General features: G+C 69.2%; 390 protein-coding genes, 1 tRNA gene, 7 pseudogenes and 3 riboswitches. Of the genes and pseudogenes, 207 read left to right on the forward strand and 191 right to left on the reverse strand.

What is annotated here, in order from left to right:
- Positions 1-578: 578 nt before the first annotated feature.
- The gene (locus tag ACFLIM_RS05405) at positions 579-2,492 is read left to right on the forward strand and encodes an LVIVD repeat-containing protein (protein ID WP_393162533.1); all 1,914 of its coding nucleotides are present in this window, start codon (positions 579-581) and stop codon (positions 2,490-2,492) included.
- Positions 2,493-3,266: 774 nt separating this feature from the next.
- Positions 3,267-3,764: a hypothetical protein gene (locus ACFLIM_RS05410; protein WP_393162535.1), complete on the forward strand. Its 498-nt coding sequence runs from the start codon at positions 3,267-3,269 to the stop codon at positions 3,762-3,764.
- Positions 3,765-3,881: 117 nt separating this feature from the next.
- Here ACFLIM_RS05410 and ACFLIM_RS05415 read toward each other — a convergent pair whose 3' ends face one another.
- The 3 genes from ACFLIM_RS05415 to ACFLIM_RS05425 all read right to left on the reverse strand — a co-directional run bounded on the left by ACFLIM_RS05415 (position 3,882) and on the right by ACFLIM_RS05425 (position 5,808).
- A complete protein-coding gene (locus ACFLIM_RS05415) occupies positions 3,882-4,832 on the reverse strand; it encodes a M56 family metallopeptidase (protein WP_393162537.1) in 951 nt (316 codons plus the stop codon).
- Positions 4,829-5,203, reverse strand: coding sequence for a BlaI/MecI/CopY family transcriptional regulator (locus ACFLIM_RS05420; RefSeq protein WP_393162539.1), 375 nt, complete (start codon positions 5,201-5,203; stop codon positions 4,829-4,831). Before ACFLIM_RS05420 ends, ACFLIM_RS05415 begins: the two co-directional genes overlap by 4 nt.
- Before the next feature lie 71 nt (positions 5,204-5,274).
- Positions 5,275-5,808, reverse strand: a complete 534-nt coding sequence (locus ACFLIM_RS05425; RefSeq protein ID WP_393162540.1) for an FAD-dependent oxidoreductase — start codon at positions 5,806-5,808, stop codon at positions 5,275-5,277.
- A 151-nt stretch (positions 5,809-5,959) separates the two neighbouring features.
- Here ACFLIM_RS05425 and ACFLIM_RS05430 point away from each other — a divergent pair, with 151 nt between their 5' ends.
- The 3 genes from ACFLIM_RS05430 to ACFLIM_RS05440 all read left to right on the forward strand — a co-directional run bounded on the left by ACFLIM_RS05430 (position 5,960) and on the right by ACFLIM_RS05440 (position 7,495).
- Positions 5,960-6,169, forward strand: a complete 210-nt coding sequence (locus tag ACFLIM_RS05430; RefSeq protein WP_393162542.1) for a heavy-metal-associated domain-containing protein — start codon at positions 5,960-5,962, stop codon at positions 6,167-6,169.
- Between the two features lie 228 nt (positions 6,170-6,397).
- Positions 6,398-6,808: a hypothetical protein gene (locus tag ACFLIM_RS05435; RefSeq protein ID WP_393162544.1), complete on the forward strand. Its 411-nt coding sequence runs from the start codon at positions 6,398-6,400 to the stop codon at positions 6,806-6,808.
- 99 nt (positions 6,809-6,907) lie between these two features.
- On the forward strand, positions 6,908-7,495 hold the full coding sequence (locus ACFLIM_RS05440) for a DUF305 domain-containing protein (RefSeq protein WP_393162546.1): 588 nt from the start codon (positions 6,908-6,910) through the stop codon (positions 7,493-7,495).
- A gap of 90 nt (positions 7,496-7,585) precedes the next feature.
- Here ACFLIM_RS05440 and ACFLIM_RS05445 read toward each other — a convergent pair whose 3' ends face one another.
- The 5 genes from ACFLIM_RS05445 to ACFLIM_RS05465 form a co-directional block, all read right to left on the reverse strand.
- Positions 7,586-8,338, reverse strand: coding sequence for a (2Fe-2S)-binding protein (locus ACFLIM_RS05445; RefSeq protein WP_393162548.1), 753 nt, complete (start codon positions 8,336-8,338; stop codon positions 7,586-7,588).
- Positions 8,339-8,411: 73 nt separating this feature from the next.
- Complete coding sequence (locus tag ACFLIM_RS05450; RefSeq protein ID WP_393162550.1) at positions 8,412-8,843, reverse strand: alpha/beta fold hydrolase; 432 nt, start codon at positions 8,841-8,843, stop codon at positions 8,412-8,414.
- A gap of 81 nt (positions 8,844-8,924) precedes the next feature.
- On the reverse strand, positions 8,925-10,622 hold the full coding sequence (locus ACFLIM_RS05455; protein ID WP_393162552.1) for an ABC transporter ATP-binding protein: 1,698 nt from the start codon (positions 10,620-10,622) through the stop codon (positions 8,925-8,927).
- Positions 10,619-11,470 carry an ABC transporter permease gene (locus tag ACFLIM_RS05460; RefSeq protein WP_393162554.1) on the reverse strand — a complete coding sequence of 284 codons (852 nt, stop codon included), beginning with the start codon at positions 11,468-11,470 and terminating at the stop codon, positions 10,619-10,621. The genes ACFLIM_RS05455 and ACFLIM_RS05460 overlap by 4 nt, the downstream gene beginning before the upstream one ends.
- Complete coding sequence (locus tag ACFLIM_RS05465; protein WP_393162556.1) at positions 11,467-12,384, reverse strand: ABC transporter permease; 918 nt, start codon at positions 12,382-12,384, stop codon at positions 11,467-11,469. Before ACFLIM_RS05465 ends, ACFLIM_RS05460 begins: the two co-directional genes overlap by 4 nt.
- Positions 12,385-12,464: 80 nt before the next feature.
- Between ACFLIM_RS05465 and ACFLIM_RS05470 the strand changes: the two genes are divergently transcribed.
- On the forward strand, positions 12,465-12,995 hold the full coding sequence (locus ACFLIM_RS05470; protein ID WP_393162558.1) for an FAD-dependent monooxygenase: 531 nt from the start codon (positions 12,465-12,467) through the stop codon (positions 12,993-12,995).
- Between the two features lie 245 nt (positions 12,996-13,240).
- On the opposite strand, the gene ACFLIM_RS05475 is transcribed toward ACFLIM_RS05470, so the two are convergent.
- Entirely contained in the window at positions 13,241-14,605 is a 1,365-nt protein-coding gene (locus ACFLIM_RS05475; protein ID WP_393162560.1) for an LVIVD repeat-containing protein, read from the reverse strand.
- 131 nt (positions 14,606-14,736) lie between these two features.
- Here ACFLIM_RS05475 and ACFLIM_RS05480 point away from each other — a divergent pair, with 131 nt between their 5' ends.
- The 5 genes from ACFLIM_RS05480 to ACFLIM_RS05500 all read left to right on the forward strand — a co-directional run bounded on the left by ACFLIM_RS05480 (position 14,737) and on the right by ACFLIM_RS05500 (position 18,213).
- Entirely contained in the window at positions 14,737-15,630 is an 894-nt protein-coding gene (locus tag ACFLIM_RS05480) for a M48 family metalloprotease (protein WP_393162562.1), read from the forward strand.
- Between the two features lie 200 nt (positions 15,631-15,830).
- A complete protein-coding gene (locus tag ACFLIM_RS05485; protein ID WP_393162564.1) occupies positions 15,831-16,748 on the forward strand; it encodes a hypothetical protein in 918 nt (305 codons plus the stop codon).
- 7 nt (positions 16,749-16,755) lie between these two features.
- Positions 16,756-17,193: a hypothetical protein gene (locus ACFLIM_RS05490; RefSeq protein WP_393162566.1), complete on the forward strand. Its 438-nt coding sequence runs from the start codon at positions 16,756-16,758 to the stop codon at positions 17,191-17,193.
- Positions 17,194-17,503: 310 nt separating this feature from the next.
- The gene (locus ACFLIM_RS05495; protein WP_393162568.1) at positions 17,504-17,926 is read left to right on the forward strand and encodes a hypothetical protein; all 423 of its coding nucleotides are present in this window, start codon (positions 17,504-17,506) and stop codon (positions 17,924-17,926) included.
- Positions 17,927-17,946: 20 nt separating this feature from the next.
- On the forward strand, positions 17,947-18,213 hold the full coding sequence (locus ACFLIM_RS05500; RefSeq protein ID WP_393162570.1) for a hypothetical protein: 267 nt from the start codon (positions 17,947-17,949) through the stop codon (positions 18,211-18,213).
- Positions 18,214-18,265: 52 nt separating this feature from the next.
- On the opposite strand, the gene ACFLIM_RS05505 is transcribed toward ACFLIM_RS05500, so the two are convergent.
- On the reverse strand, positions 18,266-18,793 hold the full coding sequence (locus tag ACFLIM_RS05505) for a carboxymuconolactone decarboxylase family protein (RefSeq protein WP_393162572.1): 528 nt from the start codon (positions 18,791-18,793) through the stop codon (positions 18,266-18,268).
- A gap of 273 nt (positions 18,794-19,066) precedes the next feature.
- Here ACFLIM_RS05505 and ACFLIM_RS05510 point away from each other — a divergent pair, with 273 nt between their 5' ends.
- Together ACFLIM_RS05510 and ACFLIM_RS05515 are read left to right on the forward strand one after the other, a co-directional pair.
- Positions 19,067-19,645 (forward strand): Clp protease N-terminal domain-containing protein, encoded by a 579-nt coding sequence (locus ACFLIM_RS05510; RefSeq protein WP_393163284.1) that lies wholly within the window; start codon positions 19,067-19,069, stop codon positions 19,643-19,645.
- An 80-nt stretch (positions 19,646-19,725) separates the two neighbouring features.
- Positions 19,726-20,457, forward strand: coding sequence for an ankyrin repeat domain-containing protein (locus ACFLIM_RS05515; RefSeq protein WP_393162573.1), 732 nt, complete (start codon positions 19,726-19,728; stop codon positions 20,455-20,457).
- Between the two features lie 129 nt (positions 20,458-20,586).
- Here the strand turns inward: ACFLIM_RS05515 and ACFLIM_RS05520 are convergent, their stop codons facing one another.
- The 3 genes from ACFLIM_RS05520 to ACFLIM_RS05530 all read right to left on the reverse strand — a co-directional run bounded on the left by ACFLIM_RS05520 (position 20,587) and on the right by ACFLIM_RS05530 (position 22,733).
- Positions 20,587-20,898 (reverse strand): carboxylesterase family protein, encoded by a 312-nt coding sequence (locus ACFLIM_RS05520; protein ID WP_393162575.1) that lies wholly within the window; start codon positions 20,896-20,898, stop codon positions 20,587-20,589.
- 173 nt (positions 20,899-21,071) lie between these two features.
- Entirely contained in the window at positions 21,072-21,635 is a 564-nt protein-coding gene (locus ACFLIM_RS05525) for a cysteine hydrolase family protein (RefSeq protein WP_393162577.1), read from the reverse strand.
- Positions 21,636-21,785: 150 nt separating this feature from the next.
- On the reverse strand, positions 21,786-22,733 hold the full coding sequence (locus ACFLIM_RS05530) for a LacI family DNA-binding transcriptional regulator (protein ID WP_393162579.1): 948 nt from the start codon (positions 22,731-22,733) through the stop codon (positions 21,786-21,788).
- Positions 22,734-22,830: 97 nt separating this feature from the next.
- Between ACFLIM_RS05530 and ACFLIM_RS05535 the strand changes: the two genes are divergently transcribed.
- The 8 genes from ACFLIM_RS05535 to ACFLIM_RS05570 all read left to right on the forward strand — a co-directional run bounded on the left by ACFLIM_RS05535 (position 22,831) and on the right by ACFLIM_RS05570 (position 33,895).
- Positions 22,831-23,844, forward strand: a complete 1,014-nt coding sequence (locus ACFLIM_RS05535; protein ID WP_393162581.1) for a zinc-dependent alcohol dehydrogenase — start codon at positions 22,831-22,833, stop codon at positions 23,842-23,844.
- A gap of 193 nt (positions 23,845-24,037) precedes the next feature.
- A complete protein-coding gene (locus tag ACFLIM_RS05540) occupies positions 24,038-25,036 on the forward strand; it encodes a LacI family DNA-binding transcriptional regulator (RefSeq protein ID WP_393162583.1) in 999 nt (332 codons plus the stop codon).
- A gap of 246 nt (positions 25,037-25,282) precedes the next feature.
- Positions 25,283-27,373 carry an alpha-galactosidase gene (locus ACFLIM_RS05545; RefSeq protein WP_393162585.1) on the forward strand — a complete coding sequence of 697 codons (2,091 nt, stop codon included), beginning with the start codon at positions 25,283-25,285 and terminating at the stop codon, positions 27,371-27,373.
- A 59-nt stretch (positions 27,374-27,432) separates the two neighbouring features.
- Complete coding sequence (locus ACFLIM_RS05550; protein WP_393162587.1) at positions 27,433-28,761, forward strand: ABC transporter substrate-binding protein; 1,329 nt, start codon at positions 27,433-27,435, stop codon at positions 28,759-28,761.
- A 65-nt stretch (positions 28,762-28,826) separates the two neighbouring features.
- The gene (locus ACFLIM_RS05555) at positions 28,827-29,774 is read left to right on the forward strand and encodes a carbohydrate ABC transporter permease (protein ID WP_393162589.1); all 948 of its coding nucleotides are present in this window, start codon (positions 28,827-28,829) and stop codon (positions 29,772-29,774) included.
- Entirely contained in the window at positions 29,771-30,646 is an 876-nt protein-coding gene (locus ACFLIM_RS05560; protein WP_393162591.1) for a carbohydrate ABC transporter permease, read from the forward strand. Before ACFLIM_RS05555 ends, ACFLIM_RS05560 begins: the two co-directional genes overlap by 4 nt.
- Positions 30,647-30,717: 71 nt before the next feature.
- Positions 30,718-33,324, forward strand: coding sequence for a CBM35 domain-containing protein (locus tag ACFLIM_RS05565; protein WP_393162593.1), 2,607 nt, complete (start codon positions 30,718-30,720; stop codon positions 33,322-33,324).
- 97 nt (positions 33,325-33,421) lie between these two features.
- The gene (locus ACFLIM_RS05570; RefSeq protein ID WP_393162595.1) at positions 33,422-33,895 is read left to right on the forward strand and encodes a hypothetical protein; all 474 of its coding nucleotides are present in this window, start codon (positions 33,422-33,424) and stop codon (positions 33,893-33,895) included.
- A gap of 193 nt (positions 33,896-34,088) precedes the next feature.
- Here ACFLIM_RS05570 and ACFLIM_RS05575 read toward each other — a convergent pair whose 3' ends face one another.
- The gene (locus ACFLIM_RS05575) at positions 34,089-34,670 is read right to left on the reverse strand and encodes a carboxymuconolactone decarboxylase family protein (RefSeq protein ID WP_393162597.1); all 582 of its coding nucleotides are present in this window, start codon (positions 34,668-34,670) and stop codon (positions 34,089-34,091) included.
- The gene (locus ACFLIM_RS05580; protein ID WP_393162599.1) at positions 34,660-34,995 is read right to left on the reverse strand and encodes a hypothetical protein; all 336 of its coding nucleotides are present in this window, start codon (positions 34,993-34,995) and stop codon (positions 34,660-34,662) included. Before ACFLIM_RS05580 ends, ACFLIM_RS05575 begins: the two co-directional genes overlap by 11 nt.
- 159 nt (positions 34,996-35,154) lie before the next feature.
- Here ACFLIM_RS05580 and ACFLIM_RS05585 point away from each other — a divergent pair, with 159 nt between their 5' ends.
- Positions 35,155-35,619: an RNA polymerase sigma factor gene (locus ACFLIM_RS05585; protein ID WP_393162601.1), complete on the forward strand. Its 465-nt coding sequence runs from the start codon at positions 35,155-35,157 to the stop codon at positions 35,617-35,619.
- A gap of 2 nt (positions 35,620-35,621) precedes the next feature.
- Positions 35,622-36,236, forward strand: a complete 615-nt coding sequence (locus ACFLIM_RS05590; protein WP_393162603.1) for a hypothetical protein — start codon at positions 35,622-35,624, stop codon at positions 36,234-36,236.
- A gap of 734 nt (positions 36,237-36,970) precedes the next feature.
- On the opposite strand, the gene ACFLIM_RS05595 is transcribed toward ACFLIM_RS05590, so the two are convergent.
- Positions 36,971-37,918, reverse strand: coding sequence for an oxidoreductase (locus tag ACFLIM_RS05595; protein WP_393162605.1), 948 nt, complete (start codon positions 37,916-37,918; stop codon positions 36,971-36,973).
- Between the two features lie 465 nt (positions 37,919-38,383).
- A complete protein-coding gene (locus ACFLIM_RS05600) occupies positions 38,384-38,557 on the reverse strand; it encodes a hypothetical protein (protein WP_393162607.1) in 174 nt (57 codons plus the stop codon).
- A gap of 589 nt (positions 38,558-39,146) precedes the next feature.
- On the opposite strand from ACFLIM_RS05600, the gene ltaE reads away from it, so the two are divergent.
- Positions 39,147-40,151, forward strand: coding sequence for a low-specificity L-threonine aldolase (ltaE, locus tag ACFLIM_RS05605; protein ID WP_393162609.1), 1,005 nt, complete (start codon positions 39,147-39,149; stop codon positions 40,149-40,151).
- A gap of 330 nt (positions 40,152-40,481) precedes the next feature.
- Here ltaE and ACFLIM_RS05610 read toward each other — a convergent pair whose 3' ends face one another.
- The 4 genes from ACFLIM_RS05610 to ACFLIM_RS05625 all read right to left on the reverse strand — a co-directional run bounded on the left by ACFLIM_RS05610 (position 40,482) and on the right by ACFLIM_RS05625 (position 44,938).
- Positions 40,482-41,765 carry a serine hydrolase domain-containing protein gene (locus ACFLIM_RS05610; RefSeq protein WP_393162611.1) on the reverse strand — a complete coding sequence of 428 codons (1,284 nt, stop codon included), beginning with the start codon at positions 41,763-41,765 and terminating at the stop codon, positions 40,482-40,484.
- Positions 41,766-41,979: 214 nt separating this feature from the next.
- The gene (locus tag ACFLIM_RS05615) at positions 41,980-42,945 is read right to left on the reverse strand and encodes a CPBP family intramembrane glutamic endopeptidase (protein WP_393162613.1); all 966 of its coding nucleotides are present in this window, start codon (positions 42,943-42,945) and stop codon (positions 41,980-41,982) included.
- Positions 42,946-43,076: 131 nt separating this feature from the next.
- Positions 43,077-43,736 (reverse strand): response regulator transcription factor, encoded by a 660-nt coding sequence (locus ACFLIM_RS05620; RefSeq protein ID WP_393162615.1) that lies wholly within the window; start codon positions 43,734-43,736, stop codon positions 43,077-43,079.
- Positions 43,724-44,938 (reverse strand): sensor histidine kinase, encoded by a 1,215-nt coding sequence (locus ACFLIM_RS05625; RefSeq protein ID WP_393162617.1) that lies wholly within the window; start codon positions 44,936-44,938, stop codon positions 43,724-43,726. The genes ACFLIM_RS05620 and ACFLIM_RS05625 overlap by 13 nt, the downstream gene beginning before the upstream one ends.
- 252 nt (positions 44,939-45,190) lie before the next feature.
- Between ACFLIM_RS05625 and ACFLIM_RS05630 the strand changes: the two genes are divergently transcribed.
- Complete coding sequence (locus ACFLIM_RS05630; protein WP_393162619.1) at positions 45,191-45,418, forward strand: hypothetical protein; 228 nt, start codon at positions 45,191-45,193, stop codon at positions 45,416-45,418.
- Positions 45,419-45,424: 6 nt separating this feature from the next.
- Here ACFLIM_RS05630 and ACFLIM_RS05635 read toward each other — a convergent pair whose 3' ends face one another.
- The 9 genes from ACFLIM_RS05635 to ACFLIM_RS05675 form a co-directional block, all read right to left on the reverse strand.
- Positions 45,425-46,150 carry an amidohydrolase family protein gene (locus ACFLIM_RS05635; RefSeq protein ID WP_393163286.1) on the reverse strand — a complete coding sequence of 242 codons (726 nt, stop codon included), beginning with the start codon at positions 46,148-46,150 and terminating at the stop codon, positions 45,425-45,427.
- A gap of 912 nt (positions 46,151-47,062) precedes the next feature.
- Positions 47,063-47,512, reverse strand: coding sequence for a VOC family protein (locus ACFLIM_RS05640; protein WP_393162621.1), 450 nt, complete (start codon positions 47,510-47,512; stop codon positions 47,063-47,065).
- Between the two features lie 23 nt (positions 47,513-47,535).
- On the reverse strand, positions 47,536-48,597 hold the full coding sequence (locus tag ACFLIM_RS05645; RefSeq protein WP_393162623.1) for an isocitrate/isopropylmalate family dehydrogenase: 1,062 nt from the start codon (positions 48,595-48,597) through the stop codon (positions 47,536-47,538).
- Entirely contained in the window at positions 48,594-49,451 is an 858-nt protein-coding gene (locus ACFLIM_RS05650) for a DUF6282 family protein (RefSeq protein ID WP_393162625.1), read from the reverse strand. The genes ACFLIM_RS05645 and ACFLIM_RS05650 overlap by 4 nt, the downstream gene beginning before the upstream one ends.
- The gene (locus ACFLIM_RS05655; protein ID WP_393162627.1) at positions 49,448-50,866 is read right to left on the reverse strand and encodes a class I adenylate-forming enzyme family protein; all 1,419 of its coding nucleotides are present in this window, start codon (positions 50,864-50,866) and stop codon (positions 49,448-49,450) included. The genes ACFLIM_RS05650 and ACFLIM_RS05655 overlap by 4 nt, the downstream gene beginning before the upstream one ends.
- Positions 50,863-52,011, reverse strand: a complete 1,149-nt coding sequence (locus tag ACFLIM_RS05660) for an acyl-CoA dehydrogenase family protein (protein ID WP_393162629.1) — start codon at positions 52,009-52,011, stop codon at positions 50,863-50,865. The genes ACFLIM_RS05655 and ACFLIM_RS05660 overlap by 4 nt, the downstream gene beginning before the upstream one ends.
- A complete protein-coding gene (locus tag ACFLIM_RS05665) occupies positions 52,011-52,190 on the reverse strand; it encodes a hypothetical protein (RefSeq protein WP_393162631.1) in 180 nt (59 codons plus the stop codon). Before ACFLIM_RS05665 ends, ACFLIM_RS05660 begins: the two co-directional genes overlap by 1 nt.
- Positions 52,190-53,347 (reverse strand): NAD(P)/FAD-dependent oxidoreductase, encoded by a 1,158-nt coding sequence (locus ACFLIM_RS05670; RefSeq protein ID WP_393162633.1) that lies wholly within the window; start codon positions 53,345-53,347, stop codon positions 52,190-52,192. Before ACFLIM_RS05670 ends, ACFLIM_RS05665 begins: the two co-directional genes overlap by 1 nt.
- A gap of 130 nt (positions 53,348-53,477) precedes the next feature.
- Complete coding sequence (locus tag ACFLIM_RS05675; RefSeq protein WP_393162635.1) at positions 53,478-54,500, reverse strand: PucR family transcriptional regulator; 1,023 nt, start codon at positions 54,498-54,500, stop codon at positions 53,478-53,480.
- A gap of 157 nt (positions 54,501-54,657) precedes the next feature.
- On the opposite strand from ACFLIM_RS05675, the gene pruA reads away from it, so the two are divergent.
- Positions 54,658-56,286, forward strand: a complete 1,629-nt coding sequence (pruA, locus tag ACFLIM_RS05680; protein WP_393162637.1) for an L-glutamate gamma-semialdehyde dehydrogenase — start codon at positions 54,658-54,660, stop codon at positions 56,284-56,286.
- A gap of 593 nt (positions 56,287-56,879) precedes the next feature.
- On the opposite strand, the gene ACFLIM_RS05685 is transcribed toward pruA, so the two are convergent.
- Complete coding sequence (locus tag ACFLIM_RS05685) at positions 56,880-57,422, reverse strand: tyrosine-type recombinase/integrase (protein ID WP_393162639.1); 543 nt, start codon at positions 57,420-57,422, stop codon at positions 56,880-56,882.
- A gap of 333 nt (positions 57,423-57,755) precedes the next feature.
- On the opposite strand from ACFLIM_RS05685, the gene ACFLIM_RS05690 reads away from it, so the two are divergent.
- A complete protein-coding gene (locus ACFLIM_RS05690; RefSeq protein ID WP_393162641.1) occupies positions 57,756-57,980 on the forward strand; it encodes a hypothetical protein in 225 nt (74 codons plus the stop codon).
- 217 nt (positions 57,981-58,197) lie between these two features.
- Here ACFLIM_RS05690 and ACFLIM_RS05695 read toward each other — a convergent pair whose 3' ends face one another.
- From ACFLIM_RS05695 to ACFLIM_RS05705, 3 genes are all read right to left on the reverse strand, one after another.
- Entirely contained in the window at positions 58,198-59,238 is a 1,041-nt protein-coding gene (locus ACFLIM_RS05695) for a cellulose binding domain-containing protein (RefSeq protein ID WP_393162643.1), read from the reverse strand.
- 493 nt (positions 59,239-59,731) lie between these two features.
- The gene (locus ACFLIM_RS05700) at positions 59,732-61,159 is read right to left on the reverse strand and encodes an arabinofuranosidase catalytic domain-containing protein (protein ID WP_393162645.1); all 1,428 of its coding nucleotides are present in this window, start codon (positions 61,157-61,159) and stop codon (positions 59,732-59,734) included.
- 72 nt (positions 61,160-61,231) lie between these two features.
- A complete protein-coding gene (locus ACFLIM_RS05705) occupies positions 61,232-62,740 on the reverse strand; it encodes a glucuronyl esterase domain-containing protein (protein ID WP_393162647.1) in 1,509 nt (502 codons plus the stop codon).
- Positions 62,741-63,334: 594 nt separating this feature from the next.
- On the opposite strand from ACFLIM_RS05705, the pseudogene ACFLIM_RS05710 reads away from it, so the two are divergent.
- Both ACFLIM_RS05710 and ACFLIM_RS05715 read left to right on the forward strand, forming a co-directional pair.
- A pseudogene (locus tag ACFLIM_RS05710) lies at positions 63,335-64,043 on the forward strand (IS5 family transposase); the annotation flags it as partial.
- Positions 63,977-64,677: pseudogene (locus ACFLIM_RS05715) on the forward strand (transposase). The pseudogenes ACFLIM_RS05710 and ACFLIM_RS05715, both read left to right, overlap by 67 nt.
- 38 nt (positions 64,678-64,715) lie before the next feature.
- Here the strand turns inward: ACFLIM_RS05715 and ACFLIM_RS05720 are convergent.
- The 7 genes and pseudogenes from ACFLIM_RS05720 to ACFLIM_RS05750 form a co-directional block, all read right to left on the reverse strand.
- Positions 64,716-65,528 carry an MFS transporter gene (locus ACFLIM_RS05720; RefSeq protein ID WP_393162649.1) on the reverse strand — a complete coding sequence of 271 codons (813 nt, stop codon included), beginning with the start codon at positions 65,526-65,528 and terminating at the stop codon, positions 64,716-64,718.
- An 88-nt stretch (positions 65,529-65,616) separates the two neighbouring features.
- Positions 65,617-66,414 (reverse strand): annotated as a pseudogene (locus ACFLIM_RS05725) (MFS transporter); the annotation flags it as partial.
- Positions 66,411-66,701, reverse strand: coding sequence for a ferredoxin (locus ACFLIM_RS05730; protein WP_393162651.1), 291 nt, complete (start codon positions 66,699-66,701; stop codon positions 66,411-66,413). The pseudogene ACFLIM_RS05725 and the gene ACFLIM_RS05730, both read right to left, overlap by 4 nt.
- Positions 66,702-66,717: 16 nt before the next feature.
- On the reverse strand, positions 66,718-67,938 hold the full coding sequence (locus ACFLIM_RS05735) for a cytochrome P450 (protein ID WP_393162653.1): 1,221 nt from the start codon (positions 67,936-67,938) through the stop codon (positions 66,718-66,720).
- Positions 67,939-67,970: 32 nt separating this feature from the next.
- Positions 67,971-68,756: an SDR family NAD(P)-dependent oxidoreductase gene (locus tag ACFLIM_RS05740; protein WP_393162655.1), complete on the reverse strand. Its 786-nt coding sequence runs from the start codon at positions 68,754-68,756 to the stop codon at positions 67,971-67,973.
- Complete coding sequence (locus ACFLIM_RS05745) at positions 68,753-69,490, reverse strand: alpha/beta fold hydrolase (protein WP_393162657.1); 738 nt, start codon at positions 69,488-69,490, stop codon at positions 68,753-68,755. The genes ACFLIM_RS05740 and ACFLIM_RS05745 overlap by 4 nt, the downstream gene beginning before the upstream one ends.
- 35 nt (positions 69,491-69,525) lie before the next feature.
- Positions 69,526-70,905: an MFS transporter gene (locus ACFLIM_RS05750; protein ID WP_393163288.1), complete on the reverse strand. Its 1,380-nt coding sequence runs from the start codon at positions 70,903-70,905 to the stop codon at positions 69,526-69,528.
- A 205-nt stretch (positions 70,906-71,110) separates the two neighbouring features.
- Here ACFLIM_RS05750 and ACFLIM_RS05755 point away from each other — a divergent pair, with 205 nt between their 5' ends.
- Complete coding sequence (locus ACFLIM_RS05755; protein WP_393162659.1) at positions 71,111-71,761, forward strand: TetR/AcrR family transcriptional regulator; 651 nt, start codon at positions 71,111-71,113, stop codon at positions 71,759-71,761.
- A 310-nt stretch (positions 71,762-72,071) separates the two neighbouring features.
- Here ACFLIM_RS05755 and ACFLIM_RS05760 read toward each other — a convergent pair whose 3' ends face one another.
- Positions 72,072-72,338 (reverse strand): hypothetical protein, encoded by a 267-nt coding sequence (locus ACFLIM_RS05760; protein WP_393162661.1) that lies wholly within the window; start codon positions 72,336-72,338, stop codon positions 72,072-72,074.
- A 136-nt stretch (positions 72,339-72,474) separates the two neighbouring features.
- Between ACFLIM_RS05760 and ACFLIM_RS05765 the strand changes: the two genes are divergently transcribed.
- From ACFLIM_RS05765 to ACFLIM_RS05775, 3 genes are all read left to right on the forward strand, one after another.
- Complete coding sequence (locus ACFLIM_RS05765; protein WP_393162663.1) at positions 72,475-73,131, forward strand: TetR/AcrR family transcriptional regulator; 657 nt, start codon at positions 72,475-72,477, stop codon at positions 73,129-73,131.
- A 66-nt stretch (positions 73,132-73,197) separates the two neighbouring features.
- A complete protein-coding gene (locus tag ACFLIM_RS05770; RefSeq protein ID WP_393162665.1) occupies positions 73,198-74,427 on the forward strand; it encodes a cytochrome P450 in 1,230 nt (409 codons plus the stop codon).
- 25 nt (positions 74,428-74,452) lie between these two features.
- Positions 74,453-74,647 (forward strand): ferredoxin, encoded by a 195-nt coding sequence (locus ACFLIM_RS05775; protein WP_393162667.1) that lies wholly within the window; start codon positions 74,453-74,455, stop codon positions 74,645-74,647.
- Positions 74,648-74,786: 139 nt separating this feature from the next.
- Here ACFLIM_RS05775 and ACFLIM_RS05780 read toward each other — a convergent pair whose 3' ends face one another.
- Both ACFLIM_RS05780 and ACFLIM_RS05785 read right to left on the reverse strand, forming a co-directional pair.
- Positions 74,787-78,374 carry a LamG-like jellyroll fold domain-containing protein gene (locus ACFLIM_RS05780; protein WP_393162669.1) on the reverse strand — a complete coding sequence of 1,196 codons (3,588 nt, stop codon included), beginning with the start codon at positions 78,372-78,374 and terminating at the stop codon, positions 74,787-74,789.
- A 237-nt stretch (positions 78,375-78,611) separates the two neighbouring features.
- Entirely contained in the window at positions 78,612-79,628 is a 1,017-nt protein-coding gene (locus tag ACFLIM_RS05785; RefSeq protein WP_393162671.1) for a LacI family DNA-binding transcriptional regulator, read from the reverse strand.
- 251 nt (positions 79,629-79,879) lie between these two features.
- Between ACFLIM_RS05785 and ACFLIM_RS05790 the strand changes: the two genes are divergently transcribed.
- From ACFLIM_RS05790 to ACFLIM_RS05810, 5 genes are all read left to right on the forward strand, one after another.
- Entirely contained in the window at positions 79,880-81,160 is a 1,281-nt protein-coding gene (locus ACFLIM_RS05790; RefSeq protein ID WP_393162673.1) for a sugar ABC transporter substrate-binding protein, read from the forward strand.
- A 4-nt stretch (positions 81,161-81,164) separates the two neighbouring features.
- Positions 81,165-82,115, forward strand: a complete 951-nt coding sequence (locus tag ACFLIM_RS05795) for a carbohydrate ABC transporter permease (RefSeq protein ID WP_393162675.1) — start codon at positions 81,165-81,167, stop codon at positions 82,113-82,115.
- Complete coding sequence (locus tag ACFLIM_RS05800; protein ID WP_393162677.1) at positions 82,112-82,918, forward strand: carbohydrate ABC transporter permease; 807 nt, start codon at positions 82,112-82,114, stop codon at positions 82,916-82,918. The genes ACFLIM_RS05795 and ACFLIM_RS05800 overlap by 4 nt, the downstream gene beginning before the upstream one ends.
- Before the next feature lie 17 nt (positions 82,919-82,935).
- Positions 82,936-84,603, forward strand: a complete 1,668-nt coding sequence (locus tag ACFLIM_RS05805; RefSeq protein ID WP_393162679.1) for an amylo-alpha-1,6-glucosidase — start codon at positions 82,936-82,938, stop codon at positions 84,601-84,603.
- Between the two features lie 69 nt (positions 84,604-84,672).
- Positions 84,673-85,686, forward strand: a complete 1,014-nt coding sequence (locus ACFLIM_RS05810; RefSeq protein WP_393162681.1) for a LacI family DNA-binding transcriptional regulator — start codon at positions 84,673-84,675, stop codon at positions 85,684-85,686.
- A 96-nt stretch (positions 85,687-85,782) separates the two neighbouring features.
- Here ACFLIM_RS05810 and ACFLIM_RS05815 read toward each other — a convergent pair whose 3' ends face one another.
- From ACFLIM_RS05815 to ACFLIM_RS05825, 3 genes are all read right to left on the reverse strand, one after another.
- A complete protein-coding gene (locus tag ACFLIM_RS05815; RefSeq protein WP_393162683.1) occupies positions 85,783-87,621 on the reverse strand; it encodes an RICIN domain-containing protein in 1,839 nt (612 codons plus the stop codon).
- 290 nt (positions 87,622-87,911) lie between these two features.
- A complete protein-coding gene (locus ACFLIM_RS05820) occupies positions 87,912-88,181 on the reverse strand; it encodes a hypothetical protein (protein WP_393162685.1) in 270 nt (89 codons plus the stop codon).
- A gap of 198 nt (positions 88,182-88,379) precedes the next feature.
- Positions 88,380-89,840, reverse strand: a complete 1,461-nt coding sequence (locus ACFLIM_RS05825) for a GMC family oxidoreductase (protein WP_393162686.1) — start codon at positions 89,838-89,840, stop codon at positions 88,380-88,382.
- Positions 89,841-90,003: 163 nt separating this feature from the next.
- Between ACFLIM_RS05825 and ACFLIM_RS05830 the strand changes: the two genes are divergently transcribed.
- Positions 90,004-90,213: an SDR family oxidoreductase gene (locus ACFLIM_RS05830; RefSeq protein ID WP_393163290.1), complete on the forward strand. Its 210-nt coding sequence runs from the start codon at positions 90,004-90,006 to the stop codon at positions 90,211-90,213.
- Between the two features lie 229 nt (positions 90,214-90,442).
- Here ACFLIM_RS05830 and ACFLIM_RS05835 read toward each other — a convergent pair whose 3' ends face one another.
- Positions 90,443-92,065, reverse strand: a complete 1,623-nt coding sequence (locus tag ACFLIM_RS05835) for a CocE/NonD family hydrolase (RefSeq protein ID WP_393162688.1) — start codon at positions 92,063-92,065, stop codon at positions 90,443-90,445.
- The gene (locus ACFLIM_RS05840; RefSeq protein WP_393162690.1) at positions 92,062-92,655 is read right to left on the reverse strand and encodes a TetR/AcrR family transcriptional regulator; all 594 of its coding nucleotides are present in this window, start codon (positions 92,653-92,655) and stop codon (positions 92,062-92,064) included. The genes ACFLIM_RS05835 and ACFLIM_RS05840 overlap by 4 nt, the downstream gene beginning before the upstream one ends.
- 79 nt (positions 92,656-92,734) lie before the next feature.
- Here ACFLIM_RS05840 and ACFLIM_RS05845 point away from each other — a divergent pair, with 79 nt between their 5' ends.
- Positions 92,735-94,267, forward strand: coding sequence for a carboxylesterase/lipase family protein (locus ACFLIM_RS05845; protein WP_393162692.1), 1,533 nt, complete (start codon positions 92,735-92,737; stop codon positions 94,265-94,267).
- 104 nt (positions 94,268-94,371) lie between these two features.
- Here ACFLIM_RS05845 and ACFLIM_RS05850 read toward each other — a convergent pair.
- Positions 94,372-94,560: pseudogene (locus ACFLIM_RS05850) on the reverse strand (tyrosine-type recombinase/integrase); the annotation flags it as partial.
- Between the two features lie 124 nt (positions 94,561-94,684).
- Between ACFLIM_RS05850 and ACFLIM_RS05855 the strand changes: the two are divergent.
- From ACFLIM_RS05855 to ACFLIM_RS05935, 17 genes are all read left to right on the forward strand, one after another.
- Positions 94,685-95,233 (forward strand): NADPH-dependent F420 reductase, encoded by a 549-nt coding sequence (locus tag ACFLIM_RS05855; protein WP_393162694.1) that lies wholly within the window; start codon positions 94,685-94,687, stop codon positions 95,231-95,233.
- 495 nt (positions 95,234-95,728) lie between these two features.
- Positions 95,729-96,433, forward strand: a complete 705-nt coding sequence (locus ACFLIM_RS05860) for a TetR/AcrR family transcriptional regulator (protein WP_393162696.1) — start codon at positions 95,729-95,731, stop codon at positions 96,431-96,433.
- Positions 96,434-96,523: 90 nt separating this feature from the next.
- Entirely contained in the window at positions 96,524-97,774 is a 1,251-nt protein-coding gene (locus tag ACFLIM_RS05865) for a cytochrome P450 (protein WP_393162698.1), read from the forward strand.
- A 34-nt stretch (positions 97,775-97,808) separates the two neighbouring features.
- Positions 97,809-98,003, forward strand: a complete 195-nt coding sequence (locus tag ACFLIM_RS05870) for a ferredoxin (protein ID WP_393162700.1) — start codon at positions 97,809-97,811, stop codon at positions 98,001-98,003.
- Between the two features lie 6 nt (positions 98,004-98,009).
- Positions 98,010-99,215, forward strand: coding sequence for an NAD(P)/FAD-dependent oxidoreductase (locus ACFLIM_RS05875; protein WP_393162702.1), 1,206 nt, complete (start codon positions 98,010-98,012; stop codon positions 99,213-99,215).
- The gene (locus ACFLIM_RS05880; RefSeq protein ID WP_393162704.1) at positions 99,212-100,684 is read left to right on the forward strand and encodes an aldehyde dehydrogenase; all 1,473 of its coding nucleotides are present in this window, start codon (positions 99,212-99,214) and stop codon (positions 100,682-100,684) included. Before ACFLIM_RS05875 ends, ACFLIM_RS05880 begins: the two co-directional genes overlap by 4 nt.
- The gene (locus ACFLIM_RS05885) at positions 100,681-101,754 is read left to right on the forward strand and encodes a Zn-dependent alcohol dehydrogenase (protein WP_393162706.1); all 1,074 of its coding nucleotides are present in this window, start codon (positions 100,681-100,683) and stop codon (positions 101,752-101,754) included. The genes ACFLIM_RS05880 and ACFLIM_RS05885 overlap by 4 nt, the downstream gene beginning before the upstream one ends.
- On the forward strand, positions 101,755-103,281 hold the full coding sequence (locus ACFLIM_RS05890) for an MFS transporter (protein WP_393162708.1): 1,527 nt from the start codon (positions 101,755-101,757) through the stop codon (positions 103,279-103,281).
- Between the two features lie 442 nt (positions 103,282-103,723).
- On the forward strand, positions 103,724-104,764 hold the full coding sequence (locus tag ACFLIM_RS05895) for a LacI family DNA-binding transcriptional regulator (protein WP_393162710.1): 1,041 nt from the start codon (positions 103,724-103,726) through the stop codon (positions 104,762-104,764).
- 161 nt (positions 104,765-104,925) lie between these two features.
- The gene (locus ACFLIM_RS05900) at positions 104,926-105,861 is read left to right on the forward strand and encodes a carbohydrate ABC transporter permease (RefSeq protein WP_393162711.1); all 936 of its coding nucleotides are present in this window, start codon (positions 104,926-104,928) and stop codon (positions 105,859-105,861) included.
- Complete coding sequence (locus tag ACFLIM_RS05905; protein WP_393162713.1) at positions 105,858-106,766, forward strand: carbohydrate ABC transporter permease; 909 nt, start codon at positions 105,858-105,860, stop codon at positions 106,764-106,766. The genes ACFLIM_RS05900 and ACFLIM_RS05905 overlap by 4 nt, the downstream gene beginning before the upstream one ends.
- Positions 106,763-107,404 carry a hypothetical protein gene (locus ACFLIM_RS05910; protein ID WP_393162715.1) on the forward strand — a complete coding sequence of 214 codons (642 nt, stop codon included), beginning with the start codon at positions 106,763-106,765 and terminating at the stop codon, positions 107,402-107,404. The genes ACFLIM_RS05905 and ACFLIM_RS05910 overlap by 4 nt, the downstream gene beginning before the upstream one ends.
- Before the next feature lie 13 nt (positions 107,405-107,417).
- Positions 107,418-108,779 carry an ABC transporter substrate-binding protein gene (locus ACFLIM_RS05915; RefSeq protein ID WP_393162717.1) on the forward strand — a complete coding sequence of 454 codons (1,362 nt, stop codon included), beginning with the start codon at positions 107,418-107,420 and terminating at the stop codon, positions 108,777-108,779.
- Entirely contained in the window at positions 108,776-110,146 is a 1,371-nt protein-coding gene (locus ACFLIM_RS05920; RefSeq protein WP_393162719.1) for a sulfatase-like hydrolase/transferase, read from the forward strand. The genes ACFLIM_RS05915 and ACFLIM_RS05920 overlap by 4 nt, the downstream gene beginning before the upstream one ends.
- Positions 110,147-110,187: 41 nt before the next feature.
- Complete coding sequence (locus ACFLIM_RS05925; protein ID WP_393162721.1) at positions 110,188-111,669, forward strand: sulfatase family protein; 1,482 nt, start codon at positions 110,188-110,190, stop codon at positions 111,667-111,669.
- A 208-nt stretch (positions 111,670-111,877) separates the two neighbouring features.
- Complete coding sequence (gene sigJ, locus ACFLIM_RS05930; RefSeq protein WP_393162723.1) at positions 111,878-112,900, forward strand: RNA polymerase sigma factor SigJ; 1,023 nt, start codon at positions 111,878-111,880, stop codon at positions 112,898-112,900.
- A 94-nt stretch (positions 112,901-112,994) separates the two neighbouring features.
- Positions 112,995-114,218 carry an NAD(P)/FAD-dependent oxidoreductase gene (locus tag ACFLIM_RS05935; RefSeq protein WP_393162725.1) on the forward strand — a complete coding sequence of 408 codons (1,224 nt, stop codon included), beginning with the start codon at positions 112,995-112,997 and terminating at the stop codon, positions 114,216-114,218.
- Positions 114,219-114,569: 351 nt separating this feature from the next.
- On the opposite strand, the gene ACFLIM_RS05940 is transcribed toward ACFLIM_RS05935, so the two are convergent.
- Positions 114,570-115,103 carry a hypothetical protein gene (locus ACFLIM_RS05940; RefSeq protein ID WP_393162727.1) on the reverse strand — a complete coding sequence of 178 codons (534 nt, stop codon included), beginning with the start codon at positions 115,101-115,103 and terminating at the stop codon, positions 114,570-114,572.
- 408 nt (positions 115,104-115,511) lie between these two features.
- On the opposite strand from ACFLIM_RS05940, the gene ACFLIM_RS05945 reads away from it, so the two are divergent.
- The 3 genes from ACFLIM_RS05945 (at position 115,512) to ACFLIM_RS05955 (ending at position 118,333) form a co-directional block, all read left to right on the forward strand.
- Positions 115,512-117,005, forward strand: a complete 1,494-nt coding sequence (locus ACFLIM_RS05945; protein WP_393162729.1) for an MFS transporter — start codon at positions 115,512-115,514, stop codon at positions 117,003-117,005.
- Between the two features lie 66 nt (positions 117,006-117,071).
- The gene (locus ACFLIM_RS05950; protein ID WP_393162731.1) at positions 117,072-117,737 is read left to right on the forward strand and encodes an AIM24 family protein; all 666 of its coding nucleotides are present in this window, start codon (positions 117,072-117,074) and stop codon (positions 117,735-117,737) included.
- Positions 117,738-117,838: 101 nt separating this feature from the next.
- Positions 117,839-118,333 (forward strand): YbaK/prolyl-tRNA synthetase associated domain-containing protein, encoded by a 495-nt coding sequence (locus tag ACFLIM_RS05955; RefSeq protein WP_393162733.1) that lies wholly within the window; start codon positions 117,839-117,841, stop codon positions 118,331-118,333.
- Here the strand turns inward: ACFLIM_RS05955 and ACFLIM_RS05960 are convergent.
- The 4 genes from ACFLIM_RS05960 to ACFLIM_RS05975 form a co-directional block, all read right to left on the reverse strand.
- Positions 118,330-119,361, reverse strand: coding sequence for a cellulose binding domain-containing protein (locus ACFLIM_RS05960; protein ID WP_393162735.1), 1,032 nt, complete (start codon positions 119,359-119,361; stop codon positions 118,330-118,332). The genes ACFLIM_RS05955 and ACFLIM_RS05960 overlap by 4 nt on opposite strands.
- Before the next feature lie 140 nt (positions 119,362-119,501).
- Positions 119,502-120,350 (reverse strand): universal stress protein, encoded by an 849-nt coding sequence (locus ACFLIM_RS05965; protein ID WP_393162737.1) that lies wholly within the window; start codon positions 120,348-120,350, stop codon positions 119,502-119,504.
- A gap of 12 nt (positions 120,351-120,362) precedes the next feature.
- Positions 120,363-120,710, reverse strand: a complete 348-nt coding sequence (locus ACFLIM_RS05970; RefSeq protein WP_393162739.1) for a hypothetical protein — start codon at positions 120,708-120,710, stop codon at positions 120,363-120,365.
- A gap of 113 nt (positions 120,711-120,823) precedes the next feature.
- The gene (locus ACFLIM_RS05975) at positions 120,824-120,985 is read right to left on the reverse strand and encodes a hypothetical protein (RefSeq protein ID WP_393162741.1); all 162 of its coding nucleotides are present in this window, start codon (positions 120,983-120,985) and stop codon (positions 120,824-120,826) included.
- A 51-nt stretch (positions 120,986-121,036) separates the two neighbouring features.
- Positions 121,037-121,149, forward strand: a riboswitch (TPP riboswitch).
- Between ACFLIM_RS05975 and thiC the strand changes: the two genes are divergently transcribed.
- Positions 121,142-122,746 (forward strand): phosphomethylpyrimidine synthase ThiC, encoded by a 1,605-nt coding sequence (thiC, locus tag ACFLIM_RS05980; protein ID WP_393162743.1) that lies wholly within the window; start codon positions 121,142-121,144, stop codon positions 122,744-122,746. (Overlaps the previous riboswitch by 8 nt.)
- 8 nt (positions 122,747-122,754) lie before the next feature.
- The gene (locus ACFLIM_RS05985) at positions 122,755-123,165 is read left to right on the forward strand and encodes a RidA family protein (protein WP_393162745.1); all 411 of its coding nucleotides are present in this window, start codon (positions 122,755-122,757) and stop codon (positions 123,163-123,165) included.
- Here ACFLIM_RS05985 and ACFLIM_RS05990 read toward each other — a convergent pair.
- Positions 123,162-123,998 carry an SCO6745 family protein gene (locus tag ACFLIM_RS05990; RefSeq protein ID WP_393162747.1) on the reverse strand — a complete coding sequence of 279 codons (837 nt, stop codon included), beginning with the start codon at positions 123,996-123,998 and terminating at the stop codon, positions 123,162-123,164. The genes ACFLIM_RS05985 and ACFLIM_RS05990 overlap by 4 nt on opposite strands.
- A gap of 62 nt (positions 123,999-124,060) precedes the next feature.
- Entirely contained in the window at positions 124,061-124,846 is a 786-nt protein-coding gene (locus tag ACFLIM_RS05995; RefSeq protein ID WP_393162749.1) for an SDR family oxidoreductase, read from the reverse strand.
- A gap of 119 nt (positions 124,847-124,965) precedes the next feature.
- Between ACFLIM_RS05995 and ACFLIM_RS06000 the strand changes: the two genes are divergently transcribed.
- From ACFLIM_RS06000 to ACFLIM_RS06025, 6 genes are all read left to right on the forward strand, one after another.
- Positions 124,966-125,313: a hypothetical protein gene (locus ACFLIM_RS06000; RefSeq protein WP_393162751.1), complete on the forward strand. Its 348-nt coding sequence runs from the start codon at positions 124,966-124,968 to the stop codon at positions 125,311-125,313.
- Positions 125,314-125,325: 12 nt separating this feature from the next.
- Positions 125,326-126,735: a sensor histidine kinase gene (locus ACFLIM_RS06005; RefSeq protein WP_393162753.1), complete on the forward strand. Its 1,410-nt coding sequence runs from the start codon at positions 125,326-125,328 to the stop codon at positions 126,733-126,735.
- A complete protein-coding gene (locus ACFLIM_RS06010; RefSeq protein ID WP_393162755.1) occupies positions 126,732-127,394 on the forward strand; it encodes a response regulator transcription factor in 663 nt (220 codons plus the stop codon). Before ACFLIM_RS06005 ends, ACFLIM_RS06010 begins: the two co-directional genes overlap by 4 nt.
- Positions 127,395-127,464: 70 nt before the next feature.
- Positions 127,465-128,022: a DUF4956 domain-containing protein gene (locus tag ACFLIM_RS06015; protein WP_393162757.1), complete on the forward strand. Its 558-nt coding sequence runs from the start codon at positions 127,465-127,467 to the stop codon at positions 128,020-128,022.
- Positions 128,023-128,070: 48 nt separating this feature from the next.
- Positions 128,071-128,901: a polyphosphate polymerase domain-containing protein gene (locus ACFLIM_RS06020; protein ID WP_393162758.1), complete on the forward strand. Its 831-nt coding sequence runs from the start codon at positions 128,071-128,073 to the stop codon at positions 128,899-128,901.
- Between the two features lie 230 nt (positions 128,902-129,131).
- The gene (locus ACFLIM_RS06025; RefSeq protein WP_393162760.1) at positions 129,132-129,722 is read left to right on the forward strand and encodes a DUF6879 family protein; all 591 of its coding nucleotides are present in this window, start codon (positions 129,132-129,134) and stop codon (positions 129,720-129,722) included.
- Positions 129,723-129,745: 23 nt separating this feature from the next.
- Here the strand turns inward: ACFLIM_RS06025 and ACFLIM_RS06030 are convergent, their stop codons facing one another.
- The 6 genes from ACFLIM_RS06030 to ACFLIM_RS06055 are packed head-to-tail and all read right to left on the reverse strand — an operon-like array spanning position 129,746 to position 136,862.
- Entirely contained in the window at positions 129,746-130,159 is a 414-nt protein-coding gene (locus ACFLIM_RS06030; protein WP_393162762.1) for a DNA-binding protein, read from the reverse strand.
- Between the two features lie 19 nt (positions 130,160-130,178).
- Complete coding sequence (locus ACFLIM_RS06035) at positions 130,179-131,402, reverse strand: acyl-CoA dehydrogenase family protein (protein ID WP_393162764.1); 1,224 nt, start codon at positions 131,400-131,402, stop codon at positions 130,179-130,181.
- Positions 131,403-131,413: 11 nt separating this feature from the next.
- Entirely contained in the window at positions 131,414-132,391 is a 978-nt protein-coding gene (locus ACFLIM_RS06040) for an ABC transporter ATP-binding protein (RefSeq protein ID WP_393162766.1), read from the reverse strand.
- Positions 132,381-134,312: a dipeptide/oligopeptide/nickel ABC transporter permease/ATP-binding protein gene (locus ACFLIM_RS06045; RefSeq protein ID WP_393162768.1), complete on the reverse strand. Its 1,932-nt coding sequence runs from the start codon at positions 134,310-134,312 to the stop codon at positions 132,381-132,383. The genes ACFLIM_RS06040 and ACFLIM_RS06045 overlap by 11 nt, the downstream gene beginning before the upstream one ends.
- Complete coding sequence (locus ACFLIM_RS06050; protein ID WP_393162770.1) at positions 134,305-135,243, reverse strand: ABC transporter permease; 939 nt, start codon at positions 135,241-135,243, stop codon at positions 134,305-134,307. Before ACFLIM_RS06050 ends, ACFLIM_RS06045 begins: the two co-directional genes overlap by 8 nt.
- Positions 135,240-136,862 carry an ABC transporter substrate-binding protein gene (locus ACFLIM_RS06055; RefSeq protein ID WP_393162772.1) on the reverse strand — a complete coding sequence of 541 codons (1,623 nt, stop codon included), beginning with the start codon at positions 136,860-136,862 and terminating at the stop codon, positions 135,240-135,242. The genes ACFLIM_RS06050 and ACFLIM_RS06055 overlap by 4 nt, the downstream gene beginning before the upstream one ends.
- A 90-nt stretch (positions 136,863-136,952) precedes the next feature.
- On the opposite strand from ACFLIM_RS06055, the pseudogene ACFLIM_RS06060 reads away from it, so the two are divergent.
- Positions 136,953-137,126 (forward strand): annotated as a pseudogene (locus tag ACFLIM_RS06060) (TetR family transcriptional regulator); the annotation flags it as partial.
- 447 nt (positions 137,127-137,573) lie between these two features.
- Here ACFLIM_RS06060 and ACFLIM_RS06065 read toward each other — a convergent pair.
- Genes ACFLIM_RS06065 through ACFLIM_RS06080 form a run of 4 tightly spaced genes read right to left on the reverse strand, consistent with a single transcriptional unit; the run spans position 137,574 to position 142,478 of the window.
- Positions 137,574-138,569 (reverse strand): acyltransferase family protein, encoded by a 996-nt coding sequence (locus tag ACFLIM_RS06065; protein ID WP_393162774.1) that lies wholly within the window; start codon positions 138,567-138,569, stop codon positions 137,574-137,576.
- Between the two features lie 56 nt (positions 138,570-138,625).
- Positions 138,626-140,536, reverse strand: a complete 1,911-nt coding sequence (locus ACFLIM_RS06070) for a DUF6807 family protein (protein WP_393162776.1) — start codon at positions 140,534-140,536, stop codon at positions 138,626-138,628.
- Positions 140,536-141,588, reverse strand: coding sequence for a mandelate racemase/muconate lactonizing enzyme family protein (locus tag ACFLIM_RS06075; RefSeq protein WP_393162778.1), 1,053 nt, complete (start codon positions 141,586-141,588; stop codon positions 140,536-140,538). The genes ACFLIM_RS06070 and ACFLIM_RS06075 overlap by 1 nt, the downstream gene beginning before the upstream one ends.
- 2 nt (positions 141,589-141,590) lie before the next feature.
- Positions 141,591-142,478 (reverse strand): NAD-dependent epimerase/dehydratase family protein, encoded by an 888-nt coding sequence (locus tag ACFLIM_RS06080; protein WP_393162780.1) that lies wholly within the window; start codon positions 142,476-142,478, stop codon positions 141,591-141,593.
- A gap of 192 nt (positions 142,479-142,670) precedes the next feature.
- Between ACFLIM_RS06080 and ACFLIM_RS06085 the strand changes: the two genes are divergently transcribed.
- The 5 genes from ACFLIM_RS06085 to ACFLIM_RS06105 all read left to right on the forward strand — a co-directional run bounded on the left by ACFLIM_RS06085 (position 142,671) and on the right by ACFLIM_RS06105 (position 148,258).
- The gene (locus ACFLIM_RS06085) at positions 142,671-143,624 is read left to right on the forward strand and encodes a LacI family DNA-binding transcriptional regulator (protein ID WP_393162782.1); all 954 of its coding nucleotides are present in this window, start codon (positions 142,671-142,673) and stop codon (positions 143,622-143,624) included.
- A gap of 194 nt (positions 143,625-143,818) precedes the next feature.
- Positions 143,819-144,781 (forward strand): carbohydrate ABC transporter permease, encoded by a 963-nt coding sequence (locus ACFLIM_RS06090; protein WP_393162784.1) that lies wholly within the window; start codon positions 143,819-143,821, stop codon positions 144,779-144,781.
- Positions 144,765-145,631, forward strand: a complete 867-nt coding sequence (locus ACFLIM_RS06095; RefSeq protein WP_393162786.1) for a carbohydrate ABC transporter permease — start codon at positions 144,765-144,767, stop codon at positions 145,629-145,631. The genes ACFLIM_RS06090 and ACFLIM_RS06095 overlap by 17 nt, the downstream gene beginning before the upstream one ends.
- A 43-nt stretch (positions 145,632-145,674) precedes the next feature.
- Positions 145,675-146,958, forward strand: a complete 1,284-nt coding sequence (locus ACFLIM_RS06100) for an ABC transporter substrate-binding protein (protein WP_393162788.1) — start codon at positions 145,675-145,677, stop codon at positions 146,956-146,958.
- A gap of 10 nt (positions 146,959-146,968) precedes the next feature.
- Positions 146,969-148,258: a Gfo/Idh/MocA family protein gene (locus ACFLIM_RS06105; RefSeq protein WP_393162790.1), complete on the forward strand. Its 1,290-nt coding sequence runs from the start codon at positions 146,969-146,971 to the stop codon at positions 148,256-148,258.
- A gap of 14 nt (positions 148,259-148,272) precedes the next feature.
- On the opposite strand, the gene ACFLIM_RS06110 is transcribed toward ACFLIM_RS06105, so the two are convergent.
- The 7 genes from ACFLIM_RS06110 to ACFLIM_RS06140 all read right to left on the reverse strand — a co-directional run bounded on the left by ACFLIM_RS06110 (position 148,273) and on the right by ACFLIM_RS06140 (position 154,947).
- Positions 148,273-150,036, reverse strand: a complete 1,764-nt coding sequence (locus ACFLIM_RS06110; protein WP_393162792.1) for an ABC transporter substrate-binding protein — start codon at positions 150,034-150,036, stop codon at positions 148,273-148,275.
- 18 nt (positions 150,037-150,054) lie between these two features.
- Entirely contained in the window at positions 150,055-150,330 is a 276-nt protein-coding gene (locus tag ACFLIM_RS06115; RefSeq protein ID WP_393162794.1) for a DUF2160 domain-containing protein, read from the reverse strand.
- A 2-nt stretch (positions 150,331-150,332) separates the two neighbouring features.
- On the reverse strand, positions 150,333-151,097 hold the full coding sequence (locus tag ACFLIM_RS06120; protein ID WP_449291465.1) for a carbohydrate ABC transporter permease: 765 nt from the start codon (positions 151,095-151,097) through the stop codon (positions 150,333-150,335).
- Between the two features lie 76 nt (positions 151,098-151,173).
- A complete protein-coding gene (locus ACFLIM_RS06125; protein ID WP_393162796.1) occupies positions 151,174-152,121 on the reverse strand; it encodes a carbohydrate ABC transporter permease in 948 nt (315 codons plus the stop codon).
- A complete protein-coding gene (locus ACFLIM_RS06130; protein ID WP_393162798.1) occupies positions 152,118-153,212 on the reverse strand; it encodes an ABC transporter ATP-binding protein in 1,095 nt (364 codons plus the stop codon). The genes ACFLIM_RS06125 and ACFLIM_RS06130 overlap by 4 nt, the downstream gene beginning before the upstream one ends.
- A complete protein-coding gene (locus tag ACFLIM_RS06135) occupies positions 153,205-154,305 on the reverse strand; it encodes an ABC transporter ATP-binding protein (protein ID WP_393162800.1) in 1,101 nt (366 codons plus the stop codon). The genes ACFLIM_RS06130 and ACFLIM_RS06135 overlap by 8 nt, the downstream gene beginning before the upstream one ends.
- A gap of 90 nt (positions 154,306-154,395) precedes the next feature.
- The gene (locus ACFLIM_RS06140) at positions 154,396-154,947 is read right to left on the reverse strand and encodes a TetR/AcrR family transcriptional regulator (RefSeq protein ID WP_393162802.1); all 552 of its coding nucleotides are present in this window, start codon (positions 154,945-154,947) and stop codon (positions 154,396-154,398) included.
- Positions 154,948-155,042: 95 nt separating this feature from the next.
- Between ACFLIM_RS06140 and ACFLIM_RS06145 the strand changes: the two genes are divergently transcribed.
- Positions 155,043-156,182 carry an FAD-dependent oxidoreductase gene (locus ACFLIM_RS06145; protein WP_393162804.1) on the forward strand — a complete coding sequence of 380 codons (1,140 nt, stop codon included), beginning with the start codon at positions 155,043-155,045 and terminating at the stop codon, positions 156,180-156,182.
- A 2-nt stretch (positions 156,183-156,184) separates the two neighbouring features.
- Here ACFLIM_RS06145 and ACFLIM_RS06150 read toward each other — a convergent pair whose 3' ends face one another.
- On the reverse strand, positions 156,185-156,994 hold the full coding sequence (locus ACFLIM_RS06150) for an SDR family NAD(P)-dependent oxidoreductase (RefSeq protein ID WP_393162806.1): 810 nt from the start codon (positions 156,992-156,994) through the stop codon (positions 156,185-156,187).
- A gap of 94 nt (positions 156,995-157,088) precedes the next feature.
- Between ACFLIM_RS06150 and ACFLIM_RS06155 the strand changes: the two genes are divergently transcribed.
- Complete coding sequence (locus tag ACFLIM_RS06155; RefSeq protein WP_393162808.1) at positions 157,089-158,645, forward strand: DUF4434 domain-containing protein; 1,557 nt, start codon at positions 157,089-157,091, stop codon at positions 158,643-158,645.
- On the opposite strand, the gene ACFLIM_RS06160 is transcribed toward ACFLIM_RS06155, so the two are convergent.
- Positions 158,646-159,518, reverse strand: a complete 873-nt coding sequence (locus ACFLIM_RS06160) for an NAD(P)-dependent oxidoreductase (protein WP_393162810.1) — start codon at positions 159,516-159,518, stop codon at positions 158,646-158,648.
- A gap of 98 nt (positions 159,519-159,616) precedes the next feature.
- Here ACFLIM_RS06160 and ACFLIM_RS06165 point away from each other — a divergent pair, with 98 nt between their 5' ends.
- Positions 159,617-159,958, forward strand: coding sequence for a winged helix-turn-helix transcriptional regulator (locus ACFLIM_RS06165; protein WP_393162812.1), 342 nt, complete (start codon positions 159,617-159,619; stop codon positions 159,956-159,958).
- Here the strand turns inward: ACFLIM_RS06165 and ACFLIM_RS06170 are convergent.
- Positions 159,905-160,222, reverse strand: a complete 318-nt coding sequence (locus ACFLIM_RS06170) for an arginase family protein (protein ID WP_393162814.1) — start codon at positions 160,220-160,222, stop codon at positions 159,905-159,907. The two genes, ACFLIM_RS06165 and ACFLIM_RS06170, sit on opposite strands and share 54 nt — an antisense overlap.
- Between ACFLIM_RS06170 and ACFLIM_RS06175 the strand changes: the two genes are divergently transcribed.
- Positions 160,221-160,322, forward strand: coding sequence for a CGNR zinc finger domain-containing protein (locus ACFLIM_RS06175; protein WP_393163294.1), 102 nt, complete (start codon positions 160,221-160,223; stop codon positions 160,320-160,322). The two genes, ACFLIM_RS06170 and ACFLIM_RS06175, sit on opposite strands and share 2 nt — an antisense overlap.
- 82 nt (positions 160,323-160,404) lie before the next feature.
- Entirely contained in the window at positions 160,405-160,716 is a 312-nt protein-coding gene (locus tag ACFLIM_RS06180; protein WP_393162816.1) for a hypothetical protein, read from the forward strand.
- A 204-nt stretch (positions 160,717-160,920) separates the two neighbouring features.
- Here the strand turns inward: ACFLIM_RS06180 and ACFLIM_RS06185 are convergent, their stop codons facing one another.
- The gene (locus ACFLIM_RS06185) at positions 160,921-161,466 is read right to left on the reverse strand and encodes an NUDIX domain-containing protein (protein ID WP_393162818.1); all 546 of its coding nucleotides are present in this window, start codon (positions 161,464-161,466) and stop codon (positions 160,921-160,923) included.
- Between the two features lie 164 nt (positions 161,467-161,630).
- Positions 161,631-162,083, reverse strand: coding sequence for an ATP-binding protein (locus tag ACFLIM_RS06190; protein ID WP_393162820.1), 453 nt, complete (start codon positions 162,081-162,083; stop codon positions 161,631-161,633).
- 389 nt (positions 162,084-162,472) lie between these two features.
- Between ACFLIM_RS06190 and ACFLIM_RS06195 the strand changes: the two genes are divergently transcribed.
- The 3 genes from ACFLIM_RS06195 (at position 162,473) to ACFLIM_RS06205 (ending at position 164,083) form a co-directional block, all read left to right on the forward strand.
- A complete protein-coding gene (locus tag ACFLIM_RS06195; protein ID WP_393162822.1) occupies positions 162,473-163,300 on the forward strand; it encodes a helix-turn-helix domain-containing protein in 828 nt (275 codons plus the stop codon).
- Positions 163,284-163,508, forward strand: a complete 225-nt coding sequence (locus ACFLIM_RS06200; protein ID WP_393162824.1) for a DUF397 domain-containing protein — start codon at positions 163,284-163,286, stop codon at positions 163,506-163,508. The genes ACFLIM_RS06195 and ACFLIM_RS06200 overlap by 17 nt, the downstream gene beginning before the upstream one ends.
- 239 nt (positions 163,509-163,747) lie before the next feature.
- Positions 163,748-164,083 (forward strand): hypothetical protein, encoded by a 336-nt coding sequence (locus ACFLIM_RS06205; RefSeq protein WP_393162826.1) that lies wholly within the window; start codon positions 163,748-163,750, stop codon positions 164,081-164,083.
- 143 nt (positions 164,084-164,226) lie between these two features.
- On the opposite strand, the gene ACFLIM_RS06210 is transcribed toward ACFLIM_RS06205, so the two are convergent.
- The gene (locus ACFLIM_RS06210; RefSeq protein WP_393162828.1) at positions 164,227-164,550 is read right to left on the reverse strand and encodes a hypothetical protein; all 324 of its coding nucleotides are present in this window, start codon (positions 164,548-164,550) and stop codon (positions 164,227-164,229) included.
- A gap of 84 nt (positions 164,551-164,634) precedes the next feature.
- Between ACFLIM_RS06210 and ACFLIM_RS06215 the strand changes: the two genes are divergently transcribed.
- A complete protein-coding gene (locus ACFLIM_RS06215) occupies positions 164,635-164,943 on the forward strand; it encodes an SRPBCC family protein (protein WP_393162830.1) in 309 nt (102 codons plus the stop codon).
- On the opposite strand, the gene efeB is transcribed toward ACFLIM_RS06215, so the two are convergent.
- The 9 genes from efeB to ACFLIM_RS06260 form a co-directional block, all read right to left on the reverse strand.
- Positions 164,916-166,169 (reverse strand): iron uptake transporter deferrochelatase/peroxidase subunit, encoded by a 1,254-nt coding sequence (gene efeB / locus ACFLIM_RS06220; protein ID WP_393162832.1) that lies wholly within the window; start codon positions 166,167-166,169, stop codon positions 164,916-164,918. The two genes, ACFLIM_RS06215 and efeB, sit on opposite strands and share 28 nt — an antisense overlap.
- Positions 166,170-166,182: 13 nt before the next feature.
- Entirely contained in the window at positions 166,183-167,307 is a 1,125-nt protein-coding gene (gene efeO / locus ACFLIM_RS06225; RefSeq protein WP_393162834.1) for an iron uptake system protein EfeO, read from the reverse strand.
- Between the two features lie 11 nt (positions 167,308-167,318).
- Positions 167,319-168,152, reverse strand: a complete 834-nt coding sequence (gene efeU, locus ACFLIM_RS06230; RefSeq protein WP_393163296.1) for an iron uptake transporter permease EfeU — start codon at positions 168,150-168,152, stop codon at positions 167,319-167,321.
- Positions 168,153-168,305: 153 nt separating this feature from the next.
- The gene (locus tag ACFLIM_RS06235; protein ID WP_393162836.1) at positions 168,306-168,713 is read right to left on the reverse strand and encodes a PIN domain-containing protein; all 408 of its coding nucleotides are present in this window, start codon (positions 168,711-168,713) and stop codon (positions 168,306-168,308) included.
- Positions 168,698-168,949 (reverse strand): type II toxin-antitoxin system Phd/YefM family antitoxin, encoded by a 252-nt coding sequence (locus tag ACFLIM_RS06240; RefSeq protein ID WP_393162838.1) that lies wholly within the window; start codon positions 168,947-168,949, stop codon positions 168,698-168,700. Before ACFLIM_RS06240 ends, ACFLIM_RS06235 begins: the two co-directional genes overlap by 16 nt.
- An 18-nt stretch (positions 168,950-168,967) precedes the next feature.
- The gene (locus ACFLIM_RS06245) at positions 168,968-170,368 is read right to left on the reverse strand and encodes a glycoside hydrolase family 5 protein (protein WP_393162840.1); all 1,401 of its coding nucleotides are present in this window, start codon (positions 170,366-170,368) and stop codon (positions 168,968-168,970) included.
- Positions 170,369-170,370: 2 nt separating this feature from the next.
- Entirely contained in the window at positions 170,371-171,213 is an 843-nt protein-coding gene (locus tag ACFLIM_RS06250) for a carbohydrate ABC transporter permease (protein WP_393162842.1), read from the reverse strand.
- Positions 171,210-172,169, reverse strand: a complete 960-nt coding sequence (locus ACFLIM_RS06255; protein ID WP_393162844.1) for a carbohydrate ABC transporter permease — start codon at positions 172,167-172,169, stop codon at positions 171,210-171,212. Before ACFLIM_RS06255 ends, ACFLIM_RS06250 begins: the two co-directional genes overlap by 4 nt.
- Complete coding sequence (locus ACFLIM_RS06260) at positions 172,166-173,446, reverse strand: extracellular solute-binding protein (RefSeq protein ID WP_393162846.1); 1,281 nt, start codon at positions 173,444-173,446, stop codon at positions 172,166-172,168. The genes ACFLIM_RS06255 and ACFLIM_RS06260 overlap by 4 nt, the downstream gene beginning before the upstream one ends.
- Before the next feature lie 146 nt (positions 173,447-173,592).
- Here ACFLIM_RS06260 and ACFLIM_RS06265 point away from each other — a divergent pair, with 146 nt between their 5' ends.
- Positions 173,593-174,603 (forward strand): LacI family DNA-binding transcriptional regulator, encoded by a 1,011-nt coding sequence (locus tag ACFLIM_RS06265; protein WP_393162848.1) that lies wholly within the window; start codon positions 173,593-173,595, stop codon positions 174,601-174,603.
- Positions 174,604-174,638: 35 nt separating this feature from the next.
- Here ACFLIM_RS06265 and ACFLIM_RS06270 read toward each other — a convergent pair whose 3' ends face one another.
- The 3 genes from ACFLIM_RS06270 to ACFLIM_RS06280 form a co-directional block, all read right to left on the reverse strand.
- Positions 174,639-174,968, reverse strand: a complete 330-nt coding sequence (locus tag ACFLIM_RS06270) for a type II toxin-antitoxin system PemK/MazF family toxin (RefSeq protein WP_393162850.1) — start codon at positions 174,966-174,968, stop codon at positions 174,639-174,641.
- Complete coding sequence (locus tag ACFLIM_RS06275; protein ID WP_393162852.1) at positions 174,968-175,264, reverse strand: hypothetical protein; 297 nt, start codon at positions 175,262-175,264, stop codon at positions 174,968-174,970. The genes ACFLIM_RS06270 and ACFLIM_RS06275 overlap by 1 nt, the downstream gene beginning before the upstream one ends.
- A gap of 67 nt (positions 175,265-175,331) precedes the next feature.
- Positions 175,332-176,318, reverse strand: coding sequence for an NAD(P)-dependent alcohol dehydrogenase (locus tag ACFLIM_RS06280; protein ID WP_393162854.1), 987 nt, complete (start codon positions 176,316-176,318; stop codon positions 175,332-175,334).
- A gap of 180 nt (positions 176,319-176,498) precedes the next feature.
- Here ACFLIM_RS06280 and ACFLIM_RS06285 point away from each other — a divergent pair.
- Positions 176,499-177,092: pseudogene (locus ACFLIM_RS06285) on the forward strand (DUF2306 domain-containing protein); the annotation flags it as partial.
- Positions 177,093-177,110: 18 nt separating this feature from the next.
- Here ACFLIM_RS06285 and ACFLIM_RS06290 read toward each other — a convergent pair.
- Together ACFLIM_RS06290 and ACFLIM_RS06295 are read right to left on the reverse strand one after the other, a co-directional pair.
- Entirely contained in the window at positions 177,111-177,767 is a 657-nt protein-coding gene (locus tag ACFLIM_RS06290) for a response regulator (protein WP_393162856.1), read from the reverse strand.
- Positions 177,764-178,903: a sensor histidine kinase gene (locus tag ACFLIM_RS06295; RefSeq protein ID WP_393162858.1), complete on the reverse strand. Its 1,140-nt coding sequence runs from the start codon at positions 178,901-178,903 to the stop codon at positions 177,764-177,766. Before ACFLIM_RS06295 ends, ACFLIM_RS06290 begins: the two co-directional genes overlap by 4 nt.
- Before the next feature lie 166 nt (positions 178,904-179,069).
- On the opposite strand from ACFLIM_RS06295, the gene ACFLIM_RS06300 reads away from it, so the two are divergent.
- Together ACFLIM_RS06300 and ACFLIM_RS06305 are read left to right on the forward strand one after the other, a co-directional pair.
- Positions 179,070-179,423 carry a nucleotide pyrophosphohydrolase gene (locus tag ACFLIM_RS06300; protein WP_393162860.1) on the forward strand — a complete coding sequence of 118 codons (354 nt, stop codon included), beginning with the start codon at positions 179,070-179,072 and terminating at the stop codon, positions 179,421-179,423.
- 27 nt (positions 179,424-179,450) lie between these two features.
- On the forward strand, positions 179,451-182,777 hold the full coding sequence (locus ACFLIM_RS06305; protein WP_393162862.1) for a BTAD domain-containing putative transcriptional regulator: 3,327 nt from the start codon (positions 179,451-179,453) through the stop codon (positions 182,775-182,777).
- A 5-nt stretch (positions 182,778-182,782) separates the two neighbouring features.
- Here ACFLIM_RS06305 and ACFLIM_RS06310 read toward each other — a convergent pair whose 3' ends face one another.
- Positions 182,783-183,190: an SRPBCC family protein gene (locus ACFLIM_RS06310; RefSeq protein ID WP_393162864.1), complete on the reverse strand. Its 408-nt coding sequence runs from the start codon at positions 183,188-183,190 to the stop codon at positions 182,783-182,785.
- A gap of 70 nt (positions 183,191-183,260) precedes the next feature.
- Here ACFLIM_RS06310 and ACFLIM_RS06315 point away from each other — a divergent pair, with 70 nt between their 5' ends.
- Genes ACFLIM_RS06315 through ACFLIM_RS06325 form a run of 3 tightly spaced genes read left to right on the forward strand, consistent with a single transcriptional unit; the run spans position 183,261 to position 186,225 of the window.
- The gene (locus tag ACFLIM_RS06315) at positions 183,261-184,475 is read left to right on the forward strand and encodes an amidohydrolase family protein (RefSeq protein ID WP_393162866.1); all 1,215 of its coding nucleotides are present in this window, start codon (positions 183,261-183,263) and stop codon (positions 184,473-184,475) included.
- Positions 184,476-184,494: 19 nt separating this feature from the next.
- Entirely contained in the window at positions 184,495-185,526 is a 1,032-nt protein-coding gene (locus ACFLIM_RS06320; RefSeq protein ID WP_393162868.1) for an alpha/beta hydrolase, read from the forward strand.
- A 9-nt stretch (positions 185,527-185,535) separates the two neighbouring features.
- Positions 185,536-186,225 carry a helix-turn-helix domain-containing protein gene (locus tag ACFLIM_RS06325; protein ID WP_393162870.1) on the forward strand — a complete coding sequence of 230 codons (690 nt, stop codon included), beginning with the start codon at positions 185,536-185,538 and terminating at the stop codon, positions 186,223-186,225.
- 48 nt (positions 186,226-186,273) lie between these two features.
- Here ACFLIM_RS06325 and ACFLIM_RS06330 read toward each other — a convergent pair whose 3' ends face one another.
- Positions 186,274-187,005: a 2OG-Fe(II) oxygenase gene (locus tag ACFLIM_RS06330; RefSeq protein WP_393162872.1), complete on the reverse strand. Its 732-nt coding sequence runs from the start codon at positions 187,003-187,005 to the stop codon at positions 186,274-186,276.
- Positions 187,002-187,487: a methylated-DNA--[protein]-cysteine S-methyltransferase gene (locus ACFLIM_RS06335; RefSeq protein ID WP_393162874.1), complete on the reverse strand. Its 486-nt coding sequence runs from the start codon at positions 187,485-187,487 to the stop codon at positions 187,002-187,004. Before ACFLIM_RS06335 ends, ACFLIM_RS06330 begins: the two co-directional genes overlap by 4 nt.
- A gap of 133 nt (positions 187,488-187,620) precedes the next feature.
- Here ACFLIM_RS06335 and ACFLIM_RS06340 point away from each other — a divergent pair, with 133 nt between their 5' ends.
- Positions 187,621-188,430, forward strand: coding sequence for an alpha/beta hydrolase (locus tag ACFLIM_RS06340; protein WP_393162876.1), 810 nt, complete (start codon positions 187,621-187,623; stop codon positions 188,428-188,430).
- On the opposite strand, the gene ACFLIM_RS06345 is transcribed toward ACFLIM_RS06340, so the two are convergent.
- Positions 188,427-188,735 carry a hypothetical protein gene (locus tag ACFLIM_RS06345; protein WP_393162878.1) on the reverse strand — a complete coding sequence of 103 codons (309 nt, stop codon included), beginning with the start codon at positions 188,733-188,735 and terminating at the stop codon, positions 188,427-188,429. The two genes, ACFLIM_RS06340 and ACFLIM_RS06345, sit on opposite strands and share 4 nt — an antisense overlap.
- A 476-nt stretch (positions 188,736-189,211) precedes the next feature.
- Between ACFLIM_RS06345 and ACFLIM_RS06350 the strand changes: the two genes are divergently transcribed.
- Positions 189,212-189,847, forward strand: coding sequence for a maleylpyruvate isomerase family mycothiol-dependent enzyme (locus ACFLIM_RS06350; RefSeq protein ID WP_393162880.1), 636 nt, complete (start codon positions 189,212-189,214; stop codon positions 189,845-189,847).
- 491 nt (positions 189,848-190,338) lie between these two features.
- Here ACFLIM_RS06350 and recQ read toward each other — a convergent pair whose 3' ends face one another.
- Entirely contained in the window at positions 190,339-192,150 is a 1,812-nt protein-coding gene (gene recQ / locus ACFLIM_RS06355) for a DNA helicase RecQ (protein WP_393162882.1), read from the reverse strand.
- A gap of 130 nt (positions 192,151-192,280) precedes the next feature.
- Positions 192,281-193,474, reverse strand: a complete 1,194-nt coding sequence (locus ACFLIM_RS06360; protein WP_393162884.1) for an MFS transporter — start codon at positions 193,472-193,474, stop codon at positions 192,281-192,283.
- 89 nt (positions 193,475-193,563) lie between these two features.
- Here ACFLIM_RS06360 and ACFLIM_RS06365 point away from each other — a divergent pair, with 89 nt between their 5' ends.
- The 3 genes from ACFLIM_RS06365 (at position 193,564) to ACFLIM_RS06375 (ending at position 195,057) form a co-directional block, all read left to right on the forward strand.
- Positions 193,564-194,325: an SDR family NAD(P)-dependent oxidoreductase gene (locus ACFLIM_RS06365; protein WP_393162886.1), complete on the forward strand. Its 762-nt coding sequence runs from the start codon at positions 193,564-193,566 to the stop codon at positions 194,323-194,325.
- Positions 194,326-194,353: 28 nt separating this feature from the next.
- Complete coding sequence (locus ACFLIM_RS06370) at positions 194,354-194,599, forward strand: type B 50S ribosomal protein L31 (RefSeq protein WP_393162888.1); 246 nt, start codon at positions 194,354-194,356, stop codon at positions 194,597-194,599.
- Between the two features lie 218 nt (positions 194,600-194,817).
- The gene (locus ACFLIM_RS06375) at positions 194,818-195,057 is read left to right on the forward strand and encodes a DUF3040 domain-containing protein (protein WP_393162890.1); all 240 of its coding nucleotides are present in this window, start codon (positions 194,818-194,820) and stop codon (positions 195,055-195,057) included.
- A 21-nt stretch (positions 195,058-195,078) separates the two neighbouring features.
- On the opposite strand, the gene ACFLIM_RS06380 is transcribed toward ACFLIM_RS06375, so the two are convergent.
- The 4 genes from ACFLIM_RS06380 to ACFLIM_RS06395 form a co-directional block, all read right to left on the reverse strand.
- Positions 195,079-195,309, reverse strand: coding sequence for a DUF6343 family protein (locus ACFLIM_RS06380; protein ID WP_393162892.1), 231 nt, complete (start codon positions 195,307-195,309; stop codon positions 195,079-195,081).
- Between the two features lie 11 nt (positions 195,310-195,320).
- Positions 195,321-196,025 (reverse strand): maleylpyruvate isomerase family mycothiol-dependent enzyme, encoded by a 705-nt coding sequence (locus ACFLIM_RS06385; RefSeq protein WP_393162894.1) that lies wholly within the window; start codon positions 196,023-196,025, stop codon positions 195,321-195,323.
- A 16-nt stretch (positions 196,026-196,041) separates the two neighbouring features.
- Positions 196,042-196,749, reverse strand: coding sequence for a DUF4344 domain-containing metallopeptidase (locus ACFLIM_RS06390; protein ID WP_393162896.1), 708 nt, complete (start codon positions 196,747-196,749; stop codon positions 196,042-196,044).
- Positions 196,750-196,912: 163 nt separating this feature from the next.
- Positions 196,913-197,647 (reverse strand): hypothetical protein, encoded by a 735-nt coding sequence (locus ACFLIM_RS06395; RefSeq protein ID WP_393162898.1) that lies wholly within the window; start codon positions 197,645-197,647, stop codon positions 196,913-196,915.
- Positions 197,648-197,837: 190 nt separating this feature from the next.
- On the opposite strand from ACFLIM_RS06395, the gene ACFLIM_RS06400 reads away from it, so the two are divergent.
- Positions 197,838-198,710 (forward strand): sugar kinase, encoded by an 873-nt coding sequence (locus tag ACFLIM_RS06400; protein WP_393162900.1) that lies wholly within the window; start codon positions 197,838-197,840, stop codon positions 198,708-198,710.
- Here the strand turns inward: ACFLIM_RS06400 and ACFLIM_RS06405 are convergent.
- The gene (locus ACFLIM_RS06405; RefSeq protein ID WP_393162902.1) at positions 198,707-201,973 is read right to left on the reverse strand and encodes a discoidin domain-containing protein; all 3,267 of its coding nucleotides are present in this window, start codon (positions 201,971-201,973) and stop codon (positions 198,707-198,709) included. The genes ACFLIM_RS06400 and ACFLIM_RS06405 overlap by 4 nt on opposite strands.
- A 238-nt stretch (positions 201,974-202,211) precedes the next feature.
- Here ACFLIM_RS06405 and ACFLIM_RS06410 point away from each other — a divergent pair, with 238 nt between their 5' ends.
- The 5 genes from ACFLIM_RS06410 (at position 202,212) to ACFLIM_RS06430 (ending at position 208,060) form a co-directional block, all read left to right on the forward strand.
- On the forward strand, positions 202,212-203,210 hold the full coding sequence (locus tag ACFLIM_RS06410; RefSeq protein ID WP_393162904.1) for a LacI family DNA-binding transcriptional regulator: 999 nt from the start codon (positions 202,212-202,214) through the stop codon (positions 203,208-203,210).
- 142 nt (positions 203,211-203,352) lie between these two features.
- Complete coding sequence (locus ACFLIM_RS06415) at positions 203,353-204,702, forward strand: ABC transporter substrate-binding protein (protein ID WP_393162906.1); 1,350 nt, start codon at positions 203,353-203,355, stop codon at positions 204,700-204,702.
- 5 nt (positions 204,703-204,707) lie between these two features.
- Positions 204,708-205,574 (forward strand): carbohydrate ABC transporter permease, encoded by an 867-nt coding sequence (locus tag ACFLIM_RS06420; RefSeq protein ID WP_393162908.1) that lies wholly within the window; start codon positions 204,708-204,710, stop codon positions 205,572-205,574.
- On the forward strand, positions 205,571-206,542 hold the full coding sequence (locus tag ACFLIM_RS06425; RefSeq protein ID WP_393162910.1) for a carbohydrate ABC transporter permease: 972 nt from the start codon (positions 205,571-205,573) through the stop codon (positions 206,540-206,542). The genes ACFLIM_RS06420 and ACFLIM_RS06425 overlap by 4 nt, the downstream gene beginning before the upstream one ends.
- A gap of 3 nt (positions 206,543-206,545) precedes the next feature.
- Positions 206,546-208,060, forward strand: a complete 1,515-nt coding sequence (locus tag ACFLIM_RS06430; RefSeq protein ID WP_393162911.1) for a glycoside hydrolase family 13 protein — start codon at positions 206,546-206,548, stop codon at positions 208,058-208,060.
- On the opposite strand, the gene ACFLIM_RS06435 is transcribed toward ACFLIM_RS06430, so the two are convergent.
- Positions 208,057-208,980 (reverse strand): LysR family transcriptional regulator, encoded by a 924-nt coding sequence (locus ACFLIM_RS06435; protein WP_393162913.1) that lies wholly within the window; start codon positions 208,978-208,980, stop codon positions 208,057-208,059. The two genes, ACFLIM_RS06430 and ACFLIM_RS06435, sit on opposite strands and share 4 nt — an antisense overlap.
- A 61-nt stretch (positions 208,981-209,041) precedes the next feature.
- On the opposite strand from ACFLIM_RS06435, the gene ACFLIM_RS06440 reads away from it, so the two are divergent.
- Both ACFLIM_RS06440 and ACFLIM_RS06445 read left to right on the forward strand, forming a co-directional pair.
- Positions 209,042-209,797, forward strand: coding sequence for an SDR family NAD(P)-dependent oxidoreductase (locus ACFLIM_RS06440; RefSeq protein ID WP_393162915.1), 756 nt, complete (start codon positions 209,042-209,044; stop codon positions 209,795-209,797).
- Positions 209,798-209,812: 15 nt separating this feature from the next.
- The gene (locus tag ACFLIM_RS06445; protein ID WP_393162917.1) at positions 209,813-210,340 is read left to right on the forward strand and encodes a carboxymuconolactone decarboxylase family protein; all 528 of its coding nucleotides are present in this window, start codon (positions 209,813-209,815) and stop codon (positions 210,338-210,340) included.
- A 1-nt stretch (position 210,341) separates the two neighbouring features.
- Here the strand turns inward: ACFLIM_RS06445 and ACFLIM_RS06450 are convergent, their stop codons facing one another.
- From ACFLIM_RS06450 to ACFLIM_RS06490, 9 genes are all read right to left on the reverse strand, one after another.
- Positions 210,342-211,208, reverse strand: coding sequence for a phosphotransferase (locus tag ACFLIM_RS06450; RefSeq protein WP_393162919.1), 867 nt, complete (start codon positions 211,206-211,208; stop codon positions 210,342-210,344).
- A gap of 5 nt (positions 211,209-211,213) precedes the next feature.
- Complete coding sequence (locus ACFLIM_RS06455) at positions 211,214-211,624, reverse strand: phospholipase D-like domain-containing protein (protein ID WP_393162921.1); 411 nt, start codon at positions 211,622-211,624, stop codon at positions 211,214-211,216.
- Between the two features lie 225 nt (positions 211,625-211,849).
- Positions 211,850-212,845 carry a LacI family DNA-binding transcriptional regulator gene (locus ACFLIM_RS06460; protein ID WP_393162923.1) on the reverse strand — a complete coding sequence of 332 codons (996 nt, stop codon included), beginning with the start codon at positions 212,843-212,845 and terminating at the stop codon, positions 211,850-211,852.
- 32 nt (positions 212,846-212,877) lie between these two features.
- Entirely contained in the window at positions 212,878-214,248 is a 1,371-nt protein-coding gene (locus ACFLIM_RS06465; RefSeq protein ID WP_393162925.1) for a GH1 family beta-glucosidase, read from the reverse strand.
- Positions 214,245-215,048 (reverse strand): carbohydrate ABC transporter permease, encoded by an 804-nt coding sequence (locus tag ACFLIM_RS06470; protein ID WP_393162927.1) that lies wholly within the window; start codon positions 215,046-215,048, stop codon positions 214,245-214,247. The genes ACFLIM_RS06465 and ACFLIM_RS06470 overlap by 4 nt, the downstream gene beginning before the upstream one ends.
- Complete coding sequence (locus ACFLIM_RS06475; RefSeq protein ID WP_393162929.1) at positions 215,045-216,007, reverse strand: carbohydrate ABC transporter permease; 963 nt, start codon at positions 216,005-216,007, stop codon at positions 215,045-215,047. The genes ACFLIM_RS06470 and ACFLIM_RS06475 overlap by 4 nt, the downstream gene beginning before the upstream one ends.
- On the reverse strand, positions 216,004-217,302 hold the full coding sequence (locus ACFLIM_RS06480) for an ABC transporter substrate-binding protein (protein ID WP_393162931.1): 1,299 nt from the start codon (positions 217,300-217,302) through the stop codon (positions 216,004-216,006). The genes ACFLIM_RS06475 and ACFLIM_RS06480 overlap by 4 nt, the downstream gene beginning before the upstream one ends.
- 143 nt (positions 217,303-217,445) lie before the next feature.
- Positions 217,446-218,336 (reverse strand): serine/threonine-protein kinase, encoded by an 891-nt coding sequence (locus ACFLIM_RS06485; protein ID WP_393162933.1) that lies wholly within the window; start codon positions 218,334-218,336, stop codon positions 217,446-217,448.
- 39 nt (positions 218,337-218,375) lie between these two features.
- Positions 218,376-220,382, reverse strand: a complete 2,007-nt coding sequence (locus ACFLIM_RS06490) for an HsdM family class I SAM-dependent methyltransferase (RefSeq protein WP_393162935.1) — start codon at positions 220,380-220,382, stop codon at positions 218,376-218,378.
- A 76-nt stretch (positions 220,383-220,458) separates the two neighbouring features.
- On the opposite strand from ACFLIM_RS06490, the gene ACFLIM_RS06495 reads away from it, so the two are divergent.
- Both ACFLIM_RS06495 and ACFLIM_RS06500 read left to right on the forward strand, forming a co-directional pair.
- Positions 220,459-221,229 carry a PP2C family protein-serine/threonine phosphatase gene (locus ACFLIM_RS06495; RefSeq protein WP_393162937.1) on the forward strand — a complete coding sequence of 257 codons (771 nt, stop codon included), beginning with the start codon at positions 220,459-220,461 and terminating at the stop codon, positions 221,227-221,229.
- A 181-nt stretch (positions 221,230-221,410) separates the two neighbouring features.
- The gene (locus ACFLIM_RS06500) at positions 221,411-222,220 is read left to right on the forward strand and encodes a CHAP domain-containing protein (RefSeq protein ID WP_393162939.1); all 810 of its coding nucleotides are present in this window, start codon (positions 221,411-221,413) and stop codon (positions 222,218-222,220) included.
- 11 nt (positions 222,221-222,231) lie between these two features.
- Here the strand turns inward: ACFLIM_RS06500 and ACFLIM_RS06505 are convergent, their stop codons facing one another.
- Positions 222,232-223,284 carry a glucose 1-dehydrogenase gene (locus ACFLIM_RS06505; protein WP_393162941.1) on the reverse strand — a complete coding sequence of 351 codons (1,053 nt, stop codon included), beginning with the start codon at positions 223,282-223,284 and terminating at the stop codon, positions 222,232-222,234.
- Between the two features lie 105 nt (positions 223,285-223,389).
- Between ACFLIM_RS06505 and icmF the strand changes: the two genes are divergently transcribed.
- Positions 223,390-226,587, forward strand: a complete 3,198-nt coding sequence (gene icmF, locus ACFLIM_RS06510; protein WP_393162943.1) for a fused isobutyryl-CoA mutase/GTPase IcmF — start codon at positions 223,390-223,392, stop codon at positions 226,585-226,587.
- Positions 226,588-226,663: 76 nt separating this feature from the next.
- The gene (gene tpx / locus ACFLIM_RS06515; RefSeq protein ID WP_393162945.1) at positions 226,664-227,164 is read left to right on the forward strand and encodes a thiol peroxidase; all 501 of its coding nucleotides are present in this window, start codon (positions 226,664-226,666) and stop codon (positions 227,162-227,164) included.
- On the opposite strand, the gene ACFLIM_RS06520 is transcribed toward tpx, so the two are convergent.
- Both ACFLIM_RS06520 and ACFLIM_RS06525 read right to left on the reverse strand, forming a co-directional pair.
- Entirely contained in the window at positions 227,134-228,045 is a 912-nt protein-coding gene (locus tag ACFLIM_RS06520) for a TIGR03619 family F420-dependent LLM class oxidoreductase (protein ID WP_393162947.1), read from the reverse strand. The genes tpx and ACFLIM_RS06520 overlap by 31 nt on opposite strands.
- A 3-nt stretch (positions 228,046-228,048) precedes the next feature.
- Entirely contained in the window at positions 228,049-228,840 is a 792-nt protein-coding gene (locus ACFLIM_RS06525; protein WP_393162949.1) for an SAM-dependent methyltransferase, read from the reverse strand.
- A 99-nt stretch (positions 228,841-228,939) separates the two neighbouring features.
- Here ACFLIM_RS06525 and ACFLIM_RS06530 point away from each other — a divergent pair, with 99 nt between their 5' ends.
- Positions 228,940-229,686 (forward strand): helical backbone metal receptor, encoded by a 747-nt coding sequence (locus ACFLIM_RS06530; protein ID WP_393162951.1) that lies wholly within the window; start codon positions 228,940-228,942, stop codon positions 229,684-229,686.
- 6 nt (positions 229,687-229,692) lie between these two features.
- Here the strand turns inward: ACFLIM_RS06530 and ACFLIM_RS06535 are convergent, their stop codons facing one another.
- The 4 genes from ACFLIM_RS06535 to ACFLIM_RS06550 all read right to left on the reverse strand — a co-directional run bounded on the left by ACFLIM_RS06535 (position 229,693) and on the right by ACFLIM_RS06550 (position 234,081).
- On the reverse strand, positions 229,693-230,841 hold the full coding sequence (locus tag ACFLIM_RS06535; RefSeq protein WP_393162953.1) for an ROK family transcriptional regulator: 1,149 nt from the start codon (positions 230,839-230,841) through the stop codon (positions 229,693-229,695).
- Between the two features lie 3 nt (positions 230,842-230,844).
- On the reverse strand, positions 230,845-231,690 hold the full coding sequence (locus ACFLIM_RS06540; RefSeq protein ID WP_393162955.1) for a carbohydrate ABC transporter permease: 846 nt from the start codon (positions 231,688-231,690) through the stop codon (positions 230,845-230,847).
- Positions 231,687-232,595 (reverse strand): carbohydrate ABC transporter permease, encoded by a 909-nt coding sequence (locus ACFLIM_RS06545; RefSeq protein WP_393162957.1) that lies wholly within the window; start codon positions 232,593-232,595, stop codon positions 231,687-231,689. Before ACFLIM_RS06545 ends, ACFLIM_RS06540 begins: the two co-directional genes overlap by 4 nt.
- A 112-nt stretch (positions 232,596-232,707) precedes the next feature.
- Positions 232,708-234,081: an ABC transporter substrate-binding protein gene (locus ACFLIM_RS06550; RefSeq protein ID WP_393162959.1), complete on the reverse strand. Its 1,374-nt coding sequence runs from the start codon at positions 234,079-234,081 to the stop codon at positions 232,708-232,710.
- Between the two features lie 389 nt (positions 234,082-234,470).
- Between ACFLIM_RS06550 and ACFLIM_RS06555 the strand changes: the two genes are divergently transcribed.
- From ACFLIM_RS06555 to ACFLIM_RS06565, 3 genes and pseudogenes are all read left to right on the forward strand, one after another.
- A complete protein-coding gene (locus tag ACFLIM_RS06555; RefSeq protein WP_393162961.1) occupies positions 234,471-235,499 on the forward strand; it encodes a zinc-dependent alcohol dehydrogenase in 1,029 nt (342 codons plus the stop codon).
- Between the two features lie 2 nt (positions 235,500-235,501).
- Positions 235,502-236,287 carry a sugar phosphate isomerase/epimerase family protein gene (locus ACFLIM_RS06560; RefSeq protein ID WP_393162963.1) on the forward strand — a complete coding sequence of 262 codons (786 nt, stop codon included), beginning with the start codon at positions 235,502-235,504 and terminating at the stop codon, positions 236,285-236,287.
- Positions 236,284-237,462, forward strand: a pseudogene (locus ACFLIM_RS06565) (MGH1-like glycoside hydrolase domain-containing protein); the annotation flags it as partial. The gene ACFLIM_RS06560 and the pseudogene ACFLIM_RS06565, both read left to right, overlap by 4 nt.
- Positions 237,463-237,471: 9 nt before the next feature.
- Here the strand turns inward: ACFLIM_RS06565 and ACFLIM_RS06570 are convergent.
- Together ACFLIM_RS06570 and ACFLIM_RS06575 are read right to left on the reverse strand one after the other, a co-directional pair.
- Positions 237,472-238,578 carry a zinc-binding dehydrogenase gene (locus ACFLIM_RS06570; RefSeq protein ID WP_393162965.1) on the reverse strand — a complete coding sequence of 369 codons (1,107 nt, stop codon included), beginning with the start codon at positions 238,576-238,578 and terminating at the stop codon, positions 237,472-237,474.
- The gene (locus tag ACFLIM_RS06575) at positions 238,575-239,711 is read right to left on the reverse strand and encodes a Gfo/Idh/MocA family protein (protein WP_393162967.1); all 1,137 of its coding nucleotides are present in this window, start codon (positions 239,709-239,711) and stop codon (positions 238,575-238,577) included. The genes ACFLIM_RS06570 and ACFLIM_RS06575 overlap by 4 nt, the downstream gene beginning before the upstream one ends.
- An 18-nt stretch (positions 239,712-239,729) precedes the next feature.
- On the opposite strand from ACFLIM_RS06575, the gene ACFLIM_RS06580 reads away from it, so the two are divergent.
- The gene (locus ACFLIM_RS06580; RefSeq protein ID WP_393162969.1) at positions 239,730-240,701 is read left to right on the forward strand and encodes a glucosyl-3-phosphoglycerate synthase; all 972 of its coding nucleotides are present in this window, start codon (positions 239,730-239,732) and stop codon (positions 240,699-240,701) included.
- Positions 240,698-241,819, forward strand: coding sequence for a glycosyltransferase (locus ACFLIM_RS06585; RefSeq protein ID WP_393162971.1), 1,122 nt, complete (start codon positions 240,698-240,700; stop codon positions 241,817-241,819). The genes ACFLIM_RS06580 and ACFLIM_RS06585 overlap by 4 nt, the downstream gene beginning before the upstream one ends.
- Before the next feature lie 19 nt (positions 241,820-241,838).
- On the opposite strand, the gene ACFLIM_RS06590 is transcribed toward ACFLIM_RS06585, so the two are convergent.
- Positions 241,839-242,633 (reverse strand): universal stress protein, encoded by a 795-nt coding sequence (locus ACFLIM_RS06590; RefSeq protein WP_393162973.1) that lies wholly within the window; start codon positions 242,631-242,633, stop codon positions 241,839-241,841.
- A 79-nt stretch (positions 242,634-242,712) separates the two neighbouring features.
- Between ACFLIM_RS06590 and ACFLIM_RS06595 the strand changes: the two genes are divergently transcribed.
- Positions 242,713-243,015, forward strand: a complete 303-nt coding sequence (locus ACFLIM_RS06595; protein WP_393162975.1) for a hypothetical protein — start codon at positions 242,713-242,715, stop codon at positions 243,013-243,015.
- A 60-nt stretch (positions 243,016-243,075) separates the two neighbouring features.
- On the opposite strand, the gene pip is transcribed toward ACFLIM_RS06595, so the two are convergent.
- Positions 243,076-244,047, reverse strand: a complete 972-nt coding sequence (gene pip / locus ACFLIM_RS06600; RefSeq protein WP_393162977.1) for a prolyl aminopeptidase — start codon at positions 244,045-244,047, stop codon at positions 243,076-243,078.
- Positions 244,048-244,077: 30 nt separating this feature from the next.
- Positions 244,078-244,650 carry a hypothetical protein gene (locus tag ACFLIM_RS06605; protein ID WP_393162979.1) on the reverse strand — a complete coding sequence of 191 codons (573 nt, stop codon included), beginning with the start codon at positions 244,648-244,650 and terminating at the stop codon, positions 244,078-244,080.
- A 274-nt stretch (positions 244,651-244,924) separates the two neighbouring features.
- On the opposite strand from ACFLIM_RS06605, the gene glgX reads away from it, so the two are divergent.
- The 5 genes from glgX (at position 244,925) to ACFLIM_RS06630 (ending at position 252,689) form a co-directional block, all read left to right on the forward strand.
- Positions 244,925-247,018, forward strand: coding sequence for a glycogen debranching protein GlgX (gene glgX / locus ACFLIM_RS06610; RefSeq protein ID WP_393162980.1), 2,094 nt, complete (start codon positions 244,925-244,927; stop codon positions 247,016-247,018).
- The gene (gene treY, locus ACFLIM_RS06615; RefSeq protein ID WP_393162982.1) at positions 247,011-249,152 is read left to right on the forward strand and encodes a malto-oligosyltrehalose synthase; all 2,142 of its coding nucleotides are present in this window, start codon (positions 247,011-247,013) and stop codon (positions 249,150-249,152) included. Before glgX ends, treY begins: the two co-directional genes overlap by 8 nt.
- Positions 249,142-250,857 carry a malto-oligosyltrehalose trehalohydrolase gene (gene treZ / locus ACFLIM_RS06620; RefSeq protein ID WP_393162989.1) on the forward strand — a complete coding sequence of 572 codons (1,716 nt, stop codon included), beginning with the start codon at positions 249,142-249,144 and terminating at the stop codon, positions 250,855-250,857. Before treY ends, treZ begins: the two co-directional genes overlap by 11 nt.
- A 189-nt stretch (positions 250,858-251,046) precedes the next feature.
- Positions 251,047-252,027, forward strand: coding sequence for a hypothetical protein (locus tag ACFLIM_RS06625; protein WP_393162991.1), 981 nt, complete (start codon positions 251,047-251,049; stop codon positions 252,025-252,027).
- Between the two features lie 71 nt (positions 252,028-252,098).
- Positions 252,099-252,689 (forward strand): hypothetical protein, encoded by a 591-nt coding sequence (locus ACFLIM_RS06630; RefSeq protein ID WP_393162993.1) that lies wholly within the window; start codon positions 252,099-252,101, stop codon positions 252,687-252,689.
- Between the two features lie 13 nt (positions 252,690-252,702).
- Here the strand turns inward: ACFLIM_RS06630 and ACFLIM_RS06635 are convergent, their stop codons facing one another.
- The 8 genes from ACFLIM_RS06635 to ACFLIM_RS06670 form a co-directional block, all read right to left on the reverse strand.
- Positions 252,703-252,993, reverse strand: coding sequence for an MTH1187 family thiamine-binding protein (locus tag ACFLIM_RS06635; RefSeq protein WP_393162995.1), 291 nt, complete (start codon positions 252,991-252,993; stop codon positions 252,703-252,705).
- 123 nt (positions 252,994-253,116) lie between these two features.
- A complete protein-coding gene (locus ACFLIM_RS06640; RefSeq protein WP_393162997.1) occupies positions 253,117-253,437 on the reverse strand; it encodes a hypothetical protein in 321 nt (106 codons plus the stop codon).
- Between the two features lie 10 nt (positions 253,438-253,447).
- A complete protein-coding gene (locus ACFLIM_RS06645; protein ID WP_393162999.1) occupies positions 253,448-254,125 on the reverse strand; it encodes a uracil-DNA glycosylase in 678 nt (225 codons plus the stop codon).
- A gap of 69 nt (positions 254,126-254,194) precedes the next feature.
- Positions 254,195-255,568, reverse strand: a complete 1,374-nt coding sequence (locus ACFLIM_RS06650) for a M1 family metallopeptidase (protein WP_393163001.1) — start codon at positions 255,566-255,568, stop codon at positions 254,195-254,197.
- 63 nt (positions 255,569-255,631) lie between these two features.
- Positions 255,632-256,531, reverse strand: coding sequence for a carbohydrate ABC transporter permease (locus ACFLIM_RS06655; protein WP_393163003.1), 900 nt, complete (start codon positions 256,529-256,531; stop codon positions 255,632-255,634).
- On the reverse strand, positions 256,528-257,904 hold the full coding sequence (locus ACFLIM_RS06660; RefSeq protein ID WP_393163005.1) for an ABC transporter permease: 1,377 nt from the start codon (positions 257,902-257,904) through the stop codon (positions 256,528-256,530). The genes ACFLIM_RS06655 and ACFLIM_RS06660 overlap by 4 nt, the downstream gene beginning before the upstream one ends.
- Before the next feature lie 12 nt (positions 257,905-257,916).
- Complete coding sequence (locus tag ACFLIM_RS06665) at positions 257,917-259,236, reverse strand: ABC transporter substrate-binding protein (protein WP_393163007.1); 1,320 nt, start codon at positions 259,234-259,236, stop codon at positions 257,917-257,919.
- 7 nt (positions 259,237-259,243) lie between these two features.
- The gene (locus ACFLIM_RS06670; RefSeq protein ID WP_393163009.1) at positions 259,244-260,491 is read right to left on the reverse strand and encodes an ABC transporter substrate-binding protein; all 1,248 of its coding nucleotides are present in this window, start codon (positions 260,489-260,491) and stop codon (positions 259,244-259,246) included.
- Between the two features lie 128 nt (positions 260,492-260,619).
- Between ACFLIM_RS06670 and ACFLIM_RS06675 the strand changes: the two genes are divergently transcribed.
- The 3 genes from ACFLIM_RS06675 to ACFLIM_RS06685 are packed head-to-tail and all read left to right on the forward strand — an operon-like array spanning position 260,620 to position 264,115.
- Positions 260,620-261,126 (forward strand): PadR family transcriptional regulator, encoded by a 507-nt coding sequence (locus ACFLIM_RS06675; protein ID WP_393163011.1) that lies wholly within the window; start codon positions 260,620-260,622, stop codon positions 261,124-261,126.
- Positions 261,123-261,851, forward strand: coding sequence for an ABC transporter ATP-binding protein (locus ACFLIM_RS06680; RefSeq protein WP_393163013.1), 729 nt, complete (start codon positions 261,123-261,125; stop codon positions 261,849-261,851). Before ACFLIM_RS06675 ends, ACFLIM_RS06680 begins: the two co-directional genes overlap by 4 nt.
- Positions 261,848-264,115, forward strand: a complete 2,268-nt coding sequence (locus ACFLIM_RS06685; RefSeq protein ID WP_393163015.1) for an ABC transporter permease — start codon at positions 261,848-261,850, stop codon at positions 264,113-264,115. Before ACFLIM_RS06680 ends, ACFLIM_RS06685 begins: the two co-directional genes overlap by 4 nt.
- On the opposite strand, the gene treS is transcribed toward ACFLIM_RS06685, so the two are convergent.
- Both treS and ACFLIM_RS06695 read right to left on the reverse strand, forming a co-directional pair.
- On the reverse strand, positions 264,102-265,808 hold the full coding sequence (treS, locus tag ACFLIM_RS06690; protein WP_393163017.1) for a maltose alpha-D-glucosyltransferase: 1,707 nt from the start codon (positions 265,806-265,808) through the stop codon (positions 264,102-264,104). The two genes, ACFLIM_RS06685 and treS, sit on opposite strands and share 14 nt — an antisense overlap.
- A gap of 263 nt (positions 265,809-266,071) precedes the next feature.
- Positions 266,072-267,706: an asparagine synthetase B family protein gene (locus ACFLIM_RS06695; protein WP_393163019.1), complete on the reverse strand. Its 1,635-nt coding sequence runs from the start codon at positions 267,704-267,706 to the stop codon at positions 266,072-266,074.
- Between the two features lie 72 nt (positions 267,707-267,778).
- On the opposite strand from ACFLIM_RS06695, the gene ACFLIM_RS06700 reads away from it, so the two are divergent.
- From ACFLIM_RS06700 to ACFLIM_RS06715, 4 genes are all read left to right on the forward strand, one after another.
- Positions 267,779-269,620, forward strand: a complete 1,842-nt coding sequence (locus tag ACFLIM_RS06700; protein WP_393163021.1) for a hypothetical protein — start codon at positions 267,779-267,781, stop codon at positions 269,618-269,620.
- A 10-nt stretch (positions 269,621-269,630) separates the two neighbouring features.
- Entirely contained in the window at positions 269,631-270,254 is a 624-nt protein-coding gene (locus ACFLIM_RS06705; protein WP_393163023.1) for an anticodon-binding protein, read from the forward strand.
- Between the two features lie 124 nt (positions 270,255-270,378).
- The gene (lysA, locus tag ACFLIM_RS06710) at positions 270,379-271,761 is read left to right on the forward strand and encodes a diaminopimelate decarboxylase (protein WP_393163025.1); all 1,383 of its coding nucleotides are present in this window, start codon (positions 270,379-270,381) and stop codon (positions 271,759-271,761) included.
- Positions 271,758-273,050: a homoserine dehydrogenase gene (locus ACFLIM_RS06715; protein ID WP_393163027.1), complete on the forward strand. Its 1,293-nt coding sequence runs from the start codon at positions 271,758-271,760 to the stop codon at positions 273,048-273,050. The genes lysA and ACFLIM_RS06715 overlap by 4 nt, the downstream gene beginning before the upstream one ends.
- A gap of 225 nt (positions 273,051-273,275) precedes the next feature.
- Here the strand turns inward: ACFLIM_RS06715 and ACFLIM_RS06720 are convergent, their stop codons facing one another.
- The 4 genes from ACFLIM_RS06720 to ACFLIM_RS06735 are packed head-to-tail and all read right to left on the reverse strand — an operon-like array spanning position 273,276 to position 278,879.
- Positions 273,276-274,949 carry a glycosyltransferase gene (locus ACFLIM_RS06720; protein ID WP_393163029.1) on the reverse strand — a complete coding sequence of 558 codons (1,674 nt, stop codon included), beginning with the start codon at positions 274,947-274,949 and terminating at the stop codon, positions 273,276-273,278.
- A complete protein-coding gene (locus ACFLIM_RS06725; protein ID WP_393163031.1) occupies positions 274,946-276,958 on the reverse strand; it encodes a glycosyltransferase in 2,013 nt (670 codons plus the stop codon). Before ACFLIM_RS06725 ends, ACFLIM_RS06720 begins: the two co-directional genes overlap by 4 nt.
- Entirely contained in the window at positions 276,955-278,445 is a 1,491-nt protein-coding gene (locus ACFLIM_RS06730; protein ID WP_393163033.1) for a glycosyltransferase, read from the reverse strand. Before ACFLIM_RS06730 ends, ACFLIM_RS06725 begins: the two co-directional genes overlap by 4 nt.
- Positions 278,442-278,879 (reverse strand): hypothetical protein, encoded by a 438-nt coding sequence (locus tag ACFLIM_RS06735; RefSeq protein WP_393163035.1) that lies wholly within the window; start codon positions 278,877-278,879, stop codon positions 278,442-278,444. The genes ACFLIM_RS06730 and ACFLIM_RS06735 overlap by 4 nt, the downstream gene beginning before the upstream one ends.
- 257 nt (positions 278,880-279,136) lie before the next feature.
- Between ACFLIM_RS06735 and ACFLIM_RS06740 the strand changes: the two genes are divergently transcribed.
- Positions 279,137-280,219 carry a glycosyltransferase family 2 protein gene (locus ACFLIM_RS06740; protein WP_393163037.1) on the forward strand — a complete coding sequence of 361 codons (1,083 nt, stop codon included), beginning with the start codon at positions 279,137-279,139 and terminating at the stop codon, positions 280,217-280,219.
- Positions 280,220-280,311: 92 nt separating this feature from the next.
- Positions 280,312-281,931 carry a glycosyltransferase family 2 protein gene (locus tag ACFLIM_RS06745; protein WP_393163039.1) on the forward strand — a complete coding sequence of 540 codons (1,620 nt, stop codon included), beginning with the start codon at positions 280,312-280,314 and terminating at the stop codon, positions 281,929-281,931.
- Between the two features lie 18 nt (positions 281,932-281,949).
- On the opposite strand, the gene ACFLIM_RS06750 is transcribed toward ACFLIM_RS06745, so the two are convergent.
- The gene (locus ACFLIM_RS06750) at positions 281,950-283,347 is read right to left on the reverse strand and encodes a glycosyltransferase (protein WP_393163041.1); all 1,398 of its coding nucleotides are present in this window, start codon (positions 283,345-283,347) and stop codon (positions 281,950-281,952) included.
- Between the two features lie 242 nt (positions 283,348-283,589).
- On the opposite strand from ACFLIM_RS06750, the gene thrC reads away from it, so the two are divergent.
- The 24 genes from thrC to ACFLIM_RS06870 all read left to right on the forward strand — a co-directional run bounded on the left by thrC (position 283,590) and on the right by ACFLIM_RS06870 (position 306,838).
- On the forward strand, positions 283,590-284,648 hold the full coding sequence (thrC, locus tag ACFLIM_RS06755) for a threonine synthase (protein WP_393163043.1): 1,059 nt from the start codon (positions 283,590-283,592) through the stop codon (positions 284,646-284,648).
- 26 nt (positions 284,649-284,674) lie between these two features.
- Positions 284,675-285,580: a homoserine kinase gene (gene thrB / locus ACFLIM_RS06760; RefSeq protein ID WP_393163045.1), complete on the forward strand. Its 906-nt coding sequence runs from the start codon at positions 284,675-284,677 to the stop codon at positions 285,578-285,580.
- Positions 285,581-286,037: 457 nt separating this feature from the next.
- The gene (gene rho / locus ACFLIM_RS06765; RefSeq protein ID WP_393163047.1) at positions 286,038-288,149 is read left to right on the forward strand and encodes a transcription termination factor Rho; all 2,112 of its coding nucleotides are present in this window, start codon (positions 286,038-286,040) and stop codon (positions 288,147-288,149) included.
- Positions 288,150-288,403: 254 nt separating this feature from the next.
- Positions 288,404-289,669, forward strand: coding sequence for a sensor histidine kinase (locus ACFLIM_RS06770; protein WP_393163049.1), 1,266 nt, complete (start codon positions 288,404-288,406; stop codon positions 289,667-289,669).
- A gap of 10 nt (positions 289,670-289,679) precedes the next feature.
- Entirely contained in the window at positions 289,680-290,315 is a 636-nt protein-coding gene (locus ACFLIM_RS06775) for a response regulator (RefSeq protein WP_393163051.1), read from the forward strand.
- A gap of 190 nt (positions 290,316-290,505) precedes the next feature.
- Positions 290,506-290,724: a 50S ribosomal protein L31 gene (gene rpmE, locus ACFLIM_RS06780; protein WP_393163053.1), complete on the forward strand. Its 219-nt coding sequence runs from the start codon at positions 290,506-290,508 to the stop codon at positions 290,722-290,724.
- A gap of 86 nt (positions 290,725-290,810) precedes the next feature.
- Positions 290,811-291,863, forward strand: coding sequence for a peptide chain release factor 1 (gene prfA, locus ACFLIM_RS06785; protein WP_393163055.1), 1,053 nt, complete (start codon positions 290,811-290,813; stop codon positions 291,861-291,863).
- Positions 291,860-292,714: a peptide chain release factor N(5)-glutamine methyltransferase gene (gene prmC, locus ACFLIM_RS06790; protein WP_393163057.1), complete on the forward strand. Its 855-nt coding sequence runs from the start codon at positions 291,860-291,862 to the stop codon at positions 292,712-292,714. The genes prfA and prmC overlap by 4 nt, the downstream gene beginning before the upstream one ends.
- 10 nt (positions 292,715-292,724) lie before the next feature.
- The gene (locus ACFLIM_RS06795; protein ID WP_393163059.1) at positions 292,725-293,372 is read left to right on the forward strand and encodes an L-threonylcarbamoyladenylate synthase; all 648 of its coding nucleotides are present in this window, start codon (positions 292,725-292,727) and stop codon (positions 293,370-293,372) included.
- Positions 293,373-293,460: 88 nt separating this feature from the next.
- Positions 293,461-295,446, forward strand: a complete 1,986-nt coding sequence (locus tag ACFLIM_RS06800) for a hypothetical protein (protein ID WP_393163061.1) — start codon at positions 293,461-293,463, stop codon at positions 295,444-295,446.
- On the forward strand, positions 295,446-295,820 hold the full coding sequence (locus ACFLIM_RS06805) for a hypothetical protein (protein ID WP_393163063.1): 375 nt from the start codon (positions 295,446-295,448) through the stop codon (positions 295,818-295,820). The genes ACFLIM_RS06800 and ACFLIM_RS06805 overlap by 1 nt, the downstream gene beginning before the upstream one ends.
- 63 nt (positions 295,821-295,883) lie before the next feature.
- A complete protein-coding gene (locus tag ACFLIM_RS06810; protein ID WP_393163065.1) occupies positions 295,884-297,146 on the forward strand; it encodes a serine hydroxymethyltransferase in 1,263 nt (420 codons plus the stop codon).
- A 60-nt stretch (positions 297,147-297,206) separates the two neighbouring features.
- Positions 297,207-298,493, forward strand: a complete 1,287-nt coding sequence (locus ACFLIM_RS06815; protein ID WP_393163067.1) for a glycosyltransferase family 4 protein — start codon at positions 297,207-297,209, stop codon at positions 298,491-298,493.
- Between the two features lie 130 nt (positions 298,494-298,623).
- On the forward strand, positions 298,624-299,046 hold the full coding sequence (locus tag ACFLIM_RS06820; protein WP_393163069.1) for a hypothetical protein: 423 nt from the start codon (positions 298,624-298,626) through the stop codon (positions 299,044-299,046).
- A gap of 65 nt (positions 299,047-299,111) precedes the next feature.
- The gene (locus tag ACFLIM_RS06825; protein ID WP_393163071.1) at positions 299,112-299,327 is read left to right on the forward strand and encodes an AtpZ/AtpI family protein; all 216 of its coding nucleotides are present in this window, start codon (positions 299,112-299,114) and stop codon (positions 299,325-299,327) included.
- A gap of 67 nt (positions 299,328-299,394) precedes the next feature.
- Complete coding sequence (gene atpB / locus ACFLIM_RS06830; RefSeq protein WP_393163073.1) at positions 299,395-300,192, forward strand: F0F1 ATP synthase subunit A; 798 nt, start codon at positions 299,395-299,397, stop codon at positions 300,190-300,192.
- Positions 300,193-300,263: 71 nt separating this feature from the next.
- Positions 300,264-300,494, forward strand: a complete 231-nt coding sequence (gene atpE / locus ACFLIM_RS06835; RefSeq protein WP_393163075.1) for an ATP synthase F0 subunit C — start codon at positions 300,264-300,266, stop codon at positions 300,492-300,494.
- 34 nt (positions 300,495-300,528) lie between these two features.
- Positions 300,529-301,086: a F0F1 ATP synthase subunit B gene (locus ACFLIM_RS06840; protein WP_393163077.1), complete on the forward strand. Its 558-nt coding sequence runs from the start codon at positions 300,529-300,531 to the stop codon at positions 301,084-301,086.
- A 34-nt stretch (positions 301,087-301,120) separates the two neighbouring features.
- Positions 301,121-301,930: a F0F1 ATP synthase subunit delta gene (locus ACFLIM_RS06845; protein WP_393163079.1), complete on the forward strand. Its 810-nt coding sequence runs from the start codon at positions 301,121-301,123 to the stop codon at positions 301,928-301,930.
- A 24-nt stretch (positions 301,931-301,954) separates the two neighbouring features.
- Positions 301,955-303,604, forward strand: a complete 1,650-nt coding sequence (atpA, locus tag ACFLIM_RS06850) for a F0F1 ATP synthase subunit alpha (RefSeq protein WP_393163081.1) — start codon at positions 301,955-301,957, stop codon at positions 303,602-303,604.
- A 2-nt stretch (positions 303,605-303,606) separates the two neighbouring features.
- A complete protein-coding gene (locus tag ACFLIM_RS06855; protein WP_393163083.1) occupies positions 303,607-304,509 on the forward strand; it encodes a F0F1 ATP synthase subunit gamma in 903 nt (300 codons plus the stop codon).
- Between the two features lies 1 nt (position 304,510).
- Entirely contained in the window at positions 304,511-305,959 is a 1,449-nt protein-coding gene (gene atpD / locus ACFLIM_RS06860) for a F0F1 ATP synthase subunit beta (protein WP_393163085.1), read from the forward strand.
- A gap of 68 nt (positions 305,960-306,027) precedes the next feature.
- Positions 306,028-306,429 (forward strand): F0F1 ATP synthase subunit epsilon, encoded by a 402-nt coding sequence (locus ACFLIM_RS06865; RefSeq protein ID WP_393163087.1) that lies wholly within the window; start codon positions 306,028-306,030, stop codon positions 306,427-306,429.
- 28 nt (positions 306,430-306,457) lie between these two features.
- A complete protein-coding gene (locus ACFLIM_RS06870; protein WP_393163089.1) occupies positions 306,458-306,838 on the forward strand; it encodes a DUF2550 domain-containing protein in 381 nt (126 codons plus the stop codon).
- On the opposite strand, the gene ACFLIM_RS06875 is transcribed toward ACFLIM_RS06870, so the two are convergent.
- Positions 306,835-307,425: a cob(I)yrinic acid a,c-diamide adenosyltransferase gene (locus ACFLIM_RS06875; protein WP_393163091.1), complete on the reverse strand. Its 591-nt coding sequence runs from the start codon at positions 307,423-307,425 to the stop codon at positions 306,835-306,837. The genes ACFLIM_RS06870 and ACFLIM_RS06875 overlap by 4 nt on opposite strands.
- 134 nt (positions 307,426-307,559) lie before the next feature.
- On the opposite strand from ACFLIM_RS06875, the gene ACFLIM_RS06880 reads away from it, so the two are divergent.
- The 4 genes from ACFLIM_RS06880 (at position 307,560) to ACFLIM_RS06895 (ending at position 310,783) form a co-directional block, all read left to right on the forward strand.
- Positions 307,560-308,456 (forward strand): ABC transporter ATP-binding protein, encoded by an 897-nt coding sequence (locus ACFLIM_RS06880; protein ID WP_393163093.1) that lies wholly within the window; start codon positions 307,560-307,562, stop codon positions 308,454-308,456.
- Entirely contained in the window at positions 308,453-309,562 is a 1,110-nt protein-coding gene (locus tag ACFLIM_RS06885) for an ABC transporter permease (RefSeq protein WP_393163095.1), read from the forward strand. Before ACFLIM_RS06880 ends, ACFLIM_RS06885 begins: the two co-directional genes overlap by 4 nt.
- Positions 309,563-310,396, forward strand: a complete 834-nt coding sequence (locus ACFLIM_RS06890; protein WP_393163097.1) for a sensor histidine kinase — start codon at positions 309,563-309,565, stop codon at positions 310,394-310,396.
- 69 nt (positions 310,397-310,465) lie between these two features.
- A complete protein-coding gene (locus ACFLIM_RS06895; protein ID WP_138666574.1) occupies positions 310,466-310,783 on the forward strand; it encodes an STAS domain-containing protein in 318 nt (105 codons plus the stop codon).
- Positions 310,784-310,906: 123 nt separating this feature from the next.
- Here the strand turns inward: ACFLIM_RS06895 and ACFLIM_RS06900 are convergent, their stop codons facing one another.
- The 3 genes from ACFLIM_RS06900 to nucS form a co-directional block, all read right to left on the reverse strand.
- Positions 310,907-311,449, reverse strand: coding sequence for a TetR/AcrR family transcriptional regulator (locus ACFLIM_RS06900; RefSeq protein WP_393163099.1), 543 nt, complete (start codon positions 311,447-311,449; stop codon positions 310,907-310,909).
- A gap of 144 nt (positions 311,450-311,593) precedes the next feature.
- Positions 311,594-313,066: an aldehyde dehydrogenase family protein gene (locus tag ACFLIM_RS06905; RefSeq protein ID WP_393163101.1), complete on the reverse strand. Its 1,473-nt coding sequence runs from the start codon at positions 313,064-313,066 to the stop codon at positions 311,594-311,596.
- A gap of 169 nt (positions 313,067-313,235) precedes the next feature.
- The gene (nucS, locus tag ACFLIM_RS06910; RefSeq protein WP_393163103.1) at positions 313,236-313,898 is read right to left on the reverse strand and encodes an endonuclease NucS; all 663 of its coding nucleotides are present in this window, start codon (positions 313,896-313,898) and stop codon (positions 313,236-313,238) included.
- Positions 313,899-313,972: 74 nt separating this feature from the next.
- Between nucS and ACFLIM_RS06915 the strand changes: the two genes are divergently transcribed.
- From ACFLIM_RS06915 to ACFLIM_RS06935, 5 genes are all read left to right on the forward strand, one after another.
- Positions 313,973-314,263 carry an ATP/GTP-binding protein gene (locus ACFLIM_RS06915; RefSeq protein WP_393163105.1) on the forward strand — a complete coding sequence of 97 codons (291 nt, stop codon included), beginning with the start codon at positions 313,973-313,975 and terminating at the stop codon, positions 314,261-314,263.
- An 11-nt stretch (positions 314,264-314,274) separates the two neighbouring features.
- Positions 314,275-314,979: an alpha/beta hydrolase gene (locus tag ACFLIM_RS06920; RefSeq protein ID WP_393163298.1), complete on the forward strand. Its 705-nt coding sequence runs from the start codon at positions 314,275-314,277 to the stop codon at positions 314,977-314,979.
- A gap of 196 nt (positions 314,980-315,175) precedes the next feature.
- A complete protein-coding gene (locus ACFLIM_RS06925) occupies positions 315,176-318,460 on the forward strand; it encodes a LamG-like jellyroll fold domain-containing protein (RefSeq protein WP_393163107.1) in 3,285 nt (1,094 codons plus the stop codon).
- 219 nt (positions 318,461-318,679) lie between these two features.
- Positions 318,680-324,775, forward strand: a complete 6,096-nt coding sequence (locus ACFLIM_RS06930; RefSeq protein ID WP_393163109.1) for an RHS repeat domain-containing protein — start codon at positions 318,680-318,682, stop codon at positions 324,773-324,775.
- 110 nt (positions 324,776-324,885) lie between these two features.
- Positions 324,886-325,644: an SDR family NAD(P)-dependent oxidoreductase gene (locus ACFLIM_RS06935; protein WP_393163111.1), complete on the forward strand. Its 759-nt coding sequence runs from the start codon at positions 324,886-324,888 to the stop codon at positions 325,642-325,644.
- Here ACFLIM_RS06935 and ACFLIM_RS06940 read toward each other — a convergent pair whose 3' ends face one another.
- Positions 325,645-326,121 (reverse strand): CAP domain-containing protein, encoded by a 477-nt coding sequence (locus tag ACFLIM_RS06940; RefSeq protein WP_393163113.1) that lies wholly within the window; start codon positions 326,119-326,121, stop codon positions 325,645-325,647.
- A 210-nt stretch (positions 326,122-326,331) separates the two neighbouring features.
- Between ACFLIM_RS06940 and ACFLIM_RS06945 the strand changes: the two genes are divergently transcribed.
- Positions 326,332-327,120 (forward strand): alpha/beta fold hydrolase, encoded by a 789-nt coding sequence (locus ACFLIM_RS06945; RefSeq protein WP_393163115.1) that lies wholly within the window; start codon positions 326,332-326,334, stop codon positions 327,118-327,120.
- 2 nt (positions 327,121-327,122) lie between these two features.
- Here the strand turns inward: ACFLIM_RS06945 and ACFLIM_RS06950 are convergent, their stop codons facing one another.
- The 3 genes from ACFLIM_RS06950 to mce all read right to left on the reverse strand — a co-directional run bounded on the left by ACFLIM_RS06950 (position 327,123) and on the right by mce (position 330,363).
- Positions 327,123-328,316: an AI-2E family transporter gene (locus tag ACFLIM_RS06950; RefSeq protein WP_393163117.1), complete on the reverse strand. Its 1,194-nt coding sequence runs from the start codon at positions 328,314-328,316 to the stop codon at positions 327,123-327,125.
- A gap of 134 nt (positions 328,317-328,450) precedes the next feature.
- Positions 328,451-329,746, reverse strand: coding sequence for a DivIVA domain-containing protein (locus ACFLIM_RS06955; protein ID WP_393163119.1), 1,296 nt, complete (start codon positions 329,744-329,746; stop codon positions 328,451-328,453).
- 194 nt (positions 329,747-329,940) lie between these two features.
- On the reverse strand, positions 329,941-330,363 hold the full coding sequence (gene mce, locus ACFLIM_RS06960; protein ID WP_393163300.1) for a methylmalonyl-CoA epimerase: 423 nt from the start codon (positions 330,361-330,363) through the stop codon (positions 329,941-329,943).
- Between the two features lie 85 nt (positions 330,364-330,448).
- On the opposite strand from mce, the gene ACFLIM_RS06965 reads away from it, so the two are divergent.
- The gene (locus ACFLIM_RS06965; protein WP_393163121.1) at positions 330,449-331,636 is read left to right on the forward strand and encodes an acetyl-CoA C-acetyltransferase; all 1,188 of its coding nucleotides are present in this window, start codon (positions 330,449-330,451) and stop codon (positions 331,634-331,636) included.
- A gap of 298 nt (positions 331,637-331,934) precedes the next feature.
- Here ACFLIM_RS06965 and ACFLIM_RS06970 read toward each other — a convergent pair whose 3' ends face one another.
- The 3 genes from ACFLIM_RS06970 to ACFLIM_RS06980 all read right to left on the reverse strand — a co-directional run bounded on the left by ACFLIM_RS06970 (position 331,935) and on the right by ACFLIM_RS06980 (position 334,649).
- Positions 331,935-332,087 (reverse strand): hypothetical protein, encoded by a 153-nt coding sequence (locus tag ACFLIM_RS06970; RefSeq protein ID WP_393163123.1) that lies wholly within the window; start codon positions 332,085-332,087, stop codon positions 331,935-331,937.
- A 161-nt stretch (positions 332,088-332,248) separates the two neighbouring features.
- Positions 332,249-332,920, reverse strand: coding sequence for a DUF4230 domain-containing protein (locus ACFLIM_RS06975; RefSeq protein ID WP_393163125.1), 672 nt, complete (start codon positions 332,918-332,920; stop codon positions 332,249-332,251).
- A 28-nt stretch (positions 332,921-332,948) separates the two neighbouring features.
- Positions 332,949-334,649, reverse strand: a complete 1,701-nt coding sequence (locus ACFLIM_RS06980) for a hypothetical protein (protein ID WP_393163127.1) — start codon at positions 334,647-334,649, stop codon at positions 332,949-332,951.
- Positions 334,650-334,885: 236 nt separating this feature from the next.
- Between ACFLIM_RS06980 and ACFLIM_RS06985 the strand changes: the two genes are divergently transcribed.
- The 4 genes from ACFLIM_RS06985 to ACFLIM_RS07000 are packed head-to-tail and all read left to right on the forward strand — an operon-like array spanning position 334,886 to position 338,454.
- Positions 334,886-335,431 carry a MarR family winged helix-turn-helix transcriptional regulator gene (locus tag ACFLIM_RS06985; protein ID WP_393163302.1) on the forward strand — a complete coding sequence of 182 codons (546 nt, stop codon included), beginning with the start codon at positions 334,886-334,888 and terminating at the stop codon, positions 335,429-335,431.
- A complete protein-coding gene (locus ACFLIM_RS06990) occupies positions 335,415-336,350 on the forward strand; it encodes a tetratricopeptide repeat protein (RefSeq protein WP_393163129.1) in 936 nt (311 codons plus the stop codon). Before ACFLIM_RS06985 ends, ACFLIM_RS06990 begins: the two co-directional genes overlap by 17 nt.
- A 9-nt stretch (positions 336,351-336,359) precedes the next feature.
- Complete coding sequence (locus tag ACFLIM_RS06995) at positions 336,360-336,989, forward strand: cytidylate kinase-like family protein (RefSeq protein ID WP_393163131.1); 630 nt, start codon at positions 336,360-336,362, stop codon at positions 336,987-336,989.
- A 55-nt stretch (positions 336,990-337,044) separates the two neighbouring features.
- Positions 337,045-338,454 (forward strand): NAD-dependent malic enzyme, encoded by a 1,410-nt coding sequence (locus ACFLIM_RS07000; RefSeq protein WP_393163133.1) that lies wholly within the window; start codon positions 337,045-337,047, stop codon positions 338,452-338,454.
- 143 nt (positions 338,455-338,597) lie between these two features.
- Here ACFLIM_RS07000 and ACFLIM_RS07005 read toward each other — a convergent pair whose 3' ends face one another.
- From ACFLIM_RS07005 to ACFLIM_RS07020, 4 genes are read right to left on the reverse strand one after another with little or no spacing between them, the layout of a single operon-like run.
- On the reverse strand, positions 338,598-339,101 hold the full coding sequence (locus ACFLIM_RS07005) for a hypothetical protein (protein WP_393163135.1): 504 nt from the start codon (positions 339,099-339,101) through the stop codon (positions 338,598-338,600).
- Positions 339,102-339,149: 48 nt separating this feature from the next.
- The gene (locus ACFLIM_RS07010; protein WP_393163137.1) at positions 339,150-340,700 is read right to left on the reverse strand and encodes a glycerol-3-phosphate dehydrogenase/oxidase; all 1,551 of its coding nucleotides are present in this window, start codon (positions 340,698-340,700) and stop codon (positions 339,150-339,152) included.
- Positions 340,701-340,714: 14 nt separating this feature from the next.
- Positions 340,715-342,178, reverse strand: coding sequence for a glycerol kinase GlpK (gene glpK, locus ACFLIM_RS07015; protein ID WP_393163139.1), 1,464 nt, complete (start codon positions 342,176-342,178; stop codon positions 340,715-340,717).
- 54 nt (positions 342,179-342,232) lie between these two features.
- Positions 342,233-342,985, reverse strand: a complete 753-nt coding sequence (locus tag ACFLIM_RS07020; RefSeq protein WP_393163141.1) for an IclR family transcriptional regulator — start codon at positions 342,983-342,985, stop codon at positions 342,233-342,235.
- A gap of 162 nt (positions 342,986-343,147) precedes the next feature.
- Here ACFLIM_RS07020 and ACFLIM_RS07025 point away from each other — a divergent pair, with 162 nt between their 5' ends.
- Positions 343,148-343,774 carry a TetR/AcrR family transcriptional regulator gene (locus tag ACFLIM_RS07025; RefSeq protein WP_393163143.1) on the forward strand — a complete coding sequence of 209 codons (627 nt, stop codon included), beginning with the start codon at positions 343,148-343,150 and terminating at the stop codon, positions 343,772-343,774.
- Here the strand turns inward: ACFLIM_RS07025 and ACFLIM_RS07030 are convergent.
- Positions 343,763-344,275: a hypothetical protein gene (locus ACFLIM_RS07030; RefSeq protein ID WP_393163145.1), complete on the reverse strand. Its 513-nt coding sequence runs from the start codon at positions 344,273-344,275 to the stop codon at positions 343,763-343,765. The genes ACFLIM_RS07025 and ACFLIM_RS07030 overlap by 12 nt on opposite strands.
- A gap of 112 nt (positions 344,276-344,387) precedes the next feature.
- Here ACFLIM_RS07030 and ACFLIM_RS07035 point away from each other — a divergent pair, with 112 nt between their 5' ends.
- Entirely contained in the window at positions 344,388-344,966 is a 579-nt protein-coding gene (locus ACFLIM_RS07035; protein WP_393163147.1) for a YqgE/AlgH family protein, read from the forward strand.
- A 3-nt stretch (positions 344,967-344,969) separates the two neighbouring features.
- On the opposite strand, the gene ACFLIM_RS07040 is transcribed toward ACFLIM_RS07035, so the two are convergent.
- Positions 344,970-345,587, reverse strand: coding sequence for a TetR/AcrR family transcriptional regulator (locus ACFLIM_RS07040; RefSeq protein WP_393163149.1), 618 nt, complete (start codon positions 345,585-345,587; stop codon positions 344,970-344,972).
- A 151-nt stretch (positions 345,588-345,738) separates the two neighbouring features.
- Between ACFLIM_RS07040 and ACFLIM_RS07045 the strand changes: the two genes are divergently transcribed.
- From ACFLIM_RS07045 to ACFLIM_RS07075, 7 genes are all read left to right on the forward strand, one after another.
- Complete coding sequence (locus ACFLIM_RS07045) at positions 345,739-347,334, forward strand: DHA2 family efflux MFS transporter permease subunit (RefSeq protein WP_393163151.1); 1,596 nt, start codon at positions 345,739-345,741, stop codon at positions 347,332-347,334.
- 97 nt (positions 347,335-347,431) lie between these two features.
- Positions 347,432-347,695, forward strand: a complete 264-nt coding sequence (locus ACFLIM_RS07050; RefSeq protein ID WP_393163153.1) for a DUF3039 domain-containing protein — start codon at positions 347,432-347,434, stop codon at positions 347,693-347,695.
- Positions 347,696-347,772: 77 nt separating this feature from the next.
- Complete coding sequence (locus ACFLIM_RS07055; RefSeq protein WP_393163155.1) at positions 347,773-348,678, forward strand: zinc metalloprotease; 906 nt, start codon at positions 347,773-347,775, stop codon at positions 348,676-348,678.
- Positions 348,675-349,898, forward strand: coding sequence for an MFS transporter (locus ACFLIM_RS07060; RefSeq protein ID WP_393163157.1), 1,224 nt, complete (start codon positions 348,675-348,677; stop codon positions 349,896-349,898). Before ACFLIM_RS07055 ends, ACFLIM_RS07060 begins: the two co-directional genes overlap by 4 nt.
- Positions 349,895-350,059 carry a hypothetical protein gene (locus tag ACFLIM_RS07065; RefSeq protein ID WP_393163159.1) on the forward strand — a complete coding sequence of 55 codons (165 nt, stop codon included), beginning with the start codon at positions 349,895-349,897 and terminating at the stop codon, positions 350,057-350,059. The genes ACFLIM_RS07060 and ACFLIM_RS07065 overlap by 4 nt, the downstream gene beginning before the upstream one ends.
- An 84-nt stretch (positions 350,060-350,143) precedes the next feature.
- Positions 350,144-351,058: a hypothetical protein gene (locus tag ACFLIM_RS07070; protein WP_393163161.1), complete on the forward strand. Its 915-nt coding sequence runs from the start codon at positions 350,144-350,146 to the stop codon at positions 351,056-351,058.
- Positions 351,059-351,182: 124 nt separating this feature from the next.
- Complete coding sequence (locus ACFLIM_RS07075; RefSeq protein ID WP_393163163.1) at positions 351,183-352,934, forward strand: DEAD/DEAH box helicase; 1,752 nt, start codon at positions 351,183-351,185, stop codon at positions 352,932-352,934.
- Here the strand turns inward: ACFLIM_RS07075 and ACFLIM_RS07080 are convergent.
- From ACFLIM_RS07080 to ACFLIM_RS07090, 3 genes are read right to left on the reverse strand one after another with little or no spacing between them, the layout of a single operon-like run.
- Positions 352,931-353,452 (reverse strand): GNAT family N-acetyltransferase, encoded by a 522-nt coding sequence (locus tag ACFLIM_RS07080; RefSeq protein WP_393163165.1) that lies wholly within the window; start codon positions 353,450-353,452, stop codon positions 352,931-352,933. The two genes, ACFLIM_RS07075 and ACFLIM_RS07080, sit on opposite strands and share 4 nt — an antisense overlap.
- A gap of 33 nt (positions 353,453-353,485) precedes the next feature.
- The gene (locus ACFLIM_RS07085) at positions 353,486-354,649 is read right to left on the reverse strand and encodes a hypothetical protein (protein WP_393163167.1); all 1,164 of its coding nucleotides are present in this window, start codon (positions 354,647-354,649) and stop codon (positions 353,486-353,488) included.
- A complete protein-coding gene (locus ACFLIM_RS07090) occupies positions 354,639-355,745 on the reverse strand; it encodes a hypothetical protein (protein WP_393163169.1) in 1,107 nt (368 codons plus the stop codon). The genes ACFLIM_RS07085 and ACFLIM_RS07090 overlap by 11 nt, the downstream gene beginning before the upstream one ends.
- 404 nt (positions 355,746-356,149) lie before the next feature.
- On the opposite strand from ACFLIM_RS07090, the gene ACFLIM_RS07095 reads away from it, so the two are divergent.
- A complete protein-coding gene (locus tag ACFLIM_RS07095; RefSeq protein ID WP_393163171.1) occupies positions 356,150-356,374 on the forward strand; it encodes a hypothetical protein in 225 nt (74 codons plus the stop codon).
- 183 nt (positions 356,375-356,557) lie between these two features.
- Complete coding sequence (locus ACFLIM_RS07100; protein ID WP_393163173.1) at positions 356,558-356,935, forward strand: STAS domain-containing protein; 378 nt, start codon at positions 356,558-356,560, stop codon at positions 356,933-356,935.
- Here the strand turns inward: ACFLIM_RS07100 and ACFLIM_RS07105 are convergent.
- Positions 356,867-357,133 (reverse strand): hypothetical protein, encoded by a 267-nt coding sequence (locus ACFLIM_RS07105; protein WP_393163175.1) that lies wholly within the window; start codon positions 357,131-357,133, stop codon positions 356,867-356,869. The two genes, ACFLIM_RS07100 and ACFLIM_RS07105, sit on opposite strands and share 69 nt — an antisense overlap.
- A gap of 39 nt (positions 357,134-357,172) precedes the next feature.
- Positions 357,173-357,727: a hypothetical protein gene (locus ACFLIM_RS07110; protein ID WP_393163177.1), complete on the reverse strand. Its 555-nt coding sequence runs from the start codon at positions 357,725-357,727 to the stop codon at positions 357,173-357,175.
- A gap of 157 nt (positions 357,728-357,884) precedes the next feature.
- On the opposite strand from ACFLIM_RS07110, the gene ACFLIM_RS07115 reads away from it, so the two are divergent.
- Positions 357,885-358,127, forward strand: a complete 243-nt coding sequence (locus tag ACFLIM_RS07115) for a hypothetical protein (RefSeq protein WP_393163179.1) — start codon at positions 357,885-357,887, stop codon at positions 358,125-358,127.
- Positions 358,127-358,549: a VapC toxin family PIN domain ribonuclease gene (locus ACFLIM_RS07120; protein ID WP_393163181.1), complete on the forward strand. Its 423-nt coding sequence runs from the start codon at positions 358,127-358,129 to the stop codon at positions 358,547-358,549. The genes ACFLIM_RS07115 and ACFLIM_RS07120 overlap by 1 nt, the downstream gene beginning before the upstream one ends.
- Here the strand turns inward: ACFLIM_RS07120 and ACFLIM_RS07125 are convergent, their stop codons facing one another.
- Together ACFLIM_RS07125 and ACFLIM_RS07130 are read right to left on the reverse strand one after the other, a co-directional pair.
- Complete coding sequence (locus ACFLIM_RS07125) at positions 358,550-359,119, reverse strand: nicotinamidase (RefSeq protein WP_393163183.1); 570 nt, start codon at positions 359,117-359,119, stop codon at positions 358,550-358,552.
- Between the two features lie 15 nt (positions 359,120-359,134).
- Complete coding sequence (locus ACFLIM_RS07130) at positions 359,135-360,418, reverse strand: nicotinate phosphoribosyltransferase (RefSeq protein WP_393163185.1); 1,284 nt, start codon at positions 360,416-360,418, stop codon at positions 359,135-359,137.
- Positions 360,419-360,464: 46 nt separating this feature from the next.
- Here ACFLIM_RS07130 and clpS point away from each other — a divergent pair, with 46 nt between their 5' ends.
- The 5 genes from clpS to ACFLIM_RS07155 all read left to right on the forward strand — a co-directional run bounded on the left by clpS (position 360,465) and on the right by ACFLIM_RS07155 (position 363,143).
- Positions 360,465-360,758: an ATP-dependent Clp protease adapter ClpS gene (gene clpS / locus ACFLIM_RS07135; protein WP_393163187.1), complete on the forward strand. Its 294-nt coding sequence runs from the start codon at positions 360,465-360,467 to the stop codon at positions 360,756-360,758.
- A 37-nt stretch (positions 360,759-360,795) separates the two neighbouring features.
- Positions 360,796-361,320 carry a DUF2017 domain-containing protein gene (locus ACFLIM_RS07140; RefSeq protein ID WP_393163189.1) on the forward strand — a complete coding sequence of 175 codons (525 nt, stop codon included), beginning with the start codon at positions 360,796-360,798 and terminating at the stop codon, positions 361,318-361,320.
- Between the two features lie 9 nt (positions 361,321-361,329).
- On the forward strand, positions 361,330-361,731 hold the full coding sequence (locus ACFLIM_RS07145) for a Mov34/MPN/PAD-1 family protein (protein WP_393163191.1): 402 nt from the start codon (positions 361,330-361,332) through the stop codon (positions 361,729-361,731).
- A gap of 190 nt (positions 361,732-361,921) precedes the next feature.
- Positions 361,922-362,194: a MoaD/ThiS family protein gene (locus ACFLIM_RS07150; RefSeq protein WP_125631561.1), complete on the forward strand. Its 273-nt coding sequence runs from the start codon at positions 361,922-361,924 to the stop codon at positions 362,192-362,194.
- 1 nt (position 362,195) lies between these two features.
- On the forward strand, positions 362,196-363,143 hold the full coding sequence (locus ACFLIM_RS07155) for a PLP-dependent cysteine synthase family protein (protein WP_393163194.1): 948 nt from the start codon (positions 362,196-362,198) through the stop codon (positions 363,141-363,143).
- 40 nt (positions 363,144-363,183) lie between these two features.
- Here ACFLIM_RS07155 and ACFLIM_RS07160 read toward each other — a convergent pair whose 3' ends face one another.
- The gene (locus ACFLIM_RS07160; RefSeq protein ID WP_393163196.1) at positions 363,184-364,962 is read right to left on the reverse strand and encodes a DUF3352 domain-containing protein; all 1,779 of its coding nucleotides are present in this window, start codon (positions 364,960-364,962) and stop codon (positions 363,184-363,186) included.
- A gap of 178 nt (positions 364,963-365,140) precedes the next feature.
- Entirely contained in the window at positions 365,141-365,467 is a 327-nt protein-coding gene (locus tag ACFLIM_RS07165) for a hypothetical protein (protein WP_393163198.1), read from the reverse strand.
- 110 nt (positions 365,468-365,577) lie between these two features.
- On the opposite strand from ACFLIM_RS07165, the gene ACFLIM_RS07170 reads away from it, so the two are divergent.
- From ACFLIM_RS07170 to ACFLIM_RS07180, 3 genes are all read left to right on the forward strand, one after another.
- Positions 365,578-366,369, forward strand: a complete 792-nt coding sequence (locus tag ACFLIM_RS07170) for a thioesterase family protein (RefSeq protein ID WP_393163200.1) — start codon at positions 365,578-365,580, stop codon at positions 366,367-366,369.
- A 103-nt stretch (positions 366,370-366,472) separates the two neighbouring features.
- The gene (gene murI, locus ACFLIM_RS07175; RefSeq protein ID WP_393163202.1) at positions 366,473-367,384 is read left to right on the forward strand and encodes a glutamate racemase; all 912 of its coding nucleotides are present in this window, start codon (positions 366,473-366,475) and stop codon (positions 367,382-367,384) included.
- Positions 367,381-368,133, forward strand: a complete 753-nt coding sequence (locus tag ACFLIM_RS07180; protein WP_393163204.1) for an MBL fold metallo-hydrolase — start codon at positions 367,381-367,383, stop codon at positions 368,131-368,133. The genes murI and ACFLIM_RS07180 overlap by 4 nt, the downstream gene beginning before the upstream one ends.
- Here the strand turns inward: ACFLIM_RS07180 and ACFLIM_RS07185 are convergent.
- Positions 368,118-369,344, reverse strand: a complete 1,227-nt coding sequence (locus ACFLIM_RS07185; RefSeq protein ID WP_393163206.1) for an MFS transporter — start codon at positions 369,342-369,344, stop codon at positions 368,118-368,120. The two genes, ACFLIM_RS07180 and ACFLIM_RS07185, sit on opposite strands and share 16 nt — an antisense overlap.
- A gap of 80 nt (positions 369,345-369,424) precedes the next feature.
- Here ACFLIM_RS07185 and rph point away from each other — a divergent pair, with 80 nt between their 5' ends.
- The 5 genes from rph (at position 369,425) to ACFLIM_RS07210 (ending at position 373,647) form a co-directional block, all read left to right on the forward strand.
- A complete protein-coding gene (gene rph, locus ACFLIM_RS07190) occupies positions 369,425-370,144 on the forward strand; it encodes a ribonuclease PH (RefSeq protein ID WP_393163208.1) in 720 nt (239 codons plus the stop codon).
- On the forward strand, positions 370,141-370,731 hold the full coding sequence (gene rdgB / locus ACFLIM_RS07195) for an RdgB/HAM1 family non-canonical purine NTP pyrophosphatase (RefSeq protein ID WP_393163210.1): 591 nt from the start codon (positions 370,141-370,143) through the stop codon (positions 370,729-370,731). Before rph ends, rdgB begins: the two co-directional genes overlap by 4 nt.
- Before the next feature lie 46 nt (positions 370,732-370,777).
- A complete protein-coding gene (locus ACFLIM_RS07200; RefSeq protein ID WP_393163212.1) occupies positions 370,778-372,412 on the forward strand; it encodes a molybdopterin-dependent oxidoreductase in 1,635 nt (544 codons plus the stop codon).
- 69 nt (positions 372,413-372,481) lie between these two features.
- The gene (locus ACFLIM_RS07205) at positions 372,482-373,381 is read left to right on the forward strand and encodes a toxin glutamine deamidase domain-containing protein (RefSeq protein WP_393163214.1); all 900 of its coding nucleotides are present in this window, start codon (positions 372,482-372,484) and stop codon (positions 373,379-373,381) included.
- On the forward strand, positions 373,378-373,647 hold the full coding sequence (locus tag ACFLIM_RS07210; RefSeq protein WP_393163216.1) for a hypothetical protein: 270 nt from the start codon (positions 373,378-373,380) through the stop codon (positions 373,645-373,647). Before ACFLIM_RS07205 ends, ACFLIM_RS07210 begins: the two co-directional genes overlap by 4 nt.
- 114 nt (positions 373,648-373,761) lie before the next feature.
- Here the strand turns inward: ACFLIM_RS07210 and ACFLIM_RS07215 are convergent, their stop codons facing one another.
- The 4 genes from ACFLIM_RS07215 to ACFLIM_RS07230 form a co-directional block, all read right to left on the reverse strand.
- A complete protein-coding gene (locus ACFLIM_RS07215; RefSeq protein ID WP_393163218.1) occupies positions 373,762-376,242 on the reverse strand; it encodes an ABC transporter permease in 2,481 nt (826 codons plus the stop codon).
- A gap of 1 nt (position 376,243) precedes the next feature.
- Positions 376,244-376,996 (reverse strand): ABC transporter ATP-binding protein, encoded by a 753-nt coding sequence (locus tag ACFLIM_RS07220; RefSeq protein ID WP_393163220.1) that lies wholly within the window; start codon positions 376,994-376,996, stop codon positions 376,244-376,246.
- Positions 376,997-377,103: 107 nt separating this feature from the next.
- On the reverse strand, positions 377,104-377,754 hold the full coding sequence (locus ACFLIM_RS07225) for a response regulator (protein WP_393163222.1): 651 nt from the start codon (positions 377,752-377,754) through the stop codon (positions 377,104-377,106).
- Between the two features lie 18 nt (positions 377,755-377,772).
- Entirely contained in the window at positions 377,773-378,927 is a 1,155-nt protein-coding gene (locus tag ACFLIM_RS07230) for a sensor histidine kinase (protein WP_393163224.1), read from the reverse strand.
- A 162-nt stretch (positions 378,928-379,089) separates the two neighbouring features.
- Between ACFLIM_RS07230 and ACFLIM_RS07235 the strand changes: the two genes are divergently transcribed.
- Positions 379,090-379,611, forward strand: a complete 522-nt coding sequence (locus ACFLIM_RS07235; protein ID WP_393163226.1) for a hypothetical protein — start codon at positions 379,090-379,092, stop codon at positions 379,609-379,611.
- A gap of 141 nt (positions 379,612-379,752) precedes the next feature.
- On the opposite strand, the gene ACFLIM_RS07240 is transcribed toward ACFLIM_RS07235, so the two are convergent.
- Both ACFLIM_RS07240 and bcp read right to left on the reverse strand, forming a co-directional pair.
- Positions 379,753-379,835: transfer RNA gene (locus ACFLIM_RS07240), tRNA-Leu, on the reverse strand.
- A gap of 121 nt (positions 379,836-379,956) precedes the next feature.
- Complete coding sequence (gene bcp, locus ACFLIM_RS07245) at positions 379,957-380,430, reverse strand: thioredoxin-dependent thiol peroxidase (RefSeq protein WP_393163228.1); 474 nt, start codon at positions 380,428-380,430, stop codon at positions 379,957-379,959.
- Positions 380,431-380,576: 146 nt separating this feature from the next.
- Between bcp and ACFLIM_RS07250 the strand changes: the two genes are divergently transcribed.
- Positions 380,577-380,903: a DUF3618 domain-containing protein gene (locus ACFLIM_RS07250; RefSeq protein ID WP_393163230.1), complete on the forward strand. Its 327-nt coding sequence runs from the start codon at positions 380,577-380,579 to the stop codon at positions 380,901-380,903.
- An 8-nt stretch (positions 380,904-380,911) separates the two neighbouring features.
- Here the strand turns inward: ACFLIM_RS07250 and ACFLIM_RS07255 are convergent, their stop codons facing one another.
- Positions 380,912-382,105: an amino acid deaminase/aldolase gene (locus ACFLIM_RS07255; RefSeq protein WP_393163232.1), complete on the reverse strand. Its 1,194-nt coding sequence runs from the start codon at positions 382,103-382,105 to the stop codon at positions 380,912-380,914.
- Between the two features lie 137 nt (positions 382,106-382,242).
- Between ACFLIM_RS07255 and ACFLIM_RS07260 the strand changes: the two genes are divergently transcribed.
- Positions 382,243-382,842, forward strand: coding sequence for a DUF6286 domain-containing protein (locus ACFLIM_RS07260; protein ID WP_393163304.1), 600 nt, complete (start codon positions 382,243-382,245; stop codon positions 382,840-382,842).
- A gap of 46 nt (positions 382,843-382,888) precedes the next feature.
- Complete coding sequence (locus ACFLIM_RS07265) at positions 382,889-383,383, forward strand: hypothetical protein (protein ID WP_393163234.1); 495 nt, start codon at positions 382,889-382,891, stop codon at positions 383,381-383,383.
- On the opposite strand, the gene ACFLIM_RS07270 is transcribed toward ACFLIM_RS07265, so the two are convergent.
- Genes ACFLIM_RS07270 through gcvT form a run of 4 tightly spaced genes read right to left on the reverse strand, consistent with a single transcriptional unit; the run spans position 383,380 to position 386,599 of the window.
- Positions 383,380-383,676, reverse strand: coding sequence for a type II toxin-antitoxin system Phd/YefM family antitoxin (locus tag ACFLIM_RS07270; RefSeq protein ID WP_393163236.1), 297 nt, complete (start codon positions 383,674-383,676; stop codon positions 383,380-383,382). The two genes, ACFLIM_RS07265 and ACFLIM_RS07270, sit on opposite strands and share 4 nt — an antisense overlap.
- Positions 383,677-383,696: 20 nt before the next feature.
- A complete protein-coding gene (locus ACFLIM_RS07275) occupies positions 383,697-385,073 on the reverse strand; it encodes an L-serine ammonia-lyase (protein WP_393163238.1) in 1,377 nt (458 codons plus the stop codon).
- Between the two features lie 54 nt (positions 385,074-385,127).
- Positions 385,128-385,517, reverse strand: coding sequence for a glycine cleavage system protein GcvH (gene gcvH, locus ACFLIM_RS07280; protein WP_393163240.1), 390 nt, complete (start codon positions 385,515-385,517; stop codon positions 385,128-385,130).
- A complete protein-coding gene (gene gcvT, locus ACFLIM_RS07285) occupies positions 385,514-386,599 on the reverse strand; it encodes a glycine cleavage system aminomethyltransferase GcvT (RefSeq protein ID WP_393163242.1) in 1,086 nt (361 codons plus the stop codon). The genes gcvH and gcvT overlap by 4 nt, the downstream gene beginning before the upstream one ends.
- A gap of 34 nt (positions 386,600-386,633) precedes the next feature.
- Positions 386,634-386,730, reverse strand: a riboswitch (glycine riboswitch).
- A riboswitch (glycine riboswitch) is annotated at positions 386,731-386,828 on the reverse strand.
- A gap of 94 nt (positions 386,829-386,922) precedes the next feature.
- Between gcvT and ACFLIM_RS07290 the strand changes: the two genes are divergently transcribed.
- Entirely contained in the window at positions 386,923-387,750 is an 828-nt protein-coding gene (locus ACFLIM_RS07290; RefSeq protein WP_393163244.1) for a hypothetical protein, read from the forward strand.
- A 94-nt stretch (positions 387,751-387,844) separates the two neighbouring features.
- Here the strand turns inward: ACFLIM_RS07290 and ACFLIM_RS07295 are convergent, their stop codons facing one another.
- The 4 genes from ACFLIM_RS07295 to ACFLIM_RS07310 are packed head-to-tail and all read right to left on the reverse strand — an operon-like array spanning position 387,845 to position 392,027.
- Complete coding sequence (locus ACFLIM_RS07295; protein WP_393163246.1) at positions 387,845-388,534, reverse strand: gamma-glutamyl-gamma-aminobutyrate hydrolase family protein; 690 nt, start codon at positions 388,532-388,534, stop codon at positions 387,845-387,847.
- Between the two features lie 13 nt (positions 388,535-388,547).
- Complete coding sequence (locus ACFLIM_RS07300; RefSeq protein WP_393163248.1) at positions 388,548-389,312, reverse strand: 3-oxoacyl-ACP reductase; 765 nt, start codon at positions 389,310-389,312, stop codon at positions 388,548-388,550.
- A gap of 4 nt (positions 389,313-389,316) precedes the next feature.
- On the reverse strand, positions 389,317-390,660 hold the full coding sequence (locus ACFLIM_RS07305) for an aldehyde dehydrogenase family protein (RefSeq protein ID WP_393163250.1): 1,344 nt from the start codon (positions 390,658-390,660) through the stop codon (positions 389,317-389,319).
- A 2-nt stretch (positions 390,661-390,662) separates the two neighbouring features.
- Positions 390,663-392,027 carry a glutamine synthetase family protein gene (locus ACFLIM_RS07310; RefSeq protein ID WP_393163252.1) on the reverse strand — a complete coding sequence of 455 codons (1,365 nt, stop codon included), beginning with the start codon at positions 392,025-392,027 and terminating at the stop codon, positions 390,663-390,665.
- 125 nt (positions 392,028-392,152) lie between these two features.
- Here ACFLIM_RS07310 and ACFLIM_RS07315 point away from each other — a divergent pair, with 125 nt between their 5' ends.
- Positions 392,153-392,857 carry a FadR/GntR family transcriptional regulator gene (locus ACFLIM_RS07315; protein WP_393163306.1) on the forward strand — a complete coding sequence of 235 codons (705 nt, stop codon included), beginning with the start codon at positions 392,153-392,155 and terminating at the stop codon, positions 392,855-392,857.
- Between the two features lie 118 nt (positions 392,858-392,975).
- A complete protein-coding gene (locus ACFLIM_RS07320) occupies positions 392,976-393,728 on the forward strand; it encodes a hypothetical protein (protein ID WP_393163254.1) in 753 nt (250 codons plus the stop codon).
- Between the two features lie 58 nt (positions 393,729-393,786).
- Here ACFLIM_RS07320 and ACFLIM_RS07325 read toward each other — a convergent pair whose 3' ends face one another.
- A complete protein-coding gene (locus ACFLIM_RS07325; protein ID WP_393163256.1) occupies positions 393,787-394,581 on the reverse strand; it encodes an SGNH/GDSL hydrolase family protein in 795 nt (264 codons plus the stop codon).
- A 189-nt stretch (positions 394,582-394,770) separates the two neighbouring features.
- Between ACFLIM_RS07325 and ACFLIM_RS07330 the strand changes: the two genes are divergently transcribed.
- Positions 394,771-395,088 carry an antitoxin VbhA family protein gene (locus ACFLIM_RS07330; RefSeq protein ID WP_393163258.1) on the forward strand — a complete coding sequence of 106 codons (318 nt, stop codon included), beginning with the start codon at positions 394,771-394,773 and terminating at the stop codon, positions 395,086-395,088.
- 32 nt (positions 395,089-395,120) lie between these two features.
- Complete coding sequence (locus tag ACFLIM_RS07335; protein ID WP_393163260.1) at positions 395,121-395,672, forward strand: Fic/DOC family protein; 552 nt, start codon at positions 395,121-395,123, stop codon at positions 395,670-395,672.
- A gap of 26 nt (positions 395,673-395,698) precedes the next feature.
- On the opposite strand, the gene ACFLIM_RS07340 is transcribed toward ACFLIM_RS07335, so the two are convergent.
- From ACFLIM_RS07340 to ACFLIM_RS07350, 3 genes are all read right to left on the reverse strand, one after another.
- Positions 395,699-397,171, reverse strand: coding sequence for a nickel/cobalt transporter (locus tag ACFLIM_RS07340; protein WP_393163262.1), 1,473 nt, complete (start codon positions 397,169-397,171; stop codon positions 395,699-395,701).
- A complete protein-coding gene (locus ACFLIM_RS07345; RefSeq protein ID WP_393163264.1) occupies positions 397,168-398,367 on the reverse strand; it encodes a tetratricopeptide repeat protein in 1,200 nt (399 codons plus the stop codon). The genes ACFLIM_RS07340 and ACFLIM_RS07345 overlap by 4 nt, the downstream gene beginning before the upstream one ends.
- Before the next feature lie 153 nt (positions 398,368-398,520).
- The gene (locus tag ACFLIM_RS07350; RefSeq protein ID WP_393163266.1) at positions 398,521-399,897 is read right to left on the reverse strand and encodes a DUF4331 domain-containing protein; all 1,377 of its coding nucleotides are present in this window, start codon (positions 399,895-399,897) and stop codon (positions 398,521-398,523) included.
- A 330-nt stretch (positions 399,898-400,227) separates the two neighbouring features.
- On the opposite strand from ACFLIM_RS07350, the gene ACFLIM_RS07355 reads away from it, so the two are divergent.
- Genes ACFLIM_RS07355 through ACFLIM_RS07365 form a run of 3 tightly spaced genes read left to right on the forward strand, consistent with a single transcriptional unit; the run spans position 400,228 to position 404,528 of the window.
- Positions 400,228-401,934: an ABC transporter ATP-binding protein gene (locus tag ACFLIM_RS07355; protein WP_393163268.1), complete on the forward strand. Its 1,707-nt coding sequence runs from the start codon at positions 400,228-400,230 to the stop codon at positions 401,932-401,934.
- 53 nt (positions 401,935-401,987) lie between these two features.
- Entirely contained in the window at positions 401,988-403,637 is a 1,650-nt protein-coding gene (gene hutU, locus ACFLIM_RS07360; RefSeq protein ID WP_393163270.1) for a urocanate hydratase, read from the forward strand.
- Between the two features lie 57 nt (positions 403,638-403,694).
- Positions 403,695-404,528 (forward strand): MurR/RpiR family transcriptional regulator, encoded by an 834-nt coding sequence (locus ACFLIM_RS07365; RefSeq protein WP_393163272.1) that lies wholly within the window; start codon positions 403,695-403,697, stop codon positions 404,526-404,528.
- Here the strand turns inward: ACFLIM_RS07365 and ACFLIM_RS07370 are convergent.
- Genes ACFLIM_RS07370 through ACFLIM_RS07380 form a run of 3 tightly spaced genes read right to left on the reverse strand, consistent with a single transcriptional unit; the run spans position 404,508 to position 406,756 of the window.
- A complete protein-coding gene (locus ACFLIM_RS07370) occupies positions 404,508-405,257 on the reverse strand; it encodes an ABC transporter permease (RefSeq protein WP_393163274.1) in 750 nt (249 codons plus the stop codon). The genes ACFLIM_RS07365 and ACFLIM_RS07370 overlap by 21 nt on opposite strands.
- Entirely contained in the window at positions 405,254-406,207 is a 954-nt protein-coding gene (locus ACFLIM_RS07375; RefSeq protein WP_393163276.1) for an ATP-binding cassette domain-containing protein, read from the reverse strand. The genes ACFLIM_RS07370 and ACFLIM_RS07375 overlap by 4 nt, the downstream gene beginning before the upstream one ends.
- An 18-nt stretch (positions 406,208-406,225) precedes the next feature.
- Complete coding sequence (locus tag ACFLIM_RS07380; protein WP_393163278.1) at positions 406,226-406,756, reverse strand: PadR family transcriptional regulator; 531 nt, start codon at positions 406,754-406,756, stop codon at positions 406,226-406,228.
- Positions 406,757-406,811: 55 nt separating this feature from the next.
- Here ACFLIM_RS07380 and ACFLIM_RS07385 point away from each other — a divergent pair, with 55 nt between their 5' ends.
- Positions 406,812-407,498 carry an SDR family oxidoreductase gene (locus ACFLIM_RS07385; protein WP_393163280.1) on the forward strand — a complete coding sequence of 229 codons (687 nt, stop codon included), beginning with the start codon at positions 406,812-406,814 and terminating at the stop codon, positions 407,496-407,498.
- A 31-nt stretch (positions 407,499-407,529) separates the two neighbouring features.
- Complete coding sequence (locus ACFLIM_RS07390) at positions 407,530-408,732, forward strand: allantoate amidohydrolase (protein WP_393163282.1); 1,203 nt, start codon at positions 407,530-407,532, stop codon at positions 408,730-408,732.
- Positions 408,733-408,884 lie beyond the last annotated feature (152 nt).

Here is a 408,884-nt window from a genome sequence, read left to right on the forward strand (position 1 = left end):
GCGCCTACCACCACGCCATCGACGACCTCAGCCGCCGCGCTGGAACCGCTGCCTGACCAGCGATCCCAGCTCAACATCCACAAACTTGACTCGATCTTCCCGGCTTCGCCGAATCAAGCCGGGCTAGCGATAGTAGGCATGGTTCGGTGCTGAGCACATCGGGGGTCGACGGCGGTGATTCGCGATGGGGAGAGCTGAAACCGGCATCGGCAGACCAAGTCGATGGCAGGCGCGTCCAGAGCACCACGAGGGCAGTGCCGAAGGCCCTGCAACCAGGCCAGCACCTCATTGGAGGGCTGCTCTGCTGGCCGCGGCGCTGCTGCTGACATGGCTGACGCTGCGCTTCTCCTCGGTCATCGGCAGGTTGCTCAAGGACAACGGGCTCAACCTCGTGACCCGGGGTCATGGGCCTGCTGGCCGCCGCCATGGCGGTCCAGCTCGTCGCCGGTGCCGTTCAGTACTGGATGCGCTGGGGCGTCGCATAATCGGCGAAATTGGCCCTTCCTCCTACGCCATGTAGGACGTAAAGTCCGATCGTCGTGCGCGTGCATCCTTTCGAGCAGACAAAGAGGTCCGGCATGCGAAGAGGCTTACTCGCGTTACCTGCCGCCGCGATCCTGGCGCTGGCCATGAGCGGCATCGGGAACGCGGACCCCGTACCCCCTACCCCGAGCGCCAAGAGCGCGCAGCAGCAGCAGTTCTCCGACCCCGAGAAGGCGGGCGACCACCAGCACGGTGGCACCGACGGGCACATCCCGGGCACCCAGAAGAACGTCCAGCTCGTCGGCAAGCTCGACGTCAGCGGGGCCGTCGGGACCGACCGGCCAGGTCATATCGCTGACCTGGCCGTATCTGGAAATTTCGCCTATCTGGCGGCTCGCAGGTTGAACACCGACCCGTGCGGCACCGGTGGCTTCTACACGGTCGATATCTCCGATCCGAAGCACCCGAAGGAGCTCTCCTTCACCGCCTTCCCTGCCGGGTCTTATCCCGGTGAGGGCATGCAGGTCATCAAGCTGAAGACGGCCACGTTCAAGGGCGACGTCCTGGTCACCAACAACGAGATCTGCGCCGACACGCCCGAAGCCGTCGGCGGGATGTCGATCTACAACGTCACCAATCCGAAGCACATCGTCCCGCTGGCCATCGGGAAGGGCGACTTCAACGACGGCACTCAGACGGTTGCCAACAACGAGCACAGCGTCTTCGCCTGGCAGGCCGGGGCCAGGGCCTTCGCCATGATGTCGGACGATGACGAGCAGTCGATCGGCGACGTGGACATCATGGAGATCACCGACCCGGCGAATCCGGTGCTGATCGCCGAGACCAGCATCGCCGACTGGCCGAACGCCGAGGTCGGAGGCAACGGCCAGACCGTGTTCAACCACGACTTCCAGATCAAGAAGATCCGTGGCCACTGGCTCGGCCTGCTCTCCTACTGGGACGCCGGCTGGGTGATCCTCAACCTGGACGATCCGGCCAACCCCGTCTATGTCACCGACTCCCGCTACCCCGACCCGGAGAAGCTGCTCGGCTTCACACCGCCCGAGGGCAACGGTCACCAGGCCGAGTGGACCAACGACAACAGGTTCATCGTCGGTACGGACGAGGACTTCAGCCCCAGCCGGACCTCCTTCCAGATCACCTCCGGCGCCAACGCCGGGACGTACGCCGCGGGGGAGTTCGACTGGACCGTGCCCATCAGCGGCCTTCCCAGCAAGACGTTCGAGGGAGGCAAGACCGTCTGGGGCGGCACTGGCTGCGAGGAGGACGTCGACGGCAACGGCACCAGCGACAGGGCCGAGGTGCCGACCAAGGCCAGCACGGGAGCGGACGTCGTGGTCTTCACCCGCGGTACCTGCTTCTTCTCCGTCAAGGTCGAATCCGGCCAGCTGGCGGGCTATGACAAGGTGATCGTCATCCAGAGCCATGTCGCCAGCGGCGCCGGACGGTTCGCCGACGCATTCCTCTGTGGCAGCCAAGGCCACCCGTTCACGGTGACCGCCTCGGCTGTCTGCGTCGGCCACCGGGCCGGGCACCTGCTCTTCGGCGACCCGCCGGAGTACACCTCCGCGCCCGAAGGGTCGGACATGCCGGCACTGGGCACGATCGGTGCGGGCGTTAAGGCGAGCACCACGTTCGACGGGTGGGGGACCGTGCACCTGTTGGACGCCGGCTCACTGAAGGAGATCGACAACTACGCGATCAAGGAAGGCACCGATCCGACGTTCGCCACCGGTTTCGGCGACCTGACCGTGCACGAAGTCGCGACCGACCCGGAGCGGACCGACCTGGCGTACCTGTCCTACTACGCGGGTGGCCTCCGCGTGATCAAGGTGGGCCCCAGGGGCATCCAGGAGGTGGGCCGGTACGTCGACGCCGGCGGCAACAACTTCTGGGGTGTCGAGGCCGCCGAGCTCAACGGCAAGACGTACATCTTCGGCAGCGACCGCGACAGCGGGCTCTGGATATTCCGCTACACCGGTAGCTGATCCGATGGATGAGCCGATGCGGGTTCCAGTCCCGCATCGGCTCATTCCGTTCGGCGGAGCGCGGCCTCGACGGGCACGAACTGCATCTGTGGACGCCGGGCGTGAATGTCGCCGGGTCAGCCGGTGCTCTTGTGGCGCTGGTCGAACGGCCCACTTTGGCCCGGATTTCCGCATCCCTCCATGGAGCACCATCTACGGCCACATCCAATCCAGGCGCCGCCGAGCAGCAGTTGGGTGAGGTTGGCGGCGGCCAGGTTCGGGCTGCGGAATATGGACAGGCGCATCAGCGGCTCGCGGCGGCCGGTATCAGCGGGCCAGTGCCCAGCAGCGCGACAATCGCCGGGGCCGCCGCGCCGTACAGGGCGAGGGGCCTTGGTGAGCTTCCAGGTCGGCCCATTCCCTTTTATGCGCGCTACGCACCCCTCCACATACGACGTTCGTCGAAGTTCTGCAGAAGGTAGGTTTTTTGGGCATAACGTCACGTTCAGGTCACGGTATCTACTACAGTGCATCGTACTGGCCGGGTGATCTGCCTTCTCCCGAAGGCGACCGGTCAGCCGCTGAGTCCCGCTGTGGCGGGAGCCGGGGATCCAACCAAGTTCGGCGACTGGTACTACGCCAACGTGGACCAGAGCGATCTTTACTTCAAGACCGCTCCCTGGTGTGACATGTTCATCACGTGGGCCGCCAACCAAGCGGGTGTGGAGAAGTACGTCGGCGAGTTCGCCTACACCGTCGACCACGCGAAATGGTTTCAGGCCCAGGGAGCATGGAGTGACGAGCCTGAGCGTGTTCTACGACTGGGGCGGCTCGAGAGACGTGGGGCAGATCGACCACGCGGGCATCCTGGAGAAGGTCGACGGCGAGAGGATCTTCACGATCGAGGCCAACGTCGACAAGGTATGGCTCAAGCGCAAGGAACGCGATCAGAGCAAGGTCGTGGGATACGGATTGCCGGGAAAGGTCCAAGAGAAGGCCCCAGGCGAGGATAGGGACGTCGTACTCCTCGAAGGCGAACTGGGGGATCCTCCGGCGCAACCGGCTGCGTACCAGAGAGCCGTGAAGCCGAAAGCCGTAGTGGCACTTGCGCCGGCACCGGCGGAGGCCATGCCGTTTGTCGACACGATGGCCGTACCGGCGGGTGTCATGGCCGCGCTGCTCGGTGCCGTGCTGATCATCAGGCGGGCGAGAGCGCGGCAGTCAGTCCAGCGGTCCGCGACGGGCGGGCGGCACCGCCGGGGCGGCGGCAGGCACAGGACCGCGGCGGCGTAGCGGGGATCAGCCTGCCGCGCCGTTGTAGGCGGTGGTGAAGGGCTTTCCGCCCTTCTCGGATTCCAGTACGGTGCCGTCCTCCATGGCGGCCGGCAGCCGTCGGTGGTCCACGGCCAATTAGAGGCCGAGGAAGGAATGGCAGTGGTGGGCGAGGAACACGCTCACGCCCGGGACCAGGGCCAGGGTGGCGGGGCCCGCGAGTAGCACCGTCACGGCGAGGAGTCCGGCCAGGCGTTCCCGCCGGCCGAGCGGTGCCTGGGGGTTCAGCATGCGGCGAACGCGCATCAGCGCGGTCTCGCCGCCGGCGCCCAGCGCGAAGGCGGGCACGCGTCCGGTGGCCAGCCGGACGAGGGCGGCGGCGATGTGGATGCGCGGGTGGCGGCTTGCCGCCACGTCGTCGGCCAGCAGCTCGACCAGGCGGGCGACCTCGGCTCGGGCCTGCTCGAACAGCGGGACGCGCGGGAACGCCCGCGTCACGGTCTCGGCGGCGGCCAGCAGCAGGTGGTGGCGGCCGCGCAGGTGTGCCTGTTCGTGCGCGAGCACCGCGGCGACGTGCTCGGGAGCCAGCGACCGCAACGCGGCGGTGGTGATGACCGCGTGCCCCTTCCGGCCTGGCAGGCAGTAGGCCATGCGCTCGTCGTAGTCGACCACGACCGCGTCGAGGTCGAGATCGTGCCGGCCGAGCAGGGTGAGTGCATCGGCGTGGTGCCGTCGTTCGCGCCGGGCGCCCAGCAGGACGGCGCCGCCCGTGTAGGCGAGCCGGGCCAGGACCAGCCCGGCGGCGATGAGGCCGACGCGGGTGCTCGTCGTGCTCAGTGTCGCTTCGTCGCCCAGGAGGGCGGCGCACGCCTCGAACAGCCCGGCCAGACCGTGGCCCACCACGGAGGCGGGTACGGCCACGGCGAAGGCCGACAGTAGCGCCGAGATGACGACCGAAGCGCTCGCCGCCTGCCACATGGCGATCGCCAGCCTGGGCGCCCGATCGGTCCATGCCGCTCGCCGCAGGAACCTGGGCAGCACCAGGGCGGCGAAGGCGCTGTACAGGGCGAGGATGACCGCCACGGTCATGAGCTGCGTCCCTTGGGCGGGTACACCTGGAGCGCCGATTCGAGGGCGGTTGCCTCGTCGGGGGTGAGGCGTTCGAGGAAGTGCACCAGGGTGGCCGCCTGGTTGCCGCTGTTTGCCAGCGACTCGCGCATCACGTCGGCGGTGTAGGCCTCCTTGGACGAGACCGCCTCGTAGACGTAGGCCCGGCCGACCGGCTTGCGTCTGAGCAGGCCCTTGGTGTGGAGCTTGTCCATCACGGTCATCACGGTCGTGTAGGCGAGGTGCCGATCCTTCAACAGATGTTCCAGGACGTCCCGGACTGAGGCGGGCTGTTTGATCGCCCACATGCGATCCATGATCGTAGACTCGAGCTCTCCCAGGCCACGCACCATCTGACAGCCACCTCCACCTGCGGTTCCGCCTCATGCTACCGGCGATCGTAGATGCGCGGTCTAGTCGCAGGTCATGCCAGGGCGTCCAGGCGGTCGCCGGCCACGATGGCGCGCTTGATCTGGATCAGGTCCTTGGATGCGTTCACCGCGACCGCGCCGGCGAGCACCCCGTCCTTGGCGAAGGCGACGGCGAAACGACCCTCGTCGATCGACCCGGCGACGACCTGGCCGCTGTCGGCCAGGTGCGGCAGGCCGCCTTCGGGGTGTGCGGGCAGGCGTCGTGCTCGGGCTCCGGTGGCGATGACGAGCCCGTCGTAGCGGATCTGTGTGCCGTCGTCCAGGGTGAGCGAGCGATCGGCGGCGTTCAGCCGTACTGCGTGACGGCCCTTCAGCCACTGGTCGCCGAGTTCTTCGGCGCCGGGAAGCGTGATCTCGTCGTCGCCCTTCAGCATGCTCTTGGACAGCGGCGGGCGGTTGTAGGGCAGGTGCCGCTCCGCGCCGATCAGGATGACGGTGCCGTCGAAACCCTCTTGCCGCAGTGCCTGGACGGCACGAAGGCCTGCCAGGGAGGCCCCGACGACGGCGATGGTGTTCAGCTCTCTCATGAGTGAGATAATACCCCTACGGGGTATAAGCATCAGAGTGACTTACATCTCAAATACCTGTAGGGGGTTAGGGTTGTAAGGACGTCATTCCTGACGTATGTTCCGAACGACTCATACCCGTCAAGGGTATTGATTTTCGAGGGGAGTCGATATGAGCAGTGCGACCTACAGCGTGAGCGGAATGACCTGTGGACATTGCGTGGGCAGCGTGAAGTCCGAGGTTGGCAAGATCGCCGGTGTCACGGCGGTCGACGTGGACCTGGCCACCGGCAAGGTGACCGTGACCGGAAACGAGCCCGTCGAAGAGGCTCTTGTGCGCGATGCCGTTGAAGAGGCGGGCTACGAGCTGGTCACCGCCTGACCAGGGCGCCCGGAGGCAGTGGGCCACGACTGCCTCCGGGCTTGTCTAGCGACTCACCGCAACTCGGCCAAACGTACTGCGACGGCGCCGGGTGCGGTGTTTTGGCTTCTTGGTGAACGACCGTATGCCGTGGGCCGTACCTCTATACGGCGGCGCCCTGGACAGGTATTACGACGTCCCTTAGTAAACTGATGGGCTCCGGAGGTGCCGAACACCAAGGGAGCGCCGGTGGGAGTCGTGCGGCGACGCCTCGCGTTGCGAGTCGTGCGCGGCTTCCTGCTCGTCGTCCTCTCCTTGGGCGTGTACGGCATGCACACGCTCGGGCATCTCGACGCCCGCCATGGTAGCCCCCCGGCTGATGCCCACGGCATGAACGTGGCCCAAGAGGCCGCCCCCGCGACACCTGCGGGCCTGCTGGCCTTCGTTCCCGACCCCGGCGTGCCCGGGTTCGACCCGACGAGCGTCTGCCTGGCCGTATTGACCGCGCTCATGGTCGTGCTGGCGATCGCCGCCTGGATCACAACGCGCCGGCGAACCGGCGGCCAAGGCCGGTCGCCCTCGGCTGTCTGTCAGGTAGCCAGGCCTCCGCCGAAGCCCACGTCCTTGCGCCTGGCACGTCTCTCGATGTTGCGCGTATAGGCCGATGATCACGCGGACTGGCTCCCCAGCCTGTCCGCGAACAGGCCGGAAATTCCACCAACACCGAGAGACCAGGCAACCATGCGTATCAACCGCACGATGTCGTTCACGCTTGCCGCGGGCGCACTCGCCCTCCTGACCGCCTGTGGCGGCAACGGCGGCTCCATGGCCGGACACGAGGGGATGAGCAGCAGTGCCCCTGCCGCCACCACCGCCAGTGCCCGGCCGTCGGCCACCTTCAACGACGCGGATGTGATGTTCGCGCAGATGATGATCCCGCATCACGAGCAGGCGGTCGACATGGCAGATATGGCGCCGACCCGGGCGAGCGACCCGGAAATCAAGGATCTCGCGGCCGAGATCAAAGCGGCGCAGGATCCGGAGAGCTGGACCATGCGGGGCTTGCTGGCCGAGTGGGGCAAGTCCGCGTCAGAAGGGCACATGGGGCACGGCATGACGGGCGTCCTGTCCGAGAAGGAGATGCAGAAGCTGGAGGCGGCCAAGGGCAAGGAGTTCGACAAGCTGTTCGCCGAGCGGATGATCGCCCATCACAAGGGTGCGATCGAGATGGCCCGCACCGAGCAGACCGGCGGCTCCAACCCGCAGGCCAAGGACCTGGCCAAGACCATCGAGACCACCCAGCAGGCCGAGGTGACCCAGCTGCGGGGAATCCTCGACCGGCTCTGATTTCATGAGCCGCCCGGGCGCGACGAGCGCTCGGGCGGCTCATGACTCACGGCGAGCAGGGGTTCCTACGGCTCGCCGTACCCTCTCTCGTCAGTGTGGGACGACGCCGTCGGCCAGCACCCGCCGGTAGTTCGCGACGCGGTCTTCGACGCTGTCCAGGCAGCAGCTGGAGCATTTCACCTGCTCGGCCGAGGTGTAGTAGAGGCAGCAGGTGTTGCGCAGATAGAAGAGTCCTTCCCGATCGTCCTCCTCGAGCCGGATGACCGTGCCCAGGCGGTCCAGTCCGCCGGCCGCGGTCAGGAAGGTCTCGTAGGCGCTTTCCAGTTGGTCGACGTCTCCGCCGCGCCGGCTGGCGATGCAGAAGGCTGCCGCGCACCCGTGGGCCACCCCGCCGTGGAGCTGGCGCAGGCCGGCTCGTGTGCGTACGCGCATGGCCTGCGCGAGAGGAAGGAGGTGCTCGTCCAGGACCCATTCCACCAGGGTTGTCACGGGCGCGTCGGTGACCTTGGGGTCGCGCAGCCCGACGGCCTCGAAGCCGTGGTGCGGGGAGAGCCGGATGGCCGTGTTCTGCGGGCGCATGTCGACCACCACGCCCTCGACGGCCCACGCCAGCACGGCGGAGGCGGTCACGGTGCCCGCGTACACGGCCATCACGGTCAGCGCGGTCGCGTGGTCGGAGACCTGGCCGCTTGCCCGGCGCTCGGCGTCGAGCACCTGGCCCAGCTCGTCGGACCGCGGGTCCAGCAGCCGGTCGCAGGCGATCCAGTCCTCTCCCGCCGCGAGCCCGCGCTGGAGCCGGAAGCGGTCGCCGAAGGATTCCAGCCGCGTGAAGACGTCGATCACTCTTGCCGTCCCTGTTCGTCAGTACGCCGAGCTCCGTCGGGGGAGGTGTTCGGCTCGGAGGTCATCGGTGTCGTCATACTAGGTGTGATAGTAGGGTCCGCGCACTGGTGATGCTTGCGGCGTCCGTGCCGGTGCGTCCTAAGGCGCGTACCGGTCGGCCGGCAGGAAGGGGATCAACCAGTGGTACGTCTGATCTGGGCAGTCGTCGTGTAGCGAGCAGCGCCAGGCGGCTCACCCTGTGCGGATGGAGCTGTGCGAAGCGCAGGGCGAACCCGCCGCCCCACGAGTGACCGATGATGGCGACCTCTGGCAGGCCGACGGCGTCCAGGAAGGCTCCGATGGCGTGGGCTATCGCGTCGACGTCGTGGCCGAATGCGGGGTCGGTGACCGCCGTCTTTCCCTGGCCGGGAGGATCGAGGGCGTACACGGTGTGCTGCTCGGCCAGCACGCCGACCATGGCATGAAAGGTCAGGCGCCAGCCTCCGCTACCCGGGAGCAGGAGCACGGGAGGGCCGGTTCCTGCTTTGTGGTAGCGGAAGCGGGCAACGGGCGTATCTATGTAGAGGTCTTTCGTATGATCACCGGACTAGGTTCGGGCTGCTTCGAGCAGCTGGACCGTATACGGGTGGGACGGAGCGCGGGCGATGTCCGCGCACAGCCCGTGCTCGACCACGGTGCCGTTGCGCAGCACCACGATCCGGTCGCATGACTGCACCGCTTCGCCCAGGTCGTGGGTGACGAACAGGACGGCGAGCCCACGGTCCCCGGCCAGCGTGCGCAGCGTGGTGGCGATGCCGGCCCGGGTGGAGACGTCCAGCATCGAGGTGGCCTCGTCGGCCACCAGCAGGAGGGGATCGGCCGCGAGCGCGCGGGCTATCGACACGCGTTGCCGCTGCCCGCCTGACAGCTGGCCGGGGAAGCGCCGCAGGAATTCGGGTGTGCCGGGCAGGCCGGCCGCCGCCACCGCTTCGCGCACCCGGGCGTCCCGCTGTTCGCGGGGCGTTCCCGCTACCGCCAGCGGTTCGGCGACCAGGGCGGCGACCCGCATGCTCGGGTGGAGGGCGTCGTAGGGGTCCTGGTGGATGAATCCGATCCGGCGCTGGAGGCGGCGCAGGTCGCGGCCGCGTAGCGTGGTCAGCGGCTCGCCGGAGACCTCGACGCGGCCGCCGGCCGGGCGGAGCAGGCCGAGGATGATCCTGGCCAGGGTGCTCTTGCCGGAGCCGCTCTCGCCAACGAGCCCGACGATCTCCCCGGCGTGCAGGTCGAGGTCCACGTCCCGCAGCGCTTCCACGGTCCTGGAACGAGCACGGTAGACGTGCCGGACGCCCGACACGCGGACGACCGGTGCTCCTTGGCGGTGGTCGCCCCGTGGCACCACCGGGTACGTCGGCTTGTCCTGGTGGTGGCAGGCCACCTGCGCCGTGCCGTACGTGCGGAGTTGTGGTGCCTCCTCAGTGCACAGGTTGGTGGCCAGCGGGCAGCGCGGAGCGAACCTGCAGCCGTTCGGCAGCAGGTCGAGCGGGGGAGCGGAGCCGGGGATGCTGCCCCACGGCACCTGCCGGTCCGCGACGGGTGTGGCGGTGAGCAGGCCGGCGGTGTAGGGATGGGCGTGCTCGGCGGCCAGGGTGCGGGCGGGACGGACCTCGGCGAGGCGTCCTGCGTACATGACCGCGACCCGGTCCGCGTACGGGATCAGCCCGGCGAGGTCGTGGGAGACGATGAGCATGCTGGTGCCGAGATCGGCCAGCAGCGCCAGGATCTGCCGCTGGGTGATCGCGTCCAGGCCGGTGGTGGGTTCGTCGGCGACCAGCAGCCGGGGTTCGCCCGCCAGGGCCAGGGCGATCGCGACTCGCTGGTGTTGTCCTCCCGACAGCTCGTGCGGGTAGCAGCGCAGCATGGCCTGCTGGAGTCCGACGCGTTCGAGCAGGTCGGCGGGGTCGGCTTGGCCGCCGTGCAGGGTGAGCATCTCGGTGAGCTGCGCGCCGATCCGGTGCACGGGGCTGAGGCCGGTCATCGCGCCCTGCGGCACGATGGCGATGCGGCTGCCCCGTATGTTCTTCCAGTCGGTACGGCCGGCCAGCTCGTCCTCGTCGAGCAGTGCGGAGCCGGTCACGGTCGCGGCCCGGGGGAGGAGACCGAGCAGGGCGCGGGCGAGCGAGGTCTTGCCGCAGCCGCTCTCACCGACGAGCGCCACGATCTCGCCCTCGGCGACGTCCAGGGTGATCCCGTCCACCGCGGTCAGCCCGGCATAGCTGACGGTGAGGTCGCGCAGTGACAGCGTCATCGGGTGGCCTCTCTGAGCGCGGGGTTGAGGCGTTCCTCGACGGCGATGCCGATGAGGGCGAGGGCGAGCACGGTGAGCGTGATCGCGGCTCCCGGCGGAAGGGCCCACCACAGCCACGCGTCGGAGAGGAACACGCCGTTGGTCTGCACCCAGAACAGCGTGGTGCCCCAGCTGGGCGCGGTCGGGTCGCCCAGGCCGAGGAAGGACAGGGTGGCATCGTAGATGACGGCGCGCATCGCCGTACGGACGAAGACCGGGATGAGCAGCGGGCCGATCAAGTAGGAGCCGTGCCGCAGGAGCAACCACCAGCGCGGCGCCCCCATCGCGCGGGCCACCTCCAGGTGGCCGCGAGACCACGCGGTCAGTACGGCGGCGCGCAGCACCCGAGCCGGGACCGGCCAGAGGATCAGCGACAGGATCGCCACCCGCACGCCGAAGGACTGTCCCAGGAACGCCGCCGCGAGGATGTAGAGGATCAGCTCGGGCAACACCAGCATGACGTCGGTGCCGCGCATCAGCGTGGCCGACATCCAGCGCGGCCCGATCCCCGCGGCGCCACCGACCAGGGCGGCGAGCAGGGTGGTGCTGGCGGCGACGATGAAGGCCAGGCTCAGCGAGGTACCGGCTCCGACGATGAGCTGGTCGAGCAGGTTCCGGCCGAGGTCGTCCGCCCCGAGGGGCAGCCCCTGGCCTGGCGGGGCGTAGGGATCCGCGACCCTGGCCCGGCCTGCGTCGTCGGGGAGCGCCGTGCCGTACAGGGCGACCCCGATGACAATGGCGAGGAGCCCGGCGCCGATCAGGCCCTGGGCACCGAGGAGGTCGTGGCGAGGCGCCCGCAGGAACATCATCGGCGGCCTCCGGTCCTGGCGCGGGGATCGAGCAGGGGATAGGTGGCGTCGGCCAGGGCGTTCATCAGCACGACCATCAGCGTCAGCACCAAGAACGCGCCCTGCATCAGCGGATAGTCACGGGCCGCGATGGCGGCGAAGGTCAGGCGGCCGAGCCCGGGGTAGGCGAAGACGGTCTCGACCACGATCGAGCCCGCGGCCAGGAAGCCGATCTCCATCATGAGGATCGTGTGCACGGGCAGCAGCGCGGGCCGCAGCGCGTGCCGCCGGACGAGCCGCCCGTACGGGATGCCCCTGGCGTGCGCGTGCTGGATGGGCTCGCTGGTCAGTACGGTCAGCAGCGACGATCGGGTGTAGAGGAACAGGTAGCCCATCCCGGTCAGCGTCATGGTGCTCACCGGCAGGATCAGGTGCAGCAGCACCCCGGAGACCGTGACACCCTCGACACCCGACACCCCGAAGGTCGGCAACCACTGGAGCTGGACCCCGAACAGCACGATCAGCAACATCCCCAGCCAGAACTGCGGGAACGAGTCGAACACGATGGCCCCACCCAGCAGGCCCGAGCCCTTGCCCCGCCGCCTGCGCAGCGCTCCCACCACGCCCAGCGTGACTCCCACCAGGGCGGTGGCCACGATGCTGGTGCCGACGAGCAGCAACGTCCAGGGGAGCGCCTCGCCGAGCGCCTGCGTGACCGGGCGCCCGTCGGACAGGGAAGTGCCGAGATCGAGAGTGAAGACGCCGCCGAGGTAGTCGAGGAACTGCTCGGGCAGGGGTTTGCCGAAGCCGTACTGGGTGGCCAGTTGCGCCCGCTCGTCGGCGGTGAGCCTGGCGAGCGCTTCCGGGCTGCCGAACAACTTCAGCGGGCCCCCGGGCAGGGCCCGGGGGAGCGCGAAGTTCAGCGTGAGCGCCACCGCCAGCACGGCGGCGTACTCGGCCAGCCGGGGCCCGCGAACGCGCCTTCACCACCGTCAGCCGCGTCGGCGGGATCTTCATGATCGCCAACCTGGGTCCGGGCCGGACCGCGGCCTTCTTCACCTACGGCACCCCGGACCCGGCCGCCGAACTGTCTAAGGGGCCGCGGCGGGCGCTGCAGGAGGCCTACCGCGACATCGCCTGGGCCGTACCGGATCTGATCATGGACATGCCCGCCGACGGCTGCTATTTCGACAGCGTCAGCCAGATCGTGGCCGACCGCTGGAGCGCCGGGCGGGTGGTGCTCCTTGGCGACGCCGCCTGGTGCGTCACCCTCTTCGCCGGCTACGGCTCCTCGCTGGCCGTCGGAGGCGCCGAGTCGCTGGGGACGGTGCTGCGGCGCCATCCCGATGACATCCCCGCCGCCCTTCATGAGTGGGAGGCCGAACTGCGTCCCGAGGTGGCGGAACGCCAGGCCATGGGCCGCCGCAACACCGGATCCCACGCGCCGGCGAACCGGCTGGACCTGTTGAAACGGGATCTGCCCCTCCGCCTGGCCACCTTCCCACCCGTCACCCGCTTGCTACGCAGGCACCTCCGCCTTCACTAGCTCTAGCCGCGTGGCGTCGTGAAGATCGTGCCCTTGCACACGCGAAACCTTGCCGATGTCAGGGCGGCGGCCGTATCTGAGACCTCGTGAGGCGCACTATGCTCCATAGTAGATGTGGCGGCGTAGGCAAATGATCTAGCACAGCCCACGTCGCCACATCTCCTCTTTCGGCGGTCTTGAGGTCGTCAGCGGGAGCGTCGCGCCGGCCATACCAGGTCCCTAGCGGCTAGGCCGGCGCGGCGCGGTCAACGGAGGGTGGTCTCCTGGGTCTGCGGGTTGAGGTGGTGTTGCGGGCGCCCGATCGCGCGTAGGCCGGACAGCTTCCAGACCAGGAGGCCTCGGGTGATGTCGGATTCGTAGATCAGGCCGTTGTACCAGTACGTGGACCAGTCACCGCGGAGTTGTGTCGGCACCAGCGGAGCCGGGTCGGCGTAGGCGATTTCCCGGGCTTTGGCCGGGTTCGTGAAGTCAACGACGCTGATCCCCGACTGGTAGTTGCCGCTGACCAGGACATATCGCCGGTCCAGCGGGATCACGTTGTAGTTGTGCAGCGTGCAGTTCTCCTCCACCGTCTGGGCGCGTGGCAGCACCCACTGGCCGAGCTTGGCGCCGTTGGCCGCGTTGTAGAAGAACAGCGACTTGTGCGTGTCGGTCTGGACGACGCCGCCGGGCAGGACCGTACCCGTGGCCGTGCATCTCGGGCCGCCACCGCCGGCCGGTTCCCAGCCGAGCACGATCACTTTGCCGTCCCAGGTGAACGCGGCGGAGTGCCAGCGCCCGGAGCCCTGGGTGAGGTCGCCGACTCCTGGCTCCCTGATCGTGTAGAGGAAGTTCGGGTCCTCCAGGCTGCCGCCGGGCCAGGCGTTGTCGCCGATGTCGAACACGTTGGCCCCGTCCGCGCTGGCGCACGCCGCGAGGTTGGCCGAGCCCTGGATGACGCCCATGTCATGACAACCGGTCGCGACTCCCGGCGTGAACGGGCCGTCCAGCGGCTCCCTCCGCAGCAGGCGGGCGCCGGCCGGGTTGGCCAGTGGCACCTCGATGACGTCGATCGCGTCGCAGCCGCTGGAGACGTTGCTGTAGACGATCAGGCGGCGATGGCGGAGGTCTGGAGCGACGGTGGCGGTGTGCGAGCCGCACTCCGTCTCGACCGAGCCGACGAGCGCCGGGTCCTTCTCGTTGCTGAGGTCGAAGATGTGGACGCCTTCGAATCCTTCGGGAACCGGCTGGCCGTCGCAGGTCGCCCCGGCGGGGGCGGGGGAGTTCCACGAGCGGATGAGGATCTTGTCCCAGACGACGACGTCACCCTGGTCGCCGAGACACTCCTGGAAGGCGATCTCTTTGGGGTTGTTCCGGTTGCTGATGTCGAGGATGCGGAAGCCGTTGTAGTGGCCCTGGTACGCGCGGTTCCGCCAGAAGGCCAGGTCGGAGTTGGCGGTGAACGGAGTGATCGTGTTCGCCTTGGGGGAGAAGCCGATGGCGTGCATGTTCTTGCTGGTGGTGAACGTGCTCGCGGCCTCGACGTGATCGGCCAAGGCGGTCTGCGGAAGCAGGAGGATCAGGCCTGCCGCTGCGGCGAGGAGGAGGTGTACTCGGGACGCAAGTCGCATGGGCACGCTCCTGTGGGAGTCAACGCCTGATGTCACCCTTTATGGGTGAAACCTGCAAAGTGTCCGACGGCGTGTAGGAGATGTCAACATTCGGGTTTGCCGTCGCGGCAGGGGTGATCTCTAATGAGGTGGTGGCATGGACGATCTCGGCTCTGGCGCTGTTCGTCTACCTGGTCGGCACCCGTTCAGGAGTGCTGCTCGCAGGCGTTGCGTGGACCCGGCGACGGCCGGCGCTGGCGGTGGCCTCATGGGCGGCGCTCGTCACGGCGTTCCTCTTCGTGCTGTCCCTGCTCACTCTCATGCTTCTCGCGTGGCCGTCCGGCCCGGTGCATGCTTGGATCGAGCACTTCCACGACTGCGTCCCGGGGCATACCCACACCGGCGAGATAGTCGCCATCGCCGTGGTCGTCCTCGTCAGCGCTCTGCTGTTACGGGTGTCGTACCGTGGGCTGGCCCGTGCCGGTAAGACCTACGCGGGTCGCCGGCGGCATCACCTGTCCGTCATGCTCGTCGCCACGTACCCGGAGCAGCCGCGAGACGTCTGCCTCATCGACCACCCGGCCCCGGTCGTGTACTGCCTTCCGCGCCGCCGGCGCCCGATAGTGATGACCACGGGAGCGCTCGCCGAGCTGAGCCCCGCGCAGGCTGAAGCCGTGCTGGCGCACGAGCGCACGCATCTACGTCATCACCATCACGGCCTCCTCGCCGTGGTCGACGCCCTGCGAGTCGCCTTCCCCTGGGCCACGACGATTGCGCAGGCACAATCGGAACTCTCCGAGCTGATCGAACTCGCCGCGGATGACGCCGCCGCGCTCCGGTGCGGCCCGGCTCCCGTCATCGACGCGCTCCGGCAACTGACACCATCGCCTTTAGGTCCTGAGCCGGGAACCGGGCTCGAGCAACGGATCGCTCGCCTGGAAGGTCGAGCGGCCAGCCGAAACTCCCCACCGCGGGCCGCGCTGGCGCTACTGGGTACGGCATGCGGCGTCCTGGTGACCGCCGTGGCCGTACAGCTGTCCTGCTAGAGGCCTCGGGCTCCTGTTTGTCCAGCCCTATCCGCCGGACACGACGACATCGCCATCGCCCCGGCCAGTGCGGCTGGCGCAATCGCAGGCGCACGAGGGGTCGCTGGGTTTCCGCGCAGGGCTTGAATTAGGTAGGGGGATACTCATTCCCTTCGGGCTGGCTCTCCTTAGCCTTCGGGTAGGCACGAAGGAGGATGAAAATGGCCACCTTGCCCAACCTGGTGATCGAAGCCATGGCGGACCGAGCAGTGCGCTTGCACCACATGCTCTGGCACGCGTCCCGCGATAGGTGGGAAAGGCTCACCGAAGCCGAGCGGAAGGTGTTCCGCGATCACGGCTGGGAGCCGCCCCGTCCGTCGCTGACGGCGGACAGCCAGGTCGAGTTCGGCAACGGCTCCGGCGAGGACTTTCTGTTCATGCACCGCGAGATGATCCGCACCGTGAACGAGATCCTGGCCGAGCTGGCGGATCCACTGCACCCTCGGGTGGTGGGATGGCCGGCCATACCGGCCGCGGAAGACGAACAGTTCCCCGTCCCGCCGCCGTTCACCGTGCCCGGTAGCGTCGCGACGACCGATGCCATACAGCGAGCCAAGAGCGCGGAAACGCTCGAGCGGTTACGTGAAAGGGAAGCCCAGGTCACCGATCCAGTGGTGCTGCGGGGAATGACGCTCGGCCGCCTCGGTGCGTTCATCGAGTTCCGCATCCACAACACCCTGCACATGCGCTGGGCGGCGGAGATGCCCGGATACCGGCCAGGCGGCTCGTCGTTCGACGTCGATCCCCGATGGGACGTGCCAAGCTACGACTGGCTGGCCGACACCTACTCGAGTCACGTCAATCCGATCTTCTGGAGGCTGCACGGCTGGGTCGACGCCCGGATCGACGACTGGATGAGGGCCAACGAGGTGACCGGGCCGGTTCCCTGGTCCTTCGACCCTCCATGGACAGGGCCAGGAGACCATCATCACCCCGTGGTCGAGCTGGCACTTCGCGCCCGTCCAGGCAACGCCGAGGCCGTCAGCCTCGAGTCGCACGTCCGCGCCTTGGAAGACACCGTCAGGGCGTTGCGGGACAACGGCATCCCCGAGCCCGTCCCCTTCCTCCCGCAGGACTGATCGCACGATGGACGCCGCAGACCTGACCGGGGCCTACACGTACCGGAGCTTCCTCGACCTGCCCGACCCGGTGGACGACTTCAACAGGCTCCGGTTCGGGCAGCTGGAGCTGAGACTGTCAGCCGAGCCGGACGGAACCCTCAGCGGGCTCCTGCTCTTTCCCGCGCCACCCGGAGCCGAACCCCAGCGCATGGACATCACCGGAAAGGTGTCCGCCGAGGCTCCGCTGCAATTCCACTTCACCGGCAAGGGCCGCCCGGGCACCGCCATCGCAGACTTCCACTACGAGTACGACGGAACCGTCCTACGAGGCTGGGAGGCGGGCATCGGCCAGCGAATGACGCTCGCGGGAACCGTCCTTCGAGCAGCGGACCACGGATCTCGCGCCGGCCTGGCCAGGGCAGGCCAGACGGCCAGCTTCCTCGCGGTCAGACGAGGACCCTGACCCTGCGAGGCGGATCGGTGACACGGCCGGCCACCAATACGCCGGCCGGCGCGAACCATCGTTCCCGGAGCCTCCCGCTGGTGTGGGCCAACGACATGCTCATTCACGGTTGCTCTTCAGCGGAGTTCTCAGCATGAGGTGGCTCTGTGCGTGGACGCCGCAGGGAGCGACCTAGTGATGTCCCTAGCCTTGATAGACGTCCACAGGCGCGGGACGGGCAAAACGGCGGTGCCCCGAAGGGCACCGGAGTTGATCACACCTCGGCTGGCTCGGCGCGGTCGCCGCGTACCTGGCACTCGATGTCGCGGCCGTGACCAGTGAGGATGTGGCGACCGTACGCGGCGGCTATCTGGCCATGGAGCTGACGGTCTCGTACGTCATCGTCCCGTTGGCCTTTGCGGCGCTGGTCACCGGTGTCGTACAAGCCCTGGGAACCCCATGGGGCTTGCTCCGGCATTACTGGGTGCTGGTGAAGCTCCTGCTGACGGTCGTCGCCACCGTCGTCTTGCTGGCGGAGACGAAGACCATCAGCGCCATGGCGGAGTACGCTTCCTCCGATGCCGATCCCCGCGCCCTGCCGGGCTCACTGCCCCACTCTGTCGGCGGCCTCGTCGTACTGCTGACGATCACGATGCTTTCCGTGGTCAAACCGCAGGGTCTGACCCCGTACGGGTGGCGTAAGCAGCAGCAGCGTCGCAAGAAGAGCGACAAACGCATGGTGGCCACGGGATAGATGAAGCAGCCAGGCCGTCGGTGGCGATGCCGTTCCGTCTACGCCTCGAGCACGCGCCGGGCGGCGCCTCCGCCGTGAACATCTCGGCCTTCACCCGGGGCAGCGCAATCGGCATCTACCTCGGTGGCACGCCCATCGACGGCGGGCTCGGACTTGCCTTGGTCAACTGGGTCGGCGGTCTGCTCACCAGCGCCGGGCTCATAACCGCCCTGGTCGCCTGGGCCGTCCTGGACCGGCGGCGGCCAGTCCAGGTCCATCCTGTGCTTGTCGTACACCATCACCACTGAACAGCGGTGATCTCCCCGCGCGAGATGCGAGGGAAGATCAGCCATGTACGACCTACGCAGTCTCCTCGGCCGGCTCCAACCCGCCCAGCAGGTTGAAGGCGCCGGTCAGCAGGTTCAGGGTGACGAGGCCGACGAGCTCTGCGATGATCCGGTCGCTCCAGCCGTGCGCCCGCAGCTCCTTGACGTCCTCATCGGTGATCGAGGACGGCTCCGCCAGCACGCGTACAGCCACGCCGATGAGGGCGGCCTCCCTGGCGTCGGTGGAGGTTCCCTGCCGGGCCAGGGCGATGTCGGTCTCGCTCAGTCCGGCCGCGCGGCCTCCCTCGGCGTGCGCGTTGAGGCAGTAGGCGCAGCCAATCCACTCCTGTACGGCGAGCGAGACCTTCTCGCTGAGCGCGCGGGGAAGCTTGATCCGCTTCATGGCCCGCGAGAAGTCCAGATAGCCCTGGAGCAGCGCGGGTGAGTGGGCCATGGTGGCGACCATGTCGCCCACGCTGCCCCTCCTGCCGATGATGTCGTTCAGGAGTTCGCGGGACTTGTCCGGCGCATCAACGGGGTTCAGAGCTGTCAGACGTCGCATGTGTCCTCCTCGGCACTTATGTCCAGATACCGTACCCCTCCATGGTATAGATTGCGAGGGAGCGATGACACCTTTGAACCCGACGAACGTGGCGGGGGAGAAACTCTCGATTTCCCAGCCCTTGGTAAAGGCGCGCGTGTGGAAGCCGTAGTCGCGGTAGTCGGGCAAGGTCTTCGGTGCCGGAAAGGACGACCAGGGCGGGCCGCCAGGTGACCACGATGAGCCAGTCCAAGACGTGCGCCCTTCGGCCGCTACCCGTGGACCTACTCCTACATCGGTGATGAGCATGTGCTGCTCGGCATCTTGCGCCACGGCGACAACCCCGCGGCCCGCCTGCTGCGCACGCATGGCCTGGAGCTGGCTGATGCGCGGGAGCGGCTGCGCGAGATCGGGCCCGCGCTGCGGCCGCACGTCGATGGCTGCCAGGCGTTGCGCGCGTTCGGGGTGGATCCCGATGAGCTGCGCCAGCGTCTGCAGGCGGCCTTCGGCAGCGACGCCGTGGCAGCCGCCGAGCGGCGGGTGCGGTGCCGCCCGTGGTGGCGCGGCGGCCGGACGGGCTGGGCCCGCCCGTGCACCTTCCTGCTGGCCAAGCGGGCCTTCGGCTTCGCCGCCCGCATCGCCGACCGGCAGAAGGCGCCGGGTGTCGGGCCGGAGCATCTGCTGTACGGGGTGCTGCACGACGCGCTCGACCCGGTCGGCACCCAGCTGAGCAGGAAAGGCCGCCGGCAGCTCGCCGAATACGCCTGGCAGCCCGGCCGCCCCAACCCGCTGCGACTCCTGCTCGAATCGCGCGACCTGGACCCGGTACGACTGCGCGCCCAGCTGTGCGCCGAACAGGGCTGGCCGACGTGAAACCCGCCGATGTGCACGAGGGGTCGGGCCATGTAGGGCCTGCCCTAGCAAAGAGCGGGCGGGGCCGCGACAATGAGCCGGTGCGCTACCTGGACACCGACGACCCGCTGGCGGTCGCGGTGGTGAACGCCATCCACCGCGGCGACACCAGCCAGGTGCGGCATCTGCTGGGTGAGCATCCCGCTCTGGCGCGGGTGCGGCTGGGTGATGAGGGCGGCATGTCGCGCACTCTGCTGCACGTGCTCACTGACTGGCCCGGGCATTACCCGAACGGTCCGGCCATGGTGCGCCAGCTGGTGGCGGCCGGGGCCGAGGTGGAGGGCCGCTTCGCCGGCCCGCACACCGAGACACCGTTGATGTGGGCGGCCAGCAGCGATGACGTGCCGGTGCTGGAGGCACTGCTGGAGGCCGGCGCCGACATCGACGCGACCGGCGCAGTGATCGGCGGCGGCACCGCGCTGTCGGACGCGTGCGCGTTCGGGCAGTGGAAGGCCGCCCGCCGCCTGGTCGAGCGCGGCGCTGCCACGTTGTTGTGGGAGGCGGCCACGCTCGGGCTGATGGATCGCATCACCGCCGCGTTCGCCGCCGAGCCGCCTCCTGATGCGCAGGAGGTGACGCACGGGTTGTGGGCGGCCTGCCATGGCGGGCAGCAGCAGGCCGCCGCGTTCTTCCTGCATCGCGGCGCCGAGGTCAACTGGGTCGGCTATGACGAGCTGACCCCGCTGGATGCCGCGCGCCGCTCCGGCGCCGATGAGCTGGCCGCCTGGCTCGTCACCACACACGGGGCCCGATCCGCGGCCCAGCCCGGCTGAGCCCCGCACCCCCGGTCGCCGTGGTACCCGCGCCGCAACCCGGGGCTCCGCAGCACCTGATCCGGCGGGCGTCGTAGCCAGGGCTGCCGGAGAAGCCGAGCTTGTAGGCCCCACCGTAGAACCACACCATCAACGGCCGGCGGCCGGATCCGGGTCGGGCGTCCAGACGTTGACCGTCAGCCAGTCGTCGCCCGTCGGCGCGTCCACCACCCCACTCCTCCCGGCGAACCCCGCCTCCTGCGGGGGTGGCGGACCGAAGGAGAACGCCTCCCGTACCCCCTCCCACGCGCGCACAGGGCGCGGCGCCGCGAACCGCGCATCACCGACCGGCGGCTGGGCGAACGGGATGCCGCGGAAGACGGCCAGGCCGTCTTCCGCGCGGCCGCGCACCGCGCCGGCGGTGGTAGGGACCTCGGCCTCGAAGAACTCAACTGTCGCCATCGACAACTCCTCACTGGTGGAACTACTCATATCGGTTAAATCCCGGGGACCGAAGAGAACCCGGACGGAAGTCTGCGGACGCGCCGGCCGCCAGGGCCGGCAACGCGTTCACGGCGTTCACGGCGCCGGCCACACCAGCAGGTCCGGCCCGCAGGTGTTCGGCGTCACCACCGTCACTGTCTCGCGCGCGCCGCCGCTGTCCAGTCAGCCACGGTGGTGACGTCCGCCTGCTGGGGGAACACCTTGTCCACGAGTACCCGGTGCACCTCCGGGTCGGAGTCGAGACAGCCGTCGGCCAGGATGGTGAGACGGAAATCCAGGTCGGCCGCTTGGCGCAGAGTGGACAGCACGACACCGCTGGTGGCGATGCCGGTGAGGACAAGGTGTTCGATGTCGCCCGCTCGCAGGACCATGTCCAGGTCGCTGCCCGCGAAGGCGCTGATGCGTCGCTTCGTGACGACGATGTCGCCGGATTCCGGTGCCACGTCCGGATGGATCTGGGTGGCCTGGCCGTTGTCGGCCACTGCGCCGGCGCGAGCGAGCGGGCCGAATGTCTTGTTGCGAGTGCTGATTTCCGGGTAGCCGGGGCGGAACCCGATGACCACATAGATCACCGGGATGCCGACCGCCCTGGCGGCGTCCGTCGCGTCGCGCAGGCGCGGCAGGTAGGCAGGATCCGGGTAACGGTCTACGACGACCCGTTGGACATCCATCACGAGGAGAGCGCTCTTCGGCACTGTCGTCCTTCCGTAGGTTTGGTGGATCGAGTGTTCTGCTGCCGGCCCACAGCGCGGTGGTGGGTGCGCCATGGACGTGGACTGACCCGTCGCTGGGCGACAGTCCCTCATGTGCATCCTCGGCCCTATGCGCCTGCGGCCGACCGTCGTTCACCCGGATCCTCGTGCGACGACGCGTGCCGGTGCCGGGGTGAGGCCGCCGATGTCCATCCCGAGCGCCTGCCGGGCCGCGCGTCGCCCGAACGTCTCGGCGTCGATGCGCACGCTCGTCAGCGGTGGCACCGACATCTCCGCGTACGGGCTGTCGCCGAGGCCGATGACGGCGAGCCGTTCGGGCACGGGCAGGCCGAGGTCGTGCGCCGCCGCGAGCACGCGCAGCGCTGGCAAGTCGCCGAGAGAGGCGATCGCGGTGATGTCAGGGTGCGCGCTGAGGAACGCCTCGACGGCGGCGACGGCCTTCCCTCTCGCGGCGGGCACGATCAGGGTGTACGGCGGCGACATCCCGAGCATCCCGGCCGCCTCGGTCGCGTACCTGTGGTGCAGCTCGATCAGACGGCGGTCGTCATCGTCCGGGAACGCCAGCGCGATATGGCGGTGACCGCGCTCGGCGAGGTGCCGGATCTGCACCGCGGTGTGCGCGGCCAGTCCGTCCACCCAGCCGCCGTCGGCGGGTTCCCGGCCGTCGGCGTAGATCTCGCCGAGGCGCACGATCGCGCACGGCCGCACCGCCTCCAGCAGCGGCTGCACCGGATCGATACGGCTGGGCCGCACGAGCAGCACGTGATCGGTGTCGGCGAGCTCGCCCTCCAGGCCGCGGATGAAGTCCTGCAGGTTGGTGCCGTCGCCGATGGCCGCGACGTCCAGCAGCACGATCCGCGACGTGCCCTCGCGCAGGGCCCGGGCGATGCCGTGTGGCACGTAGCCGAGCTCGCGCGCCGCGCGTCGCACCCGCTCCTTGGTCTCGGCCGAGATGGTCTGGTTCGGCGCGTTGTTCAAGACGAAGCTCACCGTCGCCGGTGACACACCGCTGGCCCTGGCCACGTCGCCCATCGTCACCCGCGTTGACGCCATGCCCTGCCCCTGAATATCGACACTCACCGCTATGCGCTACCGGCTGCTAGTGTACGACTAAATCGAATTAGTGATGGTGGCGCAGGTGAGTCGGAGCCGGCGGGCCACCCCAAGGAGGCAAGCGATGCGCACCGTGATGGTGACCGGGCCAGGACAGACCGCCGTCGTGGAGGAGCCAGAGCCGTCCTGCGGCCCCAAGGACATCGTGGTGAAAGTGAAGGCGTGCGGCATCTGCGGCTCGGACGCCCACTACACCACCATCGGTGGCATCCCGCCGCGCCAGGGCGCGACCCCGCTCGGCCACGAGCCCGCGGGCATGGTGATCGAGGTCGGCGCCGAGGTGAGCGGCCTGAGCACCGGCGACCACGTCGTAATCAACCCGATGAGCGACCCCCGAGGTGTCATCGGCAACGGCGGCCCCACAGGGGCGCTCACCGACGCCCTGCTGATCAAGGACGCAGAGGTCGGGCGGAGCGTCGCCATCATCCCCAAAGACCTGCCCTTCGAGGTGGCCGCGCTCAACGAGCCGATGGCCGTCGCCTACCACGGCGTCAACCGCACCAACCCCAAACCGGGCGACAAGGTCGTCATCTTCGGCGCCGGCCCCATCGGCCTGGGCGCCGCGATCGCCTACCAGGACAAGGGCGCCGGCCACGTGATCGTGGTGGACATCATCGGCTCCCGGCTGGACAAGGCCCTCGCCATCGGCGCGGACGCGGTAATCAACTCCGCCGAGGAGGACGTGGCGGCACGCATCCGCGCACTGCACGGCACCGGCACCGACGGCATCGGCGCGCCTCGGCTCGGCACCGACATCTACTACGACGCCGCCGGTGTCCCCCAGGTGATCGACACGGTCATGGCCTCGGCCAAGCACCGCGCGACGCTCGTGATCGTCGCCGTGCACAAGAAGCCGGTGCCGCTCGACTTCGGGCAGATCCTCACCAGCGAGCTCACGCTCGTGATGTCGATGGGCTACCCCACCGAGATCTTCGAGGTAACCCAATCCATCATCGCCAACCGCGACAAGTACACCCGCCTCATCAGCCACCGCTTCCCCTTCGTCGACGCGCTCGAGGCGCTCAAGGTGGCCTCGACGCCCGGCGCCGCCGACAAGGTGGTCGTCACCTTCGACTGACCGGCCTGGCAGCCCGCCGGCGCTCTGATCGCGCCCCCGCCGAGCTGTTCGCACACTGGGCCTGGATGCGCACGGTGTCTCAAGTGCCGCCGCTGCGGTGGGTGCTCGCCTCGACCCGGATCGCCCGACCTACCATGTGACCGTGACCTCGACTCCCCGACGTGTGTCCCGCTCCGCCGCCCATGATGTGGCCGTGCCAAGCATCCGGGATGTCGCCGCCGCGGCAGGGGTGTCCCACCAGACCGTCTCGCGGGTGCTGAACCAGTCGCCGCGGGTGCGGCCGGAGACACGTGCGACCGTGCTGGCGGCCATTGAGCGGCTCGGGTTCCGGCCCAGCCGGGCCGCCCGCGCGCTCAGCCTCGGCCGCGCCCGTGGCATCACTGTGGTCACGTCCAACACCGTGCTGTACGGCTACGCCGCCACGCTGCAGGGGATCGAGGAGGCCGCTCGCGCCGAGGGCATGGCCGTGGGCGTCAGGGTGATGGAGTCGGCCGAGCCCGCCGAGGTGAAGCAGACTGTGGACTACGTCAGCGACGCCAGCGCGGGCGGCGTCGTGGTGATCGCGTTCGATCCGATGGGTGTCGCGGTGCTGGAGGCCCTGCCGGAGCACGTGCCTGCCGTCGCCGCCGCCGAGCCGACCGCGCCCGACCTGGGCCGGGTCGCGATCGCGCTGGACGAGCGCCGCGCAGCGGCCGACGCCACCCGCCACCTGCTGGAGTTGGGCCACCGGACCGTGCACCACGTGGCCATTCCCTCCGAGGGCACGTCAGGGGGGCGGCAGGCTGGGTGGCGGGACGCGCTCACCGAGGCCCAGGCGGAGATCACCGAAGTGCTCGGGTGTGGCTGGGACATAGGCTCCGCCTATGCGGCCGGACAGCGGCTGGCCGCGGAATCGGACGTGACGGCGATCCTGTGCGGCAACGACGACATCGCCCAGGGCGTGCGCCGGGCGTTGTACGACGCAGGCAAGGACGTGCCGGGCGACGTGAGCATCGTCGGTTTCGATGACATCCCCGGCTCGGCGTACTGGACGCCCGCGCTGACCACCGTGCGGATGGATTTCGAGGGATTGGGGCGGGCTTGTTTCCGCGCCGCTGTGGCGGAACTGACGCGCCAGGAGCAGCCCCGGGCGCATCTCGTGCCGCCGAGCCTGGTGGTGCGCGAGTCCACCGCGCCTCCGCCCCGCTTCTGAAACCGCGACGTAACGATCCCGCAAAGAGGGCTTTCCTTCGCAGCATGTGACCGCTCACACTAGCAGGCATGTGACCGGTCACACCGGTGGCGCCATCTTCGGTGGGAGGGGGATTCGATGCCCTCGTCACGCATACGGGCTCGAGCCGCGGCCCCGCCACGTGCCCCTTCGGCGTTGACCGGGTTCAGATCGTCCCTGGCCCGGCTGAGGCGGCCCGTACAACCTCACCCTGAAAGCGAGATCTTGATGCCTGCTGACGAACATCTGCGCTGGGGTCATGCCGGTCTCGCCGCCGTCGTGGAGATCCATCCGGATGGCCCGGTGGTGCTGCGCGAGCTGTCGGCCGGGCCGTCCGCCATGACGGCGCGGGTGTCGCAGCCGCTGGTGGAGGTGCTGGTCCCCGGCGAGGGCAGGGCCAAGGCCTCGCAGCGGCTGTCGGAGACGGCGGTGGGCTGCCGCTTGCGCTACGCCGGTGCCGACCAGTCGGCGGACGGCGGCTGGCACGAGCTGCGGATCCGGATGCGGGACGAGAGATCCGCGCTGGGCGCGGAGTTGACCTTGCGTTCCCGCGAGGGAGTGTCGGCGGTGCAGGCGTCGGTCCGGGTGACCAACCTGGGCGAGGAGGCGGTGCTGCTGCTGGCCGTCACCTCCTTCGCCGCGGGCTTCCTGGGCCGGCCGGTGAGCGAGCTGGACATCCTGTACGCCAACAGCGAGTGGTTGGGCGAGAGCCGCTGGACCAGACAGCCGCTGAGCCGGTACGTCGCCGATCTGGGCCTGGCCGGACACGGCCAGCACGGGCGGGGCGCGTTCGCCGTGACCAGCTCGGGCACCTGGTCGAGTGGCCGTTACGTGCCGATGGGCGGGCTGATCGATCGGGGCACCGGGCAGACGTGGCTGTGGCAGATCGAGCACAACGGCCCGTGGCGGTGGGAGACCGGCGATCGACTGGACGGCGCGTACGTCGCCCTGTCCGGGCCGACCGACCTCGACCACCAGTGGAGCGAGCTGCTCGCGCCCGGCGAGTCGTTCACCACCGTGCCGGTCTCGATCGCCGTCTCCGCCGACGGCGTGGAGGGTGCGGCGGCGGCGCTGACCGCGCACCGGCGCGCCCTGCTGCGCCCCCATCCCGACCGCGCCAGGTTGCCGGTGGTGTTCAACGACTACATGAACACGCTGATGGGCGACCCGACGACGGACAAGTTGCTGCCCCTGATCGACGCCGCCGCGTCCGCGGGGGCCGAGGTGTTCTGCGTGGACGCAGGTTGGTACGACGACGGCGGCGACTGGTGGGACAGCGTGGGGGAGTGGCAGCCCTCCCAGACGCGTTTCCCGCGTGGGCTGGAGGAGGTGCTGGCCCGCATCGCCGGCCACGGCATGACGCCTGGCCTGTGGTTGGAGCCGGAGGTGATCGGGGTGCGCAGCCCGATGGCCGACAAGCTGCCCGCCGAGGCGTTCCTGCAGCGCGGCGGCGTGCGCGTCGCCGAGCACGGCCGCTACCACCTGGACCTGCGCCACCGGGCCGCCGTCGCGCACCTGGACCAGGTGGTGGACCGGCTGGTGGAGGAGCTGGGCGTCGGCTACTTCAAGCTCGACTACAACATCAACCCTGGCGCGGGCACCGACGTCGACGCCACCAGTGTCGGCGCCGGGCTGCTCGCGCACAACCGGGCCCACCTGGCCTGGCTGGAGGGCGTGCTGGACCGGCACCCGCACCTGGTGCTGGAGAACTGCGGCTCGGGCGCGATGCGCATGGATTACGCGATGTTGTCGCGCCTGCAGTTGCAGTCCACCAGCGACCAGCAGGACTTCCTGCGCTACCCGCCGATCGCGGTCGTCGCGCCGTTGTCGATGTTGCCCGAGCAGGCCGCCAACTGGGCCTACCCCCAGCCCGAGATGGCGGAGGAGGAGATCGCCTTCACCATGTGCACCGGCGTCCTCGGCCGCCTCTACCTGTCCGGCAACCTGCACCGGATGACGCCGGAACAGCTCGCCCTGGTCCGGGACGGCGTACGGCTCCACCAGGGCCTCCGCCCCGACCTGCTGCGTGCCACGCCGTGCTGGCCGCTGGGCCTGCCCGGCTGGGACGACCCTTGGCTCGCCCTCGGCCTGCGCGCCGGGGAGAGCACCCATCTGGGGATCTGGCGCCGGCCCGGCGCCACCGACACCACGGTGCTCTCCCTGCCTCACCTGGCCGGGCGGGACCTGCGCGTGGAGATCGCCTACCCCTCGGCGGCCGGCGGCTGGGCGCACGCGTGGAACCCGCGGACGGCCGAATTGACCGTGAGCGCCGCGCTGCCCGCGCCCACCGCCCGCATCCTGCGCCTTCGTCCCCACTAACCCCCTAATGGGATGTTCGGCACCATGGGTCGCCGAACGCGGATAAAGGAAGCCAAACCGTGAAGCTCGCACAGCGTCTCGTCACCGCGGCGGCCCTCGTCCTGGCCGTCGCGGCCTGCAGCGACCCCTCCGCCGGACCCGCCACGCCCGCCTCGGGCGGCTCGGGCGGCTCGCCGGCCACCTGGCCCTCACCCACCGCCCGCCTGGACGGCGTCACGCTCACCATCTGGGCCGCCCAGAACAGCAACACGGTGCCCAAGGCCGTCACCGACGCCTTCACCCGGGCCACCGGCGCCAAGGTCGAGATCGTCACCATCCCCGACCCCTACGAGCAGGGCGTGCAGACCAAGGTCGCCACCGGTGACAAGCCCGACCTGGCCTTCTGGCAGCCCACCGCGTCCATGCTCACCGCGCTGAACGCCCGCGCCAACCTCCAGCCGCTCGACGGCGCCCCCTGGATCTCCTCGCTGTCCCCCGAACTGCGCGACATCACGGGACTGCTGGACAAGACCCGCTACGCCGCACTGATCACCAGCCCGGCCGTCGAGGGCGTCTACTACAACAAGGAGGTCTTCGCCGCCAACGGCATCACCGGCACGCCGAAGAAGTTCGGCGAGATGGTCGAGGTGGCGCGCGAGCTCAAGGGCAAGGGCGTCACGCCGTTCTTCGAGATGGCCGGCGACAAGTGGGCCACCCAGTGGTGGGTGCAGGTCCAGCTCGCCGACGCTGCGAAGGACGGCCTGTGGGAGCGGGTCAACACCGGCAAGGAGAGCTTCGAGGACAAGACCATCCTGGACGCGATCAAGACGTACAAGTCGCTCATCGACGAGGGGCTGTTCAACGCCGACATCAAGACCGCCAAGTTCGAGGACCAGGGCGAGGCGCTGCTGTCCGGCAAGGCCGCCATGGCCCTCCAGGTGAACTCGTTCTTCGGCCAGCTCCAGGCCAAGGCCGGCACCGCGGAGCTGGACAAGAAGATCGGCTTCTTCCCGATCTCGCCGTCGGGCAACGTCGGCACGTTCATTCCCGACCAGTCCAACGCGCTGGTCGCCTTCCGCACCGGCGACGCCAAGCGGGAGGCCGCGGCCCGGCAGCTGCTGGCGTACTGGATGGGTCCCGGCTACGCCGGCTTCGTCGCCGACCGCAAGTCGGTGTCGCTGCGCACCGACGTGCCCACCCCCGACGGCGTGCCGCAGGCGCTGCTGGATGTGCACGCCTCGCTCGGCCAGTCGGTCGGCTCCATGCAGGCGCTCGCCGTGGCCAACCCGGACCTGTACCTCAACCTGGCCGACATGATCACCGGCAGCCTGACCTCCGAGCAGGTGGCCGCCGCCACGCAGAAGCAGTTCGCCCAGCTCGCCAAGGCGGCCGGAGCCTCCGGCTTCTGACCTACGTCCGCCCCCGCGGGAGGCGGCCCGGCCTCCCGCCACTCCCCACCACCAAGGAGCCGCCCGTGCCGACCGGTCAGGAGACGCTCACCCGCCTACCCGCCGCACGCCGTGCGCCCGCCAGGCGGCGGGCCCCCGCGAAGACCGGGCACAACCGCACCCATCCCATGTGGTTCCTCGCGCCGGCGTTCGCGATCTTGTTCGTCTTCTTCTTCCTGCCCACTCTGTTCAACTTCATCTACGCCTTCACCGACTGGTCCAGCTTCAAAAGCGACATCCGCCCCGTCGGTTTCGACAACTTCAGTTTCCTGCTGTCGGACGGCACCCTGTTCAGTGCGCTGCGCATCACGGTGATCTACGCCGCCCTGGTGGCGCTGTTTCAGAATCTGTTCGGCTTCGGCCTGGCCGTCTTGCTGGAGAAGGACACCTGGCTCAACCGCGCCGCCCGTCTGGTCTTCCTCATCCCGGTGCTGTTGTCCGCGCTGGCCGTCGGCTACGTCTTCCAGGCCCTGCTCAAACCGGACGGCAGCCTCAACGACCTGCTTTCGGCCCTGACCGGGCAGTCGGTGACCATCGCCTGGCTGGGCAGCACCACCTGGACCTTCGTCTTGGCCGCGGTCATCCACGCCTGGAAATGGATGGGCCTGTCCATGCTCATCTACCTGGCCGGTCTCAAGACGATCCCCGAGGACGTCACCGAGGCCGCCCGCATCGACGGCGCCTCCGGCTGGCAGGCGTTCTGGTCGGTCCGTTTCCCGCTGCTGGCTCCGGCCGTCACCTTCAACGTGGCCACCGCGCTGCTCGGCTCCATGAACGGCTTCGACATCGTCCAGGCGCTCACTGGCGGCGGGCCGGCGCGCAGCACCGAGATCCTCAACATCTTCATCTACCGCACCTTCGGCCAGGGACTGTTCGCACAGGCCACCACCATGAGCCTGGTGCTGTTCCTCACGGTGGCCTTGCTGGCCTTCCCCGTCATCCGCGTCCTGCGCAGGAGGGAGGAGATCCTGTGACCGCCCCCGCCTACGGCGGCCCCGCGCACGGCCGCATCCCGCCGCCCCGCCGGCGCGGGCTGGCCGCCCGGCTGCGGCCCATCGCCGTCATCGCACTCCTCGTGCCCGTCATGGGAGTGCCGCTGTGGCTGATCGTCGTGACCGCCGGCAAGTCGCAGGGCGAAGCCCTGTCGCCGAACCTGTCCCTGCCCTCGCGCTGGCAGTTGTGGGAGAACCTCGCCCAGGTCTGGCAACAGGGCGAGGTGGCCGCGGCCTTCCTCGGCAGCCTGCTCGTCGTCGCCCCGTCGGTCGCGCTGGTGCTCACGCTCGGCTCGATGGCGTCCTGGATCCTCGCCCGGCGTGCCAGCCGGCTCAACGCCGTGCTGTACGCGCTGGCCATCAGCGGCATCGTGCTGCCGCCCGCCGTCGTCACCATCGTGCTCCTGCTGCGCCAGCTCGGCCTGGCAGGCAGCCCCATCGGCATGATCGGCGTCTACGCCGGCATCTACATGTCCACCGTCATCTTCTTCGTCACCGGCTTCGTCCGCACCGTGCCGCTGTCGCTGGAGGAGGCCGCCCGCATGGACGGCGCCGGACCCGTGCGCGTGTTCATGTCAGTCATCCTGCCCCTGCTTCGGCCGGTGCTGGCCACCGCGACCATCCTCATCTGCCTGTACGTGTGGAACGACGTCTTCTACGCCTTCTTCGTCATCGGCGGCCGGCTCAACACGCTGCCGCTGAACCTGTTCCAGGTCGCCAACGCCGGCCTGTACCTCAACAACTGGCACCTGATCTTCGCCTACATCATCCTCATGAGCCTGCCGCTGCTGGTCGTCTTCGCCGTCGCCCAGCGAAAGATCATCTCTGGGATCACCGGCGGCGCCGTCAAGTAGCCCGCCGGCCCGTGCCCGCCGCACCACCCCCACACCCGGGCGAACCGGCCCGGTACCAGGAGAGGACAGTCATGCACCGACACCGGTTATTCCGGCGTGCCCACACGGCGGCCGCCGTCGTGGCGCTCGCGGCCCTGACCGCCGCCCCGGCCGACGCGGCCGCCCAACCCGATGTGGTCACCGTGGACTTCGCACAGCACACCGGTCCCGTGCACGGCGGGGCGACCGGAATGCTCTACGGCCTGTCGGACCCGGGCGTGCCGGGAGATTCCCTCCTCGCCGGCGCGCGGCCGCGCACCGTCGCGCAGAAGGCGCCGGACGGCGACCAGCATCCCAACGGCGACGCGCTGGTGGTCGCGGACGGCTTCTTCGCCGCGGGCGGCGAGGAGATCGTCGTCTACATGCAGGACGTCTACAGCCAGTGGCCGTACGAGAACCTCGGCATCGACGACTACCTGGCGAAGGTCGATGCGATGGTGCGCAAGGTCGTCCGGGAGCGGCCGGGGGACAAGGACAAGTTCGTCTGGGTGCCGTTCAACGAGCCAGACGGGATCTGGTACCGGGACTGGGCCACCCTGAAGGACAAGTTCTTCAGCGACTGGAAGGCGGTGTTCGAACGCATCAGATCGATCGACCCCGCCGCCCGCATCGTCGGCCCCAACGAGGCGAACTACAACCCCGGCCGGGTCCGCGACTTCCTCACCTGGGCCAAGGACACCAGCTGCGCCGGAGATCCCGAGGGGAACTGCCTACCGGACATCATGGCCTGGCACGAACTGGCACGCAGCCGGCTCGCCGACTACCGCGGCCACTACGAGCACTACCGCGAGATGGAACGCGAGCTCGGCATCGGCCCGCTGCCCATCAACATCGACGAATACGGCAACCGCCGGGACATGTCCGTCCCCGGCCAGATGATCCAGTGGATCTCCCTGTTCGAGGACACCAAGGTCGACGCCGACATGGCCTACTGGACCTACGCCGGCAACCTCGACGACCACGCGGTGCGCACCCGCCAGGCCAACGGCGGCTGGTGGCTGCTCAAGTGGTACGCGGACCTGACCGGCCAGACGGTCAGGGCGACCCCGCCCCGGCTGAACGTCGCCGACACGGTCCAGGCCGTCGCGGCGATCGACGAGTCCGCGCGGCGCGGCACGATCCTGTTCGGCGGCGGCGCGGATGCCGTCCGGCTCGACGTCTCCGGGCTCGACCCTGAGGTCTTCGGCAAGCAGGTCGACGTCGTCGTGTCCAAGACGACCTGGACCGGATACGAGGGCGACGCGCCCAAACCGCCGGTCATCGCGGCCGAGCGCACCGCCGTGCCGGCGGGCAGGCTCCAGGTGGACCTGCCCGGCGGGGACGTGATGGCCGCCTACCGGGTCACCATCGTGCCCTCCAGCGGCGGCGCGCCGGCGCCCGGCGCGCCGTGGACGGTCTCGGTCGAGGCCGAGTCCGCCACGCTCACCTCCGCACGGGCCTTCGACCAGGACACCACGGTGGACCCGCAGCGGTACGCGACCTCCGGCAAGCGCGACGTCGGCGCTATGAACCGGGCCGACTCCGCCGTGACGTTCCCCGTCGACGTGCCCCGTGACGGCCGCTACCGTCTGGGCATCTACCAGGGCGCGAACAAGGTGCCGGGCAGGCACGCGCTCTTCGTGGACGGCGTCCTCGACCAGACCGTGCAGTATTCGGCGAATCTCGGCTGGACCTACCGCGGCCGCACCGACGTGGAGATCGAGCTGAGCGCCGGCACCCACGAGCTGTCCCTGCGCACGAGCGCCGACGGCGCCACTCTGCTGCCCGGCAGCGACATCACGCTCGACAAGTTCGACCTCACCGAGACCACCGCGGCAGATCAGACGGCATACCACGCCGACGAGGCCCGGCTGTCGGGCGGCGCGCGGATCACCCGGCAGGGGAAGGGGCCGGCCATCGCTCTCGGCGACGACGCGCGCGCCACGTTCTTCATCGCCGCGGCCGAGGACGGCTACTACGACCTGAAGCTCTCCTACCGGGCCCGCAACGCGGGCGACCTGCGGGTCCGCCTCGATGGCCGCAAGATCGCAGGACTGCGGGCGACGCGTCCCGGCGAGGCCTCCTCCCGGGCTCGGGTGTACCTTCCGGCCGGCATTTCCAAGATCGACGTGGGCGGACCGGCCGGGCTGGAACTGCGCGAGCTGACCACGGTGCGTGCCAGGCAGGCGGACACTGCCGTTCACCGGGTCGAGGCCGAGCAGGCCCAACGTGCCGGAACGGCGAACGTGATCACCGTCCCCGCCACAAGCGGTTCGAATGCCTCCGCGGGCGCCTACGTCGGCAACCTCGGAAACGGCGCGGGCAACACCCTCACCCTCTTCCGCCCGAACGGATTCGGCCCAGGCGACTACGTCCTGGTGGTGCACTACGCCAACGCCGACAGGAACACCGGGCACCCCTACAACACCGATGTCATCAGCCGCTTCCTCGACATCACCGAGACCGGCGGCACGACGACCCGCGGCGTGTTCCGGCACAACTACGCCTGGGACAACTTCTGGCCACAGGCGACACCCCTCACCCTCACTACGCAGAAGGGCGCGATAGTCCTCGGGAACCCGAAGGCGTACGGACCCAACACCGACCGGTTGGAGCTTGCCCGACTCGTGCTCGAGACCGACAACAAGTCGCACGGTTAACCTGTGCTGTGCCAATACTCGTGCATGGTGGTTGACCTGCGGTTTATCCTCCATCCTCGGGTGCTTCCGTCTGCCGTATCTGATCTTCATCCGGGCTGTGGGCCAGCTGATCCTGCTGGCCCGCAGCGACGCCTTCATGGAGGTGGAGATCCTCGTGCGGCGGCATGAGGTGGCGGTGCTGCGCTGCCAGGTCGCTCATCCGCGGCCGGACTGGGCCGACCGGGCGATCCTGGCCGCGCTCACCCGGCGCGTTCCGCGCTGGTTTCGTGCACATCGGATCGTGACGCCGGGCAGTCTGCCGGCCTGGCACCGCAGGCTGGTCAAGCGGCGCTGGACCTACCCTGGCCGTCCGCCGATTGCCGAGGAGGTGTGTGACCTGGTCGTACGCCTAGCTCAGGAGAATCCCCGGTGGGGCTGTCGGAGGATTCAAGGTGAGTTGATCGGTCTGGGGCATCGGGTGGGGGAGGGCACGATCCGCCGGATTCTGGCGGCGGCCGGGCTCGGCCCGGCACCACGTAAAGTGTCGCCGAGTTGGCGGCGGTTCCTGGTCTTCCAGGCCGCCGGCCTGTGACCTCGTGCCGACACCGTGTTCCTCAGGCGGCTGTACATCTTCTTCGTGATGGAGATCGAAACCCGGCCCGTCCACATGGGCCGAGCCGGACCGGCGCACGAGGAGATGTCCGCATTCGCCGAGCGGTTCGCCCTCCCTTCATAGGGAGTCTCGGTCGTCCCGGGACCCGCTCTTCGTTGCCGGCGAACACGCGCTATCGGTAACCCCGCTTGAGCAGGTACTTGGCGCCTGCTTCGAAGCCCTCGGGGCTGAGCAGCTCGAAGCCGAAGGCGTCGGCGAGCCGGTCGGTCGTGTTGAACGCGGCGCAGACCGCCAGCGCGTCCTCGACCTGCTGAGGGGAGACACCGGCGGACAGAACGTCCCGCATGTCCCCGGCGCCCACCTTGCCTTCGCGGGTCAGCTTGCCGAGCATCCGCAGCGTTGCCCGGAGCCCCTCCTCGACGGGGGCCGATTCCAGGTCGGCCAGCACCGCCGCGACCCGTGGCCCGTCCTGGTACGCCCGGCGTGCGGTCGCGGTGTGCGCGCCGACGCAGAACGCGCACTCGTTCACCTTGGACACGTAGGCTGCCATCAGCTCCCGGTCGCCTACCGACCAGTCAGACGGGCCGCGCATCGCCTCGTGGGTGAACTCCTTCGCCCGGGCCCCGTAGAAATCGGGCCGGTAGAAGACCAGCTTGGCGGCGTCCGGTACCGGGTGCCCGGAGAACAGTCGGATGAGCGCGAAGAGCAGCTTGGTTCCGGGGCCGTAGCCGCGGTTGAGGATGTCAAGTCGCATTATCCGGCGTCCCGTTGACGGTTGCTGCGGCCAGGGCCGCCAGTCCCGCTTCATACAGCCGGGCGGACTGGCCGACCGCAGCGCATATCACCAGCTCGAAAAGCTGGTCCTCGCTGAAGCCCAACGCCTTTGCCGCAGCGAAGTCCGCCTCGGTGACCTGCGCCGGCCTTGTGGCGACCTTGCCGATCAGCGCATGCAACGGCGGGGCGAGGCCGTCGTTGCTGAAGGCACGGGCTCGCTGCTCCGCAGATGCCCTGCCCTCTCCGTTCAGGACGCGATCCACCAGGTCTCGGTGCGCTGCTCGCTTCTTGTCTTCATCCGGCACGGCGCCCTCCGCTTCCTCTGCAGCTCGGCTATCTGCTCTTATGTATAGACGATCGGCGCGCCGCCGAATAAGACACGCGGCCGGAGAAAAGACAGGACACCCTGCCGGAGAGATGTGCCCGCGGCCAGGCGGTAACCGGGCGGGATATTCTCCTGGCGATTGTCTCAAGCGCCGTTCCGCCGATCGTCTTTACCCACCGAGGCGGAGGACGTGGTGGCCGACACCTTCCTGGCCGCCTTCCAACGCCGGGGCGATTATGACCGGGGCCGCCCCGACGCCCGCCCGTGGCTGTACGGCATCGCCTCCAACGTGATCGGCAAGCGGCGGCGCACCGAGACGAACCTCTACCGCGCATACATCCGCAGCGGCGTGCACCCGGCCGAGATCCTGGGCCGCCAGGTCGAAGACGGGATCAACACCCTGGCCGTCAACCGGCCGCTGGCACGGGCGCTGCTGAAGCTCAGCCGGGCCGACCGCGACGTGCTGCTGCTCGTCGCCTGGGCCGAACTGAGCTACCAGGAGGTCGCCGACGCGCTCGCCATCCCGCTGGGCACCGTCGCGTCGCGCCTCAATCGGGCCCGCCTCCAGATCCGTCGAACCCTCGACCGAGAGGAAGGAGAATGAAATTGGACGCACTGAAGGCCATGTGGGAGACCATTCCGCCGGCCACTCCGAAGGATCTCGCAGGAGCACGACGACGGCTGCTCGACGGGATGCACACCCGGCGGCGTGTCGTCACCGTACCCCGGGTGCTGGTTGCGGTCGCAGCCGCGGCGGCGGTCGCCCTCACGCCGCAGGTGATCGGTACCGGGACCTCAGCGTACGCGGTGACCAAGGACCAGGACGGCACGCTCACGGTGACGCTCAAGGAACTGCGTGACCCCGATGGGCTGGAGGCCGAGCTGGCCGCGGCCGGTGTCAAGGCCGACGTGACGTTCCTTGCCCCGGGTACACGATGCGAGGTCCCCAGATTCGTCGGCGCGGACGAGTCCTACGGCGGGTCGCCCGTCGACAGCGCGGCCGAGTTGCGTGAGCGCGTGAGCAAGGTGCGTTCGTACAAGGCCATCCGGGGGAACTCGGGCAAGTTCCAGATTTTCCCGGAGTACATCAAGCCGGGCGAGACGCTCGTGCTGGAGTTCAGCGACGAGCGGAGCGCACAGGTGCTCTGGCGAATGGGCTCCTGGCTGGCCAAGGCGGGCTCACCTGTGAAGTCGTGCACACCCGTCTCCCACACCGGCTGAGGCCCTTGTCGCCAGGGCCATCATCATGGGCCCGTGAGGGGACCTCGGAACGCTCGCGGATGGCGGACGGCCTAAGGTCCTGATCCCTGAGCACACCGCAGGGGTTCAACCCCGACGTTCCCCCATTCGACCCCGTCTACGACTAGTTGATCGGCGGCAAGGACAACGTCGAGACCGACCGCCTTATGGCCGACGCGACTATGGCGGCGGTGCCGGGGGTGCGAGAGCGCCAGGACAACCAGACCTTCCTCGGATCTGCGGGTGAGCGATCACGTCCGCGTTGCACGTGTTCACCCCGTACGACCAACTGCCGACGATCGGCCGGATTTCGCTGGAACAAATGCCCCTATCTGGTGTCGTCGTTGGCCTCGGGCAGACCTGCCGGGCCGGAGGTCACGGCGACCTTGCCCGAGGACGTAGCAGGCTCTGCGATGGGGATGGGCCCATCGATAGTCGGAGCCGTGCTCGGTGCGTGCTCGTACGCCCCAGGACGGATTATCAGGTGCTGACACGGCCGTCTTCTAATCCGCCGGTCGCAGGCTCGAATCCTGCAGGGCGCGCTTTGATTGTGGCTTTGACCTGCGACAACGCGGTGTCGGATGCGTTCTAGAATATAAATCTAGCGGCTGCGTGCGACGTATGTGCTCGGATGCCCCGACCCTGCACACACCATGATCCATCCGCCATCTCCGACTGGACAAGCTCTCGTTCGGCACTCGGCTCCCGTTGAAAGGTCAGATTTTCCGCGTCACCGGCAGGTTGTACGTGACACCGGTAAGGTGTTCGGACAACTGCCAGAGGTGCTCCGCCGCGACGGTGTCGTGGAGGGCGCGTTCGCGGGTGCGGCGCGTCGGCTCGCCGTGGATCTGCAGCGGCCCGTCGGGCACGATGTAGGCGCCTCCGGGCAGGTCGGGGACGGTCGCCGCGTACAGGGAGGTCTTCGCCCCCTCCGGCGTCGGGCGGAAGGCCACGCGCAAGAGCAGATGCATGGCGGCCAGGTATAGCCGTCCGCGGCCGCTGTGGGCGCCGCCGGTCAGCACGTTCGAACGGGTGAACCCAGGCTCGACGGCCATGCTGCGCAGCCTCAGCCCGGCGGCGTCCACCCTGCGCTGCAGTTCCATGGCGAAGTAGAGGGTGGCCCGCTTGGTCCGCCCATAGTGGAACGCCGGGCGATAGGAGCGTTCGGCGTTGAGATTGTCCAGGTCGAAGCGGGCGAAGCGGTGCGCCATGCTGCTGACGGCGATCACCCGCGGGTCGGGCGCGGCGAGCAGGTGCGGCAGGAGCAGGCCGGTCAGGGCGAAGGGGCCCAGGTGGTTGACGCCGAACTGGGATTCGAACCCGTCGGCGGTCAGCGCGTACGGCACCATCGCGATGCCGGCGTTGTTGACCAGCAGGTCCAGCCGGTCGTGATCCCACGCCGCCGCGAACGCGCGGATGGAGGCCAGGCGGGACAGATCCACGTGGCGCAGTTCCAGGCGCGCCCCCGGGACCTCGTCCCGCATGCGGGCGAGGGCGGCCCGGCCGCGTCCCGGATCGCGGCAGGCCAGCACGACGTGGGCGCCGCGACGGGCCAGCTCGCGAGCCGTGACGAATCCGATGCCGCTGTTGGTCCCGGTAACGACCGCGACTCGGCCGGACTGGTCGGGAATGTCGCTCAAGGTCCAAGGGGGAGGGGTGCCCATGGTTGTCACCTCACGGGGATGCCGATACGTGTCATAGAGCATGCCCGTTTTCGGCGTGGCGTCGTTCGTGTTCGGCGTGAAGCGGCCACAACGGGGGAACTTTCGGTAACGGTGCGTGAAGGGGGATCGATGCGGAACATCGGGCTGATGGTAGCGGCCGCCCTCGCCCCTGCCCTGATGAGCGCTCCCGCCGAGCGGGGGAGTGGCCGCCGGACTGGCGCAAGCTCATCTCCTTCCAGGTCATGCCGTATGCGCCGCACCAGAACGACGTGATCCCGCTGCCGACGGGCCGTCACCGCATGCCTTGACGCGCTCTCGCGCGCTCCGGCAACCCACCCGGCATTCACGGAACGTCACACTGAAGACTGCTCTTCGAATCACGGCACCAAAGGTGCCCAAGCCTGGTCGAAGCCGTCGTCGGAGCATCCTCCGCTGATCATGTCGGCGACGGCCCACAAGGGGGCTCTACGGAATCGCACAACAGATCCCATAAGAGACCTGCTGCGTCGCGACGACCTCCTCGCGCGGACGGGCCGCCAGCAGGGCGCGGGCCTGGCCGACGACCGCGCGGCCGTCGGTGGGGTCGGCGACGCGTCCCCGGGCGTCCCCGATCTTCTCCCAGAAGAGTGGTGTGTCCATGGCGGGAGAGCATGCCGGCCGCCGCCGACAAGCACGAGGTCAGCGGACGCCGACGGTCATCGAGCCGATCGACGAGATGGTGGTCGAGAGCGTGTCGGGCGTCAGCTTGCACCTTCTGGAGATTGGGATTTCTGCAGTCCACGGCACGAAACCAAGTTTCCGAGCGGGACAGGGCGGGCGTCACCCGTCTCCAGATGGCAGGTGTTGTGCGCGCGACGACACAGGACGGGGAGCCCGCTTGTCGCGTCCAACACCACGCGACCGCCCAGCGGCTCGTCGAGCTTGATGACGCCCTGGCCGGACCCGCCCGGATCCTGCGCACGGGCCGGGGCCCTGATAGGGGAGTTCGAGCCCAGGACCACCACGTCCGGCTGCTCGGTCTACTCGTAGGGTGACGTCGAGGGGGGTCACCGCTCCCCACCGCATCCTTAAAGGAGCAGGCTCATGCCATTCAGGATGCTTGACAGGTTTGACCCGCTTAAAGGCGTATTGTCGGATCGCACTACACTCCTGTGATCCCGTCATCTGGCCCGCACGAGCGCTTTGAGCTGCTGCGGGTCCTTGACGTTATTCACAGGAAGGAACTGACATGATCGATTTGCGCAGCGATACCGTTACTCGTCCGAGTCCGGCGATGATGGCGTCGATGGCGTCGGCCGAAGTAGGTGACGACGTGTGGGGCGACGACCCCACCGTCCTGCGCCTCCAAACGACCGTCGCCGAGCGCGCCGGCAAGGAAGCGGGTCTATTCTTTCCGAGCGGCACGCAGAGTAACCTCGCCGCGTTGATGGCGCATTGCGGCCGCGGCGACGAATACATCGTCGGCCAACTGGCGCACACGTACAGGAACGAAGGCGGCGGCGCGGCCGTGCTCGGCAGCATTCAACCGCAGCCGATCGAAAACGCCGCGGACGGTTCCCTGCCGATCGATAAGCTCGCCGCCGCGATCAAGCCGATCGACGATCACTTCGCACGCACGCGCTTGCTCGCGCTCGAAAATACGATCGGCGGGAAGGTGCTGCCGGCCGGGTATGTTGTCGAAGCGGTCACGCTGGCGAAGAGCCGCGGTCTCGCGACGCACCTCGATGGCGCGCGCGTTTGCAATGCGGCCGTCGCGTCGGGGCAATCGATCGCCGCGCTTTGCGCACCGTTCGATTCGGTTTCGATCTGCTTCTCGAAGGGTTTGGGGGCGCCTGTCGGGTCGGTGCTGGTCGGCAGCACCGACTTGCTCGAGAGTGCGCGCCGCTGGCGCAAGATGTTGGGCGGCGGCATGCGGCAGTCCGGACTGCTTGCGGCGGCATGCTTGTACGCCCTCGAACACAACGTCGATCGCCTCGCGGAAGACCACGAGAACGCCGAGCATCTCGCGCGTGGGCTCGCGGAAATCGATGAGGTCCGCGTGCAATCGCAAGCGACCAACATGGTGTTCGCGCAGTTTCCGCAGGAGCATTGCGTGGCGCTCGAAGCATCGCTGAAAGAGCGGGGCATTCTCACGCAGATGCTGTACGCATCACGCTTCGTCACGCATATGGACGTCAAGCGCGCGGACATCGATATGTTCGTGTCGGCGGTGAAGGAGTATTTCGCTGAATAGGTGCCGCGGCGGATGTTGCTGCGCGGGGTCGACGACGATCAGCTATTGGTCGTGGTCCATCGCTGCCGGACGACGCGGTCGGCGCCCCACGCCTCGACACGGTCCGCACCGGGAATCCAACGTCCACCATTTCAGTGGAACGTCAGACGAAAGCAGATATACCCCTACAGACATTCTCAGTTACCTCCTTAAACCCAAACGAGCCGTCAAAAGTCCAAAAGCGTTATTCAACACAATTTGATGTTTAAGAAGTAAACCGTAGGTTCCAGGCAGCGGGAAACGAGAGAAGGGCCGAGGACAGTGTGTACTCGGCCCTCGCGGGAACCCTTGCTACTTGCAGAGTGCGGTGTCGACGGCGGCTTCGATGCGCTTGGCGGCGGGAAGCGTGGTGGCGGGGGCGGTGACGGCGATGGTGGCTGCCCGTCCGTCCTCGGTCACGGCGTTGTCGGTGACGTAACCCGGGGCGTTGCCGCCGTGGGTCCAGGCGGAGCCGCCGCAGCTCAGCTTGATCGAGGCAAGTCCGAGTCCGTAGCGGGCGCCGCCGGTGGCGTCGAAGTTCGGGGCCGCGACGGTGGTCTGCATCTGCTTGAGCTGCTGCGGCTTGAGCAGCTTGCCGTCAAGCAGTGCGATCATGAAGCGGTTGACGTCACCGGGAGTGGCGATGAGCTGGCCGGCCGCCCAGGCCATGGAGGGGTCCTGCTCGGTCACGTCGGTCATGGGGCCGGCGGCGGTCGGGAAGTATCCGTGCGGGTGGCGCTCGCGGATGCTCTGGTCGCCCTTGGCCGGCCAGTAGGTGTGGCGCAGCCCGATCCGCTTGATGATCCTTGTGGTGATCTCCGCACCGACGGGGCGGCCGGTGACCTTCTCGATGATGAGGCCGGCCAGCACGTAATTGGCGTTGCTGTAGCTCCAGCCGGCTCCGGGAGCGAAGAGGGCCCCCTGCGGCAGGGCCGCGTCCAGGAGCTGGCGCGGTTCGAAAGAGGTGTGCTGGACCTTGCCGTAGTCCTGCCCGACGATCTGGACGTCGTAGTCGGCCAGGCCGCTGGTGTGCTGCAGGATCTGACGTACGGTGATCTTCCGGCCGTCGAGGCCCTTGCCGCGGACCAGCTTGGGCAGGTACGTCTCGATGGGCGCGTCGAGGTCGATCTTGCCCTCGCCGACGAGCTGCAGCACGACCGTGGCGGTGAACATCTTGGTGTTGCTGGCGATACGCACCTGGCCGTTGTACGGGACCTTCGCCTTGGTCTTCAGATCCGCCACACCGGAGGTGTAATAGCGGGTCCGCCCATTGGCGTCTCGCACCGTGGCCAGCGCGGCGGGGAACTTGTCGTTCTTGACCAGGCCGTCCAGGCTCCGCTGCACCGCATCGGGGCGGTCGGGCTTCCCGGCGTCGCGCAGCGCGGTCAGCAGGGCCAGCTTGGCCGTTTCTTCGGCGTAGTCCTTGTCAATGGCGATCTGCTGCATGACGCCGGCGCCGGTCGCGGCGCCGGCGGGGGTGGCCGACAGGCCGGCCACGGTGAGCCCGGCCAGAGCGGTCAGTGCCGCCGCCGCCAGGATCCGGCCACGCACTCGGGGAAGGCTGGGGGACGTGAGCTGGGGGAAGATGCGAGACACTGGAGCACTCCTTGGTGGTGGGGGTCCGCTTGGGGACGTCACCAAGCATGTCGGCGAGCGGGTGTCATGATCGCCCCCGCACGCTGGACAGTCCTCGGTAGCGCCTGCTGTACTCCCCCGATCTGCCGCACGACTTCCCGTCCCGCGACAAAGCGAAGGGGCCCAGGTCAGCCGCTGGCTGAGCTGGGCCCTTCGCTTCGGACCGACGGCAGGGTCAGTCCGTCGCCTCCGGCAGGGCACCGTCGACGGAGTGGGCCGGCCGGTAACCGAGCCTGCCGCGGGTGGCGATCAGCACGACGAGAGCCACGGCGATGGAGGCGAACAGGAACGCCTGCGTGGTGTCCTGCTGGGTCAGCCGGGGGAACATCTCAGCCGCGGCGAGCGAGAAGAAGTTGTTGACGCCGGTGTGCAGCAGCATCGCCAGCGGCAGGCTCTCGCCGGTACGGTTGAACACCCACGTCATCACGAAGCTGAAGGCGATCGCGGTGATGATGAACTCCACCGGCTGCTCCCACGTCAGGTGCGGACCGCCCCACTCGGTCAGGAACAGTGGCAGGTGCCAGGCGCCCCACAGCGGGCCGACGATCAGGGTGCCCAGCAGCGGGCCGTAACGGCGCTGCACCAGCGGCATGGCGAAGTCACGCCAGCCGGGCTCCTCGGCGATACCGGTGGTGACCATCTGCAGGATCAGGCCGGGCAGGAACGCGGCCAGCATGGCGACGCTCGGCACCGCCGGGATGGTGCCGCCCAGCGTGGTCAGGGCGACGGTGAGCACGGCGGGCACCCCGACGATGATCGCGACGTACCAGCGCCAGCTGACCCGCCACTTGGCCAGGCGGCCTGCCCAGGCCCGAAGGCCGGGGCGGCCCTGGGCCATCGCGGTGACCACGAACGCCGAGAAGATCGGCCCGAGGTAGGCGCCGGGCAGGACTCCCAGGAGCTGGGTGGTGCCCAGGAGGGCGGGGAAGCCGAAAGGCAGGATGCCCAAACCGTTCTCGGACAGGACGTACGGGGTCCACGCCGCCCAGCTGAGCACGTACGCCATGACAAAGAACCAGGTCAGCGGACGGCGGCGGATCCGGGCCCGCAGGCCGGTCGATTCAACCCCGTCGGGGGTGGTGAGGCGGGGCGGTCCGGCTTGGTCGTGCGGGCCGGTGCTGAGGGGGGCTGGCGAACTCACCGCGGTGTCCCTTCGGTGGTGGCTGGTGTGATGGGTAGATTCCACCAGCCACGACACTCGCGATCATTGCCGCGCACACCCCGACCTGGGGTACAGCAGGCTGTACCGGCACCCCCGACCAGGCCCGGCCGTCAGCCTCGGACGCGCGCGTTCTCCAGGTAGTGCAGGACGGCTGCGACGCGCCGGTCCACCTGGTCGGCGGGAGACAGGTCGAGCTTGGCGAAGATGCTGCGGATGTGCTTGTGGACCGCGCCGTCCGTGACGAAGAGCCGTTCGGCGATGGCGCTGTTGCCCAGTCCTTCGGCCATCAGGGTGAGCACCTCGCGCTCGCGCGGGCTGAGCCGCTCCAGCCGGGTGTCCTGGCGGGAGCGGGTGAAGAGCTGGGCGACGACCTCGGGATCGATGGCGGTGCCCCCGGACGCCACCCTGTGCAGCGCGTCGAGGAACTGCTCCACCCGCCCCACCCGCTCCTTGAGCAGGTAACCCAGACCGCTCACACCGCCGGTGAGCAGTTCCGTGGCGAAGGTCTGCTCGACGTACGCCGACAGTACGAGGACCGCCAGGTCGGGACGGCGGCGCCGAGCCTCGACAGCGGCGCGGATACCTTCGTCGGTGTGCGTCGGCGGCATGCGCACGTCGAGGATGGCCACGTCGGGCTTGTGCTCGTCTATCACCTCCAGCGCCTTGTCCGCGGTGTCCGCGGTGGCCACCACGTCGAGGGACTCGGCGCGCAGCAGCAGGGCGAGCCCCTCCCGCAGCAGCGGGTCGTCCTCGGCAATCACAATCCGCATGGAAGTTCCACCTCGATAGTCGTCGGGCCGCCCGGCGGACTGGCCACGCTGAGCGTTCCGTCATGTGCCGCGATGCGGCGGCGGATGCCGGCGAGCCCGGAGCCGCCGTCCTCGTCCGCGCCGCCCCGGCCGTCGTCCTCGATGCGCAGGAACAGCCGCCGGCCACGGCTGCGGACGGTGACGGCGGCCCGCGTGGCGCCACTGTGCTTGGCGATGTTGGTCAGGGCCTCGGCCACCACGAAGTAGGACGTCGCCTCGACGGAGGCGGCGCACCGCTCCGGCACGTCGACGTCCGTCCGGCAGGGCACCGCGCAGTTCGCGGCCAGTCCGGAGAGTGCGCCGGCCAGCCCCCGGTCGGCCAGCACCGGTGGCAGGATGCTGCGCGCGACGGTGCGCAGCTCGGCCAGCGCCTGTTCGGCGGCGGTATGGGCGCGTTCGAGCAGTTCCTCCGCCGCCGAGGGGTCGCGGGCCACCATGCGGCGCGCCGCACCGAGCAGGACCGTGACCGAGACGAGCCGGTTCTGCGTGCCGTCGTGCAGGGAGCGCTCGATCCGGCGCAGTTCGGTGGCATGCGCGTCCAGGGCGGCGGCCCGCGTGGCGGTGAGCTCCGCGATGCGGAGGGAGAGGTCGGTGTCCGCGCCGGCCGCGAGGTACCGGCGTCCCGGCCATGCCTGCAGCCGTGCCATTGCGGGCGTCAGACCCAGGATGAGGGCGATCCAGCCGATGCCCAGCAGGCTCGCGGCGATGGCGTCCGCCCAGGAGTTCGCGGTACCGAACCCCAGCGACGTGAAGCTCGGGCTTCCTGGCCCGAGCTGCCACCACAACGGGAAGGTGGTGTCCCGCAGGGCGAAGATCGGCAGCAGCACACCGAGGCACCCCAGCAGCAGGCCGAGCGTGACGTGCTGGATCAGCCAGCGCAGTTCGCGGTGGGTGGTCGGGTCGGTCAGGGCCGGCCGCAGCCGGGTCGGCGGCGGATCGGGGGCGGCGATCTCAGGGCCATGGCGTCCGAGCCGGTCGCGTTCGCGCCCGGCCATGGCGTGTAACGCGCGCAGGGTGAAGGGGGCCATCAGGAACCCCACGCCGACCACGCAGGTGAGCGCGGTGACGACCAGCGAGGCCAGGACGAGCAGCGCGAGCAGCGCCGTACCGAGTCCGCCGATGAGCTGCTGAAGAGCGGCGAGCGCGGCGGAAACGGCACGCATGACGGTGTCCCGGCGACCGGTACTCCGGTCGCCGGATGCGGTGTCCCCCTGAATCGCCACCCACTCCTCCTCTGCCGGACGACCTTATGCCGTGCCACCGTACCGGGGCGGTGAACCGCGGAAATACAGCCTGCTGTACCTCAAACCGGACCGCTGACGGGATCGGCCGCGAGGGGGCACGGCCCGTAGCGTCGACGACAACAGCCCAGGCCGGACGGTGGATGTCCGGCAACCCAAGTGGAGGAGAATCCCATGACGTACTCCGATCTTCACCGCCCCGTCGCCGCCGACAGCTCGCCGGCGGCCGGCCGCACGGACGTCCTGCGCATCGTGCTGTGGGTGGTGCTCGCGGTCAGCGCGATCGGCAACACGGTGGCCTCGATCACCGATGCCGGGACCGTCCCCCACCTGGTCTTCGGCGCGCTCTCCGCAGTGAGCGCGATCATCCTGGGCGTACGCTTCCTGCGGGCTCGCCGGTAGACGGTCTCAGTGGTCGTTGCAGCAGTGAATACGGGCCTTCGCCAACTCGACGGGGCTGTTCCACCAGTAGTTCGAGGTGCTCGGGTGGACGGGGACCCGCTCCTTGACCCTGCCGGAGGGCGCCGACTCGGCCTGGTCGGTGCCGGTCGAGGACGGGTACGGCGCGAGGAGTTGCTCGACGGTGTGGTGCCGTCCGCCCACGACGACGGCGGTGACGTTCGCGGCGTCCTCGATGCGAGACAGCGGATCGCCGTCGACGATGGCCAGATCGGCGTACATGCCCTTGCTGATCCGGCCCAGCGGGTGGCCGAGGTAGGTCCCGGACGTACTTGTCGCGGCGGTGAGCGTCTCCAGCGGGGTCAGGCCGTACTTCACCATGGCACCCAGGTTCATGTGCAGGCTGACCCCGAGATGATCGATCGGTGCGTCGGTACCGACGGTGACCACGCCGTCGCCGCGGATCATCGCCACGAGCTGCGCGACCTGGTTGGCCAGGTTCGCCAGGGTCAGCGCGATCGCCGCGGGGTCGGCGGTCTGCGCCGCGGTGGCCGACGCCTGTAGCTGCGCCATCCGCCAGTTCGGGTAGAGCTGGCGGACGCGCTCGTCGGTGACCAGCGAGGTGTCGTCGCGGTAGAGGGCGGTGGAGTTGAACAGGGTGGGGGTGAGTGCGCGCTTGATCTCCTCCGAGATCGGCAGGCTGTTGTGATCGGGGATGACGAACGTCGCGACCATGGTCACCAAGATGACCTCTTTCCATTCCCATGGATTGATGGCGTACATGCCGTCGCTGTCGGGTGAGACGTGCGTGGTCTGGCCACCTGTGCGTTTCCGCCGGAGATCTGCTGTCAGCCGACGGACAGGGGAGAGAGAAGACCGAAGCGTCCCGCCACCCGGACACAGTGTTCCTCCGCCGATCACAAAGGTTCGTCCCGTGCGCGAGTGTAGTGCCGTCGGTGGTCCCCCGGCCGCGTGCCGGCGTCGCGGATGGCGGTGAATGACTCTGCCTTGAGGCGGCCGCTCGCTCAGGGCGTACATGGAGCGACCTGCCTTCCTCGCGCGCAGATCAACGGTCAGACAGCCAGCGGGACAAGCCAGCGATCATTGCGTTAGAGCCATAAGGCTGACGGTTAGCGTGCTGGTAGCCGCGCTGATAGGCGAGGCCGGCGAGGTGGCGGGTGCGGTCGCCAGGTCGTCGTGACCGTCACCCTGGCGCCGCTGGCCGGCGCCATGCGTTCGGCCTCCTGCTCCAGCGGTTCCGGTGGACTCAGCCCGTGAGGTGCGGCGATGCGTACATCCATGCCGAGGATGGCTTCGGTGACGAGCAGCGACCGGGCGACAGTCGCCGCCCGGCAGCCTGAGCACTACGCCGGGGTGATACCACTGGAACGCTGCGGCAGCCGCGACCTGGAACCGGCAGTTGTCCGCGCCGACCTCGTTCACCGCCTGGGCCCAGCGCCAGGAACTGCTGGCCACCAACCCGGCGGCTGGAGCGCCGATGTGTACGGCTTATGAAGCAGTGCAGGTGAACTTTCAGCAGGTGTAGCGCTCATCGAGGTTCGGATTCGAGTATGCGAACGGTCGGCATCCTAATGCGCCGTTGCACGATCGCGGCTTGTGGCGCATATGCACGATGAAGACGTTGTTCTACTGCTGGGTCTTGCGGACCATCAGCACGACGGCGGCGGCGTCGCGGGTGTCGAAGTAGACGAAGCCGGAGCCGCTCTCGCGCTGTCCGCGCATGGTCACGTCGAGGCCGAGGGCGGTGCCGTCGGCCACGGCGGCCTCGAGATCGTTCTCGAATCCGATGTGGAAGACGCCCTCGCCGTGCGTGTCGAGGAAGCGCCGCTGCGGGCAGTCGAGGGCAGGCGGCTGGCAGAGCTGCAGTTGCACGTTGTCGAGGTCGGCGAACTTGTAACGCAGGGCGTGGAAGGCGTCCGGGTCGGGCACCGACAGGCTGGTGTACTCGGTCAGGGGCGGGTAGTCCTGCCACGGTCCGATCCCGAGCGACTCGTAGGAGGCGACACTTCTGTCGAGGTCGTGGACCACGATGCAGATGTGGTGCAGCGTACGAAACAGGGTCTTCGGAGGATTCACCGGACGACCTCCTGGAGGCGTGTTCATGCGGAAACGGCCGACAGCGCGTCGAGGACGCGGACGTTGAACTGGTCGAGATCCAGGGTCGCGCTCCCGGGCGCGGCGAGGTCATAGGTCGGCGGCGCGGTGTCGATGACGTGGTCGAGGGCCTGCCTGACCTTGGTGTGGAGGCCGAGCCCGGCGAGGTCGGGACACCAGGCGAGCAGGTCGACGAGTGCGAGCCAGGCTCCGGTCGGGTTCGAGCGGCGGCTCCCCGTACGGTGCGGCGACGATCCGTGCGCGGGCTCGAACAGGGCGGTCGCACCGCGTCCTGACGGCAGCTCGGGATTGATGGTGGCCGAGCCGCACAAGGCGGGCGACCCGGCGCGGGCGCAGACGATATCGGACAGGATGTCCCCGAAGATCCCCTCGGTGACGATGACTGCGGGCAAGTGACCAGGTTTGACCAGCTCGTACGCGGCCCGGTCGACGTTGACGTCGTCGAAGCGCACCCCGGATTCAGCGGCGGCTTGCCGAGCGATGCGCCGCCACAGCCGGGAGGTGGCGAATACGCTGGCCTTGTCGACGCTGATGGCTCGGCGGCCCGGATGGCGTCGGGCGTGATCGGCCGCGATGTCGAAGACCTCTCGCACGCGGTCGGGCTCGAGCACCATCCTGTCCTCGGCGGCGCGGACGCCGTCGCTCTCAGTCCGCCGGTCGGGGCCGGCGTACGCACCTCCGGTGATGTTACGCACGATGATCACATCCTCGCCGCCCGGCACGCGGACCGTCCGCACGCTGACGCGTAGGTCGAACAGGTGCCGCAGCTCGATCAACGCGGCTTCGGGGTTCGGGCATTGCTCGGCGGTGACGCCGGGGTGGGTGCCGACGGCGCCGGACAGGATGACGTCGGCGTCGCGGCAGGCTTGGACGGTCTGCGCAGGAAGGATCGACCCGGTCCGCGCCCAGCCTGTGCTCCCGTACGGCCATGGGCCAGTGAGGCGAACGGGGACGCCGTCGCGTTCGAGGCGCCGGAGGAAGGCGACGGGGCCCTCGAGGATCTCGGTGCCGATCCCGTCGCCGGGCAGGAGTGCGATGGTCGTCATGGCAGCAGCAGGCTCCGTGTCTGGGTGGTCATGATCACGGCGGCCCTGTCCGGGCCGACGTGTCGCTGCAGTTCGTGCAGCCAGGGGGCGACGGCCGCCGCGGGCGGTGGGTGGTGGGCGTGGCCGAGGTCGCCGCCGAAGACGAGTAGCGACGTGGGATAGGCGCGGGTGAGCGTGAGGCTGGCGTGTGCCAGGTCGCCGAGCAGGTCAGGCAGGATGCCGAGTTCGAGGTGCGCGTCGAGGTCGCGCAGCGCGCGGGACGACTCCTCGTTCCAGCCGAGGAACGCCATCTTCGGGTGGTTGACGAGCAGCCGGCGCACGCCCCGCAGGCGCGCCTGGGTGAACAGCACGACGGTCTCCCTCGCGGACAGGTGTCCGCTGGCCAGCAGCAGGTCGTGCGCGGCAACCACGTCGAGGATGTCGAACCATTCCGGCCGCAGGGTTCCGTCGTCGCCGACCACGTCCACGGGGCGCAACTCGAAGCCGCGGTGCACGGACAGTTCCGGGGAGGACGCGCCGGCCTTGTGGGTGCGCGAGGAGACGGTCGGCATCCAGACGACCCGGCCGCCGAGGCGGGCGGCTACTTCGACGGCATCGGGATTGGCGCCGCCGACGGGGCTGTTGAGCACCACGCCGCCGTATACGCCGTCTCCCGCGGCCGCGGCGCGTTCCACGGTGCTGCCTTCGTGGGCCTTGAGCACGACGGCGCCGAACCCGGCCGCGCGTTCGGCAACGATGGTGGCGCGGTCGTCGCCGTGGCGGGGGAGGAGACTGGGGGAGGCGTGCGCGTGCAGGTCCGTCATATCGACGGCCCACTCGGGAAGCACGGCCCGCTCGGGAAGGGGCGTGGTCATGTGAGTTCGACCCATTCGAGTATGGGCTGGTCGGTGAGCAGCCGGCGCTGGACCTTGCCGGCGGCGGCGTCACGCGGCAGGGCTGAGACCCGGGCGACCGCGACGGGCCGCATGAACGCCGGCAGGTCAGCCAGGCGCGCTGTCAGCCGCTCCAACGGGAGTGGATCGGCGACGACGTAGAGGACGACCTCCTCGTCGACGAGAGCGCCCTTGCGTTTCCACACCGCGAGGTCGGCGATGCCCGCCACGGAAGACAGACGGTTCTCCACGTACGGTATCGGCACGAACTCGCCCTTGACGCGGATCGACTCGGCGGCGCGTTCGAGGAACACCAGGCCGTCGCCGCCTACACGGCCGAGGTCTCCGGTGTCGAACCAGCCGTCCGCGTCACGTGCCGGGTCGAGCCCGGCCTCGGTGACGTAGCCGTCGAACAAGGCCGCGTGCTCGCGTTCACGGACGAAGATCGTTCCGCTGCCGTCGAGCCGCCACTCGATGTCGTCGCGGCCGGGCCCGCCGTGCCGCCCGGCGTCCTGGGAGATGTCGTCTGCTGCAGCCCAGCACCGCAGGTGCGACACCCCGCCGGCCTCGGTGGAACCGTAGCCGGACACCGCCGCCGGGATGGAGAACCTGCGCAGGAACTCGGCATCGGCGTAGAACATCGAGCGGACGCGATGTCCGGCCGCGTCGGCTTCCGTGGTGGCGCGCTTGAGTATCTCCACCGGGGGAGCGTGCAGGATGAGTACGCTGACCTGCTCGCGCACCACGGCGGCCCAGAAACCGCGTGCGGAGAACCGGCCGGTGGTGAGCGCGTCCGCGCCGGTGAGCAGGGCGGTGATGACGCCGTACCCCATCGGGTTGATGTGGAACAGCGGCAGGGGCGCCAGTACTCGGTCGGCCGGGCCGAGGTCCAGCGCGCCTGCCATGGCCGCGGCCAGACGTTGGAAGTAGTCGTGACTCTGCGCGCAGAACTTCGGCAGCCCGGTGGTACCGGACGTGTGCATGTACGAGGCGATCGCGAAGCGGTCGGCGTCCAGCCCGGGCATGGTCGTGGCGTCGGTGCGGTCGCTCGTCCGTGCGAGGGGCATTGCGTCGGCCCTCAGCACCAGGTCGGGCGCGAGCGGGGTGAGCATGCGGGTGACCAACTCGTCGGGATAGGTCGGGTTGACGAGCGCGACCGGGGTGCCGGCCAGCACGCACGCCAGCCAGGTGATCAGGTAGTCGGTCGAGGTGGGCGCCACGAGCGCGACTCGGCGGCCCGGCCGAAGCCCGTCACTGAGCAGGCTTCGCGCCCGCCCGGCGGCCAGCGCGACCGCCTCGGCCAGTGTGACCTGGTCATCGACGGTCCCGAGCCGGAGCCCCGGTCTGGTGGCGGCCCGCTCGACGATCGCACGAGCCAGGTTCGCGACCGGGGTCATGCCAGGCCCTCGTGGCCGGGGTCGTTCAGGACCCGCCGGGCGATGTAGTTGCGCATGATCTCGTTCGAGCCGCCCGCGACCTTGAGGACCTTGATGTCGTGCAGGATGTCGGTGTAAGGCGTGTCGAAGTACAGCCCGTGCCCGCCGACCAGGCTGTAGGCGGTGTCGGACGCCTGTTCGGCGGCAGTGATCGCCAGGCGCTTGGCCGTGGTGGTGCGTAGGGCGACGTCCTCGCCGCGCTCACCGGCCAGGGCGGCGTCGTCGCGTGCCAGCGAGGCGGCCTGCAGGGCCGTCCAGGCGTCGGCGACCATCCACTGGATGCCCTGGAAACCGGTCACCGTCGTGTCGCCGACCTCGCGGGTGGTGGCGTAGCGGAGGCCCAGTTCGAGAGCGCGGCGGCCGAGGCCGATCAGCTCGGAGGCGTTGCCGAGCCGGCTGATGTTGAACGTGGACAGGAACGTCCGAAGCCCGGCGCCCGCCGGCCCCAACCGTGCCGAGTCAGGCACCCGGACCCGGTCGAACTCGACATCGGCGGTGCGGATCAGCCGCAGGCCCACGGGGTCGGTGACGGCGGTCGTGATGCCGGGCAGGCTCATGTCGACGAGGAAGCTGGTCAGCCCCTCCTCGGCGATGGCGTAGAACAGCGTCACGTCGCAGTCCGCGCCCAGGTTGACATGTGTCTTGCTGCCGGTCAGCAGCCAGTCGCCGCCGTCCCGGACTGCCGTCGACTTCATGGCCTTGAACGAGGAGCCGGCGTTCTTCTCGCTGATCGACTCGGAGAACACGGCCTCGCCGGTGGCGATCCCGCGCAGCCAGCGGTCCTTCTGCTCTTCGGTGCCCCAGTTCAGCAGCCAGCGCTGCCCCTGGGCGGCGATCTGCCCGGAGACCAGCCCGTGCCGGCCGACTTCCTCGCTGATGACGACGTACTCGGCGATGCCGCCGCCGAGCCCGCCGTACTCGACGGGCACCAGCGGCCCGAGGTAGCCGAGCCTGCCCAACTCGGTGTAGAGCTCTTTGGGGAAGCGCCCGTCACGGTTCGCGGCGTCCAGCTCCTTGCGGTGGCGTTCGCCGAAGGCGGCCAGGTCGGCGGCGGCCGTCTCGATCCAGGCGGCCTTCGCCGCGTCGGTGCACAGCGTCGGATACATCAGCTCTCCTTTCGTCGGCGGGGTAGAGACCACATCTGCCGGACCCGTTCGATCTCCACGGCCCGGTCCCACGCGTCCGGGCCCGACACGGTCCGGCGCGGGGTCGCGGCGAGGGCTAGGTTCACGCCCGCGCCGACCGCGGGTCCGTTGACCGCCGCCTCCACGCGGGCCGTGCCCATCAGAACACCAGCCCGACCTGGCCTGTGCCCGCCGCCGTGGCGAACCGCTCCAGCCTCAGGGCGGTCGTGTCCAGGCTCGTGATGGCGCCCCGTACGACCTGCTCGGCGACGAGCCGCCCGATCTCCGGCGCCTGCATCAGGCCGTGGCCGGAGAAGCCGCAGGCGTTGATCCAGGTCGGCGCGGCGGGGTCAGAGCCGAGGACGCCGTGCCGGTCCGGGGTGTTCTCGTACGTGCCCGCCCAGCAGGCGGCCCGATCGAGCGGCAGCTCGGCGAGCCAGGGGAACCGCCCGCAAGCCAGTTCGAGCACCGCCTCCATCCATGGCCAGTCGACGGTCACGTCGTAGCCGTCCGCCTGGTCCGGCCGCGCCGCGCCGAACAGCAGCCGCGGCCCCTCGCTCCGGACGAACACTCCCGATCCGAGGTCGATGGTCATGGGCAGCGTCGAGGACAGCCCGCCCGGGGCGGTCGCGTACACGTTGCGCCGGGTATGCACGACCGGCACGGTCAGGCCCGCCAGGGCGGCCAGCTCACCCGCCCAGCCGCCCGCGGCGTTGACGAGGTGCTGCGCTCGGACTGTGCGACCGCCCGCGGTGACGTCCCAGCCGCCGGTGGCGTCGTGGCGGTCGACGGCGGCGACCCGGTGCCGGAAGAACACCTGCGCGCCGGCGGCACGGGCCAGGTCCAGGTACGCGCTCGTCGCCAGGTGCGGATCGACGACACCGTCGGCCGGGCCCCAGGTGGCGCCCGCGATGCCCGCCGCGTCGAAGGGCGTGACCCGCCCGGCCGCCGCTACATCGAGTACCTCTACGGGCACCCCGTGCCGGCGCTGCTCCTCGACCGCGGCCAACTGGGCCTCCAACGCGGCGTCCGGCACCAGCAGCAGGTAGCCGTTGGGCCGGTAGCCGACGTCGACGCCGTGGTCGTCGGGGAATGATCGGTACTGGCGGATGCTCCGCCAGGACATCTCGATGTTGAGCGGATCCGCCCACTGCCCGCGGATCGAGGCAAAAGAGCGGCCGGTGCTTCCTTCGGCGGGTCCGCCGAGCGCGTCGACGACGATCACCCGAAGGCCCGCCCGAGCCAGCCGGCAGGCGCTGCTGGCGCCTATAACGCCGGCGCCGACGACGAGCACGTCCGTGTCGAGGGCCTCGCCCATGTGGGCCTCCCGTTGCTGCGTCTGGTGCGGTGAACCCGACGCTAAGCGCGGTGCCGGACGAGGGCTTCGGCGCGGGTGCGGAAGAACAGGCGCGTATTCCGACGAAACGTAGAAGGCGTCTTGTCGGCCGTTAGCGAACCTCGCGGCGGTAGGCCGCGAGCCGCAACGCGAAGTGCAGGTCGTCCCGGCCTGGGCCACTCCTGAGGTTGACCCCGGTCAGCGCCTCGATGCGGTCGAGCCGGTAGTAGAGGGTGGTGCGGTGGATGTGGAGCGCGGCCGCGGTCTTAGCGATGTCGCCGCCGTGGTCGAGCATCGCCCTCGCGGTCATCATGAGGTCCGGCCGGGCCTGCCCGGCCAGAACGTCCGCGCCGGGATGGACGTCGGCGATCGACAGATCAGGCGGTGCGGCCACTATGAGGCGCCACGCGCCGAGCGCGTCCCAGGACGGCTGGGCGAGCGCCGCCCCGGCACGCAGTGCCTGCAGCGTCACTGCGGCCCGCTCAACGGCGACATGCAGATCCACCAGCGGCACGGGCGATCCGCTGGTGGCGGTGGTCCACGCCGGAGGATCGACGTGGGCGCTCATCCCGCTCCGCAGCTTCCAGCCGCCCGATGCCGCCGGAGCCTGCACGGCGATGGTGGCGGACGGGTCGAGCCGCTCCAGGATGATCAGTTCGCGCGCCGCGTTGTCGTCGGAGCCCGCCTCCAGCCGGGCGAGCAGCCTGTCCCGCCGCTGGTCACGGTCCTCCTCTTCCAGCGATCGCGCCAGCCACGTCGCGGCCAGTTCGGCACAGGCGACGATCCGCGGTAGATCCGCCTCGGTGACGAGCCCGTCGCCGTTGAGCACCCAGAGGTAGCCGAGCAGATCCCGTCCCGCACGCAAGGGGACGCACCAGCGCGGCAGCATATCGGCCTCGGGCACGGCGGGCGTGTGTACCGGGCCCTGTGCGCGTGGCAGCCCAAGCTGGATCACGACCGCGGCGGCGGCCGGCGTGACCTCGCGCTGCATGATGGTATGCAGCCGCGTGCCGTCGACCTCGCCCTGCGGACTCCACCACAGCGGGCGGTGGCGGGCGTCCTCGACCAGCACGGGGTGTGCCAACGACGCCGCCAGGTCGTCGACGGCAGCCTGCACCTCCGCCGAGGCGGTCACGGTATTCGCCCCTTGGTCTGGTCTCCGGATCTCCTCCTACCCGACAGATCGTAGGAGAGCCGGGAGAGAGATTCCACGACGGCGCCGAAGCCGTTGGCCGCCGCCGCTGCTTACGGTGCCGATGTCCACGTCGAAGCGACTTTCCGGAGCCATCACCATGACTGCTCTCACCGGCAGGACGGCGCTGTTCCCCATCGGTCCCACAGCCCCTCGTGGCTACGCCGCAGGCTCGCCCGAGCGCACGAGTACCGCGAAAGCGCTGGACGATATCCGCGCTGCCGGCTGTGACGTCCCCAATCTCATCGGCGGCGGTGTGGTGCGCACTGGTCGGCTCATGCCCGTGGTGACACCGCATGAGCACGCCTACCGGCTGGGGCAGGTGCACCGTGCCGGCCAGGAGGAGACGATCCGGGCGATCGAGGCCGCCACCGCCGCCTCCGCGTGGTGGGGCCGGCTGCCCTGGGAGGACCGTGCCGCGCCGTTCCTGCGGGCTGCGGACATGCTGGAGCACGGCCCTTGGCGTGACCGGCTCAACGCCGCGACCATGTTGGAGTTGTCGAAGACCACCTACCAGGCCGACATCGACGCCGCCTGTGAGACCGTCGACTTCATCCGGGCCAATGTCAAAAACATGCTCGACATGTACGACGTTCAGCCGGGATCCCTGCCGGGCATGTGGAATCAGGCGGAATACCGCCCACTCGAAGGCTTCGTCTTCGCGGTCACCCCGTTCAACTTCACCTGCATGAACAACCTGGCCTTCGCGCCCGCCGTGCTCGGCAACACCGTCGTCTGGAAGCCGGCGGAAAGCGCGTCACTGGTCGCGCACATGTCCATGGAGCTGCTGCGGGAAGCGGGGCTGCCGGATGGGGTGATCAACGTCGTCTACGGCGACGGTCCCGAGATCGGCGCGGTCGCGCTCGGCCATCGCGATCTAGCGGCGGTGCACTTCACCGGTTCCACCGCGACGTTCCAGCACATATGGCACACGGTTGGGGCGAATGTCGCGTCGTACCGGAACTATCCGCGCCTCATCGGCGAGACCGGCGGCAAGGACTTCATCCTCGCCCACCCGTCGGCCGACCTCGACGCTCTCGCCGTCGCGTGCGTCCGCGGCGCGTACGAGTACCAGGGGCAGAAATGCTCGGCCGCATCCCGGCTCTACGCGCCCCGCAGCCTCTGGCCGGCGCTCAAGGAGCGCCTGATCGCGCTCACTGAGTCGGTCGTCGTTGGGGACCCGACCGACCCCGAGACGTTCGTGGGCGCGGTGATCAACGCCCGTCAGCATGCCAAGCACGCCGAAGCACTGGCCCGTGCCCGCGCCGAGAAACTGGTCGTCGTCGGCGGCCGAACCGACGACTCCCTGGGCTGGTTCGTCGACCCCACCGTTCTAGAGGTCGACGATCCCACCTCGCCCTTCATGACTCAGGAGCTGTTCGCTCCGGTGCTGACCACCTACGTCTACGACGACTCCGCGTGGGCCCAGGTACTGCGCCTGGTCGACGAGTCCACGTCGTACGGCCTCACTGGAGCGGTCTTCGCCGCCGACCCCGCCGCGGTTATGCAGGCCGAGCACGCGCTGCGCTATACCGCAGGCAACTTCTACGTCAACGACAAGCCCACCGGCTCCGTCGTCGGCCAGCAGCCGTTCGGCGGTGCGAGGGCGTCGGGCACCAACGACAAGGCCGGTACCGTCTGGAACCTGATCCGCTTTTCCAGCCCCCGATCCATCAAGCGCAACCACCTCCCCGCCACCGACTACCGTTACCCGCACCTCGAACCGTGACGCGGTCCCCGTCATCCCCTGGGTGACCTGGTAGGCGATCGTTGCGTCCGCGACAAGCGGTGGCCGCAAGGCGCAGCGTCGTCTACTCCCCCTTGTGGTGTACGCCGCCCAGCGCCGGCCGAGGCGCTCGCGGCGGACGGCGCGCTGACGCCGTTCGTGGGGCAAGCCAGGCAGGGGGCGCTCGACGCGGCCACGACCGTCATGGCGCGGGGATGACACACACGACGGCTACGTGCTCGGTGCGTGCTCGTACGCCCTGTCACACGCCGTCAGGATCCGGCACTGGGAGACATGGAAAGTGCGCGGAGGCGGCATGAACAACCACCAAACGGCACAGTGCGACACTTGAGGATCTTGCTTCTAATCCGACGGTCGCAGGTTCGAATCCTGCAGGGCACTTTGATCATGGCCTGACCTGCGGCGATGCGGGATCGGATGGGTTCTAGAATTCTCATCTGGCGTTTGCGTGCTCCGTGCGTGCTCGCGTGCACCAACCCTGCACACACCAAGATCCATTCGCTGTCTCCGGGTGCTGCGGGAAGGGCGGCGGCCCCGCCTCGCCGGGAGAAGGCGGCGAGTGCGGGGCCGGATGCTTAATCCGACTGTCGGCTTCTCAGCGAGATGAGTTTCCCGGATTCGCCCTGGTCTTCGTCGCCGAAGAGCAGGGCCGCGGTCTTTTCGGCCGCGGCCGTGGCCACCTGGGGGTAGACGGAGGTGTAGGTGTCGGCGGTGAAGGCGCTGGAGGTATGGCCCAGCGTCTCCTGGACCACTTTCATCTCCACCCCGGCCGCCAGCATCAGCGAAGCGGCCCCGTGGCGGAGATCGTGAAGGCGGATGGGTGGCAGGCCGGCGAGGTAGGCGAGCCAGAGGAATTGGTCGGAGACGTGCTGGGGATGCAGCCGGGTGCCGTCGGGCTGGGTGAAGACGAACCCGGAGTCGGTCCAGGCTTCGCTCATCGCCAGGCGCTCCTGGAGTTGCTGCTGCCGATGGGCACGCAGCACCTGAGCGGTGTCGGCATCTGCCAGGGCGGTCAGTATGTGATCCTGCGCCGTAACAGTGAGGGCCGCCGCGAGGAGACGGCACGCGGGCTTCGAAGCCGGGCCCTCGCGGTGTGGCTCGAGCTTCTCGCCAAGCATCACAAGACCTGTCACAGTTACAGCGACCAGGCGGAAGATCCACAAGTGCCGTAACAAACGAACCTGATCATAAGACTCAGCTGGTGGGCCCGCTGAACTCTCCAGCGGGCCCACCATGCGCACTGTCCTCCTGTACGGCCCTTAGGCCGCTACAGCTCTGCTGGGACGGCTTCGTCCGCCTCGCTGCAGACGTCATGTCCCCTGACGGTCGTGAGCAGGCCGTCGTCGGCGTATCCCAACAGCACACGCACACCGCGAAGCGGCACCACGTAACGGCCGCCGATCCTCAGCACGGGACACGGAAACTCCCCGGTCCTGGCCAGCCGATACGCCTTGGTCCGGCCCAACCGGATCGTATGCCTGCTGTGCGGGCTCCCGGAGGGCCGGTTGCTGAACCGGGCCTCGTTCTTCCAACTGCACGAGGCACGCAAGGGCTGGGCGCGAGGGCTGCCGATCCACGCCGCCGCACATGAGGATTTGCTGATCTTCGTCAAGCCGCCGAGGGCCGTCATGTCGAGCCTGGCCTTCGCGCAGGCAACCGGCGGCCTCAACCAGTAGCGACGTGGATGAAACCCTCATGGTGGTCGGCAGCGCAACCTGTACGGGGAGCGGGGAGGGGAGCGCGTCGTATGCCGTCGCCCGGGCGGGGACTTCCGTGCCGGGTAAGACGATGCCGGGTAAGGCCCAGAATCACTGTCCCTACCGTGACAGCGAGTTGTGTAATCGCTCTCATTCGTCGCTCTCCTCACGGGTTGGCTGCAAGACCAGCCTCATGTCAGGCGCCGGAACAGCTGATGCCGCTGGGAGGGGTCGCGCCGTCGCCGTTCGCGACGAACCCGAACGTCGTGGTGCCGCCAGCGTCGATGGTGCCGTCGTACGGGGCGTTGCCTACGCTGACGGAGCCGTTGGTCCCGGAGCTCACGCCGTTCCACAGGTTGGTGATGCGCTGAGTGCCCGCGAGGGTCATGCGCACCGTCCAGTGCTGGAGCTGCGAGGCCCCGTTGTTGCGCACCGTCACCTCGGCCTGGAAGCCGCCGCCCCAGGTGCCGATCGTCCGGTACGTCGCGACGCAGCCGCCCGGCCCGGAAGGAGTGGGCGTGGGGGTCGGTGAGGAGGTACCGCCCTCCAGGCTGCCGGGCACGGAGCGCAGGGCGTTGTACCACACGGTGGCCATCTTGCTGTATCCGCCCGCGTTGGGGTGCACGCCGTCGGCCAGGTCCCCGGTGGTCAGCGCGTTGAACATGTCGACCAGGTGCACGTGGCGCCCCGCGTCGGCCCTGCTCTGCACGATGCCGGGGATCGCCGCGTTGAACGAGCGCACGGTCGCGTCGGCACCCGAGAGCGGGATGATCGTCGCCACGAACACCTCGGCGTTGGGCGCGGTGGTGGTGATCCGGTCGATCAGGGTGCCGAGCCGCGAGGACGCTCCGGTCGGGTTCTGGAACATGTCGTTGGTGCCGATGTGCAGCAGGATCGTGCGCGGGGTGAACCGCTGGAGCCAGGCGACGATGTTGGCGTCGATCTGGTCGATCCGCCATCCGGAGTGGCCTTCGTGGTCGTGGTCGCCGAGGGCGGCCGGGCCGTTGAACAGGGAGCCGACGAAGTCCACCGTGTAGCCGCCGGCCACGAGCTTCTGCCACAGATCGATGCGGTAGCCGCCCGGCAAGGTCAGTCCGTCGGTGATCGAGTCGCCCAGGGGCATCACGCGTACCCCGCCGTTGGACTCAGCCGCGGCCGTGCTCGTCGTGAGCACCGCCGCGGCGAAGAGCGCCAGTACGGCGGCCATGATGCCTGACAGGCGAGCTGTTCTCCTCATGGAGCACCCTGTTCCTTTCTCGACGCTGGACGTCGTGGGCTTGGCCAGTGAAAGATCGTTCGGTGTCTGTTAGCGCTAACAGACAGAGCGCCGTGACAGTCGGCTCTCCGTTCACCGGTGAGCGGGCGATCGCATGAGGGACACAACCCCGGGCCACCTGGCGCGGTCAAGTGACGCGGATCGTCGGCATCGGTTCCGCCGTCTCTCAACTGGCCGTATTCAATCCGTACAGGGGGAGGGCGGATGAAACTTTCACCAATCATCAGCTCCCTAGGGACCGCAATTTGCGAGCACCATTACGGATAAACGGCACTTTAAGAGGCGCTCCTTCGCCGCGGCCGTGGCCGCCACCCGGCTCTCCGAGGCGGAGTATGCCGCCACCCTCGACCGGGAGTTCAACTCCGTCACGATGTGCGGAATGACACAGTTTCCCGCTGATCGGTGGTGCGCAGCGGCCCGCCACCGTCGTGCATGCCGTGGCGGGCCGCACCGCCTAGCGGTAGCCGGCGGCGATGATGTTTTCCTGCACGGCGTTCTCAGTCGCGTCGGTCGGGTAACCCGAGACCATGGCTCCCTCGTAGAACGTCCCCACGCTCACGTTGGTGTTGCCAAGGCAGCAGTCACCACCGCTTCCCAGGATGATGGCCCCTTGCTTCTTCATGGGGCTGTATCCGCTGGGAAGCGCACCGTCCCACAGCGTGGTCATGCCGCCCGACTGCGCGTTACCGCCCTTGATCGCGAACCGCGACGTCCCATTGTTCTTCAGCATCGCGGTGACGTACCTGTTGGTGAAAGCTCTCTGGTTCGGGTTCCAGGAGGTGCTGCCTCCCGGGAAGAGTCCCCATTCGAGATCCGCCTGGACCCACGGACCAGATCCCGAACACCCGCCGAACCAGCAGCTCGTGCCGAAGTAGATCGCATCCATCGCGCCGGGGCCGTCGGCTCGTCTCGTCGTCTCGCTGTTGCCGTAGTCGAAGCAGCAGCCATTGTTGACGTGCGTGCCGCTGGTCACCATGTACATGCCCTCGGGCGCGCTGCCGGTCGGCACTCCTGTTAGATGGCCGTCCCTCCAATAGCTGTTCCCCGCGTTGATGTAGAGCGAATAGACCTTGTTACTGCCGACGGTCAGTGACTCCCTGGTCGCGCTCGCCGGGGTGTCAGAGCCACCGGCTCCACCGGGTCCTTGGTAGGCGAGGTTGTTGCCATGCCCGGACTGGTCGTAGATGACGGTGGTGACGCACGACGTGGCGGCGCAGAAGGAATCCTGGGCCGCGGCGTTCGCGAGGCCGCCCGCGTTCAGGACGCCGATGTTCTTCGTAGTGTTGTCGGACGAGCGCCTGACCTGGTAAAGGTTGCCGGTGTAGGAGCGGTAGAGCGCCCGCACTGTGCTGTGCGCGGCGACGCACGCCGTACCACCCGCGGCGTAGATGTCACACGGCAGGCTGGAGACCGGCGGTGTGGGTGATGGACTGGGCGAGGGACTTGTGGAAGGACTGGGCGAACCTGTCACGCCGCCGGTGCAGGTCACGCCGTTGAGGACGAAGCTCGTCGGCGTGGGGTTGCTGCCGTTCCAGGTTCCGTTGAAGCCGACAGCCGTGCTCGCCCCGGTGGCCAGCGTCCCGTTGTAGCCGGCGTTGGTGACGGTGACCTGGACACCCGACTGGGTCACCGAGCCGTTCCACAGCTGGGTGATTGTCTGCCCGGCTGGGTACGACCACGTCAGCCGCCACCCGTTGACCGGGTCACCGAGGTTGGTGATGTTCACGTTCGCGCCGAAACCGCCCTGCCACTGGCTGGTCACCGTGTAGTCGACGCGGCATCCGGCGGCGGCCTGGGCGGCGGGTACGGTAAGCGCGCCGACCGCGACGATCGCGGCGGCGACCCCAGCGGCGAGCTGGAGCCACAAGTGAGGGATCTTCATGAGTACTCCCGGCTGTGTTCTACAGGGACAGGACGACTGTTAGCGCTAACATCACACTCGTATGGTGGCCGGTCAGGGGCTGGTGCAGGTGACCTCCGGTGTGGCCGCCGAGCCGTTGGCGACGAAACCGAAGCTCGTGGACGAACCCGCCGCGATGGAGCCGTTCCAGGCCGCGTTGCGCACGGTCATGTTCGCGCCGGAGCCTGACTGCACGCCGCCCCACAGGTTGTTGATGGTCTGCGAACCCGGCCATGTCCATCGCACAGTCCAGCCGCTGACAGGCGCGTTCTCCGCACGGATGGTGACGGTGGACTGGAACCCGCCAGGCCAGGAGTTGTCCGTCTGGATCGTTGCCGCGCATGCGCCGGGTACCGGCGTCGGAGTGGAGGTGGGTGAGGGGGTTCCGCCGCCGGTAGGGATGGTCCAGGGGATCTGGGCGGTGGTGGGGGCCGGGTAGGGGACGTTGTCGAAGGTGCGGGAGATGGACTTGCCCATCAGGTATTTGTCGGCGAAGTCCATGATGGCGTTGTAGTCGTTCATATCGATTTGGTGGCCACCGGGGCGGTAGGCGATGCCGATGTGGTCGGTGGCGTCGAGGTATTGGTAGACCTTCTGGGCGGCGCGGTAGGTCAGGCCGGTGCCTTGGGGGTTGGTGCGGATGTCGGAGCCTTCGGTGCCGTTGGTGGTCAGCAGCAGACGGGGCGCGACGAGTGCGGCGACGGAGTTCTGGTCGAAGGGCAGCCGGGTGGCCTGGTTGCGGAATTGGGCGAACTTCGGGGTGAACCAGTAGGCGGCGCCGAGGATGTCTTCGAGTTTCTCGTCGTTGGCGTTGCCGGTGAAGAAGAAGCGGTAGTTCCCCATGCCGGCGGTGCCGCCCGATCCGGGAACGGTCAGGGCGATGCGTTCGTCGAAGGCGCCGGCGACCAGGGCGGCTTTGCCGTAGCGGGAGTAGCCGGACACGCCGACCTTGGTGGAGTCGATCTGGGGGACGGCGGCTTTGATGGCGTCCAGAGTGCGGTGGACGCCCCAGGCCCAGGCCATGAGCACGCCGGTGTCGGCGCCGGTGCCGTTGTAGAGGGTCCAGAAGGCGCCGGTCTTGGAGGTGCTGTCGGCGGCGATGCTGTTGGGGTCGATGCTGACCTCGGCATAGCCACGGTTGGTAGCGCTGGCAGCCAGTCCGTTGAGCAGGATGAGCGCGGGGAACGGGCCGTTGCCGCTGGGCAGGCGCACGGTGGCGTTGAAGGCGGCCATACGGCCGTTGGCCTGCACGGTCACGGTCAAGGTGGTGCCGTTGCGGGTGCCGGTGACGCTGGTCGGGGCGGGCGGCAGGTGCCCGTACTCGTAGTTCTGGATCAGCTCGCTGAGCTGTGCCCGGCGGCACGCCCACTCGGCGGAGCTGGTCATCCGGGTGCCGTCCCAGTATGTGAACGGGTCGGGGAGTTCGCTGATGGTGGGCAGCGACCCGGGCGCGGGAAGACTGCCCGGCAGGGCTGAGCAGGCCGCCGCCGCGTGGGCAGGGGTGGCCGAGAATGCTTGGACGCCGGCATCGGGCACGGCGAATCCGGCCAATCCCAAGAGCACCGTCGCGGCACTAAGAGTGAGCTTTGTTAACGTTCTCATCGAGAATCCTCCTCATGTGATTTCGGGGAGCGGCCGGAAAGCATCGACGTCCTATAAGGGTTGATCCGCTGGCCCAAGCGGCACGCGTGGTCGTGGTCCCCAGAGGCGCCGACACGTTGGCCAAGGAGCCCTGCGCCCATGACGCCGAACTGGCGCGTCATGCTCGTCATGAGATACCGGTTTCCCTTCTCTATTTGGGGAGCGCAGGCCATCAAGCTGACGAGAGTGGCAAGATGTTAGCGCTAACATTGGTGAGTATCCGGTGTTCTCCTTTTCGCTGAGGCGGCTAGTCCTTCGTGCGGCGGATCCAACCTGATGCGGATGGGCCCCGTCAACGCGCCCAGAACACCGGTGCCATGCTCCGGCTTGCCTTCCCGCCGTCACCTGGGGCTTGTGTCGTCAGCGCCTTCGGGCGCTTCTGTGAAACGTGAAAGGTTCACGCGTAACGATCGGGGCTGATCACCGAAATTATCGCAGCGTCCCGGCATTGATGTGGGGATGGGTACTCGTGCCGCGTATGTCTGACCTCCACCGGTGTCAGAGGCGGGGCACGAGCTTTCCACCGCGATCCCGTGGGAGTTCCTGCCGCAGGAACTCGGGTTCGGCTCGGGGATGACCTGCTGGCGGCGGCTGCGTGACTGGCACGTCGCCGGTGTCTGGGACCGCCTGCACCAGCTCCTGCTCGCCGAGTTGCACGCCGTCGGCCAACTGGACTGGTCCAAGGCGATGATCGACAGCTCGCACGTCCGGGCGCTCAAGGGCGGCCCAAAACCGGCCCGAGCCCGGTCGACCGTGCCAAGCCGGGCTCGAAACACCACGTCATCACCGACGACAACGGGATCCCCCTCGCCGTCTCGCTGACCGGCTGCAACCGCAACGACGTCACCCAGCTCCTGCCGCTGATCAAGGCCATCCCACCGGTGCGCGGCCGCATCGGCAGGCCCCGTAAGCGACCTGCCTGCCTGTACGCCGACCGGGGCTACGACCACGACAAAGTACCGCCGCCTGGTCTGGTGCTCCGGTATCAAACCCCATCATCGCCAGGCGTGGCACCCCGCACGGGTCCGGCCTGGGCATCCACCGCTGAGTGGTGGAGCGGACGATTGCGCTCCTGCACCGGTTCCGCCGCCTGCGCATCCGCTTGGAGGTCCGCGACGACATCCACGAGGCGTTCATGACGCTTGCTGCCGCGATCATCTGGATACCCGACCATATCCCAGCGACCTGTCCGACGCCCCCTGGGCTCTCATCGAGCCCATACTGAGCAACTGGCGCGCCGAGCACCGCGGCAAGGGCCTGGACATCGGACGCCCCTGCGAGCACGACCTGCGCGACATCCTGAATGCCATCTACTTCGCCCAGCTCAACGGCCTGCTGCGGCGCTTAGTACGCGTAGCCGACGGGCGCAATCCCGACCCGAGCGCCGGCGTGATCGACGCTCAAAGCGTCAAGACCTCCGCCAACGTTCCCGCCACCAGCAAGGGCTACGACGTCGGCAAGAAGATCGCCGCAAGCGCAGCATCGTCACCGACACCCTCGGCCTGCTCATCGCGGTCCTGGTCACCGCCGCCAGCGTGTCCGACGGCGCCGCCACCCAGCCCACCCTCACCGAGATCTGGGCCGACAGCGCCTACCGCACCAAGGTCATCGAAGGTAGCGCGACCCTCGGCATCGACCTCGAAGTCGTCCGCCGTGACCCCGCGACCAGGGGATTCACCGTCCTGCCACGGCGTTGGGTAGTGGAGCGGACGCTTGGCTGGCTGATGTTCCACCGCCGCTTGGTCCGCGACTATGAGACCCGACCCGCCCACTCCGAAGCCGTGATCCACATCGCCATGATCGCCCTCATGACCCGCCGCCTCACCCGTGAATCCACCCCTACCTGGCGAAACACCTGAATTCCGAGCGAGACGAAACTCGCAGGATCAAACACCCACTAATCGTCTCGCTCGGAGGTGAGAGCCGTTTGATCAAGGGTGGCGGCTCCGTCCACCGCTTCGGTGGCGATGGCCACGGATCGGGCCACGCCGGGCTTGTCGAGGCTGGTACGGAGCGTGACCGGCTTCAGCAGGACGGCCGCGAGGATGCCGAGGGCGGCGACGGCGGCGCAGATGAGGAAGATGAGCCCGGTGGCGTCGCCGTAGGCGGCGCGGACGATTTCCTGGACGGCGGGCGGCACGTTCACACCGTGGGCTTCGCTGCCAAAGGCGGGAAGACCCGCGGCGGTGAGGTCGTGCGTGATCCGGCTGCTGACGTGGCGGGCCAGGACGGCGCCGAGTATGGAGACGCCGATCGTGCCGCCCAGGGAGCGGAAGAAGGCGACCGTGGAGCTGGCCGTGCCGATGTCCTTGAGGGGGACGGCGTTCTGCACGACGAGGATGAAGTTCTGCGTGGTCATGCCGACGCCGAGGCCGACGCTGAGCATGGCCACGCTCATGAAGATGAGTGAGGTCGTGTGGTCGATGAGGCCGAGCCCGGCGAACCCGGCCGCGAGAAGAGTGGTGCCGGCGACGATGAACGGTTTGACCTTTCCGCTCCTGCTGATCATCCGGCCGGCGAGGATGGAGGAGATCAGGATGCCGCCCATCATCGGGATGGTCAGCAGGCCCGACTGGGTGGCGGTGTAGCCGCGGCCGGCCTGGAAGTACTGGCTGAGGAACACCGCGGAGCCGAACATGGCGGTGCCGACGGCGAGGCTTCCCATGATGGCCAGGGCCGTGGTGCGCTGCTTGACGATGCCGAGCGGCACGATGGGCTCGGCGGCGCGCGTCTCCACCCCACAGGGCGACGGCGAGCAGCACCAGCGTGCCCGCGAGCATGGCGGCGGTCTGCCAGGACGCCCACGCGAAGGAGTCGCCGACGAAGGAGATCCAGATGAGCAGCACGCTGACGCCCGCGGCGATCAGGGTCCCGCCCAGGTAGTCGATCTTCACATTGTCGCGGCGGATGATGGGCAGGCGCAGCGTTTTCTGCAGCAGGACCAGGGCGACGGCGGCGACCGGGATGCCGATGAAGAAGCACCAGCGCCAGCCCAGCCACGAGGTGTCGACGATGAGGCCGCCGAGCAGCGGCCCGCCGATGGTGGAGGCGGCCGTGACGCTGCTGAGGTAGCCGCTGTAGCGGCCGCGTTCTCTGGGCGGGATCATCGCCGCGAGCGCGATCTGGACGAGCGCCTGCACGCCGCCGACCCCGACGCCCTGCACCGCGCGGGCGGCGATGAGCTGGCCGGGATCCTGGCTCAGTCCCGCCGCGACCGAGCCGAGGACGAAGACGGCGACGGAGGCCTGCACGAGGGTCTTCTTGCTGAACAGGTCGGCCAGCTTGCCCCAGATGGGGGTGGTGGCGGTCGTGGTGAGCAGGGTCGCGGTGACGATCCAGGTGTACTGCGTCTGCGTGCCCTGCAACGCGCCGATGATCTTTGGCAGCGCGGTCGTGACCACGGTGCTGCTGAGCGTCGCGACGAAGAGCGCGAGGAGTAGGCCGCTGAGTGCCACGAGGACGTGTCGTTGGGCACGGGGTGGTGCGTCCGCGGACTGGTTCGTCGCGGTGGTGGTTTTCACGGGGGCTCCAGAGAGATGGGATCGCGGCGGCCGGGATCGCCGGCCGCCGCGGAGAAACGGGTCTTCGGGGGTCACACGATCACAGTGCGGACGCCCTCTCCTCGTTCGAGCAGTTCGATCCCCTCGTTGACCTGGTCGAGGGTGATGCGCTTGGACACCATCGAGGCGAGGTCGAGCTGGCCGGTCTCGGCCAGGTGGATGTAGCGGGGAAGTCCCGCAGGATCTGGGAGCCGCTTGGGCGACGGGTCGTCGTTCAGCAGCACCACGATCCCGTCCTCGTCGCGCTGGTCGAACACGTCCTCGGCGGCCAGCACGCACTGCCCGGACGCGACGCACTTGTCCTGTTCGATGATGATCTTCACGATGTGCTCCTCGATGTCACCAGGTGATGGGCAGCTCGTAGGCCCCGTAGACGAACCCGTCGTGCTTGAACGGGATCTGCTCCACCCCGGCGGCCAGCGCCAGGGTGGGGATCCGCCGCAGGAGGGTGAGGTAGGCGACCTGCAGCTCCATCCGCGCCAGCGGCTGTCCCAGGCACTGGTGGATCCCGTACCCGAAGGCCACGTGGAGCCGGGCGTTGCGCTGGAGGTCCAGCCTGTCCGGGTCGGGGAAGACGGACGGGTCGCGGTTGGCGATCTCGTTGACCACGACGATCCCCTCGCCGGCCTTGATGACCTGGCCGGCGATCTCGATATCCTCCAGGGCGACCCGCCGCAGCCCGCCGTGGGTGATCGTCAGGTAGCGCAGCAGCTCCTCAACCGCCGAGGCGACCAGCTTCGGGTCGTCGCTCTCACGCAGGAGGGCCAGCTGCTCGGGGTGCTGCAGCAGTGCCAGCGTACCCAGTGTGATCATGTTCGTGGTGGTCTCGTGCCCGGCGAACAGCATCAGCACCCCCATCTGGGCGGCCTCCGGCCGGGACAGCTCGCCGACCTTGACCCGCTCGACCAGCCCGGAGAGCAGGTCGTCGCCGGGGTTGGCAAGCTTCTCGCCGAGCAGCCCGTCCAAGTACCCGGCCAGCCGCTGCTGGGCTTGTCCCCGCTGTTCCGGAGTCGAGTTGCGGTTGATGATGATCCTGCTGTTGGCCTGGAAGAAGTCGTGGTCGTCGTACGGCACGCCGAGCAGGTTGGAAATGACCAGCGAGGGCAGCGGCAGCGCGAACGCCTCGACGAGGTCGGCGGGCTTCGGGCCGGCGAGCAGCTTGTCGATCAGCTCGTCCGCGATCCCCTGCGTGGCCGGCCGCATCGCCTCCACCCGCTTGATGGTGAACGCGGAGGTGACCATGCGCCGCAGCCGGGCATGATCGGGATCGTCCATCATGATGAAGCCGATGCCGCGCGAGCCCTCCTTTGTCATGCTCTCCATCGACGCGGCCTCCGCCGGGGAGAGCCGCGGAATGCCCCGCATGGGTTCGACGCTGACCCTCGGGTCGCCCATCAGCGCGCGGTGCTCGGCGTGGCCGGTCACCAGCCACGGGGTGCTGCCGTCCCACAGCCGGACCCGGGTCAGCGGGCCCTCCTCCTGCCGCGCTCGCATCGCGGGCGCCGGGTCCAGCGGGCACGTCGCCTGCCTGGCGATGTCGTACTCCGGGATTGTTGTCATTGTTCCTCCTCGAAAGATTGCGATGGATGGGTTCAGGCGAGCTTCGCGGACCAGCCGCCATCGACGGGCACGACCACTCCGGTCACGAAAGAAGCCAGGTCCGAGGCCAGGAACGCCGCGACATGGGCCTGCTCCTCCGGCTGTCCGGCACGGCCCAGCGCCGCCTTGCCGCTCAGCTCGCGCATGATCTCGGGTGGCGCGGCGAAGTTCTTCTTGCTGAGCGTGAAGCCGGGCGCCACCGCGTTGGCGCGGATGCCTTGCGGCCCGTACTGGACGGCGATGGCCTTGGTGATGGAGTTGACGCCGGCCTTCGCCGCCGAATAGACCATCGAGATCCGCTCGTCGACGTTCAGTGAGGCGGCGGAGGAGAAGTTCACGATGGCGCCGCCGCCTGTGGGCAGCATCGCGCGTACGGCGTGCTTGTTGCAGAGCACCGTGCCCCGCAGGTGCACCGAGGTCAGGTCGTCGTACTCCTCGGCCGTGATCTCGGGGCCGCGACGGTTGCCCGGGATGCCGGCCACATGCACCAGGATGTCCACGCGCCCGAACACCTCCGCAGCGCGCGCGAACATCGCCTCGATGTCCTCTTCGCGTCGTACGTCGACGCGGAACGGGCTCACCGACGGGCCGAGCGCGGCGGCCGTCTCCTCCTGCCCGCCGCTCAGGTCGGCGGCGAGCACCTTCGCGCCCTCGTTGACGAACACCGCCGCGCAGACCTGACCGATCCCCGCACCCGCTCCGGTGATTACGGCGACCTTGTCCTGGAGCAACCCTCCTGGTCGACGATGTGAGCCGGTCAGTTGATCGGCGATTGTCATGTGAGCTCCACTTTCTGAGATTCGAGTAGGCGAAGGAGCAGGTCGGCCACGGCCTTGGGTTCGGTGATCATCAGGTCGTGGCCGGTGTCGATGTCCCAGACCCGGCCCGCCGCGCTGGCCTTCGCCATCCGGGCGGGGTCGCGGTGGGGGAGGGTCGCGGTGCAGACGATGTGGGTCTGCGGGATGTCCCACAGCGCGGTCTCGTTGGTCAGGCGCAGCGGCTGTTCGAAGCACCTGTACGGGTGTGGTGTCAGCCTCGGCGTCATCCAGGCGATGTCATCCAGGTCGGTCACTCCGTAATGCGGGATCGGTTCGGTGCCGGGCCAGAGGACGAGTTCGACGCCGTCGACCACGCGGCCGGCGTCGCGGGCGGCCCGCATCTGCGCCGGGGAGACGTCAGCGAGGGATTGGCCGTTGATCGGGGTGGCGGCGTCGAGGTAGACCAGGTGGCCGATACGGTCGCCGGCGCGGTCGGCGGCGCCGGTGATGACCATGCCGCCGTAGCTGTGGCCGACAAGGATCACCTCGCGCAGGTCCTCGTACTCCAGCACCGTGATGATGTCCTTGATGTGGAAGTCGAGGTCGATGTCCGGGCGCAGCAGGTGGGCCCGCTCGCCCACGCCGGTCATCGTCGGGGTGTACACGTCGTGCCCGGCAGACCGCAGGATCCGGGCGACGCGCTGGTAGCACCAGCCGCCGTGCGCTCCGCCGTGGACGAGGACATATGTGGCCAAGGGTGTTCTCCTTTGTGGGGACGTCAGAGGCGTCATCAGTGGGCCGTACCGCCGATGGGGGAGCGCCGGCGGGGCAGGAACGCGGCGATGGCCAGGGCGAGGAGGGCGGCGCCCGCGCAGATGGCAAGGACCACGCGCAAGCCGTTCTGGGAGGGCAGAGCGGTGCCACCGAGGGTGATGGTCAGGTGGGCCAGGACGGCACCGGCCACCGCGCTGGAGACGGAGGTGCCGATGGCGCGCATGAGGGTGTTGAGGCTGTTGGCGGCGGCCGTCTCGGTCACCGGGACCGCCCCCATGACGAGGGCGGGCATGGCGCCGTAGGCGAATCCGACGCCGGCGCCGATGACGCAGGAGACCAGGACGAGCTGCCAGATGGCCGACATCAGCACGAGGCTCAGGCCGTAGCCGGCGGCGACCACGACGGCCCCGAGCATCAGGGTGACCTTCGGGCCCTGGGCGGCGGAGATGCGGGCCGACAGCCGGGAGACGAGCATCATCACCAGGCCCTGGGGCGCCATGACGAGTCCGACGGCCAACATGGTCTGGCCGAGTCCATAGCCGGTAGCGGTGGGCAGTTGCAGGAGTTGCGGCAGCGCGAGCGACATGCCGAACATCGAGAAGCCGAACATGGCGGAGGCGAGGTTGGTCAGCAGCACCTGACGGCGGGCGCTGGTACGCAGGTCCACCAGCGGTTGCCGGGTGCGCAGCTCCCACCAGCCCCACATCAGCAGCACGACGACGGCCGCCACAAGCAGGCCGATGGTGCGGCCATTGCCCCAGCCCCAGTCGGTGCCCTTGGAGATGCCCAGCAGCAGGCACACCAGGACGACCGACAGCCCGGCGGCGCCGATCAGATCGAAGCGCCCGCCCGTACGTACCCGGGATTCCGGCACGAGGGTGAGCACGAGGACCGCGGCGATGGCGCCCAGCCCGGCCGAGATCCAGAACAGCACGTGCCAATCGGCGTGGTCGGCGATGAGCGCGGCGGCGGGCAGCCCGATGGCGGCGCCGACCCCCATGGAAGAGCTCATGGTCGCGGTCGCCCCGCCGAGACGTTCGGCAGGCAGTTCGTCGCGCATGATGCTGATGCCGAGCGGGATGACGCCGGCCGACAGTCCTTGCAACGCCCGTCCGACCATCATCGGAGTCAGATCGGTGGACAGGCCGGCGATCGCCGAGCCGACCGTCAGCAGGAGGAGGCTGATCAGCAACATGCGGCGCTTGCCGAACATGTCGCCCAGCCGCCCCACGACCGGGGTGGCCACGGCTGCGGCGAGCAGGGTGGCGGTCACCGCCCATGTGGCGTCGGAGGCGGAGGCGCCCAGGAGCGACGGGAGTCTGGGGACCAGCGGGATCACCAGGGTCTGCATCGACGCCGTCACGATCCCGGCGAAGGCCAGGACCGCCACGATCACGCCCGACCGCGCCGGGGCGGGCGCCGTGGGGCGGGCGGGGCTGGCAAGGGCTTGGGACACGACAAAGCCTCCATCTGGACAGTTACGTGAGAGTGGCCGAGGGAAATAAACTGTGCGATTGACTCAATTAAACCATATGATTGACTTGGCTGAGTGTGAGATTGCCTACGATGCGGTGATAGCCGACATGGAGGAGGAGAGGGTGATGGTGGGCAGGACTGTGCGGCCCGAGCGGGGGAGCGCGACGCGAGAGGCGATCCTGACCACGGCGGAGCGGCTGTTCGCCGAGCATGGTGTGCATGCGGTGTCGAACCGTCAGATCAGTGAGGCCGCAGGGCAGGGCAACAGCGCCGCGGTGGGCTACCACTTCGGCACGAAGGCTGATTTGGTACGCGCGATCGCACGCAAGCACGCCGAGGAGATGGAGCAGCTGAGGGTGTGGATGGTCGCCGACATCGCCGGCTCCACGGACGTCCGCGACTGGGTGGCCTGCCTGGTGCGCCCATTCACCCGGCACCTGGAGGCCCAAGGCCCTCCCACCTGGTACGCCCGGTTCCGCGCCCAGGTGATGGCCGATCCGGCGCTCTATCAGATCACGGTCGAGGAATCGCTGCCATCACCCTCGCTGCGGTTGCTCGTGGACGGCTTGAACCGGTGCCTGGCGGACCTGCCGGCCGACGTGCGCGAGGCACGCTGGGCCATGGCGCGTCATGTGATGGTGCACATGTGCGTGGAGCGGGAACGCGCCCTCGCCGAGGGCACCTCCACCCTCCAGCCGAGTTGGGACGACCTTGCCGCCAGCCTGATCGACGCGATCGTCGGGCTGTTGCAGGCCGAGGTGACGCCCCGCTCGTGACGGTCCCGTCGACCAAGGGCCAGGACGGTTCAGGTCGGGTGCCGCACGGGCAGGATCACGGCGGACCCGCTTCAGGTCCGCCGGGTGACCCTGCCTGCCCGTGTCGTCGATGAGCTGGTCGGCCATCGCCTGGATGCGCGGCCGGAGAGCGGTCATCCGCTTCATCGTGAACCACTTGCTGCTCAGGCGGCGCCACTGCAGGTGCGCCCCGCCGGACTGCGGGAGCGCGCTGCCGATGGGATTCCTGAACATGTCCGACTCGTTGCTGAATGATCTTCTTGCAGGGAATCGAACGAATCACGGGCGGTCCTCAGCCTTGGGCTTGCCTGGACAGCTCGGCCCACTCGGCCCAGGAGTCGCGGCGCTCGGCGTAGAGCTGTCGGGCGGCTTGGTACGGGTGTGCGCCGAAGATGACCCGAAGCGGCAGGATCGCCGCGCCGTGCGCGGCCGCTACGTCTTTCAGGGAGTCGATGTCACGGGCGGTCGCCGCGACCCGATTGCCGCGTGACAGGGCCGCACGGACGAACTCGCGGCCGAGACCGCGCGAAGAACCGGTGATGAACCAGACCTTGCTCACAAGGACCCCTCCGTTTGGCCGGATGAGCGATTTAGGTTCGAGTAAATCATGTGCTTGACTCAAGTCAATCATATGATTTACTTGAGTGGTGTGACAGGCCTACTGGCCAGAGGCAGGGCGGCGTCCTGATGAGGTGATGACGATCGTGGTCAAGACGATGCGGCAGGAGCGGGGAAGCGCGACGCGAGACGTGATCCTGGCCACGGCGGAGCGGTTGTTCGCCGAACGCGGGATCCATGCGGTGTCCAACCGCCAGATCAGCGAGGCTGCGGGGCAGGGCAACAGCGCTGCGGTGGGCTACCACTTCGGCACGAAGGCCGACCTGGTCCGCGCGATCGCGCGCAAGCACACCGACCAGATGGAGCAGCTGAGGGTGACCATGGTCGCCGACGCCGCCGGCTCCACGGACGTCCGTGACTGGGTGGCCTGTCTGGTACGCCCGTTCACCGGGCATCTAGCCGACCTGGGCAGCCCTACGTGGTACGCGCGGTTCTGCGTTCAAGTGACCAGCGACCCCGCCCTCCACGAGATCATGATCGAGCAGGCGCTCACGTCCGCCTCGCTGCAGATGCTCGTGGTCGGCCTGCACCAGTGCCTGCCCGGCTTACCACCCTCCGTGCGCGACGAACGATCGGTCATGGCACGTCACCTGATCGCGCAGATCTGCGTCGAGCGGGAGCGCGCCCTGGCCGAGGGCGCACTCACCCTCTATCCGAGCTGGGACGACCTTGCCGCCAGCCTGATCGACGCGATCGTCGGACTCTGGCAGGCCACCATGACACATCGCCCCTGACCGGCCTGCCGCCACGCGGCAGCGCTGTCAGAAGAGCAAGATCCAAGGAAAGGACCGACGACAACTATGACGAGCACACTGCACTCCGCAGGTGAGAGCCCGGCCGAGGTTCCGGAGTTCCCGATGGCGCGGGATGCCCGCTGTCCGTTCGACCCGCCCCCGGGCCTGTACGCCCAGCGCGAGCAGGGCCCGCTGACCAGGGTCCGGCTCTGGGACGGCAGCACCCCATGGCTGATCACCGGCCACGCCGAGCAGCGGGCCGTACTGGCTGACCCGCGGGTCAGCGCCGATCTCAGCCACCCCGGCTACCCCGCCACGGTGCCGCTGCCTCCCGGCGGTGTGAAGCGCAGCTTCATCGGGATGGACGACCCAGAGCACGCACGGCTGCGCCGGATGGTCACCGCGCCGTTCGCCATCAAGCGCATCGAGGCCATGCGCCCGGCCGTGCAGAAGATCGTCGACGACCTGATCGACACCATGCTGGCCGGCCCGAACCCGACGAATCTGGTCGAAGCGTTCGCTCTGCCGGTGCCGTCGCTGGTGATCTCCGAACTGCTCGGCGTGCCATACGACGACCACCAGTTCTTCCAGGACACCAGTAAGACCGTCATCAACCGGACCGCGACAGCTGATCAGCGGCAGGCGGGCCACCAGGCACTGCACGCCTACCTGGACGACCTGGTCGGCGAGAAGCTCGCCAACCCCGGCGACGACCTGTTGTCCGGGCTGGCGGAGCGCATCAAGGCCGGGGAGCTGACCCGGCAGGAGGCGGCCCGGATGGGGTCGCTCATGCTGCTCGCCGGCCACGAGACCACCGCCAACATGATCGCCCTGGGCACCCTCACGCTGCTGGAGCATCCTGACCAACTCGCCCTGCTGCGTGACAGCGACGACCCGAAGCTCGTCGCCGCCACTGTGGAGGAACTGCTGCGCTACCTGAACATCGTCCACAACGGGCGGCTGCGCGTCGCGACGGAGGACATCGACGTAGCCGGCCAGACCGTGCGCGCCGGCGAGGGACTGATCATGGTCAACGAGATGGGCAACCGCGACCCCGAAGTGTTCACCGATCCCGACCGGGTCGACATCCGGCGCGATGCCCGCCGCCACGTGGCCTTCGGCTTCGGCGTGCACCAGTGCCTGGGCCAGCCACTGGCCCGCATGGAACTGCAAGTGGTCTACGGCACCCTCTACCGGCGCATCCCGACGCTGAAACTGGCTACCGACCTGGACCAGGTCCCGTTCAAATTCGATGGCATGGTCTACGGCGTCCACGAACTGCCCGTGGCCTGGTGACACCGCGAAGAGCAAGGAGAATCCCATGAGAGTGTCTGTCGACCAGGACAAGTGTGTCGCCTCCGGGCAGTGTGTCATGGCGGCCACGGAGGTCTTCGACCAGCGCGACGAAGATGGCATGGTCGTTCTCCTCAACGACAATCCGCCGGCGGAACAGGCCGACGACGTACGGCAAGCCGCAGCCGTGTGCCCGGCCTTGGCCATCACGATCGAGGAATGACGGATGCCCCAGAGCTGGAAATGACCGGCGTGTGAGCCACGCGGCCTGGGTGAGGTCATCGTCGCGGGACTCAAGAGGATCGCGACGATGAGGCCGGGTGGGATGATCACATCCCGCCCGGCCCCATTCACAGCGAGTACTACCTGGCGAGCGGTGTCACTGCGATCTTGTCGACGATGGGGGCGTACTCCGATCGGAGCAGGGTGTCGGGGAAGGTGTCGGAGATGTAGGTGTCGCCGTCGAAGTTCGGTAGCTCTTGCGAGGCGAAGGCGACGGTGTTGGCTCCCTTCTTGAGCTGGATCGGGATGGTCAGCTCCCAGAAGTTGCCGGCGTGGAAGGAGTGCGGGAACCACGCCCGCTGGGGCTGGGCGCCGTTGACGGAGATCTCGGCGTGGCGGGCCAGAGGGTCGGGGTTGTAGTGCGAGGCGGGGGACTGCTCGGGGTTGGAGTAGCGGACGGTCAGCGCGTACGCCCCGTTCTTGGGGGCGGTGACGTCGAAGGTGAGGGTGTTGGCGTTGCCTGGGGCGCCGCCGATGTCGGTGACAGCCTTGCCGCCGCCGGCCAGCGGGAAGGCGGTGACCTTCGCGGTGCCGGCGAGGCGGGCGGACTCGGCCTCGTACCAGGTGGGCTTGAGGGTGTTGTCGGTGTTGGTCACTCGGAGGCGGTCCAGCAGGAGCTTGCCGGACTGGCCGGTGACGGTGATCTTGTTGATGCCGCCGGACAGGAACGCCTTCAGTTTGGTGGAGGCGTTGACGCCGGTGATTCGCTGGCCGTTGACGTCGAGCCAGCCCCTGCCTCCACCGGAGGTGTCGATGTCGATCGATGATTCGCCGTCGTCGGGGGAGTAGACCCAGAAGGTCGCCGTCTGGTCCTTGGCCACGGTCGCGACGCCGGAGCCTGAAACCTTCTTGCGGGTGTAGTCGATGCGCGCTCCCGTGAGGGTGGCGTACTCGGCCTCGTAGATCGTCTCCGCGGCCGCGGGGTTGGCGAGGGAGAGGTCGATCCTGTCGACGAGCGCGTCGCCCTTCGTGGTGCGGACGCCGTCCAGGCTCTTGGCTGCCAGGGTGAGGACGTGCTCGCCCTTGGTCAGCGCGACCTTGGCGTCGGTGTGGTCCCATACCAGCCACCGGTAGCCGAGGGGTAGGTGCAACTCCTGCTCGTCCTTGCCGTCGATGCGGAGGAAGACGTTGGTGGGGCCCTGCGCCGTGATGGCGGCGGCGGTGTTCATCGAATTGGCGAGGACCGAAAGGTCGTAGGTGCCGTCCTGCGGCACGGAGACCTTGAAGTCCAGCGTCACGTCGGAGCCGGTGCGCAGGCCGCCGACGTTGTAGCCGCCGGAGGTGTAGTACTGCCCGACGTTGGCCGGCGAGCCCTGGGGCCCTTCGCGCCGGTAGGCGCTGCCGGTGTGGGCGGCGTCCTCGGCCTCGTACGCGGCCTGCCAGAGTTCGGACGGCTTGGCGGGGGAGGTGGCGTCGCGGCCGGGGGTGAGGATGATCTGGTACGCCGACGACTCCTTGAGCCCGGGCAGCGACTGGCCGAAGTCGAAGGCCACGGAGCCGTTCTTGACCTGCTGGTCTAGCTCGGCGATGACCCGGGGCTGGGCGGAGTCGCCGATCTGGCCGGTCCACGGGATCTCCTGGACCAGCGCGTGAACGGTGCCGCCGAACAGTTCGCCGTCCACGTTGCCGAACCGGATGCCGGCCTTGCCAGACGTACCGCCGAACAGGGCGCGGGCCTGTGCCTTGGCCTTGTCGAGCGTGGCGACGCCCTGGAGGGTATAGCTCACGTTGGGGCGCGGCGGGGTGACTTTGACCGTGTTGCCGGTCATCTGGCCGTAGGCGTTGAGCAGCCACCACTGGCCGTTGCCGCGGCCCGCCTGTACGGCGGAGTCGGACAGGTTGCCGTCGATGTTCCAGTAGGCGATGTCGGCGTCGACCTTCGACTCCTCGATGGCCGAGGCCCACTGGATCATCTGGCCGGGCACCGAGGTGTGGTAGTTATGCGCGTACTCGTTGAGGTTGATCGGCAGCCGCTTGTCGCCGAGGATGGCACGCTCCCATTGGCGGTATTTGGCGACGTTGGTGCGGATGGCGGCGGGGTTGCTCAGTTCGTGCCAGGTGATGACCTCAGGCAGGGTGCCCGCCTGCGAGGTGTGGCGCAGGAAGTCCTGGACCTTGTCGTACAGGATGCTGGTGTTGGGGCCGGCGATCCTGGCGTGCGGCATCTTGCCCTTGATCAGGACGTTGACCTCGTCCCACGCCTTGAAGTAGTACTGCGGGTCAGTGCGCCAGTCGATGCCGTTGTAGCTCCACTGCCCGGTGCCGAACATGTTGCCCTCGGGCTCGTTGAACGGCACGAAGACGATGTTGTCCTGGTATTTCGGGTCGAGCTTGAGGACCTGGTCGACCTGGTTGGCGATCTTGGCCTTGAAGTCGTTCAGGCGCTCTTCAGGGGTGTTGCCGGGCCATTGGTAGGGAAAGCCGCGGTAGATGTCGGTCATGTAGATGTACACGTCGCCGCCGGTGCTGTCGGCCAGCGGCTTGACCACCTCCAGGGCGTCGGCGCCCGGGTGTTGCGGGCCGTCCTGCGCCTTGGTCGAGACCGTGCGCAGGTTCATGCCTTCGAGGAGGTTGCGGGTCGGGACGCCCTCGCCGTAGACGCCGTACAGGGTGCCGGACGCGCCGCCGTGGAATGCGCCGGTCTCGCTGCCGAGGTCGACGGTGAGATTGTTGTCGAGCACTTTCACGGTGGCCTCGACCGGCGCGCCGTGCGCGGTGCCCTTGACGGTGAACTGGCCGGGCTTGGCGTACTGGCCGGGGTCGACGGCATCCCAGGTGATCGGCACGCCGCGGCGGATGCCGTCGGAGAACTGGGCGTTGGCGGTCTTCGGCAGGTCCGGCGCGATCTCGGTGTACGTCGTGACCTCGAAGGAGGCCTGCTCGACCCTCGTGATGGTGGCCAAGTGGTCGCCGGCCAGGTCGGCGACCTGCTCGGCGTCCATGGCGGCGTCGTAGACGCGGAAGTCGTCCAGAGCGCCGGCCAGGAACGGATGCCCGCTCCAGAACGGCTTGCCCAGGAAACCCGAGGTGGAGTTGCCGTCGGCGTGCATCACCGCGGCCAGGTCGATCTGAGCGGCGGCGCTCCCGATGGCCACGCCATTGACGTAGTAGGTGATGGTCTTGCCGTCGATCGTGGTGACGAGGTTGACCCACTTGCCGGTCGGTAGTTTCTGCGCGCCCGGCACGCCCACTTCCGCGTTGCCGTTGACCGGTTTGATGGACGAGCGGGTGGTGGCGTCGCCCGCGAAGGACGGGGTGACGAAGGTGGCTGTCCCAGCGTCCTTGCCGAGGTTGTAGACCCACTGGAAGTCGGGTCCGCCCGACCACTTGAGCCAGGTGGAGACGGTCATGGCGTGGCGGTCGCGAAACAGGCCGTTGGGGATCGTCACGTAGGGGGCCGTGGAACCGTTGGCGCCGCCGGGCAGGGACAGTGCCTGTGTGCCGTCGGCGCCGGTGGCCGTAGTGGCCGAGCCGGGGTTGGCCAGGGTTCCGTTGAGGCCGGAGGGGGAGCGGTCAGTAACGGTGCCGCCGGACAGCTCCCCTTCGAAGTCGTAGTGCAGGACGAGGTTCGGGGCCGCTTCCTGTGCGGCGCCGTGGGCAGGTAAGGCGACTGCCGGGATCGCGGTCAGTGCGAGAGTGGCGGCAAGGATGGCGTGTGGCACACGCATGCGTGCCCGCCGGGACGAGGGTTCAGCCATGCGCCTTTTCCGTTCGGGGAGTGCTCGAGGATGGGTCGAATCGATTCGACTGGACGATAGGCGTCTCCTGGCGCGCCGGTCAAGAGCCGGAAACCTGTGCGACACGTCTCCGTCATGCGAGCCGCAGCCCTGGGAACGGGCTGGGCGAGCACGTCCCAGCGGTGCGCCCTCAGCCGGACGACGTGCGGATTCGCGGTCCCAGCGCGGTCAGGTGCGGGGCCGGGCGGGCCCGGTCGTGCTGCGGAGCGAGATCGGCGGGGCGACCAGGAGGTGGCGGTGCGGGGTGGCCGGGTCGGCGATGCGCTGGATGAGCAGCTCGACGGCGCGGGCGCCCATCTCGTCGGCGGGGACGTCGGCGGCGGTGAGCGGCGGATGCAGGTTCTCGGCCCAGTGCTGGGCGGCCACGCCGGCGATGGAGAAGTCGCGGGGCACGGTCAAGCCGGCCTCGGTCAGCGCACGGTACATGCCGGCCACCGCTGCCTCGTTGATGGTGGCGATGGCGGTCAGCTCTGGATACTCGGCGAGGAGTTGCTGGAGGCAGGTCTGTCCGGCCTGGGCGTCGTCGGCGCAGCAGACGCGCACGCCGTGGAGGCCGCGTTCGGCGATGGCGCGGTCGAAGCCGGCCTGTGCGCGGTGGCCGGGGCCGTAGCCGGCGGCGACCAGCTCGGCGTTGCGGTTGACCAGGGCCAGGTGCCGGTGGCCGAGGTCGGCCAGGTGGTGGACGCACTTGGCGATGAGCGTCTCGTAGTCGATGTCCACCCAGGACATGTCCTCCGGCTGGCGGGTACGGCCGATGCCGACGAACGGCAGCCCGCTCTGCAGCAGCCGGGTGACCCGGTCGTCCTCCAGCCGGATCTCCATGAGGATGACGCCGTCCACGCGCCTGCCGGTGACGACGCGTTCGAAGGAGCGGTCGTGCTCGCCGCCCGAGGGCGACAGCAGGACGTCCAGGTCGGCGCGGGCGGTGGCGTCGACCACGCTGGCCACGAAGCCGAGCTGCATGTCGGTCAGGCGCTGGCTGGCGGGTGGGATGACCAGGCCGATGGTGCGGGTGCGGCCCTCCTTGAGCGCTCGGGCGGCAGCGTTGGGCCGGTACCCCAGCTCGTCGATGACCGCCTGGATGCGCCGCTTGGTCTCCTCCGACACCGGGCGCTTGCCGGTGAGCGCGTACGAGACGGTGCTGCGCGACACGCCCGCCCGCCTGGCGATCTCTCCGATGTTCACCCGTGCTCCTCGTCCGATCCGCAGGTCGGCGACCATCGTAGGTCGAACCGGTTCACGAGATGGTACGTCGTCGGATTCCGTGACGAGGACGTGTCGCGTGCCGCACATCGCCCGCAACATCTCGGCAACCTAGCCGCACCTCCCATTGACTCTCGCGGTGCAGCGGGCCTATGTTCAGCGAATCGATTCGGCGAACCGATTCGACTTCGTTCGGAAACAGCCGCGTAACGGCTGTCTGCGGAGGTCAGCTAATGAGATCAGCGGCAAGGAGCCGGCGTGCGGCCGGCGCGAGTCTGGCGGTCCTGGCCGCCGTGGGCGGGCTGGTCGCCTGCTCGTCATCGTCCAACGGCGACAACAGTGGCGGCTCGACGAGCGCGAGCCAGGCCGCTGGGGGCGGAACATACACGATCTGGGACCCGTACCCGCAGTACGACAAGAGCTCGGAGTGGGTGAAGCTGCTGGAGAAGTGCGGCACCGACGCGGGGGTCAAGGTGGAGCGCACCGGTTACGACACCAGTGACCTGACCAACAAGGCGCTGCTGGCGGCTCAGCAGGGCAACTCGCCGGACGTGCTGATCGTGGACAATCCGGTCGTTTCCACACTGGCCGAGGCAGGCGTTCTCACCACCACCGAGGAGAACAAGCTCGACGTCTCGGCGATCGCGCCGAACCTGCTGGCGGCCGGTCAGAGCGGCGGCAAGACTTACGGCGTCCCGATCGGCGCCAACACCCTTGCCCTGTATTACAACAAGGAGGTCCTGAAGAAGGCCGGGGTGGACATCGCCTCGGTGAAGGACTGGGCCTCGCTGACGGCGGCGCTGGAGAAGGTGAAGGCGGCAGGCAAGAAGGGCATCACCTTCTCGGCGATCGGCACCGAGGAGGGCAGCTTCCAGTTCCTGCCCTGGTTCTGGGGCTCGGGCGCGAACCTCACCAAGCTCGACTCGCCCGAGGGCGTCTCGGCCGTGGCGCTGTGGAGCGACTGGCTGAAGAAGGGGTACGCCCCCAACTCGGTCATCAACAACACCCAGACGACGAGCTGGCAGGAGTTCGCGAGCGGCGAGTTCGCCTTCGCCGAGAACGGCACCTGGCAGCTCGCCAACGCCAAGAAGTCCGGTTTCGAGTACGGCATCATCCCGGTCCCCGGCAAGGCCGGCGGCACCGCGCCCGCGCCCACCGGCGGCGAGTTCGTCAGCATCCCCGTCCAGTCCGACACCGGCCGCTACGCCACCTCGCAGAAGCTCGTGACCTGCCTGACCAGCGCCGGCAACTCGCTCACCACGACCACCACGCTCTCCTACATCGCGCCCACGGAGGCGGTGCAGGCCAAGCAGGTGGCGGCCACGCCCGACCTGCAGGTGTGGGTGGACGCGGTCAAGGCGGCCAAGGGCCGCACCAGCGACGACCTGGGCACCAAGTACCCGAAGATCTCCGAGCCCATGTGGGGCGCGGTCCAGGCGGCGCTGAGCGGGTCGAAGTCTCCGCAGGAGGCGATGGCGGCAGCGCAGTCGTCGGCGGCGAGCGCGATCCAGTAGCAGCATGAACCAAGTCACACAGACCCCGATGGCCCCGGACCGATCGACGGCGCGGGGCCATCGGGCGGCACGCGCGCGGTCCGGCCAGTGGGCGGCCTGGGCTTTCCTCGCCCCGGTCGTGCTCTACCTGCTGGTGTTCTACGCCTATCCGCTCTACCGCAACGTCGAGCTGAGCCTGCGCAACTACACCGTGCGCTCCTTCGTGCAGGGCGACGCCCCGTTCGCCGGGCTCGCCAATTACGCGAAAGTGTTCGCCGATGCGACCTTCGGGCCCGCGCTGTGGCACACGGTGGTGTTCACGCTGGTCTCGCTGGCCTTCCAGTTCACCCTCGGGCTCACGCTGGCGTTGTTCTTCCTGAAGAACTTCCGGCTGTCGGCCACGCTCAGGGGGTTGTTCCTGGTGCCGTGGCTGCTGCCGCTCATCGTGTCCGCCTCGACGTGGTCGTGGATGCTCAACAGCGACTCCGGCGTGGTCAACGCCGTGCTGAGCCGGCTCGGAGTGGGGCCGGTGAACTGGCTGACCTCGCCGGACTGGTCGCTGTGGTCGGTCATCATCGCCAACATCTGGATCGGCATCCCGTTCAACCTCGTGGTGCTGTACTCCGGGCTGCAGGCGATTTCGCCGGCCATCTACGAAGCCGCCGCGCTGGACGGTGCCAATGGCTGGCAGCGGTTCTGGAAGGTGACGTTCCCGCTGCTGCGCCCGGTGTCGGCGATCACGCTGCTGCTCGGCCTGGTCTACACGCTGAAGGTGTTCGACATCATCTGGATCATGACCAAGGGCGGGCCGAGCGGTGCCTCGACCACGTTCGCGACCTGGTCCTACCGTCTCGGGTTCGGCAACCTGGTGCCCTCCTTCGGGCCTGGCGCCGCCGTCGGCAATCTGCTCATCGTGACGGCGCTCGTCTTCGGGCTGATCTACATCCGCGCTCAGCGAAGGCAGGCCCTGGCATGAGGCACGTCAAGACCGCGATCGGGCTGGTGCTCACCGCCGTGATGTTGTTCCCGGTCTACTGGATGATCAACGTGTCGTTCACCCGCGATCAGGACATGCGCAAGAGCCCCCCGAACTGGTTCCCGGTCAACGGCACTCTGGAGGGCTATCGGGCGGTGCTGGACCAGCAGCTGCCCTACCTCGGAGTGAGCCTGGTCGTCGGGCTGGGGACGGTGGCGCTGACGCTGTTGCTCGCGGCGCCGGCGGCGTACTCGCTGGCCAAGCTGCGCCCGCGCGGCGGCGGAGCGCTGAGCTTCGTGCTGCTCATCGCCCAGATGATCCCCGGCATCATCATGGCGATGGGCTTCTACGCCATCTTCCTCAGCACCGGCGTGCTCAACACCGTTCCCGGGCTCATCGTGGCCGACTCCACCCTCGCCGTGCCGTTCGCGGTGCTGATCCTGACCACGTTCATGTCCGGCATCCCCGAGGAACTGCTCCAGGCCGCCCGCACCGACGGCGCCGGGGTGGTGCGCACGTTCGTCTCGATCGTGCTGCCCGTCAGCCGCAATTCGATCATCACGGTGTCGCTGTTCGCGTTCCTGTGGGCGTGGTCGGACTTCATCTTCGCCTCCACCCTGGATCAGGGCGGCGACCACCAGCCGATCACGCTCGGCATCTACCACTACATCGGCAACAACAACCAGGAGTGGAACGCCATCATGGCCACCGCCGTGATCGCCTCCATCCCCGCCACCATCCTGCTCGTCGTCGCCCAGCGCTACGTCGCCGCCGGCGTCACCGCGGGCGCCGTCAAAGACTAAGAAGGGACTCCCACTTCATGACCGTCGCCGCTTCCGGCCCGGTGTTCTCCCTGCGGGACATCCCGTTCAGCTACCGCGGATCCTGGTTCGGCTTCTCGCCCGTGGTGGCGGAGAAGACCTACGCCGAGGACGTGCACCTGGTCTCGCACCAGACCGGGATGCACCCCGTCCTGCGGCTGACCCCCACCGCCGAGACCGCCATCACCGCCACCCCGCACCAGCTCACCTGGAGCCGCGACGACGGCCGGATCGACCTCGCCTACGACAACCCCGACACCGTACGCGTCAAAGGCCGCGGTCTCGGGCTCCGCCTGCTGGCCGCCGACCCCGTTCTGACTCCGTTCAGCGGTCCGTACTTCTACCAGGACCCCGTCGACGGCTCGTACGTCTTCACCGTCTACCAGACCGGCCGCCGCTACCGGATCACCCTCCTCAGCGGACAGGCCGAACACCTCGGCACGCAGGCGCTGGGCGCCGCCGAACGCGGTCTCATCCTCAGCGGCGAGTGGGAGATCGCCATCGAGGAGTACGAGACCGCCCGCGCCTCCTACGCGAGCACCGGCACCTTCGAGCAGGTCGCCAAGGCGGCGCGGGCAGAGTTCGACGCGTTCGCCGCGGCGGTCGCGCCCTGGCGCAGCGACCGCACACCCGCCGCCGAGCTGGCCGCCTACGTGTTGTGGTCGGCCACCGTCCGCCCCGCCGGGTTCGTCACCCGGCCGGCCGTGCTCATGTCCAAGCACTGGATGGACAAGGTGTGGAGCTGGGACCACTGCTTCAACGCCATCGCCCTCGCCGACGGCCTGCCCGAGCTGGCCTGGGACCAGTTCCGGCTGCCCTTCGACCACCAGGACGCCGCCGGCGCGCTGCCCGACTCCGTCACCCACTCTGAGATCCTCTACAACTTCGTCAAGCCGCCCATCCACGGCTGGGCCCTGCGCCGCCTGCCTCAGGACGCCTCGCAGGAGACGTACCGGCTGCTGGAACGCTGGACCACCTTCTGGCTCGACGCCCGCCGCGCCCCCGGCCACGAGTTGCCGCACTACCAGCACGGCAACGACAGCGGCTGGGACAACGCCACCACTTTCGACTCCGAGCGCGTCGTAGAGACCGCTGACCTGGCCGCCTTCCTTGTGCTGCAGATGCGCGAGCTGGCCCGCCTGGCCGCCGACCCGGACGCGTCCGCCAAGTGGGCCGGGCAGGCCGACCGGATGCGCGACGCCCTCCTCGTCGAGCTGTGGGACGGCGAACGGTTCGTCGCCCGCGGTGCGTGCTCGGGGCGCACCTGGTCCAGCTCCAGTCTGCTCGATCTCATGCCGATCGTGCTGGGGGAGGAGCTGCCGCAACCCGTCCGCGCGGCGCTGGCCGCCCGGATCGAGCGGCACCTGACCGCGTTCGGGCTCGCCACCGAGCTGCCTGCCTCGGAGCACTACCAGGACGACGGCTACTGGCGCGGCCCCATCTGGGCGCCCTCGACCGTCCTGATCGAGGACGGCCTGCGCCGCGCCGGATACTTGGACCTGGCCGACGAGATCAGCGCCCGCTTCCGCGCCCTGTGCGAGAAGTCGGGGTTCGCCGAGAACTTCGACGCCCGCACCGGGGAGGGGCTACGCGACCGCGCCTACACCTGGACGGCCAGCGCCTACCTCATCCTCGCCGCGGCCCACGAGCGGCGAAACGGGACGTGATCCCCGCTTTGACATGAAAGGCGGCGCCCGCCTAGCCTTGAGTCGAATCGGTTCGACGGCGGGGGTCGGGTGAACATCGGGGAGATCGCCAGCCGGGCGGGCGTGTCACGCAGCACCGTCTCGTACGCTCTCAGCGGCAAGCGCGCGGTCTCCGACGCGACCCGCCGGCGCATCCTGCGCGTCATCGCCGAGGCCGGTTACCGGCCCAACGCCAGCGCCCGCGCCCTGGCCGAGGGACGCACCCGTACCATCGCCCTGGTGATCCCGCCCGCGGGACCCCGGCTGACCACCATCCAGCTCGGCTTCGTCGCGAGCATCGTCGCGGCCGCCGGTCGGCACGAGCTGGACGTGCTGCTCTCGCCCAGCGGGGGCGAGCACGACCGCTCGTTCGAGCGGATCGTGGCGGGCCGCCGCGTGGACGGCGTCATCCTGATGGAGGTCCGGATGCGGGACCCGCGGGCGACCCGCCTGCGCGAGTCCGGCCTGCCGTTCGTGGCGATCGGCCATACCGCCGACGGCGGGACCGGCTGCTGGGTGGACCTGGATTACGAAGGCCTCGTCGCGAGTTGCGTGCACCACCTGGCCGATCTCGGACACCAGACGATCGCGCTGGTCAACCGCCCCCAGGAGTTCCTGGAGCTCGGTTACGGCCCTGCCCGGCGCGCCCTGGACGGCTTCGTCGCGGCGGTGGCCGCGCGCGGGCTCACCAGGATCGCCGTCTGTTGTGCCGACGAGGCGATGGCCGGCGAGACCTGCGTCGAGGACCTGCTCACGACCCACCCCGAGGTCACCGGCCTCGTCACCGTCAACGAGGCCGCCCTGCCCGGCATGGAACGCGGGCTGCGCCGCCTCGGCCGCGCCGTACCAGGCGGATTCTCCGTCACGGGTGTGGTCGGGCGGCATTGGGCCGAGGGGTTCCATCCGCCGCTGACCGCGGCCGACGTACCGATCGCCGCCATGGCCGACCGCGCCGTCGAACTGCTCGCCGAGCGCATCTCTGCTCCCGGCGCGCCGGCGGGCCACGTGCTGTTGTCACCGCCGATCTCCCTGCGTGCCAGCACCGCTCCTCCGGCGCGACGGTGACCGCTGGTCCGGTTACCGGCCGCAGGACGACCGTGTGGCGCACCGGAAGACGATGCGCCACACCCGCGCCGCGGACGGTTGCCGACGACGGCGCGGTCATCGGCCCCAGAGCCGCCAGGTCTGGTTGAGAGGACTGGCTTGGCCCACCGGGTTGCAGGTCCACTGGTGGATGGGAGCCTTGGGGGCGGTCGAGATGGTGCTGACGTCGACGCACTTGCCGCTGTGGCGGGCGACGAGCTGGTAGTCCCGGGGATCGTTGCCGGCGTAGGTGACCTTGCGCAGGGTGAACTGCTGGTTCTGCGCTCCGCCGGCGCAGGCCCGCTGGCTTATCGGCGCGCCATCGGCCGTGGACGCCGCGCTGACCTCGAGGCACTTCGCACTGTGCTGGTTGACCAGCGTGTAGGTGCCGGCCACGCCGGCGACCGGCCGGAAGTTCCACAGCTGCTGGTCGCCGCCCTCGCAGTAGAACTGCTGCTGCACGTTGCCGTCGGCCGTGCTCAGGTTGGTGTTGTCCAGGCATTGCTGGGAGTGTTGCGCGACCGCCACGGACTGGAAGCCTCCGTCTGATGGCGGCAGCAGCGTGACGGTGAACGTCTCGTCGGCGTTGGTGTGCGGCAGGTTCAGCGTGATCCCGTTGCCCGACAGCGTCAGGACCGTGTTCTGGACGGTGATCGGCCCTTGGACCGCGCCGCCGCCGTTGTACGGGATGCGCTGCACGACCGCGCGGACCTGGTTGTTCTGCACGATGCCGCTGGTGGTGTCGAGGCGGCGCAGACTGACGGCGAGGTTGCCGGTCGTCCCGCCGCCGCCCACCAGGATCTTGGCCACGCCGGTCGCCTTGGTGGCGAAGGCGTCGTAGGACACGCTCGGGGTCACGGAGACGGTCTGGCCGGTCTGGGAGGCGTAGAAGCGGTAGACCCACCATTCGCCCTTGGGCAGGTGCTGGCCGGCGCTGTTGCGGACGAGCAGGTTGCCCAGATCGTTGTGCAGGTTGCCGGCGCTCGCCCAGTTCGCGCGCAACCCGTCGGCGCCCGCGCGCTCCAGCCGGGCGATGTACCACGACCCGTCTCCCGGGTTCTGCTCGTTGGACGCGCCGTATTCGTTGATCTGGTACGGGCGCGGGTGCGGGATGCCGCGCGCGTCGAGCGTGGCGTTGGCGGCCGCCACGTTGGCCACCGGGTCCCCGGGGAGGGAGTGCCAGCTGACGATGTCAGGGATGACGTTGCCGGCGCGGACGAAGTCGAGGTAGGCGTTCCACCAGGCGTGCGTCGTGGAGGGCACGCAGGCGCAGCTCGGTCCGACGATCAGGTGGCTCGGGAAGGCGGTGCGGATGCGCTGGTAACTGCGCCGCCACAGCTCGAAGTACTGGGCCTGCGGGCGGTTCCAGAACAGGGAGAGGTTCGGTTCGTTCCAAATGTCCCACTGCACAGTGATTCCGGCGGCCCGTACGTCGTTGATCAGGCGGGTGAGGAAGGCGTCGTAGTCGGACCAGTCGCCGTTGTCGCCAGGAAAGCGCGAGATCGCGGCCCCGTCGGCGCCCCACAGGTCGTGCGGGAGGATGATGAACTGGCCGCCGAGCGCGATTGTCCGGCGGGCCTGGGCCAGCGTCGCGTTCCACCTGCGCTCGTAGGCGCCCGACACCCAGCCGCCGGGTGAGCCGAGCTGCGCGCCGCCGGCACGCATGTACCGGAACTTCACGTCACGGTAGAAGTGATCCGCCGGTGCGGACGCGTTCTCCGTCATGCCGTAGATCCACCCGGACGCGCGGTAGGCCGGGGCACCGCCGGCCACGGAGAAGTCGACGCCGATGGATTCGTCCGCGGCGTACGCCGGCGCCGGGATGGCCAGGAGGGTGACGGCGCTGAGCATCCCGGCCAGGAGTCGGGCGACGAAGGTGAGTTGTCTCCTGGACGGCCGTTGGATGGTCGTCATCATGGGTAGCTCCTTCGGGAGCGGGGGGTGGGTGAGGCAGAAGGACCATGAATGTGTGACTCGTCCCGCGTTGAACGAGAATGGAGATCGGACCAAGAGGCCGGCGACTTCGACGCGCTGTGGCGTGTTACCGCGATCGCAAGGGTTACTGCCCGTTGCCCAAAATTCGGTTAATGCAGGGCAGCGAGGCTTCCTCACCGACCTAGGCCCATAACTAGTGAATCGATTCGAGCCTGGCGATATTAGGGTGCACCTGGAGTGAGCTCGGCTACGGCCTTATCAGAACCAGGAGGTTAACGAATCGATTCGATCGAATCGTAGATCTCATGCTGAAGACGTGTCAATGGCATGTCGGCCGTATGACCTTCACATTGCGCAGCGACTTCGTTCGGCTGGAAGTGGAAGCGGAGGTGTTCCTGGCGGCGGCCGGCGAAGGCACGTTCCTGTCCGGTGGCGGTGAGCCGCCATGCGTCGCCGGTCTGGCGCAGTGCCTGGTCGGGGAAGCGGCCGGGGGTCGCCCAGGACAGCGGCAACGGCCCTGCTGGGGTCGGCTCCTCGGTCATGGCCGGGGGCGGCGGGAGTTCGATCGGGTCGGCCCAGCCGGGGCCAGCCGTCGGTCCAGGCGATCTGGGAGGCGAAGGTCTCACGGCCAAGGAGCATCTGCCATTGTCGGCGTACAGCTAAACGTACACAAGCATGTACACGTAGACGTGGAAGAGAATTAGCTCTCTGATCTGGGCATTTCATCGCTCGGATCCCCGTCAAGCGGTGATCAGTGTGGCGGCGTGCTCGCCGATCATTATGGCGTCCAGCGCCGTCGGCGCGCGGAGCACCACCGGGACGATGGACAGGTCGACGCCCCTGAGTCCGTCGACGCCGCGGACGCGGCAGTCCTCGCCGACGACGGCCGACGCATCGTCCGACGGTCCCATGGCCGCGCCGCCCAGCAGGGCCAGGCGACTGAAGGTCATCGCGTGGAGCAGCCCGTTGAGCGACTCGTCGGAGGCGACCAGTTCGTCGCTCACCCCGTAGAACCGGTCCACGATGCGGGCGTACGCCTCGTGCTGGGCGATCGACCAGGCGTGACGGTAGGCGGCACGCATCCGTCCCAGGTCGCCGGGCGCCGTGTAGTAGCCGAGGTCGATCCGCGGAGGGTCGCCTGGCGAGGGGCCGGTGAGCGTGATCGTGCCGCGCGAGGCGGGGTTCAGGTCGCCGACCATGATAGTGATCATGGTCTCGGTCCCGCCCGGCGGCGGCCCGGCGAACGGGCACAAGTAGAAGCCGTCGTCCCTCTGATGGCCGGGGATCGCGGCCAGCCGGGCGATCACCTCGGTCATGGGTGCTCCTTCGGGGACGGCACCATGTACGGGCAGGGCGGGGATGACCGCGCCGGGTTGGTCGTACAGGTTCCGTCCCACACCGGGCAGGTCGGCGACGACGGCCACTCCGGCTTCCCGCAGATCGCCGGCGGGACCGATGCCCGAGCGCAGCAGCAGGACCGCGCTCAGCGGCGTACCGGCGCACAGGATCACCTCCCGGGCGGCGATGAACTCGCCGCCCGCCAGCACGCCGGTCGCGCGCCCGTCGCGCACGACGACCCGCTCGACGGGGAGATCGGCGCGGACCGTCAGGTTCTGGCGCGACCGGGCGGGAGCCAGGTGGGTGAGCGAGGTCGGCATGCGTGCCGTTCCACGCCGGTTGTGCGGGTACGGGCCGATGCCCGACGCGTCGGGCGCGTTCATGCCCGGGCAGTAGCGATGCCCGGCGGCCTGCACGGCCTCGACCAGGGCGCTCACCGGCGCAATCCACTGCTCGCGCGGCCGGCGAGTGATGGGGACGGGCCCGCTGCCGCCGTGGTGAGGCTGATCGCCGTACTCCAGGTCGGTCTCGATGCGGCGGTACGACTCCAGCACCCGGTCCCAGCCCCACGCCGGCAGGCCGAGCGCCGCCCAGGCGTGGTAATCCCTGGCAGGAGCCCGTACCGCTCCCATGCCGTTGACCCGGGCCGATCCGCCGACCACCTTGCCGCGGGCGAGCCCGTCGACACGGCCTGCGGTCACCGTGGCACGCAGCCCCCAGTCGTACTCGGCGTCCCCGGCGCACTCGTCTCCCTCGGGCCCCGCTTCCAGGAGCACCACCTGCCGCGCGGAGTCCTCCGACAACCGGGAGGCCAGCACGCAGCCGGCAGTCCCCGCTCCGACGATCAGATAGTCGATGTCCATGACGCGACCGTACAAAGGCCAGGACCGGGATCTCTTGGACGAATCTGACCAGCGCCCATCACATGACGAACGCCCCGCCCTGCCTCCGTGAGGACAGCGGGTTTCGCCCATCCTGGACGGCCCCCTGCCCAAATACTGGGCAACGTCGGGTGGCCCCGACGAGATCCTCCCCGGCCCTACCATGACGAACATCGCCACCGGGGCCACCTTCGACCCGGCCGGCGCCGCCCGCCTCGGCGCCGTCCTCGCTGTCGGGGAGCGCCTCGCTCAGCCCGAGCAGAATGCCGACGCCGCCCTCTTCCTCGCCTCGGACGCCGCCTCGTTCATCAACGGCGCGATCGTGCCGGTGGACGGCGGCTGGTCGGCGGCCTGAAAACCGCTTCGCCTCGACTTTGACGTCGTTGTCCGCGTCGCAGAGCAGGACGTCCACGGCCACTCGGGCCAGTTCGTGCTCAGCCGCCCGGATCACGGCCGGGAAAATCGGGTTCTCGATGTCGGGGACCAAGATTCCGATGGAGCGGGACGAACCGTTCCGCAGGGCCGCGGCCAAGCCGTCCGGCTGATACCTCAGCGTCTTGCACGCACGGCCCCGTTCCTGCGGGTCAGCCCCGGCGGATGGGGAGGAGTATTGCCGACGGGTGCTCCGGATCGTGGAGGACCTGCTGGTCGGCGGCGCGGAGGGTGGTGGCGGTGGCGCGGGGTTCGCCGGTGCCGGGGTTGCGGTTGTAGCGGGGGAAGGCGCCGCTGGAGATCTGGACGCGGATGCGGTGTCCGCGCTTGAAGCGGTACGCGGTCGGCCACATCACGACCTCTGCCGTGGTGGTCTTGTCGGCGTTGGTGAGGCTGATCAGGCCGTCGCAGACGTTGGTGGAGCGGCCGTCGGCGTCGACGTCGCAGAGGCGGACGAAGACGTCGGCGAAGGGGAGGCTGGAGCGGAAGAAGATCTCGGCGCTGACGTCGCCGATGACCTCGGCGTCGCTGTCCAGCGGGGGAGTCGTGTAGGTGAGGACGTCGGGGCGGGCCTCCAGGGAGGTGTTGTCGACGGGGCCGGCTTTCTCACCGAAGGCCATGCGGACGCCGCCGGCGGCGGGGGTGGGGTCGGCCGGGTCGTAGCGGTAGCCGTCGGGGGATGATGCAGCGGGTGTCTTGGTGGCGAGGGCGCCGTCCGGCTGGAGGTGGAAGCGCTGGGGGTCGTACCCCGGTGGCGGCCAGGACGGAAAGTCGCGCCACTTGTCCTCGCCCATGACGAACAGGCGTACCGGGGCGCGTTCGGCCGGCTGCTCGCCCCGGGCCAGGGCCAGGCCGAAGTCGAGGGCCTCGGCCGTGTAGGTGTGTCCCACGCCCATGGAGATGTGCGCCCAGGGGCCGACGGTGAGGCGGACGGGGGAACGTCCGGCGTCCTGAAGGGTCCGGTGGTCGCGGAGCTGGCCGGGCAGGAAGATGTCGTACCAGCCGCCGACGCTGCTCACCGGCACGGTGATGCCGGCGACCCGCTCGCGGTGGTCGAGGCCCTGCCAGAACGGCGCGTCGGCGTCGTGAACGAGGATGTTCTGGATGTAGTCGTCGCGGTGGCCGATCGCGGCGGCGTCGGCCTGGTTCAACGGGAGCGTGCGCAGGGCGCGTTGGACCTTCTTGCCGCCCAGGAGCTGGCGCACCATGCCGAGCCTGCGTTCCTGGCCGGCGACCTGGACGCCCCAGACGAACGGGGTCTCCAGGGCGAACGCGTCCGAGCGGAGGAAATCCAGGGTGAGGGCCGACTCGGACACTCCCGGGATCATGGACTTGACCTGGGGCGGTACGGCATCGGCGACCGCCCACTGGGTGAAGCCGCTGTAGCTGGCGCCGAACAGGATCATCGACTCGCCGAACCAGGGCTGCTTGATCACCCAGTCCAGGGTGTCGAGGCCGTCCTCGCGCTCGCAGCGCAGCGGGTCGAAGGCGCCTTCGGAGCCGAAGGTGCCGCGCGTGCTCTGGATGAGCACCTGGAAGCCTCGTTCGGCCAGCGGCCGGACCATCGGGCCCGCGGTCATGCCGGACCTGCCGTAGGGCAGGCGGATGAGCGCGGTCGGCAGGCCGTCGCCGCCTGTTGCCGGGGCCCAGCGGTCGGCCAGCAGGACGGCCCCGTCGCGCATCGGGACGCGCAGGTCGCGCACGACGGTCAGGTCCCTGGTGAGGGGTGGGGGCAGACGCAGCATGCGCTGGACGAGGCGGCTGTTCAGGTTCATTGGGGGCGGCCTCCGGGTGCGAGGGTGGAGTGGCTGCGGGTCAACGCCGTGGAAAGGCGCAGCAGGCGGTCCGTCAGTTCCTCGGGGTCGAGTGGGTCGTCCGCGTCGATCACCCAGTCGTTGACGATCGCGCCGGTTCCGCCGGTGATCAGCGCCGCCAGGTCGTGTGCCGTGGCCTCGTCGAGGTCGCCGAACACCTCCCGCAGGCCCGTCATGGTGATGAGCGAGCCGAACAGCCTGTTCAGGGCCCGGGTCATGGGGAAGGCGCAGGAGCCGGTGAGCATCGCGCGGTAGAAGGACCGGTGCCGGGCGAAATGCCGAGCCATCGCCAGCACGCGCGCGCGACGCGGTGTGTCGGCGTCCCCGACGTCGGGCAGGAGCTCGCGTTCGACCAGGTCGGCCGCAGCCGCCACGAGGAGCGCGTCACGGTCCCCGAACTGCAGGTACACCAGCTGCCGGCTGACGTCCGCGGCGTCGGAGAGGTCGCTGACGGGCAGGGCGGTGGTGCCGCGCTCGGATACCAGACGTACGGCGGCGGCCATCAGGGCGGCGCGGGAGCGGCGCACTCGACGGTCTTGTCGATCCTGCATGCTTCCAATATTAGACATATGTCAAGAAATATGCAACTGTTAAATCGATCGGTTTAAGTAATCCGAGCAAGGAGGTCCCATGCCCGTAATCGAGACCCCTCATCCCGAGGTCCGTACCATCGCCGGTGTTGTGCGCGGTCGCACGGAGGCCGGCTTGGCCGTCTTCCGCGGCATTCCGTACGCCGAACCCCCGCTCGGCGAGGCCCGCTTCCAGGCGCCGCGGCCCGTGCGCCACTGGGACGGCGTACGGGAGGCGTACGCCTTCGGCCCGCCCGCCCCGCAGGACGCGAACATGGGTGGCCGCAGCGGCGGGGACTTCTTCAAGGGCACGGGCGACGACTGGCTGACGGTCAACGTCTGGACGCCCGCCCCGGATCCGGCCGCCCGCCGCCCGGTGATGGTGTGGATCCACGGCGGCGCCTACAAGCACGGCCTCTCCGGCAGTCCCGGCTACGACGCCCAGCACATCGCCCGTGACGGCGACGTGGTGTTCGTGTCGCTGAACTACCGCCTGGGCATCGAGGGCTTCGCCCGCATCGACGGCGCGCCCGCCAACCGCGGTCTGCTCGACCAGGTCGCCGCCTTGGAGTGGGTGCGGGACAACATCACGGCGTTCGGGGGCGACCCCGGCCAGGTGACCGTCCTCGGCGACTCGGCCGGCGCCGGGTCCATCGCCGCGCTGATGGTCATGCCGAGCGCGGCGGGCCTGTTCCAGCGTGCCGTCGGGCAGAGCCTGCCCGGCACGTTCCTGTCCGACGCTCTGGCCCGGGACGTCGCGACCGCCATCGCCGCCGAAGCCGGCCTGCGCCCGACGGCCGAGGAACTGTCCGGCGTGGATCCGCGGGAACTCCCGGCGGTCGGCCACGCGCTGACGTCGAAGATGCGGCAGTACGAGGACCGCTGGGGCTCTTTCGCTCGCACCCTGTCCCTCTTCTCTCCCGTCGTCGACGGCGAGGTGCTGCCGGTCACGCCCTGGCAGGGGCTGGCGCGCGGCGCGGGACGGGACGTGGAGCTGATCATCGGCCACAACCGCGACGAGTGGCGCACGTTCTTCCTCTTCGGCAACCTGTTCGGCAAGATCACCGAGGAGCAGGCGACAGAGGCACTACGGCATTTCGGCCCCGGCGAGGACGGCGAACGCGCCTACCGCGAGGCGTTCCCGGACGCGTCCGCCGAGGACCTGTTCGAACTCGTGCAGACCGATTGGCTGTTCCGCATGCCGGCGCTGCACCTGGCCGAGGCCCAGGTCGCCGGGGGCGGGCGGGCGTACCTGTACGAGCTGGCCTGGCAGTCCCCGGGCCAGGGCGGACTGCTGCGCGCCTGCCACGGCCTGGACGGCCCGCTGCTGTTCGGCACCTACGACGCCCACCTGGGCCCGGTGGCGATCGGCCCCGAGCACACTGCCGAGGCCCGCGTACTGACGTCCCAGATCCGCACGGCCTGGACGTCCTTCGCCACCTCGGGCGCCCCGGGCTGGCCCGCCTACGATTCCCAGCACCGCCTGACCCAGGTCTTCGACACAAAACCGTCCGTCACCGCCTACCCCGAGGAGACCTCGCGCCGCCTGTGGCAGAACCACACCTTCGAGGCGATTCCCCTGATGACCCTCTGACGCCGATCCGCGCCTGTCTCTTCTTTGCTAGGCGGCAACCAGCGGACTGAAGATCTGCTGGGTCACGAGGATGGGAGCTTGTCACTTTAAGCCGTACAGTCCCGTCAGTGTCGGCGGAGCGGTGGGGCGAGGTGCTCGGTGATCGCGGCGATGGCTTCGCTGCCGGGTTTGACGTAGCGCATGGCGGTGCGGGGGTCCTTGTGTCTGGTCTTGCCCATGATGAGCTGCAGGGGGACCTCGGCGTCACCGAGGTGAGTGGCGGCGCTGTGACGCAGCTGGTGCAGGTCGACCGTCCTGACCCCGGCTCGCGCTGATCCAGGCTGGCAAGGTCAAGCACTTGGGCATGTCCGAGGCGGCGTGGAAGGATCTGAACACCGGCCCGAGGGGTCGTGGTCAGGCAACCAGACAGGGACGCACATGAAGGTCGTCACGGTGGGTCGGGGCCGAATCGGCGGCGGGCTGGCCGGGATCTGGTCGAAGGCCGGGCACGAGGTCATCACGTTGGGCCGTGACGGCGGTGACGGATCGGCGGCCGACGTGGTCCTGATCGCCGTGCCCGGGCCGGCAATCGCGGCGGCGTTGGCGAACGTGACCGGCATCGCCGGCAAGGTGAGTATCGATGCGACCAACGCCTACGGGCAACGCTCCGCCCGGTTCGCGTCGCAGGCGCACGAGATCAAGTCCATCATCGGTGGGCCGACCGCCAAGAGCTTCAACACCAACTGGGCGGTGATCTACGACCAGATCGGACAGCAGCGGGTCCGCCCGAGCAATCTATTCGCTGCCGACCCGGACGCTCGGCAGGTCACCGAGCAACTCATCGTCGACGCCGGCTTCGACCCCGTCTATGTCGGGGACTTGGAGCACGCCCGCATGCTCGAAGACCACCTTCCACTCATCCAAGCCGTCGCCTCCGCCGGGCTCGGACCCTTCTTCTACCGCATGGCCGGTCCCGGGCAACTCTGATCGACATCAACATCCGGTGTGCCCACCGCAACGTGGCCGCCCGCCAGTCAGTCCGGCCGCCGGGCACCCTCATCTCGTCTTCGCCTACCGCCTGGACACCCAAAGGCATCTGGCGACCACACCTCTCCCCCTGACCGGATTCCGCGGCTAATCGCGGTGGGCGCGCACCTGTGCCACGCCCACGCCAACAGCCCCGCGGGATCGGCGGTGTCCCCAGGACGCAAGACCCGTCAGTGATCGCGATGCTGTGGCCGCCGTGCCACGCACCCACGACCTCCTCGACGTGAGCCTGCTCGATGGCCTCGGCAGAGGCCTGCGCGGGTGGGTTGAGGGCGACTATCTCCGCGAGATTCCGTTCCCAATCTCTCTGACCCCGCATACTCCTCGCCGCCATCGTTGCGCTGTGGCGCCGACGACCTCTATGGCTGACGGTTGACACTACGGCAGGTCGGTTTACATCTTGTGTAGTCAACTTGCACGATGTATGGTGAGAGCATGGACCGCGAGGCAAGGGGCGCTGAGGCACTCGAAGGGGCATTGTCGTCGGTGTCGCCTGCAGCGGTGCGAGAAACTGGCCCGGTGAAACCTGAGCCCCGTGGAAGTCTGCGTGAAGAGCAGAAGAAGTTGACCCGCAATCGCCTGCTTGACGCGGCTGTCGTGGTGTTCGCCGAAAAGGCCTTCGTCGACACGACGATGGAAGACATCGCCAAGGCGGCCGGGGTCAGCAGGGTCACCGTCTACGCGCATTTCCCCGGTAAGGGGGAAATCATGCAAGCCCTCGCCCAGCGGGTGTACGACACCATGGATGAGGTCTATGTCGGCCTCGCTCAGATTCCGCAATGGACCCGCGCGGCAATCCGGAATTGGCTGGACGATGCCGTGGAGCAATGGCGGGGGATGGCGCCGACCCTTCGAGTTGTGCATGTGGGCGGCGCCATGGCGGGAGCCCATGACTTCATGAAATCGCGGAACAGATATGTCGATGAGCACGAACGTTATGCGGCCGCGCTCATCGGAGACGCCGAGCGCTGGCGCAGTGTGTCGCCGCCGCAGGCCCACCAGCGGGCTGTGATGGCGGTGTTGCAGTCGGAGTCGTTTCTTACCACGTGGATAGCCGCCGATCTGCCGCTGGCGACCGACGATCCGCTCGACCTGCTGGTCGACTCCCTCTGTCACCTGCTCGGCCCAGCGCTGGGATAAGCAAAAAGGCTTCTTTTTCACGTTCTTGTTCGCCGCCATTGAGCGGTCACTGGCGCATGCCCAAGAACAGAGATTCTCGAGGAGGAATCAATGACCGATACCGTGATGAATTCGACGGGCGAGATTCCGGAGTACGACATCGCCAGGGCGGCGGGGTGTCCGTTCGATCCGGCTCCGGCTATGCGGGCGCGGCAGGAGGAGGGGCCGCTGGCACGGGTTCGGCTGTGGGACGGCAGCACGCCGTGGCTCGTGACCGGTCATGCCGAGCACCGGGCGCTGCTGGCCGATCCGAGGGTCAGCGTCGAGCCCGCCCGCGGCACCCCGAGGCTCTCCCCGGGCGAGGCCGCGATGGCGGAGGCGAGGGAGGGCTCGGAGGAAGCCACGTCGGCGCCCAGCTTCATCATGCTGGACGATCCCGAGCACGCGCGTCTGCGGCGGATGGTTACGGGCGCGCTCTCCGTCAAGCGGGTGGAGGCGATGCGGCCGGCCACGCAGCGGATCGTGGACGAGCGGCTCGACGCGATGCTCGCCGGCCAGAAGCCGACGGACCTGGTCGAGGCGTTCTCCTTGCCGGTGCCCTCATTGGTGATCTCCGAGTTGCTCGGCGTGCCGTATGAGGAGCACGACTTCTTCCAGGCCAACAGCAGGACCCTGATCAACCGGAACTCGACCGCCCAGCAGCGGGGGGAGGCCTTCCAGCGGCTGGGTGGATACCTGGACGGCCTGGTCGGCGAGAAGATCGCCAGCCCCGGCGACGATCTGCTCTCCGGGCTGGTCGAGCGGATCGACGCGGGCGAACTGACCCGGCGCGAAGCGGTCGAGATGGGGGTGCTGATGCTGTTCGCCGGGCACGAGACGACCGCGAACATGATCGCGCTGGGTACGCTCGCGTTGCTGGAGAACCCCGACCAGCTGGCCACGCTGCGCGATACCGACGACCCGAAAGCGATCGCCTTTGCGGTCGATGAGTTGCTGCGCTATCTGACGATCACGCACGGGGGGCTGCGGCGGGTGGCGTTGGAGGACATCGAGATCGCCGGTCAGGTCATCCGCGCGGGCGAGGCGATCGTCGTGGTCAACGAGACCGCCAACCGGGACCCGGCCGTCTTCCCCGACCCGGACCGGCTGGACCTCCAGCGTGACGCTCGCCAGCACGTGACCTTCGGCTACGGGGTCCACCAGTGCCTCGGGCAGTCGCTGGCCCGGATGGAGCTGCAGGTCGCCTACCCCACCCTCTTCCGGCGCATCCCCACCCTGGCGCTGGCCACGGAGGTGGAACGGATTCCGTTCAAGCACGACGGGTTCATCTACGGCGTCTACGAACTGCCCGTGACCTGGTGAGTTCCGGGCTACACAACGAAACAAGGGGAGTGCCATGAAGGTGATCATCGGCCAGGACAAGTGCGTCGGCTCCGGGCAGTGCGTACTGGCCGCCGACGACGTGTTCGACCAGCGAGACGAGGACGGGATGGTGGTGCTGCTGGACGGCAACCCGCCGGCGGACCGGCTGGCGGACGTGCAGCAGGCGGCTGCGGTCTGCCCGGCACTGGCCATCACGATCGAGGAATGACCCGCGATGCCCAGCCATGTCGTGGTTGTGGGCGCGTCGGCCGCGGGCCTGTCCGCGGCCGAGGCCCTGCGCAACAAGGGATATGACGGGGGACTGACCCTCGTCGGCGACGAGCGGCACCTGCCGTATGACCGGCCGCCACTGACCAAACAGGTCCTGTCCGGCGCCTGGCAGCCCGAGCGGGTGCGGCTGCGCGACGAGCACGCCATCGGCAAACTGAGCGCGGACCTGCTGCTGGGTCGTACCGCGGTCGGGTTGGACACCGCGGCACACCAGCTGTTGCTGGACGGCGGCGACCGGATCAGGTTCGACGCGTTGGTCATCGCCACCGGTGTCAGCCCGCGCCGTCTGCCCGGTGACGTCCTGGCAGGCATACACACTGTGCGAACTCTCGACGATGCCCTGTCCCTGCGAGCCGCACTGCTGACCCAACCGAGGGTGGTCGTGGTCGGCGCCGGTTTCCTCGGCGCCGAAGCGGCCGCGGTGGCTCGCGGCATGGGCCTGGACGTCACGCTGGTCGACCCGTTGCCGGTGCCGATGCACCGCCAGTTCGGCGACCGGATCGGGGAACTGGTCGGCCGGCTGCACAGCGACCACGGCGTCGCGCTGCGGATGGGTGTCGGGGTGGCGCGGTTCGTGGGCGCCGCCGGCCGGGTGATCGCCGTCGAACTGGCCGACGGCACGGTGCTCGACGCGGACGTGGTCGTGGTGGCGGTGGGCTCCACTCCGGCCGTCGGCTGGCTGTACGACTCCGGCATTCCCCTGGGCGACGGAGTGGAGTGCGACGCGACATGCCAGGCGGCGCCGGGCATTTACGCCGCCGGGGACGTGGCGTCCTGGCACAACCCGCACTTCCGCACCCGGATGCGGGTGGAGCACCGGCTCAACGCGACCGAGCAGGGCATGGCGGTGGCCGCCAACCTGCTCGGCGCGGAGGAGACCTTCGCTCCCGTCCCGTACTTCTGGAGCGACCAGTACGACGCCCGCATCCAGGCGTACGGCATCTTCCCGCAAGGCGCGGACATCACCGTCCTGCACGGGGATCTCGCCAGCCGCAAGTTCGTCGCCGCCTACGGCGAGCGGGGCACGGTCGTCGGGGTGCTCGGCTGGAACAGCCCCCGCGAACTACGCAAACTCCGCCAACTCGTCGTCGACCACGCTCCCTGGCCGGTTGAGCCACAACAGCAGCAGAAGGAAAGGCAAGCGTCATGACAGATCACGTGATGTACCGCCGGGAGTTCTACATCGGCGGCGAATGGGTCAAACCGGCCGGCAGCGAGGTCCTGAAGGTCGTTTCGCCGTCAACGGAGGAGGTCGTCGGCGAGGTACCGGTCTCGACCACCGAGGACATCGACCGCGCCGTCGCCGCGGCACGGGCCGCCTTCGACGACGGCCCGTGGCCACGAATGACCCCGAACGAGCGTGCCGACGTGCTTGCCCGCGTCGCGGAGTTGCTCGGCACGCGCGCTCCCCAGATCGCGGAAGTCCTCGTCGAGGAGATGGGTGTGGCGATCAGTCAGGCCCCTACGCAGATGGCACACGTCGGCCCGGTGTTCGGCTACTACGCCGAGCTGATCCGGGATTTCCCGTTCGAACGCCCGGTGGTCGCAGGCAGGCTCGCCGCTCTGGTCACCGAGGAACCGGTCGGCGTGGTCGCCGCGATCGTGCCCTGGAACGCCCCCGTCACGCTGGCCGCATGGAAGGTGGCGCCGGCGCTGGCGGCCGGTTGCACCGTGGTGCTCAAGCCGCCGCCGGAGTCGCCGCTGTCCAACTACATCCTCGCCGAGGTGCTGCACGAGGCGGGTTTGCCGGCCGGGGTATTCAACCTCGTGCCCGGCGGCCGCGAGGTGGGGGAGCACCTGGTGACGCATCCCGGTACCGACAAAGTCGCCTTCACCGGGTCGACGGCCGCCGGCAAACGGATCATGAGCCTGTGCGGTAACCAGGTCAAGCGCGTCTCCCTCGAACTCGGCGGGAAGTCGGCGGGAATCGTCCTCGACGATGCCGACCTGCCCACCGTCATCACCAGCCTGGTGGGCTGGGGCATGCACAACGCCGGGCAGGTCTGCGCGATCCAGACGCGGATCCTGGTACCCCGCTCGCGTTACGCGCAGGCCCTGGAAGCGGCCGCGGCCAAGGCATCGGGTACGTCGGTCGGCGACCCGCACGATCCGTCCACAGTGGTCGGACCGCTCGTCGCGCAGCGGCAGCGAGACCGCGTGGAGGGCTACATCGGGCTGGCTGCCGAGGAAGGCTTCCGAGTGGTGAGCGGTGGCGGTCGCCCCGCCCACCTGCCGAAGGGCTGGTACGTCGAGCCGACCATCCTCGGCGACGTCGACAACGCGATGCGGGTGGCGCAGGAGGAGATCTTCGGACCGGTCCTGTGTGTCATCCCCTACGACACCGACGACGACGCGATCCGCATCGCCAACGACAGCCGGTACGGGCTGGCGGGGAGCGTGTGGACGGGTGACGAAGCCCGGGGACTGGGAATCGCCCGGCGCCTGCGCACCGGCATGGTCACGATCAACACCAACTACCCACCCCAGCCCCTGGTGCCCTTCGGCGGATTCAAGGAGTCGGGCATCGGCCGCGAACTCGGTCCCGAGGGCCTGCGCAGCTACCTGGAGACCCGCACCATCGGCGTTTCCCCCGCACTCATGAAAGGACATGCGCGATGAAAGTCGCCGTCGCCTACGAACCGGGTGAACCCCTGGTGCTGCAAGACTTGCCCACGCCGGACATCGGACCGCAGGACGTGCTGGTGCGCGTCGCGGCCAGCGGCATCTGCCACACCGACATCACCGCGATGCGCAACCCCGGCCGGACGGCGCCCCTCGTGCCCGGCCATGAGGCCTGCGGCACGGTCGAGGCTGTCGGCCCTGACGTCCAGCGCGTGAAGGTCGGCGACCGAGTGCTCGCCTCGGTCACCCCTGCCTGCGGCTTGTGCTGGTGGTGTGTCAACGGAATGGCCCACCACTGCGAGCGCAAGGCGTTTCGATTCAGGCCCCGGTTCGACCTGCCCGACGGGCAGAAAGCACCGGCTCTGTGCGGCTGTGGCTCGTTCGCCGAGGCGATGGTCGTGGACGAGGCCACGGTCGTGGCCACACAGACCGACCTGCCCGACGAGCAGCTCGCCCTCCTGGGCTGCGGCGTGATGACCGGCCTCGGCGCCGCCTTCAACACGGCTGGGGTGCAGCCCGGCTCGAGCGTGGCGGTCATCGGCTGCGGCGGCGTTGGCCAGGCGGTCGTCCAGGGCGCACGCATCGCCGGCGCGTCCACCATCATCGCCATCGACCTGTCCGCCGGCCGCCGCGAAGCGACCCTGAAGGTGGGCGCCACCCACGCCGTCGACCCCACCGACGGCGACCCCGTCGAGCAGGTCCGCGCCCTCACCGGCGGACGCGGCGCCGATCACTCCTTCGAGGTGGTCGGGCAGCCCCAGCTCATGGTGCAGGCCTTCGACATGGCGCGCATGGCGGGCACGGTAACGCTCATCGGGATGCCCCACGACATGACTGCCGGCCTGACGCTGCCCGCGGCGGCCGTCATGGGACACGGCAAGCGGATCCAGGGCTCAGTCGCGGGCGGATCCCAGATCCTGCGGGACTTCCCCCGCTACATCCACCTGGCCGAGACCGGCCAGCTCGACCTCGGCGCGATGGTCTCCCAGCGCATCACGCTGGACCAGGTCAACGAGGGCATCGACATGCTCGACCGAGCCGACGGCATCCGCACGGTGATCGTTTAGATGTCCGCAGCAGGCGCACAGCCCTTGGGTCACCGGCACGTTCTGGTCGCACTCAGCGGTTTGCTCATCGCGCTGTTCATCGCGACGCTCAGCAGCACCGTGGTCTCGACCGCGTTGCCGAAGATCATCGGTTCGTTGCACGGGTCGCAAACGCAGTACACGTGGGTTGTCACCGCGAGCCTGCTCGCCACGACCGCCACCACCCCGATCTGGGGCAAGCTGGCCGACCTGTTCAGCAAGAAGACCCTCGTGCAGGTGTCGGTCGCCGTCTTCGTCCTCGGCTCGGTCGCGGCGGGACTGAGCCAGGATCCCGGCCAGCTCATCGCCGCCCGCGCGGTGCAGGGCGTCGGGGTCGGCGGTGTGCAAGCCCTCGTCCAGATCGCGCTCGCGGCGATGATCCCGCCCCGAGAACGCGGCCGGTACAACGGATACCTCAGCAGCGTCACGGCCACCTCCACCATCGGCGGTCCGCTGCTCGTCGACACCTCGTGGCTGGGCTGGCGATGGTGCTTCCTCATCGGCATCCCCCTCGCCGCCGTCGCCGTGGTGCTGCTTCAGAAAACGCTCCGCCTCCCCACTGTCCGCCGCGACAACGTGAAGATCGACTACCTGGGCGCGACGCTGATCGCCGCGGGCGTCAGCGTGCTGCTCATCTGGATTTCCTTCGTCGACAACGCGTTCGCCTGGGCGTCCTGGCAGAGCGCCGCCATGGTCGGTGCGGCAGTGGTCCTGCTGTCCGTCGCTGTGTGGGTGGAAGCGCGCGCCGCCGAGCCGATCGTGCCGCTGCGCATCGTGCGGCAGCGCACCACCACACTGGCCATCGTCGGAAGTCTCGTCGTCGGTACCGCCATGTTCGGCAGCGCGGTGTTCCTCGGTCAGTACTTCCAGATCAGCCGCGGCTACACCGCCACCCAGGCGGGACTGCTGACGATTCCGATGATGGGCGGCATCCTGGTCTCCTCCATCCTCGGCGGCCGGTTGATGAGCAGGATCGGGAAGATCAAGCCGTTCCTCCTCGCCGGCGCCGTTCTCCTCACGATCGGGTTCGCCGGCCTCAGCCTGATCGACCAGGACACGTCGCTGACGTTTCTGGGTGTTGCGATGCTGTTCGCCGGCCTCGGCGTCGGCATGACGATGCAGAACTTCGTCCTCGTCGTGCAGAACGCCGTTCCCCTCAAGGACATCGGCGCGGCCAGCTCCACGGTCTCCTTCTTCCGCTCCCTGGGCGGCACGATCGGCGTCTCCGTCCTGGGGGCCGTCCTGGCTCGTCAGGTCACCGACCAGGCCACGCACGACCGTGCCGCCGCATACGGCGACGCCACCGGGCTCATCTTCCTCATCTGCGCCGTCGTCGCCGCCCTCAGCATCCTGGCGGCACTCCTGCTGAAGCCGGTCACCCTGCGCACCAGCCTGGATCTGCCCGACGCGACCCAACCGGTCCTGCCGGACGAGCCGGATGACGGCGTACGCGCGGCTCTGCGTCCAGGTGACGAGCGACCCCGCACTCCACGAAATCATGATCGATGAGGCACCCACGCCGGCGTCATTGCGGTCGTTGCCGGTCGGCCTGAACCAGCGCGTGCCCGATCTGCCGGCCGCCGGGCATGCCGAACAGCCAGCCACCGCGAGCCACGTGATCACGCAGATGCGAGTCGAGCGAGAACGCCCCCTCGCCGACGGCGGGTTATTGCATAGAAAAGGACCAGCACGCTGGCACCTCGCCTGACGGCCTACCTCGTTGATCGATGTACTCGTCCAAGACCGCGCACAGGTAACGTTCACCGTGGATCAGCACGCGGTCGCTGCACCCGGCTCGGACCGTGTGGATCCAGCGCTCGGCATAGCAGTTCGCCCTCGGTGTCTGAGGCCGCTCGATCACGTGATGATCATCGGACGCTTGTTCGGAGGGGGCCCGTCGGCAATGCTTCCAGCCCATGCACGCGGTACGAGTCGGCGGGGGAGGTGAGACATGCAAGAAGGCCTGGAGCAGGGCGACCGACCTGGAGTGCGCCGGGTACGGATGATCGACGTGGCCAACTCGCTCGGTCTGTCCCGGGCCACCGTCTCGCTGGTGATGCGGAACAGCCCGCTGGTGTCAGAGGCGACTCGGGGTGCTGTCCTGGCCGAGGCTGAGCGGCTGGGGTACATCTACAACCAGGCCGCCGCGAACCTGCGGACTCAGCGCAACGACCTGGTCGGGCTGGTGATGCCGGACGTGATGAACCCGTTCGTCGCCGAGGTGTCGCTGGGCGTGCAGGAGGTGCTCGGGGAGGTCGGGTTCTTCGTCATGATCGCTAATACGGTCGACCGGGTGGACCTGCAACGACAGATCCTCCGGTCGCTGATCGGGCACCGGGCGGCCGGCGTGGTCACCATCCCCGCGCTGACCTCGACCGCGGAGCATTTCTCCGGCATACACCGCAGCGGTCTGCCGACGGTGCTGCTGCTGCGCCACATCGACGGGGTGGAACTGCCGTTCGTCGGCACCGACGAGGTGGCCATCGGCCGGCTCGGCGCCGAGCACTTGATCACCGTGCACGACTGCCGCAGGGTGGCCTACTTCGGCGGCGACCCGCTGGCCTCGCCGCGAGTCGGCCGGATGGAGAGCTTCCTGCGGGCGGTCACCGAAGCCGGTGCCGACTGGGATGCGACCTGGTCGGAGCCGCTGGAGGCGACCGCGGACGCCGCGTACCGCCGCGCCGCCGAGTTGCTCGCGGCCGGGCCACCGCCCGACGGAGTGCTGTGTCACAGCGACAACGTTGCCTACGGCCTGGCCAAGGCGTTGCGGCTTGGTACGCGCGACGCGGCGCTCTGCGCGGTACTCGGCATCGACGACCTCCGCCAGTCGGCGATGTGGAACCCGCCGATCAGCAGCGTCGCCACCGACCCGGTCGAGCTGGGCCGGGTCTGCGGCCGGGTGCTGCTGGCCGAGATGGGGATGCCGGTCGAGGGCAGTCGTACCCCTCCGGCACCTGAGATCCACGCTCGCGCGTCCTGCGGCTGTCACTGAGCGATCTTGCTGGGTGTGAACTATTTCATGGTTGACCTACCGGTTTATATAGATAAGGTTGACCTGCCCGTTTAGATCGATCTAAGTTGTCTCGAAACCGAGTTGGTGAGCCTGAATCGGCGTGAGCCCGGCCGACGCACTCGACCAAGGAAGTGACACGGATGTCCACAGTTGTCCGCTCGCCACGGGAGCCCACGCCGCGTCGCGCGCAGTGGCACCGGCGCGAGGACGGTGTCGGCCGCCTGATGTTGCTGCCGAGCCTGCTGCCGTATCTCGCCTTCGCGCTGCTGCCGATCGGCTGGTTGTTCTGGTTCAGCTTCCAGCGCTGGAACGGGTTCTCGGCGCCTCAGTTCGCCGGGCCGGCCAACTACCAGCGAATGATCAGCGACGATCAGTGGTGGCTGGCGGTGCTGAACACGGTGAAGTTCGGGTCCGGCCGGTTGGTCATCGAGATCCCACTGGCGCTGGTGCTGGCCTACGTGTTCTTCCGCGGGGTTCGCGCCGGCACCGTGTACCGGACGATCTTATTTCTGCCGCACGTCCTGTCGCCGGCCATCGTCGGCATCATCTTCGTCTTCTTGCTGCGGGAGACCGGCGGGCCGGTCAACCAGCTGCTCACCGGATCGGGCCTGCTGGAGGCGCCGATCCGGTTCCTTGGGGAGGCCGGCAGCGCGCTCGGCAGCCTGATCGGGGTCGGCGTCTGGGCCCACCTCGGGATCAACCTGTTGCTCTTCTTCGCCGGCATGATGACGATCCCGAATGAGCTGCTGGAGAGCGCGTCGCTGGAAGGCGCCGGTCACTGGTCGACGCTGCGGCACATCGTGCTGCCGATGCTGGCCCCGGTGACGCGGGTGGTGATCCTGATCTCGATCATTGGGACGTTGCGCAGCTTCGACCTGGTCAAGACGCTCACCGATGGCGGACCGGCCGGTGGTACAGAGGTGATGTTCACCTACCTCTACAGGTTCTTCTTCGAACCGGAATCGGTGCCGCAGATCGGGTACGCCGCCGCGCTCGGCATCACCGCGAGCGTGATCGTCGGCATCATCTCCGTGGCCTATCTGCGGATCAACCGGAGCGGGAGGACCGCGGCATGAGCACACCCGCCATCACCGAACCCGTCGGCAAGACGGTCGCCCAGGACGTGCCGGTCCGGCGCGGACGCCGAGTCCGCCCGCTGACCGTGCTGCTGCACGTGATCTTGATCGCGGCATCGTTGATCATGCTCTCGCCGCTGATCTTCGGCCTGTTCGCCTCGGTGTCGCCGCTGGACCAGATCCTCAGCAGGAACGGTGGAATCCTGCCCCGGGTCTGGGAGTGGGGCACCTACCTCCAGGCCTGGACCACGGCCAGCTTCTCCCGCTATTTCGTCAACAGCCTGATCGTCACGGCCCTGGTCGTGCTGCTGGACACGCTCGCCTCCAGCATGACCGGGTACGTGCTGGCCCGGCGCCGACTCCGCGGCCAGCGGTTCCTCGAGGGCCTGTACGTCGGCACCCTGTTCGTCGGCCTCACCACGGCGACGCTCTACCCGCAGTACGTGATCGCCGAGGCGCTGGGCCTGGACAACCTGCTCGGGATCGCGCTGGTCCAGCTGGCCGGGATCATGCTGGTGCACATCTTCTTGATCAAGGCGTTCGTGCTCGGCCTCGGCACCGAGATGGAGGACGCGGCCCGGGTCGACGGCTGCGGGCTGTTCGGCACCTACTGGCGGATCGCCTTCCCGATGATGCGGCCGATCCTCGCCACCACGGTGATCCTCGGCTTCCAGGCCTCCTGGAACAACTACCAGGTGCCGCTGGTGTTCTCACTCGCCGCACCCGACCTGCGCACTCTGGTCGTGGGCGTGAGCGCGCTGCAGTATGACGCCGCCGAGGGAATGACGCCGTACAACACGGTGCTGGCCGGCGCGAACATGGCGCTGGTGCCGATCGTGGTGATCTTCATCGTGCTGCAGCGGCACTTCGTCCGCGGCTGGACGGACGGGTCGGTGAAGGGATGACCCTGTTCGCTCCGGATGGTGCCCTGCTCCGCGGCTGGTCCCGCTGGTGGTTCTGGGCCTGGACCAGCTGCTGCTGGTTGCTGCTGAGCCTGCCCGTGATCACCGCGCCGGCGGCCACCCTGTGGCTGATCGCCCAGCAACGCCGGTACGCCGGCGGCGAGGCCGCCCTCGGACCGGGGGAGACGTTGCGGTTCCTGGCCCGCGGGCTGCTGCCTTCCCTGCCGCTGGCCGGTTGTCATCTCGGCATCGCCGTCCTGGTGCTCATCGGCCTGCTCGGACCATCGCCCGGCGGACCGTACGGCTGGCTGGTGTTGATCACCAGCGTGGTGGCCGGGGTGACCTGGCTGCTGGTTGTCCCGTGGTCGGTGGTGATCTTCGAACGGACCGGCCGTACCGTCGCGGCGCTGCGGATGGCCTACCTGCTGGCGCTGTCCAGGATCGAGCTGGCGCTGACGGCGGCGGTGGCCGTGATCGCCGCCGCCGTCGCCGGGCCCTTCCTGGCGACCCAGGTGCCGTACCTCGGCCCGCTGCTGATGATCGCGCTGCCGGCGGCCACGGCCAGTTTCGTGATCATGCTCCGCGACCGAGCCGCCGCGGTTCGAGACGCCATCCCCCCTGGCCCGGTTCCTTCTGCCTGAGAAAGGCCCCTCAATGATCGATTCCTCCTTGACCCGCCGCGGCTTCCTCGGCACACTCGCTGCCGGCGCCACAGTCGCCCTCGTCGGCTGCGGCGGCTCCTCGACCGGTTCCACCGATCCGAAGGAGCTGACCACTATCGTGGTCTGGGATCGGGCCGGCGCGCACGCCAAGGCCCGGCAGGAGTTCTTCCGCACCTGGAACGAGCAGCAGGGCAAATCCCTCGGCATCCAGGTGCGGTACGAGCCGCAGGCGACGGACAAGTACGAAGAGATCGTCCGGCTCGGCTTCCAGACCAAGCGGGCGCCCGACGTGTTCCACAGCCCTTCGGCGCAGCTGGGCGCGTTCGTCGCCGCCGGGTGGGTCCGGCCGCTGCCGGACCTGATCGACAAGGCCGTGCTGGACAAGGCGGCGCCGTACCACCAGAAGAACAGCGAGCTGGTCTGGGGCGGCGTGCCGTACGCGGTGCCGACCACCGCGTTCACCAATCGGATGATGATCAACACCGACCTGTTCGAGAAGGCCGGGCTGGACCCGGACTCGCCGCCGGCGACCTTCTCCGAGGTACGGCAGGCAGCGGCCGCGATCACCAAGATCGGCAACGGTGACGCGTTCGGCATGCTGATCCCGATCAAGGCGACCGGGTTCCGGCAATGGAGCGTCGACATTCCGCTGATGGCGGGTGACCCGGCGCTGGCCCAGTTCGGGCTGTTCAACGCGGCCATGCAGAAGTACGAGTCGACCAAGTACGCGCCGCTACTGGAACTCTACCGGGCCATGATCACCGACAAGACCGCCTACCCGGGCGCCGCGACCCTGACCGGCGACGTCGCGATCAACGCCTTCGGCAAGGGAGAGGCCGGGATGTACATCAGCAGCAGCTCGGTCGTGTCCTCGCTGGTCGATCTGGGCAGCAAGGTCAAGGCGATCGCGGCCCCGCTGCCGGTGCCGGACGGGCAGAAACTGGTGCGGTCGCCCATGAACGCCGGCTACCCGTATGCGATCTCGTCGACCAGCCGGAACCCGGAGAAGGCCGCCGCGGTCTTCGAGGTGATGGTCGGCGACGGAGTCCAGGAGGCGCTGGCGGCGAAGGCGGCGCCGCCGCTGAACGCCGCCGTCTGGGACTCGGCCGCGATCAAGGACAACGCGCTCCTCCAGCAGTTCCGGCCGGGCGAACTCGATCGGCAGTGGCCGAAGACGCCTGGCGGCCTGCTGCAGGTGGTCGGGGAGAGCGTCGATCAGACGGTGGAAAAGCTGCTGCTCGACCCGTCGGCGGCGCTCGAACCGGCACTCACCGCGATGCGACAGCGGATGCAGGCGGCCTACGACGCCGCGGTGAAGAGCGGCGAGATCGACCCGCAGGAGTTCCAGGCGTGACGGCTCCGAACGTCGTCGTGCTGCTGGCCGATCAGTGGCGGGGGCAGGACCAGGGCTGGCTCGAAGGCACGACAGAACGAGTCTCCCAGGTCCGCACCCCGAACCTGGATCGGTTGGCGGCCGGCGGCGCCGCGATCGCCGGCGGTCGCGCCAGCTCGCCGGTCTGCGGGCCGAGCCGGGCCAGCCTGCTCACCGGTCGTCTGCCCCACCAGCACGGCGTGGTCGCCAACGACCTGCCGCTGTCGCCGCGGCTGGAGACCCTGGGCACGGCGCTGTCCGGCGCCGGGTACCAGACCGGCTGGATCGGCAAGTGGCATCTGGCCGGGCTGCCCCGGGACAAGTGGGTGCCGCCAGCCGCACGGCCGGGAATCGAGCACTGGGCCGGGGTCGACTGCTCTCATGATCACGTCGATGGTCATTACTACGTCGGCACCGAGAGCCCGACCAGGATCGAGTTCACCGGATACGAGCCGGAGGTGCAGACCGACCTCGCAGTGGAGTTCCTCGCCGAGCAGGACGCCCCGTTCTTTCTCACGGTCTCCTACAACCCGCCACACGACCCGTACGACTCGGTGCCGGTGCACCTTCGGACCGGCTACCCGATCGACCGGATGACGGTGCCGCCGAACACGCCCGACAGCGACGAGCAGCGCGAGGTGCAGCGGCTCTACTGGAGCGCGATCACGGCGGTGGACACGCAGATCGGCCGGATCGTGGCGGCGTTGGACCGGCTCGGGCTACGCAAGAACACGATCATCGTGGTCACCTCCGATCATGGCGACATGCTCGGAGCCCACGGCTTGCGGGCCAAGCAGAGCCCGTACGCGGAGGCCGTACGGGTGCCGATGGTGATCAATGCACCCGGCGTTCCCGCGTACCGCCCGGCCGGCCTCCTCGGCCTGGTCGATCTTGCTCCGACCCTGCTCGGACTGCTCGGGCTGCCCCCGATCGGGGCGTACGGTCGTGACCTGAGCGATCAGCTCCGATCCGGCGGGCCGCTGCGCCCGGAGCTGCTGATCGGCAACTGGGTCAGCTTCGACAACGGGTACGACCAGGGGATCGGCGAATGGCGGGGCATGGTCACCGACGAGCTGACTTATGCACGTACCGTCGACGGCCGGCCCTGGCTGCTGTTCGACGACCGCACCGACCCCTGGCAGCTGGACAACCTGGTCGCCGACCCGGCGTCGGCCGGCCGGGTCGCCGAGGCCGATGCCCGGCTGGCCGCGCTGTTGGCGGAAGCTGAAGACGCGTTCCCGCCGGCCGACCGGCTGCTGACCCAACTGGGCCTGATCGATGACTGGAACGCCCGCGAGTCCGCCCTGCGAGGCGACCGGGCCCGGCTGCTGCCGGCACCGCCGCGATGACCGACAGGCCGCTGACCCGCTTTGTGAGGAGAGACCCGTTCATGTCCACCCGCCCGAACGTGCTGTTTGTGATGACCGACCAGCAGCGGTTCGACACCATCGCGGCGCTCGGCAACACCGATCTCGCGACGCCCAACCTCGATCGATTGGCTGCCCGCGGGACCGTCTTCGACAACGCGTACTCCACCAGCCCGGTCTGCGTTCCGGCTCGCTACACGCTGCGCAGCGGATGCGAGCCGACCAGGACCGGGGTGTACGACAACACCGTCCCGGACGGGGGGCACGCCGCGATCCGGGATTGCTGCGGCCCGTACCTGGCCGAGGCGATGGGCCTGCGCGGGTATCGCACCTGGGGAGTCGGCAAGTTCCACACCGTGCCCTGGGACGCGCCGGTCGGCTACGAAGTGCAGCGGCACAGCGAGGAGTTCTACGCCAGCCCCGAGCAGCGAGCCGGGGACTCGTACGCGTCGTGGATCGCGACCGAACATCCCGAGTACGACTGGATCGAGGCGCTGATGGGCGAGCGGACCGACATGTACTACATGCCGCAGCTCAGCCCATTGCCAGCGGACTGCACCGTCGAGTCCTGGGCCACCCGGGAGGCGATCGGGCTGATGGCCGCCGACGACGACCGGCCCTGGTTCGGATTCGTGTCCTACATCGGCCCTCATCCTCCGTTCGCGCCGCCGCTGCCGTACAACCGGATGTACGACCCGGACCAGATGCCCGACCCGGTGTGCGGCGATCGCGACATCGATCACCTTGATCAGCACATCCCATGGATGAACCACCTGGTCTATGCCGAGGACGTCGACTCGCACCGGGCCCGGACGCTGAAGGCCCGGTACTACGGCGAGATCAGCTACATCGACGGTTGTATCGGCGACCTGCTGGACGCGGTGGAGCGAAGACCGGACGCGGACAACACCGTGATCTGTTTCTTCGCCGATCACGGCGACCTGCTCGGTGATCATCATGGCTGGCAGAAGGAGAGCTTCTTCGAGGCGTCCGCTCGGGTCCCGTTCCTGATCTCCTGGCCGGAGCAGATCGCGGCCGGTGATCATCGATCCGAGTTGGTCTGCCTGACCGACCTGTTCGGCCTGGCCACCTCCGCCGCCGGGCAGCCGGAGCTGCGGCAGGGTAGTGACCTGCTCGGCCTGCTGACCGGTACGGCGCCGCCCCGGGAGACACTGTTCGGCTACCACGGGCGACCTGGCACCCGGCGGTTCAAGGCGATGGTCCGGCAAGGCCACCTGAAGCTGATCTGGTTGGCCAACGGCGGGCACCAGCTGCTGTTCGATCTCGCGGCCGATCCGCACGAGATCAAGCCGGTGCAGGCGGAGCGGCCGGCGGACGCCGATCGGCTGACCGCGGTGTTGGCCGAGCAACTCCGGTCCGACGGCGTGGCCGAGGCCTTCGACGGCGATGTGCTGCGGACCTTCCCGTACGCGGAATGGCCGCTGACCCGGATCCATCAGTTCGATCTGTCGCGAGGGGTGACCGGCTTCGGCACCGACCGGTAAGATCCGGCACCGCTGACACGGTCACGGTGACGGAGGAGACCGGCGGGAACGAGTCTTCACCCTGAAGCGTGGGTTCACGTCCAGGGAGATGGTGTGCGGGTGATCAAGCCCTTGGACTGGTACGGGTGAGATCCATGTGACAAGAGACGGCCACTCCGTAATCCTTCGATTCGCACATATCAACACGAAGGGGACGAAGTGGCACATTGTGCCTGCTGTCGGGGAGTACGTCGAGGACACCCTCGCGGCGGCGGCCGATTCGCGCCGCGCGGGCTACGATCGGCCCATGCCCCTGACGGCGAACGACGTCGACCGGTTCGAGGCCTCCCGGCCGCGCCTGGAGGCCATCGCCTACCGCCTCCTCGGCTCCGCCGGGGAGGCCGAGGACGCCGTGCAGGAGACGTTCCTGCGTTGGCAGGCCGCCGACGTCGACCGCATCGAGGTCCCCGAGGCCTGGCTGACGAAGGTCCTCACCAACCTGTGCCTCAACCAGGTCACGTCCGCGCGGGCGCGCCGCGAGACCTATGTGGGCCAATGGCTTCCCGAGCCGCTGCTCGCCGGGGACCCGATGCTCGGCCCGGCCGACACCGCCGAGCAGCGCGAATCGGTCTCGTACGCGGTCCTCACCCTCATGGAGCGCCTCTCCCCCAACGAGCGGGCGGTGTACGTGCTGCGGGAGGCCTTCGACTACCCGCACCGGGAGATCGCCGAGATCCTCGACATCACCGAGGCCGCCAGCCAGCAGATCTTCCACCGCGCCAAGAAGCACGTCGCGGACGGCAAGGCCCGCACCGAGATCGACGAGGCCGCCGCCCGGCGGATCGTCGAGGAGTTCCTGGCAGCCGCCACCAGCGGCCAGACCGAGCCGCTCGTGCGCCTGCTCACCGAGGACGCCATCTCGATCGGCGACGGCGGCGGGAAGGTCCCGGCCCGCGCCAAGGCGTTCGAGGGCGCCGTCGCGGTCGCGAAGTTCCTGTGGGGCCTGTTCAAACCCGGCGAGGCCAAGCGCGCCATAGCTGGCGGCGCGCCCGAGATCTACGCCTGGACCGCCAACGGCGACCCAGCCGTCGTGGCCGTCGTGGACGGCCGAGTCGTCGGCGTCATGTGCCTGGAGGTCACCGCCGAGGGCATCGCCGCGTTCCGGAACCAGGTCAACCCCGACAAGCTCGAACGCGCGACCGCGCACTGGGCGGCCGCCGACCACGGAGAGCCCCTGTTCAACGCCTTCTGAGCGCTATGTGAGGTGCTTCACATCGCGTTCCTGTCAGGAAAGGGCGGGCCGCCCGGTTCAAGTGGCAAACCCGCGCAAGACAGGGGGCAAGGAAATGCAGCACCGCATCATCGTCCTCGGAGCCGGATACACCGGAGCCATCGCCGCCGGCCGCCTCGCCAAGCGGCTCCGCCGCGAGGACGTCGCCATCACCCTCGTCAACGCCGAGCCCGACTTCGTCGAACGCGTCCGCATGCACCAGCTGGCGGCGGGCCAGGACCTTAAGTCTCGGCCATTCAGCGAGATGTTCGCGGGCACCGGCGTCGAACTGAGGCTCGCGAAGGTCACCGGCGTCGACGTCGACCGCAAGACCGTCGCCGTCGTCGACGCGAACGGCGCCGGCTTGATCGCGCCCGGGTCCGGCGCCGGCGAACTCGCCTACGACACGCTCGTCTACGCCCTCGGCAGCGGCTGGAACGCCCAAGGCGTCCCCGGGACCGCCGAGCACGCCTATGAGATCGCCAGCCGCCCCGGAGCACTCCGGCTGCGCGAGCGCCTGGCCCGCCTCGACGCCGGGCAGACCGTGGTCGTCGTCGGCGGCGGCCTCACCGGCCTGGAGGCCACGACCGAGATCGCCGAGGCCCGCCCGGACCTCGACGTCGCCCTCGCCGCCCGCGGCGGCCTCGGCGACTGGCTCTCGCCCAAGGGCCGCGAGCACCTGCGAAAGGTCTTCGGCAAGCTCGGGATCATCGTGCACGAGCACGTCGCCGTCACCGGTGTCGAAGCCGACCGCGTCGCGACCGCCGACGGCAAGGCCATCCCGGCCGCGGTCACCGTGTGGACCACCGGCTTCGCGGTCCACTCGATCGCGAAGGCGACTGCCCTGGAGGTCACCGGCACCGGCCAGATCGTGGTCGACGGGACCATGCGCTCGGTCTCGCACCCGGACGTGTACGCCGTCGGCGACGCGGCCATGGTGATGGGCCCCGGGGACAAGCCGCTGCGGATGTCGTGCGCCTCGGGAACTCCGACCGCGTGGCAGGCCGCCGACGCGATCGCGGCGCGCCTGACCGGCGGGAATCTCCCGAACGCGCCGATCCGCTACTTCAACCAGTGCATCTCACTGGGCCGCAAGGAGGGCTTGATCCAATACGTCACCGCCGACGACCGCGCCGTGCAGGCGGTCCTGACCGGACGGCTCGCCGCCGTCTACAAGGAGCTGGTCTGCAAGGGCGCCGCCTGGGGCGTCACCAACCCGACGCTCGGGCTGCCGGCCCGGCGCCGCCGCGTCACGCGGGAGCGAGCCGCGGCGGGCTCGGCCGTCAAGGCGCAGGCGTAGAGCACGAAGCGAAGCGGGCGCCCTCGATGCGAGGGCGCCCGCTTCGCTGTCGGTCTACACGGCGACGATCGCCGGGTGGAGGTCCTCGGCCTGGGGCTCCCTAGCGTCGACGTCGACGGTGACCTGCTCTCAACATCAAATTTGGTTGAATAACACCTTTATGTTTTTGACGGGTTGTTTGGGCTTAATGAGGTAACTGAGAATATCTGTATGGGTATGTCTGCTTCCGTCTGAGTGCCCGCTGAAATGGTGGGTGCCGGATTTCAGGTCGATCTATCCATGAACGGAAACGAGCACGTGAATACTGAGAATCGGCGGTCGCGAACGCCACGCCATGGGCGGTTCGCGGCACTAGCTCTTACCGGCGCCGTCGCCGGTGTCATGTTCCTTCCACTCGCCCAGGGGGTAGCCGGAGCGAGCGCGGGCTTCCCCGGCGTCCAGGCCGGCGGGCCGCCGGCGCCGGCACCGCGTGCGGTGCCGCGCGCGGTGCCGCAGGCTGCGCCGCGCGTCGTCCATAAGCAGAAGCGGATCGTGGTCCCTCCGCCCCGCTGGCGTCGTGAGAACATCGAAGCCAACATCCACAACTTCAATCACAACTTCAACGACGACGAAAGAAGGCACTTCTTCATCAATCGCCAGCGCCACGACGACTTCCGGCACGACGACTTCAAGCGCGACGACGTCCGGCGCGACGGGTTCGAAGACGAGGTCCCTGAGCCGTGATGGCACCATGCCAGATGGCAGCAGCAAAAATGGGACCATCAGGGCGCCCACCACTGATACCACGGTCGGCGCCGGGTGAAAATTGCTCGCGCCTTCTCGGTAACGGTGGATGATACGGCGCGGTTGACCGCCGAGATCTGCTCTGAGGGTCTTCTGCCTCATCTGGCAGGCGTGATGGTGGAGTGGGTGGAGCGGGCAGCAGGCGTCGTGACGCTGCAGGCCCGAGCTCGAGCGGTGGAGGGGATCTGTCCGCATTGTGGCGGGGTCTCTGACTGGGTGCACGCCCATACGTGCGCCGGCACGCACCACCTGCGAGATGGAGCTGTCGTAGATCCCAGATCTACGACAGCTCCGTCATTGCCTGGCTCGCCCCCCACAACTCCAGGTAGTGGCGCCGGTGCGGTCAACGGTGGTGACGACCAGGCCGGCGCGTTCGTGGCAGGCGCAGGGTGTACGCGCTGACCCCGGTGCGGCGAGCGGCCTCGGCGATGCTCAGGCCCCCCGGGGATCGGGCCCGGGTATCCGCCGCTGCTTGACTTCGAGCATGCTCTAATCCCTAGCGTCGTGGTCATGAGTGCTTCATCGGTTTGGACCCCTGTGCCCGAACTCAGCCGACGCCGCCGATTCCTGGTGCTCGCGATCTGCTGCGCCAGCATGGTCGTCGTGGTGATGGACATCTCCATCGTCAACGTCGCGCTGCCGGCGATTCGTCACGACCTGCACGCCTCGGTGTCCGGCCTGCAGTGGACGGTCGACGCGTACACCCTGGTGCTGGCCGGTTTCCTGGTGCTGGCCGGGTCCACCGCGGACCGGGTCGGTCGTCGGCGGATCTTCCAGGTCGGCCTGGCCGCCTTCGGGCTCGGCTCGCTGCTGTGCAGCCTGGCGCCGAGCATCGGCTGGCTGATCGCGGCGCGTGCGCTGCAGGCCGTCGGTGGCACGATGCTCAACCCGGTGGCGATGGCGATCGTCGCCACCACGTTCCCCGACCCGGCTGAGCGGGCCAGGGCCATCGGCGTGTTCGGCTCGGTGTCCGGCCTGTCGCTGGCGCTGGGTCCGATCCTCGGCGGCGCCCTGGTCGACGGCTTCGGCTGGCGCTCCATCTTCTGGATCAACGTGCCGATCGTGGCCGCCGCGATCGTGTGCACCGGGCTGTTCGTGCCCGAGTCCCGCGCCGCCCGGGCGCGCCGGTTCGACCCGGTGGGCCAGACCCTGGTGACCCTGGTGCTGGGCAGCGTCGTCTACGCGATCATCGAGTCCAGCAGGCTGGGCTGGACCTCGCCGATCATCCTCGGCCTGCTCGCCGTCGCCGTGCTCGGCACGCTGGGCATCCTCGGTTACGAACCGCGCCGTGTCGACCCGCTGCTGGAGCTGCGCCTGTTTCGCAGTGTGCCGTTCAGCGCGGCCATCCTGATGGCGCTCTGGGCCTTGTGCGGGTTCGGCGCGTTCCTGTTCGTGACCACCCAGTACCTGCAGGACATGCGCGGCATGTCGGCGCTGACGGCCGGGCTGTGCCTGCTCCCGGTCGGGGTGCTGGTCGTGGTGCTCTCCCCGTTCACCGGCCGGATGGTCGGCGCGCGGGGTCCTCGACTGCCGCTGGTGGTCTCCGGGGCCGCACTGGCACTGGGCGGCGGCGCGTCGATCTGGCTCGGACCGGCCACCCCGCTGCCGGCCGTGCTCGCGATCTATCTGCTGTTCGGCATCTTCCTGGGCACCGTCAACCCGCCGATCACCAACACGGCGGTCTCCGGAATGCCCCGCTCGATGGCCGGAGTGGCCACCTCGTTGGCCTCCGCCGGCCGGCAGACCGGCACCACCCTGGGCGTCGCGATCTCCGGAACGATCGTGGGATCGGCCGTGGCCCGCGGCGGAACGGCGTTCACCAGCGCGGAGCACGGCGTGTGGTGGCTGGTGCTCGGGCTCGGCGTCGGCATCCTGGTCCTGGGGCTGCTCAGCACCGGGCGCTGGGCCTTGGACACCGCCGCGCGGGCGAAGGCGCTGTTCGAAGGGGTGGACCGGGGCGCGTCCACCCCGGGAGTTAGCCGCGACGTTCAGGGGGTCCGTTGAAGAGGTGCGTGCGCGGGCGTGGTTCTCCGTACGCTGGCGGCATCACCTCCTTCGAAAGGTTGAAACGTGCGTAGTTCGATCTTCGGCAACCTCGACGCCCAGCAGCTGCCCGCCGGCTTCGCTCTGGAGAACGGCAAGATGCTCCGAGTGCAGTTACCTCACGAGGTGCTGGCCAAGCAGGGCTCGATGGTCGCCTTCCAAGGACAGATGGACTTCGACTACGAGGGCTCTGGAGGCATCGGGAAGCTGTTCAAGAAGGCTGTGACGGGCGAGGGCGCGTCGCTCATGCGGGTACGCGGTGAGGGGTTGCTCTACCTCGCCGACAACGCCGACGACATCCATCTGTTCTTCCTGGAGAACGAGGGGCTCACCGTCAACGGGCGTAATCTGCTGGCCTTTCAGCCGCAGCTCACCTGGGATATCCAGCGGGTTCAGGGGGCCGGGGTCGCGGCCGGTGGGCTGTTCAACACCACCGTCACCGGGACCGGGTGGGTGGCGGTGACCACGCATGGTACGCCGGTGCTGCTCGACGCCGCCCGCATGCCGACGTACGCCGACGGGCAGTCCGCTGTTTGCTGGAGTACCGCGCTGCAGGTGGGGGTCAATCGGACGATGAAGGTGGGGGCGTTGATCGGGCGGGGGAGTGGGGAGGCCATGCAGTTGGCGTTCAGGGGGCAGGGGTTTGTCCTGGTGCAGGCCAGTGAAGGTGCTCCCGTGGTATCCGCCTCCTGAGCACCGCCACTGGGTTCTCATCCGTGGCAAGAGGATCAAGCAATGGGTGTTCTACCAGCGTGACGAGGACCGGATCGCCGAGGCGAAGGAGTTGTTGAGCGGTGACTGGTGAGCCGAACGGCGCCTACGAGCGCCTGATCGCCGACATGGACGCCGCCGGAGCGCGTTACCGGCTGATCGATCACGCGCCGGAGGGGCGTACCGAACTGGTCAGCGTCCTGCGTGGGCACGACGTCGCGCAGGCGGCCAAGTGCCTGATCGTGATGGTCAAGATCGGCAAGAAGCGGACCCGCCACGTGCTGGCCGTCGTGCCCGGTGACGCGCGGCTCGACCTGCAGGCGGTCAAGGCGCTGCTGGACGGCACGTACGTGGCCTTCGCCGGCAAGGAGAAGGCCGAGGAGCTGGCCGGGAGCGTGAGCGGGACCGTGTTGCCGTTCAGTTACGACCCCCGGCTCGAACTGGTCGCCGATCCGTCGCTGCTGGACCAGCCCGAGCTGTATTTCAACGCCGCCAGGCTCGACCGGTCCGTCGCGCTGGCCACCGACGACTATGTGCGGCTGGCCGGGCCCCGGCTGGCATCCATTACGAGCCCCTAGGAGCATGTGGGGGTGGGGGCGGTGTTCGTGCCGTTCCACGAGGCCAGGAAGCCGAACGTGGCCGAGGCTCCGGGCGCCAGCGCGCCGTTCCAGCTCACGTTGCGTACGGTCACCGCGGAGCCGCTGGCGCTCAGCGTGCCGTTCCAGAGCTGGCTGATCTGCTGGCCGTTGGCGAACGTCCACCGCACCGTCCACGCGCTCATCGCGCCGGCGCCGGTGTTCTTGACGGTGACCTCGCCCTGGAAGCCGCCCTGCCATTGACCTGCGTTCTTGAAGGTCGCCGTACACCCCCCAGGCGAAGGAGTGATGGTGGGCGTGGAGGTGGGCATGCCGGAGAGGGCGTTCACCAGCGCCGGGTACCACTTGTCGGACATCTTCTGGTCGCCGGTGGCGTTCGGGTGCACCCCGTCATAGGTGTCCGTACTTGTGCTGAACCCCGTCCACTGGTCCACCACCGTGATCGGCGACTGCTGGGTGGAGGTGGCGGCGGCCCAGGCGGGGATGGCGTTGTTGAAGTTCACGGCGCGCTGGGCGCAGTCGGGGCAGGCGGACGGGTTCATCGGGATGATCTTGGCGACGAGGATCTTCATGGCGGGGTTGCTGGCCCGCATCTGGTTCACCAGCGTGGTGAACGCGCTCAGGATCGTGGCCGGTGCGATGTTGCTCCACACGTCGTTCGTACCGAAGTGCATCATGACGATGTCGGGTCTGGTCGCGGCGAGCCAGCCGGGCAGCTGGTTCTGGTTGGCCACGTTGGAGGCCAGGAAGCCCCCGTGGCCCTCGTTGTCGCCGTCGTGCGCGACCCCGCAACCCTGCGGCGGGAGCGTGCCGACGAAGTCGATGTTGGTGTAGCCGGTGCTCTGGAGTCTGTTCCAGAGCAGGGCCCGCCAGCAGCCAGGGGATCCGGTGATCGAGTCGCCCAAGGGCATGATCCTGGTGGCGGCGGCGCTGGCCTGCGTGGTCGTCGCGAACATCACCGCCGCGGTCAGTGCCAGCATCGCCGCCAGCAGGGCGCTGATCCTGCGCATCGTCTGCTCTCCCGTCGTAGTCTGCGCAGATCGTAGGAGCGCCCGACCGTCGCGGGAAGGCAGGCCGTAACGCCCGGATCGGCGACCTGCGCGGATGCCGGGATCGGCATGTAACTTTCAGGAGAGCGGAGACGCCGCGCTCAGGTCGCCTGGGAGTGCCCGCGGATCACCGCGAGCGGGCAGGGCGCGTGGTGGAGCATGGCCTGGCTGATCGAGCCCATGAGCATCCCGGCCAGCTGGCCGTGCCCGCGCGAGCCCACGACCAGCAGATCCGCCCCCGCCGCCGCCTCCCTCAGCACCTCGACGGGATGTCCGTGGACGATCTCCGCCACCACGTCCACCCCGGGATGCCGCTCCCGGTGCCCGGCCAGCAGCTCCTTCAACACCCGCAACGCGTCCCGCTCGCCGTTGCCGTCGGCCGGCTCGAAGCCGCTCGGTTGCGGCCAGGCCCACGCCTGTACGGCACGCAACTTCGTACCTCGTGACTCCGCCTCGTCGAAGGCGAAGTCGAGCGCCCGCATGGACCCCGGCGAGCCGTCGACCCCGACCACCACCTCCCCGCGCGGCGACGAGGGCCGCTCGTGGATCAGAACGACGTTCGTACGGGCGTGCGCGGCGACCCCGTAGGCGACGGACCCGACCAGCAGCCCGCGTACACCGCCGATCCCGCGACTGCCGACGACCAGCAGCTCAGCCCCCTCGGAGGCCTTGACCAGGGCCGAACGGGGGTCGCCAGGGAGCAGGACGGTCTCCACGATGATTCCGGGCCGCTCGCGCAGCGCCCGGTCCCTGGCCGAGACGAGCACCGTGTTGGCGCTCTCGCGCAGCCACCGGCCCACCTCGGCGTAGCGGCCGCCGGACTCCTCGCACACCCATTTGGGTACGGCGTGCGCCACGGTCAGCGGCGCCTTGCGCAGCGCTGCCTCCGTGGCGGCCCAGCCGACGGCTTCCAGGCCGGTACGCGAGCCGTCCGCCCCAGCGATGATCAAGATCTCAGCTCCTCAGGCGTACACGTAGCACTCCACCTCGGCGCGGCGGAACGAGATTCCCTGCTCTACGGACGTCTGCTTGCACTGGCGTTCGGACCTGCTCAACTTGAGCGGGCCGCACACGGTGACACCCGTGTATGTCCGGCAGTCGAGCGTGTGGCTGGGTTTACCGATGTAGTACAGCTCCTTGACCGCCGCGCGGCATCGCGACTTCCCCGTGTCGGAGTAGCGACACTGGGCGATCAGGGTGTCGTACTGCTCCTGGCTCACTTCGTGCTGCTCGATACCGTCTCCTGAGGCGGCGGGCGTACCGAACGCGGCCACCACCACGAGTCCTGCGACAGCGGCGATCTTTTTCATGTTTCCCCTGATGGGAGAGTACCGCTCAGGGCGATCGTCAAACCTCGCGCCGCGCCGCCAGCACGCCTCCCGGCTGCAGGGCCGCGCGCCAGGCGCGTAGCGTCGGCTCGGTCTCAGCGCCGCCCCAGGTCGGCTACCCGCCCTCCGGTGGGCAGCGCGGTGGCGAAGCGTTGGCGGAAGGCCAGGAAAGCGGCGTCGGGGGTTTCCGAGCGGGTGGCGAAGACGGGGGCGATGCGGTCGTAGCCGGCGGTGGTCCGAGCCGTGGGATCGTCCATTTTGGGAATAATGCCATGTTTCGGGCGGGGTTCGGGGTGGGTACGATCACCGCCGACCAACGCGGGAGCCCGGTGCGGACCGGGCTGAGAGGACGGCTGACAGCCGCCGACCGCCAGAACCTGCTCCGGGTAATGCCGGCGAAGGGAGTTTGCGCGATGAACAGCGCGCGTTTTTCCAAGATTTACACCGGTGACCTGCGCGTGCCGATGCGTCAGGTGCGGCTCTCCGACGGCTCGGCGGTGACGCTGTACGACACCTCGGGCCCGTATACCGACCCCTCTGTCGAGACGGACGTCAGGCGGGGGCTGCCGCGCCTGCGCGAGCGGTGGGCCGGCGAGCGCCGGGCGGCGGGGGAGCCGGTGACGCAGGTCGCCTGCGCGAGGAAAGGGCTGGTCACCAAGGAGATGGAGTTCGTGGCGGTGCGCGAGGGCGTCACCCCCGAGTTCGTCCGGCAGGAGGTCGCGGCCGGCCGGGCCATCATCCCCGCGAACGTCAACCACCCCGAGTCCGAACCCATGATCATCGGCCGGAACTTCCTCGTGAAGATCAACGCCAACATCGGCAACTCCGCCGTGACGTCCTCCATCGAGGAGGAGGTCGAGAAGATGGCCTGGGCCACCAGGTGGGGCGCCGACACGATCATGGACCTGTCCACGGGCCAGGACATCCACGAGACCCGCGAGTGGATCATCCGCAACTCGCCGGTGCCGGTCGGGACCGTACCCATCTACCAGGCGCTGGAGAAGGTGAAGGGGCGCCCCGAGGCCCTGTCGTGGGAGGTCTACCGCGACACCCTGGTCGAGCAGTGCGAGCAGGGCGTCGACTACGTGACCGTGCACGCGGGGGTGCGGCTGGCGTACGTGCCGCTGACGGCCCGCCGCAAGACCGGGATCGTCTCGCGCGGCGGCTCGATCATGGCCGCGTGGTGCCTGGCGCACCACCGCGAGAGCTTCCTGTACGAGCACTTCGACGAGATGTGCGAGCTCCTGGCCCGTTACGACGTGTCGTTCTCGCTCGGCGACGGGCTGCGTCCCGGGTCGATCGCGGACGCCAACGACGAGGCGCAGTTCGCCGAGCTGCGCACGCTCGGGGAGCTCACCCGGATCGCCCGCCATCATGATGTCCAGGTGATGATCGAAGGGCCGGGCCACGTGCCCATGCACAAGATCAAGGAGAACGTCGACCTGCAGCGCGAGCTCTGCGACGACGCGCCGTTCTACACGCTCGGCCCGCTCGTGACGGACGTCGCGCCCGGGTACGACCACATCACCTCGGGCATCGGGGCCGCCATGATCGGCTGGTACGGCACGGCCATGCTCTGCTACGTCACCCCCAAGGAGCACCTCGGCCTGCCGGACAAGGACGACGTCAAGACGGGCGTGATCACGTACAAGATCGCGGCGCACGCGGCGGACCTCGCCAAGGGGCACCCGGGGGCGCAGGCGTGGGACGACGCGCTGTCGAACGCGCGGTTCGAGTTCCGCTGGGAGGACCAGTTCGACCTGGCGCTCGACCCCGACACGGCCCGCGCCTTCCACGACGAGACCATGCCCGCCGCGCCCGCCAAGACGGCGCACTTCTGCTCGATGTGCGGGCCCAAGTTCTGCTCGATGCGGATCAGCCACGACGTGCGCCGGTACGCTGCCGAGCACGGGCTGGCCGAGGAGGAGGCGCTGGAGGCGGGCCTGGCGGAGAAGGCCGAGGAGTTCACCAGGCGGGGCGCCTCGATCTACCTGCCCGATCCCGACGCCGTGAACTAGGAAATAATGTGGCTGGTGTGCGATTGATCCGTAGTCCCGAGCTGGCGCAGACGGTCGAGTACGCGTACGCGGCCGTCGCCGACGTGCCGGTGCGCGCCATCTGGGCCGCGGGTGCCTGTCCACTCGACGCCGGCGGCAAGACCGTCGCGGTGGGCGACATCGCCGGTCAGACCCACCAGGTGATGCGCAACCTGGTCACGGCGCTGGAGAGCGCCGGCGCCACGCTGACCGACGTGGCCAAGACCACCGTGTACGTCGCCTCGTCCCGCCAGGCCGACCTGGTCGCGGCCTGGCGGGTCTATCGCGAGTACATGGGTGACCATGACGTGCCCAGCACGCTGCTCGGGGTCGCCGTGCTCGGCTATCCCGACCAGCTCGTGGAGGTCGAGGCGGTCGCCCTGATCACCGGGCAGGTTTAGCTGATATTGAGCAGGCCCGCGTCGACGACACGGCGGCCGAAGGGACGGGCCAGCTCGGCCAGGCGCTCGCAGCCCTCCTCGCCCAGCGCCTCGTACGCCGGCATGGCCAGAATGTCCGTGCGGTCCTCGATGTGCTGGCGGAGGGCCTTGCCTTCCGTGGTGAGGGTGTCGCCGGCCACGAGGTCGCGGTCGCGTAGGCCGTCTTCCGCGGCCACCCACTCCTCCTCCGGCCAGGCGCGGCTGATTTTGAGGAAGGGGGTGGGTACCGTGCCGGTGGCGGCGTGCAGGATCAGGGCTTCGAGGCCGGTCACGCCCTCCGCGAGGAGCGTGGCGACGTGGCCGTCGCCGCGGAATTCGCGGAGGAGGGTTTGGGCGTGCCAGAGCTGCAGGAGCGGGTCATCCGGCCAGGGGAGGGTGGCGTGGGCGGCGAAGAGGGGGCGGCCCTGGGGGTGTTCGCAGGCGGACTCGGCGGCGCGGCGAGCCAGGGTCAGGGTCTGGTTCAGCTCGGGGAGCTCGTGGATGGCCGCTCTGTTCAGGGCTTCCGCGGCGGCTTGGTAGCGGGCATCGAGGATCTGTTCCGGGGTGACGGCGGCCCAGGCATCCCGGAGCGACCGGCGTACGAGAGCCGGGCAGAAGTTGTAGAACGTGGCGATGACCAGGTCGGCGGAGGCACGGCCGAAGGGGGCGCTGCGTGAGGTGAAATATCCGGACATGCCGGTTAGGCCCAGCTCGGTGTAGCGCCGGGAGGCTTCGGGGACGAAGTAGATCATGCCGTGGATGGGCTCCAGGCGGCGCCAGGCGCGGCGGGCAGATGTGGTTGTGGTGGTCTTCATGGCTCGATGCCTCCGTGCGGGGGGTGGCTGACCTCGTGCTCCACGGCTCGACAGGGAATGGCTCAGGGGTTGGTCAGGGAGTCGACGAAGCGCGACATTCCGGTTAGCCATCTGTCGGGGTCCTCGGCCTTGCGGCGTACGAACTCCGCCACCTCAGGGTGCGGGAAGATGTGGAAACGCTCTGATTCGAGCCCTTCGATGACCGTGCCGGCCACGTCTGACGGGTCGAGGATGGCGCCTGAGGCGGTCACGGCGCGGGCGGTCAGGTGGTCGTCCTCGATCCCGTGCTCCAGCATGGCCGTCCGCACGCCCTGCGGGCATAGGACGCTGACCTTGATGCCCTTGGAGGCGTAGTGGATGGCCAGCCACTCCGCGAACGCGATCGCCGCCGCCTTCGTCACCGCGTACGGCGCGTCGCCGGGGCAGCTGATCAGGCCGGCGGCGGAGCAGGTGTTGAGGAGGTAGCCGCCGCCGCGGGCGATCATGGACGGTACGACGGCGCGGGCGGCGTAGACGTGGGCCAGCACGTTCACCCCATAAAGGCTGCTCCACTCCTGGTCGGAGGCGTCCAGGCCGTGACCGCCGATGATGCCCGCATTGGAGCAGAACAGGTCGACGGGGCCGAACGGGGTCTCCGCCAGCGCGGCCACCTCCGCCTCCGACGACACGTCCACTCGTACGGCGGTCGCGCGGTCGCCGATCTCCTTCGCCACCGCCCGCGCGCCGGTCTCGTCGAGGTCCGCGATCATCACCCCCGCCGCTCCCTCCGCGGCGAACCTGAGGGCCATCGCCCGGCCGATCCCGCTGGCCGCGCCCGTCACGACCACGAGCTTGTCCCGTACGTGCATGAACGTCCCTCCTGAGGCCGGAACCAGAACATGATTCTACTGCGGCCGAGCCTGATCAGATGAGAGGTTTCTCATCTGGGCCTCAGCGTGGTCTCCTCGAAGGGCGTCAAGGTCAACTCATGAAGCATCGGGGAACGATGATCCTCCTGGTCTTGGGGGTGGCGGTGGCCGGGTTCATGTCGGTGGGGCTGGTGCGGGCCGCCGATGACGGGCCGGACCTGGGTGAGCCCGTCGTGGTCGAGCGGGTGCCCGGCGAACGCGTGACGAGCACGCCCGCGTCCACGGCCTCGCCCTCGGCCTCGACAGGGAATGATGGGGAGCCCTCGCCCACGAAGAGCGCGAGTGAGCGGCCCTCACCCCGAAAAACAAAGGCGGAGCCGGTCAAGCCGCCATCGCCGAGACCCGGCGGCGGCGATGACGACGATGCTGATGACGACGACGGCGGTGGCGGGGATGGCGATGACTGATCGGGAGGTCGCATGCGGGTGAGCGCCCGTGCCCGGATCGTGGGCTGGATGCTCGCCGTCGTCGGCCTCGCCCTGTCAGTCTCGATCTTCGCGACCTGGACCATCCTGCTCACCCTGCTCGACGACCGAGTGAACCACGAGCTGAGCAACGAGGCGGAGAAGCTCCGGGGCTACGCCGCGACCGCGCGCGATCCGGAGACCGGGAGCACGGTCACCAATGTCCAGGAGCTGCTCGAGGGATATCTGGCGTTCAACGCGCCCGACCGATGGGAGACCTTCTTCAGCATCGTCGACGGCGAGCCCCACAAGAGGACCGGGGTCGAGCCGCCGGCGCCCCTCGACGAGGATCCCGACCTGGTCGCGCGGATGGCCACGGTCACCACGAACTATGCCGGCGAGATGGAGACCGCGAAGGGAACGGTCCACTACGCGGTGATCCCGGTGACCGTGCCCGACGATTCCCGGCCGGCCCACTTCGTCGTGGGCATCTTCTATGACCTGCACCGCGAGGAGATCGAGGACGCGGTGCGGGTTCTCGGGCTGTCCGCGCTGGCGGCGATGGGACTGGCGGGGGCGGCGGGGTGGTTCGTGGCCGGGCGGGTGCTGGCGCCGGTCCGGCTGGTCAGCCAGACCGCGGAGCAGATCAGCGACTCCACCGATCTGACGCGCAGGCTCGACGTGCCGGGCGACGACGACGTGGCCGCGCTCGCCGGGACGTTCAACCACATGCTCGACCGGCTGGAGCAGGCCTTCGTCGTGCAACGGCATTTCATGGATGATGCCGGGCACGAGCTGCGCACGCCGATCACGGTCGTCCGCGGTCACCTGGAGTTAATGGGGGACGATCCGGCCGACCGCGCCGAGACCCTCGCCCTGGTCACCGACGAGCTCGACCGGATGAACCGCATCGTCGACGACCTCATCACCCTCGCCAAGGCCGAGCAGCCGGGGTTCCTGGCGCTGGACCACGTCGAACTGGCCGATCTCACGGTCAGCGTGGTCGCCAAGGCCCGCGCGCTCGGCCGGCGCCAATGGCGGGTCGACGAGGTGGCCGAGGCCCGCGTGCCGGCCGACCGCCAGCGGCTCACGCAGGCGCTCATGCAGCTCGTGGCCAACGCCGTACGCCACACCACGGACGACGACCTGATCGCCGTGGGCTCTGCCATACGCGACTCGCGGGTCGAGTTGTGGGTACGCGACAGCGGACCCGGAGTCGCGCCCGCGGATCGCGAACGCATCTTCGGGCGGTTCATCCGCGGCGTGGGCCGCACCGGCACCCATGACGGGGCCGGGCTGGGGTTGGCCATCGTCAGATCCATCGCCGAGGCCCATGGGGGCAATGTGAAGGTGACCGAGGCTCCGGGTGGCGGGGCCTGCTTTGTCATGTCCATCCCGCTGTGGGATCTGTGGGAGTTGCGGTGAACCGTATTCTGATCGCCGAGGACGAGGCCAGGATCGCCTCCTTCGTGGAGAAGGGGCTGCGGGCCAACGGCTTCGTGACCGCCGTGGTCGCGGACGGGATCGCGGCCTACGACCTGGCCTGCGCGGGCGGGTTCGACCTGCTGATCCTGGACATCGGGTTGCCGTTGAGCGACGGGTTCACCGTGTTGCGGCGGTTGCGGGAGTCCATGGTCACCATCCCTGTGATCATCCTGACCGCTCGTGACAGCGTGAGCGACACGGTGGCGGGGCTGGAGGGCGGCGCGGACGACTACATCGCCAAGCCGTTCGCCTTCGACGAGCTCCTGGCCAGGGTGCGGTTGCGGCTGCGAGCCGACCGCACGCCGGAGGTGACCGTGTTGCGGGTGTCGGATCTGTCGCTGGATCTGCGTACGAGGCGGGCTTATGTCGGGGAGCGGGCGGTGGATCTGTCCACCAGGGAGTTCGCGCTGGCGGAGATCTTCTGCCGCCATCCCGACCAGGTGCTGACGCGTGAGCAGTTGCTCAGCCATGTCTGGGGGTTCGATTTCGACCCCGGGTCCAATGTGGTGGACGTCTACGTGCGCTACCTGCGACGCAAGATCGGCGCGGATCGCATCGAGACCGTCCGGGGGACCGGATACCGCATGAGAGTTGCCTAATCATCAGCTCACAGTCGCTTCACTCCGCACGTAGAAGCTGTTCATCAACGGAACTACGGGAGGAGCGGTCGTGATAGCCGGACTGGTTATGGACCTCGTGGCGATCATCGCGCTGGCCTACGGGCTTTACTATCGGCGGCACCACCGGTGTGACCTGCTGTTCGCCTATGTGGCGCTGAACGTGGGGATCTTCGCGGTGGTGTCGCTGCTGCTGGTCCAGCGGGTCGACATCGCCGTCGGGTTCGGCCTGTTCGGGGTGTTGTCGATCATCCGGCTCCGGTCCAGCGAGATCACGCAGCAGGAGATCGCCTACTACTTCGTCGCCCTCGTGCTGGGGCTGGTCAACGGCATCGCGGGGTCGTGGCCGCTGACAGCGCTCGCACTGAACGGGGTGCTGCTGGTGGTGATGTACATCGCCGACCATCCCGGGTTCCTCGGCCGTACGCGGCATCAGGTCGTGACGTTGGACGTCGTGCATGCGGATCCGGACCTGTTGCGGGTGGATCTGGAGAGCCGACTGCGGGCGCGGGTGCTGCATTGCGTGGTCACGCAGGTCGACTACGTGCGGGACGTGACCGTGGTCGACGTCCGCTACGTGGTTCCGAAGCTACCGGCGGGGGTGCGGTGACGGGGTCGGGTTGGAGCTTGGTGGGGCCGAACTGGTGGGGGTTTGGTGATGGCTGAGCTGGACGCGGAGGTGTTGCTGGCCGGGGTGGTCGGGGCGGTGGCGCCGATCGGACTGGCGGAGGTGCCGGAGTTGATGAGCCGGGTGGACAACAAATACCTCGTGACGGCCTCGACGATGGCGCGTCTCGCGAGGGAGCTGGGGGATCGGTTCGACGTATTGGAGATCGAGGGGCGGCGGCAGTTCCGCTATAGCTCGACCTACTTCGACACGCCCGAGCTGCTCACCTTTCACCAGCATCGGCAGGATCGGCGGCGCAGGTTCAAGTTGCGTAGCCGTACCTATCTGGACAGCGGTGGGCGGTGGTTAGAGCTGAAGCTCAACGGGGCGCGTGGCCACACTGACAAACACCGCATCCCATACGACGACGCACCGGCACAGACCCTCACCCGGGAGGCCCTGGACTTCGTGCGCGACACCCTGCTCAGCGAGCTGCGCCTGATCGCGCCGGAGACGCTGGGGCCGGTGTTGTCCACCGACTACAAACGGGTGACGCTCATCGACAGGTCCGGCATGGCCCGGCTCACCTGCGACACCGGGCTGCTCTGCCGTGATGGCCTGCGTACTGCGCCGGCCCGCCGTGATCTGGTGCTGCTGGAGTCGAAGTCGGCGGACGGGAAGGCCGTGGTCGACAAGGTTCTGCGTGGGCTGGGGGTGCGGCCGGTGACCGTGAGCAAATACTGCCTGGCGGTCGCCGCGCTCCGGGAGCTCCGGGCTAACCGCTGGCATCCGGTGTTGCAGCGTTATCTCGCCCCGAGGCCGGTCCCGGGTCACCGCCGGCCGCCATCTGGACGGTCGAGATGCTGGTGGTTGCAGGCATAGTGCTGAGCCACGCACGACGGCGAGCCCGGTCACTTATGGGGGAGCGCGGTGGCGACAACGGGCGGTGCCACCATTCCCACCTGCTCGCACCCGCCGGCCGCTCCAGGGCGGCGGAACTGCGTCCTGTGCTTCATGCATGTTGACGCCTATTTGCGGTGAAACCAGTAAATGAGCGTCGTACGAGGGGAAGGCGCAAAACAGACTTTATTCAGCCAAAAGGGATATTCCTAATGCTTGACAGGATAAATGAGATATCGGGTGTCAAGCTGGGTGCGGACGGATATCTTGACGATTTCTGGCCCAACTTCCGGAAGATCGATGACGTGTTCTGGAAACTCGAACGCGTCCAGAGTTTCCGTGAGGCCGGAGAGCCCAGCTGGGACGTGATGCTGGAGGGCGACTGGGATCGTTCGCTCAAGCTGATCGATGATAGGCGTGCGCACGAGGGGACCGCGAGCGTAGCCCGCAGGCGCCTGCGCATCGTCGAACACCCTGTTACCCCATACCTGCGATGGGAGATGCATGTTCTGGCGCTGCGGGTCGCGACCGCGGAGCACGTCCGGGTGCTCGATGCCCAGGAGGTGGCCGATCTCGAGGTCGGCCGGCGCCTGCCTGAGCTGGTGCTGCTCGGCACTTCGGTGATGTACGAGGTGACGTACGACTCCTCGGGGACCCACAGCGGCGCCCGGCGGATCGACGACCCTGAGGTGATCGCGGCCTGCCGCGGCGAACTGGACAAACTGTTCACCGCCGGCGAGGAGTTCCGGGCCTACTATGAGCGCGAGATCGTCCCGCTGCCTGTTCCTCAGGTGACTATCTGAAGAGCCAGGTGTGCCCAGCCGTCTCATATCCCGATGAGTCGCACCGGATCTCCGCAGAGTTTCTTCATGTCGTCGATGTCTGAGGTCAGCATGACAACAGGCCGTTGCTGTCGTACTGCCATTTCGGCGATCGCAGCGTCGATCGCGTACTTGTGTCCGTGCAGTCCGGCGCCGATCAGCAGTGTGGACGCCGCCTTGGCCTCCTTGTCGCTGATCGGGGAGATGCGCAGGCCGGAAAGGAGCCAAGCCAACCGCGTCTGATCGGTGCGGCGGTGGGCGGCTTCAACGATCGCCAGCGCGTTGATCAACACGTCCATGCCCCGCCCACGCGCCTCGGCGACCAGTGCGACCGTGGGTTGATGGTCTTCGAGCAGCTTCGTGAGACCCTCGCGATCCAGTACGAGGTTCCCCGCGTGGCTCAGCTTGTGGCGGGCCACTTGAAAAATACCCGGCCGTTCACAGGGGCAGGCCGCCGGTGGCTGCGTTGGTGGAGCCGGTGGCCTGGTAGGCGGCGATGGTGCGTTCGGCGATGCGCATCTGGTGGATCTCGTCGGCGCCGTCGGCGAAGCGGGCCCAGCGGGCGTGCTGGAACATGTTCGCCAGCGGCGTGTCCGTCGAATAGCCCAGGGCCCCGTGCACCTGGATCGCCCGGTCCACGATGCGGTTGAGGCTGTTGGCCACGAAATGTTTGGCCATCGACACCTCCGTACGGAAGTCCTCGCCTTTGTCGATCTTGGAGGCGGCGTGCAGGACCATCAGCTTGCACTGGTAGAGCTCCATGGCCGAGTCGGCGATCAGCCACTGGATGCCCTGCTTCTCGGCCAGCAGGGAGCCGTGGCTGTAGCGGTTGAGCGCGCGGTCGACCATCATGTCCAGGGCCGTCTCCGCCTGCGAGATCCAGCGCATGCAGTGGGCGAGGCGGGCGGGGCCCAGGCGGTACTGGCCGAGGCGGTGGCCGTTGCCCCTGCCGCCGAGGATCTGGGTGTCGGATAGGCGCAGGTCCTCGATGACGATCTCGCTGTGGCCCGTGGAGCCGTGCATCGTCTCGACCTCGCGCACGTCGTTCCAGCCTTGTTGCGGGAGGTCCACGAGGAAAGCGGTGTTGGCGCCGCGTGAGCCCTCCGGGACGTCCTGCTCTGTCCTGGCGATAAGGATGGCGAAGTTGGCGCGGCGGGCGTTGGAGATGAACCACTTGTGGCCGTTGACGACCCACTCGTCCCCGTCGCGTACGGCCTCCGTGCGGATCAGGGTGGGGTCGGAGCCGGCCACTTCCGGCTCCGTCATGGCGAAGCAGGACATCTGGACACCGTCCAGGAGCGGGCGCAGATACTTCTCCTTCTGCTCGTCCGTCGCCCAGTGCAGGAGGGTGTGCATGTTGCCCTCGTCCGGGGCCATGCAGTTCAGCACCCACGGGCCGATGCGGGTCTTGGCCGCCTCCGACTGCACCATGGCCAGCTCCACGTGGCCCAGTCCCATGCCGCCCCACTCCTTCGGCATGTGCGGCAGCCACAGGCTTTCCGCCTTGGCCTGAGAACGGAGGCGGAAGATCGTCCGGAGATATTCGTCGCGGTCGTCCGCCTTCACCTCCTCCATCGCGGGGATGACGGTGCCCTGGATGAACGCGCGGACCCGCTTGCGGATCTCCTCATGCTCAGGGGCGAGGGTGAAATCGATGGCCATATTTCTCCTTATCACGATGATGCGGGGTAGTGGCAGGCGAGCCAGTGGTCCTCGCCGATCCGCCTGATCTGGGGCTCCTCCTCCGCGCACTTCGCCGCCGCACGAGGGCAGCGCGTACGGAAGCGGCACCCCGTGGGCGGGCTGACCGGGGACGGCGGTTCGCCGCTGATCAGCTTGTCGGCCGGCGGGAGGGCCAGGTCGCCGCCCGGGATCGAGGCGATCAACGCCCGGGTGTACGGATGCGCCGGTGTGCTGATCAGGTCGGCGCTCGGCGCGAGCTCGCACACCTTCCCCAGGTACATCACCATGATCCGGTCACTGACGTTCTTCACCACGGCCAGATCGTGGGCGATGAAGACGAGGGTGAGCCGGTACCGATCCTTCAGGTCCTCCAGCAGGCCGAGGATCTGCGCCTGTACGGAGACGTCCAGCGCCGAGACGGGCTCGTCGCAGATGACCACCTCCGGGTCGAGGATCAGGGCCCTGGCGATGGAGATGCGCTGGCACTGCCCGCCCGAGAACTCGTGCGGCCGCCGTATCGCCGCCGTCGCCGGATCGAGCCCGACCGCCTCCAGCACCTCGTCCACCCGGTCGCCGGGGAGGTTCCACACGCGGGGGCCCTCTCCGACGATGTCGCGGACGCGGCGGCGCGGGTTCAGGGAGGAGATCGGGTCCTGGAAGATCATCTGGAGGCGGCGGCGGGTTTTGCGCAGCGACTCGCCGCGCAGGCCGGTCAGTTCCAGGCCGTCCAGCTGGACCGAGCCCGAGCGGGGCGGCGGGAGCTGGACGAGCGCCCTGGCGGCGCTCGACTTGCCGCAGCCGGACTCCCCGACGATGCCGAGCGTCTCGCCCCGGGCCAGGTCGAAGCTCACCCCGGAGACCGCCCGCACGGTACGGCCGCGGCCCGCGGGGAACTCCACGACCAGATCCTGCACCCGCAGCAGCACCTCGTCACGGGGACGGAGGTGAGCACTCCCGCTACCGGCCACTGCTCTCAGCCTCCTCCGTGAAGTCGGCCGCCGGCTGTTGGGTTCCCGCCAACGGGCCGGTCGCCGGTGGCGGGGAGATGGCGGGTGTCAGGGGGAGCGGGTACCAGCAGGCGTAGTGGTGGCCGTCCTCGAAGAGCGGCGGCGCCTCACGCCCGCACCGCTCCTGCGCGTAAGCGCACCGAGGCTGGAACGCGCACCCCGCGGGCAGGTCCACGAGGTCCGGCGGCCGGCCGGGGATGACCCGCAGCCGATGGTGCACAGGATCGGTCAGCCGGGGCGCGGCCTGCAGCAACGCCTCCGTGTACGGCATCCGCGCCCGTGAGAACACCGACTCGGCGGGCCCCCGCTCCACCACCTTCCCCGCATACATCACGATCACCTCGTCGGCCCACCGAGCCACCACGGACAGGTCATGGCTGACCAGCACCACCGCCATGTCGCGCTCCTCACGCAGCCGGTGCAACAATCGCAGCACCTGATCCTGGATCGTCACGTCGAGCGCGGTCGTGGGTTCGTCGGCGAACAACACGTCAGGCCCGCACGACAACGCCATCGCGATCGTCACCCGCTGCCGCATCCCGCCCGACAACTGGTGCGGATACCGGCGCAACATCCGTTCGGGGTCGGGGATGCCGACCGAGGCGAGCAGGCGCACGGCCTCGGCACGGGCCTGCCTGCGCCCCATCCCCAGGTGCACCCGCAACGGCTCCATCACCTGGGTGCCGATCCTGCGCACCGGGTTCAAAGCGGTCATCGGGTCCTGGAACACGGTCCCGAGCTTGGGCCCGAGGACTGACCGCATCTCCGATGGGCTGTAGGTGGTCAGGTCGTCGCCGGACAGGTACACGTTCCCGCCCCGGACGGAGGTGCCCGGCAGCAGTCCCAGGATCGAGCGGATCAGCATGGACTTGCCCGACCCCGACTCGCCCACGATGGCCAGCGTCTTCCCGCGTTCCAGGGTGAAGGAGACGCCGTCCACGGCCTTGACGACGCCGCGCGGCGTGACGAAGTGCGTGCGCAGGTCCTCGACCTGCAGCAGGCAGTCGCGGATCGGGTGCGTCGCGGCGGGCAACGAGGAGGCGGGGGCGGCCTGGCGGACCGGCTCCAGGCCGCTCTCCCGCACGTCCGTCAGGGACCTGAGCCGGTCGCCGACCAGGTTGAACGACAACACCGTCAGGAACATGACCACCGAAGGCGCCAGCACCACGTGCGGCGCGGTCTCCATCAGCGTGCGGCCCTCGTTGATCAGCCCGCCCCAGGTGGGCGTGGGCGCCTGGACGGACAGCCCGAGGAAGGCGAGGCTGCCCTCGGCGACCACGACCACGGCCATCCCGATGAACGCGTACGACGCCGCGGGCACCGCCACGTTCGGCACGATCTCCCGCCACAGGATGCGCCGGTCCCGGGTGCCGAGCACGCGGGCGGCCAGCACGAATTCGCGTTCGGCGTAGGTGAGGGTGGAGCCGCGGATGAGCCGGGTCCAGGAGGGCACGCCGAGCACGCCCAGGACGATGAGCACGTTACGCAGGTTCGCCCCGGCGAAGGCCACCACGGCCAGCGCGAAGACGAGCGCGGGGAAGGCCTGCGCCACGTCGTTGACCGCCATGATGATCGCGTCCGTGGCCCGGCGGCGGTACCCGGCCAGGATGCCCAGCGGGGCGCCGATGCCCAGGCCGAGCAGCACGGCGCCGATGCCCACGCCCAGCGAGACGCGGGCCCCGTACACGACCCTGCTGAGCACGTCGCGGCCGAGGCCGTCGGTGCCGAACGGGTGAGCGAGGCTGGGCCCGGACCGCGGCGGCCCGGCCAGCGTCTCGTCGTAGCGGGGGAACGGTAGGAAATCTGCCAGCAAAGCGAGACAAATCACGATAAAAAGCCAGGCCACCGCGGCCCAGAAGCCGAACCCCAGCCGCCTACGCACGACGGATCCTGGGGTCGACGGCGGCGTACACGAGGTCCACCGCGAAGTTGACCGCAACGTAGCCGACCGAGATCAGCACGACGCCTCCCTGAACCGTCAGGTAGTCGCGGGAGAAGATGGAGTCGACGATGAGCCGCCCGACGCCGGGCAGGCCGAAGAGGGTCTCGATGATCACCGTGCCGCCGATGAGCGCGCCCAGGTTGAGCCCGACGGCGGTGATCAGGGTGATCGCGGAGGGCCGGAGCGCGTGCCGCCACAGGATGCGGCGCGGCGACAACCCCCGGGCGCGGGCCAGCGTGATGTAGTCCTCCTGGAGGGTCGCGATCAGGTCGGTACGCAGCAGCCGCGCGTACACGGCCAGTTGCCCGCAGCCGAGGGTGACGGCGGGCAGGATCACCGAGGTGAGGTTCCAGCCCAGGTCCACGGAGATGGGGGTCCACCCGGTCGCGGGCACCACCTGCCAGGTGACGGCGAAGACCAGGATCAGCAGCACCCCGAGCACGAAGACCGGGGTGGACAGCAGCGCGAAGCTGAGCGCGGTGAGGGCCTGGTCCAGGGCCTGGCCGGCGCGGCGGGCGGCGGCCAGGCCCACCGGGATCGCCAGGCCGAGCGCGATGAGCTGCGCCGCCACCAGCAGCTCCAGGGTGACGGGCAGCCGTTCGGCCAGCTCGGAGGCGACGGACACCCTGGTGATGTAGGAGTCGCCGAAGTCGCCGGTGACGAGCCCGCCGAGCCAGTCGAAATAGCGCACCAGCAGCGGCTGGTCCAGGCCGAGCTCCTGGCGGAGCTGCGCGCGGGCCTCCTCGGTCGCCGACAGGCCCAGGATCTGCGTGATCGGGTCGCCGGGCAGCAGGTTGAGCAGCACGTACGAGAGGAAGGTGACTGCGAGCAGGACCACCAGGAGCCGGACCAGCCGGTGGGCGACGATCACCGCTGGCTGACCCAGAGCTGCGCGAACGGGTGGTACGGGATGGGCGACCCGGTCAGCGGCAGCCCCTTCTCGCCGTCGGGCAGCGTGTATTCGCCGATGCCGCGCACCTTCGTCCTGGCCACGATGGCCCCGGTGTTGAGGTGGTCGATGAACACGAACGGCACCAGCTCCCGCAACCGCTCCTGCACCGTCCCGTACGCCTGCTTGCGCGCGGCCTCGTCCGGATTGCTCCGGCCGACGTCCAGGGCGGCGCTCAGCTTGTCGTCCTTGAGCCGGGCGAAGTTGAGCGAGACGGCGCCGACGGGCTGGGCGTAGGCCCGGTGCATCCAGATGTACTCGCCGTCGGGGTCGGGGGCGGAGAACTGCGTCCACACGGTGGCCGCGAAGTTGCCCACCACGGCGCGGTTGATCAGGTCGGCCTGGTCGGCCTGCTTGATCGAGACCTCGATGCCGGCCTTGCGCCACATGTCCTGGGCCAGCTCGACGCCCTGCATGGTGTTCGGGTCGGGGGTGGAGATCAGCTCGAAGCGGATCGGGCCCTTCTCCGCCTCCACCTCCTTGACCAGGGCGGCGGCCTTGGCCGGGTCGTAGTCGGGGTAGCCGCCCGCGGCGTACCACTTGGAGTCCTTCGACCACGGCCCGTCGGCCGGCTCCGTCAGCCCGCCGCGCAGGGTAGAGATGACCGTCTTGCGGTCGGTGGCGTAGGCGAGGGCCTTGCGCACGCGTACGTCGTCGAGCGGCGCCACGGTGGTGTTGAGCATGAAGAAGTATTCGGGCACGGCCATGCCCTGGGCCCGGTGCACCGTGTAGGCGTCCTTCAGCGCGCCGAACTTGGTCAGGTCCTCGTCGCGGGAGGTCCCCATGGCGTCGATCCCGCCGGACTCCAGCGTCTGCGCCCGCGTCTGGCTGTCGGGCAGGATCCGGAACTCGATCTCGTCCAGGTACGGCAGACCGGACCGCCAGTAGCGCGGGTTACGGGTGACCACCATGCGGTTGTCCGGCACGTACTCCTTGAAGATGAACGGCCCGGTGCCCACCGGCTTGAGGCTGGCCGACTTGGGGTCGTTGAGCGAGGCGGGCGGCACCACCATGCCGATCTGCGCCGCCAGATAGTACGGGAAGGCCACCCACGGCTGCTTCAGCTGCACCTTGACCGTCATCGGGTCGGCCAGCTCGAACGACTTGACCGGCACGAATACGGCCGCGTTCAGCGGCGAGGCCTTCTGCGCGTCGAGGTTGGCCTTGACGATGTCACCGGTCAGCGTGATGCCGTCGGAGAACGAGACGCCCGGCCTGACCTTGATCGTCCACTCGTCGTACGCCTTGTTCGGGGTGAGCGACTCGGCCAGGTACGGCTTCCAGTCGCCGTTGGCGTCCACGGCCACCAGCGGTTCGATGATCGCGCCCGCCATGCTGTAGCTCTGCGCCGCGAACTGGTCGGTGACCGGGTTGAACCCGTTGGCGTCCGCGCTGAGCCCGTACACCAGGCGCCCGCCCTGAGCGGGGCCCGACGACGACGGCGAGCCGGGTTGCGGTCCCGCGACCGGCCGCTGACCGCTGCACGCCAGCATCACCATCGAGGCCAGCAGCAGCGTGGCCGGCGTCCTCCAGCGTTTCATCCACGCCTCCTCCCGGTTCATCCCCCGAGAGCAATTTCACCGATAGTACTATCGGTGAAAAAGCGCACAAGTCCTGAAGGGGCTGCTGTGATGAAAACGCCGCTCACCAGGAGCGAGGCCAAGGACCTGACCAGGCGCAAGCTGATCCGCGCCGCCCTGGCCATCCTCGACGAGGAGGGCGAGGCCGGGCTGACCACGACCAAGGTCGCCAAGGCCGCCGGCATCGCGCAGTCGAGCTTCTACGTGCACTTCAAGGACCGGCAGGATCTGCTGCTGGTGCTCGCCGAGGAGGGCGGCGAGCGGCTGCGCGGGTCGATGCGGGAGGCCCGGCGCAAGGCCCGTGAGGCCCCCGGCGACCTCGAACGCCACCGCGACACGTTCCGCATCCCCCTGGAGGCCATCTGCCGCCACCCCGAGTTGCTGCGCATCCAGCTCCGCGCCCGGCACGACCCCTCGTCCTCGCTGCGCGACTTCGCCCGGCAGACGGCGGCGGCCTACCGCGAGCACCACGCGGCGGACCTGGCCGCGCTCGGCTATACCGCCGACAACGAGCACGACCGGCGCCGGCTGGAGATGATCGCCGAGGGGATCGACGCGGCCACCAACGCCCTGGCCATGGGGCACCTCGAAGGCCGCTATCCCGATCTGGCGGAGTGCGCCGACATCCTGACGGCGTTGTCGAGAGGCGCGCTGCGGGTGCTCAGAGCCACCTCAGGCGGGCCTGCGCAGCGGGGTGAAGGCCCAGGACATGCGGGGCTCGACCGCCCAGTGGAGGAGCTTGCGGACCGGCGGCGTGCACAGGACGGTGGCCGCCACCAGGCCGAGGACGGTCGAGAGGAGCAGGCCCAGCTCGAGCCGTTCGGCGATCTTGACCACGAAGCCGTGGAGTAGGTAGGCGTACATGGTGGCCGCGCCCAGCCCGCTGAACCAGGTGTGCCGCGCCGGCGTGATCGCCAGGAACGCCGCCACCAGCACCGCCCCCGCGACCAGCAGCCCCAGCCGGATGGCGGTGCCGGTGAGGTCGTCCACGCCGATCTCCGAGTTGGACAACCGCCACCTGATCCACTCCGTCGGCACGGCGGCGTGCACGAGCAGCGCCGCCGCCAGCCCCACGCCGAGCGTGAGCGCTCCGGCCAGCCTCATGTACGGGCGGCGCAACAGCTGGAAGTGCTCCGGCCGCAACATCAGCCCCAGCACGTAGAACGGCAGCAGGCCGAACGTCCTGTTCATGGCCAGCTCGTCCGGCAGCTTGCTCATCCCGGTCAGCAACGACAACCCGAGCGCGACCGCCAGCGGCCACCTGAGCTGCTGCCACACCGGCGTCGACAACCGCCACAGGAACAACGACAACAGGAACCAGGTCAGGAAGTACGGCTCCAGCAGTGTCAGATTGAACTTCCCGTACAGGATGAGCCCCGGCAGCGAGTACGCCGTCTCGAAGATCAGGTACGGCACCGCCAGCGTGGAGATGAGCTTGCGCGCCTTACCGGCCGAGAACGTGAACTGCCGTGACAGATAGCCGCTGAGCACGATGAACAGCGGCATGTGGAACAGGTAGACGTAGAAGTAGAGCGCGTGCACGATGGCCGCGTCCCGGTGGGCCTCGATGAGGTGACCGGTCACCACCAGCACGATGGCCAGGTATTTGGCGTTGTCGAAGAACGGATCCCTGGCGGTAACGGGCTTGGCGGTAACAAGGGAACTCACAGATCAGGCACCCTAGCCAACGGATCCGTAACCGCCAGGAAACCGAAGGTGAGGGGTTACTGAAGGGTAGGTGTCACGTTGGCCGCCAGCGCGGCCGCCGCCGCGCCGTCCAGCCTCCCGTCCACCACCGCCGTGACGACCCGCCTGGTCAGCGTGGACTCGACGACCAGCGGCCGATCCCAGGCCAGCGCCTGACCCACCCCCGGATACTCCTCCACCCGAACGAACCAGGGGTCGTCGGCCGCCTGGACGAAGACGAGCGTCCACTCCCGCCCGCCGGGCGTGCTCCCGGACATGGCGATCCAGGGGCCCCGGCTGCCGTGCGTGTCTCCCGGAAGGGTCGTCCTGGCGGTGGAGGTCCCGGGAGCACGCCAGAAGAAGCCGCCATAGCCCGCGCCCGCCCGGCCCTTGGTGGCCGAGCTCTGGATCTCCAGGGGAGCGCCGGTGAGGTTGGTGAGCGAGAACGTGAAGTCCAGCAGCCAAGCCTCGCCGTACGGCCGCGCGGCGACCGTACGCTCCTCGCGGGCCACCGACCCCCGGGGCCCTACCCACTCCAGGTGCTCCACGAAGCCGTCGTCGGAGAGCCGCGAGAATGCCAGGTGGCGCTGCGTGCCGTGATCGTCCAGCCAGGTGGGCCCCTGGTCCTTGACGTAGGTGCGGCCGCCCCAGAAGTTCGCGCCGCCCAGGTCGGCGATCGCCACGCCGACCCCGAGGTGGTGCACGTGATCCTCGGGGCGGAACTCGGTGACCTCGACGCCGCCGAGCGTCCGCACCGGGTGCAGGTAGGGCCGGGGCGAGTCGGTGACGGGCAGGTCGGGCCGCCACTCGTACGAGGCCACCGCCTGGCCCGCGACCTGCAGCTCCACCCGCGTCCACGGCACGTCCAGCTCGGAGTAGAGCGCCAGCTCCTGAGCGCTGCGGGCGGTCAGGCCGGCGACGCCGGGCAGGAACCGGTGCGTGACCTCGCCGGAATCGTCCTTTTCCACGATCTGGTGCCGCTCGGGGATCGGCAGCGGCTCCGGCGCCAGCCGCACCGCGTCCAGCACCCGCGTGAACGACTCCGTGCGCGAGAGCGGCACCAGCAGGCCGGCCCCCTCGCGGACGTGCGCGATGAGGTTCTCCAGCAGGCCGGTACGCGAGTGCACGGTCGTCTCGACCGAGCCGTCCGCGTGCTCGACCCTGAGCCGGTCCTGCGTGTAGACGAAGGTGGCCCGGCCCGCGTCGCCGTGCACGACCAGGTACGGCTCGTCCCGCTCCGGCGCGCACAACGTGACCGCGATCGTGATCACGAGCCCGTCGTCCATCCGGATGCGCACGCAGGACGTGTCGTCGGCCTCGATCGGATGGGCGCGGTAGAGTTCGGTCTCGATCTCCGCGATCGGCCCGTCGACCAGGGCTAACGCGGTGGCCACGGCATGCGCGAACGGATTGGTCAAAGCCCCGTCCACGACGTCGACGCCGTCCAGCCGCCGCCGCCCCGACCAGGCGGACCGGGTGAAGTAGGACGAAGGGCGTTCCCAGGAGCCGGCGCCGCCGATGCCGCGGACCCGGCCGATGGCGCCGCTCGCGATCAGCTCGCGCAGCGCGGGGATCGCCGCCGAGCCGAGTGACTGGAACCCGACCTGGCAGGCCAGCCCGGTCTCCGCCACCGCCGCGGCGATCCGCCGGTGCTCCTCGGGGCTGGGCGCGGGCGGCTTCTCCAGCAGCACGTGCGACCCGGCGTGCAGCGCGGTCACCGCCAGGTCCGCGTGTGTGTGGATCGGCGTGCAGATGATCGTGATCTCCGCGCCGGTCTTCTCGATCAGCTCGCGCAGGTCCGGCGACTGCGACGGCGAGCCGAACTCCACCTCCACTGGGCGCACGTCGCAGATCCCGGCCAGCTCGATCACGCCCAGGTTGGCGAGCCTGCGCAGGTTGCCCAGGTGGTGGCGGCCGTGCCCGTGGGCGCCGGCCAGAACGACCTTCATCACGACCACCTCAGCCCGAGGCCGGCATGGTCGCCCGCGCGCAGCACGCCGCCGGAGATCGCCACGGGATATGGCTCCGCCAGCAACCCCAGGGCGGCGAACGAGGCGTCCTCCACGTCCTCCACCATGACCGGCAGCGGCAGGGCCAGCGCGAGTTGCCCGGACATCTCGCTCAGCAGGTGCGGGTAGACCGGCACGTCGTACGTCCTGGCCAGGTCTGCGATCCGGCGGAACGGCGTGATCCCGCCGACCCGCACCACGTTCGGCTGGACGACGTCGCAGGCGCCCGCCGCGAGCAGGTCGCGGAAGCCGTAAGTCGTGTAGACGTTCTCGCCGACCGCGACCGGCACGTCGATGGAGCGGCGCAGCTCGACGTGCGCGGCCACGTCGTCGGCCGGCAGCGGCTCCTCGATCCAGTGCAGCCCGAACTCCCGCAGCGCGGCAAGAGCCCGCCGCGCGCGGTGCAGGTCCCAGCGCTGGTTCGCGTCGATCATCAGCAGCCGGTCGGGCCCGATCACCTCGCGGACCGCGGCCACCCGCGCCACGTCCTCCGCCAGGTCGGGCCGGCCCACCTTGATCTTGACGCCCCGGTATCCGGCCGCCACCCAGCGCCCGGCCTGTTCGACCAGCTCGTCCAGGGGGTAGTGCAGGTTGACACCGCTGCCGTAGACCGGGACCTCGTCGCGCCGCCGCCCCAGCACGTCGGCCAGGCCGCTGCCGCCGCAGCGCAGGTCCCACAGCGCCAGGTCGATCCCGGCCAGCGCGATCGTGGTGATCCCGCCGGGGCCCGCCTCGCGCAGGTGCCGCCACAGCCGGTCCCACACCACCTCGGGGTGCGCGGGCAGCCCGATCAGCGCCTCGCGCAGGTCGTACTCGAGCAGCGCCTGTACGGCCCGCGCCCCGATCTGCGGCGTCCACGAGAACCCGGTCCCTGTGCGCCCGTCCTTGAGCGTGACGTGGGTGACGATCACGTGGTTGGCGGGCACGTCCGCGCCCCAAGGACGGGGGAGAGGGGCGCTGCGCAACTCGGTACGCAGGTCCGCGATCGTCATGTTCAGGATTCCTTGAGTTCGGTGCGCCAGCTCCGCTTGGGCTGCCAGCCGAGCAGGCGCTCTGCCTTGGAGATCGAGAAGGCCGGGGTGGTGCCGGTGAGCCCGGCCGCGAACGGCTCGGTGCCCGGCACGACCTGGGGCAGCAGGTCGGCGAGCGGCTTCCTGGCCAGCGCGTCCGCGGCGCCGGCGAAGAACACCTCGCCGTTCGGCAACTCGGGCAGCGCTTCGCTCAGCACGGCGATCATCTCGGCGGCGTCGCGGGCGTCGATGTAGTTGAACAGCGAGACCCCGCCGAGCTCGGGCCGGTCCAGCCGCTCGCGCACGGTGTGCCCCGACTGCGTGGGCGCGCCCGCCCACTCCTCCGGGGGAATGACGAAGCACGGCCGGACCGCCGCCAGCTTCGTCGCCCCCGCCACGGCGAACGTCTTCATGGTCTGCTCGGCCGCCACCTTGGACAGGTTGTACGCGTTCCACGGGCGTACCGGGTGCTCCTCGTCGATCGGCAGGTACGCCGGCGCCCAGCCGCCGGGAGCGCCGTACCCGATCACGGTGGGGCTGCTGGCCACCACCACGCCCCGCACTCCCAGGGCCGCCGAGGCCTCGCAGACGTTGAACGCGAGCCGGGTGTTGACCTTGTAGATCACCGACTCGGGGAAGCTGAACGGGGTCGCGATCGCGGCCAGATGGATCACCGACTCGGGCCGGAACCTGGCGATCACCTCGAACGCCTCGCCCGTGTCCGTGAGGTCGGCCGGTAAGGCGGCGGCCGCCTCCCCCGGCGTGCCCGGGGCGCGATCCACGCCGATGACCTCGTGCCCGGCCGCCGCGAGCGTGCTGACCACGCTGCGGCCGAGGCGTCCTGCGCTTCCGGTGACGAGGACTTTGCTCACCTTGAGGGGCTCCTTCAAGACTGCAAACAGTTGCACTAAACCTTTGTGTCCCTGAGGCCGAAGCGTCAAGGGGTGATTTCGTTGCCCGCGCGCTAGCTGGGGATTCCCGGTGAGGGGCGGGATTGGGTGGGTGGGCAAGCGCTTTCATCGTACTCAGGGGTTCTGCAAGCGGTTGCGTTAGGGTGGGCGACTGTGACAGTGACGATTCGTGATGTGGCCCGAGCCTCCGGTGTGCATGTGTCGACCGTGTCGCGGGCGTTCTCCGCGCCGCACATGGTGAACGCCGTCACCCGCACGAGGGTGCTGTCGGTGGCCGAGGAGCTGGGATACCGCCCCAACCGGGCGGCTCGGGCCCTCACGACCGGCCGCACCCACAATCTCGGGCTGATCGTGGCCGACATCGCCAACCCGTTCTTCCCGCCGCTGATCAAGGCCGCCCACGCGGCCGCCAGGCAGCGTGACTACCACCTGTTCGTGGCCGACACCGACGAGGAGGCCGCCGCCGAGGAGGAGCTGGTGCAGGCGTTCTCCAAGCAGGTGGACGGCGTGGTGCTGTGCAGCCCGCGCTCCTCCAACAAGGCGCTCGAACGGCTGGCGGAGCGGGTGCCGTTCGTGGTCATCAACCGGCGGTTGCGCGGCGCCGCCACGGTGCTCATGGACGTCGGCCACGGGGCCAAGCTGGCGGTCGAGCACCTGGCCGGGCTCGGGCACCGCCGCGTGGCGCTGGTGTCGGGTCCGGCCGGCTCCTGGACGAGCGCGGAGATCCGGACGGCCGCCGAACGGGTGGAGGGCGTCGAGCTCGTCGTCATCGGTCCCAACGCGCCCACCGAGCGGGGCGGGTTCGCCGCGGCGGGCCTGGTGCGCGACTGCGGGGTGACCGGCGTGCTCGCCTACAACGACCTGGTGGCGATCGGGCTCATCGAGGGGCTCGGCGACTTCGGCCTGAGCGTGCCGGAGGACGTCAGCATCGTGGGGATCGACGATATCGTTTCCGGACGGCTGAACCGTCCCAAGCTCACCACCGTCGCCATGCCCACCGCCGCCGCCGGGCGGCTGGCCGTCGATCTGCTCATCCAGGAGGTGACCGCCACCACCTCGTTGGAGACCCGCCTCGTCATCAGGGACTCCACCGCCCCGCCACGATAACCCTGGTCCTGCAAACGGTTGTACTAATCGAGAGCCAAATTCATCTGACTTATCGGACGGGCACGCTTGCTAGCTGGGGAAACGCTGCAGCGATATATCGGTAACGGCTATGTAACGCCTGCAAAGGGTTGACGTAACTTTCCCGCCAGCTATAGGAAAGCGCTATCCATTCACTTCTCGCCGGAAGGTCCGTGATGACTGAAGTTTCGGTGGCGGTGAAACCCCGGGGCGCGGCGACCGAACCCGTACGCGGCGGCCACCGCTCCACGAAACGCTCCCGCCGCGAGGCACGGGCCGCCTACCTGTTCCTGGCGCCCTGGTTCGCCGGCCTGCTCCTCATCACGGTCGGCCCGATCGTCGCCTCCCTCTACCTGTCGTTCACGGACTACAACCTCCTGGAGGAGGCCAAGTGGGTCGGGTTCGACAACTACGTCAAGATGTTCACCGAGGACCCGAGGTTCCTGAACTCGCTGAAGGTGACCACGATCTACGTGGTCGTCTCGGTCCCGCTGCAACTGGCCTTCGCGCTCGCGCTGGCCCTGGTGCTCGACCGTGGCCTGCGCGGCCTGTCGTTCTACCGCTCGATCTTCTACCTCCCGTCGCTGCTGGGCGGCAGCGTCGCGATCGCGATCCTGTGGCGCAAGGTCTTCGGCTCCGACGGCCTGGTCAACGCGGTGCTCGCGGTCTTCGGCATCCAGGGGCCCGGCTGGGTCGGCGACCCCGACTACGCGCTCAGTACGTTGATCCTGCTGCACGTGTGGACCTTCGGCGCGCCGATGATCATCTTCCTGGCCGGGCTGCGCCAGATCCCCAGGAGCTACTACGAGGCGGCGGCGGTGGACGGCGCGGGCGTGCTGCGCCAGTTCAGGTCGATCACGGTGCCCCTGCTGACGCCGATCATCTTCTTCAACCTGGTCCTCGAGATCATCAAGTCGTTCCAGTCGTTCACGCAGTCGTTCATCGTGAGCAGCGGCAGCGGCGGGCCTGCCGACTCCACCCTCTTCTACACGCTCTACCTCTACCTGAAGGGGTTCAAGAGCTACGACATGGGCTACGCCGCCGCGATGGCCTGGGTCCTGCTGCTCATCATCGCCGGGCTGACCGGGGTGAACTTCCTCGCTTCCAAGTATTGGGTCTTCTATGGCGACACGAAGTAGGCCGATCCCGGTCCTGTTCCGCCCGTTCAGGGGCGGGCGGCTGGCCAGGCACGTGCTGCTGATCGGGTTCGGCCTGGTCATGCTCTATCCGCTGTTCTGGATGATCTCCAGCTCGCTCAAGCCGGAGGAGCTGATCTTCCGGCAGCCCGGACTGTGGCCGAGCGAGGTCACGCTGGAGAACTACACCGAGGGCTGGTACGCGCTGAAGCACCCCTTCGGTTACTACCTGTGGAACTCGGCGGTCGTCACAGGGCTGTCGGTGGTGGCGAACCTGGTGGCCTGCTCGCTGGCCGCCTACGCCTTCGCCCGGCTGAACTTCCCGCTGAAGAGGTTCTGGTTCGCGATCATGCTGGGCACGATCATGTTGCCGTACCACGTGACGATCGTGCCGCAGTACATCATGTTCTCGAAGCTCGACCTGATCAACACGATCTGGCCGCTGGTCATGCCCAAGATCCTGGCCACGGACGCGTTCTTCGTCTTCCTCATGGTGCAGTTCATCCGCACGCTGCCACGGGAGCTGGACGAGGCGGCCGAGATCGACGGCGCGGGCTACTGGCGCATCTTCATCCGGGTCGTCATGCCGCTCTGCCTGCCCGCGCTGGCCACGACCGCCATCTTCACGTTCATCTGGACGTGGAACGACTTCCTCAGCCAGCTCCTGTATCTCAACAACCCCGACAACTTCACCGTACCGGTAGCGTTGCGCACGTTCCTCGACGCCAGCAGCGACTCGTCGTGGGGCCCGATGTTCGCCATGTCGATCATCGCGCTCGGCCCTATCTTCGGGTTCTTCCTGGCCGGCCAGAAATACCTGATCCGTGGTGTCGCCACCACGGGACTGAAGTAAGTTCCTCAACCCCCCAACAGAGGACCCCCTAGGAGGTAGAGCCGTGAGCTCTGGCAAGAAGATGTGGTCGGCGGCCTTACTCGCCACCGCTGTGCTGGCGGTGACCGCGGCCTGCGGCAGCGGCGGCGGCGGCGAAAGCGCCGACGGCAAGATCAAGCTGCGCTTCTCCTACTGGGGCAGCGACGCCCGGCAGAAGATGACCGAAGAGGTGATCAAGAAGTTCGAGGCGAAGAACCCGACCCTCGACGTCGAGGGCGAGTTCTCCGACTTCGACAGCTACTATGAGACCCTCTCCACGAAGGTCGCGGGCGGCGACGCGCCCGACATCATCACCATAGAGATCCGCGGCCTGCGCGAATACGCCGACCGCGGCACGCTGGCCGACCTGGCCAGCAAGGTCAACACCGCCGACATCGACGCCAAGGTGCTGGGCACCGGTTCCGTCGACGGCAAGCAGTTCGCCATCCCCACCGGCGTCAACGCCTTCTCCCTGGTCGTCAACCCGGGCCTGGTCGAGCAGGCAGGGGTCAAGCTGCCCGACGACACCAAGTGGACCTGGGAGGAGTACGTCGACCTGGCCTCCAAGGTCAGCACTGAGAGCGGCGGCAAGATCACCGGTACCCAGCTGAGCTGGAACCCGGCCTACCTGCAGATCTTCGCCGCGCAGCGGGGCGAGCCCTTCTACCAGGGCAACAAGCTCGGCCTCACGCCCGACACCATCAAGGCGTGGTGGGCCGTCATGCAGAACCTGATCAAGACCAAGGGCTCCCCCGACGCCGCCAAGAGCTCCGAGATCGGCGCGACCAGCGTGGACCAGTCGCTGCTGGCCACCAACACCGGCTCGATGGGCATGTGGTGGAGCAACCAGCTCGGCGCGATCAACAAGGCGTCGGGCCAGGACGTGAGCCTGCTGCGGATGCCGAAGGCGCAGGGCGCCACCTCCAGCGGCATGTTCCTGCAGCCCGCGATGTTCCTGACCGCCTCGGCCAAGTCCGAGCACGCCGCCGAGGCCGCCAAGTTCATCGACTTCATGGTCAATGACCCCGAGGCGGGCCAGATCATCCTCAGCGACCGCGGCCTGCCGGCCAGCTCCAAGGTGCTGGCGGCGGTCAAGGACAAACTGCCGCCCACGGACGTCAAGACGCTGGACTTCATCGACAAGGTCAAGAGCGAGCTGGCCGACCCGCCCGCCGCCCCCCCGAAGGGTGCCAGCGCCATGGAGGACATCCTCACGCGGTACTCGCAGGAGGTCATGTTCGGCCGGATGACCCCCGACGACGCCGCACAGAAGTTCATCACCGAGGCGAACGCCTCAATCGCCGGCTAAAAGGAGAGTCATGAAGTACGCGTTCGTCGGGCTCGGGCACCGCGCGCAGATGTACGTCGACGCGCTGCTCGGAGAGTGGCGCGACGCCGGCACCATCGTCGCCCTGTGCGACAAGAACCGGACCCGCATGGACTACTACGCCGAGCGGATCGGTCACGAGGTGCCGCGCTTCGCGCCCGCGGAGTTCGACAAGATGCTCGAGCTCGCCGACGCGGTCATCGTCACCACCGTCGACGCCACCCACGCCCGCTACGTGTGCGCGGCGCTCGACGCGGGTCGTGACGTCATCGTGGAGAAGCCGCTCACCGTGGACGCCGACGGCTGCGCGGCCATTGCCGCGGCCGCCGAGCGCAGCACCGGCAGACTGATCGTCACCTTCAACTACCGGTACGCGCCCCGCAACTCCGCCGTGCGCCGGCTGCTGATGGAGGGCGCCGTCGGCGAGGTGACCTCCGTGCACTTCGAGTGGACCCTCGACACCATCCACGGCGCCGACTACTTCCGCCGCTGGCACCGCGACCGGGCCAACTCCGGCAGCCTGCTCGTGCACAAGTCCACCCACCACTTCGACCTGGTCAACTGGTGGCTCGGATCGGCGCCCGAGACCGTCTTCGCCCAGACCGACCTGCGCTTCTACGGCGCCGAGAACGCCAGGAAGCGCGGCCTCGGGGAGCGCCCCGAGCGCGGGCAGGGTGCTCCCGGGCTGGGCACCGACCCGTTCATCCTGGACATCTCCGCCGACCCCCGGCTCAAGCGGCTCTACCTGGACGCCGAGCACGAGGACGGCTACATCCGCGACCAGGACGTCTTCGGCCCGGGCATCACCATCGACGACAACATGTCCGTGCTGGTGCGCTATGCCAACCGCGCCGTCATGACGTACTCGCTGCACGCCCACGCGCCGTGGGAGGGCTACCGGGTGGCGTTCAACGGCACGGCGGGGCGGCTGGAGCTGGACGTGGTCGAGCGGGAGTGGACGCCGCCGCACGCCGCCATCGACCCGGGCGCCCAGGGCAAGGAGCGCGCCGGCTCCTGGGAGCGGCTCACGCTGCACCGCCACTGGAGCCGGCCGGAGGAGGTGCCCATCGAGACCGGGACCGGCGGGCACGGCGGCGGTGACCGGCTGCTGCTGAACGACGTCTTCCGCGGGCCCGGCGACGATCCGCTGGCGCGCCAGGCCGGCTACCGCGACGGGATCCGCAGCGTGCTGACGGGTGTCGCGGCCACCACCTCGGCCCGCACCGGCGCCGCCGTGCGCCTGGAGGCCGACGGCACGCGGATCCGCGGCTTGAACCACTAGTGGCATCCCCATGGTCAGTTGCCCTGCTTCCAGGTGGCGATGAGCTTGTCGTAGTCCAGCGTCTCCGGCTTGCCCCGCTCGTCGGCCAGCTTCGGCGCGGGCGCGCCCGGCTGGTCGTACCAGTACTGGGCGGGGCGCTCCGCGTTCAGCTTCGGCGCGCAGTTGCCGCCGCGCCGCTCCAGCCGGGACAGGATGTCGTCCTGCTGCTTGGCCAGGTTGTCCATCGACTGCTGGGCCGTCGTCTCGCCGGTCACGGCGGTGGCCACGTTCTGCCACCAGAGCTGGGCGAGCCTCGGGTAGTCGGGCACGTTCGTGCCGGTCGGCGTCCACTGCTTGCGCGCCGGCGAGCCGTAGAACTCGATCAGCCCGCCGTACTTCTTGGAGTTCTCGGCGAAGTAGTCGCTCCTGATGTCGGAGTCGCGGATGAACGTCAATCCCCTGATCGACTTCTTCAGCGAGACCGTCTTCGACGTGACGAACTGCGCATAGAGCCAGGCCGCGGCCCTGCGGTCCTGCGGCGTGTTCTTCAGCAGCGTCCACGAGCCGGCGTCCTGGTAGCCGAGCTTGTTGCCCTGCTTCCAGTACGCGCCGTGCGGGCTAGGCGCGATGCGCCACTTGGGCGTGCCGTCGCTGTTGACGACCGGCAGCCCTTCCTTGGTCATGTCGGCGGTGAACGACGTGTACCAGAAGATCTGCTGGGCGATGTTGCCCTGGGCGGGCACCGGGCCGGCCTCGCTGAAGTTCATGCCCGCGGCCTCGCGAGGGGCGTACTTCTTGAGCCAGTCCACGTACTTGGTGAGCGCGTAGACCGAGGCCGGGCCGTTGGTGTCGCCGCCGCGGGTGACCGACGAGCCGACCGGGCGGCAGTTCTCCACCCTGATGCCCCAGTCGTCCACCGGCAGGCCGTTGGGGATGCCGGGGTCGCCGTTGCCGGCCATGGACAACCAGGCGTCGGTGAAGCGCCAGCCCAGCGACGGGTCCTTACGGCCGTAGTCCATGTGGCCGTAGACCTTCTTGCCGTCGATGGTGCCGTTGCCGTTGACCTTGTTGGTGAAGAAGTCGGCGATGTCCTCATAGGCCGCCCAGTTGACCGGGACGCCCAGGTCGTACCCGTAGGCGTCCTTGAACTGCTTCTTGATGTCCGGGTCGGTGAACCAGTCGTAGCGGAACCAGTAGAGGTTCGCGAACTGCTGGTCGGGGAGCTGGTAGATCTTCCTGTCCGGGCCGGTGGTGAAGCTGATGCCGATGAAGTCGTTCAGGTCCAGCGTGGGCAGGGTGATGTTCTTGCCCTCCCCGGCCATGTAGTCGGACAGCGGGAACACGTAGTCGCCGCGCGAGTGGGTGCCGATGAGGTCGGAGTCGTTGACGTACGCGTCGTAGATGTTCTGGTTGCCCTGGATCTGGGTCTGGAGCTTCTCGATGACGTCACCCTCCTGGATCAGGTCGTGCTTGATCTTGATCCCGGTGATCTCGGTGAACGCCTTGGCCAGTTGTTGCGACTCGTACTCGTGCGTGGTGATCGTCTCGGAGACCACGTTGATCTGCATGCCCCGGTACGGGGCCGCGGCCTTGGTGAACCAGTCCATCTCCGCGAGTTGCTGGTCCTTCGAGAGCGTGCTGGGGGTGAACTCCTCCGACACCCATCTCTGTGCGGCGGCCTTGCCGTCGGACTCCTTGAAGTCGCTCGTGGGTTTCTCGGCGCTCTGCGTGCAGCCTGCTGCTATCAGGACGACCGCGGCCAGACCCACGGCCGCGGGCCTGCGTGCCCTATGCCTCATCGCTTGGCTCCTCTTCTGTTAGCCCCATATCCCGATCACGACCGCCACCAGCAGCGCGCAGCCGAGCGCGAGCCACATGGACAGGTCGGTGATGGCGATCCAGCCGGCCAGCACGACGGCGGCGCTGATCAGGCCGATGTACAGCCGGTCGCCCCGATCGGTCTCGATGCGCAGGAAACCTCGCCTGGCCACGGGGGGAGAGATGCGGGCCCAGACCGCCATGACGACCAGCAGCAGGGCGAGCCCGGTGAACACCAGGGCCGTGGGGGCGGTCCAGACCATCCATTCGAGCATGGCTAGACCCTTCCTAAGGCGAATCCCTTGGCAATGTAGTTACGGACGAACCAAATGACGATCGCGCCCGGGACGATGGTCAGAACTCCCGCCGTCGCCAATAGGCCCCAGTCCACGCCCGCCGCGCTCACTGTTCGGGTCATGGTCGCGGCTATCGGCTTCGCGTTCACCGAGGTGATCGTCCTGGCTATCAGCAGCTCGACCCAGCTGAACATGAAGCAGAAGAACGCCGTGACGCCTATCGCGGAGCGGATCATCGGCAGGAAGATCTTGATGAAGAAACGGGGGAGTGAATAGCCGTCGATCGCGGCGGTCTCATCTATTTCCCGGGGAATTCCCGACATGAAGCCTTCGAGAATCCAGACGGCGAGAGGGACGTTGAAGAGCATGTGCGCGATGGCCACGCCGAGGTGGGTGTCGAAGAGCCCCACGCTCTGATAAATCTGGAAAAATGGCAGCAAGAACACCGCTGGTGGTGCCATGCGGTTGGTCAGCAGCCAGAAGAAGAGGTGTTTGTCCCCGGCGAAGCGGAAGCGGGAGAAGGCATAGGCCGCGGGCAACGCCACGATGAGCGACATCACGGCGTTCATCGAGGTGTAGATGATGGAGTTCAGGTAGCTCGAATACCAGGCGGAGTCCGCGAAGAAGGTGGCGTAGTTGTCGAACGTCACGCGCTGCGGGATGAGCGCGAAACTGCCGAGGATGTCCTCGTTCGGCCGGATCGACATGCCGAACATCCACAACAGCGGCAACATGAGCGTGGCCACGTAGAGCCAGAAGACCGTGCGCGCCCACGGGAGCCGCCGGCCGGAGGTCCTGTTGGATCGCGGGAGGGCCATCACCTCACCTCCCCGACCTGGTCAGCACGGTGAAGAAGACGTAGCAGAGGATCTGTACGATCAGGAAGTAGAGCAGCGAGAACGCGCCAGCGGGCCCCAGGTCGAACTGGCCGACCGCGATCTTCGACAGCAGGATGCTCAGGAACGAGGTGGCGTTGCCGGGCCCGCCGCCCGTCACCACGAACGGCTCGGTGTAGATCATGAAGCTGTCCATGAACCTGAGCAGGATCGCGATCGTCAGCACCCCGCGCAGCCTGGGCAGCTGGATGTGCCGGAACGTGGCCCACGCCGAGGCGCCGTCGATCTGCGCGGCCTGGAAATACGGCTCGGGAATCGAGCGCAGCCCCGCGTACGCCAGCAGCGCCACCAGCGGCGTCCAGTGCCACACGTCCATGACCAGGACTGTGATCCAGGCGTCCGTGGAGTCCAGCGTGTAGTTGAAGTTGATGCCGAGCACGTTGTTGATCGTCCAGCCGCCCAGGCCGATGTCGCCGCGGGCGAAGATCTGCCAGATCGTGCCCACCACGTTCCACGGGATGAGCAGCGGCAACGCGACCAGCACCAGGGCCACCGACACCCAGAAGCCGCGGCGCGGCATCGACACCGCGATCGCCACTCCCAGGGGGATCTCCACCAGCAGCACCTGCGCCGAGAACAGCAGCGTGCGTACGAACGCCGAGCGCACCTCCGGGTCGCGGGCGATCATGCGGAACCACTCCAGGCCGACGAAGAGGCGGTCGCTGGGGCTGAAGACGTCCTGCACGGAGAAGTTGACCACGGTCATCAGCGGGATCACCGCCGTGAACGCCACCGACACGACCACCGGCAGCACCAGCCACCAGGCCCGGTTGTTCTTCCGCTTCGGGTTGGCGCGCGTCTCCTCCGGGGGCTCCGCGGGCGCGTCCGGCGCGACGACCTCGCCGCTCACCACGACGGCGGTCTTCTCGGTCATTCCGGGCCCCTTCCGTTCAGGGGCGCGAGGGAGCCGCACCTGACCTCGTCACGGAACAGGAACGTCCGGTCCGCGGGGAAATGCAGGAACTCGACCGTGTCCGGCTCGTAGGCGGAGCCCGCTTCGGTCTTGGCGATCACCGGATGGCCGCCGACCTGGGCGTGCACGAGGTCGTACGCGCCCATGCGGTCGATCCCGGTCACCCGGGCCGCCACGCCAGGAGAGGTGGCCGCGCCGGTGATCCGCACGAACTCGGGCCGCACCCCGATCCGCACCGGCCCCGGCGGCAGGTCGTCCACGACCGAGCCCACCTCCGCCTGCCCGACGCGTACGACGTGGCCGGCGATCTCGGCGGGCAACATGTTCATGCCGGGCGAGCCGATGAAGTGCCCGACGAACTCGTGCGCCGGCGACAGGAACAACTCGGCCGGCTCGCCCGCCTGCACGATCGCCCCCTCGTTGAGCACCACCACCTCGTCGGCGAACGTCAGCGCCTCCGTCTGGTCGTGGGTGACGTAGATCAGCGTGTGGCCCGTGTCGCGGTGGATCTCCTTGAGCTTGCTGCGCAGCGTCCACTTCAGCGCCGGGTCTACCACGGTGAGCGGCTCGTCCAACAGCACCGCCGCCACCTGGGAGCGCACGAGCCCGCGGCCCAGGCTGACGATCTGCTGGCGGCCCGGGTCCAGTCGGCGTGACCTGCGGCGGAGGAGGTGGTCGAGGCCGAGGAGTTGGGAGACCTGGCGGACGCGCTGGTCTATCTCCTTTTTCGGATATTTCCGGTTTCGGAGGGGGAAGGCCAGGTTGTCGTATACCGACATTTCCTCGTACAGGACCGGGAACTGGAAGACCTGCGCGATGTTGCGGCCCGCGGTGGGCACGTCGGTCACCTCGCGGTCGTCGAACCAGATCCGGCCCACCGTGGGGGTGAGCAGCCCGGAGATGATGTTCAGGAGGGTCGTCTTGCCGCAGCCGCTCGGCCCCAGCAGCGCGTACGCCCTGGCGCTCTGCCAGGTCCACGTCATCGGCTTGAGCGCCCAGGTCTCGCCCCCGTCGTAGCTGTGGCCCACGCCTTCCAGCCGGATGTCAGCCATGCAGGTCGACCTCCGCTGCGCTGGTGGCGAGCAGGCGTCCCCCAGCCTGGTCGAAGACGAAGATGTGGGCGGGGTCCACGTACGCGACCGTGGACTCGCCCGGGGTGAAGAGCTGGGTGCCCGGCAGGTGGGCGACCAGGTGGCGCTGCCCCTGGAGCAGCAGGTGCAGGAAGGTCGCGCTGCCGGTCACCTCGGCGAGCCTGATCTCGGCGGGCAACTCCAGCGCGCCGGGGCCGTCGCGGGCGATGCTCACCTGGTGGGGGCGTACGGCGAGCATGACGTTGGTGCCGGAGCTCGCGGACGCGTGCGCTCGGGGCGCCGGGAAGGACGTGCCGAGGCACTCGATCCGGCCGTCGCGGACGACGCCGGGCAGCAGGTTGAGCGGCGGGTCGCTGAGCGTGGCGGCCACGGCCAGCGTCGGCGGGTGGGCGTACATGTCCGCGACCTCGCCGACGTGCTGGATCCTGCCCTCGCCCAGGACCACGGTCGGCGCGGCGAACGTCAGCGCCTCGTTCGGGTCGGCGGTGGAGTAGAGGACCACGCTCTTCGACCGGGTGAACATGGTCTTCAGGTCCGCCCGCAGTTGCTCGCGGAGCTTGAAGTCCAGGTTGGCCAGCGGCTCGTCGAGCAGCAGCACGTCCACGGGGCGGGCCAGCGCGCGGGCGATGGCGGTGCGCTGCTGCTGGCCGCCCGACAACTCGGCGGGCCGGCGATTCAGCAACCCTGCGATGCCCATGAGCTCGGCCACCTCGCGGACCCGCCGGTCGATCCCGGCGTGGTGGAACTTCGGGTCCAGGCGGAGCGGCGAGGCGATGTTCTGGTAGACCGTCAGGGACGGGTAATTAATGAATTGCTGATAGACGAAGGCGACCGAGCGTTTCCGTACCGAAATAGCGGTGACGTCTTTTCCGTTGACCACGACCCGGCCCGAGTCCGGCGTCAGCAATCCGGCGGCGACGCGCATCAATGTCGTCTTTCCCGCGGTCATGGGGCCGACGAGCGTGGTCATTCCATCCGGTAATTCCAGGCGAATGTCGTCGAGCCAGGTCTCCCCGCGCTGCCGTACGAAGACGCCATCGAGAATCAGCGTCATTGTGCCGGTCCTCTCTGCTTCCCCCCACATCTAACATGATCTGCAACTGTGTGCAAAGGGCATGTGTTGCTCAAGTGAATGATGGGACGGTCACGATTTGAGGTCGAGATAGCGGTGAATGGTCGGGCCTATCGCCGTGACGACTTCTTCCCTGGTCATGGTGGCCAGCGGTGGAAATGCCAGGACATATCGGCATAGGGCCATCCCGAGCATCTGACTCGCCACCAACCCCGCCCGCCTCGGGGCCTCGGCCGGGTTCCGCGACAGCGCGGTCATGACGGGGACGAGTTGCGCGGCGAAGATCGAGCGCAGGCGTTCGGCCGCCGCCGGGTTGGTGACCCCCGTGCGCAGCAGGATCTGGAGGGTCTCGTCGGCCTCCCAGCGCTCCAGGAAGTGGCGGACGAGAGTGGCGGCGATCTCCTCGCGCGGGGTGTCCCGCACGTCCGGCAACCTCAGGTCGAACTCGCAGGCCGCCGCGAACAGGCGCTCCTTGCTGCCGAAATACCGCATGACCATGGCCGGGTCGATGTTCGCGTCGGCGGCGATGGACCTGATCGTGGCCCGCTCGTAGCCGTCGGCGGCGAACCGCTCGCGAGCCGCGGCCAGGATGATCGCCTTCGTCTCCCCGGAAGATCTCCTCATGCCCACAACTGTAGGCCAACAAGTGTTGACATCCCAAGCGGACAGTTCTAACGTCAACAGTTGTTGGCCTACGAGCGTTGACTTTAGGAGGAGACATGATCAGCACTGAGGTGCTCGTCGTCGGCGCCGGCCCCGCGGGGCTCACCGCCGCCGTCGTCCTGACCCAGCTCGGCCACGACGTCGTCATCGTGGACGGCCAGGCCGAGGGCGCGAACACCTCCAGGGCCGCCGTGGTGCACTCGCGTACCGTGGAGCTGCTGGAGCCGTACGGCGTCTCGGAGGCGCTCACCGCGCGCGGGGTGCACACGCCGCGCTTCACGATCCGCGACCGCGACCGGCTGCTGGTGCGGGTGCCCTTCGACGGGCTGCCGACGCGGTACCCGTACACGCTGATGGTGTCGCAGGCGGACACGGAGGCGTTCCTGCTGGCCAGGCTGCAGGAGCTGGGCGCCAAGGTGCTGCGTCCCGCGCTGGTGACCGCGGTCGAGCAGGACGCCTCCGGCGTCACGGCCACCCTCGACGACGGGCGCTCGCTGCGGGCGGCCTACCTGGTGGGGGCGGACGGCATGCACAGTGTGGTACGCGAGCAGGCCGGGATCGGGTTCGGCGGCGGCACGTACGCGGAGTCGTTCACCCTGGCCGACGTGCGGCTGAGCGGCGGGGTGCCGCTCGACGAGGTCATCCTGTACTTCTCGCCCGACGGCCTGGTGGTCCTCGCGCCGCTGCCCGACGGGCTGTACCGGATCGTGGCCACCGTGGACGAGGCGCCGCACGACCCCGACGTGGCGTTCGTGCAGAGGCTGCTCGACACGCGCGGCCCCCAGGCTGTACCCGCTGTGGTGAAGGAGGTCGTCTGGGGATCGCGCTTCCGCGTGCACCACCGCATCGCCGACACCTACCGGAAGGGGCGCGTCCTGCTCGCCGGTGACGCGGCGCACGTGCACTCGCCCGCCGGCGGGCAGGGCATGAACCTCGGCATCGAGGACGCCGTCCTGCTGGGCGAGACGCTCGCGAAGGTGCTCGGCGACGCCTCGCCCGACCTGCTGGACACCTACGCGGCCGGCCGCCGCCCGGTCGCCGAGAAGGTCGTCGGGCTGGCCTCCCGGCTGACGGCGCTGGCCACGGCCCGCGCCGCCCTCCGCCCGCTGCGCAACCTCGCGCTGGAGCTGGCGGGTCGCCTCCCGGCCGTCCGCCGCCGGCTGGCCTGGCAGCTGTCCGGCCTGGACCGCCGCTGAGCTCAGGGGAGGATGGCGTCCACGTACCCGCCGTCCACCCGCACCGCGCCGCCCGTCGTCGCGGAGGCGAGGGGCGAGCTGAGGTAGACGACCATGTTCGCGATCTCTTCAGGCTCGATCAGGCGCTGGAGCAGCGACTGCGGACGGTGCTCGCGCATGAACGCCCGCTGCGCCTCCTCCCACGGCAGGTCGTTGTCCACGAGCTGGTAGACGAAGTCCTCGACGCCGCCGGTGTGCGTCGGCCCCGCGATCACCGAGTTGACCGTCACCCCGCTCCCGGCCGCCGCCTTGGCGAACCCCCGGGAGACGGCCAGCAACGCGGTCTTCGTCATGCCGTAGTGGATCATCTCGATGGGGACGGCGACGGCGGAGTCGCTGGCGATGTACTGGATCCGGCCCCAGCCCCGCTCGATCATGCCCGGCAGGTAGGCACGGGTGAGGCGGACCGCGGCCAGCACGTTGACCTCGAAATAACGCCGCCACTCGTCGTCCGTGATCTCCAGCGCGGGCGTGGCCCCGAAGATCCCGAGGTTGTTGACCAGGATGTCCACGTGTGGGAGCGCGCTCAGCACCCGCTCGCAACCCTCGTCCGTGGAGACGTCGCCGGGCGCCGCGACGACCTCGCCCTCCATCAGCCGGCCGCCTATTCGCTCGGCGTCCATCCGCTCGATGGCCATCGCGACGGAGCCTTCGCCGCGGCCGTTGATCCCGACGCGGGCCCCGGCCCTGGCCAGTCCGGCGGCGATGGCCGCCCCGATTCCCTGAGTCGACCCGGTGACGAGCGCGGTCTTACCGATGAGATCGATGCGCACGATGTTCTCCCCCTTGCCTGTCATTCTCCGCGATCAGGTCGCGGCGGGTTGCGGCGGGGGTACGTAGGCTGGGAGGGGCGTGGAAGGGGCGTGGGTGCACCGGATCATCCTGTGGCTGGTCGTGGCGGTCGCCTTCGTGGTGGGTCTGGTGGTGGTGCCGGACGACCCCGAGGTGGAGCAGTGCCCGGTTCGGGACGCCCGGGTGGCGGCGCCGTACCCGATCAGTGGTTATTGGGTCATGCCCAGGGCCGATCCGTGCGTGAGCAGGCGCATGGTCGAGGCGATCCACGCGATCGGCGGGGACACGCTCATCACGTTCGGGCCGCGGTTCAACGCCGGCCCGGACCCCGACTTCGACGACTGCCTCGTGGACGGGCGGCCGTGCGCCGACGTCCCCGGGGTCCGCCACGTCTACACCTATGCGACCAGCGAGGAGTTCGGGCCGGGCATGTTGCGGTGCCCGGGGCTGGATCGGCGGATCGAGAGCCGGGGGCGGATCTTCTACCGGATCTCGCTGGCGGTGTCCTGTGCCGATCCCGTACGTGATCTCGTGCTCGTCTCCACGGACGGCGACGGGCTGGGGAACCTCATGACCGAGGCGGCGGCGTACGGGATGACGGTGTTCCCTGGGTTGCCCGCGGCGCCGCAGCGGGAGGGTAAGACGTGGGAGCCCGATCCCGCGCACACCGGCGCGCTGAACGCCTTCACCGCGCGGGTGCTGGCCGACTACCGGACGCGGTTCGGGGGGTCGGCGGCGTTCGGCGGGATTTACCAGTCGTTCGAGCTGGCCGTGCGGGACCGTTCGGACAAGGATCCGGTGATCGAGCTGTACGCGGCCCAGCACGCGGTGGTCGCCGCCACCCTGCCGGGGAAGAAGATCCTGGTCAGCCCGTACATCGATGCTCGGAGGGGGCGCGGGTTCCCGCCCGAGCAGGTGGAGGCCGGGATGGCGGACATCGCGGGGACGCGGGCGGGCGCGCCCATGGCCATCGCCATCCAGGACGGGCGGGGGACGGGGAAGGTGCCGGTGTACGGGGTTCATGAGGGGGATGCGAAGGTCGTTCCGCGGTTGGCGCCGGTGGTGGGGGATGTGAGTAACGGGCAGGCGTACTACGGGGCTACGCGGGACTACATCGAGGCGGCGGCGCGCCGGGTGCCTGCCGGGGTGGAGCTCTGGGTGAACGTGGAGGGCTTCGAACCGACCCCGGCGGACGGGGAGTGCGGGAGGGTGGAGCCGTTGCCGTTGCGCGGTCGTACCACGAAGGAGCGGCTGGATCAGCAGGTGATGGCGGCGGGGACCCATGCCGGAAAAATCATCTCTTATGGGTGGGATCCGTTCTTCACGTGCCAGGCCCGTTACGACACGCCCTCGCTGGCGGACGACATCGTGAGCGAGTGGCAGCAGCCGATCATCGTCGGCGCGTCCCGGAAGGAGATGAACGGGCGGGCGGGCATCCTCGTCGAGGGCTACAACCTGCGCGGCGGCACACTCCGCTTCGACCCGCCGGGGACGGTCGTCAAGCAGGAGTGGTACGCGCGGGGCCGGCTCGAGTCGGCCTGGGCCCCGTACGCGCCATCGGGTCCGTGGACCTCCATCACCGCCACGAACGCGGCGGGCCACAGCAGCACGAGTGCCTACGTGATCCGTTAGCTAACGGAGCAGCAGGTCGATCACCCCGGTGGTGCCCTCATCGCCGTGCCCATCAGCGAGGCGGCGTTCCATCAGCGTCATGAACGGGCTGAGCAGTTCCGGGCTGACGCCCTGTTCCTCGGCGGTGCGCAGCAGTGTCCCGTTGGCCTCCACCATCATCTCGAGGTTTGACGTCACACCCAGGGTGTAGTCGCCGGTCTCCAGATGCGCGGCGACCCCGTTCGCGTAGGGTGCCATGGCGGTGAGCCACTCGATGAGCAGGGCAGCGAACTCCTTCGGCGCGACCTCAGTCCCGCGCATGAGCGCGAAGGCGTGCGATACCCCGGCGAACATGCCGGTCATCGCGCTCAGCAGCGCCACGTCGTGCAGGGCGGCCGAGCCGGAGTCCTCGCCGACATACCGGGTGGCCGCCGGGACGGCCAGCGCGTCTCGGTGAGCCGCGAACAGCTCCGGCGACCCGCTGTAGAAGACGTAAGCGCCGGAATCCAGATCACCGATCATCGGCGGAACGGCCATGATCCCGCCGTCCAGGTAGCGGGCGCCGCGACCGGCCGCCCATTCGGCGCGGTCACCGGCCTTACCGGGGGTGCTGGTGGTGATGTTGACCAGGTCCTTGCCCATCAGGTCGGCGTCGGCAAGGACCTCGCCGACCGAGGCGTCATCGAGCAGGCAGGCGACCACCAGGTCGCTCGCGGCCACCGCGTCGAAGGCCGTCGCCGCGATCTTGGCACCCTCGGTGGTGAGCGGCTCGGCACGGCTCACGGTGCGGTTCCAAACGGTCAGCTCGTACCCGGCGGAGAGCCACGCGCGAGCGATCGCGGTGCCCATCGCGCCAAGGCCGAGCACAGTGATCTTCTTAGTGTTGTGTCCCATGCCGTCCAGGTTCGTCGCCGGACGCCGAGATGCTCAAGTACGCACTTTGAAGTGGGTGGTTACCCTGGTGTCAGTGACGAGGTGGGAGGGGTTGCGCGATGCGGACCATGCGGCGGCCAGGATCGTATGTGTGCGGGATCGACGCGGCGATGGACGTGATCGGCGGCAAGTGGAAGGTGCTGATCCTCTGGGCGCTCCACGAGCGGCCGCACCGCTTCGGCGCGCTGCGCAGGGAACTGCCCGGGGTGACTGAGAAGGTCCTCACCGCTCAGCTACGGGAGCTGGAGCTGGACGGCATCGTGAATCGCGAGGTGCACGACGAGGTGCCGCCCCGCGTCGAATACTCGTTGACGCCGCTCGGCGTCTCACTCAACGAGGCACTGGCCTCACTCGGCGCCTGGGGACGGGAGAACATCCTCGGCCACGTTCCCCACCACTGACCCCGCCCCATGCAACGCAGTCAGGTCAGTGCCGACACGAGGATGTCGGCCGGCAGGGCGGCCTGGCTGCCGTCCTCGTCCAGGTCGGGATCCAGGATCGTCACCTCCAGCCCCGACGGCTCCCGGCAGCCCGGCGAGCTCTCGGAGCAGGTCGGTGAGCTGGGCGGCGTCGAGCCCGCCCGGAGTCGGGGAATCGACGGCGGGCAGCACGGACGGGTCGAGGACGTCGGCGTCCACGTGGATCCAGAACCCCCTCGAGCTCATCGCGTATCAGGACCGGAGCCGCCCGGGAAGGTGCCAGTTCTGCTCGACCCGCTGCGCCAACCGCGCCCACGCCGCCGCCTCCCGCGCCCGCCACCGCTGACAAACCAGCTTCGAACTGCATTCCGTACGTCGCTTCAGCCGAAGTCCGGGATGCCTGATCTATACAGCGGTACGTTGGCGCCGTGACCTGTTTCGCTGCCCGCGCGCTGGCCATGGTGGCTCGCCGCAACAGTGCTCTCGCGGCGAAAGCCCTTGCGAATGAGTTCCCCTGGCTCGCCTGGTTGCCCGACATCGAGCGCCATCAGTGCGTACGCGAACTGCTCACCCATCTGATCGCGGGAGCGGACACAGGAGAGCTGATGCCGTTCGAGCGATCGCTGATTTCCTGGCGATCCACTGCGGTGATCTGGAGCGATCCGCAACTCGCCCGCGAGCTGCAAGGTCCCTTCTCCGGTGACGGACCAGAAGTCGCCCCTCCGAAAAGCGCTTCCTGATCGTGTACCGGGGGAGGTGACGTTCCCTTCGCTGTCCGTGGCACCTCAGTGCGAACGAGGAACTGCTCCCATGGGTTGAATGAGCCGTTCGCAGACGGCGAGCGGTCTGGGGGTTGCGCTCTCGCATCGCTGCGCCGCCAGGGCGCATAGCGGCCCCCTGTCCCCTCGGGAGGGAAGGGGACCGCTCCTTCGTCGTGTCCGGGTTCAGATCGCGCTGACGCTTCCCGCGAGGCGGGGAGTGGGCAGATCGCTCGGGCTGCGCCAGGCGAATGCGGTGACCTCTTCATCCTGCAGGGTGATCTGCGTTTCCTTTGACCAGAAGGCGAAGCGGAAGTCGGCGTGCAGGTGCGCGGGCTCGCCCTTGGCGGGGTTGGCGGGGATCTTGTGGACGTCGATGTCCACGGGGATGACGTCGTGTGCGGGCGGGGAGACGGTGTGTTGCCAGGGGATGCCGGTCTCCTCCTCCAGTTCTCGCAGGGCCGCGCCGTAGAGGCTGTGGTCTTTGGGCTCGATGTGGCCGCCGGGCAGCAGCCAGCGCTCCAGCGCCCGGTGATGGATCATCAGCACGCGGCCGGTGTCGTCGATGGCGGCGGCGCTCGCGGTGACGTGCAAGGGCAGGGTCTTGCGGGAGGCGAGGTCTTGGTCGGCGTCAAAGGCCTGCGCCAGTGCGACGACATCGGCAGCGCGGTCGGGGTGGGCGTCGAGATAGCGGGCCAGGACGGCGGCGATCTCCTCGCGGGTCACGGTCATGACACTCCATGGAAGTAGCTCAGCCAGGTGGCCGCAATCGACTGCCGGACTTCGGAAGGAACCTCCCACATGCCCCCCATATCGCCGTTCCCCGTCCGGTGGCATCCGGCGACAGCCCAGGGCGAACGTTGTGTTCGCGGGCCTTATCCATGACCACCGGTTGATCACATCTCCCGCGCGCGGGTCGGCGCATCCAGCACATTGGTTGTCGGGCCGTCGGTCGTGGAGCACTCGGCCCAGACGACGTTGCCGCCCAAGGTGTCGCGGTAGATCCCCCATCGCGCCGCCGTCTGCTGGACCAGCCACAGGCCGCGTCCGTGGCAGGCGTCCTCGGTGGTCACGCGAGGGTGGGGGATAGTGCCCGCCCCTTCATCCATCACCTCGATACGGGCCAGTGTGTCACCGATCTCCGCAATCTCGACGACGATCACCCCGCCTGGCCGCGCCGAGCGCGAATGCAAGAATGCGTTGCTGACCAACTCGCTCACCACGAGCTGTGCGTTGTCCACGTTCCGGTGCCCCGCCGCCGTCAGCGTGCGCCCGATGCAGTGCCGGACGACCGGCACCGCCCAATCCACCCCCGGAACGACCAATTCGGCCAGGAACCGTTTCCGCACTGCGCCACCTCCTAGATTTGTTGGAAATCGGAATTGCTGAAGTCCGACCTTTGTCGCCGTCCGCTACCTCGGGCGGAGATTCTGGGTTGCCTAACGGCAGGCGCGTGCTTCTTGGAAAGTTCTCCTTACCGATGATTCGACGCCCCTGCACTGCAACGCTCATCTCGCCACATCCTCTTCGCGACCGCTCCGCACTTCCAGGAAGGGTTTCGCTGGTTCCCGTAATGCCGGACTTGTTCATCGGCGGCTTTTCCGGCTACCACTGTCAACCATGCCGTCAACGAGTTACGGTGTCCGTAGAATTCGTCCCAGAGCTATCCCAGACTTTTCCTGGCAGATGCCAGGGATTTCTGGCACAGCACCGGCCCCCCACTGCATCGGAGGACGCGATGCCTGCCGCCAAGGAGCTTGATCCGACCGCCGGTCCAGCGGCGCGCTTCGGCGTGGATCTCCGCAAATACCGGTTGGCCGCTGGTATGAATCAGACAAATCTCGGCAAAGTAGCCGGATACAGCAAATCGAGAATCGGGAATGTTGAACGTGGGGATGAGAAACCCACCCACGAGATGATCATCAAATGCGAAGAGGCGCTGGGTCTCAGCGGAGAGTTGCTCCTGCACTGGCCCAACATCCACGGCAGCGGGAGTCCGGAGTGGTTCCGTGAGTGGCCGCCGATCGAGCGTCGCGCCGAGACGATCATGACCTTCGCGGCGATGAACTTCCCAGGTCTGGTGCAGACGGAAGAGTACGCACGCGCCGTCTTCGAGGGGGAGCCGAACGCTATGCCAGAGCAGGTAGAGGAGTCCGTCAAGTCGCGCCTGGAGAGGCAGAAGATCTTCCAGCGGTCCAAGCCGCTCAAATACCTGGCTGTGCTGGACGAGGGACTGCTGAATCGTCCGCTGGGAGCCGCCGGTGTGCTTCTCCGTCAGCTGGAACATCTGATCAGGATGGTCGAGCAGCGCCTGGTCTCTGTTCAGCTCCTGCCTTACGAGGCAAGGTGTGCGGCGGCGACCGCAGGCATGATGGTCTTGGCAATGGAAGACGGAGTGCCGATCGCTGGATCTGTCGAGTCTGCCCTTCGCGGTAGCGTCGTACATGACCCCAAAGAGATTGCGGCGCTGGTGGACCGACTCGACACGATACGCAGGTCGGCGCTCCCCGAGCACCTGTCGATCCGGCGCATCAAGGAAAGAGCGGAACGTGGAGTTGAGCCCTGAACTGAGAGCAGAGGTCGAGGACTTCGACGGCTACATCACCGCGTCGAGCGGCCAAGGCGGTGAGTGCATCTACGCCAAGCGGCTGTCCAACGGGATGGTCGCGATCCGCGACAGCGAGCAGCCTGAGGTGTATCCGACGGTGGTGCGCGGGGCCGTCTGGGCGAAGTTCGCCGAGGGAGTCAAGACCGGAGTCTTCGACAATCTGTAGACCGCACGCGATCCCCCAACGCACACAGCCCCCGGTCCTCGATCGGGGGCTGTTCCGTGGCGCTGTTCGCCGGACATTCGAGTGTCGTTGACCTCGACGACTTGCCCATTGGCGGCTCGTCTCACCCGGACTCTCGCCCCCATCGTTGATTCAGATGCGGCTGGCCGCGTGCTCGCGAACCTGAGCCGTCAACGCATTAGTCTGATTCCGGGACGACTCGGACGGAGGCGCGGGCGCAGATGAGCGAGACCGATCCGCACATCCACGTCGAGCAGAAGGTGATGCAGGCCGGTGCCGCCTACCGCAATATGATCGCGTCGACGTTGGGCGCCGTGCCCGACGCACCGAGTGTCGTCGCCACCGGTTGCGGACTCCAGGTGCCCTATGCGATGACCTCCCCTCGTCCGGAAAGCGTCACTTGCCTCGCTTGCCGGGAACACGCCCACCGGGAGCACCTGCGCTTCGCCGAGCAGGTGGAGCGCCTGAGCCGGATGCCTGGCGCGCCCGTCACGGGCGACCAGGCGGCCAAGGCCGCGCAATGGGCCCGGGACCTCGCGAAGAGGTTCTCCGGATAGGGCCTGTTCGGCGCACAGAGCCTGGAGACGACGAAGCCGCCGCCCACGCCGATCGACGGCGGCTGCTCCGGCGGCGCCGCGAGGGCGAGAGCGGACCGCCGAGGCGGGGAGGGAGTTCCCTCCCCGCCGGGCAAGCGCGCCGGTCAGGCGCAGTTCCAGCGGATGCCCTGCCACTGGCCGCCCCAGCGCGTCCACTGCCAGGTGTAGGACCGGCCGTTGGCGAGGACCGTGCAACGCGGGTCGGGCCCGCGCCGCTTGACCTGGTAGGAGATCGTGCGGCCGCATCTGTTGGTGACCCTGACGCTCTGCGTGACCCGGCCGGTCCAGTGCTCGACCTTGGCGCATCCCGCGGCGGTGCCGGCGGCGGTCGCGCCGGTGGTGGCCGCCTGCACGGGGGCCGCGCTGAGGGCGCCGAGCGAAAGGGCTCCGGCCGCGATGGCGGTGCTGAGCTTGATCATGGTGTTCATGTCTTCCTCCCCGTTGGATCGGTACGAGAGGAAGGTAGGCCGGGGCGTGTTGAGGATCTGCTGAGGATCTGTCAGGCCAACTTCATGGTGTTGCAGATCATCCCGGCCGGCCCGGAACGGACTCGCGAGATCTGGGACTTCTATCAGGAGACCGCGGAGCCCGACGAGACCGAGGTGGACAGCATCCGGTACATCGACGAGGTTCTCCAGGTGGAGGACATCGCCTTGGTGGAGAGCGTCCAGCGCAGGATGCGCACCCCTGCGTTCACCCAGGGAAAGATCGTTTACGACCCCGACGGGTCCGGGTTGTCGGAGCACGCGGTCCATCATTTTCACGGCCTCGTCCTGGACGCGTACCGACACTACTACTCGAAGAGGGTGCGGCCCCAGTAGTCGCCCGCGTCCCGGACGCCCGGTGGGCAGGCGAACAAGCCGCTGGAGACGTGTTTGATGTACTCGTTTAGCTGGTCGTTCTTGGCCAGGCTGAGCTGCACGGGCACGAACTGCTTGCGCGGGTCGCGTTGGTAGGCGATGAAGAACAGGCCCGCGTCCAGGCGGCCGAGCCCGTCGGAGCCGTCCACGAAGTTGTAGCCCCTGCGCAGCAGGTGCGCGTTGCCGTTTGCGCTCGGGTGGGCCAGGCGCACGTGGGCGTCGACCTTGATGTACGGCTGCCCGTCCGGCCCCTTGGCCGCGAAGTCCAGCGGGTCGAACTCGGCCTTCTTGCCCAGCGGGGCGCCCTCGCCCTTGTTCCGGCCGAAGATCTGCTCCTGCTCGGCGAGTGACGTGCGGTCCCAGGTTTCGACGGTCATCCTGATCTTCCTGGTGACCACGTAGCTGCCGCCCGCCATCCAGGCGCTGCCGTCCTGCGCAGCGGCCCACAACTGCTGTTGCAGCAGGTCGGCGTCCTCCAGCTTGAGGTTGTTCGTGCCGTCCTTGAAGCCCATCAGGTTGCGGGGTGTGGCCTGGGCCCGGGAAGTTGAGGACGTACGGCCGAAGCCGAGTTGCGACCAGCGTACGGAGACCTTGCCGAAGCCGATCCTGGCCAGGTTGCGGATGGCGTGTACGGCGACCTGGGGGTCGTGGGCGCACGCCTGCACGCAGATGTCGCCGCCGGAAATTTCCGGAATCAGCTGCTCTCCCGGAAATTTCGGCAAATCGGCGAGAGCCGCTGGGCGTTTGCCCTCCAACCCGAACCGCTTGTCGAATAGCGAGGCCCCGAAGCCGATCGTCAGCGTCAGCCCCGAGGCGGGCAGCCCGAGGGCCTCACCCGTGTCGTCGGGCGGGGCCTCCGGGGGCACGCCCACCGCGCCGAACGCCCCCGCCTCCTTGCCCTGCGTCAGCCGTGCCGCCGCGGCCGTCCACTCCTGCAGCAGCTCGACCAAGTCGGCTCGCTTGTCCGTGGTGACGTCGAACGACACGAAGTGCAGCCGGTCCTGGGCGGGCGTGACGATGCCCGCCTGGTGCTCGCCGTAGAAGGGGAACGGGTCGGAGGTGGAGGCGGCGTGCGCGACCGGCGGCTCGTCGAGCAGCGCGTTCGCGCCCACGACCCCGGCCCCGACCACGGCCGCACCCGCCGCGCCCAGCCCGAACAGCCCTCTACGGCTCATCCGCTCGCCCATGACCACACCTCCGCTACTTCGCGACGACCGGGGCGATCTTGCTGATCGGCTCGCCCAGCGCGTTGATCGCGTCCGACAACGTCTTCAGCTCGGCCTTGGACAGCTCGTTGTGCAGCTGCCAGCCGTCGCCCTTCTGGTGCGCCGCGAGCGCCGCCTCGGCCGCCGCGAACTTCTCGTCCAGCGTCTTGACCAGGTCAGGCGCGCGCTCTTCGAGCACGGGCCGGAGCGACTGCACGGCGGCCTTGGACCCTTCGAGGTTGGCGTCGAAGTCCCACAGGTCGGTGTGCGACCAGATGTCCTCCTCGCCGGTGATCTTACCGGTCGCGACCTCGTCGAGCAGCTCCTTGGCGCCGTTGGCCAGGTTCAGCGGGGTGAGCTCGGCGGCGTTCGACTTCGCCACGATGGTCTTGACGTCGGCGATCAGCTTGTCGGCCAGCGGGCCGGCCTTGCTGATGTCCTTGGTGATCCACAGATCCTTCTCGATCTTGTGGAAGCCGGTCCACTCCTCGCCCTCGGCCAGGTCGGCCTCGCGGGCGTCGATGGCCGGGTCGAGGTCGCCGAAGATCTCCGCCACGGGCTCGATGCGCTCCCAGTACGTACGCGAGATCGGGAACAACTCCTTGGCCTCGTCGATCTTGCCCGCCTTGACCGCGTCCACGAACTCCTGCGTCTTGACCAGCAACGTATCGCTCTGCGACTTGACGTACCGCTTGTAGCTGGCCACCGCCTCGGCCAGTTTGGCGTCCGCGCTGAGCGCCTTGTGCTCGCCGGTCACCTTGAGCGCGTTCCGGATGCCCTTGCCGATCATGCCGGGCTTGCACACGGTCTCGTACGCGCCGGCCGGCAGCTCGGCGATGAGCTCCCTGGTCAGCCCGGGCACGATGTTCTCGACCTCGGCCATGACGCGGTCGCCGGGGGCGTACACGTAGAACTCGGTGACCTTGTTGCCGCCGTTCGTGATCGTGAACGTGGTGGTGCCCGCCGCGACCTCGGCGGCGGCGACCTTGCACTCGGTGTCGGATGCCGCCACCGTGATCTTTCCGGGGCCGGAGGACGCGGCCGGGGCGTTCCCCGAGCCGCAGGCGGTCAGCCCCGCCAGGGCGAGCGCGCCGAAGGACAGGCGGATTGCGGTACGCATGATGCTCCTGTTCAGGCCGCGGAGGACGCGGGCGCCGGGGTGGTCTTCACCCGCGGCGGGCGCAGGAAGAAGAAGAGGGTGGGCACGAGGTAGACGGCCCAGGCCACGACCTCGGCCACGCTGGGCTGCGGTGTGATGTTGAGCATGCCCGACAACAACGCTCCGTACCACGAGTCGGCGGGCAGGACGGCGCTGATGTCGAAGGCGAAGGTGTTCAAACCGGGCAGGACGCCGGCCTCCTGGAGGTCGTGCACGCCGTACTTGAAGATCCCGGCGGCCACGAGGATCAGCAGCAGCCCCGTCCAGGTGAAGAACTTGGTCAGGTTGATCTTCACGGCGCTGCGGTAGATGCCCCAGCCGATGAGCACGGAGGTGAGCAGCCCCAGGCTGATCCCGATCAGCGGCGCCGCCGTGGTGGTGGCGCCCTGCACGGAGGCGAAGAACAGCAGCGCGGTCTCCAGCCCTTCGCGGGCGACGGCCAGGAACGCCATCACGACCACCGCGAGCGAGCCGAGCTGGAGCGCGTCGGAGAGCTTGCCGCGCAGCTCGCCGGAAAGCGCGCGGGCCGCCCGCCGCATCCAGAAGATCATCCAGGTGACGAACACGACGGCGAGCAGCGAGGTGATCGCGTCGAACAGCTCCTGGCTGGTGTATTCCAGATGCGCCGCGGTGAAGGTCAGCAGCGCCCCGAACGCCACGGACAGCGCGACGGCCGCGCCGACGCCGGTCCAGACCTGGGAGAGCTTGTCCTTTCGGTCACTCTTGACCAGGAAGGCGATGAGGACGGAGACGACGAGAGCCGCCTCCAGACCTTCGCGCAATCCAATGAGGTAACTGGCGAACACCGTCAACTCCGCACGCTGAGGAAAGGCTTGCCTAAATTAGGGCAGGCTGAGCATACCTAGCGCAAGCGTCGGAAGCGAGAGTGTGCCGACCGTGGCGTGAAGCACACTTTCAAGGCATTCGTCCTAATCGATGCGGCGCCGTCGGGGTTGCCGTCAGCGGGGCACCACCTGAGCCCGCACGCCAGGGAGGTCGTCGCATGCGGCTGACGAGTCCATCGTGATGATGGTCCTTGCTGTAGTCGCGGCCGTGGCGGCGATCAGCAGATCGTACGCGCCCCTCTTCTTGCCCTCTCTCCGGATATGCGCCATGAGACGAGCATGGACTCTGGCGACGTCCGTGGTGTACTCCTCGACCGGGATCAAAGCGAGGACCTCATCCACGAAAGCCTGCCGGTTGGCGCGACGCGCATCGTCTGCCATCTCCACCCCGGCAAGCAACTCCGCCACGGTGATCGCAGCGATGGCCACATCATCAGCATCCCCGATCACCGTGTCCACAGACGCCTTGCCCCGCTCCGTAGCGATGAGCACACCGGTGTCCAAGATCAGACGTCGGGCCACGTGCTCCTCATCTCGTCGTCGACCGTCTCCCGAGCCGCCGCTATATCGGCCCCGAAATCGTTGTCCACCGTGCCCGCACTCCTGGCGAGGAACGCCTTGACCATACGTCCGGGCGCCGCGGGCGCAGGGCCGATCACCGCGATCCGCTTCCCACCACGCGTAACCATGATGGTCTCCCCACGCTCGGCCTCGTCGAGAACCGTCGCGAAGCTTCGTGACGCCTCAGTGGCAGTCATCACCTTCATGGAATCAGATTATCTGATCCTGCGGATCCGCGAGCGCTCCGTGGCGCCACCGAGGTTGTCTGCCAGCAGGTCGAGGAGGGGTTCGCGGCGTACGCACCGATCGAGGAGGAACGAGTCGGCCAGGGCGGTCAGCTCGTCGTCGCCGAGCCCGCGGAACAGCTCGGCGTACTCGGGCAGCAGCGCCTGCGCGATCAGGATGTGCCTGATGAGGTCGTCGCTCTGGTATCTGGCTCCCCACGGGTACGGCCGCCAGGCCGGGAACTCCGTCTCGATCAGCGCGTGCAGCGGGGCGAGCACGTCCGCCGACTCCTCCATGGTGGAGCCCCACCGGTCCGCGCCGAGCCGCTGCTTCTTGGCGATGAACCCCCCGAACCGCCGCAGGTGCGGCCCGGACGCGTGCACCAGCCCCTGCAGGCCCACATCCTTGTACGTCCACAACGACCAGCCCACGCCCTGGCCGTCGTAGATAGCCAGCTGGTCGCGCAGGATCTGGTACCGCTGCGTGTCCACCGCCGGGTCCCCGCTGTAGACGGGCCCGAACTCGCCCACCCACAAGGGCGTGCCCGTCTCGCGCTGGAAGCGGGAACGCTTGGCGAAGGTACGCTCCAGCTCGCTGCGGTCGCACCACTCGCCGCGGGTGTACCCGGGGTAGGGGCCACCGTGGGCGAAACCGGCCAGGGCGTAGTCGTGGAGAACAAAGACCGTGTTCTCATACACCTCACGAAATATCGAGAAATCGGTGGAGTAGGTGTTGCCGTCCAGGAACAGGATGTGCCGCGGGTCCGCCGCCCGTACCGCCTTCACCAGCCGGTCGTAGAACGGGCCGATCACCTTGCCCGTGAGGTCGCCCGGCTCGTTGACCGGGTTGTAGCCCGCCACCCACGGGTGGTCGCGGTAGTGGTCGGCGATGACCTCCCACAGGTGCACCGCCCGGTCCTGGAAGTGGCGGTGCTGCCAGAGCCCGGCCACGTGCGTGGGGTTGTCGGAGTGCCAGTGCTGGTTCTGGGCCCCGGGCAGGGCGTGCAGGTCGATCACGCTGTAGACGCCGTGCTCGCCGAGCAGCCCGATCACCCGGTCCAGGTGCCGGAAGCCGCGCTGGTCGATCTCGAACGGCCGGTCGTCGGACTCCCAGTGGCGGTAGTTGATCGGGATGCGCACGCAGTTCATGCCGAGCCCGGCCAGCAGCGCCGCGTCCTCCTCGGTGAAGAACGAGGTCAGCAGCCGGTCGAAGAACAGCTCCGCCCGCTCCTCGCCCAGCACGCCGCGCACGGCGTACCGCATGGAGCTCTCGTTGGCGGGGTAGCCGGTGATGAAGTTCTCCATGTTCAGCCAGCCGCCGAGGCCCACTCCGCGGAGTCGTACCGGTGTGTCGTCGTCCGTGACGAGCTGGGTTCCGGACACGTGGAGCATGGTCACCCCTTCGTCGCACCCGCGGTGAGACCACCGATCAGGTGCCGTTCGGCTATGGCGTAGAAACCGAGCGCGGGCACCATGGCCAGGACGAGATAGGCCAGGATGCGGGCGGTGTCGGAGGCGTACTGGCCCTGGAACTGCTGGATGCCCAGCGGCAGCGTCCAGCTCGCCTCGTCGCTGAAGACCACGAGCGGCAACATGAAGTTGTTCCAGCTGCCCACGATGGCCAGCACCGAGACGGTGGCGATCGCGGGGCGGGCCATCGGCAGCAGGATCCGCCAGAAGAACCCGAACGGGCCGCAGCCGTCGATGATGGCCGCCTCCTCGATCTCGCCGGGGATGCTGCGGAAGAAGCCGCGCAGAATGATGATCGTCAGCGGCAGGCCGAAGGCGGCCTGCGTCAGGATGACGCCGAGCGGGTTGTCCAGCAGCCCGAACGTGCGCAGCAACACGAAGATCGGCAGGATGGCCACCGCGAACGGGAACATCAGCCCCGCGGTGAACAACGTGAAGTACAGCTCCCTGCCCCGGAAGGCGAACCTGGCGAAGACGAACGCCGCCAGCGCCGCCAGCGCCACCGTCAGCACGGTCGTGATGACCGCGATGAACGTGCTGTTCCACAGCTGCAACCAGAACGAGCCCGACCCGAGCACGTCGGTGTAGTTGGCCGTCACCCAGGTCTCCGGCAGGCCGAAGGGGTTGGTGGACAGCTCGCTGTTCTCCTTGAACCCGCCGAGCAGCGCGTACACCACCGGGATGAGGATGAACGCGCCGACGATCCACGCGATCACGTGCAGGGGCAGCGTGTTGTTTCTGGCCGCGGGCTTCTTCCGATGGATCATCGGCGGCCTCCCAAGTTGGTGGTCGCGCCCGCCAGGTCGCGGCGCATCACGAAACGCTGGTAGACGAGGGCGAAGACGAGGCTGAGCGCGAACATCACGACGCTGATCGCGCTGGCGTACCCGACCTGGGAGCGCTTGAAGCCCCAGTCCATCATCGTGACGGCCATCGTCTCCGAGGAGTGCGACGGCCCGCCCTGGGTGAGGATCCAGACCAGGTCGAAGAGCTGGATGGTGTAGATGACGGACAGGAAGACGCTGATCCGGATCGTCGGGCCGAGCAGCGGCAGCGTGATGTGCCGGAACGTCTTCCAGCTCGTCGCGCCGTCGATCTGGGCGGCCTCGATGAGCTCGTTGGGGATGTTCTGGCGCCCGGCCAGGTAGATCATCATGTGGAAGCCGAAGTACTTCCAGGTCATGACCAGGAAGAGCGACGGCATCACGGTGGCCGGGTCGGCCAGCCACTCCGAGTCGATCCCGAACACCGACAGCAGCTGGTTCGCCATGCCCGCGTCAGGCGCGAGGATCAGCGAGAACAGCACGCCGGTGATCACCTCGGAGAGCACGTACGGCGCGAAGAACACCACCCGGTAGAGCGCCCGCCCGCGCATGCGCTGGTTCAGCAGCATGGCGATGGCCAGCGAGAACGGCAGCTGGATCACGACCGAGAACACGACGAGGACCAGCAGGTGCCACATGTCCTGGACGAAGATCTCGGTGCTGAACAACCGGGTGAAGTTGGCCAGCCCGATGAAGTTGGTCGGCAGCCCGCCGAACCCGTTCCACCTGAACACGCTGGAATATGCCGCCACCAGGATGGGGGCCACGACCAGCAGCAGGAAGAGGACCAGCGCGGGCAGCAGGAACAGCATGATGGTCACCCAGCGGCCGCGCCGCCGGGCGGCAGGGGCGGGGGCCGGAAGCTTGACCGCCTCCGGCCCTCTCGTGAGTGTCGTCATTCTTCGCTCTTGGCCACTTCGGAGATGTCCTGGCCGACTTCCTGCGGCGTCTTCGTACCGCCGATGAGCTCGGCCACGCTGTCGTTGACCTGCTGGCCGACCGCGGGCGGGTAGGCCTGGTCCAGGTAGAGCTGGTAGCCGCCGGCCGCGGCGAGCAGGGTCGCCACCTGCTTGAGGTTGGCGTCCTTCACCGCGCTCTCCTCGCCCTTGAGCACCGGCAGCACGCCGCCGGACGCCACGGCCTTGGAGTGGTTGTCCATCTCGGTCATGAACTTCACGAACTCCACCGCCTGCGGCGGGGCGTCCGCGCCCACGGCCAGCCCGCCGCCGCCGCCGAACGCGTCCGAGATCGAGCCCTTGCCGCCCTCGACCGCGGGGAAGGGGAAGAATCCCAGGTCGTCGCCGAGACCCTTGCCCGCGTCGGCCTGCACGCTCGGCGCCCACTGGCCCATCAGCTCCATGGCCGCCTTGCCGTTGCCCATCGTGGCCGCCTGCCCGTCAGGGGTGGAGTAGGCCGCGCCCAGGAAGCCCTTCTGGAACGGCTGCAGGTCCGCCAGGGCCTTGACCTGCTGTCCCGCGGCCACGAAGTCGGGCTTGGTGAAGTCGTGGTCGACGCCCGCCTGCTGGAGCGCCGGCAGTCCGGCGATGCGCATGGCGAGGTAGGCCCAGTAGTAGTGGCCCGGCCACTTCTCCTTGCCGGCCAGGGCGATCGGGGTGACGCCCGCGGCCTTGAGCTTCTTGACGTCCTCGAGGAACGCCGACCAGGTGGCCGGCGGCTCCGTGATGCTCGCCTTCTCGAAGAGCTTCTTGTTGTACCAGAAGCCGACCAGGCCGATGTCGGTCGGCAACCCGTACGTCTTGCCGTCGACCTGGTACGCGCTCAGCGCGGCCGGCGTGAAGTTGCCGAGCACGGAGGAGACGTCGCCGGAGATGTCCTTGACCAGGCCCGCGTCGATCTGCTGCTTGAGCACACCGCCGCCCCACGTGGCGAACAGGTCGGGCGCCTTGCCCGACTGCGTGATCGTGGTGAGCTTGGCCTTGTAGGCGTCGTTCTCGAGGACGGTGGCTTTGATGGTGACGTTCGGGTTCTTGGCCTCGAACTCCTTGGCCCGCTGCGCCCACAGCGACTTGAGCGGCTCGGCGGTCGACAGGTGCCACCACTCGAGCGTGACCTTGGCCGACGAGCCCTGCTGAGGCGTAGCGGGTGCCCCACCGCCGCCACCACCACAGCCGGCCACGAGCACGGCGGTCGCGATCAACACCAGACTTCGTTTCATTAGGGGTCCCTTCCTCGGCGTTGGCGAAAGTTTCGTGAACCCCCCGATAGTTTCGTTGCCCGGATCGTAAGTAAACGGCAGGTAAAGCGTCAACACCTAGGATGGGAGCGATCCCAAACCGAAACTTTCGGCTACACTCCCGATTTGTGTCAGCGAAGAGGCGGGTGACGATCGCACTGATCGCGGAGGAGGCCGGAGTCTCCATCCCGACGGTCTCGAAGGTCATCAACGGGCGTCCAGAAGTCGCTCCGGCGACCCGCCACCGGGTCGAGCGGCTGCTGCAGGAGCACGGCTACCAGCGGCGCATCAGCCAGGACGACACCCCGGCCGGCCTGGTCGACCTGGTCTTCGCCGAGATCGAGTCGCCGTGGGCCATGGAGATCGTCCGCGGGGCGGAGAGCGCGGCCCACGAGGGCGGGGCGAGCGTGGTCATCTCCGTCCTGCACACGCATGCGGGTCCGGGCCGCGACTGGCTGGAACGGCTGGCCGCCCGCAGGACCGACGGCGTGGTGATCGTCGCGTCCCGGCTCTCCACCGGGATCCAGGCCCAGCTGAGCGCGCGCTCGCTGCCGTTCGCGGTGGTGGACCCGGAGGGCGAGCCCGCGCCGGGGGTCGTCTCGGTGGGGGCGACCAACTGGAACGGCGGTCTGGCCGCCACCCGGCACCTGCTGGAGCTGGGCCACCGCCGGATCGCCACGATCAGCGGCCCGGCAGACATGTTGTGCAGCCAGGCGCGCGTGGACGGCTACCGTGCGGCGCTGGAGACGGCCGGGGTGCCGATCGCGCCCGAACTGATCCGGCGTGGCACATTCCTGGTGGACTCGGGCCACGACGAGGGGCACGCACTGCTCTCGCTGGACAAGCGGCCGACGGCGATCTTCGCCGGCAGTGATCTGATGGCGTTCGGGGTGTTCGAGGCGGCCCGGCAGCGGGGGCTACGCGTTCCCGAGGATCTGAGCGTGGTGGGCTTCGACGACCTGCCCCTGGCCAAGTCGGCCTGGCCACCGCTGACGACGGTGCGGCAGCCGCTGCAGGAGATGGCGGCGTTGGCGACTCGTACGGTGCTGGCGATGGGGCGGGGCGAGGTCCCGGAGACCAAGCGGGTGGAACTGGCCACGGAGCTGATCGTCCGGGAAAGCACGGCGGCGTACGGATAGGTGGTATGCGAGGCGCCGGCGGCCTCTTCCGGGCCTCAGAGCGCCAGGGCGTGCCGCAATCCTTGGCCGATGCGCATCATCGTTTGGAGACTCAAGCCGCCCAGTTCGCGACGGAGGTCTTCGGCAAAAAGGATCACGATGTCATCGCACAGGGCGCGGCCGACCACGGGATCCTCTTTAGTGAGTTCGATGATGCTCGGCAATGGGGGTTTGGTGGATGTGGTGATCCGTACACCGAGGTAACTAGGCAGGGCACGGTTGCGGGCGTTGTTACTGACGATGACGTACGGCTTCTCGCCGTATTCCTCGCCGAGGTCGGCCATATAGACGCGACCACGGAGGGGGAATCCGCTGCTGGAGGGCATCAGTCGACGGAGACCTTGGCGGTGCGGCGGCGTGCGGCGCGGCTGAAGGCACGATCCTCGTCATCCTGCGCGGCAGCGAGAGCCGCGTATCCAGTGACCATGACCTCTTCCAAGACTGCCTTACGTGCTACGTCGACCAGCGCGTGCAGGGCTGCGGCAGCGGATGTCTCGGGGCCTAGCGCCTGACCCGCCAGATGTTGGACAGCCGCATTCTCCGGAGTTCCGGGCGTACGGATCGCTTCCAGAAGCTCTTTGTCCTCCTCGGTCAGGGGGACGGGCGTACGGCTGGCACTCATGTCTCCATGTTGCACTATCAGGAGCACTACATGCAACACAGGCTGCAGCGACCTCGCGCTCGGGGCTTCAGATCGCTATGACGACCTTCCCCGAGGCGTGGCCCTCTTCCTGATATCTGATGGCAGCCGGGATCTCCTCGAAGGGGTAGCTCCGGTCGATTACCGGAGCAACCTCGCCTTCTTCGATGAGCTCGGTCAGCGTCATCAGGTTCTGCTTGTTCTCTTTGCATCCGACCACGTCCGCTAAGACCACCCTCTGCGACACGAACAGCCCCGCCACGAGCGTCGCGAACGTGTGGCCGGCGGGTTCTAACCAGCGGCCGGCCCGCCCCCCGACGACGACGCAGGCCCCCTTGCGAGTAAGCACCCGCCGGTACGCCGAGCCGGAATGGCTGCCCGCGATGTCCAGCAGGAGGTCGTACCGTTGTCCGTTCCGCGTGAAATCCTCTTTGGTGTAGTCGATGACCTCGTCCGCGCCGATCGATCGGATCAGGTCCATGTTGCGCGTGCTGCAGACGCCGGTGACCTTCGCGCCGAACGCTTTGGCGAGCTGGACGGCGAATGTGCCCACGCCTCCCGAAGCGCCGTTGACGAGAACTTTCTGGCCCGGCTGAATGCGTCCCTGCTCGCGCAGGGCGAGCAGGGCGGTGTTGGCTGCGAGCGGGACCGCCGCCGCTTCCTCGAACGACAGGTTCTTCGGTTTCGGCGCCAGTTCGCTTTCTGGAACGCAGACGTATTCGGCGAAGCCGCCCTGTTTGGACATGGCGAACACCTCGTCGCCGGGGCGGAACTCCGTCACGTCCTTCCCGACCGCCTCGACCTGACCGGCTATGTCGGCGCCCAAGATGCTGATGCTCGGCTTGCGCAGCCCCGGGCCGCCGCCCATCAGGCGGGCGATGTACGGCTCGCCTCTCATGAAGTGCCAGTCGTAGGGCTGGACGGAGGTGGCGCGCACCCGTACCAGGACCTCGTCGTCGCCCGGTACGGGCGTGTCGATCTCCGTGAGATCGAGGACGTCGGGTGAGCCGTACGAGCGCAAGATGAACGCCTTCATCGCATTCTCCTCATCCATTTGCGGGTGGGGGCTGGATACCACCACGAAGCCTCAGTGTGTCCAAGACCCGCGCAGCGGCTCAACGGCCGAAAGTACGACTTTGCCGGTGGCCTATCGGGTGACTCGGATCGGGCCTTTCCGCGGATGAGCCGGCACCGCCCCAGCCGTCACGATCGGGTCATGACCTCCTCCAGGGCGCAATGGCTCGTACCCATCGGACTGATCGCACTCAGCGTCGTTCCGGTGGCCGCCGGCGCTATCCGTCTCACCGAACTGACCTCCGGCGCGGAAATCACGCCAGGCAACGCGCGGTTCTTCGCGGCGCCCGTCCCTGTCGTGCTGCACATTTTCGGCGTCAGCCTGTACAGCTTTCTGGGAGCCTTTCAATTCGCGCGCGGGTTTCGACGCCGGAGGGCCGGGTGGCATCGCGCCGTCGGGCGGTTACTGGTCCCGTGTGGGCTCGTCGCCGCGCTTTCCGGGTTGTGGATGACGCTGTTCTACCCCGGGCCCGAGAACGACCGCCTGCTCCTTGTCGCCTTTCGGCTCGTGTTCGGATCGGCCATGGTCGGGTCCATTGTCCTGGGATTCGTGGCGATTCGGCGCCGGGACATCGGGCGGCACCGTGCCTGGATGATTCGCGGTTATGCGATCGGTCTCGGGGCGGGGACGCAGGCGTTCACGCAGTTGCCGTGGTTCCTGATTGCCGGAGCGCCTGGTGGGGTCAGCAAGGCGCTGCTGATGGGCGCGGGGTGGGCGATCAATCTGGCCGTGGCCGAATGGGTGATCCGGGCCTCAGTTTCTGACGCGGTTGGTCGCGTACGCCCACATCGCGATCTCGACGCGGTTGCGGACGCCGAGCTTGGTCATCAGGCTCGCGATGTGGCTCTTGACGGTGCTGAGAGAGATGTGCAGCTCGTCGGCGATCTCGCTGTTGGTCCGCCCACGCGCGACGGTGGCGAGGATCTGCTCCTCCCGGCCCGTGAGCGCCTCGATGGGTTGCACCGGCGCTGAGGTCTGCCCGGCGTCGGCGAAGGCCTCGAGGAGGCGGGCGGTGATGCTCGGGGCGATGAGTGCGTCGCCGTTGGCCGCCGCGCGTACGGCCTGGGAGAGCAGGTCGGGCCCGGCGTCTTTGAGCAGGAAGCCCCGGGCGCCGGCGCGGAGGGCGGCGTAGACGTATTCGTCGAGGTCGAACGTGGTGATGACGACGACGGCGATGGGGTCGTCGACGTCCGGTCCGGCGAGGGAGCGGGTGGCTTCGATGCCGTCGAGGCGCGGCATGCGAATGTCGAACAGGCACACGTCGGGACGCAGACGCAGCGCGAGCTCGACGGCGCGGCGCCCGTCGGCGGCCTCGCCGATGACGTCGATGCCCGGCTGGGCGTCGAGGATCATTCTGAGCCCGGTGCGGGCGATCTCCTGGTCGTCGGCGACGATCACTCGAATGCTCACGTGGTCGCTCCGGTTCGGGGTAATACGGCGGTGACGGTCCAGCCTCGACCGGGGTTCGGGCCCGCTTCGCAGGTGCCGCCGAGCAGGCCGGCGCGTTCGATCATGCCGATGAGGCCGTATCCGGGCGCCGCGACCGTGCGTACGGAGCTGATGTCGCCATCGTCGCTCACGCGCAGACGCACCGCAGTGTCGTCGGCGGCGACGCGTACCTCGATGCAGGTGGCGTGACGGGCGTGTCGCCGGGCGTTGGTGACCGACTCCTGAGCGATGCGGTAGATCGCGGCCCCAACGGAAGGGGGCAGGTCGTCGAGATCGCCGGAGATCTCCACGTCCACGTACGGGCCGACGCGGGCTCGGCCGGCGAGCTGTTCGAGATCGGTGATGTGCCAGCCCGGGGACAGCTCCGCCGGTTCGTTCCGCCGGAGGAGACGGACCATGGCGCGCATCTCGGCGAGGGTGCGCGACGCCTCGGCCTCGATCACGCGGAGCGCCTCGGTCGCGGCGTTCGGGTGTGAGGCCGACGTCGCCAGGCCCGCCTGGGCGCGGATCGCCATGGCCGAGACATGATGGGCGACGGTGTCGTGCAGGTCGCGAGCCAGTTGTTCGCGTTCGAGCAGCTTGACCTGATCGAGCTCACGCATCCTCGCTCTGGACCGATACCGGAACGCCGTGCCCATGGCGATCGCCGAGAACATGACGACGAATGCGCCGACGGCGTCAGGAGGGACGAGATCGTAGAAGGCCATCGAGAGGCCGACCGCGGCGAGCATGATCATCAACCCGATCACGGCCTCGCGCCCGGACCCCCACCGGAACAACGCGTACACCAGGAGCAGCAGAAACGCCATCGTGTACGTCTCCGAACGATGGCCGCCCGTGAACAGCGGGGCCAGGCTCGTGGTGCCGAAGACGATCACCACCATCAACAGCGGTCTGGTACGGCGCCACAACATCGTGGGCACCAGCCCGACAGTGATGATCACTGAGAGGGCCCGCCACGGAAGATCCGGCCGCAGCACCCCTTCGAGCACCGCGATCGGCACCAGCACCCCCACGAGCGCCCAGTCCCGCCACACCCGCGGCGAGGCGTCGGGGGGACGGGGCTCGTTCCACACGGAGCGAAGAAGGCCCTGCACACAATCATGGTACGAGAGCCGGTGCCACTCGACCGGGCTCAGCGGAAGAAGGATCGGCGCGGTTCCTGGCCTGTCAGGCTCGCGATACAGCCTTCCTGCACAATGTCGAGATAATGCGCCTGGCCCAAGCGCAACTTACCGGCGCATGTCGGTAGGGTCGTGTGACGTGACGACGGAGTTGGAGCGCCTTGCCGTACGCCTGCGGGAGTTCGCGCGGGTCAGGGAGTGGGAGCAGTTCCACACGCCGAAGAACCTGGTGATGGCGCTGGCGGGCGAGGTCGGGGAGCTGGTGGCGGAGTTCCAGTGGCTCACGGCCGACGAGTCCAGCAGCCCCGACCCCGACACGCTCGCCAGAATGCGTACCGAACTGGGCGACGTGACCCTCTATCTGGTCCGGCTGGCGGACGTCCTGGGCGTCGACCTGGTGGAGGCCGCGCAGGCCAAGCTCGACGACAACGACCGCCGCTACGACGCCGACCTCTACCGCGGCTCAGCCAAGAAGGCGCCGCGCGCCACATGACCCGCCCCCGCGCATAAGGTGACGAACATGCGTTTTGGGGTGCTGGGACCGCTGGCCGTGTGGACCGACGCCGGGGACGCCGTCACGATCCCAGGGCTCAAGGTACGCGCGCTCCTCGTGGACCTGCTCGTCCACGAGGGCCATCCGGTGTCCGTCGATCGGCTGGTCGACGACCTGTGGGGCGAGGAACCCCCGGGTAATCCCGCGGGCGCGCTCCAGGTACGCGTCTCGCAGTTGCGCAAGGCGCTCGAAGACGCCGAACCCGGGGGCAAGAACCTCGTCGTCTCCCGCGCGCCCGGCTACCTGCTGCGCCCCGACGACGGGGCCGTGGACGCCGCCCGGTTCGCCGGTCTGCTGTCGCGGGCCGAGGCCGCCGACAGCCTCCGGACCAGGGCGGGGTTCCTGGCCGACGCGCTGGCGTTGTGGCGGGGTCCGGCGTTCGCGGACTTCGCGGACGAGGAGTACACCAGATCGGTCATCGTCCGGCTCGAGGAGCAGCGGTTGTCTGCCCTGGAGCAGCAGGCCGAGTCGCGGCTGGAGCTGGGGGAACACGGGCTGCTCGTGGGGGAGCTGGGCGATCTCGTGGCCAGGCATCCGCTCAGGGAGCGGCTGCGGGCCGTACACATGCGGGCCCTTTACCGGGCCGGACGTCAGAGCGAGGCCCTGGCATCGTACGGGGAGCTGCGCGAACGGCTGGCCGACGAGCTCGGGCTCGACCCCGGACCCGAGCTGGTCGCGCTCCACCAGGCCGTACTCGGGCAGGATCCGGCGCTGAGCGTGCCCGCCGAGCGTCCCCTGACGAACCTGCCCGCCTCCGTCAGCAAGCTGATCGGCCGGGACGACGCCCTGGCCGAGGTGTGCGCGCTGGTCGGGGACGAGCGGCTGGTGACGCTCACGGGCAGCGGCGGGGTCGGCAAGACCCGGCTGGCGCTGGAGGCCGCGAACCGGCTGGTGGCCGGGTTCGCGGACGGGGCGTGGCTGGTCGCGCTGGACCAGGCGTCCCGCTCCCCGGCCGAAGCCGTCATGGCGGCCCTGGACATCAGGGAGGACGCCGCCCCCAAACCCTCACCCGCCCCCGAGGCTCCCGGCGCCAAAGGCGGCCCTCCATCCGACGGCCGCCCGGGCGGTGGGGAGAGGCGCGCGTCCGGCGCGCCTGATGTCGGTCAGGGGATCGCATCCCGCGCGCCGGATGTCGGACAAGAGGCGTTGGCGCGGCAGTTGACGGCCGCGCTCAGGCCTCGTCGCACGTTGCTGGTCCTGGACAACTGCGAGCACGTAGTCGAGCAGGTCGCCGAGCTGGCCGAGTTGCTCCTGCGGGCCTGTCCAGACCTGCGGATCCTGGCCACGAGCAGGGAGCCGCTGGCCGTGGAGGGCGAGGTGTTGTGGAGCGTGCCGCCGCTCGACGTGCCCGTCGCCACCGACCTGGCGACCATGGCCCGCTCCGACGCCGTCAGGTTGTTCGTGATCCGCGCCGCCGCCTCCGCCCGCGGCTTCAAGCTCGACGCGGGCAACGCGCAGGCCGTCGCGCAGCTCTGCAGGCGGCTCGACGGCATCCCGCTGGCGCTGGAGCTGGCCGCGACCCGGGTACGGGCGCTCGGCGTGCAGGGTGTGGTGGCCAGGCTGGACGACAGGTTCCGGTTGCTGGCCTCCGGGCAGCGCGGCGCCCCGGCCCGCCAGCAGACGCTGACGGCGGTGATCGACTGGAGCTGGGACCTGCTGTCCGACGAGGAACGCCGCGTCCTGCGCCGCCTGGCCGTACACGCCGACGGGTGCACGCTGGAGGCCGCCGAGTCCCTCTGCGCCGAACCAGACGGGGCCGGGACGGATGGGGCCGGAACGGACCTGGACGTGCTCGACCTGCTGGTCCGCCTCGTCGACCGTTCCCTGGTGGTCGTCGCCGACGGCCCCGCGGGCGTCAGGTACCGGCTGCTCGAATCGGTGTCCGAGTACTGCGTCGCCCGGCTGGCCGACGCCGGTGAGCTCGATCGGGTACGTCTCGCGCACCTGCGCCACTACCTGGCCCTGGCCGTACAGGCTGGGCCGGGCCTGCACGGGCACGAGCAGCGCGACTGGCTGCTGCGCCTGGACGCGGAGGCCGCGAACATGCGCGCGGCCCTCGACACGGCGGTCGCCCGGCGGGACGGTGACAGCGCGGCGCGGCTGGTGGACGCACTGGCCTGGTACTGGTTCCTGCGCGGCAGGCTGGCCGAGGGCAGGCGAGCGCTGGCGACCGCACTGGCCATCGAAGGGGAGACCGGTCGCGCCAGGGCCAGGGCGGTCGCGTGGGAGGCCGGGTTCGCGCTCATGCTGGGTGAGGACGTCCCATGGGAGGCCTCGCTCGAAGGGCTCGACGACCCGGGCGAGCGGGCCAGGGCCGAGCTGTTCGTCTCCATGCACATGAAGGACATGCCTACCGATCAGGAGCTGGTGGGCAAGGCGCTGGCCACGTTCAGGGCGGTCGGCGACAAGTGGGGCGTCGCGGCCGCGCTCAGCAGGCAGGCCAGAACCGCGTTCACGCAGCGGGACCTCGAGGCGCTGGAGCGGGCCGGCGAGGAGAGCGCGGGGTTGTTCACCGAGCTGGGCGACCGCTGGGGGCTGCTGCAGGCCACCGAGTGGCTGGCGTCGCTGGCCTGGATGGCGATCGACTACGAGCGGGCCAACCGGCTGTTCGGGGAGGGGCTGCGGATGGCCGAGGACCTGGGGTTGTGGCCGGCGGTCGCCACGCGTACCGCCTGGCTGGGCTGGGTCGCGTTGGAGAACGGCGAGTACGAGCGCGCCATCGAGCTCTGCGGGCACGCCATGAAGCTGGCCGCCGGCCAGGGCTTCAAGGAGGGCGAGATGATGGGCGAGATGGGCCTGGCCTTCGCCGCGCGCCGGGCAGGCCGGTTCGACCTGGCCGAGGGGCACCTGAGCCGCCTCCTGGAAGGGGTGCCGCGCGATCCGGACGTCGAGCCCTCGCTGCACCTGCCCACCACGCTCATCGAGCTGGGCTACCTCACCGAGCTGCGCGGCGACCCGGAGGCCGCCCTGGACCTGCATGAGGAGGCGCTGGCCGCGGGGGAGAAGATCGGCGACCCGAGCACGATGGCGCTGGCCGTGGCGGCCGCCGCCGCGGCCGTCGCCGCCTCGGGGGCCGCCGAGCGGGCCGCCGTCCTGCTCGGGCTGGCCGCCGCGGCCCGGGAGCACATCCAGGTTCCCGCGGGTCCGTCGGAGCTGGCCGAGATCGAGCGCGTCGCGGTGAGGGCGCGCGAAGCGCTCGGGGAGGAGGCGTTCGAGGCGGCGTACCGGCAGGGCGCCACCCACAAGCTCGAAGACGCGCGCGACCTGCTCCGGCACGTGCCCGGCCCGCGCTGACGCCGCTACCCCACCTGCTCGGCCAGGCGGTCGAAGAACTCGATCCACCCCGCCTTGGCCTGCTCGGCGTGCTGCTGGTCGGTGTTGACGCCGTACTGGTGGAAGCGCATCCGCGTCTTGCCGTCCACCGCCGCGAACTCGACCGTCACCACCGAATCGCCGGTGGTGAAGACCAGCCGCCTGGGCTTGATCACTTCCCGGTACGTGCCGTCGAGCGTCGCCTCGAACCCTTCGTCCCCCGCCAGCGTGGCCCGCCAGACCCCGCCGGGCCAGGCGTCCAGGGTGATCCGGCCCACCGGCGTGGCCAGCATCCTGGGCCCGAACCACCGGGAGAAGCGCTCGGGCTCGGTCCAGGCGGCCCACACCAGCTCGCGAGGGGCGTTGAAGATCCGGATGATGTCGTACTCAGCCATGGTTCCACGGTGCCGGGCGGTGCTTACGATCCCCTTCTCGCGGCCTTAAGGCGCATGGCAGGCTGTGCTCATGAGGATCATTCGCGCCGCCAAGGTGCTCACGGGGCGTCCCGGAGAGGTGATCGAGGAAGGCGAGGTTCTCATCGACGGCTCGAAGATCGTCTCGGTCGGCCCGCCGGGCAGCGCGGGCGGCGAAGGCGAGGTCGTCGAGCTGCCCGGTCACACGGTGCTGCCCGGGCTGGTCGACGCGCACGTACACCTGGGGTTCGACGCCAAGGTGGACCCCGTGACGCGGCGGAGCGCCGAGAGCGACCGGCACCTGCTGCTGCGGATGGCCGAGAACGCGCGCAAGCTCCTGTCCGCGGGCGTGACCACCGCCCGCGACCTCGGCGGGCGCGGCTTCCTCGACCTGGCGTTACGCGACGCGATCGAGGAGGGCTTGACCGTCGGCCCGCACCTCGTGGCCGCGACCAGGCCCATCACCGTCACCGGCGGCCACTGCTGGTACATGGGCGGCGAGGCCGACGACGAGCCCGCCATCCGCCGCGTGGCCAGGGAGAACCTCCGGGCGGGCGCCGACTGCCTGAAGGTGATGGCCTCCGGCGGCCAGATGACGCCGGGCGCGCCGCCGAGCTGGGTGCCGCAATACTCCACCGAGCAGCTCCGGGTGGTCGTGGAGGAGGCCGCGACCCGGGGCAAGGGCGTCGCGGCGCACGCCCACGCGTCCGCGTCGATCCGCAGCTCCGTCGAGGCCGGGGTCACCACCATCGAGCACTGCACGTTCTTCACCCCTTCCGGACATCAGTACGACGCCAAGCTCGCCGACCTGGTAGCGGACAGCGGCACGTATGTCTGCCCCACCGTGCACGGCGTGTTCTGGCGGATGCGCGAGGTGCACGGACCCGAGATGCTCGACAAGTGGCTGCATGGAGTCGCGTCCATGCGGGAGGTGGGGGTGCGGTTGATCGCGGGGACCGACGCCGGGTTCGGGCTGGCCGGGATCGACAACCGTACCGACGGGTTCGTGGGCGGGCTGGAGGTGTTCGCGATGGCCGGACACACCAACGCGGAGATCATCGAGCTGGCCACCGTGCGGGCCGCCGACGCCTGCGGAGTGGGTACGCTCACGGGCAGCCTGGAGGCGGGCAAGCGGGCCGATCTGATCGCGGTCGCCGGCGATCCGCTCAAACGGCTGTCCGACCTGCGCAACCTCGCGCTCGTCCTGGTCTCGGGGCGTTCCGTCACGCAGGCGGGCGTGGACACCGTGACCTCGTCCGTCGGCTGAACTCGAAGAGGGAGATCCCATGTTGCCCTGGTCCGCCGAGCTGGCCGGCCGCCTGGACCACAACGTCATCGACAGCGCACTGCTGCGCGGCAACCCCCTCGGCGACCCGCACGAGCGGCCGCTGCTGGTGTATGTCCCGCCGGGGTACGACGACACGCCCGAACGCCGCTACCCCTCGATCTACGTGCTGCTCGGCTACACCGGCCACGTCACGATGTGGCTGAACAGGGCGCCGTTCCGCCGGCCGTACCCCGAGCTGGCCGACGAGGTGTTCGCCGGCGGGGACGTGCCGCCCGCGATCGTGGTGTACGTGGACGCGTGGACCGCGCTCGGCGGCAGCCAGTACCTCGACTCGCCCGGCACCGGCCGCTACCACTCCTACCTGCGTGACGAGGTCGTGCCGTGGGTCGACGCGCACTACCGCACGATCGCCGACCGCGACCACCGCGCGGTCACCGGCAAGTCGAGCGGCGGCTACGGGGCCATGGTGACCGCCATGCTGGCGCCCGACGTGTTCGGGGCGCTGGCCACGCATGCCGGTGACGCGTTGTTCGAGGTCAGCGCCCGGGTGTCGTTCCCCGGGCTGGCGCGCAGGCTGCGTGACATGTACGACGGCTCGTACGACAAGTTCCTCGCCGACTTCCGCGGCCGGCTGGCGGGCACCAAGGAAGGCGATCTGGAGCTGCTGGAGATGTACGCCTACGCGGCCGCCTACTCCGCCGACGACGACGGCACCGTGCACCTGCCGTTCGACGACACCGGCGCCGTCGTGCCCGAGGTGTGGCAGCGGTGGCTGGCCCGCGATCCCGTCGTGATGGCCGCCGAGCCGCGCCACGCCGAGGCGCTGCGCTCGATGCGGGCCATCTGGGTGGACGCCGGCAACAAGGACGAGTACTTCCTGGACTTCGGCGCGGTCGCGTTCCACCGGGCGCTGGAGGCGGCGGGCGTACCCGACGAGAGGGTCTATTTCCAGCTTTTCGACGCCGGCCACGGCGCCATCGAATACCGCTATCCGCTCGCCCTCGCCTGGCTGGCGCAGCGTCTGGACTAGGCTGCACCGGTGGACACTGCGGAATTGAAGGACCGGGTACGCGAGCTGCGCCTCCAGGGCCGGTCTCCGAAGGAGATCGCCCGCGCGCTCAAAGTCTCGCCGTCGGTGGTGGCGCCGCTGGTGCGGGCCATCGCCGCGGAGACCGTCGACACCGGGGAGCCGGAGGTCGTCGGCTGCTGGATCAACGTCGGCTGGAGCGCCGGGCTCGGCGTCGATCCCGCCCGGGGCTGGGTGGACGAGTCGCCGGAGGCGGGCGCGGACGGCATGGTGTGCGTGCTCGTCGCCCGCCGGCACAACTGGGACCGGATGACGGTCTGCGGCTACCTGGCCGACGTCTACTGCCTCGGGGTGAAGAACGCGATCGGCCCCGACGTGGTCGACGACCGGGATCTGCGGCGCTTCCGCGAATACTTCTTCGGCGAGTACGCGGGGTGGCAGGAGGCACCGATCGAGCTGGCCCGGCATCTGGTGCTCGGGTCCATCGACTACGCGCGCACGCTCGGTTTCGAGCCGCACGAGGACTTCGCGCCCGCGGCCGACGTGCTGGGCAAGTGGGAGGGGGACTCGGCGATCACCTTCGGGCGCAACGGCAAGCCCTTCTACATGGAGGGGCCGCACGACGATCCCGCCAAGGTGCTGCGGATCCTGCGGCGCACGCTGGCCGACGACGAGTTCGACTACCTCATCGGCGGCCGGTGACGCGCATCGTGAGGTCGAGGCGGTCGTCGGCGCCCACCAGCGGGTACGTCACTTGGCGTCGTGGAAGACCAGGCCGAGCGTGTGCCGCAGCCCGGACCGTACGGTGCTCACCCCGTGCCGCACGGGCGAGGCCGACCAGCCCCGCGACGACCGCACCGGCCGGTCGCGCGTGGTGAAGATCAGCCCGTGCCCCTGCTCCAGCATGGTCACCGTCCCCCGCGACTGCGCCCGAGGCCGCTGCTCCACCAGCAGGAACTCGCCTCCGGTGTAGTCCTCGCCCGGCCGGTCGAGCCCGATCACGACCTGCAGCGGGAACACCAGGTCCCCGTACAGGTCGCGGTGCAGAGCGTTCCAGTCGTTCTCCTGGTAGCGCAGGAGGATGGGCGTGGGCTTGGTCTGCCCTGCCTGGTGGCACATGTCCAGCCACTCGCCGAAGTCGTCCGGCCAGGGCGCGGGCCGGCCCAGCTTGGCCGCCCAGTCACGGGCGATCGGCAGCAGGTGCGGGTAGAACGCGGCGCGCAGCCGCTCGACCAGGGGCGGGAACGGGCGATCGAAGTACCGGTACTGCCCGGCGCCGAACCGGTACCGCTCCATGTCGATGGTCGACCGGAAGAAGCCCACCTCCCCGTACAGGCCGGAGATTTCCTGACATTCCGCAGACGTGAGGAGCTGCGGCGTGAGCGCGCACCCGTGGGCGTTGACCTCGTCGGCGAGCTTCACCCAGTCGCACGCGCCGACGACATCGGGCATGCGGTCGTCGACCACTTCGGCCGGCTTCATGAGACGCCCCAGAGTTGCGGCTGCAGCGCACCCTCAAGGGTGAGCAGGTGGTGTTTGCGCTCGATGCCGCCCGCGTACCCGGTCAGCGCTCCGTCGGCGCCGACGACGCGATGGCAGGGCCGGACGACGAGCAGCGGGTTCGCGCCGACGGCCGCGCCGACCGCGCGGATCCGGTCGCGCGCCGCGCCGATGCGCGCGGCGATGGCGCCGTAGCTGGTCGTGGTCCCGTACGGGACTGCCGCCACCTCGGCCCACACCCGCTCCTGGAACGTGGTGCCGGGTGCGGCGAAAGGCAGCTCGAAGGAGGTGCGCTCACCGGCGAAGTACTCGCCGAACTGCCGCTCGGCCTCCGTGAACGCGTGCGGCTCACGCCGCCACTCCGCCCGCACGCCCACGTCGAACGACACGCGGGTCAGCGCCGAGCCGTCGCCGACGAGCAGGATCTCGCCCAGTGGGCTGTCGATCGTGGTGTAGATGTCCATACTCTCTACAACACCGCCGAGCCCGCGAAAGTCAGCGGTTTCCGGACGTCGTGGCGACCTTCTCGCGGCAGGTCAGGTGGACTCCCGGAGGACCGCGGCGTACGCTCACCGCAATTTCGAGCGAGGAGTGAACATGGCCGAGTCGCGAGAGCACACCTTCACCGGCGCGAGGGGCGCCAACACCGTCCGCGAATGGCCCCTTGACCTGCCTCGATACATCGCCATCCTGGTCCACGGGTACGGCGAGCACATCGGCCGCTACGAGTACGTGGCGGACCGGCTCGTACGGCACGGCGCCGCCGTCTACGGCCTCGACCACATGGGCCATGGCAAGTCGGAGGGCGACCGGGCGCTCGTCGAAGACTTCGAGGACGTGGTCACGGACGTGCACGCGGTGGAGGAACGCGCCAGAGCCGGCCATCCCGGCGTGCCGGTCGTGGTGATCGGCCACTCGATGGGCGGCATGATCGCGGCCCGCTACGCCCAGCGATACGGCGACGGCCTCGCCGCCCTGGTGCTGTCGGGCCCGGTGATCGGCGAATGGGAGATCGTGCCCGCGTTGCTGGCGTACGAGGAGCCGCCGGACACGCCCATCGACCCGGCCACCTTGTCCCGCGACCTCTCGGTGGGGGCCGCGTACGCGGAGGATCCGCTGGTGTGGCACGGCCCGTTCAAGCGGGCCACCCTGGAGGCGTTCGCCACGACGCTCGCGGAGATCACCAAGAGCGGCCCGCTCGGACCGCTCCCCACCCTGTGGGTGCACGGCGACGACGACGAACTCGTCCCACTCGCCGGCAGCCGCCCCGGAATCGAGGCCATCAGGGGCACGGACCTGACGGAGCGCATCTACCCGGGGGCCAGGCACGAGGTCTTCAACGAGACCAACAAGGACGAGGTCCTGGACGACGTGACGACCTTCATCGACCGCACCCTGCCCCGTTAGCGAACGGAAAGCCAGACATAGCCGGAGCCGCGCGTGCGGGTGAGCTCGACCTTCCAGCACCCGGGCTTCGGAAACACGAAGCCCGTGCCCCACTCGTCACCGGGCCGCCGCCAGCTCGACCCGGAGTGCTCCTCGGGCCCCCAGGCTCGCTTGGCGGAGGTCCCGTCCGGGAGCGTGGCCTTGACTTCCAACGGCCCGTCACCCGTCATCCGCCACACGATCTTGACCTCGTCGCCCCGGTCGAGCGGCAGCGCCTTGGCGAAGATCAGTCCCCACAACTCGGCATCCCGAGCCGTCCCCCGCACCTCTGGAAACCCTCCACCCAGAAACACCGCCGTGCCATTGCACCCCACCCCGGTAGCAGCTGGACTCGGTACGGACCCAGCCGCGGGAACCTCACCCGCACACCCGGCCGCCAGCAGGGACACAATCGCCAAACCCATCGATACCTTCACGCCATGACTACTCCAGATCGGGGCGGGAGGTTCCACCGAGAACAGGCAGAGTCACCGACGACGGATGCTCGGCGTCAAGGAAGACCTCGAACCGCGTGGACCGCGTCCGCACGGCCCGCTCCACCGGCTCCCCGGTCCCGTGCTTACGCGCGAACCGCGGGAACGCCCCGCCCGCCACCTGCACCCGCAGCCGATGCCCCAAGCGTACGGCTGCCCCTGCCGGGCGAGCCGGACCCGGACTCGCATTTCTCCCAGCGTGCGAAGAACTCACCGGGAGGGCGATGATTTTTCACTCGCGGGCATGTCTTCATCCATGAGGAGGCGATATGGGCGAGCAGGGACAGGCACTGGCTGCAGGGGTGGCGCTGCTGGAGCGGGCGATCGACTACACGCTCGGCAGCCTGCGCATCGTGACCCCGGCCGCCCTCTGCCGCCCGACGCCATGCGCGGCCTGGAACCTGCAGGCGCTGCTGGAGCACGTGAACGACTCCTTCCAGGCCCTCAACGAGGCCGCCTCGGGCCACATCCCGCGCCAACCGACCCCCCGCACCCCGCGACTGCAACTCCCACACCCCCGCATGCCCGACCGCCGCACCTGCGGCCAAAACCCGGCCCTGCTCCTCCGGGACGGCGCGACCGAGGTGCTCGGCCGCTGGGCAGGCACGATCACGAACGACCTGATCTCCATCGACGACCGGCACCTGACCAGCCCGATGGTGGCCGCGGTCGGCGCGATCGAGATCGCCGTACACGGCTGGGACGTGGCCAGATCCTGCGGCGAACACCGCCCGATCCCCCCGCTCATGGCTGAGGAACTGCTCGACCTGGCCCACCTGTTCATCACGAGGGACGATCGGCCGGACAGGTTCGCATCGCCGGTGACCGTGCCCGCGTACGCGCTCGCGCAGGACCACCTCCTCGCCTACCTCGGCCGCGACCCGGACTGGCTCCCGCACCCCTGACCAGCAGAATTCCCGAACCTCACGGACACAACAGCGGGGCCCACCCCGCATTTCCCGCCCAGACGCCGTACGATCATCCTGTAGGACCAGCCAGACCACTCACCCGGACACGGCTCTCCGGCAGAACCCACGATGGCTCGGCCAACGCGCCGAGAAGATCGTAAGTGTCCACCCCCACACCCCACCGTGCCAGGGGGACGAAACCGTCCGGCCCGGGTCAGCGGCTCGCCGAAGCTGACCGCCGCGACCAGGCCGACCAACGTGGTGGCGACGACCGTTCTTCGTGCGGCCGTCGCCACCACCCACGTCAGGTCACGCGACCATGCGTACGCAGCTCCAGGTGGGCAATCCTTCGCCAGTCGCCCACGCTGGTCACCGCGGCGGTGCTCAGGTTCGTCCCGCGGTGCTGGCGTTCCTGGGGACAGGCCGTCGAGGGCGGTGCCCGGCTCGCATCCATCGCGGAGGTGCCACTGCACCCACCACCGCCGGCCTCAATCGTCCCCCTTCAGCGTCTCCAGCACCCCCTCCCCGTACTTCGCCAGCTTGTTCTCGCCCACCCCGTTCACCTGGCTCAGCTCCCCCAGCGAGGACGGCGACGTGGTCGCGATCTCCCGCAACGTCGCATCGTGGAAGATGACGTAAGCCGGAACCCCCTGCTCCTTCGCGACGGCCGCCCGCCACGCGCGCAACCGTTCGAAGACCGGGGCGGCCTCCGCGGACAGCTCCACCACCGCCTGGGCCTTGGCAGAGCTCGTCTTGGTGCGGGCTGGACGCAGCAGGGTGTCGCGGCGCAGCAGGACCTCGCGTTGCCCGCGGAGCACCGCCGCGCTGGCGTCCGTCAGCACCAGGGTCCCGTGGTTCGACTCGACCGCCAGCAGGCCCTGGGCCAGCAGTTGCCGCACCACCCCGTGCCACTCCGCGTTGCCCAGATCGGCCCCCACCCCGAACACGGTCAGCGTCTCGTGCCCGTGTTGCAGCACCTTGGCGGTCTTCTTGCCGACCAGGATGTCCACTATCTGCCCCACCCCGAACTTCTGCCGCCTCTCCCGCGCCAGCCGCAGCACGGTCGAGAGCACCTTCTGGGCGGGGATCGTGCCGTCCCACGACTCCGGGGGCGTCTGGCAGGAATCGCAGTTGCCGCAGGGCTCGGAGCCCTTCTGACCGAAGTAGTCGAGCAGCATCACCCGGCGGCAGCTCACGCTCTCGCAGAGCGCCAGCATCGCGTCCAGGTGGAGCACCTGGCGGCGGCGGTGCGCCTCGTCCCCCTCCATGGCCATCCGCCGGTGCTGCACCACGTCCTGCAGCCCGTACGCCATCCACGCCGTGGCCGGCAACCCGTCGCGCCCCGCCCGCCCGGTCTCCTGGTAGTAGCCCTCCACCGACTTGGGCAGGTCGAGATGGGCGACGAAACGCACGTCCGGCTTGTCGATGCCCATCCCGAACGCGATCGTGGCCACCACGATCAGCCCCTCCTCCCGCAGGAAACGGGCCTGGTGCGTGGCGCGGATGCGGGCGTCGAGCCCCGCGTGGTACGGCACCGCCGCGATCCCGTTGTCCACCAGGAACTCGGCGATCTTCTCGACCGAGGAACGCGACAGGCAGTAGACGATGCCGGACTCGTCCGGATGCTCGGTGCGCAGGAACTCCAGCAGTTGCCGCTTGGGCTCGCTCTTGGCCGTGATGCGGTAGTGGATGTTGGGCCGGTCGAAGCTGGCGACGAAGTGGCGGGCCTGGTCGAGGCCCAGCCTGGCGGAGATCTCCTCGTGGGTGGCCGGGGTGGCGGTGGCGGTCAGCGCGATGCGCGGCACCTCGGGCCAGCGTTCGCGCAGCTCGGAGAGCCCGAGGTAGTCGGGCCGGAAGTCGTGGCCCCACTGCGCCACGCAGTGCGCCTCGTCGATGGCGAACACCGAGATCTCGCCCTTGGCCAGCAGCCGCATCGTGGCCTCGACGCGCAACCGCTCGGGCGCCAGATAGAGCAGGTCGAGCTCGCCCGCCAGGAACTCGGCCTCCACCAGCTGGCGCTCGTCGAAGTCCTGGGTCGAGTTGAGGAACCCCGCCCGCACGCCGAGTGCCCGCAGCGCGTCGACCTGGTCCTGCATCAGCGCGATCAGGGGCGAGATGACCACCCCGACGCCGGGCCGCACCAGGGCGGGGATCTGGTAGCAGAGCGACTTGCCGCCGCCGGTGGGCATCAGGACGAGCGCGTCGCCGCCGGCCACGACATGATCGATGATCTCCTGCTGGCCCGCCCGGAACGAGTCGTAGCCGAACACGCGGTGCAGAGCCTCGGTGGGGGTATCCATGCGGCTACCTTACGTGTTCGGGAGGCGGCGTTTCGTCAGTTCGCCAACGGCGATCGGCGGGAGTCCCATGAGCGTCCCAGCAAACCCGCATATGCCGGTCAGGCGGCCTGTCCACGACGATCGTAGTGTGCTACCTGCGATAGGCCGCTGAACGCGACCTATCGTAAGCCACCAGGGAGAGCGCGCCGAGCGCGCACGCCGCCGCCACCGCCCCCATGACCGCCGGGTACCCGACGAGCTGCGCGACCCCGGCCGCCAGCAGCGGTGCGATCGCCTTGGCCGCCGTGATCGGCAGGGCGAGGGCCCCGCTCAACGACGCGTACGCGGCGGTCCCGTACCGGTCGGCCAGTAGCGCGGGACGCGCGATCGTCCCGACCCCGAACCCGATCCCGAACAGCACCACCGCCCCGACCGCCCCCGCCACACTCCGCCCGACCAGCGGCAGGAGCACCGCCGCCAGCCCCTGCAGCCCGAACATGACCGCCGTGATCAACGCCACCCGCCACCGCGCCTGCAACCCCGTGGTGACCAGCCGCCCGGTCACCGAGAGCACCCCGAGCAACCCCGCCACGCTCGCGGCGAACACCGGCGCGTGCCCGAGCACGATCAGGTACGTGACCAGCAGCACCCCCATGACCGCAACCGCACCCGTCTGGGTCAGGAAGGCGGCCGCCAGCAACCAGAAGGGCCGCTCGCGCACCGCGGTCCCCACGATCTCCCGCCGATCCGCATCACTCGGCGCCCCCCGGCTCCGCACGGCCAGCCCGTGCAGGGGCACGGTGGTCACCGCGTACCCGGCGGCCAGGACGATCAGCGCCTGCCGCCACCCGTACCGGTCGACGAGGAACCCCGTCAGCGGCAGGAAGATGCTCGACGCGAACCCCGCCACCACCGTCACCGCCAGCAGCGCCCGCGCCCGCCTGGCCGCGTCGAACCAGGCCACGATCACCGCGAACGCGGCCTCGTACAGCACCATCGCCGACGCCACGCCCAGCACCCCGCACACCAGGTACAGCTGCACCACGGACCGCACCTGGGACCAGGCCAGCACCGCCAGCGCGCCCAGCACGGAGCCCGCCGTCATCAGCCCGCGCCCGCCGTGCCGGTCCAGCCAGCGCCCGATGAGCGGCGCCGCCACCCCGGACACCAGCACGGCCAGCGTGATCGCCCCGGTGAGCTGGGCTACCCCGGCGTTCAGGTCCCTGGACATCGGCGGAATGAACACCGAGAACGCGTAATAAAGCACGCCATATCCGACGGTCTGTGTGATCGCGAGTGCGCCGATCAGCCATGCGGGAGACTTCAACTCGGCGTTGGCGATCACGCCAGATTTGTTCCCGTTCATCTGCTGGAAATACGGTGATAAATGTCACTTCAATGGGCAGTGGGAATGCCAGGCAATAGCGTTCTGTCATGAGTCTTTCCTATGTGGTGACGGGCGGCGGACGTGGCATCGGAAAGGCCGTGGTCGAACGGCTACTCGGCGAGAAGAACACCGTCGTCGCCCTCGAACGCGACCCCGACGCCCTGGCCTGGGCGGGTCCCAGGGTGGTCCCGCTGATCGGCGACGCGGCCGACGAGGAGGTCGCCGCGTGGGCCGCCGACCTGGCCCAGGAAGCGGGCACCCTGGCAGGCTGGGTCAACAACGCCGCCGTGTTCCGGGACGCCTCCGTCCACACGGCTCCGATCGCCGAGGTCAGAGCGCTCATCGCGGCCAACCTGGACCTGGCCGTCGTCGGCTGCGCCACCGCCGTACGCCACTTCCTCGAAGCCGGTACGCCCGGCGCCATCGTCAACATCACCTCCCACCAGGCCACCCGGGCGGTGCCGGGAAGCCTCCCCTACTCCACCTCCAAGGCCGCCATCGAGGGCCTGACCAGGGCGTTGGCCGTCGAGTACGGCAGGCGCGGCATCAGGGTCAACGCCGTGGCCCCGGGATCGGTGGCCACGGAGCGCTACGAGTCGTTCCTGAGCGCGCAAAGCCCGGAGGCGGCCGAGGCCGTCGAGGAGCAGCTGGCCAGGCTGCACCCCCTGGGCCGGGTCGCCACGCCGGCCGAGGTGGCCTCCGTCGTGGCCCACCTGCTGTCGGACGAGGCCGCCTTCGTCAACGGTGCCACCATCCCCGTGGACGGCGGCCGTACGGTGCTCGGATTGGATCCAGAAGCCAGGGAATGAAAACCGTTGTCGCACGGTTTGAGGGGGCATGAAGCAGAACCTGCACCCCGCGTACCGTCCGGTCGTCTTCCGTGACCCGAGTGTCGGGTACGCCTTCCTCACCCGTTCGACCCTGACCAGCGCCAGGACGATCGAGTGGGAGGACGGCAAGACCTACCCGGTCATCGACGTGGACGTTTCGTCCGCCAGCCACCCCTTCTACACGGGCCGTGGCCGCATCGTCGACTCCGCCGGCCGCGTCGAGCGCTTCAACCAGCGCTATGGCAAGCGCTGAGCGCATCGCCCAGGGCCGTCGGCAAGATGTGACCCATGCTCGACTCGCTCCTGTCCGCCCGGCTCGAGGCCGCCAACCGCATCCTCGCCGCCGGCGCGGGCGGGGGCTTCGACGTGTACGCCGCCCTTCCCCGCGCTGACTCACTCTGAGCGGCGGGCATGCTCGGGCTACTCGTGGGTAAATGAGAGGCACCGGCGTGAGAGCAAGTGGTGATCGCGATGAGTCTCTCTGGAAGGGAACGCCGCATTCTCGCTGAGATCGAGCTGGCTCTCGAGCGAGACGACCCCGAACTGGTCGAGCGCGTGGCGGCGATCAACAGGATCGAGTCCGGCGAGGACGCTTTCCCGCGAGCGTACGGAGATCGGTTGCGCATGTGGGCGCTTGCCCACGTCTGGATGATCTTCTCGGTCGGCGGCCTGCTGATCGTGCTCCTCTTGGTCGCAGTCCTGACGACGTGAGCCGGTCAGACGTGCGCCGGGTCAGCGGCGGTGCCGTAGCACCAGCAGGTCGATGGCGGCGATGATGGCCACCACGGCCGCGATCGCGGCCTCCCAGCGCCAGACCTGCTCGCCCGTGTTCATGGCGAGCACGGCGAAGATCACCGCGAGTACGACGCCGAGCACCAGCGCCACCAGGGACAGGATCCGCCGGGCGCGCACCGGGCTGCGCGCGCTCAGTGGCTCCGTGCCCTCGCGGTTACGCAGCCACATGACAACCCCCTTCAGGCCAGGCACCTCAGGGCCGAGGCGATCCGCGGGTCCACCCCATGGGACCCCGGCAGGCGCCCCACCGTCGCCTCCACGAACTCCGGGTACGACAACGACGCGCTGACCCCGTTCACCGCCGCCCAGATCTCGTCCGCCGTCTGCTCGACCTGCACCTTGGCCTCCTGCTCCGCCAGCACGAACCGCCCCACCGCCACCCGCCACAACGTCCTGAAGTCGGCCTCCTCCTCGGACACGGGCGCTCCGACGTCGTCGGCGTGGGTGGCGTACTCGGAGTCGTAGTGGAAGGCCTGCCTGCCCGCGGGATAGGGCCCGGCCATCGTGTCGAGCAGGCCGTCGGGCCCCTTCGCCCGCATGCGCTCGCGGGTCTCGCCGTTCTGGGTCCGCCACTCCGCCAGCACCTGTTCGACCGGGGTGTCGCGGCGCTGGCGTACGGACCACTCGTTGAAGTCGTTGAACCCGCTCACCCCCGCGCGGGCCAGCCGGGTCAGCAGGTCCGCCACGTTCCCGTCGAGGCAGGCGTGGTTGTACAGCTCCTCCCCCGCCAGGTGCCCCAGCACGTCGCGGACCGACCAGCCCGCGCAACGGGACGGCCGCTGCCAGGCGGCCTCGTCGAGCCCCGAGAAGTACCGGTCGAGCCGGGCCGCTTCGGCGTCGAGGATGTCGAACGGGTTGAAGTCTCTGAGCAGGTCCTCAGCCATACCCGGACGCTACCCCTTATGTCCCGATTTTCACGGCTTTGGATCCAATGGTGGACTTGACCCGGTTGTACTCGTTGGTGCAGGAAGGGGCGCGTTCGGCGGGAACCCAGCCGCCCTGGGCGATCCGGGCGTACCTGGCGGGGTCGGCGCCGTACAGGAGGCAGGCGAACGTGGCGGACTCGGCGGTCCCCGAGAGGTGGTCGATGCCGGCGTGCCCGGCGGCGAGCAGGTGGCGGGCCTCGGCGGCGGGCACCACGCGCTTGGGCTTGTCGGCCGCGAGCGTCAGCGCCGCGAACTGGTCGGCCTGCTGGTCGCTGTCCGCCAGGCCGTTGAGCGTGCTCAGCGCGTGGCCGAGCTCGTGGTGGAACAGTACGGTGAGCGCGCCGTCCACGCGGGCGGCCGTGGTGCCGGCGTCGGCCTCCTCGGTCTCGGAGATCCCGGTCATCGTGTCGCTCACCTTGTCCACCAGTGAGTAGCAGATCGTGATCCGGCGCTCGTCGTGGTCCCAGGTGGCCGCGGGTGAGTCGCAGTCGCGGGCGACGACCTTGACCTTCTCGGGCAGCCGGATCCGGGTCTCCAGCGCGTCACTGTCCTTCAGGAGCTTCCTGGCCTGCTCGGCGCGCGGCGAGTCCGGGTGCTCGTAGCGTACGGACAGCTCGGATGCGGGCGCCGTCCCCAGTGTGCTCGTCATGCTCAGGACGAGGGCGATCACGGGGTACGGCATGCGAGGCTCCTTCGGGGGTCGATCATCGCAATGGGAATCACCATAGGGCGATCGAATGATCGATAAACCTGGGAACCCTAAAAAGCCAGAGGCCCGGCCCCCCGAGGGCCATGGACCGCGCAGCGATCATGGTTTTCGGGGGGCCGGGCCTCAGGGGTGTGGCCTAGCGGCGCCACCAGGAGCCGTAGACCCGCACGTAGTCGGTGCGGCTCGTAGCCCCCTCGAGCTTGCGGCTGCCGCTGTACACGGCCTTGAACGTGCCGCTCTTGGAAGCGCGCGTCTTGGTGGAGAACTTGCCGCCCCACGAGGTCCAGTCGGAGGCGACCCACTTCCAGCCGCTGGAACCGTTGGCGCGGAAGTAGATGTTCACCTTCTGGCCGCGAACGCCCTTCCAGCCGTCGTCATCGACCTGGAGACGACCGGAGAAGTAGATCGACTTGCCCTTGCGAACCTTGGACGGGTCGGCGCTGAAGCGCGAGATCCGCGTGTCCGCCTTGCCCTTCTGGATCTCGACCGAGAAGAACGCCGAGTCCTTGGCGAGCTCCTTGCCGGCACCGTCGAACGCCACCGCGGTGGCCTTCCACTTGCCGGCGGGGTCGTTCTCGTCGAAGCCGATCGCGAAGCGCCAGCTCTCGAGGCTCTTGACGTCCTTGGCGCGCAGCGTGTGGAAGCCCTCGGCGGGCGCCACGCTGAGCTCGACCTTCTTGACGTCGGAGCTGGCCCCGATGTCGAAGTACGCCGTGGTCTCGCTGCCGGCCTTGACCACGACCGGGTTCGGCGAAATGTCACGGATCTTGAGCTGCGTGTCAAGCTTGGTGGCGGAGGCGGCTCCCGCGCCCGACACCAACATGGCCCCGCCCACAAGGGCGGAAATGATGCCTACTGCGAACTTTCTCATGAGGGTGCTGATTCCTCTCCCCGTATTGACGTGTGAGCCGGCCCGGGGTGGCCGACTCCCTTTACTACTTTGAGGCACCAGATGGGGAAAAGGTTGGCTAAAGTTACAGAAAATATTTGATCACGGTCTTAACCAGGACTTATGCGGAAAAATCCGTTTTGAGTTGACTTGACCCACTACAGTCTGGCTCATGACCGACGTCTACACCCTCGGCGAGCCCTTGGGGGTCGTCTCCAGCGGCCGGGTCCGCCACGAGAGCGAGGCCCGGCTGGACGTCTGCGGGCCTGAGTTCACCCTGGCCATCGCCCTGGCCAGGCTCGGGCACCGGTCGGCCTACCTGGGCAAGGTCGGAGACGACGAACTGGGCGCCAGAGCGCTCACCGTGCTCAGGGGCGAGGGCGTCGACGTCGCGGACATGCGGGTGGCCGAGGGGCTGCGCACGGGGCTGCTCCTGAGGGACTCCCCCGTGGGCAGAGACCTCAAGGTCACCCACTACCGCACCGGCTCGGCGGGCTCCCGCCTCACGCCGGGCAACGTCCCGATCGACCGGATCGCGGCGTCGAAGATGCTCCACGTCACGGGCCTGACGGCGGGCCTGGGCAGGGACGCGCTGGACGCCGTGCGCGCCGCCCTCGGCGCCGCGAAGAACGCCGAGGTGATGATCTCCTTCTCGGTCGAGTACGTCCCGGAGTTCTGGCCGTCGGTACGCGAGGCCGAGGACGTGCTGGGGGAGCTGGCCTGCGACTCCCACCTCCTCTTCCTCCGCCAGGACGAGCTCGACCTGGTCAAGCCCGCCCTGACGCCGGAGCGGGAGGTCGTGGTGGACCGCGGGGCGAAGGGCGCCAGCGTACGGGCCGACCGCATGCGCTACGACGTACCGGGCTGGCAGGTCCCGGTGGTGGACACGGCAGGCGCCGCGGAGGCCTTCGCGGCCGGCTACATCAGCGCGGCCCTCGACGGCCTCACCCCCCAGGAACGCCTGCACCGCGGGGCGCTCCTGAGCGCCGCCGCGGTGACCAGCGTGAGCGACTGGCAGGGGTTGCCCACCAGGGGCGATCTCTAGTTCACGGTCATCGTGAAGGTCGAGGTCGTGTTCTTGATGTTCTGCGCGTTGTTGCTGAAGCGCAGGTTGTTGAACGTGGCCGAACCGACCGCCGGGCCCTGGCCGGGCTCGGGCAGTTCGTTGACCCAGACGCCGAACCCGGATTTGGCGTCGAAGGCGTCACCGCTCTTCTGCGCCCCGCTGATCGACACGTTCGTGAAGACCGTGTCCGTGATCGGGTTCAGCGGCGTGCTGCCCGAATAGCCGGTCTGGAACATGATCCCGCTGTACGTCGGGTCCACGATGTCCAGGTTGCTGACCCGGATGCCCTGGAACACCTTCGATGAGGAGAACAGCCACATCGCCGGGAACGTCTGCTGTCCCCAGAAGTGCCCGCCCGACCTGACCAGCGAGATGTTGTCGAACGTCGTCGGCGGGCTGGCGCCGAACCCGTGCATCGGGATCCCGAAGTCCAGCGAGCTGATCGTGACGCCGGGGTACGTCAGCGTGTCGGCCACGTAGATGTTCCTGAAGGCGTTGTTGTAGCCGCCGTACACGGCCACGCCCGCGGCCCGCCAGGTGAGCAGCGAGGTCAGGTTCTCGAAGACGTTGCCGAACTGCTCGCCGGAGTTGTTGTCGATGGCCGAGAACAGCGCGAAGCTGTCGTCGCCCGTGGACCTGGTCTCGATGTTGGTGACGTGGTTGCCGGTGCTGCCGTTGGTCATGTTCAGGCCGTCGGCGAACACGTTCCTGATCCGCGAGTTCCTGATCGTCATGTTGTCGGTGTTGGTGCCCCACAACAGGCAGATCTGGTGCTCGGCCCAGATGTTGTCGATCGTGATGTTCGCCACGTTCGAGAGGTCGAACACCTTGCCGGGGCCGTCGATGCGGGAGGTGTAGTTGCCGAAGTAGGCGAAGTTCGCGAACGTCGAGCCGTTGGCCGTCGCGTCCGCGCGGAACCCGACGTCGGTGTTCTCCTGGCCCGAGGGCGAGAAGAACCTCGTGTACCAGGGGCCGGCGCCGACGATCCGGACGGACTTGCCGTACACCTGGAACTTGCTGGAGGCCTGGTAGTCGCCCGCGGGCAGGTAGACGCCGACCAGGTTGGCGTCCATGCGCGCTCTGTCGAGCGCGTTCTGCACGTCCTGCTGGGTGAATCCGGTCGGTACGGCGTACTTCGCCGGGTCCGGGTTGGCGATCGGGGTGACCTGCTCGAAGTCGACCAAGTCGATCGCGTACGTCTGGGAGTTGGCCGCGTCCTTCTGCAGCCTGATCTTGCTGCCCTCGGGGACGGTGGTGCCGAGCAGCACGTTCGCCTCGTCGTAGATGTGCCTGGGCGGTCCCGAGCCGGGGGAGTTGTTCGGGCTGGCCTCGGGGCCGTAGAGCCAGGCGTAGCGGGAGGTCAGGTTGATGGCCTTGAGGAAGGTGCCGTTGACGTAGACGTTCAGGGTGGAGTTGAGGCCGCCGCCGCCCGAGGCGTCGGGCATGGAGAAGCGGGTGACCAGGGTGTTCGTGGGCGCTCTGGTGGTGAACTCGACGTACGCGCCGTTCTGGTTCAGCGTCACCGCGCGCCGCCCGGAGGCCTCGCCGGCGATCGTGCCGATGTCCCGGCTCGGGCCGACGCGGGCCGCGCCGCCGCCGATCACGCCGTCTTCGGCCTCGTACGTGTCGTACGGCATGTTCGCGCCGCGGCCCACGAAGAGCGGCAGCTCGCTGGTGTTGTTGGCCCGCTTGACCGGCAGTTCATTGGCGTCGTCCGCGAGCACGGTCTTGATCGTGTACTTGCCGTTCGCCGCGGTCCACGTGCCCAGGCCGACCGGGCTGGTGGTGGCGCCGGGGGCGATCGCGCCGCTGGTCGAGCCGGTCAGCGTCCTGACGACGGTGCCGGAGTCGTTCGTGACGGTGAGCGTGATGCCGTGAGCCCCGGAGGACGACGCGACCGTGCCCTGGTTCTTGATCGCCACCGAGAACGTCACCGTGTTGCCCGCGGCGGGGTTGCCCGGCGTCCAGGCGACGGGGGAGGCGATCAGGTCGGCCGTGTCGACCGGTCTCACGGTCAGTGTGCCGGTGGCGGTGTTGTTGGTCTCGTTCTGCTCGATGACCTGGTTGGCCTCGTCCACCTTGGCGGACAGCTGGTACGTGCCAGCATCCCTTGTCCCGATATTTGCTGACACGGTGGTCGACGCCCCTGCGGCCAGCGCGCCCACACTGGCGCTGCCGACCTTGGTGGTGCCCGCGTAGAAGTTGACGGACGTCGCGGCGGAGCCCGCGGTGCCGGCGTTCCGCACCGTGGCCGACAGCGTGACCGCGTCGGTCTCGATCGGCGAGGCGGGGGAGGAGGTCAGGTTCGACACGGTCAGGTCAGGGTTGGCCGCCGGGGTGCCGAAGATCTGGAATTCGGCGACCTGGCCGCCGGGGGCGCCGGTGTTGGCGGTGATCTGCAGGCGGACGTCGGCGGCCTTGGCGGTGACCGGGATGGTGACGGTGTTGCCGGTGGCCGGGTCGAAGGTGTAGGTGGCCGAGCTGACCAGGTTGGTGAAGGTGGTGGCGCTTTGTTCGCGGCCGAGGACCTGGATGGTCTGGGTGCGGCGGCTCCAGGCCGGGTCGGGGTTGAGTTTGAGGGTGAGGGAGGTGAGGTCGGCGTTGGCGCCGAGTTGCACGGTCAGGGTGTTGGGGTAGGCGGCGCCTTCCCAGTAGGTCTGCAGGTTGTTGTCGTTGGCGTTGGTGGCGATGTAGGTGTGGGTGTGGGAGGACTCGGTGATGGTTTTGCCCAGGGCCAGGTTGGTGCCGTCGCCTGGGGGGTTGTCCGGGGTGCTGCCCCAGATCTCGAGTTCGGAGAGTTGGCCTGCGGGCCAGCCGGTGTTGGCGGTGATGCTCAGGCGGACGTAGCGGGTGCTGGTGGCGGCGAAGGTGATCGTCGCGGTCGGGTTGAAGGTGTAGGTGGCCGAGCCTGCGAGGGTGGTGAAGCTGGAGCCGTTCGGGCTGGTCTGGACGGTCAGCGTCTGGGTGCGGCTGGGCCAGCCGGAAGGCAGCTTGAGGACCAGTTTGTTGATGTCGGCGGTGGCGCCGAGGTCGACCTGGATCCATTGCGGGAAGGCGTTATTGGCCGATTCCCAGTAGGTGGCCTGGTTGCCGTCGGTGACGTTGGCGGCGGTGTAGACGTCGGTGGAGCTGCTGGCGGCGGCGGGTTTGCCGGCGGCGAGGTTGGTGTCGGCGGCGGCGTGGGCGGCGGGGGCGGCCAGCAGTCCGATGGCTAACGTAAGGGCGGCTAAGAGTGCTCTCATGGGGGTGGCCCTTCGGGTAAGGCGGTTGGCCGAACCATAAGATGTCGAGCAGATAGCCGCAATATTTCGACTGGATTTCGCAAACAATTGACTGACTGAAGTCGTACGGTGCAGTCTTTCTGTGCTGGTCAGGAAGCTGGGAGCCCCAGGAAGGCCGTCGTGGACGCCGCGCAAGAGCCGACGTCCGATCTACGTAAGCCATTGCAAGCGCTTGCGCTCTAGGCCGTATAGTTTGCGCATGACACGACGACTCGCAGAGGTGGCCAAGAAGGTCGGAGTGAGCGAGGCGACCGTGAGCCGCGTGCTCAACGGCAAGCCCGGGGTGTCCGACGCGACCCGCGAGGCCGTGCTGACCGCGCTCGATGTGCTCGGCTACGAACGCCCCACCCAGTTGCGCGGCGACCGGGCCAGGTTGGTCGGCCTGGTGCTCCCGGAGCTGCAGAACCCGATCTTCCCCGCCTTCGCGGAAGTGGTCGGCGGAGCGCTGGCCCAGCAGGGGTTCACCTCGGTGTTGTGCACGCGCACGGTCGGCGGCGTCTCCGAGGCCGACTACGTGGACCTCCTGCTCCAGCAGCAGGTCAGCGGCGTCGTCTTCGCCGGCGGCCTGTACGCCCAGGCCGACGCCTCCCACGGCCACTACGAGCTGCTGCACGAGCGCAAGCTCCCCACGGTCCTGGTGAACGCGGCCGTCGAGCACCTCGATTTCCCCCAGGTCTCGTGCGACGACGTGGTGGCCGCCGAGATGGCCATCGCCCACCTGCGCGCGCTCGGGCACGAGCGGATCGGCATGGTGCTCGGGCCGAAGGACCACATGCCGTCGCGGCGCAAGCTGGAGACGTTCCAGACGGAGGGTGGTGACCCGGAGCTGGTCGAGCACACGATGTTCTCGCTCGAAGGCGGGCACGCGGCCGCCGCCAGGCTGGTCAAGCGCGGAGTGACCGGCGTGATCTGCGCCAGCGACCTGCTCGCGCTGGGCACGGTCAGGGCCGCCCGCCGGGCGGGGCTCGTCGTGCCGAAGGACATCTCGGTCATCGGCTTCGACGACTCCGCGTTGATGAACTGCACCGAGCCGCCGCTCACGACGGTCCGCCAGCCGATCGACGCCATGGGCCGGGCCGCGGTGGACCTCCTCGTCGCGCAGATCGACAAGGCGGTGGTGCCCGCGGATGAGCTGCTGTTCGAGCCGGAGCTGGTGGTCCGCGCCTCCACGGCGCGCGCTACACGCGGCCCGGCGTAGGTGCGAACCCCGCTACCTGCGCCGGACCGCTGAACGCGGCCCGGCGTAACACAGTCGTTATCTTGCAATAGTCCGTCGAAATATTGCGCACTTCGGCCTGCGATCCTATGGTGTGGGCACCTCGCATCAGAAGGGTCAGACCATGCGGAGATCCACCGGACTCTTGCTTGTAACCGTGCTCGGCGTCTCGGCCACAGCCTGTGGCTCCAGCGAACCCGCCACCCCAGCCGCAGGCGGCGCCAAGGCCGTGACGATCACGGTGGCCTGCCAGCCCGCGAAGTCCGCGCCCAAGGAGCGGCAGGCCTGGGACGACGACGTGGCCACGTTCACGAAGGCGCACCCCGGCGTGACGGTCAAGAGCACGGACCAGCAGCCGTGCTTCGACCCCAAGACGTTCGGCCCCAAGCTGGCGGGCGGCCAGATGGAGACCGCCTTCGTGGTGCCCGTGACGAACTACAACGACGTCATCGGCCAGGGCCAGGCGCTCGACATCACCGGGCTGACCAGCAGCATCAAGAACTGGGGCGACCTGCGCCCCGACGTCAAGGAGCTGGTCACCAAGGACGGCAAGGTGTACGGCGTACCGAACGTGCACTACGGCGTCGGCCTGGTCTACAACCGGGCCCTGTTCACCAAGGCCGGGCTCGACCCGGCCAACCCGCCGAAGACCTGGGCCGAGGTCCGCGACGCGGCCAAGAAGATCGCCGCGCTCGGCCAGGGCTACGTCGGCTACGGCGAGTACTCCGGCGGCAACACCGGCGGCTGGCACTTCACCCAGGCCATCTACGGCCGCGGCGGCAACATCCTGACCGACGACAACAAGAAGGCCGCGTTCAACTCGCCCGAGGGCAAGGCCGTGCTGCAGAACCTGCACGACATGCGCTGGGTCGACAACAGCATGGGCAACAAGCTCCTGGTCGGCTGGGAGTCGCTGATGGTGGCGATGGGCAGCGGCAAGGTCGGCATGATGCTGGGCGCGCCCGACGTGGTCACCGACGTGGTCAACAAGTTCAAGGGCAACGTCGCCGACTACGGCATCACCGGCTTCCCCGAGGCCAAGGCGTCGCTGAGCGGCGGCGAAGCTTTCATGATCAACCCGAAGGCTACCCCCGAGGAGGCCAAGGCGGCCCTGGAGTGGGTCGACTTCCGCTTCAACACCGTCGGCAAGGGCCGCTTCGACTTCGCCCGCGGCAAGGCCATCGGCAACCCGGTCGGCGTGCCCGACAACGCGGTCTACGGTGACTCGCCCACGGGCAAGGCGATCCAGGCCGACCGCGTGCAGAACGCCTCGCTGCCGGTCGAGAACTACGACCCGTACGTGCTGTCCTCCGGGGCCGTCCCGCCGAAGGCCGAGCCGGTGCACGCGCAGGAGCTGTACGCCATCCTCGACGTGGCCATGTCGGGCGTGCTGAGCCGCAAGGACGCCAGCGTCGACCAGCTGCTCACCGACGCCGAGACCAAGGCGAACTCGATGCTGGCGGCCAAGGGCTGACCTTGATGGGAATCTTGAGGCGCAATCTGACGGCCTACGGGTTCCTGTGCGCGGCGCTGATCTGCTTCACGGTGTTCGCCTGGTATCCGATGGTCAGGGAGTTCATTCTGAGCTTCCAGAAGACCGACCTGATCAACCCGCCCACCTGGGTGGGACTGGACAACTTCAAGTCGGCGGTCCAGGATCCGGCGTTCGGCGAGGCCTGGCTGAACACCGTGGAGTTCACGCTGCTCGCGCTGCTCTGCGGCTACGCCGTCCCGTTCGTCGTCGCGCTCGTGCTGAACGAATTGCGCCACGCCCGGGCCTACCTCAGGTTCGTGGTCTACCTGCCGGTCATGTTGCCGCCGATCGTCGCGGTGCTGCTGTTCAGGTGGTTCTACGATCCGGGGCCCGGGCTGTTCAACCAGGTGCTGGACTTCTTCCACCTGCCACCGCTGGCCTGGCTCGACTCGTCGTCGACCGCCCTGATCTCGTTGGTCCTCGTGTCCACGTGGATGAACATGGGCAGCGCGACGCTGATCTACCTGGCCGCGCTGCAGAACATCGCGCCCGAGCTGTACGAGGCCGCCGAGCTCGACGGGGCGGGGATCTTCAAGCGGATCAGGCACGTCACGATCCCGCAGACCCGGCTGATCCTGCTGCTCATGCTGATGTTGCAGATCGTGGCGACCATGCAGGTGTTCATCGAGCCGTACATGCTCACCGGCGGTGGGCCGGAGAACGCCACGGTGTCGGTCGCGTACCTGATGTACCAGTTCGCCTTCTCGCAGATGAACTACGGCCAGGCGGGCGCGCTCGGCATGATGCTCATGCTCGTGCTCCTCGTCTTCGCGGCCTTCCAGCTCAGGACGACCCGGGAGGACAAGGCATGACCTCCGTAGGCGCCACCGAGCGCAGGCGGGAGGCAGCGACCGAGCCGCCTCACCGAGCCGGGTCCAGGAAGTCGCGGGGCAGGCGGAGGTCGCCGAAGCCGATCCAGGTGCAGTTCCGCACGATCGTCTCACCGCACCAGCTCAACAGCAGGTGGGGGCGGCGCATCTACTGGCTGGTGCTCGTCGCGGTCATCGTGGTCTTCACGCTGGCCTTCGTCTTCCCGCTCTACTGGATGATCACCGGCGCCATGAAGACGCCGGAGGAGATCGCCGAGATGCCGCCGTCGCTCTTCCCGGCGGATCCGTCGATCAGCGCCTTCTTCGAGGCGTGGGACCTGTTCGACATCGGCACGCTGCTGGGGAACACGGCGTACTACGCCCTGGGCGCCTGGTTGTTCTCGATGGCCGTGGACGTGACGGCGGCGTACGCGCTGTCGAAGCTGCGGCCGATGTTCGGCAACGTGATCCTCGGCGCGATGCTCGCCACGCTGATGATCCCGCCGATGGTGATCCTCATCCCGCTCTACGTCACGATCGTCGACCTGAACCTGCTCAACAACGCCTGGGGCCTGTGGTTCCCGGCGGCGGCGAACGGCTTCAACATCTTCCTGCTCAAGCGGTTCTTCGACTCCATACCTCGGGAGCTGATCGAGGCGGCGCAGATCGACGGCGCGGGCCCCGTGCGGGTGTTGTGGTCGGTCGTGCTGCCGATCTCCAGGCCGATCCTGGGCGTGGTCTCCATCTTCACGATCGTCACCGCGTTCAAGGACTTCGTCCTGCCGCTGCTGGTCATGACCGACAGCGAGAAGATGACGATCAGCGTGGGCCTGTCGCAGACGGCCGGAGCGGTGACCCAGAACCAAGTCATGGGCGGCCTGGTCATCGCCAGCATCCCCATGATCATCGTTTTCTTCATCTTCCAACGGCACATCATGGCGGGACTCACCGCCGGAAGCATTAAGGGATAGCGCATGTCGCAAACGTGGTGGCGGGGGGCCGCGATCTACCAGGTCTACCTGCGTAGCTTCGCCGATGGGAACGGCGACGGCGTGGGCGACCTCGCCGGCCTGCGCTCCCGCCTGACGTACCTGAAGGATCTCGGGATCGACGCCATCTGGCTCAACCCGTGGTATCCGTCGCCGATGGCCGACGGCGGCTACGACGTGGCCGACTACCGGGACATCGAGCCGGTTTTCGGGACGCTGGACGAGGCGGAGAAGTTCATCGCGGAGGCGCATGAGCTGGACATCAAGGTCATCATCGACGTGGTGCCGAACCACAGCTCGACGGAGAGCGCCTGGTTCAAGGAGGCCCTGGCCAACCCGGCCGCGCGCGACCGCTTCTGGTTCGCCGACGAGCCGCTGAACGACTGGCAGTCCATCTTCGGCGGCTCGGCCTGGTCCCAGGTCCCCGACGGCCAGTGGTACCTGCACCTGTTCGCCCCTGAGCAGCCGGACTTCAACTGGACGAATCCGGAGGTGCACCAGGAGTTCGAGGGCGTGCTCCGGTTCTGGTTCGACCGCGGCGTGGACGGCGTACGCGTCGACTCCGCGGCCCTGCTCATCAAATCCGACACCAGTTACGAAGACCTCGACGAGGTCCACGACGTCTACCGCCGGTGGCGCGAGGTGGCCGACGAGTATGGCGAGCGCATCCTGATCGGGGAGGTATGGCTCCCCGACCAGGAGCGTTTCGCCCGCTACCTGCGTCCCGACGAGTTGCACACGGCTTTCAACTTCGACTTCCTGTCCTGCCCCTGGGACCCGGCGGAGCTGCGCCGGGTCATCGACCTGACCCTGACCACCCACACCCCCATCGGCGCCCCGCCGACGTGGGTCCTGTCGAACCACGACGTGACCAGGCCGGTCACCCGCTATGGCCGGGCGGACACCACGTTCGCCCACGGCGGCCGCCTCCACGGCACCCCCTCGGACCTGGAGCTCGGCTACCACCGCGCACGGGCGGCCGCGCTGCTGGCGATGGCGTTGCCCGGCTCGGTCTACGTCTACCAGGGGGAGGAGCTCGGCCTGCCGGAAGTGGAGGACCTCCCGAACGAGCTGCGCCAGGACCCGATGTACGCCAGATCGGGCGGCACGAACCCGGGCCGCGACGGTTGCCGCATCCCGCTGCCGTGGTCGGGGGAGGAACCCCCGTTCGGCTTCGGCGGGGACAGGCCCTGGCTCCCGCAGCCGGACGGCTGGCACAAGCTGACCGCGGAAGCCCAGCGTACGGACCTGGGCTCCATGCTCAACCTGTACCGCACGGCGCTGGGTCTCCGTAGGGAGTTGCTGGGAGACGGCACCATGACCTGGCTGCCGCTGGGTGAGAACGTCCTGGCCTTCACCCGCGACTCGGGCCTGACCTGCGTCACGAACCTCGGTCCAGAGCCGCTGCCTCTGCCTGCCGGCGAGGTCGCGCTGGCCAGCGGCCCGCTTGAGGACGGGGTCCTGCCCTCCGACACCACGGTCTGGCTGACCAGGTTCTAGCGTCCGCCACGGGGAGCCTGCGAGCTTCCCGTGGCGGGGCTTCCCGATGAGCCGCACAGGCACCGGACGGACGCCTCCACCAGCGCCCGGACCGCCTCCCGCCGGTCGTCCCGCCGCCAGACGATGGCCAGTCTGCTCGGCGGCAACCCCGCGACCGGCCGGCTGACCACGTCGTCGCGCCCGTAGAGCTCGGCGTTCCCGGCGGAGACCAGCACCACGGCCCGCCCCGAGGCGACCAGCTCGAACGCCTCCTCGGCCGTCTCCGCCTCCGCCCCCACGACGGCCGGAGCCGAGCGCTGGTCGCCGGCCAGCCAGAAGTCCCGCATGGGCCCGGCCGAAACCGGAAAGGCCACGAACGGCTCCTCGGCCAGCTCGGCGAACTCGACCTCGGCGCGGGAGGCCAGCCGGTGCGCGGCGGGCAACGCCACCCATCGCTCCTCCGTGCTCACCACCGTCCAGTCGTACTCACCGGTGTCGGGTAGGGGCAGCCAGGCGATGGCCACGTCCACATGCCGGTCCCCCAGCCCCACGGTCGGATCGCTCCACGCCACCTGCCGGAACCGGAGATCCCACTCGGGCAGCGTCTCCCTGATCGACGGCACGAGCCCGCGCCCGATCCGCGTCTGGAACCCGATGACCAGGATCCGGTCCGCCCGCGCCGCGGCCACCGCCCGCTGCGCGCCCTCCCACTGCTCGATGATCCGCCGGGCCTCCGGCAGCAGCGCCGCCCCGGCCGCGGTCAACGACACGGTACGCCGGTCCCGCTCGAACAGCGTGGCCCGCATGGACAACTCCAGCCGCCTGATCTGCCTGCTCAACGAGGGCTGCGCGATGTAGAGCCGCTCGGCGGCCGCCCGTGTGAAGCTCAGCTCCTCCGCCACCGCCACGAAATACCGCAAATCCCGGATATGGGCATCCATAGCAAGAAGCTATAACAGCCGGTCTTGGACGGGTACGCGAGCCGCACCCCACGATGAAGACATGAGAGATTTGTCGGGTAAGACAGCACTTGTGACCGGAGCCTCGCGCGGCATCGGACGAGCGATCGCCGAGCGCCTGGCCGCCGACGGAGCCCAGGTGATCGTCCACTACGCCAGGAACGACGACCTGGCCAAGGAGACGGTGGCCGCGATCGAGAACGCGGGCGGGCGGGCGTACGCGGTGCAGGCGGAGTTCGAGCAGGGCGTGGACGCGTTGTTCGAGGGGCTGCGGGAGGACCGCCTGGACATCGTGGTCAACAACGCCGCCATCCTGGGCGGGGTCCTCGGCACGGTGAACCAGGAGCAGTTCGACCGGGTGTTCGCCGTGAACGTGCGGGCACCGTACTTCGTGATCGAGCGTTCGCTGCCGCTGCTGAACGACGGCGGCAGGATCATCAACATCTCCTCGGCCGTGGTCCGCATCGCCCTGCCCGACCTCGTTTATTCAATGACCAAGGGCGCACTCGACACGCTCGGCTTCAGCCTGGCCCCCATCCTCGGCCCCAGGAACATCACCGTGAACACCGTCTCCCCGGGCGTCACGGACACGGACATGAACGCCTGGCTCCGCGACGACCCCACCGGCGGCGCCGCTGTCACGGACCTCACCGCGCTGGGCCGCATCGGCCGCCCGGAGGACATCGCCGCCGCCGTGGCCCTGCTGGCCAGCGAGGACTCCCGCTGGATCACCGGGCACGTGCTCGACGTGACCGGCGGCTACTTCCTCGGCCCGCAGGGAGGCGTGGTGCCCGTCTAGGGATACGATCACGGGATGTCACGGCTGCGCAGAACACCCCCGCAAGACCTGACCCCGCAAGCCCGCGCCCTCTACGAGAAGATCACCTCGGGCCCGCGCGGCCAGTTCATGGTCGACTCGGAGGGCGGGCTCACCGGCCCGTTCAACGCGATGCTCCTCAGCCCGCCCGTCGGCGATCCGCTGCAGGAGCTGGGGGCGGCCATCCGCTACCGCTCCTCGCTGACGGACCGGGCGCGGGAGCTGGCGATCCTGGCGGTCGCCAACCACCACGACAGCGCGTTCGAGCGAGCGGCCCACGAGCCCATCGCCCGCGACCTGGGCTTCACGGACGACCAACTGCAAGCCCTCCGCACCGGCGCGCCCCTGCGGCTCTCGGACGCCACGGAAACGGCGATCCTCAACGTGACCCGGGGCCTGCTGACGAAGGGCGACCTGGACGACGAGGAATACGCGACCCTGGACAAGGAACAGCTCTTCGAGCTGACCACCTTGGTCGGCTACTACACGACCCTGGCACTCCAACTACGCGTCTTCCGGGTGTAGCTCACCGAGTGGCGCCGCTGGGATCCCGCAACCAGGCGTCCAGCGCCGCACGGGCCGCTCCGGCCTCGGACGGAAACCGCAGCGCCCTGACCATCACCCACAGGGTCCCCTGCAACCCACGAGCCGCCAGAAAGTCCCGCAACCCCGGATCGTCGGGATCTCCTCCATAAGCCTGCACGGCCGCCCGCCCATCGAGCCTGGTCGTCCGCAGCAGGCAGGCCAGATCCCACTCGACGGGCCCGGCCATGCACTCCTCGAAGTCGTTCCACAACAGCCCACCGGGCGTGGCGAGCAGGTTCCCCGGATGAGCATCACCGTGAACGGCCTGCGTCATGGCACCGCCCAACCGCGAAGCCAGCCCGGCATGAGCCTCCCGCAACCGCCCCGCCACACCGGGTCCGACCACATCGGCGACCAGCTCGATCAGCCGCACCGGCTCGTCCAGCACGGGCCCGAGATAAGGCAACTCCCCGGAGAACCCGCGCAGCCCTTCATGCAACTCGGCCAGCGCCCGCCCGGCGACCTCCGGCGTCACCTGATAACCGAGGTCGTGCTCGACATGCGCCCAGAAGGACACGCAGACCCCGTCCCGCAGATGGGGCCCGGCAGGCAGCAGATCGCTCGGCGGCACCACCGGCACCCCCTGCCCATGCAGATAGGACACGACCTCCAACTCGCGCCGCAACGCCTCCGCCGGCCGCGACCGCCCGAGCGCGGTGACGGTGGGCACCCGCGCCACGAGCGGCGCGGGCCGCAGGTGGATCCGCAGATTGAACGAGTCCTTGAGCATCACCGGCTCCCGCACCCGGACACCGTGCTCCCGGGCAACGGCGACGGCGGCGGCCACGGCGGCGCTGTTGGACGTCATGCCCCCTATCCTCTACAAGCGCTCCGGAGGTCGTAGAACCAGGACAGGTACTGGGTGTGGATGTCGCGACCGGAGATCCGCACGAACGCGTCGTCCGAGTTCTCCATGTACGTGAAGTTCGCACTCCCCGTGTACACCCGCGGCGTGATGTCGTCGTCGTAGAACCCGTCGATCATCATGACCTTGTTGTGCGTCACCACGTCCCGCGTCCCGACCCTGAACCGGCAGGGCGTCACCTGGATGCTCCTCCCGTTCGCCGTCTTGGCCAGCGTCTGGCGGATCGTGTCGTCCACGTTCTTCGCGTCCCCCGGCGCGTTCTCGTAGTACACGATGTCCACCCAGCAGTTCTCGCCGCGCAGCCGGACCAGCTCGTTCGCGATCGCCACCCGGTTCTTGTTGAACGCGGTCAGCGCCATGCGGATGTCGGTCTGCCGGGTGACGCCGCCCGTGTCGCGGTAGCTGCACTCGACGAGCTTCAGGATGGAGACGATCGGGTCGGGGTCCGTGGCCAGGCGCGGGTAGAAGGTGGCCCGGTGCGTGGTTCCCGTGGGGGAGGTCCAGTAGTAGCCGGGGTTGACCGCCTTGCGGCGGCCGGCTTGCAGGTCCGCGAAGTACGTGTCACCGGGCGCTTTGTCAACGAGTCAGGCGGATTCCCTGACCACCAGCTCCGTGGGCAGGATCACCGGATCGGTCGGGCCGTCCTCGAACAGGCCGAGCAGCAGCCTGACCATGGCCGCCGCCTGCTCGGTCACCGGATGGCGGAGGGTCGTCAGCGGGGGCTCGGTGTATTTCGCCGCCTCGATGTCGTCGAAGCCCACCACGGCCACGTCGTCGGGGACCCGGCGACCGGCCTGGCGCAGCGACTGCAGCGCCCCGACCGCCATCAGGTCGTTGGCCACGAAGACGGCGTCCAGCGCGGGGTCGTCCCCGAGGAGTTGCCGCATCGCGATCGCGCCCGACTCGCGGGTGAAGTCGCCGACCGCGACGATCGAGCGGCGGTCCGAGTCCCGCAACACGTTGCGGTAGCCAGAGAGCCGGTCCTGGCCCGCGATCATGTCCTGCGGGCCAGCGATCGTGGCGATCCTGCGCCGCCCCGTCTCCACCAGATGTCTGACCCCGGCCTCGGCCCCGCCCACGTTGTCGTTGTCGACGAACGGGATGTCCACCGGCACGGCCGGCCGCCCGTACGAGACCACGGGGACGGGAAGGCGCGACAGCGCGGACGGCAGCGGGTCGGCGCCGTGCATGGAGATCAGCATGACGCCGTCCACGTGCCCGCCCGCGATGTAACGCTCCACCCGGGCGTGGCTCTTGGCGGAGGAGGCCAGCATTAACACGACCTGCTTGTTCACCGCCTCGAGCTCCATCGAGGCCGACCTGATCGCCGTGGAGAACATCGGATCCTCCGAGAAGACCCGGGTGCCCGGCTCGCTGACGACCAGGGCGATGGAGTCGGTGCGCTGGGTGACCAGGCTGCGCGCGGCCGAGTTGGGCACGTAGCCCAGCTCGTCGATCGCGCGCTGCACGGCGTCGCGGATGTGGGGCGCGACCGTCGTCTGCCCGTTGACGACCCGGGAGGCGGTGGCGCGCGAGACACCCGCCCGGGCGGCGACCGCCTCGAGGGTCGGGCGTCTCATGACTGCACCAAGTGGGAGAGCACGGAAAAAATCTACAGGCCGTTTCGGCCGATCACGTCCCGGTACCACAGCGCGCTGTCCTTGGGCACCCTGGTTTGTGTCGCATAGTTCACATGTACGATGCCAAAACGTCGCCGGTAACCCTCCGCCCACTCGAAGTTGTCGAGCAACGACCAGACCAGATAGCCGCGCAGGTCCGCGCCCGCCTCGATGGCCCGGTGCACCTCGCGCAGATGCCCGTCCAGGTACGCCACCCGCTGGTCGTCGTGCACCCGGCCGTTCTCCACGACGTCGTCGAAGGCCGCGCCGTTCTCCGTGACCATGAGGCCGACCTGCGGATAGTCCTGGGAGAGCCGTACCAGCAGCCTGGACAGGCCGTCGGGCACGATCGGCCAGCCCATCGCGGTCGTCGGCGCGTCCGCCGTGGCGAACCTGACCCCCTCCGAGCCCGGCCACGCGGCGTCGGCGGGCAGCCCCGGGCCCGCCTCGACCACGCACGGGTTGTAGTAGTTGACGCCGACCAGGTCGATCGGCGCGTTGATCAGCGCGAGGTCGCCGTCCTGGATGTGGTCCGTCCCGCCGTTGCGCGCCGCCGCCTCCAGGACTTCGGACGGGTACGTGCCGTATACCGCGGGATCCAGGAACTGCCTGGTCAGCAGCGTGTGGATGCGGTGCGCCACGGCCGCGTCCGCCTCGTTCGGCACCGCGGCAGGGTCGTTGACCTGGGCCGGGGTGAGGACGGGGGAGGAGTTCACCACGAGCATGATGCTCTGCGCGCCGCCCGAGCGCAGCCGCCGCGCCGCCAGCCCGTGGCCGAGCAGCAGGTGGTGCGCCGAGCGCATGGCGTCGCCCGGGTCGCGGCGGCCCGGCGCGTGCACGCCGTTGCCGTAGCCGAGGAACGCCGCCACCCACGGCTCGTTCAGCGTCGCCCAGTCGCTGACCCGGTCCCCGAGCTTGTCGTGTACGGCCTGCGCGTAGTCGGCGAACCGGTAGGCCGTATCCCGATTTGTCCAACCACCACGGTCTTCGAGCCCTTGAGGAAGATCCCAGTGATAAAGCGTGACATAAGGCGAAATTTCGGCGTCCAGTAGTGAATCGACGAGCTTGTCGTAAAACGCCAGCCCGCGCGGGTTGATCGACCCTTCGCCGTCCGGCTGGATGCGCGGCCACGCGATCGAGAACCGGTAGGCCGCCAGCCGCAGCTCGCTCATCAGCCCGATGTCGTCCTTGTAGCGGTGGTAGTGGTCGCAGGCCACGTCTCCGGTGTCGCCGTCGGCCACGTTCCCGGGGGTGTGGGAGAAGGTGTCCCAGATCGACTGGCCTCGCCCGTCCTCCTTGACCGCCCCCTCGATCTGATAGGAGGCCGTCGCGGCGCCCCAGACGAAGTCCTCGGGAAAGATCATCCCTTAACAGCTCCTTGCATGATTCCACCGATGATTTGCTTGCCGAACAGGGCGAAGACGGCCACGAGCGGCAGCGTGCCGATCGCGGTGCCCGCCAGCCCCAGCACGTAGTCGTTGACGTACCCGCTGGCCAATGTCGACAAGGCCACCTGGACCGTCGGGTTGTCCGGGCTCAGCACGACCAGCGGCCAGAAGTAGTCGTTCCAGGCCGACATGAACGTCAGCATGCCCAGCACCGCCGCCGCGGGCCGCGCGGCCGGCAGCACCACGTGCCAGAACAACCCCCACGTCGTGCACCCGTCCACCCGCCCCGCCTCCAGCAGCTCGGTGGGCAGGGCCCGCGACAGGTACTGCGTCATGAAGAACACGCCGAACGCGTTGACCAGCGCGGGCACGATCAGCGCGTAGTTGGTGCCGGTCCACTCCAGCTTCACCATGAGCATGTAGAGCGGGATGATGCCGAGCTGCGCCGGGACCATCATGGTCGCGACGGTGATCACGAGCATGATGTTCCTGCCCCTGAACTTCAGCTTGGCGAAGGCGAACCCGGCCAGCGTCGAGAAGAACATCACCGCGATCGAGATCGACCCCGCCACGATGACGGAGTTGACCAGCGCGAGCCCGAAGGGGACGGTGTCGAAGACCCTGGCGACGTTGGCGAAGAAGTTCCCGCCGGGGATCAGCGGCGGCGGCACCTCGGCCAGCGCCGAGTTGTGCCTGGAGGCCACCACGACGCTGTAGTAGAGCGGGAACGCCGAGAAGAAGGCCACCGCGGTCAGGGTCAGATAACGCAGCCTCATACCAGCCCGCCCTTCACCCTGCGGCTGATCAGGAAGTTGATCCCGGCGACGATCACCACGGCCAGGAACATCAGCCACGACGCGGCGGAGGCGTACCCGAAGTCGAACGTCGAGTTCGCGAAGCCCTGCTCGTAGACGAACAGCGCCAGGGTCTGGAACTGCCGGTCAGGACCGCCGGTGGCTATACCGCCCCCGCCGCCGCTGGCCTGCCCGAACAACAGGGGCTCGGCGATGATCTGCATGGCGCCGATCGTGGAGACGATGACCACGAAGATGATCGTCGGCCGGATCATCGGAATGGTGATCTTGCGGAGCTGCTTGAAGTTGCTCGCGCCGTCGATGGTGGCGGCCTCGTACAACTCGCGCGGCACGGCCTGCATGGCGGCCAGGAAGATCAGCGCGTTGTAGCCCGTCCACCGCCACATGATCATGATCGACAGGGCGACGTGCGAGGTCGCAGTGCCCGCCCCCCAGTCGATGTTGCCGGCCCCGAACCACGACAACACCCAGTTGATCAGCCCGAAGTCGCGGCCGAAGAGCTGGCTGAAGATCACCACCACCGCCACCACGCTCGTGACGTTCGGCAGTAGCAGCGAGATCCGGAACAACGTCTGGAACCGCAGCCGCCGGTTGAGCAGGTGCGCCAGCCAGATGGCCAGCGCGAGCTGCGGCACGGTCGAGATCACGCCGATGGACAGTGTGTTGAACGTCGCGTTCCAGAAGTACTCGTCGGCGAGCAGCGTCGAGAAGTTGTCCAGCCCGATGAACGTCTGGGTCTCCGACAACAACGTCCATTCGTGCAGGCTCACCCAGGCCGTGTAGACCAGCGGGAACAGCCCGAAGGCGCAGAACAGCAGGAAGAACGGCGCCACGTAGGCGTACGGCGACACCCTCACGTCGAGGGTGTGCCGCACGCTGCGCCTACGCCGTCGCGTGACCGCGAGGGGAAGGGTGCTCATTTGATCTTCTTGACGTCCTCGAGCACCTGGGCCCACGCCTCGTCCGGCGTCTGCTTGCCCTGTTCGACGCGGCCGAGGCCGTTGCCGATGGCGGTGCGCACGTCGGCCTCCTTGGGGCCGAGATGCTGCGGCTTGAGCGCCTTGGCGGCCTCAGAGTAGATCTTGCCGATGGGGGCGTCACCGAAGAACGGCTTGGTGAAGCTCTGGATCGACGGGTCGTCGTAGAGCGCCGGGATCGACGGGAACGCGCCCTCCTCCTTGAACACCCTGGCCTGGTTGTCCTTGGAGGTCAGGAAGTCGATCAGCTCGGCGGCCTCCTTCGGGTGCTTGCTCTGCTTGGGCACCATCAGGTGCGAGCCGCCGCTGTTGCCGGAACCACCGGGCACGGTCGCGATGTCCCACTTGCCGCTGGCGCCCTTGGCCTGCTCCTGGATGAAGCCCGTCATCCAGGCCGGGCAGATGATCGTGGCGAACGAGCCCTTGGCGAACCCGGTGTTCCACGGCGGGGAGAAGGCCGCCAGCTTGGCGGTCAGGCCCTCCTGGGTGAGCTGGTTCGACAGGTCCCAGGCCTTCTTCACCTCGGGGTTCGAGGCCACGATGATCTGGTCCTGGGCGTCGTACAGGCCGATGGGCGCCTGGTTGACCATGGCGCGGAAGATCTCACCGGGGCTGTCCACGAACTTGGCGCCGGCCACGTTCGCCGCGGCGAACTTCTTGCCGGTCGCGATGTACTCCTCCCACGTCGGCCAGAGCGCTGCCACCTCGGTCCTGTCCTCCGGCAGCCCGGCCTTCTTGAACAGGTCCTTGCGGTAACACATGGCCAGCCCGCCCACGTCGGTGCCGAGCCCGAGCACCTGCGTGCCGTCCTTGCTCAGGCCCTGCTGCCACTTCCAGTCGAGGTAGTCGGCCTGGCGCTTGTCCAACCCGTACTGCTTGAGGTCGGTGAACTTGGCGGGCTGGGCGGTGAACGTGCTGATGTAGCCGACCTCCACCGCTTCGACGTCGCCCGCGCCGGCGTTCGTGGCCAGCCGCTTGACCAGGTTGCTGTGGTGGTCGTTGAACTGCGTGACGTTCTCGACGATCTCGATGTTGGGATGGGTCTTCTTGTATTCCTCGTAGAGCGGTTTGAAGCCGAAGTCGCCGAAGAGGCCGACCGTCAGCTTGATCTTCTCTCCCGGTTTGGCGCTCGCCTCAGTAGCAGTGTTCCCGCCACCGCCGCCACCGCATGCCGTCGCCAGGGCGAGTACGGACGCGGTGAGCAGAGGCAGGCCGAGCCGCCGGATACGAGGGGTCATCGCAAACCCTCCAGGGTTGGGACTAAGGGGGATGTGAGAGAGCGCTCTCTCGACAGAGTCTCGGCCCTCACAGGGTCCTGTCAACGGTGGTTAAATAACGATCCGGGCTCTCGGAGAGCGCGTTCTCGCTCGGGCGGCGGTGGTCAGCCGCTGAGGGCCCGGCCCGCCATGCGGGCGTACATGCGGCCGGGGCTCGGCGCTTTGGTCAGGAAGCCGGGCAACATGGGCAAGTCGACCGCGAACGGGTCGAGCCGCTCGTACAGCTCGTTCGCGTCCCCCGGCCGGTCGTCCGGCTTCTTCTCCAGCAGCTCCGACAGCAGCGTCCCCAGCTCACCCGGCAGCCCGGGAATGGCCGGCGGGCGCTCCTTGACCTGCTTCTCGAAGACCACGTAGTCGGTCGGCCCGGTGAACAGCTGGCGCCCGGTCAGCATCTCGTGCAGCACGCAGCCGAGCGAGTAGAGGTCGCTGCGCGGTTCGGCCACGCCGTGCTGGATCTGCTCGGGAGCCATGTACGCCGGCGTGCCCAGGATCTGCCCGATCCTGGTGAACGTGGTGACCTCCGTGTCGCGCAACATGGCCAGCCCGAAGTCGAGCACCTTCACGCTGCCGTCGGGGCAGAGCATGAGGTTCGTCGGCTTGAGGTCGCGGTGGCAGATCGACAGGGCGTGGGCCGCCGACAACACGGCGCACGCCTGGGCCGCGATCGCGGCGGCCCACGGCACCGGCAGCGGCCCGTGCTCGCTGACCACGTCGGCCACCGTGACGCCCTCGATGAACTGCATCACCTGGTAGAGCCGCTGCTCGTGGGTGCCGAAGTCGTAGAGCACGGGGGCGCCAGGATGCTCCAGCCGGGCCAGGATGCGGGCCTCGCGGATGAACCGGCGTTCCAGCTCCTGGTCGGGCCCGCTCGGCAGCCTGAGCAGCTTCACCGCGACGCGGCGGTCGAGGTGCCGGTCGTGGCCCGCGTAGACGGCGCCCATGCCGCCTTGTCCAAGCGGGAGGTCGTCGAGCTCATAGCGGTCACCGATGACCATTCGCCCTCCCCGCTGCCCTTTCGGGAAAAAACTACACCGTCAGGACTGCGGGTGCAGGTGGCCGTCGGCGAGCCCGTCCAGGCCCAGCCTGATCAGCGTCTGCCCCAGCGTCGAGGTCTCGCGGATGGCGTCTTCCAGCACGGCGAGCTGCCGGAAGGCCTCGCCGTACGCCTTCTGCTCCTTGAGCGACAGCCGCGGCAGGCGGGTGCGCCGCACGTCGAACCTGCTGGAACCGGTCGTCACCCGGCCGCTGGCGGCCCGCAGGAAGCCGGCCAGGAAGTCGGGATCGAGCCGGCGCGCGTCGGCTCGGTAGAGGGTCAGGAGCGGGCCCAGCACCGCGCCGCCGTCGGTCATCACGCGCACGCTGGAGTAGGAGGCCACCACGTCGCCGGGCCTGATCGCGACCAGGCCCGGCTGCACGGTGGTGTAGCCGGAGGGCGGGGTGCCGTTGAGCACGTCGTCGGAGGTGAGGACCGGTACGTCGCCCCCGTCGGCGGACATCTTGGGCGGAGCCTGCGACGTGGCCACCAAGCCCTCCTTGATCAGGTCACCGAGCGTGGTGGCGGGCTGGTCGAGCGGCTGCTCCAGGACCTTGAGATCGGGCGGCGCGGCGGCCGCCGCCAGGAAGCGGTCGCGGGCCTCGGCGTACGCCTTGCCGACGTCGTCACGCCGCTGGTGGCGGGCCGGGGTCATGTCGACCTCGTCGGCCAGCAGGTCGATGATGCGAACGGTCTGGTCGGAACGGTCCTCCAGATAGGCGTGCCAGGCCGGCTCGACCGCCGGCAGGTCGGCCGTGGCGTCGAGGATCAGCACGTCGGAGGGCGGGCGCTCGCCTGCCGCCGGGCGGCGCAGCAGCCACAGGTCGGACCCGGGCAGCGCCACCACGGCCCGCAGGGCACCGGCGCGCAGGAGGTTGGCGCGGATGCGTCGGCCCGCCTTGCGGCTGGCGGCGGCCGGGGGCATGAGGATGGCGACCAGGCCGCGCGGCTTGACGTGGGTGAGGCAGTGCTGCACCCAGGCCAGCTCCGGCTCGCCGCGCGGCGGCAGGCCGTATTCCCAGCGCGGGTCGCCGGTCAGCTCCTCGTAACCCCAGGCCCGCTCGTTGAACGGCGGATCGCACACCACCGCGTCGGCCTTCTCGCCCGCGAAGCCGTCGTTGCGCATCGAGTCGCCGGCCACGACCGCGGCCTCGATGCCGCGCAGGCGGAGCCTGGCGGCCGTGATGGCGGCCGAGGTCTCGCTGAGCTCCTGCCCGAGCATCCTGGCCGCCAGCGGCGGCGCTCCGGCCGTTTCGGGCACTGTCTGGGCGGGGGTCAGGAGTAGCGTGCCTACGCCGCACGCCGGATCGAGGATGGTCGCGCCGTCGCCGCCCACGAGCCTGACCATCAGCTCCGCCACGTCCTCGCGGGTCACGGAGAGTTGCCGGGAGTGGGCCTCGAGATAACGCTCACAAAGGAACTCGTACGCGGTCAGCGTCCCGTGCTGCTCACCCAGCTCCATGACGAGCTCGGCCAGCTCAGGCTCCAACTCGGCCCAATCGGGATCTTGCGCCACCGTCTCCGGGTCCGCACCGCTCGCACTCGGAGCGGTCCCCTCACCCGCACGCCCACCGGCAGGCGCCACGCCCGCCGCGCTCGCGTCAGTGGCACGCGCGGCGTCTGGGGAGGCCGCCCCTGGCCCCGCCGCGCTCTCGCCGCCGTAGGGCCGAGCGCCCTGCGCCTTCCCGTCGTCGGCACGTGCCACTCCCGAGGCGCTTCCGACTCCGGTCAGGAGCGCTCCGGCCTGGGCGACCAGCTCGCCCAGGCGCAGATCGCCGGCGGCTTTCAGGCGTTGCCACACCCGATCTCCCAGGGAGACCTGGTAGGACTTCCCATAGCGGCGCAGCCAGGACTCGACCTGGCGCAGCGAGAACAGCGGCTGGTTGGCGGTGCCGCCAACGGGTTGCGGGAAGTCGTCGTGGCGACGGCGCCAGTTGCTCACCGCGGCACGCCCGACACCGGCGAGCCGGGCGATGTCCCCGGCGTTGACGGTCGGGTCGTGGCTCATGGTGCCCACAGTAGTTCACAAGAGTCTTCAGCGCATCTGCTTGTGAAGTCTTTCAACCAATGATTTACTGCAGGGTATGAAGCACAACATCCGCTATGCCGCCGGATCAGACGTGGGCCGTCGCAGGGAGCAGAACGAGGATTCTGGTTACGCGAGTGGCCGGTTGCTCGTGGTGGCTGACGGGATGGGTGGACACGCGGCCGGCGAGCTGGCGAGCTCGGCGGCGATCGCCGTCATGCGCGAGCTGGATGCCACGCTTCCCGAGACGGGCTCCGACCTGGAGACGGCCCTGGAGGGCGCCGTGCACGAGGCGGCGCGCAGGCTGGTCGAGCTGGCCGACATCGACCCCGCCCGCAGGGGGATGGGGACCACGGTGACCGCCATGTTGTGGGACGGCTACCGGTTCGCCCTGGCTCATCTCGGTGACTCCCGCGGATATTTGCTTCGCGATGGCGCTCTCTACCAGATGACCAAGGATCACACACTTGTGCAGTCGATGGTGGACGAAGGACGGATAACAGAGGATCAAGCCGCCGTGCACCCCCGTCGTTCGATGGTGTTGCGCGTGCTGGGCAGCGAGGGCAGGGCCGAGCCTGACATGGCGCTGCGCGAGGCTGAGCCTGATGACCGCTACCTCCTCTGCTCCGACGGGCTCACGACCGTGCTCGGTCCTGAGGTCCTGCACGAGGTGCTGACCACGGTGGCAGACCCCGGCGCGGTCGTCCAGCGGCTGATAGATCTGGCCAACGAGGGCGGCTCGCCCGACAACGTGACCGTGATCGTGGCCGACGTGGTCGCACCGGGCGCGGGAGACGCGGGCGTCTATCGCGTTGGTGCCGGCTCCTAACAAGCATAGTAGAGAGCAACACCAGTCTCAGCAGTCACATAGCCGATATTTCAGCTCATAGCAAGACACTTTCCCGGTGATCCGCGCAATTTCGCGATGGCGCTACTACAGTCCATCGTGATTTGTCGGTTTTCTGGGAGGAGTCACTCTGGACCCGATCGCGGACGAGCTGCTGAAGACGGTGCGGCAGGAACTCGGATACAAGGAGAAGAGCGGCCAGTTCACCAAGTTCGGCCAGTGGTACGCGGATCGCGTCCAAGACACCCAGTACCGCAAGGGGCCCTGGTGTGACATGTTCATCGCCTGGGCGGCGGACAAGGCCGACATCGGCGACTACGTCGGCCAGTTCGCCTGGACACCCTCCCATGCGGCCTGGTTCATGAAGCAAGGCGCGTGGACGCAGAAGCCCGAGCCGGGAGCGCTGGTCTTCTTCGACTGGCGCGGCGGCAAGAGCTACAAGGGCATCGACCACGTGGGGGTCGTGGAGCGCGTCGACGGCAAGAAGATCCACACGATCGAGGCGAACGTCGACCGCGTCTGGCTCAAGCGCAAGACCCGGGAGACGGACAAGGTCGTCGGGTACGGCGTGCCGCGCCTGGTCAAGGACGGCGCCGAGAAGCCCGACGAGATCCGCTCGACCGAGCGGCCCTTCGTGTCGGCGCCGCGGGAGGACGTCAGGCACGGGTCGCCGCTGGACGTTTTAGGCACGCCGCCCGCGCTGCTCGCCGCGATGGTGCTGATGACCATCGTGCTCTCGCTCCGCGTCTCCGGCCGCCGCCGCGGCACCCACCGCCGCCTGCCCTGGCCGTGGCACGCACCAACCTCCCCACCGGCCGCGAAGGCCTCGACCCGGACGCCGCGCGAGAAGCCACCGGCCAAGCCGCATCCCGCACCTGCGCAGCCCGCCCGTACCACCAGGACTCGGGTTCCGGTGGGTGCGGCGACCAGGCACTCGACCTCGACGAGGCGCAAGCCGTACGAACCCGGCTGAGCCCGAGCCGCTCAGGCGGTGAGGTCGATGACGGCCTTGACGTCGCCGGCGGGCTCGAAGACCTCCAGGGCGCGAGACAGCGGCACCCGCCTGGTCACCAGCCGCTCCAGCCACCCGAGGTCGGCCTGCGCGAGGGCGGTCGCGGCGGCCCTGAAGTGCCGCAGGTTCCCGTTGACGGTGCCGAAGACCACGTCGTTCTCCAGCACGATGTCCCGGTTGATCAGCCCGGCGTCCACCCGGTGCGTCCGGCCTCCGGGCGAGAGCCCGCAGAGGCAGACGATGCCCGCGGCGGCCGTGGCGATCATGGCGTCCATCACGAGTTGCCCCGCGCCGGTGCACTCGATGATGATGTCCGGCTTGACGCCGGCGACGGCCTCCAGCGACGTGGCCGAGTGGTACGTCCCGCCCAGCTCGGCCACCAGGCTCGGCTTGAGCCCTTCCCCGGGTGCCCGGTCCAGCACGTGCACGTCGAGCCCGCGCTGTCTGCCGAGCATCGCCGCCATCAACCCGACCGGCCCAGCCCCCGTGACCAGCAGCGAGCGGGGCTCGAACCACCCGCGCGAGCCGATGCGCTCGATGTGCTCCCACGCCTTGGCGACCACCGACGTGGGCTCGACCAGCATGCCGACGCTCCCCAGCGCGGGATCCAGGCGCACGGCATATCCGGCCTCGACGGTCCAGCGCTCGCTGGCGTACCCGTCGATCTCCTTGATGCCGCGCTCGGTGTAGCGGCCGTTGCGGCACATGTCGAACTCGCCGCGGCGGCAGGCCCCGCACGGCACCGGATCCGGACGGCGGACCACGCCCACGACCAGATCGCCGGGGGAGAAGGCGGAGCCGTCGGGCGCCTCCAGCACGCGGCCGAGCGACTCGTGGCCGATGACCATACGTTCCCTGCCCGGCGGCGGCCAGCCGTACTCGGCGGTGACCAGCTCCCTGTCGGTGCCGCAGACGCCCAGGGCCAGTCCCTGGACGAGCAACTCGCCCGGGCCCGGCGAAGGATCCGGCACCTCCTCCACGTCGAGTGTGCCCTTCTTGCCGGGCATAAACGTCAGCGCTCGCATTCGCCGTCACCCCCTGTAGCCGTCCCTACCCCGGAGGCGGTTGGGGAATAGTAGGACGTCCTAGTATCTTGATAGGTGAAGGCCCTCACGAAGGAGTGATCAGGCGTGCACGTCCCGGTACACCCAGTGCGTTTCGTGACCGCCGCGGCCCTGTTCGACGGGCATGACGCGGCGATCAACATCATGCGGCGCATCCTCCAGTCGCAGGGGGCCGAGGTGGTCCACCTCGGGCACAACCGCTCGGTGGACGACATCGTCACGGCCGCCATCCAGGAAGACGTCCAGGGGGTGGCGATCAGCTCGTACCAGGGCGGGCATGTGGAGTTCTTCTCGTACCTGGTGGAGCTGCTGCGCGAGCGCGGCGCCGGGCACGTCAAGGTGTACGGCGGCGGAGGAGGCGTGATCGTCCCCGAGGAGATCGAGTTGCTGCACTCGCGCGGCGTGACCCGCATCTTCTCGCCCGAGGACGGCCAGAAATACGGGCTCCCCGGGATGATCAACCAGCTGATCGAGGAGTGCGACGTCGAGCTGGGTGCCGCACCCTCGGTGGAGGCCGTGGTGTCGGGCGACCAGGCGGCGCTGGCCCGCGCGATCACGCTCGTCGAGTCCGGCCGCGCCCCCGCCGACCTGGTCGAGGGCCTGCGCGCGGCGACCGAGGACAAGCGGGCGCCCGTGCTCGGCATCACCGGCACGGGCGGCTCGGGCAAGTCCTCGCTCACCGACGAGCTGGTACGCAGGTTCCGCGTCGACAACGACGACAAGCTACGCATCGCGATCATCGCCATCGACCCGACCCGCAGGCGCGGCGGCGGCGCGCTGCTCGGCGACCGCATCAGGATGAACAGCCTGGGCCCCCAGACCTACTTCCGCTCCCTGGCCACCAGGGGAGCGGCCAGCGAGGTGCCCGCCTGCCTCGACGACGTGATCATCGCCTGCCGGGCCGCGGGATACGACCTGGTGATCGTGGAGACGCCCGGCATCGGCCAGGGCGACGCCGGGATCGTGCCGCACGTGGACGTGCCGGTCTACGTGATGACGCCCGAGTTCGGGGCGGCCTCGCAGCTGGAGAAGATCGACATGCTCGACTTCGCCGAGGCCGTGGTGATCAACAAGTACGAGAGGCGCGGCGCGGAGGACGCCCTGCGCGACGTGAGCCGCCAGCTCGTACGCAACCGCGAGGCGTTCGGGGTGTCGCCCGACGAGATGCCGGTCTTCGGCACCATCGCCGCCCGCTACAACGACGCCGGGGTCACGGCCCTCTACCAGCACCTCAGGGGCCTGCTGCCGACCGGGGAAAGCCCAGGGCTGCTGCCGCAGGTGTCCGGGCGCACGTCCAAGGCGTCGGCCGCCATCGTCCCGCCGGCCAGGGTGCGCTACCTGGCCGACATCACCGAGACCGTGCGCGCGTACCACGCCGAGACGCTCGCCCAGGCCGAGATCGCCCGCCGCCGCCAGCAACTGGCCGCCGTGCGCTCCCTCCTGGAGGACCCGCGGCTGGCGGAGCTGGAGGCGCAGGCCGAGCGGGAGCTCAGCGACGAGAGCCGCACCCTGCTGGACACCTGGCCCGCCGTCAAGGAGCGCTACACCGCCGACGAGCTGGTCGTGAAGGTCCGCGACCGCGAGATCCACACCCCGCTCTGGCGGGAAACGCTCTCCGGCAACCGCATCCCGCGGGTCGCCCTGCCCCGCTACAGCGACCACGGCGACCTGCTGAGGTTCCTGCGCGGTGAGAACCTCCCGGGAACGTTCCCGTTCACCGCCGGCGTGTTCCCGTTCAAGCGCGAGGACGAGGACCCGACCAGGATGTTCGCCGGAGAGGGCGACCCGTTCCGCACCAACAGGCGCTTCAAGCTGCTGTCCGAAGGCCAGCCCGCGACCAGGTTGTCCACGGCGTTCGACTCGGTGACGCTCTACGGCCACGACCCGGACCTGCGGCCCGATATTTACGGAAAAGTCGGCACTTCGGGGGTCTCCATCGCGACGCTCGACGACATGAAGGTGCTCTACGGCGGCTTCGACCTGGCGGCGCCCAACACGTCGGTGTCCATGACGATCAACGGCCCGGCCCCGACGATCCTGGCCTTCTACCTCAACGCCGCCATCGACCAGGCCAGAGAGCGCTTCCGCGCCGACCACGGCCGCGACCCGGACGAGGCTGAGGACCGCGACCTGCGCGCCCGCACGCTCGCCACGGTCAGGGGCACGGTCCAGGCCGACATCCTCAAGGAGGACCAGGGCCAGAACACCTGCATCTTCTCCACCGAGTTCTCGCTCAGGATGATGGCCGACATCCAGGAGTGGTTCATCCGGAACGGCGTGCGCAACTTCTACTCGGTCTCGATTTCCGGCTACCACATCGCCGAGGCCGGGGCCAACCCGATCAGCCAGCTCGCCTTCACCCTCGCCAACGGCTTCACGTATGTGGAGGCGTACCTGGCCAGGGGCATGAACATCGACGACTTCGCGCCCAACCTGTCGTTCTTCTTCTCCAACGGCATGGACCCCGAGTACAGCGTGCTCGGGCGGGTGGCCCGCCGCATCTGGGCGGTGGCGATGCGGGAGCGGTACGGCGCCGCCGAGCGCTCGCAGAAGCTGAAGTACCACATCCAGACCTCGGGCAGGTCCCTGCACGCCCAGGAGATGAACTTCAACGACATCCGCACCACCCTCCAAGCCCTGATCGCGATCTACGACAACTGCAACAGCCTGCACACCAACGCGTTCGACGAGGCCGTGACCACCCCGTCGGCCGACTCGGTCCGCAGGGCCATGGCGATCCAGCTCATCATCAACCGCGAATGGGGCCTGGCCAGGAACGAGAACCCGCTGCAGGGCTCGTTCATCGTCGAGGAGCTGACGGACCTGGTGGAGGAGGCGGTGCTGAGCGAGTTCGAGCGCCTGTCGGACCGCGGCGGCGTGCTCGGCGCGATGGAGACCGGCTACCAGCGCGGCAAGATCCAGGACGAGTCCATGCTGTACGAGATGCGCAAGCACGACGGCTCGCTGCCCATTGTCGGCGTGAACACGTTCCGCAACGGGACGAACGGCGACGAGCCGGAACCCCACAAACTGGAGCTGGCCAGGGGCACGGAGGAGGAGAAGCGCTCGCAGCTCGACCGCCTGCACGCCTTCCACGAGCGCAACCGCTCGGAGGCCCCCGCCCAGCTGGCCAGGCTGCGGGAGGCGGCGATGTCGGAGGGGAACGCGTTCGAGGTGCTGATGGAGGCGGCCCGCTACTGCTCGCTGGGCCAGATCACGGACGCGCTGTTCGAGGCGGGTGGCCAGTACCGGCGCAACGTCTGAGGCCGGGCGGTGATCGGCCCCGCACCGTGCGCAGTTAGGATCACGATTGGGCAAACATCGCTATCAGGAGGCCTTCATGTCCGACGTCACTCTCAGGGGCAACCCCGTCACCGTGGGCGGCACCTTCCCGCAGCCCGGGGACACCGCGCCCGTGTTCCGCCTGGTGGGCACGGACCTCAAGGAGCGCTCGCTGGACGACTTCGACCACGCGACCAAGGTGCTCAACATCTTCCCGAGCGTCGACACCGGCACCTGCGCGGCCTCGGTGCGCCGCTTCAACCAGGTGGCCGCCGAGCACCCCGGTGTGGTCGTGCTCTGCGTCTCCGCCGACCTGCCCTTCGCGCAGAAGCGGTTCTGCGGCGCCGAGGGGCTCGACAACGTGACCATGCTCTCGGTCATGCGGGGCCGCGAGTTCCTGGCCGACTACGGCGTGGCGCAGGAGTCAGGGCCGCTCGCCGGGCTGGCCGCACGCGCGGTGGTCGTGCTCGACGGCGACAACAAGGTGGTCTACTCCCAGCTGGTGCCGGAGATCTCGCAGGAGCCCGACTACGACGGCGCGCTGACCGTGCTCAAGTAGTCCTTGAACGCTCCGGCCAGCTCCAATAGGTGCTGGTCGCTCGTGGCGGTGTGCTGGAGGTCCAGGATGACCTCGTGGACCCCGGCCTCCGCCGCGGTGGACAGATAGGCCGAGATCTGGGCGACCGTGCCGCTCCTGGGCGGGGTGCCCTGATCGGTCACGACGGGGTTGGCGCGCAACACCATGCGCAGCGCGCCGGGGTCGCGCCCTGCCTGCTCGGCGCTCTGGCACACCGTCTGCCACATCGAGGTGAGCACCGGGATCGGCAGCGCGGCCGTCAGCCAGCCGTCGGCCCGGCGGCCGATGCGGCGCAGCGCGGACTCGGCGAACCCGGCCAGATAGAGCGGCGGCCGCCGGACCGGCTTGGGCTCGATGTGGCTCGGGGCGATCGTCCACAACTCGTGCTCGAACGCCACCGGGTCAGTGGTCCAGATCGCCTCCAGTGCGTCCAGGGTGGCGTCGTAGCGTTTCGCCCGGTCCTGCCAGGGCACGCCGGTGGCGGCGTACTCGTCGGACGACCAGCCGAGCCCGAGGCCCGCGACCAGCCGCCCGCCGCTGAGGTGGTCGATCGTGGTGAGCGAGCGGGCCAGCACGGGCGGCGGATACCAGCAGGCGTTGAGCGCGCTGGTGCCCAGCCGTACGACGGAGGTCACCGAGGCGGCGACCGACAACACCGCGAACGGGTCCAGGAACACCCGATGCGCCTCCGGGATCCGGCCGTCGCCGGCCGGATAACGGTCCTTGGGCCGCAGCGGCGTCATCAGCCGGTCGCCCGCCCACAGGTCGGCGAACCCCATCGCCTCGGCCTCCCGCGCCACCCGCAACACGCTGGGCAGCGCGGCGAACCTGCCACATTGCGGTACGGCCAGCCCGATGTCCATGCCTCAGCTCTTCCTGCCCACGCCGCACAGGATGAGCGACGACTCGGGGCTGTCGATGAAGTCGATGTCGGCCTGGTCGGGACGCCACTCCGGCAACCAGACGAGGCCGGGGTCGACCAGCTCGAACCCCTCGAACAACTCCAGGACCCGGTCCCGGCTCCGGAGGGTGAGACGGGCGCTGGCGCTCTGGTAGACCTCGGTGCCCTTGGACACGGCGGCGGCGCGGGCGTCGCTGGTGCCGTGGGACATGACCAGGTAGCTGCCGGGGGCCATGACCTCGCGCAGGCTCGCGATGATCTCCTGAGGGCGATCGGACTCGGCGATGAAGTGCATGATCGCCACCAATAGCACACCCACCGGGCGGCTGAAGTCGATCGTCCGCGTCACCTCCGGATTTTTCAGGATCGCGTCGGGCTCGCGGAGGTCCCCCTCGACCACCGTCGTGTCGCCCTGGCCGGCCAGCAGCGCCCTGGCGTGCACCAGCACCACGGGATCCCGGTCGACATAGACCACCTGTGCTCCCGGGGCCACCTTCCCGGCCACCTCGTGCACGTTGCCCTGGGTCGGCAGCCCCGTGCCGATGTCGAGGAACTGCGTGATGCCGGCCTTGGCCAGGAAGCGCACCGCCCGCCCCAGGAACGCCCGGTTCGCCCGGGCCGCCGCGCGCAACTCGGGAGCCACCTCGAGAATCTTCTCCGCAGCCTCTCGATCGGCCGGGAAGTGGTCCTTGCCGCCGAGGTAGTAGTCGTAGAGCCGGGCCACACTGGGCGTGTTCGGATCGAACTCTCGCTCCAACCGTCAATCCCCCGATCAAGACTTAACGATCTTTGACCTGGATCCTACGGATGTATACCGACAATCTGTCAGCATCACGCATAGTTCTAGGCTGCTGTTGTGGACGACACCGGTGCGGTGGTAAAGATTCCCGGGACCGTGCGGCGGATCGTGTCCCTGGTGCCGTCGCTGACCGAGTCGGTGGCGGCGACGGTTCCGGAGGCTCTGGTGGGGGCGACCGACTGGTGCTCGCATCCGGCCGGCCTCGACGTGGCCAGGGTCAGGGGCACCAAGAACCCTGACCTCGACGCGATCATCCAGCTCAGGCCCGACGTCGTCCTGGCCAACGCCGAGGAGAACCGCCCGCCCGACATCGAGGCCCTGCGCCAGGCGGGCATCCCGGTGTGGGTCACGAGGATCGAGACCCTGGAGCAGGCTTTCGCCTCGCTGGATCGCATGTTCGCGTACGCGTGCCGTACCGGCCGTCCCGGGTGGCTGGACGCGGCGGAGGAGGCGTGGCGCGCGCCCGGGCAGGGTCCGAGGAGGACGGCGATCGTCCCGATCTGGCGCCGCCCGTGGATGGTGGTCGGCCGTGACACCTTCACCGGGGACGTGCTCAGGCGCCTCGGCGTGGACAACCTGTACGCGGGCCACACGGAGCGTTACCCCAAGATCCCCCTGGCGGAGCTGGTGGAGCGGCGGCCCGAGCTCGTGGTCCTGCCGGACGAGCCCTACGCCTTCACGGAGACCGACGGCCCGGAAGCCTTCCCCGGGCTCGACTGCGCGCTGGTCAGCGGGCGCCTGCTCACGTGGTACGGCCCCTCGCTCGTGGACGCGCCCGCCCTGCTGCGCCGCGCACTCGGCTGAGGGTGGTCACGGAACCGCGGTGGCCAGGGCGGCGTCCACGGCGCTCGGGGAGAGCACGTGCTCCATGACGATCACAGCCATCCCCACGATCCCCGCCCGGTCGCCCAGCGAGGTGGTGACGATCTCCAGGTTGCGGGTCGTGTACGGCAGGCTGCGGCGATAGACGATCTCCCTGATGCCCGTCAGGTAGTGCTCCCTGGTCTCCGCCATGTCCCCGGCCAGCACCAGCACGCCGGGGTTGAGCAGGCTGACCGCCGTGGCCAGCACGATGCCCAGCGTGCGCCCCGCCTCCTGGGTGACCGCGATGGCCTCGGGATCGCCCGCCTGCACCAGGCGGACCACGTCGCGGCTGAGCTCCTGGCCCAGGTCGCCGGCCACCGCGTGGCCGCTGGCCAGCGAGGCCACGCAGCCGCGCGAGCCGCAGGTGCAGACCCGATCGTCGGTCTCCCGAATGCGCACATGCCCGATATTTCCGGCGGCCTCCTCGACGCCCCGATAAATCGACCCATCGAGTACGATCCCGGTGCCTATCCCGGTCGATACCTTGATCAGGATCAGCGAGTCCGTGTGCCGCCAGAACGACCACCACTCGCCCAGCGCCATCGCGTTGGCGTCATTCTCGACCAGGATGGGCACGTCGTACGTCTCGCCGATCGCATCGCCCACCGGATGGTCGTCCCAGCCGGGCATCAGGAACGACCGGATGACCCGCCCCGTGGTGTGGTCCACCGAGCCGGGCAGGTCCAGGCCGATCCCGCACACCTCGCTCGCCGGCCGCCCGGTCCTGTCCAGCATGCGCTGGAACGCCTGTCGCACCCACGACAACACAGCCTCGGGGCCGAGCTCGATGCGCATCTCGGTGCTTTCCTCGGCCATCGGACGGGCCGCCAGGTCGGTCAGCGCCACCCTGGCGTGGGTGGCGCCCAGGTCGGCCACCAGCATGAGGCGCTTGGTGGCGTCCACCTCGAGCACCGAGGGCGGTCGCCCGCCCCCGGAGGTGCCGACGCCGGACTCGTGGATGTAGCCGGCGTCGATGAGCCGGTCGACCCGGTCGGTGATCGTCGACCGGGACAGGCCGGTGTACTCGATCAGTTCTTTGCGCGTGCGGCAGGAGCCATTGCGGATCAGCTGGAGGATCTGCCCTGCCGTCAGCATGCTCTATCCCTTCTCTGCTCCAGCCGTGAGGCCCTCCGTCAGCAGTCGCTCGCTGGCGAAGAAGACGATCACGATGGGCAGCGTCAGCACCACCGATCCTGCCATCAGGACCGTCGTCGGGATCTCTATGCTGCCCGCCAGCTGAGAGAGCCCCAGGGAGACGGTCCAGCTCTCCCGCTTCTCCACCAGGAAGAGCAGGGCGAACAGGAACTCGTTCCAGGCGATCATGAACGCGTAGAGGCCGGTGGCCATCAGCGCGGGCTTGGACAGCGGCAGCACCACGCGCCAGATGGTCGACAGTCTCGTGCACCCGTCGATCGCGGCCGCTTCCTCGACACTCTGCGGCACGGTCTCGAAGTAGTTGCGCAGCATGTATACCGTGACGGGCACCGTTTGCGCGATATACACGAGGATCAGCCCGATCAGGGACCCCCGCAGCCCGAGCATCGTGAACAACACGAACAGCGGGATGGCCAGCACGATCGCCGGAAACAGGTAGACGGCCAGGAACAGGAAGTGCACCTGCCGCCGCCCGAAGAACCGCAGCCGCGCGACCGCGTAGGCGCCCGGGATCGAGATCAGCAGCGTGAACGCCACCGAGGCGACCGCGACGATCGCGCTGTTCTTGAGGAAGATCAGGAAGCCCTGCCTGGTCAGCACGTCCACGTAGGTGTCCAGAGTGAAGCTGCGCGGCCAGAGCGAGCCCGGCTCCAGGATGAGCTCCTGGATGTCGCGTACCGACAACATCACCATGTAGAGGAACGGGAACGCGGTGATCAGGAACAGGAACGCGATCACCAGGGGCTTGAGCACCTTGAAAAGCCCGCGCTCGAACCTATCTCTGCTCATTGGTCGCGTTCACCCCCGGCGAAGAACCGCAGGTAGATGGCCAGGAACACGACCAGGAAGATCGCCAGCACGATCGCCTGGGCGGCCGACGCGCCGATGTCGTCGCGGGCGGTCAGGAAGTTGTAGACCCGCACGCTGACCACCTCGGTCCCGGCCCCGCCGCCGGTCAGCAGGTAGACGTCGTCGAACTTGGTGAAGGTGAACACGAACCGCAGCACCGACAACAACGCGATGATCCGCCAGAGCTGCGGCATGATCACGAACCGGAACCGCTGGGTCGGCGTGGCCCCGTCCACCACCGCGGCCTCGTCCAGCTCCGCGGGCAGCGCCTGCAGCCTGGCCAGGATGAACAGGAACGCGAACGGGAAATACCGCCACGCCTCGAACGCGATCACCGTCAGCAGCGCCACCGGCACCTGAAGGCCCAGGAACTCGCCCCTGGCCTGGGTGAGGAACGCGATCGGCTCGCTGAGCCAGGAGTTCACGATGCCGTACTGGGGGTTGAGCATCGTCTCCCACAGGAACGTCACGGCCACGACCGGCGCCACGTACGGGATCAGGATCGAGGCCCGCACCAGGGTCCGGCCCTTGAACTTGTCCCGCAACGCCAGCGCCGTGACCAGCCCGATCGCGATCGACAACGCCGTCCCCGCGACGGTGTAAACGAGCGTGTTGACCAGGGCGGACCAGAAGCCGGGCTCGGAGACCACGTACGAGAAGTTCTCCAGCGTGTAGTGGCCGAAGACCCCCACCCGCCGGATGTTGATCAGGCGCGAGTCCTGGAAAGCCAGCATGATCGCCCACAGCAGCGGCAGCACCACCACGACCAGCGTGATGATCAGCGTCGGCGAGATGAGCGCGAGCCCGGCACGCCCCTCCTGCTCCCGCAGCGTGCGCGCTCTCATGGCCTCACTCCGTGAGGCGGCTCGGTCGCTGGGATCCGCCGCCTTCCCTCGTCGCTCTGGTCGCTTCGCTCCCGTCGCTCCTCAGTCCAGGCGGCGGCGCTCCCTCGTGAGCTCACTGGCGGATCCCGCGCTTGATCGTCTCCACGTCGGCCTTGGCCTGGGCGGCGGCGGCCTGCGGGGTCAGCGACCCGTCGACGACCTCGCTCAGCGCCTTGGGCACGGGCAGCTCGCCCATCGTGGCGCCGACCAGCTTGCCCTGCCCCTGCGGGATGCCCCAGCGGGCGAACGTGTCCGGGCTCTTGCGCAGGGCGTCGAGCACGTCGGCCGGGTAGATGTCGGCCAGCGCCTTCTTGGTGTCGACCCCGGCGGGCAGCTTGTTCCACTTGTCCTCGAAGCCCTTACGGGTCGGGAACTTGCCCTCGGGCGCCATGCCGATCCAGCGCTCGTAGCCCTCGTTCATCATGTAGGAGACGAACTTGGCGGCCGGGTCCTTGGCGGCGTCACGGGTGATCGCCCACGAGACGATCTCGCCGTACTGCGCGGGCGCGCTCCCGTCGGGCCCCTTCAGCGCGGTGACCACGCCGGTGTTCTTGGCCAGCCACTCGGGGTCGCCGCGGCACTCCTGGCAGCTCGGCAGCGCGTCCTTACGCAGCCCCGCCATCTCGTCCAGGATGAACGACGACCAGATCATCATGGCCGCCTTGCCGGAGAAGTAGGTGGCCCTGGTGGAGTCGACGTCCTGCTTGCCCTTGACGGAGTAGTCCTTCGCCAGCTTCGCGTAGAACTCGAACGCCTTCGCACACTGCGGCGAGTCAAGGGTGACATTTCCGGAATTGTCGACGAGCTGGCACCCGTTCGCCTGCGCGACGTGCTCGAAGCTCTGCGCGGTGAACGAGTCTTTCGGCGCGATGGCCAGCGTGATGCCCGCGACCCCGCCCGTGTTGAGCTTGGCCGCCGCCGCCTCCAGGCTCTCGTACGTGTCGGGCGGCCGCAGCCCGGCCTTCTCGAACAGGTCCTTGCGGTAGAGGATCAGCTGCGCCCACCCGTCGCTGGGCACCGCGAGCAGCTTGCCTCCCGAGCTGTCGAGCTCCAGGGCGCGCGGCGAGAACGAGTCCCTGCCGAGCTGGTCGACGACCTTGCCGGGCGTCTCGGTGTCGAGCAGGTCGTTGGTCTCCATCTCGCGCACCGCCGCCAGCGGCAGCGCCCCGACCACGTCGGGCAGGTCGTCGGCCGCGGCGGCGGCCGTGATGGCCTGGCTGAACTGGTCCTCGGCCATGCCGACCAGCTTCACCTGGATCCCGGTCTTCTTGGTGAACTCGGCGACGATCTGGTTCTGCACGGCCATCCGGTCACTGATGTTCTCTTCGGTCCAGACCGTGATCTGGTTGCTCGCGGACGACTGCTCGCCACCGCCGTCACCGCACGCCGCCAGCGAGGCGGCGGCCAGCAGTGCGGCGGAGAGGACGGCGGTTACCTTCTTCGGCATGGCACGCTCCTCTGATTGGGGATATGCCGCCCCTTACCCGCGCCGGGATCCCGGCAACGTGCGGTAGGCGTAACGAGACCGGTCTGTACCCTCCCCGTGCTGCCCATTCGCAAAAAGGATCTTTGCCGTAAAAGATCTACTTTGGTGTGATTTAGGTCATTTTACGACCGCCGTAGGGTCACCGCACGCCCTCAAAAGCCCAGGTGTGCGGGCGGGCCGACATTGTCGGTAAGGTCGCTTTCCGGAAGACACGCTGGCGGAAACACCAATTAACATCGGCCACATCCAGCGGAAGTCGTAGACTTAAGAGTGTTACGAGCGCAACTATCGTATGCAAAGAAGCACTAAATCTTTGCCTTTTGTTTGATCATTAAGCGTAAGTGTGGGGAATGCGCGTCATCAGCTTTGAAGAGCCAGGTCATGTCCGCGTCAGCGTGGAGTCACCTGCCGCCCTCGCGCCGGGTTCCGTACGAGTCCGTACGATCTACTCCGGCGTGTCCGCGGGCACCGAACTCACCGCCTATCGCGGCAGCAATCCATATCTCAGGCGCAAGTGGGACATCGAACGCCGGCTCTTCGTCGACGGGCAGACGCACGCCTACCCGCTGACCGGCTGGGGCTACCAGGAGGTCGGCGAGGTGGTGGAGGCGGCGCCCGACGTCGCCGATCCTCCCGTCGGCAGCCTCGTGTGGGGCATCTGGGGCCACCGCGCCGAGGCCGTCGTCCCGGCCGGCAAGCTGGTCGGCCACGTGCTGCCGCCCGGTGCAGACCCGCTGACCGGCGTCTTCGCCCGGGTGGGTGCCATCGCGCTCAACGCCGTGCACGCCTCCGACGTGCACCTCGGCGACCAGGTGGCGATCTTCGGCCAGGGCGTCATCGGGCTGCTCGCCACCCGCCTGGCCGTGCTGAGCGGCGGCCGGGTGGTCGCGGCCGACGCCATCCCCGACCGGCTGGAGCTGGCCAGGAGGTTCGGCGCGGCCGAGGTATTCGACGTGCGCTCGGGGTCGGTGGCCGAGTTCATGCGCAAGCGCGACGAGGGCGCCGACACGGTCATCGAGCTGAGCGGCAGCCATCTCGGGCTGCACGAGGCGATCAGGACCGTCCGCACGGGCGGCAGGGTCGTGGCCGCCGGGTTCTACCAGGGCGACGGCATCGGGTTGCGGCTGGGCGAGGAGTTCCACCACAACCAGGTCCAGCTCGTCTCCTCCCAGATCGGCGGCGTCGCCTCCTGGCTGGCGCACCGGTGGGACGTCGAACGCCTGCAGCGCACGTTCATGGCGCTCGTACATGAAGGCCAGGTCGAGGCCGGCGCGCTCATCAGCCACGTCATGCCCATCGAGCGGGCCGCCGAGGCCTTCGACCTGCTCGACAAGCACCAGTCAGAGGTGCTCCAGCTCGTCTTCCAATTCGAGGAGTAACAGTGAAGCTCGCCGTACAGGAGCAGCTTCTGCCCGGCCGCACGCTGCAGGAGAAGTACGCGTTCGCGGTCGAATCCGGGTTCGACGCCATCGAGCTGCGCGGCAAGGGCGATTTCCACTTCGCGGGCCGCCTGACCGAGCTCAAGCGCGCGCTGGCCGACGGCGTGGTGATGCCGACGGTGTGCGTGGACATGCCGCACTTCATCGGCGACTTCGACCCGGCCAAGCGCAAGGACGCCATCCAGCAGCTCAGGTCCCAGCTCACGGTGATCGGCGAGCTGGGCGGCCTCGGCGTCATGACCCCCGCCTCCTGGGGGCAGTTCTCGCGGCGCTTGCCGCCGTTCGAGCCGCCGCGCAGCCCCGAGGAGGACCGCGAGGTGCTGGCCGAGGCGCTGGGCATCCTCGGCGAGCACGCGCAGCGCAACGGCGTGCTGATCATGCTGGAGCCGCTCAACCGCTACGAGAACCACATGGTCAACACCCTGGCCGAGGCCGTCTCCTACTGCTCCATGGACTCGATCAGGGTCGTCGGCGACACCTACCACATGAACATCGAGGAGGACGACCCCTGCCGTTCCCTGGCCGAGGCAGCCCCCTACCTCGCGCACATGCAGATCAGCGAGTCCAACAGAAACCAGCCGGGCACCGGTCACCTCGACTGGGCCGCGCAGCTGGCCACCCTCGACTCTGTCGGCTACGACGGCTATCTCGCCCTGGAATGCCGGCTTCGTGGCGAGCCCGAGCTCGTCCTTCCCCAAACAGCAGCCTTCATCAGGAAATTTATATGATCCTTCGCGACGCCGTGCGCGTCCTAGTGTCTAACTGGGATGGCAGTTACACGGTTCCCTCCCGTCGTCTCTACCCGCATCAATGGAGCTGGGACTCCGCCTTCACCGCGATCGGCAACGCCCGCTGGTCGCCGCGAAGGGCCAGGTCGGAGCTGCTCTCCCTGTTCGGCGCGCAGTGGCGCGACGGCAGGGTGCCGCACATCGTGTTCAACCCGAAGGTGCCCGAGGGCGCCTATTTCCCCGGCCCCGAGTTCTGGGAGTCCCGCGCCCCCTCCGGCTGCGCGACCTCCGGCATCATCCAGCCGCCCGTGCACGCGCTGGCCGCGTGGAAGACGCACCTGGCCGAGCCCGATCCGGCGTTCCTGCGCCGGATCTACCCCCGGCTCGTGGCGCAGCAGGCGTTCCTGCGCGCGGCCCGGCGCTCGCCCGAGGGCCTGATCTCGATCGTGCACCCCTGGGAGTCGGGCATGGACAACAGCCCGGCCTGGGACCTGCCGCTCAAGGCGGTGCGGCCGGGTCGGTCCGGCTTCGTGCGCAGGGATCTCAACGACGTCAGCGCCGACGAGCGGCCCACCGACCGCGACTACGAGCGGTACGTCGCGCTCGCCCGCGCCTACCGCGACTCCGGTTACCGCAGGGCAGGAGAGTTCCAGGTCGAGGATCCGCTGTTCAACGCCGCGTACGGGGTGGCCGAGTCGAGCCTGGCCAAGATCGCGGACGTGTGCGGCCTCGACCCCGAGCCACACGAGCGCGAGGCGGCCGCGATCACCGACGCCATGGTCGGGCACCTCTACGACGACGGCCTCTTCCAGCCCCGCGACGTGCTCACCGGCTGCCTGATCCGCTCCAACAGCGCCGCCGGGCTGACCCCGCTGCTGCTGCCGGGGCTGCCGCGCGAGATCGTCAACGCGCTGATCGGGACCGCACTCGACCGGTTCGCGCTCAAGGACGGGATGCTGCCCAGTTTCTCCCCGGTCGCGCCCGAGTTCGACCCGGCCCGCTACTGGCGCGGCCCGAGCTGGCTCAACCTCACCTGGCTCGTCTGGCAGGGCCTCAAGGACCGCCGCCCCGACCTGGCGGAGCCGCTGGCCGCCGGGATGATCAACGCCGTCTCCCACGCCGGGTACCGCGAATACTTCGACCCGTTCACGCTGCGCGGTCACGGTTGCCGGGACTTCAGCTGGTCAGCCGCCCTCATCCTCGACGTGGTCGCAGAGCACGGCCTGGATGGTCTGCCGCCGTCTGGCCGCGAGATCGGCGAGAAATTCGGGAGCCTCGGCAAACCCGACGACGTCAGTGATCACGTGCTCGCGTAGCAGCCTGCCGCGCTGCCTGAGCAGGGTGATCGTCTCGTGCGAGAGGCGTTCCCGGTCCCAGGCGTGCGCCAGGCCGCGCGGCACCCGGCCTATCTGGGCGCAGCGCAGCGTCAGCCCGTTGTGGTGGAACTCCTCGCCGAGCCGCACCTCCTGCGCGCCCTGCGTGTAGAAGGCGAGGTCCACCAGGGTGCCCTGGGGGCGCAGCAGCCGCAGCGCGAGCGCCAGCGCCCTGGGCTGGCCGCGGCACTGGAAGACCACGTCCGCGCCGCGGTCGTTGGGGCCGTGCCGCCAGCGGCGCTTCAGGTCCACCGCCGGGTCGTCGTCGGAGGTCAGGACGTTCGCGCCGAGCCGCTCGGCGACCGCGAGCCTGGCCGGGGTCTCGTCCACGACCACGACCTCGGCGGCTCCGGCCGAGATGGCGAAGCAGGCCGTCAGCAGCCCGACCACGCCCGCGCCCACCACCACGACCCGCCGGCCGCGCACGCCGTCCCCCAGGTGCCGCACGGCGGGTCCGTGCAGGTCGTGTGCCGCGTGCAGGAGGCCGTTGGCGCAGATCGGGCCCATGTGGGCCACGTAGACGCCGAGCACCGGGTCGAGGTCGTCGGGCAGCTCCACGAACCTGTCGGTCATCGGGTCCGCCACGTACGCGGTGCGGTGCCCGTACGCCATCGCGACCAGCGCCCCTTCGGACACCGCCCGCGTACGGGTGTCGATCACCAGGCCGACCTGCATGTAGCCGATGCCGCGCACCGGATAGGCCACCGAGGGCGCGCCCTCCGTGAACAGCCCGAGCGCCGGGTCCCAGGTCGAGGTCAGGTAGGGGTTGGTGCCCTTGACGTAGGTCAGCTCGGTGCCGGCCGAGACGCCGCTGTGCGTGGTCGCCACCATGAACCCGCCCTCAGGCATGTCGGGCAGCTTCTCCTCGACCAGCGCCACCTGCCCGGGCGCCTCAATGCTCAGTATTTCTGTGTTCACGGCCTCACTCCGTGAGGCGGGTTCGGTCGCCCGGATGCCGTCGCCTTCCCCCGCTCTGGTCGCTGCGCTCCCGCCGCTCCTCCAGGCGACGGCGCTCCCTCACCGGCATCCAGCATCACCGGCCTCCCCTCGGACGCGGACCGCGCGAGCGCCAGCGCCAGGCGGTGGGTCCGCAGAGCCTCACGGTACGGCACCCGCACGTCGGCGTCCTTGCCCTGCACGGCGTTGACGAACTCCCGATCCACCCGCGTCTTCGCCTGGCCGTCGTCCTCGATCACCCGTTCGCCGTCGACCAGCAGCCGGGTCTCGCTGAGCTCCAGCGCGATGCCCTCGGCGCAGACCTCCAGGCCCACCCGGTGCTTGTACGTGAGCAGGCAGGAAGTGGCCAGCAGCCCGGCCGCACCGCCCGCGAACCGCAACACCGCCGCCGTGGCCCGGTCCACCTCGCCGTCCACGGTGTTCTCCTCTGGTACGGCGTGCACCATCTGCACCTCGCCCACCAGGAGTCTCGCCAGATCCAGCACGTGGACCGCCTGCTCGACGATCTGGCCGCCCGACCGGCTGCGGTCCAGCCACCAGGGGACCGGGGGCACCTTGTCCAGCCAGTGGCCGAGCGCGAGGCGTACCGGACGGTCTTCGAGCAGGTCACGCGCCCGCGCGGCGATGTCCAGGTAACGCCAGTGATGGCCGACGGCGGATGGCAAAGAGCTCCGCTCGATTTCGGACGCGATCATTTCTGCCGTTTGGAGGTCTAGTGAAAGGGGTTTTTCCACAAAAATCGGGAGATTGCACGACAGAACATCGCGTTCCGGGTTACCGTGCGCGAAAGGAGGCACACAGACGTAGACGGCATCCAAACCGCCGGCATCGAGCAGGTCCGCATGGCCGCCATAAGCGGGGGTGCCATGCTTCGAGGCCAGAGCCTCGGCTTTGTGCAGATCGGTGTCGGCGATTCCAGCGATGGTCACATCGGGGAAACCAGACAGGACGTCCGCATGGCGAGCGGCGACATTTCCGGCACCTATGATTCCGATACGGGTCAGTGGGGACATAATCCGGCATATGCCACATCTAGTCGCTGGCAAACAAACATGTTCAGACGCGTATAGATCGGGCAGAAGCCGTGACCTCATGAGATCGGGGCTGACTGCATGGAGACAGATCTGCGAGCCTTGGCCAGGGTCCAGGAGTGGTACGGTCCGCACTCGAGCACAGCAGCCGAGTGGCCGGTCGACGCCTTAATGCTGGCCAAGGGAAACACCACGGTAAGCGTCGTCCTGCCCGCCCGTGACGAAGAGCGCACAGTGGGCGACATCGTCACCGTGATCCGCCGAGACCTCGTCGAACGGGTCCCTCTCGTGGACGAGATCGTCGTCGTCGACTCCAACTCCACCGACGCCACCGCCGAACGGGCGCGTGCGGCGGGCGCACGCGTGGTGGCGCAGGATGAGGTGCTCCCGCACCTGCCGGCGCTGACGGGCAAGGGCGAGGCGCTGTGGAAGGGGCTGGCCGCCTCCGGCGGCGACCTCGTCGTCTTCGTGGACGCCGACCTGCGCAACTTCGGCGCGCACTTCGTGTCGGGCCTAGTGGGGCCGCTGCTGGTGGACCGCGACACCCAGTTCGTCAAGGCCACCTACGAGCGGCCCTACACGGGCGCGGACGGGGTCGTGCGGCGTGGCGCCGGTGGGCGGGTGACCGAACTGGTGGCCAGGCCGCTGCTCAACATGTTCTGGCCCGAACTGGCCGGATTCTCCCAGCCGCTCGGCGGAGAGTACGCCGCCAGGCGCGAGGTCCTCGAACGGGTGCCGTTCGTCACCGAGTACGGCGTGGAGTTCGGGCTCCTCGTCGACCTGCTCCAACTCGTCGGGCTGGACGCGATGGCTCAGGTGGACCTGGGGCAACGCACGCACACGCACCAGCCCATCGCCGCGCTCGGCCGGATGGCCGGGCAGATCATGCTCACCGCCTGGTCCCGCCTGGAGCGCCAGGGCCGCGTGCTGGCGTCGGAGCCTCCGGCGCACACGCTGCTGCAGTTCGGGCTCGAGGGTGCCGACCTGGTGGACGTGGCCGTGGCGGAGCGACCTCCGCTCGCCTCCCTCGTACTTGAGGAGGATGTGGCATGAAAGTCCTGGTGAACGCGGGGCCGTGGCTCTCGGTCCCGCCTCCCGGCTACGGCGGGATCGAGAACGTGGTGGCCACCCTCGTGCCGTCGTTGCGGGAGCGCGGCGTCATCGTGGTGCTGGCCTCCGTCGGGACGAGCACGCTCGAGGTGGACGAGCTGATCAACACCTACACGGACGGCCAGTTCACGGAGTTGCAGAAGCCGTACAACCAGGTCATGGGCATCGCGCACGCGCACCAGGCCAGGGTGGCGGCCGAGCTGCGTTCCCGTGACGACATCGACCTGGTCCACGACCACCTGGAAGTGGTCGGGCCCGCAGTGTTGTCGGCGGTGTCCGCGCCTTGGAGGCCGCCCGTCCTGCACACCCTGCACTGGGACCTGCGCAAGCACGCGGCCTTCTACGGCGCGTTCCCGCCGTCGATCTCGGTCAACGGCGTGTCGGAGTCGCAGCTCGCCCGCGCCCCCGAGGCCCTGCGCGCGGCCTCGCTCGGCGCCATCCACCTGGCCACCCCGCTCGCCGACCGCGACCTGCGGGTGGACCGGGCGCAGCACCTGGTGGTCATGGGCCGGATCTGCGGTCTCAAGGGCCAGCACGTGGCGGCCCGGATCTGCCAGAAGCTCGGGCTCCCGCTGGTGCTGGCCGGCCCGGTCAGCGGCCGGAACACCGTCGCCGAGCTGGACGTCGTGGCCCAGAACCCGTACCACCCGCTGCACAGTCACCCGGACGTCCGCTACTACCTGGACCAGGTGTCCCGCTACCTCGACGGGGATCTGGTCAGGTGGGTCGGGGCGGTCGGGGGCCGGGCCAGGGACCACCTCTACGCCTCGGCCAGGGCCGCGCTCTTCCCGATCCAGTGGGACGAGCCCGGCGGCACGGCCGTCGTGGAGGCGCTGGCACTCGGCGTGCCCCCGGTGGGCCTGCGCCGCGGCTGCCTGCCGGAGATCATCGACCACGGCCGCACGGGCTTCCTGGCCGACACCGAGGAGGAGCTGGCCGAGTGGGTGATGCGGGTGCACGAACTGGACCCGGAGGAGTGCCGTCGAGAGGCCCGCCGCCGCTTCTCACCGTCCGTGATGGCCGACCGCTATCTGGAGCTGTATGAGCAGGTCGCGCGCTAACGCATGGCGTCCGCCGGGCCTAGGAGAACCCCCTGGGGAGCACGGTGACGGGGCAGGACGAGGCGCGCAGCACCTTCATGGCCAGCTCGCCGAGGAACACCCGGTGCGGCTGCGCGTCCTCGCTGGCCGCGCACACCAGCAACTCGCCCGGTAGCCACTCGACGTCCTCGATCGCGGTGGCCACGTCGTGGCCCTCGGCCACCTCCGACTCCGCCTCGATCCCGGTGCTCTCCCAGGCCAGGCGCACGGCCAGGGCGAGATCGTCCCTGAGCTTGCCCTGGTCCTCGGTACGCAGGTCGAGGGTGATCAGCCGGAGCGGCACGCCGAGCCGCAACGCCGCCTGCGCCACGCGTTCGACCGCTTCGTCGCACTGCGGCCGGTGCACGTAGGCCAGGGTGAGGCGGTCGGGGCCGTCGGGCGGGATGTAGTCGGCGGGCGCCAGCATGACCGCCTCGGCCGACAGGTGCAGCAGGTGGTCGGAGGTGGCGCCGATCGCGATGCGGCCGCGCTGCCCGCCCGCCGCCGAGCCGACCACGATCAGGTCGGCCCTGATCCTGCTGGCCAGCACCGACAACCCGCGGCCCGTGCCCCTGCTCTCGAACGCCATGTACTCGGCCGGAGCCGGGCCCAGCTCCTCCGCCGCGTGCGCCAGGTTGGCCTGCGCCTCGACCGCCAGCCCGGGGCTGCCCGGCGGGTAGATCGTCGCGACGGTGAGCTCGCCGCCGGTGACCCGCGTGATCGCGGCACCGAGGGCGAGAGCGTCCCGCCCTCCCGGCTCACTGGTGTAGCCGACGATCACGTGCTCTCCGATCACGACTGCCCTCTTACCCGCTCTGAGCTGGGAATACGCGGTCTTGATCGGAACGTTGTAAACATCCGGAGGCGCAAAGACAGTGAAGATCACTCTTGACACCCGCTTCAACGGAGCCCTCGGGTCGGTGTCGCTCCGTGAAGCGGTTCAGCAGCTCAGGGAACGTGACCTGGCGTGCACGGTGGACCCCGGCACCGTGGAGCAGAAGGTCTCCGTCTTTACCGACTGCGTAGAGCGCGGGTTCACGCCGCTCCGCAGCGAGATCATGGCCGCTTATTACGTCGCCGAGCGGGACGCCACCTCCGAGGCGTTCGACCGGGGCCTCATCACCCAGGGCGAGCTGGAGATGAAGCTGGCCACCCTGGTTCGCCTGCTGCTCTCCTGAGATCGCACCACGACATCGTCGACTTCGCCTTTACCATGCCCGGGCTGGCCGTGGGGGCCGTCACTCCTGCGGTACGGCTCGCGAGAAGCCGTCTGTCGCCTCGATGAGCCGGTCGGTGATACCCGGCTCGGAGAAGGCGTGCCCGGCGTCGTGCACGACGTGGAAGGCCGCCTCAGGCCAGGCCCTGTGCAGGTCCCAGGCGGTGGCCATGGGCGTGCAGGCGTCGTAGCGGCCCTGCACGATCACGGCCGGGATGTGCCGGATCTTGCCGACGTCCCTGATGAGCTGCTCGGGCTCGAACCAGCCGGCGTGGTGGAAGTAGTGGTTCTCGATCCTGGCGAAGCAGATGGCCCGCTCGTCCTGGCCGAACTCCTCGACCAGGTCGGGGTCGGGCAGCAGGGTGATGGTGGCGGCCTCCCACTGGGCCCACGCCTTGGCCGCCGCCAGCCTGGCGCCCGCGTCCCGCCCTTCGAGCCGCTCGCGGAACGCCGCCAGCAGGTCGCCGCGCTCCTCGGCGGGGATGGGGGCGACGTACTTCTCCCACAGGTCGGGGAACAGGTAGCAGGCGCCCTCCTGGTAGAACCAGCGCACCTCCTGGGGCCGCAACGTGAAGATCCCGCGCAGCACCAGCTCGGTCGTCCGGCCGGGATGCCGTTGCGCGTACGCGAGGGCCAGCGCGCTGCCCCACGAGCCCCCGAACACCTGCCACCTGTCGATGCCCAGGTGCTCTCTGAGCCGCTCCATGTCGTCCACCAGGTGCCAGGTGGTGTTGGCGCTCAGGTCGGTGGCGGGGTCGCCGGCGTGCGGCCGGCTGCGGCCGCAGTTGCGCTGGTCGAACAGGACGATCCGGTACCGCTCGGGGTCCCACTGGCGGCGGTGCTTCGCGCTGCACCCGCCGCCGGGGCCGCCGTGCAGCATGACGGCGGGCTTGCCGCGGGGGTTGCCGCAGACCTCCCAGTAGATCCGGTTGCCGTCGCCGACGTCCAGCAGGCCGGAGTCGTAGGGTTCGATGGGCGGGTACAGGGTTCGCATGGCTCTTGATCCTGCCACTTCAGAGGGCGTCTAAGCCCAGGCGTGGCGGCTGAGGAACGAGCGGTCGCCGGTGGCGTACTCGTTGAAGGCCTGCCGCACCTCCGCCAGCTCCGGCACCATGGCGCGGATGAGCGTGCCCTCCTTGTACTCCAGCTCGAAGCCGGGTGAGACCTGGAGGAAGTGGTGGCCGAAGTTCACCAGCGCGACGAACGGGTTCTGCGGCGACAGCGTGGCCAGCACGTCGTGGACCAGGCCGAGGTCGGGGTCGTGGACGACCATGCCGTCGCCGGTGTGCAGCTGCATGCCCTCGTAGACGCCCAGCGGCGCCACGTTGTGCACGAGGTCGCGCTGAGGATCGTAGCAGATCAGCCCGTGCGCCCGCGCGATCGTGAACACCTGCGCGGACATCTCGTCCATCGTGTCCAGGTCCATCGTCACCAGCACGTGCCCCGGATAGAGCGTGACCTCCCCCGGCAGCTCCTTGGCGACGTCGGGAGTCTCGCCGGTCACCGGGTCGGTCCTCTTGACCGCCAGGTAGGTCGCGCGCGCCTGGTCCCTGTCGATCGGCACCGGCTCGTCCCAGACCATCAACTCAACGCTCATCGGTCCATCTTGTCGAACCCGCACCCCGCCCGCGCGTCACTGGCCCCAAGAGCCGGAAACCCGCGCCGTACATCCCTGGGCATAACCCGGCAACTGGCCAGGATCGGGAGTGGCGAACCATGCTGTTGGAGTGGGCCGTCTCCGATACCGCGCCGTCGGGGGCGGCTCACCCCGTTCAGCTGGAGTAATGACGTGGCGAGGGTGGAAGGAACAAAGCGGCTTGTCCGGTAGAGCGGGGGAACGCAACATGGGGAGAGACCGCAAGGGAGCCTCGATGATCGAGATCTGGCCGGGAGACCCCTATCCGCTCGGGGCCACCTACGACGGCGCGGGCACCAACTTCTCGCTCTACACCGAGGTCGCGGAGGCGGTGGAGCTCTGCCTGTTCGACGAGGACAACGTCGAGTCGAGGGTGCCGCTCAGCGAGGTGGACGGGTTCATCTGGCACGGCTACCTGCCGGGGATCGGGCCCGGCCAGCGGTACGGCTACCGCATCCACGGGCCCTACGAGCCGGCGCGGGGGCTGCGGTGCAACCCGGCCAAGCTGCTGCTCGACCCGTACGCGATGGCCATCGAGGGCGGCGTGAACTGGAACGAGGCGGTCTACGGATACCGGTTCGGCCAGCCGGACACCCGCAACGACCTCGACTCGGCCCCCTACGTGCCGCGCTCGATCGTGATCAACCCGTTCTTCGGCTGGGGGCACGACCGGCCGCCCGCGACGCCGTACCACGACACCGTGATCTACGAGGCCCACGTGCGGGGGCTGACGATCAGCCATCCCAAGATCCCCAGGCACCTGCGCGGCACGTACGCGGCCCTGCACCACCCCGAGATCCTCGACCACCTCACCAAGCTGGGGGTGACGGCGATCGAGCTGATGCCGGTGCACCAGTTCGTCACCGACGACATCCTGGAGCAGCGCGGGTTGTCCAACTACTGGGGCTACAACTCGATCGGGTTCTTCGCGCCGCACAACCGCTACTCCAGCCAGGGGCAGCGCGGGGGGCAGGTGCTGGAGTTCAAGGCCATGGTCAGGGGGCTGCACGAGGCGGGCATCGAGGTCATTCTGGACGTCGTCTACAACCACACCGCCGAGGGCAACCATCTCGGGCCGACGCTGGGGTTCAGGGGGATCGACAATTCCGACTACTACCGGCTGGTCGAGGGGGACAAGCGTTACTACGTGGACACCACGGGCACCGGCAACAGCCTGCTGATGCGGTCGCCGCACGTCCTGCAGATGATCATGGATTCGCTGCGTTACTGGGTCATCGAGATGCACGTGGACGGGTTCCGGTTCGACCTGGCCTCGACGCTGGCGCGCGAGCTGCACGAGGTCGATCGGCTGAGCTCGTTCTTCGACCTGGTGCAGCAGGACCCGGTGTTGTCGCAGGTCAAGCTGATCGCCGAGCCGTGGGACGTGGGGCCGGGCGGGTATCAAGTCGGAAATTTCCCGTCTCGGTGGACGGAATGGAACGGGCGCTACCGCGACACGATCCGCGACCTGTGGCGCGGGCAGGCGGCGACCCTGCCCGAGTTCGGGTCCAGGTTCACCGGGTCGAGCGACCTCTACCAGGACGACAGCCGCCGCCCCGCCGCCTCGATCAACTTCGTCACCTGCCACGACGGCTTCACCCTGCAGGACCTCGTCTCGTACAACGGCAAGCACAACGAGGCGAACAAGGAGGGCAACCGTGACGGCACCGATGACAACAGGTCCTGGAACTGCGGCGAGGAGGGTCCGGCGGGCATCGCCGTCGAGTCGCTGCGCGAGCAGCAGAAACGCAACTTCCTCACCACGCTCTTCCTCTCCCAGGGCGTGCCCATGCTCTCGCACGGCGACGAGCTGGGCCGCACGCAGCAGGGCAACAACAACGGCTACTGCCAGAACAACGACCTGACCTGGGTCGACTGGTCGGACGTCAGGGAGAACTGGCTGCTGCTGGAGTTCACCCAGAGCCTGGCCGCGCTGCGCAAGAAGCATCCCGTCTTCCGGCGCAGGAGGTTCTTCTACGGCAAGCCGGTACGCGGGTTGAGCGACATCGCCTGGCTCACCCCCTCCGGGGAGGAGATGACCGACAGCGACTGGAACGTGGGATACGCGAAGTCCCTGGCCGTCTTCCTCAACGGCGACGCCATCACCGAGCCCGACCGCCGCGGCCGGCCGATCCGGGACGACTCGTTCCTGGTGCTGTTCAACGCCCACTACGACACGATCAGGTTCACGATCCCCAAGGACTACGGCGAGATGTGGCACACGGAGATCGACACGGCCATGCCGATCAGGCTCGACGCGCGGATGTGCCGGGCCGGCGAGGCCATCGCGGTGCCCGGACGCAGCGTGCGGGTGCTGCGCCGTGTCTAGGCCGACCTCCACCTATCGGGTGCAGCTGACCCCCGACTTCGGCTTCGCCCAGGTGGCCGAGATCGCCGGCTACCTGCGCGAGCTCGGCGTGAGCCACGTCTACCTGTCGCCGATCCTGCAGGCCACGCCCGGGTCCCTGCACGGCTACGACGTCACCGACCACTCCAGGATCAGGCAGGAGTTCGGCGGGGCGACGGGGTTCAGGGACATGGCGCAGCAGCTCGCCGCCCATGACCTGGGCATCGTCGTGGACATCGTGCCCAACCACATGAACACGCTCAACGCCCAGTTCTGGTCGGTGCTGAAGGACGGGCCCGCTTCGCCGTACGCGAACTGGTTCGACATCGACTGGACCGAGGGGAAAGTGGCGCTGCCCGTGCTGGGCGACGACACGGAACCCGTCGTGGACGGCGACGTGCTGCGTTACCACGAGCACGCCTACCCCTACCCCGGGCACTACCGGCTGGTCGACTGGCGTGAAGGGCCCGGCTACCGGCGCTTCTTCGACGTCTCCTCGTTAATCGGGCTGCGGGTCGAGGATCCGTCCGTGTTGTTCGCCACGCACGAAGTGATCTTCTGGCTGCTCGACGAGGGGCTGGTGGACGGGCTGCGCGTCGATCACCCCGACGGACTGGCCGATCCCCGCGGCTATCTCGAACGGCTGCGCGGCCGGGCGGGCAACGCGTGGACGGTCGTCGAGAAGATCCTCATCGGGCCCGAGCGGCTGCCCGGCGACTGGGCCTGCGACGGCACCACCGGCTACGACATCCTGAATCGGGTCAACGGCCTCTTCGTCGACCCGTCGGGCAAAGCGCCGCTTATCCGTATTTTTGCCGATATGACGGGGCAACCCTCCGAATACCGGCCCGTGATGGCGCAGGCCAAGCGGGAGGTGCTCGACCTGTTCTTCGGGGCCGAGGTGAACCGGCTGGCCAAAGCCGCCGAGAGCGACCCCGCCGCCGTGCGCGAGCTGCTCGCCGCGATGCCGGTCTACCGCGCGTACGTGGTGCCCGGGGAGCCGCCGCCGCCCGAGTCGGTCGAGATCGTCGAGCTGGCCGCCGAGGCGTGCTCGCCCGCCGTCCTGCCGCTCGTCCGTGAGGTCCTGTACGGCTCCGCCGAGTCGATCATCCGGTTCCAGCAGTCGTGCGGGCCTGTGATGGCCAAGGGTGTCGAGGACACGGCTCTCTATCGGTGGTATCCGCTGGCCTGCCTCAACGAGGTGGGCGGAGAGCCCGATGCTTTCGGGGTCTCGGTGGAGGAATTTCACGACTTCTGCGCCGAGCTGCTCCCGTACACGATGACCACGTTGTCCACGCACGACACGAAGCGGTCGGAGGACGTACGGGCTCGGTTGTCTGTGTTGTCCGAGATGCCGGAGGAGTGGGCCGCCGCTGTGTCCTCGTGGTCGTCGGCCGTTCGCTTCGATCCCTGCCTGGACTACCTGGGGTGGCAGAATCTCATGGCCGCCTGGCCGATCTCCGCCGAGCGGTTCGCGGACTACCTGCTGAAGGCGGCTCGTGAGGCCAAGACCGCCATTTCCTGGATAAATCCGGACCCGTCCTATGAGCGGGGTTTGCGGTCCTTCGCGGAAGCGGCGGTGCGGCTGCCGGTCGGCGAGTTCACCTCGCGGATCGAGCCCTTCGCGATGTCGAACTCGCTCGGGGCCAAACTGGTGCAGCTCATGATGCCGGGGGTGCCCGATGTGTACCAGGGGAACGAGACGACCGACTTCTCGCTGGTCGATCCGGACAACCGGCGGCCCGTGACGTACCCGCTCAAGCCCGAGACCTCGTGGGACGCGGCCAAGCTGCTGGTGACGACCCAGGCGCTGCGGTTGCGGCGGCGGCTCGGGGGCGGGGCGCCGTACCTGCCGCTGTGGGCGGAGGGATCCGCCTCGGAGCACGTGATCGCCTTCTGCCGGGGGGCCGACGCCCGCGAACGGCCGCTGGCCGTCGCCGTCGCCACCCGGCTGCCGGTACGCCTGGCCGCGTCCGGCTGGGGCGCCACGACGTTGACCTTGCCCGCCGGGACCTGGCGTGACCTGCTCACCGGCGGCCTCTACACCGGGCGCATCCCGCTCGGGCACCTGCTCGGTCAGTATCCGGTCGCACTCCTGGAGAGACATGATCTTTGAGGTCTGGGCGCCGAAGGCCACGGCTGTCGAGGTGGACGTCCTGGGCGGGCGTCGTTCGATGTCGGCTGGGGAGGGGGGCTGGTGGTCGGCCGAGGTGGCCGAGGCCGGGCACGGGACCAGATACACCTTCGTGGTGGACGGCGACGGGCCCTACCCCGACCCGCGCTCCCGGCGGCAGCCGGACGGGATCTTCGGGCCCAGTGCCGTTTACGACCATGCCCGCTTCACCTGGTCCGATCATGACTGGAAGGGTCGTGACCTGCGGGGGGCCGTGATCTACGAGCTGCATGTGGGGACGTTCACGGCGGCGGGGACGTTCGAGGCGGCGGTCGAGCGGCTGGAGCACCTCGTGGAGCTCTGCGTCGACTTCGTGGAGGTCATGCCGGTCGCTCCCGTGCCAGGGAAGCGTAACTGGGGGTATGACGGGGTCGATCTGTACGCCGTGAACGAGACGTATGGGGGGCCCGACGGGCTCAAGTCGTTCGTGGACGCGTGTCATCGGGCCGGGATCGGGGTCATCCTGGACGTGGTCTACAACCATCTCGGGCCTTCGGGGAATTTCCTCCGGCCGTTCGGCCCCTATTTTTCCGGATTTAAGGGGAGTTATTGGGGCGAAGCGGTCAATTTGGACGGGCCTGGGTCCGACGAGGTGCGGCGGTACTTCCTCGGCAACGCGGTGCAGTGGCTGCGCGACTACCACATCGACGGGCTGCGCCTGGACGCCGTGCAGGCCATGCATGACCGGCGTGCCAGGCACCTGCTGGCCGAGATGTCGGAGGAGGTGGACGCGCTGGCGTGCTCCGTCGGCCGGCCGCTGTCGCTGATCGCCGAGTCCGATCTGAACGATCCGCACATGGTGCGCTCTCTTGACGCGGGCGGGCTGGGGATGACCGCGCAGTGGGACGACGACGTACACCATGCGTTGCACTGCGCCGTGAGCGGCGAGTCGCACGGCTACTACGCGGACTTCGCCTCGCTGTCGGCGCTGGCCAAGGTGCTGACGTCGGGCCTGTTCCACGACGGGTCCTATTCGAGCTTCCGCGGCCGTACGCACGGGGGGTCCTTCGCGGGGGTGCCGGGGCACCGGCTGGTCGCCTTCCTGCAGAACCACGACCAGATCGGCAACCGGCCCGCCGGCGACCGGCTGCCGATCGCCGCGCTCAAGCTGGGGGCGGGACTGCTGCTGACCTCGCCGTTCACGCCGATGTTGTTCATGGGGGAGGAGTGGGGGGCGCGGTCGCCGTTCCTGTTCTTCTCCGATCACGTCGAGCCCGAGCTGCGGGAGAGCGAGGGGGCGCGGCGGGAGCGGGAGTTCGACGGGTTCGGGTACGTCTGGGACGCGCCGGATCCCTCGGAGGAGGAGACGTTCCTGCGGTCCAAGCTGGACTGGAGCGAGGTGAAGGAGGAGGCGCACTGGTCGCTGCTGTGCTGGTACCGGGACCTGATCGCGTTGCGCAAGGCGCTGCCCGAGTTGTCGGATCCGCGGCTGGAGCGGGTTCGGGTGGAGGTGGATGCGCTGGGGAAGTGGCTGGTCATGTGGCGGGGGACGCTCGCGGTGAGCGTGAATTTCGCGCCGGAGTCCGTGACGGTGCCGTTGTCGGCCGGGACTGTGCTGCTGGCCTCGGACGAGCCGGTGGTCGCGGATGAGGAGGGGCTGCGGTTGCCCGGCCAGGCATTAGTGATCTGCCGAGCCACGTCCCGCTAGAAGGGACGGGATGGCCCCCGGGCCTTCACGCATTCCGATGCCTGGCATCCACCACGTGTCGCTGTTTCCACAGGGACGGATATCGCCTGGAGGCGTTATCCACAGAACCGCGCTCCACTCCACCCAAGCCCCGCGCCACCCCCGATCCTGAGTGCCTCACCGATTCAATCCGATGCCCGGAGGCCACTCATGAAGATCGTTCTCCCTTTGCCCCTCATGCTGACGTCCCTGTTCATCGTGGCGATGGAACAGCTGACGTTCGACGTCGAGTCGTTCGTGCCCTGGCGCATCGGTGGACCGTTCAGAAGGGCCGCGATCAGCGCAGCGGGCAGCGGGACCCTGACCGTCACCCACCACCCGACCCCCTGGAAACCACGCGGCACCGACTTCACAGCCGAGGAAAGACGCCGGCTGCGACGCACCAGACAACACGTCGTGGTGTCCACCACAGCACCCCCGCACCAGCTCCCCGCCAACGTCCAAGCGGCCCGAGCCGCCGCCCGGGCCCTGGCCCGCCAATGCGACGGCCTGCTGATAGACCCCCTGACCGGCTCCACCATCCTCACCTGCGGGAGATGCGCGGGCGAGCCCACGGATTTCCGCCTCAACGACGACTGGCTGGCCTGGGACGTCCAGGTCCACGACGCCGCGACCTGCCCACCATGGGACCCGGCCGACACGGGCGTATGCGACTGCCTCCGCGTCACTTCACGGGGCCTACGCCGCTTCGCCCTCCCGGAGATCACCCTCGACGGCGCCGCCTGCGCCCACAACCTGTGCGCGACCAACCTCCTGCGCACGGTCGCCCACCGCCTGACCGCAGACCACCTGGCCTACGTCACCACCCACCCCGAAGCCACCGAACGCAAGATCGACGACTTCCTCCAAATCCAACCCTCAGACCAACCTGACGGGGGCCTTCCCTTCGGCGTCCAGCTGACTCCGTACGACGCGGACCTGGGGGAGCTGGGCCGCACAGGCAGCATCCGCCGTCTCAAGGTCGGCCCGGCGCCCGGCACGGGTCAGATCACATGCCTCAAGGTCGGCCCACCTTCAGGCTTCACCGGCTCCCTGAACGACTGGCTATGCACCACCCAGGAAGCCGGCCACGCCCCACTGACCTTGATCGACTGCCAAACCCCAGACCCAGCCCCGGCCCTCGCCGCCTGACACCTCGAAAGAGGATCGTCGTGAACCGGGCCGGTGCGTCCAGGCGTCCTAGTGATGTGATCCCGTTTGAAATGATCGATGAAGATCTGCGAACGGCGCGTCAGCGGGTGCGCCGCTGGGATGAGCTGAACGAGCGCCGCGCGGCGATCGCCGGCCTGGTGCGGGAGGCGCGGCAGGCGATGGATGCGGTCGGGGTGTGGGATCAGGAGGCGGTGACCGCCGGGGAGGCCAGGCTGGGGGCGCTCACGATCGTGCTCGCGGCGGTGGAGCGGGAGCTGGCCGAGGTGGGACCGGCGCGGGAGCTCTACGAGGAGCTGCTGGCTCGGGAGGAGCGGCGGCTGGCCGAGTCCGCTGATCCGCGTGGGGCCGAGCTGCTGGAGATCGGGCGGTTACTGGCTGAGCTGGGCGTGGAGCTGCCTGCCAGGGAACGTGCCAGGGCGGCGGGGCTCGAAGCCCTGCGCCTGCGGGGGGATCGGGCGGCGGTGGCCGGGTTCGTTCGGGAGGTCGAGGCGCTCGGCATGATGGTGGAGCCGGGGGTGCTGGACGGCGCTCAGCGGGGCGGGGTTCAAGGGCTGGTGGGGCGGCTGGAGGAGCGCTGCGGGGAGCTGGAACGGCTGCGCGGAGAGCTCCGCGCCCGCCGTGAGGAGCTGTTACTCGGCTGAGCCCGGTTCGTTGTCAGGAGAGGTGCTGTTCCAGGGACTCTAGTTTGGCGGTCATGCCGTCCGTGACCCCCTGCCGCAGGTCCGCCTTGAGCACCAGGCTCACTCGTGGCGCGACCTCCGCCACCGCCTCCACGGCGCGCTTGACCACGTCCATGACCTCGTCCCACTCACCCTCGATCGTGGTGAACATGGCGTCCGTCCGGTTGGGCAGCCCGCTGGCGCGGACCACCTTGACGGCGCGGGCGACGGGCTCGGCGACCCCTTCGCCGACGCCCAGCGGGGTGATGGAGAATGCGACGATCACTGTGTTGCCCCCTTGCGGCTTGCCGGAGGCTTTCGATCTTAGCCAGACCCTGACACAGCTCCGGCATGCGAAAAGCCACGACGCCTCCGAACGCCGTGGCCACCGCCGTACCTCGAGCGCACGTCACACGTGATCGTGCTCTTCTTCCTCTTCCTCGCTGGGCCCCTCGGACGGCTCCACCCCGAGCACGGCCTCGCGCGGCTCGATCTCGGTGATGTGGTCGACGAGCTGCAGCACGTGGTCCGGCTCGATCAGCCACTGCAGCGCCGAGGCCCCGGAGTCGTCGGAGCCGACCAGCTCGGCCTGCTCGGTGCGCTCCTCTTCGGTGAGGTCGGCGTCGGGGTGCCTGATCTCGGCCAGGGCCGCCGCCTGCAACGTGTTCACATCGAGCACTTCGACGGTCAGCTCGACCGTGAGGCGCAGGAACTTCGGTTCATCACTCATGGCGACGATGTTAGGGCAGCTTCCATTCCACAGGTGTGGCGCCTTGCTGGGTGAGCAGCTCGTTGGCCCGGCTGAACGGCCGTGAGCCGAAGAAGCCGCTGCGGGCCGACAGCGGAGAGGGGTGGGCGGACTCGATGCGTGGCACGCTGCCGAGCATCGGTGCCAGGTTGCGCGCGTCGCGGCCCCACAGGATGGCGACCATCGGCCTGTTACGCGCCACGAGGGCGTGGATGGCCTGCTCGGTGACCTGCTCCCAGCCCTTGCCCCGGTGCGAGGCGGGCTTGCCGGGCATCACGGTGAGGACCCTGTTGAGCAGCAGCACGCCCTGCTCGGCCCACGGCGTCAGGTCGCCGTTGGTGGGCCGGGGCAGGCCGAGGTCGGTCTCCATCTCCTTGTAGATGTTGACCAGGCTGCCCGGCAGCGGCCGCACGTCGGGGGCCACCGAGAACGACAGTCCGACGGGGTGGCCCGGCGTGGGGTAGGGGTCCTGGCCCACGATCAGCACCTTGACATCGTCGAAGGGCTGGCTGAAAGCGCGCAGCACGTGCGTGCCCGCGGGCAGGTACTGCCTGCCTTCGGCGATTTCCTTGCGCAGGAACTCGCCCATCTGGGAGATCTGCTCGGCGACGGGCTCAAGCGCACTGGCCCATCCGGCTTCGACGACTTCGTTCAGTGGACGACCTGCCATGGCCGTTGAGCCTACCTAGGTCTGGTACGGCTTGCGGCCGAAACGTCGCCTCAAGCCGTACCAGAATGATCACAACGACGGCTTGCCGGGCTGGAAGAGCCAGGCGTCGAAGAGGGCGTCGAGCTGCTTGCCCGACACCCGCTCGGAGAGGGCGATGAAGGCGGCGGTGTCGGCGTTGCCGTACTTGTGCTCGGCCGCCCACGTACGCAGGATCGTGAAGAACGCGTCGTCGCCGACCTCGCGCCGCAGCACGTGCAGCGTCATCGCGCCGCGGTCGTAGACGGGATCGTGGAAGAGGTTGGCCGGGCCGCCGGGGTCGGCGGTGGGCGTCTGCCAGAACTCGTCGTCGGCCTCGGGCGCGTAGGCGGTGTCGAACGAGGTCTGCAGGGAGCGAGTGCCGATCTTGTCGATCCAGAGCCACTCGGCGTAGGTGGCGAAGCCCTCGTTGAGCCAGATGTCGCGCCACAGCGTCGGCGTCACCGAGTCGCCGAACCACTGGTGTGCCAGCTCGTGGGCCAGCAGCGACTCGCTGGGCACCGTCGGGTAGATGGGCCTGGTCTGGGTCTCCAGGGCGTAGCCGACCTCCGGCGCGTGGTCCACGATTCCGCCGGTGGAGGAGAACGGGTACGGGCCGAAGACCGAGCTGAAGTAGTCGAGGACCGGAGCGTGCCGTTCGGCGAAGCCTTTCGCCCCATCAGCCAACTTAGGATCCACAGCAGTAATTACTCGGAAATTTCCGACTTTGGTGTCTAAAAGCTGAAATTTCCCGATCGACACCGTGGCCAGGTAACTCGCCATCGGCTCCCGCGAATCCCACACGTACGTCGTACGATCGCCCTTCGAGACCTTCGACACCAGATCCCCGTTGGCCACCGCGACGCGAGTGCTCGGCACGGTCACCGTGAACCGGTAGGTGGCCTTGTCCGTCATGTGGTGGTTGCCGGGATACCAGGTCATCGCGCCCTGGGGTTCGTTGGCGTTGAACACGCCGTCGCTCGTCCGGATCCACCCGTCCACGGAGCCGTCCGGGTCGACGACGTGCGCGGGCCTGCCGTCGTACCGGACCTCGACGGAGAAGTCGCGTCCGGCGGACAGCCCGGAGCGAGGCGTGATCACCAGCTCGGAGCCGCTCTGCGCGAACGACGCGAGCCGGCCGTTCACCGTCACGGACCGCACGGATAACGAGCTGACGAGGTCCAGGTCGAGGCGGCTCAGCGACTGCGTGGCCCGGGCGGAGATCCGCGTCACCCCGGCGAGGCGGTTGGAGCTCGGGTCGTAGTCCAGCGAGAGATCGTAGTGGCCGGTGTCGTAGCCGCCGTTCCCCTGTTCGGGGAAGTACGGGTCGCCGACGCCGGGAGCGCCGGGTTGTCCGTGCTGCGCGACGGCGGGCGTGAGAGGGAGAGAGATGAAGGCTGCCGCGGTGAGGGCGAGAAGACGCTTCATGAGCCAACATCGCAACTCAGGCACCAAATGTTACGGGCGCCCGCATGCGGGCGCCCGTAAGCGTCACTTCACGGATCCGGCCATCATGCCCTGGACGAAGTACCGCTGGAACGCGAAGAACAGGACCAGCGGAATGATCAGCGACAGGAACGCGCCCGAGGAGAGGATGTCGACGTTCGACCCGAACTGCCGCATCTGCGACTGCAGGGCCTTGGTCATCGGCTGGTTCTCGGTGTTGGCGAAGACCAGCGCGATGAGCATGTCGTTCCACACCCAGAGGAACTGGAAGATCCCCAGCGACGCGATGGCGGGCTTGCCCAGCGGGAACACCACCGACGCGAAGATCTTCCACTCCGAGGCCCCGTCCATCCTGGCCGCCTCCAGCAGCGAGGAGGGGATGCCGATGAAGAAGTTGCGGAGCAGGAAGATCGCGAACGGCAACCCGAACGCGGTGTGGAACAACACCACTCCCGGAATCGTGCCGAAGATCCCGACGCCTCCGTAGAAGACGGCGACGGGGATCAGCGCGATCTGGATGGGCACGATCAGCAGCCCGACCACGACGAGGAACGCCGCGTCACGCCCGCGGAACTCCATCCACGCGAACGCGTACGCCGCCATCGCCGCGATGCCGATCACCAGGACCGTGGTGGGCACCGTGATGAACACGGTGTTCCAGAAGGACGCGGTGAAGCCGCTGGCCAGCAGGCTCTGATAGCTCCGGAGGGTCAACTCGGCGGGCTTGGTGAAGATCGTCCACCAGCCCTCGGCGTTGTTGACCTGCGTCGTACGCATCGAGACGACCAGCAGGCCCAGCGTCGGCACCAGCCAGAACAGGCCCAGCAGCACCATCACCACTTGGACGGCGCCGCCGCCGAGACTGTCGACGATTCTGCCCAGCACGCCCCTGCGCGGCGCCCCCGTCTCCAGCCCGGCCGGCACCGCAGCGGTCGCGGTCGTCATGTGTCCTCCCTCCTGAACCGCCGAATATTCATGATCATGAAGGGAAGGACCAGAATGAGCAGGAAGATGGCCAGCGCGCTGCCCAGGCCCTGGTTGTTCCCGCCGCCGAACGACACGCGCCACATCTCCAGCGCGATCACGTTCGACTGGGGTTGCACCGAGGGCGGCGCGATGATGAAGACCAGGTCGAACACCTTCAGTGTGTTGATGATCATCGTCACGAGGACGACGAGCAGCACCGGCGACAACAGCGGCACGGTGATCTTGCGGAACACCTGCCACTCCGTGGCGCCGTCGATGCGGGCGGCTTCGAGCGCGTCACGCGGGATCGCCGCCAGCCCGGCCGCGATCAGCACCATGGCGAACCCGGCCCACACCCAGACGAACGCGCCGATGATGGCCGGCGTGATCAGTGTCGGGCCGAGCCAGGTCAGGCCGCCGTAGGAGGGCTGGAAGTTCGACTGCGGGAGCCGTACGACATAGGAGCCCGCGGGCAGCCCGTCGAAGCGGAACGAGCCGTCGTCGGCGGTCGTGGCGGTCGCGGCGACGCGGCCGTTCTGGACCGCTTCGACGGTCATGCCCGGCAGGCCCTTCTCGGAGCCGTCCACGGCGCCGTTCCGGCCGCCGCCTCCGGGGGTGAAGTCGAACCAGACCGTCCCGGACAGGCCGCCGCCGGCCGCCTGGGCCTTGGCGGGCTGGGCGCCGGCCGGCATGACCTCCGGCTTCACGCCGACGATCGGGACCAGCACCGGCTGGCCCGCCTGGGCGGGCTGCTTGGTGACGACCGCGCCGCCCTCGGCGGCGACCGGCGACTGGTCGCCCTCGCGGGGGCGCGCCTCCGGATAGCCCTGCGAGGAGGAGAACGTGTCGTGCACGGTGGTCAGCACGGCGTTGGCCAGGCCCTTGTCGGGGCTCTCCTCGTAGACCAGGCGGAAGATCACGCCGGCCGCCATCAGCGAGACGGCCATCGGCATGAACACGATCAGCTTGAACGCCGTCGCCCATTTGATGCGCTCGGTGAGCACCGCGAAGATCAGCCCCAGCGTGGTCACCACGATCGGCGCGACGACCACCCAGATGAGGTTGTTGCGGATCGTGGTGAGCATGCCGCCGTCGGTGAAGATCGTGGTGTAGTTGCCCAGCCCCACGAATCCGGTGCCCGTCGAGTCGAACAGGCTCCTGAAGATGGAGTAGACGATCGGATAGACCACCCAGATGCCCAGCAGCAGCGCCGCTGGGAGGAGGAAGGCGATGGCGACCGCCGGCGATGGGCCGATGCGTCGTTGCGTGCGGGGGGTTTCAGCCGGTCCGGTGGAGGGCCCGCCCGCGATCTCCGCGGGCGGGTCCTGCGGGCCGTCCAACCGTTCGGTCACGGCCTTACCTCTTTACTTCCAGGCCTTTTTGGCCTCGTCTTCGAGCTTGGTCTGGGCGCCCTTGACGTCGCTCGGGTTGCGCAGGAAGTCCTGCAGCACCTTCCACTCGCCCTTGCCGTCGGTGCCGCCGAACGCGCTCGGCGCCAGGTCCGACATGTCGTAGCGAACGGCGTCGCCGGCCGAGACGATCGTCTGTCCGAGCTGCTTGGTCAGCGGGTCCGGGTAGTTGTCGGGGGAGACGTTCTTGTTGGGCGACAGGTAGCCGGGCAGCTTGGCCCAGATCTCGCCGCCCTCCTTGGAGGCCAGGAACTGCAGCAGCGCCATGGCGCCGGGCGAGTCCTTCATCGCCACCGCGACGTCGCCGCCGAGCACGACGGGCGTGGTGTCGCCGACCTTGGGGAACGGGATGTACTTGGCCGCATCGCCGACCTTGGCGCCCGACTGGTCGGCCTCGACGGCGACGAAGTCGGCCTCGATGACCATGGCGGCCTTCTTGGTGCCGTAGACCTTGCTCACGCAGGTGGGGAAGTCGGTCTGCAGGGTGCCGGAGGTGCCGTCGACCAGGAACTCCTTCTTGCCCACGATCTGCTGGATCTTCTCCAGCGCGGTGGCCACGGTGGGGTCGGTCCACGGGATCTCGTGCTTGGAGAGCTTGTCGTAGTTCTCGGGGCCCGCGGTGGACAGGTAGACGTTCTCGAACAGGTCGGTCAGCGTCCAGCCGGAGGCGCCGCACAACGAGAACGGCGGCGTGCCGGAATCGGCGATGGTCTGCGCGGCCTTGACCAGCTCGTCCCAGTTCGTCGGCGGCTGTACGCCCGCGTCCTCGAACGCCTGCGCGCGGTACCAGACCAGCGACTTGTGCGCGGCCTTGATCAGCACGCCGTACACCTTGCCGTCGGCGGAGCCGAGCTCCTTCCAGTACGGGGTGTAGTTGGTGTCGATCTCCGCGGTGACGGCGTCGGTCAGCGGCTTGAGCGCGTTCTGCGCGGAGTACTGCTGCACCAGGCCGGGCTGGGGCAGGATCGCCACGTCCGGCGGGCTGCCGCCCTGGATGCGCGGGCCGAGGTAGGCGCCGGTGTCCTCACCGGTCGAGGCGTAGGTGACCTGGGCCCCGGTCTTGTCGGAGAAGGCCTTGAGCACCTGCTCGAAGTTCTTCTGTTCCTGGCCGGTCCACTTGGCGGCGACCTCGAGCTTCACGCCCTCGAGCGTCTTGCCGGCGCTGGCGGACGCCGAGCCCGAAGCGGTGGGCTGCGTCGTCGTCGGCGCGTTGCCGCAGGCGGCGACGGCTACCGCCAGCCCGGCCAGGATCGCTGCTGCTCTGGCTTTTCGCATGACTGCCTCACTGGGTTCTGATGATCTCTTCGAGTTCGGACTTCATGGAGACCGCGACATCGCCCGCGGACTCGGTGGAGGGGTTGCCGAGTGCCTTGGCGACCGAACTGGCGATCACCAGGCTCAGCTGGTTGTAGTTGGCGCTCACCGGCCGTGCCTTGGCGGCCAGGATGCTCTCCTTGAGCACGGGCAGGTACGGAAAGCGCTTGATCAGGGCGGGATCGTCGTAGAGCTCGGTCCACACGGGCGGGAAGGAGCCCGCGGTGAGCACCCTGCGCTCGTTCTCCAGGCTCGTGAAGTAGCGGATGAACTCCTGCGCGGTGTGCTGGTGCTTGGAGTACGCGCTGACGGCCAGGTTCGCGCCGCCCAGCGTGCTGATCCCCGGCCCGTCGAGCCCGGGCAGCCGGGTCACCCTCAGCTTGTCGCCCAGCTCGGCCTTGGCGGGACCGTACGCGTGCGGCCAGTTGCGGGCGAAGGCCAGCCGGCCCTCCTGGAAGGCCAGGCGCGACTCCTCCTCCTTGTAGCTCAGCGACTCCTTGGGTATCCAGCCCTCGCGCAGGCCCTGGAGCAGGAAGTCGAGCGCGATCTCGCCCCTGGCCGGGTCGAGGGTCACCTCCGTGCCGTCGCGGCTGACGATCTGCCCGCCGGCCGACTGCACGGCCTCGGAGAAGTTGACGGTGAGCCCCTCGTAGGCCAAGAACTGCCCGGCATAGCCTTCTATGTCATGATTTTCCGTAATTTTTCGTGATTGGTCGCGAAGCTCCGCCCACGTCCGCGGCGGCTTCCTGACCAGGTCGGTCCGGTAGTAGAGCAGCCCCGCATTGCTCGTATACGGGACCGCCCAGAGCTTGTCCTTGTAGACAGCCGTCTCCACGACGGGCGGCAGGAACCTGTCGAGCGGGAACAACCCGCGCTCCAGGGGGATGATCCAGCCGTTCTCCGCGAACTCGGCGGTCCACACGACGTCCAGCCCCAGCACGTCGTAGCGACTGCTCTGGGCCTGCAGGTTGGCCACCATCTGAGCACGTTGCTCGTCGGCGGCCTCGGGCAGCTCCAGCAGCGTCACCTTCTCGGCCGGGTGGGCCTGGTTCCAGCGGTCCAGCAGGGGTTGCAGGTACGCGGTGGTGTCGCGGCCGGTGGCGAACGTGATGGGCCCGATGCCACCCGTTCCCGTGTCGCCGCCGCCCTCATCGCCCGTCGCCGCGCACCCGGCCGCCACGAGCACGGCCAGTGCGAGCGGAAGCGAGCGCAGCACTCTGTTTCCTCCGTGTTCAGAGTGGTTACATACGTGTTAGGTAGATGCATTCATGTTATGCACACAGGTAATCTGGCGGTCAACGGATAACCGCGTAACGCATACGTAACACACCGGGGAGGTGAGGCGTGCGGCTTCACCTGCTGGCGCTCCTGGCCAAAGAGCCGGCCCACGGCTACGAGCTCAAACAGGCCCTCGAGCAGACCTTCGGCAGCGCCTATCCCTCCCCCAACATCGGCCAGATCTACGTGACGCTCGGCAGGCTGGAGAAGGACGGCCTGGTCAGAGCGGTCGACGTGGAGCAGACCAACCGGCCCAACAAGAAGGTCTACTACCTGACCGCCAAGGGCCGCGACCTGCTCACCGCCTGGGTCGACGAGCCGACGGAGGGCCCCAGGGTCCGCGACGAGTTCTTCATGAAGCTCGTGCTCGCGCCGCTGACCGGCATCGCCGACCGGATGGCGCTGATCAACCGGCAGCGCCGCCACTACCTGTCGCTCATGAGCGATCTCAACGACCTCCTGGCCCGCACGCCGCCGACTGACCGGGTGGCGATGTTGCTCATCGAGGGCGCCATGCTCCACCTGCAGGCCGACCTTGACTGGCTGGAGCGATGCCAGGAGGATCTGGCATGAGCCCGGTTGTGAAAACGGTCAATCTGGTCAAAATCTACCAGGATGGCGCGGTCCCGGTGCCTGCCGTGCGGGGCGTGGACCTCCAGGTCGAGCCGGGCGAGTTCGTCGCGATCATGGGGCCTTCCGGCTCGGGCAAGTCCACACTCGTCCACATGCTGGGCGGGCTCGACACCAGGACCAGCGGCGAGATCTGGCTCGACGGCAAGCGCGCGGACACCCTCTCCGAGAGCGCGTGGGCGCTGCTGCGGCGCAAGAAGATCGGGTTCGTCTTCCAGTTCTTCAACCTCGTCGCCAACATGACCGTCGGCGACAACGTCGAGCTGCCCGCGCTGCTGGCCGGGGCCTCGCCCAAGGTGGCCAGGGAGCGCAGGGAGAGCCTGCTCGGCGCGCTCAACCTCGCCGAGCGGGCCGACGCCGCGCCCGCCCAGCTCTCCGGCGGCGAGCAGCAGCGGGTGGCGCTGGCCAGGGCGCTGGCCAACCAGCCCAGCGTGCTGCTGGCCGACGAGCCCACCGGCAACCTCGACAGCCGCAACACCCGTGACGTGCTCCGCCTGCTCGGCGACGTGCACAAGGAGGGGCAGACGATCGTCATGGTCACGCACGACGCCCGGGTGGCGAGCCTGGCCGACCGGCTCGTGTCCCTGTTCGACGGCGAGATCGTCGACGACGGCCGCATCGCCCGCCGGCGTACGCGCACGGCCGGCGAGGTGATCGACCTCCGATGAGTGCCACGCTCGCCGGGAGCAGGTGGATCCAGGCCGATCTGCGGGCCAGGAAGGGTCAGGCGGTGCTGACGGTGCTGGCCGTGGCCGGGATCGTGGCCGCGCTGATCACCGCGGCGACCCTGCTGGAGGACGGCACCAACCCGTGGCGGAGCCTGTTCGCCCAGACCGACGGGGCCCACGTCTGGCTCTACACCGACGACAGCCCGCAGGTGGCCCTGGGGAACATCGACGGCGTGACCCGTACCGCGGGCCCGTACCGGTCGGCTCCCGTGACCGTGGCGCAGGACGGCAAGAAGGAGCCCGCGGCGCTGCGCGCGATGCCCGCCACGCCGCCGGACGTGGCGCACCCGGTGGTGGCCGAGGGCAGGTGGCTGGACGCCGCCCAGCCCGACGGGGTGGTCGTCGAGCGGTCGTTCGCGACCGCGCTGCGGCTCAGGATCGGCGCGCCCTTCACGATCATCGCGCTCAGCGGCGAGCGCCACACCCTGTACGTACGCGGCATCGCCGACTCCGCCGAGCAGGGCTTCTACCCGGAATGGACCCCCGGTCTGGCCTACGTGCTGCCGGTGATGCTCGACCGGATCGAGCCCATGCTCGGCCGCAGCGAATGGGTGACCGGGCTGCGCCTGGCCGACCCCGACGCCTCGCAGGTCGTCTCGCAGCGCGTGGTCGTCATGCTGGAGGACAAGCTGCAGCGGGTCTACACCTGGCGCGAGGTCAGGGCCTCCATGGAGTTGGACAACCGGCTGCTCGGCACGCTGCTGGCGCTGTTCGGGGTGGTCGGGCTGGTGGCCGCCGCGCTCGCGCTGGCCAACGCCGCCGGCGGGCGGGTGCTGGGCCAGCTGCGCGACCTGGCCACGCTCAAGTCGCTGGGCTTCACCAGGGGCCAGGTCGCCCTGCTGCTCCTGGTCGAGCACGGCGCGCTGGGCCTGCTCGGCGTGGCTCTGGGCGCGCCGGCGGGCTGGGGCGTGATGGCGGCGGTGCTCGGCGCGACGTCCGTGGCCCCGGTGCCGGTGCTGCTGATCGTCGGCGGCACGGCCCTGGTGGTGCTGGCCGCCGTCGGGGTGCCCGCGTGGCGCGGCGGCCGCACGCCGCCGATCCCCGACGTGCCCGCCGCGCCGCCGCGCGGCCACCTGTCCAGGCTGGCCAGACTCGCCCTCCTGGTACGCCTCCCGCCCGCCCTCATCCTGGGCACCAGAGACGCCTTCACCAGGCGGGTGCCGGCGTTCCTGACGGCGTTCGGGCTGGCCGTGCCGATGATGATGATCACGATCGGCCTCGGCGTCTGGGCCACGCTGGACAACTTCCTCAGCCACCCCGAGCAGGTGGGCCAGCACGCCTCCCTGTACGTCAGACCGGGCAAGCTGGAGTCGGCCGACGCCAAGCGGATCGCCGAGCAGGACAGGGACGTGGCCGCGGTCTATCCGGGCACCGACGTGAACGCCCTGGCCCCCGGCCAGGCCCGCTCGGTCATGGTCCGGGCGATCGGCGCCTCGGCGGAGCCGTACCCGTTCCCCGTGGTCGAGGGCCGCATGTACGGCAGGCCAGGCGAGGCGGTCGCCGGGCAGGGCCTGCTGGACCTGCTCGGCCTCAAGATCGGCAACCGGGTCAGGCTGACCGTGGGCGGCTCGCCGCTGATCGTCCGGATCGTCGGCAGGACCGTCGAGCCCGACCTGGACGGCGAGGTGCTCTCGGTGGGGCTCGACAGCCTGGCGGCCAAGGACTCGGTGCCGCCCGAGTTCTACGCGCTCGCGCTGCGACCCGGGGCGGACCAGGCCGAGGTGCGCGGCCGGCTGCTGGCGGAGTCGGCCGAGGGCCTGGACGTGCAGGCCGCGGTCAACCCGGCGGACCGGCTGTCGGTGATCAGGGTCGTGATCGTGGCGCTGATCGCCGTGCTGACCCTGATCGGCCTGGCCAACCTGCTCACCGCCAGCGCGCTCGGCCTGCGCGACCACGCGTTCGACCTGGCCGTGCTGAAGGCCATGGGGCTGACCCCGCGCCAGGTGATGGCCACGCTCGTGACGGGCACGGGCCTGCTCGTCGTGCTCGGCGTGGGTGCGGGCGCCGCGGCGGGCGCCTCCGTCGTCAAGGGGCTGATCGACCTGCAGGGTCACACGAGCGGCGTGGGCGCGGGCATCGGCCGTTCGCCCTCGGCTCTGACGCTGGCCGTGGCCGTCGTGGTCGCCGTGGGCACGGCCCTCGCGGTCGCGCTCATTCCCGCCCGCCGCGCGGCCCGTGCCCAGGTGCCGGTCACGTCGCGCTGATCTCCGCCGGCTTCAGCGCGAACCAGTAGAACCCGTGCCCCGGCAGCGTGAGCAGATAGGGCAGCTCCCCGATCGGCGGGAACTCCACCCCGCCGCGCGCCTCGACCGGGATCATCCCCTCGAACCTGCGCAGGTCCAGCTCCACCGGCTGCGGGAACTTCGAGAGATTGTTCACACACAACATCACGTCGTCGCGGTCCTCGCGCACGTAGGTGAGCACGGAGGGGTTCGACGACCACATCTCGGTGTACGCGCCCACGCCGAACACCGGGTGCTTGTGGCGGATCTCCAGCATGCGCCGGGTGAAGTGGAGCAGCGAGCCTTCGTGACGCTGCTGGGCCTCCACGTTGACCGCCTGGTAGCCGTAGATCGGATCCATGACCGCGGGCAGGTAGAGCCGCCCCGGGTCGGCCGAGGAGAACCCGGCGTTGCGGTCGGGGCTCCACTGCATCGGCGTACGGACCGAGTCGCGGTCCTCCAGCCAGATGTTGTCGCCCATGCCGATCTCGTCGCCGTAGTAGATGACCGGCGAGCCGGGCAGGCTCATCAGCAGCGCCGTGAACAGCTCGATCCGGTCCCTGTCGTTGTCCAGCAACGGGGCCAGCCGGCGCCGGATGCCCAGGTAGGCGCGCATGCGCGGGTCCTTGGCGTACTCCTTGTGCATGTAGTCGCGCTCTTCCTCGGTCACCGTCTCGAGCGTGAGCTCGTCGTGGTTACGCAGGAAGATGCCCCACTGCGCCTTCTCCGGCAGCTTGGGCGTCCGCGACATGATCTCGGAGATCGGCTCGCGGGTCTCCTTCTTGACCGCCATGTAGATGCGCGGCATGAGCGGGAAGTGGAAGGCCATGTGGCATTCGTCACCGCCCGTGGTGGGGTCGCCGAAGTATTCGACGACGTCCTCGGGCCACCCGTTGGCCTCGGCCAGCAGCACCCGGTCCGGGTAGAGGCGGTCCACCTCGGCCCGGACCTTCTTCAGGTACGCGTGCGTCTCCGGCAGCCCGGCGCACGCGGTGCCCTCGCGCTCGAACAGGTACGGGACCGCGTCCAGCCGGAACCCGTCGATGCCCAGGTCCAGCCAGAACCGCAACACCTCGAGCATGGCATCCTGCACCGCCGGGTTGTCATAGTTCAGGTCCGGCTGGTGGTGGAAGAAACGGTGCCAGTAGTACTGCTTGCGCACCGGGTCGTAGGTCCAGTTGGACTCCTCGGCGCCGATGAAGATGATCGGCGCGTCGGGATAGGCGCCGGGGTTGTCGGACCACACGTAGAAGTCCCCGTAGGGGCCGGCGGGATCGTGCCGGGACGCCTGGAACCAGGGGTGCCGGTCGCTGGTGTGGTTCATCACAAGATCGGTGACGATCCGCAGGCCACGCTCGTGGGCGGCCTCGATCAGCTGCACGAAATCCCCCAAATCACCAAAATCTGGAAGGATCTTCATATAGTCCGAAATATCGTAGCCGCCGTCTCGCAACGGCGACTCGTACAGCGGCAGCAACCACAAGCAGTCCACACCCAGCCACTCGAGATAGCCCAGCTTCTCGATGAGACCGCGCAGGTCGCCGGTGCCGTCGCCGTTGGAGTCCTTGAACCCCCGGACGAGGACCTCGTAGAACACCGCCCGCTTGTACCAGGATGGATCCTCCGAGACGAACGCCTCGGAGATCGGCTCCGGTATTGGGGATGCGTTGATCATATGTCGCTCACAGGAAGAGATGTGGGCAGGACGAAGTCACCGGTATGCCCCGGCGTTGTTATCTGGTGACCGCGCCGCGTGGAGTCGTCATCCCTGCGAACTCCATGCCCTCGAACGAGACCGGATTTGTGATCCGGTGCCCGTTTGTGCGGCGCTTACGGGCCGAACACTACCAGCCCGTTGGCTATCCGGAACCCGCTTCTGCTGTGCGACGTTTAATACCCGCGAGATCCGTATGTAATCGCCCTGTTACCCAGAGTTCACTAAAAAGGTGCGGCCAGGTCCGTGAGGTCGTTTTCGAAGTCGTTCAACCACAGCCCGAACAACACCAATCCGCGTACCCAGAAGCGATCGTTCCAGCCGTTGAACCTGGTCAGAGCGTCGGGCCCGCCCGCGATCACCTCGTGCAGCTCGTCCGAGAGTAACCCGGGCACCCGGCTCACCACGGTTTCCAGCATGCGGTGCGAATAATTTCGGGCCGGAGCCGCCGTGGACCGCAATGGGATCCGCTGAAGCGGCTGTTTGATCACGTTTGTAGAGGGCAGGGCGGCCACCCGCGGGTTGGCCGCGTACAGCACCTCGCGGTAGAAGCGGCCCTTGTCCTTGCGGGCCACGCCAACCGACAACGCGGCGTCGAAGAAGTCCGGGTGGATGAACGGCGCGGCGAACGACGCCTCGGGCCCGACCAGGTTGACCGCCGAGCGCGCGATGCCCCGCACGGTCCTGGTGTGCAGCACCGACAGCGGCAGCTCGGCCCGGTGCCCGTGGAACATGGAGGTGGCGGCCGCGAACTGCTCGCGTACGGTCTCCTCCATCCACTGCGCGGCGGCCTTGGACAGGAACGGCTGCGCGGGTTGCCCGAGTGACAGGGAGCTGAGCACCGCCGCCGACCGCTCGGCCTGCGTCTTCGCCTCCAGCGCCGCCTCGCTGACCATGAAGTTCTTCAGCAGCGGCCCGCCGGCCAGCCCGTCGATGAGAATCCGGCCCGCGCCGTGCACCTCCTTGGCGAAGGGCGCGTACCAGGCGTGGTGCGGGGTCAGGTATTCGAGCCTGCGGGCCACCTCCACCGCGTCGTCCGGGTAGTCGGCGGCGTCCTGGAGGATCACCCGGTAGGGGATGCCCAGCTCCCTGGTGATCGACCTGGCGAACGCGATGTCGGTGTCGGTGCCGTCGTCCGGGCTGGTGGTCCACGACTCGACGTCCGCCCCACGGGCCTTGGCCACGCTCGCGAGCAGCCGCGAGTCGTAGCCGCCGCTGACCGGCACGAGCAGCTTGCGGCCCTCGTAGTCCCGGTAGACCTCGTGCAGCAGCTCGACGATCTCGCCCGGGCTGATCCACGTCTCGTACGGCTCGCTGCGCAACCAGCGCGGCAGCCGGCGCTCGGTGGTCACCTGGCCGTGCTCCCACACCAGCGCGCTCGACCCCGGCAGCCGCTTGACCTCGCGGTACGGGGTCGCCTCGCCCAGCGGGAACGTCACCTGGATGATCGAGGCCCAGGCCGACCAGTCGATCTCGATCGGCACCAGGCTGAGCAGCGGCTGGATCAGGGACGAGAAGTAGACCGCGTCGCCCTGGCGTACGTAGTAGACGTCCACCAGCCCCAGCGCGCCCGTGTGCAGCGTGACCCGCGGGCCGTCGCCGATCAGCCCAGGGGCCTCGTACGTCTCCGCGACGGTCATCCACTCCCCGGCCGCGACCGGCCTGCGCTCGCCCCAGGCGAACGCGAACGAGCCGTCAGCCCGGTGGTAGGGCGGCAACGGCGTGGAGCTGAACAGCGCGGCCTCGGCGGTCTGGAGCGCGGGCCGGACCTTCGGCCCCGCGGCGGTCAGCTTGCCGAGTATGGCGGTGTCGATCCGGCCGAGAGCGCCGCATATGTAGGGCCGCACGTTGAACTGCACCGGATCTCATCCCTTCGAGACGCTTCTCGCAAAAGAGTATCCTTTGCCGGACTGAGAGGGCGGAGGACCGGTTTGTCTGAGCTGGAGAGCACTCGTCGCGCGCTGCGGGACGCCGTCGCGCAGGCTGGGCGCGCGGCCGAGCTGGCCAGGCTGCTGGACGCCGCCCAGGCCAGGCTGGCCGCGGCCGAGCAGCGCGCCGAGGAGGTCAAGGCGCTGGCCGAGCAACTGAGCGAGACCGAGGAGTGGCTCGAATCCGAGCGGGCCGCCGCCGAGAAGCTGCGCAGGGAGCTGGCCGAGCAGCGGTTCCAGGCCGAGGTGGCCAACTGGAAGTTGTCCTCGATCAAGGTCGCGCGCTGGAACCGTCTCGGCGACGCGATCAAGAGCGGCAAGAGCAACCCGATGCGGCTGGCCAAGGGCCTCAGGGGCGCCGCCAAGCCGGTCAAGCGGCCCATCGCGCCCAAGCGCAGGCCCGTGGCCGCCGCCAAGGCCAAGGAGGAGCGCCTGGGGGCCGCGTTCCAGGCCACGACCACGACCAGGACGCTCGGGGGCGCCTCGTTCAAGCTCAAGCCGTTCCGGGTGCCGACGGGGCCCAACACGCGGCCGCACCTGACCGCCGCCGTGATCGCCGACCCGCACGCGGAGGCGCTGCTGCGGTACGAGTGGCGGCAGACGACCGGCTTCACGCCGCGCGACTTCGCCAGGGTGCTGCCGCTCGAAGTGCCCCACCTGCTCGTGGTCGAGTCGGTCACCCAGGGGCCGTGGGCCGAGGAGATCACCGGCGAGCCGGGCGAGGGCCTCAAGGCGCTGCTGGCCTGGTGCGCCGAGCGCGGCATCCGTACGATCTTCTGGCACACGCAAGGTGACGTGGCCGCCTACGCCGCGGCGGCCGAGCTGTTCGAGCACCGGTTCACCACTGATCTGACGGTGGCCTGGCCGCGGCTGCAGTTCGGGGTGCAGCCCAGGGTGCACAACCCGCTGCCGCTCTCCGGCGGGCGCATCGACCGGGTGCTCACGCTCGACCAGTTGCTGCCCGGGCATCTGGCGTACCCGGACGTGCTGACCTCCTACCGCTGGCCCGCCGCGGCCGACTGCCCGCCCGGCACGCCGCAGTGGCGGCTGGCCGAGATCGCCGCCTGCGGCACGCCGATCGGCACCGAGGCGGACACGCGGCGGGCGCACGTGGCGCTGCGCCGGGCGTACGGGATGGGCACGATGACCGAGCGCATCGACGAGCTGCTGGAGGCGATCGGCCTGCCCAGCGCCCGCGCCACCCTCAACACCTCGGTGCTGTTGCCGATCATGGACCCGTTCCTGATGGAGCACGCGCTGGCGCAGGTCGCCAAGCAGTCGGGCGTGGACCAGGTGATCGTCATCGGTCCGCCGGAGGCCGAGTTGCGGGCCCGCGACGTGCTGCCTGACGTGGAGGTCGTCTACCGCCGGCCGCAGCCCTCGATGACCGAGGGCGCCATGCTCAACGCCGGCATCGACCTGTGCGAGGCCGACCTGGTGGCGGTCATGGACCCGCGCGACGTGTACGGCGCTCACTACCTGTCGGACCTGCGCCGCGCCTTCCTCTTCAGCACGGCCGACATCGTCGGCAAGGCGGCCTTCTACGCCCACCTCCGCAAGCCCCAGGCCACCCTGCTGAAGCAGCCGGACGCCGAGTACTCCCACCTCCCGGAGATCGCCGGAGCCACCCTCCTGGCCCGCCGGAACACGCTGCGCGAGCTGGGCTTCGCCGACCTCACCGACGGGTGGGACGAGGTGCTCATGCGGCAGTGCCGGACGGATGGGATCAAGGTGTTCTCGGCGGACCGGTTCGGCTATGTCCGGGTCCGCGACGAGGACCGCTGGCTGCTGGGCGCGGCCCACCTGGTCGAATACGGCTCGGCGGAGCCCCACGCGCTCATCTAGGGTCGTCCCCATGACGCTTGGGGAGCTGGCCGAGGTGCTCGGGGAGCCGCCGGTGCCCGAGGGGACGTGGGAGCGGGAGGCCGGCTACGTCTCCGCGGCTGCTCTTCGGCGGCGGGTTCCCGCCGAGTCGCTGGCGGAGCGGGTGCGGGAGCTGCCGGGAGTCGCCGGGGTGGAGGTCCAGGGGAACGGGTTTCTGCGGATCGTCGTGAGCGTGCCCGGCGAGGTGCTGGAGGCCGTCGAGCCGTTCGACGTTCCCGGGCCTGAGTGGCCGGACTTTCCGCGTACCTGGGACAACCCCGGGTTCGTGGTGCGGTACGGGCATGCGCGGGCCTGTGCGGTGCGGCGGTGGGCCGAGGAGCTGGGGGTGCCGCGCGAAGGGTTCCGGCCCGAGTTGCTCGATGATCGCTACGATCGGGGGGTGTTGCGGGTGCTGGCCGAGTTGCCCGGGCGGGTGGTCAGCAGGGATCCGGGGTGGGAGACGTACCTTGTGCGGCTGGCCCTGGCTTATCACGACGCGCACGAGCACGCGCCTGCCGTGCCGGTCGGGGATGCGTTGCCCGCGCCGGTGCACACCGCGCGGGTGCGGTTGGCGGAGGTCGTACAGGGAGTGTTGGTGGGGCCGGAGCGGCTGTGAAGGATCACAAAATATCCGGCTAAACGGCGAAAAATCGTAAAAATATCCCTTCTGGGGCTTGATCGTGTCTCGATACGTGGTCATGGGTCCTGGGAGGGGTGGCGGGTCCGATAGCCTCGATCGGGTGAGTCGATTCGTCCACCCCGCCGGGGACCGGCACGCCGAGATGCTGCCCCACGAGCGCCCACCGCAGGCGCCCGCCGACCTCAACCGGATCAACCCCGCGATCTGGCCCCGAACGTCGACCCGGACCGATGGCGCGCTCACGGTCGGCGGCGTGGACGTGCGTGACCTGGCCCGCGCCCACGGCACCCCGCTCTACGTGCTCGACGAGGACGACGTACGCTCCCGCATGCGCGACTACGCGACCGCGTTCTCCGACTCCGACGTCCACTACGCGGGCAAGGCGTTCCTGTGCAAGGAGGTCGTCCGGTGGCTGCTGGACGAGGGCCTCGGGCTGGACGTGGCCAGCGGCGGCGAGCTGGCGGTCGCGCTCAGCGTCGGGTTCCCGCCCGGGCGCATCACCATGCACGGCAACAACAAGTCCACCGCCGAGCTGGCCAGGGCGCTGGAGGTCGGGGTCGGGCACATCGTGGTCGACTCGTTCGACGAGATCGCCAGGCTCGGCTACCTCGCCGAGCAGCGCGGCAGCCGGCCCAAGGTGATGATCAGGGTGACGACCGGGGTCGAGGCGCACACGCACGAGTTCATCGCGACGGCGCACGACGACCAGAAGTTCGGGTTGTCGCTCAACTCCGGGGCCGCCGCCGAGGCCGTACGCCGGATCCTCGCCCTGCCGCAGCTCGAGCTCGTCGGGCTGCACTCGCACATCGGCTCCCAGATCGTGGACACGGCGGGGTTCGAGGTGGCGGCGCGGCGGCTGGCCACGCTGCTCGTGCAGATCAAGGACGAGCACGGCGTGGTGCTACCCGATCTGGACCTGGGCGGCGGCTACGGCATCGCCTACGTCGAAGGCGACGAGGCACCCGACATCAAGGAGCTGGCCGACGGGCTGCGCGAGATCGTCACCAAGGTGTGCGTGGACGCGGGGCTGCCGGTGCCGCGCCTGACCGTGGAGCCGGGGCGCACCATCGTGGGCACGGGGGGCATCACGCTCTACGAGGTCGGCACGGTCAAGGACGTCGAGGGGCTGCGCTCGTACGTGAGCGTCGACGGCGGCATGAGCGACAACGTGCGCACGGCTCTCTACGGCGCCGAATACACCGCCGTGCTGGCCAGCCGCGAGAGCACGGCCGAGCCCGTGCTCAGCCGTCTGGTCGGCAAGCACTGCGAGAGCGGCGACATCATCGTGCGCGACTGCCACCTGCCCGCCGACCTGGCGCCTGGCGACCTGATCGCGGTGGCGGCGACGGGAGCCTACTGCCGTTCGCTGGCGAGCAACTACAACTACCTGCCCAAGCCCGCCGTGGTGGCCGTCTCCGGCGGCGCCGCCCGGGTGATCGTGCAGGGTGAGACCGAGGACGACCTGTTGAGGGGGCAGCTGTGAAACCGCTGAAAGTGGCTCTGCTGGGCTGCGGCGTCGTCGGCTCGCAGGTCATCAGGCTCATGCACGAGCAGGCCGCCGACCTGACCGCCCGCGTCGGCGCCCCCCTTGAGCTGGCCGGGGTCGCGGTGCGGCGGCTGGGCCGCAAGCGCGACGTCGAGGTGGATCCCGCGCTGCTCACCACCGACGCCGAGTCGCTGGTCACGCGGGACGACGTCGACATCGTGATCGAGGTCATCGGCGGCATCGAGCCCGCCCGCACGCTGATCGTGTCCGCCCTGTCCAAGGGCAAGTCCGTGGTCACCGCCAACAAGGCGCTGCTGGCCGAGGACGGCGGCACCCTGCACGAGGCCGCCCGCACCGGCAACGGCGACCTCTACTTCGAGGCCAGCGTCGCCGGGGCCATCCCGCTGCTGCGGCCGCTGCGCGAGTCGCTGGCGGGCGACCACGTCAAACGGGTGCTCGGCATCGTCAACGGCACCACCAACTACATCCTGGACAAGATGGACTCCTCGGGCGCGTCCTTCACCGACGCCCTGGAGGAGGCCCAGACCCTCGGCTACGCGGAGGCCGACCCGACGGCCGACGTCGAGGGCTTCGACGCCGCCGCCAAGGCCGCCATCCTGGCCGGGCTCGCCTTCCACAGCCGTGTCACGGCCGCCGAAGTGCACCGGGAGGGCATCACCGAGATCACCGCCACCGACGTGGCCTCGGCCAAGGCCATGGGCTACGTCATCAAGCTGCTGGCCATCTGCGCCCGCTCCGACGACGGCCGCTCGGTCGGGGTGCGGGTGCACCCGGCGATGATCCCGCGCTCGCATCCGCTGGCGGGGGTGCGGGAGGCGTACAACGCGGTGTTCGTGGAGGCGGAGTCGGCGGGGCAGCTGATGTTCTACGGCAAGGGCGCCGGCGGGGCTCCCACGGCCTCGGCCGTGCTCGGGGACCTGGTGGCCGTCGCCCGCAACCGCCTGGCGGGCACGCGCGGCCCCGAGGAGTCCACGTACGCGGAGCGGGTCGTGCATCCCATGGGGGAGACCGTCACGCGCTGCCACGTGGCCCTGGACGTGGCGGACAAGCCGGGCGTGCTGGCGCGAGTGGCGGACCTGTTCGCCAAGCACGACGTCTCGATCCAGACCGTCCGCCAGGAGGGGCACGGGGACGACGCCCAACTCGTCATCGTCACCCACCGGGCCACGGACGCGGCGCTGACGGCGACCATGGAAGGGTTGCGGGAGCTGGACATCGTCCGCGCTGTGGCCAGCGTGATGCGCGTGGAGGGCGACGACGATTAACGTCCATGCGACTCTGCATCGGATCACCATCGAGTGGCGCGCGACCGCTCGCATCCTGGCCGATCCCGCCCTGACCGCTCAGCTCACTCAGGCGTTGCCCGATGAGGACCACGGCGAGGTGCTCGCTCCGTGAGCCCGAAGCGTGGCGACGACGTGGAACGGCGGACCGTGCATTTCGTGTATGCGTCCACCAGGCACCCCAAGGACACGGACGTGTAAGCCGGGCTAGTCGTCGGGGAAGGCCAGGTTGCGGACTCGGCGGACGGCTCGTTTCAGTACCGTGCGGTTCTGGGCGCGGGTCAGGCGGGCCGCCTCCCGGCGCCAGGCTTCGGCCTTCTCGCGCCAGCGGGCCGCGTCCCTGCCGTTCTTCCCCGCTTCCCTGCGCAACTGCGCGATCTCCGTTCGGAGGGCGGCCGTGCGTTTGCGGTAGAGGGCGATTTCCTTTTCGTATTCGGCGGTGAGCCGGGCCACCTCGGAAATCGGCTGCTTGCGGGGCGGGTAGACGGCGGGCCGGCGGCTGAAGCCCCAGGTTTGCCCGTCCACCCATTCCAGGCCGAAAAGTGAGTCGATCAGGTCGTCCAGGCGGTCGTCCTGCGTGGCCACCAGCGCGGCTCTGGACAGGGCGGCCGTGCGGTCCAGGCGGGCGACCCTCACGCCTTGCGGGGTCTCGTCCAGGGCCACGCAGAGGGTGCCGAGGTCGTGTTCCTCCAGGTGGGCCACCAGGTGCTCCACCGCGTCCTTCGACGGGACCCAGCCCGCGGGTACGGAGAGGCGGAACGGGGGCGTTCCGGCCGTCGGGGTGGTCAGGTGGACACGGGGGTCGTGGGCGAAGTTCGCCTGGATGAGGCGGAGGTCGAGGTGCTCGTCGGCGAGCGGGGAGCGGCGGTCGTCGGTCAGGGAGTCCCAGGGGCCGGTGACGGTGACCCTGATGTCCGGGATCGAGCCGGCCAGGAGGGCGTCGACCGTGGCCCGGGTGTCCTCGTACGTGCCGGCGGGCACCACCGCGTCCACGTACGGCACCAGCCACTGCCGGCCCGCGTCCGTGCGGAGGTAGCGGCGATAGGGGACCCGGTCGGCGACATAGGGGTCGTTGTAGCGCTTCAGCGCGGCGAAGTCGCGCATCGCCGTAGGAAGGCCGATATGCCACGTACGGGACTCCGGATCGGGCACGAAGACCACGCCCGCCTGGGTGAGCCGGTAGCCCAGCTCCGTGTCCTCGGCCAGGACCAGGGACGTGTCCATGCCGCCGATCGAGCGCAGCAGCCCGGCCGGGTACGACACTGTCGCCCCCACATGGATCCGGGTGGCCAGCGAGCTCGGCGCCGTACGGAGTCCGTCGTGGTCGTGGATGATCTGCTCGGCCCAGTCGTGGCGGTGCGGGGACGGGGGGAAGAGCGACTCCTCCTGGCCCGCCTCCAGGGTCTGGCGGACCTGCTCCTGCGTCGGGAGGTCGGCGGCCGCGGTGAAGTCGATCCAGCCCAGCGCCACCACGTACGGGGCCAGGTGGTGCCACCGGAGCTGGGCCTCCACGTGCTGCCGGTGCGGGACCATGTCGGCGTCCAGCACGAACACGACCTCGCCGGTCGCAGCGTCCAGACCCGCCTGTACGGCCCACGCCCGGCCCCACCCGCCCGGCGGGCTGGAGGTCAGCTTCGTCTTGGCCGGGACCAGCTCCGGCAGGTGGAGCGGCGTGGTGCTGCCGTCGTCCACGACCACGACGTCGAGGAGGTGCTCCGGGTAGCTCTGGGCCGACAGGGCGGCCAGCGTCAGGTCCAGGGTCTCCTGGCGGTCGTGGGCCGGGATGACGACCGTGACGGTGAGCGTGGGATCCCAGGCGCCCAGCGCGGGCGGGGTCAGCACGCCGAAGTCGTTACGGCGGATACGGGGAACGCCGGTCATGGGAGAGGGCTCTCGTCCATGGCCATGAGAGCGTTCGGCCGGAAACCGCGCCACTGCTGCCTGTTGCGCTGCAGGAACGTCCCGATCGGCTCCTGCCAGGTGTGGTTGGCCGCGGGGCCTCTGCGCAGGATATAACCGAGGCCGTGGGTACGGTAGATCTGCCCGCCCGCCGCCTGCAACGCCTCCTGGAACTGGGTGTCCACCGACCGCCGCAACGGCCTGAACCCGCCCACCGCCTGGAACGCCGACCGCTCCACCAGGATCGTCCCGCCCGCGACGAAACTGGTGATCTGCTCGGTCACCTGCCTGCGGTGCACGGTGACGTCGATGGAGGACAGGTAGACGAACTCCGGCACCGTACCGACCACCTGAGCCCCCGAGTACGAATGCGCCAGCAGCAGATCCCACAGGAAGTCGGGCCCGTACCAGTCGTCGTCGTCCATCTTCAGCAGGAACGACCCCGAGGCCCGGGCGGCGGCGTCGTTCAGCACCTCGCCGAAGACGGCCCGGTGATCGGCCTCCAACACGGTCAGCGGCCCTTCGAACGCGGCGATCGCCGCCGCCACGTCCGGGTGCCCCTTCGGGACGCCGTGCAGGGCGAGGATCACTTCGAGCTGGACCCCGCGCTGGCGGGCGATCTGGTCGAGGGCGAACGACACCATGTCGGTGCGCCGGGTGGCCAGCAGGACCGAGGTGAGCGGGGGAGCGGGGGCGGGCGCGCCGAGCTGCTCCCATCGGGCCGCCACACCATGGGTACGCAGTGCCGCGCGCCGCAGCCGGATACTGTGCTCCTCCCGCCGGAGATCATCCGAAATATCGGGACAAAGCTCGATAAGTCCGATGATTTCCTCACCGAGTGCACCGGCCCATCGCGGCACCGCGTCCGCCACCAGCGGCACCCCGGCGGCGGCCAGCCCGGCCAGCACCCGTACGGCGGCGAGCGGCCCGCTGTGCGCATGCCGCCAATCCACCTCCACGCCGCGGATCTGCCGCAGCCTGGCCACGTCCGCGTCGGTGACCCCGCCCGACTCCGCGAACGACGTCACCACCTTCCCCTCCAGCAACACCGACCAGCGCCCGTCCCGCTCGGCCAGCGAGGCCATGCCGCGGGAGGGGGTGGTGACGAAGCCTTGGGGGTTCACCAGGCGCTCGTCCACCGGGGGCACCATGGAGGGTTCGCCGAGCACGTCGGGATCGGCCAGCGGCGAGTCTCCCATGCCCGGCCGCCCGAGCCGCTCCCAGCTCACCGCCTTGAGCGTCGGCCGCTCGATGGGCCTCTCGTCCCCGGCCCACTCGACGCCGCTCGGGTCGCCGTCCCATGCGAGTGCCGCGGTCTCCTCGGCACCGGCCGGAGCGGTGGTGGGCGGATGGTCCAGAGCCACGTCCCGCAGCTCCACGTCAGGCTCCGTAGGCGGATGGCCCAGGGTGCGTAGCACCATGTCGCTGCCCGGCGCGCCGACCCGCTCGGGAACCGGCCCCGTCACCTCGGCGGGCGTGGCGTTCGGATCGCCGGGCCGCCAGTCCGCCGCCCCCACGCCCGCGATCGCCGCCGCGGGCGCCGCGATCACGTCCAGGCGATGTCCGGCGAACGCCCGCGCCGTCGCCGTCACGGTACGCCCGGCGGGCGTGGCCGCGGAGAACCGCGCATCCACCACCCAGACCCGGTTCTTCGGCTGGTAGACCCGCAGATCCGTCAGCGACCGCCACCGATGCGCGGGCGTCGGCGTGGGCACCGGTGCCGGATGGGAGGCAGGTGTGTCGAGCACGGCCACCACCACCCGTTCGGCCTGCGGCAACAGCTTGTGCAATGTCGCGATCCTGCGCAGGTCGGAAGGCGTCCTGGCGAGCACGAGGACTTCCCGCACCTGACCGGGCTCGGCGACGGGCTCCAGCAGATCCCGATCGAGATCGACGACCCGGGTCCCGGTGGCGTAGAGCGGTTCGACGTCCTCGATCCCCGCGAAGAACACCTGGGCCCCGCCCAGCTCCGCCAGCAACCGCCGGATCATCCGGCGCTCCGCAGGTGCCTGATCAGCGACCGCAACGTCCCGGGGCTCTCCGTGGGCGGCTCGGCGGACAGGCGTTCGACCTCGGCCGACAGCCGCTCCACCGCGGCCCGCAGCTCCTTGACCTCGCCCAGCCGCTGCTCCGCCAGTGCCCGCCACTTCGCCGGATCGCCGGAGAGCGGCTCGGCCTCGTCCGCCGTCGCGAAGCCGTACTCGCCGCCGCTGACCCACTCCGACCCGAACATCTCGTCCACCAGGTCATCGGCCACACCCGGGAACAGGGCGGCGCGGGCGAAGGCGGCCGTGCGCTCCAGGCGGGCGGCCACGACCCCGTCCGTACCCTCCGCCAGCGCCACGCTGACCAGGCCGAGCAGGTCCGTACCCGCATGGCGTACCAGTTTGGCGAGTGTGTCGGCGCCCAGCACCCACCCGGCGGGCACGCTGAGCAGGAAGGGGGCGGGCGCGGCGGAGCCGGGTACGCTCTCCGCGAACACCACCCGGGGCTCGTGCACGTAGAGATTGTGCAGGAGCCGCAGATCGAGCAGCGGATCGTCGAGGTTCGAACGGCGTTCGCCGGTGAGCTTGCCCCACGGCCCGACCAGCGTGACGGCGGCGTCGGTGAGGGTGCCCGCGAGCGCCGAGTCCACGGTCGCCCGCGTCCGCTCGTAGGTGGTCGCCGCCACCACGACCCGCACGTACGGCACGAGCCAGTGCCGCCGGGGATGGTTGCGCAACCAGCGCAGCTCGGGGATCAGGTCGCCGAGGTAGGACCAGTTGTGCCGGTGCACCTCCTTCTCCCGCGACATCACGGTGGAGGGCCCGACGTGCCACGCCCTGGCCTCGGCGTCGGGGATGAACACCACGCCCGCCTGCGCCAGCCGGTATCCCAGCTCGGTGTCCTCGGCCATGTTCAGCCCGGCGTCCACGCCGCCGGCCGCGCGCAGCAGCTCGGCGCGCACGGAGGTGGAGGCGCCCGTGTGCAGCAAGTACGCGCTCGCCCCCGCGTCCTTGAGCCTCCTGGTCGACTCCAGGGTCTTCCTCGTGTACTCCGACTGGACGCCCTCCTCGCCGGGCGCGGCCACGAACCGGGTGTCGCCGATCACCACCGCGTAGTCGATCAGGTGGTGCCAGCGCATGTGCGCCTCGAGGTGATCGTCGGCCAGGAGCATGTCGGAGTCGAGCCAGTGGATCACGTCCCCGGTGGCCGCGAGCTGCCCCGTCTGCCGGGCCGCGCCACGCCCCCACCCCTCGGTCACCCGTACCACTCGGGCGCCCGCCATGTCGATCGGCGGCTCACTGCCGTCGTCCGCGACGACCACTTCGACCAGCTCGGACGGGTACGTCTGCCGCGCCAGCGCGGGAATCGTACGTTCGAGCGCCTCAGCGCAATCGTAGGCGGGAATGACCACGGAAACCCGCAACGACGGCCGCCACGACCCCACGACAGGCGGCCGCAACACCCCGTAGTCGTTGTGCCTGACCCGCGTCATACGGAGTCCTTGGCCAGCGCGCGAACCTCCGCGCGCAGCTCCTCCACCTCTCGCGCCCTCGCCATGGCGTTCACCCGATCCTCCCCGAGTGAGGCCAGGATCGCGCCCAGGTCGTCGGCCCGCCGCCCCGCCGAGTCCTCGACGGCCTGCACCAGCAGGTCCAGCCTGGTCTCGATGTGCTTGAGCGCGGTGGTGGTACGGGCCAGCTCGGCCTCATGTTTCTTGATCCGCAGGTCGATCCGGTGGGCCTTGCCGTCGAGGCGGCGTACGGTCAGCACGAGGAACGCGAGGGCCGCCAGCGAGATCAGGAACGCCGCCGTGGCCGCCGCCGCACCGAACGTGATCAGGTCTGCGAGTACGAGGAGCGCCAGCACGGCGGCGGCCACGGCGGCGAGGAGTGCGGCGGTCGCTGCCAGTCGGCGGGGCGAGAGCATCCGCATACCTTTCGTAGATCACGCCTTGTGAGGGCCTTCTTAGGACATCGGAGGCGTCACGGACATCAGGGGATTATTGACACCTTAATAAACATCGGCCCCTACCGTGCCATAAGTTCCTGGAGGAAAACTGGGAATCGCCGGCCGCTCGACCTGCATCGTCGAGCCTGCCGAAAGTGGCGCTCACGTCTACCAGTCAGTAAAACCGGCGTAAGGTAGGCGCCGACTGAGTCCCAAGCGGTCTAGGAGCCCTGCCCATGTCCGTCACCCCTTGCGGCTTCGCGCGTACGCCGGAGAAGGGGCTGGCCCGCCTGCACTGGGCTGACATCGGCTGGGTGGTCGACGGCCAGGCGCCCGACGTGCCCGCGCTGCGCCCGCTGCGCGGCCTGGAGATCGAGTGGCCCGCCGCGGAGGTGCCGGAGCTCGCGCTGGACGGCCTCCTGCGGCTGGCCGCCGCCGGGATCCCGCTTACGGCCGACCGCGCGGCGCCCTGGGTGCCCGCCGGCCTCGCCACGCTGCTCACAGACCGCGCCTGGCTCGGCCATGCCGCCGACGGCACCGCGCGTTCGCTCGCCGACCTGCGACGCGAGGAGCACAGCGTACGCCTGCGCCGCCTCGCCAATCCCACCCCGCGACCCAAGATCAGTATCGTCATGTCAAGTAAGCGGTCAAGAATGGTCGGGACGGCGCTGGCCCAGATGGAGCGCCAGCGGGACGTCGAGGCCGAGGTGCTGCTCGGGCTGCACGGGGTGGCGTACGAGCAGGTACGCGAGGCGGTCGAGTCCTGTTCGCTGCCCGTGAAATACGTCGAAGCCTCGGAGTCCGTGCCCTTCGGCGAGGTGCTCAACCGGGTGGCGGGCCTGGCGAGTGGCGACTACGTGGCGAAGTGGGACGACGACGACTGGTACGGTCCCCGCCACCTGGCCGACCTGTTCATGGCCCTGTCGTACTCGGGGGCCGACGTGGTGGGCACGACGGCCGAGTTCTTCTACCTGGAGCCGTTGCGGGCCACGATCAGGCGCACGACGTTCGCGAGCGGGGCGGGTTATCCGAGCGAGGTCTGGGCCGATCACGTGGCGGGCGGCACGATCTTGGTGCCTCGGGCGAAATTTCAGGAAATGGGCGGATTTCCCGGGCTGCCTCGGGCCGTCGATCTCGAGTTCCTGAAAGCGGCGCAAGCGGCCGGAGCGCGGATCTACCGGACGCACGGGCTGGGCTACGTGCTGCGCAGAGGGCTCAGCGACGAGCACACGTGGCAACTGCCGCTGGCCCACTTCATCAAGGTGGCCGCCAACCAGTGGCGCGGCTTCCGCCCCAGCCTGCTCATGGAAGCCGCATGAAGGTGAGCGTCGCCGACGAGAGCCACACGACCGCGCCTGGCGGCGCTGCCGTTGCGGCGCCCGGCGACGCTACTGCGGCAAACTCTGCGAGGGTGCGTGGCAACGACTACCGCGTGCTCCAGCCCCCGGAGCGTTTCACCCCGGAGCTGACCGTCAGCGTGGTCATCCCGGCCTACGGCGGGCAGGACCAGCTCGACCTGGTGCTGGCCGGGCTGGCCAGGCAGACGTACCCGGCCGGGCTGACCGAGGTCATCGTCGTCGACAACGGCAGCACGCCCCCGCTGCGCCTGCCCCCCACCCGCCCCGCCGGGACGCGCCTGATCGTCTGCGCGCAGCCGGGCCGGGCCAGCGCCCGCAACGCCGGCCTGGCCGAGGCGACGGGCGACGTGATCCACTGGCTCGACTCCGACGTGGTGCTCACCCCGGGCGCGATCGAGGCCCACATGCGCTGGCACCACGCGGCTCCTTACCTGGTCGTGACCGGCTACATCAGGTTCACCGACGCCGAGTTGCCCGCCGATTTACCCGACGACCTGGAAAAACACTTCGAGCCCGCCGAGCCGCACGCCTGGATCGTCGACCTCGTCGAACGCACCGACGGCCTCACCGACAACCCCCAGCGCCCGTTCAGCCTGCACGTCGGGGGCGCGACCTCGGTCAACGCCCGGCTGGTCGAAGCGGCGGGCCCGATGGACGACGAGCTGATCCTCGGCCAGGACACCGAGATGGGCTACCGGCTGAGCCAGGCGGGCGCGGTCTTCGTACCGGAGCCCGCGGCCCGTGCCTACCACCTCGGTCCGACGATGCGGATGCGCGACAAGCAGCCGATCGACCGGGTGAGCCACGCGTTCGTGGCCGACCGCATCCCGGCCTACCGCTGGCTCCGCGGCCATCCGGGCCGCCAGTGGCAGGTCCCGTACGTCACCGTGGTCGTGGACGGCACGGCGGGCTACGACCCGGTACGGGCGACGGTGGATGCCCTGTTAGCCGGCACCGTTCCCGACATTTCCGTACTCCTCCTGGGCCCTTGGGACACGCTCGAACGCGACCGCCGCGCCCCACTGAAGGACCCCAACCTCGACCTGGTGCTGGTCCACGGCCACTACCAGCACGAAGGCCGGGTACGCCGGTCCGGTCGTGCCGGGGAGGGCGTCGATCCGGCCGTGCCGTTCGTGTTGCGCCTGCCGCCCGGCTGGATCCCCGGCGAGGACTCCCTGGCCCGCCTGCTGGACCTGGCCAGGGACGAGGGCCTCGGCCTGGTGAACATCCTGCTCCACGAGTCCTCCCAGGGCGTCGTCGCGGCCCGCCTCGAACGCGCGTCCGCCTTCGCCAGGGCCCGCCTCGTGGTCGCCCCCGGTGAGGACCTGGACGACGCGGTGGACGCGGTGTCGGGCGTCTCCTGGGTCGAGGCCGAGACCTACGGCTTCACCACGGACCCGGCGCCCCTGCTCGGGCGGCGCGGCGCGTACCGGGCGCGGGTGGAGGCGCAGGCGGAGGCGGCCAGGCTGGCGAAGGAGGCCGAGCGGCTGCGCGCCCAGGTGGCCAAGTGGAAGGAGGAGGCGGGCCGCTGGCGCAAGTCGGCCGTGGAGCTCCGCCGCGAGGTCGGCACCCTGCGCCGCCGGCTCGCCGCCGCCGGCCGCGCCCAGCAGAGCCTGCGCGCCCTGATGTCCTCCACGATGAAACGCGCCCTCCGCAAACGCCTCCGCGGCTAAACGCGTCACAGGGCGTGGTCAGTTCGGGCGCAGGGCCGACTTCAGGCGTCTCAGCAGCGTCTTCTCCGGTGTCTCCGCGGGCGAGTCGGCCGGAGCCTTCACCGGAGCAGGAATGGTGACCGGGTCCGGCTGCGTGGGCGCGGGCCAGAAGCGGTCCGGCGGCTCGTGGCGTACCCCATGGGTGGTGTCGATGACGGCGTCCAGGTCCGCGCCCGCGCCGGCGAGCAGGGCGGCGCGCCCGAGCGCCGAGGTGCGCTCCAGCCGGGCCGTGCGCCCGTCGGGAAGGTCCACGACCAGCACGCCCGTGAGGTCCTTCTGCACCGACTCGATCATGCGCTCCAGCGTCGCCCGGTGCAGCGGCACGTCCACCGGCCCACGGTAGCGGAACGGCGTCGGCGCGGGCGTCGGGGCGGCCTCGTCGATCAGGCGGATACGTTCGTCGTGCGCGAACAGGTCGCGCATCAACCGGAGCTCGAAGCACGGGTCCGACAGGCCGAAGCGGCGCGGGTCCAGCCGCGACCACGGCCCCACCAGCGTCACGACGACGTCCTGCAGCTTGCCGTCCAGCGCCGCCGACACCGCCTGCCGCACCACGGCCTCCGACGTGTCCGTGACGTCGAGCACGATCTCCACGTACGGCACCAGCCACCGCCGCCCCCGCTCCTTGCGCAGGTCCCTGCGCAGCGGGATCCGGTGCGCCAGGTACGGCTCGACCGCCCGCACGGCCCGCTCCCTGTCGCGGTGCTGCGCGGGCAACCCGAGGTGCACGGCCTGCGCCTCCATGTCGGGCACGAACACCACGCCGTGCATGGCCAGCCGGTAGGAGAACTCGGTGTCCTCCCCGCGCACCACGGTCGGGTCCAGCCCGCCCACGGCGTGGAACACCTCCCTGTGCAGGGCGAACGTCGGCCCCGTGCACACGTGGTACGGGTTGCGGCTCTTGCGCAGCCCGTCGGTCTTGGCGATCGTCGCCTCGGTGGAGCTCGACACGGCCCCGGCCAGGTCGAACACCTCTCCCAGCCCCCCCGCCTGGAACACCTGTGAGGGGGTGACGGGCGGCGCCTCGACGAACTTCTTCATCCCGATCGTGACCAGGTAGTCCGTCTCGTGGTGCCAGCGGGCCAGGGCCTCGATGTGCTCGCGGCAGGCCACCATGTCGGCGTCGAGCCGCTGGATGATCTCGCCGTCGGCGGCCTTGGCGCCGGTGTTGACGGCGTTGGAGATGCCCCAGCCGTCGCGCACCCGCACGACGCGGGTGCCGGCCGGTCTGATCTCGGGCAGCCGGATCGGCGGCTCGCTGCCGTCGTCGACGACCAGGACCTCCAGGAGATGGCCCGGGTACGTCTGCGCCGCCAGCGCGGCCAGCGTCAGATCCAGCCGGTCCTGCCCGCCGTGAGCCGGTATCACCACGCTCACGGAAAGAGCGGGTGACCAGGCGCCGAGCGGTGGCGCCGCTACTGGTGAATAGTCGTTCTGCCGCAAAGCAGGACGCGCGTTCATGGTGGTGACCCCCTGCCGAGACCTTATCGGGAGATGCTGAGAATTTCCTGAATAGTGCCCCTGTCTAATGAACTGGTCCGACCCGTGGACGCGGCTCCGCGACAACCCCCCCGCACCCCGTACACTCGATGCCCAACACCGCAGGTAGGAGAGTCATCATGAGCAGGTCGTGGCGTGGCCTCATAGAGGAATATCGCGAGCGTCTTCCTGTCACCACGAAGACGCCTGTCATCACGCTGCTCGAAGGCGGCACGCCGCTGGTGCCCGCGCACCGCGTCTCCGCCCTCACGGGGTGTGACGTCTACCTGAAGGTCGAGGGGGCCAACCCTACGGGCAGCTTCAAGGACCGCGGCATGACCATGGCCATCAGCAAGGCGGTCGAGGAGGGGGCCAAGGCGGTCATCTGCGCCTCCACCGGCAACACCTCGGCGTCGGCCGCTGCCTACGCCGTTCGCGCAGGGCTTACCTGCGCCGTGCTGGTGCCGCGGGGGAAGATCGCCATGGGCAAGCTGGCCCAGGCGCTCGTTCACGGGGCCACGTTGCTGCAGGTCGAGGGGTCGTTCGACGACTGCCTGGAGATGACCCGCAAGTTGTCGTCCAGCTACCCGATCGCGCTGGTCAACTCGGTCAACCCGTTCAGGTTGCAGGGGCAGAAGACGGCGGCGTTCGAGATCGTCGACACGCTGGGCGACGCGCCCGACATCCACTGCATCCCGGTCGGCAACGCGGGCAACATCTCGGCCTACTGGATGGGTTATCGCGAATACTTCGACGATGGTGTGGCGTCGAAGCGGCCGCGCATGTTCGGCTTCCAGGCCAGCGGGGCGGCGCCCATCGTCGAGGGGGCGCCGGTGGCGCATCCGCACACGATCGCCACCGCCATCCGCATCGGCAACCCGGCCTCATGGGGGCTGGCCACGGCGGCTCGCGACGAGTCGGGCGGGGCCATCCAGGCGGTGACCGACAGGCAGATCGCGGCGGCGTACAAGCTGCTGGCGCAGGAAGAGGGCGTCTTCGTGGAGCTGGCGTCGGCGGCCGGCGTGGCGGGCCTGCTGCAGGCCCACGCGCAGGGGCTGGTCGAGGCGGGGCAGCTCATCGTCTGCACGGTCACGGGCAACGGGCTGAAGGACCCCGACTGGGCCATCTCGGGCGCGCCGGCGCCGGTCGTCATCCCCATCGACGTCCACGCCGCCGCGGCGGCGCTGAACCTCGCCTGACGGCGGCACGGGGAGGAAAAGAGTGAATGAGGACCGTTGAAATTCGCGTGCCGGCCACGTCGGCGAACCTCGGGCCGGGGTTCGACGCGCTGGGGCTGGCACTGAGCCTGTACGACGAGGTCGAGGCCACGCTCACCGGTGACCGGGGTGTGCACGTCACCGTGGAGGGCGAGGGCGCGGGGGAGGTCGATCTCGGCGAGGGGCACCTGATCGTCAGGGCGATGCGCAAGGCGTTCGGCGCCATGGGGGTCCCTCAGCCGGAGGGGATCCGCCTGCGGTGCCGTAACAGGATCCCGCACGCCCGCGGCCTGGGATCCTCCTCGGCGGCCGTCTGCGCGGGCATCCTCGCCGCCCGTGCTCTGGCCGATGGCGAACTCTCCGACGACGAGGTGTTCGCGCTGGCCACCGAAATGGAGGGCCATCCGGACAACGTGGCCCCGTGCCTGGCCGGCGGGCTGACCGTGGCCTGGTCCGACCACACCGGGTCACCGCGTATGGTGAAACTAGCTCCCGATGAGCGCATCCGCCCGGTCGTCGTCGTTCCTTCGACGCGGCTGGCCACGGAGACCGCGCGGGGGCTGCTGCCGAAGGACGTGCCCCACAAGGACGCTTCCTTCAACGCCGGACGGGCCGCGTTGCTGATCGCCGCGCTGACCCAGCGGCCGGAGCCAGGGCTGCTGCTCGCCGCCACCGAAGACCGACTCCACCAGCACTACCGCGCGCCTGCGATGCGGGAGAGCGCGGATCTGGTAGAACGTCTCCGTGCAGTGGGTGTGCCCGCAGTCGTTTCGGGAGCGGGTCCCACGGTTCTTGCGTTTTCGACATCGGATACGCAGGATTTGATCGCGCCAGAAGTGGGTAATGACTGGCACATCCAGCAAATGGACGTCGACCCGGTTGGTGCGAACGTTCAGTTCCCCGAGACACGCTGATGCCTCTTTAGACCTTCAGGGAATAGCCGTGTGCGCTGGTGATGTTAGGCTGGTAGCCGCACCAGTTGCCCCCTTGGTGGGTGCGTGCTTGTCAGCCATACATCGCCGCATCATGCTTCACGTCGCGAGGCGTGGGCAGCATGGCTGTCTCCCCGGAATCCGTTGCCTCCGGTTGGCCCACACCCGGTTGGCTCGACGCGAGGTGGCGACGACGGGGACCTGCGCGTTCGATTCATCTCGACATCTGGTTGGCGACAGCAATCTGGGGGGTGTCAGCCACGCGCCACGGCCCATTGGCGGCGTGGACCAGCCCCTCCCCAAGAGTGGCGGCCGTCTCCAGCGACAGCCGAAGATCGCAAAGTGCACCCCGACCCGGTCTGTCCCGCCGGATCGCAAGCACCTCCGGGACGCCCGGCAGAACAAAACCGGCGCCCGACCCCTGGGAAGGACCTTTTAGTTGAGCGACACCACCGAACTCCTCTCCGACGCATCAGGCGCTGAGCCGGCGTCCGGCGACACCCCCACCCGCGCCCCGGCCAAGCCGCGTGCGCGTCGCTCCGGCACCGGCCTGTCCGCCAAGGTGCTGCCCGAGCTGCAGAAGATGGCCGCGGAGCTGGGCATCAGCGGGACCGGGCGCATGCGGAAAAGCCAGCTGATCGCGGCCATCCAGGAGAAGCAGGGTGGCGGTTCCGGAGACAGCGCACCGGCTTCCGCGCCCGCCGCGGAGGCTCCCGCCCCGACCGAGGCGGCGGCGCCCGCTGCGGAGCGGCCCACCCGCACGCGCAGGGAACGTTCCCGCGCCAAGACCGTCGAGGACCCCGCCCCGCAGCCCGTGGCCCAGCCCGCGGAGCCCGTGGTCGCGGCCCCCGAGCCCGTCGCCGCCGCCCCGGCCGAGCCGGTCGTGGAGCAGCAGCAGGCGCAGCCCGCGGAGGCCGGGCAGGGCGACCCGCGTGCCGAGCGCGGCGAGAGCCGTCGCGAGCGCCGCAGCCGCGGCGAGCGCCGTGAGCGTGGCGACCGCAGTAGCGGCGACCGCTTCGGCAGCGACCGCGGTGAGGGCGGACGCGACGGTGGCCGCAGCGACCAGCGCGAACGCGCCGCCGACTCCGGCGGCCGGAGCGACCAGCGCAGTGATCAACGCGGTGATCAGCGTGGCGACCAGCGCGGTGATCAGCGTGGCGACCAGCGCGGTGATCAGCGTGGCGACCAGCGCGGTGATCAGCGTGGCGACCAGCGCAGTGACCAGCGCAGTGACCAGCGTGGCGACCAGCGTGGCGACCAGCGTGGCGACCAGCGTGGCGACCAGCGTGGCGACCAGCGTGGCGGGGATGACGACGACCGCGGCGGGCGTGGCCGCAGAGGCCGCTTCAGGGAACGCAACCGTGGCCGTGGCCGTGACCGTTTCGAGGGCGGCGAGCCCGTCATCGGCGACGACGACGTACTCATCCCGATCGCCGGCATCCTCGACATCCTCGACAACTACGCGTTCGTCAGGACCAGCGGCTACCTGCCGGGCAGCAACGACATCTATGTCTCGCTGGCCCAGATCCGCCGCAACGGCCTGCGCAAGGGCGACGTCATCACCGGCGCCGTCAGGCAGCCCCGCGAGGGCGAGCGGCGCGAGAAGTTCAACGCCCTGGTCCGCCTCGACACCGTCAACGGCATGGACCCGGAGCAGGCCCGCAACCGGCCCGACTTCAACAAGCTGACGCCGCTCTACCCGCAGGATCGCCTGCGCCTGGAGACCGAGCACAACATCCTCACCACGCGGATCATCGACCTGGTCTCGCCGATCGGCAAGGGCCAGCGCGGCCTGATCGTCTCGCCGCCCAAGGCCGGTAAGACGATGGTGCTGCAGGCGATCGCCAACGCGATCACCTACAACAACCCCGAGTGCCACCTGATGGTCGTGCTCGTGGACGAGCGGCCTGAAGAGGTCACCGACATGCAGCGGTCGGTCAAGGGCGAGGTCATCCACTCGACCTTCGACCGTCCCGCCGAGGACCACACCACGGTCGCCGAGCTCGCCATCGAGCGGGCCAAGCGCCTGGTGGAGCTGGGCCACGACGTGGTCGTCCTGCTCGACTCGATCACCCGTCTCGGCCGCGCCTACAACCTGGCGGCCCCGGCGTCCGGTCGCATCCTGTCGGGTGGTGTCGACTCCACGGCGCTCTACCCGCCCAAGCGCTTCTTCGGCGCCGCCCGCAACATCGAGAACGGCGGCTCGCTGACGATCCTCGCCACGGCCCTGGTCGAGACCGGGTCGAAGATGGACGAGGTCATCTTCGAGGAGTTCAAGGGCACCGGCAACGCGGAGCTCAAGCTCAACCGCTCCCTGGCCGACAAGCGGATCTTCCCCGCGGTGGACGTGGACGCGTCCGGCACCCGTAAGGAAGAGATCCTCATGGGCAAGGAAGAGCTCCAGATCGTCTGGAAGCTGCGGCGGGTGCTGCACGCGCTCGACATGCAGCAGGCGCTTGAGCTGCTCCTGGAGAAGATGAAGGAGACCAAGTCCAACGCGGAGTTCCTCATGCAGGTCCAGAAGACCACGGTGAGCAACGACCGCGACTAGCTGGCTCTTGTAGTACGAGAGGGGCGGCAGGGGGTTCTCCCTGCCGCCCCTCTCGGTCTGTGTGGGGTTCCGGGGCTCGGCTTTGGGAACGTCCCGCCTGGCACGTGCCGGCTCTTGCGCGGAAGTTCGAGTCCAATGTGCGAGCGGGTCTGCCGAGGGGGGCTCACGGGTGTGGCGGGAGGGGGATAGCCCTACCCCGAGGACGGACGCTCGCCGCATTCACTCCTGAGGCTTCGGCGGGCACGCTGGTGGGCATGCGATCGGTGGCGTTGAAAGACCGCGTGCCCCTTGGCCCGAAGGGGCCGCTGGGGGTCCTGGTCGATCCGATGACCTGGCGGGCGGCCCCGTACTTGCTGGTCAGCGGGGCGTTCGGGATCGGCTGGTTCATCGTGTTGTCCATGGCCGTGCCGATCTCGCTCACGCTGGCGGTCGTCTGGGTGGGCGTGCCGCTGATGATGGCGACCGTGCTGATGTGGCGCGGGGGCGCGATGCTGGAGCGACGGCTGATGTACGCGGCGTTCCGCGTCAAGATAGCCGACCCCTACCGCCCGAGGCCGGAACGCGGGCTGGGCGCGCACCTCCGCTGGCTGCTCGCCGACTCGGCCACCTGGCAGGACCTGGGCTACCTGCTGATGTTGCTCCCGCTGGGGCTGGTCGAGGCGGCCGTGTCGATCGTGTTGTGGTCGGCGACGGTCATGCTGCTCATCCAGCCCGTGCTGACCTCATTGTGGGCCGCGACGGGCCTCTACACCGACCTCACCATCGACAACTGGCCGGGCACCTTCGTCGCCGCGTTCTTCGGCGCCCTGCTGCTCGTGCTGAGCGCGTACCTCGTGCGAGGGATGGGCTGGCTGCACGGGACGCTCGCCGTCGTGCTGCTCGGCGGCAGCGAGGAGGAGCGGCTGCGGGCCAGCAGGGCCAGGGGGATCGACGCGGCCGAGGCCGAGCGGCGCAGGATCGAGAGAGACCTGCACGACGGCGCGCAGCAGCGGCTGCTGTCCGTCGCGGTGGACCTGGGGCGGGCGCAGTCGAAGTTCGACACCGAGCCCGAGGCGGCCAGGATGCTCATCGCCCAGGCCCACGCGGGCACGAAGGCCGCCATTGCCGAGCTGCGCAACCTGGCCAGGGGCATCCACCCGGCCATCCTGAGCGACCGCGGGCTCGACGCCGCTCTGTCGGGGCTGGCCGCGCGGGCGCCCGTCCGCGTGGACGTGTCCGTCGAGCTGGCCGAACGGCCCCCGGCGGCGGTGGAGAGCATCGCGTACTTCATCGTGGCCGAGACGCTGGCCAACATGGCCAAGCACGCGGCGGCCACCGAGGCGGCGGTCACAGTCGTCAGGGACCACCGCGGGGTGGTCGTGGACGTGTGGGACAACGGCATCGGCGGGGCGCTCGTCAGCCCGGGAGGCGGCCTGTCGGGGCTGGCCGACCGGGCGGCCACCATCGACGGCGTGCTCGTCCTGCACAGCCCCCTGGGCGGCCCCACTCTCGTGCGTGCGGAGCTGCCCTGCGAGTGGTAGTCATGTGCTCATGCGCGTGGTCATCGCAGAGGACTCCGTACTGCTGCGCGAGGGGCTCGCGCGACTCCTGGCCGACGGGGGCATCGTCACCGTCGCCGCGGTCTCCGACGGGCCCTCGCTGGTCGCCGCGGTGCGTGAGCACGAGCCCGACCTGGGGATCGTCGACGTGCGCATGCCGCCGAGCCACACCGACGAGGGCCTGCGGGCGGCGCTGCAGGTTCGCGCGGCCCGGCCGGACTTCCCGATCCTGGTCCTGTCGCAGTACGTGGAGGAGCGCTACGCCGGAGACCTCATCGGCAAGGCCGTCGGCTACCTGCTGAAGGAGCGGGTGGCGGACGTGGCGGAGTTCCTGGAGACGGTGCGGCAGGTGGCGGCGGGCGGCACGGTCATCGATCCCGAGGTGGTCGTGCAGTTGCTCAGCCGCCAGCGCCGGGGCGCCCCGCTCGACTCGCTCTCTCCCCGGGAGCGCGAGGTCCTGGCCCTGATGGCGGAGGGGCGCTCGAACACCGCCATCGCCTCCCGGTTGGTCGTCACGGAGGGCGCGGTGGAGAAGCATATTTCCGGCATCTTTACCAAGCTGGCCCTCGGACCGGCGCCGGAGGACCATCGGCGGGTGCTCGCCGTGCTGACGTACTTAGGTCGTTGACGCCTCTTTGGCGGGCGAGCCGTGCGGGGGAGGCTGGTGTGACGTCAGTGGCGACCCCGTGAAGATCGTGGGAATGCCGGATGGCCTGGGTTGGTTGCACGATCTGGCACACTGGTAGCTGACCATTTTGCGGTTCCGGTTCACGCCACGCGTGACGGCGACCCGGCGGCCGCACCCCGAAAGGACAGCGATGAAGCGCGACATCCACCCTGACTACAACGTGACGCAGGTGACCTGTTCCTGCGGTAACACGTTCAGCACCCGTAGCACCGCGAAAAGCGGCGTGATCCACGCCGACGTGTGCTCTGCCTGCCACCCGTTCTACACCGGCAAGCAGAAGATCCTCGACACGGGCGGCCGGGTGGCTCGCTTCGAGAAGCGCTTCGGCAAGAAGACCACGGGCAAGTAGCTTCACCCACGCCGGCTCGGACGCACCCCGGTGCGCCGGGTCGGCGTTGTTGGTGAAACGGCCCTAACCCAGACGAAGGACGCACGGTGAACCTCGACGAGTTGCTCAAGGAGTATTCCGAGCTGGAGCTGCAGCTCGCCGACCCCGCCGTGCACGCAGACCAGAACAAGGCCCGCACCCTCGGCAGGCGCTATTCCCAGCTCACGCCGATCGTGGGCACCTACCGCGAGCTCGATTCGGCCCGTGACGACCTGAGCGCCGCCAAGGAGCTGGCGGGTGAGGACGAGGGGTTCGCGGCCGAGGCCGCGGAGCTCGAAGAGCGCATCCCCCGGCTGGAGGAGAAGCTCAGGCACCTGCTCATCCCGCGCGATCCCAACGATGACAAGGACATCATCATGGAGATCAAGGCGGGCGAGGGCGGCGAGGAGTCCGCGTTGTTCGCGGGCGACCTGCTGCGGATGTATCTGAGATACGCCGAGCGGCTCGGCTGGAAGGCCGAGATCATCGACACCCAGTCCTCCGACCTCGGCGGCTACAAAGACGTCACGGTCGGCATCAAGGCCAAGGGCGACGAGGGCGTGTGGTCCAGGCTCAAATACGAGGGCGGCGTGCACCGCGTGCAGCGGGTGCCCGTCACCGAGTCGCAGGGCCGCATCCACACCAGCGCCGCGGGCGTGCTCGTCTACCCGGAGGCGGAGGAGGTGGACGTCCAGATCGACCCCAACGACCTGCGCGTCGACGTCTACCGCTCCAGCGGCCCCGGCGGCCAGAGCGTCAACACCACCGACTCCGCGGTCCGCATCACCCACCTGCCCACCGGTGTGGTCGTCTCGTGCCAGAACGAGAAGAGCCAGCTCCAGAACAAGGAGTCGGCCATGCGCATCCTGCGCGCCAGGCTGCTGGCCGTGGCGCGGGAGCAGGCCGACGCCGCCGCCCAGGCCGAGCGCAAGTCGCAGGTGCGCACGGTCGACCGCTCCGAGCGCGTACGCACCTACAACTTCCCGGAAAACCGCATCTCCGACCACCGGGTCGGCTTCAAGGCGTATAACCTCGACCAGGTTCTCGACGGCGAGCTCAGCGCCGTCACCCAAGCCCTCATCGACGCCGAGATGGCGGAGAAGCTCGCACAACACTCATGACATTTCTGCTGGACGAGATCGCCCTCGCCACCGCTCGGCTGGCCGAGGCAGGTGTCCCCTCCCCGCGCACCGACGCGGAGGAGATCGCGGCGTTCGTCCACGGCGTGCGCAGGAGCGAGCTGCACACGGTCAAGGACTCCGACTTCGACGCGCTGTTCTGGGAGGGCGTCGCCAGGCGCGAGGCCCGCGAGCCGCTGCAGCACATCACCGGCCACGCCTACTTCCGCTATCTGGAGCTCGCGGTCGGGCCCGGCGTGTTCGTGCCGCGGCCCGAGACCGAGGTGGTGGCCGGCTGGGCCATCGAGACGCTGCGCGCGATGGACGTGACCGCCCCGCTCGTGGTCGACCTGGGCACCGGCTCGGGCGCGATCGCGCTCTCGATCGCCCAGGAGGTGGCGCTGGCCGAGGTGCACGCCGTGGAGGTCGATCCGGGGGCGTATACATGGGCCAAGCGCAACATCTCCGAACACGGCCAGGGCCGCACCCACCTGCATCCCGAGGACCTCGCGGAGGCACTGCCCGAGCTCAACGGCAAGGTCGACCTGGTCATCTCCAACCCGCCCTACATCCCGCCCGGCGCGATCCCGCGCGATCCCGAGGTGCGCGACTACGACCCCTCCAGGGCGCTCTACGGCTCGGGCGACGACGGGCTCGGTGAGGTGCGGGCGGTCGAGCGTACGGCCCGCCGCCTGCTGCGGCCCGGCGGCTGGGTCGTCGTCGAGCACGCCGACGAGCAGGGCAGGGCGGTCTACCTGACATTCCCTGAGGACAACGGCTGGCGGGACGTACGCCTTCGCCAGGACCTCACCAGAAGGGACCGCTTCGTCACGGCCAAGCTGGGCCAGGACTAGGATGCACGCCGTGGGAAGACGCTTTGACTGCTCCGACCTTGACCAGCGGACCGAGGGACTGACGGAGGCCGCCGCCGCCGTACGCCGCGGCGAGCTCGTGGTGCTGCCGACCGACACCGTCTACGGGATCGGCGCCGACGCCTTCACGCCGTCGGCGGTCACCGCCTTGCTCGACGCCAAGGGGCGCGGGCGCGAGATGCCGCCGCCGGTGCTCGTCGGCACCGTCAGAGCCGCCACAGCGCTCATAGACGACCTGGGGCCTTATGGGCAGGATCTGATAGACGCCTTCTGGCCGGGGCCGCTCACGCTGGTCTGCAAGGCCAACAGGGCCCTTTCCTGGGACCTGGGTGAGACCAAGGGCACGGTGGCCGTACGCATGCCGCTCCACCCGGTCGCGCTCGACCTGCTCAAGGAGACCGGTCCCATGGCCGTCTCCAGCGCCAACCGCTCCGGCGCGCCCGCTGCCGTCACCGCCGCGGAGGCCGAGGAGCAGCTCGGCGAGTCGATCGCGGTCTACCTCGACGGCGGCAAGACCACCGACAACACGCCCTCCACCATCATCGACCTCACCACGGCCGTGCCCCGGCTGCTGCGGCGCGGGGCGATCCCGGTGGAGAAGCTGCGCGGCATCATCGGCTACGTCGCCACCGACGACTGACGTATACCGTCTGCTTATCCCGGCTGCGATCGTGCTCCGGCCAAGATTACGGTGAGGCCCGGAGCGGCGATACGTCCGGGAGTGGCCCATGGGCAAGTTCGACGGCATGGATCCCAAGCTGGTCCGTGACCTGCTGACCGAGGTGAAGCACGCGACCACGCAGATGCGTACGGTCGAGGACCGGGTCAGGCTCGCCATGAACCGCGCCGGGCTCGCCACCCAGACCACCCATCGTCCCGCGCAGGTCGCCGACGCGGCTGACGAGATGGTCAAGGACGTCAACGTCCGGCTCGGCGTGCTGGAGAAGCGGGTGGATCAGCCTCGGGGGGACGTTCCCGGGATGGGGGCGGGCTCGACCGAGGACGACGAGCCGAAGGATGTGCGCGTGGATCAGGACAAGTACGACAATCCACGCGCCGACGAGGTCCCCCCGAAGGACCACGACGCGAGGACGGGCGAACAACCGAAGACCGGCGAGGACGCCAAGACGGGCGAGGAGCCGAAGACCGGCAAGGACGGCACGACCGGCAAGGACGGGACGACGGGCGACGACGCCAAGACCGGCGAGGAAGCCAAGACCGGTGACGGCACGAAGACCGGCGATGAGGCCAAGACGGACTCCGACGGCAAGACGTGCGACGACGCCGAGGACACGGGGACCGGCAAAGATACCGGTACCGGGCAGGACGCAGGTACCGGGCAGGACACCGGTACCGGGCAGGACACCGGGACGGGGCAGGACAGCGGGACCGATGGCGGGACCGGTGACCAGCCCGCGGACGAGCCCAAGGACGACGACCAGGACAGCAGGCGCGACCGAGGGGCCGAGGCGGACGCGAGCGTGCCCGGCGCCCCGGCCAAGGACCAGCAGGACGCGACCAAGCCGCAGATCGTGGTGGTCGATGGCGTCAAGGTCCTCCAGGTGCCCATCGATCCGCCCACGGCCGAGCAGTTGGAGGCCCTGCTCGAGAACACCGACGACGTGCAACCCGCCGAAATGCCGAAGCTGCCCGCCGACACCACCGCCGCCGCGAACGTCAACACCTGGGCCAACGACGGCAGCGACGTGGTCTCCGCCGACACCACCCCGCCCAGCCTGGACGCGCTGAAGACGGTGGTGGAGAACCACAGGGACATCCAGCCGCAGGACATGCCCGGGGTCGAGGTCCCCGCGGGCGAGTACGGCAAGGGCGAGTGGGCCGAGCGCGACATCCGCCCGGACGGCCCCGCGGGCTCGATCGACGCGGGCGGGCCGAGTACGGGCGGAGGTGACACGGTGACGCTCCCACCGACATCGGCGGCTATGGACGACGGCGGAGCCCCGCCGACCACACCGGCCGACAACGCCGCCACCACCGCGGGGGCCGACGACGCGTGCGCCTCCGGCACGGATACGACTCCCGGCGATACGAGGCCGGGTGGCGCGGACACGATCCCCGGCGATACGAGGCCGGGTGGCGTGGACACGGCCCCAGGTGGCGCAGGCGCGACTCCAGGTGATTCTGGCGCTACGCCAGGTGACAAGGATGCCCTGCCGGGCGGGTCCACAGGCGACCAGCCCGGCCAGGGGACCGGCGATGACCAGGGCACGGGTGACCGGGACAGCGGCGACCGGGGGACCGGGGACCGAGGGACCGGCGACCAGGGGACGGGCCAAAGGACGGGCGACCAAGGCGCGCCCGTTACGATCCCGCCGACGAATCCCGCGGCCGAGTCGCCCACCGGCACCACGGCTGCCCCGCCGGCCACGGCAACGGTCGCCGAGGCCGGTTATGGGGCGGAGACGCCGTCGAGGGCCGAAGCCGCCGGCGGGGCCGGTTACGAGGCGGCCGGATCGGGGGTCAGTGCGTGGGCCAATGACGGCAGTGACGTGGTGTCCGTGGACATGCCGCCCATCGACCCCGAAGCCCTCCGAGTCCTGATCGACAACGTGCGCGACATCCAGCCCCTCGACATGCCCTCCGTCGAGATCCCCGCCGGCGAGTACGGCAAGGGCGAGTGGGCACCCAAGGACATCGGGCCGGACGGCCCACCGGGGTCGATCGATCCCGGTACGCCGGAAAGGAACCCGTGATGTACGTAGACCCCCCGGCCCCCAAACCCAAAGAACGCGACGAGACCCCGCCCGCCAGCACCGCAGGCCCCCTGGAGAACCCTCCGAGGGCCTGGGAGTTCAATCCCGACTACCAGCGCCTGGTGGTCGCGTGGAACACCGTCCTGCCCCAGCTCGAAACGCTCAGAACGGCCCTCGACAAGGCGTACGGCCTGGCCAGGAGCCCTCAGACGTGGGACGCCCCCGTGGGCGAGCGCTACGTCCAGGACATCCGCGAGTGGCGCACCAGGCTCGCCGTCTACCGCCATTCCGTGCTCACCTCGATCAGCGACGAAGCGGCCGATACGCCGCGCTGGATCCCGACGACCGCCAACGCACCACACGCCTTCCCGTGAGGTGAAATTTCGGGGAATCACCGACGTATGGGAGAAACGGACATTAGGTCGTACAGTGGGGAAATGGGTGAGCAACCCTACTATGGTCCGGACTTCGGGCTGCTGCAGAGGCAGGATCCCGAGCTCGCGCAGGTCCTGCTCGACGAGCTGGACCGGGTGCGCGGCGGGATCCAGCTCATCGCGAGCGAGAACTTCACCTCGCCCGCCGTCCTGGCTGCCCTGGGCTCCACGCTCACCAACAAGTACGCCGAGGGCTACCCCGGCAGGCGTTACTACGGCGGCTGCGAGGTCGTGGACCGGGCCGAGCGGCTGGCGATCGAGCGAGCCAAGAAACTCTTCAAAGCCGAGCACGCCAACGTCCAGTCCCACTCGGGAGCCTCCGCCAACCTGGCCGCCTACGCCGCCCTCCTCCAGCCCGGCGACACCATGCTGGCCATGGCCCTGCCGCACGGCGGCCACCTCACCCACGGCTCCAAGGTGAACTTTTCCGGAAGATGGTTCGACGTCGTCTCGTACGGCGTGCGTCGCGACACCGAACTCATCGATTACGACGAGGTGCGGGATCTCGCGCTGCGCCACCAGCCGAAGCTCATCGTGTGCGGCGCCACGGCGTACCCGAGGTTGATCGACTTCGCTGCCTTCCGCGGCATCGCGGACGAGGTGGGGGCGTGGTTGCTGGCCGACGTGGCGCACCCGATCGGGCTGATGGCGGGTGGCGCGATCCCGTCGGCGGTGCCGTACGCGGACGTGGTGACGCTCACCACCCACAAGGTGCTGCGCGGGCCGCGCGGCGGCGCCATCCTGTGCACCGAGGAGCTGGCGAAGAAGATCGACCGGGCGGTGTTCCCGTTCATCCAGGGCGGGCCGCTGATGCACGTGGTGGCGGCCAAGGCGGTGGCGTTCGCGGAGGCGATGCGGCCGGAGTTCGCCGACTACGCCAAAAAGGTGATCGTGAACGCGCAGGCGCTGACGGAGACGCTGGCCGGCGAGGGGATGCGGGCCGTGTCCGGCGGCACGGACACCCATCTGGCGCTGATCGACCTGCGCGACCTCGATGTGTCCGGAGCCGAGGCGGAGCGCAGGTGCGCCGCCGCCGGGATCACGCTCAACCGCAACGTGATCCCGTACGACCCCGAGCCCGCCTCCGTGACCTCGGGGATCCGCGTCGGCACGCCGTGCGTGACCACCCAGGGCATGGGACCTCAGGAGCTGAAAGAGGTGGGCACTCTGGTGACCCGGGCGGTGCGGGATCCGGGCAGCGCGGGCGAGGTTCGGGAAAGAGTCTCGGCGCTTCTTGCCATCCATCAGCCATATCTCAGCGAATAATAAGCTGGTCTGTGTCGTTTTCCGGTCACACTCGGCCGGAGCATCCGGGAAACTAGATCCGTGCGCGAATACCTGTTCATGGCGCTCATCTCAGCGGCCGTGACCTACTTGCTGGTCCCGCTGGTGCGTCGCTTCGCCATCCGCATCGGCGCCATGCCCGAGGTTCGCGCGCGCGACGTGCACACCACGCCGACGCCCAGGCTGGGCGGCCTGGCCATGTACGGCGGGCTGGTCGCGGGCCTGCTGGTCGCCAGCCGGCTCACCCACACCGGCGAGGCGCTGGCCGAGTCCGACGGCAACGCGGTGACGGCGTTGATCGTCGCGGGCGGGCTCATCACGCTGACCGGATTCCTCGACGACTGGTGGGGCATGGACGCCTTCATCAAGCTCGGCGGGCAGATCGCGGCGGCCGGGGTGCTGGTCTTCTTCGACCTGCGGCTCCTGTACATCCCGCTGCCGCAGGATTGGGGCGGCTCCACCAGCCTCGACTACACGCTCAGCACCGTCATCACCATCATGGTCGTGGTCGTGACGATCAACGCGGTCAACTTCGTCGACGGGCTCGACGGGCTCGCGGCCGGGATCGTCTGCATCGCCGGCATGGCCACCTGGGCCTATTCGATCTTCCTCGCCGACAACATCAGCGGTGGGCGCATCACCACCACGGCCGCCATCGCCGCCATCCTCATCGGCACCTGCCTGGGCTTCCTGCCGCACAACTTCCATCCGGCGAAGATCTTCATGGGCGACACGGGGGCGATGCTGATCGGGCTCGTGCTGGCCTCTTCCATCGTCACCGTGACGCCGCTCGACCCGGCGATCATCGAGGGCATGAATAAGGTGCCGGTCCTGCTGCCGCTGCTCCTGCCGGCCGCGGTGCTGGTGTTGCCGCTGGTCGACCTGATAACCGCCGTGGTACGGCGCACCTCGCACGGCCTGTCGCCGTTCGCGCCCGACCGCGGCCACCTGCACCACCGGCTGATGGACATCGGCCACTCCCACCGGCGCTCCGTGCTGATCATGTACGCGTGGGCGTTCCTGTTCGCTTTCGGCATCGTGGGGATGTCCACGATCGGCGTGCCCGTCCTGCTGTTCCCCGTGGTCATCGTGCTCGCGCTGGCCGTTCTGGTGCTGATGGCCCTGCCGCGCTGGCGGGGCAGGGGCGGGACGCACGCCTCCCGGGGCAGAAAGCAGCCCGACGACGACGGGCCGCCCACCGGGCCGATGCCGCCGATCCTGCCGGAGACCGAGGTCAGGCGGCGGGTGCCGCCCGCGGACGGCCCCACGCACGAGCGTGCTTCTGCCGAGGGCAATCCGGTCATTCCCGCCTTCCCGAGCCGTTCTTGATCGCGAACTAGAAACGGCAGGTAAAAGCGGTCTTCCGTGAGCTTGTGATATCTTTCACGAGCAGGGACTCCAGATGCACCGCTTCTGGAGGTAGCAAACGCTCGCTTGATAACATGCTGATGGAGCACCAATGCAGGCCAACGACGTGCGCATTCTCAAGAGCGCCGCGATTCCGACCCTCGCGGTTGGACTGGTCGCCGTGGTCGTGGCACTGCTGGCGGCAGGCGGCAAGGGAGCGCTGGGCGCGGCGATCGGCACCTTGCTCGTCGGGGTTTTCTTCAGCATCAGCGTGGTAGCGGTGTCCTATGCCGCACGGGTCTCCCCCCAGCTGATGGCGATCGCCGCGATGGTCAGCTATCTCGTCAAGGTCGTCGTCATCATGATCGTGCTGAGCGCGTTCGGTGACACCACGGCCTGGGACTCCCGGGCGTTCGCCTGGTCGGTCGTCGTCTGCACGCTGGTGTGGACCGGCTTTGAGGTGCGCGCCTTCATCAAAACCAAGATGCTCTACGTCGACCCCGAGGCATCCGTCCCCGGAAGGGGCGACTCATGAGGCCGGCATCCGGGCGGGGCCCGATATGACTAGTCCTCTACTTGCCTGCTATCCTCGGGCCCGCGATGAGCGCACACGAACGCCGACCCGAAGAAGACGGTCGCGACTTCGCCGACGCCATGTGGTCGATCCCCAGCTATCTGCTCGCCGGGATGGCGATCTACGGAGGCATCGGGTGGTTGCTGGACCGCTGGCTCGACACGTCCGCGTTCTTTCCCATAGGCACCGTCTTGGGGCTGGTGCTCGCGGGCTACCTGGCCTACCGGAAGTTCAGCCGCTAACCCGCTGCGGCAATGGCTTCGCTGAGGAAACCCTTGTGATCCACTACGACGTTGAAGGGAACGCCGCGTGAACACGCTGACGGTCCTCGCTCCTCCTGGTGACCAGTTCGGGGCGCCTACGCCCAACGAGCTGTTCGACCTGCCCCCGATCATTTCGGGGGTCGAATGGTTCACCAAGCCGGTCCTGCTGGCGACGCTCAGCGCGATTCTCGTGATCGGCCTGTGCTGGGCGGCCTTCTCCAAGCCGAAGCTCGTGCCGAGGGGCGTCCAGAACATCACCGAGTACGGCTACATGTTCGTCCGTGACCAGGTCGCCCGGCCCTTTCTGGGCAAGGACGCCGACCGGTTCATGGGCCTGCTGCTGACTCTGTTCTTCCTGGTCTTCTTGTGGAACCTGATGGGCGTCATCCCGATCGCCCAGTTCCCGGTGGCCTCGCACATCGCCTTCCCGGCGGTGCTCGCGCTCTCGATCTACGTACTCAAGATCTACCTCGGCATCAAGCACCAGGGCCTGGGCGGCTACTTCAAGAACATGATGTTCCCGCCCGGCCTGCCGAAGGCGATCTACCTGCTGCTGTCGCCGATCGAGTTTCTGTCGAACATGATCATCGCGCCGTTCACCCACGCGGTCCGGCTCTTCGCCAACATGTTCGCCGGGCACATGCTGCTCGCGTTCTTCAGCATGGTCGGCTTCTGGTTCCTGTTCGAGAAGCTCACCCCGCTCGGCGCGGGGGTCGGCGTCGTCGGTGTGATCATGACGATCATCTTCACCGGCTTCGAGATCTTCATTCAGTTCCTGCAGGCATTTCTCTTCGCGATGCTGGCATCGATGTACATCGGTGGCTCCTTGCACGCTGAACACTGAGAACCACATACCGGAATATCCATGACCGGTGAGACTCCGCTTCACCGGCCGTCCAGTAAAGGAATACAGCAATGAGCGTTCTCGCTGAGGTCTCCGGCAACGTCACCGCCATCGGTTACGGTCTCGCCGCCATCGGCCCCGGCATCGGCGTCGGCATCATCTTCGGTCAGGGCGTGCAGGCCATCGCCCGCCAGCCGGAGGCGTACCCCCTGATTCGCCAGAACATGCTCCTCGGCTTCGTCCTCACCGAGGCCCTCGCCCTGATCGGTCTGGTCGCCCCGTTCCTCTTCCAGGCCATCTGACGACCGGAAGAATCTCTGACGAAAGGCTGCAACCATGACAATGGCAGCTAAGCTCCTCGCCGCGCCGGAGGAGGGTGGGTTCAACCCCCTCGTCCCGCACACGTACGAGCTCGTCGTCGGTATCTTCTCGTTCCTCGTCGTCCTTGTCGTCGTCGGCAAGATCCTCGTACCGCGCATCCAGAAGACGCTGGCTGAGCGGACCGACGCGATCGAGGGTGGCATCAAGAGAGCCGAGGAGGCCCAGGCGGTCGCGCAGGACCTGCAGCAGCAGTACCGCGACCGGCTCGCCGAGGCCCGGCACGAGGCGGCCAGGCTGCGCGAGGAGGCTCGCGAGCAGGCCGCGCAGATCAAGGCCGAGCTCCGCGAGGAGGCGCAGGCCGAGGCCCGCCGTCTCGTCGAGGCCGCGCACGCCCAGATCGAGGCGGACCGCCAGGCGGCGTTCGCCCAGCTCCGCGCGGAGATCGGTCGCCTGTCGACCGACCTGGCCGGCCGCATCGTCGGCGAGTCCCTCGAAGACGAGGCCAGGCAGAGCCGCATCGTCGACCGGTTCCTCGACGAGCTCGAGTCCAGCGACGCGCAGGCGGTGCGCTGATGGTAACCGCCAGCAGTGACAGGGTGAGCGGCCGATGAGAGGGCTGAGCAGGGCCTCGCTGGCCGTGGTCGAGGAGCGGTTCAACGCGGTCGCCGGCAGTGCCGACCTCGGTGCGCTCTCCGACGAGCTGTTCGCCGTCGCGGATCTGCTCGACCGTGAGCACGGCCTGCGCCGTGCCCTGTCCGACCCGGCCAGGGCCGCCGAGCAGAAGGCGCGCACCGTGCGTGCGCTGCTCGATGGCAAGGTCAGCGAGGCGGCGATCGCCACCACCGAGACCGCGGTCTCGGCCACGTGGTCCCGCGCCGGTGACCTGGCCGACGTGCTCGAACGGCTCGGCGTCGTCGCCGCGGCGGCGGAGGCGGAGGGCCAGTCCAGGATCGACGACGTGGAGGACGAGCTCTTCCGCTTCGGCCGCATCGTCGCCGCCAACTCTGACCTGCGCCGCGCGCTCGCCGACCAGGCGGCGCCCGAGCCGGGCAAGGAGCAGCTCCTGCGCGACCTGCTCGGCGGCAAGGTCGCCCCGACCAGCCTGCGCCTGATCACGCAGGTCGCGGTGCATCCGCGTGGGCGTAGCCTGGAAACAGGACTGGAGGAGTTCGGCCAGCTCGTGGCCCAGCAGCGCCAGCGCCTCGTGGCGGTGGTGCGCAGCGCGGTCGAGCTGTCCGAGGGGCAGAAGCAGCGCCTGGCGGCGTGGCTGAGCGCCTCCTACGGGCGCGACGTGCACCTGAATGTCGAGGTGGACAAGCGAGTGCTCGGTGGGTTCTCGGTCCGCATCGGCGACGAGATCATCGACACCACCATTGTGGGACGAATCGAAGAAGTCCGCCGCCGGTTGGCCGGCTAGGGCAAAGAGGGAGACAGAGTAGAGATGGCGGAGCTTACGATCCGGCCGGACGAGATCCGGGACGCGCTTGAGCGCTTCGTCCAGGCGTACGAACCGGAAGGCGCCGCGCGCGAGGAGATCGGGACCGTCGTCGACGCCGGCGACGGCATTGCCCATGTCTCCGGCCTTCCCTCGGCGATGGCGAACGAGCTGCTCGAGTTCGAGGACGGCACGCGCGGCCTGGCACTTAACCTCGACACCCGCGAGATCGGTGTCGTGGTCCTGGGCGAATTCAGCGGCGTCGAGGAGGGCCAGACGGTCCGCAGGACGGGCGAGGTCCTGTCCGTGCCCGTCGGCGACAACTTCCTCGGCCGTGTGGTCGACCCCCTGGGCAACCCGCTCGACGGCAAGGGCGCCATCGAGTCCGAGGGCCTGCGCGCCCTCGAACTGCAGGCCCCCTCGGTTGTCCAGAGGCAGCCGGTGAAGCAGCCGCTGCAGACCGGCATCAAGGCGATCGACGCCATGACGCCGATCGGCCGCGGCCAGCGCCAGCTGATCATCGGTGACCGTGGCACCGGCAAGACCGCGATCGCCGTGGACACGATTCTCAACCAGCGCGACAACTGGCTCTCGGGCGACCCCGAGAAGCAGGTGCGCTGCGTTTACGTCGCGGTCGGCCAGAAGGGCTCGACGATCGCCCAGGTGCGTTCCCGCCTCGAAGAGGCCGGCGCCCTGGAATACACCACGATCGTCGCCGCCCCGGCGTCCGACCCCGCCGGCTACAAGTACATCGCCCCCTACACCGGTTCGGCCATCGGCCAGCACTGGATGTACCAGGGCAAGCACGTCCTGATCATCTTCGACGACCTCACCAAGCAGGCCGACGCCTACCGCGCCGTCTCGCTGCTGCTGCGCCGCCCGCCGGGCCGCGAGGCGTTCCCCGGTGACGTCTTCTACCTCCACTCCCGCCTCCTGGAGCGCTGCGCCAAGCTCTCCGACAACATGGGCGGCGGCTCGATGACCGGCCTGCCGATCATCGAGACCAAGGGCAACGACGTGTCGGCGTTCATCCCGACCAACGTCATCTCCATCACCGACGGTCAGTGCTTCCTGGAGACCGACTACTTCAACGCCGGCATCCGGCCCGCGATCAACGTCGGTATCTCGGTCTCCCGAGTCGGCGGCTCGGCGCAGATCAAGGCGATGCGGAAGGTCGCGGGCACGCTGCGCCTGTCCCTCTCGCAGTATCGCGACCTGGAGGCCTTCGCGGCCTTCGCCTCCGACCTGGACGCGGCCTCCCGCGCCCAGCTCGACCGCGGTCAGCGCCTGACCGAGCTGCTCATCCAGCCGCAATACTCGCCGTTCCCGGCCGAGCGGCAGGTCGTCTCGATCTGGGCCGGCACGACCGGTGAGCTGGACGAGGTGCCGGTCGAGGACATCCGCCGCTTCGAGCAGGAGTTCCTCGACTTCCTGCAGAGTGGTCACAAGGGCGTCTTCGACGCCATCCGTGAGACCAACGACCTGCACGACGACACGGTGACCGCGCTCAAGGACGCCATCACGGAGTTCAAGAAGGGCTTCACCACCTCATCGGGCGAGCTTCTGGTCAAGGACGAGCCGGTCGCTCCGCTCGAGGCCGGCGAGGTCGGCCAGGAGAAGATCAAGAAGGTCGTCCGTCCGGCGGCGGAGAAGTAGTCATGGGTGCCCAGCTAAGGCTGCTGCGGCGGCGGATCAGGTCGGTCAAGTCGACCGCCAAGATCACGCGTGCCCAGGAGCTCATCGCCAGCTCGCGGATCGTGCGGGCGCAGCAGCGGATGCAGGCGGCGTTGCCGTACGAGCGTGAGATCACTCGCGCCGTCACGGGCGTCGTCAGCAACGCGGCGAGCGTCGACCATCCGCTGACCGTGGAGAAGGAGAATCCCGTCAAGGCGGGCGTTCTCATCGTCACCAGCGACAGCGGGTTCTGCGGCGGCTTCAACGCCAACGTGCTGCGCGAGGCCGAGGCCCTGCGCGGGCTGCTGCAGAGCCGCGGCCTGAACGTGGTGCCGTTCGTCACCGGGCGCAAGGGTGTCACCTGGCACACCTTCCGCAGCCGGGACATGGGCGGCCAGTGGGTCGGTTTCTCCAGGAAGCCGGCCTACGCCGACGCCAAGGAGATCGCGGGCACGCTGATCGAGTCGTTCAAGGACGAGGAGGGGATCGACGAGATCCACATCGTCTCGACCGAGTTCGTCTCGATGCTGACCCAGAACGTCGTGGTCAAGCGGGTCCTGCCGCTGGAGGTCGAGGAGACCGAGGCGACGGAGTCCACCGCGATCCCTCCTTACTTCGAGTTCGAGCCGACCGCGGCGGACGTGCTGGAGTCACTGCTGCCGCGTTACGTGGAGTCCCGCATCTTCACGGCGCTGCTGCAGTCGGCGGCGTCTGAGGAGGCCGCGCGGCGCCGCGCCATGAAGTCCGCTACGGACAACGCCAACGAGCTGATCCGCACGTTCACCATGCAGATGAACCAGGCTCGCCAGGCGGAGATCACCCAGGAAATCAGCGAGATCGTCGGTGGCGCCAACGCGCTCGCTGACGCCGCAGCGGGGAAAGAGTGAAATGACTGCAGAGGCTGTTGAGACCGTTGAGACCCCGTCGGCCGGCACCGGCCGCGTGGCTCGCGTCACAGGGCCCGTCGTCGACGTGGAGTTCCCCGTCGAGGCGATGCCCGACATCTACAACGCGCTCAACGTCGAGGTCACCCTCGGCGACGAGACCAAGACCCTGACCATGGAGGTCGCGCAGCACCTGGGTGACAACCTGGTGCGAGCCATCTCCATGCAGCCGACCGACGGCCTGGTCCGCGGCACGGCCGTCACCGACTCGGGCTATCCGATCAGGGTGCCCGTCGGCGACGTCGTCAAGGGCCACGTGTGGAACACGCTGGGCGAGGCGCTGGACGCGCCGACCGCCTCCCTGAAGATCGGGGAGAAGTGGGGCATCCACCGGCCGTCCCCGCCGTTCGACCAGCTCGAGTCCCGTACCGAGATGCTGGTCACCGGTATCAAGGTCATCGACCTGCTCACCCCGTACGTGCAGGGTGGGAAGATCGGTCTGTTCGGCGGCGCCGGCGTGGGCAAGACCGTCCTCATCCAGGAGATGATCCGCCGGGTCGCCCGTAACTTCGGTGGCACCTCGGTGTTCGCCGGCGTGGGCGAGCGCACCCGTGAGGGCAACGACCTCTGGCTGGAGATGGAGGAGGCGGACGTCCTCAAGGACACCGCGCTCGTCTTCGGCCAGATGGACGAGCCGCCGGGCACCCGGCTGCGGGTCGCGCTGTCCGCGCTGACGATGGCGGAATACTTTCGCGACGTGCAGAAGCAGGACGTGCTGCTGTTCATCGACAACATCTTCCGCTTCACGCAGGCGGGCTCGGAGGTCTCCACCCTCCTCGGCCGCATGCCGTCCGCGGTGGGCTACCAGCCGACGCTGGCCGACGAGATGGGTGTGCTCCAGGAGCGCATCACCTCGACGCGCGGTCACTCGATCACCTCGATGCAGGCGATCTACGTGCCCGCCGACGACATCACCGACCCGGCGCCGCACAACGCGTTCGCGCACCTCGACGCGCAGACCGTGCTCTCGCGGCCGATCTCGGAGAAGGGCATCTACCCCGCGGTGGACCCGCTCGACTCCTCCTCCCGGATCCTCGACCCGCAGATCGTGGGCGAGGAGCACTACCGGGTGGCCCAGGAGACCAAGCGGATCCTGCAGAAGTACCGCGAGCTCCAGGACATCATCGCGATCCTCGGTATCGACGAGTTGTCCGAAGAGGACAAGGTCACCGTGCAGCGGGCCCGCCGGATCGAGCGGTTCCTGTCGCACCCGATGTACGCCGCGGAGGCGTTCACCGGCCAGCCGGGCGAGAACGTCCCGCTGGACGAGACCATCGCCTCCTTCAAGGGCCTCTGCGCGGGTGAGTACGACCACCTTCCCGAGCAGGCGTTCTTCATGGTCGGTGGCATCGAGCAGGCCGTGGCCAAGGCCAAGGAACTCGAGCGCCGGTAAATCGCCCGCCGGTAGTGATGTGGTCTTTTGGGCCACATCACTACCTGATCGGAAAGGAACCTACACAAGTGGCGAAGCTACGCGTAGGGGTTGTCTCACCCGAGCGTGAGATCTGGTCGGGCGAGGCCGACATGGTGATTGCCAAGACCGTGGACGGCGAGATCGGTATTATGCCGCAACACGCACCTGTGCTCGGGGTTCTCGTCGAGGGCGGCGTGCTGCGCGTGAAGCGGGAGGGCGAGGGCGATCTCGTGGCGGCGGTGCACGGCGGTTTCATCTCCGTGGCCGACGACGAGGTGTCCGTGCTCGCCGAGGTGGCCGAGCTCGGTTCCGAGGTCGACGTCGCGGCTGCCCGTGACGCTCTCGACCGAGCCCAGGCCTCGATCGAGGCCGACCACGAAGACGCCGACGCGGCAATCGAGGCCAAGCGGGCCAGGGCCCGGCTGCGCGCGGCGGGCGAAGAGGTTTAATACTTAGAAACGGGCTCCGGGGGGCGGCATGATAGCGACGGTTGTGATTCTCGTATTGCTATGTGTGGCCCTCATAGTCCTGCGCGGGGTCACATTGGCCCGTTCCCGCGGGAGTGTGCCCTGTCGCCTGCGGGTGGGCGACCGCGGCTGGCAGAGCGGGGTAGCCCGCTATGCAGACGGGGAGCTCCATTGGATCCCGCTCCTGGGTGTCCTACTGAGGCCGCGCCACGCGATCGCGAGGCGCGGCCTCGTCGTTTCCGCCCGCCGTGAGATCGACGGCGGGTTTTTCGCGGTCGACTTCGGCGGGAGCACGCGCGGCGTGTCGATCGCGATGAGTGCCGACGCGCTGACGGGCTTCCTGGCGTGGCTGGAGTCGGCGCCGCCCAGCGCCTATCTCGATGTCGCCTAGCGGGTGCCGCCGGGCTTCCAGAGGATCTCCTCGCCCCCGTGGGCCACGCGGCAGGTGATGAAGAGCAGGTCGGACAGGCGGTTGAGGTATTTCGCCGTCAGCGGGTTCGTGTCCTCGTGCGCGTGCAGGGCCGCCCAGGTCGTACGCTCCGCCCTGCGGACCGTGACCCTGGCCACGTGCAGCGCGGCCGTGGCGGGATCGCCGCCGGGGAGTATGAAGCTGCGCAGGGGCGTGAGCTCGGCGTTGAAGCGGTCGCACTGCTCTTCCAGCCAGTCGATGTACGACTGCTCCACCCGCAGCGGCGGGAACTCCGGGTTTTCGGTGACCGGGGTGGCCAGGTCGGCTCCGAGGTCGAACAGCTCGTTCTGGACGCGTACCAGGACTTCCACGAGGTCGGCGGGCAGCGTGCCGTGGGAGAGCGCGACGCCCAGGTGGGCGTTGGCCTCCTCCACGTCGGCGTAGGCGGCCAGCCGCGGATCGGTCTTCGAGGCGCGGCTCATGTCGCTCAGCGCTGTGGTGCCGTCGTCGCCGGTGCGGGTGTAGATGCGGGAGAGGACGACCGGCTTGTCCTTGTCGGCGCGCGTCATGCCTCCAGCCTAGTGAGTGATGACAAATGTCATCGGGATCGGACGCGGGATCCATGTCCGGGTCGTGATTTCGGCGACTGGCCGGACGAATGCCGCTAAAGCCACTATTGATCCATGACTAAGGAGAGGACCTGATGCTCGAGATCAGCGAGCTGCGCAAGCGTTTCGCGGCCGGGCCCGACGCCCCAGGCGGCAAGGTCGCCCTGGACGGGATCAGCTTCGCCGTACGGCCGGGTGAGATGTTCGGGTTCGTCGGCGCGAACGGGGCCGGCAAGACGACCACGATGCGCATCGTCATGGGCGTGCTCCAGGCCGACTCCGGCTCGGTGAGCTGGCAGGACAGGTCGCTCGGCTACGACGACAGGCGGCGGTTCGGCTACATGCCCGAGGAGCGCGGGCTGTACCAGAAGATGAGGGTCGCCGAGCAGATCGAGTATTTCGGCCGCCTGCACGGGCTGAGCGGGGCGGCCGCCAAGAAGGCCACGGACGACCTGCTGGAGCGGCTGGCTCTGACCGAGCGCAGGGGCGACGCGGTGCAGGCGCTCTCGCTGGGCAACCAGCAGCGCGTGCAGCTCGCCGTGGCGCTCGTGCACGACCCCGAGGTGCTGGTCCTGGACGAGCCGTTCTCCGGGCTCGATCCGATCGCGGTGGACGCGCTGGCCGCGGCGCTGCAGGAGCGGTGCAGGGGCGGCGTGCCGGTGATCTTCTCCAGCCACCAACTGGAGCTGGTCGAGCGGTTGTGCGACTCGGTCGGCATCGTCTCGGCGGGCCGGATGGTCGCCACGGGCACGGTGGCCGACCTGCGGGCCGCGGAGGGCAACACGCTGCGCGTGGTCGTCCGCGACCCGGCCCCCGGCTGGGCGGACGGCCTGCCCGGCACGGTCACCGTCACCGGCGACCGGCACGTCCTGCGTACCGCGGACGGCGACGACCAGGAGATCCTGCGCCGCGCCGTGAAGGCCGGGCATGTCGAGCACTTCGGCGTCGAGCAGCCGACCCTCACCGAGATCTTCAAGGAGGCCGTGGCGTGAACGGACTGATGCTGGTCGCCCGCCGGGAGATCACCACGCAGATCCGGACGAAGGCGTTCGTGATCGGCCTGCTCATCACGGCGGTGCTGGTGGCGGCGCTGTCCTTCGCACCCAAGATCATGGGTGGCCCGGACTCATACACGCTGGGCACCGTCAACTCCCAGCAACTGCCGCTGCGGGCCGCCGCGCCGGACGCCGAGTTCGAGTGGCGCGCGTTCCCCGACGAGAACGCGGCCAAGCAGGCCGTGCTGGCCGGGGACGTGGACGCGGTGCTGGTCAACGGCGCCAAGGTGCTCACCGACGGGGAGATCGACTCCCAGCTCGGCGTGCTGATGCAGAGCGTCAACCGGGAGGTCAGGCTGGGCGCCGCCGGGGTGTCCATCCCACCGTTGGTGATGGAGTCCGTGGGCGCCGACACGCGTTACGAGTCCGCCCGCACCGGGATCGCCGTGGTGCTCGTCCTCGTGCTCTTCATGCTCCTCATGGGACAGGTCATGATGGTCGCCATGGGAGTCGTGGAGGAGAAGGGCAGCAGGATCGTGGAGATCCTGCTCTCCACGGTGCGGCCCTGGCAACTGCTCGGCGGCAAGATCCTCGGGCTGGGCGCGCTCGGCCTGATCAACCTGGTCACGATCCTGGTCGTCGGCCTCGGCGCGGCCACGGTCTCCGGCGTCGCCTCCGACTTCCCGCCCGGCATCCCCGGGCTGGTGGCGGCGGTGCTGGTGTGGTTCGTGCTCGGATACGCCTTCTTCGCCACGTTGTCGGCGGCCCTCGCCTCGCTGGTCTCGCGTCAGGAGGAGGTGAGCACGGTGATGACGCCGCTGACCATGCTCATCATGATCACGTACTTCGTCGCCTTCTACGCCACCAACGACGCCACGGGCACGCTGGCCACCGTCGTGTCGTACGTGCCGCCGTTCTCGTCGATGGTCATGCCGGTCAGAATGGCCGCGACCGAGGTGCCTCTGTGGCAGGTGGGGGCCTCGATGGCGGCCATGGTGGTGGCCGTGCTCGCGGTGCTGGGTTTCGGGGCCAAGGTCTACGAGCGGGCCGTATTGCGGACGGGCGCCAGGCTCAAGCTCGGCGACGTGTTGCGTACACGATAGATGGACGCGATCGAGCAGGCGCGGCGCCTCACCTGGAAGGTGCTGATCTCGGGCTTCGTCGCGATGTGGGTTCTCATCGTCATGATGAGCGTCTTCGCGTTCACCGAGGGGAAGCTCCAAGGGTGGCGCGCCGCGCCCGCGCTGATCGCCGCGATCTGCCTCACCTGGCTCTGCAAGCGCATGTGGATGTGGATCTGGCAGCTCGCCGTACAGGCTCATGAGGGGCGGGAGGCGCACACGCGGCTGGCGTTGGCCGAGGAGCGGCTGCGCTTCGCCAGGGACCTGCACGACCTCGTGGGGCACCGGCTCTCCGCCATCGCCGTCAAGACCGAGCTGGCGGTACGGATGTCGGACGTGGACACGGGGGTGGCCAAGGCCGAGATGGCCGAGGTCAACACGCTGACCAGGAAGGCGCTCAGGGAGCTGAGGGAGGCCGTGCGCGGTTACCGCGAGCTTGACTTGGCCGCTGAGCTGAATAGCGTGAAGGGTGTACTCGAAGCGGCTGGTGTCCGTTGCGAGGTTCACTTGCCCTATCGCGAGCTGCCTGATGGGGTGGCGCCGGTGTTCGCCTACGCGGTCCGCGAGGCGGTGACCAACGTGCTCAAGCACAGCAGCGCCACGGTTTGCGACATCATGATCCGCTTCACCGATCGGGAGGCGGAGCTGCGGGTGCACAACGACGGAGTGGCCCGGCGGCAGATCGCCGACCTGGGCACGGGGCTGGCGGGCATGGGAGAACGGCTGGCCGCCGTGGGCGGCGATATGAGCGCCCATCCGACGGAGGATGGAGAGTTCGTGCTGAAAGCGGTCGTGTCACTCCCGATAGGTGGGTAGGGGAGCTTGTGCGGGGGGTTCACCTCGGTAGAGGTGTGAGCACGCCGTGTGCGTGACTGAGGAGGTGGCATGCGCGTCCGGGGCAATCCGAGGGCCCAGGTGGTGCGGATCGGCGCCCGGCTCGACGCCGGCACGTCGGCGGGGGTGCGGGAGCGGTTGCACAAGGCTCTCGACTCCGGCGAAGGCGACCTGATCCTGGATCTCTCCAAGCTGGAGATGATCGACGCGACCGGTCTCGGGGTGCTCGTGGGGGCGCATCGGCGCGCGCTGAGCGTGCAACGCCGCCTCGTTCTTCGGGGGGTGCCACCGCGGATCATGCGGATACTGGCGGTGACCCGGCTGAATCGGGTGCTGCACGTGGAGGTTCCCGCTGCCGCGGTGGCCTGATGTGACATATCGGAGCGGGCGACGATCAGCCGTTGCCCGCTCTTTCGCGACTTAGACAAAACGTAGATTTCGGCTGTCCGAGTAGTGGGCGCCGGGAAAACGGAATGTGATTATCGCGGTGGGTCAGCGGGTTCCGAGGCTGCGGCTGAAGATGTACACCGCGACATCGACGAGCTCGTCGATCTCCGGCTGATCCTCGGAGAGCAGCCATTCGATGAGTAACTCCTGTAACGCGCCAATGACACCGCGTGCCACCAGCCGCCGATTCAACGGGGCGGCCAGCGGGAAATCGGCCGACGCTTCCTCCACGAGCCGGGCGAACGCGTCCACGGCGCGCTGACGGGACAGTGTCAGGACGTCGCCCGACCTGCGTACCTCCACGTGCATGATGCGGGCTCGCCGCCAGTCCGCCGTGGTGAACTCGATGTAGGCGCGAATCCCGGCCTTGACTTTGTCGTCAAGCGTGTTCGGCGCCTCCTCCACCGCTTTGGCCACGGCCGCCAGGCTTTCCTCGACGCACCGCTCGTGCAGCGCCTGAAGGAGCTCCTCGCGACCACCGAAACATTCGTAGAAGGCGCGGTTGGAGATCCGCGCCTCCGAGCAGAGCCTTTCGATGGTCGTCGCCGCGAAACCCGGTTTCGCGTATAGCGTGTACGCGGCCGTCATCAGCCGCTCCCGTCTGTCCGCCAGCCTTTGCTCAGCCGACATTCCCCGGTAAGACCGGTTCACATTCCACCCGTCCAACATGATCGTGGCCCCCAGAGCACACAATTATGGACGGATGATCCGTTTTGGGAAAGAGCGGGAAGATTATCTCTTACGTCGGCCGTGCAAGAACGTGACAAGCCTGATCAGCCGATCAAGTTCGGCGGGCCCCCGAGTGAACGACGTCAGGTTCATTCCGGGCATCGCGAAGCGCTGGCGGGAGATGGCTTTGGGCCTGGCGAACTCGCGCAGGCCGTCGGCTCCGTGGATCCGGCCGAACCCCGAATCGCCGACACCGCCGAACGGCAGGGCGGGCACTCCGGCGAAGGAGATGACGGAGTTGATGGCGGTCATCCCGCTGCGCATCAGGCGGGCCAGCTCCGTCGCCCTTCTGGCGTTGCGCGAGAAGATCGTGCCGCCCAGTCCGTACGCGGAGGCGTTGGCCAGTTCCAGGGCCTCCTGGGCGTCGCGGGTACGCCTTACCGTGATGGTCGGGCCGAACGTCTCCTCGCGCACCGCGGGGGAGTCCTCGGGCACGTCTTCGATGATCACCGGGTCCACGTAGGGGGCTCTTACGGAGTCCGGGCCGCCAGTCACGATTTTTCCGGATTTCGTGGCGTCGTCGATGTGGCGTTTGATGATGTCCACCTGGCCCGGCATCGTGATCGGGCCGTAGTCCGCGCCGGCTTTCACCTTTGTCACCCGGTCGGACAGCTCACGCATGAAAGTTTCATAGACCGCGTCGACGACGTAGACCCGTTCGACGCCCACGCAGGTCTGGCCCGAGTTGGACATCGCGCCCCAGAGGCAGGCGTCCGCTGCCTTCGCCAGGTCGGCGTCGGCGTCCACGATGAACGCGTCCTTGCCGCCGCACTCGGCCACGATCGGCGTGAGATTCTCCGCGCATGCCGCCATCACGCGTTTCGCCGTGGCGGTCGAGCCGGTGAACGCCACCTTCCTGACCCTCGGATCGGCGGCCAAGGCCGCGCCCGTCTCGCCCAGTCCGGTCACCGTCTGGAACACCGGCTGCTCGGGCACCGACTCCCGGAACAGCTCCGCCAGGCGCACGCCGATCCCCGGGGTGAGCTCGCTCGGCTTGAACACGACCGCGTTGCCGGCCGCCAGCGCGTACGCGATGGAGCCCATGGGGGTGAAGACCGGGTAGTTCCACGGGCCGATCACGGCTACCACGCCGAGGGGGAGGTATTCGAGGGTGGCGGTCAGGTTGAGGCCGATCATGCCGGTGTTGACGCGGCGGCGGCCCAGGACCTTGTGCGCGTTGCGGGCGGCCCAGTCGAGATGGGTGATGGCCAGCACGATCTCCAGCGTGGCGTCGCCCGCCGGCTTGCCCGTTTCCTGGTGGACCAGCTGGGCGAGCTCTTCGAGGTGCTGGGTGATGAGCGCCTTGTAGTCGAGCAGGCGCTTCCTGCGTTCGGCCGGGCTCTGCGCGGCCCACCATTCGGCCGCCTCCTCGGCCCGTTCCACGGCCTCGTGCACGGCCTCCTGGGTGTGCTTGGGATGACTGCCGACGACCTCGCCGGTAGCCGGGTTGAGTGAGTCGAACGTCAGCGTCGTCATGGCGTCACGATAGTCCGGTAAGGCATTGCTTACCAGGTCGGGAAAGACCACTTAGGCAGGCAAGAGTGCGCTCGCGTAACGGCGGGCCACCGGTGAAGGGTCAGCGGCCGTTTCCTGGAGGGCCGTCAGCCACGTGCGGCGGGTGGCTGCCTTGGCAGCGCGTAAAGGATCAAAAGAGGGTTGGATTTTCCGGCTCGATGCCCCGAAGGGTGTCGTAATCCAGCGTGACGCAGTCGATGCCGCGGTCGGTGGCGAGCACGCGGGCCTGAGGCTTGATCTCCTGGGCCGCGAACACCCCGCGCACCGGCGACAGCAGCGGATCGCGGTTGAGCAGCTCCAGATAGCGCGTGAGCTGCTCGACCCCGTCGATTTCGCCCCGGCGCTTGATCTCGATGGCGACCGTGGCGCCCTGCGCGTCGCGGCACAGGATGTCCACCGGGCCGATCGCCGTCATGTATTCGCGGCGGATCAGCGAATAGCCGACGCCCAGCGTCGTGATGTGCTCGGCGAGCAGCTCCTGCAGGTGGGCCTCCACGCCGTCCTTGATCAGCCCGGGGTCCACGCCCAGTTCGTGGCTGGAGTCGTGGAGGATCTCCGCCATCGTCAGGACCAGCTTCTCGCCGGTCTTGCCGTGGGTGACCGTCCAGGTCTCGCCGTCCTCCTTGAGCTTGCACGGCGGGTTCATCCAGTTGAGCGGCTTGAACGCGCGGTCGTCGGCGTGGATGCTCACGCTGCCGTCCGCCTTGATCAGCACGAGCCTAGGCGCCATCGGCAGGTGCGCCGTGAGCCGTCCGATGTAATCCACGCTGCATCGCGCGATGACCAGCCGCATGACGACCCACCATAGCGGCTCTGGAAAACTGGACGCATGGTGTTCATACGGGCGGTGCCGGAGTTCCAGCGTAGATGAGCCCTCGTCGCGCCCGCCGCAGGGAGTCCTCCCGTCCCTTCGGCTTCCCGACCGGCCTGGACAAAGTGGAGGAATGGCCCGACGGCGAGTGGAAGGTACGCATGCTCACCGGCGCGTCCTCCACCAAGAACTACCGATGTCCGGGCTGCGACCAGGAGATCCGCAGCGGCCAGCCGCACGTGGTCGCCTGGCCCAACTGGCCGGGCGGCGACGAGGAACGCCGTCACTGGCACCCGGCCTGCTGGCGTAAGAGACTCGACCGCGGCCCCGGCCGCAGCCGTTACTGAAGGGATCCATGGTGGAGATTCGCGCGGCTACGGTGCTGCCCGCCCGGCGGGAGCCGATCGAGTTGCACACGGGCGACGGCCTGACCCTGGTCGGCGAGCTGGCCCTGCCCCTCGACCGGCACCCGGTGGCGACGCTGGTGACCCTGCATCCGCTGCCCACCCACGGCGGGTTCATGGACAGCCACGTTTTCAAGAAGGCCGCCAACCGGCTGCCCGCCCTCGCCGACCTGGCCGTGTTGCGCTTCAACACGCGCGGCACGTCCTCCGAGCGCGGCACCTCGGAGGGGACGTTCGACGGGGGAGAGGGGGAGCGGTTCGACGTTTCCGCCGCCCTCGAGTACGCCGACTACCACGATCTGCCGCACGTGTGGGTGGTCGGGTGGTCGTTCGGCACCGAGCTGGCGCTCAAGTGGGCGCACGATCCGCTGGTGGAGGGGGCGATCCTGCTGTCGCCGCCGCTGCACAGGGCCACGGACGACGATCTGGACGCCTGGGGGCGGTTCGGGCGGCCGCTGGTGGCGCTGGTGCCCGAGTTCGACGACTACCTGCGGCCGGAGGAGGCTCGCAAGCGGTTCTCACGGGTGCCGCAGGCCGAGGTCATCGGGGTGGACGGGGCCAAGCATCTGTGGGTGGGCGAGCCGTATGTGCGCATCGCGCTGGACGAGATCGTCAAGCGGGTCAACCCGGCTGCCTGGCCGCTGCCGACGGAGGTCTGAGGTCAGGGCCGCCGGGGGCGCGCTTGGCGGATATTTCCGGATAAATCGGGCCGATGAAGGAATTTTGAGCAGAATGAACAAAACGCTAGACCTGTGCCCTGACGCGGGTGAGAATCCGATCGTCAACCGAAGATCGTGGAAACGCCGGGCGGTTCCGTCCCGCGCGTAACCCCTGCTCGGACATGGGCGAGGATGTATGCGGGTACTGCGTGGGCTGGTCGCGGCGGCGTTGATCTTATCGATCTCGGTGGTGAGGACCCCCGATCCGGCCGCGGCCGAAGGGATGTCCGTAAACACCGCTCCGGTACAGGCGGGTCCGCTGCGGAAAGCCGAGCCGCCTGAGGAGGCGGCGCTCGCGGCGGCGCGCCGTACGAGCAGGCCGGTCGAGGTCGAGTCGATGCGCAGCGAGACCCGCCAGGTCTTCGCCCAGCCCAACGGCACGTTCGTCCTGGAGCAGAACGTACGCCCGGTACGTGTGCGCCAGGCGGACGCCTGGGTCCCCGTGGACACCACGCTCCGCCTCGCCCCTGACGGCACGGTCGAGCCGGTCGCCACGGCGGTCGATCTGACGTTCTCCGGCGGCGGCAGCGCCCCGCTGGCCCGCCTGACGCGCGGCGGCAAGTCCCTGGAGCTCGGCTGGCAGGGCACCCTGCCCAAGCCCACCCTGAACGGCGACACCGCCACCTACCCCGAGGTCATGCCCGGCGTGGACCTCCAGGTCACCGCCGACGTGGACGGCTTCTCCCACGTCCTGGTGGTCAAGTCGCGGGCCGCCGCGGCGAACCTGACCGAGCTGGCGTACCCGCTCGCGGCGAAGGGCCTGTCGCTGAAGTCGGACAAGGCGGGCAACCTGGAGGCCGTCGACCCGAACGGCGGCACGCTCTTCATCGCCCCCACCCCGACGATGTGGGACTCCGAGGGCATCAGCAGCCCGCAGGCGCTCAAGGAAGGCCGCTCCCCGGAGGCCAGGCAGGCCACGATGGGCGTGGAGCTGGCGGGCCGGCAGTTGCGGCTCAAGCCGGACAGGAACATGCTGGCGGACCCGAAGACGAAGTTCCCCGTCTATCTGGACCCGTACTTCTCGGCCGCCCGCGGCTCGTGGACGGCGGTCTGGAGCAACTGGCCCAACTCCAACTACCTGAACTCCAGCGACGTCGCCAGGGTGGGCCACGTCGAGTCGCAGAAGAACCGCTCGTTCTTCCAGATGGCCAGCGGCTCGACCATCCACGGCAAGCAGATCATCAAGGCGACGCTGCGCACGTACGAGACGTGGTCGTACTCGTGCAGTGCCCGCAAGGTGGAGGCGTGGGGTACGGGCGCGATCAGCAAGAGCACCACCTGGAACGCCCAGCCGTCGTGGACCAGGCTGCTCTCCACGGTGAACGTGGCCAAGGGCTGGGGCTCGTCCTGCCTGCCGGGCGGCGTGGAGTTCGACGTCACCTCGTGGGCCGCCGACGCCGCCGCCAAGAAGTGGAACACCATGACCATCGGCCTTCGGGCCACCAGCGAGACCGACGTCTACGCCTGGAAGAAGTTCAAGAACAACCCGACCGTGGTCATCGAGTACAACTCGTTGCCCGCCGACCCCGTGGCGGCCGACGTGTGGTCGGACCCGGGCGGCCCCTGCGTCTCCGGCGACGGCCGGCCCGTCATCGCCACCGCCGCGCCCAAGTTGTGGGCCAAGCTGAAGGACGTCGACAACTCGGTCAGGGGCCGCTTCGAGTGGTACAACGCCGCTGGCACGAAGACCGGCGAGTACCTCACCGCCGTGGGATCCACCGGCACCGCCTTCTACGCGACCATCCCGCAGAGCCTGTACGCCGACGGCGCCCTGATCCGCTGGCGGGTGCGCGCTGAGGACGGCAAGGCCAACAGCGCGTGGAGCCCCTGGTGCGAGGCCACCGTGGACGCCACGGCTCCCGGCAGGGAACCTGAGGTGTCCTCGCCCGAGTTCGCGGAGAACGCCTGGAGCGACGGCGTGGGACTCGCCGGTTCGTTCGCGTTCGCGCCCAACGGGGTCACCGACGTGGTCACGTACGTCTACGGCCTCGACACCACGCCCAAGGCCGAGGTCGCCGCCGCCCAGGACGGCACGGCCACGATCCAGCTGACCCCGCGCCACGACGGCCCCAACGTGCTGGCGGTGCGCAGCAAGGACCGCGCGGGCCAGCTCGGCCCGATCCGTACCTACGTCTTCAACGTCAACGCGGGCCGCACCCCCAGCGGCCACTGGGCCCTGGACGAGGGCCAGGGCCCAGTGGCCGGCGACGCCGCCAATGCTCACCCGGCGACGCTGTACGGGGCCACGTGGACGACCGGCCGGACCGGCATGGCCCTGCGCCTGGCCAACGCCTACGCGCAGACCTCGGGCCCGGTGGCCGACACGTCGAAGAACTTCACCGTCACCGCCTGGGCCCGCCTGACCAGCACGGCCGCCACCGCAACCGTCCTCACCCAGGAGGGCGCCAGGACCGGAGCCTTCTCCCTGCAGTACTCCAAGGCGGACGACCGCTGGGCGCTGGCCCGTACCGGCGCCGACGCGGACGCCGCGACGGCCGTGCGCGCCCTGTCCACGGCGGCCCCGAGGCTGAACGAGTGGACCCACCTGACCGGCGTCTACGACTCGGCCGCCGGCCAGCTCTCGCTGTACGTCAACGGCCGCCTCGAGTCGTCGGTCGCCTGCACCCAGCCGTGGAACGCCACCGGATCCCTGACGATCGGCCGCGGAAAGGTCAACGGGGCCGCGGCGGAGGCCTGGCCGGGTGACGTGGACGAGGTGCGCGTCTATGGACGGGCCATGTTCGCCGACGAGGTCGCCGACCTGGTGAACAGCGCCGCCACGCTGGTCGGGCACTGGACGCTGGATGAGGAGTCCGGCCTGTCCGCGGCCGACTCCTCGGGCCGGGCGACGGCCGCGACGCTGGGTGGCGCCGCCACGTGGACGGCCGGCTGGCTGGACGGCGCGCTCGCGCTCGACGGCGTCAACGGCTACGCCCAGACCACCGCGCCCGCGGTGAACACCAGGAGCGGCTTCACGGTCGCCGCCTGGACCCAGCTCGACTACCTACCCACTCGCGACACCGCGGCCGTGGCCCAGCCGGGCAGCCGGGCGGCCGGCTTCCAGCTCGGCTTCGACAAGGAACAGCAGCGGTGGGCCCTCGGCATGGCCGCCGCCGACACCGACACCGCCGCCCTCGTACGCACCCGCTCCGACGCCATCCCGGCCCCGCTGGAATGGACGCACGTGGCAGGCGTGTACGACCCCCTGGCCGGAGAGCTGCGCATCTACGTCAACGGCCGGCTGTCCACGACCACCATCACCGACCACGTCAGCGCCTGGAACGCCACCGGCCCGCTGCAACTGGGCCGGACCAAGACCGCGGGAGTCCTCACCGGTTACTGGCCGGGAACCGTCGACGACGTCCGCACGTACGACGGCGTGCTCAGCGCCGAACAGATCGCTCAACTAGCTGCCCAGTAAGTCCCGACTAGCCCAGTAAGTCCCCCCGCAGTAGCACCCGACTGGGAGAAGTTCATGGACCCGCAGAGTGAGTTAGACCTGCCCGAACCCCGCTGGAATCGTTTTCAGCCACCCGATGAACCGGACGCTCCAGACCCCTACTGGAATCGTTTTCAGACCCCCAAACCTGAGTCGCCCTGGCCCCGCAGGCTGGCCGCGGTCCTCTCGATCGCCCTGGTAGTGCCGCTCACGTACGCCATGCCCGCGGCCGCCGAGTCCCGCTCCGCCCCGTCGGTGCAGAAGGAGACCCCGGTCAAGGGCGAGAAGGTCCCGGTGCTGCCCCCGACGGCGGATCCGGCCCAGAAACAGGCGTGGAAGGCGCCACCAGGCATCGCCTGGCCGAAACCCCAGACCGCGGAGCTGGGCGGCGCCGCGGCGAAGACCCTGGCGGCCGGCTTTCCGGTGAAGCTGGCTGCCCAGAAGGGTGTGACCGCCAAGGCCGCGACCCCCGACCCCGTACGCGTTCAGCTCCTCGACACGGATCTGCTCGGCCTCGCGATGCGGGTCAGCCCGGGCCAGGGCGTCGCGGCGGCCAAGTCGGCCGCGAAGACCCGCCTGGAGGTCGACTACTCCGGCTTCCGGTACGCCTTCGGCGGCGACTACGGCGCCCGGCTCCGGATGGTCAAGCTGGAGGAATGCGCGCTGACCGCCGCCGCCGGCTGCGCGCAGCCGCAGCCGGTGAAGAGCGAGAACAACGCCAAAGACGGCACGCTGACCGCCGAGGTCGAGGCCACCGGCCTGTACGCCCTGATGGCCGCCCCCTCGGGCCCGTCGGGCGACCACGCGGCCTCCTCCCTGGCACCCTCGGCCAGCTGGAGCGTCGGCACCCAGTCCGGCGACTTCAACTGGGGCTACGGCCTGCGCACGCCTCCCGCGCTCGGCGGGGACGAGCCGGACCTGTCGCTCGACTACTCCTCGCAGAGCGTGGACGGCCGTACCGCCTCCACCAACAACCAGCCGTCCTGGGCCGGTGAGGGCTTCGAGCTGAACCCCAGCGGCTATGTCGAACGCCGCTACAAGTCCTGCATGATCGACGGCAAGAAGACCGGCGACCTGTGCTGGGACCAGGACAACGCCACCCTGTCCCTCGGCAACTCGGCCGTCGAGCTGGTCAAGGACGCCACGACCAAGCAGTGGCGCCCCAAGAGCGACGACGGCACCCGCATCGAATACCTCACCGGGGCCGTGAACGGCGACAACAACGGTGAATATTGGCGCGTCACCACCGCCGACGGCACCCAGTACACCTTCGGCCTGAACCGCCTGCCCGGCTGGGTCACCGGCAAGCCGGAGACGAAGTCGGTCCAGACGGTGCCGGTGTTCGGCAACAACAGCGGCGAGCCCTGCTACAACAGCACCCCGGCCAACGCCTGGTGCCAGCAGGCCTACCGGTGGAACCTCGACTACGCGGTCGACACCCACGGCAACGCCACCACGTACTGGTACGAGGTCGAGAAGAACTACTACGGCCGCAACATGAAGCCCGAGCTGGGCACCCAGTACGTACGCGGCGGCTACCTCACCCGCATCGACTACGGCTACCTCAAGAACGAGCTGTTCACCAAGGCCCCCGCGGCCCGCGTGGTCTTCGACGTGGCCGAGCGCTGCCTGCCCAGCGGCACCATCACCTGCGCCGCCGACCAGCTCACGAAGGAGACCGCGAGCAGCTGGCCGGACGTCCCGTTCGACCAGATCTGCGACTCCGGCGTGAAGTGCGTCGACCGCCTGTCGCCGACGTTCTTCTCCAGGAAGCGGCTGGCCAAGGTCACCACCCAGGTCCTCAACACCGACACCGCCAAGTGCTCGGGCCAGCAGTACTGCCCGGTGGACTCCTGGACGCTGACGCACCAGTTCCCGGCCACGGGCGACGGCCTCAGCCCGTCGTTGTGGCTGGCCTCGATCCAGCAGAGCGGCCAGGTGGGCGGCACCATCACGCTGCCCAAGGTCACCTTCACCGGCGTCCAGCTGCCCAACCGGGTGGACGCGCTCGAAGGCCGCGCCCCGCTGGTCAAGTGGCGCGTGCAGGCCGTGAACAACGAGACCGGCGGCGAGCTGCGCGTCAACTACGCTCCCGCCGACTGCAAGCCCGGCGACGTGCCGGCCGCCGACAAGAACACCAGGCGCTGCTTCCCGCAGCGCTGGGCCCCGCCGAACGAGGCCGAGGTCACCGACTGGTTCCACAAGTACGTGGTCACGCAGACGGTGGAGGTCGACCGGGTCGCGGGCTCGCCGAACGTGGTCACCGACTACGAGTACCTGGACGGCGGCGCCTGGCGCTACGCCGACAACATCCTGGTCAAGCCCGAGCACCGCACGTGGTCGGACTGGCGCGGGTTCGGCCGGGTACGGGTGCGCGAGGGCGACGGGCAGGACACCAGGCGCACGCTCACGGAGTTCAGGTACTTCCGCGGCATGCACGGTGACAAGCTGGCCGACGGCACCAAGCGCACCGCGCAGGTCGAGGACTCCGAGGGCGTCAAGCTGGACGACCTCGACCAGCTGTCCGGGTTCGAACGGGAGGAGACCCTCTTCGACGGGGACGGCGGCGCGATCCTGACCTCGACCGTCGAGGAGCCGTGGTCGGTCAAGACCGCCGAGTCCACGCAGGGCGGCGTCACCAAGGCCGCGTTCGTGGTCGCGCCCAAGTCCATGGTCACCCGTACCGCGGTGAGCGGCGGCACGTGGCGGCGTACCGGCGAGGAGCGCGCGTACGACGCCAAGGGCCTGCTCACCCAGGTGGACGAGAAGGGCGACCTGGCCAGCGCGGACGACGACCAGTGCACCCGCTACACCTACGCCCGCAACGACACCGCCTGGATGCTCGACTACACCAGCAGGATCCAGCGGGTCGCGGCGGGCTGCGGCACCGGCGTGTCCTCGCTGGCCGCCGGTGAGGTGATCTCCGACGAGCGGGTGCAGTACGACGGCCAGGCGTACGGCCAGGCCCCGAGCAAGGGCGACGTGACCACGGTCCAGCAGCTCGCCTCCGGCGACGGCACGACGATCACCGACAGCACCCACACCTACGACGCCTACGGTCGTGAGACCAGCGAGACGGACGCGATCGGCACCAAGTCCACCACCACCTACACCCCGGCCGCCGGCGCCCCCGCGGCGGAGATCACGGAGACCAACCAGCTCGGCCACGTCGAGCGCACCCTGCTCGAACCGGCCTGGGGCGAGCCCGTCGCCGAGATCGACACGAACAACCGCCGTGTCGACATGGAGCACGACGCGCTCGGCCGCCTGGTCAAGGTCTGGCAGCCCGACCGCAGCAAGGCGGCGGGGCAGTCGCCCAACACCGAGTACTCCTACCTGATGCGCACCGACGGCCCCAGCGTCGTCACCACGAAGACGCTGCGCGCGGACGGCGGCTACACCGCCAGCCACGAGCTGTACGACGGCCTGTTGCGCGGGCGCCAGACCCAGGAATCAGCGCCCCGCGACGACCAGACGCAGGACCCCGCGCTGCGTGACGGGCGCACGATCACCGACACCTTCTACAACTCGCTCGGTGAGCAGTACAAGTCCAACACCGGCTACTTCGCCACCGGGACCCCCGCCACCGAGCTGCTCGCGGTGGCCGACACCGACGTGCCCACCCAGGTCGTGTCGGTGTTCGACGGCACCGGCGACGTCAACGCCCAGATCCTCAAGACGAAGGGCGTGGAGAAGTACCGGGTCTCGGCCATCGAGCAGGGCGACCGGGTCAATGTGACGCCGCCGCCGGGAGGCACCGCGACGACCCGCATCGGCGACGCCGAGGACCGCCTCATCGAGCTGCGCCAGTACAAGGGCGCGACCCCGACGGGCGAGTACGAGGCCACCAAGTACACCTACGACGCCGCCGGACAACTGTCCACGGTGACCGACCCCGCGGGCAACGTGTGGCGCCACCACTACGACGTGCGCGGCCGGGAGATCAAGACCGAGGACCCCGACAAGGGCGTCACCACGATGACGTACAACGACGCCGACGAGCTCGTCAGCACCACCGACGCCCGCGGCAAGACCCTGTGGTACGTCTACGACGAGCTGGGCCGCAAGAAGGAGCTGCGCGAGGGCTCCGCGACCGGCCCGCTGCTCGCCGAGTGGAAGTACGACGCGCTGGCCAAGGGCCACCAGAACGCCAGCATCCGCTACGTGGGCGGGCAGGCGTACAAGGCGGAGATCACTGCCATCGACGCCGACTACCGCCCGCTGCGCGAGACGGTCACCGTCCCCGAGCGGGAGGGCAAGCTGGCCGGCTCGTACGTCCTCAACACCCGCTACACGCTCGACGACCAGGTCCAGTCCGTCAGCTTCCCGGCCGCCGGCGGGCTGGCGGAGGAGTCGGTCGTCTACTCCTACGATGAGCTCGGCCAGCCGACCAAGGTCACCGGCCTGTCGTCGTACGTGAGCGCGACCCGCTACTCCAAGCTCGGCGAGACCCTGCAGTACGAGCTGGGCACCGGAGGCAAGAAGACCTGGCTCACCTACACCCACGACGAGGGTACCCGCAGGCTGACCCGCATGCGGCTGGACCGGGAGAGCGCCGCCTCGACCGACCTCGACCTCAACTACACCTACGACGCCGCCGGCAACATCACCAAGATCGCCGAACAGGCGGGTGGCCAGGACACGCAGTGCTTCAAATATGACCACCTGCGCCGCCTGACCTCGGCCTGGACGGCCACCGACGACTGCGCCGGCGGCACCCCGCAGTCCGACAAGATCGGCGGCGTGGCCCCGTACGCGGTCAGCTACGACTACGACGTCACCGGCAACCGGACCAAGGAGACCAAGCACGCCTGGGGCGGCGCGGCGGAGACCGTACGCACCTCCACCTACCCGGCGGCGGGCGGCAAGCAGCCGCACGCGCTGCAGACCGTCGGGCCGGACCTGTTCGCCTACGACGAGGCGGGCAACACCACCAGGCGCAAGGTCGGCAGCTCCGACCAGAGCCTGGTCTGGGACTCCGAGGGCAACCTCGAGTCGGTGACGGAGGCGGGCAAGACGACGTCGTTCGTGTACGACGCGGACGGCGACCGGCTGCTCCGCAAGACCCCGACGGACGCCACCCTGTACGTCGACGACATGGAGTTGCGCTTCGACTTCGCCAAGGACGCGGTCGAGCAGACCCGCTACTACACCATCAACGACGAGCCCATCGCGGTACGCACGCCGGACAACCAGGTCTACTTCCTGGCCAACGACCACCAGGGCACCGCGCAGGCCGCGGTGAACGCCGGGAACGGCGAACTGGCTGTCAGGAGGCTGACGCCGTTCGGCGAGGAACGGGGAGCGCCGCCACCCTTCTGGCCGGGGCAGCGCGCGTTCGTCGGGGGCACCCAGGACCCGACGACCGGGCTCGTCCACCTCGGCGCCCGCGAGTACGACCCCAAGAACGGCCGCTTCGTCTCGGTCGACCCCATCATCGACGATGAGGATCCGCAGCAGCTCAACGCCTACGCCTACGCCAACAACAGTCCCGTCACCATGAGCGACCCCGACGGGCAGCTGTTCTGGTTCGCCGTCGCCATCGCGGCCAGGATCGCGGCGCAGATCATCGCCAGGAGGCTGGCCGCGGCCGCCGCCAGGCGGGCGGCACTCGCGGCGGCACGGGCGGCGGCCAGACGCGCCGCCATCGCGGCGGCCAAGCGCCGGGCCGCGGCACTGGCCAGGAAGAAGGCCCTGGAGGCGGCCAAGAAGAAGGCCCTGGCGGCAGCCAAGAAGAAGGCCTTGGCGGCGGCCAAGAAGAAAGCGGCTGAGAAGGCCAGAAAGGCGGCGGCAGCCGCGGCGAAACGCCGGGCCGCGGCAGCGGCGAAGCGGGCGGCGGCGAAGAAGGCACGCCAGGAGGCGGCGAGGAGACGGGCCCTGGCGAAGGTCAGGGCGCGGAACCACCGGGCAGGCAGGCTCCCTCGCGGGATCCAGCAGGCGCGGCAGCGGCCGGCGAGCCGGCCGACAAGTCACCGGGCGGCACAGCGGCAGTCGCCGCCCAAGGCGAGCCGCCAGCCGGCGCAGCCACGGCCGAGCCAGGTCTACCGCAACGACGGCACCACCCAGCCGACCCAGTCCTACACCGTCTACCGGAACGGGAAGATGTACCCCGACGGGCCGCCACCGTCGAACATCCCCCGAGGCGGCGGCTCCGGCCAGGGCGAGAAGCAGATCTTCAAGCCCGAGAAGATCGAACCGGAGAACACCCGGACGGGCACGATCGCCGAGACCGGGGCTCGGGTGACCCGCTGGATCGACCAGAGCGGTCTGGACGACTTCTTCGGGTTCTTCTTCTAACCCCTCTCTGATGCCGGACCGGCGCGGGGCTCTCGCAGCCCCGCGCCGGTGGCGTTCCCGGCCGCCGTATCCATAGAATCTTGTTCGGTTCTCGGTACGGAGGAGGCAGCGTGAGCGCGTTCGATCTCAGCGGTAGGCAGGCTCTGGTCACTGGGGCGTCGAAGGGGATCGGGCGGGCCATCGCACTCGCGTACGCCGAGGCGGGGGCCGACGTGGCACTCGTATCCAGGTCGGCCGATCTCCTCGCCGGGGTGGGCAAGGAGATCGAGGCCCTGGGCAGGCGCGCCGTCGTCATCCCCGCCGACCTCACCGACCGCGACGCCGCCGCCGGAGCCGTGGCGGCGGCGATCGACGGGCTCGGCCACCTCGACATCGTGGTCAACAACGCGGGCGGGTCCAATTTCCTGGTCGAGTTCAAGGACCTGCGGCTGGCCGGGTGGGACAAGCTCATGCGGCTCAACCTCGACTCCGCCATGGCGGTCTGTCACGCCGTCGCCCCGCACCTGCTGGGCCGGGGCGGCGGCACGGTCATCAACGTGGCCTCGGTCGCGGCGCTCGGCGCGCCCCTCCTCGCCCCCTACGCCGCGGCCAAGGCCGGGCTGGTCGCGCTGACCAAGACCCTGGCCGTGGAGTGGGCGCAGGCCGGGGTGCGGGTCAACGCCCTGTGCCCCGGGTGGACGGCCACCGACCTCAACCGCAACCTCTGGGAGGACGAGGCCGCCAGCGCCGCCACGGTCGCCGGCGTGCCCATGCGGCGCTGGGGGACGGCGGCCGAGATGGCCCAGCCGGCCGTGTTCCTGGCCAGTCCGGCGGCCGCGTACATGACGGGGCAGGTGCTGTTCGTCGACGGAGGAGCCACCGCCATCTGATCAGGCCGGCAGGACGTTTCCCCGGTGCTCGCCGGACACGTTGCCCGGTCGCTCGAACACGAAGACGATGTACGTCTCGAAGTGCTCCGAGCCCTGACCGGCCACGCGGCCCGCGCCCATCCTGGTGCTGTCCTTCCAGACGAGCTGGCTGAAGTGGCAGGCTCGCGGGCGGTGCCAGTCGTAGGCCGCGATCTCGCCGTACCACGAGGTCACCGCCTGCGCGGCGGTGCTCATGTCGGGGCCCGCGGCCCAGAAGAGGTTCTCGCCGGTGCCCGCGCGCAGGCCGCCGTGGCCGGCCCGGAGGTCGTCGTACTCCGAGCGGGAGGCGGCCCTGGACCTGGCGTAGTCGACGAGCAGCGGGTCCATGGCGAGGGGTGGGGCGTGGTGCCTGGCCCGGTGGGCGTTCGCCGCGTGCAACGCCTCCAGGAGGAAGTTGCCGTTGGTGGCGTCGGGGAGGGCGGGGCGGGTTCCTGCCATCGCTGTTCACCTCGTGGCGCACGGATACTGTGCCTGGATTGTGCGGTCGAATTATCGGCTGGGCAATGTCGGGTTCCTGGCAGAGATCGGCCAATCAAGGCTTTTCAGGGAGATTTAGGGAAATTTCCTGGGAAATGGTTGGGTTTATCGGGGCATATCGACATACGACACTGAGTGCTTGCCGCCGTGAACCGCGTTACCGTGTGGTCCGTGCAGCTCTACACGAGATCGGCCGGGACCGGGCTCCCGGTTGTGCTGCTTCACGCGTTCCCCCTGTCGTCGGCCATGTGGCTGGCCCAGCGCGAAGGGCTGGCCCAGGCCTGCCGGGTCATCACGCCTGACCTGCGCGGCTTCGGCGGTTCGCGGCTGGGCGAGGACGAGCCGTCAATCGACCTGATGGCCGACGACGTCGCCAGGCTGCTCGACGAGGAGGGCATAGACAGGGCGGTGGTCGGCGGGCTGTCGATGGGCGGCTACGTCACCATGGCGTTCTGCCGTCGGCACCCCGACCGGGTGCTCGGCGTGATCCTGGCCGACACCAAGGCCAGTCCCGACCCGCCCCCGGCACGGGAGAACAGGGAGCGCATCGCGCAGGCCGTACTGGCCGACGGCAGCGAGGTGCTGGTCAGCGAGGTGCTCCCGGCGCTCATCGGGCCGACGACCAAGGAGCGGCGGGCCATGGTGTTCGGACGGGTCAAGGGGCTGGTGCAGTCCGCGCCGCCGGGCGCCGTCGCATGGGCGCAGCGGGCGATGGCCGCGCGGCCCGACTCGTTCGGGACGCTGAGCGCTCTGAAGGTGCCGCTGCTGATCGTGGTGGGGGAGGAGGACGAGCTGTCGCCGCCCGCCGACGCCGAGGCGATGGCCAGGGCCGTGCCCGAGGGCAGGCTGGAGATCATCCCCAAGGCCGGTCATCTGAGCGCGGTCGAGCAGCCGGAGGCGTTCAACGCGACGGTGACCGAATTCCTCAGGACGGAGCTCGGCGGTCCGCGACGGGGCTGAACTCAGGCGCTGGCCTGCCGGGGTAGCACGATCTCGCGGATGATCAGCGAGATCGCCGCCGCCACTGGGATGGCCAGCAGGGCGCCGACGATGCCGAGCAGCGCGCCGCCGAACAACGCGGCGATCACCGTCACGGCGGGCGTCACGTCCACCGAGCGTCTCATCACCCTCGGGTAGATGAAGTAGTTCTCGACCTGCTGGTAGACCACGAAGAAGATCGCGCAGGCGATCCCGGCGGGCACCGACTGCAGCAGCGCCACGCCGGTCACGAGCACCGCCCCGATCGTGGCGCCCACCAGCGGGATCAGGTCCGTCAGCGCCACCACCAGGGCGAGCGCGAGCGCGTACCGGACACCCACGATCGACAGGAAGATCCACGTCAGCACGCCGGCGATGACCGAGATCAGCACGTTGCCCGCGACGTACCCGCCGATGCCGGTGAGGATCTGCTCGCTGATCGCGCTCGTGCGCGTCCTGCGCGAGGCCGGTACCAGCTTGAGCAGGTAGTCCTTGATCGTGTGCAGCGAGCCGAGGAAGTACAGCATGAGCACCAGCAGCGTCACGGTGGTGAACACGCCGTTCAGCACCACCAGCCCCGCGCCCATGATCCCGGTGGCCAGCGACGGCCCGAGCGTGCTCGTCACGAACGTCCGCAGCTGCGGCAGGATCTGGTAGTCGGCGTCGAGCTGGCGCAGCGTCGGATGGTTGCTCAGCTCGGTGATGTAGCCGGGCACGGCGGCGACGAACTCGGTGAGCTGCTTGCTGACCGGCGGCACCACGGCCAGCCCGAACAGCACGAACGCCACGATGACCCCGGCGAACACGATCGAGATGGCGCCCCGCCTGGCCAGGCCGCGGCGCTGCAGGGCTTCGACGGCCGGGTTCAGCCCGACGGCCAGGAACATCGCCACGACGACCAGGATGATCGTGCTCAACGAGTTGACGACCATCTGCGCGATGGCGATCGCCGTCAATACCCCCAGCCCGCCGACCAGGCCGAACAGGAAGGGGCCCCGGGCCAGCGGCTTCCCAGGCAGCCCGTACGGCTGACCGCTCTCGTCTTGGGCTGTGTCGTCCTGGGCTGTTTCCTGCCCGGCTGCGGGCGCGACCTCGGTGGGCTCGGCCTTGGGAGGGTCGGCCTTGGGAGGGTCGGCCTTGGGAGGGTCGGCCTTGGCGGGCTCGACTTCTGCGGGCAAGGGGACTCCCGGGATCGGCGACAAACCACGACGAGCTCGTACGAGCCCGACAGCAACAAAGAGAGAGCCTAGCGACCATCGGATCGCCAGGCCCTCTCCAGCCGTCATTCAGCCCCCGTGTAGTCCCGGGCGGCTTACTCCTGCCACCACTCGGCGTCGTCCTCGGACTTGGCCTCGACCTTGGCGGCGGGCGTCGTAGCCGGGGCCGGGGCCTCGACCACAGGCGCGGGCGCGGCGAGCGCCGGCTTCGGCGGGGCCGCGGCGACCGCGGGCTCCGGCTCCATGCCGGGCAGGGCCGCGCCACCGAGCAGCTGGCGCAGCTGGGCCAGGTGGCTGGTGATGCTGTCGCGCTGGCGGGTGAGCTCGTCGACCTGACGCTGCATCGCCGTACGGGTGCGCTCGGCGTCGTTCTTCGCCTCGGTCACTATGGTGTCGGCGCTCGACTTGGCCTCGGCCACGATCGACTCGGAGCTCTTGCGGGCGTTCGCGACGAGCTGCTTGGCGTGCAGGTCGGCCTCGCGGCGGCTCTGGTCGGCCTGCTGGGTCGCCTTCGTGGCCCTCGACTCGGCCGTGGCGGCGCGCTGCTCGGCCTCGGCGACCAGCTTCTGCGTGGCGGCCTGCGCGCTGGCGTGGCGCTCGGCCTCCTGGCGCTCGGCGTCCTCGCGGCGGGAGGCGAGCTGGATCTCGAACTCGGCCTCGTCCTGCGCCCGCTTGGCCTCCGACTCCTCCAGCACCCGCTGAGCCTGCGCGCGCATCTCGTCGGCCTGCCGCTTGGCGGTGGTCAGCACCTCGTCGCGCTCGCGCTTGGTGGAGGCCCGCAGCTGGGCGACCTCGCGCTCGGTGGTGGTGCGGAGCTTGGCGATCTCCCGCTCGGCGTCGGCCCGCTTCTCCGCGACCTCGTGGTCGGCCGTGGCGCGCAGCTTGGCGGCCTCGCGCTCCGTGGTGTTGGTCAGCTCGTCGGCCTCGCGGCGGGCGGTCGAACGGATGTCCTCGGCGTCCCGCTCCGCGCTGGTGCGCATCTCGTCGGTCTCGCGCGTGGCCTGGGCGCGCTTCTCGGCGGCCTCCGCCTCGGCGGCGGCGCGCAGGTCGGCGGCCTCGACCTTGGCCGCGGCCTTGATCTCGTTGGCCTCGGACCTGGCGGCCTGTACGAGCTCGGTGGCCTGTTCCTCGGCCAGGCGGAGCAGTTGCTCGATGCGGGCGCCGAGACCGGAGTAGGTGGGACGCTCCTGCTCCTGTAGCTGGCGCTGGGAGTCGGACAGATCGCGCTGCAGGCCGGTGACCTGCTCGCGGGCCTGGCGTAGGTCTCCGTCGAGCTGCTTCAGGTGATCGTGCACCTGATGCCGGTCATAACCGCGGAGCACCACGTCGAACTCGCGTGCTGGGGCGTCCTCGAAGAAGTTGTTGAGCTGGGCGTCGATGTCGGACTGCATGGAGGCTCGATCCTGGGTTGTCGAGACGGCTACACGGGCCGGACGGGGGGTTCGGGGCATCCGTACCAGGAGCCTGGCCTCACGGCAGGCCCCATGTCCGGTGGAAGGTCAAGCGTACTCCGCTGGTGCCACCTGCGAAGCCCCGTCCAACTTTCTGCGTGACTAGTTACATATGAACGTTTTCTTGCGATTGTTTAGGGCCGGGCCGCCTGGACCAACTCCGTCAGCATTCCTCCTACATCCTTGGGATGCAGAAACGCGATCTCCGAGCCCATCGACCCGTGTCTGGGACGCTCGTCCAGCAGCCTCACCCCCTTCTCGTTGATCTTAGCCATCGCGTCGGCGACGTCGGGCACCCCGAATGCCACGTGATGGACGCCCTCGCCCCGCTTAGCCAGGAATTTTCCCACAGGTGAGTCCTCCGAGAGAGGCTCTAGCAGCTGAATGTAGGAGCCCCCACCTTCACCGTCGGCGATATGCAGCATCGCCTCCTTGACGCCCTGCTCCTCGTTCACCTCGCGGGCCACAACGGTCAGCTCGAACGTCTCGGAGAAGAAGGCGATCTTCGCTTCGAGGTCGCGGCAGGCGATCCCGATGTGGTCGATGCGCATGAACATTGTGTGGCCTACCTCCATAGCGAGCGTCCTCCTACTCGTGGGTATGGTGTCAAACAACCCGACGCGAGCACAGGAGGCCGTTGTCATGTCCAGTTCCGTCATCGTCGCCGGAGCTCGCACCCCGATAGGCAAGCTCCTGGGCGCCCTGTCCGGGCTCCCGGCCGTGGAGCTGGGGGGCATGGCCATCAAGGCCGCTCTGGACCGGGCCGGAGTGGCCCCGGAAGCCGTCGAGTACGTCATCATGGGCCAGGTCCTGCAGGCCGGAGCGGGCCAGATCCCCTCCCGCCAGGCCGCCGTCAAGGCCGGCATCCCGATGACCGTCCCCTCGGTCACCATCAACAAGGTGTGCCTGTCGGGCCTGGACGCCATCGCCCTGGCCGACCAGCTGATCAGGGCGGGCGAGTTCGACATCGTGGTGGCCGGCGGCATGGAGTCCATGACCAACGCCCCCCACCTGCTGCCCGGCCTGCGTAAGGGCGTCAAGTACGGCGGCGCGGAAGTGGTGGACTCGATGGCCCACGACGGCCTGTTCTGCGCGTTCGACCAGTGCGCGATGGGCGAGTCGACGGAACGCTACAACGCCAGGCTCGGCATCGGCCGCGAGGAGCAGGACTCCTTGTCGGCCCGCTCCCACCAGCTGGCCGCCGCCGCCGTCAAGAACGGCGTCTTCGAGGAAGAGATCGTCCCGGTGGAGATCCCGCAGCGGCGCGGGGAGCCGGTGGTGGTCAAGGAGGACGAGGGCGTACGCGGGGACACGACGGTGGAGACGCTGGCCAAGCTGCGCCCGGCCTTCGCGGCGGACGGGACGATCACGGCGGGCTCGGCCTCCCAGATCTCGGACGGCGCCTGCGCCGTGCTGGTCATGTCGAGGTCGAAGGCCGAGGAACTGGGCCTGGAGTGGCTGGCGGAGATCGGCAGGCACGGCAACGTGGCCGGCCCCGACGCGTCCCTGCAGTCGCAACCGGCGAACGCCATCAAGCAGGCGATGTCGAAGCAGGGCGTGACGGCGGCAGACCTGGACCTGGTGGAGATCAACGAGGCATTCGCCAGCGTGGTCCTGCAGTCGGCCAAGGAACTGGACATCCCGCTGGACAAGATAAACGTGAACGGCGGCGGCATAGCCCTGGGGCACCCGATCGGGGCGTCGGGGGCGAGGATCGTGCTGACGCTGGCGTACGAGCTCAAGCGGAGGGGCGGCGGCCTGGGGGCAGCGGGCCTGTGCGGCGGCGGCGGCCAGGGCGACGCCTTGCTCATCACCGTCCCGAAGCCCTAGGGCGGTCACGGGCCCCGACAACCATGGCTGATAGCCAGAATCGCCCCGCCGCATCAAGATCACGTGACGGTCGGGCGATGCGCACATGAGCCGCGCGGAGCGCCGCCCAGTGCGAGGACTTCGCTTGTCGGGGACCGAACTCTGGACAGCGCGAGGCCCCGGTCCGACCAGGAATGGACCGGGGCTCCGTGACGCTGCGCGTTGTGCAACCGGCCAGGAATCCGGTTCCGCGCCTGCCCCTAAGGGGGCAGTTCAGCCCGGCCGCGAGGGAGGTTGCGGCCGGGCTGCTTGTGGGTGGTCATGAGGCCAGGAACTTGGCGAAGACCGAGCGGTGACGGCGGTCGGACCGCTGTCCCTTCAGGGCCTCCCGTACGCGCCTGTGCTCGGCGGCGGCCTGCCGGAGCTCGGAGGCGTGGTGCTGCATCACGGTGTATTCGAGTTCGGCGTTCATCCGAGTGCTCCTGTGCTTGATGGTCCTTGTTCTCCCGCACTCTTAGAGTGCTTCTAAGGCCCTCCCCGCCACATCGGGCTTATGCCTTATCTCCGGACCTAAGGGTTGTTAGGGAGGTACTTAGGAGGGTGCACAGGGCTCCTAAGGCGGCCGTGAAACCTCTAGGGCTCGTCGGTGTACTTCACCGTGACCTTCGTGAAGCCGAGCGACTTGAGCATGCCCGACAACATCGCCTTCGTATTGGCATCGGCCCTGGTACGCAGGTCGCTGGCGACGGCCGCCTCGCTGATCTTCTTCTCGGCCAGCAGGTAGAGCTCGCGCTGGTCACCCGGCGAGCCCGAGAGGAAGTCGTGCACCCGGTCGAACAGGCCACGCTGCTGGGCGAACACGTACGAGCGGCTGTTGTCCAGGCTCGGCTTCTCGAGCTGGGCGCGCGGCAGGCGTATGGTCGCCTGGGTGCGGTCCTCCGAGACCGTCACCGCGTTCGTCGCCATCGCGGAGAAGTCCACGTACGCGTCCACCCCGCCCGCCCCGACGAACAGCGTGCGGGTGCCCTTGATCGCGTCGGGCAGGAAGTTCGCGTCCTTCTCCAGGTCCACGACCACCTGGAAGTTCCCCGTCGCGGCCTCGAACCTGCTCAGGTCCTTGATGGACTGCAGGAGCACCGGCTGGCTGCGGTCGACGGTCTGCTCGCCGAGCGGGTTGAGCCAGGACCAGGCGAGGCGGCCGCCCACCACGAGCAGGACCGCCAGGACCAGGAAACCCGCCACATATCGCCACCAGCGCCGCCGCCCGGGGGTCACCTCGGGCAGCGTCGTATGGGAAGTCGTCATGGGAGCATGACTACCCGCTCGTCGATCATCAGTGCCACCCGTTTGGTGACATCTTCGGTCCCCAACCGGCCCGGTGCGTCTCCGATCTGGCCAACGACCTGTCTGAGGCTCCGTCTGAGGCCGAGCCGGCCGACGTCGAGTCAGCCGCCGACCTGGTCGGGGCCTGGTCCGGCCCCGGCGTGGCCGGGGTCCGTCCGGGGGCGGGCGTGCCGGGCGCCCTCCCCGTGGCGGGCGTGTCCGGCACGGCGCTGGCCTCGGGCGTGCCGGGCACTGAGCCGCTCTCGGGCGTGTCCGGCACGGTGCCGGTTTCGGGCGTATCAGGCACGGTCCCGGGTGTGGCAGGCACGGAGCTGGTCTCGGGCGCTTCCGGTGCTACGCCGACCTCCGGCGTGGCAGGTGCCGAATTCTCCGCCGGCGTGCCGCTGGGATCCGGATACACCGGATACACGTGGCTCGACTCCGGCGTAGGGCGTACAGACGGCGCCACCTGCACCCGCGCCGGCCCCCCGCCGAAGTGCGTGCTCGACAACCCGCACCGCTGGAAGTCGCTGTAGAACATCCGCAGCCACTCCCGCCGCTGGTGCTCGCTCAACCCGGAGAACCACGACGCCGCGTACTGGTGCTCCGGCATCGGCCCCCCGGGCAGCGGCTCGCCGCGCAGCCAGGCCATCACGATCTCCCGGTAACCGTCAGCGACCATGCCAGGACACCTGGCGGACAGCGAATCGATGTACTCGTACGCCGCCTCCTCCGCGAACCCGGCCGAAAGGTCGGGAACGTGCACCGGCGCGAGCCCGCTCGACGGCTTCAGCTCGTCGTCGAGCGGCCGCTGCTCCACCCGCGTGAACGCGGCGGGCGTCCCCGCCAGCCGGGAGGCGATCTGCGTGAACGCCGCCCCCAGCTCGGTCAGCCCCGCCCGCATCCCCGGGTGCACGCACACCGTGATCGGCCACTCCTGGCAGCTGTACGCGATGTCCTCGGCCGCGGCCGGCTTCGGCTGGGTCAGCACCCGCGCCACGCCCATCCCCGCGGCCAGCACGGCCAGCAGCGCGCACGCCAGCACCAGGGCCTGCCTGGTCACCAGCGCCGCCCAGCCGAGCAGCAGCGCCGCCGTGATGCCGAGCAGCCAGATCGTCTGGTCGAAGAACGGCGCCCCGCTCAACCCCTGGAACAGGTCGTACGGCTCCCCGGTGCCCGGCGCCAGCTTGTCGGCCCACCCGCGGTCGTCGGCCAGCCACGAGAACACCCCGTAGCAGGCCAGCCCCGCGACGGGCGGCGTGAGCGCGTTGGGCGCCACCCAGCCGGCCACCCACCCGATCACCGAGTACAGCGCCAGCCCCGCCATGCCCATGCCCAGCCCCGACAGGCTCAGCCGGCCGGCCTGGTCGGTGAGCACCGTCTTGACCGCCAGCACCAGCACCGTCGCCCCGAACGATCCCAGCACCACCACCACGATCGCCAGCGGCGCCTTGAGCGCCCGCCACGTCGTGAGCGAGCGGCCGCGCAGCGCCCTGCGCTTGCGCAGCGCCACCCAGGCGGCGAACGCGGCCGCCACCGGCCCGGTCAGCCGGAGCGAGCCGATGACCGCGGCCACGATGTTCTCCCAGGCGTCCACGCCAGGTATCAGGACATTCCACGCCGCGACCAGGCCGAGAGCCAGGAGCACGGCCACCGTGACGGCCGCGCTCTGCTTCAGCTCCTCTCGTGAAACGCCCGCGTGCTCACGCACCCTTTTTCCCGTTGATGTACATCAAGCACCCCCCGTGCCCCCTTGGTGAGGCGGAAACGATCAGTCCAGGCCGGTCCCCACGGCAGATGGACTTGGCTTCGCCGTCACCATTCGTATGAGAACCATAACTGAGCGTGATGATTGACGTCCGGATTCTTGGTCAAGCGAAGAAGCCTGTCGCGCAGAGTAATCAGACGAACCGGGACGACCAGCGCGCTACCGTAGCGCGTGTGTCGCTGCCGAAGCCGCTCAACCTGCCGTTCGACCCGATCGACCGCGCCGCGGAGACCTGGCGCGCCCACTTCGGGCCCTCAGCCGCCATGGCGGCCGTTACCTCGATCATGAGAGCGCATCAGATCCTGCTGTCGCAACTTGACTCGCTCCTGAAGCCATATGACTTGACCTTCGCCAGATATGAGGGCCTCGTCCTGTTGACCTTCAGCAAGACGGGCGCGCTCCCGCTGTCGAAGATCGGCGAACGTCTCATGGTCCACCCCACCAGCGTCACGAACACGGTGGACAGGCTGGAGAAGTCCGGGTTCGTCCGCCGCCTGCCCAATCCCCGCGACGGCCGGGGCGTGCTCGCCGAGATCACCGAGGCGGGCAGAGACGTCGTACGGCGGGCCACGCACGACCTGATGGCCGCCGATTTCGGCCTGACGATGTACGCCGAGGACGAACTCCACCAGATGTTCGACCAGTTGCGCACCCTGCGGGTGGCGGCGGGTGACTTCGCAGTTCCATCCATGCGGCAAGATGAAGAGCATGGCGGACTTCTCTAGGCCCGGGTCACTCTACGGAGCGGTGGACCTGGGCGCGCGCAAGCAGGCACTGGACGCGCAGACCCGGCGGGAGGCCGCGGGTCCCCAGGCGGCGTCGGCCGCGGTCGTCGATGTGACCGAGGAGACGTTCACGACCGACGTCATCGACCGTTCGATGACCGTGCCCGTCGTCCTCGATCTCTGGTCTCCGAGAGCGCCGGGCAGCGCCCAGCTCAGCCCGGTGCTGGAGAAGGTGGTCGGCGACCTGGGCGGCAGGGCGGTGCTGGCCAAGGTCAACGTCGACGCCAGCCCGCAGATCGCCCAGGCGCTGCGCGTGCAGGCGGTGCCGACCGTGCTGGCGATCTTCCAGGGCCAGGCCGTGACCGGCTTCCAGCAGGTGCTGCCCGAGCAGGAGGTGCGCCGCTGGCTCGACGAGCTGATGGGCGCGGTCGAGCAGTTCTACCAGGCCAACCCCGACGCCCGGCCGCCGGGGGAGGAGGGCGAGCAGGAGGCGCCCGCCGCCCCGCCCGCCGACCCCGACATCCTGGTGGCCGAGCAGGCCATCGACAACGGCGACCTCGACGCGGCGATGGCGGCCTACGAGCGGTTGCTGGCCCGCGCGCCGGGCAACGAGGACGCCAAGATGGGGCTCGCCGGCGTCAGCCTGATCAAGCGCACGGCCGACGTCGACCAGGACGCACTTCAGCGGCGCCTGCAGGACCCGGCCGACATCGACGCGCAGCTGCTCGCGGCCGACCTGGAGATGTTGTCGGGCGGGGTCGACGAGGCGTTCGACCGCGTCATCGCCGTGGTCAAGCGCACCTCCGGCGACGATCGTGACAAGGCCAGGCGGCATTTGCTCGGTTTGTTCGACGCGTTGCCGGCAGAAGACCCATCTTTGGCCAAGGCACGTAGAGCTTTGGCGAGCGCCCTGTTCTAACCTGGTGGTATGCGGGTCGTCACGATATCGGCGACGTACGGCACGGCCGGCAGCCAGATCGGCCCGGCCGTGGCCGAGCGTCTTGGCGTGCCGTTCGTCGACCGCGCCATCCCCAGCGCCGTCGCCGAGGAGCTGGGCTGCACGCTGGAGGAGGCGCTGGCCCACGACGACCGGGCGGAGCACGGCCTCGGCCGGCTGCTGTCGGGGGCGATGCGGCTGCCGACGGTCACGTTCGGCGGCGTGGACATGTACGTCCCCGGCGCGATGCCGCTCGCGCCCGAGGAGTTCGTGCGCCGTACCGAACGCATGCTCAAAGACATGGCCCGCACCCAGGGCGGCGTCTTCCTGGGCCGGGCGGGGGTGGTGGTGCTGGCCGACCACCCGGGCGCGCTGCACGTCAGGCTCGACGCCCCGATCACGCGCAGGATCCGGCAGACGGCCACCTTCGGGGAGCTGAGCGAGCGCGAGGCCCGCCGGATTATCGAGGACAATGACCGCGCCAGGACGGCCTACGTACGCCACTTCTACCGGGCCGATCCCACGGATCCCTGCCAGTATCATCTGGTGCTCGACAGCACCACGATCCCCGTGCCGACCTGCGTCGACCTGATCGCCACCGCCGCCGAGGCGCTGGATTGACCGGATGCCCCCTAACATGGATGCATTCTTGGTCAGTCCCGAAGGAGCGATTGGCGTGGCGACCGTCCCGAGTGTGTCATACTCCATCACCGTCCGGCTCGAGGTGCCCGCAGGCGGCAAGGCCGTCAGCCAGCTCACCCACGCCGTAGAGTCGGCGGGCGGTGTCGTGACCGCCCTCGACGTCACCAACGCGGGCCATGAGAAGCTCCGCATCGACGTGACGTGCGCCGCGCGGGACACCGATCATGCCCAGGCCATCGTCGACCAGCTCGAGGCCGTCGAGGGCGTGATCATCCACAAGGTGTCCGACCGGACGTTCCTCATGCATCTCGGCGGCAAGATCGAGATGAGGTCGAAGGTGCCGCTGCGCAACCGCGACGAGCTGTCCATGGCCTACACCCCGGGCGTGGCGCGCGTGTCGATGGCGATCGCGCGCAACAAGGAGGACGCCCGGCGCCTGACCATCAAGCGCAACACGGTGGCCGTCGTCACCGACGGCTCGGCTGTGCTGGGGCTGGGCAACATCGGGCCGGAGGCGGCGCTGCCGGTGATGGAGGGCAAGGCGGCGCTGTTCAAACGGTTCGCGGGTATCGACGCGTGGCCGATCTGCCTGGACACGCAGGACGTCGACGAGATCGTCCGCACCGTTCAGGTGATCGCGCCGGGGTTCGGCGGGATCAACCTGGAGGACATCGGCGCGCCGCGCTGCTTCGAGGTGGAGCGGCGGCTGCGCGAGCTGCTCGACATCCCGGTCTTCCACGACGACCAGCACGGGACGGCGATCTGCGTGCTGGCGGCGCTGACGAACGCGCTGCGGGTCGTCAACAAGAACATCGAGACCGTCAAGATCACCATGGCCGGGGCGGGGGCCGCCGGTTTCGCGGTGCTGCGGCTGCTGCTGGCGGCCGGGGCGCGCAACGTGATCGTCTGCGACTACCTGGGGGCCGTGCACAAGGGGCGCGACGACCTCGACGACTCGCTGCGCTGGATCGCCGACCACACCAACGCCGAGGGCTATTCGGGGGATCTGCGCGGGGCGGTCAAGGACGCCGACGTCTTCGTGGGAGTGTCCGCGCCGGGCATCCTGACGGGTGACGACATCGCGACGATGGCCAAGGACGCGGTGGTGTTCGCGCTGGCCAACCCGGAGCCCGAGGTGTCGCCGGACGACGCGCGCGAGCACGCGGCCGTGGTGGCCACGGGGCGCTCCGACTACCCCAACCAGATCAACAACGTGCTGGCCTTCCCCGGGGTTTTCCGCGGGTTGCTGGACGCGCAGGCCAACGGGGTGACGCAGGAGATGCTGCTGGCCGCCGCCGGCGCCCTGGCCGCGGTCGTCTCGCCGGAGGAGCTAGGTCCCAACTACATCGTCCCAAGCGTCTTCCACCCGGATGTCGCTACGGCTGTCGCCGCGGCTGTCCGCGAATCCGCCGGTGGCCGTGCGCGAGGCTTCACAGAAGCCTGAACATCATCTGGTACGGCGGAGCCAACGGCACGCCACCCCGCCGCACGGGGCACAGCGCCTCCAGGGTGTCGGCCGCTGACCCGCACAGGGCGGGCCACCGCAACGGCGCGAAGTGGCCCGCCTGGGTGATCCCAGGTGGGCGGTTACGGTGCCTGGTCCGGGGCCTCGGCCGTGATCGCGGGTATGAGGCGGTAGCTTTCCTGGAACACCAGGTTGTGGGCGTCGGCGCTGGCGATCACCCGCAGCGTGTCCAGTTGCGCTGTCGCGTCCGCCGCGTCGAAGACGTTCAGGGGCCAGTCCCCGACCGTGTTCCCCCGCAGATGCGGATGGTGGAAGTCGCGCCCGTAATGCCCCACGATCGCGATCGGCTGGACCCCGCTCGCGCGCTGCTCCGGCCACGTCAGTGACCACATCGCGTTGACCCCGCCCTCCTGCGACCTGGTGATCCCGCTGGCCACCACCTCCCCGGTGCCCAGCAGCAGGTCGGTGTTGGCCTCGTGGAGGGCCGTGCGGGCCACCGGGTCCAGGAGTTCGACGGCCGTGAAGAACAGGCGTTCCTTGTCCTCCCGCGTGACGGCCCGGCCGTGGTTGCCGTCGCGCAGGTCGCGGAAGTGGCGGAGCAGGGCCTCGTTCATCGGAGTGCACATGCCTACCCCCTTCCCCGGAGAGCTCCCCCGATGAGTGTCAGGTGAGCGTCAGGTAAGCAGGGCGGCGATGCGGGTCCGTACGTCGGGCGTGTCGAGGCCGCGCACCGTGAGCGTCGTGCGGCGGCGTACGACGTCGTCCACGGTGGCCGCCCACTCGTGGTCACGGGCGTAGACGGCCTGGGCCCAGATGTCCGGGCCGTCCGGGTGGATGCGCTCCCCGAGCGCGGGATCCTCGCGGATGAGCCGGGCCAGGTCGAACGCGATCGTGCCGTAATGGGTGGCCAGGTGCCGGGCCACCAGGGGATCCATGCGCGCCCCCGGATCCCGGTCGGTCCACAACCGCAGGGCCACCGCGTCCGGGCTGGCCAGCCCCGGCAGTGGTACGGCGGGCAGGATGTCGGCCAGGTCGTCGCCCAGGGGCCGCCCCGGCAGGTGGGCGAGCGTGTCGAACACGTGCCTGCCGATATGCCGATAAGTCGTCCACTTCCCGCCGGCCACCGACAACATGCCGCCCGTGCCCCGGGTCAGCACGGTCTCCCGCTTGGCCGCCGCCACCTGGCCCGGCCCGCCCGGCAGCACCCGCAACCCGGCGAAGGCGTAGGTGATGTCCTCGCGCCTGAGCTGGGAGTCGCGTACGGCGTGCCCGGCCTCGTCCAGGATCTGCGTGATGTCGGCCTCGGTGGCGCTCACCCCGGCCGGGTCGCCCTCGTACGCCTCGTCCGTGGTGCCCAGCAGCAGGTGGTCCTCCCAGGGGATGGCGAACGACACGCGGTATTTGTCGATCGGCGTGGTCAGGGCCGCCTTCCACGGCTCGTGGCGGCGCATGACCAGGTGCGCGCCCTTGGACAGCCGGATGCTCGGCGCCGCGTCCGGGTCCTCCATCCGCCGCAGGTGGTCCACCCAGGGCCCGGTTGCGTTCAGCACGAGCCGGGCCGACACGCCGAACTCCGTACCGTCGAGCCGGTCGCGCAGGTCGGCGCCCGTGACGCTGCCGCCCGTCTTGCGCAGGCCGACGACCTCGGCGTGGTTGAGCACGATCGCGCCCGCGTCCACCGCCGCGCGCACGGTCATGACCGCGACCCGGCTGTCGTTCATCTGGTGGTCGCCGTAGACGGCGGCGGCCCGCAGGCCCTCGGTGCGCAGCGCGGGCACCCGGGCCAGGGCCTGGTGCGGCGTGATCACCTTGCCCATCCCGTCGCCGAACACCGACAACGCCGAATACAGGAACACGCCCGCACCGAGCTTGGCGGCCCCGTGCGGCCCGCCCCGGTAGATCGGCACCACGAAGGTGAGCGGTTTGACCAGGTGCGGCGCGATGTCGGCGGCCAGTGCGCGGCGCTCGCGGTGGTTCTCCGCGACCAGCCTGACATTGCCGGTCTGCAGGTAGCGCAGGCCGCCGTGGACGAGCTTGGAGGAGGCGCTGGACGTGGCGCCGGCGAAGTCGCCCGCGTCCACCATCGCCACCCGCAGCCCGGCCTGCGCGGCCATCCAGGTCACCGACGTGCCCAGGATGCCACCGCCGATCACGAGCAGGTCATAGGTGGAGCCGGACAACTCCGCGCGTAGTTCCGCACGGTCGGTCCCGATCGCGGTCGTCATCGCCCCAACTCCTCTTACTCGACCCAGTCCAGCGTGCGGGCCACGGCCTTTTTCCAGTTGCGGTATTCCCGCTCGCGTACGGACTCGTCGATCGCGGGACGCCATTCGGCGGCCTTGTGCCAGTTGGCGCGCAGGCTGTCGATGTCGGGCCAGTAGCCGGTCGCCAGGCCCGCCGCGTAGGCGGCGCCCAGCGCGGTCGTCTCAGCCACCATCGGGCGGATCACCGGCACCGCCAGCACGTCGGCCAGCGTCTGCATGAGCAGGTTGTCGGCCGTCATGCCGCCGTCGGCGCGCAGGGTGGTCAGGTCGAGCCCCGAGTCGGCGTTCATCGCGTCCACGACCTCGCGCGTCTGCCACGCGGTGGCCTCCAGCACCGCCCGCGCGATGTGCCCCTTGTTGACGAACCCGGTCAGTCCCGCGATCACCCCGCGCGCGTCCGACCGCCAGTGCGGCGCGAACAACCCCGAGAACGCCGGTACGAAGTAGCAGCCGCCGTTGTCGTCGACCGTCTTGGCCAGCGTCTCGATCTCGGCCGCGCTGGAGATCAGGCCCAGGTTGTCGCGCAGCCACTGCACCAGCGAGCCGGTCACCGCGATCGCGCCCTCCAGCGCGTAGGTGGCCGGTCCGTCGCCGATCTGGTAGCCGACCGTGGTCAGCAGGCCGTGCTTGGAGACGACCGGCTGCTGGCCGGTGTTCATCAGCAGGAAGCTGCCCGAGCCGTAGGTGCTCTTGGTCTCGCCCGGCGCGAAGCACGTCTGCCCGAACAGCGCCGCCTGCTGGTCCCCGAGCGCCGAGGCGACCGGGACGCCGTCGGACGTGTGGCCGTAGACCTCGGCGGACGGGCGGATCTCGGGCAACATCGCGCGCGGCACGCCCAGTGCGGCGAGCAGCTCGTCGTCCCAGGCCAGCGTGTGGATGTTCATCAGCATCGTACGGCTGGCGTTGGTCACGTCGGTGACGTGGCGGCCTGTGAGGTTCCACAGCAGCCAGCTGTCCATCGTGCCGAACAGCACCTCGCCGCGCTCGGCCCGCTCCCGCAGCCCGTGGGCGTCGAGCAGCCAGCGGATCTTCGGCCCGGAGAAGTAGGTCGCCAGCGGCAGCCCGGACTTCTCCCTGAACAGCCCCTCGTGCTCGGCCAGCGCGTGCGTCAGCGGGGCCGTGCGGGTGTCCTGCCAGACGATCGCGGGGCAGACGGGGCGGCCGGTCTCCCGGTCCCACAACACGGTGGTCTCGCGCTGGTTGGTGATGCCGAGCGCGGCGATCCGGCCGTCCTCGACGCCGCTGACGGCCTCGGCCAGGACCGCCTGCACGGCCCGCCAGATCTCGTCCGCGTCGTGCTCCACCCAGCCGGGCTTGGGGAAGATCTGGCGGTGCTCGCGCTGGGCGACGGAGATGAGGTTGCCGGCCTGGTCGAAGACGATGCACCTGCTGGACGTGGTGCCCTGGTCGATGGCTGCGACGTAGTGGGGTCGAGGCACGGTTCCTCGCTTCGGTCAGGTTCGGCAATGCCGAACGAATATTATTCTGCGGTCTTAGGGGTGTTCAAGTGAGCGGGTGATCGCGCGGGCCGCGTCGCGCACGTACGAGACGTACTCCATGTGCAGGGCGCCGTCGGTGGCGAGCCGCTCGACGGCGCCGCGGATGCCGATGGCGCCCACCACGAGGCCGCGCGGGTCCTTGATGGGTGCGGCGATGGCCACCTCGCCCTCCGTCAGCTCCTCCATCTCGGCCGCCCAGCCGCGCGTCCTGACCAGGTCGAGCTCCGCCTCCAGCTCGGTGAGCTCCACGAGCGTGCGCTTGGTGTGCGGCTGCAGCGGGAGCGCAGGCGCTTCGCCGTACGGGTCGTGGGCGAGTAAGACCTTGCCCAGCGCGCTGGCGTGCGGCGGCAGGTACGTCCCGACCTGGAGGGTCTGCATGCTGTCGTCGGGCCTGAACACGTGGTGGATCACCAGGACGTGGCCCTCGTGCAGGGTGCCGATCCAGGCGCTCTCCCTGCTGCGCCCGGCCAGGGCGTCGGCCCAGTTGATGGAGCGGGTGCGCAGCTCGTTGACGTCGAGGTAGCTGCTGCCCAGGTGGAGCAGGGTGGCGCCGAGCCGGTATTTCCCCGTGGTCTCGTCCTGCTCGACGAACCCGACGTGGACCAGTGTGCGCAGGATGCCGTGCAACGTCCCCTTCGGCAGGCCTAGCGCCCTGGCCAGCTCGGCGACCCCGAGCTGGCGGGGGCCGGAGGCGAGCAGTCGCAGGATCGCGGCCGCCCGCTCGACCGATTGAATCGTCTCTCCCACAACCGGAACCCTAACGTAGTCTCGTTCGATATTGCCGAACGCATCCTGGCGTGGAACCGATCACCGGCGAATCACGTCCACGAGGGGGAAGCCCAAGACGGGGGCGACCGCATCTTAATGGAATAGAAGTTCCGTTAAAATGGATCGTGACAAGGAGACTAGATGGACCAACCTTCCCGCTCGGCGGGAACCGTGCGGCCCGGGGGCCGTACCGCGCGAGTGCGCGCGGCCGTGCTGGAGACCACGCAGGACGAGCTGGTCGAGCACGGCTTCCACGGCCTGACCATGGATCAGGTCGCGGCCAGGGCGGGCGTCGGCAAGACCACGGTCTACCGGCGCTGGGGGAGCACGGCGGGGCTGGTCGTGGACCTCATGACGGAGCTGGCCAACCAGTCCTCACCCCACACCGACACGGGCACGATCGAGGGCGACCTGCGGGCCAACGCCCTCTCCGTCCTGGGCGCGATAAGCGACGGGCGGCTCGGGGCCACGTTCCAGGCGGTGATCGCCGCCGCCACCTGTGACGAGCAGGCCGCCCACGCGCTGCGCTCCTTCTACCTGCGCCGCATCGAGGAGTGGGCCAACGTCGTGGACCTGGCCGTCAAACGGGGCGAGCTGCCCGAGGGGACGGACGGCGCGGAGGTGATCCGCGCGATCTCGGCTCCGCTCTACTACCGGCTGGTGGTCACGAGGGAACCGGTGACGCGCGAGGTCGCCGAGCGGTCCGTGACGCGTACGCTGGCCGCCGCCAGGGCCGGGGCGTTCGTGGTGCCCGGCTCAGGGGGTTGAGCGGGGCCACACGGAGCCGTACCACCACAGGATCCCGCCCATCACCACCAGCCCGCCCGCGGTGGCGAGCTTGCCGACGAGGTCGGTGGGCGGGCCGGTGAACGGGAGCCGGCCGCTACGGTGGCCCCAGGGGCAGTCGTTCTTGACGTGGGTGGAGTCGATCAGCGTGTCCGGCTGGTTGCCGGTGACCTGGTACGCCTCGATCTCGGCGCTGCTGCCCTGCCCCACCGGGACCTGCTTGACGATCGTCCTGCGGGCCGGGATCGAGCCGGTGGCCACGCTCGTGGAGTCGGCCTGGAGGTCGTACCGTACGGCCTGGCGGGTCTGGTTGTGCAGCCTGACGGCCACCTGGCCCGAGCCGCAGCCCACGTCGTCGACCGTCATCGTGAACGGGTCACCGGAGTCGGCCCGCGGCCACGGCCACGCCCACGCCGTGGCGGGGAAGAGCAGCGCGGCGCCCATCGGGAGGGCGGCCAGGACGAGACGGGTTCCGATGCGCATGCGCTCCTCCCGAGGTGTGATCTTTGCTACGTAAGGTGCCCAAGTGCATACAGAAAGTAACATCAACTCGCCGGGGGAGCGCAGACCCCCGATGAGCCTTCATGATGGATGTATGGCGGAAGCGATCTACGTCGGCGGTTTGTTGGTGGCGACGCCGCTTCTCGACGACCCCAACTTCCGGCGTTGCGTCGTGCTGATCCTGGAACACGACCTCGACGGCGGCACCCTCGGCGTGGTGCTCAACAGGCCGAGCGACATCTCGGTGACGCAGGTGCTCCCGGTGTGGGACCCGTTGGTGACCGGGCCCTCCGTGTTGTTCGAGGGCGGGCCCGTACAGACGGACAGCGCGCTGGCGCTGGCGGCGGTCCCGAGTGGCGAGGAGCCGCTCGGCTGGCGCAGGCTGCACTCGGGCACCCCGGCCGTCTCGCGGCTGGGCACGGTGGACCTGGACGCGCCGCCCGAGATCCTGCAGGGGGAGATCGCGCAGATGCGCATCTTCGCGGGGTACGCGGGCTGGACGTCGGGGCAACTGGCGAGCGAGATCGCCGAGGGCGCCTGGTACGTCGTCGACTCCGAGGTCGGCGACACCTTCCACGGGGATCCCGGCTCGCTCTGGCGGCACGTGTTGCGGCGGCAGCCCGGCGAGCTGGCCTTCGTGGCGACCTGCCCGGACGACCCCACCATGAATTAGCCGCTACACATCCCAGCCCGGCCGGAGCGAGCGCTCGGCCAACTCGATCGTCTCCGCCATGCGGCCCGTGATCTCCGGCACGGTGCCAACGCGCCGCGGGCACTCGAAGCCGACGCGCATGGTGGACATGGCGAACGCCACGATCAGATGGGAGAGCTGGTCCTCGTCGGGGTCGGCGCCCCTGCGGGCGGCGATCAGCTCGGCCAGGCGGCGTTCGGTCTCGGCGCCCCTGGCCACCGACTGGCCGACGAGGTGCGGATGTTCGTCCAGGAGACGGCGCAGCTTGAGGAACCTTTCCGAGTCTTCCGGCGTTGAACCCTCCATGTCGCTCAGCACCGCGCGTAGGGCGTGCATGAGCGCAGTGAACGGCGGCTCGTCCTGCGGGCGGGACTCCAGGGTCTCGAGCATGATCCCCTCGCCGTGGTCGTGGAACCACAGCACCAGGTGATCCTTGCTGGTGAAGTAGCGGAAGAAGGTGCGGGGGGAGATTTCGACGGCCCCCGCGATCTGGTCCACCGTGGTCGACTCGTATCCTTGTTCGAGGAACAGGTCGAGCGCGGCGTCGAGGATCGCCAGGCGCGTCTTCTCCTTCTTGCGTTCCCGTAGACCCACAGCGGTCACTCCCTCGACACCTTTCTGTCACAGTGTGCCATAAGTCATAGCCCGACGAATAAAAGTCGTTTGTCAGAAGTCATAGACTGACATAGATTACCTGAGGCTTACGAGTTTTATGCCCCGGCGTGGGGCTGATGTGTGACTTTAGGGGGACTTCATGGTTCACGCGAAGGCGGTCGACGCGCCGTCATCGCCCGGCCCCGCGAAGACGGGGACCGGAGGCAATCCTTGGCTCGTGTTGCTGGCGGTCAGCCTGGGCGTGATCATGGTGATGCTCGACGGCACGGTCGTGGGCATCGCCAACCCGGTCATCCAGGCCGACTTGAAAGCCTCGCTGTCCGACCTGCAGTGGGTGACCAGCGGCTACCTGCTGGCCCTGGCGGTCTTCCTGATCACGGCGGGCAAGCTGGGCGACCTGTTCGGGCACAAGCGCGTCTTCCTGATCGGCGTCGCCGGCTTCGCGCTCTCCTCGGTGGGCATCGGCCTCAGCGCGCAGCTGTCGGACATCATTCCCGGCCTCTCGCCGGTCGGCGCGCTGATCGGGCTGCGGGTGCTGCAGGGCCTGTTCGGCGCTTTGCTCCAGCCCGCCGCCCTGGCGTTGCTGCGTGGAGCGTTCCCCGGTGAGCGGCTCAACCAGGCGATGGGGGCCTGGGGCGCGATCATCGGCCTGTCCAGCGCCGCCGGCCCGATCGTGGGCGGCCTGCTGGTCGAGAACGTGAGCTGGGAGTCGGTCTTCTTCGTCAACGCGCCCGTCGGCATCATCGCCCTCGTCATGGGCATCTTCCTGATCAGGGAGAACCGCACGCGGACGCTGGCCAGGATCGACTGGCTCGGCGTTCTGCTGCTGTCCGGCGCGATGTTCTCCCTCGTCTGGACGATCATCAAGGCCCCCGAGTGGGGCTGGGGCGACAGCAAGACGCTGACCTTCGTGGCCGCGTTCGTGGTGCTCATCGCAGGCTTCATCATCTGGCAGAGCAGGGCGCGCCAGCCGCTGGTGCCGCTCTCGTTGTTCCGGAACGTCTCGATCTCCATCGGCACCGTGCTGATGATGATGGTCGCCTTCGCGATGTTCGGCGCGATGTTCTTCCTGGGCTTCTTCTTCCAGGGCGTGCACGGCCTGTCCCCGCTGGAGGCCGGCCTGCGCATGTTGCCGATGAGCGCCGGCATGATCGTCGCCTCGCCGCTGGCGGGCATGGCGATCGGCCGGCTCGGAGCCAAGATCACGATGTCGGCCGGTCTGCTGATCACGGCGCTGTCGATGTTCCTGATGTCCCAGCTCAGCATCGACGCCTCGTTCATCGAGAGCGGCATCCCGTTCCTGCTGCTGGCGTTCGGCCTGTCGCCGGTCTTCGTGGGCGCCACGGAGATCATCGTGGGCAACGCGCCGATGGAGTTGAGCGGGGTCGCGGGTGGCCTGCAGCAGTCGGCCATGCAGGTCGGCGGCGCGCTCGGCACCGCGATCCTGGGCGCCGTGATGGCCGCCGAGATCTCCACCAAGCTGCCCGGCTACCTCGGCCCCGCGGCCCAGGGCATCCCCGCCGAGCAGATGACGGCGCTGGAGAAGGCGGCCGCGTTCGGCCTGGCGCCCCAGGGTCTGTCGCAGCAGATCGGTGACGCCGTGCACAACTCCTTCATGGACGGCATGCACCTGGCCTTCATCGTCAGCACCGCCATCGCGGTGCTGACCGCCGTGCTGACGTTGTTCGTCAAGTCCGGCAGGAAGAGCGAGGGTGCGCCGGTCCACATGGGCTGACTCCGTCTCGTACGGCCCCCGCCACCCGGCCGGGGGCCGTACCGCTGTCTGGGCCGCCGTGTGGGGCCGGTGTTGCGGCGGGCATAAACTCGGTGAGGTGAGCACCACGAAGATCCTCCCTGAGCAGGAGACCACTCCGCGGACGTCCCACGGCGACGGCGATCATGAGCGATTCGCCCACTACGCGGACAAGCACAAGATCACCGAGAGCATGGTGTCGGGCACGCCCATCCGCGCCCTGTGCGGCAAGGTCTGGGTGCCCAGCCGCGACCCCAAGAAATACCCGGTCTGCCCGGAGTGCAAGGAGATCTACGAGGGCCTTCCCCCGGGTGGCGGCGACGGCGACGGCGACAAGCAGTGAGTGTTGCTGAGCGGTAATCCCACCGCCTGGAGCTACGGTCGGTAGCCAGACCAGCTCAAATCGTAGTGGGGGATTGCATGGCCCGGCGCGCGACCGCCGTCTCGTTGGCATGCCTGCTCGCGGCCGGGCTCATGCCGCCGCTCCGGCTCGACGCCGCCCTGGCGGCAGGTTGCGCCAGACCCGCCGCGCGGCAGCCGGGGCCGCGCTCGCCCAAGCCGGAAGACGTGGCCAAGGTCATGGCCGAGCTCCGCGAGCGGCTGGCCGGGGTCACGCCGCCCACGCAGATCACCGTGCCCACCCGCGTGCACGTCATCACCAAAGGCGCGCGCCAGGTCTCCGACCAGACGGTCAGGGCCCAGATCGACGCGCTCAACTCCGCGTACGGCGGCGTCTTCGGCGGCGTGGACACCGGCGTGCGGTTCAGGCTCGATGGCATCGCGGTCAAGGACGACGCCGCCTGGTTCGCCGACCCCGTCGGCCACGAGAAGGCCATGAAAAGCGCCCTGCACGAGGGCGGGGCCGGCACGCTCAACCTGTACATCGCCCAGCTCAGCGAGCTCATGCTGGGCTTCGCCAGCTACCCCTACTGGTACGCCGAATCGCCCGGCCTCGACGGCGTCGTGATCGACTGGCGCAGCCTGCCCGGGGGCGCGATGACCAACTACAACCGGGGCTTCACCGGCGTACACGAGATCGGGCACTGGCTCGGGCTCTTCCACACGTTCGAGAACGGTTGCGCGTTGCCCGGCGACGGCATCGACGACACCCCGGCGGAGGCCAAGGCCACCGTGGCGTGCGCGGCGGGCAAGGACACCTGCACGCACGCGGGCCAGGACCCCGCGCACAACTTCATGGACTACGCCCACGATCGGTGCATGTCGGAGTTCACGGAGGGGCAGGCGGATCGTATGCACGAGATGTGGGCGGCGTACCGAAACACCCCTGAAACCCAGTTGCCAGCACAAATTACGATGTCTGGGTGACAGCACCGAAGGCACTCGACACTCCCCACGAACGCTCCCGAATCCTCGGCCCCGAATACCGTACGGCCACGTTCGGCATCCTGCTCGTGGTCACTTTGATCGCCTTCGAGGGCATGTCGGTCAGTGTCGTCATGCCGGCCATCGCCGACGAACTGGACGCGCTTGACCTCTACGGGATCAGCTTCTCCGCGTTCCTCATCGCCAGCCTGTTCGCGAACGTGGTGTCCGGGCTCTGGTCGGACCGGCGCGGGTATCCGCTGCCGTTCCTGGCCGGGGTGGTGCTGTTCGTGACCGGGATGGCGCTGGCGGGGGCGGCGCACTCGGCGATGTTGTTCCTGGCGGCGCGGGCCGTGCAGGGGCTGGGGGCCGGGTCCTCGGTGGTGGCGCTGCTCGTGATGATCGCGCGGGTCTATCCGATGGAGGCGCGGCCCCGGGCGTTCGCGGCCGTCTCCGCGGCCTGGGTGGTGCCCGCCATGGTGGGGCCGGCCGTGGCGGGGTTCGTGGCGACCCAGTGGGGCTGGCGGTACGTGTTCTACGGGATCATCCCGCTGGTGGTGCCCGCGCTGGTGATGCTCGTTCCGGCGCTGCGGATGCGGACGTCGTCCGGTACTGAGCCTTCACAGGGGCCGCGCTCCCGGCCGCTGGCGATGACGCTGGCCGCCACCGCCACGGCCGGAGGGGCCGGGCTGCTGCTGTACGGGGTGGACCGGCTGCACCTGCGTCCGGTGCCCGGGGCGGTCGCGGTGGTGGCCGGGGCGGCGTTCCTGGTCTACGGGCTCTACCGGCTGCTGCCTCCAGGGGCGTTGCGGTTCCTGCGCGGGTTGCCCACGACCGTGCTGATGCGGGGGTTGTTCTCGGCCTCCTTCTTCGGGGTGAACTCCTTCATCCCGCTGGTGTTGCAGGAGGTGAAGTCCTTCGATCCGACGTACGCGGGGATCGCGCTGACGACCGGGGCGCTGGGGTGGTCCGCGGGGTCGTACCTGCAGAGCCGGCGGGACGGGGAGGCGCACAGGAGGATCCGGCTGGGCGCGGTGTGCGTCATGGTCGCGATCCTGATCTGCCTGCTGTCCGTCCTCCCTGGGGTGACCGGGTGGATCGCGGTGCCCGCGTGGATCGTGGCCGGGTTCGGGATGGGGTTCGGCATGACCACCGTCAGCGTCACGGCGTTGCGGCAGTCGCCGGTGAACGAGCAGGGGCGAACTCGGCGGCGCTGTCGGTGACGGACATGCTGGGGTCCGCGCTGGCGATCGGGGTCGGTGGCGCCCTGGTCAACCTGATCGGGCACTCCTCCGCCGAGATCGCGAACGGGTTCGTCGTCATCTCCCTCCTCATGGCCGCCATCGCGCTGGGCGCCACTGTGCTGGCCGGGCGCACCCGCTGAATTCCGCCCCTCCTGTCACAGCGATCACGGTTCGCCTGATCCCCGTGGCGAGGAGTGATAGGACAGCGGGACAGAGGAGGTGTCATGGAGGGTGATCACCGTGTCTGGCCGCCGCGGACGGGTCCCAGGCATCGCCGTACTCCTCCAGAGGACGGGGAGCTCGCGTGGGGCCGTGACGAGGAGCCGCGACGGGAGCGCGCGAGCCCCTTCGAGCAGGTACGCGAGCCCGAGCCTCCCCCCGAGCCTTGGCCCGCGCCTCCCCCCGAGTTCCTGGGTCGGCGGGACGTGCCGCACCCGCTGGACCTGGAGCCGGAGGAGCCCTGGAACCCGCGGATCCAACGGACGGCGGACCGCGGGCTGGACCCGCCCGACGACCCGCTCCCGGACTGGGAGTCGCTCCCCCCTTCCGCCCGGCTCTACGGCTCCCCAGCGGATCCGGGGCTGCGCCGCCGCGTCGGTGGGCGGGCGTGGCGTCGGTGGGCGGGCGTGCTGGTGGCGTTGTTAGCCGGGACGGGGCTGGTGGCGGGGGCGACCGCGGTGGTGTTACGGCTCACCGAGCCACCGGCGGAGACGGGGAAGCTGAGCGACTCGCTGGCGGGGGTGACGGTGACGTTGCCGCAGGGGTGGCGCGAGGGGGCGGTGGCGCCGGTGACGGGGTTCACGTCGGTCATCAGGGACGGGGGCGGGGGGCTCGTCATGGCCAGGCCGGTTCCCGGGCCGGTGGAGAACGCCAAGAAGGCCACGGCGGAGGCGGCGGAGTTGTACTCCAGGCTCCTGCTCAAGGGGGACCGCGTGACGATCGTCGAAGACCGGCAACTCCCCGAAGGTCACACCCGGGCACTACGGGCGGAATATCAGGACGTGGTCAACCGGCCCGCCTTCCTCCGAGTGATGCTGCTCACTCGCGACGACAAGGCCGTACTGCTGGTCGGGCTGCTCCAACCCGAGGAAACCAGCCGCAGGCAGGCGCTCGACGCCGTCATGACGAGCATCCGATAAGCCGCATAGCACGTGGGGAAGACCTTGGCCAGAATCCACGACTCACGGCACGTCTTGTCGGTGGGCCCGTCTACTCTTGGGTCACTGTGAGAGAGCGAAGCACACGAACCCCAGAGGTGATGCGGTGAGCACCTTCGCCGCATCCCACCTTTCGCCTTCCTATCCAGACCGAGCCGCATGGGGCACCGCGCCCAAGCTGCGTGCCTGGCAGCAGGAGGCGTTCGACCTCTACTTCAGGCGCGAGCCGCGTGACTTCCTCACCGTGGCGACGCCGGGCGCGGGCAAGACGACCTACGCCCTGCGCATCGCCAGCGAGTTGCTCGCCAACGGGGTGATCAGGGCGGTCACCGTGGTAACGCCCACCGAGCACCTCAAGCGCCAGTGGGCCGACGCCGCCGGGCGGGTCGGCATCGGCATCGACCCCGAGTTCAAGAACAGCCAGGGCGCGACGTCGCGCGACTACATCGGGGTCGCGGTGACCTACGCGCAGGTCGCCATGCACCCGGCCCTGCACAGGGCGCGCACCGAAAACCGCAAGACGCTGGTCATCTTCGACGAGATCCACCACGCGGGCGACGCCAAGTCGTGGGGCGACGGCGTGCAGGAGGCGTTCGAGCCCGCCACGCGCAGGCTCCAGCTCACCGGCACACCGTTCAGGTCCGACGACAACCCGATCCCGTTCGTCGGCTACGAAGAGGACGGCGAGGGTCTCAAGCGCAGCGTCGCCGACTACTCCTACGGCTACGGCCCGGCCCTCGACGACGGCGTCGTACGTCCGGTGATCTTCCTGGCCTACTCCGGCGAGATGAAGTGGCGCACCCGCGCCGGCGACGAGATCGCCGCCACCCTCGGCACGCCGCTGACCAAAGACCAGCTCTCGCAGGCGTGGCGGGCCGCGCTCGACCCCAAGGGCGACTGGATCCGCCAGGTCATGCAGGCCGCCGACCGGCGCCTGACAGAGGTACGCCGGGGCGTCCCCGACGCGGGCGGCCTGGTCATCGCCACCGACCACGAGACCGCCCGCGCCTATGCCCGCCACCTGCGCAACATCACCGGCGAAGGCGCCACCGTGGTGCTCTCCGACGATCCCGGCGCCTCCAAGAAGATCAAGCAGTTCGGGGCCTCGGAGGACCGCTGGCTCGTGGCCGTGCGCATGGTCTCCGAAGGCGTCGACATCCCCCGCCTGTGCGTCGGCGTCTACGCCACCTCGACCTCCACCCCGCTCTTCTTCGCCCAGGCGGTGGGCCGTTTCGTGCGCGCCCGCAAGCGCGGCGAGATGGCCTCGGTCTTCCTCCCCTCGGTGCCCACGCTCATGGGGCTGGCCAATGAGATGGAGGTGGAGCGCGACCACGTGCTCAACAAGAAGCCGCCGGAGGACGGCCTCGACGACAGCCTCCTGGAGCAGGCCAACCGCCAGAAGGACAATCCCGACGTCCTGGGCGATGAGCTCCCGTTCGAGACGATGGAGACGTCGGCCACGTTCGACCGGGTGTTGTTCGACGGCGGCGAGTTCGGCACGGGGGCGGAGGTCGGCTCGGCCGAGGAGGAGGACTTCATCGGCCTGCCCGGCCTGCTGGAGCCCGACCAGGTGGCGACGCTGCTGCGCAAGCGGCAGTCGGACCAGCAGGCGGCCAAGCGCAAGGAGACCGTGCAGGAGCCGCGCGCGGCCCTGGCGCCGCACGAGCAGATCGCGGAGCTGAGACGCGAGCTCAACGGCCTGGTGGGCGCGTGGAACCACCGCACGGGCCAGCCGCACGGGGTCATCCACTCGGAGCTGCGCCGCGCGTGCGGCGGCCCGCCGATCGCCCAGGCCACGGCCGAGCAGATCCGGGAGCGCATCGACACCATCCGCCGCTGGGCCACCCAGCGCCGCTAGCCGAGCCCTGAGTGGTGCCGGCCGAGTCGCCTGACCATGATGCGGCAGACCTCCGGACGCAGCTCCTGCCCGCCGTCCGGGTGATACACGACCTCCGTCGTGTCCACCTCGCCATGCGGCCACTCGGCGTACCCCCGCCGCCGGTACAACCGCTGCGCGGCGAGATTGTCCAGGCCCACGCCGAGAGCGACCTGCTCGTGGCCGACGGCGGAAAGGCGGTCCTCGGCCGCCCACAGGAGCTCGGTCCCGATTCCCTGGTTACGGCGCCAGGGAAGGACCTCCAGATGGGTGAGCAACGCGACGCCGGGTAAATGGGCGCGCAGTTCGGGCTCTTCCGCGGGGGCCAGCCAGACGTAGACGTCGCCCACCGCCACATCCCGCTCCCAGGCGACGAGGAGATATCCGTGCCCGGTGTCCTGCCTGGTCAGACGGTCGGTGAAATAGAGCTCCTGGCCGAGCGAGCGGACAATGGAAGGGAGGTCTGTATGGACGGCTTGGCGAATATCAGGTGCCCCCACGGACGACAGATTCCCTGATGACGCTCCGGTGAATCAACGGGGGGCATCCATGGAGCTCCGCCAACTCAACGGCTTCGCGCCATCCTTGACCAGCCATTTCATGGCGTCCGAAGTGGTGCCGAGCACTGGCATCCGGGCGAGGTGTTTCGCCCATCGGTGCCGGTCTTTCATCCAGGTTTTGAGATAGGAGACGCAGAACTCCGGGCTGATGCGGCGAAGGCGGTCGCGCGCGGCGCGCAGGGAGCTCTCCATGGCGTGCCGCTCGATCTGCGGGCCGGGCGGGAGTTGCTTCACCCGGCTCAGCACGTCCTCGATGAAGTCCTTGCGTTTGGCCAGGAAGCCGGTCCAGTGTGCGAGGTCGGTCGCGCCCTTCCAGCCCGTGCCCTCCTCCTTGTCCAGCAGCCAGTAGATGCCTTCCGCGAGCACGTCGCCGAGCTCCTGGTCCCGCGCCCGGATGAGGCGGTCGAACGGGTCGTAGGGGCGCTGCTTCACCATTCCGGTGATCGCCAGCCTGTGCAGCGACTTCTCGCCCAGCAGGTAGAACCAGTCCTCGTTGTAGATGTTCGGGAAGAACGAGCGGCTGCGGGTCGTCTCGACGGCCACGGCGCCGCCGCCGACGAACGAGTCCTGGTGCCCTCCGGTCAGCCGGTGCGCGTGACACACGACGGAGTTGTCCGGGAAACCGCCGATGTGCATGCCCACCACGTCGTACGTTTCGAGCAGCGCCGCCGCCCGCGCCACCTCCTCGTGCCCCCCGACCTCGATGTCGTCGTCCAGGAAGACGATGTGCCGCCAGCCCATCAGGCGGGCGAGGAGCAGGCCCGTGTTGCGTTTCGCGCTGAGGTCGGTCGTGCGGAAGAAAGAGGTGCCGTTCAGCATCGCCGTCGTCCGGAAATCCGGCAGGTTGAGCCGGTCCACGTCGATGTCGATCGCGATGAAGCGCACATCGGACGGCATCAGCGCCGCGGCCAGCTGGGCGCTGCTCCACTTGCTGTGCAACGAGACCAGCGGGCAGCCCAGCGCGGACGCCAGCCGGACGGCATGCCTCAGCCAGCTGGGATGCCGGATCGTGGGTACGACGATGGCATCCACCGTCCCCGGCCAGGAGGGTGCGGATTCGGCATCGAATATGTCGACCAGATGCCGGTGGGAGCCGTGGTGGTGCTCCGTTCTGACCTGTTCTATTTCAGTCTCCATGAGTGGGCTCCGACCATTCGTGCAGCCGGACGGAGTCGAGCGTCCAGTCCGGCGTGACGACGACCGGGCCCTCGATCCTGACCCGCGTGAGAATGCTGTACGACTCGGCGGTGCCGAAACGCCTGCGCAGGTACGCGGCGTTCCTGCTGCGGAACCGTTCGTCGGTCAGCGCACGGACCGCACCGTACACGCCTCTGGCGTACATGCCATTGCAAATGGTCAAGGTGCGTTCGACGTTGTCGGGATTGACCCCACGGTAGAAGAACGCGACGTCCTCCAGCAGTCGCAGATTATCGCCTGACCCGCCGGTGACCGGGTAGTGCCTGCGCGTGTCGTCACCCTCATTGACCTCGAAATACGGTCCTTTCTCGCTGACCCAGTCGGCCACCTGGCGTACCGGGAGTTCGATTCGCGCGAGCATGGACGCGGTGACCTGGTTGTAGTCCACCCCGCCCAGCAGCACCAGGTGAGTCGTGAGGTCGTCGGAGCGTAAGTCCTCGGGGGCCCGGAGGGTGACCAGGCTGCGCGGGTTCGCGGCGCGGAGGTGGCCGTGCAGCTCGAACAGCGAATCCAGATCCGAGTATTTGTAGAGCTCGATGTAGTCGGGCGTCTCCGGCGACGAGTACGGGATCTTGAGCCGGTCGTTCTCGGGCACCTGCGAGCAGATGATCGTGATCGGTTCCCTGTCGGCGAAGTGCAGGGGCCCTTCCCGGAAGGCGTCCTGTGCCGGCGCCGCCTCGGCGGTCTCGCCCGCGGCCTGGAACCTCAACGCCGCCTTGCGCAGCCGGGTCAGCTCGTCGAGCAGCCTCTGGTGCTCGGCGGCCTCCTCCGGGGTCATCTCCGAGAGCGGGAGCACGCGGGCCGTCCCGTTGGAGAGCGAACGCCTGGTGGCGAAGAACGCGGCGTATTTCTCCAGCCGCTGTAGGGGCGGGATCTTGATCGTGTGAGTCGACTCCCACGATGAGATCAGCGGAACGCTGACCCGGAACGCAGCGCTCAGCTGCGCCTGGGTGACCCGCAGATCAGGCCAATGGCTGTCGCGGAGCTGGCGCAGCTGCTGCGCCAGCGCGGTCCGCGCGTCACCGTCGACGCTCATGCCTCAGCCTCATTCGTGTGAACTTCAGGAATCTCTAGTGAACATCACCCTGGCGGCGAAGTCGATGGAGAATCCGCAGCTAGGACATAACACAACTACTGGTGTACGAAGCATGTGCACAAGAGACACCAGTCTAGCCAGCCGTTTGCGGCTCCCGCGGCTGGAATGGCTGTATTCAGTTGGGGTAAACAAGTAAATGGAGAAGGTTCAGTTAATCGACTGAAGTTCACTGAACGGATCGTGGGGGTGGTTTCATGTCGAGAGCCCGATGATCCCTACCGGCCAGGAGCGGCATCCCACGCGGAAAGACCGCGGACACCTCCCTGACGACGCCAATCAGCAGTAGAGGTGCCCGCAAAGAGAGGTTTCTGTCAGAGCGCGTATCCGCACCAGGGAAAACCTTCATGACAACACTAGCCCTCCACCTCGCGGTGGCAATGCCCGGCTCAGCCGACACCAAGAACCTGACCCTCTTCATCCTGGCAACCATGATCATGCTGGCACTGGCGGGGATCCGCGGGATGATCCGGCGGACGCACGTCATCATGGTGATCACCGGCACGAGCGCCTTGCTCGTGGTCCTCGCCATCCTGGCCATCGCCTACCTGATCACCTTCAGAGCGGTTTGAAGTGCGATCGCGCGCGGCGCGCCGCCCCCAGCGCTGCGCGCGTGCAGGCCCCGGACTCCGCGGCGGTTACTACGCGTGACTCTGCGCATTTGGCCACAGAGCAGTGTCCTTCTGTTAGAAGCTCGACGTAAGCGGCAACAACCACACTTGGCTGTTCTCGGGATATGCAGAAGGACTTTGCCCATGTCGTCTGAGGCCACCGGAAGGTCGACGCTCGTCGTCACGTCCGGCCTCTCTCGAAACGCCATCATCATCAGACTTGAAGGCGAGCTGGACGTCAACGCGCTGCCGGTGTTGAGGGAGCACCTGCAGCGCATCTGGGACCTGCCCCCCAAACCGTTCCTGATCCTGGACCTCGGCGAGGTCTCGTTCTGCGACTCGATGGGGATGAACGAGCTCGTCAGCCTCCTGCAGCGATGCGAGGCCAGAGGCACCCGGCTGCTGCTCGGCGGGGTTCAGGGGGTCATGGCGCGGGTGTTGTCGATCACCGGGTTACGGCACGCGTTCGAGGTGTTCGCCAGGTTCGACGACGCACTGCGGCTGGCCGTCGCCAAGTCCTGAGCGACGCTGAGCGGCGCGTCCCGGGCCCGACCCGACGTCCGCGACGGGGCCGGAGGACCGTACGAGCTCGGCGAACGCGGCGAACATCGCCCGGTCCAGCGGCTTGCCCGCCAGCTCGTCGTGGAAGAACTCGGCGTAGTCGGAGGCCATGGCGTCGTAGGACGCGCGGGTGGTGCGCAGGAAGTCCGGTTCGGTCACGACCGGGGACCCTAGCGCGCCGGCCCGCGCGGCCGTCGGTCACATGACTGCATTACTTACCGAAGTGGCAGGTTTCGGTATCCGTCGCCCAGTCCGTCCATTAATCGGGATATAACCGGACTTTTCGTGTCGCGGGATGGTTAGCGTGGCGATGCCGCCTTCGACCCGTACGGGGAGTGTGAGCACGCTTCTGTGACGCAGCGTCATCACGGTCTTACGCTCCCCGATCCCCGGGCTCTCGTGCAACCAGACCAGCAGCTTCCTGCCCTCGCTGCGGACGACGACGTGCGCCGTCCGGCACTCGCGCGGCGCGGCCGCCCAGGTCAGCACAAGTCCCTCGCCGACCTGCGCTGACTCTGGGGCCGGGATGCGCTCGGTACAGGAGGGCCGGGTGGGCGGCAGCGCGTGCGCCACCACCAGCGGCGGAGTGGGGGCGGGGTGGGGGAGGACGGCGTCCATCGCGATCGTGCCGCCCTCCAGCAGCGCCAGTGTCACGATCGCGCCCACTCGCTCGCCGTTGCTGCCCTTGGCGAGTAACCACAGGCAGAGGGGGGCGAGAACGAGCCAGGCCACACCTAGGGAGAGGGCCAGCATGAAGAAACCTCCCACGAGGATGGAGTCTTGTTACTCTCCGTATTAGTACAGATTCGGAGAGGGTTCGCCCTCTTGGATATCACATGACCTCAGCGTTGCACACTGTGTACTCTTCGTGATCGACGGCGTAAGAGGGACGCCGGGTTACCGTAGAAGGGTGCCTGAGGTAAGTCTGTACCTGCCCGAGGAGATCAAGAACCAGGTCGCTGAGGCGGCCCGGGTGCATGGGATGTCCGAGGAGTCATACATGCGAGAGGCGATCAAGCGCGCTCTCAACGAGGAGGTCCTCGGAGAGCGGCCTCGGCCACGACTGCCGCTGTTCGACAGCGGCGACCCTGCCTTGGCGCGCAGCGTGGACGACGTTCTCGCCGAAGGGTTCGGCAGGGATGGGCTCGACTGATGCTCATTCTGGACACGAGCGGCGCGTTCGCGGCCGCCGACCGCGCTTCAGACGAGCACCTCGCGGTGAAGAAGGTGCTCGACAACGAGACGGGAGGGATAGTGCTCTCGCCATTCATCCTGGCGGAGCTGGACTACATGCTGCTGACCCGGATCGGCCTGCGGGCTGAGCTGGACTACCTGGGTGAGGTCGGGCGTGGGGTCTATGACCTCTTCCCGATGACGCGCCACGAAGTCGAGCGGGCGGCCGGACTCATCAGCCGCTACGGCAGCATGAAGATCGGCCTCGCGGACGCGTCCGTCGTCCTCCTAGCCGCTCGCTTCAAGACGACCCGCGTGCTGACGCTCGACCAGCGGCACTTCAGGGCGATGAAACCGCTCTGGGGTGAGGCCTTCACCGTCCTGCCCGCGGACGCGAACTGATCAACCCACTGCGGGCGCTCCCCGGAGGGTGGCGCCCGCGTCCTCCATTTCCGCCATCGCCGCCTCCGTGGTCGTCGGCGCGACCCCGGCCGTCAGGTCCAGGAGCACCCGCACCGCCAGGCCGTTCTTGACCGCGTCCAGCGCCGTGGCACGGACGCAGTGGTCCGTGGCGATGCCCACCACGTCAACCTCGTGGACTCCCCGCTGCTCGAGCCACTCCGCCAGCGGCAGCCCGTCGCCCGAGGCGCCCTCGAAGCCGCTGTACGCCGCCGCGTACGCCCCCTTGCTGAAGACCTCCTCCACACCCGACACGTCGAACGACGGGTGGAAGTCCGCCCCGGGCGTGCCGGCGACGCAGTGCGGGGGCCAGGTGGAGACGTAGTCGGGCATGGGGGAGAAATGCGGGCCGGGCTGGATGTGGTAGTCCCTGGTCGCCACCACGTGGTCATAGCGGTGGACGGACACGTGGCGGGTGATCGCCGCCGCCACTCGCGAGCCCCCTGCCACGGCCAGGCTGCCGCCCTCGCAGAAGTCGTTCTGCACATCGACGATGATCAACGCGGTGCCCATACGTAGCACGATACGTCAGGCGAATTCCGTGGGGATCGCCGCGTACCCCCGGCCCAGGTGGAGGGCCTCCAGGGGGAGCGAGGCGATGGCCTCGGCGTGGCGTTCGCGGGCGGCTGAGAGGGGTTCCCTGCCGGTGATCTGCCCGTCGCGTACCAGCTCGTGCAGCAAGGGGATACCGCCTTCCGGGACCAGGCCACCGGTGGTGATCAGCTCGGTCTCCACGTGGCCCGCCGGGTCCAGCAGCCGGAACGCCTCCTTGCGGCCTCCGCGCGACGGCTTGCCCACCGAGCGCTTGGCCACGGCCTCCAGCTTGCCCGTCGCCGTCTCCCGCGCCACCAGCTTGTAGACGAGGGCCGCCGTGGGGACGCCGGAGCCGGTGACGAGGGAGGTGCCCACGCCGTAGCCGTCCACGGGGGCGACGGCCAGCGCGGCGATGGCGTACTCGTCGAGGTCGGAGGTGACGAGGATGCGGGTGTCGAAGGCGCCGAGGGCGTCCAGTTGCTCGCGCACCTCTTGGGCGGCCGCCGCCAGGTCGCCCGAGTCGATGCGGACCGCGCCCAGCTCCGGCCCGGCCAGTTCCACGGCCGTCCGTACCGCCTCGGCCACGTCGTACGTGTCCACCAGCAGCGTCGTACCCGGGCCGAGCGTGGCGATCTGGGCCTCGAACGCCGCCTTCTCCGAGTCGTGCAGCAACGTGAACGCGTGCGCCGCCGTACCGGCCGTGGGGACCCCGTACACGTGCCCGGCCATCAGGTTGGAGGTCGAGGCGAACCCGGCGATGTACGCGGCTCTCGCGGCGGCCACGGCGGCGCTCTCGTGCGTGCGGCGCGAGCCCATCTCGATGAGCGGCCGCTTGCCCGCGGCGTTCGTCATGCGGGAGGCGGCCGAGGCGATGGCGCAGTCGTGGTTAAGGATCGACAGCGTGATCGTCTCCAGCAGTACGGCCTCCGCGAACGTGCCCTCCACGACCATGATGGGAGAAGCAGGGAAGTAGAGGTCGCCCTCGCGGTAGCCGTAGACGTTCCCGGAAAACCGGTAATCGGCGAGAAACGCCAGAGTACTGTCGTCGACGACCTGGTTCTCGCGCAGGTAGGCAAGCTCTTCCTCACCGAAGCGGAAGCGTTCCAGCTCGTCCAGGACACGTCCCGTGCCGGCGACAACCCCGTAACGCCTCCCACCCGGCAAGTGCCTGGCGAACACCTCGAAAACCGCGCGCCGGTGGGCCGCGCCGCTCCGCAGGGCCGCCTGCAGCATCGTCAGCTCATAGTGATCTGTGAGCAACGCAGTGCTCATGGTCATTGTCACGACTCGAAGACTACGGCCCAGATAGGGCAGACTCGGGGATGTGGGTAGCACCGCTCCAATCGCCGTTGAGCGTCCGTCATCGGACGTCCGGCCCGATCTGCCATGGGTGACCATCGTCTGGAACGACCCGGTCAACCTGATGTCCTACGTGACCTATGTCTTCCAAACGGTCTTCGGTTATAGGAAGGAGAAGGCCGAGAAACTCATGCTGGACGTTCACCACAAGGGCAAGGCGGTCGTGTCCAGCGGCACGCGCGAAGAGATGGAACGCGATGTGCAGATTCTCCACTCCTACGGCCTGTGGGCGACGGTCCAGTCGGACTCCGTCAAATGAGGCGAGTGAGGCCGATGAGGAAAGTGAGGCGGCGCGGGTGACTTCGGGGTTCTCGCCGGGCAAGGCTGGTGGCGTCATCGCGGAGTTCGAGGCCGCGGAGGTCTCGCTGCTGCGTTCGCTCGTCTCGATGATGCTCGGCATCGTGGCGCCGGGGGAGACCAGCGACGACCCGCTGGAGCGCGCCCTGGGCATCGGGGCCAGTGAGGCGCCGTCGGATCCGGTGCTGGCCAGGCTGTTCCCGTCGGCGTACAAGGACGAGAAGGAGGCGGCGGAGTTCCGCCGCTACACCGAGGCCACGCTGCGCGACGGCAAGCGGGCCGACGCGCAGACCGTCTTCGACACCGCCAAGTCGGGCCGCGCCCTGCTCACGCCCGAGCAGGCCCAGGCGTGGTTGCGCTCGCTCAACGACGTACGCCTCACGCTCGGCATCAAGCTCGACGTGACCGAGGAGGTGCACGACGAGATCGCCATGATGTCCGAGGACGACCCTCGCTACCCGGCCTACGTCACCTACGACTGGCTGACCTACCTCCAGGACAGCCTGGTCCGGGCCCTCTGGTAATTTCCGGGCATGCTGTCGATCTCGCAGGAACTGGTGGACAAGATCGTCGCGCACGCCCGGGCCGACCACCCCGACGAGGCGTGCGGCGTCATCGCGGGCAGGAACGGCGTGCCCGAGCGCTTCGTCCCCATGGCGAACGCCGAGCGCTCGCCCACCTTCTACCGCTTCGACTCGTTGGAGCAGCTGCGGGTCTGGCGCGAGATGGACGACCGCGACGAGGAACCCGTCGTGATCTACCACTCCCACACCGCCACCGAGGCCTACCCCTCGCGCACCGACGTGTCCTACGCCTCCGAGCCGGAGGCCCATTACGTCCTGGTGTCCACGAGGGACGAGGACGAGGTGGAGTTCCGCTCGTACCGGATCCTCGAAGGTGTGATCACAGAGGAAGAGGTAAGGTTTCTCCCATGATGGTCCGGGCCGTGCAGAGCTTCCTCTTCGCGCATACTCCGGCTGTCGTCGTCTACGACTGTCGCTGAGGCGGAATCCGCATCCAGCCGTCGGCGTTGCTGCCGATGGGACGACGACTTCCAATATCGCCGAGTCCGCGATGACTTCCTATCTCGCCGAGTCCGCGACCTGACTGAGGAGACCGACCGCGATGGCCATCGAAGTACGCATTCCGACCATCCTGCGCAACTACACCGACGGCGCCAAGGCCGTCGACGCCGAGGGCGCCACCCTCGACGAGCTGATCAGCAATCTTGAGTCCCGCCACCCCGGCATCAAGGACCGCCTGATCGACCAGGGCAGCCTGCGCCGCTTCGTCAACGTCTACCTCAATGACGAGGACGTGCGCTTCCTGGGCGGTCTCGGCACGCCGGTGTCCGACGGCGACACGGTGACCGTGCTGCCTGCCGTCGCCGGCGGGTGACATGCGTTTCGACTCGCTGATCGACTCGGTCGGGCGTACGCCCCTCGTCGGGCTGCCGAGACTGTCGCCCTCCGCCGACGTGCGGGTGTGGGCGAAGCTCGAGGACCGCAACCCGACCGGTTCGATCAAGGACAGGCCGGCGCTCTGGATGATCCAGGAGGCCGAGAAGGAGGGCCGGCTCACGCCGGGGTGCACGATCCTGGAGCCCACCAGCGGCAACACCGGCATCTCGCTCGCCATGTCGGCCAAGCTCAAGGGCTACAAGCTGATCTGCGTGATGCCGGAGAACACCTCGGAGGAGCGCCGCCAGCTCCTGCGCATGTGGGGCGCGCAGATCATCTCCTCGCCCGCCGCGGGGGGCTCCAACGAGGCCGTACGCGTCGCCAAGGAGCTGGCGGCGCAGAATCCGTCCTGGGTGATGCTCTACCAGTACGGAAACCCGGCCAACTGGCGTTCGCACTACGAGGGCACGGGCCCGGAGATCCTCGAGGACCTGCCCACCGTCACCCACTTCGTGGCCGGGCTGGGCACGACGGGGACGCTGATGGGGGTCGGGCGGTTCCTGCGCGAGCGGGTGCCCGGCGTGCAGATCGTGGCCGCCGAGCCGCGTTACGGGGAGCTGGTCTACGGGCTGCGCAACGTGGACGAGGGCTTCATCCCCGAGCTCTACGACGAGTCGGTGCTGACCACCCGCTTCTCCGTCGGCTCGGCCGACGCGCTGCGGCGCACCCGCGAGCTGCTGGCCGCCGAGGGCATCTTCGCCGGGGTCTCGACCGGTGCGGCGCTGCACGCGGCGCTGGGGGTGGCCGGGAAGGCGGTCAAGGCGGGGGAACGCGCCGACATCGTGTTCGTGGTGGCCGACGGCGGCTGGAAATACCTGTCCACGGGTGCTTACGAAGGCACCCTGGACGAGGCGGAAGAGCGCCTCGAAGGCCAGCTCTGGGCATGAGAAAGGCGGCCGGTGCCGGACCGGCCGCCCCTCCTGGTCATCAGTTGAACAGGACCCGCAGCGAGAACGTCGCCTCCGTGTCGCTCTGCGTGCCGCTCATGCCGATGGCCTTCAGCACCTGCAGGTTGGCCTTCTCGTCGCCCTGCAGGGACTTGAGGTAGAGGTTCTCGACCTTGTCCAGGTCCACGAACAGCGCGGAGTTCGCCTCGCCCGCGTTCGGGATCGCCGTCTGGAACGTCTCCGAGTCGCCGAGCGTGCCCTGCTCGGCCAGCTTCTTGGCGTACTCGTCCGTCGTCGCCACCGTGAAGACGCCGTCCCCGGCGACCTTGGCGATCTGCGGAGCGGGCTGGCCGCTGGCGGTCATCGCCTGCTGGACCTTGTCGATGATCGCCTGCGCCTTGGCCGGGTCGGTGGCGACCCGCACGCCGCCCTTGATCTGGTCGCTGTCCAGGCCCTCGCTGTCCACCGCGATCGTGAAGTTCTTGCCGAAGATCGTGGCCAGGTCGGCGGGCAGGTCCAGGCCGAACTGGGTCTTGGCCTGGGTGAGGAGCTGTGTGATCTCCGCGCTGCCCGACGCCGTGACCTGCTTCTCGATTTCGGCCCACTGCTTGGTGATGGTCTGGTCGAGGCCGGAGATCGACAGGGCGGCCCCCGTGGAGGCGGGCAGCGTGCCCAGGTTGGCCTTGGGCAGGTCGCCCTGGGGTGCCAGGCCCTTGACGCCCCTCACGACCCCGGCCAGCTCGACGTAGGCGCTGTCGAAGCGCAGGGCGCCGGCGAACCTGGCGTCCTTGACCTGGTCGAGCGTGGCGGCCTGGCCGGCCGGGATCTCCTTCTTGGCCATCTCCATGAGACCGCCCATGTCGGCCCAGAACGACAACACGCCCTGCTCGCCGACCGCGCCCATGTCGTCGCTGAACTCGGCGTTGTCGGACAGGCTGCCCTCGGCCTGGGCGTACTTGTCGGCGAGCTGCTGGGTGGAGCTGAGCAGCGCGTAGTCGTCGCGGAAGGCGATGCCGTACTTGTCGCCGTCCATCAGCTTGGCGATGCCGGCCTTGGCCTGCTCCTGGTCCTTGACCTGGACGGCCACCGCGAAGTCGGGCTCCGTCTTGCCGGAGGGCACGGCGGCGAAGCCGACCCTGCTGCCCAGCCACGGGTCGACGTCCTTGGCGAAGTCGATCTTGGAGTCGGAGTCACTGTTGATCGTGTTGAACAGCGCCTGGCGCGGGTCCTCGCCCGAGAACGAGTTCTTGGTGACCGTGAACTTCCTGGCCAGCTGGAACAGCGCCAGCTTCTGGTTCGCGGCCGGGTCCAGGTCGAGCCGGGCGTAGGCGATCGAGTCGGCCGGCAGGACGTCGTTCGGCTGCGTACCGCCGCCGCCGATGGCTCCCACGGCCCACACGGCGCCGCCGCCGAGCAGCACCACCGCGAGCGCGGCGGCCGCGGCGACGATCCAGGTCTTGCGGCCCTTCTTGGCCGGCGCCGCGGGGCCGAAGCCCTCGGGGCCCTGCTGCTGCCAACCGCCCTGCGCGTACTGGTCCTGTTGCTGCCAGCCCTGCTGTGGTTGCTGCTGTTGCCAGCCGCCCTGGGCCTGCTGGTTCTGCTGCCAATTCTGCTGGTCCTGCTGGCCGTACGGGGCGCCGTAGGAGGGCTGCTGGCCGTACGCCGCCTGGGGGTTGTACGGCGGCTGCTGCTGGCCAGGGGACGCCTGCTGACCATAGGCCCCCTGCTGGCCGTAGGCGCCTTGCGAAGGCTGCTGGCCGTAAGGCTGCTGCTGGTAGGGCTGCTGCGGCGGGTACGGCTGGCCGGATTGCAGCGGCATGGTCGGGGGGTTCTCCGGCTGCTGCCCCTGATTCCAGTTGTACGCCGTCGTCCGGTCAGGATCCTGGCCATGTGGGGGATTATTCGCAGACATCACTCAACTCACAATGTGGACTTTTTGCCACAGAGAAAGTAACGGATGTTGCTAGACAGGCGCTTGCAATTTGCTGGAGTTGACGTCAGGCCCGGGTGAGCTCATTCCTGAGCACGTCGATGTGGACCTCGCCGCCGCCGTATTCGGCGACGCTGGCCCACGGCACGAACGTGCACCCCGCGTAGACCAGGCGCGCCAGCGCCCGCGAGAGCCAGGCCGAGCGCCCCTGGCGTTCGCGGGTGAGGGCGAGCAGGAGCGGGGCCCGCCTGCCGGAGACGACGAGGCCGTAGACGGTGTGGCTCTGCTGGAGTTCGCCCCTGTGCTTGACGACGCGGATGTCGACGACGAAACCGACCCAGACCCCGTTCGAGTCCCATACGGACTGACCGATGAGTTCGGTGACACTTGCCATGATCGAACTTTCTCAGCCGAATCACGTTTTCGCAGGTAGGCGCGCTGATAGGTCGATGCAATAGAGTATGTGACCACTAGAATAACGTTCCGGATTTGAGGCGGGCGCGGATGACCAAGTTCGACGAGGCCACGCAGGCGATCAAGGTCGACGAGGGCACCTATGACGTGTGCCTGGACCCCGGGTACGCGATCGGCGGCCCGCTCAACGGCGGCTACCTGATGGCCGTGATCCTGCGTGCGGCGGTGGACGCCTCGCCGTTCGAGCATCCGGTGAGCACGACCGCGCAGTTCCTGAAGGCGCCGGTCGCGGGTCCCGCGCAGGTCAGGATCGAGCCGCTCAAGGCGGGCCGGACGGCCGCGTTCGCGAGGGCCACGCTCGTACAGGAGGGTGTGGCGCAGATCGAGGGCCTGATCACGACGGCCACGCTGAAGGAGGCTGAGCCCCTTTATGCCGAAAAATCGGCATATAACATGCCGAGCATCGACGACTGTGCCAAGCTACCCGACCCCAAGCCCGAGTCCGGCATGAACCTGAACGCCCAGATGGAGCTGCTCTTCGACCCGCCCACGATCGGCTGGCTGAAGGGCGAGCCCACCGGCAGGCCCGAGTCGCGGGCGCACTTCAGGATGGCCGAGCCCCAGGACCCGGACCCGTACGTGCTGGCGCTGGCCGTGGACGCGCTGCCGCCCGTGGTGTTCTCGGCGGGCCAGCGTGGCTGGGCGCCGACCGTGGACCTCACCTGGCACCTGCGCGCGCTGCCCGCGCCCGGCTGGCTCACGCTGCTCGGCAGCGGCCGCCTGATCTCCGACGGCTGGTTCGACGAGGAGGTCGAGGTACGCGACTCCGCCGGCCGCCTCGTCGCCCAGTCGCGGCAACTCGCCCGGGTCGGAAGGGGCTAACCGGGCAAAGTGTGAGGAAGACAACATCGCTACAAGCTCACGTGTCGCACCTGTGAGGATTCTTACGCAGTGTTGATCGTGCAGGTCGCCTACCCTCTAGAGCGTGCCGGACGCGAGTATTGGGATCTTCGACAGCGGGGTCGGCGGCTTGACGGTCGCCCGAGCGATCATCGACCAGTTGCCCCAGGAATCGATCACCTATGTGGCCGACACGGCCCGCCAGCCGTACGGGCCGAAACCCATCGCGGAGGTCCGCGCCTACGCCCTGGAAGTGATGGACCACCTTGTCGAGCACGACGTCAAGATGCTCGTGATCGCGTGCAACAGCGCCAGTGCCGCCGTGCTGCGCGACGCGCGTGAGCGCTACGACGTGCCGGTCGTCGAGGTGATCCAGCCGGCCACCAGGCGCGCGGTGCGAGCCACCCGCACCGGCAGGGTAGGCGTGATCGCCACCAGGGCAACCATCGACTCCATGGCCTATCACGACGCCTTCACCGCGGCTCCCGACGTGCAACTCACCGGCGTGGCCGCCCCACGCCTGGTGGAGTACGTCGAACGAGGAGAGACGACGAGCGACGAGCTCATCGAGGTCGTGCGCGACTACCTGGAGCCCATCAGGGCCGCCGGGTGCGACACTCTCATCCTCGGCTGCACCCACTACCCCCTGCTCACCGGCGCCATCTCCTACGTCGCCGGTGACGGGGTCACGCTGGTCTCCAGCGCTGACGAGACGGCCAAGGACGTCTACCGGATCCTGCACGACCACGATCTGGCGGCGGGAGGCGAGGCCACCCCCCGGCACCGCTTCCGCGCCACCGGCGACTCCCTGCTCTTCGCCCGACTCGGGCGGCGTTTCCTGGGCCCGGAGATCGATGCGGTCGAAGTCGCACCAGTGGGGGGTACTACCTTTAACGGCCGCTCGGCGGCGCCGGTGTCTGGACTGACGAGGGAAGACACCGGGTTCGAGGGGCCGAGCCGCGACGCGGAGCGTCGCAACGAGAAGGAGCCCACATGAAGGTGACCATCGTCGGCTGCTCGGGGAGCTACCCCGGGCCCGACAGCCCCGCGTCCTGCTACCTGATCGAGGCCGACGGGTTCAGGATGCTGCTCGACCTCGGCAGCGGGTCGCTCGGCGCGCTCCAACGCCACATCGGCCTGTACGACGTGGACGCGATCTGCCTGTCCCATCTGCATGCCGACCACTGCCTCGACATCTGCGGATACCACGTGGCCCGCACGTACGGACCCGAGGCGCCGTACCCCGTGGTGCCCGTCTACGCGCCCGCCGCCGCGCCGGGCCGGTTGGCGGCCGCGTACGGGATGCCGGAGGAGCCGGGCCTCGAGACCGCGTTCGACTTCGTGGCGCTGGCACCCGGCTCGTTCCAGATCGGGCCGTTCACCCTCACCGCGGGCCTGGTCAACCACCCGGTCGAGGCGTACGGCTTCCGCGTCGCCAACGGCGGCGCCTGCGTGGCCTACTCCGGCGACACCGGCGAGTCGAACGAGCTGGTGAAGCTGGCCACGGGCGCCGACCTGCTGCTGTGCGAGGCGTCCTTCATCGAGGCCCCCGACCTCCCCTCCGGCCTGCACCTGACCGGGCGCCAGGCCGCCGAGCACGCCGCCAAGGCCGACGTCGGCCGGCTCGTGCTCACCCACCTCGTGCCCTGGAACGACCAGGCCGTCGTGCTCGACGAGGCCGCGGGAGGCGGCTACGACGGTCCCGTCGAGCTGGCCCGCAGCGGAGCGGTCTACGACCTGGCCTGAGCCTCGCTGAAGTCGCGCATGCGCGGCAGCCGCGAGAACAGCAGCGGCACGAACGCCACCAGCCGTCCCGCCATGAACACCCACAGGGCCTCACGAACGCCGATCTGCTGGCCGACCAGGCCGCCGAGCAGCGCGCCCAGCGGCATGGTGCCCCAGACCATGAACCTCACCGACGCGTTGACCCGGCCGAGCAGGTGCTCGGGGGTCACCGTCTGCCGGTAGGTGATCTGGCCCACGTTCATCAGGGCCGCGCTCCACGACAACATGATCGAGGTGATCGCGAAGCACACCACCCGCCAGTCGGCCTGCGTCATCGGCAGCAGCAGGCCGAAGGGCGAGGCAACGGTGACCGCCAGCCAGGCCATCCTGGCGGCGCCGTATTTCCTGGACAGCCAGCCGCCGGTGAAGCCGCCGATCAGGCCGCCGATCCCGCCCGACATGAGCAGCACGCCGATGAGGCCGGGCGGCAGCCTGACCACCTCGGCCAGGAACAACACCGATAAGCTCAGCACGGCACTGATGCACAGGTTGACGGCGGCCGTCGTGGCCACGAACATGCGCATCAGCCCGTCGCGCCACACGTACGCCAGGCCCTCGCCGATGCCGCGCAGCAGCGGAGTGGGCTCGGTGACCGGGGGCGGCTTGTCGGCCGCCTTGATCGAGCTCAGGAAGAGCACCGAGGCGAGCGCGCCCAGCGCGGTGGCGACCATCGTGCGCGGCGCCCCCAGCAACTGCACCAGCGTGCCCCCCACGCCCGGCCCCGCCAGGAACGACCCCGAGCGCACCACCTCAAGCTTGGAGTTGCCGTCGGTGAGCAGCCGGTTGCTGACGAGATCGGGCAGGTACGTCTGGTCGGCCACGTCGTTGAAGACCTGCGCCACACCGGCGAGCAGCGCCACCACGAACATCAACCCGATCGACAACACCCCCAGCTCGGACGCCAGCGGTATGCTCCCGAGCAGGAGGAACCTGGCCAGGTCGGATGCCATCATCACGCGGCGCCTGCGCATCCTGTCGACCCACACCCCCGCGGGCAGGCCGATCAGCAGGAAGGCGGTTGTCTGCAACGCGGACAACACGCCCACCTCCGCGGGGCGGGCGTGCAGCACGAGCACGGCGACCAGCGGGAGCGCGACGCGCGAGATATTCGCTCCGAGTTCGTTCGCGACGTGCGAACTGAGGAACCGGAGGAAGTCAGGGTTTCGCAACACCCCCGTTGTCATTGCGTAAGGATCCATGTGTCGGACACATTTGGTCAAGAGTGTTGTGGCGCGGAGATAGGGTGATCTGCATGTCCAGACAGGATGGCCGCAACCCTGACCAGCTTCGCCCCATCACCATCACCAGGCAATGGCTCACCCATGCCGAGGGCTCGGTGCTGGTCGAGTTCGGCGGCACCAGGGTGTTGTGCGCGGCCACCGTCCAGGACAGCGTGCCGCGGTGGCGAAGAGGCAGCGGCCAGGGCTGGGTTACGGCCGAATACGCCATGCTGCCGCGCGCGACCAATACTCGTAACGATCGCGAATCGGTCCGGGGCAAAATCGGCGGCAGGACCCACGAGATTTCCCGGTTGATCGGGCGCTCGCTGCGCGCCTGCGTCGATTACAAGGCGTTGGGGGAAAACTCCATTCTGCTCGACTGCGACGTGCTGCAGGCCGACGGCGGCACCAGGACCGCCGCGATCACCGGCGCCTACGTCGCGCTGGCCGACGCGGTCGCCTGGATGCGCAAGCGCCGGATGTGCCCGGGCGACCCGCTGATCGGCTCGGTCGCGGCCGTCTCGGTCGGGGTGGTCGGCTCGGTGCCGATGCTCGACCTGTGCTACACCGAAGACGTCGCCGCCGAGACCGACATGAACGTGGTGATGACCGGCGAGGGCAGCTTCGTCGAGGTGCAGGGCACCGCCGAGGGCGCGCCGTTCGACCGCGACGTGCTCAACGAGCTGCTCGACCTGGCCGTGGGCGGCTGCGAGGAGCTCACGCTGATCCAGCAGGAGGCGCTCGGCGCATGAAGATCGTGCTGGCCACCCGCAACGCGGGAAAGATCGCGGAGCTGCGCCGCATCCTGGCCGGGTTCGACATCGTCGGGCTGGAGGAGTTCCCCGCGATCGGCGAGGTCGCCGAGACCGGGGTCACGTTCGAGGAAAACGCCCTGCTCAAGGCACATGCCGTCGCGCAGGGGTCCGGGTTGCCCGCGGTCGCAGACGACTCGGGGCTGTGCGTCGACGTGCTCAACGGCATGCCCGGCGTCTTCTCCGCCCGCTGGTCTGGGCGGCACGGCGACGACCGGGCCAATCTCGCGTTGTTGCTGGCGCAGGTCTCCGACGTGCCCGCAGACAAGCTGACCGCCTACTTCGCCTGCGCCGCCGCGCTGGCGCTGCCGTCGGGGGAGTGCCGCGTGGTCGAAGGCGTGCTGCAGGGGCGCCTGGTCACCACGCCCCGAGGGGCCAACGGGTTCGGCTACGACCCGATCTTCGTGCCCGACGGCGAGGATCGCACGACGGCCGAGATGCCGGCGGAGGAGAAGGACGCCATCAGCCACCGAGGGCGGGCCTTCCGCGCGCTGGCGCCGATCGTGCGCGGGCTGCTCAGCTCGTAACCACCGCGTAAGAACCCTTTGACGCGCGACGACGTACCTTCGGAACGTGCAGAGGAATGAGATGGTGCCCGCCTGGGCCGGGGCCCTGGCGGGACTGGTGTCCGGCGGCGTGGCCCTGGGCATCGCGCAGCTCGTGGCCGGCGTCGTGGGGCCCGAGACGTTTCCCGTCGTGGCCGTGGGCGATGTGACGGTCGATCTGACGCCGCCTCCGGTCAAGGACTTCGCGATCAGGACGTTCGGCGAGAACGACAAGACGGTCCTCATCGGGGGCGTTCTCGTGGTGCTCGCCGCGATCGCCGCCGTCATCGGGGTGCTGGCCAGGCGCCGGCTCGCCTACGGCTTCGCCGGGCTGGCCGCGTTCGGGGTGGTGGGCCTGCTGGCGGTGCTGACCCGGCCGGACGCCGGGGTCCTGGACGCGATCCCGACCGTGGTCGGGGCCGCGGCCGGCGCCTGGACGCTCTCCTGGCTGGTACGGCGGGCAGCGGGCGGCTCGCGCGCCGAGCCGGCCCCGGGCGACTCGGCCCCGTCCGCCGACGCCACCGGCGAGGACGCCGACAGGGGCGGCGTCGGCGTGGAGTGGCCCGCGGTGATGCGGTCCGGCGCGGAGCTGCGGGCGTTCGACCGGCGGCGGTTGCTGACCGGGGTCGCCGGTGGCGTGGTGGTCGCGGGGGCGGCGGCCGTCATCGGGCAGCAGCTCGGCGGGCGCCGGGCGGTGGACGCCGCGCGGGTGGGGCTGGCCCTGCCCAAACCGGCGACGCCGGCCAAGCCCGTCCCGGCGGGCGCGGACCTCCGCATCAACGGCCTGTCCCCGTTTATCACGAAAAATCGGGACTTCTACAGGGTTGATACCGCCCTCGTCGTCCCCCAGGTCGATCCGAACGACTGGAAGTTGCGCATCCACGGCCTGGTCGAACGGCCGGTCGAGCTCACGTACGCGGACCTGCTGAAGATGCCGCTCACCGAGGCGGACGTCACGCTCACCTGCGTCTCCAACGAGGTCGGCGGCGATCTCGTCGGCAACGCCCGCTGGCTGGGGGTCCGCATGGCCGAGGTGCTGCGCAGGGCCGGGCTCCGGTCGAACGCCGACATGCTCCTGTCCACCTCCGCCGACGGCTTCACCTGCGGCACCCCGGTCGACGTGGTCATGGACGGGCGTGATGCGCTGTTCGCGGTCGCGATGAACGGCGAGGCCCTTCCCGTCGACCACGGCTTCCCGGTGCGCCAGGTGGTGCCCGGCCTGTACGGGTACGTGTCGGCCACCAAGTGGGTGGTGGACATCAAGGTGACCAGGTTCGACGCGGACGAGGCGTACTGGACGCCGCGCGGGTGGGCGGCCAAGGGGCCCATCAAGACCGAGTCGCGCATCGACCTGCCCAAGCCGGGGGACTCGCGGAAGGCCGGGCGTACCACGATCGCGGGGGTGGCGTGGGCGCAGCACACCGGGATCGACGCCGTGGAGGTGCGGGTCGACCGCGAGCAGTGGCGGCAGGCGAAGCTGGCTGAGGTGGCGGGGCCCGACACCTGGCGGCAGTGGTCGATCGACTGGGACGCCACCCCCGGGCGGCACACGATCCAGGTGCGGGCGACCGACGCCTCCGGGTACACGCAGACCGAGGCGTCCGCGCCGCCCGCCCCCGACGGGGCCACCGGGTGGCACACCATCACGGTGCAGGTCTCCTAGGTTTGGGCTGTTTGCGCAGGTACGGCGGGTAGTTCTGGCGGCGAATCTTCCTGACTTCGCCTCCCGGTCATGGTGGCGCCTCTACGATCGTTCGTCGAGCATGACAGGAGGCAGGCCGTGTTCCGCGAGCGCAAGCCGAGCGTCCGGTGGGTCCTTCCAGAGGAGCAGTACAACCCCGTGGTGGCGGAGGGGGTGCGGTGGCTCGACTACGAGCGGGCCGCCGAGACAGACACCTCCTCCGGCCTTCCTCCGGAGGCTCCGGCCACCTTAGAGCCCGCGGGAACGACCGGCCCGCCGGACGATCCCGAGCCCGACAGCCTCGATACGCCCGCCGTGCCCGCTGCCGAGTGCGACTGGTTCGAGCGGGAGCAGCGGCCGCCCAGGCTCGCCGACTCCCGGCCGTACGGCGTGCCGGGTGGGCTCGCGCGGCCGGACCCGCAGGTGGAGCGGGACCTGGCCGAGGCACTGCGGCAGGGCGCGCGCTTTCCCGACCCGCGCGGCACCTGGGTGCGGCTGGTGAACGGCGGCGGGCCCGCCGACGACCCGTTCCGGGCCTCCAACGCCGCCGACTGCGCGCTGGCCGTGTTGTCCACCTGGCACGGCGAACCCGCGGCGGCCGCGCCTCGGCTGCCCGAGTACGACCGGATCGGCCGGCCGGTGCTGACCGGCGAGCGCGGGAGCGTGGCCAGGATCGAGCGGTGGGTGGGGCAGCGACTCCAGTACGCGGGTCAGGGGCGGCACGCCTACCCGATGATCGCGCGGCGGCTGCTCGACGCCGGGCACGGGGCCGGCGCCGTCATCGTGGTGCGCTGGCCGGGTGGCGGCTCCCACGCCTGGAACGCGGTCAACGTCGACGGTGAGGTGATCTGGATCGACGCCCAGCGGGGGCACATGTCGGTGGAGCCGCCGTACACGACGGTGACCGGGGTGTTCTGCGTGATACTCGACCGGCACGGGCGGCCGCGATGAACCTCGATCAGGCCAGGGCGCTGGCCGAGGAGTACTTCAACGGGGTACGCCCGGCGGATGAGGCGGTGTCGGTGGGGGTGCACGGGTTCGGTGACGGATATGTCGCCTGGGCGCGTGAGCTCGATCCGGACGATCCCGCCAGGTTGCCGGAGACGGTCGGGGGAGGGTGCATCGTGATCGACCGGGCTACGGGTGAGGTGGTGGCCAGACCGCTGCTCGATCCGGAGACCGTGGCCGAGTTGTGGCCGGGCCGCACGCCCCGCTGAGGTCTTTTGAGGTGCATTAAGAAGGCCGGGCGCCGCCCCCATAGAGACGCCCGACCTTTATACCCTCTATCCGGATTTTCCGGTTTTATTCCATTTAATGGACTTTTGTCCGAATTAGCCGGTGGCGAGGGAGCCGACGATCGAGGCCCGCGTGGCGCGGCGAGCCGGGAGGACGGCGGCCAGCACGCCCGCCAGCCCGGAGAGCACCACGAACAGCGCGATCTGGACCACGGGCACCGAGAAGACCGCGCCGTCCAGCATCGCCATCATGGCGGCCCAGCCGAAGGCGCCCCCGAGCACGACCCCGACCAGCGCGCCGATCAGGCCGAGCACCAGCGCCTCGATCGAGAGCATCCCGCGCAGTTGCGGCCGGGTCAGCCCCAGCGCCCGCAGCAGCGCCGACTCCCTGGTGCGTTCGTGCACCGACAGCGAGAGCGTGTTCGCGATGCCCAGCAGGGAGATCAGGATCGCCAGCCCGAGCAGCCCAGTGATGATCATGAGCATCATGTCCAGGGTCTCGTCGAACTGGCCGCGTACCTCTGTCGAGCTCGTCACCTGCACGGTCGGATGCGCGGCCGCGGCGGCGTCCACCACCTTGCGGGCCCGCTCCGGCGGCACGCCGTCGCTGATGTTGACCATCACCCGCGAGTCGGGCACCGCGCCGAAGTAGGTGTCGAACGGCCCTTCCGCCACCGTGACGGGCGGCAGCGCCGACTGGGTGCCGTCGAGCAGCGCGGCCACCTTCAGCGGAACCGTCCCCGCCTTCCTGGTCGCGAGCGACACCGAGTCGCCGACCCGCACGCCGAGGTCCTTGGCCACGAACTCGTCGAGCGCCACCTGCCCGGCCCCGAAGGCCGTCATGGAGCCGGAGACGACGAACGGGGTCATGGGCCCGCTGTACGTGCCGACGTCCCGGCGCTTGCCGTTCACCGGGGCCTTGGCCTCGCGGATCTGCACCACCGAGGTCAGCTCCGGCCGGCCGCGCAGCTCGGCCGCCACGGACCTGGGGATGACGGAGTCGCGTTCCTGGCTCGCCAGCAGGTAGTCGACCGGGAACTGCTCGTCGAGCTGGGCCGTCAACGTCAGCCTGGTGGACGCGGTGACCACCGAGATCAGCGTCATGAGCGTCACGCCGATGGTCAGCGCGACGGTCGTGGTCGCGGCCCGCTTCGGGTTGCGCCCCGAATTGTCCACCGCCAGCCGGCCCGGCACCCCGAACAGCCGGCCCGGGATCCAGCCGACCAGCGCGCTCAGCGGTTTGACCAGCACAGGGCCCAGGATCAGCACCGCCAGGAAGGTCAGCGCGCCCCCGGCCATCACGACGAGGAGCGAGGTCTCCCCTGGCTCCAGCGCCAGCACGCCGGCGGCGGTCGTACCGAGGCCCGCCACCAGGAAGAGCGCGGCGAGGAGTCCGCGCACCAGGCCCGCGCGGAACGTCTGCTCCTCCACCTGGCTGCGCAACGCCGCGATCGGCGGGACCCGGGTGGCCGACCTGGCGGGCAGCACGGCCGCGCCCACGGTGACCAGCAGGCCAACGGCCAGACCGATCGCGATCGTGGCGGGCGTGAGCGTGACGGCCGCGTCGGTGGGCAGCGGTGCGTCGAGCGTGCCGAGGACCGCCAGGGTGAGCGCGGCCAGGCCGTACCCTGCGATCAGGCCGAGCGCGGAGGCGAGCGCGCCCACCACGGCGGACTCCAGCAGGATCGAGCCGAACACCTGCCCGCGCGTGGCCCCGATGCACCGCAGCAGCGCCATCTCCCTGGTGCGCTGCGCGACGAGGATGCCGAACGTGTTGTAGATCACCAGCGCGGCCACCATCATCGCCACGACCCCGAACATCAGCAGGCCCAGCGTGAACGTCTGCGTCTCGACTCCGGCCTGCTTGCCCAGGTCGTCGGCCAGCTCGGCGCCGGTCTTGACCACGTACCCGCCGCCGACGGCCGCCGCGACGGCCTCCTTGGGCGCCGTGCCCGCGACGTCGATCTCGCGGTAGCCCTTCGCGCCGGTCATGCGCTGCGCGGTGGCCGTGGTGAAGCCGACCGCGCCGGTGGAGGCGAGTTCCTGGTCCACGCCGGGGTCGAGCAGACCGACGAGCCTGAACCGGTGCTCGGCCCGTTCGCCGTCGAGCACGGTGATCGTGTCGCCGGGCCGGAAGCCCTGGGCCTTGGCGGTGTTCTCGTCGAGCACGGCGGCCTGGTCGTCGGTGCCGGGGCCGGTGCCGGAGACGATGTCGGTGCGGTCGAGCGGGCCCCGGACGATGGAGACGGCGGTGGTGGGGAGGTTCCCGACGGTCTTGCCGTCCTTGCCGAGCAGGGGCGCGGCGCCGCGGATCAGGCCCTGGGCCTCGGTCACGCCGTCCAGCGCGCGGATACGTTCGAGCAGCCGCTCGGGCAGCACGGCGTCCGGGCCCTCGGGCAGTACGGCCACGTCCACCTTGTCCGCGTCGGCCGTGACGCGCTGGGAGAAGCCGGCCTGGACGGTGTCGTTCAGGACGAACGTACCCGCGATGAACCCCACGCCCAGCATGATCGCCAGCGCGGTCAGCAGCAGCCTGAGCCGGTGCGCGCGCACCCCGGCCAGCGCCGTCCTCAGCACCTCACGCCTCCAGCTTCACGAGCGTGTCCAGCACGGACTGCGGCGTCGGCGCGGCGATCTCGGTGACCAGCTCGCCGTCGCGCAGGAAGACCACCCGGTCGGCGTACGACGCCGCCACCGGGTCGTGCGTGACCATGACGATGGTCTGGCCCAGCTCGCGTACCGAGGTGCGCAGGAAGGACAGGATCTCGGCGCCGCTGCGGGAGTCGAGGTTGCCCGTCGGCTCGTCGGCGAAGATCACCTGGGGCTTGCTGATCAGTGCCCTGGCCACGGCCACGCGCTGCTGCTGGCCGCCGGACAGCTCGGTCGGCCGGTGCGAGAGCCGGTCCTTCAGCCCGACGGTCTCGATGACCCGGTCGTACAGGGGCTGGTCCGCCAGGCGGGAGGCGATCTCCAGCGGCAGCCGGATGTTCTGCTCGGCGGTCAGCGTGGGCAGCAGGTTGAACGCCTGGAAGACGAACCCGATCCGCTCGCGGCGCAGGAGGGTGAGCTGCCGGTCGTTCAGGCCGGTCAGCTCCACGTCGCCGATGTGCACGGTGCCCGAGGTGGCGGCGTCGAGCCCGGCCAGGCAGTGCATCAGCGTGGACTTGCCCGATCCGGACGGGCCCATGATGGCGGTGAACGCGCCGGTGGCGAAGGCCACGTTCACCTCGCGGAGGGCGTGGACCCGGGCGTCGCCCTGGCCGTACACCTTGGTCAGATCGGTGGCCAGCACCGCGGGCGGGGCTTGGCGCCAGGTCTCGGCGAGTGTCACGTTCACTCCTTGTCGTGATTTATCAACGCGAACCACGGTAGGAGTGGAAATTTCGTGATTTATGGGTCCTGAGGAGGGACTTCGGGTACGCGCGTGGATGACCCGCGTCAGACTTTCGGCCGATGCGACGGCACGATCAGCCCGGCCTCGTACGCGTACACCACCACCTGCGCCCGGTCCCGCAGCCCCAGCTTGGCCAGCACCCGGCCCAGATGCGTCTTCACCGTGGCCTCCGCGACCTCCAGGCGGCCGGCGATCTCCGTGTTGGACAGGCCGCGGGCCACCATGAGCAGCACCTCCCGCTCGCGCGGCGTCAGCTCGGACGCCGCCGCCAGCTCCTCGGTCGGCAACTGCGCGGCGAACCTGTCCAGCATGCGCCGCAACGTGCTCGGCGACACCACGGCGTCGCCCGCGTGCACCAGCCTGATGGCGTTGACCAGGTCACCCGGCGGCACGTCCTTCAGCAGGAACCCGGCCGCGCCCGCCTTGACCGCGGAGAACGCGTACTCGTCCAGGTCGAACGTGGTCAGGATCAGCACCTTCGGCCCCTCAATGTGCCTGGTGGCCTCCACGCCGTCCATGTGGGGCATGCGCACGTCCATGAGCACCACGTCCACCTCGGTGGTCTTGAGGAGCTCCAGCGCCGCGACCCCGTCACCGGCCTCCGCCACGACCTCGATGTCCGGCTGGGCCCCGAGCACCATCCTGAACCCGGCCCGCAACAGCTCCTGGTCGTCGACCAGCATCACGCGTATCACCCGGCCGCCTCCATCTCCCTATGCCGCCTTGACCATGGGCAACCTGGCCAGCACCTCGAAGCCGCCGCCCTGCCTGGGGCCCGCCGACACGGCGCCGCCGTACATGCCGACCCGCTCGCGCATGCCGATCAGGCCGTGGCCGCCGGGGCTCCTCGGGGCCGCCGCGCCCCTGCCGTCGTCGGTCACGCGCACGACCAGCTCGGAGCCGTAGTCGATCTCCACCGTCGCGTGGACGCCGGGGCCGCCGTGTTTGAGCGCGTTCGTCAGGGCTTCCTGGACGATGCGGTAGACGGCCAGCTGCTGGCCTTCCGGCAACTCGCCCGGCACGCCGCCGACGCGCAATCGGGCGGGCACGGCCGAGCCGCGTACCAGCTCTTCGAGTTGCCCGAGGCCGGGCTGCGGGGTGTAGTCGGTGCTCGCGGCATCGTCCTCGCGCAGGACGCCCACCAGCCTGCGCATCTCGGCGAGGGCGGCGCGGCCGGTCTTGGAGATGTTCCTGACGGCCAGACGGGCCTGCTCGGGGTCGCTGTCCAGGGCGAAGCCGGCGCCGTCGGCCTGGACCACCATCACGCTGACGTTGTGGGCCACGACGTCGTGCAGCTCCCTGGCGATCCTGGCGCGCTCGGCCGCCGCGGCCATCCTGGCCTGCTGGTCCCGCTCGCGTTCCGCCCGCTCGGCGCGTTCCTCCAGGCTCTCCAGGTAGCGGCGGCGGGTGTTGGCGTACAGGCCGGTCAGCCAGACGGTCACCACGAAGATCGAGCCGCTGAAGAACATGCCGAACGTGGGCCTGTCCCAGTTGACCAGCGCCAGGAACACCCCCACCTCCGCCACCAGCCCCGCCGCCAGCGCCCAGCGGAACGAGCACTGGTAGGTCACCGCCCAGAGCGCGACCAGCACCGCGAGGTTCGCGGGCAGCGGGTTGACGCCCGCCGCCCACTGCCCGAAGCTGATCAGCGCGATGATCGAGAAGGAGGTGAGCGGCCTGTCACGCCACGCCAGCGGCAGGATCAGCCCCGCCGACAGGCCCAGGTAACCGGCCAGGCCGAACGGGACTGGGATGCCGGCGGCCAACGGCGCGGCCAGAATCAGGCACAACGCGGCCAGCGGAGCCACCCTGAAGGCGGCCGCCAGCTTCTCGTGACGTCTCGACCACGCCCGTACCTTGCCGAACACATCATCACGATATGTATCCCCGGCCCGGCGTTGTTCCGCCTGGAGGCTGAAGTCCGCGTACGACTCAGGTCTTACACGACTTCGGGTCTTACGCGGGGCTTACGGTGGTTCGGGCACTCTGTTTCTGGGAGCGCCCTCGCGGGCGAGTAAAGGGAGATCGTGATGGCGGATCATGATCGCGACGCCGGGTCGCGCGGTGAAGAGGAAGCACCGCGCGACCCGACCTCGGACACGGACGTCTTTCCGTCGGACACGGACGTCTTTCCGGGGGAGGCCCACGGCCGGTTGAGGTACGGCGAGGCGCCGCCGGGCCCCGGCTACCCGGTGACCGCGCACACCATGCCCCTGGGCTCGCCGCCACCTTCGGACTCCTACAGGGACTTCTTCCGGCAGAAGCAGGCCCAGATCATCGGCGCGGGCCTCATCGGCCTCGTCGCCGGCGCCCTGCTCGGGGGTACCGCCGTGGGGGTCGTCAGCAGTCTCACCCACAGGGACGACGTGCCCCGGGCGTACTGGGAGGAGCCCGGCTGGGGCCACAAGCGCCCCTACCCCTACCCCGAGCGCATCGTCCCTTCCTGCCGACCCGGCCCCGACGGCGTCATCTGCGTCGCGCCGCCCACCTATATGGGGCCCAAGCCCGTCCCTACGACTATGGTCCCGCCGCCGCCCACCCGCACGGGTTAGGCCCTCCTGGTCGCGGGCAACGTCGCCGACCGGCCAATCTCGTCACCTGATACCGGAAAGTCGTCTATTTCGGGAAATGGTGGGTTACTGAGAAACGGCGACATTTGCCGGGCGAAATCCGGCCAGATCCAGGGCTAGGTGTGCGGGCGGGGGGACTCGAACCCCCACGGTGTCTCCACCAACAAGACCTAAACCTGCCGCGTATGCCATTTCGCCACGCCCGCGCAGTCCCCGCCTAAGCGAGCCTGACACAGTTTAGCGCTCCGCGTGGGGCGAGGGAGCATCTGTGACCATGAGGCGGCGGGACCGGCGCGGGCCCTCGGCCGGAGGGCCCGCGGCGTGGGGTCAGCCCAGGCCGAGCTTCTTCTTGAGCGCGGCCACGTGGCCGGTGGCCTTCACGTTGTAGAGCGCCTGCTCGACCTTCCCGTCCCCGTCGATGACGAACGTCGAGCGGATGACGCCCACCACCTCCTTGCCGTACAGCTTCTTCGGGCCGTAGGCCCCGTACGCCTGGTGGACGGTCAGTTCGGGGTCTGACAGCAGGGGGAAGGTCAGGGCGTCGCGTTCGGCGAACTTGGCGAGCTTTTCCGGCTTGTCCTTCGACACGCCGAGGACGACGAAACCCTCGGCGGTGAGCTGGCTGAGATTGTCGCGGAAGTCGCAGGCCTGCTTGGTGCAGCCGGGGGTCATCGCGGCGGGGTAGAAATAGAGGATCACCCGCTTGCCGCGGTAGGCGTCAAGGGAGACGGCGGCACCGTCGGCCGCGGGTAGCGTGAACTCGGGCGCGGCGTCGCCGGGCGCGAGCTTGGTTTCGGTCAATTGGCCCTCCTGAGTTCTTCCCGCCAACTTACCGGGCTGGCCGCCGTGCCGTACGGCGTGCCGACCTGACAGACTGATCACGACCAGAACGGACGAAGCTCGCACGCGGAGCGGGCGCGGCCACGCGTACGGTCGAGAGGAGAGCCATGGCGGACACCGATCCCGACGAGCTGGAGCGGCGGATCGCGCGGACGCGCGCGGAGTTGGCGCAGACGGTCGACGCCATTGCCGACCGGGTGAGCCCCAAGCGGGTCGCCGAGCGTACGGTGGCCGACGTCAAGAGCAGGGCCGGGCACCTGGTGGCGTCCGTGGGAGACGCCTTGGGAGTCACTGCGCCGCGGGAGAGCACCGAGTATGGGGAGGACTCCTGGGAGGAGCGGCCCAATCTGGCGCCGGTGCTGATCGGTATCGGGGCCGTGGTGGTCGTGGGGGCCGCGATCGTGCTCTGGCGGCGGCGCAAGAAGAGCCGCTAACCCCCTCGTTAGAGGAAGGTCTGGCCTTCGCCTCTGTACGTGGGGATCGATTCCACCACGGTGTCGCCCTCGACGAGGTGCAGCGTGTCGAAGCGTTCGCACAGCTCGCCCGCCTTTGCGTGCCTGAACCACACCCGGTCGCCGATCCGCAGGTCCTGGGCCGCCTGGCCGAGCAGCGGGGTCTGCACCTCGCCCGCGCCCTCGTCCCGGGTGTATCGCAGGCCCGCGGGGAGGTACGGCTGCGGCAGGCGGCTCGGGCCAGGGGTGCCGGAAGCCAGATAGCCGCCCCCGAGCACGGTCACCGTGTCCTGGCCGGGGCGGCGCACCACCGGCAGGGCGAACATCGCCGCCGGATGGCCCGTGAAGCGGCGGTAGAAGTCGAACAACCTCGGGTGGAACAGGCCCGATCCGGCCGCCACCTCCGTGATGGCCTTCTCGCGTACAGTGCGTTCGATCGAGCCGGTGCCGCCGCCGTTGACGAATTCGAGGTCGGCGAACTGGCGGACGGCGTTCACGATGCGGCCGCGCCTGACGACGAGGTCCCTGGCCGACTGTGACTGCATGAGCCTGACGGCGCGGGTGTAGGCGGCGTTCGCGCGTGGTGCGTCGCCGACTCCGGCGATCTGGGCCTCGTACGCCATCAGCCCCGCCAGCCTGAACCCGGGGCGTTTGGCGAGGTCGGCGGCCAGGTCGGCGGCCTCGTCCGGCTCGCGGATGGTGGAACGGAGGACTCCAGCCCGAAATTTCCCACCGAGGGCGACATATCCGGCGTCGATGTCGATACATATCCGGATTTCGGCCCGACGGTGGACGGCGGCCACGGCCGTCTCGATGAAGTCCAGGTGGGCGGGCGAGTCGATGGTCACGGTGATGTGCCCGGCCGCGTGCGCGTCCCCGGCCAGGGAGCCCAGCGCCTGGCGGTCGGCCGTGGGGTAGGCCACGAGGATGTCCGTGAAGCCGTGCGCGACCAGCCACAACGCCTCGGGAAGCGTGAAGGCCATGATGCCCTGGAAGCCGTCCATGGCCAGGATGCGTTCGAGGAGGGAGCGGCTGCGTACCGACTTGCTGGCCACCCGGATCGGCTTGCCCGCCGCCCGCCGTACGAGGTCAGCCGCGTTGGCTCGCATGGCCGCCAGGTCGAGGATCGCGAAGGGCGGTTCGAGGGCCGCTGTGGCGCGGTCGTAGCGCTGGCGGTCATCCATACCAGCAGCGTAACGACATATCGGGCAAATGAATATGAGAGTTGTTCGCATTAGTGCCTGCCGCCGTAATGTTCGGGCAAATCGGCGGCGAGGGCGCGGTTCAGGCGATGCGGGGCCCATGTACGTCTGTCGTTGTGATGACCACGCTTCAGCAGATACTGCCCGGTGCCGCCGTCACCACCCAGCACACCGGGCTGCGCAGAGCCGGCAGAGCGCTCAGACCTGCGCGTACCCTTCCCGGGGCCCTTGTCGCGGTCGCGCTGGCCGCCGCGTCGGGGGCGACCGCGGCCGAGGTGGTGTCGGGCCTGCTCGGCGCGCCGCTCGGCTGGGTCCCCGTGAACGAGGCCGTCGAGCTCGCGGGCAAGACCACGTGGCCGGAGTTGTCCGCCGCCGCCCTGATGGTGGCGGGCGCGGGCGCGCTGATGTTGCTGCTGGCGATCGTGCCGGGCCGGTCCACGCTGGTTCCGGTGGAGACGTCCGACCCGCTGATCGTCATCGGCATCACCCGCTCGGGACTCCGCCGCACGCTCCGCGCGGCCGCCCAGCAGGTTGCGGGGGTCGACAAGGCTCGGGTACGGCTGCGCATGCGCACCATCGAGGTCACCGTCATGACGGGGGCGGAGAATTCAGGCGCGATGCTCAGACAGGTCGGCACCGCGGTGGGGGACCGCCTGGCGGGCGTGGGCACCCTCGGCACAGGCGAGGTCGTAGTACGGCTCAGAAGGAGGAGCGTGTGATGCGGACCATGGGAGGGGCTGCGATGCCGATCGGGAGAGGGCTCTGATGCGGCAGTACACCGGCAATCGCGTCGGCCTGGCCGTCGTGGGCGCGACGCTGGCGGGCCTGGGCACGTACGCCTGGCTACGCGGCCAGGACCGCTTCTTCGACCTGCCGCCGAACGCCAAGGTCCTCCCGGCCCACGCCCACCGGGCCCTGGCCGACGAGCCCTGGCCCCTGTGGGCGCTGGCCGCCGTACTGCTGCTCCTGTCCTTGGTCACGCTCCGGTGGCTGCTGCTCTGCCTGGGCTGGGGCCGCAGGGGCGCCCACAACGGCACGGGCACCGCCATGCTCTTCGTCGGCCTCAAGGGCGTGGAGGGGCTGGGCAGGTCGGGGGTGCGGGTGTGGGAGGACGGCCTGCGCATCGGCGTGACCTGCCCGTCGGCGGCGGACGTGGGCGCGGTGGTGAGCAAGCTGGACCAGGACATCGTCGGCAAGATCCGCCGCGAGGTCGGCGACGACGACACCGGCACCGTCGTCCGCCTCCACGTGCGCCGCTAGCTCAGCGCCGGCAGTCCAGGTGACTGCGGCCTTCGCCGAGCAGCCTCGTCGTCCAGCACTTCGTGCCGCTCATAACGCCCTTCGACCGCCTCACGGTAGGACGCGATCAACCGACGTGCGTTGGCAGGGGACCGGAGTAGGTGGGCCGTCTCTTGGAGGGCTTCGTATTCCTCGGCGGCTACCAGGTAGGCGTTACCGCTCTTGGAGACGATTTCTACGGCTGTGCGGTCGTTGTTGACCTCTTCGATGAGCTGCAACAGCCGACGGCGTGCCTCTCCTGCGGTGATGGACACGACCCTCCCTCCGAGTGGATTCAGCACTCGATCACGTTGACGGCCAGGCCGCCGCGTGAGGTCTCCTTGTATTTGTCGAGCATGTCCCGGCCGGTGTCCCGCATCGTCTTGATCGCGCGATCCAGGGGCACGAAGTGGCGGCCGTCGCCGCGCAGGGCGATTCGGGCGGCCGTGATGGCCTTGTTGGAGGCCACCGCGTTGCGCTCGATGCACGGGATCTGGACCAGGCCGCCGATCGGGTCGCAGGTCAGGCCCAGGTTGTGTTCGATGCCGATCTCGGCGGCGTTCTCCACCTGCTCAGGCGTGCCCCCGAGGACCTCCGTGAGGGCGGCCGAGGCCATCGAGCAGGCCGAGCCGACCTCTCCCTGGCAGCCCACCTCGGCGCCCGAGATCGAGGCGTTCTCCTTGAACAGCACGCCGATCGCGGTCGCCGTGAGCAGGAAGCGGACCACGCCCTCGTCGTCCGCGTGCGGGACGAAGCGGGTGTAGTACGTCAGGACGGCGGGGATGATCCCGGCGGCGCCGTTGGTGGGGGCGGTGACGATGCGGCCGCCCGCGGCGTTCTCCTCGTTGACCGCCAGCGCGAACAACGTCACCCAGTCCATCGCCTGCAGCGGGTCCTTCTCCGCCGGCTCCGACTGCAGGCGGCGGTGCAGCTGGTTGGCGCGGCGCTTGACCTTGAGGCCGCCGGGCAGGACGCCTTCCTTGGAGATGCCGCGGCGCACGCATTCGGACATGACCTGCCAGAGGTGCAGGATCCCCGCGCGGATCTCCGCCTCGGTGCGGCCGAACGCCTTCTCGTTCTCCAGCATGAGGGCGGAGATCGACAGGCCCGTGTTCGAGCAGTGCTTGAGCAGCTCCTCCCCGGTGGTGAAGGGGTAGGGGAGGACGGTGTCGTCCGGCTTGATGCGGTCGGCGCCGGTGGCGTTCTCGTCCACGACGAAGCCGCCGCCGACCGAGAAGTAGACCTTCTGCCTGAGCTCCGAGCCGTCGGCGGAGTACGCGGTGAAGCGCATGCCGTTCGGGTGCTCGGGGAGGGAGATCTTGCGTTCGAAGACGAGGTCCTGGCCCACGACGAAGGGGATCTCGTGCGTACCGTACAGTTTGATCTTGCCTGAGGTACGCATCTCGGCTACGCGGCCTTCGACGGAGTCCACGTCGACCAGCTCGGGCTTCTCGCCGGACAGGCCGAGCAGGACCGCCTTGTCGCTGCCGTGGCCCTTGCCGGTCAGGCCGAGCGAGCCGTACAGGATCGCCTCGACGCGGGCCACGCGCGGCAGGAGGCCGTCCTCGTGCAGCCCGCGGGCGAACTTGTGCGCGGCCGCCATCGGGCCTCCCGTGTGGGAGCTCGACGGGCCGATGCCTATCTTGAAGAGATCGAAGACGCTGATCGCCATTGATGTGCGCCCTTCATGAAAGGCCGGGGCCCGGATGGGGCCCCGGCGGATGGGTCAGGACTCGCCTGAGGTGAGCGCCGTGTACTCCTCGGCGGTGAGCAGGTCCTCGGCCGCGCCTTCCGTACGCACCCTGAACATCCAGCCCTCGCCGTACGGGTCGCTGTTGGCCAGGCCAGGGTCGTCCACGACGGCCTGGTTCACCTCGACGACCTCGCCGCCGACCGGCGTGTAGATGTCGCTCACCGACTTGGTCGACTCCACCTCGCCGATGGAGTCGCCCGCTTCGACAGTCGAACCGACCTCGGGGAGCTGCACGTAGACGACGTCACCAAGGGAGTCGGCGGCGAAGGCCGTGATGCCCACGGTCACGGTCAGGCCGTCGTCGAGTCCGGCCACCCACTCGTGCTCCTTGGTGTAGCTCAGGTCGTCAGGGATCTTGCTCACTTGTTCCTCCTGTAAAAGGGCAGCTCTACCAGGTCCATAGGTTCATGGCTGCCCCGGATGTCCACAGCCAGGCCTGCATCGGCGCCGGTGTCCACGTAGGCCATCGCGATGGGCCTGCCCAGAGTCTGGGAGGGCGCACCGCTGGTGACCTCGCCGACGACGGCGCCGTCTTTGGTGACCGGGTAACCGTGGCGCGGCACCCGGCGGGTCCGCGCGACCAGGCCGACGAGCCGGCGCCGGGGCGGGTCGTCTTTGACCGCCTCGAGCGCCGACCTGCCGACGAAGTCGCCCGGCTTGTCGAATTTCACCACCCTGCCCAGTCCCGCGTCGAACGGGGTCAGCTCGACGCTGAGCTCGTTGCCGTACAGCGGCATGCCCGCCTCCAGCCTGAGCGTGTCGCGGCTGGACAGGCCGGCGGGCTTGAGTCCGTGCGGCTCGCCCGCCGCCATGAGCGCGTGCCACAGCGGCACCGCGTCCTGGTTGGCGACGAACAGCTCGAACCCGTCCTCCCCGGTGTAGCCGGTACGTGCGATGAGCGCCTGCCGGCCGTCGACCAGCCCCGGCAGGCCCGCGTAGTACTTGAGCCCGTCGAGGTCGGCGTCGGTGAGCGTGGCGAGGATCTCCTGGGAGCGAGGCCCCTGTACGGCGATCAGCGCGTACTGGTCCGACCGATCCTCGACCACCACGTCATACGCTTTAGCACGATTTTTCAGCTCATCCGCGACTTTTTCGTAGTTTGAGGCGTTTGCCACGACCATGAACTCCTCGTCCCCGAGCCGGTAGACGATGAGGTCGTCGAGCACCCCGCCGCGCTCGTTCACGATCATGGTGTACCTGGCCCGCCCGGGCGTGAGTGCCGACAGGTGGCCGACCAGCGCGTAGTCGAGCGCCTGTCCGGCCTGCGGCCCGGTCAGGAAGATCTCACCCATGTGCGAGAGGTCGAACAACCCGGCCGCCTCGCGAACGGCCTTGTGCTCCGCGGACTCGCTCCCGTACCGGAGGGGCATGAGCCACCCCGCGAAGTCGGTGAGCGTGGCGCCGAGGCTCTCGTGAACGTCTCGTAGCGGTGTAGGTCGGGACATTTGTCGCACCTCAGGACAGGATTGGATGCCAGCATCCTCCCCCTCTGTCATCGATGCCTGAGAGCTTCGCCCGAGTTTTGCCGGACTTTCACCTTCGGCGAGGCCCCGCAGGCCTGCTTTCCAGAGGTCACCTCGGCCGCGCGGTCCTTTGCCTTGAGAGGTTTGCGGGGAGGGCTTGCTCCTTCAGGGACCCTGACCGGCTGTCAGGGTGCTCTCCCGCACGGTTTCGCCGGTGATGTCCGTCAAGCCTAGTGCCGTGATGGGGGTGTTGTCGCGTTCTGATCTCTTGTGAACCGCCTCGGGGACGGTGACGTCCAAGGGGTATGAATCGGCGAACAGCGGCTCTCGGTCTGGTCGCCGCCCTGACCCTCGCGTCCTGCGGAGCCCAGGAGGCCGCCGCGCCGCCTCGGTACCAGGCCAGCCTGACGGTGCTCGAAGGTGGCGGGCATGGCCCCCAGCTGTGCTCGATGGTCGCCCAGTCGCTCCCGCCGCAGTGTGGCGGCCCCGACGTCGTGGGTTGGGACTGGAGCAAGGTGGCGCATGAGTCGGTGAGGGGCGTGAAGTGGGGGTCGTACCGGGTGGTCGGCACCTGGGACGGCGCCCGGCTGACCCTGACGGAGCCGCCGGGCGAGCCCGCCCGGGCGGATCCGGAGGCCGAGGACAGGTTCGCGAGCCCGTGTCCCGAGCCCGAGGGCGGCTGGCGGCCGATCGATCCCGCGAAGACGACGGAGCGGACCATGAAGGAGGCGATGGAGCGGGCCAGGACGGCCGAGGAGTTCGCCGGCACGTGGATCGACCGGCTCGGGCCGCAGCCCGACCCGGCCAAGGAGGAGGAACTCGATGCGCGGCGTTACGTGCTCAACCTGAGGTTCACCGGCGACCTGTCGGGCCGGGAGGCGTGGATCCGGGAGGTGTGGGGCGGTGCGCTGTGCCTGACCGGCGCCCAGCGCACCGAGACCGAGCTGCACCGGATCCAGCGGGCGATCGAGGCCGAGCTGGCCGGCGGCATGGTCTCGACGTCGCCCGACGAGATCGCGAACCGGGTGAACGCGGTGGTCTGGCTGGCCACCGACGACCTGCGCCGCAGGCTGGACGAGAAGTACGGCGGGGGGGCCATCGCGCTCGACGGCATGCTCAAGCCGGTCGGCTGAGGGTACGCCTGGTCGAGTCGGCCGGTTGAGTGCCCGCTGGTCGAGCCGGTCCGGTGACCGGCGCCGCTGGCCGAGCCGTGCGTGCCGTTCGTCCTCAGCAGGCCGCCACGAGGGCCTCGAAGAGGGCACAGTCCTCGGCCGCCTCCGGGTGCCACTGCACCGCCATCGTGAAGGCACCCGAGTCCGGCTCCACCGCCTCGATCGTGCCGTCGTCGGCGGTGGCGGTGGCCGTGAGGCCCGGGGCGAGGCGGTCGATGGCCTGGTGGTGGTAGTGCGGGACCGTCACCGGGTCCGTGCCCAGGGCCTTGGCCAGGCGGGTGCCGGGCTTGGCGATGATCGGGAGGGGACCGAAGCGGCCGGGCTCGGGGGAGTGCCCCGCGTGCCCGACCACGTCGGGGAGGTGCTGGTGGAGGGTGCCGCCGAGGGCGACGTTCAGGACCTGGAGGCCGCGGCAGATGCCGAGGAACGGCAGGCCCGCGTCGAGGGCCTCGGTCAATAGGGCAAACTCTGCCTCATCCCGAAATTTCCGGATATAGCCGGTGCGGTCGTGCGGCGGCTCGCCGTACCTCGCCGGGTCGATGTCGCCGCCCCCGGCCAGGATGAGGCCGTCCAGGCGGCTGACGACCTGCGCGGGATCGCCGGCCGGGGGCAGCACGACGGGCTGGCCGCCGGCGCGTACGACCTGTTCCACGTACATGTACGGGAGCAGCGCGACGCGCAGCTCCCACACCGTGAACTTCGCGGGCTCGACGTAGGACGTGATGCCGATGACGGGACGCCGCACGACGTTGTGCCTCCTAGAGCGGGGTGACGTAGGCGCCGGAGATGCCGCCGTCCACCAGGAACTCGCTGCCCGTGATGAACGACGCGTCGTCGCTGGCCAGGAACGCCACCGCGGCCGCGATCTCGGAGGCCTCGGCGAAGCGGCCCACCGGAATGTGCACCAGCCGCCGCTGCGCCCGTTCCGGGTCCTTGGCGAACAGCTCCTGCAGCAGTGGCGTGTTCACCGGGCCCGGGCACAGCGCGTTCACCCTGATGCCCTCCCTGGCGAACTGCACGCCCAGCTCGCGCGACATCGCCAGCACGCCGCCCTTGGACGCCGTGTACGAGATCTGCGACGTGGCCGAGCCCATCACCGCCACGAACGACGCCGTGTTGATGATCGAGCCCTTGCCCTGGCGCCGCATGTACGGGATGGCGTGTTTGCAGCACAGGTAGACGCTGGTCAGGTTCACCTCCTGGACGCGGCGCCAGGCGTCGATGCCGGTCTCCAGGATCGAGTCGTCGTCGGGCGGCGAGATGCCGGCGTTGTTGAACGCGATGTCCACGCCGCCATAGGTCTCGAACGCCGTCCCGAACATCCTGACGACGTCGTCCTCGCTGGTCACGTCGGCCCTGACGAAGATCCCGCCGACCTCGCCCGCGGCCTTGGCGCCGGCCTCCTCGTCGACGTCCACGCACACCACCTTGGCGCCCTCGTCGGCGAACCGGCGGGCCGTGGCCAGTCCGATGCCGCTGCCCGCGCCGGTGATGACGGCTACGCGGTCCTGCAAACGCTGCATGTAACTACTCCGATGAGATGAAGACGTTCTTGGTCTCGGTGAACGCCGCCAGGGCGTCCGGGCCGAGCTCCCTGCCGAGGCCGGACTGCTTGAAGCCGCCGAACGGGGTCCAGTAGCGGACGGAGGAGTGCGAGTTCACCGACAGGGCGCCCGACTCGACCGCCCTGGCCACGCGCAGCGCCCGCCCGACGTCGCGGGTCCAGATGGAGCCGCTGAGGCCGTAGGGGGTGTCGTTGGCGATCCGCACGGCCTCCGCCTCGTCCTCGAACCGGACCACCGACACCACCGGGCCGAAGATCTCCTCGGTGAACGTCCGGTCCGTGACGTCCGGGGTCAGCACGGTCGGCGGGAACCAGTAGCCCTTGCCCTGCGGGCAGGATCCCTGCAGGTAGGGGGTGCCGTGGACGAAGCCGCGCACCCGGTCGAGGTGCTCGGCGCTGATCAGCGGGCCCATCTCGGTGCTCTCGTCGCGCGGGTCGCCGACCACGACGTTCTGTACGGCGGGGGCGAGCAGGGCCATGAACTCGTCGTACGCGGCGGCCTGGACGAGAATCCTGGACCGGGCGCAGCAGTCCTGCCCCGCGTTGTCGAAAACGGCATAAGGCGCAGTTTTTGCCGCCTTTTCCAGGTCTGAGTCCGCAAAGATGATATTTGCGGATTTGCCGCCTAGTTCCAGCGTGACGCGCTTGACCTGCCGCGCCGCCTTGGCGGCGATCTCCTTGCCGACCTCGGTCGAGCCGGTGAACACGATCTTGGCCACGTCCGGATGCTCGACCAGCCGGGCCCCCGCGACCTCCCCTACCCCAGGCAGCACCTGGAGCACCCCCTCGGGGAGGCCCGCCGCCAGGGCCAGCTCGGCCAGCCTCAGCGCGGTCAGCGGAGTCCATTCGGCCGGCTTGACGATCAACGTGTTGCCGGCCGCCAGCGCGGGCGCCACGCCCCACGACATGATCAGCATCGGAAAGTTCCACGGCACGATGACGCCCACGACGCCCAGGGGCTCCTGGAACGTGATGTCCACACCGCCGCGCACCGGGATCTGCTTGCCGTGGTTGCGTTCCGGGGCGCCGGCGTAGAAGTTGAGCACGTCGCGTACGGTGCCGGCCTCCCAGCGGGCGCTGCCGATCGGGTGCCCGGCGTTGGCCAGCTCCAGCGCCGCCAGCTCGTCGCCGTGCTCGCCCACCAGGTCCGCGAACCTGCGCAGCAGCCGCGCCCGGTCGCCGGGCGACACCTCGCGCCAGCCCCGGTAAGCCTTCGCGGCCCGCTCCACCGCCCGGTCGACCTCGGCCGCGTCGGCCATCTCGACGTCGGCTATGACGTCTTCCGTCGCCGGATTAACGATCTTCATCTTCACATCCGCTCGAAACCACGGAACAGCTCCCAATCCGTCACCGCCGCGTCGAACGCGGCCAGTTCCACCCGCGCGTTGTTCGCGTAATGCTCGACCACGTCCTTGCCGAACGTCTCGCGGGCCAGCTTCGACCCCTCGAACAGCGCCAGGGCGTCCCGCAGCGTGTGCGGCACGGTCTCGGCGCCGGAGTCGTAGGCGTTGCCGTCGTACTCGTCCTCCAGCGGCAGCTCGTTGTCGATGCCGTGCAGCCCGGCCGCGATCAACGCGGACACCGCGAGGTACGGGTTGACGTCGCCGCCGGGCACCCGGTTCTCGATGCGCAGCGACCGGCCGTGGCCGACGAGCCTGAGCGAGCACGTGCGGTTGTCGACGCCCCACTTGACGGCCGTGGGGGCGAAGCTGCCGGGGACGTAGCGCTTGTAGGAGTTGATGTTGGGGGCGTACAGGAGGGTGAGCTCGCGCATGCAGGCGAGCTGCCCGGCGATGAAGCGGGCCCCGAGCGGCGAGAGTCCGTACGGCCCCTCGCCCGCCATGACCGGGTCCCCTTCGAGGCTCTGGAGCGAGATGTGGATGTGGCAGGAGTTGCCCTCGCGCTGGTTCGGCTTGGCCATGAAGGTGATCGACTTGCCCTCCTGGGCGGCGATCTCCTTGGCGCCGTTCTTGTAGATGGTGTGGTTGTCGCAGGTCCTGAGCGCCTCGTCGTAGCGGAAGGCGATCTCGTGCTGGCCCAGGTTGCATTCGCCCTTGGCGGACTCGACGTACATGCCCGCGCCCTCCATGTCCCGCCTTATCCGCCTCAGGAGGGGTTCGATGCGGGCGGTGCCGAGCAGCGAGTAGTCAACGTTATAGAGGTTGGCCGGCGACATATCCCGATAGGCGCGCTTCCATGCGTCCTCGTAACTGTCCTCGTAGACGCAGAACTCCAGCTCGGTCCCCACGTACGCGGCCAGGCCCCGCTCGGCCAGCCGGGCGAGTTGCCGGCGCAGGATCTGGCGGGGCGAGGCGGTCACGTCGTCGCCGCCCTCCCAGGCCAGGTCCGCCATCAGCATCGCGGTCCCCTCCTGCCACGGCACCCTGCGCAGCGTCGTCAGGTCCGGTTTCATCACGAAGTCGCCGTAGCCGCGGTCCCAGGACGACATCGCGTACCCGGAGACCGTGTTCATGTCCACGTCCACCGCGAGCAGGTAATTACACCCCTCCGAGCCGTGGTGCAGCACCTCTTCGAGAAAATAGCGCGCGGACAGCCTCTTGCCCTGCAACCTGCCCTGCATGTCGGCGATCGCGAGGAGCACGGTGTCGATGCGCCCGAACGCCACGTCGTCGCGCAGCTCGCTGACGGTAAGGAACCCGGTGCTCTCGCTCACGCTACGCCGCTCCGATTCTGGTCTGACGCGCTTTCCCGTTAATTGGGCTAGTCTCAGACCATTGATGTGTATGGCGGGATCGCTTGTCAAGACCTGAGGACACGTTGGACGAGTCGGCGCGTTTGATGACGGTGTTGCGCCCGGTGAGGGCCGGTAACGCCTTCGAGGAGACCGTGGAACGGCTGCTCCAGGCGATCAAGCTGGGCGTGGTCGCGCCGGGCGGCAAGCTCCCTCCGGAGCGCGAGCTCGCGGTCCAGCTCGGCATCAGCCGGGTCACCCTGCGCGAGGCGATCCGCGCGCTGTCGGACGCGGGCTACCTCGACGTACGCCGCGGCCGCTACGGCGGCGCCTTCGTCACCTACGTCCCGCCCAAGCCGGACGCCGGCGACCTGCGCCAGGCCGTGGCGGAGATGGGCATGGCCGAGCTGTCCGACGCCCTCACGTTCCGGCTGGCGGTGGAGTGCGGGGCGGCCCAGGTGCTGGCCGCGTCCGGCCTCACGCAGGAGCAGCGGGCCGTGCTGGTGCGCAGGCTGTCGGACCTGAACGAGGCCGGCCTCGACGACTACCGCCGCCTCGACACGGCCTTCCACCTGTCCATCGCCGAGCTGACCGGCTCGACGCTGCTGGCCACGACGTGCGCGGACGCCCGCTCGCGGGTCAGCGACCTGCTGAACGCCATCCCGATGCTCCAGGTCAACCTGGATCACGCCGCCGTACAGCACCGGGCTATCGTGGACGCCATCCTCTCCGGGGACCCGGACGCGGCCCGGCGGGCGGTGACCGAGCACCTGGAGGGCACGGCCGCCCTGTTACGAGCGTTCCTGTCCTGACAGGTGGGCGCGCAGCCGCTCGTGGCGGAACTGGTAGACGGGGCCGACCGCGCGCAGCACCCAGTTCACGGCAAGTGACCTGGACGGTGCAGACGGCTCGTACCATCGGATTCAGGTCATGGGGAACTGGTTCCAGCAAAGCATTGTCGCCACGGGACGGCTGCCGCTGTTCTGTTACTTCGTCGCGCTCATCGTGGCGTTCATCGCCACCCGCATCAATGTCCGCCTGATCAGGGCGAAGGTCGGCTGGTTCCGCAACCTCAACGTGGGTGAGATGCACATCCACCACGTCGTGTTCGGCGTGGTGCTGATGCTGGTCGGCGGCGTCACCGGCCTCGTCACGTCCGATTCGCAGGCCGGGGCCGCCGCCGCGGCCTGCGTGTTCGGGATCGGGTCTGCGCTGGTGCTGGACGAGTTCGCGCTGATCCTGCACCTGCACGACGTCTACTGGGAGGAGGAGGGGCGCACCTCGGTGGACGCGGTCTTCATCGCGGTCGCCGTCACCGGCCTGCTCCTCATCGGCCTGCGCCCCCTCACCTGGGACTACGGAACCCTGATCGACCCCGCCGCACTGATCGTGGCCAACCTGGTGCTGGCCGTCGTCACGCTGCTCAAGGGCAAGATCTGGACGGGGATGGCGGGCCTGTTCGTCCCGCCGATGTTGCTGGTCGGCGCGATACGCCTGGCGCGTCCCGGCTCTCCGTGGGCCCACTGGTTCTTCGCCACGCGCTCACCGCGCAAGTTGGCCCGGGCCGTTCACCGCGAGGAGCGGTGGCGGCGCCCGGTGATCCGGGCCAAGATCGCCTTCCAGGAATTCCTGTCCGGGCGCCATGATCTGCCTTCCACACGGCGTAGCCGTCGGCACACTTGAGGCATGGCACTTCCTTCGATGCATCTGGCCGGGATGACGGAGTTCGATCTGTCCAACGTCAAGCTCCGTCTGTCGACGACTGATCGTCGCCGGTCACCGGTGTGAGCAGCGGGCGCTTGGCGGTGCGGCCGTCGCCCGAGGAGCGGCCGCGCAGGCGGCGGCCGATCCACGGCCCCGCGAACGTGGCCAGCCACCGCACCTCTGTCGCCGCCGCCCGCCAGGCGGGCGGCGCGGGCAGCGCCGGGAGCGGCGTCATCCAGGTGCCGTCGCTGCCCGGCAGGCCGAGTGCGTGCGCCACGGCGTCGGCGAACCTGGCGTGGCCTGCGGGGCTGGCGTGCAGCCGGTCGCTGCTCCACATCCTGGCGTCGGTGATGTACCCCAGCGGGTACGTGTCGATCAGCGTGATCCCATGGCGCGCGGCGGCGTCTCTGATGCGGGCGTTGAGGTCGAGCACCCTGGGCCGGAACCGGCGGGCCAGCGGCGCGATCGCGCCGATGTCGGGGAAGGTCACGGTGACCACATGCACCCCCGTGGCGGTCAGGGCCGCGTACATGTCCTCCAGCACCGCCGCCACCGCGGCGGGCTCGAAGCCCGGCCGGATCACGTCGTTCATGCCCGCCATGACCGTGGCCAGGTCGGGCCGCAGTTCCAGGGCGACCGGCAGCTGCTCGTCGCGGATCTGGGCGGCCCGGCGGCCGCGGACGGCGAGGTTGGCGTAGAGCAGGCCGGGGTTGGCGCGGGCCAGGTTCTCGGCGAGGCGGTCGGCCCAGCCGCGGTGGCCGCGGATGTCGTCGCCGTCGCCGAGGCCCTCGGTCTGGCTGTCACCGAGGGCGACGTACCGGGCATAGCTCATGGCATCGTCCTTCCGGCGTGGGAAGAACACGATATCGGGGAGGACGAGGCCCGCCAGGCCAGCATGAGCGGCTATGTCGTCCGAGCCTGAGCGTGCCGACCTCGACGCGCTCATCGAACAGGCCACCGTTGACGCGCATGCGGTTGCTCGTGCGAGGCAAATGTGTACACAATCGAGTACACTTTAAGCATGTTGATAGAGACGTTGTCTGTGCGGGAGGCGCGCGAGCAGCTACCTCGTGTGCTGGAGCGGTTCCGCCAAGGTGATCGTACGCCGGTGGGAGTGGGGTCGCATCGCAAGACCGAGGCGGTCATGGTTTCGGTTGAAGTGTTCGACGAACTGACTGCGGAGCGGGCTCAGTCGCTGACGGAGGCCATGGCGTCCGTGCGGGCTGAAGGGCTCACGGTGGGGACGGACGCCGAGGCCATCATGGAGCGCTGGGCGCGTGGCGAGATCAGCACGCCGAACATGCGTGAGCTCGTCCGGCGACTCTACGGTGCGGCGTGACCATCGATCCATACATCGATCCTGCCAGCGGTGTGCTGCGCAACCGGCTTGGAATCGCTGACGCCCAGCGGCTGCGCGAGGCGGAGGCGGCCGTGACGGGAGCCGCATTGGCGGACCTGGGCACCAGGACCCTGCCGGGCGGCTACGACCTCGCCCATCTGCGCTCCTTCCATCGCGAGATCTTCGGCGATCTCTATCCATGGGCTGGTGAGATCCGGGTGGTGGGGATCGCGCGGTCGGATCCGTTCTGCCTGCCGCAGCACATCGAGACGCACTCGGCGGAGGTATTCGGCGCCTTGGCGAAGGAGCGTTACCTGCGTGAGCTCCCACGCGACCGATTCGTTGACCGGTTGACCCACTATTTCGCGGAGATCAACGCGATCCACCCGTTCCGCGAAGGCAACGGCCGTACGCAGCGCGCCTTCTTCCGCCAACTCAGCCGTGAAGCGGGCTGGCCCATCGACTGGTCCGATCTGGATCCAGACGGCAACGCGCAAGCATCGCAGGCTTCTCTTCGCGGCGACAACGGGCTACTCCGCGCACTACTCGACTCGTTGTTGCGCCCTGAGCCGATCAAGGAATGATTGGCTCGACGAGGTCCCCCGCGGGCTTAGAGCGCGACGGCTGAGCGGAGGGCCAGGCCGGCGCCCAGCAGGACGACCATCGTGGCCGTGCCCAGCGGGGCCAGGCCCGAGAGCCTGGTGGCCAGGCGGCGGCCCGCCGAGGCGCGTTGTTCCAGGCGGTCCACGAGCTTGACCAGGAGCAGGCCCGTGACGGTGAGAGTGGCCGCCATGCCGATGCCGTAGGCGGTCACCAGCGCCACGCCGAACCAGGTGCGGCCGAGCGCGATCGCCCCCAGCAGGACGATCAGGGCCGAAGGGCTGGGTACGAGCCCGCCCGCCACGCCGAGGCCCACCAGGCCCGCCCGCTTGTGCCTGCGCTCGCCCTCGTGGTCATGGTCATGGCCGAGGTGGCCGTGCCCGTGCCCGTGCCCGTGGCCATGTCCGTGTCCGTGGCCGTGGAGGGAGGTGCTGCGGGCGTTCAGCAGGAGGCGGAGGCCGATGACGGCGATCAGGGCGCCGCTGGCCACCCCGAGCCAGGCCAGCACCGACTCCCCGGCCAGCGCCGTGAACACGCTCAGCAGCGAGCCGACCACCAGCACCCCGACCGTGTGCGTGGCCGTCACCGTCGCGCCCACCACGAGCGCGTCGCGCGGGCGGCCGCGGCGGCCGGCCAGGTACGCGGCCATGATGGTCTTGCCGTGCCCCGGGATCAGCGCGTGCCCGGCACCCAGGACCACGGCCAGCGCGACGGCCAGCAGCCCGAGCGGCACCGTCAGCGACTCCGAGCCGATCAGGCCGGTGAACGTCCGGTCCAGGGCGGTCAGCGCGTCCCCGATCGGCCCGCCGATCCCGATCCCGCCGGACACGGTGCCGTCGGGGGCGCCCGAGCCGTCCGGAGCGGGAAGGGCCAGCGCCGCGCCGGAGACGGTGAACGTGGCCGTGCGCTGGTCGAGCGGGTTGGCCAGCAGGTCCTCGGGGTACGCGTGCAGCTCCCCGCTCACGCTCGTGGCGGGCACCGACGAGCGCGTCAGGCGTACCCCGTCCCCGGCCGCGGTGATCTCGCGCCAGCCGATCCGGTCCTGCTCGAACGCGTCGGTGAACTCCACGGCCCCCGCGGCACGGACTTCGGCCACGAGCCGGCACGTCAGTCGGCTGGTCTGGAGACCCCCTTGGCCGGGGGTGTAGGCGAAGGCGGAGCCCGCCACGCGCCACGGCACTGCCCTGCCGGACACCTTCAGCCGCTGGGCGGCGGCCAGGGTGGCGCAGCCGCGGGCCGCGTACGAGGTGTCCACCTGTGGCTTGGCCTGCAGCGTCGGGAGCTCGGCCAGGTCCACGACGGCGAGGTTGCGCACGTCGGAGGGTGAGACGCGCAGGCCGTTGTAGTGGTTGACGGTGAAGTTGCCCAGCGGGTGCATCGTCATGGGAGTCGCGTGGGCCGCGGCGACCAGGAGGACGCTCACGCACAGCGACAACACCAGGCCCATCGCGACGGACAGCAGGCCGAGCCGGACGACTCTCATGAGAACCTCGCCAATGCGGAAAGTGTCGGGTCGAAGCCGGCGTCCACCCGCGCCGACCGGCCGAGCGCCTGCTCGATCCGGGCGCGGTGGTAGCTCAGCAGCGGGTTCTGCCACCCGGTTGCGGTGGCCTTCTTCGCGTACGGCAGCGCCTCGCCCGGCTCGCCCGCCTTGAACAGGGCCCAGGCGAGGGCGTCGGCGGCGACGAGGTTCGGGTTGCGGGCGTATTCGGCTTTGGCGTGCTTCACTGCCAGCGCCGGATCCCCGTGGTCGGCCTCGAACTCGGCCCACGTGAGGTCGTCACGCACGCCCGCGGCCTGGAACAACTTGCGCTGCGCCCTGAGCAGCGTCCAGTCGGCGCTCTGGCCCGCCTTGAGCCGGGTCTCGCCCTGCTCGATGAGGTACTGGGGGAGCGGGAGCCGTTCGACCACGGTCTCGTAGAGGTCGAGCGCCTCCGTCAGCCGGCCGCTCAGCGCGGCGGTCCTGGCCTGGCCCGCGAGGGCAGGGGTGTAGGCGGGGTAGGCCTGCAGCGCCTTGGCGTACCAGCCGGCCGCCGTGGCCAGGTCGCCGGAGTGGAGGGCCAGCTCGCCCAGGTAGTAGCGGGTGTAGGCGAGGTCGGCGGGCGTCCAGGCGTCGGCGTGGGCCATGTCGAGGTACTTGCGGGCCCCCTCCCGGTCGCCGCGCAGCTCGGCCGCGTAGGAGGCGCGGGAGAAGGCCGCCACGCCGGGGCGCAGGCCCAGCATCTTGTCCACCGCCCGCCGTGCCCCGCGCAGGTCTCCGAGCTGCGTCTTCGCGTCGGCCAGCACGCCGTAGGCCGCGGCGCCGTACGGGTTGGCGTCGATGGCGCGTTCGGCCAGCCGTACCGCGTCGGAGAACTCGTGGCGGCCGGCGGCCAGCGCCGCCTGGCCGGTGAGGATCGTGTCGTCGCCGGACTTCAGCTCGGCCGCGGTGTCGAGCGCGCCTTCCGCCTTGGTGTAGTACGACGGGTCGCCGGTGACCCTGGCCTGGTCCACGTACTGGGAGGCGAGCTGGGCCCAGCCGCGGTAGTCGCCGGGCAGGCGCTTGAGCCGGGCCTGCAGCGTCTCGGTGAAGGGCTTGACCGCCACCGGCTCGGGCGCGGGCGCCGCCGAGACGGAGGCGATGGTGAAGGCCATGGCCCCGATGAGGGCCAGTCCGGCGAAGATCACGAAGGCACGCATGTCCAAGGCTCCAGAGCTGAAGGTGCGGGACCGGCCGGCCGCGACGGGGAGCACGGCCGGCCGGCCCTCTCTTGGCGGCAGACGATGGGAGACGGGAGTCTGCCGCCGGGGTGGACCGGCCTGCTTGGAGAGGGAGCAGGCCGGTCAGGAGGGTTAGCGCTGGTTCACTGCGACATTGCTGGGCAGCGGGATGTACGGGAACGACTGCAGGGAGGGCTTGTCGTTCTTGTCCACCTTGTCCGTCAGCCCGGGCACGAGCTTGCCGGTCAGCGCGGCGCCCGCCACGGCCTGCAGCTCGATGTCCACGACGTCGTCCAGGAGACGGCGGCCGTTCGGGAAGCCCTGCAGGTCGCCGGCGAGCACGCCGAGCCTGTTCGGGTCCTTCGCGGGCGGGATCGACAGGTTGAGCCGCAACATCTCGGACGGGCGCAGCTTGCCCGCGTCCTTGTTGAGGACCTGCGAGTTCAGGTCGGCCTTGATCGGGCCGTTCTGCTTGGCGATGCCGGTCAGGAAGATCTCGACCAGGTCGTTGCGCGGGGTCGCCGGCGCCTTGATGCCGTAGATGGCCTCGAGCAGCCTGGCCACCTCGGGGTCGGTGACGCGCTTGACCAGCGGGGCCACGTCGGCGTCCTTCTCCGGAGGCAGCGCGTTGAACGCGTCCTTCAGGCCGGCGGGTGAGACGACCTCGTTGACCAGCGGGTTGCACAGGCGCGAGACCTGGACGTACTTGCTGCCGTTGTGCTTGTCGGTCGTCGAGCAGATGCCGATCACCGGGTTGCGCTTGGGGTCGCCCTTGAGCGCCACGTCCGATGAGGGCACCTGCACCCCGAGCGTGTTGACGTTGTAGCCCCTGGTGGTGTCCTGGCCGACCTCGGACAGGTTGCCGCCGTAGAGCAGGTCGAACACCCGCAGGTCCAGGAAGAACGCTTCGTCCGACTGGCCGGCGAACGTCTTGCCGCCGCCGGGCAGGTTCCTGATGGACTGGGCGCGCAGCGTGCCGTAGTCGGGCATGGACGCCTTGCCGACGTTGCTCGGCGCGACGATGCCGTCCGAGATCAGCGTCTTCGAGCCGCCGGGCGTGATCCGCTTGAGGGTGTAGCGCTGGCGGTAGAGCAGGTTGGCGTCGTCCAGCGAGGTGACGGGCCCGTTGTTGTACAGGAACGTGTTGTTGCCGCGCTTGTCCTCGTCGCGGAACGTCCACTGGTAGGTGACGTCGGGCTTGGCGTCACCGTTGTTGTCGATCTTTATGTTGTAACGCGACTTGGTGTCGAATGTGTAGAAGTTCGGGCCGCCGTTGGGCTCCTCGAAGGGAATCCAGTTGGCCAGCAGGGTCACCGTGTCCGCCTTGTCGGGGCTGACGAAGGCGTACACGTCGGTGTTGTCGTTTCGGGGGTCACCCGCGATCATGGGAGCCTCGCGGTGCGAGGAAGCGGTGCCGGAGTCGGTACGGAGCACGGCCAACGACGACGCGGCGACTGCTGCGGCGAGGCCAAGTCCGACTAGAGCGCGCCGGTTGATCCGGAGCTCCATTTTCGGTCCTTTCGAACAGCCGTCAGGCTGTTATCGGATAGGCGGCGAAGCCGCCGTGCTTCGGGGGTATGCGGGGCTTGCCCCCGCAGGTGTTCGTCTTGTGATGGGGGTATGCGGGGGCTTGCCCCCGCAGGTGAGATTTCCGGCCGGGATCCTCGACGCCCTATTCGTTCAACGCTCGCTTCCGGATGTCGTCTCCTCCTCAGGAATGAGGGTCAACCAAAGTTGACATACTTAGGTCGTCAATCTAGGTTGACCCTGCGAACCGGTGCCGTTCGTGTGGCGCCGTTCGTTGAGAGCAAGTCGAGACATGTTGTGAAAGGAGTCGCGGTGGTCAAGGAGTTGCTCGCCTACATTCGCCCGCACCGGAAGATCCTTTTCCTGGGCGGGCTGCTGGGCTTGATCGGCTCGGCGGCGGGGCTCGCGATGCCGTTGCTGGCCAAGTACGTCGTGGACGCGTTCGGCGAGAACCAGTCGATGGGCACACCGCTGTTATGGCTGACCGTGGCGGTGCTGGTCGGCGCGGTCGTGTCGGCCGCGGGAAGTTACCTGATGGAGCGCACGGGCGAGGGCATCGTGCTCGGTGCCAGGCGCAAGCTCGTCGACCGGATGTTACGGCTCAAGGTCGCCGACGTGGACCGGCTCAAGCCGGGCGACCTGCTGTCGCGGGTGACCGGTGACACGACGCTGTTGCGGGCCGTGCTGACCAACGGGATCGTGGAGTCGGTCAGCGCCGCGTTCATGCTGGTCGGCGCGATCGTCATGATGGCGGCCATGGACGGCGTGCTGCTGCTGGTGACGCTGCTCGTGGTGGTGCTGATCGGCGGGCTGGTCGCGTTGATCATGCCGAAGATCCAGCGGGCGCAGACGCATGCCCAGGAGGCCGTGGGCGAGATGGGGGCCGTGCTGGACCGGGCGCTGCAGGCGTACCGGACCGTGAAGGCGAGCGGCGCGGAGGAGCGGGAGATCGCCGTGGTGGGCGACGCGGCCGGGCGCGCCCGCGACCGGGGGCTGCAGGTGGCCGGGTGGACGTCGCTGGCCGGGGTGGCGACCTGGATGGCGGTGCAGATGGCGTTCCTGTGCGTGCTGGGCGTCGGCGGGGCCAGGGTCGCCGCGGGCACGCTCGAGGTGTCGTCGCTGATCGCGTTCCTGCTGTACCTGTTCTACCTCGTCGCCCCGATCGGGCAGCTCGTCCAGGGCGGCGTCCAGCTCCAGCAGGGGCTGGCCGCGATGCGGCGGATCAAGGAGATCGAGGACCTGCCCGCCGAGCCGGTCGCGGTCGCGGGCGTGGGCGGCGCCGAGCCGGTGGGGGTGACGTTCGAGGACGTGGTGTTCAGGTACGGCGAGGACCGGCCGGTCGTGCACGACGGGGTCAGCTTCGAGGTGCCGCCCGGCGGGCTGACCGCGCTGGTGGGGCCGTCGGGAGCGGGCAAGTCCACGGTGTTCGCGCTGCTCGAACGCTTCTACGAGCACCAGGCTGGGTTGATCACGATCGGCGGCAGGGACATCCGCGACTGGCCGCTGGGCGAGTTGCGGGCCGCCCTCGGGTACGTCGAGCAGGACGCCCCCGTGCTGGCCGGCACGCTGCGGGAGAACCTGCTGTTCGCCGCCCAGAACGCCACCGAGGAGGAGTTGCTCCGCGCCGTCGCGCGCACCAGGCTCGACGACCTGGTGGCCAGGTTGCCTGAAGGGCTGGAGACGGCGGTCGGGCACCGCGGCGTGCTGTTGTCGGGCGGCGAGCGGCAGCGGGTCGCCATCGCCCGGGCGCTGCTGCGCAAGCCCAGGCTGCTGCTGCTCGACGAGGCCACCTCGCAGCTCGACGCGGTGAACGAGTTACGGCTACGCGAGGTCATCGCCGAGGTCGCCGCGGAGACGACCGTGCTGGTGATCGCGCACCGGCTGTCCACCGTCACCAACGCCGACCGGATCGTGGTCATGGAAGGAGGGGGCGTACGGGCCGTCGGCACGCACGTCTCGCTGGTCGGCGAGGACGAGCTCTACCGGGAGCTGGCCGCCACCCAGTTCCTCGTGAGCTAGCCGTTGTAGTCTGCGGGTGACATAGATGAATGTGCTCATTCAGGAGGGTCACGATGGGCCGCAGCGTGCGTGCGCCGCGAGGCACGACGATCACCGCCAAGGGGTGGCCGCAGGAGGCCGCGCTCCGGATGCTCCAGAACAACCTGGACCCGGAGGTCGCCGAGCACCCCGAGCAGCTGGTCGTCTACGGCGGCTCCGGCCGGGCGGCGCGTGACTGGGCGTCGTTCGACGCGCTGGTCAGGACGCTCACGACGCTCGAAGGCGACGAGACCCTGCTGGTGCAGTCGGGGCGGCCCGTCGGGGTCTTCCGCACCCACGAGTGGGCGCCCCGGGTGCTCATCGCCAACTCCAACCTGGTGCCCGACTGGGCGAACTGGGAGGAGTTCCGGCGGCTGGAGGCGGCCGGGCTCACCATGTACGGGCAGATGACGGCGGGCTCGTGGATCTACATCGGCACGCAGGGGATCCTGCAGGGCACGTACGAGACGTTCGCCGCGGTGGCGGCCAAGCGATTCGGCGGGTCGCTGGCCGGCACGATCACGCTGACGGCCGGGCTCGGCGGGATGGGCGGCGCCCAGCCGCTGGCCGTCACCATGAACGGCGGGGTGGTCATCTGCATTGACTGCGACCCGCGCTCGGTCACCCGCCGGATCGAGCACCGCTACCTGGACGTGGCGGCGTCGTCGCTGGACGAGGCGCTGCGGCTGGCCTATGAGGCGCGGGACGCGCGCCGGGCGCTGTCGATCGGGGTCGTGGCGAACGCCGCGGAGGCCGTGCCCGCGTTGCTGGCTCGCGGGGCCGAGATCGACATCGTCACTGACCAGACGTCGGCCCACGATCCGCTGATGTACCTGCCGCTGGGCGTGGCGTTCGAGGACATGGCGGCGGAGCGGGACAAGGATCCGGCGGGGTTCACGGAGCGGGCCCGGGCCTCGATGGCCCGGCACGTGGAGGCCATGGTGGGGTTCAAGGACGCGGGGGCGGAGGTGTTCGACTACGGCAACTCCATCCGCGGCGAGGCCCGGCTGGCCGGATATTCGCGGGCCTTCGACTTCCCCGGGTTCGTGCCCGCGTACATCAGGCCGCTGTTCTGCGAGGGCAAGGGGCCGTTCCGGTGGGCCGCGCTGAGCGGCGATCCCGCCGACATCGCCGCCACCGACCGGGCGATCCTGGAGCTCTTCCCGGAGAACGAGGCTCTCGCGCGGTGGATCCGCAAGGCCGGGGAGAAGGTGCACTTCCAGGGGCTGCCGGCGCGGATCTGCTGGCTCGGCTACGGGGAGCGCAATGTCGCCGGGGAGCGGTTCAACGACATGGTGGCATCGGGCGAGCTCCAGGCGCCCATCGTGATCGGGCGGGACCATCTGGACAGCGGGTCGGTGGCGTCGCCGTACCGGGAGACCGAGGCCATGGCGGACGGATCGGACGCGATCGCGGACTGGCCGCTGCTGAACGCCATGCTCAACACCGCCTCGGGCGCGGCCTGGGTGTCCATCCACCACGGGGGCGGGGTCGGGATCGGGCGGTCGATCCACGCCGGCCAGGTGACGGTGGCCGACGGGACTCCGCTGGCGCGGGAGAAGCTGAACCGGGTGCTGACCAACGACCCGGGAACCGGTGTCATGCGGCACGTGGACGCCGGTTACGAGGAGGCCGCCGAAGTGGCCGCCGCCCGCGGGGTCCGCATCCCGATGCGCGAGTCCTGACGTCCTTCTCTCAAGAGAGAGGGATGAGAATGCCGGGCGGGCGGTGTTGGAGGTGGCGTGGCGGACGGATATCACGGTGGGCTGGGTGTGCTGCTGGATGGCCGGAGGCTGTCGCCCGTGCAGCGGAGGATCGCGCACTATCTCAGCGAGCACCTCGACGAGGCGATCTTCCTGTCCAGTGTGGAGCTGGCCGAGCGAGCCGGGGTCAGCCAGCCCTCGGTGACCAGGTTCGCCATGGTGCTGGGGTTCGCCGGATACCCCGAGTTGCGGCAGGCGTTGCGGCCGCTCGTGCTGGCTCCGGGGGCAGGCGCGCCGCAGGAGAGCCTGTTGCGGGGGGCCATCGACTGCGAGATCCGCAACCTCGCGCTCGTCCGTGAGCGCCTGGCCGCGTTCCCGCTGAAGGAGCTGGGCGAGCAGCTGGCCGCCACCGAGCCGCTGCCCGTGGTCGGGCTGCGGGTCTCGTGCGGGCTGGCCACCACCTTCGCCTACTACGCCCGCCGCATCCATCCGGACGTGCGGCTGCTCACGCATGGCGGGTCCGAGCTGGTCGACGGGCTGCACGCGGCGCGGCGGGCGGGGGCCGAGTGGGTGGTGGCGGTGGTGCTGCCCAGATATCCCACGGAGGCCGTACAAGCGCTGGAATATGCGGAGAAGATGGGGCTGAGGGTGGCGGCCATAACGGATAAGTCGGATTTTCCGGCGGAAGTCGTGCTGGATGCGCCCGTCGGCGACCGGCTGGTGTTCGATTCGCACGCGGCGCCGCTGGCCCTGGCCATGGCCCTGGTCGAGGCCATGGCCGACGCGGCGCCGCTGCGTACGCGGGCGCGGCTCGAGGAGTACGAGCGGATGACCGACGAGACAGGTACGTTCCTAACCGGCGATCCTGCGTAGCGACCGCATCGACCACATCGTCGTGAGCACCGCCAGCACGATGAAGAGCCCGAACGCGATCGGGATCGACGAGTCCGACAACCTCCCGTCGAACAACGCCCGTCCCGCCTCGACCGCGTGATAGAGCGGGTTGATCGGGGCGATGGCCTTCATCCAGTCGGGCGCGAACGAGATCGGCACGAAAAGCCCGGCCAGCAACATGATCGGCAGCAGGAACAGGTTGAGCGTCTGCGACATCCCGTTCTCGTCGCGTACGGTCAGCGCCAGCCCCTGCGACAACCCGGAGGCGAACAACCCGGTCGCGGCCATGAGCAGCAGCACCAGCAGCAGCTCCACGGCCCCGATGCGCACGCCCATCGCGATCGCCACGACCAGCACCAGGATCGCCTGGCAGACCAGCACGACCATGTCCTTGGCCACCCGCCCGAGCACGATGGCCGGCCGCCAGGCGGGGCTGACCGCGTACCGTTCCAGGGAGCCGTTGCGCAGCTCGGCGATCAGCCCGAATCCGGAGAACAGCGACCCGAAGACCGCGATCATCATCATGGACGCGGGCGTGAACATCCGCAGCGCGTCCACCGTCGTGCCGCCCGGCGTCATCGTCTTCAGCAGCGGCGCGAACATCAGCAGGTACAACACCGGCTGCATGAGGCCGAACAGCGGCCAGATCGGATTGCTGAACGACTTCTTCAGCTCGTAGCCGGTGAACAGGGCGGTGTGGCGGATCATGCGTCGGCTCCCGCGTCGCGAAGGGTACGGCCGGTCTTGGCCAGGAAGACGTCGTCGAGCGTGGACCGGTCGAGCGCGATCGAGCTCAGCGACAAGCCCTGCTCCTCCAGCGCCCGCAGCAGCGCGGGCAACGTGTGCTCGCCGTCGTCGACGTAGACGCGCAGCACGTCCTCGTCGACGCGGGTCTCGCGGGCGAACGGCTTGAGCGTCTCGGCCGCCTGCTCCAGCTCGTCCACCCTGAGCGTGATCACGTCGCCGGAGACCTCACGCTTGAGGTCGCCGGGCGTGCCCTCGGCCACGACCAGGCCGTGGTCGACGATCATGAGCCGGTCGCACAGGGCGTCCGCCTCGTCCAGGTAGTGGGTGCTGAGCAGCACGCTCGTGCCCGCCTCGCGCAGCTGCCTGATGCGGTCCCACAGGTTCGCCCGGTTCTGCGGGTCGAGGCCGGTGGTGGGCTCGTCCAGGAAGAGCAGCGGCGGGTTGTGCGCCAGCCCGATCGCGATGGCGACCCGCCGCTTCTGCCCGCCGGACAGGGTACGGCCCGGGCGGTCGGCGATCTCGGTCAGGTCGAACCGATCCAGCACGTCGGCGGTCGCCTGCTTCGGGTCGGCCATGGCGTGGATCTTGGCGGCCATCATGATCTGGGCCCTGGGGCTGGTGGTATCCTCGACCCCGCCGGCCTGGCTGACGTACCCGAGCATGCGCCGCACGGCGGCGGGCTCCTTGAGCAGGTCGTGCCCCGCGACGGTGGCCGTGCCCGCGTCGGGGGCGATCAACGTGGAGAGCATCCTGATCGTGGTGGTCTTGCCCGCGCCGTTGGGCCCGAGCACGCCGAAGATCTCGCCCTTCGCCACCTCGAGGTCCACGCCGCGCACGGCCTCGACGGTCTGCGGGCCTTTACGGCTCCTGGTGGTGAACGTCTTTCGCAGGCCATGTGCCTGAATGATCATTGGGGGGGTTCAGCTCCTTCAAGGCAGTTCGTCGGCCTCGACCTGGCCGATCGCCTTCTCCACCCAGTCGAGCTGGGCCTGGAGCATGGCTCTGGTCAGGCGGAGGTTCTCGTCCACGTGCGGGGGAGCGCCGTAACGCTGCTTGGCGCCGAAGATGTGTCCGATGGTTTCGACGCTCATCCTGAGCTGCTGCATCCTGCCATGAAGAGCGTCGAGAATCTCCTGCTTTTCCAGCCGGTCCATGAACGTGAGCGCCACCTGGAAGGGGTCGATGATCGGCTTGACCTCGTGCCAGGCGGTCAGCAGCTGCCGGTGGAACTCCAGGCGGCCGGACTCGGTGAGCGCATAGACGATCTTGCCGCCCTTACCGGCCTCGACGATCTCCAGGAGCCCCTCGTCGGCCATCTTGCTCAGCCCGTGGTAGATCGACCCGAAGGCCACGTTAGACCAGCGGTCGGCGCCCATCACCTCCAGTCGTCTGCGGACCCCGTAGCCGTTCATGGGGCCGTCGAGCAGGGCGCCGAGGATCAGGATCCGGGTCGAAGACATGTGCTCAAGTTTGTATACAAATTTGAATAGATGTCAAGGTCAATAAGCTGCCCCCATGACTGAACGACCGACGGCGCTGGTCACCGGCGCTTCCAGGGGCGTGGGCGCGGCCGTCGCCAGGGCTCTGGGCCCGACGCACCACGTCATACTCGGCGGCCGGGACGAGGCCGCGCTCGCCGCGGTGGCGGCGGAGCTGCCCGACGCGCGGCCCTGGCCGGTGGAGCTGACGGAGGTCACGGCGGCGGACATCGAGGGCGTCGAAAGGCTCGACGTGCTCGTGCACAGCGCCGGGATCGGGGTGCTCGGGCGGATCGCCGACCAGCCCGCCGACGTGTGGCGCAGGACCATGGAGGTGAACGTGGTCGCCGTCGCCGAGCTGACCCGGCTGCTCCTGCCGGCGCTCAGGAGGGCCGAGGGGCACGTCGTCTGCATCAACTCGGGTTCTGGCCAGCGGGCCAACCCCGACTGGGGCTCCTACGCGGCCAGCAAGTTCGCGTTGAAGGCGTTCGCCGACGCGCTGCGGCTGGAGGAGCCCGCGCTCAGGGTCACGACCGTCTACCCCGGCCGGACGGCCACCGACATGCAGCGGGGCGTGCGCGCGTACGAGGGGGGCGAGTTCGAGCCCGACAAGTACCTCAAGCCCGAGACGGTGGCGCGGGCGGTGCTGGCCGCGCTCGACGCCGGTCCCGACGCGCACCTCACCGAGCTGACCGTCCGGCCCAGGGGCGGTCGCGTCAACTGAGCTGAATGGATCCATTCACTACAGTGGAGCCATGCTCGAACCACTCGCACACATAGGACGAGATCCGGCGACCGGCGGCTACCTCAGGGACGCCTGGTCGGACGCGGACATGGAGCTGCGCGAGTGGTTCGCCGGCGAGGCCGCGCGGCGGGGCCTGGACCTGCGCGAAGACCGCAACGGCAACCTCTGGGCCTGGTGGGGCGCCCCCTCGCCGCGCCGCCCCGGCGTGGTCGCGGGCAGCCACCTCGACTCGGTACGGCAGGGCGGCGCGTACGACGGGCCGCTGGGAGTTGTGTCAGCCTTCGCCGCACTGGACATCCTGAAAAGTCGGGATATTTCGCCTGCCGTGCCGGTCGGCGTCGCCTGCTTCACCGACGAGGAGGGCGCTCGGTTCGGCGTGCCGTGCATGGGGTCGCGGCTGCTCACCGGGGTGCTGCCGCCGGAGAGGGCGCTCGGGCTCACCGACGACGACGGTGACACGCTGGCCGACGTCATTTCCCGGGCGGGGCGGGAGCCGTACCGGATCGGGCGGGACGACGAGACGCTGGCGGTGATCGGGACCTTCGTGGAACTCCACGTCGAGCAGGGGCGGGGGCTCGTGACGGCGGGCAGGCCGGTGGGGGTGGCCAGCGCGATCTGGCCGCACGGGCGGTGGCGGTTCGACTTCCGTGGCCGGGCCGACCACGCGGGCACCACGAGGCTGGCCGATCGCGACGACCCGATGCTGGAGTTCGCCCGCATGGTGCTGGCGGCCCGCGCGGCCGCTGAGCGGCGCGGCGTGGTGGCCACGGTCGGCAAGGTACGCGTCTCGCCCGGCAACGCGAACGCCATCCCCAGCCTGGTCTCGGCCTGGCTGGACGCGCGCGGCGCGGACGAGCGGCCCGTGCGGGACCTCGTGGCGGACCTCGCAGCCGGGGCGAGCGCCGGCGTGGACGTGCGGGAGGAGTCGTGGACGCCGGTGGTCGACTTCGACGTGGCGCTGAGGGATCGGCTGGCCCGCGTGGCGGGCGGCGACACGCCCGCGCCGATCCTCCCCACGGGAGCGGGCCACGACGCGGGAATCCTGGCCACAGCGGGCGTCCAGAGCGCCATGTTGTTCGTCAGGAACCCCACCGGCGTGTCCCATTCCCCCGACGAACACGCCGAGCAGGCAGACTGCGAGGCGGGAGTCGTGGCACTCGCGGACGTGCTGGAGGATCTGTGTCGCACCCGAGACGAAGTCGAGGGACGATGAACGTGCCAAGCGCAGTGCCCTTTGGGGGGCACGCGGGGGGCGAAGTCCCTCGCGTGTATGCGAGGGACAGATGAACGTGCGAAGCGCAGTGCCCTTTGGGGGGGTCGCGGGGGGCGAAGCCCCTCGCGTGTATGCGAGGGACAGATGAACGT

Origin of the sequence: Nonomuraea marmarensis, assembly GCF_043197025.1 — a bacterium.
GTDB classification, from domain to species: domain Bacteria; phylum Actinomycetota; class Actinomycetes; order Streptosporangiales; family Streptosporangiaceae; genus Nonomuraea; species Nonomuraea marmarensis.

Excerpts from the sequence above, each read along its gene's own strand:
- ACFLIM_RS05405 (WP_393162533.1), top strand. The coding sequence starts at position 579 with ATGCGAAGAGGCTTACTCGCGTTACCTGCCGCCGCGATCCTGGCGCTG.
- ACFLIM_RS05415 (WP_393162537.1), bottom strand. The coding sequence starts at position 4,832 with ATGACCGTGGCGGTCATCCTCGCCCTGTACAGCGCCTTCGCCGCCCTG.
- ACFLIM_RS05420 (WP_393162539.1), bottom strand. The coding sequence starts at position 5,203 with ATGGTGCGTGGCCTGGGAGAGCTCGAGTCTACGATCATGGATCGCATG.
- ACFLIM_RS05425 (WP_393162540.1), bottom strand. The coding sequence starts at position 5,808 with ATGAGAGAGCTGAACACCATCGCCGTCGTCGGGGCCTCCCTGGCAGGC.
- ACFLIM_RS05430 (WP_393162542.1), top strand. The coding sequence starts at position 5,960 with ATGAGCAGTGCGACCTACAGCGTGAGCGGAATGACCTGTGGACATTGC.
- ACFLIM_RS05440 (WP_393162546.1), top strand. The coding sequence starts at position 6,908 with ATGTCGTTCACGCTTGCCGCGGGCGCACTCGCCCTCCTGACCGCCTGT.
- ACFLIM_RS05455 (WP_393162552.1), bottom strand. The coding sequence starts at position 10,622 with ATGACGCTGTCACTGCGCGACCTCACCGTCAGCTATGCCGGGCTGACC.
- ACFLIM_RS05460 (WP_393162554.1), bottom strand. The coding sequence starts at position 11,470 with ATGATGTTCCTGCGGGCGCCTCGCCACGACCTCCTCGGTGCCCAGGGC.
- ACFLIM_RS05470 (WP_393162558.1), top strand. The coding sequence starts at position 12,465 with ATGATCGCCAACCTGGGTCCGGGCCGGACCGCGGCCTTCTTCACCTAC.
- ACFLIM_RS05475 (WP_393162560.1), bottom strand. The coding sequence starts at position 14,605 with ATGCGACTTGCGTCCCGAGTACACCTCCTCCTCGCCGCAGCGGCAGGC.
- ACFLIM_RS05485 (WP_393162564.1), top strand. The coding sequence starts at position 15,831 with ATGGCCACCTTGCCCAACCTGGTGATCGAAGCCATGGCGGACCGAGCA.
- ACFLIM_RS05490 (WP_393162566.1), top strand. The coding sequence starts at position 16,756 with ATGGACGCCGCAGACCTGACCGGGGCCTACACGTACCGGAGCTTCCTC.
- ACFLIM_RS05505 (WP_393162572.1), bottom strand. The coding sequence starts at position 18,793 with ATGCGACGTCTGACAGCTCTGAACCCCGTTGATGCGCCGGACAAGTCC.
- ACFLIM_RS05520 (WP_393162575.1), bottom strand. The coding sequence starts at position 20,898 with ATGGCGACAGTTGAGTTCTTCGAGGCCGAGGTCCCTACCACCGCCGGC.
- ACFLIM_RS05535 (WP_393162581.1), top strand. The coding sequence starts at position 22,831 with ATGCGCACCGTGATGGTGACCGGGCCAGGACAGACCGCCGTCGTGGAG.
- ACFLIM_RS05545 (WP_393162585.1), top strand. The coding sequence starts at position 25,283 with ATGCCTGCTGACGAACATCTGCGCTGGGGTCATGCCGGTCTCGCCGCC.
- ACFLIM_RS05565 (WP_393162593.1), top strand. The coding sequence starts at position 30,718 with ATGCACCGACACCGGTTATTCCGGCGTGCCCACACGGCGGCCGCCGTC.
- ACFLIM_RS05575 (WP_393162597.1), bottom strand. The coding sequence starts at position 34,670 with ATGCGACTTGACATCCTCAACCGCGGCTACGGCCCCGGAACCAAGCTG.
- ACFLIM_RS05595 (WP_393162605.1), bottom strand. The coding sequence starts at position 37,918 with ATGGGCACCCCTCCCCCTTGGACCTTGAGCGACATTCCCGACCAGTCC.
- ACFLIM_RS05600 (WP_393162607.1), bottom strand. The coding sequence starts at position 38,557 with ATGGACACACCACTCTTCTGGGAGAAGATCGGGGACGCCCGGGGACGC.
- ltaE (WP_393162609.1), top strand. The coding sequence starts at position 39,147 with ATGATCGATTTGCGCAGCGATACCGTTACTCGTCCGAGTCCGGCGATG.
- ACFLIM_RS05620 (WP_393162615.1), bottom strand. The coding sequence starts at position 43,736 with ATGCGGATTGTGATTGCCGAGGACGACCCGCTGCTGCGGGAGGGGCTC.
- ACFLIM_RS05625 (WP_393162617.1), bottom strand. The coding sequence starts at position 44,938 with ATGCGTGCCGTTTCCGCCGCGCTCGCCGCTCTTCAGCAGCTCATCGGC.
- ACFLIM_RS05630 (WP_393162619.1), top strand. The coding sequence starts at position 45,191 with ATGACGTACTCCGATCTTCACCGCCCCGTCGCCGCCGACAGCTCGCCG.
- ACFLIM_RS05635 (WP_393163286.1), bottom strand. The coding sequence starts at position 46,150 with ATGGTCGCGACGTTCGTCATCCCCGATCACAACAGCCTGCCGATCTCG.
- ACFLIM_RS05645 (WP_393162623.1), bottom strand. The coding sequence starts at position 48,597 with ATGACGACCATCGCACTCCTGCCCGGCGACGGGATCGGCACCGAGATC.
- ACFLIM_RS05650 (WP_393162625.1), bottom strand. The coding sequence starts at position 49,451 with ATGACCACGCCCCTTCCCGAGCGGGCCGTGCTTCCCGAGTGGGCCGTC.
- ACFLIM_RS05655 (WP_393162627.1), bottom strand. The coding sequence starts at position 50,866 with ATGACCCCGGTCGCGAACCTGGCTCGTGCGATCGTCGAGCGGGCCGCC.
- ACFLIM_RS05660 (WP_393162629.1), bottom strand. The coding sequence starts at position 52,011 with ATGTATCCGACGCTGTGCACCGACGCGGCGAAGGCCGCCTGGATCGAG.
- ACFLIM_RS05665 (WP_393162631.1), bottom strand. The coding sequence starts at position 52,190 with ATGGGCACGGCCCGCGTGGAGGCGGCGGTCAACGGACCCGCGGTCGGC.
- ACFLIM_RS05670 (WP_393162633.1), bottom strand. The coding sequence starts at position 53,347 with ATGGGCGAGGCCCTCGACACGGACGTGCTCGTCGTCGGCGCCGGCGTT.
- pruA (WP_393162637.1), top strand. The coding sequence starts at position 54,658 with ATGACTGCTCTCACCGGCAGGACGGCGCTGTTCCCCATCGGTCCCACA.
- ACFLIM_RS05685 (WP_393162639.1), bottom strand. The coding sequence starts at position 57,422 with ATGCTTGGCGAGAAGCTCGAGCCACACCGCGAGGGCCCGGCTTCGAAG.
- ACFLIM_RS05695 (WP_393162643.1), bottom strand. The coding sequence starts at position 59,238 with ATGAGGAGAACAGCTCGCCTGTCAGGCATCATGGCCGCCGTACTGGCG.
- ACFLIM_RS05700 (WP_393162645.1), bottom strand. The coding sequence starts at position 61,159 with ATGAAGATCCCTCACTTGTGGCTCCAGCTCGCCGCTGGGGTCGCCGCC.
- ACFLIM_RS05735 (WP_393162653.1), bottom strand. The coding sequence starts at position 67,938 with ATGACAACAATCCCGGAGTACGACATCGCCAGGCAGGCGACGTGCCCG.
- ACFLIM_RS05740 (WP_393162655.1), bottom strand. The coding sequence starts at position 68,756 with ATGACAATCGCCGATCAACTGACCGGCTCACATCGTCGACCAGGAGGG.
- ACFLIM_RS05755 (WP_393162659.1), top strand. The coding sequence starts at position 71,111 with ATGGTGGGCAGGACTGTGCGGCCCGAGCGGGGGAGCGCGACGCGAGAG.
- ACFLIM_RS05765 (WP_393162663.1), top strand. The coding sequence starts at position 72,475 with ATGACGATCGTGGTCAAGACGATGCGGCAGGAGCGGGGAAGCGCGACG.
- ACFLIM_RS05770 (WP_393162665.1), top strand. The coding sequence starts at position 73,198 with ATGACGAGCACACTGCACTCCGCAGGTGAGAGCCCGGCCGAGGTTCCG.
- ACFLIM_RS05775 (WP_393162667.1), top strand. The coding sequence starts at position 74,453 with ATGAGAGTGTCTGTCGACCAGGACAAGTGTGTCGCCTCCGGGCAGTGT.
- ACFLIM_RS05780 (WP_393162669.1), bottom strand. The coding sequence starts at position 78,374 with ATGCGTGTGCCACACGCCATCCTTGCCGCCACTCTCGCACTGACCGCG.
- ACFLIM_RS05790 (WP_393162673.1), top strand. The coding sequence starts at position 79,880 with ATGAGATCAGCGGCAAGGAGCCGGCGTGCGGCCGGCGCGAGTCTGGCG.
- ACFLIM_RS05795 (WP_393162675.1), top strand. The coding sequence starts at position 81,165 with ATGAACCAAGTCACACAGACCCCGATGGCCCCGGACCGATCGACGGCG.
- ACFLIM_RS05800 (WP_393162677.1), top strand. The coding sequence starts at position 82,112 with ATGAGGCACGTCAAGACCGCGATCGGGCTGGTGCTCACCGCCGTGATG.
- ACFLIM_RS05805 (WP_393162679.1), top strand. The coding sequence starts at position 82,936 with ATGACCGTCGCCGCTTCCGGCCCGGTGTTCTCCCTGCGGGACATCCCG.
- ACFLIM_RS05815 (WP_393162683.1), bottom strand. The coding sequence starts at position 87,621 with ATGATGACGACCATCCAACGGCCGTCCAGGAGACAACTCACCTTCGTC.
- ACFLIM_RS05820 (WP_393162685.1), bottom strand. The coding sequence starts at position 88,181 with ATGACCGAGGAGCCGACCCCAGCAGGGCCGTTGCCGCTGTCCTGGGCG.
- ACFLIM_RS05825 (WP_393162686.1), bottom strand. The coding sequence starts at position 89,840 with ATGGACATCGACTATCTGATCGTCGGAGCGGGGACTGCCGGCTGCGTG.
- ACFLIM_RS05835 (WP_393162688.1), bottom strand. The coding sequence starts at position 92,065 with ATGAACCTGAACAGCCGCCTCGTCCAGCGCATGCTGCGTCTGCCCCCA.
- ACFLIM_RS05840 (WP_393162690.1), bottom strand. The coding sequence starts at position 92,655 with ATGCAGGATCGACAAGACCGTCGAGTGCGCCGCTCCCGCGCCGCCCTG.
- ACFLIM_RS05845 (WP_393162692.1), top strand. The coding sequence starts at position 92,735 with ATGCCCGTAATCGAGACCCCTCATCCCGAGGTCCGTACCATCGCCGGT.
- ACFLIM_RS05855 (WP_393162694.1), top strand. The coding sequence starts at position 94,685 with ATGAAGGTCGTCACGGTGGGTCGGGGCCGAATCGGCGGCGGGCTGGCC.
- ACFLIM_RS05860 (WP_393162696.1), top strand. The coding sequence starts at position 95,729 with ATGGACCGCGAGGCAAGGGGCGCTGAGGCACTCGAAGGGGCATTGTCG.
- ACFLIM_RS05865 (WP_393162698.1), top strand. The coding sequence starts at position 96,524 with ATGACCGATACCGTGATGAATTCGACGGGCGAGATTCCGGAGTACGAC.
- ACFLIM_RS05870 (WP_393162700.1), top strand. The coding sequence starts at position 97,809 with ATGAAGGTGATCATCGGCCAGGACAAGTGCGTCGGCTCCGGGCAGTGC.
- ACFLIM_RS05875 (WP_393162702.1), top strand. The coding sequence starts at position 98,010 with ATGCCCAGCCATGTCGTGGTTGTGGGCGCGTCGGCCGCGGGCCTGTCC.
- ACFLIM_RS05880 (WP_393162704.1), top strand. The coding sequence starts at position 99,212 with ATGACAGATCACGTGATGTACCGCCGGGAGTTCTACATCGGCGGCGAA.
- ACFLIM_RS05885 (WP_393162706.1), top strand. The coding sequence starts at position 100,681 with ATGAAAGTCGCCGTCGCCTACGAACCGGGTGAACCCCTGGTGCTGCAA.
- ACFLIM_RS05890 (WP_393162708.1), top strand. The coding sequence starts at position 101,755 with ATGTCCGCAGCAGGCGCACAGCCCTTGGGTCACCGGCACGTTCTGGTC.
- ACFLIM_RS05895 (WP_393162710.1), top strand. The coding sequence starts at position 103,724 with ATGCAAGAAGGCCTGGAGCAGGGCGACCGACCTGGAGTGCGCCGGGTA.
- ACFLIM_RS05900 (WP_393162711.1), top strand. The coding sequence starts at position 104,926 with ATGTCCACAGTTGTCCGCTCGCCACGGGAGCCCACGCCGCGTCGCGCG.
- ACFLIM_RS05905 (WP_393162713.1), top strand. The coding sequence starts at position 105,858 with ATGAGCACACCCGCCATCACCGAACCCGTCGGCAAGACGGTCGCCCAG.
- ACFLIM_RS05910 (WP_393162715.1), top strand. The coding sequence starts at position 106,763 with ATGACCCTGTTCGCTCCGGATGGTGCCCTGCTCCGCGGCTGGTCCCGC.
- ACFLIM_RS05915 (WP_393162717.1), top strand. The coding sequence starts at position 107,418 with ATGATCGATTCCTCCTTGACCCGCCGCGGCTTCCTCGGCACACTCGCT.
- ACFLIM_RS05925 (WP_393162721.1), top strand. The coding sequence starts at position 110,188 with ATGTCCACCCGCCCGAACGTGCTGTTTGTGATGACCGACCAGCAGCGG.
- ACFLIM_RS05935 (WP_393162725.1), top strand. The coding sequence starts at position 112,995 with ATGCAGCACCGCATCATCGTCCTCGGAGCCGGATACACCGGAGCCATC.
- ACFLIM_RS05940 (WP_393162727.1), bottom strand. The coding sequence starts at position 115,103 with ATGAGGCAGAAGACCCTCAGAGCAGATCTCGGCGGTCAACCGCGCCGT.
- ACFLIM_RS05945 (WP_393162729.1), top strand. The coding sequence starts at position 115,512 with ATGAGTGCTTCATCGGTTTGGACCCCTGTGCCCGAACTCAGCCGACGC.
- ACFLIM_RS05960 (WP_393162735.1), bottom strand. The coding sequence starts at position 119,361 with ATGCGCAGGATCAGCGCCCTGCTGGCGGCGATGCTGGCACTGACCGCG.
- ACFLIM_RS05970 (WP_393162739.1), bottom strand. The coding sequence starts at position 120,710 with ATGAAAAAGATCGCCGCTGTCGCAGGACTCGTGGTGGTGGCCGCGTTC.
- ACFLIM_RS05975 (WP_393162741.1), bottom strand. The coding sequence starts at position 120,985 with ATGGACGATCCCACGGCTCGGACCACCGCCGGCTACGACCGCATCGCC.
- thiC (WP_393162743.1), top strand. The coding sequence starts at position 121,142 with ATGAACAGCGCGCGTTTTTCCAAGATTTACACCGGTGACCTGCGCGTG.
- ACFLIM_RS05990 (WP_393162747.1), bottom strand. The coding sequence starts at position 123,998 with ATGAAGACCACCACAACCACATCTGCCCGCCGCGCCTGGCGCCGCCTG.
- ACFLIM_RS05995 (WP_393162749.1), bottom strand. The coding sequence starts at position 124,846 with ATGCACGTACGGGACAAGCTCGTGGTCGTGACGGGCGCGGCCAGCGGG.
- ACFLIM_RS06000 (WP_393162751.1), top strand. The coding sequence starts at position 124,966 with ATGAAGCATCGGGGAACGATGATCCTCCTGGTCTTGGGGGTGGCGGTG.
- ACFLIM_RS06005 (WP_393162753.1), top strand. The coding sequence starts at position 125,326 with ATGCGGGTGAGCGCCCGTGCCCGGATCGTGGGCTGGATGCTCGCCGTC.
- ACFLIM_RS06020 (WP_393162758.1), top strand. The coding sequence starts at position 128,071 with ATGGCTGAGCTGGACGCGGAGGTGTTGCTGGCCGGGGTGGTCGGGGCG.
- ACFLIM_RS06025 (WP_393162760.1), top strand. The coding sequence starts at position 129,132 with ATGCTTGACAGGATAAATGAGATATCGGGTGTCAAGCTGGGTGCGGAC.
- ACFLIM_RS06035 (WP_393162764.1), bottom strand. The coding sequence starts at position 131,402 with ATGGCCATCGATTTCACCCTCGCCCCTGAGCATGAGGAGATCCGCAAG.
- ACFLIM_RS06055 (WP_393162772.1), bottom strand. The coding sequence starts at position 136,862 with ATGAAACGCTGGAGGACGCCGGCCACGCTGCTGCTGGCCTCGATGGTG.
- ACFLIM_RS06070 (WP_393162776.1), bottom strand. The coding sequence starts at position 140,536 with ATGAAGGTCGTTCTGGCCGGCGCCCACGGGCACGGCCGCCACCACCTG.
- ACFLIM_RS06075 (WP_393162778.1), bottom strand. The coding sequence starts at position 141,588 with ATGACGATCGCGGACCTGCGTACCGAGTTGCGCAGCGCCCCTCTCCCC.
- ACFLIM_RS06090 (WP_393162784.1), top strand. The coding sequence starts at position 143,819 with ATGACTGAAGTTTCGGTGGCGGTGAAACCCCGGGGCGCGGCGACCGAA.
- ACFLIM_RS06095 (WP_393162786.1), top strand. The coding sequence starts at position 144,765 with ATGGCGACACGAAGTAGGCCGATCCCGGTCCTGTTCCGCCCGTTCAGG.
- ACFLIM_RS06105 (WP_393162790.1), top strand. The coding sequence starts at position 146,969 with ATGAAGTACGCGTTCGTCGGGCTCGGGCACCGCGCGCAGATGTACGTC.
- ACFLIM_RS06110 (WP_393162792.1), bottom strand. The coding sequence starts at position 150,036 with ATGAGGCATAGGGCACGCAGGCCCGCGGCCGTGGGTCTGGCCGCGGTC.
- ACFLIM_RS06115 (WP_393162794.1), bottom strand. The coding sequence starts at position 150,330 with ATGCTCGAATGGATGGTCTGGACCGCCCCCACGGCCCTGGTGTTCACC.
- ACFLIM_RS06125 (WP_393162796.1), bottom strand. The coding sequence starts at position 152,121 with ATGACCGAGAAGACCGCCGTCGTGGTGAGCGGCGAGGTCGTCGCGCCG.
- ACFLIM_RS06130 (WP_393162798.1), bottom strand. The coding sequence starts at position 153,212 with ATGGCTGACATCCGGCTGGAAGGCGTGGGCCACAGCTACGACGGGGGC.
- ACFLIM_RS06135 (WP_393162800.1), bottom strand. The coding sequence starts at position 154,305 with ATGACGCTGATTCTCGATGGCGTCTTCGTACGGCAGCGCGGGGAGACC.
- ACFLIM_RS06140 (WP_393162802.1), bottom strand. The coding sequence starts at position 154,947 with ATGAGGAGATCTTCCGGGGAGACGAAGGCGATCATCCTGGCCGCGGCT.
- ACFLIM_RS06145 (WP_393162804.1), top strand. The coding sequence starts at position 155,043 with ATGATCAGCACTGAGGTGCTCGTCGTCGGCGCCGGCCCCGCGGGGCTC.
- ACFLIM_RS06160 (WP_393162810.1), bottom strand. The coding sequence starts at position 159,518 with ATGGGACACAACACTAAGAAGATCACTGTGCTCGGCCTTGGCGCGATG.
- ACFLIM_RS06165 (WP_393162812.1), top strand. The coding sequence starts at position 159,617 with ATGCGGACCATGCGGCGGCCAGGATCGTATGTGTGCGGGATCGACGCG.
- ACFLIM_RS06170 (WP_393162814.1), bottom strand. The coding sequence starts at position 160,222 with ATGAGCTCGAGGGGGTTCTGGATCCACGTGGACGCCGACGTCCTCGAC.
- ACFLIM_RS06185 (WP_393162818.1), bottom strand. The coding sequence starts at position 161,466 with ATGACCGTGACCCGCGAGGAGATCGCCGCCGTCCTGGCCCGCTATCTC.
- ACFLIM_RS06195 (WP_393162822.1), top strand. The coding sequence starts at position 162,473 with ATGCCTGCCGCCAAGGAGCTTGATCCGACCGCCGGTCCAGCGGCGCGC.
- ACFLIM_RS06205 (WP_393162826.1), top strand. The coding sequence starts at position 163,748 with ATGAGCGAGACCGATCCGCACATCCACGTCGAGCAGAAGGTGATGCAG.
- ACFLIM_RS06210 (WP_393162828.1), bottom strand. The coding sequence starts at position 164,550 with ATGAACACCATGATCAAGCTCAGCACCGCCATCGCGGCCGGAGCCCTT.
- ACFLIM_RS06215 (WP_393162830.1), top strand. The coding sequence starts at position 164,635 with ATGGTGTTGCAGATCATCCCGGCCGGCCCGGAACGGACTCGCGAGATC.
- efeB (WP_393162832.1), bottom strand. The coding sequence starts at position 166,169 with ATGGGCGAGCGGATGAGCCGTAGAGGGCTGTTCGGGCTGGGCGCGGCG.
- efeO (WP_393162834.1), bottom strand. The coding sequence starts at position 167,307 with ATGCGTACCGCAATCCGCCTGTCCTTCGGCGCGCTCGCCCTGGCGGGG.
- ACFLIM_RS06240 (WP_393162838.1), bottom strand. The coding sequence starts at position 168,949 with ATGACTGCCACTGAGGCGTCACGAAGCTTCGCGACGGTTCTCGACGAG.
- ACFLIM_RS06245 (WP_393162840.1), bottom strand. The coding sequence starts at position 170,368 with ATGCTCCACGTGTCCGGAACCCAGCTCGTCACGGACGACGACACACCG.
- ACFLIM_RS06250 (WP_393162842.1), bottom strand. The coding sequence starts at position 171,213 with ATGATCCATCGGAAGAAGCCCGCGGCCAGAAACAACACGCTGCCCCTG.
- ACFLIM_RS06255 (WP_393162844.1), bottom strand. The coding sequence starts at position 172,169 with ATGACGACACTCACGAGAGGGCCGGAGGCGGTCAAGCTTCCGGCCCCC.
- ACFLIM_RS06260 (WP_393162846.1), bottom strand. The coding sequence starts at position 173,446 with ATGAAACGAAGTCTGGTGTTGATCGCGACCGCCGTGCTCGTGGCCGGC.
- ACFLIM_RS06270 (WP_393162850.1), bottom strand. The coding sequence starts at position 174,968 with ATGCCCTCCAGCAGCGGATTCCCCCTCCGTGGTCGCGTCTATATGGCC.
- ACFLIM_RS06275 (WP_393162852.1), bottom strand. The coding sequence starts at position 175,264 with ATGAGTGCCAGCCGTACGCCCGTCCCCCTGACCGAGGAGGACAAAGAG.
- ACFLIM_RS06280 (WP_393162854.1), bottom strand. The coding sequence starts at position 176,318 with ATGAAGGCGTTCATCTTGCGCTCGTACGGCTCACCCGACGTCCTCGAT.
- ACFLIM_RS06305 (WP_393162862.1), top strand. The coding sequence starts at position 179,451 with ATGCGTTTTGGGGTGCTGGGACCGCTGGCCGTGTGGACCGACGCCGGG.
- ACFLIM_RS06310 (WP_393162864.1), bottom strand. The coding sequence starts at position 183,190 with ATGGCTGAGTACGACATCATCCGGATCTTCAACGCCCCTCGCGAGCTG.
- ACFLIM_RS06315 (WP_393162866.1), top strand. The coding sequence starts at position 183,261 with ATGAGGATCATTCGCGCCGCCAAGGTGCTCACGGGGCGTCCCGGAGAG.
- ACFLIM_RS06320 (WP_393162868.1), top strand. The coding sequence starts at position 184,495 with ATGTTGCCCTGGTCCGCCGAGCTGGCCGGCCGCCTGGACCACAACGTC.
- ACFLIM_RS06330 (WP_393162872.1), bottom strand. The coding sequence starts at position 187,005 with ATGAAGCCGGCCGAAGTGGTCGACGACCGCATGCCCGATGTCGTCGGC.
- ACFLIM_RS06335 (WP_393162874.1), bottom strand. The coding sequence starts at position 187,487 with ATGGACATCTACACCACGATCGACAGCCCACTGGGCGAGATCCTGCTC.
- ACFLIM_RS06340 (WP_393162876.1), top strand. The coding sequence starts at position 187,621 with ATGGCCGAGTCGCGAGAGCACACCTTCACCGGCGCGAGGGGCGCCAAC.
- ACFLIM_RS06350 (WP_393162880.1), top strand. The coding sequence starts at position 189,212 with ATGGGCGAGCAGGGACAGGCACTGGCTGCAGGGGTGGCGCTGCTGGAG.
- recQ (WP_393162882.1), bottom strand. The coding sequence starts at position 192,150 with ATGGATACCCCCACCGAGGCTCTGCACCGCGTGTTCGGCTACGACTCG.
- ACFLIM_RS06365 (WP_393162886.1), top strand. The coding sequence starts at position 193,564 with ATGAGTCTTTCCTATGTGGTGACGGGCGGCGGACGTGGCATCGGAAAG.
- ACFLIM_RS06370 (WP_393162888.1), top strand. The coding sequence starts at position 194,354 with ATGAAGCAGAACCTGCACCCCGCGTACCGTCCGGTCGTCTTCCGTGAC.
- ACFLIM_RS06375 (WP_393162890.1), top strand. The coding sequence starts at position 194,818 with ATGAGTCTCTCTGGAAGGGAACGCCGCATTCTCGCTGAGATCGAGCTG.
- ACFLIM_RS06380 (WP_393162892.1), bottom strand. The coding sequence starts at position 195,309 with ATGTGGCTGCGTAACCGCGAGGGCACGGAGCCACTGAGCGCGCGCAGC.
- ACFLIM_RS06385 (WP_393162894.1), bottom strand. The coding sequence starts at position 196,025 with ATGGCTGAGGACCTGCTCAGAGACTTCAACCCGTTCGACATCCTCGAC.
- ACFLIM_RS06390 (WP_393162896.1), bottom strand. The coding sequence starts at position 196,749 with ATGCCGTACCCCGTGATCGCCCTCGTCCTGAGCATGACGAGCACACTG.
- ACFLIM_RS06395 (WP_393162898.1), bottom strand. The coding sequence starts at position 197,647 with ATGAGAAAGTTCGCAGTAGGCATCATTTCCGCCCTTGTGGGCGGGGCC.
- ACFLIM_RS06400 (WP_393162900.1), top strand. The coding sequence starts at position 197,838 with ATGACCGACGTCTACACCCTCGGCGAGCCCTTGGGGGTCGTCTCCAGC.
- ACFLIM_RS06405 (WP_393162902.1), bottom strand. The coding sequence starts at position 201,973 with ATGAGAGCACTCTTAGCCGCCCTTACGTTAGCCATCGGACTGCTGGCC.
- ACFLIM_RS06410 (WP_393162904.1), top strand. The coding sequence starts at position 202,212 with ATGACACGACGACTCGCAGAGGTGGCCAAGAAGGTCGGAGTGAGCGAG.
- ACFLIM_RS06415 (WP_393162906.1), top strand. The coding sequence starts at position 203,353 with ATGCGGAGATCCACCGGACTCTTGCTTGTAACCGTGCTCGGCGTCTCG.
- ACFLIM_RS06420 (WP_393162908.1), top strand. The coding sequence starts at position 204,708 with ATGGGAATCTTGAGGCGCAATCTGACGGCCTACGGGTTCCTGTGCGCG.
- ACFLIM_RS06425 (WP_393162910.1), top strand. The coding sequence starts at position 205,571 with ATGACCTCCGTAGGCGCCACCGAGCGCAGGCGGGAGGCAGCGACCGAG.
- ACFLIM_RS06430 (WP_393162911.1), top strand. The coding sequence starts at position 206,546 with ATGTCGCAAACGTGGTGGCGGGGGGCCGCGATCTACCAGGTCTACCTG.
- ACFLIM_RS06435 (WP_393162913.1), bottom strand. The coding sequence starts at position 208,980 with ATGGATGCCCATATCCGGGATTTGCGGTATTTCGTGGCGGTGGCGGAG.
- ACFLIM_RS06440 (WP_393162915.1), top strand. The coding sequence starts at position 209,042 with ATGAGAGATTTGTCGGGTAAGACAGCACTTGTGACCGGAGCCTCGCGC.
- ACFLIM_RS06445 (WP_393162917.1), top strand. The coding sequence starts at position 209,813 with ATGTCACGGCTGCGCAGAACACCCCCGCAAGACCTGACCCCGCAAGCC.
- ACFLIM_RS06450 (WP_393162919.1), bottom strand. The coding sequence starts at position 211,208 with ATGACGTCCAACAGCGCCGCCGTGGCCGCCGCCGTCGCCGTTGCCCGG.
- ACFLIM_RS06455 (WP_393162921.1), bottom strand. The coding sequence starts at position 211,624 with ATGGCGCTGACCGCGTTCAACAAGAACCGGGTGGCGATCGCGAACGAG.
- ACFLIM_RS06460 (WP_393162923.1), bottom strand. The coding sequence starts at position 212,845 with ATGAGACGCCCGACCCTCGAGGCGGTCGCCGCCCGGGCGGGTGTCTCG.
- ACFLIM_RS06465 (WP_393162925.1), bottom strand. The coding sequence starts at position 214,248 with ATGATCTTTCCCGAGGACTTCGTCTGGGGCGCCGCGACGGCCTCCTAT.
- ACFLIM_RS06470 (WP_393162927.1), bottom strand. The coding sequence starts at position 215,048 with ATGAGGCTGCGTTATCTGACCCTGACCGCGGTGGCCTTCTTCTCGGCG.
- ACFLIM_RS06475 (WP_393162929.1), bottom strand. The coding sequence starts at position 216,007 with ATGAGCACCCTTCCCCTCGCGGTCACGCGACGGCGTAGGCGCAGCGTG.
- ACFLIM_RS06480 (WP_393162931.1), bottom strand. The coding sequence starts at position 217,302 with ATGACCCCTCGTATCCGGCGGCTCGGCCTGCCTCTGCTCACCGCGTCC.
- ACFLIM_RS06485 (WP_393162933.1), bottom strand. The coding sequence starts at position 218,336 with ATGGTCATCGGTGACCGCTATGAGCTCGACGACCTCCCGCTTGGACAA.
- ACFLIM_RS06490 (WP_393162935.1), bottom strand. The coding sequence starts at position 220,382 with ATGAGCCACGACCCGACCGTCAACGCCGGGGACATCGCCCGGCTCGCC.
- ACFLIM_RS06495 (WP_393162937.1), top strand. The coding sequence starts at position 220,459 with ATGAAGCACAACATCCGCTATGCCGCCGGATCAGACGTGGGCCGTCGC.
- ACFLIM_RS06505 (WP_393162941.1), bottom strand. The coding sequence starts at position 223,284 with ATGCGAGCGCTGACGTTTATGCCCGGCAAGAAGGGCACACTCGACGTG.
- tpx (WP_393162945.1), top strand. The coding sequence starts at position 226,664 with ATGTCCGACGTCACTCTCAGGGGCAACCCCGTCACCGTGGGCGGCACC.
- ACFLIM_RS06520 (WP_393162947.1), bottom strand. The coding sequence starts at position 228,045 with ATGGACATCGGGCTGGCCGTACCGCAATGTGGCAGGTTCGCCGCGCTG.
- ACFLIM_RS06535 (WP_393162953.1), bottom strand. The coding sequence starts at position 230,841 with ATGCTGACGGCAGGGCAGATCCTCCAGCTGATCCGCAATGGCTCCTGC.
- ACFLIM_RS06540 (WP_393162955.1), bottom strand. The coding sequence starts at position 231,690 with ATGAGCAGAGATAGGTTCGAGCGCGGGCTTTTCAAGGTGCTCAAGCCC.
- ACFLIM_RS06545 (WP_393162957.1), bottom strand. The coding sequence starts at position 232,595 with ATGAGAGCGCGCACGCTGCGGGAGCAGGAGGGGCGTGCCGGGCTCGCG.
- ACFLIM_RS06550 (WP_393162959.1), bottom strand. The coding sequence starts at position 234,081 with ATGCCGAAGAAGGTAACCGCCGTCCTCTCCGCCGCACTGCTGGCCGCC.
- ACFLIM_RS06555 (WP_393162961.1), top strand. The coding sequence starts at position 234,471 with ATGCGCGTCATCAGCTTTGAAGAGCCAGGTCATGTCCGCGTCAGCGTG.
- ACFLIM_RS06575 (WP_393162967.1), bottom strand. The coding sequence starts at position 239,711 with ATGAGGTCACGGCTTCTGCCCGATCTATACGCGTCTGAACATGTTTGT.
- ACFLIM_RS06580 (WP_393162969.1), top strand. The coding sequence starts at position 239,730 with ATGGAGACAGATCTGCGAGCCTTGGCCAGGGTCCAGGAGTGGTACGGT.
- ACFLIM_RS06585 (WP_393162971.1), top strand. The coding sequence starts at position 240,698 with ATGAAAGTCCTGGTGAACGCGGGGCCGTGGCTCTCGGTCCCGCCTCCC.
- pip (WP_393162977.1), bottom strand. The coding sequence starts at position 244,047 with ATGCGAACCCTGTACCCGCCCATCGAACCCTACGACTCCGGCCTGCTG.
- ACFLIM_RS06605 (WP_393162979.1), bottom strand. The coding sequence starts at position 244,650 with ATGAGCGTTGAGTTGATGGTCTGGGACGAGCCGGTGCCGATCGACAGG.
- glgX (WP_393162980.1), top strand. The coding sequence starts at position 244,925 with ATGATCGAGATCTGGCCGGGAGACCCCTATCCGCTCGGGGCCACCTAC.
- treZ (WP_393162989.1), top strand. The coding sequence starts at position 249,142 with ATGATCTTTGAGGTCTGGGCGCCGAAGGCCACGGCTGTCGAGGTGGAC.
- ACFLIM_RS06625 (WP_393162991.1), top strand. The coding sequence starts at position 251,047 with ATGAAGATCGTTCTCCCTTTGCCCCTCATGCTGACGTCCCTGTTCATC.
- ACFLIM_RS06630 (WP_393162993.1), top strand. The coding sequence starts at position 252,099 with ATGATCGATGAAGATCTGCGAACGGCGCGTCAGCGGGTGCGCCGCTGG.
- ACFLIM_RS06640 (WP_393162997.1), bottom strand. The coding sequence starts at position 253,437 with ATGAGTGATGAACCGAAGTTCCTGCGCCTCACGGTCGAGCTGACCGTC.
- ACFLIM_RS06645 (WP_393162999.1), bottom strand. The coding sequence starts at position 254,125 with ATGGCAGGTCGTCCACTGAACGAAGTCGTCGAAGCCGGATGGGCCAGT.
- ACFLIM_RS06650 (WP_393163001.1), bottom strand. The coding sequence starts at position 255,568 with ATGAAGCGTCTTCTCGCCCTCACCGCGGCAGCCTTCATCTCTCTCCCT.
- ACFLIM_RS06655 (WP_393163003.1), bottom strand. The coding sequence starts at position 256,531 with ATGACGACCGCGACCGCTGCGGTGCCGGCCGGGCTGGAGACGGGGGCG.
- ACFLIM_RS06665 (WP_393163007.1), bottom strand. The coding sequence starts at position 259,236 with ATGCGAAAAGCCAGAGCAGCAGCGATCCTGGCCGGGCTGGCGGTAGCC.
- ACFLIM_RS06680 (WP_393163013.1), top strand. The coding sequence starts at position 261,123 with ATGAGCCCGGTTGTGAAAACGGTCAATCTGGTCAAAATCTACCAGGAT.
- ACFLIM_RS06685 (WP_393163015.1), top strand. The coding sequence starts at position 261,848 with ATGAGTGCCACGCTCGCCGGGAGCAGGTGGATCCAGGCCGATCTGCGG.
- treS (WP_393163017.1), bottom strand. The coding sequence starts at position 265,808 with ATGATCAACGCATCCCCAATACCGGAGCCGATCTCCGAGGCGTTCGTC.
- ACFLIM_RS06705 (WP_393163023.1), top strand. The coding sequence starts at position 269,631 with ATGACGCTTGGGGAGCTGGCCGAGGTGCTCGGGGAGCCGCCGGTGCCC.
- ACFLIM_RS06720 (WP_393163029.1), bottom strand. The coding sequence starts at position 274,949 with ATGACCGGCGTTCCCCGTATCCGCCGTAACGACTTCGGCGTGCTGACC.
- ACFLIM_RS06725 (WP_393163031.1), bottom strand. The coding sequence starts at position 276,958 with ATGATCCGGCGGTTGCTGGCGGAGCTGGGCGGGGCCCAGGTGTTCTTC.
- ACFLIM_RS06730 (WP_393163033.1), bottom strand. The coding sequence starts at position 278,445 with ATGACGCGGGTCAGGCACAACGACTACGGGGTGTTGCGGCCGCCTGTC.
- ACFLIM_RS06735 (WP_393163035.1), bottom strand. The coding sequence starts at position 278,879 with ATGCTCTCGCCCCGCCGACTGGCAGCGACCGCCGCACTCCTCGCCGCC.
- ACFLIM_RS06740 (WP_393163037.1), top strand. The coding sequence starts at position 279,137 with ATGTCCGTCACCCCTTGCGGCTTCGCGCGTACGCCGGAGAAGGGGCTG.
- thrC (WP_393163043.1), top strand. The coding sequence starts at position 283,590 with ATGAGCAGGTCGTGGCGTGGCCTCATAGAGGAATATCGCGAGCGTCTT.
- thrB (WP_393163045.1), top strand. The coding sequence starts at position 284,675 with ATGAGGACCGTTGAAATTCGCGTGCCGGCCACGTCGGCGAACCTCGGG.
- ACFLIM_RS06770 (WP_393163049.1), top strand. The coding sequence starts at position 288,404 with ATGCGATCGGTGGCGTTGAAAGACCGCGTGCCCCTTGGCCCGAAGGGG.
- ACFLIM_RS06775 (WP_393163051.1), top strand. The coding sequence starts at position 289,680 with ATGCGCGTGGTCATCGCAGAGGACTCCGTACTGCTGCGCGAGGGGCTC.
- rpmE (WP_393163053.1), top strand. The coding sequence starts at position 290,506 with ATGAAGCGCGACATCCACCCTGACTACAACGTGACGCAGGTGACCTGT.
- prmC (WP_393163057.1), top strand. The coding sequence starts at position 291,860 with ATGACATTTCTGCTGGACGAGATCGCCCTCGCCACCGCTCGGCTGGCC.
- ACFLIM_RS06800 (WP_393163061.1), top strand. The coding sequence starts at position 293,461 with ATGGGCAAGTTCGACGGCATGGATCCCAAGCTGGTCCGTGACCTGCTG.
- ACFLIM_RS06805 (WP_393163063.1), top strand. The coding sequence starts at position 295,446 with ATGTACGTAGACCCCCCGGCCCCCAAACCCAAAGAACGCGACGAGACC.
- ACFLIM_RS06810 (WP_393163065.1), top strand. The coding sequence starts at position 295,884 with ATGGGTGAGCAACCCTACTATGGTCCGGACTTCGGGCTGCTGCAGAGG.
- ACFLIM_RS06820 (WP_393163069.1), top strand. The coding sequence starts at position 298,624 with ATGCAGGCCAACGACGTGCGCATTCTCAAGAGCGCCGCGATTCCGACC.
- ACFLIM_RS06825 (WP_393163071.1), top strand. The coding sequence starts at position 299,112 with ATGAGCGCACACGAACGCCGACCCGAAGAAGACGGTCGCGACTTCGCC.
- atpE (WP_393163075.1), top strand. The coding sequence starts at position 300,264 with ATGAGCGTTCTCGCTGAGGTCTCCGGCAACGTCACCGCCATCGGTTAC.
- ACFLIM_RS06840 (WP_393163077.1), top strand. The coding sequence starts at position 300,529 with ATGACAATGGCAGCTAAGCTCCTCGCCGCGCCGGAGGAGGGTGGGTTC.
- ACFLIM_RS06845 (WP_393163079.1), top strand. The coding sequence starts at position 301,121 with ATGAGAGGGCTGAGCAGGGCCTCGCTGGCCGTGGTCGAGGAGCGGTTC.
- atpA (WP_393163081.1), top strand. The coding sequence starts at position 301,955 with ATGGCGGAGCTTACGATCCGGCCGGACGAGATCCGGGACGCGCTTGAG.
- ACFLIM_RS06855 (WP_393163083.1), top strand. The coding sequence starts at position 303,607 with ATGGGTGCCCAGCTAAGGCTGCTGCGGCGGCGGATCAGGTCGGTCAAG.
- atpD (WP_393163085.1), top strand. The coding sequence starts at position 304,511 with ATGACTGCAGAGGCTGTTGAGACCGTTGAGACCCCGTCGGCCGGCACC.
- ACFLIM_RS06870 (WP_393163089.1), top strand. The coding sequence starts at position 306,458 with ATGATAGCGACGGTTGTGATTCTCGTATTGCTATGTGTGGCCCTCATA.
- ACFLIM_RS06875 (WP_393163091.1), bottom strand. The coding sequence starts at position 307,425 with ATGACGCGCGCCGACAAGGACAAGCCGGTCGTCCTCTCCCGCATCTAC.
- ACFLIM_RS06880 (WP_393163093.1), top strand. The coding sequence starts at position 307,560 with ATGCTCGAGATCAGCGAGCTGCGCAAGCGTTTCGCGGCCGGGCCCGAC.
- ACFLIM_RS06890 (WP_393163097.1), top strand. The coding sequence starts at position 309,563 with ATGGACGCGATCGAGCAGGCGCGGCGCCTCACCTGGAAGGTGCTGATC.
- ACFLIM_RS06895 (WP_138666574.1), top strand. The coding sequence starts at position 310,466 with ATGCGCGTCCGGGGCAATCCGAGGGCCCAGGTGGTGCGGATCGGCGCC.
- ACFLIM_RS06900 (WP_393163099.1), bottom strand. The coding sequence starts at position 311,449 with ATGACGGCCGCGTACACGCTATACGCGAAACCGGGTTTCGCGGCGACG.
- ACFLIM_RS06905 (WP_393163101.1), bottom strand. The coding sequence starts at position 313,066 with ATGACGACGCTGACGTTCGACTCACTCAACCCGGCTACCGGCGAGGTC.
- nucS (WP_393163103.1), bottom strand. The coding sequence starts at position 313,898 with ATGCGGCTGGTCATCGCGCGATGCAGCGTGGATTACATCGGACGGCTC.
- ACFLIM_RS06915 (WP_393163105.1), top strand. The coding sequence starts at position 313,973 with ATGAGCCCTCGTCGCGCCCGCCGCAGGGAGTCCTCCCGTCCCTTCGGC.
- ACFLIM_RS06925 (WP_393163107.1), top strand. The coding sequence starts at position 315,176 with ATGCGGGTACTGCGTGGGCTGGTCGCGGCGGCGTTGATCTTATCGATC.
- ACFLIM_RS06940 (WP_393163113.1), bottom strand. The coding sequence starts at position 326,121 with ATGGCAGGAACCCGCCCCGCCCTCCCCGACGCCACCAACGGCAACTTC.
- ACFLIM_RS06955 (WP_393163119.1), bottom strand. The coding sequence starts at position 329,746 with ATGCAGTCCGACATCGACGCCCAGCTCAACAACTTCTTCGAGGACGCC.
- mce (WP_393163300.1), bottom strand. The coding sequence starts at position 330,363 with ATGTTCATGCGCATCGACCACATCGGGATCGCCTGCCGCGACCTCGAA.
- ACFLIM_RS06965 (WP_393163121.1), top strand. The coding sequence starts at position 330,449 with ATGTCCAGTTCCGTCATCGTCGCCGGAGCTCGCACCCCGATAGGCAAG.
- ACFLIM_RS06970 (WP_393163123.1), bottom strand. The coding sequence starts at position 332,087 with ATGAACGCCGAACTCGAATACACCGTGATGCAGCACCACGCCTCCGAG.
- ACFLIM_RS06975 (WP_393163125.1), bottom strand. The coding sequence starts at position 332,920 with ATGACGACTTCCCATACGACGCTGCCCGAGGTGACCCCCGGGCGGCGG.
- ACFLIM_RS06990 (WP_393163129.1), top strand. The coding sequence starts at position 335,415 with ATGGCGGACTTCTCTAGGCCCGGGTCACTCTACGGAGCGGTGGACCTG.
- ACFLIM_RS06995 (WP_393163131.1), top strand. The coding sequence starts at position 336,360 with ATGCGGGTCGTCACGATATCGGCGACGTACGGCACGGCCGGCAGCCAG.
- ACFLIM_RS07005 (WP_393163135.1), bottom strand. The coding sequence starts at position 339,101 with ATGTGCACTCCGATGAACGAGGCCCTGCTCCGCCACTTCCGCGACCTG.
- ACFLIM_RS07010 (WP_393163137.1), bottom strand. The coding sequence starts at position 340,700 with ATGACGACCGCGATCGGGACCGACCGTGCGGAACTACGCGCGGAGTTG.
- ACFLIM_RS07025 (WP_393163143.1), top strand. The coding sequence starts at position 343,148 with ATGGACCAACCTTCCCGCTCGGCGGGAACCGTGCGGCCCGGGGGCCGT.
- ACFLIM_RS07030 (WP_393163145.1), bottom strand. The coding sequence starts at position 344,275 with ATGCGCATCGGAACCCGTCTCGTCCTGGCCGCCCTCCCGATGGGCGCC.
- ACFLIM_RS07035 (WP_393163147.1), top strand. The coding sequence starts at position 344,388 with ATGGCGGAAGCGATCTACGTCGGCGGTTTGTTGGTGGCGACGCCGCTT.
- ACFLIM_RS07045 (WP_393163151.1), top strand. The coding sequence starts at position 345,739 with ATGGTTCACGCGAAGGCGGTCGACGCGCCGTCATCGCCCGGCCCCGCG.
- ACFLIM_RS07055 (WP_393163155.1), top strand. The coding sequence starts at position 347,773 with ATGGCCCGGCGCGCGACCGCCGTCTCGTTGGCATGCCTGCTCGCGGCC.
- ACFLIM_RS07070 (WP_393163161.1), top strand. The coding sequence starts at position 350,144 with ATGGAGGGTGATCACCGTGTCTGGCCGCCGCGGACGGGTCCCAGGCAT.
- ACFLIM_RS07085 (WP_393163167.1), bottom strand. The coding sequence starts at position 354,649 with ATGGAGACTGAAATAGAACAGGTCAGAACGGAGCACCACCACGGCTCC.
- ACFLIM_RS07090 (WP_393163169.1), bottom strand. The coding sequence starts at position 355,745 with ATGAGCGTCGACGGTGACGCGCGGACCGCGCTGGCGCAGCAGCTGCGC.
- ACFLIM_RS07095 (WP_393163171.1), top strand. The coding sequence starts at position 356,150 with ATGACAACACTAGCCCTCCACCTCGCGGTGGCAATGCCCGGCTCAGCC.
- ACFLIM_RS07100 (WP_393163173.1), top strand. The coding sequence starts at position 356,558 with ATGTCGTCTGAGGCCACCGGAAGGTCGACGCTCGTCGTCACGTCCGGC.
- ACFLIM_RS07110 (WP_393163177.1), bottom strand. The coding sequence starts at position 357,727 with ATGCTGGCCCTCTCCCTAGGTGTGGCCTGGCTCGTTCTCGCCCCCCTC.
- ACFLIM_RS07120 (WP_393163181.1), top strand. The coding sequence starts at position 358,127 with ATGCTCATTCTGGACACGAGCGGCGCGTTCGCGGCCGCCGACCGCGCT.
- ACFLIM_RS07125 (WP_393163183.1), bottom strand. The coding sequence starts at position 359,119 with ATGGGCACCGCGTTGATCATCGTCGATGTGCAGAACGACTTCTGCGAG.
- ACFLIM_RS07130 (WP_393163185.1), bottom strand. The coding sequence starts at position 360,418 with ATGACCATGAGCACTGCGTTGCTCACAGATCACTATGAGCTGACGATG.
- ACFLIM_RS07145 (WP_393163191.1), top strand. The coding sequence starts at position 361,330 with ATGCTGTCGATCTCGCAGGAACTGGTGGACAAGATCGTCGCGCACGCC.
- ACFLIM_RS07150 (WP_125631561.1), top strand. The coding sequence starts at position 361,922 with ATGGCCATCGAAGTACGCATTCCGACCATCCTGCGCAACTACACCGAC.
- ACFLIM_RS07155 (WP_393163194.1), top strand. The coding sequence starts at position 362,196 with ATGCGTTTCGACTCGCTGATCGACTCGGTCGGGCGTACGCCCCTCGTC.
- ACFLIM_RS07160 (WP_393163196.1), bottom strand. The coding sequence starts at position 364,962 with ATGCCGCTGCAATCCGGCCAGCCGTACCCGCCGCAGCAGCCCTACCAG.
- ACFLIM_RS07165 (WP_393163198.1), bottom strand. The coding sequence starts at position 365,467 with ATGGCAAGTGTCACCGAACTCATCGGTCAGTCCGTATGGGACTCGAAC.
- ACFLIM_RS07170 (WP_393163200.1), top strand. The coding sequence starts at position 365,578 with ATGACCAAGTTCGACGAGGCCACGCAGGCGATCAAGGTCGACGAGGGC.
- ACFLIM_RS07180 (WP_393163204.1), top strand. The coding sequence starts at position 367,381 with ATGAAGGTGACCATCGTCGGCTGCTCGGGGAGCTACCCCGGGCCCGAC.
- rph (WP_393163208.1), top strand. The coding sequence starts at position 369,425 with ATGTCCAGACAGGATGGCCGCAACCCTGACCAGCTTCGCCCCATCACC.
- rdgB (WP_393163210.1), top strand. The coding sequence starts at position 370,141 with ATGAAGATCGTGCTGGCCACCCGCAACGCGGGAAAGATCGCGGAGCTG.
- ACFLIM_RS07205 (WP_393163214.1), top strand. The coding sequence starts at position 372,482 with ATGGTGGCGCCTCTACGATCGTTCGTCGAGCATGACAGGAGGCAGGCC.
- ACFLIM_RS07210 (WP_393163216.1), top strand. The coding sequence starts at position 373,378 with ATGAACCTCGATCAGGCCAGGGCGCTGGCCGAGGAGTACTTCAACGGG.
- ACFLIM_RS07235 (WP_393163226.1), top strand. The coding sequence starts at position 379,090 with ATGGCGGATCATGATCGCGACGCCGGGTCGCGCGGTGAAGAGGAAGCA.
- ACFLIM_RS07250 (WP_393163230.1), top strand. The coding sequence starts at position 380,577 with ATGGCGGACACCGATCCCGACGAGCTGGAGCGGCGGATCGCGCGGACG.
- ACFLIM_RS07255 (WP_393163232.1), bottom strand. The coding sequence starts at position 382,105 with ATGGATGACCGCCAGCGCTACGACCGCGCCACAGCGGCCCTCGAACCG.
- ACFLIM_RS07260 (WP_393163304.1), top strand. The coding sequence starts at position 382,243 with ATGACCACGCTTCAGCAGATACTGCCCGGTGCCGCCGTCACCACCCAG.
- ACFLIM_RS07265 (WP_393163234.1), top strand. The coding sequence starts at position 382,889 with ATGCGGCAGTACACCGGCAATCGCGTCGGCCTGGCCGTCGTGGGCGCG.
- ACFLIM_RS07275 (WP_393163238.1), bottom strand. The coding sequence starts at position 385,073 with ATGGCGATCAGCGTCTTCGATCTCTTCAAGATAGGCATCGGCCCGTCG.
- gcvT (WP_393163242.1), bottom strand. The coding sequence starts at position 386,599 with ATGTCCCGACCTACACCGCTACGAGACGTTCACGAGAGCCTCGGCGCC.
- ACFLIM_RS07290 (WP_393163244.1), top strand. The coding sequence starts at position 386,923 with ATGAATCGGCGAACAGCGGCTCTCGGTCTGGTCGCCGCCCTGACCCTC.
- ACFLIM_RS07300 (WP_393163248.1), bottom strand. The coding sequence starts at position 389,312 with ATGCAGCGTTTGCAGGACCGCGTAGCCGTCATCACCGGCGCGGGCAGC.
- ACFLIM_RS07305 (WP_393163250.1), bottom strand. The coding sequence starts at position 390,660 with ATGAAGATCGTTAATCCGGCGACGGAAGACGTCATAGCCGACGTCGAG.
- ACFLIM_RS07315 (WP_393163306.1), top strand. The coding sequence starts at position 392,153 with ATGACGGTGTTGCGCCCGGTGAGGGCCGGTAACGCCTTCGAGGAGACC.
- ACFLIM_RS07320 (WP_393163254.1), top strand. The coding sequence starts at position 392,976 with ATGGGGAACTGGTTCCAGCAAAGCATTGTCGCCACGGGACGGCTGCCG.
- ACFLIM_RS07325 (WP_393163256.1), bottom strand. The coding sequence starts at position 394,581 with ATGAGCTATGCCCGGTACGTCGCCCTCGGTGACAGCCAGACCGAGGGC.
- ACFLIM_RS07330 (WP_393163258.1), top strand. The coding sequence starts at position 394,771 with ATGTTGATAGAGACGTTGTCTGTGCGGGAGGCGCGCGAGCAGCTACCT.
- ACFLIM_RS07340 (WP_393163262.1), bottom strand. The coding sequence starts at position 397,171 with ATGAGAGTCGTCCGGCTCGGCCTGCTGTCCGTCGCGATGGGCCTGGTG.
- ACFLIM_RS07345 (WP_393163264.1), bottom strand. The coding sequence starts at position 398,367 with ATGCGTGCCTTCGTGATCTTCGCCGGACTGGCCCTCATCGGGGCCATG.
- ACFLIM_RS07350 (WP_393163266.1), bottom strand. The coding sequence starts at position 399,897 with ATGGAGCTCCGGATCAACCGGCGCGCTCTAGTCGGACTTGGCCTCGCC.
- hutU (WP_393163270.1), top strand. The coding sequence starts at position 401,988 with ATGGGCCGCAGCGTGCGTGCGCCGCGAGGCACGACGATCACCGCCAAG.
- ACFLIM_RS07370 (WP_393163274.1), bottom strand. The coding sequence starts at position 405,257 with ATGATCCGCCACACCGCCCTGTTCACCGGCTACGAGCTGAAGAAGTCG.
- ACFLIM_RS07375 (WP_393163276.1), bottom strand. The coding sequence starts at position 406,207 with ATGATCATTCAGGCACATGGCCTGCGAAAGACGTTCACCACCAGGAGC.
- ACFLIM_RS07380 (WP_393163278.1), bottom strand. The coding sequence starts at position 406,756 with ATGTCTTCGACCCGGATCCTGATCCTCGGCGCCCTGCTCGACGGCCCC.
- ACFLIM_RS07385 (WP_393163280.1), top strand. The coding sequence starts at position 406,812 with ATGACTGAACGACCGACGGCGCTGGTCACCGGCGCTTCCAGGGGCGTG.
- ACFLIM_RS07390 (WP_393163282.1), top strand. The coding sequence starts at position 407,530 with ATGCTCGAACCACTCGCACACATAGGACGAGATCCGGCGACCGGCGGC.